The 456,506-nt window shown below is 67.1% G+C and carries 412 protein-coding genes and 10 tRNA genes (1 of these 422 running past the window's edge); 194 read left to right on the top strand and 228 right to left on the bottom strand.

What is annotated here, in order from left to right:
* The 6 genes in view from NU688_RS12600 to NU688_RS12575 are tightly spaced (at most 23 nt apart) and all read left to right on the top strand, a layout consistent with a single transcriptional unit that may run on beyond the window.
* Positions 1-347 carry the 3' portion of a baseplate J/gp47 family protein gene (locus tag NU688_RS12600; protein ID WP_257860947.1) on the top strand. The gene continues 2,794 nt to the left of window position 1, outside the view, so 347 of the gene's 3,141 nt are visible here — the last part of the coding sequence; the start codon falls outside the window, past its left edge; it ends in the stop codon at positions 345-347.
* A 3-nt stretch (positions 348-350) separates the two neighbouring features.
* Positions 351-3,080, top strand: a complete 2,730-nt coding sequence (locus NU688_RS12595) for a hypothetical protein (protein WP_257860946.1) — start codon at positions 351-353, stop codon at positions 3,078-3,080.
* Positions 3,081-3,103: 23 nt separating this feature from the next.
* Positions 3,104-5,839: a hypothetical protein gene (locus NU688_RS12590; protein ID WP_257860945.1), complete on the top strand. Its 2,736-nt coding sequence runs from the start codon at positions 3,104-3,106 to the stop codon at positions 5,837-5,839.
* A 2-nt stretch (positions 5,840-5,841) separates the two neighbouring features.
* A complete protein-coding gene (locus NU688_RS12585) occupies positions 5,842-7,344 on the top strand; it encodes a contractile injection system tape measure protein (RefSeq protein ID WP_257860944.1) in 1,503 nt (500 codons plus the stop codon).
* Complete coding sequence (locus NU688_RS12580) at positions 7,341-8,720, top strand: ATP-binding protein (protein ID WP_257860943.1); 1,380 nt, start codon at positions 7,341-7,343, stop codon at positions 8,718-8,720. The genes NU688_RS12585 and NU688_RS12580 overlap by 4 nt, the downstream gene beginning before the upstream one ends.
* An 11-nt stretch (positions 8,721-8,731) precedes the next feature.
* The gene (locus NU688_RS12575; protein WP_257860942.1) at positions 8,732-11,896 is read left to right on the top strand and encodes a DUF4157 domain-containing protein; all 3,165 of its coding nucleotides are present in this window, start codon (positions 8,732-8,734) and stop codon (positions 11,894-11,896) included.
* Between the two features lie 7 nt (positions 11,897-11,903).
* On the opposite strand, the gene NU688_RS12570 is transcribed toward NU688_RS12575, so the two are convergent.
* The 5 genes from NU688_RS12570 to NU688_RS12550 form a co-directional block, all read right to left on the bottom strand.
* Positions 11,904-12,953 carry an NAD(P)-dependent alcohol dehydrogenase gene (locus tag NU688_RS12570; RefSeq protein WP_257860941.1) on the bottom strand — a complete coding sequence of 350 codons (1,050 nt, stop codon included), beginning with the start codon at positions 12,951-12,953 and terminating at the stop codon, positions 11,904-11,906.
* A gap of 40 nt (positions 12,954-12,993) precedes the next feature.
* Positions 12,994-14,097, bottom strand: coding sequence for an ABC transporter ATP-binding protein (locus NU688_RS12565; protein WP_257860940.1), 1,104 nt, complete (start codon positions 14,095-14,097; stop codon positions 12,994-12,996).
* 109 nt (positions 14,098-14,206) lie between these two features.
* Complete coding sequence (locus NU688_RS12560; protein ID WP_374684648.1) at positions 14,207-15,019, bottom strand: carbohydrate ABC transporter permease; 813 nt, start codon at positions 15,017-15,019, stop codon at positions 14,207-14,209.
* A 20-nt stretch (positions 15,020-15,039) separates the two neighbouring features.
* Positions 15,040-15,924, bottom strand: a complete 885-nt coding sequence (locus tag NU688_RS12555; protein ID WP_257860938.1) for a carbohydrate ABC transporter permease — start codon at positions 15,922-15,924, stop codon at positions 15,040-15,042.
* Positions 15,921-17,201: a sugar ABC transporter substrate-binding protein gene (locus tag NU688_RS12550; RefSeq protein WP_257860937.1), complete on the bottom strand. Its 1,281-nt coding sequence runs from the start codon at positions 17,199-17,201 to the stop codon at positions 15,921-15,923. The genes NU688_RS12555 and NU688_RS12550 overlap by 4 nt, the downstream gene beginning before the upstream one ends.
* 333 nt (positions 17,202-17,534) lie before the next feature.
* On the opposite strand from NU688_RS12550, the gene NU688_RS12545 reads away from it, so the two are divergent.
* The 4 genes from NU688_RS12545 (at position 17,535) to NU688_RS12530 (ending at position 22,120) form a co-directional block, all read left to right on the top strand.
* The gene (locus NU688_RS12545) at positions 17,535-19,265 is read left to right on the top strand and encodes a M4 family metallopeptidase (protein ID WP_257860936.1); all 1,731 of its coding nucleotides are present in this window, start codon (positions 17,535-17,537) and stop codon (positions 19,263-19,265) included.
* A 105-nt stretch (positions 19,266-19,370) separates the two neighbouring features.
* Entirely contained in the window at positions 19,371-19,823 is a 453-nt protein-coding gene (locus NU688_RS12540; protein WP_257860935.1) for a DUF4124 domain-containing protein, read from the top strand.
* A 189-nt stretch (positions 19,824-20,012) separates the two neighbouring features.
* The gene (locus tag NU688_RS12535) at positions 20,013-20,876 is read left to right on the top strand and encodes an alpha/beta fold hydrolase (protein ID WP_257860934.1); all 864 of its coding nucleotides are present in this window, start codon (positions 20,013-20,015) and stop codon (positions 20,874-20,876) included.
* An 8-nt stretch (positions 20,877-20,884) separates the two neighbouring features.
* Positions 20,885-22,120 (top strand): MFS transporter, encoded by a 1,236-nt coding sequence (locus tag NU688_RS12530; RefSeq protein ID WP_257860933.1) that lies wholly within the window; start codon positions 20,885-20,887, stop codon positions 22,118-22,120.
* A 166-nt stretch (positions 22,121-22,286) separates the two neighbouring features.
* On the opposite strand, the gene NU688_RS12525 is transcribed toward NU688_RS12530, so the two are convergent.
* Positions 22,287-23,237: an AraC family transcriptional regulator gene (locus tag NU688_RS12525; RefSeq protein WP_257860932.1), complete on the bottom strand. Its 951-nt coding sequence runs from the start codon at positions 23,235-23,237 to the stop codon at positions 22,287-22,289.
* Positions 23,238-23,309: 72 nt separating this feature from the next.
* Complete coding sequence (gene pmbA, locus NU688_RS12520; protein WP_257860931.1) at positions 23,310-24,680, bottom strand: metalloprotease PmbA; 1,371 nt, start codon at positions 24,678-24,680, stop codon at positions 23,310-23,312.
* Between the two features lie 98 nt (positions 24,681-24,778).
* Between pmbA and yjgA the strand changes: the two genes are divergently transcribed.
* Both yjgA and mog read left to right on the top strand, forming a co-directional pair.
* Positions 24,779-25,435: a ribosome biogenesis factor YjgA gene (gene yjgA / locus NU688_RS12515; RefSeq protein WP_257860930.1), complete on the top strand. Its 657-nt coding sequence runs from the start codon at positions 24,779-24,781 to the stop codon at positions 25,433-25,435.
* A 23-nt stretch (positions 25,436-25,458) separates the two neighbouring features.
* Positions 25,459-26,025 carry a molybdopterin adenylyltransferase gene (gene mog, locus NU688_RS12510; protein WP_374684647.1) on the top strand — a complete coding sequence of 189 codons (567 nt, stop codon included), beginning with the start codon at positions 25,459-25,461 and terminating at the stop codon, positions 26,023-26,025.
* A gap of 6 nt (positions 26,026-26,031) precedes the next feature.
* Here mog and NU688_RS12505 read toward each other — a convergent pair whose 3' ends face one another.
* The 11 genes from NU688_RS12505 to NU688_RS12455 form a co-directional block, all read right to left on the bottom strand.
* Positions 26,032-26,439: a cupin domain-containing protein gene (locus tag NU688_RS12505; protein WP_257860928.1), complete on the bottom strand. Its 408-nt coding sequence runs from the start codon at positions 26,437-26,439 to the stop codon at positions 26,032-26,034.
* A 66-nt stretch (positions 26,440-26,505) separates the two neighbouring features.
* Positions 26,506-27,258, bottom strand: coding sequence for an SDR family oxidoreductase (locus NU688_RS12500; RefSeq protein WP_257860927.1), 753 nt, complete (start codon positions 27,256-27,258; stop codon positions 26,506-26,508).
* Between the two features lie 313 nt (positions 27,259-27,571).
* Complete coding sequence (locus NU688_RS12495) at positions 27,572-28,936, bottom strand: polysaccharide pyruvyl transferase family protein (protein WP_257860926.1); 1,365 nt, start codon at positions 28,934-28,936, stop codon at positions 27,572-27,574.
* Between the two features lie 140 nt (positions 28,937-29,076).
* Positions 29,077-30,120 carry a glycosyltransferase family 2 protein gene (locus NU688_RS12490; RefSeq protein ID WP_257860925.1) on the bottom strand — a complete coding sequence of 348 codons (1,044 nt, stop codon included), beginning with the start codon at positions 30,118-30,120 and terminating at the stop codon, positions 29,077-29,079.
* Positions 30,117-30,818 (bottom strand): hypothetical protein, encoded by a 702-nt coding sequence (locus NU688_RS12485; RefSeq protein WP_257860924.1) that lies wholly within the window; start codon positions 30,816-30,818, stop codon positions 30,117-30,119. The genes NU688_RS12490 and NU688_RS12485 overlap by 4 nt, the downstream gene beginning before the upstream one ends.
* Positions 30,811-32,433 (bottom strand): glycosyltransferase family 4 protein, encoded by a 1,623-nt coding sequence (locus NU688_RS12480; protein ID WP_257860923.1) that lies wholly within the window; start codon positions 32,431-32,433, stop codon positions 30,811-30,813. Before NU688_RS12480 ends, NU688_RS12485 begins: the two co-directional genes overlap by 8 nt.
* Before the next feature lie 257 nt (positions 32,434-32,690).
* Entirely contained in the window at positions 32,691-33,599 is a 909-nt protein-coding gene (locus NU688_RS12475; protein WP_257860922.1) for a cation diffusion facilitator family transporter, read from the bottom strand.
* Positions 33,589-36,810, bottom strand: a complete 3,222-nt coding sequence (locus tag NU688_RS12470; protein WP_257860921.1) for a CusA/CzcA family heavy metal efflux RND transporter — start codon at positions 36,808-36,810, stop codon at positions 33,589-33,591. The genes NU688_RS12475 and NU688_RS12470 overlap by 11 nt, the downstream gene beginning before the upstream one ends.
* Before the next feature lie 9 nt (positions 36,811-36,819).
* On the bottom strand, positions 36,820-38,211 hold the full coding sequence (locus NU688_RS12465) for an efflux RND transporter periplasmic adaptor subunit (RefSeq protein WP_257860920.1): 1,392 nt from the start codon (positions 38,209-38,211) through the stop codon (positions 36,820-36,822).
* A gap of 17 nt (positions 38,212-38,228) precedes the next feature.
* Positions 38,229-39,578, bottom strand: a complete 1,350-nt coding sequence (locus NU688_RS12460; protein WP_257860919.1) for a TolC family protein — start codon at positions 39,576-39,578, stop codon at positions 38,229-38,231.
* A gap of 95 nt (positions 39,579-39,673) precedes the next feature.
* Complete coding sequence (locus NU688_RS12455) at positions 39,674-40,048, bottom strand: hypothetical protein (RefSeq protein ID WP_257860918.1); 375 nt, start codon at positions 40,046-40,048, stop codon at positions 39,674-39,676.
* 160 nt (positions 40,049-40,208) lie between these two features.
* Here NU688_RS12455 and NU688_RS12450 point away from each other — a divergent pair, with 160 nt between their 5' ends.
* Positions 40,209-40,886 carry a heavy metal response regulator transcription factor gene (locus tag NU688_RS12450; RefSeq protein ID WP_176656377.1) on the top strand — a complete coding sequence of 226 codons (678 nt, stop codon included), beginning with the start codon at positions 40,209-40,211 and terminating at the stop codon, positions 40,884-40,886.
* Positions 40,883-42,205 (top strand): heavy metal sensor histidine kinase, encoded by a 1,323-nt coding sequence (locus NU688_RS12445; RefSeq protein WP_257860917.1) that lies wholly within the window; start codon positions 40,883-40,885, stop codon positions 42,203-42,205. Before NU688_RS12450 ends, NU688_RS12445 begins: the two co-directional genes overlap by 4 nt.
* A 12-nt stretch (positions 42,206-42,217) precedes the next feature.
* On the opposite strand, the gene NU688_RS12440 is transcribed toward NU688_RS12445, so the two are convergent.
* The 3 genes from NU688_RS12440 to NU688_RS12430 form a co-directional block, all read right to left on the bottom strand.
* Complete coding sequence (locus tag NU688_RS12440) at positions 42,218-43,492, bottom strand: cation:proton antiporter (RefSeq protein ID WP_257860916.1); 1,275 nt, start codon at positions 43,490-43,492, stop codon at positions 42,218-42,220.
* Between the two features lie 66 nt (positions 43,493-43,558).
* Positions 43,559-46,078: an ATP-binding protein gene (locus NU688_RS12435; protein ID WP_257860915.1), complete on the bottom strand. Its 2,520-nt coding sequence runs from the start codon at positions 46,076-46,078 to the stop codon at positions 43,559-43,561.
* A gap of 8 nt (positions 46,079-46,086) precedes the next feature.
* The gene (locus tag NU688_RS12430; protein ID WP_257860914.1) at positions 46,087-46,413 is read right to left on the bottom strand and encodes a hypothetical protein; all 327 of its coding nucleotides are present in this window, start codon (positions 46,411-46,413) and stop codon (positions 46,087-46,089) included.
* A gap of 189 nt (positions 46,414-46,602) precedes the next feature.
* On the opposite strand from NU688_RS12430, the gene NU688_RS12425 reads away from it, so the two are divergent.
* Positions 46,603-47,343 carry a response regulator gene (locus NU688_RS12425; protein ID WP_257860913.1) on the top strand — a complete coding sequence of 247 codons (741 nt, stop codon included), beginning with the start codon at positions 46,603-46,605 and terminating at the stop codon, positions 47,341-47,343.
* Between the two features lie 7 nt (positions 47,344-47,350).
* On the opposite strand, the gene NU688_RS12420 is transcribed toward NU688_RS12425, so the two are convergent.
* The 4 genes from NU688_RS12420 to NU688_RS12405 all read right to left on the bottom strand — a co-directional run bounded on the left by NU688_RS12420 (position 47,351) and on the right by NU688_RS12405 (position 50,324).
* Positions 47,351-48,814 (bottom strand): YncE family protein, encoded by a 1,464-nt coding sequence (locus tag NU688_RS12420; RefSeq protein ID WP_257860912.1) that lies wholly within the window; start codon positions 48,812-48,814, stop codon positions 47,351-47,353.
* Between the two features lie 7 nt (positions 48,815-48,821).
* On the bottom strand, positions 48,822-49,283 hold the full coding sequence (locus NU688_RS12415; protein WP_374684643.1) for a DUF305 domain-containing protein: 462 nt from the start codon (positions 49,281-49,283) through the stop codon (positions 48,822-48,824).
* Positions 49,280-49,762, bottom strand: a complete 483-nt coding sequence (locus NU688_RS12410) for a DUF4148 domain-containing protein (protein ID WP_257860911.1) — start codon at positions 49,760-49,762, stop codon at positions 49,280-49,282. Before NU688_RS12410 ends, NU688_RS12415 begins: the two co-directional genes overlap by 4 nt.
* A gap of 238 nt (positions 49,763-50,000) precedes the next feature.
* A complete protein-coding gene (locus tag NU688_RS12405) occupies positions 50,001-50,324 on the bottom strand; it encodes a helix-turn-helix domain-containing protein (RefSeq protein WP_257860910.1) in 324 nt (107 codons plus the stop codon).
* Positions 50,325-50,442: 118 nt separating this feature from the next.
* Here NU688_RS12405 and NU688_RS12400 point away from each other — a divergent pair, with 118 nt between their 5' ends.
* Both NU688_RS12400 and NU688_RS12395 read left to right on the top strand, forming a co-directional pair.
* Positions 50,443-51,021 (top strand): carboxymuconolactone decarboxylase family protein, encoded by a 579-nt coding sequence (locus NU688_RS12400; protein WP_257860909.1) that lies wholly within the window; start codon positions 50,443-50,445, stop codon positions 51,019-51,021.
* A 99-nt stretch (positions 51,022-51,120) separates the two neighbouring features.
* The gene (locus NU688_RS12395) at positions 51,121-51,366 is read left to right on the top strand and encodes a hypothetical protein (protein ID WP_257861215.1); all 246 of its coding nucleotides are present in this window, start codon (positions 51,121-51,123) and stop codon (positions 51,364-51,366) included.
* 5 nt (positions 51,367-51,371) lie between these two features.
* Here the strand turns inward: NU688_RS12395 and NU688_RS12390 are convergent, their stop codons facing one another.
* A complete protein-coding gene (locus NU688_RS12390) occupies positions 51,372-53,657 on the bottom strand; it encodes a cation-translocating P-type ATPase (protein WP_257860908.1) in 2,286 nt (761 codons plus the stop codon).
* Positions 53,658-53,728: 71 nt separating this feature from the next.
* Between NU688_RS12390 and cadR the strand changes: the two genes are divergently transcribed.
* Both cadR and NU688_RS12380 read left to right on the top strand, forming a co-directional pair.
* Entirely contained in the window at positions 53,729-54,202 is a 474-nt protein-coding gene (cadR, locus tag NU688_RS12385; protein WP_257860907.1) for a Cd(II)/Pb(II)-responsive transcriptional regulator, read from the top strand.
* 186 nt (positions 54,203-54,388) lie between these two features.
* Positions 54,389-54,772, top strand: a complete 384-nt coding sequence (locus tag NU688_RS12380) for a hypothetical protein (RefSeq protein ID WP_257860906.1) — start codon at positions 54,389-54,391, stop codon at positions 54,770-54,772.
* A 104-nt stretch (positions 54,773-54,876) separates the two neighbouring features.
* Here the strand turns inward: NU688_RS12380 and NU688_RS12375 are convergent, their stop codons facing one another.
* The 4 genes from NU688_RS12375 to NU688_RS12360 all read right to left on the bottom strand — a co-directional run bounded on the left by NU688_RS12375 (position 54,877) and on the right by NU688_RS12360 (position 58,148).
* Positions 54,877-56,118: an MFS transporter gene (locus NU688_RS12375; RefSeq protein WP_257860905.1), complete on the bottom strand. Its 1,242-nt coding sequence runs from the start codon at positions 56,116-56,118 to the stop codon at positions 54,877-54,879.
* Between the two features lie 214 nt (positions 56,119-56,332).
* Positions 56,333-56,515 carry a hypothetical protein gene (locus tag NU688_RS12370; protein WP_257860904.1) on the bottom strand — a complete coding sequence of 61 codons (183 nt, stop codon included), beginning with the start codon at positions 56,513-56,515 and terminating at the stop codon, positions 56,333-56,335.
* A gap of 40 nt (positions 56,516-56,555) precedes the next feature.
* A complete protein-coding gene (cysE, locus tag NU688_RS12365; RefSeq protein WP_257861203.1) occupies positions 56,556-57,347 on the bottom strand; it encodes a serine O-acetyltransferase in 792 nt (263 codons plus the stop codon).
* A gap of 57 nt (positions 57,348-57,404) precedes the next feature.
* Positions 57,405-58,148: an RNA methyltransferase gene (locus NU688_RS12360; RefSeq protein ID WP_257860903.1), complete on the bottom strand. Its 744-nt coding sequence runs from the start codon at positions 58,146-58,148 to the stop codon at positions 57,405-57,407.
* Positions 58,149-58,278: 130 nt separating this feature from the next.
* Here NU688_RS12360 and NU688_RS12355 point away from each other — a divergent pair, with 130 nt between their 5' ends.
* From NU688_RS12355 to NU688_RS12330, 6 genes are all read left to right on the top strand, one after another.
* Entirely contained in the window at positions 58,279-59,337 is a 1,059-nt protein-coding gene (locus NU688_RS12355; protein ID WP_257860902.1) for an inositol monophosphatase family protein, read from the top strand.
* The gene (locus NU688_RS12350; RefSeq protein ID WP_257860901.1) at positions 59,337-61,577 is read left to right on the top strand and encodes an FUSC family protein; all 2,241 of its coding nucleotides are present in this window, start codon (positions 59,337-59,339) and stop codon (positions 61,575-61,577) included. Before NU688_RS12355 ends, NU688_RS12350 begins: the two co-directional genes overlap by 1 nt.
* Positions 61,577-62,659: a mechanosensitive ion channel family protein gene (locus NU688_RS12345; RefSeq protein WP_257860900.1), complete on the top strand. Its 1,083-nt coding sequence runs from the start codon at positions 61,577-61,579 to the stop codon at positions 62,657-62,659. Before NU688_RS12350 ends, NU688_RS12345 begins: the two co-directional genes overlap by 1 nt.
* A gap of 64 nt (positions 62,660-62,723) precedes the next feature.
* A complete protein-coding gene (locus NU688_RS12340; RefSeq protein WP_257860899.1) occupies positions 62,724-63,194 on the top strand; it encodes a helix-turn-helix transcriptional regulator in 471 nt (156 codons plus the stop codon).
* 10 nt (positions 63,195-63,204) lie between these two features.
* On the top strand, positions 63,205-63,615 hold the full coding sequence (locus NU688_RS12335; RefSeq protein ID WP_257860898.1) for a VOC family protein: 411 nt from the start codon (positions 63,205-63,207) through the stop codon (positions 63,613-63,615).
* A 30-nt stretch (positions 63,616-63,645) separates the two neighbouring features.
* On the top strand, positions 63,646-66,048 hold the full coding sequence (locus NU688_RS12330) for an excinuclease ABC subunit UvrA (protein ID WP_257860897.1): 2,403 nt from the start codon (positions 63,646-63,648) through the stop codon (positions 66,046-66,048).
* A gap of 6 nt (positions 66,049-66,054) precedes the next feature.
* Here the strand turns inward: NU688_RS12330 and NU688_RS12325 are convergent, their stop codons facing one another.
* Entirely contained in the window at positions 66,055-66,717 is a 663-nt protein-coding gene (locus tag NU688_RS12325) for a suppressor of fused domain protein (RefSeq protein ID WP_257860896.1), read from the bottom strand.
* A 171-nt stretch (positions 66,718-66,888) separates the two neighbouring features.
* On the opposite strand from NU688_RS12325, the gene NU688_RS12320 reads away from it, so the two are divergent.
* Positions 66,889-67,143: a DUF1488 family protein gene (locus NU688_RS12320; protein WP_257860895.1), complete on the top strand. Its 255-nt coding sequence runs from the start codon at positions 66,889-66,891 to the stop codon at positions 67,141-67,143.
* A gap of 23 nt (positions 67,144-67,166) precedes the next feature.
* On the opposite strand, the gene NU688_RS12315 is transcribed toward NU688_RS12320, so the two are convergent.
* Positions 67,167-67,874 carry a Crp/Fnr family transcriptional regulator gene (locus tag NU688_RS12315; RefSeq protein WP_257860894.1) on the bottom strand — a complete coding sequence of 236 codons (708 nt, stop codon included), beginning with the start codon at positions 67,872-67,874 and terminating at the stop codon, positions 67,167-67,169.
* Positions 67,875-68,009: 135 nt separating this feature from the next.
* Entirely contained in the window at positions 68,010-68,750 is a 741-nt protein-coding gene (locus tag NU688_RS12310; protein ID WP_257860893.1) for a Crp/Fnr family transcriptional regulator, read from the bottom strand.
* A 173-nt stretch (positions 68,751-68,923) separates the two neighbouring features.
* Here NU688_RS12310 and NU688_RS12305 point away from each other — a divergent pair, with 173 nt between their 5' ends.
* Positions 68,924-69,214: a hypothetical protein gene (locus tag NU688_RS12305; protein WP_257860892.1), complete on the top strand. Its 291-nt coding sequence runs from the start codon at positions 68,924-68,926 to the stop codon at positions 69,212-69,214.
* A complete protein-coding gene (locus tag NU688_RS12300) occupies positions 69,215-69,436 on the top strand; it encodes a hypothetical protein (protein ID WP_257860891.1) in 222 nt (73 codons plus the stop codon). It abuts the gene before it with no gap.
* A gap of 26 nt (positions 69,437-69,462) precedes the next feature.
* Here the strand turns inward: NU688_RS12300 and NU688_RS12295 are convergent, their stop codons facing one another.
* The 3 genes from NU688_RS12295 to NU688_RS12285 form a co-directional block, all read right to left on the bottom strand.
* Positions 69,463-70,065 carry a Dps family protein gene (locus NU688_RS12295; RefSeq protein WP_257860890.1) on the bottom strand — a complete coding sequence of 201 codons (603 nt, stop codon included), beginning with the start codon at positions 70,063-70,065 and terminating at the stop codon, positions 69,463-69,465.
* A gap of 135 nt (positions 70,066-70,200) precedes the next feature.
* The gene (locus NU688_RS12290) at positions 70,201-70,524 is read right to left on the bottom strand and encodes a hypothetical protein (RefSeq protein ID WP_257860889.1); all 324 of its coding nucleotides are present in this window, start codon (positions 70,522-70,524) and stop codon (positions 70,201-70,203) included.
* A gap of 137 nt (positions 70,525-70,661) precedes the next feature.
* Positions 70,662-71,177 (bottom strand): MarR family winged helix-turn-helix transcriptional regulator, encoded by a 516-nt coding sequence (locus NU688_RS12285; protein WP_257860888.1) that lies wholly within the window; start codon positions 71,175-71,177, stop codon positions 70,662-70,664.
* A 93-nt stretch (positions 71,178-71,270) separates the two neighbouring features.
* On the opposite strand from NU688_RS12285, the gene NU688_RS12280 reads away from it, so the two are divergent.
* The 3 genes from NU688_RS12280 to NU688_RS12270 are packed head-to-tail and all read left to right on the top strand — an operon-like array spanning position 71,271 to position 74,616.
* Positions 71,271-72,260: a tripartite tricarboxylate transporter substrate binding protein gene (locus NU688_RS12280; RefSeq protein WP_257860887.1), complete on the top strand. Its 990-nt coding sequence runs from the start codon at positions 71,271-71,273 to the stop codon at positions 72,258-72,260.
* Between the two features lie 38 nt (positions 72,261-72,298).
* Complete coding sequence (locus NU688_RS12275; protein WP_257860886.1) at positions 72,299-73,285, top strand: Bug family tripartite tricarboxylate transporter substrate binding protein; 987 nt, start codon at positions 72,299-72,301, stop codon at positions 73,283-73,285.
* A 14-nt stretch (positions 73,286-73,299) separates the two neighbouring features.
* A complete protein-coding gene (locus NU688_RS12270; protein ID WP_257860885.1) occupies positions 73,300-74,616 on the top strand; it encodes a sulfatase in 1,317 nt (438 codons plus the stop codon).
* A gap of 20 nt (positions 74,617-74,636) precedes the next feature.
* Here NU688_RS12270 and NU688_RS12265 read toward each other — a convergent pair whose 3' ends face one another.
* The 8 genes from NU688_RS12265 to NU688_RS12230 all read right to left on the bottom strand — a co-directional run bounded on the left by NU688_RS12265 (position 74,637) and on the right by NU688_RS12230 (position 84,753).
* Entirely contained in the window at positions 74,637-75,569 is a 933-nt protein-coding gene (locus tag NU688_RS12265; protein ID WP_257860884.1) for a nucleotidyl transferase AbiEii/AbiGii toxin family protein, read from the bottom strand.
* Positions 75,566-76,303: a type IV toxin-antitoxin system AbiEi family antitoxin gene (locus NU688_RS12260; RefSeq protein WP_257860883.1), complete on the bottom strand. Its 738-nt coding sequence runs from the start codon at positions 76,301-76,303 to the stop codon at positions 75,566-75,568. Before NU688_RS12260 ends, NU688_RS12265 begins: the two co-directional genes overlap by 4 nt.
* A gap of 150 nt (positions 76,304-76,453) precedes the next feature.
* The gene (locus NU688_RS12255) at positions 76,454-77,407 is read right to left on the bottom strand and encodes a substrate-binding domain-containing protein (protein ID WP_257860882.1); all 954 of its coding nucleotides are present in this window, start codon (positions 77,405-77,407) and stop codon (positions 76,454-76,456) included.
* A 133-nt stretch (positions 77,408-77,540) separates the two neighbouring features.
* A complete protein-coding gene (locus tag NU688_RS12250) occupies positions 77,541-78,479 on the bottom strand; it encodes an ABC transporter substrate-binding protein (RefSeq protein WP_257860881.1) in 939 nt (312 codons plus the stop codon).
* Between the two features lie 89 nt (positions 78,480-78,568).
* Positions 78,569-79,597, bottom strand: coding sequence for a ribose ABC transporter permease (locus NU688_RS12245; RefSeq protein ID WP_374684646.1), 1,029 nt, complete (start codon positions 79,595-79,597; stop codon positions 78,569-78,571).
* A 64-nt stretch (positions 79,598-79,661) separates the two neighbouring features.
* Complete coding sequence (locus tag NU688_RS12240; protein ID WP_257860880.1) at positions 79,662-81,197, bottom strand: sugar ABC transporter ATP-binding protein; 1,536 nt, start codon at positions 81,195-81,197, stop codon at positions 79,662-79,664.
* 204 nt (positions 81,198-81,401) lie between these two features.
* Positions 81,402-83,960, bottom strand: a complete 2,559-nt coding sequence (locus NU688_RS12235) for a PAS-domain containing protein (protein WP_257860879.1) — start codon at positions 83,958-83,960, stop codon at positions 81,402-81,404.
* A gap of 19 nt (positions 83,961-83,979) precedes the next feature.
* Positions 83,980-84,753 (bottom strand): response regulator, encoded by a 774-nt coding sequence (locus NU688_RS12230; protein ID WP_257860878.1) that lies wholly within the window; start codon positions 84,751-84,753, stop codon positions 83,980-83,982.
* A 231-nt stretch (positions 84,754-84,984) separates the two neighbouring features.
* Between NU688_RS12230 and NU688_RS12225 the strand changes: the two genes are divergently transcribed.
* The 3 genes from NU688_RS12225 to NU688_RS12215 are packed head-to-tail and all read left to right on the top strand — an operon-like array spanning position 84,985 to position 88,217.
* The gene (locus NU688_RS12225; protein ID WP_257860877.1) at positions 84,985-86,208 is read left to right on the top strand and encodes an aldose 1-epimerase family protein; all 1,224 of its coding nucleotides are present in this window, start codon (positions 84,985-84,987) and stop codon (positions 86,206-86,208) included.
* A 12-nt stretch (positions 86,209-86,220) separates the two neighbouring features.
* Positions 86,221-87,249, top strand: a complete 1,029-nt coding sequence (locus tag NU688_RS12220; protein ID WP_257860876.1) for an AraC family transcriptional regulator — start codon at positions 86,221-86,223, stop codon at positions 87,247-87,249.
* Positions 87,246-88,217, top strand: a complete 972-nt coding sequence (locus tag NU688_RS12215) for a substrate-binding domain-containing protein (protein ID WP_257860875.1) — start codon at positions 87,246-87,248, stop codon at positions 88,215-88,217. The genes NU688_RS12220 and NU688_RS12215 overlap by 4 nt, the downstream gene beginning before the upstream one ends.
* A 70-nt stretch (positions 88,218-88,287) precedes the next feature.
* Here the strand turns inward: NU688_RS12215 and NU688_RS12210 are convergent, their stop codons facing one another.
* The 3 genes from NU688_RS12210 to NU688_RS12200 all read right to left on the bottom strand — a co-directional run bounded on the left by NU688_RS12210 (position 88,288) and on the right by NU688_RS12200 (position 90,295).
* The gene (locus NU688_RS12210) at positions 88,288-88,713 is read right to left on the bottom strand and encodes a lipocalin-like domain-containing protein (protein ID WP_257860874.1); all 426 of its coding nucleotides are present in this window, start codon (positions 88,711-88,713) and stop codon (positions 88,288-88,290) included.
* Positions 88,706-89,215: a DUF2867 domain-containing protein gene (locus NU688_RS12205; RefSeq protein WP_257860873.1), complete on the bottom strand. Its 510-nt coding sequence runs from the start codon at positions 89,213-89,215 to the stop codon at positions 88,706-88,708. The genes NU688_RS12210 and NU688_RS12205 overlap by 8 nt, the downstream gene beginning before the upstream one ends.
* Before the next feature lie 183 nt (positions 89,216-89,398).
* Positions 89,399-90,295, bottom strand: coding sequence for an NAD(P)-dependent oxidoreductase (locus NU688_RS12200; protein WP_308340303.1), 897 nt, complete (start codon positions 90,293-90,295; stop codon positions 89,399-89,401).
* 106 nt (positions 90,296-90,401) lie between these two features.
* On the opposite strand from NU688_RS12200, the gene NU688_RS12195 reads away from it, so the two are divergent.
* Entirely contained in the window at positions 90,402-91,283 is an 882-nt protein-coding gene (locus NU688_RS12195; RefSeq protein ID WP_257860871.1) for a LysR family transcriptional regulator, read from the top strand.
* 72 nt (positions 91,284-91,355) lie between these two features.
* Here NU688_RS12195 and acpA read toward each other — a convergent pair whose 3' ends face one another.
* Entirely contained in the window at positions 91,356-93,470 is a 2,115-nt protein-coding gene (gene acpA / locus NU688_RS12190) for an acid phosphatase (RefSeq protein WP_257861200.1), read from the bottom strand.
* A 284-nt stretch (positions 93,471-93,754) separates the two neighbouring features.
* Here acpA and NU688_RS12185 point away from each other — a divergent pair, with 284 nt between their 5' ends.
* Positions 93,755-95,035, top strand: a complete 1,281-nt coding sequence (locus NU688_RS12185; RefSeq protein ID WP_374684642.1) for a cytochrome-c peroxidase — start codon at positions 93,755-93,757, stop codon at positions 95,033-95,035.
* Positions 95,036-95,059: 24 nt separating this feature from the next.
* Here NU688_RS12185 and NU688_RS12180 read toward each other — a convergent pair whose 3' ends face one another.
* Positions 95,060-95,500 carry a MarR family winged helix-turn-helix transcriptional regulator gene (locus NU688_RS12180; protein ID WP_257860870.1) on the bottom strand — a complete coding sequence of 147 codons (441 nt, stop codon included), beginning with the start codon at positions 95,498-95,500 and terminating at the stop codon, positions 95,060-95,062.
* 71 nt (positions 95,501-95,571) lie between these two features.
* On the opposite strand from NU688_RS12180, the gene NU688_RS12175 reads away from it, so the two are divergent.
* The 3 genes from NU688_RS12175 to NU688_RS12165 all read left to right on the top strand — a co-directional run bounded on the left by NU688_RS12175 (position 95,572) and on the right by NU688_RS12165 (position 98,329).
* Positions 95,572-96,750, top strand: coding sequence for an NAD(P)/FAD-dependent oxidoreductase (locus tag NU688_RS12175; protein WP_257860869.1), 1,179 nt, complete (start codon positions 95,572-95,574; stop codon positions 96,748-96,750).
* Positions 96,751-96,841: 91 nt separating this feature from the next.
* Positions 96,842-97,459 carry a PadR family transcriptional regulator gene (locus NU688_RS12170; RefSeq protein WP_257860868.1) on the top strand — a complete coding sequence of 206 codons (618 nt, stop codon included), beginning with the start codon at positions 96,842-96,844 and terminating at the stop codon, positions 97,457-97,459.
* A 15-nt stretch (positions 97,460-97,474) separates the two neighbouring features.
* Positions 97,475-98,329, top strand: a complete 855-nt coding sequence (locus NU688_RS12165; RefSeq protein ID WP_257860867.1) for a siderophore-interacting protein — start codon at positions 97,475-97,477, stop codon at positions 98,327-98,329.
* 10 nt (positions 98,330-98,339) lie between these two features.
* Here the strand turns inward: NU688_RS12165 and NU688_RS12160 are convergent, their stop codons facing one another.
* The 4 genes from NU688_RS12160 to NU688_RS12145 are packed head-to-tail and all read right to left on the bottom strand — an operon-like array spanning position 98,340 to position 102,044.
* Complete coding sequence (locus NU688_RS12160; RefSeq protein ID WP_257860866.1) at positions 98,340-99,872, bottom strand: DHA2 family efflux MFS transporter permease subunit; 1,533 nt, start codon at positions 99,870-99,872, stop codon at positions 98,340-98,342.
* The gene (locus tag NU688_RS12155; protein ID WP_257860865.1) at positions 99,869-100,336 is read right to left on the bottom strand and encodes a MarR family winged helix-turn-helix transcriptional regulator; all 468 of its coding nucleotides are present in this window, start codon (positions 100,334-100,336) and stop codon (positions 99,869-99,871) included. Before NU688_RS12155 ends, NU688_RS12160 begins: the two co-directional genes overlap by 4 nt.
* Positions 100,337-100,388: 52 nt before the next feature.
* Positions 100,389-101,366 (bottom strand): magnesium and cobalt transport protein CorA, encoded by a 978-nt coding sequence (locus NU688_RS12150; protein ID WP_257860864.1) that lies wholly within the window; start codon positions 101,364-101,366, stop codon positions 100,389-100,391.
* A 36-nt stretch (positions 101,367-101,402) separates the two neighbouring features.
* A complete protein-coding gene (locus tag NU688_RS12145; protein WP_257860863.1) occupies positions 101,403-102,044 on the bottom strand; it encodes a hypothetical protein in 642 nt (213 codons plus the stop codon).
* 263 nt (positions 102,045-102,307) lie between these two features.
* On the opposite strand from NU688_RS12145, the gene NU688_RS12140 reads away from it, so the two are divergent.
* The 6 genes from NU688_RS12140 (at position 102,308) to NU688_RS12115 (ending at position 108,357) form a co-directional block, all read left to right on the top strand.
* Complete coding sequence (locus NU688_RS12140; protein WP_257860862.1) at positions 102,308-102,649, top strand: type II toxin-antitoxin system RelE/ParE family toxin; 342 nt, start codon at positions 102,308-102,310, stop codon at positions 102,647-102,649.
* Positions 102,646-102,978: a helix-turn-helix domain-containing protein gene (locus tag NU688_RS12135; RefSeq protein WP_257860861.1), complete on the top strand. Its 333-nt coding sequence runs from the start codon at positions 102,646-102,648 to the stop codon at positions 102,976-102,978. The genes NU688_RS12140 and NU688_RS12135 overlap by 4 nt, the downstream gene beginning before the upstream one ends.
* A gap of 32 nt (positions 102,979-103,010) precedes the next feature.
* Complete coding sequence (gene mutS, locus NU688_RS12130; protein ID WP_257860860.1) at positions 103,011-105,668, top strand: DNA mismatch repair protein MutS; 2,658 nt, start codon at positions 103,011-103,013, stop codon at positions 105,666-105,668.
* A 28-nt stretch (positions 105,669-105,696) separates the two neighbouring features.
* Positions 105,697-106,536 carry a proteasome-type protease gene (locus NU688_RS12125; RefSeq protein ID WP_257860859.1) on the top strand — a complete coding sequence of 280 codons (840 nt, stop codon included), beginning with the start codon at positions 105,697-105,699 and terminating at the stop codon, positions 106,534-106,536.
* A gap of 14 nt (positions 106,537-106,550) precedes the next feature.
* Positions 106,551-107,369, top strand: a complete 819-nt coding sequence (locus NU688_RS12120; protein WP_257860858.1) for an alpha/beta fold hydrolase — start codon at positions 106,551-106,553, stop codon at positions 107,367-107,369.
* A 280-nt stretch (positions 107,370-107,649) separates the two neighbouring features.
* Positions 107,650-108,357: a response regulator transcription factor gene (locus NU688_RS12115; protein WP_257860857.1), complete on the top strand. Its 708-nt coding sequence runs from the start codon at positions 107,650-107,652 to the stop codon at positions 108,355-108,357.
* Between the two features lie 34 nt (positions 108,358-108,391).
* Here the strand turns inward: NU688_RS12115 and NU688_RS12110 are convergent, their stop codons facing one another.
* Positions 108,392-110,329, bottom strand: a complete 1,938-nt coding sequence (locus NU688_RS12110) for a YadA family autotransporter adhesin (RefSeq protein WP_257860856.1) — start codon at positions 110,327-110,329, stop codon at positions 108,392-108,394.
* A gap of 153 nt (positions 110,330-110,482) precedes the next feature.
* On the opposite strand from NU688_RS12110, the gene NU688_RS12105 reads away from it, so the two are divergent.
* Positions 110,483-112,348: an ATP-binding protein gene (locus NU688_RS12105; RefSeq protein WP_257860855.1), complete on the top strand. Its 1,866-nt coding sequence runs from the start codon at positions 110,483-110,485 to the stop codon at positions 112,346-112,348.
* Between the two features lie 13 nt (positions 112,349-112,361).
* On the opposite strand, the gene NU688_RS12100 is transcribed toward NU688_RS12105, so the two are convergent.
* Positions 112,362-113,189, bottom strand: a complete 828-nt coding sequence (locus NU688_RS12100; RefSeq protein WP_257860854.1) for an undecaprenyl-diphosphate phosphatase — start codon at positions 113,187-113,189, stop codon at positions 112,362-112,364.
* A 169-nt stretch (positions 113,190-113,358) separates the two neighbouring features.
* Here NU688_RS12100 and NU688_RS12095 point away from each other — a divergent pair, with 169 nt between their 5' ends.
* Entirely contained in the window at positions 113,359-114,231 is an 873-nt protein-coding gene (locus NU688_RS12095; protein ID WP_257860853.1) for a hypothetical protein, read from the top strand.
* Here NU688_RS12095 and NU688_RS12090 read toward each other — a convergent pair.
* The 3 genes from NU688_RS12090 to NU688_RS12080 all read right to left on the bottom strand — a co-directional run bounded on the left by NU688_RS12090 (position 114,223) and on the right by NU688_RS12080 (position 117,208).
* Positions 114,223-114,879, bottom strand: coding sequence for an aspartate/glutamate racemase family protein (locus tag NU688_RS12090; protein ID WP_257860852.1), 657 nt, complete (start codon positions 114,877-114,879; stop codon positions 114,223-114,225). The genes NU688_RS12095 and NU688_RS12090 overlap by 9 nt on opposite strands.
* Before the next feature lie 12 nt (positions 114,880-114,891).
* Positions 114,892-115,803: a transporter substrate-binding domain-containing protein gene (locus NU688_RS12085; RefSeq protein ID WP_257860851.1), complete on the bottom strand. Its 912-nt coding sequence runs from the start codon at positions 115,801-115,803 to the stop codon at positions 114,892-114,894.
* 70 nt (positions 115,804-115,873) lie between these two features.
* Complete coding sequence (locus tag NU688_RS12080) at positions 115,874-117,208, bottom strand: aspartate aminotransferase family protein (protein WP_257860850.1); 1,335 nt, start codon at positions 117,206-117,208, stop codon at positions 115,874-115,876.
* Positions 117,209-117,345: 137 nt separating this feature from the next.
* Here NU688_RS12080 and NU688_RS12075 point away from each other — a divergent pair, with 137 nt between their 5' ends.
* Both NU688_RS12075 and NU688_RS12070 read left to right on the top strand, forming a co-directional pair.
* Positions 117,346-118,209 (top strand): MurR/RpiR family transcriptional regulator, encoded by an 864-nt coding sequence (locus NU688_RS12075; protein WP_257860849.1) that lies wholly within the window; start codon positions 117,346-117,348, stop codon positions 118,207-118,209.
* A gap of 80 nt (positions 118,210-118,289) precedes the next feature.
* Complete coding sequence (locus NU688_RS12070) at positions 118,290-118,655, top strand: SPW repeat protein (RefSeq protein WP_257860848.1); 366 nt, start codon at positions 118,290-118,292, stop codon at positions 118,653-118,655.
* Between the two features lie 101 nt (positions 118,656-118,756).
* On the opposite strand, the gene NU688_RS12065 is transcribed toward NU688_RS12070, so the two are convergent.
* From NU688_RS12065 to NU688_RS12050, 4 genes are all read right to left on the bottom strand, one after another.
* Entirely contained in the window at positions 118,757-120,262 is a 1,506-nt protein-coding gene (locus NU688_RS12065; RefSeq protein ID WP_257860847.1) for an efflux transporter outer membrane subunit, read from the bottom strand.
* Between the two features lie 14 nt (positions 120,263-120,276).
* Entirely contained in the window at positions 120,277-123,549 is a 3,273-nt protein-coding gene (locus NU688_RS12060; RefSeq protein ID WP_257860846.1) for an efflux RND transporter permease subunit, read from the bottom strand.
* A gap of 754 nt (positions 123,550-124,303) precedes the next feature.
* Positions 124,304-127,438 (bottom strand): efflux RND transporter permease subunit, encoded by a 3,135-nt coding sequence (locus NU688_RS12055; RefSeq protein WP_257860845.1) that lies wholly within the window; start codon positions 127,436-127,438, stop codon positions 124,304-124,306.
* A gap of 37 nt (positions 127,439-127,475) precedes the next feature.
* The gene (locus tag NU688_RS12050) at positions 127,476-129,110 is read right to left on the bottom strand and encodes an efflux RND transporter periplasmic adaptor subunit (RefSeq protein ID WP_257860844.1); all 1,635 of its coding nucleotides are present in this window, start codon (positions 129,108-129,110) and stop codon (positions 127,476-127,478) included.
* A 255-nt stretch (positions 129,111-129,365) separates the two neighbouring features.
* Between NU688_RS12050 and NU688_RS12045 the strand changes: the two genes are divergently transcribed.
* The 5 genes from NU688_RS12045 to NU688_RS12025 are packed head-to-tail and all read left to right on the top strand — an operon-like array spanning position 129,366 to position 133,136.
* The gene (locus tag NU688_RS12045) at positions 129,366-129,887 is read left to right on the top strand and encodes a DUF6622 family protein (RefSeq protein ID WP_257860842.1); all 522 of its coding nucleotides are present in this window, start codon (positions 129,366-129,368) and stop codon (positions 129,885-129,887) included.
* A 45-nt stretch (positions 129,888-129,932) separates the two neighbouring features.
* A complete protein-coding gene (locus NU688_RS12040) occupies positions 129,933-130,880 on the top strand; it encodes a sterol desaturase family protein (protein WP_257860841.1) in 948 nt (315 codons plus the stop codon).
* On the top strand, positions 130,877-131,170 hold the full coding sequence (locus NU688_RS12035; RefSeq protein ID WP_257860840.1) for a 2TM domain-containing protein: 294 nt from the start codon (positions 130,877-130,879) through the stop codon (positions 131,168-131,170). The genes NU688_RS12040 and NU688_RS12035 overlap by 4 nt, the downstream gene beginning before the upstream one ends.
* Entirely contained in the window at positions 131,170-132,267 is a 1,098-nt protein-coding gene (locus NU688_RS12030; protein WP_257860839.1) for a sensor histidine kinase, read from the top strand. The genes NU688_RS12035 and NU688_RS12030 overlap by 1 nt, the downstream gene beginning before the upstream one ends.
* Before the next feature lie 14 nt (positions 132,268-132,281).
* Positions 132,282-133,136, top strand: coding sequence for a LytTR family DNA-binding domain-containing protein (locus tag NU688_RS12025; protein WP_257861198.1), 855 nt, complete (start codon positions 132,282-132,284; stop codon positions 133,134-133,136).
* On the opposite strand, the gene NU688_RS12020 is transcribed toward NU688_RS12025, so the two are convergent.
* Positions 133,099-134,991: a hybrid sensor histidine kinase/response regulator gene (locus NU688_RS12020; protein ID WP_257860837.1), complete on the bottom strand. Its 1,893-nt coding sequence runs from the start codon at positions 134,989-134,991 to the stop codon at positions 133,099-133,101. The genes NU688_RS12025 and NU688_RS12020 overlap by 38 nt on opposite strands.
* A 155-nt stretch (positions 134,992-135,146) precedes the next feature.
* Positions 135,147-135,503, bottom strand: a complete 357-nt coding sequence (locus NU688_RS12015; protein WP_206174483.1) for a hypothetical protein — start codon at positions 135,501-135,503, stop codon at positions 135,147-135,149.
* Positions 135,504-135,650: 147 nt separating this feature from the next.
* Between NU688_RS12015 and NU688_RS12010 the strand changes: the two genes are divergently transcribed.
* The 7 genes from NU688_RS12010 to NU688_RS11980 all read left to right on the top strand — a co-directional run bounded on the left by NU688_RS12010 (position 135,651) and on the right by NU688_RS11980 (position 141,812).
* Positions 135,651-137,465 (top strand): glutamine--tRNA ligase/YqeY domain fusion protein, encoded by a 1,815-nt coding sequence (locus tag NU688_RS12010; RefSeq protein WP_257860836.1) that lies wholly within the window; start codon positions 135,651-135,653, stop codon positions 137,463-137,465.
* 39 nt (positions 137,466-137,504) lie between these two features.
* Positions 137,505-138,287, top strand: a complete 783-nt coding sequence (locus NU688_RS12005; RefSeq protein ID WP_257860835.1) for a hypothetical protein — start codon at positions 137,505-137,507, stop codon at positions 138,285-138,287.
* Positions 138,268-138,843, top strand: coding sequence for an exonuclease domain-containing protein (locus tag NU688_RS12000; protein WP_257860834.1), 576 nt, complete (start codon positions 138,268-138,270; stop codon positions 138,841-138,843). Before NU688_RS12005 ends, NU688_RS12000 begins: the two co-directional genes overlap by 20 nt.
* Before the next feature lie 68 nt (positions 138,844-138,911).
* The gene (locus NU688_RS11995) at positions 138,912-139,460 is read left to right on the top strand and encodes a pseudouridine synthase (RefSeq protein ID WP_257860833.1); all 549 of its coding nucleotides are present in this window, start codon (positions 138,912-138,914) and stop codon (positions 139,458-139,460) included.
* Between the two features lie 54 nt (positions 139,461-139,514).
* On the top strand, positions 139,515-140,444 hold the full coding sequence (locus tag NU688_RS11990) for a M23 family metallopeptidase (protein ID WP_257860832.1): 930 nt from the start codon (positions 139,515-139,517) through the stop codon (positions 140,442-140,444).
* 73 nt (positions 140,445-140,517) lie between these two features.
* Entirely contained in the window at positions 140,518-141,474 is a 957-nt protein-coding gene (locus NU688_RS11985; RefSeq protein ID WP_257860831.1) for a restriction endonuclease, read from the top strand.
* A gap of 14 nt (positions 141,475-141,488) precedes the next feature.
* Complete coding sequence (locus NU688_RS11980; protein ID WP_257860830.1) at positions 141,489-141,812, top strand: hypothetical protein; 324 nt, start codon at positions 141,489-141,491, stop codon at positions 141,810-141,812.
* On the opposite strand, the gene NU688_RS11975 is transcribed toward NU688_RS11980, so the two are convergent.
* From NU688_RS11975 to NU688_RS11950, 6 genes are all read right to left on the bottom strand, one after another.
* Entirely contained in the window at positions 141,802-142,209 is a 408-nt protein-coding gene (locus NU688_RS11975; protein ID WP_257860829.1) for a hypothetical protein, read from the bottom strand. The genes NU688_RS11980 and NU688_RS11975 overlap by 11 nt on opposite strands.
* A 5-nt stretch (positions 142,210-142,214) precedes the next feature.
* A complete protein-coding gene (locus tag NU688_RS11970; protein WP_257860828.1) occupies positions 142,215-143,150 on the bottom strand; it encodes a succinylglutamate desuccinylase/aspartoacylase family protein in 936 nt (311 codons plus the stop codon).
* A gap of 40 nt (positions 143,151-143,190) precedes the next feature.
* On the bottom strand, positions 143,191-144,321 hold the full coding sequence (locus tag NU688_RS11965; RefSeq protein ID WP_257860827.1) for a Fic family protein: 1,131 nt from the start codon (positions 144,319-144,321) through the stop codon (positions 143,191-143,193).
* A 71-nt stretch (positions 144,322-144,392) separates the two neighbouring features.
* Positions 144,393-145,361 (bottom strand): MBL fold metallo-hydrolase, encoded by a 969-nt coding sequence (locus NU688_RS11960; RefSeq protein ID WP_257860826.1) that lies wholly within the window; start codon positions 145,359-145,361, stop codon positions 144,393-144,395.
* A 95-nt stretch (positions 145,362-145,456) separates the two neighbouring features.
* Positions 145,457-146,659: an ammonium transporter gene (locus tag NU688_RS11955; RefSeq protein WP_257860825.1), complete on the bottom strand. Its 1,203-nt coding sequence runs from the start codon at positions 146,657-146,659 to the stop codon at positions 145,457-145,459.
* A 162-nt stretch (positions 146,660-146,821) separates the two neighbouring features.
* On the bottom strand, positions 146,822-147,778 hold the full coding sequence (locus NU688_RS11950; protein WP_257860824.1) for a LytTR family DNA-binding domain-containing protein: 957 nt from the start codon (positions 147,776-147,778) through the stop codon (positions 146,822-146,824).
* 155 nt (positions 147,779-147,933) lie between these two features.
* Here NU688_RS11950 and NU688_RS11945 point away from each other — a divergent pair, with 155 nt between their 5' ends.
* On the top strand, positions 147,934-149,172 hold the full coding sequence (locus tag NU688_RS11945; RefSeq protein ID WP_257860823.1) for an acyltransferase family protein: 1,239 nt from the start codon (positions 147,934-147,936) through the stop codon (positions 149,170-149,172).
* Here NU688_RS11945 and NU688_RS11940 read toward each other — a convergent pair.
* On the bottom strand, positions 149,096-149,536 hold the full coding sequence (locus NU688_RS11940; RefSeq protein ID WP_257860822.1) for a PaaI family thioesterase: 441 nt from the start codon (positions 149,534-149,536) through the stop codon (positions 149,096-149,098). The genes NU688_RS11945 and NU688_RS11940 overlap by 77 nt on opposite strands.
* A gap of 220 nt (positions 149,537-149,756) precedes the next feature.
* Here NU688_RS11940 and NU688_RS11935 point away from each other — a divergent pair, with 220 nt between their 5' ends.
* Complete coding sequence (locus NU688_RS11935; RefSeq protein WP_257860821.1) at positions 149,757-151,382, top strand: DUF4139 domain-containing protein; 1,626 nt, start codon at positions 149,757-149,759, stop codon at positions 151,380-151,382.
* Between the two features lie 19 nt (positions 151,383-151,401).
* On the opposite strand, the gene NU688_RS11930 is transcribed toward NU688_RS11935, so the two are convergent.
* From NU688_RS11930 to ylqF, 10 genes are all read right to left on the bottom strand, one after another.
* Positions 151,402-153,600 (bottom strand): TonB-dependent siderophore receptor, encoded by a 2,199-nt coding sequence (locus tag NU688_RS11930; protein ID WP_257860820.1) that lies wholly within the window; start codon positions 153,598-153,600, stop codon positions 151,402-151,404.
* Positions 153,601-153,652: 52 nt separating this feature from the next.
* Positions 153,653-155,125 (bottom strand): ABC transporter permease subunit, encoded by a 1,473-nt coding sequence (locus NU688_RS11925; protein WP_257860819.1) that lies wholly within the window; start codon positions 155,123-155,125, stop codon positions 153,653-153,655.
* Between the two features lie 15 nt (positions 155,126-155,140).
* Positions 155,141-156,541: an ABC transporter permease subunit gene (locus NU688_RS11920; protein WP_257860818.1), complete on the bottom strand. Its 1,401-nt coding sequence runs from the start codon at positions 156,539-156,541 to the stop codon at positions 155,141-155,143.
* 2 nt (positions 156,542-156,543) lie between these two features.
* A complete protein-coding gene (locus tag NU688_RS11915; protein ID WP_257860817.1) occupies positions 156,544-157,251 on the bottom strand; it encodes an ABC transporter ATP-binding protein in 708 nt (235 codons plus the stop codon).
* A 138-nt stretch (positions 157,252-157,389) separates the two neighbouring features.
* Positions 157,390-157,539 carry a type B 50S ribosomal protein L36 gene (ykgO, locus tag NU688_RS11910; protein WP_013542562.1) on the bottom strand — a complete coding sequence of 50 codons (150 nt, stop codon included), beginning with the start codon at positions 157,537-157,539 and terminating at the stop codon, positions 157,390-157,392.
* Between the two features lie 90 nt (positions 157,540-157,629).
* On the bottom strand, positions 157,630-158,079 hold the full coding sequence (locus tag NU688_RS11905; protein ID WP_257860815.1) for a Fur family transcriptional regulator: 450 nt from the start codon (positions 158,077-158,079) through the stop codon (positions 157,630-157,632).
* A 31-nt stretch (positions 158,080-158,110) separates the two neighbouring features.
* Positions 158,111-158,620 carry a DUF1772 domain-containing protein gene (locus NU688_RS11900; RefSeq protein ID WP_257860814.1) on the bottom strand — a complete coding sequence of 170 codons (510 nt, stop codon included), beginning with the start codon at positions 158,618-158,620 and terminating at the stop codon, positions 158,111-158,113.
* A 52-nt stretch (positions 158,621-158,672) separates the two neighbouring features.
* Positions 158,673-159,296, bottom strand: coding sequence for a Crp/Fnr family transcriptional regulator (locus NU688_RS11895; protein WP_257860812.1), 624 nt, complete (start codon positions 159,294-159,296; stop codon positions 158,673-158,675).
* 27 nt (positions 159,297-159,323) lie between these two features.
* Positions 159,324-159,794, bottom strand: coding sequence for a hypothetical protein (locus NU688_RS11890; RefSeq protein ID WP_257860811.1), 471 nt, complete (start codon positions 159,792-159,794; stop codon positions 159,324-159,326).
* Positions 159,794-160,756, bottom strand: coding sequence for a ribosome biogenesis GTPase YlqF (ylqF, locus tag NU688_RS11885; protein ID WP_257860810.1), 963 nt, complete (start codon positions 160,754-160,756; stop codon positions 159,794-159,796). The genes NU688_RS11890 and ylqF overlap by 1 nt, the downstream gene beginning before the upstream one ends.
* A 219-nt stretch (positions 160,757-160,975) precedes the next feature.
* Between ylqF and bamE the strand changes: the two genes are divergently transcribed.
* The 3 genes from bamE (at position 160,976) to NU688_RS11870 (ending at position 162,629) form a co-directional block, all read left to right on the top strand.
* Positions 160,976-161,575 (top strand): outer membrane protein assembly factor BamE, encoded by a 600-nt coding sequence (gene bamE, locus NU688_RS11880; protein ID WP_257860809.1) that lies wholly within the window; start codon positions 160,976-160,978, stop codon positions 161,573-161,575.
* 148 nt (positions 161,576-161,723) lie between these two features.
* Positions 161,724-162,152, top strand: coding sequence for a CBS domain-containing protein (locus NU688_RS11875; protein WP_257860808.1), 429 nt, complete (start codon positions 161,724-161,726; stop codon positions 162,150-162,152).
* A 117-nt stretch (positions 162,153-162,269) separates the two neighbouring features.
* The gene (locus tag NU688_RS11870; RefSeq protein ID WP_257860807.1) at positions 162,270-162,629 is read left to right on the top strand and encodes an HPF/RaiA family ribosome-associated protein; all 360 of its coding nucleotides are present in this window, start codon (positions 162,270-162,272) and stop codon (positions 162,627-162,629) included.
* A 14-nt stretch (positions 162,630-162,643) separates the two neighbouring features.
* On the opposite strand, the gene NU688_RS11865 is transcribed toward NU688_RS11870, so the two are convergent.
* The 5 genes from NU688_RS11865 to NU688_RS11845 form a co-directional block, all read right to left on the bottom strand.
* Positions 162,644-163,123: a MerR family transcriptional regulator gene (locus tag NU688_RS11865; protein ID WP_257860806.1), complete on the bottom strand. Its 480-nt coding sequence runs from the start codon at positions 163,121-163,123 to the stop codon at positions 162,644-162,646.
* On the bottom strand, positions 163,113-163,535 hold the full coding sequence (locus NU688_RS11860) for a nuclear transport factor 2 family protein (protein ID WP_257860805.1): 423 nt from the start codon (positions 163,533-163,535) through the stop codon (positions 163,113-163,115). The genes NU688_RS11865 and NU688_RS11860 overlap by 11 nt, the downstream gene beginning before the upstream one ends.
* Before the next feature lie 100 nt (positions 163,536-163,635).
* Complete coding sequence (locus tag NU688_RS11855; RefSeq protein ID WP_257860804.1) at positions 163,636-164,556, bottom strand: SDR family NAD(P)-dependent oxidoreductase; 921 nt, start codon at positions 164,554-164,556, stop codon at positions 163,636-163,638.
* Between the two features lie 136 nt (positions 164,557-164,692).
* Positions 164,693-165,073, bottom strand: a complete 381-nt coding sequence (locus tag NU688_RS11850) for a response regulator transcription factor (RefSeq protein WP_257860803.1) — start codon at positions 165,071-165,073, stop codon at positions 164,693-164,695.
* Positions 165,074-165,233: 160 nt separating this feature from the next.
* Positions 165,234-165,926, bottom strand: a complete 693-nt coding sequence (locus NU688_RS11845) for a glutathione S-transferase family protein (RefSeq protein ID WP_257860802.1) — start codon at positions 165,924-165,926, stop codon at positions 165,234-165,236.
* Positions 165,927-166,098: 172 nt separating this feature from the next.
* On the opposite strand from NU688_RS11845, the gene NU688_RS11840 reads away from it, so the two are divergent.
* The 6 genes from NU688_RS11840 to NU688_RS11815 all read left to right on the top strand — a co-directional run bounded on the left by NU688_RS11840 (position 166,099) and on the right by NU688_RS11815 (position 172,396).
* Positions 166,099-166,920 carry an NAD(P)-dependent oxidoreductase gene (locus tag NU688_RS11840; RefSeq protein ID WP_257860801.1) on the top strand — a complete coding sequence of 274 codons (822 nt, stop codon included), beginning with the start codon at positions 166,099-166,101 and terminating at the stop codon, positions 166,918-166,920.
* A gap of 34 nt (positions 166,921-166,954) precedes the next feature.
* Complete coding sequence (locus tag NU688_RS11835; RefSeq protein ID WP_257860800.1) at positions 166,955-168,550, top strand: class I adenylate-forming enzyme family protein; 1,596 nt, start codon at positions 166,955-166,957, stop codon at positions 168,548-168,550.
* A 103-nt stretch (positions 168,551-168,653) separates the two neighbouring features.
* On the top strand, positions 168,654-169,841 hold the full coding sequence (locus tag NU688_RS11830) for a S9 family peptidase (RefSeq protein WP_257860799.1): 1,188 nt from the start codon (positions 168,654-168,656) through the stop codon (positions 169,839-169,841).
* Positions 169,828-170,559, top strand: coding sequence for an enoyl-CoA hydratase/isomerase family protein (locus tag NU688_RS11825; RefSeq protein ID WP_257860798.1), 732 nt, complete (start codon positions 169,828-169,830; stop codon positions 170,557-170,559). Before NU688_RS11830 ends, NU688_RS11825 begins: the two co-directional genes overlap by 14 nt.
* Positions 170,560-170,622: 63 nt before the next feature.
* Positions 170,623-171,594 carry a tripartite tricarboxylate transporter substrate binding protein gene (locus NU688_RS11820; RefSeq protein WP_257860797.1) on the top strand — a complete coding sequence of 324 codons (972 nt, stop codon included), beginning with the start codon at positions 170,623-170,625 and terminating at the stop codon, positions 171,592-171,594.
* A gap of 34 nt (positions 171,595-171,628) precedes the next feature.
* Positions 171,629-172,396 carry an alpha/beta fold hydrolase gene (locus NU688_RS11815; RefSeq protein ID WP_257860796.1) on the top strand — a complete coding sequence of 256 codons (768 nt, stop codon included), beginning with the start codon at positions 171,629-171,631 and terminating at the stop codon, positions 172,394-172,396.
* A 22-nt stretch (positions 172,397-172,418) separates the two neighbouring features.
* On the opposite strand, the gene NU688_RS11810 is transcribed toward NU688_RS11815, so the two are convergent.
* On the bottom strand, positions 172,419-173,192 hold the full coding sequence (locus NU688_RS11810) for an IclR family transcriptional regulator (RefSeq protein ID WP_257860795.1): 774 nt from the start codon (positions 173,190-173,192) through the stop codon (positions 172,419-172,421).
* Positions 173,193-173,373: 181 nt separating this feature from the next.
* Between NU688_RS11810 and NU688_RS11805 the strand changes: the two genes are divergently transcribed.
* The 4 genes from NU688_RS11805 to NU688_RS11790 are packed head-to-tail and all read left to right on the top strand — an operon-like array spanning position 173,374 to position 176,788.
* On the top strand, positions 173,374-174,135 hold the full coding sequence (locus NU688_RS11805; protein ID WP_257860794.1) for an SDR family NAD(P)-dependent oxidoreductase: 762 nt from the start codon (positions 173,374-173,376) through the stop codon (positions 174,133-174,135).
* Positions 174,136-174,155: 20 nt separating this feature from the next.
* Complete coding sequence (locus NU688_RS11800; RefSeq protein ID WP_257860793.1) at positions 174,156-174,482, top strand: NIPSNAP family protein; 327 nt, start codon at positions 174,156-174,158, stop codon at positions 174,480-174,482.
* 5 nt (positions 174,483-174,487) lie between these two features.
* Positions 174,488-175,798: a homogentisate 1,2-dioxygenase gene (gene hmgA, locus NU688_RS11795; protein WP_257860792.1), complete on the top strand. Its 1,311-nt coding sequence runs from the start codon at positions 174,488-174,490 to the stop codon at positions 175,796-175,798.
* An 18-nt stretch (positions 175,799-175,816) separates the two neighbouring features.
* On the top strand, positions 175,817-176,788 hold the full coding sequence (locus tag NU688_RS11790) for a tripartite tricarboxylate transporter substrate binding protein (protein WP_257860791.1): 972 nt from the start codon (positions 175,817-175,819) through the stop codon (positions 176,786-176,788).
* 24 nt (positions 176,789-176,812) lie between these two features.
* Here the strand turns inward: NU688_RS11790 and NU688_RS11785 are convergent, their stop codons facing one another.
* Positions 176,813-177,724, bottom strand: a complete 912-nt coding sequence (locus NU688_RS11785) for a LysR substrate-binding domain-containing protein (RefSeq protein ID WP_257860790.1) — start codon at positions 177,722-177,724, stop codon at positions 176,813-176,815.
* A gap of 103 nt (positions 177,725-177,827) precedes the next feature.
* Between NU688_RS11785 and NU688_RS11780 the strand changes: the two genes are divergently transcribed.
* The gene (locus NU688_RS11780; protein ID WP_257860789.1) at positions 177,828-178,850 is read left to right on the top strand and encodes an aldo/keto reductase; all 1,023 of its coding nucleotides are present in this window, start codon (positions 177,828-177,830) and stop codon (positions 178,848-178,850) included.
* A gap of 33 nt (positions 178,851-178,883) precedes the next feature.
* Here the strand turns inward: NU688_RS11780 and gshA are convergent, their stop codons facing one another.
* The 3 genes from gshA to NU688_RS11765 all read right to left on the bottom strand — a co-directional run bounded on the left by gshA (position 178,884) and on the right by NU688_RS11765 (position 181,652).
* Positions 178,884-180,440, bottom strand: a complete 1,557-nt coding sequence (gshA, locus tag NU688_RS11775) for a glutamate--cysteine ligase (RefSeq protein WP_257860788.1) — start codon at positions 180,438-180,440, stop codon at positions 178,884-178,886.
* A 171-nt stretch (positions 180,441-180,611) separates the two neighbouring features.
* A complete protein-coding gene (locus NU688_RS11770; protein WP_093431065.1) occupies positions 180,612-180,923 on the bottom strand; it encodes a putative quinol monooxygenase in 312 nt (103 codons plus the stop codon).
* Positions 180,924-180,986: 63 nt separating this feature from the next.
* Complete coding sequence (locus tag NU688_RS11765) at positions 180,987-181,652, bottom strand: alpha/beta hydrolase (RefSeq protein WP_257860787.1); 666 nt, start codon at positions 181,650-181,652, stop codon at positions 180,987-180,989.
* A 131-nt stretch (positions 181,653-181,783) separates the two neighbouring features.
* Between NU688_RS11765 and NU688_RS11760 the strand changes: the two genes are divergently transcribed.
* Positions 181,784-182,092, top strand: a complete 309-nt coding sequence (locus NU688_RS11760; RefSeq protein WP_257860786.1) for a hypothetical protein — start codon at positions 181,784-181,786, stop codon at positions 182,090-182,092.
* Positions 182,093-182,099: 7 nt separating this feature from the next.
* Here NU688_RS11760 and NU688_RS11755 read toward each other — a convergent pair whose 3' ends face one another.
* The 3 genes from NU688_RS11755 to NU688_RS11745 all read right to left on the bottom strand — a co-directional run bounded on the left by NU688_RS11755 (position 182,100) and on the right by NU688_RS11745 (position 185,266).
* Complete coding sequence (locus tag NU688_RS11755) at positions 182,100-183,260, bottom strand: FAD-dependent oxidoreductase (protein ID WP_257860785.1); 1,161 nt, start codon at positions 183,258-183,260, stop codon at positions 182,100-182,102.
* 11 nt (positions 183,261-183,271) lie between these two features.
* On the bottom strand, positions 183,272-184,207 hold the full coding sequence (locus tag NU688_RS11750; protein ID WP_257860784.1) for a tryptophan 2,3-dioxygenase: 936 nt from the start codon (positions 184,205-184,207) through the stop codon (positions 183,272-183,274).
* 81 nt (positions 184,208-184,288) lie between these two features.
* On the bottom strand, positions 184,289-185,266 hold the full coding sequence (locus NU688_RS11745; RefSeq protein ID WP_257860783.1) for an AraC family transcriptional regulator: 978 nt from the start codon (positions 185,264-185,266) through the stop codon (positions 184,289-184,291).
* A 114-nt stretch (positions 185,267-185,380) separates the two neighbouring features.
* On the opposite strand from NU688_RS11745, the gene NU688_RS11740 reads away from it, so the two are divergent.
* Positions 185,381-185,857, top strand: a complete 477-nt coding sequence (locus NU688_RS11740) for a Fur family transcriptional regulator (protein WP_206174530.1) — start codon at positions 185,381-185,383, stop codon at positions 185,855-185,857.
* Positions 185,858-185,863: 6 nt separating this feature from the next.
* Here the strand turns inward: NU688_RS11740 and zigA are convergent, their stop codons facing one another.
* The 12 genes from zigA to phnG form a co-directional block, all read right to left on the bottom strand.
* Entirely contained in the window at positions 185,864-187,057 is a 1,194-nt protein-coding gene (gene zigA, locus NU688_RS11735) for a zinc metallochaperone GTPase ZigA (protein ID WP_257860782.1), read from the bottom strand.
* Positions 187,058-187,167: 110 nt separating this feature from the next.
* The gene (locus NU688_RS11730; protein ID WP_257860781.1) at positions 187,168-187,722 is read right to left on the bottom strand and encodes a phosphonate degradation HD-domain oxygenase; all 555 of its coding nucleotides are present in this window, start codon (positions 187,720-187,722) and stop codon (positions 187,168-187,170) included.
* Between the two features lie 276 nt (positions 187,723-187,998).
* A complete protein-coding gene (phnE, locus tag NU688_RS11725) occupies positions 187,999-188,802 on the bottom strand; it encodes a phosphonate ABC transporter, permease protein PhnE (RefSeq protein ID WP_257860780.1) in 804 nt (267 codons plus the stop codon).
* A 34-nt stretch (positions 188,803-188,836) separates the two neighbouring features.
* On the bottom strand, positions 188,837-189,781 hold the full coding sequence (gene phnD, locus NU688_RS11720; protein WP_257860779.1) for a phosphonate ABC transporter substrate-binding protein: 945 nt from the start codon (positions 189,779-189,781) through the stop codon (positions 188,837-188,839).
* Positions 189,782-189,840: 59 nt separating this feature from the next.
* Entirely contained in the window at positions 189,841-190,710 is an 870-nt protein-coding gene (phnC, locus tag NU688_RS11715) for a phosphonate ABC transporter ATP-binding protein (RefSeq protein ID WP_257860778.1), read from the bottom strand.
* Between the two features lie 91 nt (positions 190,711-190,801).
* Positions 190,802-191,956 carry an alpha-D-ribose 1-methylphosphonate 5-triphosphate diphosphatase gene (locus NU688_RS11710; protein ID WP_257860777.1) on the bottom strand — a complete coding sequence of 385 codons (1,155 nt, stop codon included), beginning with the start codon at positions 191,954-191,956 and terminating at the stop codon, positions 190,802-190,804.
* Positions 191,953-192,666 carry a phosphonate C-P lyase system protein PhnL gene (gene phnL, locus NU688_RS11705; RefSeq protein ID WP_257860776.1) on the bottom strand — a complete coding sequence of 238 codons (714 nt, stop codon included), beginning with the start codon at positions 192,664-192,666 and terminating at the stop codon, positions 191,953-191,955. The genes NU688_RS11710 and phnL overlap by 4 nt, the downstream gene beginning before the upstream one ends.
* The gene (gene phnK / locus NU688_RS11700) at positions 192,663-193,454 is read right to left on the bottom strand and encodes a phosphonate C-P lyase system protein PhnK (protein ID WP_257860775.1); all 792 of its coding nucleotides are present in this window, start codon (positions 193,452-193,454) and stop codon (positions 192,663-192,665) included. Before phnK ends, phnL begins: the two co-directional genes overlap by 4 nt.
* Entirely contained in the window at positions 193,451-194,332 is an 882-nt protein-coding gene (locus tag NU688_RS11695) for an alpha-D-ribose 1-methylphosphonate 5-phosphate C-P-lyase PhnJ (RefSeq protein ID WP_257860774.1), read from the bottom strand. The genes phnK and NU688_RS11695 overlap by 4 nt, the downstream gene beginning before the upstream one ends.
* The gene (locus NU688_RS11690; RefSeq protein ID WP_257860773.1) at positions 194,329-195,411 is read right to left on the bottom strand and encodes a carbon-phosphorus lyase complex subunit PhnI; all 1,083 of its coding nucleotides are present in this window, start codon (positions 195,409-195,411) and stop codon (positions 194,329-194,331) included. Before NU688_RS11690 ends, NU688_RS11695 begins: the two co-directional genes overlap by 4 nt.
* A 1-nt stretch (position 195,412) precedes the next feature.
* A complete protein-coding gene (gene phnH / locus NU688_RS11685) occupies positions 195,413-196,039 on the bottom strand; it encodes a phosphonate C-P lyase system protein PhnH (RefSeq protein ID WP_257860772.1) in 627 nt (208 codons plus the stop codon).
* Positions 196,036-196,536, bottom strand: coding sequence for a phosphonate C-P lyase system protein PhnG (gene phnG / locus NU688_RS11680; protein ID WP_257860771.1), 501 nt, complete (start codon positions 196,534-196,536; stop codon positions 196,036-196,038). The genes phnH and phnG overlap by 4 nt, the downstream gene beginning before the upstream one ends.
* 75 nt (positions 196,537-196,611) lie before the next feature.
* Between phnG and phnF the strand changes: the two genes are divergently transcribed.
* From phnF to phnN, 3 genes are read left to right on the top strand one after another with little or no spacing between them, the layout of a single operon-like run.
* Entirely contained in the window at positions 196,612-197,367 is a 756-nt protein-coding gene (gene phnF / locus NU688_RS11675; RefSeq protein ID WP_257860770.1) for a phosphonate metabolism transcriptional regulator PhnF, read from the top strand.
* Positions 197,360-198,097: a DUF1045 domain-containing protein gene (locus tag NU688_RS11670; protein ID WP_257860769.1), complete on the top strand. Its 738-nt coding sequence runs from the start codon at positions 197,360-197,362 to the stop codon at positions 198,095-198,097. The genes phnF and NU688_RS11670 overlap by 8 nt, the downstream gene beginning before the upstream one ends.
* Complete coding sequence (gene phnN / locus NU688_RS11665) at positions 198,094-198,654, top strand: phosphonate metabolism protein/1,5-bisphosphokinase (PRPP-forming) PhnN (protein WP_257860768.1); 561 nt, start codon at positions 198,094-198,096, stop codon at positions 198,652-198,654. Before NU688_RS11670 ends, phnN begins: the two co-directional genes overlap by 4 nt.
* 58 nt (positions 198,655-198,712) lie before the next feature.
* Here phnN and NU688_RS11660 read toward each other — a convergent pair whose 3' ends face one another.
* Entirely contained in the window at positions 198,713-199,612 is a 900-nt protein-coding gene (locus tag NU688_RS11660; protein WP_257860767.1) for an SDR family oxidoreductase, read from the bottom strand.
* Positions 199,613-199,654: 42 nt separating this feature from the next.
* Entirely contained in the window at positions 199,655-200,524 is an 870-nt protein-coding gene (locus NU688_RS11655) for a helix-turn-helix domain-containing protein (RefSeq protein ID WP_257860766.1), read from the bottom strand.
* A gap of 68 nt (positions 200,525-200,592) precedes the next feature.
* Here NU688_RS11655 and NU688_RS11650 point away from each other — a divergent pair, with 68 nt between their 5' ends.
* Positions 200,593-201,249, top strand: coding sequence for a glutathione S-transferase (locus NU688_RS11650; protein WP_257860765.1), 657 nt, complete (start codon positions 200,593-200,595; stop codon positions 201,247-201,249).
* On the opposite strand, the gene NU688_RS11645 is transcribed toward NU688_RS11650, so the two are convergent.
* Positions 201,246-202,148 carry a LysR substrate-binding domain-containing protein gene (locus tag NU688_RS11645; RefSeq protein ID WP_257860764.1) on the bottom strand — a complete coding sequence of 301 codons (903 nt, stop codon included), beginning with the start codon at positions 202,146-202,148 and terminating at the stop codon, positions 201,246-201,248. The genes NU688_RS11650 and NU688_RS11645 overlap by 4 nt on opposite strands.
* A gap of 143 nt (positions 202,149-202,291) precedes the next feature.
* Between NU688_RS11645 and NU688_RS11640 the strand changes: the two genes are divergently transcribed.
* Positions 202,292-203,617 carry an MFS transporter gene (locus tag NU688_RS11640; protein WP_257860763.1) on the top strand — a complete coding sequence of 442 codons (1,326 nt, stop codon included), beginning with the start codon at positions 202,292-202,294 and terminating at the stop codon, positions 203,615-203,617.
* A 39-nt stretch (positions 203,618-203,656) separates the two neighbouring features.
* Positions 203,657-204,760 carry a M14 family metallopeptidase gene (locus tag NU688_RS11635; protein WP_257860762.1) on the top strand — a complete coding sequence of 368 codons (1,104 nt, stop codon included), beginning with the start codon at positions 203,657-203,659 and terminating at the stop codon, positions 204,758-204,760.
* A 25-nt stretch (positions 204,761-204,785) separates the two neighbouring features.
* On the opposite strand, the gene NU688_RS11630 is transcribed toward NU688_RS11635, so the two are convergent.
* From NU688_RS11630 to NU688_RS11620, 3 genes are all read right to left on the bottom strand, one after another.
* The gene (locus NU688_RS11630) at positions 204,786-205,583 is read right to left on the bottom strand and encodes an enoyl-CoA hydratase/isomerase family protein (protein ID WP_257860761.1); all 798 of its coding nucleotides are present in this window, start codon (positions 205,581-205,583) and stop codon (positions 204,786-204,788) included.
* Between the two features lie 59 nt (positions 205,584-205,642).
* Entirely contained in the window at positions 205,643-206,071 is a 429-nt protein-coding gene (locus NU688_RS11625) for a hypothetical protein (RefSeq protein WP_257860760.1), read from the bottom strand.
* 69 nt (positions 206,072-206,140) lie between these two features.
* On the bottom strand, positions 206,141-206,413 hold the full coding sequence (locus NU688_RS11620) for a DUF2164 domain-containing protein (RefSeq protein ID WP_093431041.1): 273 nt from the start codon (positions 206,411-206,413) through the stop codon (positions 206,141-206,143).
* Between the two features lie 102 nt (positions 206,414-206,515).
* Between NU688_RS11620 and NU688_RS11615 the strand changes: the two genes are divergently transcribed.
* The 4 genes from NU688_RS11615 (at position 206,516) to NU688_RS11600 (ending at position 211,377) form a co-directional block, all read left to right on the top strand.
* Entirely contained in the window at positions 206,516-207,703 is a 1,188-nt protein-coding gene (locus NU688_RS11615; protein ID WP_257860759.1) for a YncE family protein, read from the top strand.
* A gap of 329 nt (positions 207,704-208,032) precedes the next feature.
* On the top strand, positions 208,033-209,574 hold the full coding sequence (locus NU688_RS11610) for a PPC domain-containing protein (protein ID WP_257860758.1): 1,542 nt from the start codon (positions 208,033-208,035) through the stop codon (positions 209,572-209,574).
* Positions 209,575-209,620: 46 nt separating this feature from the next.
* Entirely contained in the window at positions 209,621-211,132 is a 1,512-nt protein-coding gene (locus tag NU688_RS11605) for a PPC domain-containing protein (RefSeq protein WP_257860757.1), read from the top strand.
* Positions 211,133-211,164: 32 nt separating this feature from the next.
* Entirely contained in the window at positions 211,165-211,377 is a 213-nt protein-coding gene (locus tag NU688_RS11600) for a hypothetical protein (RefSeq protein WP_257860756.1), read from the top strand.
* A gap of 66 nt (positions 211,378-211,443) precedes the next feature.
* On the opposite strand, the gene NU688_RS11595 is transcribed toward NU688_RS11600, so the two are convergent.
* Both NU688_RS11595 and NU688_RS11590 read right to left on the bottom strand, forming a co-directional pair.
* Positions 211,444-212,352 (bottom strand): DUF808 domain-containing protein, encoded by a 909-nt coding sequence (locus tag NU688_RS11595; RefSeq protein WP_257860755.1) that lies wholly within the window; start codon positions 212,350-212,352, stop codon positions 211,444-211,446.
* Between the two features lie 76 nt (positions 212,353-212,428).
* On the bottom strand, positions 212,429-212,947 hold the full coding sequence (locus tag NU688_RS11590; RefSeq protein WP_257860754.1) for a GNAT family N-acetyltransferase: 519 nt from the start codon (positions 212,945-212,947) through the stop codon (positions 212,429-212,431).
* An 86-nt stretch (positions 212,948-213,033) separates the two neighbouring features.
* Here NU688_RS11590 and NU688_RS11585 point away from each other — a divergent pair, with 86 nt between their 5' ends.
* From NU688_RS11585 to NU688_RS11575, 3 genes are read left to right on the top strand one after another with little or no spacing between them, the layout of a single operon-like run.
* Complete coding sequence (locus tag NU688_RS11585) at positions 213,034-213,183, top strand: hypothetical protein (protein ID WP_013542593.1); 150 nt, start codon at positions 213,034-213,036, stop codon at positions 213,181-213,183.
* The gene (locus NU688_RS11580) at positions 213,180-213,491 is read left to right on the top strand and encodes a VF530 family protein (protein ID WP_257860753.1); all 312 of its coding nucleotides are present in this window, start codon (positions 213,180-213,182) and stop codon (positions 213,489-213,491) included. The genes NU688_RS11585 and NU688_RS11580 overlap by 4 nt, the downstream gene beginning before the upstream one ends.
* Entirely contained in the window at positions 213,488-213,775 is a 288-nt protein-coding gene (locus tag NU688_RS11575; RefSeq protein ID WP_257860752.1) for a 2Fe-2S iron-sulfur cluster-binding protein, read from the top strand. The genes NU688_RS11580 and NU688_RS11575 overlap by 4 nt, the downstream gene beginning before the upstream one ends.
* Here the strand turns inward: NU688_RS11575 and NU688_RS11570 are convergent.
* On the bottom strand, positions 213,772-215,067 hold the full coding sequence (locus tag NU688_RS11570; RefSeq protein ID WP_257860751.1) for an MFS transporter: 1,296 nt from the start codon (positions 215,065-215,067) through the stop codon (positions 213,772-213,774). The two genes, NU688_RS11575 and NU688_RS11570, sit on opposite strands and share 4 nt — an antisense overlap.
* A gap of 90 nt (positions 215,068-215,157) precedes the next feature.
* On the opposite strand from NU688_RS11570, the gene NU688_RS11565 reads away from it, so the two are divergent.
* On the top strand, positions 215,158-215,820 hold the full coding sequence (locus NU688_RS11565; protein ID WP_257860750.1) for an RluA family pseudouridine synthase: 663 nt from the start codon (positions 215,158-215,160) through the stop codon (positions 215,818-215,820).
* Here the strand turns inward: NU688_RS11565 and NU688_RS11560 are convergent.
* The 5 genes from NU688_RS11560 to egtB all read right to left on the bottom strand — a co-directional run bounded on the left by NU688_RS11560 (position 215,810) and on the right by egtB (position 220,468).
* The gene (locus tag NU688_RS11560; protein WP_257860749.1) at positions 215,810-216,247 is read right to left on the bottom strand and encodes a universal stress protein; all 438 of its coding nucleotides are present in this window, start codon (positions 216,245-216,247) and stop codon (positions 215,810-215,812) included. The two genes, NU688_RS11565 and NU688_RS11560, sit on opposite strands and share 11 nt — an antisense overlap.
* A 128-nt stretch (positions 216,248-216,375) precedes the next feature.
* Complete coding sequence (locus NU688_RS11555) at positions 216,376-217,140, bottom strand: 2OG-Fe dioxygenase family protein (RefSeq protein WP_257860748.1); 765 nt, start codon at positions 217,138-217,140, stop codon at positions 216,376-216,378.
* Positions 217,137-217,418, bottom strand: a complete 282-nt coding sequence (locus NU688_RS11550) for a DUF427 domain-containing protein (protein WP_198787219.1) — start codon at positions 217,416-217,418, stop codon at positions 217,137-217,139. Before NU688_RS11550 ends, NU688_RS11555 begins: the two co-directional genes overlap by 4 nt.
* Positions 217,419-218,189: 771 nt before the next feature.
* Positions 218,190-219,086, bottom strand: coding sequence for an L-histidine N(alpha)-methyltransferase (egtD, locus tag NU688_RS11545; protein WP_257861197.1), 897 nt, complete (start codon positions 219,084-219,086; stop codon positions 218,190-218,192).
* A 116-nt stretch (positions 219,087-219,202) separates the two neighbouring features.
* Positions 219,203-220,468, bottom strand: a complete 1,266-nt coding sequence (gene egtB / locus NU688_RS11540) for an ergothioneine biosynthesis protein EgtB (RefSeq protein ID WP_257860747.1) — start codon at positions 220,466-220,468, stop codon at positions 219,203-219,205.
* Positions 220,469-220,623: 155 nt separating this feature from the next.
* Between egtB and NU688_RS11535 the strand changes: the two genes are divergently transcribed.
* Together NU688_RS11535 and NU688_RS11530 are read left to right on the top strand one after the other, a co-directional pair.
* Positions 220,624-221,979, top strand: coding sequence for an NAD(P)/FAD-dependent oxidoreductase (locus NU688_RS11535; protein WP_257860746.1), 1,356 nt, complete (start codon positions 220,624-220,626; stop codon positions 221,977-221,979).
* Positions 221,980-221,995: 16 nt separating this feature from the next.
* Positions 221,996-222,247 carry a hypothetical protein gene (locus NU688_RS11530; protein ID WP_257860745.1) on the top strand — a complete coding sequence of 84 codons (252 nt, stop codon included), beginning with the start codon at positions 221,996-221,998 and terminating at the stop codon, positions 222,245-222,247.
* A gap of 21 nt (positions 222,248-222,268) precedes the next feature.
* On the opposite strand, the gene NU688_RS11525 is transcribed toward NU688_RS11530, so the two are convergent.
* Positions 222,269-224,203 carry a PhoX family phosphatase gene (locus NU688_RS11525; RefSeq protein ID WP_257860744.1) on the bottom strand — a complete coding sequence of 645 codons (1,935 nt, stop codon included), beginning with the start codon at positions 224,201-224,203 and terminating at the stop codon, positions 222,269-222,271.
* 189 nt (positions 224,204-224,392) lie between these two features.
* Between NU688_RS11525 and NU688_RS11520 the strand changes: the two genes are divergently transcribed.
* Positions 224,393-224,836 (top strand): VirK family protein, encoded by a 444-nt coding sequence (locus tag NU688_RS11520; RefSeq protein WP_257860743.1) that lies wholly within the window; start codon positions 224,393-224,395, stop codon positions 224,834-224,836.
* Positions 224,837-224,941: 105 nt separating this feature from the next.
* On the opposite strand, the gene NU688_RS11515 is transcribed toward NU688_RS11520, so the two are convergent.
* Positions 224,942-225,469: a thermonuclease family protein gene (locus NU688_RS11515; protein ID WP_257860742.1), complete on the bottom strand. Its 528-nt coding sequence runs from the start codon at positions 225,467-225,469 to the stop codon at positions 224,942-224,944.
* 79 nt (positions 225,470-225,548) lie between these two features.
* Positions 225,549-227,240: a long-chain fatty acid--CoA ligase gene (locus NU688_RS11510; RefSeq protein ID WP_257860741.1), complete on the bottom strand. Its 1,692-nt coding sequence runs from the start codon at positions 227,238-227,240 to the stop codon at positions 225,549-225,551.
* 244 nt (positions 227,241-227,484) lie between these two features.
* Between NU688_RS11510 and NU688_RS11505 the strand changes: the two genes are divergently transcribed.
* From NU688_RS11505 to NU688_RS11430, 16 genes are all read left to right on the top strand, one after another.
* Positions 227,485-227,925, top strand: a complete 441-nt coding sequence (locus tag NU688_RS11505) for an OsmC family protein (protein WP_257860740.1) — start codon at positions 227,485-227,487, stop codon at positions 227,923-227,925.
* A gap of 125 nt (positions 227,926-228,050) precedes the next feature.
* Entirely contained in the window at positions 228,051-228,809 is a 759-nt protein-coding gene (locus tag NU688_RS11500) for a GntR family transcriptional regulator (RefSeq protein WP_257860739.1), read from the top strand.
* Positions 228,806-229,606 (top strand): transporter substrate-binding domain-containing protein, encoded by an 801-nt coding sequence (locus tag NU688_RS11495; protein ID WP_257860738.1) that lies wholly within the window; start codon positions 228,806-228,808, stop codon positions 229,604-229,606. The genes NU688_RS11500 and NU688_RS11495 overlap by 4 nt, the downstream gene beginning before the upstream one ends.
* Positions 229,607-229,621: 15 nt before the next feature.
* The gene (locus tag NU688_RS11490) at positions 229,622-230,284 is read left to right on the top strand and encodes an amino acid ABC transporter permease (RefSeq protein ID WP_257860737.1); all 663 of its coding nucleotides are present in this window, start codon (positions 229,622-229,624) and stop codon (positions 230,282-230,284) included.
* Between the two features lie 27 nt (positions 230,285-230,311).
* On the top strand, positions 230,312-230,965 hold the full coding sequence (locus tag NU688_RS11485) for an amino acid ABC transporter permease (protein WP_257860736.1): 654 nt from the start codon (positions 230,312-230,314) through the stop codon (positions 230,963-230,965).
* Positions 230,949-231,731 carry an amino acid ABC transporter ATP-binding protein gene (locus tag NU688_RS11480; protein ID WP_257860735.1) on the top strand — a complete coding sequence of 261 codons (783 nt, stop codon included), beginning with the start codon at positions 230,949-230,951 and terminating at the stop codon, positions 231,729-231,731. The genes NU688_RS11485 and NU688_RS11480 overlap by 17 nt, the downstream gene beginning before the upstream one ends.
* A gap of 41 nt (positions 231,732-231,772) precedes the next feature.
* Positions 231,773-232,261 carry a GNAT family N-acetyltransferase gene (locus NU688_RS11475; protein ID WP_257860734.1) on the top strand — a complete coding sequence of 163 codons (489 nt, stop codon included), beginning with the start codon at positions 231,773-231,775 and terminating at the stop codon, positions 232,259-232,261.
* Between the two features lie 72 nt (positions 232,262-232,333).
* Complete coding sequence (locus NU688_RS11470; protein ID WP_257860733.1) at positions 232,334-232,915, top strand: DUF1439 domain-containing protein; 582 nt, start codon at positions 232,334-232,336, stop codon at positions 232,913-232,915.
* Positions 232,912-233,904, top strand: a complete 993-nt coding sequence (locus tag NU688_RS11465) for a glycerophosphodiester phosphodiesterase (protein WP_257860732.1) — start codon at positions 232,912-232,914, stop codon at positions 233,902-233,904. Before NU688_RS11470 ends, NU688_RS11465 begins: the two co-directional genes overlap by 4 nt.
* A complete protein-coding gene (locus NU688_RS11460) occupies positions 233,901-234,176 on the top strand; it encodes a hypothetical protein (protein ID WP_257860731.1) in 276 nt (91 codons plus the stop codon). Before NU688_RS11465 ends, NU688_RS11460 begins: the two co-directional genes overlap by 4 nt.
* Before the next feature lie 24 nt (positions 234,177-234,200).
* A complete protein-coding gene (locus tag NU688_RS11455; RefSeq protein ID WP_257860730.1) occupies positions 234,201-234,617 on the top strand; it encodes a hypothetical protein in 417 nt (138 codons plus the stop codon).
* A 77-nt stretch (positions 234,618-234,694) separates the two neighbouring features.
* Positions 234,695-236,170, top strand: coding sequence for a TolC family protein (locus NU688_RS11450; protein WP_257860729.1), 1,476 nt, complete (start codon positions 234,695-234,697; stop codon positions 236,168-236,170).
* 1 nt (position 236,171) lies between these two features.
* Positions 236,172-237,551: a multicopper oxidase family protein gene (locus NU688_RS11445; protein ID WP_257860728.1), complete on the top strand. Its 1,380-nt coding sequence runs from the start codon at positions 236,172-236,174 to the stop codon at positions 237,549-237,551.
* 31 nt (positions 237,552-237,582) lie between these two features.
* Positions 237,583-238,098 carry a cupredoxin family protein gene (locus tag NU688_RS11440; RefSeq protein ID WP_257860726.1) on the top strand — a complete coding sequence of 172 codons (516 nt, stop codon included), beginning with the start codon at positions 237,583-237,585 and terminating at the stop codon, positions 238,096-238,098.
* A 23-nt stretch (positions 238,099-238,121) separates the two neighbouring features.
* Positions 238,122-238,589 (top strand): DUF411 domain-containing protein, encoded by a 468-nt coding sequence (locus NU688_RS11435; protein ID WP_257860725.1) that lies wholly within the window; start codon positions 238,122-238,124, stop codon positions 238,587-238,589.
* Between the two features lie 12 nt (positions 238,590-238,601).
* Positions 238,602-238,898 carry a copper-binding protein gene (locus NU688_RS11430; RefSeq protein ID WP_257860724.1) on the top strand — a complete coding sequence of 99 codons (297 nt, stop codon included), beginning with the start codon at positions 238,602-238,604 and terminating at the stop codon, positions 238,896-238,898.
* On the opposite strand, the gene NU688_RS11425 is transcribed toward NU688_RS11430, so the two are convergent.
* A complete protein-coding gene (locus NU688_RS11425) occupies positions 238,891-240,192 on the bottom strand; it encodes an FAD-binding oxidoreductase (protein WP_257860723.1) in 1,302 nt (433 codons plus the stop codon). The two genes, NU688_RS11430 and NU688_RS11425, sit on opposite strands and share 8 nt — an antisense overlap.
* A gap of 39 nt (positions 240,193-240,231) precedes the next feature.
* On the opposite strand from NU688_RS11425, the gene NU688_RS11420 reads away from it, so the two are divergent.
* Genes NU688_RS11420 through NU688_RS11395 form a run of 6 tightly spaced genes read left to right on the top strand, consistent with a single transcriptional unit; the run spans position 240,232 to position 246,212 of the window.
* A complete protein-coding gene (locus tag NU688_RS11420) occupies positions 240,232-241,272 on the top strand; it encodes a P1 family peptidase (RefSeq protein WP_257860722.1) in 1,041 nt (346 codons plus the stop codon).
* Between the two features lie 25 nt (positions 241,273-241,297).
* Positions 241,298-242,695 (top strand): TAXI family TRAP transporter solute-binding subunit, encoded by a 1,398-nt coding sequence (locus NU688_RS11415; RefSeq protein ID WP_257860721.1) that lies wholly within the window; start codon positions 241,298-241,300, stop codon positions 242,693-242,695.
* A 4-nt stretch (positions 242,696-242,699) separates the two neighbouring features.
* On the top strand, positions 242,700-244,475 hold the full coding sequence (pabB, locus tag NU688_RS11410; protein ID WP_257860720.1) for an aminodeoxychorismate synthase component I: 1,776 nt from the start codon (positions 242,700-242,702) through the stop codon (positions 244,473-244,475).
* 51 nt (positions 244,476-244,526) lie between these two features.
* Positions 244,527-245,039, top strand: coding sequence for a MerR family transcriptional regulator (locus tag NU688_RS11405; RefSeq protein WP_257860719.1), 513 nt, complete (start codon positions 244,527-244,529; stop codon positions 245,037-245,039).
* Positions 244,948-245,376, top strand: a complete 429-nt coding sequence (locus NU688_RS11400) for a carboxymuconolactone decarboxylase family protein (protein ID WP_257860718.1) — start codon at positions 244,948-244,950, stop codon at positions 245,374-245,376. Before NU688_RS11405 ends, NU688_RS11400 begins: the two co-directional genes overlap by 92 nt.
* Positions 245,373-246,212, top strand: a complete 840-nt coding sequence (locus NU688_RS11395; RefSeq protein ID WP_257860717.1) for an NHL repeat-containing protein — start codon at positions 245,373-245,375, stop codon at positions 246,210-246,212. The genes NU688_RS11400 and NU688_RS11395 overlap by 4 nt, the downstream gene beginning before the upstream one ends.
* Before the next feature lie 87 nt (positions 246,213-246,299).
* Here the strand turns inward: NU688_RS11395 and ettA are convergent, their stop codons facing one another.
* Positions 246,300-247,961, bottom strand: coding sequence for an energy-dependent translational throttle protein EttA (gene ettA / locus NU688_RS11390; RefSeq protein WP_198787190.1), 1,662 nt, complete (start codon positions 247,959-247,961; stop codon positions 246,300-246,302).
* Between the two features lie 290 nt (positions 247,962-248,251).
* Between ettA and NU688_RS11385 the strand changes: the two genes are divergently transcribed.
* Together NU688_RS11385 and NU688_RS11380 are read left to right on the top strand one after the other, a co-directional pair.
* A complete protein-coding gene (locus tag NU688_RS11385; protein WP_257860716.1) occupies positions 248,252-250,075 on the top strand; it encodes a DEAD/DEAH box helicase in 1,824 nt (607 codons plus the stop codon).
* A 108-nt stretch (positions 250,076-250,183) separates the two neighbouring features.
* Positions 250,184-251,224 (top strand): endonuclease/exonuclease/phosphatase family protein, encoded by a 1,041-nt coding sequence (locus tag NU688_RS11380; RefSeq protein WP_257860715.1) that lies wholly within the window; start codon positions 250,184-250,186, stop codon positions 251,222-251,224.
* A gap of 33 nt (positions 251,225-251,257) precedes the next feature.
* Here the strand turns inward: NU688_RS11380 and NU688_RS11375 are convergent, their stop codons facing one another.
* A complete protein-coding gene (locus NU688_RS11375; RefSeq protein WP_257860714.1) occupies positions 251,258-252,001 on the bottom strand; it encodes a FadR/GntR family transcriptional regulator in 744 nt (247 codons plus the stop codon).
* Positions 252,002-252,151: 150 nt separating this feature from the next.
* Here NU688_RS11375 and NU688_RS11370 point away from each other — a divergent pair, with 150 nt between their 5' ends.
* From NU688_RS11370 to NU688_RS11350, 5 genes are all read left to right on the top strand, one after another.
* Positions 252,152-253,888 carry an IlvD/Edd family dehydratase gene (locus NU688_RS11370; protein ID WP_257860713.1) on the top strand — a complete coding sequence of 579 codons (1,737 nt, stop codon included), beginning with the start codon at positions 252,152-252,154 and terminating at the stop codon, positions 253,886-253,888.
* Positions 253,889-254,794: a 2-dehydro-3-deoxygalactonokinase gene (locus NU688_RS11365; RefSeq protein WP_257860712.1), complete on the top strand. Its 906-nt coding sequence runs from the start codon at positions 253,889-253,891 to the stop codon at positions 254,792-254,794.
* Between the two features lie 8 nt (positions 254,795-254,802).
* Positions 254,803-255,444, top strand: a complete 642-nt coding sequence (locus tag NU688_RS11360) for a 2-dehydro-3-deoxy-6-phosphogalactonate aldolase (RefSeq protein ID WP_257860711.1) — start codon at positions 254,803-254,805, stop codon at positions 255,442-255,444.
* Between the two features lie 37 nt (positions 255,445-255,481).
* Positions 255,482-256,219, top strand: coding sequence for an aldolase (locus NU688_RS11355; RefSeq protein WP_257860710.1), 738 nt, complete (start codon positions 255,482-255,484; stop codon positions 256,217-256,219).
* 226 nt (positions 256,220-256,445) lie between these two features.
* A complete protein-coding gene (locus NU688_RS11350; protein WP_257860709.1) occupies positions 256,446-256,775 on the top strand; it encodes a hypothetical protein in 330 nt (109 codons plus the stop codon).
* Between the two features lie 57 nt (positions 256,776-256,832).
* On the opposite strand, the gene NU688_RS11345 is transcribed toward NU688_RS11350, so the two are convergent.
* The 4 genes from NU688_RS11345 to NU688_RS11330 form a co-directional block, all read right to left on the bottom strand.
* Positions 256,833-257,549: an SDR family oxidoreductase gene (locus tag NU688_RS11345; RefSeq protein ID WP_257860708.1), complete on the bottom strand. Its 717-nt coding sequence runs from the start codon at positions 257,547-257,549 to the stop codon at positions 256,833-256,835.
* A gap of 39 nt (positions 257,550-257,588) precedes the next feature.
* Positions 257,589-259,007, bottom strand: a complete 1,419-nt coding sequence (locus tag NU688_RS11340; RefSeq protein ID WP_257860707.1) for an MATE family efflux transporter — start codon at positions 259,005-259,007, stop codon at positions 257,589-257,591.
* A 34-nt stretch (positions 259,008-259,041) separates the two neighbouring features.
* A complete protein-coding gene (locus tag NU688_RS11335) occupies positions 259,042-260,358 on the bottom strand; it encodes an MFS transporter (RefSeq protein ID WP_257860706.1) in 1,317 nt (438 codons plus the stop codon).
* Between the two features lie 103 nt (positions 260,359-260,461).
* Positions 260,462-260,917: a MarR family winged helix-turn-helix transcriptional regulator gene (locus tag NU688_RS11330; protein WP_257860705.1), complete on the bottom strand. Its 456-nt coding sequence runs from the start codon at positions 260,915-260,917 to the stop codon at positions 260,462-260,464.
* A gap of 75 nt (positions 260,918-260,992) precedes the next feature.
* Here NU688_RS11330 and NU688_RS11325 point away from each other — a divergent pair, with 75 nt between their 5' ends.
* The 7 genes from NU688_RS11325 (at position 260,993) to NU688_RS11295 (ending at position 266,974) form a co-directional block, all read left to right on the top strand.
* Entirely contained in the window at positions 260,993-261,541 is a 549-nt protein-coding gene (locus NU688_RS11325; protein ID WP_257860704.1) for a PaaI family thioesterase, read from the top strand.
* Between the two features lie 135 nt (positions 261,542-261,676).
* Positions 261,677-262,735, top strand: a complete 1,059-nt coding sequence (locus NU688_RS11320) for a Fe(3+) ABC transporter substrate-binding protein (RefSeq protein ID WP_257860703.1) — start codon at positions 261,677-261,679, stop codon at positions 262,733-262,735.
* A gap of 46 nt (positions 262,736-262,781) precedes the next feature.
* On the top strand, positions 262,782-264,455 hold the full coding sequence (locus NU688_RS11315) for an iron ABC transporter permease (protein WP_257860702.1): 1,674 nt from the start codon (positions 262,782-262,784) through the stop codon (positions 264,453-264,455).
* Entirely contained in the window at positions 264,452-265,135 is a 684-nt protein-coding gene (locus NU688_RS11310) for an ABC transporter ATP-binding protein (protein WP_257860701.1), read from the top strand. The genes NU688_RS11315 and NU688_RS11310 overlap by 4 nt, the downstream gene beginning before the upstream one ends.
* A 100-nt stretch (positions 265,136-265,235) precedes the next feature.
* On the top strand, positions 265,236-265,916 hold the full coding sequence (locus NU688_RS11305) for a glutathione S-transferase family protein (protein ID WP_257860700.1): 681 nt from the start codon (positions 265,236-265,238) through the stop codon (positions 265,914-265,916).
* 65 nt (positions 265,917-265,981) lie between these two features.
* Positions 265,982-266,395, top strand: a complete 414-nt coding sequence (gene gloA, locus NU688_RS11300) for a lactoylglutathione lyase (RefSeq protein WP_257860699.1) — start codon at positions 265,982-265,984, stop codon at positions 266,393-266,395.
* Between the two features lie 18 nt (positions 266,396-266,413).
* Positions 266,414-266,974: a DUF1697 domain-containing protein gene (locus NU688_RS11295; RefSeq protein WP_257860698.1), complete on the top strand. Its 561-nt coding sequence runs from the start codon at positions 266,414-266,416 to the stop codon at positions 266,972-266,974.
* Here the strand turns inward: NU688_RS11295 and NU688_RS11290 are convergent, their stop codons facing one another.
* The 4 genes from NU688_RS11290 to NU688_RS11275 form a co-directional block, all read right to left on the bottom strand.
* The gene (locus tag NU688_RS11290) at positions 266,975-267,703 is read right to left on the bottom strand and encodes a haloacid dehalogenase type II (RefSeq protein WP_257860697.1); all 729 of its coding nucleotides are present in this window, start codon (positions 267,701-267,703) and stop codon (positions 266,975-266,977) included.
* Position 267,704: 1 nt separating this feature from the next.
* Positions 267,705-268,340: a bifunctional 4-hydroxy-2-oxoglutarate aldolase/2-dehydro-3-deoxy-phosphogluconate aldolase gene (gene eda / locus NU688_RS11285; protein ID WP_257860696.1), complete on the bottom strand. Its 636-nt coding sequence runs from the start codon at positions 268,338-268,340 to the stop codon at positions 267,705-267,707.
* 160 nt (positions 268,341-268,500) lie between these two features.
* Positions 268,501-270,336: a phosphogluconate dehydratase gene (gene edd / locus NU688_RS11280; RefSeq protein ID WP_257860695.1), complete on the bottom strand. Its 1,836-nt coding sequence runs from the start codon at positions 270,334-270,336 to the stop codon at positions 268,501-268,503.
* A gap of 188 nt (positions 270,337-270,524) precedes the next feature.
* On the bottom strand, positions 270,525-271,088 hold the full coding sequence (locus NU688_RS11275; protein ID WP_257860694.1) for an OmpA family protein: 564 nt from the start codon (positions 271,086-271,088) through the stop codon (positions 270,525-270,527).
* A 135-nt stretch (positions 271,089-271,223) separates the two neighbouring features.
* Between NU688_RS11275 and NU688_RS11270 the strand changes: the two genes are divergently transcribed.
* Entirely contained in the window at positions 271,224-271,931 is a 708-nt protein-coding gene (locus NU688_RS11270) for a gamma-glutamylcyclotransferase (protein ID WP_257860693.1), read from the top strand.
* Positions 271,928-272,467, top strand: coding sequence for a superoxide dismutase family protein (locus NU688_RS11265; protein ID WP_013542668.1), 540 nt, complete (start codon positions 271,928-271,930; stop codon positions 272,465-272,467). Before NU688_RS11270 ends, NU688_RS11265 begins: the two co-directional genes overlap by 4 nt.
* A 9-nt stretch (positions 272,468-272,476) precedes the next feature.
* On the opposite strand, the gene NU688_RS11260 is transcribed toward NU688_RS11265, so the two are convergent.
* Positions 272,477-273,043: an NTP transferase domain-containing protein gene (locus tag NU688_RS11260; protein WP_257860692.1), complete on the bottom strand. Its 567-nt coding sequence runs from the start codon at positions 273,041-273,043 to the stop codon at positions 272,477-272,479.
* Positions 273,044-273,072: 29 nt separating this feature from the next.
* On the opposite strand from NU688_RS11260, the gene pdxH reads away from it, so the two are divergent.
* Positions 273,073-273,726, top strand: coding sequence for a pyridoxamine 5'-phosphate oxidase (pdxH, locus tag NU688_RS11255; protein ID WP_257860691.1), 654 nt, complete (start codon positions 273,073-273,075; stop codon positions 273,724-273,726).
* A gap of 6 nt (positions 273,727-273,732) precedes the next feature.
* On the opposite strand, the gene NU688_RS11250 is transcribed toward pdxH, so the two are convergent.
* Entirely contained in the window at positions 273,733-274,947 is a 1,215-nt protein-coding gene (locus NU688_RS11250) for an OmpA family protein (RefSeq protein ID WP_374684645.1), read from the bottom strand.
* A gap of 27 nt (positions 274,948-274,974) precedes the next feature.
* Between NU688_RS11250 and NU688_RS11245 the strand changes: the two genes are divergently transcribed.
* Positions 274,975-275,346: a hypothetical protein gene (locus NU688_RS11245; protein WP_257860688.1), complete on the top strand. Its 372-nt coding sequence runs from the start codon at positions 274,975-274,977 to the stop codon at positions 275,344-275,346.
* Positions 275,347-275,495: 149 nt separating this feature from the next.
* Here NU688_RS11245 and NU688_RS11240 read toward each other — a convergent pair whose 3' ends face one another.
* The 4 genes from NU688_RS11240 to msrA form a co-directional block, all read right to left on the bottom strand.
* Positions 275,496-276,446, bottom strand: a complete 951-nt coding sequence (locus NU688_RS11240) for an AEC family transporter (RefSeq protein ID WP_206174618.1) — start codon at positions 276,444-276,446, stop codon at positions 275,496-275,498.
* A 146-nt stretch (positions 276,447-276,592) separates the two neighbouring features.
* Positions 276,593-278,692, bottom strand: coding sequence for a TonB-dependent receptor (locus tag NU688_RS11235; RefSeq protein ID WP_257860687.1), 2,100 nt, complete (start codon positions 278,690-278,692; stop codon positions 276,593-276,595).
* A gap of 77 nt (positions 278,693-278,769) precedes the next feature.
* The gene (locus tag NU688_RS11230; protein ID WP_257860686.1) at positions 278,770-279,102 is read right to left on the bottom strand and encodes a hypothetical protein; all 333 of its coding nucleotides are present in this window, start codon (positions 279,100-279,102) and stop codon (positions 278,770-278,772) included.
* A 68-nt stretch (positions 279,103-279,170) separates the two neighbouring features.
* Positions 279,171-279,722, bottom strand: coding sequence for a peptide-methionine (S)-S-oxide reductase MsrA (gene msrA, locus NU688_RS11225; protein WP_257860685.1), 552 nt, complete (start codon positions 279,720-279,722; stop codon positions 279,171-279,173).
* A gap of 104 nt (positions 279,723-279,826) precedes the next feature.
* Here msrA and NU688_RS11220 point away from each other — a divergent pair, with 104 nt between their 5' ends.
* From NU688_RS11220 to NU688_RS11205, 4 genes are all read left to right on the top strand, one after another.
* Positions 279,827-280,504 (top strand): TetR/AcrR family transcriptional regulator, encoded by a 678-nt coding sequence (locus tag NU688_RS11220; protein WP_257860684.1) that lies wholly within the window; start codon positions 279,827-279,829, stop codon positions 280,502-280,504.
* A gap of 92 nt (positions 280,505-280,596) precedes the next feature.
* Positions 280,597-281,274 carry a protein-L-isoaspartate O-methyltransferase gene (locus NU688_RS11215; RefSeq protein WP_257860683.1) on the top strand — a complete coding sequence of 226 codons (678 nt, stop codon included), beginning with the start codon at positions 280,597-280,599 and terminating at the stop codon, positions 281,272-281,274.
* A 13-nt stretch (positions 281,275-281,287) separates the two neighbouring features.
* On the top strand, positions 281,288-281,623 hold the full coding sequence (locus NU688_RS11210) for a rhodanese-like domain-containing protein (protein WP_257860682.1): 336 nt from the start codon (positions 281,288-281,290) through the stop codon (positions 281,621-281,623).
* Positions 281,624-281,807: 184 nt separating this feature from the next.
* Complete coding sequence (locus NU688_RS11205) at positions 281,808-283,349, top strand: TolC family outer membrane protein (protein WP_257860681.1); 1,542 nt, start codon at positions 281,808-281,810, stop codon at positions 283,347-283,349.
* Between the two features lie 145 nt (positions 283,350-283,494).
* Here the strand turns inward: NU688_RS11205 and NU688_RS11200 are convergent, their stop codons facing one another.
* Both NU688_RS11200 and NU688_RS11195 read right to left on the bottom strand, forming a co-directional pair.
* Positions 283,495-284,877 carry a 3-deoxy-D-manno-octulosonic acid transferase gene (locus NU688_RS11200; protein ID WP_257860680.1) on the bottom strand — a complete coding sequence of 461 codons (1,383 nt, stop codon included), beginning with the start codon at positions 284,875-284,877 and terminating at the stop codon, positions 283,495-283,497.
* Between the two features lie 8 nt (positions 284,878-284,885).
* On the bottom strand, positions 284,886-286,268 hold the full coding sequence (locus NU688_RS11195; protein WP_257860678.1) for a phosphomannomutase/phosphoglucomutase: 1,383 nt from the start codon (positions 286,266-286,268) through the stop codon (positions 284,886-284,888).
* A 111-nt stretch (positions 286,269-286,379) separates the two neighbouring features.
* On the opposite strand from NU688_RS11195, the gene NU688_RS11190 reads away from it, so the two are divergent.
* The 3 genes from NU688_RS11190 to NU688_RS11180 are packed head-to-tail and all read left to right on the top strand — an operon-like array spanning position 286,380 to position 289,428.
* The gene (locus NU688_RS11190; protein ID WP_257860677.1) at positions 286,380-287,978 is read left to right on the top strand and encodes a DNA-3-methyladenine glycosylase 2 family protein; all 1,599 of its coding nucleotides are present in this window, start codon (positions 286,380-286,382) and stop codon (positions 287,976-287,978) included.
* Between the two features lie 6 nt (positions 287,979-287,984).
* Positions 287,985-288,482, top strand: coding sequence for a methylated-DNA--[protein]-cysteine S-methyltransferase (locus NU688_RS11185; protein WP_257860676.1), 498 nt, complete (start codon positions 287,985-287,987; stop codon positions 288,480-288,482).
* Between the two features lie 13 nt (positions 288,483-288,495).
* The gene (locus NU688_RS11180; RefSeq protein ID WP_257860675.1) at positions 288,496-289,428 is read left to right on the top strand and encodes a DMT family transporter; all 933 of its coding nucleotides are present in this window, start codon (positions 288,496-288,498) and stop codon (positions 289,426-289,428) included.
* A gap of 129 nt (positions 289,429-289,557) precedes the next feature.
* On the opposite strand, the gene NU688_RS11175 is transcribed toward NU688_RS11180, so the two are convergent.
* On the bottom strand, positions 289,558-290,214 hold the full coding sequence (locus NU688_RS11175; RefSeq protein ID WP_257860674.1) for a DUF1345 domain-containing protein: 657 nt from the start codon (positions 290,212-290,214) through the stop codon (positions 289,558-289,560).
* A gap of 162 nt (positions 290,215-290,376) precedes the next feature.
* Between NU688_RS11175 and NU688_RS11170 the strand changes: the two genes are divergently transcribed.
* Positions 290,377-291,216 (top strand): OprO/OprP family phosphate-selective porin, encoded by an 840-nt coding sequence (locus tag NU688_RS11170; protein ID WP_257860673.1) that lies wholly within the window; start codon positions 290,377-290,379, stop codon positions 291,214-291,216.
* A 33-nt stretch (positions 291,217-291,249) separates the two neighbouring features.
* On the opposite strand, the gene NU688_RS11165 is transcribed toward NU688_RS11170, so the two are convergent.
* Genes NU688_RS11165 through NU688_RS11155 form a run of 3 tightly spaced genes read right to left on the bottom strand, consistent with a single transcriptional unit; the run spans position 291,250 to position 294,775 of the window.
* The gene (locus tag NU688_RS11165; protein WP_257860672.1) at positions 291,250-292,791 is read right to left on the bottom strand and encodes a long-chain fatty acid--CoA ligase; all 1,542 of its coding nucleotides are present in this window, start codon (positions 292,789-292,791) and stop codon (positions 291,250-291,252) included.
* A gap of 5 nt (positions 292,792-292,796) precedes the next feature.
* Positions 292,797-293,936 (bottom strand): DUF5938 domain-containing protein, encoded by a 1,140-nt coding sequence (locus NU688_RS11160; RefSeq protein WP_257860671.1) that lies wholly within the window; start codon positions 293,934-293,936, stop codon positions 292,797-292,799.
* A gap of 35 nt (positions 293,937-293,971) precedes the next feature.
* Positions 293,972-294,775 (bottom strand): SDR family NAD(P)-dependent oxidoreductase, encoded by an 804-nt coding sequence (locus tag NU688_RS11155; protein ID WP_257860670.1) that lies wholly within the window; start codon positions 294,773-294,775, stop codon positions 293,972-293,974.
* Positions 294,776-294,980: 205 nt separating this feature from the next.
* Between NU688_RS11155 and NU688_RS11150 the strand changes: the two genes are divergently transcribed.
* The 3 genes from NU688_RS11150 to NU688_RS11140 all read left to right on the top strand — a co-directional run bounded on the left by NU688_RS11150 (position 294,981) and on the right by NU688_RS11140 (position 297,495).
* Positions 294,981-295,667: a TetR/AcrR family transcriptional regulator gene (locus NU688_RS11150; RefSeq protein ID WP_257860669.1), complete on the top strand. Its 687-nt coding sequence runs from the start codon at positions 294,981-294,983 to the stop codon at positions 295,665-295,667.
* A gap of 224 nt (positions 295,668-295,891) precedes the next feature.
* A complete protein-coding gene (locus NU688_RS11145) occupies positions 295,892-296,725 on the top strand; it encodes a phosphate/phosphite/phosphonate ABC transporter substrate-binding protein (protein WP_257860668.1) in 834 nt (277 codons plus the stop codon).
* Between the two features lie 65 nt (positions 296,726-296,790).
* The gene (locus NU688_RS11140; protein WP_257860667.1) at positions 296,791-297,495 is read left to right on the top strand and encodes a glutathione S-transferase N-terminal domain-containing protein; all 705 of its coding nucleotides are present in this window, start codon (positions 296,791-296,793) and stop codon (positions 297,493-297,495) included.
* Positions 297,496-297,516: 21 nt separating this feature from the next.
* On the opposite strand, the gene NU688_RS11135 is transcribed toward NU688_RS11140, so the two are convergent.
* The 7 genes from NU688_RS11135 to NU688_RS11105 form a co-directional block, all read right to left on the bottom strand.
* A complete protein-coding gene (locus tag NU688_RS11135) occupies positions 297,517-299,931 on the bottom strand; it encodes a penicillin acylase family protein (protein ID WP_257860666.1) in 2,415 nt (804 codons plus the stop codon).
* Positions 299,932-299,967: 36 nt separating this feature from the next.
* The gene (locus NU688_RS11130) at positions 299,968-300,207 is read right to left on the bottom strand and encodes a hypothetical protein (RefSeq protein ID WP_257860665.1); all 240 of its coding nucleotides are present in this window, start codon (positions 300,205-300,207) and stop codon (positions 299,968-299,970) included.
* A gap of 140 nt (positions 300,208-300,347) precedes the next feature.
* A complete protein-coding gene (locus tag NU688_RS11125; protein ID WP_257860664.1) occupies positions 300,348-301,784 on the bottom strand; it encodes an efflux transporter outer membrane subunit in 1,437 nt (478 codons plus the stop codon).
* A gap of 17 nt (positions 301,785-301,801) precedes the next feature.
* Entirely contained in the window at positions 301,802-303,817 is a 2,016-nt protein-coding gene (locus NU688_RS11120) for a MacB family efflux pump subunit (protein ID WP_257860663.1), read from the bottom strand.
* Positions 303,814-304,962, bottom strand: coding sequence for an efflux RND transporter periplasmic adaptor subunit (locus NU688_RS11115; protein WP_257860662.1), 1,149 nt, complete (start codon positions 304,960-304,962; stop codon positions 303,814-303,816). The genes NU688_RS11120 and NU688_RS11115 overlap by 4 nt, the downstream gene beginning before the upstream one ends.
* Positions 304,963-305,051: 89 nt before the next feature.
* Positions 305,052-306,353: a lysine N(6)-hydroxylase/L-ornithine N(5)-oxygenase family protein gene (locus NU688_RS11110; protein ID WP_257860661.1), complete on the bottom strand. Its 1,302-nt coding sequence runs from the start codon at positions 306,351-306,353 to the stop codon at positions 305,052-305,054.
* A 50-nt stretch (positions 306,354-306,403) separates the two neighbouring features.
* Positions 306,404-308,083: a cyclic peptide export ABC transporter gene (locus NU688_RS11105; RefSeq protein WP_257860660.1), complete on the bottom strand. Its 1,680-nt coding sequence runs from the start codon at positions 308,081-308,083 to the stop codon at positions 306,404-306,406.
* A 262-nt stretch (positions 308,084-308,345) separates the two neighbouring features.
* Between NU688_RS11105 and fhuF the strand changes: the two genes are divergently transcribed.
* From fhuF to NU688_RS11090, 3 genes are all read left to right on the top strand, one after another.
* Complete coding sequence (gene fhuF, locus NU688_RS11100; protein ID WP_257860659.1) at positions 308,346-309,149, top strand: siderophore-iron reductase FhuF; 804 nt, start codon at positions 308,346-308,348, stop codon at positions 309,147-309,149.
* 122 nt (positions 309,150-309,271) lie between these two features.
* Positions 309,272-310,114: a formyltransferase family protein gene (locus NU688_RS11095; protein WP_257860658.1), complete on the top strand. Its 843-nt coding sequence runs from the start codon at positions 309,272-309,274 to the stop codon at positions 310,112-310,114.
* A gap of 192 nt (positions 310,115-310,306) precedes the next feature.
* Positions 310,307-312,448 carry a TonB-dependent siderophore receptor gene (locus tag NU688_RS11090; protein WP_257860657.1) on the top strand — a complete coding sequence of 714 codons (2,142 nt, stop codon included), beginning with the start codon at positions 310,307-310,309 and terminating at the stop codon, positions 312,446-312,448.
* 95 nt (positions 312,449-312,543) lie between these two features.
* Here NU688_RS11090 and NU688_RS11085 read toward each other — a convergent pair whose 3' ends face one another.
* The 10 genes from NU688_RS11085 to NU688_RS11040 all read right to left on the bottom strand — a co-directional run bounded on the left by NU688_RS11085 (position 312,544) and on the right by NU688_RS11040 (position 347,468).
* On the bottom strand, positions 312,544-316,659 hold the full coding sequence (locus NU688_RS11085; RefSeq protein WP_257860656.1) for an amino acid adenylation domain-containing protein: 4,116 nt from the start codon (positions 316,657-316,659) through the stop codon (positions 312,544-312,546).
* Positions 316,660-316,702: 43 nt separating this feature from the next.
* The gene (locus NU688_RS11080) at positions 316,703-319,897 is read right to left on the bottom strand and encodes an amino acid adenylation domain-containing protein (protein ID WP_257860655.1); all 3,195 of its coding nucleotides are present in this window, start codon (positions 319,895-319,897) and stop codon (positions 316,703-316,705) included.
* A gap of 2 nt (positions 319,898-319,899) precedes the next feature.
* Positions 319,900-328,941 (bottom strand): non-ribosomal peptide synthetase, encoded by a 9,042-nt coding sequence (locus NU688_RS11075; protein ID WP_257860654.1) that lies wholly within the window; start codon positions 328,939-328,941, stop codon positions 319,900-319,902.
* Positions 328,941-335,429: a non-ribosomal peptide synthetase gene (locus NU688_RS11070; protein ID WP_257860653.1), complete on the bottom strand. Its 6,489-nt coding sequence runs from the start codon at positions 335,427-335,429 to the stop codon at positions 328,941-328,943. Before NU688_RS11070 ends, NU688_RS11075 begins: the two co-directional genes overlap by 1 nt.
* A 7-nt stretch (positions 335,430-335,436) precedes the next feature.
* Positions 335,437-340,053, bottom strand: a complete 4,617-nt coding sequence (locus NU688_RS11065; protein ID WP_257860652.1) for a type I polyketide synthase — start codon at positions 340,051-340,053, stop codon at positions 335,437-335,439.
* A complete protein-coding gene (locus NU688_RS11060; protein ID WP_257860651.1) occupies positions 340,053-345,353 on the bottom strand; it encodes a non-ribosomal peptide synthetase in 5,301 nt (1,766 codons plus the stop codon). Before NU688_RS11060 ends, NU688_RS11065 begins: the two co-directional genes overlap by 1 nt.
* On the bottom strand, positions 345,350-346,111 hold the full coding sequence (locus tag NU688_RS11055) for a thioesterase II family protein (protein WP_257860650.1): 762 nt from the start codon (positions 346,109-346,111) through the stop codon (positions 345,350-345,352). The genes NU688_RS11060 and NU688_RS11055 overlap by 4 nt, the downstream gene beginning before the upstream one ends.
* On the bottom strand, positions 346,111-346,362 hold the full coding sequence (locus tag NU688_RS11050) for an MbtH family NRPS accessory protein (RefSeq protein ID WP_257860649.1): 252 nt from the start codon (positions 346,360-346,362) through the stop codon (positions 346,111-346,113). Before NU688_RS11050 ends, NU688_RS11055 begins: the two co-directional genes overlap by 1 nt.
* A gap of 196 nt (positions 346,363-346,558) precedes the next feature.
* Entirely contained in the window at positions 346,559-346,807 is a 249-nt protein-coding gene (locus tag NU688_RS11045) for a DUF4880 domain-containing protein (RefSeq protein WP_257860648.1), read from the bottom strand.
* 121 nt (positions 346,808-346,928) lie between these two features.
* The gene (locus tag NU688_RS11040) at positions 346,929-347,468 is read right to left on the bottom strand and encodes a sigma-70 family RNA polymerase sigma factor (protein ID WP_257861196.1); all 540 of its coding nucleotides are present in this window, start codon (positions 347,466-347,468) and stop codon (positions 346,929-346,931) included.
* A gap of 317 nt (positions 347,469-347,785) precedes the next feature.
* Here NU688_RS11040 and NU688_RS11035 point away from each other — a divergent pair, with 317 nt between their 5' ends.
* On the top strand, positions 347,786-348,595 hold the full coding sequence (locus tag NU688_RS11035) for a 4'-phosphopantetheinyl transferase superfamily protein (RefSeq protein WP_257860647.1): 810 nt from the start codon (positions 347,786-347,788) through the stop codon (positions 348,593-348,595).
* Positions 348,592-349,437 carry a plasmid replication/partition related protein gene (locus NU688_RS11030; protein ID WP_257860646.1) on the top strand — a complete coding sequence of 282 codons (846 nt, stop codon included), beginning with the start codon at positions 348,592-348,594 and terminating at the stop codon, positions 349,435-349,437. Before NU688_RS11035 ends, NU688_RS11030 begins: the two co-directional genes overlap by 4 nt.
* 33 nt (positions 349,438-349,470) lie before the next feature.
* Here NU688_RS11030 and NU688_RS11025 read toward each other — a convergent pair whose 3' ends face one another.
* A complete protein-coding gene (locus tag NU688_RS11025; RefSeq protein ID WP_257860645.1) occupies positions 349,471-350,055 on the bottom strand; it encodes a YSC84-related protein in 585 nt (194 codons plus the stop codon).
* Positions 350,056-350,334: 279 nt separating this feature from the next.
* On the opposite strand from NU688_RS11025, the gene NU688_RS11020 reads away from it, so the two are divergent.
* A complete protein-coding gene (locus NU688_RS11020) occupies positions 350,335-351,066 on the top strand; it encodes a DUF418 domain-containing protein (protein ID WP_257860644.1) in 732 nt (243 codons plus the stop codon).
* Here the strand turns inward: NU688_RS11020 and NU688_RS11015 are convergent.
* Positions 351,050-352,873 carry a bifunctional UDP-sugar hydrolase/5'-nucleotidase gene (locus NU688_RS11015; protein ID WP_257860643.1) on the bottom strand — a complete coding sequence of 608 codons (1,824 nt, stop codon included), beginning with the start codon at positions 352,871-352,873 and terminating at the stop codon, positions 351,050-351,052. The two genes, NU688_RS11020 and NU688_RS11015, sit on opposite strands and share 17 nt — an antisense overlap.
* Before the next feature lie 85 nt (positions 352,874-352,958).
* The gene (locus NU688_RS11010; RefSeq protein ID WP_257860642.1) at positions 352,959-353,426 is read right to left on the bottom strand and encodes a hypothetical protein; all 468 of its coding nucleotides are present in this window, start codon (positions 353,424-353,426) and stop codon (positions 352,959-352,961) included.
* A 69-nt stretch (positions 353,427-353,495) separates the two neighbouring features.
* Here NU688_RS11010 and NU688_RS11005 point away from each other — a divergent pair, with 69 nt between their 5' ends.
* Both NU688_RS11005 and NU688_RS11000 read left to right on the top strand, forming a co-directional pair.
* Entirely contained in the window at positions 353,496-354,290 is a 795-nt protein-coding gene (locus NU688_RS11005) for a 2-keto-4-pentenoate hydratase (protein ID WP_257860641.1), read from the top strand.
* A gap of 8 nt (positions 354,291-354,298) precedes the next feature.
* Entirely contained in the window at positions 354,299-355,186 is an 888-nt protein-coding gene (locus NU688_RS11000) for a LysR family transcriptional regulator (protein WP_013542717.1), read from the top strand.
* Positions 355,187-355,212: 26 nt separating this feature from the next.
* Here NU688_RS11000 and NU688_RS10995 read toward each other — a convergent pair whose 3' ends face one another.
* Genes NU688_RS10995 through NU688_RS10955 form a run of 9 tightly spaced genes read right to left on the bottom strand, consistent with a single transcriptional unit; the run spans position 355,213 to position 365,289 of the window.
* Positions 355,213-356,121, bottom strand: coding sequence for an NAD(P)-dependent oxidoreductase (locus tag NU688_RS10995; RefSeq protein ID WP_257860640.1), 909 nt, complete (start codon positions 356,119-356,121; stop codon positions 355,213-355,215).
* Positions 356,122-356,125: 4 nt separating this feature from the next.
* On the bottom strand, positions 356,126-357,574 hold the full coding sequence (locus NU688_RS10990; RefSeq protein ID WP_257860639.1) for an aldehyde dehydrogenase family protein: 1,449 nt from the start codon (positions 357,572-357,574) through the stop codon (positions 356,126-356,128).
* A gap of 25 nt (positions 357,575-357,599) precedes the next feature.
* Entirely contained in the window at positions 357,600-359,000 is a 1,401-nt protein-coding gene (locus tag NU688_RS10985) for an amidase (protein ID WP_257860638.1), read from the bottom strand.
* Positions 359,001-359,004: 4 nt separating this feature from the next.
* Complete coding sequence (locus NU688_RS10980) at positions 359,005-360,498, bottom strand: ABC transporter substrate-binding protein (protein ID WP_257860637.1); 1,494 nt, start codon at positions 360,496-360,498, stop codon at positions 359,005-359,007.
* Between the two features lie 39 nt (positions 360,499-360,537).
* Entirely contained in the window at positions 360,538-361,350 is an 813-nt protein-coding gene (locus NU688_RS10975; RefSeq protein ID WP_257860636.1) for an ATP-binding cassette domain-containing protein, read from the bottom strand.
* The gene (locus NU688_RS10970; RefSeq protein WP_257860635.1) at positions 361,347-362,336 is read right to left on the bottom strand and encodes an ABC transporter ATP-binding protein; all 990 of its coding nucleotides are present in this window, start codon (positions 362,334-362,336) and stop codon (positions 361,347-361,349) included. Before NU688_RS10970 ends, NU688_RS10975 begins: the two co-directional genes overlap by 4 nt.
* A 3-nt stretch (positions 362,337-362,339) precedes the next feature.
* Complete coding sequence (locus NU688_RS10965) at positions 362,340-363,224, bottom strand: ABC transporter permease (RefSeq protein WP_257860634.1); 885 nt, start codon at positions 363,222-363,224, stop codon at positions 362,340-362,342.
* A complete protein-coding gene (locus NU688_RS10960) occupies positions 363,221-364,171 on the bottom strand; it encodes an ABC transporter permease (protein ID WP_257860633.1) in 951 nt (316 codons plus the stop codon). Before NU688_RS10960 ends, NU688_RS10965 begins: the two co-directional genes overlap by 4 nt.
* A gap of 35 nt (positions 364,172-364,206) precedes the next feature.
* The gene (locus NU688_RS10955; protein ID WP_257860632.1) at positions 364,207-365,289 is read right to left on the bottom strand and encodes a tartrate dehydrogenase; all 1,083 of its coding nucleotides are present in this window, start codon (positions 365,287-365,289) and stop codon (positions 364,207-364,209) included.
* 351 nt (positions 365,290-365,640) lie between these two features.
* Between NU688_RS10955 and NU688_RS10950 the strand changes: the two genes are divergently transcribed.
* Complete coding sequence (locus tag NU688_RS10950; RefSeq protein ID WP_257860631.1) at positions 365,641-366,660, top strand: phytanoyl-CoA dioxygenase family protein; 1,020 nt, start codon at positions 365,641-365,643, stop codon at positions 366,658-366,660.
* Between the two features lie 12 nt (positions 366,661-366,672).
* On the opposite strand, the gene NU688_RS10945 is transcribed toward NU688_RS10950, so the two are convergent.
* The 10 genes from NU688_RS10945 to folC form a co-directional block, all read right to left on the bottom strand.
* Positions 366,673-367,515, bottom strand: a complete 843-nt coding sequence (locus tag NU688_RS10945) for a bifunctional 2-polyprenyl-6-hydroxyphenol methylase/3-demethylubiquinol 3-O-methyltransferase UbiG (protein ID WP_257860630.1) — start codon at positions 367,513-367,515, stop codon at positions 366,673-366,675.
* A gap of 195 nt (positions 367,516-367,710) precedes the next feature.
* Positions 367,711-367,787: transfer RNA gene (locus NU688_RS10940), tRNA-Asp, on the bottom strand.
* A gap of 69 nt (positions 367,788-367,856) precedes the next feature.
* Positions 367,857-367,932, bottom strand: a tRNA-Glu gene (locus NU688_RS10935).
* A 54-nt stretch (positions 367,933-367,986) separates the two neighbouring features.
* Positions 367,987-368,062: transfer RNA gene (locus NU688_RS10930), tRNA-Ala, on the bottom strand.
* Between the two features lie 72 nt (positions 368,063-368,134).
* Entirely contained in the window at positions 368,135-369,523 is a 1,389-nt protein-coding gene (gene gltX / locus NU688_RS10925; RefSeq protein WP_257860629.1) for a glutamate--tRNA ligase, read from the bottom strand.
* 10 nt (positions 369,524-369,533) lie between these two features.
* Entirely contained in the window at positions 369,534-370,754 is a 1,221-nt protein-coding gene (locus tag NU688_RS10920; protein WP_257860628.1) for an O-succinylhomoserine sulfhydrylase, read from the bottom strand.
* Positions 370,755-370,762: 8 nt separating this feature from the next.
* Positions 370,763-372,265: an amidophosphoribosyltransferase gene (purF, locus tag NU688_RS10915; protein WP_257860627.1), complete on the bottom strand. Its 1,503-nt coding sequence runs from the start codon at positions 372,263-372,265 to the stop codon at positions 370,763-370,765.
* A gap of 12 nt (positions 372,266-372,277) precedes the next feature.
* Entirely contained in the window at positions 372,278-372,763 is a 486-nt protein-coding gene (locus NU688_RS10910) for a CvpA family protein (RefSeq protein WP_257860626.1), read from the bottom strand.
* Between the two features lie 18 nt (positions 372,764-372,781).
* Entirely contained in the window at positions 372,782-373,690 is a 909-nt protein-coding gene (locus NU688_RS10905; protein ID WP_257860625.1) for an SPOR domain-containing protein, read from the bottom strand.
* A gap of 60 nt (positions 373,691-373,750) precedes the next feature.
* Entirely contained in the window at positions 373,751-375,058 is a 1,308-nt protein-coding gene (folC, locus tag NU688_RS10900) for a bifunctional tetrahydrofolate synthase/dihydrofolate synthase (RefSeq protein WP_257860624.1), read from the bottom strand.
* A 36-nt stretch (positions 375,059-375,094) separates the two neighbouring features.
* On the opposite strand from folC, the gene NU688_RS10895 reads away from it, so the two are divergent.
* From NU688_RS10895 to argG, 4 genes are all read left to right on the top strand, one after another.
* Entirely contained in the window at positions 375,095-375,448 is a 354-nt protein-coding gene (locus NU688_RS10895; RefSeq protein ID WP_257860623.1) for an ArsC family reductase, read from the top strand.
* Between the two features lie 58 nt (positions 375,449-375,506).
* Positions 375,507-376,157 (top strand): hypothetical protein, encoded by a 651-nt coding sequence (locus tag NU688_RS33960; protein WP_308340298.1) that lies wholly within the window; start codon positions 375,507-375,509, stop codon positions 376,155-376,157.
* A 124-nt stretch (positions 376,158-376,281) separates the two neighbouring features.
* Complete coding sequence (locus tag NU688_RS10885; protein WP_257860622.1) at positions 376,282-376,608, top strand: pyrimidine/purine nucleoside phosphorylase; 327 nt, start codon at positions 376,282-376,284, stop codon at positions 376,606-376,608.
* 15 nt (positions 376,609-376,623) lie between these two features.
* Complete coding sequence (argG, locus tag NU688_RS10880; RefSeq protein WP_257860621.1) at positions 376,624-377,970, top strand: argininosuccinate synthase; 1,347 nt, start codon at positions 376,624-376,626, stop codon at positions 377,968-377,970.
* Between the two features lie 68 nt (positions 377,971-378,038).
* Here the strand turns inward: argG and NU688_RS10875 are convergent, their stop codons facing one another.
* Positions 378,039-378,869: a hypothetical protein gene (locus NU688_RS10875; RefSeq protein ID WP_257860620.1), complete on the bottom strand. Its 831-nt coding sequence runs from the start codon at positions 378,867-378,869 to the stop codon at positions 378,039-378,041.
* A 7-nt stretch (positions 378,870-378,876) separates the two neighbouring features.
* Positions 378,877-379,929: a UDP-N-acetylmuramate dehydrogenase gene (murB, locus tag NU688_RS10870; RefSeq protein ID WP_257860619.1), complete on the bottom strand. Its 1,053-nt coding sequence runs from the start codon at positions 379,927-379,929 to the stop codon at positions 378,877-378,879.
* 43 nt (positions 379,930-379,972) lie between these two features.
* Between murB and NU688_RS10865 the strand changes: the two genes are divergently transcribed.
* Together NU688_RS10865 and NU688_RS10860 are read left to right on the top strand one after the other, a co-directional pair.
* Positions 379,973-380,458, top strand: a complete 486-nt coding sequence (locus NU688_RS10865) for a YajQ family cyclic di-GMP-binding protein (RefSeq protein WP_013542743.1) — start codon at positions 379,973-379,975, stop codon at positions 380,456-380,458.
* A 4-nt stretch (positions 380,459-380,462) separates the two neighbouring features.
* Positions 380,463-381,107, top strand: a complete 645-nt coding sequence (locus tag NU688_RS10860) for a TIGR02281 family clan AA aspartic protease (protein WP_257860618.1) — start codon at positions 380,463-380,465, stop codon at positions 381,105-381,107.
* Between the two features lie 3 nt (positions 381,108-381,110).
* Here NU688_RS10860 and NU688_RS10855 read toward each other — a convergent pair whose 3' ends face one another.
* From NU688_RS10855 to NU688_RS10835, 5 genes are all read right to left on the bottom strand, one after another.
* Positions 381,111-381,464 carry a RidA family protein gene (locus NU688_RS10855; RefSeq protein ID WP_257860617.1) on the bottom strand — a complete coding sequence of 118 codons (354 nt, stop codon included), beginning with the start codon at positions 381,462-381,464 and terminating at the stop codon, positions 381,111-381,113.
* A 127-nt stretch (positions 381,465-381,591) separates the two neighbouring features.
* Positions 381,592-382,218 carry a glycerol-3-phosphate 1-O-acyltransferase PlsY gene (gene plsY, locus NU688_RS10850; protein ID WP_257860616.1) on the bottom strand — a complete coding sequence of 209 codons (627 nt, stop codon included), beginning with the start codon at positions 382,216-382,218 and terminating at the stop codon, positions 381,592-381,594.
* 57 nt (positions 382,219-382,275) lie between these two features.
* Positions 382,276-383,088: a DUF6348 family protein gene (locus NU688_RS10845; RefSeq protein ID WP_257860615.1), complete on the bottom strand. Its 813-nt coding sequence runs from the start codon at positions 383,086-383,088 to the stop codon at positions 382,276-382,278.
* Positions 383,089-383,096: 8 nt separating this feature from the next.
* Complete coding sequence (locus tag NU688_RS10840; RefSeq protein ID WP_257860614.1) at positions 383,097-383,591, bottom strand: aminoacyl-tRNA deacylase; 495 nt, start codon at positions 383,589-383,591, stop codon at positions 383,097-383,099.
* Positions 383,588-384,649, bottom strand: coding sequence for an aldo/keto reductase (locus tag NU688_RS10835; RefSeq protein WP_257860613.1), 1,062 nt, complete (start codon positions 384,647-384,649; stop codon positions 383,588-383,590). The genes NU688_RS10840 and NU688_RS10835 overlap by 4 nt, the downstream gene beginning before the upstream one ends.
* A gap of 134 nt (positions 384,650-384,783) precedes the next feature.
* Here NU688_RS10835 and NU688_RS10830 point away from each other — a divergent pair, with 134 nt between their 5' ends.
* Entirely contained in the window at positions 384,784-385,710 is a 927-nt protein-coding gene (locus NU688_RS10830; RefSeq protein WP_257860612.1) for an alpha/beta fold hydrolase, read from the top strand.
* On the opposite strand, the gene NU688_RS10825 is transcribed toward NU688_RS10830, so the two are convergent.
* Positions 385,707-386,405: an aspartate/glutamate racemase family protein gene (locus tag NU688_RS10825; protein ID WP_257860611.1), complete on the bottom strand. Its 699-nt coding sequence runs from the start codon at positions 386,403-386,405 to the stop codon at positions 385,707-385,709. The two genes, NU688_RS10830 and NU688_RS10825, sit on opposite strands and share 4 nt — an antisense overlap.
* A gap of 152 nt (positions 386,406-386,557) precedes the next feature.
* Between NU688_RS10825 and NU688_RS10820 the strand changes: the two genes are divergently transcribed.
* Together NU688_RS10820 and NU688_RS10815 are read left to right on the top strand one after the other, a co-directional pair.
* A complete protein-coding gene (locus NU688_RS10820; RefSeq protein ID WP_257860610.1) occupies positions 386,558-387,391 on the top strand; it encodes a MetQ/NlpA family ABC transporter substrate-binding protein in 834 nt (277 codons plus the stop codon).
* Entirely contained in the window at positions 387,388-388,746 is a 1,359-nt protein-coding gene (locus NU688_RS10815; RefSeq protein WP_257860609.1) for an LLM class flavin-dependent oxidoreductase, read from the top strand. Before NU688_RS10820 ends, NU688_RS10815 begins: the two co-directional genes overlap by 4 nt.
* A gap of 273 nt (positions 388,747-389,019) precedes the next feature.
* On the opposite strand, the gene NU688_RS10810 is transcribed toward NU688_RS10815, so the two are convergent.
* From NU688_RS10810 to NU688_RS10795, 4 genes are read right to left on the bottom strand one after another with little or no spacing between them, the layout of a single operon-like run.
* Positions 389,020-389,373 carry a hypothetical protein gene (locus NU688_RS10810; RefSeq protein ID WP_257860608.1) on the bottom strand — a complete coding sequence of 118 codons (354 nt, stop codon included), beginning with the start codon at positions 389,371-389,373 and terminating at the stop codon, positions 389,020-389,022.
* Positions 389,374-389,397: 24 nt separating this feature from the next.
* On the bottom strand, positions 389,398-390,219 hold the full coding sequence (locus tag NU688_RS10805) for a MetQ/NlpA family ABC transporter substrate-binding protein (RefSeq protein WP_013542753.1): 822 nt from the start codon (positions 390,217-390,219) through the stop codon (positions 389,398-389,400).
* Between the two features lie 41 nt (positions 390,220-390,260).
* Positions 390,261-390,923, bottom strand: coding sequence for a methionine ABC transporter permease (locus tag NU688_RS10800; protein WP_176656114.1), 663 nt, complete (start codon positions 390,921-390,923; stop codon positions 390,261-390,263).
* Positions 390,916-391,788 carry a methionine ABC transporter ATP-binding protein gene (locus tag NU688_RS10795; protein ID WP_257860607.1) on the bottom strand — a complete coding sequence of 291 codons (873 nt, stop codon included), beginning with the start codon at positions 391,786-391,788 and terminating at the stop codon, positions 390,916-390,918. The genes NU688_RS10800 and NU688_RS10795 overlap by 8 nt, the downstream gene beginning before the upstream one ends.
* Before the next feature lie 237 nt (positions 391,789-392,025).
* Here NU688_RS10795 and NU688_RS10790 point away from each other — a divergent pair, with 237 nt between their 5' ends.
* From NU688_RS10790 to NU688_RS10760, 7 genes are all read left to right on the top strand, one after another.
* On the top strand, positions 392,026-392,838 hold the full coding sequence (locus NU688_RS10790; RefSeq protein WP_257860606.1) for a MetQ/NlpA family ABC transporter substrate-binding protein: 813 nt from the start codon (positions 392,026-392,028) through the stop codon (positions 392,836-392,838).
* A 263-nt stretch (positions 392,839-393,101) separates the two neighbouring features.
* A protein-coding gene (gene prfB / locus NU688_RS10785; RefSeq protein WP_257860605.1) for a peptide chain release factor 2 occupies positions 393,102-394,206 on the top strand; the annotation gives its coding sequence in 2 pieces (ribosomal slippage) (positions 393,102-393,182 and positions 393,184-394,206; 1,104 coding nt in all).
* A 5-nt stretch (positions 394,207-394,211) separates the two neighbouring features.
* Positions 394,212-394,898 carry an HAD family phosphatase gene (locus NU688_RS10780; protein ID WP_257860604.1) on the top strand — a complete coding sequence of 229 codons (687 nt, stop codon included), beginning with the start codon at positions 394,212-394,214 and terminating at the stop codon, positions 394,896-394,898.
* Positions 394,885-397,599: an aminopeptidase N gene (gene pepN / locus NU688_RS10775; protein WP_257860603.1), complete on the top strand. Its 2,715-nt coding sequence runs from the start codon at positions 394,885-394,887 to the stop codon at positions 397,597-397,599. The genes NU688_RS10780 and pepN overlap by 14 nt, the downstream gene beginning before the upstream one ends.
* 31 nt (positions 397,600-397,630) lie before the next feature.
* Entirely contained in the window at positions 397,631-398,650 is a 1,020-nt protein-coding gene (locus tag NU688_RS10770; RefSeq protein WP_257860602.1) for a class 1 fructose-bisphosphatase, read from the top strand.
* A gap of 25 nt (positions 398,651-398,675) precedes the next feature.
* Positions 398,676-398,751: transfer RNA gene (locus NU688_RS10765), tRNA-Thr, on the top strand.
* A gap of 86 nt (positions 398,752-398,837) precedes the next feature.
* The gene (locus tag NU688_RS10760) at positions 398,838-399,311 is read left to right on the top strand and encodes a DUF4124 domain-containing protein (RefSeq protein ID WP_257860601.1); all 474 of its coding nucleotides are present in this window, start codon (positions 398,838-398,840) and stop codon (positions 399,309-399,311) included.
* 24 nt (positions 399,312-399,335) lie between these two features.
* Here the strand turns inward: NU688_RS10760 and NU688_RS10755 are convergent, their stop codons facing one another.
* Together NU688_RS10755 and NU688_RS10750 are read right to left on the bottom strand one after the other, a co-directional pair.
* Positions 399,336-400,175 (bottom strand): HNH endonuclease signature motif containing protein, encoded by an 840-nt coding sequence (locus tag NU688_RS10755; protein WP_257860600.1) that lies wholly within the window; start codon positions 400,173-400,175, stop codon positions 399,336-399,338.
* A 549-nt stretch (positions 400,176-400,724) separates the two neighbouring features.
* Positions 400,725-401,012, bottom strand: coding sequence for a hypothetical protein (locus NU688_RS10750; RefSeq protein WP_257860599.1), 288 nt, complete (start codon positions 401,010-401,012; stop codon positions 400,725-400,727).
* Positions 401,013-401,294: 282 nt separating this feature from the next.
* Between NU688_RS10750 and NU688_RS10745 the strand changes: the two genes are divergently transcribed.
* The 5 genes from NU688_RS10745 (at position 401,295) to NU688_RS10725 (ending at position 406,214) form a co-directional block, all read left to right on the top strand.
* Positions 401,295-401,873 carry a helix-turn-helix transcriptional regulator gene (locus NU688_RS10745; RefSeq protein ID WP_257860598.1) on the top strand — a complete coding sequence of 193 codons (579 nt, stop codon included), beginning with the start codon at positions 401,295-401,297 and terminating at the stop codon, positions 401,871-401,873.
* Positions 401,874-402,018: 145 nt separating this feature from the next.
* Positions 402,019-402,990, top strand: a complete 972-nt coding sequence (locus NU688_RS10740) for a phosphate acetyltransferase (protein ID WP_257860597.1) — start codon at positions 402,019-402,021, stop codon at positions 402,988-402,990.
* A gap of 78 nt (positions 402,991-403,068) precedes the next feature.
* A complete protein-coding gene (locus NU688_RS10735; RefSeq protein WP_257860596.1) occupies positions 403,069-403,431 on the top strand; it encodes a hypothetical protein in 363 nt (120 codons plus the stop codon).
* A 79-nt stretch (positions 403,432-403,510) separates the two neighbouring features.
* A complete protein-coding gene (locus NU688_RS10730; RefSeq protein ID WP_257860595.1) occupies positions 403,511-404,110 on the top strand; it encodes an HD family hydrolase in 600 nt (199 codons plus the stop codon).
* 298 nt (positions 404,111-404,408) lie between these two features.
* Positions 404,409-406,214 (top strand): Ig-like domain-containing protein, encoded by a 1,806-nt coding sequence (locus NU688_RS10725; RefSeq protein WP_257860594.1) that lies wholly within the window; start codon positions 404,409-404,411, stop codon positions 406,212-406,214.
* A gap of 5 nt (positions 406,215-406,219) precedes the next feature.
* Here NU688_RS10725 and NU688_RS10720 read toward each other — a convergent pair whose 3' ends face one another.
* From NU688_RS10720 to NU688_RS10660, 13 genes are all read right to left on the bottom strand, one after another.
* Positions 406,220-407,176: a DUF6708 domain-containing protein gene (locus NU688_RS10720; protein ID WP_257860593.1), complete on the bottom strand. Its 957-nt coding sequence runs from the start codon at positions 407,174-407,176 to the stop codon at positions 406,220-406,222.
* A gap of 5 nt (positions 407,177-407,181) precedes the next feature.
* Positions 407,182-408,141: a DUF6708 domain-containing protein gene (locus NU688_RS10715; protein ID WP_257860592.1), complete on the bottom strand. Its 960-nt coding sequence runs from the start codon at positions 408,139-408,141 to the stop codon at positions 407,182-407,184.
* A complete protein-coding gene (locus NU688_RS10710; RefSeq protein ID WP_257860591.1) occupies positions 408,138-411,275 on the bottom strand; it encodes a T6SS effector BTH_I2691 family protein in 3,138 nt (1,045 codons plus the stop codon). Before NU688_RS10710 ends, NU688_RS10715 begins: the two co-directional genes overlap by 4 nt.
* Before the next feature lie 12 nt (positions 411,276-411,287).
* The gene (locus tag NU688_RS10705) at positions 411,288-412,247 is read right to left on the bottom strand and encodes a hypothetical protein (protein ID WP_257860590.1); all 960 of its coding nucleotides are present in this window, start codon (positions 412,245-412,247) and stop codon (positions 411,288-411,290) included.
* Positions 412,247-415,075, bottom strand: coding sequence for a type VI secretion system Vgr family protein (locus tag NU688_RS10700; RefSeq protein WP_257860589.1), 2,829 nt, complete (start codon positions 415,073-415,075; stop codon positions 412,247-412,249). The genes NU688_RS10705 and NU688_RS10700 overlap by 1 nt, the downstream gene beginning before the upstream one ends.
* A gap of 313 nt (positions 415,076-415,388) precedes the next feature.
* Positions 415,389-415,462, bottom strand: a tRNA-Cys gene (locus NU688_RS10695).
* 126 nt (positions 415,463-415,588) lie between these two features.
* Positions 415,589-415,664, bottom strand: a tRNA-Asp gene (locus tag NU688_RS10690).
* A gap of 100 nt (positions 415,665-415,764) precedes the next feature.
* Positions 415,765-415,840 (bottom strand) — tRNA-Glu (locus tag NU688_RS10685).
* A 20-nt stretch (positions 415,841-415,860) separates the two neighbouring features.
* Positions 415,861-415,936, bottom strand: a tRNA-Trp gene (locus tag NU688_RS10680).
* 15 nt (positions 415,937-415,951) lie between these two features.
* Positions 415,952-416,029: transfer RNA gene (locus tag NU688_RS10675), tRNA-Pro, on the bottom strand.
* Between the two features lie 21 nt (positions 416,030-416,050).
* Positions 416,051-416,127, bottom strand: a tRNA-Leu gene (locus NU688_RS10670).
* 171 nt (positions 416,128-416,298) lie between these two features.
* Positions 416,299-416,502 carry a hypothetical protein gene (locus NU688_RS10665; RefSeq protein ID WP_257860588.1) on the bottom strand — a complete coding sequence of 68 codons (204 nt, stop codon included), beginning with the start codon at positions 416,500-416,502 and terminating at the stop codon, positions 416,299-416,301.
* A 130-nt stretch (positions 416,503-416,632) separates the two neighbouring features.
* Positions 416,633-418,078, bottom strand: coding sequence for an esterase-like activity of phytase family protein (locus NU688_RS10660; RefSeq protein WP_257860587.1), 1,446 nt, complete (start codon positions 418,076-418,078; stop codon positions 416,633-416,635).
* Between the two features lie 145 nt (positions 418,079-418,223).
* Here NU688_RS10660 and NU688_RS10655 point away from each other — a divergent pair, with 145 nt between their 5' ends.
* Entirely contained in the window at positions 418,224-419,153 is a 930-nt protein-coding gene (locus NU688_RS10655) for an SMP-30/gluconolactonase/LRE family protein (protein WP_257860586.1), read from the top strand.
* A 22-nt stretch (positions 419,154-419,175) separates the two neighbouring features.
* Here the strand turns inward: NU688_RS10655 and NU688_RS10650 are convergent, their stop codons facing one another.
* The 7 genes from NU688_RS10650 to NU688_RS10620 all read right to left on the bottom strand — a co-directional run bounded on the left by NU688_RS10650 (position 419,176) and on the right by NU688_RS10620 (position 427,681).
* Entirely contained in the window at positions 419,176-420,318 is a 1,143-nt protein-coding gene (locus NU688_RS10650; RefSeq protein ID WP_257860585.1) for a hypothetical protein, read from the bottom strand.
* Between the two features lie 25 nt (positions 420,319-420,343).
* Complete coding sequence (locus NU688_RS10645; protein WP_257860584.1) at positions 420,344-421,327, bottom strand: tripartite tricarboxylate transporter substrate binding protein; 984 nt, start codon at positions 421,325-421,327, stop codon at positions 420,344-420,346.
* Between the two features lie 52 nt (positions 421,328-421,379).
* Positions 421,380-422,027: a 4-carboxy-4-hydroxy-2-oxoadipate aldolase/oxaloacetate decarboxylase gene (locus NU688_RS10640; protein ID WP_257860583.1), complete on the bottom strand. Its 648-nt coding sequence runs from the start codon at positions 422,025-422,027 to the stop codon at positions 421,380-421,382.
* 67 nt (positions 422,028-422,094) lie between these two features.
* A complete protein-coding gene (locus NU688_RS10635; RefSeq protein WP_257860582.1) occupies positions 422,095-423,000 on the bottom strand; it encodes a LysR family transcriptional regulator in 906 nt (301 codons plus the stop codon).
* A 71-nt stretch (positions 423,001-423,071) separates the two neighbouring features.
* Positions 423,072-424,004 (bottom strand): DmsC/YnfH family molybdoenzyme membrane anchor subunit, encoded by a 933-nt coding sequence (locus NU688_RS10630; protein ID WP_257860581.1) that lies wholly within the window; start codon positions 424,002-424,004, stop codon positions 423,072-423,074.
* A gap of 4 nt (positions 424,005-424,008) precedes the next feature.
* Positions 424,009-424,740: a 4Fe-4S dicluster domain-containing protein gene (locus tag NU688_RS10625; protein WP_308340297.1), complete on the bottom strand. Its 732-nt coding sequence runs from the start codon at positions 424,738-424,740 to the stop codon at positions 424,009-424,011.
* 4 nt (positions 424,741-424,744) lie between these two features.
* Positions 424,745-427,681: a molybdopterin oxidoreductase family protein gene (locus tag NU688_RS10620; protein WP_308340296.1), complete on the bottom strand. Its 2,937-nt coding sequence runs from the start codon at positions 427,679-427,681 to the stop codon at positions 424,745-424,747.
* Between the two features lie 82 nt (positions 427,682-427,763).
* On the opposite strand from NU688_RS10620, the gene NU688_RS10615 reads away from it, so the two are divergent.
* Entirely contained in the window at positions 427,764-428,696 is a 933-nt protein-coding gene (locus NU688_RS10615; protein ID WP_257860580.1) for a LysR family transcriptional regulator, read from the top strand.
* Here the strand turns inward: NU688_RS10615 and NU688_RS10610 are convergent.
* Positions 428,693-429,889 carry an acetate/propionate family kinase gene (locus tag NU688_RS10610; protein WP_257861192.1) on the bottom strand — a complete coding sequence of 399 codons (1,197 nt, stop codon included), beginning with the start codon at positions 429,887-429,889 and terminating at the stop codon, positions 428,693-428,695. The genes NU688_RS10615 and NU688_RS10610 overlap by 4 nt on opposite strands.
* The gene (gene xsc, locus NU688_RS10605; protein ID WP_257860579.1) at positions 429,886-431,709 is read right to left on the bottom strand and encodes a sulfoacetaldehyde acetyltransferase; all 1,824 of its coding nucleotides are present in this window, start codon (positions 431,707-431,709) and stop codon (positions 429,886-429,888) included. Before xsc ends, NU688_RS10610 begins: the two co-directional genes overlap by 4 nt.
* A 159-nt stretch (positions 431,710-431,868) precedes the next feature.
* Here xsc and NU688_RS10600 point away from each other — a divergent pair, with 159 nt between their 5' ends.
* The 10 genes from NU688_RS10600 to NU688_RS10555 all read left to right on the top strand — a co-directional run bounded on the left by NU688_RS10600 (position 431,869) and on the right by NU688_RS10555 (position 443,962).
* The gene (locus NU688_RS10600) at positions 431,869-432,711 is read left to right on the top strand and encodes an IclR family transcriptional regulator (protein ID WP_374684641.1); all 843 of its coding nucleotides are present in this window, start codon (positions 431,869-431,871) and stop codon (positions 432,709-432,711) included.
* A 28-nt stretch (positions 432,712-432,739) separates the two neighbouring features.
* Positions 432,740-433,732 carry an AAA family ATPase gene (locus NU688_RS10595; RefSeq protein WP_257860577.1) on the top strand — a complete coding sequence of 331 codons (993 nt, stop codon included), beginning with the start codon at positions 432,740-432,742 and terminating at the stop codon, positions 433,730-433,732.
* On the top strand, positions 433,729-435,462 hold the full coding sequence (locus NU688_RS10590; RefSeq protein WP_257860576.1) for a cobalt chelatase: 1,734 nt from the start codon (positions 433,729-433,731) through the stop codon (positions 435,460-435,462). The genes NU688_RS10595 and NU688_RS10590 overlap by 4 nt, the downstream gene beginning before the upstream one ends.
* Before the next feature lie 125 nt (positions 435,463-435,587).
* Positions 435,588-436,382 carry an IclR family transcriptional regulator gene (locus tag NU688_RS10585; RefSeq protein ID WP_257860575.1) on the top strand — a complete coding sequence of 265 codons (795 nt, stop codon included), beginning with the start codon at positions 435,588-435,590 and terminating at the stop codon, positions 436,380-436,382.
* A complete protein-coding gene (locus tag NU688_RS10580; protein ID WP_257860574.1) occupies positions 436,379-437,368 on the top strand; it encodes a tripartite tricarboxylate transporter substrate binding protein in 990 nt (329 codons plus the stop codon). The genes NU688_RS10585 and NU688_RS10580 overlap by 4 nt, the downstream gene beginning before the upstream one ends.
* A 41-nt stretch (positions 437,369-437,409) precedes the next feature.
* Positions 437,410-438,849: an aldehyde dehydrogenase family protein gene (locus tag NU688_RS10575; protein ID WP_257860573.1), complete on the top strand. Its 1,440-nt coding sequence runs from the start codon at positions 437,410-437,412 to the stop codon at positions 438,847-438,849.
* Positions 438,846-440,363: an AMP-binding protein gene (locus NU688_RS10570; protein ID WP_257860572.1), complete on the top strand. Its 1,518-nt coding sequence runs from the start codon at positions 438,846-438,848 to the stop codon at positions 440,361-440,363. Before NU688_RS10575 ends, NU688_RS10570 begins: the two co-directional genes overlap by 4 nt.
* On the top strand, positions 440,360-441,157 hold the full coding sequence (locus tag NU688_RS10565; protein WP_257860571.1) for a sulfite exporter TauE/SafE family protein: 798 nt from the start codon (positions 440,360-440,362) through the stop codon (positions 441,155-441,157). Before NU688_RS10570 ends, NU688_RS10565 begins: the two co-directional genes overlap by 4 nt.
* Positions 441,158-441,377: 220 nt before the next feature.
* Entirely contained in the window at positions 441,378-442,982 is a 1,605-nt protein-coding gene (locus NU688_RS10560) for a carboxypeptidase-like regulatory domain-containing protein (protein ID WP_257860570.1), read from the top strand.
* A 50-nt stretch (positions 442,983-443,032) separates the two neighbouring features.
* On the top strand, positions 443,033-443,962 hold the full coding sequence (locus NU688_RS10555; RefSeq protein ID WP_257860569.1) for a DUF2272 domain-containing protein: 930 nt from the start codon (positions 443,033-443,035) through the stop codon (positions 443,960-443,962).
* A 21-nt stretch (positions 443,963-443,983) separates the two neighbouring features.
* On the opposite strand, the gene NU688_RS10550 is transcribed toward NU688_RS10555, so the two are convergent.
* The 3 genes from NU688_RS10550 to NU688_RS10540 are packed head-to-tail and all read right to left on the bottom strand — an operon-like array spanning position 443,984 to position 445,210.
* On the bottom strand, positions 443,984-444,232 hold the full coding sequence (locus tag NU688_RS10550) for a DUF3297 family protein (protein ID WP_257860568.1): 249 nt from the start codon (positions 444,230-444,232) through the stop codon (positions 443,984-443,986).
* Between the two features lie 44 nt (positions 444,233-444,276).
* Positions 444,277-444,738 carry a ribonuclease HI family protein gene (locus NU688_RS10545; protein WP_257860567.1) on the bottom strand — a complete coding sequence of 154 codons (462 nt, stop codon included), beginning with the start codon at positions 444,736-444,738 and terminating at the stop codon, positions 444,277-444,279.
* A 31-nt stretch (positions 444,739-444,769) separates the two neighbouring features.
* Entirely contained in the window at positions 444,770-445,210 is a 441-nt protein-coding gene (locus tag NU688_RS10540; protein ID WP_257860566.1) for a DUF4124 domain-containing protein, read from the bottom strand.
* 96 nt (positions 445,211-445,306) lie between these two features.
* Between NU688_RS10540 and NU688_RS10535 the strand changes: the two genes are divergently transcribed.
* Both NU688_RS10535 and NU688_RS10530 read left to right on the top strand, forming a co-directional pair.
* On the top strand, positions 445,307-446,449 hold the full coding sequence (locus NU688_RS10535; protein ID WP_257860565.1) for a hypothetical protein: 1,143 nt from the start codon (positions 445,307-445,309) through the stop codon (positions 446,447-446,449).
* Positions 446,442-447,482: a DNA methyltransferase gene (locus NU688_RS10530; protein ID WP_257860564.1), complete on the top strand. Its 1,041-nt coding sequence runs from the start codon at positions 446,442-446,444 to the stop codon at positions 447,480-447,482. Before NU688_RS10535 ends, NU688_RS10530 begins: the two co-directional genes overlap by 8 nt.
* 9 nt (positions 447,483-447,491) lie before the next feature.
* On the opposite strand, the gene NU688_RS10525 is transcribed toward NU688_RS10530, so the two are convergent.
* A complete protein-coding gene (locus NU688_RS10525) occupies positions 447,492-448,307 on the bottom strand; it encodes an IclR family transcriptional regulator (protein ID WP_257860563.1) in 816 nt (271 codons plus the stop codon).
* A 97-nt stretch (positions 448,308-448,404) separates the two neighbouring features.
* Here NU688_RS10525 and NU688_RS10520 point away from each other — a divergent pair, with 97 nt between their 5' ends.
* Together NU688_RS10520 and NU688_RS10515 are read left to right on the top strand one after the other, a co-directional pair.
* Positions 448,405-450,030, top strand: coding sequence for a GMC family oxidoreductase (locus NU688_RS10520; protein WP_257860562.1), 1,626 nt, complete (start codon positions 448,405-448,407; stop codon positions 450,028-450,030).
* Positions 450,031-450,083: 53 nt separating this feature from the next.
* Positions 450,084-451,406: an MFS transporter gene (locus tag NU688_RS10515; RefSeq protein WP_257860561.1), complete on the top strand. Its 1,323-nt coding sequence runs from the start codon at positions 450,084-450,086 to the stop codon at positions 451,404-451,406.
* 15 nt (positions 451,407-451,421) lie between these two features.
* On the opposite strand, the gene NU688_RS10510 is transcribed toward NU688_RS10515, so the two are convergent.
* Genes NU688_RS10510 through NU688_RS10500 form a run of 3 tightly spaced genes read right to left on the bottom strand, consistent with a single transcriptional unit; the run spans position 451,422 to position 453,909 of the window.
* On the bottom strand, positions 451,422-452,066 hold the full coding sequence (locus NU688_RS10510) for a DUF6134 family protein (protein ID WP_257860560.1): 645 nt from the start codon (positions 452,064-452,066) through the stop codon (positions 451,422-451,424).
* On the bottom strand, positions 452,063-452,869 hold the full coding sequence (locus tag NU688_RS10505; RefSeq protein WP_257860559.1) for a DUF1295 domain-containing protein: 807 nt from the start codon (positions 452,867-452,869) through the stop codon (positions 452,063-452,065). The genes NU688_RS10510 and NU688_RS10505 overlap by 4 nt, the downstream gene beginning before the upstream one ends.
* A complete protein-coding gene (locus tag NU688_RS10500) occupies positions 452,866-453,909 on the bottom strand; it encodes a cyclopropane-fatty-acyl-phospholipid synthase family protein (protein WP_257860558.1) in 1,044 nt (347 codons plus the stop codon). Before NU688_RS10500 ends, NU688_RS10505 begins: the two co-directional genes overlap by 4 nt.
* Before the next feature lie 472 nt (positions 453,910-454,381).
* Between NU688_RS10500 and NU688_RS33955 the strand changes: the two genes are divergently transcribed.
* Positions 454,382-456,506, top strand: a 2,125-nt coding sequence (locus NU688_RS33955) for a DUF6531 domain-containing protein (RefSeq protein ID WP_308340295.1), incomplete at its 3' end; no start/stop codon positions are given.

Genomic DNA, 456,506 nt, shown 5'->3' with positions numbered 1-456,506 from the left:
AGACGCGGGTGCATGTGCGCAACCCCGGCTACCGGCCGGTGCAGCTGGACTTCAAGGTGCGGTTGCGGCCGGGCTTCGGTTTCAATTTCTACGGGCCGCAAATCGACAAGGCCATCGTGCAGGCACTGTCGCCGTGGGCGTTCGACAGCGCGACCGAGCTGGGCTTCGGCGGCCGCGTGGTGCGCTCGGAGCTGCTGGATTTCGTCGAGGCGCTGCCATGGGTGGACTTCGTCACCGACTTCCGCCTGACGCTCGAAGGCGACACGCGCGACCGCGACGAGATCGTGCCGGACACGCCCGACGCGATCCTGGTCTCCGCGCCCACCCACCGCATCGTGGAGCTTTGAACAATGTTCGACACCCCCGACACCATCACCGCGCTGCCGCCGATCTCCACAGCGCCCGAGGCCGACGCGGCCTTCGACCCGCGCGCGCTGTTCGACGAAGGGCTTGCTACCGTGCGTCGCCTGTCGCGGGGCCTCTGGACCGACCACAACACGCACGACCCCGGCATCACGATGCTGGAGGTGGCCTGCTACGCGCTCACCGAGCTGTCGTACCGTCACTCGCTGCCCATCGAAGACTTGCTGACCGCACCGGGCGAAAGCAATGCGCAGACGATGGCGCGCCTGCACCAGCCGCGCACCGTATTGCCGAACCGCGCACTTACCGAGCTCGACTGGCGCAAGCTGCTGATCGACCTGCCCGATGTGAAGAACGCGTGGATCGAGCCTGTGACGGATTCACTGCTCTACGCGGACCTGCGCCGCCGGGAACTGCGCACCACGCCGCCCGCGCATCCGGCCTTCGAGCCCGTGCCGCTTGCGGGGCTCTATCGTGTGCGCATCGAGTTCATGGACTCGGTCAACACGCAGGTCGAGCGCGCCGCCGTGCTCGATGCGGTGCGCAGCACGCTGGAGCAATCGCGCAACCTCTGCGAAGACTTCATCGACGTGCGCCCCGTGCGCGCCGAATACTTCGCGCTCTGCGCCGAGATCGACCTCGAAGGCGATGCCGACCCCGTCGAGGCTGCGGCCCGCCTGCTGTTCGACATCGGCCAGGCCATCGCGCCACCGGTGCTCAACCACGACCTCGCCACGCTGCTCGCGCGCGGCCTGACGCTGCCCGAGATCCTCGATGGCCCGTTGCTCGAACACGGCTTCATCGACGACACCGAACTGCTGGCCACCGCCCTGCCCGCGGAGCTGCGCCTGTCGGACCTGATCGGCGTGGCGATGGACGTGCCCGGCATCCGCTCGGTGCGCAACATGCTGCTGAACCCGCTCGTGCGCACCGACGAGAACGACGAGGACGCACCCGACGCCGACCCCACCGACGTGCAGGGCGACCCCGCGCCGCTCGCCAACGCCTGGCGCATCCCGGTGCGCGCGGGCCGGCTGCCGCGGCTGTCGCTCAACCAGGGGCGGCTGGTCTTCGCCAAGCGCGGGCTGCCGGTGCAGGGCTGGAACATCGCCGACATGCCCGCGTCGGTGGCCGCGCGCCTTGCCGAACTGCGCGAGGCGGCGCGCGTGCGCGTCGAGCAGCAGGCCGGCACCGACGTGCCGCTGCCCGCATCGGGCCGCGCCCGCGTGCTCGACGCGTGGACCTCTTTCCAGCAGGACTTTCCCGCCGTCTACGGCATCGGCCCGCAGGGCCTGGGCCTTCGTGCCACCGCCGAGCGGCGCGTGCAGGCGCTGCAACTCCAGGGCTGGCTGCTGTTCTTCGACCATGCGATGGCCGGGCAGCTGTCGATGCTCGCGGGCGCGCGCCGCCAGCTCTCGGTGGCGCCGTCCGATCTGCAGGACGTGGCGCAACGCTTCAGCGGCGCAGGCAACAACCGCCACACGCTCTCGGCGCAGATCGTGACGAGCATCGCCGACGACGCACTGCTCTACCCCGCTGGTGCAACGCCGCGCATGCTGGCGGACGCCATCGAATCCGGCGCCGAAGCGGCGGCACGCCAGCAGCGGCTGCTCGACCACCTGCTGTCGCGCGTGGCCGAAGACTTCGCCGACTACGCCGGCGCCATGGCCTCGGCCTTCGGCTACGACAGCGACCGCCTGATCGGCGACCGCTGCCGCTTCCTGCAGGAGGTGGCCGCGCTCTCGCGCGACCGCGCAGGCGCCTTCGCGCAACGCCCCGCGACTGCAGCCGAGGTGTGGAACACGCCCAACGTCTCGGGCCTGGAGCGCCGCGTGGCGCGCCTGCTCGGCATTGCCGACTTCACGCGCCGCAATCTCGGCCTGCAGAGCTACGACACCTACAACGAGATCGACGCGGTGCCCGACAGCGTCAACGAGTTCCGCTTTCGCGTGCGGCACGCGGTGACGAATGCGATCCTGCTCTCGTCGAGCACGCGCTACCCGACGCCCGAGGCCGCGCGCGCCGCGATGATCCTCGCGATCGAGCGCGCCCAGCTGCCCGCCGGCTACCAGCGGCTGATGACCGCGGGTGCCGAGCCCAAGCCCTACTTCAACATCGTCGATGCGGCGAGCGAAGTGATCGCGCGCCGCATCCAGTACTTCGAGAGCGCTACGGCGATGGAGACCGCCATCGCCGACCTCATCACCTACCTCGCGGGCCGCTACGGCGGCGAGGGCATGTACCTCGTCGAGCACATCCTGCTTCGCCCGCGCGCCGCGACCGACCGGATGTTCGACATCTGCACCGACGCGGGCTGCGACGACTGCGGCGACCTCGATCCGTATTCGTACCGTGTGCATGTGCTGTTGCCCGCCTATGCCGGGCGCTTCCAGGACGAGGGCTTCCGCCGCTTCGCCGAAGAGGTGATCCGCGCCGAGATGCCGGCGCACATCCTGCCGACGGTGTGCTGGGTGGGCAGCAACGACATGGCTGAGTTCGAGGGCGCGTGGCGCAACTGGCTGATGGTGCATGCCGGCTTCGGCAGCACCACCGAGGCCACCCGTCAGGCGCGACTCGATGCGCTCATCGACGTTCTGCAACGCGCCAAGAACATCTACCCGAGCCGTGCGCTCTTCGACTGCACGAGCGACGAGACCAAGCCGCCCTTCATCCTGGGCCGAACCTCGCTCGGCACCCAGCCGTCGGGCGGCAACTGAAGAGAACACAAGGAGTCACCACCATGGCCGATCCACTGCAAGTGCTCAGCAGCCTCGAGACGCTGGCCGACCACTACACCGTCTTCGAGCCCGACCAGGTGCTCACGCACGGGCAGCTCAACAGCGTGTCCGACTTCTGGGGCGACCAGGTGCGACTCTCGCGCGTGGCGCTCTCGGGCGTCGGGCTGGTGACGGGGCTGCACGTATCGCGCGAAGGCACCGGCGTGCGCGTGACGCGCGGCTTCGGCGTCAGCACCGACGGCGACCTGATGACGCTCGCGGCCGACACGCTGTACGACCGCTTCCGCCCCTACGACACCACCGCGCCGGTGTACCGGCCGTTCTACCGCGGCACCGCGGCGGACGGCTCGCCCACCGACATGATCGTGCTGCAGGAACTGGTGCCCGTGGGCGAGAGCGACGTGCTCGCGCAACCGCTCGCGGCGCTGCCCGGCCCGCTCACCGACCGTGCGGTGCTGATGCTGATGGAGAGCGTGGTCAACGACCCCGACATGTGCAGCGGCACCGACTGCGACAACCTCGGGCGCGATGCGCTGCACCGGGTGCGCCTGCTGCTGATCCGCCGCAGCGATGCGCAGACGCTGCTCGACCGCCTGCCGCTGCGCCCCGCGAGCGAGGCCGCGCAGGCGCTGCCATCGGTCGCGATGCGCCGGCCGGTGCTCGGCAGCAACATCGTCAACACCGCGCTGCTGGCCACGCGCTTTCGCGACAGCGCACGCTCGTCGCTCGAAGACCTGCAACGCGCCCTGCCGACGCTGAACGCCAACTGCCCCGAGGTGCTGGCCGACATGTTCGGCGCCGACCCGACCGCGCGCTGGCTCGGCACACTGGCCTCGCTGTCCACGCAGTTCGCCAACGCGACGAGCGGGTTGCAGAACTGCTATGGCTTCGTCAAGGACCTCATCGAACAGTGGAACGCGCTGCGCGAAGCGCTGCTCGCCGACGATGCGGTGCCGCTGCCGAACGTGGCGGCCTTTCCGAAGCATCTGCTGCTCGGCGCCACGGCCGCACCGCGCGAGCAGCGCACGGGCCTCTACCCGTCGCCGCTGGACGCCACGGCACGCGAGCGCTCGGCGCATGCGCGCTTCCATGCATGGAAGTTCGATGCGCTGATCGCGAGCTTCCAGATGCCGACCGACACCACGGTGCGCGTCACGCCCAGCCTGTCGGACGTGCACCCGCTCGAAGCACGCGCCATCCCCTGGTACTACCGCGTGCTGGAGACCACGCCGATCCATGCCGCGTGGAACTTTCGCCTCTCCTCGCGCCACCACGAGGGCCAGAACCTCGGCTACCGCGCCACGGCCTGGGCCAGCACGGCGCGTGCGCGCGACCCACTCGCCTTCGCCATCGGCGGCCACGATTTCTTTCGCATCGAGGGCCACCTGGGCCGCCCGGCCGAGACGGTGACGGCCGAGCTGCGCCAGCAGGTCGCCGAGCGCAACCTGCCGTTCCAGGTGCAGGCGGTGCTGGTGCACACCAGCCGCGACCGCCTGCGCGTGCGCCCGCCGTTCCGCTACACGCCGCTGCACAGCCTGCACTACCTGGTGCGGCAGGACGTGGCCTTCCGGCTCGACGAGAGCGAGCAATTCGGCCAGCGCCACCTCGCCGACATGACCGAGGCGGTGAAGGCGCAGCTGATTCCCGCCACCACGAGCGGCGGCACCTCGGTGGTCGCGAGTGCCCGATTGGCCGGCGAAGCGGTCAGCAGCGCCAGCAAGGCCGCATCGCCCGTGCTCGCCAAGGCCAGCTACAGCGGCTACCGCGCCGCGGTGACGAGCGACCAGGGGCCGGCTTTCAAGACGAGCTACACCGCCTCGCTGGTGTCGGTGCGGGAGGCGCGGGCGAACCTGAGCGACCTGTCGCGCACGGATTTCGTCTCGCCCTTCGATGGCCTCCTCAACACCAACCAGCCGCACTGGATCGACTGGCTCGACGACCTGATCCTCGACCAGGGCAACAAGGCCGACGACAAGCTCTTGCTGTCGCGCTTCGTGCAGGACCACCCGGGCCTGGACCACCTGGGCGGCGTGTGGCGCGGCGGCACCTTCGTGCTGGTGTACGACGACCAGGGCCGCGTGGTGGGCGACTTCACGCTGCCCTATCCGGCCGCCGAGGCCGAGGCGCCCGAGACCGACGACCCGCCGCTCACCCGCCCTCCCTACCGGCCGCCGCTGGTGGCGGGCAACGGCATCCGCGCGGTGCGGCCCATCGACCTGGTGGTGAAGGACCGCTTCACCTTCGAGCGCGAAGGCTTCCAGAAAGACCTGGACCTGCAGCGCGCCGGCATCGAAGGGCTGGTGAAGGGTGCCTTCGTTCCGAGCAACGCGGTGGACCCGAAGACGCGCGGCGTGCTGGACCTCACCGGCGACTCGTACCTCGACTACCAGGCCGGCGAGATGGCGCACCAGCGCGAGCGCGTGAAGGGCCTGCAGGACATGCTGACGCAGCCCGGCCTCTCGAACGACGTGCGTACGCAGGTGGCGCGCGACCTCGACCGCGCGCAGCTCGACCTGGCCGAGACGCTGGGCGGCGTGGCGGCGCAGATGGTGACGGCCGGTGTCGACGTGGGCAGCGCGGCCGGCAAGCAGCTGACGCAATCGATGACGAGCAGCATGGCGACGATCCAGAGCCCCGCTGCGAAGGCGCAGGCGGACACGCGGCTCGCCACCGCGCAGGGCCGCGCCGCGGGCAACCAGGCGGCCGTGATCGGCAACCTGCGCAACATCGGGCGCTGAACATGAACACCCACCGCGTGCGGCGCCTGCGCTGGCGGGCCTCGGCCCCGAGTCCGGCCGAAGCCTTTGCGCTGCGCACGCTGCTGCGCGCGCAGGGCGAGGCGTGCGAGGCGGCGCTGGACCGGGCGTTCGACAAGGCGGTGCCGCGGGACGAGGTGTGGCATCTGCCGAGGCTGGCGCTGGAAGTTCGGCTGGCGGACCTGCGGGGTCTGTCGGCGGGTGAGCTGTCGGAGCGCATCGAGGCCGCGGTGCGCGCGGCGCTGGCTGCGGCGGAGCGGCCGGTGAAGCGCGATGCGCCTGCAGCAGAGGTCGGACATGGGAGCCGGTCGGGCACGGCGCCTGCCACGTCGCCCTTCCCCGAGGCGGACATCGCTTCGTCGCGGCGCTCGACCGCCATCGAGGCGCGCCAGGCCCTGAAGCACTACATGGCGAGAGGCCTGTTGCCCTGGACCCTCGCCGGCCTTGCACCCGAAGAGGCACAACGCGTACTGGCCGAAGCAGCGGTGCGGACTGCGGAATCGGTGGCCAGCGGCGCAGAGCCGCTGCGCTCGGTGCTGCCCGATGCGGCCGACACGCGCGCGGCTTTCGGCGCACTGCTGCGCTGGTTGCCTCTGCTGCCCGCCGCCCTGCGCCGCCGCCTGCTTGCGGTGCATTGGCCGCCGCTGCCGCTGAGCCCTGCGACGCTGGAGAGCTGGCGCGCATGGATCGATAGCGACGCCATCGACCGCATCGAGTGGCAGGCTGTCTGGCTCGCAGCGCCGCTCGGCGCTGCTGCGCTGCGCGAACTCGTTGCGCAGCAGCGCGCCGTCGCCGGCGCACCGCCGTTTCTTGCGTCGCTGCAGGAAGCGCTCGTTGAAAAGCCGCGCGCGCAGAGAACCGCTCACCCGTCCTCCAGGACCGAAGGCGGCAAGACCTCCCGCGCGCCAACGACGAAGCAACCGCATCGCCCGGAACAGAAGCATCCGCTGGAAAGCGACGCCGCGACAACCGCCGAGCCCCTGCTGGTCCCGCTCGCCGGCCTGGTCCTGCTGCATCCCTGGCTGCCCCGCATGCTCGCCGGCTGCGGCGTGCTCGACGAGGGCGGCAAGCAGATCCTCCCCGACGAACTGCCCCGCGCCTGCGTCCTGCTGCACGCCCTTGCCTGCGACAACGCGCCCATCGCCGAACACCAGTTGCCTTTCATCAAGCTGCTGCTCGGCCGCCCGCCCGACGAACCGCTGACCGCCGCGCTGCCCGCGCTCTCACTGGCCGACTGCGAAGAGGTCGACGCGCTGCTCACCGCCGTGCGCGACCACTGGAGCGCGCTGCGCGGCACCGGCATCGAGGGCCTGCGCCTGAGCTTCCTGCAGCGCCGCGGCCTGCTCTCGCGCGGCGACGGCACCTGGCACCTGCGCATGCAGTCCGAAGCCTTCGACATGCTGATGGCGATGCTGCCCTGGCGCATCGAACAGGTGCGCCTGCCCTGGATGCCGAAGCTGCTGATCGTGGAGTGGCCCACGCCATGAAGCCCACCGACATGCCGCCCGTCAACGCCCGGGTCGATGCGGACACGCTCGAAGCCGAACTCGAATGGCTCGCGCACCTGATCGAGCTGCGCCTGCACCACTACTTCCACGACAAGGCACCGGCCTCGCCGCCGCTGCCCGACACGCTCGCGCCACCACCGCCACTGCGCCCCAAGGCGGGTCCGTACGCGGCCGCGCTGCAGCGCCACGGCTTCGATGCCACCGAGCGGCTGCTGATGATCCTCGCGCTCGCGCCCCAGTTACGCCCGCAGTTGCTCGACGTGCTGGCCACGCAGAACGCCACCACGCAGCGCCCCTACACCGAGTTCGGCGCGCACGCGGGGCCGGGCGGCGCGATGCTGCCGACGGTGGAGACGGGCTGCTTCCTGCTCGCGGGCGACGACCTCGCGCGGCGCTTCGAGGCCTTGCAGCGCCTGTCGCCGCAGCAACGCCTGGCGCGTGACGATCTTCTGCACACCGAAACGCCGGCGTCGCCCGAGGCCGGCGGCCTGCTGCAGTCGCTGCTCGTGCCCTCGCCCGCCTTCCTCGCCGAGGCCCTGCCCGGACCCGCGCTGCCGGCGCCGCCCGATCGCACCGCGCTCGCCACCCGCGTGCAGACGGGCCTCCGCTGGGAAGACCTCGTGCTGCCCGCCACCACGCTCGGGCAGCTCGAAGACATCCACCTCTGGCTCACCCACGGCCAGCGCCTGCTGCACGACTGGGGCTTCGGGCGGCGCACGGGGCGCGGCCATGTGAGCCTGTTCCACGGCCCCTCGGGCACCGGCAAGACGCTGTCGGCCTGCCTCATCGGCGAGCGCTGCGGGCGCGAGGTGCACCGCGTCGATCTGTCGCTGGTGGTCTCCAAGTACATCGGCGAAACCGAAAAGAACCTCTCGCGCCTGTTCGACGCGGCCGAGCGCGATGGCTGGATTCTTTTCTTCGACGAGGCCGACGCGCTCTTCGGCAAGCGCACCAGCGTGAGCGACGCGCACGACCGCTATGCGAACCAGGAGGTGAGCTACCTGCTGCAGCGCATCGAGGGCTTCGATGGCGTGGTGATCCTGGCGAGCAACCTGCGCCACAACATCGACGACGCGTTCCTGCGCCGCTTCCAGTCGGTGGTGCAGTTCCCGCTGCCGCGCCCGCCCGAGCGCCTGCGGCTGTGGCGCGAAGGCATTCCCGATGCGGTGCGGCCCGATCCGGCCCTCGATCTGACGCGCCTCGCGCAGCAGCACGAACTCTCGGGCGGCACCATCGTCAATGTGCTGCGCTATGCGTGCCTGCGCTCGCTGGCGCGCGGCGACGGCGTGCTGCGCGCCGAGGATGTGGACGAAGGCGTGCGGCGCGAGCTGCTGAAGGAGGGCCGCGCGCTGTAGCGGGGACGCCTATGGCCGACACCGCCACCCAGGTCTCGCCCACGCGCGCCGCGCTGCGTGTGCCGGATACGCGCAGGCCGCCGCCCCGGCGCGTGCCGCCGGCCACCTCGAAGCCCGCGGCCCCCGTCGCGCCGGTGCGCGTATCGCAGCCTTCGGACCCGGCCGAGCGCGAGGCGGTGCGCGTCTCGCAGCGCGTGCTCGCCATGGCACCCGCTGCTGCAACACCACAAGCGCGCCGCTTCGCCAAGACCGTGCCCGCACGCGGATCTGCACGCAGCCTGCTGCCCTCGTCGCTGGGCGTGGGCTCGTCGGTGGGCCAGCCGCTGCCGCGCCATCTCAAGCACGACATGGAGCCGCGCTTCGGCGCCGACTTCTCCGCCGTGCGCGTGCACACCGGCGACGCGGCCGCGCGCGCGAGCCGGCGCCTGAACGCGGCGGCGTTCACGGTCGGGCACGAGGTGTTCTTCGGGCGTGATCGCTTCGCGCCGGGCAGCGCCGCAGGCCGCGGCCTCATCGCGCATGAGCTCACGCACACCATCCAGCAGGGCGGCGCGGCGCAACCCGGCACGGCGCACCGCAGCGTCGACACCACCGTGCATGTGCGCAGCGAGCCGCAGGTGCAGCGCCTGGGCGTGCAGGACGCGCTGGACTACTTCGCCGGCAAGGCCGACAGCATTCCCGGCTTCAGCATGTTCGCGCTGGTGCTGGGTATGAACCCGATCAACGGCCGTGCGGTGGACCGCTCGCCGGCCAACGTGTTCCGCGCGCTGGTGCGTTTCGTGCCCGGCGGCGACCTGATCGTGAGGGCGCTGGACACCTACAGCGTGTTCGACAAGATCGCCAACTGGTTCTCGCAGCAGGTCGACAGCCTGGGCATGGTGGGCTCCAGCTTCAAGCAGGCGGTGTTCGACTACGCGGACTCGCTCGGCCCGGGCGCCCTGCTCGACCTGGGTGGCGCATGGGACCGCGCGGTGCGCATCTTCACGACGCCGTGGGAGCAGGTGAAGAGCTTCGTCGGAGGCCTGGCGAGCGACATCCTGACCCTCATCAAGGATGCGGTGTTGAAGCCGCTGGCCGCGCTGGCCGCGACCACGCCGGCCTATCCGCTGCTGAAGGCGGTGCTCGGCAGGGACCCGGTGACGGGCGACGAATCGCCCGGCGACGCGCAGGCGATCCTCGGCGGCATCATGACGCTGGCCGGCCAGGGCGAGGTGTGGGGCCGGGTGCAGTCGACCGGCGCCATCGGCCGCGTGGTGGCCTGGTTCAACGATGCGAAAAAAGCGCTGCTGGGCTTCGTCAAGCAGGTGCCGGCGCTGGCGATGGCGGCCTTCACCTCGCTGGAGCTGATGGACATCGTGGTGCTCCCGCGCGGGCTCGCGAAAGTGGCCGCCGTGTTCGGCAACTTCGTCGGGAGTTTCATCGGCTGGGGCGTGGACTCCGCGCTGAAGCTCGCGGAAATCGTCTTCGAGGTGGTGAGCCCCGGCGCCTGGGGCACGATCCAGAAGACCGGCAGCGCGCTCAAGAACATCATCAAGGACCCGCTGCCCTTCGTGAGCAACCTGGGCAAGGCGGCCAAGCTGGGCTTTCAGAATTTCGCGGGCAACTTCCTCACGCACTTGCAGAACGGGCTGATCAAGTGGCTCACCGGCTCGCTCTCGGGCGTCTACATCCCCACCGCACTGTCGCTGCCCGAGATCGTGAAGTTCGCGTTCTCGGTGCTGGGGCTGAGCTGGGGGAACCTGCGCGGCAAGCTGGTCAAGGGCATCGGCGAGACCGCGGTGGTCGCGCTGGAGAAAGGCTTCGGCATCGTCAAGACGCTGGCCAAAGAAGGCCCGGCAGCCGCCTGGGTGCAGGTCAAGGCCGAGCTCGCCGCGCTCAAGGACCAGGTGATCGAAGGCATCAAGGGAATGATCATCGAGGCGGTGGTGACCAAGGCGATTCCGAAGCTGGTCGCGATGTTCATCCCGGGCGCGGGCTTCATCTCGGCCATCGTGTCGATCTACGACATGGTGATGGTGTTCGTGAACAAGATCTCCGAGATCGCCGCGGTGGTGAGCGCCTTCGTGGGCTCCATCACGGCCATTGCGGGCGGCAACATCGGCGCGGCGGCGGGCAAGGTGGAGTCGGTGCTCGCGGGCGGGCTGTCGCTGGCCATCAACTTCCTCGCGGGTTTTGCGGGGTTGGGCAAGATCGCTTCGAAGATCAACGGCATCCTGCAGAAGATCCGCGCGCCGGTGGACAAGGCGCTCGATTCGATGGTGGCGTGGGTCCGCAAGATGGCCAAGAAATTCCTCGATGCGCTGCTGGGGAAGAACAAGAAGGGCAAGGATGGCAAGCCCGATGCGCGCACCGACGACCAGAAGAAGCGCGACCTGAAGGCCGCCGTGAGAGAGGGCACGGCGATCGCCAAGACCCACAGCGACGACGTGGGCGCGATCCGCTCCAAGCTCGGCGCGATCAGGAACAAGTACAAGCTGGTCAAGCTCGAGATCGCCGACGACGGCGGACCCAAGCACCACCTGGTCGGCGAGATCAACCCGATCGAGAATGGCGACGGCTTCACGGCGAAGAACCTCGACGAGCTGCTCTCGGGGATTCCGGCCGGCGCGAAAACGGACGTACGCACCGCCGTCAGGTCGGCGATCGACAAGCAGAGGGCGATCCAGCAGATCTACGACGTGGCCACCGCGGGCGGCGTGGTCAGGCCGGGCAAGACCCTGGCACTGGCCGACGATGTGACGATCAGCGGCTGGGGCACGCTCGACGGCTCGCTGGCGGCGCTGGCCAAGGGCCGGGGCATGTCGGTGTCGCAGCAGACCGCCGAGGTGCACCAGTACGTGATGCAGTACCAGGCGGGTCTCGCGAGATACGGCTACTCGACCAAGGCCTTCCCCTTCGATCCCAAGTACGCGCCGGGCGCCTACTACAAGTCGCACGCGGAGAAGCAGGCCTTCATCGCGGCGCTGGGCCGGCTGGAGAAGGATATCGACGGGGCCACCAAGAAGGCCGTGGCGAGCATCGGCGTGACGCGGGAGGTGTGCCCGGTCGACTGCTTCCCGTTCTTCAAGGCGGTATCGGGGCTCAGCGGACGGACCATCGCGCTGGCCGATCCGAGCTTCGTGTGGATCTTCAGCGGCGGACAGTTCATCCGCAAGGCGATGCCCGTGAAGAAATGAAACGGGGTCAGACCGTCAAGTCTTCCGGAAACTCGATCTGGATCTTCACGTCGCTCGCCCGCCCCGCCGCTGCTTCCTCGAAAGCCTGGATGCCGTTCTCGAACGCGAAGGTGCGCGAGATGAAGGGCTTGACGTTCACCTGCCCCGATGCGATCAGCGCCAGCGCGCGCGGGAAGATGTTGGCGTAGCGGAACACCGATTCGATGCGCAGTTCCTTCGCCTGGATACCGACGATGTCGAACGCGACCTTGGCGGGCGGACAGCCCACGATCACGATGCAGCCGCCGGGGCACGGCAGATCGAAGATGCCCTCGTAGGCGCGGGTGCTGCCGCTGGCTTCGAAGACGACATTCGCGCCCCAGCCGTCGGTCAGGGTCTTCACGGTTTCCGCGAGGTTGGTGTCGCGCACGTTCACCGTCGTCACGGCCGGGTTGTCGGCAAAGAGGGCCAGCTTCTCAGGCACGAGGTCCGCGAGGATCACGCGCGCCGCACCACCGGCCAGTGCCGCCAGCGCGGTCATCGCGCCGATGGTGCCGGCGCCGATGACCACCGCCACGTCGCCCGGCTTCAGCGCGGCCTTCTTCGCGGCCTGCAGGCCGATGGCCAGCGGCTCGACGATGGCGCCTTCGCCGAAGCTCACGTTGTCGGGCATGCGGAAGGTGAAGGCCGCCGGGTGCACCACGAAGGGCGTGAGGCAACCGTGGATCGGCGGCGTGGCCCAGAAGCGCACGGCGGGGTCGAGGTTGTAGATGCCTTCGCGGGTGGCGCGCGAATCCATCTCGGGAATGCCGGGCTCCATGCAGACGCGGTCGCCGGGCTTCAGGTGCGTGACTTCGGCGCCCACCTCGGCGACCACGCCGGAGGCTTCGTGGCCGAGGATCATCGGCTCGTTGACGATGTAGGGGCCGATGCCGCCATGCTGGTAGTAGTGGACGTCGCTGCCGCAGACGCCCACGGTGTGCATGCGGATCTTCACGTCGCGCGGTCCCATGTGCAGGGGGACGTCGACGTCGCGCAGCGTGAGTTCGTGTGCCTTTTCCAGGACCAGTGCTTTCATTTCCATCTTTCGCTCGAGAGTGTGTTGGGGTTGTCTGTGTTCAATGCAAAGGGGTGCTGTCCACGCGCAGCGATGCGCCGGTGTCGATGTCGAACAGATGCACCTGCTCGGGATCGGCCACGAAGCTCACGCACCCGTGCAGGTGCGGGCTCTGTGACGAGGGCATGAGTGCGGAGATTTCGTTGCCGTCTCCGCCAAAGCTCACCAGCACTTCGTTGCCGAGGTATTCGATGAGCTGCACCTCGCCACAGAAGCCGCCATCGCGGCCGCTGTTCGTGTCCACCCGCAGGTGCGCGGGACGGATGCCCAGCGTCACGCGCTCGCGGCCTTCGAGCGCGAAGCGGCGGGCGTTCACATGCACGACACCGCTTCGGCCGCTCAGTTCGAAATGGCTGCCCTCGTCTTTCACCGACATTTCCACCAGATTCATCGGCGGCGTTCCGATGAAGCCGGCCACGAAGGCGGAGCGCGGGCGCTCGAAGATTTCCTTGGGCGAGCCGACCTGCTCGATGCGCCCGTCGCGCAGCAGCACGATGCGGTCGGCCAGCGTCATCGCCTCGTGCTGGTCGTGCGTGACGTAGACCGTTGTGGTCTTGAGCGTCTGGTGCAGCTTCGCGATCTCGATGCGCATGTGGTTGCGCAGCTTGGCGTCGAGGTTCGACAGCGGCTCGTCGAACAGGAACACCTTGGGCGTCTTGATCATCGCGCGGGCGATCGCCACGCGCTGCTGCTGGCCGCCCGAAAGCTCGGTGGGCTTGCGCTGCAGGTAGCGCTCCAGGCCCAGAGTGTCCGACACCTCCTTGATGCGGCTGTCGATCTCGGCCTTGGGCACCTTCAGCCGCTTGAGGCCGAAAGCGATGTTGTCGCGCACGGTCATGTGCGGATAGAGCGCGTAGTTCTGGAACACCATGGCAATGCCGCGCTCCTGCGGCGGCAGGTCGTTGACCCGCCGGCCACCGATGCGCAGGTCGCCGCCGCTGATGTCTTCCAGGCCCGCGAGCATGCGCAGGATGGTCGACTTGCCGCAGCCCGAAGGGCCGAGGAACACGACGAACTCGTTGTCGGCCACGTCGAGGTCGAACTCGTGGACGACCTGCGTGTCCCCGTAACTCTTGATGATTTTGTGACAGCTGATTGCGGACATTTTTTGTTCTGGAGAAAAGAAGGTGATGCGAGTCATTGGTGCTCCCTTGGCGCTACGCGCCTTCCCGGCAAGCGGGAGCGAGCTTGCTTGGGGCGGCCCGGCGCGGCGCTCATGTCGTCTCCCGTTTGCGCTTGAACGCGGCATTGAGAAAGCCGCTGAGCACGCCGACCATCAGGAGCGGCGGCACCGACAGCAGGATGACCGAGGCGTTCAAGATGCCCCACGGCACGTCGCGCCCGAGCTGGCTGAGTTCGGAGGCGACGATGGGCAGCGTCTTCGCGTCGGAGGTGGTGAGCATCAGCGCGATGAGGAACTCGTTCCACACCAGCACGAAGCCGAAGGCGATGGCGCCGACCAGGGAGCGCGCGGCAATCGGCAGCGAGACGCGAAAGAAGATCGCGTAGGGCCCGTAGCCATCGACCCTGCCGGCCTCCTCCACCTCTTTGGGAACCGCCTTGAAAGCCGGAATCGCGAGCCAGATCACCGTCGACAGCGTGAGCAGCGTGTAGGTGACGATGAGCGCGAAGCGCGTGTCGTACAGCTCCAGCTGCAGCCAGATGACCATAAGCGGAATGGCTACCGCCACCGGTGGCAGGAAGCGCATCGACAGCACGAAGAACTGGATGTCGTCGGCCCAGCGCAGCGGATAGCGCGCGAGCGCGTAGGCGGCCGGCAACCCGAGCACCGCGCCGATGATGACGGCCGCGCCGACCACCAGGATCGAGTTGATGAGCCCCTGCGCCACGGCCTCGCGGCCCAGCACGTAGGCGTAGTTCTCCAGCGTGGGCGTGAAGATGAACTTCGGCACGGCCGAGACGATGTCGACCCGGTTCTTGAACGAGTTGAGGAAGGTCCAGAGCACCGGCACCAGGGCCGAGAGACCCGCGACGACGAGCACCAGCCGCGCGAGCAGCGTACCCACGGACAGAGACGATTTCTTTTTCATGACGAGGGCCTCGTCCATTTCCAGATGTAGGTGAAGGCCACGGTCGAGGCGACCATCATCAGCACCGCCATGCTCGATGCGTACGAGATGCGCCCCGACTCGATGAAGCCCTGCGAGAAGGCGTACATGTCCAGCGTCTCGGTCGAGATGCCGGGGCCGCCGCGCGTCATCACGTAGATGAGGTCGAAGGCCCGCAGCGACTCGACCATCTTCACGAAGGTGAGGCTGATGAGCGGCGCCTTGAGCATCGGCAGCGCGACGTAGGTGTAGACCTCCCAGGTCTTGGCGTGGTCCATGCGCGCGGCCTCGAAGGGCTGGGGCGGCAGGGTCTCGAGCAGCTTGAGCACGATGACGGCGAAGAACAGGCCCCACTGCCACACGTCCACAAAGGCCACGGTGAGCAGCGCCGTGAGCGGATTGGCCAGCAGGTCCAGCGGTTCACCCGTGATCGCCTTGTACGGATACGTGAGCAGGCCGAACAGCGGATGGAACGCGAACTTCCAGACGAAGGCGGCCGACACGCGCGGCAGCAGCACCGGCACGATGAACAGCATGCACAGCGCATTGCGCCAGCGCGGCGACGTGTTCTGGAACAGCAACACGCCCAGCAGCACCGCGACGGCCATGGTCGAAGTGACCGTCAGCACTTCCCAGATGAGCGAGACGCTCACCGAGTTCAGGAAGCGCCGGTCGGAGAAGAGCTGCACATAGTTCGAGAACCAGACCCAGCCGATATCGGCCTGGCCCAGCTCCCGGTCCTGCAGCGAGATGACGATCGCGAAGATCGTCGGCACCAGCGCCAGGACCGCCAGCACCAGGAGGCCCGGTCCGATGAAGACGACCGGCAGCCTCGTCTTGTTGTTGCTTCGTGTCGTCTTCACTTCTTGCGCCGTGCGATCAACTGCTTCGCGTAGGCATCGAGTTCATCGAGCCCGCCCTGGATGTCGGTGCGCGAACCGGTGACCAGTTCCTCGAGGATGATCCCCCAGCGATCGCCGAGATCAGGCCATGCTGGGTCCTGCCAGAAGTTCACCGCGGTCACCTTGCCGGTGTCGGCCAGGGCCTTGCCGAGATCGGCGCCGTAGCGCTTGGCGAACTCGGGGCTGCCCAGCACGCTGGTGCGGTTGAGTTCGCTGAACTGGCCTTCGGCCAGACGACGCTGCTCCTGCTTCTTCGAGGTGGCCCAGGCGACAAAGAGGCCCGCGCACTTCTTCGCCTCTTCGGTCTTGTTGGCCTTGGTGCCGATGGCCAGGCCGTGGCCGTAGCCGCCACCGGTCAGCGGCGTGGGCGGCGGCAGGTAGGCCACCTTGCCGATCACGGTCGAGGTCTTGGGATCGAGCGCATTGCCGGCGAGCGGCGTCGACTCGACCAGCATCGCGACCTTGCCTGCGAGGAAGGCGCCGGTGGATTCGTCCCAGCTGCCGGTCTTGGTGCCGGGTGCCGAGTACTTGAAGAGCTCCAGGTAGGTCTGCGTGGCCTTCAGCGCGGCGGGCGAATTGAAGACCGGCTTGTCGCCGTCGAACCACTGGCCGCCATAGCCGCGGAAGAACGGCATCCAGCGCCACACGTTGGCGCCCGAGCCGCGCTGGCCGCGCAGCGCCACGCCGTAAATGCCGTTGGCCGGGTCGTTGAGCTTCTTCGCGGCAGCAACGAATTCGTCCAGCGTGGTGGGCGGCTTGACGCCGGCCTTCTCGAGCAGGTCTTTGCGGTAGACCAAGAGGTCGCCACCGCCGGTGACCGGCGCGAACCATGTTTCACCCCCGAAAGTCGCAACCTTCTGGCGGCCGGGGTCGAAGTCGGCGTAGTCGTAGTCGGCCGGGTAGTACTTGGCGAGCGGCACGATCCACTTGGACTGCGCGAACAAGGGCACGTTGGCCTCGTCGACGTAGTACACGTTGTACTTGCCGACCGTCGATGCATCGGCGCGCGTCTTGGTGCGGCGATCGTTCTCGTTGAGGTTGTCGATGGTGAACGAGGCACCGCTCAGGGCCTTGAACTCGTCCTTGTACTTTTCGAGCAGGGTGAGGCCGTCGCGGGGTTGTGACAGCACGCGCACATCGTCCTTGCAGGCCTGCTGCGCCTGGGCGTGGCCCGCGGCGGCCAATGCCGCCAGCAGCAGTGCGCCAGCGGCGATGCGGTGGGTGTTTCGGTGGATCATTTGTTCGTCTCCTTGACTTCTTTGTGAGGGTGACGAAGCGTATGCAGCGAAGGCCCCACCCCGCGTACACGCGCGCCGGGGGACTGGTATTTCAATGACCAGCGGACTTGGGGTTTTGCCGGGGGTGCAGGGTGCTAATCAGTTTTCGTTCATTGCAATCCGAAGGTTTGCAGGCCGAAAGCGCACGAGAAGAAATAGCGCGGAATCGACTACTTCCCCCGTATCGACGCTGCATGCGATCCCCGCTGTAATCCACGCGGCCATTCACCGACGTCACAAGCGTCGGCCGGCCGGTATGTGTCTATCCCTTACATCACCTTTTGTGGAATGCCTATGAAAACCAGACTCAAAGTTGTCGTTCTCGCAGTGTTGACGTTGGCGGGGCATGGCGCCTTTGCCGCGGATGCGGACCCGGGCAAGCAGGCGGCGATCGATCGCGCGCTGGGGCTGATCCAGAGCAACCCGTCGAGCTTCAGCGTCGCGACGCCCGCGCCCAGCCGCACACGCCGATCGCTCGACTTCCAGGGCGCGGCAGGCAGTGCGGCGGCGCTCCCCGAGGGCGACCAGTTCAAGCCGCGCGACGTGATCGTGGACAAGGACGGCACCGAACACGTGCGCTTCGACCGCTTTCACAACGGGTTGCGCGTGATCGGCGGCGACGTGGTCGTGCATTCGGTGCGGGGGCAACTGACCCAGTCCAGCCTGACGCAGGGCAGCCCGATCCAACTGCCCCAAACGCTGGCCAAGGTCGATGGGCGCACCGTCATCCAGAACGCGCCCGACATCGGCGCCGAGCGCGCCAAGCAGATTGCGGGCGAGCGATTCGCCAGCGCGGTGACGCGGTACGCCACACCCGAACTGGTGGTCTTCGCGCGTGATGAAAAGCCGGTGCTGGCCTACGAGGTGCGCATCTACGGCAGGGCCACCGCGGCGCACGGGAGCGCGGTTGCGTACTACGTCAACGCGGCGGACGGCAAGCTGCTGGACGCCGAAGACCTCGCGCACACCGCGGCCGCCACGGGCACGGGGAAGTCGCTGTACTACGGCGAACTCCAGATCACCACCGACCAGACCGGCAACAACGCCTACCGCATGGTCGATCCGACACGCGGCAGCGGCGAGGTGATCGATGGCCGCGACTCGGTGTACACCGACCTGTTCGATGCACCGGATCTGACCCCGTTCACCAGCCCCGACAACAAGTGGGGCAACGGCGCCGTCACGGACCGCAAGACCGTCGCAGTCGACATCAACTACGGGCTGGCCAAGACCTGGGACTATTACAAGAACACGCATGGCCGCAACGGCATCTTCAACGACGGCCAGGGCGTGCAAAGCTACGCGCACGTGCTGTTCACCAACCAGGACGGCAGCATCACAGGCGCCAATGCCGCATGGATCGGCGAGTACCGGATGATGGTCTACGGCGACGGGCAGGCAGGCACTTCCCTGCCGAGGCCGGTGGTGTCCATCGACGTTGCCGGACACGAGATGAGCCACGGCGTGAACCAGGCCACCGCGAACCTTGCGTACTCGCGTGACGCGGGGGGCCTGAACGAAGCGAATTCGGACATCTTCGGCACCCTCGTCAAGTTCTATGCGAGCAACGCGAACGATCCGGGCAACTACGTCATCGGCGCCCGAATACTGGCCGCAGGCCTGCGCAAGATGTACAAGCAGGACATCGACGGGCGCTCATACGTCTGCTACCCGCAGGGCGGCTTCAAGAGCGTGCTCGTGAATCCCCGGCACGACCCTCACCTCACCTCCGGTGTCGGCAATCGCTTCTTCTACCTGCTGGCCGAAGGCGCCGTGGTGCCGTCGACCGACACCAGCCTGACGAAGAACCAGTTGGTGTGCAACGGCGACACCGGGGTGGCGGGCATCGGGCGCGACAAGGCCGGCAAGATCTGGTATCGCACGCTCACGCTGTACCTGAACGGCAACTCGACCTATCCGAATGCCCGCGTCGCGTCGATCCGCGCGGCGTCGGATCTCTATGGCGCCAACTCGGTCGAGAAGGCGGCCGTGGCGCGCGCCTGGAGCGCGGTCCTGGTGGAATGACCAGTCGGCGGTGAAAGGCCCCGGCCGGCCGGCTGAAACGGCCGCCGGTCGGGCATCATCCGGGCCAGAATCGGTGCCCACCGATTCATCCATCTGCGCCCCAAGATGCAAAGTCCGAATCCCGCCTGGCATGTTGTGCTGGTCGCCGCTCTCGCGGCGCTGCTTCTTCCGTCCGCCGGCCATGCGGAAATCTACAAATGGGTCGATGCCAAGGGCCAGACGCATTACTCGGAGCGAAAGGCCGACGCGGGCAACGCGAAGACCGTGGAAGTGAAACCCGCACCGGCGGCGCCGCAAGCCTCCGCACCGAAGGAAGACTGGCGCGCCTGGAGCAGGGCCACGCCGCCGACGCAGACAGCGGCGGGAGCGCCGCCCTACGGGCCGCCCGCGGCAAGGCCCAGGTCGGTCTCGGGGGGAAGGGAAAACGGCACCGACGCATCGCGCTGCGCCCTTGCGCGCGATGTTCTCGCCGGTCTGCTGCAGCACAGCAACGGCAAGCCCATTGATCAGTACGACCGCGATGTGGCACAGAACGACGTCAAGTCCTTCTGCAAGTGATCAAGCGATCCCGCGGGCGCGGGAGCGAATAACCGATTCCGACTGAAGCCGGGTGCTGGAGAAACCATCGCCCTGGTGGCGGCTCGGCCTCATTGGTTGCAATATAAAACTTGATCGATAGAATTCGATCAGTCTTCTTTTGAAACCAGAAGCCGCCATCCGCCCCCTCAACCTCTTCCCGGATTCGCCATGACCCACTACCGCACCGCCACCGTCGACGGCCTGAAGATCTTCTATCGCGAGGCGGGCGACCCCGCGCTGCCGGTGCTGCTCCTGCTGCACGGCTTTCCGGCCTCGTCCTTCATGTACCGCGGGCTGATCGAGCGGCTGGCCCATCGCTTCCACGTGATCGCGCCGGACTACCCGGGCTTCGGGCACAGCGATGCGCCTTCGGTGGTCGAGTTCAGCTACACCTTCGACGGCCTCGCCGACGTCGTCGAAAAGTTCACCGAGCAACTGGGCCTCGAGCGCTACGGCCTCTACATGCAGGACTTCGGCGGCCCGGTGGGATTTCGCCTCGCCACCCGCCATCCAGAGAGGGTCAGCTTCCTCGTGGTGCAGAACGCCAACGCCTACGAGGAAGGCCTGCCCGACGATTTCTGGGGCCTCGCACGCGCGCTGTGGAAAGACCCGTCGCCCGCCAACTACGCAAAGATCCGCGAAGCCGCGATGTCCGATGCGGCGCTGGAGTGGAACTACACGCACGGCGTGAAGGACCCGTCGCGCATCGACCCGGACAACTGGCTGCTGCAGCGCGCCCTGCTCGCCCGCCCCGGCAACAAGGACGCGATGGCGGCGCTGCTGCACGACTACGGCAGCAACCTCGCGCGCTACCCGGCCTGGCAGGCGTACTTCCGCCAGCACCAGCCGCCTACGCTGGTCGTCTGGGGCGCCAACGACGTGATCTTTCCGCCGTCGGGTGCGTACCCGTACCAGCGCGATCTGCGGCAGATCGACTTCAAGCTGCTCGACACCGGCCACTTCGCGCTCGAAGAACTGGGAGAGGTGATCTCCGCCCATATCGAGCGCTTCCATGACGCCCTGAAGGCCTGAGGTCCGCCGTGGAATTGAACCTCGATGCGGCCGCGGCGCGGCACGCAGAAGCACGGCCTGCCGCGCCGTCCATATCCGGCGCGATGGCGCTGCTGTTCGCAGTCGCCTGCGGGCTGGCGGTTGCCAACGTCTACTACGCCCAGCCGCTGCTGGACACGCTCGCGGTCACCTTCGGCATCCGCCCTGCGACGGTCGGCATCGTCATCACCATCACCCAGGTCGGCTACGGCCTCGGGCTGCTGCTGGTCGTGCCGCTGGGCGACCTGATCGACCGGCGACGGTTGATCGTCGGGCAATCGCTGTTGTCGGTGATCGCGCTGCTCTGCGTTGCGCTGGCGCCCAGTGCTGCGATCCTGCTGCCGGCGATGGCTGCCGTCGGCCTGCTGGCCGTCGTGACGCAGGTGCTGGTCGCCTACGCCGCGATCATGGCGCCGCCGGGCGAGCGGGGCCGCGTGGTGGGCATCGTCACCAGCGGGATCATCGTCGGCATCCTGCTCGCGCGGGCCGTGTCGGGCACGCTGTCGGATCTTTTCGGCTGGCGCTCGGTGTACCTGGTGTCGGCCGCGGCCACGCTGGTCGTCTCGGGCCTGCTGTGGAAGGCGCTCCCGCGCAACGTGCGGCCGGCGGTGCGCATCCCGTACCTGCAGTTGATCCGCTCGGTGTTCACCCTCTTCGCCGAAGAGCCCGTGCTGCGCATCCGCGCGGTGCTCGCGATGCTGATCTTCATGGCCATCACCATGCTGCTGACGCCGATGGTGTTGCCGCTGACGGCGCCGCCGTTCTCGCTCTCGCACACGCAGGTGGGGCTGTTCGGCCTGGCGGGCGCGGCCGGCGCGCTGGGCGCGGCGCGCGCGGGCCGTCAGGCGGACCGCGGCCGGGCGCAGCGCACCACCGGCATCGGGCTCGTGGCCATGCTGCTGTCGTGGGGGCTCATCGCGCTGCTGCCGTGGTCGATCTGGGCCATGGTGGTCGGCGTCGTCCTGATCGACTTCGGCCTGCAGTCGGTGCACGTCTCGAACCAGAGCCTGATCTACCGCGTGCGCCCGGAAGCGCAGAGCCGGCTGACTGCCGGCTACATGATCTTCTATTCGATCGGCTCCGCCGCAGGATCGATCGCCTCGACGATGCTGTACGCCCATGCCGGATGGAACGGAGTCTGCATCGCGGGCGCCGTCACCAGCGGCATCGCGCTGGCGTTCTGGGCCGCGACCCGGCACCTGACGCCGCCGGATTCGAACCCCTGAAGACTCAGAAGGTGTGAATGAATCCGGCGTGCCTGAGCAGCCCGTCCAGGCGCGCCCGATCAAGGCGCAAAGCGCAGCCATAGCTCGGGCTATGGCGAGCATTTGCAACGCCGAGCGGGTGCGTCTGGGCGGGATGAGCGGGCATGGCGGGTTCGTTCACACCTTCTCAGGCCATGGTCGCAAGCGGCGTGTTGTGCGCGGTGCGCAGGCCGAAGCGGTCTTGTGCCTGCTGACGGTAGGCCGAGGGCGTCATGCCCTTGAGCTGCAGGAAGCGTCGGTTGAAATTCGCGAGGTTCGCAAAGCCCACCTCGTAGCAGATGTCGCTCACCAGCCGGTCGGAGGTCTGCAGCATCTCGCAGGCCTTCGTGATGCGCAGCCGCGTCACGAAGTCGGTGAAGGTGCTGCCCATGTGCTTGTGGAAGTAGCGCGAGAAGCTGCTCTCGGCCATGTTGGCCACCGCGCACACGGCCGGCAGCGAGAGCTCTTCGGTCAGGTGCGCATCGAGGTAGTCGAGCACGCGGCGCATGCGGGTGTTGGCGCTCGGGTCGTCGTCCAGCGGGCCGGCCGCGCTGGAGATCTGGCGCCAGTCTTCCCAGTTCGCCAGCTCGTGCAGCAGCCCGATGAATTCCGAGAGCCGGGCCATGCCCTCCTGGCCCTGCACGCGCACGAAGCGCTCGCGCATCCGCTCGTGGATGCCGAAGAACTCGATGCCGAGCCTTGCGCGGTCGAGCATCGGCAGCACCGCCTCCAATTCCTGGAACAGGCCCGAGGCCTTGCGCAGCGGCTCGTCGCGGAAATGAATGACCATGCTGCGGTCGGCAATGCCCTCGGGCGGCACGTCGTGGGAAATCCAGGTGTGCGGCAATCGCCCGCCGACGAGGGCCACGTAGCCCGGCTCGAAGCGGCCGATGTGGTTGCCGACATAGGCGTCGCCGCTGCTGCGGTTGATGATCTGCAGCTCGTACTCGTCGTGGTAGTGCCAGCAGTCGAACGGCCAGGGCACGCCGTGCTGCAGGCAGCGCACCGAACTGCCGCCCGCCGGCTCGAAACCGAGCCGGGGGTCGCGCATCAGTTCATGCTCGAGTTCCGGCTTTCTCGCGTTGTTGTATTTGCTCATGGCGTCTCCCTGGGTGTGACCACGGGTTGCTTCTGAGCATGCGGCGTTGCCAGTGGCGGGCGTGGTCGCCCGTCAGGCGCCGGCCACCTTCATGCGGTTGACCAGAATCGACCCCGTGGTCTTGGCGCCGAAAGTGTAGGCGTCCGCCCCGATGGCTTCAATGCCCATCAGCATGTCCTTCAGGTTGCCGGCGATGGTGATCTCCTCCACCGGGAAGGCGATTCGGCCCTTCTCGACCCAGAAGCCGCTGGCGCCGCGCGAATAGTCACCGGTCACGTAGTTCACGCCCTGCCCCATCAGCTCGATCACGAAAAGGCCGGTGCCCAGCTTGGCGAGCATGGCGTCCAGGTCGTCGCCGTGCTTGGTGATGCGCGAGCTCAGCGTCAGGTTGTGCGAGCCGCCGGCGTTGCCGGTGGTCTTCATGCCGAGCTTGCGGGCCGAGTAGGTGGAGAGAAAGTAGCCCTCGAGCCGGCCCGCATCGACCACCTTGCGTGCCCGGGTGGTCACGCCTTCATCGTCGAAAGGCGAGCTGCCCTTGCCGCGCATCACATGCGGGTCTTCGGCGATGTCGATGTGCTTGGGCAGCACCGGCTTGCCGAGCGAATCGAGCAGGAACGTGCTCTTGCGGTACAGCGCCCCGCCGCTCACGGCCTGCACCAGCCCGCCCAACAGGCCCACGGCCAGCGGCGACTCGAACAGCACCGGGCATTCGGTGGTCTTGATCTTGCGCGACTTCAGGCGGCTGAGCGCCCGTTCGGCGGCGTAGCGGCCCACGGCCTGCGGGCTCGCAAGCTCGTCGGCCGCGCGCATGGAGCTGTACCAGGCGTCGCGCTGCATGTTGTCGCCCTTGCCGGCGATGGGTGCCACCGAGATCGAGTGCCGCGAGCTGGCGTAACCGCCGCGGAATCCGTGCGTGTGGGCGCTGAAGAAGTGGCTCTGCTGCGCCGAGACGCCCGCCCCCTCGCTGTTGGTGATGCGCTTGTCGGTCGAGAGGGCTGCCGCTTCGCATTCCAGCGCCAGCTTTGCGGCTTGCTCGCTCGTCACGTCCCAGGGGTGGAACAGGTCGAGTTCGGGGTGTTCCTTGGCGATGTCTTCTTCGTCGGGAAGGCCGCTGACCGGGTCTTCGGCGGTGAAGCGGGCGATGTCGTAGGCGGCCTGCACGGTCTGCTTGATGGCGCCCTCGGAGAAATCGGAGGTGCTCGCGTTGCCGCGGCGGTGGCCCACGTAGACCGTGATGCCGAGCGACTTGTCGCGGTTGCGCTCGACGTTCTCGAGTTCGCCCTTGCGGACCGAGACGCTGAGGCCGCAGCCCTCGGAGGCCTCGGCGCCCGCATCGGTCGCACCGAGCTTTTTGGCGTGGGCCAGGGCCGTATCGACCAGGTTTTCGAAGAAGGAGCGGCTGTAGGCGAAGCCGGAATCGGCGCGCGAGGAGGATGTCGTCATGTGGTGGCTATGATACTTGCGCACCCCTTTTCCCGTTTCCCCACTGTCTCTGTTGCATACATTGCAACGCCGCACGGTGCGGCCCAGAATCCAACCCCATGTCCCGCAAACCCAAAAAAGGCTATTTCGTCCGTGGCCAGTTCGTTGCCGAAGGCAGCGAACTCGACCTGGAGCTCAAGCGCGAGCTCAAGGGCACCGACGAGGCCAGCCGCACCGATCTCAAGCGCGAAAGCGACGAGCTGCAAAAACTCGGCGAAGAACTGCTCGGCCTGCGCGCGGCGCTGTTCGACGCGCTCCCGCTGGGCGAAAAGCTCGTCGATGCCGTCATCGAGGCCAAGCGCATCACCAACTTCGAGGGCAAGCGCCGCCAGATGCAGTTCATCGGCAAGCTGATGCGCAAGCTCGACGAGCCCACGCTGGAAGCCGTCAAGCTCGCCCTGACCGAGCAGAACAGCACGCCCGCCGCCGAAACCGCCGCCCTGCACGAGGCCGAACGCTGGCGCGACCGGCTGATTGCCGACGACGACGCCCTCGGCGGCTGGATCGAGACCCACCCCGCCACAGACTCCCAGCAGCTGCGCGCCCTGGTGCGCCAGGCCCGCAAGGACATGAAGACCGGCCCGGCCGGCGAGGCGCCCCGCCAGGGCAAGGCCTACCGCGAGATCTTCCAGCTGGTGCGGGAGCAACTGGCCGTGCATGGCGGCGACGACCACGCCGCGGCCGCCGCAGCGCAAGACCGCGAAGAGGACGCATGAGTTCGGCGTTCGACCCGGTCCGCATCGGCATCGTCTCTGTCAGCGACCGCGCCTCCAGCGGCACCTATGAAGACAAGGGCCTGCCCGCGCTGAAGGAATGGCTCGGTCGGGCGCTGAAGAACCCCATCGAATTCGAGCCCCGGCTGATTCCCGACGAAACGGCCCTGATCAGCGCCACGCTGATCGAGCTGGTCGACGCCGGCTGCTCGCTGGTGCTGACCACCGGCGGCACCGGCCCCGCCCTGCGGGACGTGACCCCCGAAGCCACCCTGGCCGTCGCCCACAAGGAAATGCCCGGCTTCGGCGAGCAGATGCGCCAGATCAGCCTGCGCTTCGTGCCGACCGCGATCCTGTCGCGCCAAGTGGCGGTGATCCGCGACAAGAGCCTGATCGTCAACCTGCCCGGGCAGCCCAAGTCGATCGCCGAGACGCTCGAAGGCCTGAAGGATGCGGATGGCGCGCAGGTCGTGCCCGGCATCTTCGCGGCGGTGCCCTACTGCATCGACCTGATCGGCGGGCCGTACCTGGAAACCGACGACGCGGTCTGCAAGGCATTCCGGCCCAAGTCCGCGATCCGCCCCACGCGCTGAGCGCTGTTACTTGACCAGCGTCAGCAACGGCGCCCCCTTGTCCTTGACCATCGTCACCAGGAACTTCGCGGGCTTGGTGGTGCTGGCATTGCGGCCGACGGTGTGGATGTCGTTCGGGCCTTCGTAGAAGGTCTGACCCGGGGTCAGCGTGACCTCCTTGCCGCCCTTCACGCCCATCACGATCGATCCTTCGAGCACGTAGATGAAGGCGTGGGCATCGTGGCGGTGGACCGGATCGACGGAGCCCGGCGGGAAGTCGACGATGAACGAGATCGCCTCCTTGCCGGGCATGTCCGCCAGGTCCTTCGTCATGAGCGCGGTCACGGCGGCTTCGGGTGCCGCCAGGGCGGGCGCCGTGGCGAACACGCCGAGCGCGAGGCCGAGGGAGATGCAGGTCTTTTGAAAGCGGGTCATGGGTTGTCTTTCCGGCCCGTGTGGCAGGCCTTGAACGAATGAGTTGATGAGCAGGTCGCCAGCGGCTCAGGCACGCGCACGCTGTGCGAGCCAATCTGCGAAGCGGGTCGTCCCGAGACGCGGAGCGGTGCCGGGTGTCAGTGAGCGGTCGTCGAGCTGCACGCCGAAGTAGCTGGCCTCTGCGTCGGTGACGACCGGACGCTTGTCGCCGGTTGCCGCGAACAGGCGGCGCACCAGGGTGTCGAGCGGCAGCGCCTCGGGGCCCGCGATCTCGATCCGGCCCCGCGCGGGCGGCTCGGCCACCACCGCGGCCAGTGCAGCGGCAACATCGTCCGCCGCCATCGGCTGGATCAGCGCATTCGAGAGCCGCACCTCGCCGCCCCGCACGCCCCCGTCGGCGATGCCGGCCACGAACTCGAAGAACTGCGTGGCCTGCACGATGGTCCAGGGCACGGACGAGGCCTCGATCAGCTCCTCCTGGCGCTGCTTGGCGCGGAAATAGCCGCTGGCCAGCAGGCGATCGGTGCCGACCACCGACAGCGCGATATGGTGCGCGACGCCGGCCTCCGCCTCGGCCGCGAGCAGGTTGCGCCCCGCGGTGTCGAAGAAATGGAGCGCCGGCTCGTCCGCGAACGAAGGCGAATTCGCCACGTCGATGACGACCTGGGCGCCCGCCAGCGCCTCTTTCAAACCTTCGCCGGTCAACGTGTTGACGCCCGTGGAGGGCGAGGCTGGGTTGACCTCGTGGCCGGCGTGGCGCAACAGGGCCGCGAGCTTGGAGCCGATGAGGCCGGAGCCTCCGATGATGACGATCTTCATGGTCGATTCCTCGGTAGATGGAGTCAAAAGGAACGCCCCCCGTGGGCGTCCATGCGAGGAAGACGTCCAGCGGGGGGCGTTTGTGACACCGGGTCGAAGAATCCCGAAATCGGGCCGCATGCTTGGTGCGTTGACCACGAGCAGCGCTCGTCCGACGGCAGATGTCCCCGAAACCAGTACTGCAAGGGAACGCCAGGCCAGGCAAGCAGATGATCCACATCAGCCCACCATGCCGAGCAGTTGGTTCAGGTCAGCGGCCCGCCCGTAGCGCCGAGACTGGAATTGCCGGCCTCGGAGAGGCTCTGCGATCCAATTACCGCATCCGTTGGAGCCAGCGCAATGGCTTGGTGATGCGCCACGAAGTGGAGGCCAGCAGCGCCTCGACATGCATCTGCGCTGCGGCCGCCTGAGGCCGAAGAAGCTCGAGTTCCGCTCTCGCCATGTTGAGCATTTCGCCCTGTTCGGCGTGCTCTGCCGCAAGTCCGAGGTGGACTGCGCTCAATCGGGCGACCTCGTGTTGTGCAGATTCGCTGCGTGCCAGCATGGAGCGCAACGTCACGTTGGCTGCCGCCAAGGTGTCGTATCGGGCAAGAAGCTCCGAATGTTGGATCACCATGGCCGTCAGCTTCTCCTGCACATCGATGCCTTGTATCGACGCATCGTGAAGGCTTCCTTCGAGGGCTTCGATTTTCGCTTCCAGGACGCTGAGCGCGGTCCGCAGTTCGACCGCATTCTTATCGGCCTCCAGGAGCCTTGTGCGCAAGAGAGCACTGTCCTGTCCGCTGCGAGACGCCGATTCGGCAAAGTCCGAGACCACTGCCTGCACTTCCTCGAGCTCATCGCGCAGTCGTTGCATCGTCGAGAAAGACGCCGTATTCGAATCTCCTTTCGGAGAACTTGCCGCAAGCCGCACATTGGCAAACGCCTTGAGGCTGTGCTGAAAGACTGCAGAATTCTTGCCGTAGGAGTTGTCGCGCAACGTGCACGGAACATCCAATAGCGCGGAACCGATCGCGACATGAAGACGGTCGGTGTTGATGTGACGGGCCTGAGCAATAGCCTTCAGGAAGCACCATGCCGCAAGAGGCGCATCGCGCGGCCCAACCCCGAGCATGAACAGGTCCGAAATATCAACGTCGGACACCGGGACACCCACTGTGGATTCCCGGTCCAGTCGCAGCATGTCGACGCTGGGCCACGTCTTCAGCGCTTCGACCGAAATACCGACGCCTGTCATCTTGGACTTCAGCAGCTCAAGGCCCGGCCCCCTCAGCGTCTCGGTGTCGAGGAACTCATTTGCGTCCAGGTGAAATGCCATGTCGTGAGTCAACCGAACATCGAGAGAGGGATTTACCCTCCGGATGTGCGCATGGCTCGATACATCGCGAACAAACAGCGTACAGCTGTCATCCAGCCTGCCGAGGAGTTCTTCGTTGCCACGCACGGTATGCGGCAGCAGCACGATCCGACGTGCATGACCCAGAAAGGTCTCGTAGGCAGTCTGTATGTTGTCGTACAGCGGGATCAGGTTGCCGCCGCCGCCCAGAAAGACGACCTCCCCTGCCACATCGGCATCAAGGCCAATCACGCTATAGGCGATACCTGCCCGCGCGAACGCCTGAAGTGTTGCGGCGGCGATAAGTGAGTCTCCGCCGTTGCCTGGGTTCGGAAAAAACAAGATTCGAGAGCCTCGGTATGCCTCCAGATACTCTTGAAGCTCGTACCGAAGTGCCCTGAGAGCATTGGGATTTTCTTGACTTTTTTTCAAAGGAAGTTTCCGCTGTGTGCCGCAACAGAGCAGCCGGAAAAGCAAGGGCGTCAGGCAGATACCGGCACGCTGGGCAACCCGAACTCGAAAATGGATCGATAGCTTGCGACTGCCGGAAGCGGCAGACTGCTCGCCATACGCTTGCTCATGTCGACGATGCCTTTGGCGCGCGACAGAAAGAAGGCCTCGCGATATGCCTGATCGAGCGTTTCTCGCAACAAGGGCGCGATAGACATCCCGGCCGCTTTTCGAGTCACCACCAGGTGTTCGAGCTGGCGGGTCCAACGAAGGTGAGCGGCGTACCGAGTTCGTCCTTGTGCCCATCCGTCCTTTGCCGCATCGATCTCGCAATAGGCATGGACTTTCGGATCATCGTAGAAACTCGCGAACACCCGTTGCGAAAGCCCTTGGCGATAGGAGCGGTCGCAAAATTGTTCCAGACTCAGTGAGCGGATCATCGTCGTGAGTGCACGAGGCTCGTAGATCACGCGCAATCCCCGTGCGGCAAGTCGCCAGCCCAACTCGATGTCCTCGCATCCAAAGTGAAACTCCGGGCGAAACACGCCGTGCTGGACCAACAACTCCCGCTTGCAGGAGCTGCGTCCTCCCCAGAACTCGGTATGACTGAGTTGCTGCCCTGGTTTCATCCAGCCATAGGAAAACAGCTGGCAGCCAACCTCCGTCACGTGGTGCATCAGAGGGGATGCCGCCACCTCGGGGGCAAGACGCGTGCGGCCCAGTATCGCAACCGCCAGGTCGGGATTCGCGATGTGCGCGGCCAGGTGCGCTGTCAGGAGATCGGGATCCGCGACGTCGTCGTCGTCCAGGAAGACCACGAGTGGTGCCCGCGCCATGAACACCCCGAGGTTCTTCGCGGCTGCGAGCCCTGCGTGATTGGGGCGAACAATCCGCAGAGGCAGCCTGTCCTTCCACGCGTCCAGCACCTGCGGGGTCGTGTCCGTGGATCCGTCGTCGATGGCAATCACCTCGAAGCGGTTTTGATCAAGCGTCTGCCGCGCGAGCGCGGCCAGAACCATCGGCAGCAAATGAGCGCGATTGCGTGTAGTCAACAGTGCGGATATTTCCAGCGTCACGTGTGAACCTCCAACACGGTGAATGCCTCGTTCTTGTCCAGGTGGGGGTGCCTTGCAAGCAAATCCGACATGCTCAGATGCGCCGTGCGAGTGTCGTAGCCACCGGCGGGACGGCGAATTCGATGGGCGATAGGGGTAGCGTCCAGGATGCCCATGCGCAGCCCTCGGTGCTCCAGCTTGACGGGCCAGACGAAATCGAGCCCCCATCCCATCCCGACCTCAGGCCCAAATGGCAGCAACAGCTTGCAAGCATCCCTGCGGATGCAGACCACAGGCCCGATTTCAACGAACCGTGTCCGCCGGGCAGCTACCCCGGGAATCACTTGAACGATGGGGTGATCGGTAAAGCTGTCCGAAGTCCGCGCCGGCTGAGACAGTGCGAAGTCATGCTTGTCCGACAGACGGATCAGCGCATCGAGAAAGCCCGGCCCCACCTCGACGTCGTCATCGCAGAGCAGCACCCAATCAAAATCGAGCGCATCTTCGGTCAGCTGATCAAGCAGAGAGAATTTCGGCGCAGGGGCCGTCACCACCTTGTAGGTACAGGGCAGATCGAACCGACCAGCACCTCCCGGGGCCAAGGCAATCCAGCGCTGGCAAACGTTGTGCTGCGCACTGCCGGCCAGCTGATGCACAAGATGCGCAGCGGTGTTTGGCTTGTCCGCCATGTAGACCCCGGCAACCAAGACGTTAGCCATCCAGCGCCTCCATCAGCAGCTTCTTGATCACCGCCGTCGAGAACGAATTCTCCATGTGCTTGCGGGCATTGGCCGAAAGCCTCGACCACAAGGCATCGTCGCGCAGGAGCTGGATCACGCAGGCTGCGAACGCCTCTTCGTCGTCCGCAACCAATATGTGCGTGCCATCCTGCAGCGACATGCCTTCCGCCCCGACCGTTGTGGCGACAACCGGCAACCCGTGCATCAACGCCTGGCCCACCTTGCCCTTGGCCCCTGCGCCCCAGCGCAGCGGCGCAATGGAGATGCGATGCCGGTCCAGTTCGGCAGCAATGTCCGAAACGAAACCGAGAACTTCGACGCCCGGCTGCGCCCCCAGAGCAAGAACTTCATCGGTCGGGTTACTGCCTGCAATGCGGAGAACCGCATGCGGCTCCGCGCGGCGTACGAGCGGCCACACGCGTTCAACGAACCAGCAGATGGCATCTCCATTCGGCCTGTGCCAGAAACCGCCTACGAAGAGCAGGCCCTCACGGCTACTGAGGTCTGGCGGCGCGTTCTCAGGCACCTCGAAAACGAGAGGGATGACATCGACAACGGCCTCGGGCGCCAACGACAGCAGCACCTGCTTTTCGTCTTCGTTGATGGCCAATGTGACGTCCGCGGCTTTGGCGCACGCCACTTCGATATCCCTTTGGCGATCAGCCTTTTCCATCAGTCCGGCATCGCCAAACAGAGTGGCCTCGCGTGCCATGCGCACCCCATGGAAGTCCACCATGTCGTAGGCGATGCGCGCAACTGGGCAGCGCGTGCGAACCATTGGCATCACAAGATCCACGATCGAGGGAAACGACAAAAAGGCCCAGTCAAGGTCTCGCCCCATGCCCACCAGGTAGGCATCGAGTTCTGGGAGGCCATAAAGAAAGCGATTCACGCCGATGCCACCGAGCACATCCTCGTAGCGCTTCTTCCCCTCCGGCGTCGCCAGAACCCCCGGCAAATGCGCGCGCTCCGTTACTGAGGCGAAAACGATGGACCAGCCCGCCTCGCCCATCAGGCCGATCAGTGTCTTGAGGCGCAAACCACCAGCCTGCTGGTCGTAGAGAGGAAGGAAATCCGAAACGACCAACATCTGTCTACCCAGCTTGGGGCGACGCTCCAGCGCTGGTGTTTGCACAGGCGGTGCGACCTCGACGATGGGCTGCACTTCGAATGCACCCAAAGAGGGAGATTGCGAAGCAAACACAGGAGGTACGCCCACCTTTTTGCCAAGTATTCGTCGGGCCAGATTTGCAATACCCCGGCCCATCCCGGCGATGCGCCATGACCTGGACGCATAGATAACAGAGATCACGTGCTCGCGATACTTCAATTCGCGCCACAGGTGTTCGACCTCAACCGACTTTGCCGTTTGCAGATGTGCCTGCTGCAACCGGGACGATTCAACCTCTTCGCGCAGCGCGCTCAATTGCGCATGAAACGTCGCACGCTCTTGAAGCAAATAGGCGATTTCCCGATGGAGAACCGCCTCGCGAATCTGGCCCCCCTGGGGAGTTACGACCGAATTTGCCGATGGGAGGCGGACCGAAACCACCTTCCCAGCGGCGGCCAACTTCTCTTCCGCACGAAAGTTCATCTTTCCCTGTTCCGCATTAATTTTAATGATGCCGTAACAGAGTTTAATTCATTTGGATACAGAGGAAATTTAGATTTTCAACGAAGAATTAACAATGGTTTCATGAAAGTCAAAAATATCCAACAAAACAAAGATAGTTAACAATTCAAATATTTTCTAAAACTTTCATTGAACCAACACCTTCAACTTCACAACCAAGTTTTTATAAATCACATGGAATATTTCACATTTCAAGAGAAATTTACTTAAATCAAAGTTCAGCGCGATGGCCCGAACCCATGGCTCTCCGCCGCCTGCTGACACGGCACACGCTCGACCTGCACGGTCGAATGATGGATGTCGAATTTCTCCGCCAGCAGCGTGCGCAGTTGCAGCATCAGCGGCGCCATGTCGCCCACTTCAGGCGTACACACCACATGCACGCTCAGGCTCACCTTGCCGCTGGAGAGCGCCCACACATGCAGGTCGTGCAGGCTGGCGACGCCCTCGCTGCCCAGCAGCGCACTTTCGACAGAAGGCAGATCCACTTCGTCAGGCACCCCTTCGAGCAGCACATTCAGGCTCTCGCGCAGCAACCGCCAGGTGCGCGGCAAGACCCACAGCCCGATGGCCACCGCAATCACCGAATCGACCCACGCCCACCCGGTGAAGCGGATCACCAGCGCACCGACGATCACGCCGACCGAGCCCAGCATGTCGGCCCACACCTCCAGGTACGCGCCCTTCACGTTCAGGCTCTTGTCCTTGCCGCTCGCCAGCAAGCGCATGCCGATGAGGTTGACGACCAGCCCGCCCACGGCCACCAGCAGCATCATGGTCGACTGGATCTCCGCCGGCGCCGAGATGCGCCTGTAAGCCTCGTACAGCACATAGATCGCCACGAAGAACAGCAGCACCGCGTTGAGCACGGCCGCGAGGATCTCGAAGCGGTAGTAGCCGAAGGTGCGCCGCTTGTCGGCCGGCCGCTTGCCGATCCAGATGGCGGCCAGCGAGATCGCCAGCGCCACCGTGTCGGTGAACATGTGGGCTGCATCGGAAAGCAGCGCGAGACTGCCCGACACCAGCCCGCCCACCACCTCGGCCACGAGGTAGAGCGAGGTCAGCAGCAAGGCCCAGCGCAGCGCCTTCTCGTTGCCGCCCACCGCGTGGGCATGTTCATGTGCCATGGGGCATCACTCCTTGAGAACCTGGAGAAGGATCGAGCGGTGCGCCGTGGCGCCGCTCTCGGGCGTCTTGCAGTTCCTCGTCTTCGTCGCGCCGGTGGGCGATGCGATAGAGCAGCGGAAGCACCAGCAGCGTCAGCGCGGTCGAGGACAGGATACCGCCGATCACCACCGTCGCCAGCGGCCGCTGCACCTCGGCGCCGGTGCCGGTGGCAATCGCCATCGGCACGAAGCCCAGCGACGCCACCAGCGCCGTCATCAGCACCGGCCGCAGGCGGGTGAGCGCGCCTTCGCGGATCGCCGCGTCCAGCGGCAGCCCGCCTTCCCGCAGGTTGCGGATGAACGAGATCATCACCAGCCCGTTGAGCACCGCCACGCCCGAGAGCGCGATGAAGCCCACCGCCGCCGAGATCGACAGCGGAATGCCGCGCAGCCACAGCGCCACGATGCCGCCGGTGAGCGCGAACGGGATGCCGGTGAACACCAGCAAACCGTCCTTCAGGTTGCCGAACATCGCGAACAGCAGCGTGAACACCAGGAGCAGCGACACCGGCACCACCACCTGCAGCCGCTGCGTGGCCGAGGCGAGGTTCTCGTACTGGCCGCCCCACACGGTCCAGTAGCCGGTGGGAATGGTCACCTGGCGCATCGCCTCTTCGGCTTCGGCCACGAAGGAGCCGAGGTCGCGGCCGCGCACGTTGGCGCTCACCACGATGCGGCGCTTGCCGTTCTCGCGGCTCACCTGGTTCGGGCCGGGCGCGAGCTCCAGCGTGGCGACTTCGCCGAGCGGGATGAAGCTGGTGCGCAATCCCTCGGCGCCGGCGCCCTTCGGCAGCGCGACCGGCAGCCGCTTGATCGCCTCCAGGTCGGTGCGCAGGTTCTCGGGCAGGCGCACGAGGATGTCGAAACGCCGGTCGCCGTCGAACAGCGTGCCCGCCTCGCGGCCGCCGACCGCGATGGAAATCGCGTCCTGCACGTCGCCGACGTTGAGGCCGTAGCGTGCGGTCTTCTGGCGGTCGATGTTCACCGTGAGCATCGGCAGGCCCGTGGTCTGCTCGACCTTCACCTCGGCCGCGCCGGCGATGCCGGTGAGCACCTTCGACACTTCAGCCGCCGTCTTGTCGAGTACCGCCATGTCGTCGCCGAAGATCTTCACCGCCACGTCGCTGCGCACGCCGGAGATCAGCTCGTTGAAGCGCAACTGGATCGGCTGCGAGAACTCGTAGTTGTTGCCCGGCAGCTTCTCGACCTCTTCCTGCACCGCCGTCAGCAACTCGGCGCGCGTGCGCCTCGGCGTGGGCCACTCGCTCTCGGGCTTCAACATGATGTAGCCGTCGGAGATGTTCGGCGGCATCGGGTCCGATGCGATCTCGGCCGTGCCGGTGCGTGCGAACACGCGCTCGATCTCCGGGAATTTCGCCTTCAGCGTGCGTTCGAGCTGCTTTTGCATCTCGACCGATTGCGTGAGGCTCGTGCCCGGGATGCGCAGCGCCTGGATCGCGAAGTCGCCCTCGCTCAGGCTGGGCACGAACTCGGTGCCCAGCCGCGTCGCCAGCAGGCCCGAGAGCAGCACCGCCACCACGGCCGTGGTGATGACCACCGGCTTGGCCATCATCACGCGTGCGAGCAGCGGCTCGTAGCCGCGCTTGGCCCAGACCATCAAGCGGTTTTCCTTCTCGCTGACCTTGTTGCCGATGAACAGCGCCACGGCCGCGGGGATGAAGGTGATCGACAGGATCATCGCGCCCACCAGCGCAATCACCACGGTGAAGGCCATCGGGTGGAAGAGCTTCCCCTCCACGCCCGTGAGCGCAAAGATCGGCAGGTACACGATCATGATGATCAGCTGGCCGAACAGCAGCGGGCGCCGCGCCTCCTGCGAGGCGGCGAACACTTCGTGAAAGCGCTCGCTGCGCGTGAGCGGCCGGCCGTGCTTTGCTTGCGCATGCGCGAGCCTTCGCACGCAGTTCTCCACGATCACCACCGCCCCGTCGATGATGATCCCGAAGTCCAGCGCGCCCAGGCTCATGAGGTTGGCGCTGACCTTCTGGTTCACCATGCCGGTGAAGGTGAAGAGCATCGACAGCGGAATCACCAGCGCGGTGATGAGCGCCGCGCGGATGTTGCCCAAGAAGAGAAACAGGATCGCGATGACCAGCACCGCGCCCTCGAACAGGTTCTTCTTCACCGTCGCGATGGCCTTGTCGACCAGCACCGTGCGGTCGTACACCGTCACCGCCTTCACGCCCGCGGGCAGCGTGCGGTTGACCTCCTGCATCTTCTTGTCGACCGCTTGCGAGACGGTGCGGCTGTTCTCGCCGATCAGCATGAAGACGGTGCCCAGCACCACCTCGCGGCCGTTGTCGGTGGCCGCGCCCGTGCGCAGCTCCTGGCCGATGCCGACCTCGGCCACGTCCTGCACGCGCAGCGGAATGCCGCCTGCGTTGCCGAGGATCACGTTGCCGATGTCTTCCACCGACTTCACCTGCCCCGGCGCGCGAATGAGGTACTGCTCGCCGCGCTTCTCGATGTAGCCCGCGCCCACGTTGGCGTTGTTGCGCTCCAGCGCGGTGACCAGGTCGGTCATCGTGAGGCCGTGCGCCAGGAGCTTCGCGGGGTCGGGCGCGATCTGGTATTCCTTGTCGTAGCCGCCGATGGAGTTGATCTCGGTCACGCCCTTCACGTTGCGCAGTTGCGGCTTGATGATCCAGTCCTGGATCTCGCGCAGGTCCGTGGGCGTGTAGGGCTTGCCGTCGGGCTTCTTCGCGCCCTCTTCCGCCTCCACGGTCCAGAGATAGATCTCGCCGAGGCCCGTGGAGATCGGCCCGATCACCGGCGAGATGCCGCTGGGCATGCTCTCGCGCGCCGACTGGATGCGCTCGTTCACGAGCTGCCGCGCGAAGTAGATGTCGGTGCCGTCCTCGAAGATCACCGTCACCTGCGAGAGCCCGTAGCGCGAGAGCGAGCGGGTCTGCTGCAGGCCCGGCAGGCCCGCCATCACCGTCTCGATGGGGTAGGTCACGCGCTGCTCGGCTTCGAGCGGCGAGTAGCCGGGCGCGGAGGTGTTGATCTGCACCTGCACGTTGGTGATGTCGGGCACCGCGTCGATGGGCAGCTTCTGGTAGCTGAAGACGCCGAGCGCGGCCATGCCGAGCACGGCGAGCAGGACGAGCCAGCGCTGCGCGATGGAGAAGCCGATGATGCGTTCGAACATGCGGCGTCCTCAGTGGGTGTGCGTGGCAGAGCTCTTGCCCTGCTGCGACTTGATGACGAAGCTGCCGCTCGCGGCATAGGCCGCGCCGGGCTTCAGGCCGCCCACGATCTCGATGCGCTTGCCGTCGCTGCGGCCGGTCTGCACGTGCTGCGGCATGAAACCGCCGGGCACCTTGAGGAAGACGGTGGGTTTTTCTTCCACCGTCTGCACTGCCTCGGCCGCCACGGTGACGGGCGCGTCCGCCTCGGACGACACCAGCTCCACGTTCACGAACAGGCCCGGGCGCCACACGCGCTGCGGATTGGTCAGCGTGACGCGCGCCGTGGCCGTGCGCGTCTGCGCGCCAATGAGCGAGCCCACGTACGACACGGTGCCGCTGGCAGTCTGGTCGAAGGCGCTGGAGCGGATGGTCACCGGCTCGCCGATGCGCACCAGGTTCAGGTTGTTGGCCGCCACGCTGATCTCGGCCCACACGGTCGAGAGGTCGGAGATGGTGAAGACGTTGACGGCTTCTCCCACCGATTCGCCGAGCGAGATGTGCTTCTCGACCACCATGCCGTCGAAGGGCGCGCGCAGCTCGTAGCGGCCGAGTGCGGCCGAACCCGGCGTGGCGCCCAGCGCCAGCAGCTTCTGGTTGGCGTTGGCCACGGCGATCTGTGCCTCCTGCATCGCCTGCTGGGCCTGCAGGTAGTCCTGCTGGGGCGAGATCTTTTCTTCCCACAGTTTCTTCTCGCGCTCATAGGTGGTGCGGGCCAGTTCCAGCCGGCGCTGCGCCGATTGCAGCGCGCTGCGCTGCTCCGAAAGCCCCGGGCTCGACAGCACCGCGAGCACCTGGCCGCGCTTGACTTCCTGGCCGAGGTTGGCCGACACGCTGTCGACCACGCCCGCCACGCGCGGCACCACATGGGCCGTGCGGTCTTCGTTGAACTTGATCTCGCCGGGCAGTTGCAGCGATGTCTTGATGCGCGCGGGGCCGGCGCTTTCGATCGCCATGCCGGCGGCCTTGACCTGCTCGTCGGTGAAGGGGATCGTTTCCTCGTCTTCCTTGTGCGCCGCCGATTCGGTCGCTTTCGATTCGGGCGCTTTCGACCCGGCCGTTGCTTCGGCGGAAGCCACCTTCTCCTTGGCCGCCTCCTCGCCGTGGTGCTCCTTGTCGCCATGGCCCTTGGCCTCTTCATGACCGTGGTCGTGGTCCTTGCCCTCGGCTTTTCCTTCCTCGTGGTGCTCGCCGTCGGCATGCCCGCCGGCCTCGGAATGGCCCGCCGCCTGGGGCTTGGCCGGGTCGGTGCGCAGGATCAGCGCCCCCGCCGCGAAGCCCAGGACCAGGATGGCCACGACGGCCATCCACTGCTTCTTGCTGGTGCGCTCGGTGAAAGTCTTGCGTTCTTCTTGGGTGTTCATGATCTTGGGTGTCCGTGTCAGCGTGCGACGGGCGTCGCGTGCAGGGTTTCTTCGCCGTCGGTGCCGAGCAGGCGGTCGAGTTCGCCGGCCGCGCGGTGCGCATCGGCCAGCGCAACGAGGTACTGGTTGCGCACCTGGAACAGCGTGCGCTGTGCATCGAGCGCTTCGAGAAAGCTGAACTTGCCCAGCTCGAAGCCCTTGGTCGCGGCCTTGTAGGCGGTCTCGGCGCCCGGGAGCGCATCGCGCTGCAGCGTCTCGGCGGTGGCGCGTGCGGAGCGCAGGCGCTCGGTGGCCTGCGCCACGTCGGCGCCCAGTTGCAGCTCGGCAGCGGCGAGGTCGTCGCGCGCTTTTTCTTCGCGGCTCAGGGCTTCGGCAAGGTTGCCGCGGTTGGTGTCGAAGATCGGCAGCGGCACCGAGAGGCCGACGACGACCTGGTTGCGGCGGCTGCTCGCCCCTTCGGCGTCGGTGGACGCGGGCACGCGCTTGGCGCCGAGCGACACGGTGATGTCGGGAATGCGCTTGGCCCGCTCCAGGCTGGAGAGCGCCTCGCGCCGTTCGACTTCGAGCCGTGCCTGCCGCAGCACGGGCGCTGCGAAGAACCGGCCTTCGACGTCCTGTGCCGAGGCGAGCGTCGGCAACTGATCGACTGCGCCCTCCACCTGCGTGAAGCGCGGCGCCGGGTTGCCCCAGAGCGCGGCCAACTGCTGGCGGGCGGAGCGCAGCGTGCCCTCGGCCTGCAGCAGCTCGACGCGCACGCCCGCCTCGGCCACGCGCGAGCGGGTTTCCTCCAGCGGCGAAACCTTGCCGGCCGTGACGCGGTTGGCGGCCGCCTTCGTCGCGATCTGCGCGAGGCCGACGGAATCCTGCGCGAGCCGCAGGCGCTCCTGTGCGGTCAGCACCTCGAAGAACAGGGTGACGGTCGAGGCCCGCAAATCCGAGCGGCGCGCCACCAGCGCCGAGGCGGCCTGGTCACGCGCGCGTTCGGCGGCCGTCACGCGGGCCGCGCGCTTGCCGCCCAGCTCGATGGGCTGGCTCAGTTGCAGCGTGGTGGTGCGGTTGTCGCGCCGCAGGTCTTCCAGCTGTGCACCGAGCACGGGGTTGGGCCAGGCGCCGGCCTGGACGATGGCGCCCTCGGTGGCCTCCTGCTCGCGCGAGGCTGCGGACAGGCTGGGGTTGGACTGCAGCACCATCGCGACGGCGCTGCGAAGGGTCAGCGGACCCGCGGGCTCCAGCGTTCTGGCGGCCAGGCGGGACGAGGAAGACTGGGAGCCGGCAACCGCCTCTGACTGCGGTGTTTGTGACTGCTGTGAATAAGCCGGGGGTACCGCCAAGGCCAACACGGCCAGCGGCACGAAGAGCGTGCGCATCGAATTCTCCTGGGTTGCGAAACAACGGACGGACGAATTCGGCGAGAGCTCAGCTGATGAAAGGGATCAGTGGTGGGTGGTGTTCTCTCGCCGAATCAGAGGGCGAGAGTCCGTGCGGGGCGCACGGGGACTTCGGAGACATGGGAAACGAAACGCTCTTCCGTTCGAGCGTGCAGCACTTGAAGCAGTTGCAGCGCGCCGACGGCATCGCCGGTCGCCATGTCCACGTGCTGCGCAGCGCCGAAGTGGCTGACGATGCAGTGGCCGACCGCGCCGTTCGGCTGCGTGCCGGTGTCCTGCTTCGCGCCGTCGGTGTTGTGCGTGCGGTCGGTGCTGTTGGGCTCGTCCTGGTGGTGGCCCCAGTGCTCGGGCTGCGTGTCGCGCTCGTGCTGGCAATACGCCGCCGACGCCGCCCAGCTGAGCTGGAACGGAAGCAGGAACAGCAGAAAGATGAGGAGCCAGCGACGCATGAGCCAAAAAGTATATCGAGGGGGGTGTGACACCCCGCTCCGAAAAGCCCTGCGGTTCGAGGGCCCGGCGCAATGTATGACGCCGGGGTGCGGCTTTGTCTGTCAATAGGATTACTAAATGGTAACCAGTGTTTTGAGAGGTATTGGGTACGATCTCGCGATGCGCATTCTTGTCATCGAAGACGAGCCCAAACTGGGCGATTACCTCAAAAAAGGGCTGGAGGAAAACGGGTACGTCGTCGACATCGCCCGCGATGGCATCGAAGGCCGATACCTCGCCACCGAGGGAGAGTACGCACTGGTCCTGCTCGACGTGATGCTGCCCGGCATCGACGGCTTCGCGGTGCTCCAGGCGATACGCCGCACGAAGAATGTGCCCGTGCTGGTACTCACCGCGCGCGACAAGGTCGAAGACCGCGTGCAGGGTCTGCAGCAAGGCGCTGACGACTACCTCGTCAAGCCCTTCTCCTTCTCCGAGCTGCTGGCCCGCGTGCAGGCGCTCCTGCGGCGCGGCAAGGCGCAAGACTCGACCGTGTTGCGCCTTGCCGACCTGGAACTCGACATGGCGAGCCGCAAGGTGTTTCGCAACCGCGTGCGGCTCGACCTCACGGCCAAGGAGTTCACCCTGCTCGTGGTGCTGCTGCGCCGGCGCGGCCAGATCCTCTCGCGCACCACGCTTGCCGAGCAGGTGTGGGACATGAACTTCGACAGCGACACCAACGTGGTGGAAGTGGCCATCCGGCGCCTGCGCAGCAAGATCGACGATCCGTTCGAAGTGAAGCTGCTGCACACCGTTCGCGGCATGGGCTACGTGCTGGAAGACCGCTCCTGGGCATGAGCCCCCGCCCGCAATCGATACAGAGCCGCCTGTCGCTCTGGTTCGCCGCGCAGACGCTGTTCGGGCTCAGCGTGATCTGCCTGGCCATCTACCTCGTGACGGCCTGGAACTTCGGCGAGAAGCAGGAGGATGAACTCAGCCAGAAGGCGGTGCTGGTGGAGCACCTGCTGAAGGAGGCCGAGAAAGGCGGCGACCTCGTCTTTCTCAGGCACAAGCTCGACGACTTCTTCTCGATGCAGGACGACGTGAGCCTGTCGATCTCGCATGCGGGCAAAGGCCTCTTCGAGTCGCGGCCGACCGCCGGTGGCCGCTGGCTGCGCCGCGACCTGACTGTGCCCTGGCAGCAAGGTGGCCTGACCACCAACCTGCAGGTGCAACTCGGCGTGAACGTGGCGCAGGAGGCGCGGCTGCTCGAACGGCTCGCATGGACGCTGCTCGGCGCCGTGGTGCTGGGCACCGCGCTGGTGTCGCTCACCGGCATGTGGCTGGTGCGGCGTGGCCTGCGTCCGCTGAAGGCGCTGGCCGACCTCACCGCGGCCATGGCGCCCGACAAGGCCAACCAGCCGATCGATGCACTGGCTTTCGCAGAGGAGCTTCGGCCGTGGATCACGCAATTCAACGCACTGCTGCTGCGCGTGCAGCGCGCCTACGTGCAGCTCGAATCCTTCAACGCCGACGTGGCGCACGAGCTGCGCACGCCGCTCGCCAACCTCATCGGCTCCACCGAACTCGCGCTCACGCGGCAACGCTCCAACGAGGAACTGCAGGGCGTGCTGACCTCCAACCTCGAGGAGATCGGCCGGCTCTCGGGCATCGTCACCGACATGCTGTTTCTCTCGAAGGCCGACCGCGGCACCTCGACGCGCTCGCGCGCCGTCGTGAGCCTCGCGGCGCAGGCGCGCGACGTGATCGACTTCTACGACGCGATGCTCGACGAGGCGGGGCTGAAGGCCGAAGTGGCCGGCGACGCGATGGCCGATGTGGACGCCTCGCTCGTTCGTCGTGCGCTCTCCAACCTCCTGGGCAATGCGATCCGCTTCGCCGCACCGGCGTCGGCCATCCGCATCGAGCTGAAAGAGGACCGCGACGAATTCGTCCTCTCGGTCGTGAACCGCGGGGAGCCGGTCGACCCGGCCGCCCTTCCCCGCCTGTTCGAACGCTTCTATCGCGCCGCGCAGGCCCGCGACGGATCGACGCGGCACCACGGGCTGGGCCTGTCCATCGTCGAGGCCATCGCGCGCATGCATGGCGGGCGCGTGTTCGCGTCGAGCGAGGGTGGCGAAACGCGCATCGGCTTCACGGTGCGCCGCAACGGCTGAAGCAAGCCCGGCTCAGGGCTTGGCGTGCGCCTCGGCTTCGACCGGGGCCGCCGCGTCGGCGACGGACTTCGGCTTGCGGCCGACGCACAGCGTCATCAGCGGCCCGGTCATCGCGGTGGTGGCGAGCGCCATCACCAGCAGCATCGTGAACAGCTCGGGGCCGATCAGGCCCACGTCGAAACCGATCTTGATGACGATCAGCTCCATCAACCCACGCGCATTCATCAGCGAGCCGGTGGCCATGCTGTCGCGCCAGCTGTAGCCCGCCATGCGCGCGCCGGCCGCGCCACCGGCGATCTTGCCGACGGTGGCGACACCGATGATCAGCAGCATCGCGCCCAGGCTCGCGCCGGTGAAGGCGCTGGCGGTGGTGCCCAGCCCGGCGAGCGCGAAAAAGAGCGGCATCAGCACGACGATGGAAATGGGCTCGATGCGCTCGCTCAACGAGCGCAGGAGGCGGTCGTCACGCGGAAGGCAGGCGCCGAACAGGAAGGCACCGAACACCGCATGCAGGTGCAGCCATTCGGTGAGCAGCGCGGTGACCAGGAGGCCGATCATCAGCGAGGCCATCACCGTGGTCGAGGGCTCGCCGTCGGGCGCCTTCACGCGCAGCAGCCAGGCAAAGGCCGGCTTCAGGCCGAAGAACAGGAAGGCCAGCATCACCACCACGCCGACCGTGATCTTGACCAGGCCCGCATAGCCCTCGCCCGCACCCACCAGCGCCACCACGAAGGCCAGCAGGATCCAGGCGAACACGTCGACCACCGCCGCGGCGCTGAGCGACAGCTGGCCGAAGGAGGTGCGCGTCATGCCGCGGTCCTTGAGGATGCGCGCCATGACGGGGAAGGCGGTGATGGAAAGCGCCGCCGCCATGAAGAGCGCAAACGGCCAGAACGCGACGCCGGCCGGCGCGAGCGTGGGATACAGCGCCGGCGAGATCGCCAGGCCCAACGCCAGCGGCACGATCACGCTGAGCACGCCCACGGCGCCGGCCGCCTTGATCTGCGAGCGCATGTTCTGCGAGGACCGCAGCTCCAGCCCGACGACGAACATGAACAGCACCAGCCCCACCGTCGACAGCGAAGACAGACCCTGCAGCAGGTCCTTGGCGAAGAGCTGCGCATGCAGCGAAGGAAAGAGCGCGCCCATCACGGCCGGCCCGAGCATCAGGCCCGCGGCCATTTCGCCCACCACGCTGGGCTGGCCCAGGTAGCGCAGCAGCCAGCCGCAGATGCGCGCGGTGGTGAGGATGACGACGAGTTGCAGCAGCAGGGTGGTGACGGACATGGGGGATGGGTTCGGAGCGCGTAAGCCGGGCGTGGCCGCCGATGTTAGTGCCGCACGGGGCCCGGTTCAATCCGGGCGCCTCGCCGCCAGGATGCGCGCAAGGCACTCGGCCAGCTCCTGCAGCCCCAGCGGCTTGTGCAGCACGGCCGCCACGCCCGCATCGCGTGCCCGCTGTTCCAGCGCCACATTGACGTTGCCGCTCACCAGCGCCACCGGCAGCGCCGGCCGCCTGGACCGCAGCAACCGGGCCAGCTCGCTGCCGGGCATGCCGGGCAGCATCTCGTCGGTGAGCACCGCATCGAAGCGCTGCGGATCGGCCTCGAAGGCGGCCAGCGCGCGCTCGCTGGTGCCGAAGCCCACCGGCTCGTAGCCCAGGCTCGCGAGCAGTTCCTCGGCCAGTTCGAGCAGCGGCTGCTCGTCGTCCACGATCATCACGACCTCGCCGTTGCCGCGCGGGCAGCCGGGCACGGTGTCCAGCGGCGCCTGCTCCGGCCCGCCCTCCGCCGCCTGCCCTTGCAGCACCGGCAGCCACACCGAGACCACGGTCGGCTGGCCGTTCCCGGTTGCCACGTCGATCGCACCGCCGATGTCGGCCACGATGCCATGCACCACCGAAAGACCGAGCCCCGTGCCTTCGCCCACCTTCTTGGTGGTGAAGAACGGGTCGAACATGCGTTGCAGCACCTCGGGCGGGATGCCCGGGCCGGTGTCGCCCACATCGAGGCGCACGTACGAACCGGCGGCGATGTCGCCGTGCAGTAGCGCGCGCTTCTCGGTGATGTCCACGCGGTCGAGCCTGAGACTCACCACACCTTCTTCCCCCATGGCCTGCACGGCGTTCGTGCAGAGGTTCATCACCACCTGGTAGAGCTGGGTGCCATCGCCCACCACGGCCGCGCTGCCGGACTGCAGCCGCGCGTCCACGCGCAGGCCCGGCGGCAGCGTGGGCACGAGCATAGCGATCACCTCTTCCACCAGCGCCTGCATGTTGACCGGCACGCGCTCGGCGATGCCGCTGCGGCTGAAATCGAGAATGCGCCGCACCAGGAGGCGCGCACGGGCGCCGGCCTGCATCACGCGGTCGATGTGGCGGCGCATGGCGCTGCCGGCCTCGGCCTGCTGCTGCGCCATTTCGCCGAAACCGAGGATGGCGCCCAGGATGTTGTTGAAGTCGTGCGCGATGCCACCCGACAAGGTGCCCAGCGCCTCGAGCCGCTGCGTCTGCTGCAGGCGCGCCTCGAGCCGGGCCTTGTCGGCCTCGGCAAGCTTGCGGTCGCTCACGTCGGTGGCGGCGCCGAAGAGGCGCAGCGCCACGCCGGCCTCGTCGCGCACGCAGCGGCCGCGCGCGTGGATCCAGCGCCAGTCGCCGCCGGCGTGGCGCACGCGGTATTCGAGCTCGACCGCGTGCGTGCGGCCGGCGAGGTGGTCGTCGATGGCGGCCTTGGCGTGTGGCGCGTCGTCGGGATGCAGGTGCACATGGCGCAGCACATCGGCCGAGGTGCCCAGCGGCACCGACGCATCGACGCCGTGCAGCGCCCGCCATTTGTCGGAGACGAACACCGTGTCCTCTGCGACGTTCCATTCGGCATGGCCTTCGTTCGCGGCCTCCATGGCCATGGCGTAGCGCTCCTCGCTCTGGCGCAGCGCAAGTTCGCCGCGCTCCTGCCGGCGCAACTGGCGCAGCAGGCCGACGATGGTGAGCACCACCAGCAAGATCAGCAACACCGTGCGGATGCCCGAGCTCCACATCTCGTCGTACCAGGGCCGCAGCGCCTCTTCCTCGTCGCGCATGATGGCCAGGATCAGCGGCCGCTTGCCCACGCCCACCGCGGCGATCAGCTTGGGCCGGCCGTCCATCGGGTTGATGGCGCGCGCCACCTTGCCGCCTTCCTTCAGCGCCGCGAGCTCGGGAAAACTCAGCTTCTTCTCGGGATCGGTGGGCCCCGGCTGGCGCACCACCAGCGTGCCGTCGCTCAGCGTGAGCAGCAGCGAGCTGCCTTTGCCCAGCTGGATGGCCGAGTACATGCCCTCCAGGTGCTGCAGCGTGACGATGGCGGTGACCACACCCGCGAATGCGCCGTTCGGCCCGTCGATGCGGCGCGACACCACCAGCCCCGGCATGCCTTCGGTGCGGGTGTTCATCGGCTCGCTGATGAAAAGCCCCGTGTCGCGCGAATCGCGCTGCGCGGTGAAGTACGGCCGGTCGGACACATCGGACAGCGGCCCGCCCGTGTCGCGCGAGCGGTGGCGCTGCATGCCGTGGGCATCGACGATGGTCAGCACGCTCACTTGCGGCACGCCGACCGTGCGGGAGGTCAGGCCCGGCGACACCTCGCCGGGACCGAAGTCGCCACGAGCAGCCCCATACCAGCTCGCGGTATCGCGCAGCACCACGTCGACCGCCTGCATGCTGCGCAGCGACTGCTCGGCCAGCGCCTTGGCAAGATTGCCGAGCTCGCGCTCGTTGGCCAGCATGATCTGCTGGTGCAGCCGCCAGCCGTCGTACCCCGCCGAGCCGATACACGCGGCGATCAGCAGCACGCCGGCGGCAACGATGCGGCGGCGAAGGCGGTCGGCGGATTTCATGGAGGAAATCAGTGGGCCGCGCCGATGGTGTCGGCCACGGCCTGGAGCAGCTCGCCGCGCGCACAGGGCTTGGCGACGAGGCGGCGCAGGCCGAGGGCGCGGGCGGGGTTCGAGTCGCTGTGCAGGCTGCGGCCCAGGCGGGTCGAGAGGCCGATCAGCGCTGCCTGCGGGTAGCCGGCCCGCACGGCGCGCACGGTGTCGACGCCGCCGCCCCGCAGATCGGGCACATCGACGATCACCAGGTCCGCATCGCCGTCGTGGAACGTGCCTTGCGCGGGCAGCGCCTGCACGGCGTAGCCCTCGCCCAGCAGCCATTCGCAAATCAGTGTTCGCATGGCGCTATCTTCCTCGATCACTACGACGGTCGGCATGGTCTCTCTGTTCGGTGCGGGCGGCGTCGGTTGCCGCCAGGGCTCCATTGGCGCTCCTGCACATGCCGCCCTCATGTCGGCGGCTGCGCGGGGATTTCATCTGTAATCCGCCCGTACGCCGCGCGCAGCGAAGTTGCATTACCCTTCGCCTCCATGAGCGCCAGCCACCACATCCTTGTCGTCGACGACGATCCGGCCATCCGGGAACTGATGGCCGAGTACCTCACCGAGAACGAGCTGCGCGTGACCACCGCCGTCTCGGGTGCCGAGATGAAGAAGGCGCTCGCGGAATCGGTCATCGACCTGGTGGTGCTCGACCTGCGCCTGGGCGGCGAAGACGGCATGCACCTGGCGCGCCACCTGCGCGAGACCAGCGCCATTCCCGTCATCATCGTGACCGGCAAGCGCGACGAGGCCGACCGCGTGATGGGCCTGGAAATCGCGGCCGACGACTACATCACCAAGCCCTTCAGCAACCGCGAGCTGCTCGCGCGCATCCGCGCGGTGCTGCGGCGCTACCAGGTGCAGCGCGACGCCACCGCCGCGGCGCCGGCCAAGGGCGGCACCGAACGCCGGGCCTATCGCTTCGCGGGCTGGGAGCTCAACGTGCTGGTGCGCCGCCTTACCGCGCCGGACGGCCGGCGGGTGGAGCTGAGCAACGGCGAGTTCAACCTGCTGCTGGCGCTGTGCGAGGCGCCGCAGCGCGTGCTCTCGCGCGACCAGCTGCTCGAACTCTCGCGCCTGCACGGCGCGGAGGTGTACGACCGGTCGATCGACGTGCAGATCCTGCGCCTGCGGCGAAAGATCGAGGTCGATGCCTCGACGCCGCAGTTCATCCGCACCGAGCGCGGTGCGGGTTACGTGTTCGACACGCAGGTCGACGCGCTGAACTGAAGAGGCCTCAAAGGCCCTGCGTCTGCACTTGCACCGGCTTGCCGAATTGGCCTGCCACCTGCGGCGCGATCACGAGGTAGCGGCGCGAGGCCTCCGCATCCGACTGCACGATCTGCCGGATCGGCCCGATCGCGTTCACGATGGCCGAGCCCGCCGGGTTGGTCATGAAGTTGGCCAGCGGCTGCAGCGTGCCGCCGCCATCGGGCTGCTCTGCAAGCGCCAGCACATAGGGCGACTTCGGTTCGAGCCCCGTCGCGGAAGCCTGCAGCACCTGCGTGAGCCCCTGGTCGAACAGCGTCACGCTGGTCGGCGCGCCCGCCTTGTCGCCCTGCACGGCCATGAGCGTCAGGTGCGCGGCCTGCCCCGCCACGCCGAGCGGCTGCAAGCCCTGCATGCCGTCGCCTTCCGGCACCGCGTTCGGCACATAGGCAATCGCCTGCGGCGCCTGGCCGATGGGCACTTCGCCCACGACCTTGTTCGTCGCGGTGTCGATGGCGGCGAGCGCATCGGCGTTCTCCAGCCCCACGTAGATGCGCGAGCCGTCGCCCGAAGGCCAGATGCCGTGCGGCAGCTTCCCGACCGGGATGGTCGCGACCTGCGAGAAATCGTCGGTGCGGAACACCTTCACCTGGTTGAGCCCGCCGATGGTCACGTAGGCGAACGTGCCCTTCTTCGTGGCAGCGAAGTTGACGTGGTTGGTGATCGGCCCGGTGTCGAACGACTTGATGACCGCGAACGGCGGCTTCGCATCGAACACCATCGTGCGGCCCACGTCCTTGAGGGTGAACCACACCTGCTTGCCATCGGGCGTGGCCGCGATGTTGGGGCAGAACGGGCTCTCCTGCTTCACGCGCCCGACGATCTGTTTCGTCGCGGTGTCGATCACCACGGTCTCGGGGTTGAACGACGAACACACGTAGCCGTACTTGCCGTCGGGCGAGAAGATCTGCATGCCGGGCCCGCCGGGCGTGACGATGCGGGTCTTCTCCTCGAAAGTGCTCGCATCGATCACCGACACGTAGTTCTCGCCGCGTACCGTGACCCACACCTCCTTGCCGTCGGGCGTGAAGAAGGCCTCGTGCGGCGAACGGCCGACGTAGGTGGTGTGCTTGACGGCGTTGGTCGCGGTGTCGATGAAAGTCACCGAGTTCGAACCGATCGACACGATGGCCAGCGTGCGGTGGTCGGGCGAGAAGCCCATGCCGTGCACCAGCACCTGGCCCTTGTAGAGCGGGCTGAAGTTGCCGGGCGACGGATCGCCCAGGCGGATCACGCCCAGCAGCCTGTGGTCGGCCGGATCGGTCACCGAGACGGTGTTGGAGAACTGTTCGGCGGCGTAGATGCGGTCGCGGTGGCTCACCGGAATATCGGCGGACGCGGCGGCGCCGGGGGCCTGGCCCGCATGGGCCAACGATGTGGCGAGGGCGAGCGATGCGCAGAGCAGCGCGGCCGCGTGGCGAATAGGGGTCATGGGTGTCTCAGCGGTCCATGCGCATGCCGGGCATCGGGTGCTGATGCGGCATGGATGTTGTTGTGTGGGTGGCGGGAAGCCCCTGGGTCGGCGCTGCGACAGAGGGCGGCAGCGGCTGGCCGAGCGCGAGATGCATCGCCGCGATCTCCTGCTGCTGCTCGACGATGATTTCCTGCGCGATGCGGCGGAGCTGCTCGTTGCGGCCATAGCGCAACTCGGCCTGCGCCATCTCGATCGCGCCCTGGTGGTGCGGGATCATCATCGCGGCGAAATCGCGGTCGACGTCGCCGGAGGGCTTGATCTCCATCGCGGCCATCATCCGGTTCATGGCAGCGTCGTTCTCGGCCGCGAAGGCGGCGGCGAGCGAGTCGGCCGCCGCGGGCAGCACGCCCGCAGCAGCGACCAGCGCTGCGACCGCCACGGCCGCCAGCGCGATGCCGCGCTTCCGGCGCAGGGATGTGGGGCTCACTGGCCTGCGTTCTGCGGCGCGGCCATCGCGACGGCGCTGTTCGTCGCCACGGCGTTGCCGCCATGCGCGAGGAAGAACGAGCCGCTGTCTTCGCCGTAGAGCGCGTCGAGATGACCGCTCTTCTCGGCCGCGGCCAGCTCGGCCTTGACCTCTGCGCGCGGCTCGGTCGACTTGAAGTTGCGCGAGAGATAAGCCGAGCCGCTGTCGCTGGCGACCAGCACGCCGAGGGTTCCATCGGCCTTGGCCTGTGCCAGCTCGGCCTTCACTTCGGCGCGCGGTTCGCTGGACTGGAAATGGCGCGACAGGTAGGCCGAGCCGCTGTCTTCGCCCGTCAGTGCAGCCAGTTGGCCGCTGGCCTGGGCCGCCTTCAGTTGCGCGATAACTTCGGCGCGGGTCAGGCTCTGGGCCGAGGCGGCGCCGGCGGCGGTGAGCATCAGGGTGGCGGCAAGGGCAGCCATGGCGGCATTGAGTTTCTTCATGATCGTTTCCTTCTAGATGCGCATCTGAAAAAGTAGAAGGGGTGCGCCGGCAGATACGCGTCCGGCAGGCCCCGAGCCAACACTGGGTGATCTAGGCACCGGGGAGTGGTGCTTGTCTCGGGCTCTACTTTGAGAAGCGCGCGTTGCGCACGGATTGCGCGCGCGCCGCGGCCGATTCAGATGAAGCGGGAACGATTGCAGATGAAATACAGGGGCCGTCTTCCCTGGCCCGTTCGGGTTATTCGAACCAGCGGTTGGCCCATTGGTTGAGCGGCGTCAGCCGCTTGACGAGTTCGCCGCCCGACTCGGTGAGCACGTAGCCCGTGCCCGAGAGCTCGACGATGCCGGCCGCGCGCAACTCCTTGAGCCGGTCGTTCAGCACCGAGGGCGACATGTCCTCCGTGCTCGTGCGCAGCGCCCTGAAGCTCTGCGGCGAGCCATCGCGCAGCTCCCACAGGATGCGCAGCGTGCCCTTGCGGCCCAGCTGCTCCAGGAGCCGCATGATGGGCCGCCGCGCCACGGTGGGCGTGGGCTGCGAGGCGGCTGCTTCTTCGTTGTCCATGTCGTGCTTTCGGTGATCGAATAGCTTCTCTTGCGCTACGGATTTCGTAGCGATAGACTGCGCCAAATCGCTACGATTTCCGTAGCGATTTCAACGCATTCTACGAAGGATTCCGACCATGACGACTGCCGCCTGGCCAAGCGCTCGCACACCTCGCATTCCACCGCTCGAAGCACCCTTCCCCGAACCGATTGCCGACTTGCTCACGCGAATGAACCCGCCCGGAAGGCCCGAGATCCTCGCGCTCTTCCGCGTGCTGGCCATCAACCCGGAGCTCGCCGAGCGAACACTGGGGCTGGGCCGTTACCTGCTGGGTCGCAAGGCGGCCGTCAGCCTGCGCGATCGCGAGGTGGTGATCACGCGCGCGTGCGCCCGCTGCGGCGCTGAGTACGAATGGGGCGTGCACGTTGCGGCCTTCGCCGATGCAGCCGGGTTCAACGAGGTCGACCGGCGCGTGATGGCGGCCGCGGATGAGGACGTGGCGCAACTCGCGCCGCGCGACCGGCTGCTGGTGCAGTTGGTCGACCAGCTGCACGACCGCAGCGACATCGACGACGCGCTCTGGCAATCGCTCGTCGAACATTGGAACCACGCGCAACTGATCGAGCTGATGATGATCGCGGGCTGGTACCACGCGGTGAGCTACGTGTGCAATGCGGCGCGCGTGCCGCTGGAGAAGTGGGCGGCGCGTTGGTGAAGGCCAGCCGCCAGCCGCGATGCGATAACCTGCATCGCGGCTGACTGCCTGCGGCATTCGCCGAGCCCCCTTCATCACGTCTCACGCCCCGGAAAGAACATGCAAACATTTGTACAACTCGTGATCAGCTGGGGGCCCATGCTGCTCCTCATCGGCGTCTGGATCTTCTTCATACGCCGCAGCGGCGGCCTCAAGCAAGGCCAATACTTCGAGGAGGTGCGCAACTATCTGTCGGACCACATCGCCGAGACGCGGCGCATGAACGCCAATCTCGAACGCATCGCCGCCGCGCTCGAAACGCGTGGTACGCCCGCCACCAGTCCTTTGCCCAAGAGCGACGCGTAGCGCGCCTACTTCTCGGCCCGCATCAACCGCAGCCCGTTCGCCACCACCAGGAGGCTCGCGCCCATATCGGCAAACACCGCCATCCACATCGTCGCGCTGCCGAACACCGCGAGCACGAAGAAGATGCCCTTGATGCCGAGCGCGAGCGAGATGTTCTGCCACAGCACCGCATGCGCGCGGCGCGAGAGGCGGATGGTCTCGGGAATGCGGCGCAGGTCGTCGTTCATGATGACCACGTCGGCCGCTTCCATCGCGGTGTCGGTGCCCGCGCCGCCCATGGCGAAGCCGATGTCGGCCTGCGCGAGCGCCGGTGCATCGTTGATGCCGTCGCCGGTCATCGCGACCGCGCCGTAGCGCTCCTGCATGGCCTTGATGGCGCCGAGCTTTTCCTCGGGCAGCAGGTTGCCGCGCACGTCCTCGATGCCGGCGTGGGCGCCGATGGTCTTTGCCGTGGCGGCGTTGTCGCCGGTGAGCATCACCGGCACGACACCCAGGGCGCGCAGCTCGGCCACTGCGGCTTGCGACGATTCCTTGATCGTGTCGGCGACGGCGAACAGCGCGAGCACGGCCTGGCTCGATGCAAGCAGGGTCACAGTGCGGCCCGCCTCTTCATGGCGCTTGAGCTCAGCTTCGAGCGTCGGTGTGCACAGGCCCTTCTCCTCGATCAGCCGGTGGTTGCCGAGCATGTAGGTCTGGCCCGAAAGCACGGCCTGCACGCCGCGCCCCGGCAGCGCGGTGAAATCGCCGACCTCTTCGCGCTCGCCCTTCAGGCCCTCGGCGATGGCCTTCGACACCGGATGGTCCGAGCGGCCCGCGATGCTTGCCGCAATCGCGAACACCGCCGCCTCGTTGCCCGATGCATCGAGCAGCGTCGATTCCACGAGCTTCGGCTTGCCTTCGGTGATGGTGCCGGTCTTGTCGAGCGCCACCGCCTTCAGCTTGCGCGCCTCTTCAAGGTAGGTGCCGCCCTTGATCAGGATGCCGCGCCGCGCGGCCGATGCGAGCGCGCTCACGACCGTGACGGGCGTCGAGATCACCAGCGCGCACGGGCAGGCGATGACCAGCAGCACCAGCGCTTTGTAGATGGCCTGCAGCCAGGTCCAGTCCATGAAGAGCGGCGTGAACAGCGCGATCGCCAGCGCCAGCACGAAGACCGCGGGCGTGTAGATGGCGGCGAACCTGTCGACGAAACGCTGCGTGGGTGCGCGCGTTCCCTGCGCCTCTTCGACCGCGTGGATGATGCGCGCAAGCGTGGTGTTGGCCGCCACCGCCGTGACGCGGAACTCCAGCGCGGCGGTCTGGTTGATGGTGCCCGCGAAGACCGGGTCGCCCACGGTCTTGTCGACCGGAATGCTCTCGCCCGTGACCGGCGCCTGGTCGATGGCGCTCAGGCCCGCGGTCACCACGCCGTCGAGCGGCACGCGCTCGCCGGGGCGGATGCGTGCGACGGCGCCGAGCACCACGGTGTCGGCCATCACGGTCTGCCAGCTGCCGTCGGGCTGCTTGACTTCGGCCTGTTCGGGCGCGAGCGCCAACAGGCTCTGGATCGCATTGCGGGCACGGTCCACGGCGCGGGCCTCGATCAGCTCGGCAATCGCATAGAGCGCCATCACCATCGCGGCCTCAGGCCACTGGCCGATGACGAAGGCACCGGTCACGGCGACGGCCATCAGCGCGTTGATGTTCAGGCGGCCGCGCACCAGCGCGCCGAAGCCCTTCTTGTAGGTATCGAGACCGGCCAGCCCGATGGCTGCAAGCGCAAGCACCATCTCGGCGGCCATGAAGCCCATGCCGTCGAAGGCAAGGAAGGAGATCGACTCGGCCGCGATGGCCAGCACCAGAGCGGCGACGAGGCGCGCGAGGCCTGTGCTCATTCCAGCGATGCGCGCAGGGGCGGCCGGCGTTGCCGTGTCGCCGACAGGCTCGGGCTTGAAGCCTGCCTTGCGGATCGCATCGAGCGCCCGGGGCAGCGCGCCAGCGTCGGCCGTGATGGCCATCGTGCGCTCGCCGAGGCGAAAACGCAGCCCCTGGATGCCGGCCACCGGCTCGAGCGCACGGCGGATTTCGGACTCTTCGACCGCGCAGTCCATCGTGGGAATGCGAAAGAGCAAGGCGCCCTTGGGGATGTCGGTGGCGTCCACGGTGGCCGACGAACCGCAGACAGGGTTGCCGCAGCAGGCCGTTTCGGCATGGGCATGGGCATGCACAGGTCCATGCGAGTGATCGTGACCATGGTCGTGGTCGTGATGCAGGGCCGGCGTCACGGGCTTCAGGGCGTTCTGGTTCGTCATGAAGGCAATTGGAAACCCTGAAGCAGGTGTAGAGTCAAACGCTGAATTTCCACTTCTGGATTTGCCGCATCATGAAAATCGGAGAACTGGCCAAGGTCACGAACACGCCGGTCGAAACCATCCGGTACTACGAGCGCGAGCAGCTGCTGCCCGAGCCCGCGCGCACCGACGGCAACTACCGCATCTACGACGACGAACACGCCCAGCGCCTGGGCTTCATCCGGCGCTGCCGCTCGCTGGACATGACACTCGACGAGATCCGCGGTTTGCTGAAATTCCGCGATGCCCCGCAGGACGATTGCGGCGAGGTCAACCAGTTGCTGGACGACCACATCGGCCACGTGGCCGCGCGCATCTCCGAACTGAAGACCCTGGAAAAGCAATTGAAGGCGCTGCGCCTGCAGTGCTGCGGGCCGGAGTCGGCGAGCGCCTGCGGCATCCTGCAGGAACTGGACACCGCTGCCCTTGCACCGGAGAGCTTCGGGCAGCACGCGGGGCATGTGCATGGGTCGCTGCACAACGCGGCGGGGAAGCGATCGGGTTGAGGGGGGAGGTGTACCGACGTGGTCGTCGGTTGGTCTGCGCGATGGCTTTCCTGCCGATAGGGTGTGTGTTGGGGTGGAGCGCTCTGGGACTAAAGCGGACCTTGCAAGCGCCCGAAAGCGGACGTTCTCACGAGAAAGGCAGAATGACCTTCCCCCCTACGCTCCAAACGCGACACCGCTCTAGCCATGCCCGTACCTCGTTCGCCCGACATCGAGCCTCTACTCATTCGCTATGTCGAGTCTTGGGTCGAAAAGCTCGCCGCCGGGGACTGGGACGGCGCAATGTCTCTTGTCGAGGCGCCAAACCACTACGGCATTCGCTGGTCCAGCGCGGATCTTCGCCAAACCCTTGTCGAGTACGGCCACGGCCGCGAGCCGAAGGTGATCGCACCTCAATGTCTGAACCAGGGGCTACGAGTTTCGGTGATTGCGTTTGATGACGGAACTGGCTATGCCGTCGACTACGCCCTTCCGCTAGATGGCCTCTTGAGCGACCTCACCGCGCAGTTCGAGTTCTATCTCTCCGGGAGTGAGTATGTCGCCACTTTGCATGACGTGCACGTGCTCTAACTGCGCTGCGTGATTGACGGTGCGCTATTTCGATAGTACCCATCCGCGCAAGACCGAATCGAAACAGCAACGTCTCAGCCATCTCGCGCCGAGCAGCTCGCGGACTACCTCGTCACACCTGCTCCCTTGCCACCCGCATTCGCATGCCGCGGAATCCAATACGCCAACGTCCCCGCCGCAGCAAAGGCGATCAATCCGGTCACGGCGATCCCCGCAGCAAGCGACAAGCCACCCGCCAGCAAAGACAGCAGTGCCGGCCCGCACGAAGACCCGATGTCGGACATCAAACGCCATATGCCCAGAAAGTGCGCACGTCCATGGCGCGGCGAATGGTCAGCGCCGAGGGTCATGATCATCCCCGAGCCGATGCCGTTGCCGAAACCGATCGCCAGTGAAGCGATCAGCAGCGTCACAACGCCGGTCGTGAGAGGCATCAGCAGCATCGCCAGTCCCATGATCAGCATCGACGGCACCGCGACCCAGCGCCTGCCTTTCCTGTCCATCACCTTGCCGGCCGGATAGAACACCAGCATGTCGATGCCACCCGCCAGGCCGTAGATCAGCGAAGCCACCGAGGGCGCCAGCATCAGGTGGTCGGCCCAGAGCGGGATCACGGCCTGGCGCGAAGCGCGCACCGCGCTGACCAGGACCACGCCGATACCGAGCGTGAGGAACACATGGCGGTGATCCCGCAGCGTCGAGACGATGGAAGTCGAGGCGGGTGCTGCCTGCCCGGCGGGGACCGGCGGCGCCTCCAGGTCGGGGATGCGCGCGCCGATGGCCGCGGCCGCCATCACGGCCACGATGCCGACCACATAGGCGGCCCACAGGCCGAAGGCATGCACCGCCGCAGCCGCGAGAAAGGGCCCCACGAACATGCCGATGCGCATGACGCCGCCCAGCGTCGACAGCGCCCGCGCACGGTATTCGATGGGCACCGCCTCGGTCATGTAACTCTGGCGCGCCAGGTTGTAGACCGCCTGCGACATGCCAACCATGAAGCAGCCCGTGGCGAACAGGCCCAGGTGCGAGGTCAGCACGCACAGCAGCATGCCAAGGCCGCTCCACACACCCGCCGCGACGATGGCCCAGCGCTCGCCCCAGCGCATGGTGATCATCGAAGCCGGGATGTTGTTGAACAGCGAACCGATCCCGATCATCGCGATCACCAGCGCGGCGATGGGCACGGAAGCGCCCAGGTCGCGCGCCGTCAGCGGCACGATCGGCAGGATGGCGCCCTCGCCCAATCCGAACAGCAGCGAGGGCGCAAAAGCCGGTATGGCGATGCGCCACAGGGAGAACGCAGGCGTGGGGGTCGAAGTCGAAACGGCGGGCGGGGATGACATGGGGAGAGAGGTCGGTTTCTTGCCACCGCGCGCCGGGTGGGCAAAGCAAAAGCGCCGCGATTGTCTCGCCGATGTCCGACCTCTGCAGGCGCTCGGGAACTCAGCGCCATCGATATCCGACGACCACCGGCATCCTTGCGGCCGCTCCGGGTCCAGCCGCCACAACCGCCGGGAGCCCATCGATGAGATGAATGGCCGGGCGCAGCGAATGCGCCTACTTGGCGCTCTCTTTGCTCAGCAGGTCCCACGCCAGGCCAGCAACCCAACCAATGCCCACCAGCCATGCGCCAGCCTGGACGGCGTCAGCGTCTGGCGCTGCCCAGTGGATCAACATCGCGATGAGCAAGCCAGCCACGGCACCGATGCACGACCAAGGTGAAACGAGGACATCGAGCATCTTTGAAGGCGTTCCCTGCGCGCAGGAGGCCGAAGCCGCGCTACTTCCCCACCAGCTGCGTCAACTTCTCCGCCTCGAAGCTCTCGTCACGCGCCGCATCCCCGGGCACGCAATCCTTGGTGCCCGGATGGGCCGACAGCTTCTCGATCGCCTGCCACAGCAGCGCGATCTGGTGTTCCTGGCCCGATGCGTTGTCGATCAGGCCGCGCAGGGCCTGGCTCAGCGGGTCGTCGTCCTGCGTGATGCCGTAGGCGGAGAACTTCTGCGGTGCGGACACGTCGGCGCTTTCGCCGGTCTTGGACGGGATGATGCGTGCGGGAATGCCCACCGCGGTCGCTCCGGCCGGCACCGGCTTGATGACCACCGCGTTGCTGCCGATCTTTGCGCCATCGCCGACGATGAAGCCGCCCAGCACCTTGGCCCCCGCGCTCACCACCACGTCGCGCCCGAGCGTCGGATGCCGCTTGGCCCCCTTGTAGAGCGAGGTGCCGCCCAACGTCACGCCCTGGTAGATGGTGCAGCCGTCGCCGATCTCGGCCGTCTCGCCGACCACCACGCCCATGGCATGGTCGAAGAACACCCGCTCGCCGACCTTTGCGGCCGGATGGATCTCGATGCCGGTCATCCACCGCGCCCAGTGCGCGATGAAGCGGGCGGGCCACTTGAATCCATGCGTCCAACAGGCGTGCGCCCAGCGATGCAGCACCACGGCGTGAAAGCCCGGGTAGACCGTCATCACTTCCCAGGCGCTGCGGGCGGCCGGGTCGCGTTCGAGGATGCACCGGATGTCGGCGCGCAGTCGAGAAAACATCGCTGCCCTTGTTGTCGTTATATCGATAGTGGGCGGGCAGTCTAAAGCCCGGTGTCTTCGCGTACTTTCGATGGGGTTTTAGCCGCCCGAGCCACCTTTGGGGGCCTTGGCCGCATCCGTCATGGCCTTGGCGATGCCGCGCAGGATGTGGATTTCCTCGGGCGTCGGCTGGGCCCGGTTGAACAGCTGCTGCAGCCGCGGCATCAGCTTCTTGGGCGCGGCCGGGTCGAGAAAGCCGATGTCCACCAGCGAACGCTCCCAATGGTCGAGCATGCCTGCCACCGCTTGCGCATCGGCGGCCTGCACGGGGGCCGTGGCGTCGCGCACCTCATACCCGCCGAGCGCCAGGCGCCATTCGTAGGCCACCACCTGGATGGCCGCGCCCAGGTTGAGCGAGCCGAATTTCGGGTCCGTCGGAATGCTCAGGGCAACGTTGCAGCGGTAGACGTCTTCATTGCGCATGCCGAAACGCTCCGAGCCGAACAGGAAGGCCACATGCTGCGCATCCCCCTGCTTCACCAGGGGCTCCAGGTGCTCCCGGGGCGTACGCGTCGGCGGGCCGAAGTCGCGCGGGATCATGGCGGTGGCGCACAGGTGAGTCACGCCGTCGAGCGCCTCGTCCAGCGTCTCGACGATGCGGGCGTTGGTCAGCACGTCGAGCGCGCCGCTCGCGCGCTGGATGGTTTCTTCCCGCCGCAGCACGTTGGCCCAGCGCGGCGCCACCAGCACCAGGTCGTCGAAACCCATGGTTTTCATGGCGCGGGCGGCGGCGCCCACATTGCCTGCGTGGCTGGTCTGGATCAGGATGAAACGGGTGCGCATGGGGGGTTTGGAGACACTAACGGGGCGGAGCCGGTAAAATGCCCGATTCTCGCCGCCCGCATCGCCGGGTCGCAGGGTCGCCAAGATTGCATTTTGGGGACCACTCCCACCGTTCTTCTCACAATCCAGAATGTCGTCCCCCAACCTGCATCCCATGCTCAATGTGGCCGTCAAGGCCGCACGCGCCGCCGGCGCCATCATCAATCGCGCCGCCCTCGACGTCGAGTCCGTGCGCATCTCGCAAAAGCAAGTCAACGACTTCGTCACCGAAGTCGATCACGCCAGCGAGAAGGTCATCATCGAAACGCTGCTTGGCGCATACCCGGGGCACGGCATCCTGGCCGAAGAATCGGGCACCGAATACGGCGCCAAAGACTCCGACTACGTCTGGATCATCGATCCGCTCGACGGCACCACCAATTTCATCCACGGCTTCCCGGTCTACTGCGTGTCGATCGCCTTGTCGGTGCGCGGCAAGATCGAGCAGGCGGTCATCTACGACCCGAGCCGCAACGACCTCTTCACCGCCACCAAGGGCCGCGGCGCCTACATGAACGACCGGCGCATCCGCGTCTCCAAGCGCACCAAGTTGAGCGAGTGCCTGGTGTCCACCGGCTTTCCGTTCCGCAGCGGCGACAACTTCAAGCAGTACCTGGCCATCATGGCGGACATGATGCCCCGCATGGCCGGCCTGCGCCGCCCCGGCGCCGCGGCGCTCGACCTCGCCTACGTGGCGGCCGGCTTCACCGATGCCTTCTTCGAAACCGGCCTCAACCCCTGGGACGTGGCCGCGGGTTCGCTCTTGGTCACCGAGGCCGGCGGCCTCATCGGCAACTTCACGGGCGAGCCCGATTTCCTCGAACAGCGCGAGTGCCTCGCCGGCGCCCCGCGCATCTACGGCCAGATCGTGCCGCTGCTCGCCAAGTATTCGAAGTTCGCCAACGTGGACGACAAGCTGCGCGCCAGCGACCGCGTGCGCGCCGTGTCGGCCTCGACCAAGTCGAACGCCGACGACGCCTCGGTCGATCTCTACGCCCGCAGCACGGTGGTCGATTTCGCCGACGAATCGGCTGAATCGGCCAATGGCGAAGCACCCGCCGTGGCCGCCAAGCCCGTGCAGCGCAAGCTCACGCGCATCCGCCGTGAAGCACCTGCCAGCCCCTCCGAGGGCGACGCTTCCGCCAAGTGATGTTCGGCCCCCGCGCCGCCGACCGGTTCCGCGCCGCGCTGCGCATTGCGCTAAGCCACTATGTCGCGAGCGGGCTCACCGTCGCGCTCGGCCTCTTGTTCATCTCGGGTGGCGTGCATCTCTGGCTCGGCACCATTGCCGCGTCGGCCGCGGCCACGGGCGTGATCGTCACCGCGCCGCCCGACCTGCCCGGCCCGCGCCGCGGCAAGTTCTTCCAGATGCTGCCGGCGCCGCTCATCGGGCTGCCGCTCTTCTTCGCGGTGCAGATGCTGCACACCGCGCCCATCCGCCTCGGGCTGTTGCTGGTGCCCGCCACCTTCATGGCCTTCCTGGCCATGGCCTGGGGCAAGCGCGGCATTCCCATCGCCATCGCGGTGATGTTCTCGATGGTCTTCTCGATGGCCACGCCCGCGCCGGTCGACATGGCCGAGGCCATCCTGCGCACCTGGCACTTCGGGCTGGGCGCGGGCCTATACGTGATCTGGGCGACGCTCGCCAACCTCGCGCTGAACGGGCGTTTTCGCACCCAGTCGGTGGCCGACGTGCTCTATTCGCTGGCCGCGCTCATGCGCACCGAGGCCGGCCAGTTCACCCCGCAGGACGAAACCCGCGACATCCGCGACACCCCCGCCCCGGTGCTCGGCCAGTTGCTGCGTGAGCAGGCCGCGCTGGCCGACCAGCTGCAGGCCACGCGCGACATCGTGCTCGAATCGCCCCGGACGCCGCGCCGCCAGCGCCTGGCCGCCATGCTGGTGATCGTGCTGGAGATGCGCGACCAGCTGCTCGCGAGCGAGCTCGACCTCGATGCGCTCCTGGCCCACCCGGCTCACGCCGACGCGCTGATCGAAATGCGCCGCGTGCTCGAAGAGCTTTCCGACGAAACCATCGCCCTCGCGGACGCGCTCCTGCTGCGCCGCCACCCCGACCCGGTGACCGACCGTCGCCCGCGGCTCGCGGCCATCCACGTCTCGGCCGATGACGAGCACCACCACGGCCACCCCGGCCCCACGGCCGCGATGCTCGCGCGCGGCCTCGCCAGCCGCATCGGCCACATCAACGACGAGGTGCTGCGCCTCTCGGCCATGGCGCGCGGCGATGCCGAGCCCAACCTCGCGGTGGTGCGCGCCAACTGGCAGCTTTTCGTGAGCCCGACCGACTGGACGTGGCGCCCCTTCTTCACGCTGTGGCGCTGGGACCAGCCGCCGCTGCGCCATGCCATTCGCGCGGCGCTCGCCATCGCGGCCGGCTACGGCATTGCGGTGTCGATGCCCTGGGGCTCGCACGACTACTGGATATTGCTGACCATCGTGGTCGTGCTGCGCGGCAGCCTCTCGCAGACGCTGGAGCGGCGCAACGCCCGCGTGGCCGGCACGCTGCTCGGTTGCGTGCTCGCGGTGGGGCTGCTTTCGGCGCACCCCTCGGCGCTGATGCTGCTGCTGATCGTGACGGTCTCGCAGGCCATTGCCCACAGCTTCGCGGTGCGGCGCTACCTCATCACCGCGGTGGCGGCCACCGTGCTCGGCCTCGTGCAGGCGCACATGCTGAACACCGGCACCGCGCCCATCTTCGCGCTGTTCGAGCGCATCGCCGACACGCTCATCGGCGCCGCGCTCGCCTGGGGCTTCTGCTATGTGCTGCCCTCGTGGGAGCGCACGCAGATCCCGGCGCTGGTGGCGCGCGTGCTCACCGCGCAGGCGCGGCATGCGCGGCTTGCGCTCGGCCTTGGCCAACTGCAGGCCATCGACAGCAGTCCCGAACTCGAATGGCGGCTCGCGCGCCGCGAGGCTTTCGACAGCCTCTCGGCCCTGGTGCAGGCCACGCAGCGCGCCTTGTCCGAGCCGCGCGCGGTGCAGCCGCCGCTGGAGCCGCTCGAACACCTGCAGGCCCACAGCTACCAGATGCTCGCGCAGCTGAGCGCCGTGAAATCGATGCTGGTGCTGCGGCGCGACCGCCTCACGCCGGGCGAGGTCGAGGGCCCGCTCGCGCGCACAGCGCAGCGCATCGAGGCCGCGATCGGAACCACACCGACCACCGGCCCCTCTCAACCCGAGAGCCCGGGCTCCACCGCCGTGGGCGGCCCGATTCCCCTGCCCGACCCGTTCGACAACGACATCAGCCCCTGGCTGCTGCGCCGCCTCGACCTGGCGACGGCCCTGGCCACGCAGCTGCGCGACGACGCGGCGCGCATTCTCCAACCCCTGAACGAGACAACAGAAGCCACAACGAGCACCACCGCCTGATGACCCAAGAGATCCTTGCCCACCCCTGGTTCGGCACCTGGCTTGCCGTCCTCGTCGCCGTTCCGCTCGCTCTTCTGGTCCACCGCATCGGCGGCCTCGTGCTCAAGCGCATCACGCGGCCCGCGCCCGCGGTGCACGCGATGGTGATCAACTGCAACGCGCCGGCGCGGCTCGCGCTGCCGCTGGTGGCGCTGCTGCTGATCTTCCAGGCTGCGCCCGACGACCTGCGCTTCATCGCCGGCGTGCGGCATCTGAACGGCCTTCTGCTCATCGCCGCAACCACCTGGCTCATCGTGCGCGCCATCAGCGGTTTCGCCGACGGCGTGCTGGCGCAGCACCCCTCCGACGTGGCCGACAACCTGCAGGCGCGCCGCGTGCTCACGCAAACCCGCGTGCTCGCGCGCACTGCCATGTCGGTGGTCATCGTGGCCGGCGGCGCGATGATGCTCATGACCTTTCCGGGCGCGCGCCAGGTCGGCGCGAGCCTTTTGGCCTCGGCCGGCGTGATCGGCATCGTGGCTGGCTTGGCGGCCAAGCCGGTCTTCAGCAACCTCATCGCCGGCCTGCAGATCGCGCTGGCGCAGCCGATCCGCATCGACGACGTGCTGGTGGTCGAGGGCGAATGGGGCCGTGTCGAAGAGATCACCGGCACCTTCGTGGTGGTGCGCATCTGGGACGACCGGCGCCTGATCTTGCCGCTCACCTATTTCATCGAGAAGCCGTTCCAGAACTGGACGCGCCACTCCGCGCAGTTGCTCGGCTCGGTGTTCATCTATGTCGATTACGGCATGCCGCTCGCGCCGCTGCGCGAAGAGGCCGAGCGCATCGTGAAGGCCGCGCCCGAATGGGACGGCCGCTTCTTCAACCTGCGCGTGACCGACGCCACCGAGCGCACGATGCAGGTCCGCGTGCTCTGCACCGCCGCCACCTCGGGCCTGGCCTTCGACCTGCGCTGCAGCGTGCGCGAAGGCCTCATCGACTTCATGCAGCGCGAGTACCCGCAGCACCTGCCGAAGATGCGCGTCGAGGCCGATCCGGCGATGACCGCGGCGGCACACGTCCAGGGTCCGGCCGCGGCCTGACAACAACCCCGCGCAACGCGGGGCCGGCTTGAGCACTTCGGTGCGCCATGGCACGATCCCGCGGATGACCAGCAGACCCACCGAAGCGCAGCACCTGCGCGACCTTGCCAGGCTGCGCCGCGTGCGCGACCGCATCGACCGCGACTACGCGCAGCCGCTGGATGTCGAGACGCTCGCGCGCGACGCGGGCATGTCGGCCGGCCACCTGAGCCGCCAGTTCCGCATCGCCTACGGCGAGCCGCCCTACGCCTACCTCATGACGCGGCGCGTCGAGCGCGCGATGGCGCTGCTGCGCCGCGGTGACATGAGCGTGACCGACGTGTGCTTCTCGGTCGGCTGCGGATCGCTGGGCACCTTCACCACCCGCTTCACCGAGCTGGTGGGCGTGCCGCCCGGTGTCTACCGGCGGCAGGACGCGAACACGACCGAGGGCATTCCGTCGTGTGTGGCCCGGCAGGTGACGCGACCGATCAGGAATCGAGAAGCGCCGGACCCAACTCCGGAATTAGCATCGGCGCCTCAATCCACTACCTAGCACCACTGCCATGGACATCACCATCCACTCGAGCTTCCTCCCGCACACCGACCCGGAGACCTCCCTCGCCTTCTACCGCGACACCCTCGGCTTCGAAGTCCGCAACGACGTCGGCTACGAAGGCATGCGCTGGATCACGGTCGGCCCAGCAGGCCAGCCCGCCATTTCCATCGTGTTGTATCCGCCGACCGCCACGCCCGGCATCACCGCCGACGAGCGCCGCACCGTCGCCGAGATGATGGCCAAGGGCACCTACGCGACGATCCTCCTGGCCACCAAGGACCTCGCTGCCGCCTTCGCGAAACTGCAGGCCGGCAAGGCCGAGATCGTCGAGGAGCCGACCGACCAGCCCTACGGCGTGCGCGACTGCGCGGTGCGCGACCCGGCGGGCAACATGATCCGCATCCAGCAACTGCGCTGACCCGCACTACAAGAAAACGACGGAGACCTGATGAGCAGCAAAGCCCCGAAGAAGGACACGCCGAAGCAAACGCCGGAGACCAAGCCCCACGCCGCCGACCACCACGACATGATCCGTGTGCAGGGCGCGCGCGTGAACAACCTGAAGGACATCAGCGTCGAGCTGCCCAAGCGCCGGCTCACCGTGTTCACCGGCGTCTCCGGCTCGGGCAAGAGCTCATTGGTGTTCGGCACCATCGCCGCGGAGTCGCAGCGGCTCATCAACGAGACCTACAGCGCCTTCGTGCAGGGCTTCATGCCCACGCTCGCGCGGCCCGAGGTCGACGTGCTCGACGGCCTCACGACCGCGATCATCGTGGACCAGGAGCGCATGGGCGGCGACCCGCGCTCCACGGTCGGCACCGCGACCGATGCCAACGCGATGCTGCGCATTCTCTTCAGCCGCCTGGGCAAGCCGCACATCGGCTCGCCGAGTGCCTTCGCCTTCAACGTGCCTTCGGTGAAGGCGACCGGCGCCATCACCGTGGAGCGCGGCGCGAGCAAGACCGTGAAGCAGACCTTCAACCGCACAGGCGGCATGTGCCCGCGCTGCGAAGGCCGGGGCGCGGTCACCGACTTCGACCTGACGGCGTTCTACGACGACAGCAAGTCGCTCAACGAAGGCGCGCTCACCATTCCGGGCTTCAGCATGGAGGGCTGGTACGGCCGCATCTTCAACGGCTGCGGCTTCTTCGACCCCGACAAGCCGATCCGCAAGTTCACCAAGAAAGAGCTCGATGCACTGCTCCGCATGGAGCCGACCAAGATCAAGGTCGATGGCATCAACCTCACCTACCAGGGGCTGATTCCGCAGGTGCAGAAGTCCTTTCTCGCGAAGGACGTCGATGCGATGCAGCCGCACATCCGCGCTTTTGTAGAACGCGCGGTCACCTTCAGCACCTGCCCCGAGTGCAACGGCACGCGGCTGAGCGAAGGCGCGCGATCTTCCAAGATCAAGAAGATCAACATCGCCGATGCCTGCGCCATGCAGATCAGCGACCTCGCCGTGTGGGTGCGCGGCCTCGACGAACCCTCGGTCGCGCCGCTGCTCGAGAAGCTCGCGCACACGCTCGACTCGTTCGTGGAAATCGGCCTCGGGTACCTCAGCCTCGACCGCCCCTCGGGCACGCTCTCGGGCGGCGAGGCGCAGCGCACGAAGATGATCCGCCACCTCGGCTCCTCGCTCACCGATGTGACCTACGTGTTCGACGAGCCCACCATCGGCCTGCACCCGCACGACATCCAGCGCATGAACAAGCTGCTGCTGCGGCTGCGCGACAAAGGCAACACCGTGCTCGTGGTGGAACACAAGCCCGAGGCCATCGCCATCGCCGACCACGTGGTGGACCTCGGCCCCGGCGCGGGCTCGGCGGGCGGCACCATCTGCTTCGAGGGCACGGTCGATGAACTGCGTGCCAGCACCACCCTCACCGGCCGGCACCTGGACGACCGCGCCGCACTCAAGAAGAAGGTGCGCACGCCCACCGGCAAGCTGCCGATCCGTGGCGCGAAGGCGCACAACCTGCGCAATGTCAGCGTCGATGTGCCGCTCGGCGTGCTCGTCGTGGTGACCGGCGTGGCGGGCTCGGGCAAGAGCTCGCTGGTGCATGGGTCCATTCCTGCAGGCGCGGGCGTGGTGTCGGTCGACCAGGGCTCGATCCGCGGCTCGCGGCGCAGCAACCCCGCGACCTACACCGGGCTGCTCGACCCGATCCGCAACGCCTTCGCCAAGGCCAACGGCGTGAAGCCCGCGCTCTTCAGCGCCAACTCCGAAGGCGCCTGCCCCGCCTGCAACGGCGCGGGCGTCATCTACACCGACCTCGCGATGATGGCCGGCGTGGCCACGGTCTGCGAGGAATGCGAAGGCAAGCGCTTCCACGCCTCGGTGCTGGAACACAAGCTCGGCAAGCGCGACATCAGCGAAGTGCTTGCGATGTCCGTCACCGAAGCCACCGGGTTCTTCGGCACGGGCGATGCGCGCACCCCGGCCGCGCACGCCATCCTCGAGCGGCTCGCCGATGTCGGCCTGGGCTACTTGAGCCTCGGCCAGCCGCTCACCACGCTTTCAGGCGGCGAGCGGCAGCGCCTCAAGCTCGCCACGCACATGGCCGAGAAGGGCGGCGTCTACGTGCTCGACGAGCCGACCGCCGGCCTGCACCTGGCCGATGTAGAGCAACTGCTCGGCCTGCTCGACCGGCTGGTCGATGCGGGCAAGTCGGTCATCGTGGTGGAGCACCACCAGGCGGTGATGGCGCATGCGGACTGGATCATCGACCTGGGGCCCGGCGCGGGGCATGACGGCGGGAAGATCGTGTTCGAAGGCACGCCGGCCGAGCTGGTGAAGGCGTGCGCGACGCTAACGGGCAAGCACCTCGCGGCGTACGTGGGCAACTGAGCAGGTTCAGACGACGGCCTTGCGCCCCGGGTCCGTCACCGGAAAGCCGCCATGCACTTCGAGCAGGCGCACCAGCGCCTCGGAGCTGTGCGCCTTGGCCCAGTCTTTTTCGGAATCGGTGATGCCCACCACGTGCAGGAAGTCGAACTTGCCCGAGGCCAGTTGCGCCGTGGCGGGATAGTGCTTCGGCTCAGCCAGCACGATGTTGCGCAGGCCCACGGCCCCCTTCTCGCGGATCACATCGCCCATCGGGATCCGGTCGCCGTAGTCGAGCAACGGCTTGTCTTCTCCGAAGCGCCCGTGTGCGAGCAACACGTTGAAGGCCAGCACCCGGCGCAGGAGCTTGATCGCCCACTGGTCCTCGGGCTGCGAATGCACCTCGATGACCAGCTCGGAGCCGAGCCATGAATAGTCCTCGGGGTCGTATTCATCGGGCTCCGTTTCCCAGGGCGTCGATCCGCCCGAGGTGACGTAGAGCCACGAGTTGCGCGCGGGCGTCGGCTCGAACTCGAACACGCCCAGGTGCAGCCAGGCCGGGTCGATGTCCTCGGCGCCGAGCGACGAGAAAACATCGAAGTCCAGCACGTAGATGCCGCTGCGCTTCTCGCCGAACAACTGCGGGTAGAGCGTCTCCTCGCGGTACGCCCAGACTTCTTCCATGGAACTCATCGGCTTCTCCTTCTGGTCGGTGTCTCTGCGCGCCGGTGTATTTGCGCCGGCAAGAGCATAGGCGTGAGAGCTGACAGACACCACCCAACGAAAGGACTAGAGTGGTCCGACGCGGGCCTCTTCCTGCGCATCCGTTCAAAGGAACCTCCTTGACACACACGAAGCCACGCCATGGCTGACGCTCCCTTCTTTCACGACGCTTCGGGCACGGTCAGGTTTTCGGTGACGGTGGAGGGCCAGGACGTGAACGCGAGCATCGGAAGGGAAGTCCTGCGCTACCACTACCGCACCGCCGAGAACGCCGACCCGCTCGAGACCTACGGCCAGCACATCGAGGAGTTCGATGCGGCCGTGCGGCGCCGGCTGGCAGGGGGCTCCACGGCGCCCATCATGCTGCGCGAGAACGACCTGCGCGCTCCCGCGTAAACAACGCGCCCACCAACCGTCAGTTATGCGATCAGATGCGTGTAGCCGCGGCGGTTGGCCCGGTAGCAATCGCACGCCGCGTTCTCCAGCCCTTCGCGGTCCGTGATGGTGATGACCCCGCGGCGATAGTCGATCAGCCGGCGTGTGTGCAGCGCCGTTGCCGCATTGGTGATGCCGACCCGCCGCACGCCCAGCATGCGGCCCAGCACTTCATGGGTGAGTGCGAGGTGCGCCGAGTGCGCGCAGTCCTGCGTGGTCAGCAGCCAGCGCGCCAGGCGCTCCTCGATCTGGTGGAAGCGGTTGCACAGGCCCGAGCGGCCGAACTCCATCAAGAGCACGCACACGTAGCGGTTGAGGATGCGCTTGAGCATCGTGTTCTGCGCGAGCTCCTGCGCGAACGACTGCGCCGTCAGGCGCCAGGCCATGCCCGGGCCCTGCACCAGTGCTCGCAAGGGCGCGCTCTGCACGTCCAGCGAAAGCTCGTAGCCCAGCGCGCCCTCGTTGCCCACCATGCCCGTCTGCAGGCCGTCGTGGCCGTCCACGGTGGACACCAGCGAGACGAACGCGCTCGTGGGAAAGTGGATGTGATGAATGACGTCGCCCGGCTCGTACAGGATCTGCGCCGCGGCCAGCTCCACGCTGTCGCAGCGTTCGAGCAAATGCGCCTTGTCCGTGAGCGGTAGCGCCTCGAGCAGGCGATTGAGAACGGGGCGAAGCGGGTCTGGTGTCACGGAACCGCCTGTTGGGAAGAACGAGCGCGGAAATGCGCAACCGGGCGCATTGTTGCCGACCACCCTCTGCGCGTCTGTGCGCAGGCGCACCGAGTGCGGCGCGGCCGCCGCGCTCAGGCACCGCTCAGGCGCCGCTCAGGCCACAGGCTGGCGGGGCAGCAGGCGATCCGTCTCGCGCTTGACCACCTCATAGCACTCGCACACCTGCGTCTCCAGGCCTGGACGGTCCAGCACCGTGATGTGGCCGCGCGAATACTTGATGAGGTTCAGGCGCTGCAGCTTGCCGGCCGCTTCGGTCACGCCTTCGCGGCGCACGCCGAGCATGTTGGCGATCAGCTCCTGGGTCATCACCAGCTCGTTGCCGGGCAGGCGATCCAGGCTCAGCAGCAGCCAGCGGCACAGCTGCTGCTCCAGCGAATGGTGGCGGTTGCAGACCGCCGTCTGCGACATCTGCGTGATGAGCGACTGCGTGTAGCGCAGCAGCAGGTGCAGGAGCGGCCCGCCGTTGTCCGTGAGCTGCTTGATATGGCTCGCGCTCAGCCGGAATGCGTGGCCCGCGCTCTGCACCACCGCGCGGTTGGGCGTGCTGCCCCCGCCCATCAGCAGCGACACACCCACCATCCCCTCGAACCCGACGACGGCGATCTCGGCCGATTGCCCGTTCTCCAGCACGTAGAGCAGTGAAACGATGCAGTCGGTCGGGAAGTAAACGTATTGCTGGACGACGCCCGATTCGTAGAGCACCTCGCCCAGCTTGAGCGGCACCAGTTCCAGGAGCGGCATGAGGCCCGTCCGCACCTCTGGCGGCATGACCTCCAGCAGGCTGTTGCGCGCCACGGCTGCGCGCGGAGAAGACAAGGACTGGGACAGGGCCATGGCGGAATGGGATTCCAAAATTTCGATCATTCTGCGGCCGATGCCTTGGCGTCTGTGCGATGCCGCACATAGAAGCGCAGCTTTTTTTGACGGCCAACGTGCGCTGGCGAACGGTGCGCCGGACGCTTGTTGAGTAGCGTCGGTTTCAGAGCCTCCATCGACTGGAGAACACCATGCCCCCTCTGAAGACCCCCTCCGGCCTTGCAGCCGACGCCGCCGTGCGCGCCTACCTGCACGGGCGAACGATGCCTCCGGTGCTGTACGACGCCATCGTGTGGGCAGTGGGAATGCGGATTTCAGCCGGCAAGCTGCCGCTGCTCGACGAGACACTGACGAACGATATCGACAACCACGCCGTCGCCACGCGGGCGCGCCTCCTCATGGCCGTCCAGCCGACGTCACCGCCCTGCCCGCCCGCGCACCGCGATGCCGGGCGCGAGCCGCTCTCGGCCGAGGGGATATAGATGCCGATGAAACTGCTCGGCCAGCTGTGCTGCGCGCGGCTGCCCCTGCAACTGCACGACCAGTCCGACATCCAGAAGTGCGACGTGCTTCGCGCCGCGCAGTTGATCGAGGCGGACCTGCCGCCCGTTCTCCACGAACGCGGGCGCAGCGTCTACTCGGGGCAGGCGACGGTCATGCGCGTCACCGCCAAGGGGCTGAACGCAGCCAGGCAGCGCGGCTGACCGCGCACGCTTGGCAACAACCGCACTCAGGCCGTGACGGGCGAGGCAGCGACCAGGTGCTCGGTGAGGAACCACACCTGCAGTTCGTTGGTGCGCAACACGTTGCTCACGAACACGTCGTTGCTGCCCGCGTCGCCTGATTTGTCGACCTTCTCGGCCGCCTCGCGCGCGTTCACGATGATGTGTTCATGCGCCTCGGCAAGACGGCGCAACTGCACCGGTGCCGGCTCGCGACCGCGCGGCGGGCGGGCGATCTTCGTGGTCTCGGCGATGTCGGCCGCCATCGCAAGCGCGATGCCGCCCAGGAGCTGGATGCGCTCGGCCACGATGTCCACCAGGAGCACCTGCCCTTCGTAGTGCTGGTCGTACATCAGGTGCAGCTGGTTGAAGGTCGGGCCGACCACCTGCCAGTGGTGCTTCTTGTACATGTCGCGCAAGGTGATCGTGTCGGCCAGGCACTGATTGAGCAGCGCCACGCTTTCCTTGCAGACCTTCTCGGAGAGGCCGTTGGGCAGCTTGACGATTTCGCCGTAGCGCTGCGTCTCGTGGCTTTTCTGGTCGAGATCGGGTTTGACTTCCTGCTGCTGCTTCGAGCGGGCTGTCGGTTTGGTGGTCTTCGAGGCTGCCATTGAGGGTGTACTCCTGTTGGTGATGATGGAATCGATCAGCAACTTGTAGGACCCGTCAATCGGGCTGTGCGTAGGCGAGTCGGCAGTGTTCGTGCGGGGGCGGAACGACAACGCAAGGCCCGCCCCGGACAACCTTCAATACCCGCGACGCTTTGCGCGCAACAGCAAACGACCAGCCACGCCCCCTGCAATCGCACCGCCAACGGCGACGGCGTATATCTCGCGGTCACTCAACCACGGCGAGACCAGGATGAATTTCAAGAGCGTTGCGACGATGGCAAAGCCAAAGAAGGCGCCGATGCCGCCATACAGGCGAGCGTCCATGTAATCAGTGGCCTTGCGATAGCCTTCTGAGTGGCCCGTGGCCTCATGGATCAATGTGGAACCGCATTGAATGCAGCGAACGTCTGTCGCCGCGCCGAGGTGATTGCAAACGGGGCATTGCATGGTGTCTGGCATTTCTCAGGTGACTCGAAGCCTTGATCGTCGCAGCCCAAATTAAGTCACAAGGGATACACGCGGGCAGAAAATCTGCGTGGCTGTGAGGAACGGCCGCTTCCGGCTACCCGCTCTTGTGAGCGTGCTGGATTTCGGATCTATGCCTTAACGCCGCCCGCACCGCGCCGCCCCCGGTCCGCCTTCGGCAACACCGCCTCTTCCACCATCCGCTCGGCCTTCGCCTGAAGCAGATTCAACGAGGCATCGAAGCGCGCCGCATCGTCCGCATCCAGCGCCTTCATCAGGTCGCCATTGATCTTCGTCACCAGCGGAAAGAGCTCGTCGTACAGCGACTGCCCCGCTTCGGTGAGCCCCAGTTGCACCTGCCGCCGGTCCCCCGCCCTGGCCACGCGCGAGATCAGTTGCTTTGCGACCAACGAGCCCACCGCCTTCGAGGTGCGCGCCCTGTCGAGCTGCGCATGCTCGGCCAGTTGCGACGAGCCCAGTTCGCCCTTGCTCGCCAGCACCGCAATCAACCGCCATTCGCGCCGCGTGATGCCGAAGCGCCCTTCGCACAGGCGGATCACCATGCTCCCCGCCACGGAGAGCAGCCGCGACAGCCGGTACAGCAGCAGGTCGTCCAGCGGACGGCGGGGCGCGGCGGCGGCAGGCATGTGGGGGTTAGTCCGGGGGATGGTTGATTAGATCAATCGAATGTAGCGTCTCTAAAGTCGTTCGCCACCGACCGAGAACCCGGAGAACCGACCATGCCCAGCCGCCTTGCCTTCGACCGCCGCCATGCACTCGCAGCCCTGGGCAGCTTGGCCCTCGCGCCGATGGCTCGGGCGCAGCAGGGCTTCGTGCCCGGCCAGCCCATCAAGGTGCTGATCGGCGTGCCCGCCGGCGGCACGCAGGATGTGCTCACGCGCGCCATCGCGCAGCAGGTGCGCGACTCGCTCGGCCCGCTCATCATCGACAACCGCTCGGGCGCGGCGGGCCGCATCGCGGTCGAGGCGGTGAAGACCGCGCCGCCCGATGGCCACACGCTGCTGCTCGGCACGGCCAGCATGATGACGATGTTCCCGAGCGCGTACCGCAACCTCTCGTACGACCCGGTGAAGGACTTCGTTCCGCTGCTGAACGCAGCCCGCTTCGAGCTCGCGCTGACCGTGCACAAGGACGTGCCCGCCAATACGCTCCCCGAATTCATCACCTGGGCCAAGGCAGAGGGCGACAGGCTGAGCTTCGGCTCCTACGGCGCGGGCACGCCCTCGCACTTTCTCGGCGAAATGCTCAACCGCGCGGCTGGCCTCCAGATGGTGCACGTGGCCTACCGCGGCTCCACGCCGGCCCGGCAAGACCTGATGGGCGGCACCATTCCCGTGTACTTCGACACCATCGGCGGCGCGCAGCAGATGCTGCCCTCAGGCCGCGTGAAGGTGCTGGCCACCAGCGGCGAGAAGCGCTCACCGCTCATGCCCAACCTGCCGTGCTTCGTGGAGGCCGGCTACAAGGACGTGGTGGCGACCGCATGGTTCGCGTACTACGCGCCGCTGAAGACACCGCAGGCCACCGTCGACAAGCTGCGCGTTGAACTCACCCGCGCCGTCAACGCGCGCGAGGTGCGACAGCTCCTGCTGCAGAACGGCATGTACCCGATCGCCGATGGCAGCGAAGCACTTCTGAAGACCATGCGGGAAGACACAACTCGCTGGGCCGGCATCATGAAGGCCGTGAATTTCCAGGCGAACGACTGAACACGATTTGAACGATTGAACGAGGAGGAAACCCCATCATGCTGAGCCCCAACCCACCCATTACCCGCCGCCTTGCCGGCCTGCTGGCCGCAGCCGGCCTCATGGCGTCCATCGCCACCGGCGTGAGCGCTCAGACGCTCGACAGCCCCCTGCACATCGTCGTCGGCTACGCCCCCGGCGGCGCTACCGACCGCGTGGCGCGCATCGTCGGCGAGAAGCTGGGCGCCAAGCTGGGCGTGCCCGTCATCGTCGACAACAAGCCCGGCGCGGGCGGCCGCCTCGCTGCGCAGCAGGTCAAGCTCACGCCCGCCAACCAGAACGTGCTGATGCTCGCCAACCCCGCCGTGATGGTGGTCGCGCCCCTGGTCTTCAAGGACAACAACTACGACGCCGAGCGCGACTTCGTGCCCGTGTCGCACGTCAACGCCTACGACTTCGCGCTCTCGGTCTCGCCCCACCTGCCGGTGCGCGAGCTCAACCACCTGCTCGCCTGGATGCGCGCCAACCCCTTGCAGGCCAACGTGGGCGTGCCCGCCACCGGCAGCCTGCCGCACTTCTTCGGCCTCATGGTCGGCGAAAAGGCCAAGGTGCAGACGCAGGTGATCGGCTACCGCGGCTCCGCGCCCCTGCTCAACGACCTCATCGGCGGCCAGGTGCCCATTGCCATCGACACCGAAGACGTGGTGCTGCCGCAGCACAACGCGGGCAAGCTGCGCATCCTGGCGATTTCGGGCGAGAAGCGTTCGCCCTTCGCGCCGAACATCCCGACCTTCAAGGAGGCCGGGCTCGACCTCTCGGCCACCGGCTGGAACACCTTCTTCGCGCCGGCCACCATGCCCAAGGAAAAGATCGAGCGCCTGTCCAACGCCATCCGCGAAGTCATGCAGGACCCGGACACCCAACGCAAGTTCAAGGACTCGGGCATGACACCGGTGGTGAGCACGCAGGCCCAGACTGCCGCGATGCTGAAGGCCTACAAGACGCAGTGGGCGCCGGTCGTCCAGAAATCCGGCTACCAGCCCTGAACTTCACAAGAGACATGACCAGACCCAACATCATCTTCATCGTCGCCGACGACCTCGGCTATGCCGACCTCGGCTGCTACGGCGGCCGCGATGCCGCCTTCGGCCCCGTGTCGCCCGTGCTTGATGGCCTGGCCGCCAACGGGCTGAAGCTCACGCAGGGCTACGCGAACTCGCCCGTGTGCTCGCCCACGCGCTTCGCGATGATCACCGCGCGCTACCAGTACCGCCTGCGCGGCGCGGCCGAAGAGCCCATCCGCAGCAGCAGCCGCGGCAGCACCACGCTGGGCCTGCCGACCGACCACCCCACGCTGCCCTCGCTGCTCAAGGCCGGCGGCTACCAGACCGCGCTCATCGGCAAGTGGCACCTTGGCTATCCGCCGCACTTCGGGCCGCTGCGCTCGGGGTATGACGAGTTCTTCGGTCCCATGTCGGGCGGCGTCGACTACTTCACCCACTGCGACTCCGCCGGCCAGCACGATCTGTGGTTCGGCGAAGAGGACAAGAAGGAAGACGGCTACCTCACCGACATGCTCTCGAAGCGCGCCGTGGACTACGTGGAGCGCATGGCCAAGCAAGAAGCGCCCTTCTTCCTCAGCCTGCACTACACCGCCCCGCACTGGCCCTGGGAAACCCGCGACGACGCCGAGAAGGCGCCCGCCATCAAGGACAACCTCTTCGACCTGGCTGGCGGCAACATCCACGTGTACCGACGCATGATTCATCACATGGACGAAGGCATCGGCTGGATCATGGCCGCGCTCGAGAAGCACGGCATGGCCGACAACACGCTCGTGGTGTTCACCAGCGACAACGGCGGCGAACGCTTCTCGGACAACTGGCCGCTGGTGGGCGGCAAGATGGACCTGACCGAAGGCGGCATCCGCGTGCCATGGATCGCGCACTGGCCCGCGGTGATCGCCAAGGGCGGCGAGAGCACGCAGCTGTGCATGACGATGGACTGGTCCGCGACCATGCTCGATGCGGCCGGTGTGAAGCCCGATGCGGCGTATCCGCTCGATGGCGTGTCGCTGATGCCCGTGCTGAAGGACGCGAAGCAGAGCTTCCGCCGCCCGCTGCACTGGCGCATGAACCATCGCGGCCAGCAAGCGATGCGCGACGGCGACTGGAAGTACCTGAAGGTCGACGGCAACGAGTACCTGTTCAACATTCCGGCGGACGAGCGCGAGCGCGCGAACCTCGGCAAGAAAGAGCCCGGGCGGTTGGCTGCGATGCGTGAAGACTGGCTCGCGTGGAACGCGACGATGCCGGCGATTCCGGAGGATGCGACGGTGAGCCTGGGCTACTCGGTGAAGGACATGCCGCAGCGTTGACCTTGGCGCTCGACCCGAGGCTACATGGCCTGTCCGAGCGCTGAAATCTTCTCGGCCAGTTCGCGCGATTGCGCCTCGAACTTGGCCGGGTTCGTCTCTTTCAGCTTCGCCAGGTTCTGCAGCTTCCATTGAATCGCGGGCATCGCGCCAAGGTGCGCGATGCCCATGCGGTGCCATTCCGGCGCGGCGCTGGCAAGGGTCACGAGAAATGCGCGCTCCTCGGCATCAAGTTCCTTGTGGAGCGTGGCAATCATCTGGTCTCGCGCTGCGAGCAGTACGTCCAGTTCGACAGGCTCGGTGGTCATGCCCTGGAAGTTGGCCTGGAATTCGGTGCTCACATCACGCAGCCGTGGAAACAAGACCTCATGAATCGGCCTCTTGTGGCTTGCGAGGTAGACCACGAATGCGCGTCGGATGCCGCTCGTGATGCCTTCGTTTTCCAGCAACTGCATCACGTCGAACAGATCCCGTGGGTGCTGCCGGTCCATGGCCGCGACGAGCTTTCCGCCATAGACGTCATCGACCGACACCACCGGGATATCCAACTCCGCCTGGAGCACCTCCTGAGCTTTGGGCGCGAGCCCGACTACCGAGACGGGCTTCACGGTCCCGCGCATCACGTAGTTGACTTCGATCTTGACCTCAGCGTCATCGCGCTTCACGAAAAGCTTGGTTTCGTCAGCGCCGGGCACACCGGACAGATGCGTCCGGAACCCCTTGGCCTTGAGCGCGTCGGCGGCTTTGCCAAGCGAATCCTTGATCTTCCTGAGCGCCGCATCGCGGGTCAGCGTGTGATCCGGCAGCACGAGATCCAGATCGACCGACAGCCGCGGCATGTCCCGCACGAAAAGGTTGATGGCCGTGCCGCCCTTGAGGGCGAAGGTTTCGTCGGCGAAGACGAAGGGCGCCACCTGGGTCAACAGGCGCGCGGTCCTGAGATAGATGTCGTTCACGATTTCAGGATCAGCAGACCCTCGTTGGTTCGAGAGACCCACGGGCGATTGCCGCCGGTTGGCAGGCGTGCCGGATCCAGCTTCTTCGCCCATGGCAAAGACAACTCGCGCCCGAGCTGAAGACACAGGCGAACCGTTTTCACGTTGGTGCATTCGCGCAGCAATTCGCCGAGTACGGAGGATCGCAAGCTGTACGTGCCCTCCGCCAGTTCGCGCGCCTCCGCGAGCGGCTGACGTACACCTACTTCACTCAGCATCTCCAGGAATGCGCGTTCCGGGGCCGAAACATTCGGCGCATCTGCACGCCCCTCGAAGGGGCGTGCGTGCTGCATGCCGGTCGTGTCGCTGCTGAACAGTTGTTTGCGGCGGTACTCCGAGGGAAAGACTTCGGTGAACCATTCCGGCAGCTTGGCCGACTTGAGGCCATAGAGATAAAGCTTCGGTGTCTGGGAGACGTAGTGGCGTATGCCATGCCAGTCCAGCGCGGATTTGCCGCCCACATGGAGACCCGGAATCTGGCGCTGGAGCAGCAGCAGGCTGGGGTCGCGTTGCAACGGAGCTTCCGGTCGGCAATACACACCCCGCGCCAGACGCTTGAGCCATCCTGCCCGCACGTAATGAACGGCCAGATCGGCAGAGATGCCCTCCAGCGCCAGGTCTTCACTGGTGATGGGCGTTCCACCGGGCACGCGCGCCATCAGAGAATTTAGTTTTGAACGACTTATCGCAGTCATACTACGATTATTCAAACAAATTCAAGTTAGCGCAAGATTTTGATTTGATTGCCTTGTCGTAGTTGAGCTACGACAAAGCGAACAAAGCAAAACGCCGAGCGGGCTCTTGACGGTGGGTTCAGCTTGACGAGAAACGCAAGGCCCCAGCCGCTACCACCCCTGATACCCCCCCACGTTCTCCCGCGTCACCAGCACAGGCGTCAGCTGCACCAGACTGTCCGCCGGCGCATTGCCCCTCACCATCGCCAGCCCCTGCGCGACGGCGCGGCGCGCCATCTGGGCCGGCGCCTGCGCGGCGGTGGCGGCGATCAGCGATCGGGGATCGCGCAGGCGCAGCACCGCTTCGGGCGAGCCGTCAACTGCGGTGATGACGATGTTGTTCCTCCCCACCGTTTGCGCGGCCAGTTCGGCGCCCAGGGCCGTCGGGTCGTTGATCGTGAACACGCCGGCCAGGCGGGGAAAGCGCGCGAGCAGGCGCGTCATCTGCTCGAGCCCGCCCTCCTTGCTCGCGCCGCCATCGAGCGCTTCAGACACCAGGCGCAAGCCCGGGAAGCCGGCCAGCGCGTCGCGGCATCCCAGCATGCGCTCGACGACGGCCGAGTTCGATGGGCCGTCGATGATGGCGATCTCTCCCGCACCCTTGAGTTCGCGGCCGAGGTGCTCGCAAGCCATCTGTCCGGCCAGGAAGTTGTTGGTCGTGATGATCAGGTCGGCCCCGCGCGCCGCCGCGTCGAGCGCGACAACCTTGATGCCCGCGTCATGCGCCGCGGCAACCTGCGCGCCCAGCCGGGCCGGATCGATGGGGGTCACGATGATCAGGTTCACGCGCTGCCGCACCAGCGCCTCGAACTGTTCGGCCTGCCGGGTGTTGTCAAACCCGCTGGACACCACCGTGAGCCGCGGCGGCCGGGGCGATCCGGCGGCCGCGAGGCTCGACTCCACGGTGCGCGCAATCCGCATGAAGAACGGATTGCGCAGATCGCTCACGATCAGCCCGACATGCAACGCCGGTGCATTCCTGTCATCGGCGCGAACCGCGCCGGCCCCGCCGCACAGAACGACCAGGAACATCCACGCGAGCAGCTTGCGAATCGTGATGACCATGCGGTAGTGACCCAATCGCTCCGAACCTCGTCAGGCCGCGCCGTGCACGCCGCCTCGCCCCTGAACCGGGCGGGAGCGTAGCACGCGACCCGTGGGCCCCTGGCGGTGATTTCCCCCGGTCGGCGCAGCCGCCCTACTTCCGGCCGGCACCCCAGCCCTGGTAGCTCTTGACGTTCTCGCGCGTGACCAGCTTCGGGTCGAGCAGCACGGTCGGGCTGGCCGGCTTCTTTCCGTCGAGCAGGCCCGCGCCCACTTCCACAGCCTTCTGCGCCATGGCCCACGGGTCCTGGCTCGCGGAGGCCTGCACCAGCGTGTCCGACTGGAGCGCCTGCTCGATGTCGGGCGCGCCGTCCACCGAGACGATCGTGATGCCCTTGCGGCCCAGTTGCTTGGCCGCAAGGTCGGAGCCGACCGCCTGCGGGTCGTTGATGGCGAAGACGCCATCGATTTTCGGAAAGCGCGTCAGGTGCGCGAGCATCACGTTCAGCCCGCCTTCTCGCGTGCCTTTGCCGTCCTGGTCGCTCGACAGGATCTTGATGTCCTTGGACTTGCCCAGCACGTTCTTGCAACCGGCCACGCGATCGGTCACCGCGGTCACAGGCGGGCCGTTCTGGATGATCACGTTGCCCTTGCCATCCAGTGCCTTCACCAGGAACTCGCAGGCCAGCTCGCCGGCGCGCACGTTGTCCGTGCTCACCACCGCCTCTGCGCCGTCGGCGCCCGCGTCGACGGCCACGACCACGATGCCGGCCTTCTTCGCGCGCTCGATCGCGGGCGCGATGGCCTTCGGGTCGACCGCGTTGATCAGGATCAGGTCGACGCCCGCGGAGACGAAGTTCTCGATCTGCGAGACCTGCTTGTTCAGGTCGTAGTCGGCGGAGGCCGAGGTGAAGCGCACCTTCGGGTTGATCTGCCGCGCCTTGGCCTCGGCGCCCTTGGAGATGGCGACGAAGAACGGGTTGCCCAGCGTGCCGAGCGTGATGCCCACGGCGTTCAGTTCCTTGGCGGCGGCCACGCCGCTGAGCATGCAGGCCGCGGCGAACACCGCGGAGATCTTCGAGAGTCGGTTCATTGCGTCATGTCTCCTGCCTGGCTGTGAAAGTGTTCGCGGCGCGGCGCCAGGCCCACCTTGCCGCGTGGTTGGCTCGTTGTGTGTGTGCGTCAGGTGCGCGCGCTGCTCGTCTGGCGATAGCGGTCCAGCGCCACGGCGCCGATGATCACGATGCCCTTGACGATGTATTGCCAGATGTCGGAGACGCCCATGAGGATCAGCCCGTTCGTCAGCACCGCGATGATCAGGCAGCCGATCAGCGTGCCGATGATCGAGCCCGTGCCGCCCACGAAGCTGGTGCCGCCGAGGATGACCGCTGCAATCGCATCCAGCTCGTACGACTGGCCCAGCTGCAGGCCGTTGGCCGCATACAGCCGCGCCGACGACATGACGGCACCCAGCCCCGACAGCAGCCCCGAGATGCCGTAGACGACGATCAGCACCGTGCCCACGTGGATGCCCGAGAGCCGCGCGGCCTCGGCGTTGCCGCCCACCGCATAGATGTTCAGGCCCAGCACCGTGCGGCGCAGCACGTACCACGCGATGGCCACCACCAGGAGCGCGATGATCACGAGCCACGAAATGCCGAAGAGCGTGCCGTTGCCGATGAACGCATAGGGCAGCTTGATGTTCATCACCGTCTGGTCGCCGGCCAGCAGTCGGGCCAGCCCGCGCACCGCCGTCAGCGAGCCGAGCGTGACGATGAACGGCGGCAGCTTGAGCTTGGCGATGAGCACACCGTTGAGCAGCCCGAACAGCAGGCCGCACAAAAGCGCCGCGGGAATGCTGAGCATCGCGAACTCCTGCGAGAGCGACAAAATCATCGCCACCACTGCCGAGGCCGCGAGCACCGAGCCCACGCCCAGGTCGATGCCGCCCGTGAGGATCACGAAGGTCATGCCCGTGGCGAGCACGATGTTGATGGCCGCCTGCTGCACGACGATCGATGCGTTCTGCGAGGTGAAGAACGACTCCGACCCGAACCCGAACAGCACGCACAGAACCACCAGCACCGGCAGCATGCCCAGGCGGCGCAGGTGGCCGCCATGCCATCGCTTCCTGGGCGCGTCGGCGGGTGCTGTAACGGAAGCGGCGGATGCGGCAGATGCGGAAATGGCAAGCTCGGTGGGTTTCATGATGGGTACCGGATAGGCAGGCGCGAAGGGGTGCTGCGGATGTCTCTGTCTGTGAATGAAGCGGCAGTTACGCGGCCATCGCCTCGCCCTGCGCGGTGGCCAGGGCGATGACGGTCTCCTGCGTGGCCGGCGTCGCGGTGCCGCGGCCGACCTCGCCGGCGATGCGCCCGTCGCGCATCACCAGGATGCGGTCCGCGATGCCGGTGATCTCCGGGAGGTCGCTGGAGATGACGACGACCGCCGCGCCGTTCCCGGCGAGCGCATCGATCGTCCGGTAGATCTCGGCCTTGGCGCCGATGTCCACGCCGCGCGTCGGCTCGTCCAGGATCAGCACGCGGGGCGACAGCTCCAACAGGCGCGCCAGCAGCACCTTCTGCTGGTTGCCGCCCGACAGGCGCCCGACGTTGACGTGCATGCCCGCGCTGCGGATGCCCAGCGTGACCTCGGCGCGCCCGGCGCGAAAGCGCGCCTGCCCCCGGTTCAGGATGCCCGGGCCGAACGCGTCTCGCCGTGCGGCGATGACGTTGATGTTCTCCAGGATGCTGGCATCGAGAAAAAGCCCCTGCCCCTTGCGGTCCTCGGTCAGGTAGACCAGACCGGCGCGGATGGCCTTGTCGGGCGACCCTGCCGCCAGGCGCACGCCGCCGATCCGCACCTCGCCGCGCACGGGGATCTCCGCGCCGAAGACCAGGCGCGCGAGCTCGGTGCGCCCCGACCCCACGAGCCCCGCGATGCCGAGGATCTCGCCCGCATGCGCCTGCAGCGAGCAGCCGCGCACCCGTCGCCCGTCGGCCATGTCGCTGACTTCCAGCACCACCGGCCCGCGCACCGCGTGATGGGCGGCGCGCTGGTAGAGAGTCGACGCGTCGCGTCCCACCATCATGCGCACCAGCTGCTCGTGGGAGATGTCCTCGCGCTCCAGCGTGCCGATGTAGCGGCCGTCCCGCAGCACCGACACGCGATCGGCCAGCTCGTAGATCTCCGCCATGCGGTGCGAGATGTACAGAATCGCCAGCCCCTCGGCGCGCAACTTGTGGATGAGCGCGAACAGGCGCACGGTTTCGCGCTCCGAGAGCGGCGTCGTGGGCTCGTCCATGATCAGCACGCGCGCATCGAACTGCAGTGCGCGCGCAATCTCCACGAGCTGCCGCTGCGCAATCGAGAGTCCGTCGACCGTGGTGGCGGCCGTGAAGTCGGCGCCCAGCCGTTCGAGCAGGCTCCCGCAGGCCCGCTCCATGCCCTTGCGGTCGACCTGGCCGCGCCGCAGCAGCGGGCGGCCGAGGAACACGTTCTCGGCCACGCTGAGGTTCGGCGCCAGGCTCAGCTCCTGGTAGATGACCGCGATGCCGAGCGCGCGCGCCTTCTCCGGCGAGTCCACCGACACGGGCTTGCCGTCGATCTCGAAGATGCCGCCGGGGTCGGCCGTGTAGGCGCCCGTCATCGTCTTGATGAGCGTCGACTTGCCCGCGCCGTTCTCGCCCATCAGCGCCAGGACCTCGCCCGCGCGCAGTTCGATGCTGACATCGCGCAGCGCGGGAACCCCCGAAAAACTCTTCGAGATTCCTCTGAGCTTCAGCAATGGTGGGACGGCCGGCAGTGCCATGGGTCTTGTCTCTTCTCTGTTCGCGGCGCCTTCTCCCGCAGCCCTGCTCCCCCGGGGAGCCGTTGCCGCATCGTCCGCTTGTGTGGAATCGATTGAACCGCCCGGCCGTTAACCGGCGGCGAACGACAGCGAACGCGAACGAAACAATTGAAATGCGGACGCTGCGCGCGCCCGAGAGACCAAGAGCGCAGGAGCCCCGCAGGCTCAGGACGTCTTCAATGCCGCCGAAGCCGCCTCGGAAAGCTCGTCGGCGAGAAACGGTTTCCTGAGAATCGGCTGTGCCGGCGCCACGCCATAGCGGCGCGCCAGAAGGTCCGACGGCAGGCCGGACATCAGGAGCCCCCGAAGCGCCGGGCGCAGGCGCTGGGCAATGCGCATCAGCCTCAGGCCGTCGTCGTCGGTGCCGAGGCCTACATCCGACAGCAGCAGATCGAAGATGCCGTTCTTCAGCGCCCGCAACGCCGCCACGCTGGAGCCGGCCGAGACCACTTGCGCACCCTGCTGTTCGAGCAGTTCCTGCGTCGACTCCCGCACGTCGACGTCGTCCTCGACGAGCAGCACCCTCAGCCCGTGCAGCGGGCGCGGCGGCATCAGCGAGGGCGGGCTTTCCGGTCCCGGCGTCAAGGCATCGATCACCGGCAGCGTGATGACGAACGACGTGCCACGGTTCACGATGCTGCTGGCCCGGATGTCCCCGCCCGATTGCTTGACGAAGCCATACACGATGCTCAGGCCCAGTCCGCTGCCGTCGCTCTTCCGGGTCGAGAAGAAGGGCTCGAAGATGCGCTCGAGCACATGCCTGGGCATGCCGTGGCCCGTGTCCGAGACGGTGAGCTCGACGAACTCGCGCTGCGGCGAAAGCCGGGTCTGGATCCTCAGCAGCCCGCCCTTGGGCATGGCCGCGGACGCATTCAGGGTCAGGTTGAGCACGGCGTTCTCCAGTTGCCCGCCGTCGATGAACACGTGCAGTCCGCCGGCCTGCAGCGCCATCTCGATGTGGATGCCCGGACCCAACGAGTACCCGATGAGGTCCTCCATGCCCGAGAGCAACCGGTCGATCTCGACGCGCTCGTAGCGCAGCGGCTGCCTCCGCGCAAAGGCCAGCAGACGGGTGGTGAGCACTCCGCCCCGCTCCGACGCCTTCAGCGCGCGCTGGGCGATTCGCTTCGTGTTGTCGGAAATGTCCGGCAGCGACAGCAGCAACTGCAGGTTGCTGACGACGGCCGCCAGCAGGTTGTTGAAGTCATGGGCCACGCCGCCGGTGAGCTGGCCCAGCACGTCCATCTTCTGGGTCTGGCGCACCTGCAGCTCGAGCGCGCGGCGTTCGCTCAGGTCGTTGTAGAGGGTCACGAAGCCGCCCTGGGGCATCGGCCGGCTGCGAACGGAAAGCACGCGCCCGTCCAGCAGCGGCACGTCGACGCTCAGAGGCTGGCGCTGCCGGGACGTGTTCATCTCCTTGGAAAGACCAGCCTCGGCCGCGGCCTCCTCCAGCGCCGGTATTCCGCGCTGAAGGTCGCCGATCATCAGGCCGACGTACAGCGCACCGGGCGGCTGCGCCATCAGCTCGGCAAAGCGCGGATTCCAGGCGACGAGCTTGCCCTCGGCATCGAAGACGGAGAGCCCGTCGTCGATGTTGTCGAAGACGGTCTGCAGCAGCGTCTGCTTCTCGACGATGTCCTGGGCCATCGCGCGCATCGCGAGCGTGTTCTCGCGGAAGACCTCGAAGGCGTCGGCCAGCGTATCAATCTCCGCGTTGCGCCCCCGGCGCACCGGCTTGAAGTCGCTCCCGCCCTCGGCCAGCGAAGTCATGGCCGAGGTCACCTTCGCCAACCCCTTCAGCGCCTCGCGCAGCGTCCAGAAGCCGACCAGCAGCGCCAGCCCCGCGACCAGGAACGCGACCGCCACGGCCGTGAGGCCCGAGCCCACCGCGACGGTGACCTGGTTCCTGCGCGACGACACATCGGCGCTCACCGCCGCCACATGCCGGTTCACCGCGTTGGTGAGTTCGTCCGAGAGAAGGCGCGTCGAGGCCAGCAGGTAGGCCTTGCGCTCGTCGCTCTTGAGCTGTTTCTGGCGCAGCTGGAAGATGCCCTGCGAGAGTTCGGGCAGGGTGTCCAGCGCCGAGGCGCCCCCGGCATCCTCGGCGTGCCCGACCTGTGCGAATTCGTGGTAGCGCCGTGCGTAGTCGCCCCGGACCTCCTCCAGCTCTTCGGCGGAAGACGCCGAGAGCGCCACCTGCAGGGTCAGCACCAGCAGGTCCAGGTCGCGCCGCAGCGCGGCCGCGCGGCGATCGTCCGTGGTGGGAATGCCGCGCTGGAGCTGCCCCAGCGCAAAGAGCTTCGCACGCGTGTCTTCGCGAAGAAAAAGACTCTGCCGCTTGTCTTCGATCAGTTCGCCCAGCGTCGCATGCAGCGAGGTCAGGAGCCGGGGCAGCCCCGAGGCCGATTGCTGCGCCAGCGGGAGTTCTTTCGCCAGGCGCTCGACCTCCTGCTGCCGCAGCTGCAACTCCGCGCTCTCCTGCGTCAGCTTGGAAATGATGGCCACCTCCGCGATGTGGGGCGCCACCGCCGCCACGTGCGCAACCCGCTCCGCCAAGGCCAGCGAGTTGGCCACGCTGGGCAGGATTTCCTCGTCGAACCCCTGCACCGCCGAGCGCGTATTGACCAGCGCCAGCATCCCGACCGCGGCCAGCACGCAGGTGGTGACGGCCAGCACCGCGAAGGTGAGCATCCACCGCGCGCGGATGCTGGCTGGCCAGAACATGCCGCGCTTCACGCTTGACCTAGCAACGCACCACTTCGGCGGCCAGACGGTAGCCGGAGCCGCGCTCCGTGCGGATGATCTCCGGCTTGGTGGGGTTCACCTCGATCTTTCGGCGCAGCCTGAGGATCAGCACATCGATCGTGCGGTCGATCGAATCCGCCTCGCTGCGGCGGGTCTTGGACATCAGCTGCTCGCGCGAGAAGACCCGGTTCGGCGACGACAGCAGCACTTCGAGCAGCGCGAACTCCCCATAGGTCAGCTCGCACTCGGTGCCGTCGACGTGGGTGAGCTTGCGGGCGGTGAGGTTGCAGATCCAGTTGGCGAACCGGTAGCGCTCGTGGCTCACCGGGTCCATTCGCAGCGAGCGCGCGTTGCCGGTCTCGGAACTGCGGCGCAGCAAGGCCCGGATGCGGGCGACCAGCTCGCGGTTGTCGAAGGGCTTCATCACGAAGTCGTCGACCGCCGTCTCCAGGCCCAGCACGCGGTCGGTGTCGTTGCCCTTGCCGGTCAGCATGATGATGGGAATGCGCGAGCGCTGGCGCAGCGCGCGCGCCAGTTCCATGCCGTCTTCCTGCCGCAGGCGCAGGTCGATCAGCACGAGCGAGTACGCGCCATGTGCCAGCGCGGACAGCATGCCCCGCCCGTCGGGAACGGCACGCGCGGCGAACCCCGCCACCTCCAGGACTTCGACCAGCACCTCGCACAGCGCCTCGTCGTCGTCGACGACGAGGATTTCATGCCTGGCGACGGCACCCAGTGCAAGTGCCTCCTGGCGGTGTTGTTCTCGGTCCAAGGTCTCCTACCTCCTGTTTTCTTGAGTACAGCAACCCGGCGTGAATGCGCGATGAACGCACAAGGCGCCCTGTTAACAATTGAAATTATGCGACCGGAGCCTCTCCCGCGTTTCATTTGTTGCAGCGGCGGCAAAACCAGTTAATCGGTGTGCAACCCGGTGCCACCAGCATCCTCCTTCGCTTTTTCCGAAAGCGAAACCCCAAAGAAAAAACCGAAGGAGACAAGCTGCATGAAGAAGATCGTCATGGCCATTGCCACCGCCGCCGCGCTCTGCTGCGGCATGGCGAGCGCTCAATCTGCAACGACCACCCGCTACGTGCTGTCGAGCGTCGCAGAAAACAGGAACCTGCCCGCATGGTCGCTCGACAGCCGCAAGCTGCACGACCCAGCCGACTGGTCGATCCGCAAGTACGCGCTGCACGGCGGCAAGCAGGAAGGCGTCGACGTCGTCGAGCTGCGCAGCGGCGCGCTGAAGATCGTGGTCGTGCCCACGCGCGGCATGAGCGTGCGCAGTGTCGAGCGCGGCGACGTGAAGCTCGGCTGGCAATCGCCCGTGCAGGAAACGGTGAACCCGGCCTACATGAACCTCGAGAGCCGCGGCGGCCTCGGATGGCTCGACGGCTTCAACGAATGGATGGTGCGCGCCGGCATCGAATGGGCCGGGCACCCGGGCATGGACAACGGCCGCATGCTCACCCTGCACGGCCGCATCGGCAACATCCCGGCCTCCGAGGTGGAAGTGATCGTCGAACGCGGTGCACAGACCACCCTGCGCATCCGCGGCCAGGTCGACGAGAAATCCATGTTCGGCGCCGCACTGGAACTGTGGACCGAGGTCTCGACCGTGGTGGGCACGAACCGCTTCACCATCACCGACGAGATCCGCAATGCCGGCGCCCTGCCCCAGGAGTTCCAGATCATCTACCACGGCAACTACGGCGCGCCGTTGCTCGAAGAGGGCGCGCGCTTCGTCGCACCCGTGAAGGAACTGCGCCCCATCGACGGAGAGGCCGCCAAGGCGATGGACGAATACGCCACCTACCGCGCGCCGGCCCCCGGCTTCAAGGAGCAGGTGTACGGCGTGCAGATGTGGAGCGACGAACGCCACCGCACGCTGGTGATGCTGCGCAACCGGGCGGGCGACAAGGCCATGACCATGGGCTATTCGGTGGACGAGCTGCCCTACCTCAACCTCTGGAAGAACACCGGCGCCGCCGAAGATGCCTACGTGACCGGCCTGGAGCCCGCGACCGGGTACGCGGCCAACCGCAGCCTGGAGCGGGCCGGCGGCCGCGTGCCCACGCTGGCGCCCGGCGAAACGCGCCGCATCAGCCTGGACTTCTCGCTGCTGGACAACACCGCCGACGTGGCACGGGCGGGCACCGCCATCGAAGCCATCCGCTCCGGGCGCGGCACGACGATGAATCCGGAAACGATCAAGCCGGCCTCCTGAGTCACTTGAGATATGACCACCTTGCGCGGCCCCTCCCCCCGACTGCCCGACCCCGTGCCGGCGGGCACCCAACGGCTCCCGATGTTGTTGCAGACCTTCGACCCGCTGGCGGGGCCGGAGACGGCGCCGCCGCTCGGCTTCATCGACCTGGACGCCTCGGTGAGCAGCCTCGCCCACGGCGTGGCGTGGCAGGCCGGGCGCTGCCACTACCACCACGGCTACGAACTGCATCTGCTCGCCGCGCCGCATCGCTGCGCCTACGTGGGCGGAGAAATCCACCGGCTCGCGGCCGGCAGCCTCGTGCTCATCGGCCCTCGCCTGCCGCACAACCTGGCCTACGTGGGCCTGCCGGGCGACGACGACAACGGCGGCAACAAGGCCCGCAGCTTCACGCTGCGCTTTGCCGACGAGCCCTTTCGCAAAGGCATGGCGCTGTTTCCGGAACTGCGCGAGGCCGAGGCGATGCTCGACCGGGCGCACCAGGGCATCGAGTTCTTCGGCCTCGACGAGGCCGTGGTCGAACGCTTTCACCGCGTGCGGAACCTGCGGGGACTCCAGCGCTTCGCCGAGTTCGCGGCGCTGCTGCATGAGCTCTCCCGCTGGCAGGCTTGCCGCAGGCTCACCACGCAGCACCGCAGGCACGCCGATTCCGCGTCGTTGAACGAGCGCACGCAGCAGATCTATCGCGTGCTCGACTTCATCAACGCGAACTACATGCAGGAGCTCTCGCTGTCGCGCGTGAGCGAGGTGGCCGGCATACCGACCATCAGCGCCTTCTCGCGCTACTTTCGCCAGGTCACCGGCAGCACCTTCACCGAGTGCGTGATTTCGCTGCGCGTGGCCAAGGCCTGCCAACTGCTGCTGAATACGCGCAAGCACGTCGGCAGCATCTGCTATGAGGTGGGGTTCAACAACATCTCGAACTTCAACCGGCACTTTCGCGCGATCCGGGGGATGCCGCCGGGGGAATACAGGGCCAGCGGTGGCGCGGGCGCGGCAGCGAGCAATGGCCTGCACCGTTCGCAACGAGAGCCGCAATGAGATTCCCTCCTGCGCTTGCCCCGCGCATCCGGCACCGGACGGCGCTGCCGGCGCTTTGCCTCTGCTTCTGCTTCTTCTTCGGAGCAGCCGCGCATGCCGGCGGGCTTCGCGCGATCGAGGTCGTCGTCACCGACAAGGACAACCCGTTCTTCGCAAAGATCGGTCGCAGCGCCAACGAGTACGCCGGGCTTGTGACCAACCAGCAAGCCAAGGTCAACCTCGCCTTCAGCGGCTTCGACGCCCAGCGCCAGGCCACGCAGATCGCCGAGGCCGCGGCGCGCAAGCCCGACGTCATTCTTCTCACCCCCATGGCATCGCCGCTGGTGGTTGCGGCGGTGAAGTCCGCCAAGCGCGGCGGCGGCGTGCGCCTGATCGCGATGGATGCGCCCGTCGACGGCGCCGATCTCACCATCGCGACCGACAACGTGGAGGCCGGGAGACAGGTCTGCCAGTTCCTCGCCGAGCGGATCGGCGGCAAGGGCACCGTCGCGATCATCGATGGCCCGCAGGTCTCGGCCATCTCCGACCGCGTGCAGGGCTGCAAGGCCGCGCTCTCGCGCTTTCCGATGGTGCTGCTGGTGCCGGACATGCCGGACGGCAAGGCCAGCAAGGAAGGCGGGGCCGAGCGCATGACGGAGCTGCTGCTGAAGTACCCGAAGCTGGATGCGTTGTTTGCCATCAACGACCCGACCGCCATCGGCGCCGAGCAATCCATCCGCCAGGCCAGGCGCCCCGGCATCGTCATCGGATCGGTGGACGGCGCGCCGGCCATCGAGGAGCGGCTGCGCGATCCGGCATCGTTGATCGAGGCGTCCGCGGCGCAGTTTCCGGACCGCATGGCGGGGCAGGCCGTGGTGGAGGCTGTGTCCCTTCAGGCGGGCAAGGTGCCGGCTTCGCCGCGGCTGCTGATTGCGCCAAAGCTGATCACGAAATCGAACATCGGCACTTATCACGGGTGGCGGGACTGAAGAGGAACGGCCGCCGGCGCACCGAGCCCTGAAACGGCGAGGCGTCGGGGCGGCCGACAACGCAGCGAAACTACGCGCGCCTGAAACTCAGAGTCCCCCGTCCGATGGGATTTCCCGGTACCAACGGATTCGGCATCCAGGCCGTGCTGACTTCGAGCGTGTTTCCGTCGAGCTTGAAGAATCGTTCCTGCTCGGTGCCGTTCCAGGCTTCATTCCAGGATGAGTCGATCGTTGCAATGAACCTGCTCCCATCGATCCGATACCGTCCCGTATAGGCCATCATCGTGCGGAAAAGTGCCACCTGTTGCGCATCGGTATTGCCTGGTTCCCGCGCCTTTGCGGTGACCAAGACCATCATTCGCCCGTCGGCGTCGAAGATGAGGTGCCCGGTGGGGTCGGCGCCCCACGGTTGGGTGCGCTCCTTCGAATCCTGAAGCTCGGTATGGAAAGAAACCAGCCGCCAGCAACCGTGGAGCCTGGTATCGCGCTCAGACATTCATTGCTCTCACCGCCCGCTCCAGGCTCGCCCGCACGATCACGCGATGAAACGGTGCAATCGTCGCAAGATAGATGCGCCCCAGTCGGTTGTGGCAATGCACCACCGTCCCCGCGACCAGCTCTCGTCCATTTGCCGCGTCGGCGCGAAATTGGAAGGTGACGCGGAAGTCGAGATGCCGGTCGTCCTCGCCCACGACCAACTCCGTCGCGCTCTTTGACAGCACCGGGAAGAAGCCGATCACCGGCCCACGCGCCGCGGCGGCAAGACCGACGGCGCGCGACGACTTGACGCCGACGGTCGCCATCACCACATCGCGGACCCGCGTGAGCGCACGAATCCACCACGCCTGCCGCTCCAACGCGGCGCGTGCCAGCACCTCCAGGTCATCGCTGGCGTGCGCCGGCAATCGAATTGCAAAGGCGTCCAGGAGGTCCGCGCCCGCGTAAAGCGGCGCAAGCGCGCTGTTGCTGGGCATGGGCACGGCCTGCGCTTTGGTCACGGTCGCCTTCCGGGGTGGGTTCATGGTGTCCCGCAATCTAACCGATGGCGTGAAACGAACAGGCCGACTTGGACGGTCAGGTTGTTCGCATGCCTTGGCCATCGCCTTTTTGCGCCTCACATTCGCATCGATCGCACGAGGCCATCGATACCCGCCGCGATGCAAGCGACAAACGCGGCGGCGCTACGCGTCGATCGCCGACGGCATCCCGTCGCGCAGCACCTTGATAACCCCAATCACATCCTCATCCCCCTGCCCGCGCCGCATCGCTTCGCCGAACACGGTGCGATTGGTGCGCGCAGCCGGCAGCCAGAGGCCACGCGCCTCGGCCTCGTCGCACACAAAGCCGATGTCCTTGAACGCTTGGCTGATCGCGGCCTGGCGCTCGAAGTCGTCGGCCAGCAGCTTGGGTGCCTTCATGCGCAGCACGTCGTTGGCGAGCGGGCCGGCCTGGGCCATCTCCAGGAACTGCTGAACGTCGAGCCCGACCGAGCCCGCGAAGTGCACCGCCTCGGTGATGGCCTCGAAGCTCGCGATGAGCAGCAGGTTGTTCGCGAGCTTCATGCGCATCGCGCCGGGCACGGCACCGCAGCGCACGGTGCGCTTGCCGATGGCGTCGAAGGCGGGTTGCAGCGCGTCGAGCTGCGCAGGGTCGGCGGCGGCGGCCAGCACGACGAGCTGGCCGGTCTGCGCGGGCGTCTTGGAGCCCGAGACGGGCGACTCCACATAGCGCCCGCCCGCAGCGAGCACGGCGCGCTCGAGCGCGAGCGAGTACGCGGGCGCGACGGTGGCCATGAGCACGAGGGTCTTGCCTTCGACGGGCACGCCGATGCGGCCATCGGCCGCGCGCTGAAGCACCGCATCGATCTCCTTGTGGCCCGGGAGCATGAGGATGGTGGCGTCGCTGGCCGCGATGACATCGGCCACGCCCTGCCCCACGGCAATGCCGGCCTCGCGCAGCGGTGCGCAGCTTTCGGGGCGGCGGCTGTAGACCGTGACGTCGAAGCCCGCCTTCTTGAGATTGCGCGCAATGGGGTCGCCCATCACGCCGATTCCGATCACGCCCAGTTTCATCATCAACAGCTTTCTTTCAGGAAAGATCGAATCTAGGCGGATAGACCGTTCTCATAAAATGAATTATTCCGAACGAATCATTCGGTTATATCGATTTAGGTGATTTGAAAAAATGGAACTCTCCGATCTCCAGATTTTCCGTACGGTGGTGCAAACGGGCGGCATCCTTCGCGCGGCCGAGTCGCTGCACCGGGCGCAGTCGAGCGTCACGGCGCGCATCCAGGCGCTGGAAGAAAAGCTCGCGGCGCCACTCTTCATCCGCGAGGGCCGGCGGCTGCAGCTGGCACCGGCCGGTCGCGTGCTGCTGCAGTACGCCGACCGGCTGCTCGACCTGGCCAAGGAAGCGGGCGAAGCCGTCAAGCTCGACCAGCCCTCGGGCACGCTGCGCCTCGGCGCGATGGAGAGCACGGCGGCCGTGCGGCTGCCGCAGCCGCTGGGCAGGTTCCACGACGCGCATCCCGATGTGGCGCTGGAGCTCTACATCGGCGACCCGACGGAGCACACGCGGCAGGTGCTCGGCGGCGAACTGGACGCGGCGCTCGTGGCCATTGCGGTGTCGGACAAGCGGCTCGCATCGGTCGCTGTGTATGAAGAAGAGATGGTGCTGATCTCAGAGGCGAAGCACGCGCCGATCGCATCGCCGAAGGACGTGCACGATGCGAAGTCGCTGCTGGTGTTTCACCCGGGATGCCCTCACCGCAAGCGTTTCGAAGACTGGTTTGCGCGCGCGCATGTGTCGCCGCAGCAGCGCATGGTGGAGGTGGGGTCGTACCACGCGATCCTCGGGTGCGTGGCCATCGGCATGGGCGTGGCGCTGGTGCCTGCGAGCGTGCTCGATACGTACTCGGAGCGCGCGAGGCTTGCAGTGCATCGGTTGAGCCCGAAGTTCCGGTACGCGCACACGCGGCTGATCTGGCGGAAGGACGCGCCGCAGGCCAAGATCGCCGCGCTGTGCAAGGTGCTGGCGCCGCAGAAGCCCGCAGCGAAACGCTGAACAACGACAACAAGAAAAAGGGGAGGCAGGCACAAAGCCCGCCTCCCCTTTTCACTTTCGTTCAAGCGGTCTTCAGGACTGGCCCTTGAAGTCCAGCGCGCCGGTCAGGTCGCCCATCGGACGGAAGCCGTTCTTCACGAGCGCGGCATCGCGTTCGTTCAAGCCCTGCAGCGGCGTCAGCGACCAGCGGTGCGTGATGAAGCGCAGCGTCGAGCCGGTGTCGTAGGGGGTCTTGTCGACGAAGCCCTTCTTCGCGAACGGCGAGACGATGAGCGCGGGAATGCGCGTGCCCGGGCCCCAGCGGTCGGCCCTGGGCACGGTGGCGTGGTCGTAGAAGCCGCCGTTTTCGTCGTAGGTGACGACCACGAGCATGTGCTTCCACTGCGGGCTCTTCTGCAGCTTGGCGAGCAGGTCGGCAATGTGCGCGTCGCCGTCGCTCACGCTGGCATAGCCGGCGTGCTGGTTCAGGTTGCCCTGCGGCTTGTAGAAGCTCACCGCGGGCAGGGTGCCGGCGGCCATGTCCTTGAGGAAATCGGCGTCGAAGTCCTTCAGGTGGGCGGCGCGCGCGTCGGGGTGGGCCGCGGGGTCGAATGCGGCGTAGTAGTTGAAGGGCTGGTGGTGGAACTGGAAGTTCGGCGCCTGCGCGGCCGGGGGCACGGCTGCCGGGAACTTGCGGTCGCCCGTGGCGGTGGCCGTGGTGTCTTTCCATGCGCCGCCGTACCAGGCCCAGCTCAGGCCCTTGGCGGTGAGCAGGTCGCCTATGGTGGTCTGGGTCTGCGGCGGCAGGGTGGTGGCCTTGGTGGGGTCGGCGAAGAGCTTGCTGCCATCGCTCGCGGCCGGTGCGTTGTTGCTGGGCTGGTACGCCGGCTGCATGGTGTTGACCGCGTAGAAGTTGCCAGCAGCGTCCTTCGGCGTGAGGGTGTTGTCGTTCAGGTAGACCGGCGCGCCGTTGAGCACCGAAGTGGGCGAGGTGCTCGCGGGCGTGAGGCGCAGGAAGTTGCCGTTGGCATCGACGTCGATGGCGGAGATCGACCCCTTGGCGGGCGAGGTGACCGCATCGGCATTCGGGTAGAGCGGCGCGCACGCGCACACCAGGTACTGGTGGTTCAGGAACGAGCCGCCGAATGCGCCCATGAAGAAGTTGTCGGCCAGGGTGTACGCCTTGGCCACTTGCCACAGCGCCATCTTCTGGCCGTCGTAGTAACCCATGCTGAGGGCGCCGGCATCCGAGTAGGCGGCGAACTTGTCGTTCCTGCCGCCGTTGATCTGCATCTGGTTGTTGTAGAAGCGATGCACGAGGTCGCGCGTGATGACCGTTTGCGGAACCTGCACGCCGCCGGTGCCGGGGAAGCCCGCGCGGTCGTCGATGCGAAACATCCTGTTGGGCAGGCCCACGGTCTGCGCCTGCGTGACGACGCCATCGGTCTGGCCGCCCGCGGCGACACCGCCCCAGACCGGCGGCAGCACCGGCAGCGTGGCGCCGTCGAAGTCCTTCTGCGGCTCCGCGGTGCTCGCCGCGGGGTTCACGCCCGGAATGCCATTGGCACCGGGGAACAGACCGTACAGATTGTCGAAGCCGCGGTTTTCGGCGTAGATCACGACCACGGTGGTGATCTGGTCGAGCGCGAAGCGGTTACGCAGCGCGGCGACCACATCGCCGCCGGTGCCGGCCTCGGCCACGGCTTCGGCAATGCGCGCGAGCGACTGGTCGATCTCGGTCTGCAGCGCGGTCCGGGCCTTGGCGTCGCCGATCTTGTTGTGGTCGGCCAGCACCTGGCTTTCGCTCACGCCCAGGCGGGCGGCGAGCGCGCTGCGTGCCTGGGCGAAGTTGCCGCCGTTGGCATCCATCAACGCCACCAGCTCGGTGCTGACGGCGCTGACCACGCCGTTGGCTGCCGCAGGCGCACGGAAAACGAGCGGCTGGACGACGGCGACTTCGGTGTTGGTTGCGGGGTCGAAGCGCCTGCTCGAGGGGCCGATCTCGGCCACCACCGCGCCCTGGCCACCGAGCCTGAAGGCGCCGTTGGCGTCGGTGGTGGCGCTGGCCTCGCCGCTGTCGCAGCGGCCGTTGTCGTTGGCGTCGATGCAGACCTTGGCATTGCGGTAGCCGCCAGTGACGACGCCGGAGGTCGATGCCGCCCCGCTGTTGTCGGAAACCGGCGCGGGGCCCACGCAGGCAACCGCCATTGCCGCCGCGGCGATGGCAACAGGCCAGGGGGAGAAGCGCCGGACCAGGAGAAGTCCGCGCGCGGTCGCGCTGCTGCGTGTGGTGGAGGGCATCATGTGTGGAGTTATAAGGTGTGAATGAGCCGGGCCGAGACAATCGTAATCGGCCGCTGGATGCTCGAAGACCTCCATGACAGGCGCATTTCAGTGCAAGCTTTTGCATTCGGAAGCAGGAGATTTCGGGGCTCCGCGTCACGCCGCTGACATGCGCCCGACCTACTGTGCTGTCCCTCCACCCGTTCCACGTGTTGCCGACGATTCGCCCCCTCAGCCGCCTGGCCCTGCTGGCCGCGGCATCCGCGTTCTGCGGCTTGCCCGCCGCGCGTGACCATCAGGCGTCGGCCGCAACGCCCGCACAACCCGCCTACGTCGGCGCCACCTACGCGCCCGTGCCGGGCCGGCCGATGCCGGGCGCGGCCGAGCTCACCGCGCTGGGGCGCCGCATCTTCTTCGACAGCAGCCTGTCGGCCTCGGGCAAGGCCTCGTGCGCGAGTTGCCACGATCCGCAGCACGCGTGGGGGCCGCCCAATGCGCTGTCGGTGCAGCTCGGCGGGGCCGATGGCCGGCAGCAAGGGCCGCGCGCCGTGCCATCGCTGCGCTACCTGCAGACGCTGGCAGCGTTCAGCGAACACCACCACGACACCGACGGCGACGACAGCATCGACGCCGGCCCCACCGGCGGCCACATGTGGGACGGTCGCGCCGGCTCGGCCCACGAACAGGCGGGTCTGCCGCTGCTCTCGCCCGCGGAGATGGGCAATGCCTCGGTGCAGGAGGTGGCCGGAAAGCTGGAGCGCGCCGTTTATGCCGGCGCATTGCGCAAGGCTTTCGGCGACGAGGTCTTCCGCGATCCGAACGCGGCGTTCAAGGCGGCCGGGCTGGCGCTGGAGGTGTTCCAGCAATCGCCGAAGGACTTCTATCCCTTCACCAGCAAGTACGACGCGGTGCTGCGCGGCCAGGCGAAGCTCGGCGCGGCCGAGGCGCGCGGCCTCAGGCTCTTCAACGACGAGGGCAAGGGCAACTGCGCCTCGTGCCACATCAGCGAACGCACGCCGGACGGGGCCTTTCCGCTCTTCACCGACTTCGGAATGATCGCGCTGGCCGTGCCGCGCAACCGGCAGCTGAAGGCGAACGCAGACCCGGCGTATTTCGACCTCGGGCTGTGCGGCCCGATCCGCACCGACCTGAAGGACCGGCCCGAGTACTGCGGCCTCTTTCGCACGCCCACGCTGCGCAACGTGGCGGTGCGGCAGAGCCTCTTTCACAACGGCGCGTTCCACACGTTGGAGGAAGCGATCCGTTTCTATGCGCAGCGCGACACGGCCCCGCAGCGCTGGTACGGCCGCGCGGCCAATGGCATCGTGCAGAAATACGACGACCTGCCCGCGCCGTACCACGCGAACATCAACACGGACGCGCCGTTCGGGCAGAAGCGCGGCGGCAGGCCGGCGCTGACCGAGGCCGAGATCCGCGACGTGGCGGCGTTCCTCCGCACGCTGACGGACGCGGATCAGCGCAACAGGTAGCGGTGTTTTCGTCCGGGCAGCGCTTCAGCCGCCGCCCATGCGCTCCACGTTCGCGTTGATGCGCTGAAGCAGTTCCAGCAGTTGGTCGACCTCCGCCTCGGAGAAACCGGCGAGCGCCTGCTGCGTGTGCGCCTCCATCAGCGCCCTCGCCTTCGGCAGGCGTCGCGCGGCCAGCGGCGTGAGCGAGATGAGGCGGCTGCGCTTGTCGGCGGGGTCGTCCACGCGTTCGACCAGGCCGTCGCGCTCCATGCGGGTGAGCAGCTGCGCCATGCTGGGCTGCTCGACCTGCGCGATGCGCGCGAGCTCGGCCTGCGAGAGCGCCTTGCTTTTCTTGAGCGACACGAGCACCGGCAGTTGGCCCGCGGCGAGGCCGGCCTCGCGCAGGTCGATGTCCGCGATGCGGGTGAATCCACGGGCGATGCGGCCCAGGAGCTTGAGGGGGTTGCGGTCGGGGACTTCGGTCATGGGGCCTATTCTATACATAGGCTCCTATGCTAATATAAATAGGAACCTATCCTTTTATCGAAGTTACTCCCATGCATTCCTCCTCTTCCCCTTCTTCTCCCCGCATCGCCATCGTCGGCGGCGGTCCTGGCGGCCTCACGTTGGCGCGCCTGCTTCACCTTTCCGGCCTTGAGGCCACCGTGTTCGAGCGCGAAGAAAGCCCGCTCGTGCGTTCGCAGGGCGGCACGCTCGACCTGCATGAAGACTCGGGCCTCATGGCCGTGCGGCGCGCCGGTCTCGAAGCTGAGTTCCTCAGCATCGCGCGCTACGACGACCAGGGCTCGCGGCTGCTCGACAAGTCGGGGCGCGTTCTTTTCGAAGATGCGGACGCATCCGCAGGCAACCGGCCCGAGGTCGATCGCACCGCGCTGCGCGACATGCTGCTCGCGTCGCTGCCGGGCGAATGCGTGCAGTGGAGCCGTGCGTTGCGCGACGTGCTGCCGCAGGACGACGGGCGCTGGAAACTGGTCTTCGCGGATGGCGAGGCCGGGCCCTTCGATCTCGTGATCGGCGCGGACGGCGCATGGTCGCGCGTGCGTCCGCTGCTGTCGCCCTACAAGCCGCAATACAGCGGGCTGACCTTCATCGAGTTCGGCATCGACGACGTGGACCTCAGCCACCCGGCCGTCGCGCAGCTGGTCGGGCGGGGCAAGCTCGATGTGCAGGGCGATGGCAAGTTGCTCATTGCGCAGCGCAACGGCAACGCGCACATCCGGGGCTACGCGATCTTCCGCGTGCCGGCGGACTGGGCCGCAAAGCGCTTCGACTTCGCGTCGCCCGCCGCGGTGCGCAGCACGCTGCTCGCGGAGTTCGCGGGGTTCGACGACGCGATCACCGATCTCTTTCGCGCGAGCAACGACAACTTCGCGACGCGGCTCATCCATGCGCTGCCGGTCGGGCACTGCTGGGCCCACCGGCGCGGGCTCACGCTGCTGGGCGATGCGGCGCATGTGATGTCGCCCTTCGGCGGCGAAGGCGTGAATGCCGCGCTGCGCGACGCGGCCGAACTGGCGGCTCACCTGACCGGGGAACAAGACTGGGGCAAGGCCGTGGCGGCCTACGAAACGCAGATGTTCGAGCGCGTGGCCGAGATTGCGGGCGACTCGGCCGAGGCGGCGGCCACCCAGCTGTCGCATATTGGCGAGGCGCTGATGCTGGAGCAGTTTCAGCAGCACCGGGAGGAGCGGGAGCAGGTGGCGACGGCCGCGTAGCGCCCCTTCCGGGTGGCCGGATGCATGTCCGTTTGACTTTTATATAGATATATCTAAAATGATTTCGATACCAGTCAAGAAGGACATCGACATGAGACACCCCCACTTCGGCCATCACCGCCACAACCACCACTGCCACGCCCCCCGTGGCGAACACGAAGACGGCTTCTCGGGCGGCCGTGGCCGCCACGGCGCCCCCGGCGACGAGCGCATGCACGGAGGCCGCGGTGGACGCGGCGGCGGGCGCGTGTTCGGCCACGGCGGCCTGCGCTTCGTGCTGCTGCAGCTGATCGCCGACAAGCCCTCGCACGGCTACGAGCTCATCAAGGCCATCGAAGACCGCCTGGGCGGCAGCTACGCGCCGAGCCCCGGCGTGGTCTACCCCACCCTCACGCTGCTCGAGGAAATGGGCTACCTGAGCGTGGAAACGGCCGACACCGGCGGCCGCAAGCGCTACAGCATCACCCCGGGCGGCCAGGAGTTCCTGGCCGCCAACCGCGAGATGGCCGACGCCATGATGGCCCGCATGACGGGCGGCGTGGACGGCGCGGGTCCGCGCGGCGGACGCCCGCCGCAGGTCATGCGGGCCATCGAGAACCTGAAGCTCGCCATGCGCATGCGCCTGTCGGGCACACCCCTCACCGAACAACAAGCCCACGATTTCGCCGCGGTGCTCGACAGCGCCGCTCAACAGCTAGAGCGCATCTGAACTTCTTCTTTTGAAATGACCGACTTCACAACCACCACCCCTTCTTCCACTTCTTCTTCCAACACGCCCGACCGCACGCCGCGCCGCGTGCGCCACGACCTTCGCTTTCGCCAGCTCACGGTGAAGACGGTGCAGCGCGTGACGCCGCACCTGATCCGCATCGTGCTGACCGGCGACGACCTCGCGGGCTTCACGAGCCTCGGGTTCGACGACCACGCGAAGATCTTTTTCCCCGACGCGACCACGGGCAAGCTCACGCTGCCGACGGCCGGGCCTGACGGTCCGATCTGGCCCGCGAGCGGCCGCCCGACGATGCGCGACTACACGCCACGCCGCCACGACGCAAAGGCCAACACGCTGGAAATCGACTTCGCGCTGCACGACGCCGGCCCCGCCACGCAATGGGCCGAAAACGCCAAGCCCGGCGACACGCTGGGCGTGGGCGGGCCGCGCGGCTCGTTCATCGTGCCGACCGAATTCGACTGGCACCTGCTCATCGGCGACGACACCGCCTTGCCCGCCATCTCGCGGCGCCTGGTCGAGCTGCCGGCCGGTGCGCGGGTGGTGGTGCTGGCGGAAGTCGACAGCGAAGCCGACGAGATTCCGTTCGAGACCGAGGCCGAGCTCACGCTGCAGTGGGTGCATCGGCGTGGCGCCGAGGCGGGCGTGAGCACGGTGCTGGTCGATGCGCTCAAGGCGGCGAAGCTGCCGGCCGGCGACTTCCACGCGTGGGTCGGGTGCGAGTCGGGCATTGCGAAGGCGCTGCGCGCGCACCTCGTGAGCGAGCGCGGCGCGAACCCGAAGTGGACCCGGGCCTCGGGCTACTGGCGGCGCGGCGCCGCGGCCACGCACGATTCGCACGACGAGTAAACGCTCGTCGTCAGTGCGGCACTTCGGCAGGACCTGAAGCCGCCGCACTGCGCCGTGGGCTGCGAATCAACAGCAGCAGCGGAATCGCCAGCAGCGTAATCACCATCATGATCGCGAAGTCGTCGAGATAGCCGATGAGCGCGCCCTGCCGCGTGACCTCGGCATTGAGCATCGCGAGCCCGGTCATCGTGTCGGGCGACATCATCGGCGGCAGGTTGAGCAGCCCCGGGTTGCCCGGCGCCACGGTCGCCGCGATCTCCGCATGCGCCTTGCTCGAGCCTTCGGTCAGCAGCGCCTGCACGATCGAGATGCCCACGCTGCTGCCGATGTTGCGCAGCAGGCTGAAGATGGGCGTGCCCTGGTTGCGAAGGCGCGGCGCGAGCGTCGCGAAGGTCGCAGTCGACAGCGGCACGAAGGTGAAGCCGATGCCCAGCCCTTGAATGAAGCCCGAGAGAATGATCAGGCTGCTGTCCATCTGCAGCGTGAGCCGCGTCATCTGGTAGAGCGAGAAGGCCGTGAGGCCGAAGCCCACGGCCATGATCGCGCGCACGTCGATGCGCTGCACGAGACGCCCAACGATGATCATCGCGATCATGGTGCCCACGCCGCGCGGCGCGGTCACCTCGCCGGTGTAGACCACCGGATAACCCATGAGCCCCTGCAGGAAATTGGGCAACAGCGCCATCGTCGCGAACAGGATCATGCCGACGATGAAGGCGAACAAAAGGCCGGTGACGAAGTTGCGGTCTTTCAGCAAGTCGCGGTCGAAGAACGACACGCCCTGCACCGTCCACGTATGAACCACGAAGAAGCCGAAGGCCACGAGCGCGGCGGCTGCTTCGAGCTTGATCTCCCACGAGTCGAACCAGTCGAGCTGCTCGCCGCGGTCCAGAAAAAGCTGCAGCATGCCGATGGCCAGGCTCAGCGTGACGAAGCCGAAGATGTCGAGCTTCTCGCCCTGCGGCCGGCTCTCGGGCAGGTAGCGCGCAATGCCCCAGAACGCGAAGATGCCCACCGGCAGGTTGATGAAGAACACCCAGCGCCAGTCGAAGTTCTCGGTGAGCCAGCCGCCCAGCAACGGCCCGAGGATCGGCCCGACCATGATGCCCGCGCCCCAGATGGCCATGGCCTGGCCGACCTTCTCGCGCGGGTTGATGTCCAGCAGCACCGCCTGCGACAGCGGCACCAGCGCAGCGCCGAACACGCCCTGCAACAGCCGCGCGGCCACGATGCCGACGAGCGACGTCGCCACGCCGCACAGCGCCGAAGCGACCGTGAAGCCGATCACCGAGATGATGAACACGCGCCGCCGGCCCCAGTGACCGCACAGCCACCCGGTAAGCGGCAGCGCGATGGCCGAGGCCACGATGTAGGAGGTGAGCACCCAGGTGATCTGGTCCTGCGAGGCCTGCAGGCTGCCCTGCATGTGGGGCAAGGCGACGTTGGCGATGGTGGTGTCCAGCGCCTGCATGATGGTCGCCAGCATGATCGAGATGGTGATCATGCCGCGGTGCGGCACGGTGGTTCCGGGGGCGACGCTCATGGCTTTTTTCCGTCGCCCGAAGTGATGTCCACGAGGCTGTCGCGCACTTTGCCGAGCAGGCTCAGAAGCTGTGCGCGCTCGGGTTGGGAGAGCACCGACATCACGCGGGCGTTGAGCCCGTCGCTGATGCTGAGGGCGGCGTCGAGCGCTTTTTCGGCGCTGGGCTCCAGGTGGATCCTGTTGACGCGCCGGTCGGTGGCGCTGGGCTCGCGGCGGATCCAGCCGGCGGCCGCCATGCGGTCGCACAGGCCCGCCACGGCCATGGGGGTGAGATCGAGGCGCTGCGCGAGTTCGGCTTGCGAGAGCGGTTCGTCTTCGCCGTGCATGGCGAGGGCGCCGAGCAGCCGGCATTGCGCGCTGGTGAGGCCGATGCGTTCGCGCGCGAGGCGGTCGAACTCATCGCTGTAGAGCTTGCCGACGTTCTTGACGAGAAAGCCGAAGCGCTGGGTGAAGTCCCTTTTCATAAGGGACTCGATTATCTACATGCTTATTAGTTGGGAATTAGCAAGACGGCCTTCAGAGCCAGCCCGCGCGCCTGAACCGGTAGTAGAGATAGCCGCAGGTGCTGACGATGAGGCCGAGCGCCACCGCATAGCCGTACTTGAATTTCAGCTCGGGCATGTTCTCGAAGTTCATGCCCCAGATGCCGGCGAACGCGGTGCACACCGCGAAGATGCTGGCCCAGGCGGCCAGGCGCTTGGTGACTTCGCTCTCCTCGATGGTGACCATCGAGAGGTTCACCGAAATGGCCGTGCCGACGGTGTCGCGCATCGCGTCGATGGAGCCGTTGATGCGGCCCAGGTGGTCGCCGACATCGCGAAAGTATTCCTGCGAGCCCATGCAGATCTGCGGCACGCGCCCGCCGTGCAGCTTGCCCGCGGCCTCGACCAGCGGCGCCACCGCGCGCTTGAGGATCATGCTGCGACGCTTCAGGTCATAGAGCTGCTTGATCTTGTCGCGCGCCGCGCCGCCCTGCGTGAATATCTGCTGCTCGATGGATTCGAGCTCTACCTCGAGCGCATCGATGACGGGAAAGTAACGGTCGACCACTGCGTCCATCAGCGCATAGAGCACGAAGCCCGCGCCGTTGCGCAGCAGCTCGGGCTCGCGCTCGCAGCGCTCGCGCACGCCGAGGAACCCCTGCTGGCTGCGGTTACGCACCGAGAGCACGTAGTTGCTGCCGACGAACACGTCGACCTCGCCCACGTTCACGCAGTGCTCGCCTTCGGCCGAGGGCTCCACGAGGTGCATGACGACGAAGAGCGAATCGCCGTACTCCTCGACCTTGGGGCGCTGGTGGCCGTGGTGGGCGTCTTCGACGGCGAGCGGATGCAGGTTGAACTCTTTCTGCATCTCGGCCAGCTCTTCGGGCGTAGCGTCGCTCAGTGCCACCCAGACGAAGCAGCCGGGTCGGGTGATGTAGTCGCTGATGTCCTCGACAGGAATGTCGGCGAGCTTGGCGCCGTTTTCGTAGGCCACGCAGTTGATCAGCATCGGTGCTCGTCCAGGTTCAGTCTTGAGGCGCGACCGTCAAGCCGCCGCGTCGGGATTCGAAGCCGCGGCCAGGTCGCGGGTGGCGGCCAGCGATGCCTCGATGGCTTGTGTCTCCGCCCTGAGCAAGGCGAGGCCCTTTTCGGCGAACGCGGCGTGGCTTGCAATGTCGGCCCAGAGGCTTGCCGCGGCCTCGGCGCAGGTGAGCGAGGTGAAGCGGATGCGGCCCTTCGCCAGCTCGATGAAGCGCTTTTCGCGCAGCGGGTCCGCGCGGTCCCAGGCACCACCGATAAGCACGCGCTTGCCGCGCTTGATGCGGGGTTCGCGCTCGGCGAAGAAAGGCAGCTTGGCGGACACCCAGCCGAGCATGCCGCTGTTCAACGCGGTGTCGAAGTCGGATGGGCCGGCGTGCGCCTTCGCATATTCGCGCAGGGTGCCCAGCTGGTAGAGCACCGGATCCTTGGGCCCGGCCGGGCCACCTTCAACGGGCCTGATGGTCGACGGGCTATTGCTCGCGCTCTTCTCAGGCCGTTTCGATTTGCGCAGATCCGCAAGCTGGGCCGGCGACATGCAGAGATACAACGCCGCGAGGTCGGCGGGCAAGGTGGCGGTGTCGGGGAGCGCGTCCGCTTCAGGGCCTTTGAATTCTTCCGGGGGGGCCATGGGCGCCTTGTTCTTCACGCGGGGTTTGCGCGGGGGGATTTTAGGGCGGGGGATGGGGGTCGATCGATCGGGACGTCGGTGAGCTTGGTGTCGTTTCGTGGGGTCACGTAGTTGATGCTCATCGGTATCCCGCAAAGTTCACGGTAATCAGGATCGAGGTGACGCCACGCGAGGCGAAAGCATCCGCCTCGTATCGACAATGCGCCATCAGGGAGGAAAGCCATCGCGCACGGGTCGCACTTGGCTTTCGCGTATAAAATCTTATACAGACAGGCGCATCGATGGATGAGAAGGAAATCCGGTGGGTTGGCTCTTCCTATGTGGATCTGCTGACCTTTCCCGTGGAGCCGCGCCGAGCAGCAGGTTTCGAATTGGGCAAGGTCCAGGCCGGACTGGACCCGACGGACTGGAAGCCATTCAACGACATCGGTGCCGGCACGCGGGAGATCCGGCTCAGGGATTCAAGCGGTATCTATCGCGTGATGTACGTAGCCAAGTTTGAAGAGGCGATCTATGTTCTGCATTGCTTCCAGAAGAAGACACAAGCAACCAGCCAGCAGGACAAGGCCATCGCCGAAGCGCGCTACCGCGCGGTGATCGAAACAAGGAAGCATCGACCATGAAGACCGACACCGCCATCCAGCACGTCACCAAACCCGGCGCCAATATCTTTCTCGAGCTGGGCTTTCCGGCCGCAGAGGCCAAGCGCCTGAAGGCCGCATCGCAGAAGCAGATCAACGACACACGGCTGTTGAAACAGCAACTCATGGAAGAGCTGTCGAGCTGGATCGAAGCGCATCACCTGAAGCAGGCTGAAGCGGCCGAAATCCTGATGGTCTCCCGCCCTCGGGTTTCCGACGTGGTCAACAGGAAGACGGCCAAATTCACCATCGACACGCTGGTCGAAATGCTCAGCCGCATCGGCAAGCCGGTGAAGCTGATCGTCGGCTGAACATCGTCCTCCCGTCCCCGATAATCGCCCCAGTGAAAACGACGACTGCTCAACCCACCTCCCCGACCAGCGACCTCTCCGGGCACACGCCCATGATGGCGCAGTACCTGGGCCTCAAGGCGAACCATCCGGACACGCTGTTGTTCTACCGGATGGGCGACTTCTACGAACTGTTCTGGGCCGATGCCGAAAAGGCCGCCCGCCTGCTCGACATCACCCTCACCCAGCGCGGCCAGTCGGCTGGCCAGCCTGTGGTGATGTGCGGCGTGCCTTTCCATGCGGTCGACACCTACCTCGCGCGGCTCATCAAGCTCGGCGAATCGGTCGCCATCTGCGAACAGGTGGGCGAGGTCGGCGCGAGCAAGGGGCCGGTGGAGCGAAAGGTGATGCGCGTGGTCACGCCCGGCACGCTGACCGATTCGGAACTGCTCAGTGACAAGAGCGAATCGCTGCTGCTCGCGGTGCATGCGGGCACGCGCAATTTCTGCGGGCTCGCGTGGCTGAGCGTGACGGGTGCCGAGCTGCGGCTGGCCGAGTGCCCGGCCGATGCGCTCGAAGCGTGGATCGCGCGCATCGCGCCGAGCGAACTGCTGTACAGCGCGGAGGTAACGCCGGCTTTCGAGCAACGGCTCAAGGCCGCTCGCGCGGCGACGCCCTTCACGCTCTCGATCCGCCCCGCGTGGCAGTTCGACGGCGGTCTTGGCGAGCGAAAGCTCAGCGAGCAGATGGGCAGCAACAGTCTCGCCGCGTGGAACGCCGAATCGCTTACCAATGCACATGCCGCGGCCGCCGCGCTGCTGGGCTATGCCGAGCACACACAGGGCCGCGCGCTCTCGCACGTGCAACGGCTTTCTGTCGAGCGCGACGGCGACCTGATCGAGCTGCCGCCCACCACGCGGCGCAACCTCGAGCTGGTGCAGACGCTGCGCGGCGAAGACTCGCCCACGATGTTCTCACTGCTCGACACCTGCATGACGGGCATGGGCAGCCGGCTCGTGAAGCGCTGGCTGCTCTCGCCGCGCCGCGACCGCACCGAGGCGCAAGCCCGGCTCGAAGCCATCGGTGCGCTGCAGTCCACGGTGCTGGGCGGCACGGCCGCGCCCTGGCGCACGCTGCGGGAACAACTGAAGAACACGAGCGACGTGGAACGCATCGCGGCGCGCATCGCGCTCAGGCAGGTGCGTCCGCGCGAGCTGCTGGCGCTGCGCCTCGCGCTCGACAAGGCCGAGCAACTGGCGCCGCTCCTCCCCGCCTCCGCCCCGCTGTTGGCGCGCATTACCGAGCGGCTCGCGCCGCCCCCGGGTTGCGCCGACCTGCTGGTGAGCGCGATCAAGCCCGACCCGTCGGCGCTGGTGCGCGACGGCGGCGTGATCGCCACCGGCCACGATGCCGAACTCGACGAGCTGCGCGCCATCAGCGACAACTGCGACGACTTCTTGCTGAAGCTCGAAATCAGCGAACGCGAGCGCACCGGCATCAGCAACTTGCGGGTGCAGTTCAACCGCGTGCACGGCTTCTACATCGAGATCACGCAAAGCGCGCTCTCGAAGGTGCCCGACAACTACCGCCGCCGCCAGACGCTGAAGAACGCCGAGCGCTTCATCACGCCCGAGCTGAAGGCCTTCGAGGACAAGGCACTGAGCGCGCAAGACCGCGCGCTGGCCCGCGAGAAATGGCTCTACGAGCAACTGCTCGATGCGCTGCAACCCTCGGTGCACGCCCTCACGCAACTGGCCGGCGGCATCGCGACGCTCGATGCGCTGTGCGCGCTGGCCGAGCGCTCGCACACGCTGCACTGGCGCGCGCCGACCTTCGTGGCGCACCCGTGCATCGAAATCCAGCAAGGGCGCCATCCGGTGGTGGAAGCGCGGCTGGCCGAAAAGTCGTCGGGCGGCTTCATCGCCAACGACACGCATCTCGGGCCGCAGCAGCGCATGCAGGTCATCACCGGGCCGAACATGGGCGGTAAATCGACGTACATGCGGCAGGTGGCGATCATCGTGCTGCTCGCCTCCATCGGCTCGCACGTGCCGGCGGCAGCCTGCCGGCTCGGGCCGATCGACGCGATCCACACACGCATCGGCGCCGCGGACGACCTGGCCAATGCGCAGTCGACCTTCATGCTGGAGATGACCGAGGCCGCGCAGATCCTGCACAGCGCCACGGCGCAGTCGCTGGTGCTGATGGACGAAATCGGCCGCGGCACGAGCACCTTCGACGGGTTGGCGCTGGCCGCGGGCATCGCGGCGCAGCTGCACGACCGCAGCAAGGCCTTCACGCTGTTCGCGACCCACTACTTCGAGCTGACCGAGTTCCCGGCCACGCACCACGGTGCGGTGAACATGCATGTGAGCGCGACCGAGGCAGGCCGCGACATCGTGTTCCTGCACGAAATGCAGCCCGGCCCGGCCAGCAAGAGCTACGGCATCCAGGTGGCGCGGCTTGCCGGCATGCCGGCGGCCGTGGTCAACCACGCGCGCCAGGCACTGGAAGCACTCGAATCGCAGCATGCGCAAACGCGTGCGCAGGTCGACCTGTTCGCACCCCCGCCCGTGGCCGAAACGCCTCTGGCCAGCGCCGTAGAATCCGCGCTGGCCGCGCTAGACCCCGACACCATGAGCCCGCGCGAGGCCCTCGACGCGCTCTATGCCCTCCAGAAACTGAACACGCGTGAACGCAGTGCCGCCTGAGCGGGCCTGATTCATGCGAGAAGAACTCATGACTTATTGCGTAGGCATCAAACTCAACGCCGGCCTGGTGTTTCTCTCCGATTCGCGCACGAACGCGGGCGTGGATCACATCAGCACCTTCCGCAAGATGATCGTCTACGAGCAGCCGGGCGACCGGGTGATGGTGCTGCTGTCCTCGGGCAACCTCAGCATCTCGCAGTCGGTGCGCGAAATCCTCCAGATCGAGGAACTGCGCGAGACGCGCGAAGACGGCACGCAGGGCGAGCCGATCACCATCTGGAACGCCAAGAGCATGTTCGACGCCGCGCGCGTACTCGGCTCGGCGGTGCGCCATGTGTACGACCGCGATGCCGAGGCGCTCAAGCACGCGGGACTCGACTTCAACGTGTCCTTCATCTTCGGCGGGCAGGTCAAGGGCGAAGGCATGCGCCTCTTCCTGGTCTATGCCGCGGGCAACTTCATCGAGGCGACCACCGAGACGCCCTACTTCCAGGTCGGCGAGTCGAAGTACGGCAAGCCCGTGCTCGACCGCGTGCTCACGCCCGAGACACCGCTCGACGAGGCCGCCAAGTGCGCGCTGGTGTCGATGGACTCGACCATGAAGTCGAACCTCTCGGTGGGCCTGCCGCTCGACCTGGTGGTGTACGAAGCCAACAAGTACGAGACCGACCGGGTGATCTGCATCGACGCCGACAACCCCTACTACCGCATGATGCACAACAGCTGGGGCCAGAAGCTGCGCGAGGTGTTCGACAGCATCGAGGACCCGGTGTGGGACGACTCCGCCACCGACCATCCGCTGAAGATGCCGGCCACACGGCACAGCCCGCTGCGCAAGATCTCCACGCCGGACGAAAAGCTCATCTGAGCGCGGCATCGGCCATGGCCATGCCGCCCGTCGTCTTCTCGCACGGCAACAGCTTCCCCGCGAGCACTTACCGCGTCGTCCTCGACAGCCTGCGCAACCGCGGCTTCGAGGTCGATGCCATCGAGAAATTCGGGCACGACCCGAAGTACCCCGTCACCGACAACTGGCCGCACCTGGTGCAGCAGCTGGCCGATTTCGCCCAGGTGCGCGCCGACCGCGCGGGCGGGCCGGTGTTTCTCATCGGCCATTCGCTCGGCGGCTTCCTGAGCCTGATGTGCGCGGCGCTGCATCCGGCGCTCGGGCGCGGCGTGGTGCTGATCGATTCGCCGATCCTCGGCGGCTGGCGCGCGAACACGCTCAATGTGGTCAAGCGCACGCCGCTCATGAAGAGCATTTCGCCCGGCGCCATCAGCCAGAAACGCAAGAACAGCTGGGCGCACCGCGAGGCGGTGTTCGAGCATTTCCGCAGCAAGAAGGCGTTTGCGAAGTGGGACGAGCAGATGCTGCACGACTACATCGACCACGGCACCTTCGACGGCATCGCCGCTGGCGAGGACAGCCGCGAACTCAGCTTCGACCGCGACGTGGAAACCGCGATCTACAACACCCTGCCCCACAACCTGGGCGCGCTGCTGCGCAGGCACCCACTCAAGTGCAAGGCGGCGTTCATCGGCGGGCGGCAGTCGGCCGAGATGAAGCGCGTGGGCATGGCGATGACCGAGCAGGTGACCAGGGGGCGCATCACGATGCTCGACGGGACGCACCTGTTTCCGATGGAAAAACCGCTGGCTACCGCAGCTGCCGTCGAAGCCGCGCTTCGCAACCTGTTGTAAGGCAGGCTGGCACCCGATGCCGGGGGTGGGTAACCCGAGCGGCGGAATGACGCCGGATCGGCCCTCGGGGCTGCGCGACGGCCATGCCCATCACGCCAACTCCCCTGCTACACATTTCTCAAGCGAAACATTCCGATTAGAGCGATAGTTCCTGCTCGCTCGCGGTCTCCCTGTTTTCAGTTGGGTGACTCCAAGATACAACTGGCAATACTCTGCAACAATCTCCCTTTATAAGTAAAAACGTCCTACCAGATCAGGCCCCGTTCAGAATCCCGCCCACATGTCCAATTTGCAGCTGGAAGACGTCGAAATCGTTTCCTTGAGTCCCGCGCTGGTGGTCGAAGACGATCCGGCAATGCGCGAGCGGCTCGCCTACGTGCTGTCCACGCTCGGCTGCGACGAACCGCAGATCGCCTGGGCCGACAGCGTGACCGCGGCCAAGGAACTGCTCGACGAACGCGATTTCGGCGTTGCGCTGGTCGATATCGGCCTGCCCGACGGCAGCGGCGTCGAGCTGATCGGCTGGATGCGGGCGCATCACCCCAGGGTGCCCGCGGTGGTGGTCTCGGCCTGGCGGACCGAGGAAATCATCTTCGCGGCGCTGCGTGCCGGCGCCATCGGCTACTTGCTGAAGGAACGCGACGATCTGGAACTGAGCATCGCGCTGCGCAGCATCGAGCAAGGCGGCGCGCCCATCGATCCGGCGATCGCGCGCCGCATCCTCGGCTGGCTCGCGGCGCAGCAGACTTCGCTGTCGGCGGTGCTGGCCACCGATGCGCCACCCCCGCTGCCGGTGGCGCTGACACCGCGCGAACGAAAAATCCTCGAACTCGTGGCGCAGGGGCTGAGCAACCGCGACATGGCCGAATCGCTGTCGATCTCGCGCCTCACGGTGGAATGCCACACAAAAAACATCTACCGCAAGCTGGCCGTCACCTCGCGCACCGAGGCGGTGTACCAAGGCCGCAGGCACGGCCTGTTGAGCTGACCGGCCCGCGTCCGCTCATCTCACCTCACTCACCTCACCAGGCGTAGCCCGCCTGCACCCGCGCTGCGACGCGGTTGTTGCTGCCGCTGCTGGTCGCGGTGGAAACACCCAGCCCCAGGTTCAGGTTGTCGCTGACCTGATAGCCGAAGGCAAAGCCGATGGCCGATGCGCCGGCGTAGTTGCCCACGGCCGCGCCCATCCACTTCTTGCCCACCGGCAGCGTCGGCATCGACGGCATGGCCAGTGCCGCGGCAACGCCCTGCGCGGCGAAGGCGTTCGCCTGGCTGGTCGCGTTGCTCACCGCCTGCTGCAACTGGTTGACGTTGACGGCATCGGTGCCCAGCACGCCGGGCGCCACATTCGTGATGCCGCGCAACTGGCTGGTTGCCGCATTGCCCACCGACACGGTGTTGTCGCGGTCGGCCACCGAGCCCTGCCCCAGCGCGACCGAATTGCTGCCGGTGGCCAGCGTGTTGGCCCCCAGCGCGACCGCATTGTTGCCGGCGGCCACCGCGTTGTTGCCCACGGCGGTGGTCGGGTCGGCCAGCGCCCGGGCGCCTGCGCCGATGGCGACCGAGCCCGCGTGATCGGCTTTGGCCCCGTTGCCGATGGCGACGGTGTTCTCGCCGTTGGCCTGCGCGTTGGTGCCCATCGACGTGCTGCCGGCGCCGCCCGCACTGGCGCCTGGACCGCAGGCCACGGCACCGCCCGCACCCACTGCGCAGACGCCGCTGCGCAGGGCCTGGTTCATCAGGGTCTGCAGTGCGGTGACCTGCTGGACGGTGAAGTTGTTCGCCGTGGTGACGGCGGCCTGCTGCGCCTGCTGCACCTGCCCGACGTTGGCAGCATCCGTGGTGGCCTGGCCCGCGCTCACGTTGTTGATGGTGGTGCCGGCGCCGCCGTTGGCATTGAGCTGCAGCGATGTGCCGCCCGCGCCGTACTGCGCCGAGTTCTGCGCTGCGCCGAGTGCGGTGTCAGCGGTCTGCTTCACGGTGTTCAGCTGGCCGACGTTGGCAGCATCCGTGGCGGCCTGTCCCGCACTCACGTTGTTGATGACGGTGCCGGCACCGCCATTGGCGTTGAGCTGCAGCGAGGTGCCGCCCGCGCCGTACTGCGCCGAGTTCTGCGCCGCGCCCAGTGCGGTGTCGGCAGTCTGCTTCACGGTGTTCAGCTGGCTGCCGTTGACGGCATCGGTGCTGGTGGCGTTCACCGCGCCGGCGCTCACGTTGACCAGGGTGCGCGTCTGGCCTGCGGAACCGAAGGACACCGTGTTGGCCGCCGTGGCGACGGAGTTCGCGCCGAGCGCCACGCTGCCGTTCGCGCCGCTCGCCACCTGGCTGCCCGACCCGATGGCCACACCGCCCGTTGCCAGCGCCGAGGCGCCCGAAGCGCCATTGCTCGCGCCGCCGATGGCCGTGCTGCCGCTGCCGGACGCCACGGCGCCCTGGTTGGTGCCGGCGGCGCTGCCGATGGCGATGGCGGAGGCGCCCGTGGCCTGTGCGCCGCTGCCGCCGGAGGGTGCGGAATTGCCGCAACAGCCTGCCACACCCGCACCGCCCGCCCCGACGGCAATGGCGCCGGAGGCCGAGGCCTGGGCGCCGACCCCTCCGGCGCCGCCGGTGCCGCCTGCTTCGCCCAATCCGCCCGTGCCGCCACCGCCGATCGCCGTGGCGCCGCTGACGGATGCCGCAGCGCCGCCTCCGCCCCTGCCACCGGTTCCCCCCGAAGTTCCGGTGCCACCGTCGCCACCCGCACCCAACGACGTGGCTCCGTCGCCCGAGACCATGGCCGCACCGCCTCCAGCGCCGCCCGCTCCCGCGGACTGCCCCACGCCAACGCCACCCGCAACGCCATCGGCGAATCCCGCTGCATGGGCGCCTCCCGCAAGCAGCAACGCAATCACGGGCAGATGCCGAAGAGAGCGCTTGCGCAACCCTGCGCAGGCGCCGGCTGGGTGGATCTGGATGGACATGGACTGCTTCTTTCTTGAAAAACGGACAGGACAAAAACGCGACGAAGTGTGTCTTTCTGTTATCAACGGGGCCATCCCCGAGAACTGGTAAACGGAATGCCCTCCCCCGAACATCGACTGCCGGTTGGCCCTCGACTTGCGCGCCGAAGCCGATTGGCAAGAGCACGGGCATGGCTTGCCGCGTCGCTGGGGGCGTTTCTTTTCCTGCTGTTCGTGGCGACGCCGTCGACGGCAATGGCGCAGCAGCTTCCTTCTCCCGAACTCCATGTCGAAGCCGTGCGCGGCACCGGTTGGGACGAAACCACGCCACCCGCCGACGGCTGGACGCCCGTCACCCTGCCCGACAGCTGGCCCGACCGCTGGCCCGGTTTCGACGGCGTGGTCTGGTACCGGCTGACCTGGACACAGCCCGCGCAGGCGCACGAGGCCGGGCTGCTGCTGAACTACTTCAACATGGCCGGCGCGGTGTTCCTCAACGGCACGCCGATCCTTCGCGACCCGAACCTCGTCGAGCCGCTCACGCGCTCATGGAACACGCCGCACTACTGGCTGCTGGCGTCGCCGCTGCTGCGCCCCGGCGCCACCAACACGCTGCTGGTGCGCGTTTCGGGCCTCTCGCCCTACCAGCCGGGGCTGGGGCCGGTGCGTCTGGGCGCGCCGGCCGCGATGCAGGCGCTGTACGAGCGCGAGCGCCTTTTTCGCCACGACCTGCCGATGCTGGGCCTCGCGCTGAGCGCGGTGGTCTCGGCCTTCTTCGCGGCCCTGTGGGTGTTGCGCCGCAGCGAGACGGCCTACGGCTGGTTCGCGCTGATGTCGGTGCTCTGGCTGACGTACGGCTACAACCACGTCGCCACGACGCCCTGGCCCTTCACGAACAACCACAGCTGGCAGGCGTTCAACACCTCGGCGTTCCTCGCGTTCAGCGTGGCCTTTCTGGTCTTCACGCTGCGCTTTTGCGAACGGCGCATGCCGCGCCTGGAAATCGCGGCGCTGCTGCTCGTGAGCGTGGGCTGGGCCGATCTCTGGACCGCGGGCATGCCGTCGCTGCCCCTGCACCGGGCCGTGTGGGGGCTGGTGGGCGGGCTGATGACGATTGCCGTGTGCTGCGCGGCGCTGCTCCACGCCCTGCGCGTGCGCCAGGGTCCGGTACTCGCCCTGGCGCCGTTCATGGCGATGTCCGCCGTGACCGGCACGCACGACCTGCTGGTGTTCACGCAGGTGATCGACAGCAACATCTACTACACGACGCTGTCGTCCTACGCGCTGCTGCTGGGCATGGCGCTGATCCAGGCCGGCCGCTTCGTGAAGAGCCTCGAGCGCATCGAGAACTTCAACACCGAGCTGATCGAGGAAGTGAACGCCGCCAAGGCCGAGCTGGCCGCCACGCTCGCGCAGCAGCACGCGCTGGAGCTGGCACATGCGCGCATCGGCGAGCGGGTGAACCTCGCGAGCGACCTGCACGACGGGCTGGGCGGCATGCTGGTCGGCAGCATCGCGACGCTGGAGCGCACGCCCGAGAACCTCTCGGCACCCGAACTGCTCGCGATGCTCAAGAGCCTGCGCGACGACCTGCGGCTGATCATCGAAGCCACCGGCCGCCACGACGGCGCACGCGCGTTCGGCGAACTGCTCGCGCCGCTGCGGCACCGCACCTCGCAACTGCTCGATGCGAACGGCATCGACTGCCACTGGCAGGTGTCGGACCTCGAGACGCTCGAACTGCCGCCCTCGCAGAGCCTGGACCTGCTGCGCTTTCTGCAGGAGGCGCTGACCAATGTGCTCAAGCACAGCGCGAGCCGGCGCGTGGATGTGGCCGTAAGCCGCGACGGCGCGGAACTGAAGCTCAGCGTGCGCGACAACGGCCGCGGCTTCGTGGTCGATGAGGCCGACAAGGCCGCAGGTTCCGGCTTGCGCAGCCTGCGCGCCCGGACGCGTCGCCTCGGGGCCGAGCTTCAGCTGCAGTCGCGGCCCGGCGAGACCCAGCTGGCGCTGCGGATGCCGCTGGCACCCGCAGCCTGAACGACTCGCGGAATTACTCCGCCCAGACCACCGTGCCGGTCCACGCCGTCACCAGCACCACGATGCCGAAGGCGATGCGATACCAGGCGAACGGAATGAAGTTGTGGGTGCTGATGAACTTCAGCAGCCAGCGCACGCACAGCCACGCGCTGATGAACGAGAACACGAGGCCCACGGCGAACAGCGGGATGTCGGCCACCGACAGCAGCGCGCGCTCCTTGTAGACGCTGTACGCGCCAGCGCCGATCAGCGTCGGGATCGCGAGGAAGAAAGAGAAATCGGTCGCCGCCTGGCGCGAGAGGCCCAGCAGCATGCCGCCGATGATGGTCGAGCCGCTGCGGCTCGTGCCCGGGATCATCGCGAAGCACTGCACCAGGCCGACCTTGAGCGCGTCCCACGCCGTGAGGTCATCAACATGTTCGACGCGCACCGAACCCGGCGGCCGCTTCTCGGCCCACAGGATGATGAAGCCGCCGATGATGAAGGTGCTGGCCACCACGGTCGGGATGAACAGGTGCGCCTTGATCACCTTGCCGAACAAGAGGCCCAGCACCACCGCGGGCAGGAAGCCGATGAGGATGTTGAGCGCGAGGCGCTGCGCCTTGGGTTGCCGCGGCAGCGCCACGACGGTCGATTTGATCTTCTGCCAGTAGACCAGGATCACCGCGAAGATCGCGCCGGTCTGGATGGCGATCTCGAAGACCTTGCCCCGGTTGTCGCCGAAGCCGCCGAGCAGCGACCCCGCAAGAATCAGATGGCCCGTCGACGAGATCGGCAGGAACTCGGTCAGCCCCTCGACGATGCCCATGATCGCGGCCTTGACCAGCAAAACAATATCCACGCGTGCTCCTTCAACAAAGAGCGCCAATTATGGCGAGGGCATCGGTCAGCTTCGGTTCAGGTGAGAGGCGAGTACGAGTACCGAATACCTAATTTCGGGGATGTTCACCCTGCAGGCGCCGATACATATTGCAACCTGAACATTCAAAGTGCCCCCAAGGAGTCCTGCCATGCGAACGTCGACTTCCACGGACGAGCGCGAATCAACCGCCCAAGACCACGGCCGGGACCGGCTGAAGCCCCCTCTCGCGATCGAGCGGGAGCAGTGCGAATCGATGCGCCGCGTGACCGGTGCGACCGGCGCCTCGACCCACGAGCTCCAGCTGCTGATGCAGCGGCTGGTCGACATCGACCGCTCGGGCAAGAGCGCGGGCATCGTCGCGCAGGGCAACATCGCCGCCGACCGGATGGAGGCCGAGGTCCAGTTGCTCGACGTGGGCGACGGCTGTATCGCCGGGCAGCAGGCCAATGCCTGCCAGCGCATCGACTTCGGCCTGCTCGAGCCGCTGAACCCCGCGCACGACAAGAAGTGGTACGCGCGCTGGAAGTTCTGGAGCTTCATCCTCGGCGCGGCCGGCCCGGTGGCCTCGCTCACGCTGCAGGGCCTGGCGCTGCGCCCGAGCGAGCCCGAAGACGCGCACGCCGACCTCGTGGCCAAGGCGCGCAAGGTGCTGGAGAGCTGGCGCCGGACCTCCGACCCGCTCTTCTGGTCGGCCGTCGAAGACTATGTGCGGCAGCAGGCCTTCTCGCTCGAAACGCAGGCGTACCTCATGCACTGCATCGCGGCCGTGTTCAGCGGCGACACGATGAAGCTGTCGAACGAGCAGAGCGAAGAACTCACCGGCCTGCTCACCGACACCTATTGCGATGCGCTCGGCACCGCGGCCACGATGCCTTCGTCGGACATCTACCGGCGCCTTGCCGAAGGCCTGGAAGCAACCGACCGCGAGACCGGCGTGCACCGCATGCTGGGCCGCAGCGATGCGGCGCAGATCGCGATGACCACGCTGGTCAGCGCCATCGGCCACGACGGCTCACACTGAGCGCGGCTGCCCGGTTCGCTCGCGCAGGGCGCGCACGGCGCTGTCGACCGTCGTGAGCACAGGCAGGCCGCTGGCCGCTTCGCAGGCGGCACGAGCGCGCGCCATGCTGAACTGCGCGAGCGCGATGCGGGTGCAGCCGCGATCGCGCAGCACCGCGGCCTGCGCGGCAATCAATGCGTCGTGCCGCTGCGTGTCGCCGGCGTTCAGTGCATCGAGCGCGCCGTCGGCCAGTGCCAGCTCCAGCGCGGCGCCGACGGGAAACTCGGGCGGCATCGAAGCGAGCGTGGGCGCGAACGTTGCGATCAACCCCAGCCGCCCTTCCACCTGCATCGCCTCGGCGATCATGGCCTCGTTGGGCTTGAGCACCGGAATGCCCGCATGCCGCCGCGCCACCGCCTCGATGCACGGCCCGAAGGCCGAGCAGGTGAAGAGGATGCCTTCGGCGCCTGTGTCGACCGCGTACTGCGCGAGGCGCTGAAACCGTTCGTGCATCGCCGCATCCAGCCCGCGCCCGTTGCGTGCGAGGTCGGCCGAGAGGCTGTCGTCGAGCAGGTTCATGCGCACCGCCTCGGGCCAGTCGCGCGCGAAGGCTTCGTTGATGGGCGCGACCGAATGCGAGAGCGCGTGGATGAGGGCGATGCGTGTCATGAATTCAGAGGCTCAGATGCCCTTGGAAGACGGGTTCGCGAACGCCTCTTTCGTCTCGGCATTGAGCGGGTAGTTGATGTTGATGCCCTTCGGCGGAATCGGCGACATGAACCACTTGGCATAGAGCTTTTCCATCTCGCCCGACTTCATCATGCCCGACACCACGCGGTCGACCAGCGCCTTGAAGGCCGCGTCGTCCTTGCGGAACATCAGCGACTGGTTCTCGGTGCGCAGGCTCTCGCCGGTGATGATGAAGTCCTTCGGGCTGCGCGCATTCGCGATCTGGCCGGCCAGGAGGATGTCGTCGAGCACGAAGGCCTGCGCACGGCCGCTTTCCACCAGCAGAAACGAATCGCTGTGGTCCTTGCCCGCAAGGTTGGTCACTTCGAGGCTTCGACCGCGGTCAGCCTCGCGCAGCAGGCGGAACGAGGTGGTGCCGCTGGTGGTGGCGACCGTCTTGCCCTGCAGGTCGGCAATGCCCTTGATGCCCGAATCGGCCTTCACCAGCATGCGCACGTTGTAGCGAAAGATGTCGGGCGAGAACGCCACCTGCTTCTGCCGCTCGACCAGGTTGGTGGTGGAGCCGCACTCGATGTCCACCGTGCCGTTCTGCACCAGCGGAATGCGGTTGGCCGAGGTGACGGCCTGGTACTTGATCTCGATGGCCGGCAGCTTGAGTTCGGTCTTCACCGCCTCGACGATGCGGTTGCAGATCTCGATGCTGTAGCCGACCGGCTTCAGGTTGCCGTCCAGGTACGAGAAGCCGAACGACGACTCGCGGTAGCCGAAGGTGATGGCGCCGCTCGCCTTGATCTTGGCGAGCGTGTCGTTCTCCTGCGCATGCGCGGCAGCGAACGGCAACAGGGTGCAGGCCGCCGCGAGAGCGGCAACACCGAAGGAAATCGGCAGACGAAGCTTGGGCATGGGAGCGCTCCTCGGAACGGCGGGTTGAAGAAAACGGCGAAGGGAACAGCGAAGGAATACGGGGTCGCGGTCAGCGCGCGGCGGCGCTCGTCACCGCATCGATGGAGGCCGCGAGACGGGCGGCGATTTCCTGCAGGTCCTGCCGCGTCGCGATGAAGGGCGGCGCGAGCAGCACGTGGTCGCCCTGGCGGCCATCGACGGTGCCGCCGAAGGGGTAGCACAAGAGGCCACGCGACATCGCGTCCTTCTTGATGAGCGCATTGACCTTGAGCGAAGGATCGAAGGGCGCCTTGCTCGCGCGGTCGGCGACCAGCTCGATGCCCCAGAAGAAGCCGCGGCCGCGGATGTCGCCCACGTGCGCGTGACTGCCAAGCGCCTCGGCCAGCATCGCGCCGAAGGCTACGCCGTCTTCGCGCACCTTGGCGACGAGGCCGTCGCGGCGGATCACCTGCTGCACCGCGAGCGCCGCCGCACAGGCCATCGGGTGGCCGAGGTAGGTGTGGCCGTGCTGGAAGAAGCCGCTGCCCTTGGACATGGCCTCGACGATCTTCTGCTGCGCGAGCACCGCGCCGATGGGCTGGTAGCCGCCGCCCAGGCCTTTGGCGATGGTGATGAGGTCGGGTGCGATGCCCTCCTGCTCGCACGCATGCAGCGAGCCGGTGCGGCCCATGCCGCACATCACCTCGTCGAGGATCAGCAGCACGCCGTACTTGTCGCACACGGCGCGCACCGCCTTGAAGTAGCCTGGCACGGGCGTGAGCACGCCGGCCGTGGCGCCGCCCACCGTTTCGGCGACGAAGGCGATCACGCGATCCGCGCCCTGCGCGACGATGGCCGCGTCGAGCTCGGCCGCGAGGCGCAGGCCGTACTGCTCGGCGCTCTCGCCCTCGCGCTGCTCGCGGTACGGATAGCACGGCGACACATGCGTGGCCGGCACGAGGATCGGCGCGAACGGCTCGCGGCGCCATGCGTTGCCGCCCACCGCGAGCGCGCCCAGCGTGTTGCCGTGATAGCTCTGGCGGCGCGCGATGAAGTGCGTGCGCTGCGGCTGGCCGATCTCGACGAAGTACTGCCGCGCCATCTTGAGCGCCGACTCCACCGCTTCCGAGCCGCCGCTCACCAGATACACGTGGCTCATGCCCTCGGGCGCGGAAGTGATGAGCTCGTCGGCCAGCTGCTCGGCCACTTCGCTCGTGAAGAAGCTGGTGTGGGCGTAGGCCAGTTTGTCGAGCTGCGCGTGCATGGCGGCCAGCACCTCGGGGTGCGCATGGCCGAGCGACGAGACGGCCGCGCCGCCCGAGGCATCGAGGTATTCGCGCCCTTCGGCGTCGCGGATGAACATGCCCTGCGAGCCGGCGGCAACAGGCGGGGTCTGGCGAAGGTGGCGGTGGAAGACGTGCGTCATGGCGGCGAAATCTTGGAACAGTCTTTGGAACTAACGTTTCGGTCGAATTATTGTTTGGAACATTTGTTCCGTCAACTGTTTCATCGTTCCATGTCCGGTACATTCGTTCCAACAGCAGCCAGAAGAGAGACACCGCCATGGGCGCCAGAGACCAGATCCGCCAGCGTTTCAACGAGCTGAGCCCCGCCCTGCAGCAGGTCGCGCGCTACGTGCTCGACCACCCCAACGAAGTGGTCACCGCCTCGATGCGCAACGTCGGCACGCGCGCGCAGAGCACGCCCGCCACGCTGGTGCGTTTCGCGCAGAACCTCGGCTATTCGGGCTGGCCGCAGCTCAAGGAAGCCTTCGCCGGCGACATGGGCCTGGGCACCGAAACCTATGGCGGACGCGCCAAGCAACTCGTCGGCCGTTCGCACGACCGCGGTCTCACCGGCGAGATGTTCGAGGTGCAGCGCCGCAACCTCGAAGCCACGCACCAGCAGAGCGAGCAGGCGCTGCAGAAGGCCTGCACGCTGATCGAGAAGGCGCCGGCCGTGCATGCCGCGGGCTTTCGCGCGTGCTTTCCGATCGCGTTCTCGTTCGTCTATGTGTATCGGCTCTTCCGCGCCAGCGTCCACCTGGTCGATGGCCAGGGCGGATCGCTCGAGATGCAGCAGCGCGCCTTCGCCAAGGGTGATGCGCTCGTGGTGGCGAGCTTCGCGCCCTACTCGCGCGAAGCGCTGCAGGTGACCGAGGCCGCCAAGGCGGCCGGCTGCCGCATCGTCGCGATCACCGACAGCGTGACCTCGCCGCTCTCGCTGCTGGCCGACGAAACGCTGCTCTTCACGATCAACAGCCCGTCGTTCTTTCCCTCGGTCGCGGCCGGCGTGGCGGTGACCGAGGCGCTGGTCGAACTGCTCGCGAGCCGCGCGGGCAAGTCGGGCATCAAGCGCATCGACCAGGCGGAGGCGCAGCTCTTCGAATCGGGTGCGTACCTCATGGCGCCGGCGCCGCGCGGATAGGCGCCGGACGACGGAACCACGCCCGAACGCGGGTGTCCAACACCTGTCGCGGCGCCTTGTCGCGACAGGAGGTAATGACCATGAAGCAAGTGAAGCATTGGCAAGACCCCGTCAACGCCGTCGCCGGCGCCTGGCTGATCGTCTCGCCCTGGGTTCTGGGCTTTCAGGGCATCTCGCCCGCCATGTGGACCATGGTGGCAACCGGCATCGTGCTGGGCGCCGTGGCACTGGGCGCGACCTTCGTGCCGAAGCAGTGGGAAGAGTGGACCGAAGTGGCCCTCGCGGTGTGGCTTGCCGCATCGCCGTGGCTGGTCGGTTTCGCCGCGATGGAAACGGCGATGGTCAACGCGGTGCTCGTGGCCGCGGTGATCCTGGTGCTCGCCCTCTGGGTGCTGGTGACCGACAAGGACTACCTTGGCGGGATGATGGACCGTCCGGCGCACTGAACGAGCGCGCCGTGAAACGAGGCCCGCCGCAGGGGCGGTGAGGCCGACTGGATGGGCATGACGCCCATCCGCGAAACCGCCCTCTCCGCCTTCTTTTCTTCTTATTGCGCGCGAGGGACGGTAGGTTGTTGTTGCTGCGCCGTGGCCGCGGTGCCGTCCGGGTTGTTGCTCATCCAGTCGGCCTGCCAGCCACCGCCCATCGCCTGGATGAGCGCGATCGCCGAAGCCTGGCGATTGACCTGCAACTGCACCAGCGCACGCCGCGCGTTCAGTGCGGCCGCTTGCGCCGTCACCACGTCGGTGTAGCTCACCTGCGCCGCGCGATAGCGGTTGAGCAACTGCTGCTCGGTCTTGTCGGCCGCGAGCGTGGCTTCGCGGCGGAAGCCCTCCTGCTGCGCGAGCGTAGCGCCCGTCGTCAGCTGGTCTTCCACCGCCTGGAACGCGGTGAGCACCGTCTGGCGGTAGCGCGCCACAGCAGATTCATGGCCGGCCTTGGCGGCATCGACGCTCGCGCCGATCGCGCCCGCATCGAACACCACCTGCGCCACCGAGAAGCCGAGCGACCACAGCGTGTTGGCCGAGCTGAACAGGTCCTTCACGCGGCTCGCGTTGCTGCTGCCGACCGATGCGGTCAGCGGGATGTCCGGGAAGTACGCGGCGCGCGCAATGCCGATCTGCGCGTTGGCAGATGCGACCGAGCGCTCCGCCGCCGCGATGTCGGGGCGGCGCTGCAGCAGCGTCGAGGGCACGCCGGTCGGCACGCCGGGCACCGTGGGTGTCCATTTCGCGGCCGGCAGGGTGAAGTCGGCGGGCGCCACGCCCACCAGCATCGCGATGGCATGTTCGAGCGTGGCGCGCGTGCGCGTGAGGCCCACGCGGTCGGCCTTGGCGTTGACGAGCTGCGTCTGTGCCTGCAGCACGTCGGTCTGCGCGGCGATGCCTGCCGCATAGCGGTTGCTCGTGATCTCGAAGGCGCGCTGGTAGCCCGCGATGGTTTCGTCGAGCAGCACGATCTCGGCATCGGCTTCGCGCAGCGAGAAGTAGTTGGTCGCAAGGTCACCGATAGCCGAGAGCCGCGCCGCCGCGAGGTCGGCCTCGCTCGCCTGCGCATTGGCCTGCGCGCTGCTCACCGCTTCGCGCAGGCGCCCCCAGACGTCGGGCGTCCAGCTCGCGTTCAGCGAGGCGGAGAAACTGTTCGATGGGCTCGCTGTGTCGCTGTTGCTGTTCACATTGCCGCTGCGCCGCCCGCTGCCGCTGAACGACACCGAGGGGAACAGCGCCGCGCGCTCGCCGCGCACCAGGGCCTGGGCCTGCGTGTAGTTGGCCACGGCGGCGGCGATGTTCTGGTTCGACACCTGCACCCGGCCAGCCAATTCGTCGAGCGTCGGGTCGGCGAAGAGCTTCCACCATTCGCCGCGGTCCAGCGCATCGGCCGGCGCGGCGGGCAGCCAGCCTTCGGCGGTCTGCTGCTCCTTCCAGCCAGCGGACGCGGCGGAGGTCGGCACCTGGTAAGCCGGCCCGACCGCGCAACCCGTGAGCAGCGCAGCAAGCGCGAGCGACGTGAGCGCGAAGCGGTTCGATCTGAGGGGAGAAAGCAGTGCGTTCATGGTGTTGTTCTCTCTCAAGCGGGCGTGATCCGGCTGAGTTCGTGTTCGTTCTTGCCACGGCGGCGCAGCTTGTCGAGCAGGAGATAGACCACCGGCGTTGTCAGCAAGGTGAGCAACTGGCTCGCGATCAGCCCGCCGATGATGGCCACGCCCAGCGGCCGGCGCAACTCCGCGCCCTCGCCGAAACCGATGGCCAGCGGCAGCGCGCCCAGCGCGGCCGCCATCGTCGTCATCAGGATGGGCCGGAAGCGCAGCAGGCAGGCCTCGCGCACCGCCTCCAGCGGCGTGAGCCCGCGCGAGCGCTCGGCCTCCAGCGCGAAGTCGATGATCAGGATGGCGTTCTTCTTCACGATGCCGATCAAAAGGAACACGCCGATCAGCGCAATGATCGAAAACTCCATGCGGAACATCAGCAGTGCCAGCACCGCGCCCACGCCGGCCGAAGGCAGCGTCGACAGCACGGTGATCGGGTGCACCAGGCTTTCATACAGGATGCCCAGCACGATGTAGATCACGACCAGCGCGGCCAGGATCAGCATGAACTGCTGGCCTTGCGACTGCTGCGCGCTGGCCGCGGTGCCGGCGAACGCGCCGCGCACGTTGGTGGGCATCGCGATGTTGGCCTCGGCCTTGGCGATGGCCTCGCGCGCATCGCCCAGGTTCGCGCCCTCGGCGAGGTTGAACGAGATCGTGGTCGCGAGTTCGCCGTCGTCGTGGCTCACCGAGGTGGCGACCGATTGCTCTTCGAACTTCGCCACTGCCGACAGCGGCACCAGCGTGGTGGGCGTGTTGCTCAGCACATTGCCGGTCGATGCGCCGCGCAGGCCCGCGTTGGCCGAGACCGGCACGGTGGTGCTCGCGGCGGTCGCGGTCGATGCGGCCCCGCCGGTGGTCGAGGTGGTGGTGGCTGTCGCCGCGACCTGCGTGGTCACCGTCTGCCCACCGATCACCGAGGTGCGGGTGGCCGGCACGTACACGTCGCTCAGCGAATTGGGGCTGCGCGTGTAGCGCGGCGCCCATTCCATCACCACGTGGTACTGGTTGAGCTCGGTGTAGATGGTCGCCACCTGCCGCTGGCCGAAGGCGTTGTAGAGCGCGTTGTCGATGGCGGTGGACGTCAGGCCCAGCCGGCGCGCGCTGTCGGGGTCGACCTTGGCCACCGTCTCCACGCCGTTCTGGTCCTGGTCGGTATCGACGTCAGTGAGCAGCGGCTGCAGCTTCAGTTCGTCGGAGAGCTTCGTGGCCCAGGTGCGCAGATCGGTCAGGTTGTCGCTCTTGAGCGTGTACTGGTAGGTCGAGTTGCTCGAACGCCCGCCCGAGCGCACGTCCTGCACCGTGCCGAGAAATACGCGCAGGCCCGTCACCTCGTTGAGCTGGGGCCGCAGGCGCGCGATGACGGCCAGGCCGCTCTCGGTGCGCTGGTTGGCCGGCTTCAGGTTGACGAACATGAAGCCGCCGCCCGCGCGCGAGCCGCCGGTGAAACCGATCACCGTGTCGACCGCCGGGTCCTTGCGGATGATGTCGATCACCTGCCGCAGCTTGTCGGCCAGCGCCTGCGAGGAAATGCTCTGGTCCGCGCGGAGGCCCCCGTTGAGCTGGCCGCTGTCCTGCTGCGGGAAGAAGCCCTTGGGCACGGCACTGAAGAGATAGACGTTGAGCCCCACCACCGCCACCAGGATGAGCATGACCAGCGCCTTGCTGTCGAGCGCCCAGTCGAGGCTGTATTCGTAGCGCTTGAGCACCCAGTCGTAGCTGCGCGCGGCCATGCGCCCCAGGCGCCCTTGCGGCTTGTTCTTGTCATGCTCGCCGCCGCGCTTGAGCAGCCACGCGCACATCATCGGCGTGGTGGTGAGCGAGATGACCAGCGAGATCATCACCGCCGCCGACAGCGTGATCGCGAACTCGCGAAAGAGCCGCCCCACCTGCCCGCCCATGAAGAGCAGCGGAATGAACACCGCCACCAGCGACACGCTGATCGACAGCACGGTGAAGCCCACCTCCTTGGCCCCGAGCAGCGCCGCCTTCATGCGCGACATGCCCGACTCGATGTGCCGGCTCGTGTTCTCCAGCACCACGATGGCGTCGTCCACCACGAAGCCGGTCGCCACCGTGAGCGCCATCAGGCTCAGGTTGTTGAGGCTGAAGCCCAACAGGTACATCACCCCGAAGGTGCCCAAGAGCGCGGCGATCGTGGCCACGGCCGGCACGATGGTCGCGCGCACGCTGCGAAGGAACAGGCTCACCACCAGCACCACCAGCAGCACCGAGATGACCAGCGTCACCTCGACCTCGTGCAGCGAACTGCGGATGGAGTTGGTGCTGTCCGAGGCGACCTGCAGCGTCACGTCGGGCGGCAACTGCGCCTGCAACTCGGGCAGCAAGGCGCGCACGCTGTCCACGGTCTCGATGATGTTGGCCGAGGGCTGCCGCGTGATGAGGATGATGATCGCCGGCTCGCCGTTGAAGAGGCCGAGCGTGCGCGTGTCTTCCACGCCATCGATCACCTCGGCCACGTCCTGCAGCCGCACTGCCGCGCCGTTGCGCCAGGCCACGACCATCGAGGCGTAATCGCTGGCGCGCAGGGCCGGCGTCTGCGTGTAGATCTGGAGCTTGCGGCCATCGCCCTGGACCATGCCCTTGGGGCGGTTGGCGTTGGAGGCCTGGATGGCGGCGCGCACGTCCTCGGTGCTGATGCCGTAGCGGTTGAGCGCGAACGGGAGCAGTTCGATGCGGACGGCTGGGAGCGAGCCGCCGCCGATTTCTACGTCGCCTACGCCGTCTACTTGCGAGAGGCGTTGGCTCACGATGTTGGAGACGGCGTCGTATATCTGGCCTGGTGTTTTCGTCTTCGAGGTGAGGGCCAGGATGATGACTGGCGAGGCTGCGGGGTTGGCCTTGCGGTAGGTTGGGTTGCTTCTGAGGGTCGCTGGCAGATCGACGCGGCTTGCGTTGATGGCGGCCTGCACTTCTCTTGCGGCGCCGTCGATGTTGCGGCTCAGGTCGAATTGGAGGGTTACGCGGGACGAGCCTACGGAGCTTGTGGACGTCATTTCGTTGACGCCTGCGATCGTTCCGAGGTGGCGCTCTAAAGGCGTCGCCACGCTTGTTGCCATCGTTTCGGGGCTTGCTCCGGGGATCGAGGCTCTTACTGAGATGACTGGGTAGTCGACCTGCGGCAGTGGCGATACGGGCAGCACGAAGAAGGCTGCGATGCCGGCCAGAGCGATGCCGATGGTCAGCAGGACTGTTCCGATGGGTCTTCTGACGAAGGGGAGCGACAGGTTCATCGCTGCTTCCCCTGCTGGGGGCGGAGGCCGGGTCTCGCCCCGGCGGGCGACTTACTTTCTTTTGCTTCGCCAAAAGAACGTAAGCAAAGAAAAGGCGACCCCACTGTCTGCGACCCCTGCGCTTCGCTACGGGGCAACCTGCGGTGCTCACGTTTCGCGGGGTCTCGCCCAAACTCGCTTCGCTCAAACAAGGGCGAGCCCTGATCCGCGAAACGCTCCGCTCCTCGGCGCAGCCAGAGGGGGGTGGAGACAACACGAGCCATCGCTTCGCTCGGCTTGCAATCGGGCCTTTGCTTCGCTCGGCTCGGGCTTCCTCTCCCCTTGGGGAGAGGGTTGGGGTGAGGGTCGGCGTCACCGAAACACCGCCTCGCCCGCATGAACGCCGATGCCCTCACCCCCGCCCTCTCCCCAAGGGGAGAGGGAGCAAGTCCGGCTGCCGCCGAGCGAAGCAAAGGCCCGAACGAAACCAATGGCCGAGCGCAGCGATGGCCCGAAGACGTCCCATCCCTTCTGGCTGCGCCGAGGAGCGCAGCGTTTCGCGGATCAGGGCTCGCAGCTGTTTGAGCGAAGCGAGTTCTGCGAGACCCCGCGAAACGCGAGCACCGCAGGTTGCCCGTAGCGCAGCGAAGGGTCGCAGACAGTAGGGTCGCCTTTCTTTTGCCTACCTTTCTTTGGCGAAGCAAAGAAAAGTAGGTCGCCTGCCGGGGCGAGACCCGGCCTCGGGAAAAAAACGAAGAACAGGAAGCAAAACGGATCAAACCGCTTCCTCCTCAACAGCATCCTGCCGAGTACTCCCCCCACCAAGCCGATCAAACGCCAGATAGATAACAGGCGTAGTGAACAAGGTCAGCAGCTGACTAACGATCAACCCGCCAAAGATCGCAAGCCCAAGCGGCCGCCGCAACTCGGCCCCTTCACCAAAGCTCAGCATCAACGGCACGGCAGCAAAAAGAGCCGCAAGTGTCGTCATCAGAATCGGCCTGAACCGCAACAGTGCAGCCTGGTGAATCGCCTCCCGAGCCGACTTCCCTTCCGTCCTCTCCGCATCGATCGCAAAGTCGATCATCATGATCGCGTTCTTCTTGACGATGCCGATCAGCAAGATGATCCCGATGATCCCGATCACCCCCAGATCATTGCCAGTCAGCATCAGGGCAAGCAGCGCCCCAACCCCAGCCGAAGGCAGCGTCGACAGAATCGTCAGCGGATGCACATAGCTCTCGTACAACACCCCCAGCACGATGTACACGCAGACAACAGCCGCCAGAATCAGCCACAGCTGATTCGACAGCGACCGCTCGTACGCCCCCGAAGCCCCAAGGAAAGTCATCGTCACGCTCCCCGGCATCCCGATCTCCTTGGCCGCCGCCCGAATCGCATCGACCGACTGCCCGAGCGACACACCCGGCGCCGTGTCGAAGTTCAGCGTGCTCGCTGGGTACTGCGCCACGTGCGTGATCTGCAAGGGCGCCTGCTGCTCCGAGATATCGGCAATCGCAGCCAGCGGCGTGGCAGTCCCCGAGCCGGCGATCAGGTTCAGCTGCCCCAGCGTCTGCGGCGTGTTCACCATGCCCGGCCGCGCTTCGAGAATCACACGGTACTGATTCGTCTCGGTGAAGATCGTCGACACGATGCGTTGCCCGAACGCGCTGTAGAGCGCATCGTCCACCGTGCTCGCGGTGATCGACAGCCGCGCCGCGGTGTCGCGGTTCACGTTGACGAACGCGGCCAGGCCCTGCGCGCCAGCATCGCTGCTCACGTTGCGCACCTTGTCCGACTCCTGCAGCTTCGCCACCAGCTTCTTCATCCACTCGGTGATGAGCGCGCTGTTCACGCCTTCGAGCGACACGCGGTATTCGGTCGGACCGGTCTCGGCGTCGATGGTCAGGTCCTGCGTGGGCTGCAGGTAGAGCGTGACGCCGGCCACCTGCCGTACGCGCTCGCGCAACCGGTCCATCACTTCCTGCTGGCTGTCGTGGCTGCCCTTCAGGTTGATGAGCATGCTGCCCGTGTGCAGCATGGTGTTGTTGGCGGCGTCCACGCCGACGAAAGAGCTGAGGTTCTCCACGTCCGGGTCGTCGAGGATCGCGCGCGCCGCCTGCTGCTGCAGCTGCGCCATGCGGTCGAAGGACACGTCCTGCGCCGCCTGGATGCGGCCCTGCAGCTGGCCGGTGTCCTGCGTGGGAAACAGGCCCTTGGGGATCGTGAGGTACAGCACCACCGTGAGCACCATGGTGAGCAGCGCGACCAGCAACGTGAGCGGCTGGTGGTCGATCACCCAGTGCAGCGAGCGGTCGTAGCGCACCATCACGCCGTCGAAGAAACGCTGCGCGCGTGCGCCGAAGCCTGTGCCGCCTGGCTCCTTCTTGGGTTCGTGCTTGAGCCAGCGCGCCGACATCATCGGCACCAGCGTGAGCGACACGACCGCAGAGATCAGGATCGTGATCGCCAGCGTCACCGCGAACTCGCGGAACAGCCGCCCGACCACATCGCCCATGAAGAGCAGCGGAATCAGCACCGCGATGAGCGACACCGTGAGAGAGATGATGGTGAAGCCGATCTGCGTCGCGCCCTTGAACGCGGCCTGCAGCGGCTTTTCGCCTTCCTCGATATAGCGGGCGATGTTCTCGATCATCACGATCGCGTCGTCCACCACGAAGCCGGTGGCGATGGTCAGCGCCATCAGGCTCAGGTTGTTGAGGCTGTAGCCCAAGAGGTACATCAAGCCCAGCGTGCCGATGAGCGAGATGGGCACCGCGATGCTCGCGATGACCGTGGCGCGCAGGCTGCCCAGGAACGCGAAGATCACCAGCACCACCAGCACCACGGCCAGCACCAGTTCCATCTCGACGTGCTGCACCGAGGCGCGGATGCCCGCGGTGCGGTCGCTCAGCACCTCGATCTTCAGGCCCGCCGGAAAGCCCGCCTGCAGCTCGGGCAGTTGCGCCTTGATGGCGTTGACGGTGGCGATCACGTTCGCGCCGGGCTGGCGCTGCACGTTCAGGATGATGGCGGGGGTGAGCTTGGGTTCGGCGCTTTCGCCACCCTCGGCGGTCTTGGTGCCGGCCCACGCGCCGAGCTGCGTGTTCTCTGCGCTGTTGACCACCTGCGCCACATCGACCATGCGGATCGGCGCGCCGTTCTTGTAGCTGACGATGAGGTTCTTGTAGTCCTCGACCGTGAGCAGCTGGTCGTTGGAATTGATGGTGTAGGCGCGCTTGGGGCCGTCGAAGCTGCCCTTGGCGCCATTCGAATTGGCCGCGCTGATGGCGGTGCGCAGCGTGTCGAGCCCGATGCCGTTGGCCGCGAGCGCCTGCGTGTTGGCCTGGATGCGCACAGCCGGACGCTGCCCGCCGCTGAGCGACACCAGCCCCACGCCCGAGACCTGGCTGATCTTCTGCGCGAGCCGGGTGTTCACGAGGTTCTGCACCTCGGTGAGCGGCAGCGTGTCGGAGGTGATGGCCAGCGTGAGCACCGGCGCATCGGCCGGGTTGACCTTGGCATACACCGGCGGCGCGGGCAGGTCGGCCGGCAGCAGCGAGCCGCCGGCGTTGATGGCGGCCTGCACTTCCTGCTCGGCCACGTCGAGCGTCTGCCCGAGCGAGAACTGCAGCGTGACGATGGACACGCCCGCCGCGCTGGTCGAGCTCATGCGGTCCAGGCCCGACATCTGGCCGAACTGGCGCTCCAGCGGCGCGGTGACGGTGTTGCTCATCACCTCGGGGCTGGCCCCGGGGTAGAGCGTCTGCACCTGGATGGTCGGGTAGTCGACCTGCGGCAGCGCCGACAGCGGCAGGAAGCGGAAGCCAACCATGCCGGCCAGCACGATGGCGACCATCAGCAGCGAGGTCGCCACCGGTCGCAGGATGAAGGGGCGTGAGGGACTCATTTAAAAGGCCTCCGCACCTCGGGAGCGGCCCGGCGGCTCATTGGCCCTGCCGGCCGTCACCCCGGTCACCGCGCTCCGACGTCCGCTGCCAGCGCTCCAGCGCCGCCGGATCGCCCTTGTCGAGCGCTTCGAGGAAACGCTTGCGGCGTTCGAGCTGTTCGGGGTTGTCCTTCACCGAATCGAGCATGCGCTGGCGCTGCTCGGCGGTGGGGAGCTTGGCTGCGGCTGCGGCTGCGGCTGCGGGCGCTGGTGTTGCTGCTGCGGCCGGTGGCGTTGCGGCTGCACCGGCAGGCGCTGCGGCCGTGGCAGGCGCGGTCGCTGCGGCAGCAGGCGCCTGGCCTCCCGCCCTCGCGCCGCTGCCGCCGCCCTGCCGGCGCCGATGGGCGCCCGATGCCGCACCCGAAGCCGGCGTGGCCGGCCGGTCGGCCTGGGTCTGCACGCGCGCGCCGTCCTTCAGGCGGTCCCCGCCTTCGGTCACGACCTGCTCGCCGGCCTTCAGACCCGACATGACCGCCACGTTGTCCACACTCGATTCGCCGCGCGTCACGGGGCGCTGCGAGACGGTGTTGTCTTCGTTCACCACATACACGTAGTCGCCGTTGGGCCCGTGGCGCAGCGCCGTCACCGGCACCACCACCGCGCTGCTCACGGTGCGCAGCAGGAGCCGCAGGTTGACGAACTGGTTCGGGAACAGCGCGCCGTCGGCATTCGAGAAGCGCGCCTTCGACTTGACGGTGCCGGTCTGCGTGTCGACCAGGTTGTCCAGCGTGGAGAACATGCCCTTGGCGAGCTGGCGCGTGCGGGTGCGGTCGAAGGCAGTGGCCTCGAGCTGCGCGCCCTGCGCGAGACGCTCCTGCACTTCGGGCACGCGGTCTTGTGGCACGGAGAACTCGACGTCGATGGGCGCGATCTGCGTGATGACCGCCACGCCGCCCGTGGTGCCGGTCGAGATGTAGTTGCCCGCATCCACCGGCCGGAGGCCGATGCGCCCGCTCACCGGCGCGGTGATGCGGCTCCAGGTGAGGTTGAGCTTCGCGGTGCCTTCATTGGCGCGGTCGATGGCGACCGTGCCTTCGAGCTGCTTGACCAGCGCGGCCTGGGTGTCGACGTCCTGCCGGGCGATGGAGTCCTGGCCGAGCAGCGTCTGGTAGCGCTGCAGCGTGACGCGCGCCGCGGCCAGCTGGGCCTCGTCGCGCTGGCGTGCGCCCGAAGCTTGCGCCAGCGCGTTCTGGAACGGCGCCGGATCGATGGTGGCGAGCACGTCGCCCTTCTTGACCATCTGCCCTTCCTTGAAGAGCACCTCGGTGAGCACGCCCGAGACCTGCGGCTGCACCGTGACATTGGCCAGCGGGGTGACCGTGCCCAGCGCCTCGAGCTGCACCGGAATGTCGGCCTGCCGCGCGGTGGCGACGCCGACCGTGTTGGAGGCCGCGCCGCCACCACCGCCCCGTCCACCAGGGCCACCGCCCTGCCGCCCGGCGCCTGGACCACCCGGGCCGCCGGGTCCGGCAGCCGGCGCCTTCGAACGCTGGATCAGGTACCACGCCCCGCCTCCCAGGGCCACGAGCAGCGCCAGGGTCAGCAACCACCCCAGCCACCGGCGCCTGCGTGCCGGTGGATGTGTCGGCGACACGATGGGCGGCAGGGGCTCGGGGGGAGTTTTGGGGTCCATGGGATGCGTGGGGAGGTGCAGAGGTGCGGCCTAGAGTACAGCGCCAAATGGTAGTACCGCAGTTTGCTGTGCCGTAAAGCGACGGTAAAGCTCATCGATCGATGCCGGGCGCCTGCGATTCACGCCGGCCGGATGCGGTTCGCGCCGTGTTCCTGCATTTCGTCGCACGGCGGTGGCTGGGGAGAGGGAGCGTCGGCACAGTCCGCCCATCGATTCCCCGCCCACAACTCTCATACCTTTCACCGGAGAACCACCATGCTGCTGCAGATCATTCTTCACACACCCAAGTGGGTGTTCGCCGTCTTCGTGCTGCTCGTCTGGCTCGGCGCCAAGCAACTGCTGTCGAACAGCGTGAGCCTCACCCGGGTCACGCTGATGCCCATCCTCATGGGCGGGCTGTCGTTCTTCGGCGTGATCTCGGCCTTTGGCGATTCGCTGGGCGCCCTCCTTGGCTGGGCGGCGGCAGCGGCGGTGCTGATCGCACTGGTGCTGCAGCGCCCCCTGCCGGCCACCACCCGCTACGACGCGGCGAACCGCCAGTTCCACGTGGCCGGCAGCGCCGTGCCGCTCGCGCTCATGATGGGCATCTTCTTCACCAAGTATGTCGTGGGCGTGGCGCTGGCCATGCACCCCGAGCTGCGCCATCAGGCCGGCTTTGCCATCGCCCTTCCTGTGCTGTACGGCGCCTTCAGCGGCATCTTCGCGGCCCGTGCGGTGCGCCTGTGGAGGCTGGCCATCGCCACCGATGCTGTCGCCACCGGCGCTCGCCCGGCCTAAGATTCGAGCCCCAGCCTCGCGTCTCCAGCCCAGCCAGGAACCACCATGACCGTGCTCTTTCTGCTCCTCAAGATCTCCGTCACGGTGGTGCTGGTCGCCTCCATCCTCGAGGCGCTGGTGCTGTCCTGGCGCAAAGGCTGGGCGAGCTACGACTGGAAGGCGGCCGGCGTCTCGGTGTTCGACTTTCTGGTGCGCGAATACCCGCTGCGCTGGCTGCTGCCGGTGGCCTTCCTGACCGGCGCGATGGACTGGTTCTGGAACCACCGCCTCTTCACCCTGCCGATGGACCACTGGAGCGGCTGGGTCGCCTGCTTCATCGGCCAGGAGTTCTGCTACTACTGGTACCACCGCGCAGCCCACCGGGTGCGCTGGTTCTGGTGCACCCACGCCATCCACCATTCGCCGAACCAGCTGAACCTGTCGGCCGCCTACCGCTTCGGCTGGACCGGCCGCCTCACCGGCTCGCTGCTGTTCTTCATGCTGGCGCCGCTCCTGGGCATGCCGCCGAAGGTGATCCTGCTGATGCTCGCGCTGAACCTGCTCTACCAGTTCTGGATTCATGCGACCTGGATTCCGCGCCTCGGGCCGCTCGAATGGGTGCTCAACACGCCCTCGGCCCACCGCGTGCACCACGCCTCGAACCTCGAATACCTGGACGGCAACTACGGCGGCGTGCTGATCGTGTTCGACCGGCTCTTCGGCACCTACATTCCCGAGCGTGCCGACCTGCCGTGCCGCTACGGTCTGGTGAACCCGATCACCTCGCACAACATCCTGGAGATCGAGTTCACCCACTGGCGCGCGCTGTTGCGCGACCTGCGCTCGGCGCGCTCGGTGCGGGCGTTCGTGGGTTACCTCGTCAAGCCGCCGGGCTGGCGGCCGGATGGCCCCGGCGATACCACCGAGGAGCTGCGGCAGCGCGCGGCCGTCCGGCCCTCAACGCCGCCTACGGCACCCGATTTCATTCCCGTCCAGATCAAGGAGTTGTCATGAACCCCACACCTTCGAACCCCTCGCAGCCCAACCTCGAAAAGCTCGCCCGCCGCCGCGCCGGCGCCAAGATGGGTTGGTACACCCACGCCTTCTTCTACGTACTCGTCAACCTCGGGCTGGTCGCCCTGTCGGCTGCCAACGGCCGCACCTGGGCGATGTACCCGCTGATGGGCTGGGGCCTGGGCCTCCTCATCCACGGCGCGGCGGTCTGGTTCCTCGCGCCGGGCGGCAGCTTCTACGACAGGCTGGTGGAGCGCGAGCGCCGTGCACTGGGCGCCGGGGAGCGTTGATGAGCGAAGGCGAGGTCGCAGAAACGCTCCCCAGGTTCCGATCCGAAAACCTGCGCGACCTGCTGCAGCATGGCCTGATCACCGCAGCCTTCAATTGCTTCATCGCCAGCGCGCTGACCCTCATGTTCGGCGGCAGTTGGGCTGCGCACCTCGTGTACTCGCTTGCAATCGGAACTGTCAGCTGGCTGAGCATCGACGTGGGCCGGCTCATGCTGAGCGGCCATCGCGAAGTCGCCAAATGGCCGCGTGGCTTCAAAGGCGTTGCGCTGGTGATCGTGGGGGTGACCGTCGGCTTCGTCGTCGGCAACCTGATCGGTGACGCGTGGAGCGGCGCACCGGCCTTCGACTTTCTCGACTACGCGGGGCACAAGCTGGCGACCGCCGTGGTCATCACCATCACGTCCGCCATCGCCATCAGCTACTTCTTCTTCAGCCTCGGCAAGAGCAAATACATGCAGAGGCAGATCGACCTGGCGCAGCGCAACGCCACCGAGGCGCGGCTCAAGCTGCTGGAAACGCAACTCGAGCCGCACATGCTGTTCAACACGCTCGCGAACCTGCGCGTGCTGATCACCGTCGACCCGCCGCGTGCGGTAGCGATGCTCGACCGCCTCAACAGCTACCTGCGCATGACGCTGAGCGGCTCGCGCGCGCTGGCGCATCCGCTCTCGGCCGAGTTCGACCGGCTGGGCGACTACCTCGAGCTGATGTCGGTGCGCATGGGCGAGCGCCTGCGTTACACGCTCGATCTGCCCGAGGACCTCCGCGACGTTCCCGTGCCGCCGCTGCTCTTGCAGCCGCTGGTGGAAAACAGCATCCGCCATGGGCTGGAGCCCAAGGTCGAAGGCGGCGAGATCGCCGTGCGCGCACGCCGGAACGCAGACCGGCTGGTCATCGAAGTGAACGACACCGGCGTCGGGCTCGATGCGGCGTTGCCCTCGGAAGGCGGCAGCAGCGGCTTCGGGCTCGAACAGGTGCGCGAGCGCCTGGCCACCGTGTTCGGCCCGCAAAGCGAAATGCACCTCGCGGCCGCGCCGGCCGGTGGAACCTGCGCCACGCTGAGCTTTCCGCTGCCGACGACTGCTGCTGCCTCATGAACACGACGACAACCATGAACCCCACCGCACTGATCGCCGAAGACGAGCCCCTGCTCGCGCAAGCCCTCAAGGCCGAACTGGCCGCCGCGTGGCCCGGACTGCAGATCGTCGCCACCGCCGGCGACGGCCGCAGCGCGGTGCGCGAGGCGCTGCGCCTGTTGCCGCAGGTGCTGTTCTTCGACATCCGCATGCCCGGCCTGGACGGCCTCGGCGCCGCCGCCGAACTGGCCGACTGCTGGCCCACCGACGAGGCGCCGATGCCGCAACTGGTGTTCGTCACCGCTTATGACGAATACGCCGCGCGCGCCTTCGAGGCAGAGGCCATCGACTACGTGCTCAAGCCCGTGCAGCCTGCGCGGCTGCAGAAAACCGTGGCGCGGCTGCAGCAGGCGCTGGCGGCACAGCAGCAACAGCCTTCGCCATCGGCCTCCCCCGCTGTGGCGAATGACGAAGCGCTCGAACGAACCCTCGCGCAATGGCGCCAGGTGCTCACCGCAGCCGGCACCGGCGCGGCCCTGCCTGCAGCGGCACCCGCAGCACCGCTGCGGATGATTGCCGCGAGCGACGCCGGCGGCAGCACGGTGCGCATGGTGCCCATCGATGAAGTGCTGTACTTCGAGGCCGCCGACAAATACCTTCGCGTGCTCACCGCCACGCACGAGTACCTGATCCGCACACCGCTCAAGCAGTTGCTGAGCCAGCTCGACACCGACACCTTCTGGCAGGTGCACCGCGCGGTGGTTGTGCGCAGTGCGGCCATCGAGTCGGTACACCGCGACGAAGCCGGCAAGCTGCACCTCACGCTGCGCGGCCGGGCCGAGAAGATCCCGGTCAGCCGGCTCTACGCACACCTGTTTCGCGCGATGTGAGATCTGCCTGCTCACTGCGAATGATCTGGTGCAGCGTGCGCAGCAGCGCCTCCGGCTGGACCGGCTTGAACATCACGACCAACCCGCTGGCGTAGGCGGCGCGCACACGCTCGGGATCGGTGTCGCCCGTGACCAGCACCGTAGGCACGCGACGGCCGGCCAGCTGGCGCAGCTGCGCGGTCGCCTCGATGCCGTCCTGCGGATCCGCCAGCCGGAAGTCGACGATGAAGGCATCGAAGCCGTCCGGCGTCGCCCGCACTTGCGCGGAGGCATCGGCCAGCCGGCAGGTGATTTCGATGCGCTCGCAGTAAGGCGCGAGCCACATGCGCACCGCCTCGCCCACCGGCTGCTCGTCGTCGAGCAGCAGCACGCGCGGCGGCACCAGCGGCAATTCGGTGATGTCGGCATGGGCGGGATCGGGCACGGCCGCGGGTGCGACGGCCAAGGCTGCGGGGGCGTGAAGGCGACGCGGCAGATCGACCCAGAACACGCTGCCGCGGCCCAGCCGCGAACGCACGCCGATCTCTCCGCCCAGCAGGTCCACCAGGCGCTTGACGATGGCCAGCCCGATGCCCAGGCCGCGCGCGACATCGCGCTGCGGGTTGTCCACCTGATAGAACTCGTCGAACACATGCGGCAGATGCTCGGGCGCGATGCCCAGGCCCGTGTCCCACACCGCCAGACGCAGGCGCTCGCCGCGTGGCCGCGCGCTCACCAGGATGCCGCCGCGCGGCGTGTACTTGAGGGCGTTGTCGACAAAGTTGGTCAGCACGCGCAGCAGCAGGTCGCCATCGGTCTGCAGCCATTCGGGCGCGGTGTGGAAACGCAGCGTCAGGCCCGCCTGCTGGGTCCGTGACTCGAAGATCTGCGACAGCCGCAGGAACAGCGGGTCCACCGCCATCTCCACGGGCTGGGGCACCACCGTGCCCGCATCGATCTTGGAGATGTCCAGCATCGCGTTGAGCAGGCCGCTCACCGCGTCGGTCGCCTGCACCACGCGGCTTGCCACCGGGGCCAGCGGGTGGTCCGCCAGGTCGCGCTCCAGCGAGCGCGAGAACAGCGCCAGCGCATGCACAGGCTGGCGCAGGTCGTGGCTGGCCGAGGCAAAAAACCGGCTGCGCTCGCGGTTGAGCCGCTGCAGCTCGAACGACTGGCGCAGCAGCTGCTCGCTCAGCAGTTCCTTGTCGATCTGGTCGGACAGGCTGCGCCGGATGAGCTGGTGCTGCGACAGCGCGAAGCGCGCCATCGAGCCGCCGAACAGCAGGCCGACCACGCAGGTGAACCAGCCGTCGGTGCCGCCCATCCAGGCGAAGCGCGTCACCACGCCCAGCGTGAGCGGAATGGTGACCACGGGAACCATGGCGCGCCAGGTGGCGATCACCGGCACCGAGCCCATCAGCACGGCGAACATGCCCAAGAGCAGGATCAGGATGCGCGTGGGCGATTCCGTGCCCGGCGGCATGAGCGCCCAGGGCGCCAGCGTCCATATCGACATGTAGGCAGCCAGCGGCCCCATGAAACGCCACGCGCCGTCGGGCTGGCGCAGCGTGAATTCCGGCTCCGGGTAGAGGCGCGCGTTCCAGCGCATGAACACCAGCCGCAGGCACAGCAGCGTGCAGATCACGGCACCCCACATCAACGCGCCGGGGCCGCGCGTCATCCAGAAGAACACGCCCGCCATCGCAATGGCGGACGCCAGCGCCGTCAACACCGTGGGCGGGCCCATCACGAACATGCGGCGCAACAGGCGCTCGCGCACCAGCTGGGCGTGGGAATCCCCGGGGCCGTGCGGGGCGGCTGCGCTCGCGGGCACGTCGTTCGATGCGGGGGAGGAAGTGACGCCCTGTGTGCTCATGGGCGGCAATGTAGCTCGCGCGGGGCCGGCGCCCTCGGGCAAACCGTTGATCTGATTGATTTTTTACGGCCGCTGGATGCGCGTCCGGGCGTCCAAGAAAAAGCCGGCCCTTGCGGGGCCGGCTTTTTTCATTCAGTCACGAATCGTGTGGCTGTTTAGCGCCAGTGACCATGACGGTGACCGTAGCCACCACGGTAGTACCCACCGCCGTAGTAGCGGGGACCGTAGTAGGCCGGCGGGCCGTAATACACCGGGGCCGGACGGTAATACACGGGCGGCGGCGGACGGTAATAAACCGGCGGCGGTGCGTAGTAAACCGGGGCCGGCGGCGCGTAGACCGGGGCCGGGTAGTAGGCGGGACCGCCCACGCCGACCGCCACGCCCGGCACGCCGACACCGATCGACCAGCTCACGTCGCTGCGCGCGCTGGCCGAGGTGGCTGCAAACAATGCACCGGCTGCCACGACGCCCGCGGCAGCCCATTTGAAGAAGGTGGAACGTGTGAGGCTCATGATGTTGACTCCTTGTTTCGGGGGCTGCGTCCGGGTCTGGACCGCCCATGTGTGTATTGAACGCGGCAATTGCAAACGGGGTGCACCGGCCATTGTGAAGAACGTTGCCAAAGGTAACCCACAGGGGGTCGCCTCTAGAATGAAGCAATGACCTCCCCGACCGACAAAAGCGGCGCCAAAACGGCCGCCGCACCGAGCAATTTCCTGCGCCACGTGATCGAGAACGACCTCGCACAGGGTGCCTATTCCGGCCGCAAATGGGGCGGCTCCCCCGGCAACGCCGCCCACCATGCAGAGGGCATGACCGACCCCGCCAAGGTCCGCCTTCGCTTTCCGCCCGAACCCAACGGCTACCTGCACATCGGCCACGCCAAGAGCATCTGGCTCAACTTCGAACTGGCCCGCGAGTACGGTGGCGTGAGCCACCTGCGCTTTGACGACACCAACCCCGAAAAAGAAGAGCAGGAGTACGTCGATTCCATCCGTGATGCCGTGAAGTGGCTCGGCTACGAAACCTACCTGGCCGACCGCCCCAGCGCCCCCGGCACCCTGCAGCCGCACGAGTACTTCGCGAGCAACTACTTCGACTTCATGTACGAAGCCGCCGAGTACCTGATCGGTGCCGGCCTCGCCTACGTGGACGAGCAAACGCCCGAAGAAATGCGCGCCAACCGCGGCGACTTCACCACGCCCGGCACAGACAGCCCCTTCCGCAGCCGCACGCCCGAAGAGAACCTTGCGCGCTTTCGCGAGATGCGCGATGGCAAGCTCGACGACGGCGCTGCCATCCTGCGCGCCAAGATCGACATGGCGAGCCCCAACATCAACATGCGCGACCCGGCGCTCTACCGCATCCGCCGGGCTACGCACCACAACACCGGCGACAAGTGGTGCATCTACCCGATGTACACCTACGCGCACCCGATCGAAGACGCGCTGGAGCAGATCACGCATTCGATCTGCACGCTCGAATTCGAAGACCAGCGCCCCTTCTACGACTGGCTGCTCGACCGCCTCGCCGAAGGCGGCCTCATCGCGAGCCCGCACCCGCGCCAGTACGAATTCGCGCGCCTGAACGTCACCCACGTGATGACCAGCAAGCGCAAGCTGCGCCAGCTGGTCGAGGAAGGCCATGTCGACGGCTGGGACGACCCCCGCATGCCCACCATCGCCGGCCTGCGCCGCCGCGGCTACACGCCCGAGGCGCTGCGCCTGTTCTGCGAGCGCAGCGGCACCACCAAGTCGGGCGGCTGGATCGACTACGCGAGCCTGGAAGCCGCGCTGCGCGACAGCCTCGACCCCATCGCCCCGCGCGCCATGGCCGTGCTCGACCCGGTCAAGCTCGTCATCACGAACTGGGGCGAACTCATGGGCGGCGACGATGTGCTGGACGACTGCTCCGCCCCCGTGCACCCGCACCACCCCGAGATGGGCAAGCGCGAGTTCAAGCTCGGCCGTGAGGTGTGGATCGAAAGCACCGACTACGAAGACGTGCAGCCCAAGGGCTTCTTCCGCCTGTTCCCGGGCAACAAGGTGCGGCTGAAGTACGGCCACGTCATCGAATGCACCGGCGCCACGCGCGATGCCGACGGCAAGCTCGTCGAAGTGCAGGCCACGCTGGTGCCGGACACCAAGAGCGGCACGCCCGGCGCGGACGCGATCAAGGTGAAGGGAAACATCACCTGGGTGGCTGCGGCGGATGCGGTGCAGGCCGAGGTGCGGTTGTACGAGCGGCTGTTTGCTGCGGCGAATCCGGGGAGCGGGGAGCTGCTGGACGAACTGAACAAGCAGAGCCTGGAGATTTGCTCGGCGTTTGTGGAGCCTTCATTGGCGACGGCCCAGGCTGGCGTGGGGATTCAGTTCGAGCGGCATGGGTACTTCGTGGTGGATACGAAGACGGATGCGGTGGGGAAGCGGGTGTTCAATCGGGCTGCGGGGATGCGGGATAGCTGGGGCAAGTAAATCAAGATTTCGAAATTTAATTAACCAACCCTCAATTCCATGGAACAACTACTCGCCAAATTGACAAATCTTGGGTACGAATTCTTTGGAATCATATTGCCCGGGATTATCGCTCTTGTTTTTCTGGTCATGTGGTGGGTTTCTATGGGGCAACTCGCACCCGTCTTGTCCTCTAACTTTTTCCCGCATCTCACATCCAACAATGCATCCTTGATCATAGAGTCGATTAGCGTAAAGACAGGCATTGGAATTGCACTTCCAAGCTTAATAATCACCTATTTTCTCGGCCATATTTTACAATGGACGGCCAGATCGGGGGGCGCCAGCGAGAAGAATGTCAAAAGTGCGTTTCAGAGAACAATCAGATCTCTCATTTTCAGAATTCCGAAGTACGAAAACTCCCATGACCTCAATCTGACACCGCTCTTCAATGCGGTTCAAGAAAAGTTCTCTCACGACAAGACTCCACTAACTTGGGGTCAATTTTTTCCCCTTGCAAAAAGCTATCTCGCTCGAAATTTCAGCCAATCACTGGTTTCCAATTATCAAAACAAATATACGCTGCACCGATCAGTCGCCTTGGCATCCGCATGTTTATTCTGGATGTGCTTGGCTGGAATTGCGGCAGGAGTTATAGCGATTCACTACGGCTACGCTTCTCCCCGATGGTGGATACTCTTTTTTCTCGGTGGTTTTTCATTAGTTTCAGTTTGGGGTTTCTCGGGCAGCTATGCTTATAACTGGCGACTTTTCGGAAATTCCATTGTCACGGAAACCTATTCTTTGATTTTTGGGCCAGACAATGATCAATCTAAACCATAAAAATCTGGTAGCAATTGATGTTGAAACCAGTGGTGCAAATCCATTTAAGCATGATGTTTTAGCGATTGGAATATTTCCAATCAACAGAAGCATTCCGCCAAAAAATATCTACATTCGCCATGAGGCAATCGAATGGAGCAGTTACGCGCACGAGATATTTCAGGCATATGCTACCGAATGGCGCGAAAAGGCAGTTAGCCCGACGCTGGCTTACATCGAGATTGAAAAATATATTTCCGAAAACTTTCAGGATCAAACAATTACACCCGTAGGTCACAACATTGGATTTGATTTGGTTTTTTTGAAAAAACTGGCATTCCAAAGTGGGAATGATCAAATATCAGGAATTTCCCACAGAGCCGTTGACACGCATTCACTGCTCTATGTGCTGGCCCTTGAAAACAAAATACCCAGCTCAGCCGTCACATCTGATGGTGCTTTTTCTTACTTTGAGATAGAGATAAAAGAAAAAGATCGCCACACGGCGATCGGGGACGCAGAAGCAACAAGCGATTTGTTAAGAAAAATTCTTAACAAATTCGGCGAAATTACCTAACGCAAAAACCGAAAGGGCTTGCCTGTCTGCAGCAGGCTCCCGCAAGCAGCTAGCGATCCTGCAAGGCAATGAACCTTCCGAGCCCTTCCCGCCTCATCCGCTTCAACAAGCCCTACGGCGTCCTCAGCCAGTTCACCCCCGAGGGCCGCTGGCGCGGGCTGAAAGACTTCATCGACATCCCCGACGTCTACGTCGCCGGCCGCCTCGATGCCGATAGCGAGGGCCTGCTGCTCCTCACCAATGACGGCCAGCTCCAGGCGCGCATCGCCGATCCGCGCTTCAAGATGGAGAAGACCTATTGGGTGCAGGTGGAGGGCGTGCCGACCGAAGAGGCGCTCGCCGCGCTGCGCCAGGGCGTGCAACTCAACGACGGCCTCACGCGCCCTGCCCGCGCCCGCCTGCTCGATCCGCCGCCCGATGTGTGGCCGCGGCAACCGCCCATTCGCGAGCGCAAGAGCATTCCGACCGCTTGGCTGGAGCTGGCGATCAGCGAAGGTCGCAACCGCCAGGTGCGGCGCATGACCGCCGCTGTCGGGCTGCCCACGCTTCGCCTGATCCGCGCCGCCATCGGGCCGCACACGCTCGATGGATTGGCGCCCGGCACCTGGCGCGAGTAACAACGCGGCCGCGCGACGTCACAGACAGAACCTGTTTCATTCGATCTCTTCTTCATGCACGACCACATCCGAACCACCTCGCCCGACCTCCTCACGCCCGCACTGATGAATCGCCGCAGCGCATTGCTCGGCACGCTGGGCCTGCTCGCGCTGCCCGCAACGCAGGCCGTCGCTGCTGCGCCCGCGAAGTCGAAGCAGGCGCAACCGCAGAAGCACCCCGACGTCTGGCCGCACGCATCCCAGGTGCCGGGCGGCGTCGCGCGCCTGTCGCTCGGCCCGAGCGCCAAGCGCCCGGCGGCCTTTGCAGGCGACGTGCCCTTGCTCGTTGTGGGTGACGCCATCGAATGGACGGCGCTGGTCGGCATCCCGCTCGCAGCCAAGCCCGGCGACGCGAGCATCACGGTGCGCGCCGAGAACGGCAGCAGCGAAAGACAGGTCGCCTACACGGTCACCGACAAGCAATACCGCGAGCAGCGCCTGACCGTGGCGCCGCGCACGGTCGACCTCTCGCCCGAGGACGAAGCGCGCTACGTGCGCGAGCGCGATCACCTGACCGGCGTGATGGCCACGCTCACCGACCTGCGGCCCGATGCTTCGCTGCAGATGCGCGTGCCCGTGCCGGGTCGCCGCTCCAGCTCGTTCGGCCTGCGCCGCGTGTTCAACGGGCAGTCGCGCAATCCGCACAGCGGGATGGACATCGCGGCCAGCACCGGCACACCGGTGCTGGCGCCGCTGCCGGGGCGGGTGATCGATACGGGGGACTACTTCTTCAACGGCGGCACGGTGTGGCTCGACCATGGCGGCGGGCTGCTGACGATGTACTGCCATCTGAGCCGGGTGGATGTGAAGGTGGGGGATGTGGCGAAGACGGGGGAGCCGTTGGCGGCGGTGGGTGCGACTGGGCGGGTGACGGGGCCGCATCTGCATTGGTCTGTGATGTTGAATCGGGCGATGGTGGACCCGGCGTTGTTCGTTGCGGCTTGAGTAATCACCCTGAGTTCCGGATTCCCCTCGCCTCATAAACTCGCGCCATTCCAACGAGGGGTGGGTTGAGGCGATGACCAAACAGACAAAAGTCGAGCGGCGCCGCGAACGCGCACGCAGCAAACTGGCGGGCAACGGATGGACGGCGATCGTCGTCGGCGTCTTGCTCCTGGTGGTGCTTCCGGCTTTCATGCACGGCCCGATCATCGGCACGCTCGGCACGGCGCTTCGCCCTGCGGGCTGGACGGCGCTGGCGATTGGCGTGGCCTTGCTGGGGCTGCACTACATCGTCGCTCGCAAGAAGGTTGTGCCTCAGGCCATCGAGCGTACCGAGCCATCGGCTGCTGCGGTCAAGGCCGCTCGTCCAACGGTTACCCCTCCTGCTGCCGCACGACGCGAACCCGTATTGGATTCCGAGTTCTCCCAGCCAACAACGCCCTCGCCTTCAGTACCCGCACCTGCACAGCAGCAGCAATGGAGCCCCGCGGTGCTCGCAGCCATCGAATGGCGCCGCTTCGAGGCCTTGTGCGAAGCGCTCTACGCGCAAGCGGGTTTCACCACGCGCAGCCAGTCGCACGGCGCGGACGGCGGCATCGACATCTGGCTTCACTCCAAGCACACCGACGTGCCGCGCATCGTTCAATGCAAGCACTGGCGAAGCAAGGTGGGCGTCAAGGAGATGCGGGAGTTCCTTGGCGTGATGGCTTCGCATCAGTTGAAGAGCGGCACCTATGTGACGAGCTCGACGTTTTCCGCCGACGCCGCAGCGTTCGCCAAGGCCAACGGCATCCACGCGCAGGACGGCGCCGCCTTGCTCAAGCTGATCGGCCAGCGCACACCCGAGCAGCAGGCCGCATTGCTCACCGTGGCCTACGAAGGCGACTACTGGCGGCCCACCTGTGCAAGCTGCGGCACGAAGATGGTCGAGAAAAATTCGTCCAAAAATGAAGGCAGCTTCTGGGGTTGCGCCAACTATCCAAAGTGCCGGGGCAGGACGATTCCGAAGTCGAAGGCATCTGCAACAGTCTGACCACGAGGCGCGCCATGACCGATCAACCGCTGTTTACCGAAGCCTGCCTGGACGCATCCTTCGCCCGCGCCACCCGCCGCGAAACCCTCGACATCCTCAACACCCGCCTGCACCCCGCCCTGCAGAAAATCCTAGCCGCCGAAGTCGCCTCAGGCAACCGCGTCGTCGACGTCGGCATCGACTGGCCCGACGCAGGCTCGGTGCACGTCACCCTGCACAACCACTTCGACAACCGCCACGCGAACGCCGAAGCCGTCTTCAGCCTCTGCGACGATCCGCACTACTGGCACGCCGACTACAGCACCACGGCCAAGCCAACGCACCTGCTCATCTGCTGACCGCCTTCTTCGGCCACGCCGATGTGCTCCACGCAATGAGCGCCAGCAGCGCCACCTGAACCGGCAGCCGCACCACCAGCGCCCAATACGGCACGCTCGCAAACAGCTCCGGCCGCTGCAGCATGTAGAAATGCGCGGGCGTCACGGCCAGGGTCAGAAGGAAGAGGCCGATGCCCGCAGCACGCCGCGTCGGCCGCCACAGCAGCCCGGCCGCACCCAGCAGTTCGAACACGCCGCTCACCAGCACGGCCGCGCGCGGCCAGGGGATGTACGGCGGCACGATGCGCATCTCCGCTTCGGTCGCCACGAAGTGCGCGACACCGCCGATGGCGAACCACAGGAAGACGAACACCAGGCCCGCCACGCGCCAGCGGCTCATGACGGGCGAGTTCGTCATGCGCTTCAGATCGGCTTGGTCAGATACACCGCTTCGCGCCCCTCGATCACGCGCTGCGCGGGCATGAAGATCGTGCAGTCGTCGCACGGCGCGCGGATTTCATCGGGGCCGTTGGTCGCGATCAGCTCGTCCTTGGCAAAGGTCTCGAAGCCGATCAGCGGCCGCACGAACGCGAAGTCCGCCGACTTGATGACGTGCGTCTGCAGCAATTGAAAGCGTCGCTGCGGCGCGGGCGCAGGCGTGGCCGGGTCCTTGTCGACGAGCCCGAAGTACGCGAGGAAGTCATACGTGACAGCAGTGGCCAGCACCGACGCCGAGCGCAGGAAGTGCTGGCCGCACTCGACCACCATCGCCACGCCCTTGCCGTCGGGGCCGCCGTGGCTGCCGTACTGGATCAGCGGCGTGCCTGAGCCCAGGCCGTCGGGCATCACTAGGTGCACCGACGGGCGGCCGATGGCCAGCGCCACCTCGGCGTTGCGCTCGAACGCCGGGTAGACCCAGAACGGCACGACGGGTTGGCTGGTCGAATGGATGTCCAGGATGTGGTCGGCGGCATCCACCACCGGGCGAAGCACGCGCGCGCGGCGCAGCTCGGGGCTGTCTTCGCCGCCGTCCAGCCATTCGGGCGACCAGATGCGGTTGAGGTTGTGCACGATCTGGCGGCTGTCGTAGGGGGACTCTTCCTTGAACGACTCGTAGGCGTCGATGTTGGCGAAGGCCACGGTGAGCGTGCCGATCTTGGGGCGCACGTTGTTGTCGAGCAGGTGGGTGGCGGCGGTCATGCCGCAGATTTCGTTGCCGTGCGTCAGCGCGTTGATCAACACATGCGGGCCGGGCTTGCCGGACTCGAATCGATGCACGTAGTCGATGCCGACGTTGCCCTGGCGGTAGGCGGAGAGGTCGCGGGGGAGAACTTCGAGGGCGGGGGGGGATTGGGTCATGGGGCTGTTGGCGTGGGAGCGATGCGGTCCAGCAAGTTTGCTACAGGCCGGCAATCAGCGCATACCGTGTGCCTCTGCCCTGCCCCGTTCGTGTCATCACGCCCAGTTCGACCATCTCCGTGAGTTCGCGGTAGGCCGTGGCGCGCGACACGCCGGCAATGGCCACGTATTTCTCGGTGCTCATGCCACCCAGGAATCCGTCAGGACCGGCGTCGTAGAGCTTGTTCACCACCTTGCGCTGGCTTGGCGTGAGCTGCGGATGCGCCGCATCGAGCCCGGCCCAGAACCCAGCCTTCGCGCCAGCGGCCTGGATCTGCGCCAAGGTCGAGAGGCATGCCTTTTCGACACAACCGATGAACCAGCGCACCCAGGATGTGACGTCCATATGCCCTTGCGCACTCGCGGCCTGCAACTGGCCGTAGTACCCGGCACGGTCGAGCCACAGCTGCTGCGACATGCTGAACAGGCGCTGGTTGCTGCGCAGGTCCTGCGCCAACGCGAGGTCACTCAGCGCTCGACCGATGCGGCCGTTGCCGTCTTCGAAGGGATGGACCACTTCGAACCACAGGTGTGCGATGGCGCTGCGCACGATGCCATCGATTTTGGGATGTTCGCGCCCTTCCTCGAACCATTCGAGCAGCGCCTTCATCTGCGCGGGAACATCGCGCGAGGGCGGGGCCTCGTAGTGCACCGTGTCGGGCTTTCCGAGACGCGGCGTGACGATCTGCATCGGGTCTTCATGAACGCGATAGGCGCCGGTGACGATGCGCGTGATGCCGCTGCGTCCATTCGGGAAGAGCGCTGCGTGCCAGTCGAGGAGCGATGCTTCGGCCAGAGGTTCGTTCCAGCGGGCGACGGCAGCTTCAACGATGTCGAGCGTTGCCTCGGTACGGTCGTCCCTTGGAAGGCGGTTCGCCGCCGTAAGGCCAAGGCGGCGTGCCGCAGAAGCCCGCACCGAATTGACCTGCAGCGCTTCGCCCTCGATCTGCGCGGTGGCAACGGCTTCCTGCGTCCACTCGCCAAGCTGGAGCTCGGCGAGATCTACGAGTTGAAGATTGCCGGCCACGCCCAGCATTCGCCCTTGCGCAAGGCGCGCTGCCGACAGCGCGGGCTGCAGTGCCTGCGCATCGACCTCGAAGTACGGCCATTTTTCGGCTTGCCAAATCCACATGAAGCGTATTTTAGGCAAATACGCTTCAAAAATGAAGCGTATTTAGGACAAATACGCTTCAGGTACCCGAATTAACGCACCTGCTGGTAATCCACAGGCACCCACGCGTACCCCGAGCCCTCAGCCCGGATCCGTCCCAAGCCCGGGAACGGCAGATGCGCGCCGGCCACCAGATAGCGCCCCTTGGCCGCATCGGCATACGCCTTCTTGCGCTCCGCTGCGGCGGCCTTGGAATCGGTGTCGAACGAGATGGTCACCTGCGGCTGCACGAACTGCACCGAGGCCACGTGCATCAGGTCGCCCCACAGCACGAGCTTCTGGCCCTTGGACTCGACCACGTAGGTGTTGTGGCCGGGCGTATGGCCGTGGGCAGCCACGGCCTTGATGCCGGGCACGAGGTCGGCGTCGCCCTTCAGGGGCTTGAACTTGCCGGCTTCGACGTACGGGTTCAGCGACGCCTGCGCGCCCTGGAAGAAGCTCTTCATCTCGGGCGAAGCCTTCTCCAGGTTGGCCTTGCTGAGCCAGAAATCGGCGTCTTCCTGGCCGGCGTGGATGGTGGCGTTGGGAAAGGCCAGCTTGCCGTCGACGATGAGGCCGCCGACGTGGTCGCCGTGCATGTGGGTGATGAACACGTCGTCGACCTGCTCGGGCTTGTAGCCGGAGGCCAGGAGGTTGTTGCGCAGGTTGCCCAGCGTGGGGCCGAAGAGCGAGCCGGCGCCGGTGTCGATCAGCACGAGCTTGCTGCCGGTGTTGATGAGGTAGCTGTTCACCGAGGTGGGCACCAGGTCCTTCTTGAAGGAGCGGTCCAGGAGCCTGCCGACCTGCGCCTGCGTGGTGTTGGTGAGCAGCTTCTTCACCTCCAGGTCGATGGTGCCGTCGAACAATGCGGTGACCTCGAAGTCGCCGAGCATCATGCGGTAGAAGCCCGGCGCCTGGATCTTGATCTGGGGCGCGGCGGCGTGCGCCGCGAATGAAAGCATCAGCAGGCTGCCTGCCAGCGCAGCGAGGCCGCGGCGCAGCCAGTGGGTGGATTGGGTCATGGGTCTTCTTCGGGCTTGTCTTTAGAGGGGCGAAGAATAGCCCAGTCGCCCGCTCGGCCGGCTCTGCCCGCCGCGCGCCCTTGCCTGCCCCTTGCTTACCAGTTGACTTCGCGCTCCGGCGTGGCCGAGATGTGGTGAATCGACAGGTCGGCGCCGTCGTATTCCTCTTCCTGCGACAGCCGCAGGCCCATCGTGGCCTTGAGCACGCCGTACACCACTGCGCCGCCGACCAGTGCCCAGACCACGCCGATCACCGTGCCGATCAGTTGCGCCCCGAGGTTCACGCCGCCGATGCCGCCCAGCGCCTGCGTGCCGAAGATGCCGGCCGCGATGCCGCCCCAGGTGCCGCACAGGCCATGCAGCGGCCACACGCCGAGCACGTCGTCGATCTTCCATTTGTTCTGCGTGAGCGTGAACATGAAGACAAAGATCGCGCCCGCCACGCCGCCCACCACCAGCGCGCCCAGCGGATGCATCAGGTCGGAGCCGGCGCAAACGGCCACGAGACCCGCGAGCGGGCCGTTGTAGACGAAGCCGGGGTCGTTCTTGCCCAGGGCCAGCGCCACCAGCGTGCCGCCGACCATCGCCATCAGCGAGTTGACGGCCACCAGGCCCGAGATCTTGTCGATGCTCTGCGCGCTCATCACGTTGAAGCCGAACCAGCCCACGCACAGCACCCACGCACCGAGCGCGAGGAACGGAATGTTCGACGGCGGATGCGCGCTCAGCGAGCCGTCGCCGCGGTAGCGGTTGCGGCGCGCCCCCAGCAGGATGACCGCCGGCAATGCGAGCCAGCCGCCCACGGCGTGCACCACGATCGAGCCCGCGAAGTCATGGAACTCGTGGCCGGTGACCGAGGCGATCCAGGCCTGGATGCCGAAGGCCTTGTTCCATGCAATGCCCTCGTAGAGCGGATACACCACGCCGACGATCACCGCGGTGGCGATGAGCTGCGGCCAGAACTTGGCGCGCTCGGCGATGCCGCCCGAAATGATGGCCGGAATGGCCGCGGCAAAGGTCAGCAAGAAGAAGAACTTCACCAGCTCGTAGCCGCTCTTGGCCGCGAGCTCGGTGGCGCCCACGAAGAAGTGGGTGCCGTAGGCCACGCCGTAGCCGACCAGGAAGTACACGATGGTCGAGACCGAGAAGTCGACCAGTATCTTCACCAGCGCATTGACCTGGTTCTTCTTGCGCACGGTGCCCAGTTCCAGAAAGGCAAAACCGGCATGCATGGCCAACACCATGATGGCGCCGAGAAGGATGAACAGCGCATCTGCGCCCTGTTTGAGTGCGTCCATGGGAGCTTCTTGCAGTTTTTGGTTTGAATTGGTGCATCGCACCCGGATTGCCCGGAGCGATGGTGCAAGGAAGCAAAAATGGTGCCTGAAGGCTCTTTGATGGTGCGAAACGGGCCATAACGGCGCGTCCGCGCACCGGAACAGGCTGCTTTTTCAGCCGGTCTAGCCTGCGCCGGCCCGGAGCGCGTCGCGGTACCGCCGGCTGCAGGGCACGGTCGTGCCGTCGTGCATGTGCAGACGGGCATCGCCGCCGTCCAGCGGCTCGATTTCCTTGATGCGCGCCAGGTTCACCGCATGGCTTCGGTGCACGCGGACGAACCTGGCCGGGTCCAGCTGGGTCAGGAAATCGGTGAGCGTGGCGCGCAGCAGGTAGTCGTGGCCGTTGACGTGCAGGCCGACATAGTTGCCCTCGGCCTGGAGCCAGTCGATGTCGGTGGCGGCGATCAGGAATTCGCGGCGCAGCTTGCGCACGAGAAAGCGCTCCGGCCGGGTGGGTGGAGGCGGCAGGGGTGGCGGGCTTGCTTCCGGTTCGGGAGGGGCGTCGTCGGGAGCGGGCGATGACGGCAGCGGCGCTGTTTCGGGCGGATCGGACACCCCCGCCTCCGGCGCATCGAGCACCCTCGCCTCGCCCTGCAGCCGCAGCATGAACAGCCGGTAGGCCCAGATCCCGAAGACGATGGAGATGTAGACCCGCACGTCCTTCAGGTACTCGTAGCCCCACTGGCCGGTCCAGCCGCCGAAGTCGTAGCGGCTGCCCATCAGGGCATAGACCAGCGAGCGCACCGCGAACATGCCCGCCACATGCACCACGCTGATGGCCACGCTGGCCGCCACGTGTCCGGCCACGAAACGCACCCAGCGGCCCGGCATCAGCGGCGCCAGCCGGCGCTCGATGGCCACGAACACCGGGATCAACATCAGCAGCACCAGATGGCTCGATCCCTCCCAGGTGACGATTTCCCAGGTCGCGCGCGGCACGGCGCGGGCGCGGGCGTCGACCGCCGCGACCATGGTGCTGAACACGCCCTGCAGCGCCATCAGCACGATCCAGAAACCCACTTCCACGTAGCGGCGGATCGGCTCGTAGCGCTCGTACAGGTTGCGGTGGGACGCTTTCATGCCCGGGATTCTCGCCATCTGCGCGATGGCGGGGCGAATTTCGTCCCAGCGGGGCCACCGCTCGTCACAAAGGCCGGGCCATCCGTCCCGCGGGTGCGCCGCCGGGCGGTGCCGGGCCACACGATGGCCGCACTTTCTGTTTCGAGGACCCTGAAATGAACCTCCCGACTTCCCAGCCGCCACTCCCCGACGGCCACCGGCGCCACGACATCGACGCGCTGCGCGCCCTGGCCTTCCTGTTCGTGATCCTCTATCACGTGGCGATGTACTACGTGGCCGACTGGCCCTGGCACCTCAAAAGCCCGCACGCGGCCGAATGGCTGCAGTGGCCGATGCGGGTGCTGAACCTCTGGCGCATGGACCTGGTGTTTTTGATCTCCGGCGTGTCGCTCGGCTTCCTCGCCCGCCACCAGGGCACCGGGGCGCTGCTGCGCAGCCGAGGCGCCCGGCTGATGCTGCCGCTGGTGTTCGGAATGATGGTGATCGTGCCCTACCAGGCCTACGCGCAGGGCGTGGCCAACGGGCTGGTCGCGCCGGGTTTCGGCGCCTTCCTGCTGCGCTACCTGTCGATGGCCGAGCCGTGGCCCAAGCGCGCTTTCGACGGCGCGGAGTTCGGCATGACCTGGAACCACCTCTGGTATCTGCCCTACCTGTTCGCTTACACCGCGCTGATCGCTCTGACGCTGCCGCTGTGGAAATCGCCCGCCGGCCAGTGGGTGCGCCGCCGGTTCAACGCGCTGCGCGGCTGGAAGTTGCTGCTGCTGCCAGTGCTCCCGCTGCTCGCATGGACGGTGCTGCTGGCCCCGCACTTTCCGCCCACGCACAACCTGGTGCGCGATTTCTACCTGCACGCCATCTACCTCACCGTGTTCCTCTACGGCTACTGGATGGGCGTGGACACAGGCATCTGGAAGGAGCTGGAGCGGCTGCGGCGGGTGTCGCTGGTGCTGGCGGTCGTGGCGATCGGCACGTTCATCGCGCTGCGGGTCGGCGCGGGGAGATCGGCCCCCGGCCTGCTCATGGACCTGCTGCGCACGCTCTATATGTGGCTGGCCATCGCAACCATCCTGGGCCACGGCCACCGCCACCTGAACCGCCCGTTGCCCTGGCTGCGCTGGGCCAACGAGTCGGTCTACCCGTGGTACGTGCTGCACCAGACGCTGATCATCGTCGGCGTGACCGTGCTGGCGCCGCTCGCGCTCGGCCCGGTGCTGGAGCCCGCGCTGCTGGTGGCGCTGACCATCCTCGGCTGCTGGCTGCTGACCGACGGGCTGATCCGCCGCGTCAACTGGCTGCGGCCGTTGTTCGGGTTGAAGCTCAGGCGGCGGGCTTCGGCTGAAGCTCTTCCGCCGCAATCGGAACCAGGATGGCGTTCCCCGTCGCCACGAGCTTGAGCGCATCCTCGCCTTTGCCTTCTGGTTGCGCATAGAGCTCCGCCACGACGAACACTTGCTTGCGCCCCGCCTTCACCACCCGCCCGCGCGCCACGAAGGCGCGCCCGATGGCGGGCGAGATGCAGTTGACCGAGAAGTGCGAGGCCAGCACGTGGCCCGCCTGCGTGGCGGCCGCATAGCCGCTCACGGTGTCCAGCAGCGCGGCGATCATGCCGGCGTGCAGGAAGCCGGCGTACTGGCCCATGTCTTCCTCGCGCCAGTTCATGCGCAGCTCGGCTTCGCCGTCGGCGGCCCGATGGACTTCGAAGCCGGCCCAGCGGTTGAACGAAGCGGTGCGGTTGAGGGCCTGGATGGTGTCGAGCATGGCGGTTCTCCTTGGAGCGGAATGGGTTGGTGGTGTGGACGAATCCACTCTACGAACCGGCGCCTGCGCGCGTCGTCGCGCGCGTGACCGGGAGCGTCGTTGCGGTTGCATTGGCGACAGCCGCCATCGGCGCGAAATATTTCTCGCGGCGTCTTAACCCCGTTGAGCGAGCCCGGCCGTATGAGTGGAGGTCAACCCACTCACTCTCGAAGGCTCTTCCATGAAAGCACCCTCCTCCGCCCTCCTGCTCCGCGCCACCGTCGTCGCAGCCACCTGGCTGGTCCTGAGCGCGAGCGCCCAGGTGCCGCCTCCGGCTCCGTCCGACTCGCGCATCACCCAGGTCAAGGTCTACCCCGGCAGCGCCACGGTGGAACGCGTGGCGCGCGTGGCGGCCGGCAGCCGCTCGGTCACCTTCGCGTGCCTGCCGGCGGGGCTGGACGTGCAGAGCCTGCAGGTGTCGGCCGATGCGTCGGTGCGCGTGGGCGAGACGTCGGTGCTCAACGAGCAGCGCGAGCTTTCGGCGCGCTGCGCCACCAGCGCGCTCGACGGCCGCATCCGCGAACTCGAAGACCAGAAGGCCGCGTTGCAGGCCGAGAGCGATGCGCTGGGCATGGTGACGGGCTACCTCAAGGGCCTCTCGGGCGGAGATTCATCACAAGGCGCCCGCGCGCCGATGGACGCGCGCAACCTCGCCGCGGTGACCGACGCGATGCGCCGCACCGGGCAGGACTCGCTGCTGAAACAGCACCAGCTCGCGCGCAAGCAGAGCGACATCGACCGCCAGCTCAACCCGCTGATCGCCGAGCGCAAGCGCTCCCAGGGCAACGGCGCGCAGGTGGTGGCCGTGACGGTCACGCTGGCCGCCAGCGCCGATGCCGAGGTGAAGCTCAGCTACCAGGTCAACGGCCCCGGCTGGACGCCCACTTACCGCGCGCTGCTCGACACCACCATGCGCAAGGTTCGCATCGAGCGCCAGGCGCTGGTGGCGCAAGCGACGGGCGAAGATTGGCGCGGCGTGAAGCTGGTGCTCTCCACCGGCCAGCCACGCCGCGAAACCACCGGCCGCACGCCGGGCGCATGGCGCATCGGCATCGAGCCGCCGCCGCAGCGCGCGCGGGCCGACATGGCCTACATGATGGCCCCGGCGCCGGTCGCGGCGGGCACACCGCCTTCAGGGGAATTGGCCATGGAGCGGCGCGCACCGCTGTTCGACGTGAGCGTGTTCGACAACAGCTTCGCCACCGAATTCTCTGTACCGCAGAGCATCGACGTGCCCTCCAACGGCCAGCGCGTGACGATGGCGCTCGGCCAGTACGAGGACACGGCGAAGCTCGCCTCGCGCACCAGTCCGCGCGTGGATGCGAGCGCCTTCCTGGTCGCCGACCTCGCACAGCCCACGGGCGTGTGGCCGGCCGGCCCGATGCAGCTCTACCGCGACGGCAACTTCGTCGGCAATGGCCAGTGGACGGCACCGAGCGATGCGCGCCTGACGCTCTCCTTCGGCCGCGACGAGCTGGTGCGCGTGCAGGCCGAGCCCGAAAAAGACAACCAGGGCACGGGCGGCTTCGCAGGCACGCGCGCCGAGCGCAAGGTGCAGCGCGCCTACGTGGTCGAGAACCGCCACCGCACGCCGATCGCGGTGCAGGTGCTCGAAGCGGCGCCGGTCTCGGTCGACGAGCAGGTGCGCATCGCCTCGCAGTTCTCGCCGCAGCCCGGCGAGCTGGCGTGGAACAAGCAGCCGGGCCTGGCGATGTGGAGCTTCGACCTCGACGCAGGCAAGACCGCGCGCGTGGCGGCCGACTACACGATCAGCTATCCGAAGGACGCACGCTTGCAGATGCGCTGAGCACTGAACGCGGGTGCGTTCAGAAGTCGAACTTGGCCGACACCTCGAAGGTGCGGCGCGGCGCCAGCAGCACCTGGCTGGTGGCGCGCCCCACCCAGGTGGCGTAGAGCTTGTCGGTCAGGTTGCGCACGCGGAAGCTGAGCAACGCGTTCTTCAGCCGGTAGCTCACTGCCGCATCCATGGTGGTGTAGCCGTTGATGCGGATCTGGTTGGCGGTGTCGGTGAACATGTGGCCGGTGCGGTTGAGCGACACGAAGTACTCGAGCTTCGAGTTGTCGGGCCGGTAGGTCGCAAAGACGTTGGCCACGCGCTCGGGCACGTTGGGCGGCGTCTTGCCCACGCGCGAGACGTTGCCGGCCTCCACCAGCGTGTCGAAGCGCGCATCGAGCGCGGCGAGGTTGCCTGCCAGCGTCCATTCGCGCGTGGGCTTCCACACGGCGGAGAGTTCGAGGCCCCGCGACGACTGGCGCCCGTTGTTCACCGTGTTGGCGGCGTTTGCCGGATCGCGCGACAGCACGTTGTCGAGCTCGATCTTGTAGACCGCCGCGGTCCACTCCAGGTTCGCTTCGGGCAGGCTCTGCTTGAAGCCCACCTCGGCCTGCTTGCCGCGCGACATCGGAAATGCCGCGTTCGATGCCGACAGGAGGAAGAGCGAATTCACCGGCAGCGTGGCGTTGGTGTACTGCGCGTAGATGCTCGACTGCGGCGTGATGTCGTAGACCGCGCCGAGACGGCCCGAGGTCGAACGGTAGCTGCTGCCGAAGCGCGTGTTGCTCCCCAGGTTCAGGTCGGTGACGGCGCGGGCTACCTCGGTGCGGTCGTGGCGCAGCCCCCCAACCAAGGTGAGGTTGCGGACGGGCTTGAGCGCGTCTTCGACGAAGACCGAACTGACCCGCACCTTGGTGTTCATGTCGGTCCGGTTGCCGCCGCCCACGCTGAGCGCCGGGTCGTCGTTGAAGAAGCCCACGTAGGGATCGAACACCGGCACCCGCAGCAGGCTCGCCGTGCCCGCGCTGCTGTTCGAGAAGCGGCGCTGGCTGCCGAAGCGCGTCTCGCTGTATTCGCCGCCGACGACGAGGCGGTTGTCCATGCCGCCGATCGTGCCCTTGTGCGTGGCGTCGATGCGGTCGAGCCAGAAGTCCTGGTCGTGCGTGATCAGCGTCTGGTCGCGCGCGATGCTGGACGGCGCCACGAAGGTGGCGCTCTCGGAATTGCGGAAAACGCGGTTCGACTTGTTGGCCGAGAACTCGTTGCGCCACGACCAGCCGCCGTCGAGCTGGCCCGTGAGGCGCGCGCGCAGCCAGTAGGTTTCCGAGGAGTTGTCGTCGTCCAGCACGTTGTAGTTGGTGCGCGTCATTCGCCGGTCGATCACGCGGCCGTCGGGCGTGCTCACCACGTTCGTCGGCTGCGTCGCGAAGCTGCGCGGCACGAGCGGCGTGCCCCAGTAGGCGTCGTTGTTGTCGCGCAGGTAGTCGAAGGAAAGGTCCAGCTTCACCGAACCGCCGAGGTCGAGCGCCAGGCCGCTGGTGAAGTGGTCGATGCGCTCGCCGTTGCGGTCGATGGTGCCGACCTTGCTGTCGTTGCGGCTGTAGTCGATGCGGTAGGCGCTGGCATCGCCGAGCGCGCCGCCGAAGCCGAAGGCCGCGCGCGTGGAGCCGTAGCTGCCGTACGAGAGCAGCGCCTCCTTGTGCGGGTTGTCGCGGTCGGGCCGCTTGGTCACGAAGTTGACGACGCCGCCGATGGCGCCCTCGCCGTCGAGCACCGAGGCCGGGCCCTTCAGCACCTCGATGCGGTCGTAGTTCCAGGTGTCCTGCACGCGATTGACGACGCCCGCGCCGGAGCTGCGCACGCCGTCGTAGAGGTACATGAGGCTGGTGAAGCCGCGCGTGGAGAGCGTCGTCGGCGACGACGGCGGGCCACCGCCCGACAGGCCCGCCATGCCGCGCAGCGCTTCGCTGAAGGTGCGCGCGCCGCGCTGCTGGATCGCGTCCTGCGACAGGATCTCGACGGAGGCCGGCGTCTCGCGCACCGAGAGGCCGAGGCGCGAAGCGGTGCCGCTCGACTCCTCGAGGTGCAGGCTGTTGGCATCGCGGCTGCCTTCGACGGTGATGGCGCCGAGCTCTGCACTGCTGCCGCCGCTGGTGTTGCCTTGAGCGTACGCTGCCTGGAAGGCCGTGACGGCGGCGACCGCCATGGCCGTGCGGGTGAACTGGATCATTGGACTGTCTGGTTGGAACGAAACGAAAAACCGGAAGGAACGATGCGCTGCGCTAGGCCACGGAGAAGCGCCGCAGCCGCCACGCCGCAAGGCCGAACAGCAGCAGGCTCGGCACGAGCAGCTGCAGCACCGCCAACGCGGCCTGGCCGCGCATGAGGCCTGCGGGCTCCTCTTGCCAGGCGAAGGCCGGGATGCGGTCGAACTCGGCGGGCGTGAACGCATCGCGCGCATCGATGCGCGGAAAGAAGAAGGCCTTCCACGCCTCGTGGTGCGCCACCGTCTGCGCCTCGAAGCGCGCATGGCGCCGCACGCCGTTGCCGGCCAGCGCGGTCATGCCTTCGTAGGCGACGGCGGCGGGCGACACCATGCCGAAGCGGCCGAGCAGCTGCTGCTGATGCGCCTGCTGCGCGTCGAAGCGGTCGAGCGCGGGACGGATCGCGTCATCGACCTCGCGCTCGATCTTGTAGTTGGCCAGCGCGCGGCCGGCGATCTCGATCTTGCCGTTGCGCGGCACGAGGATCGCGCCATGGCCCACGTGCTGGTACTCGGTGCCCAGCAGGTCCTGGTAGCGCTTCATCGCCTCGGCCGTGACCACGCGCTGGTGCGTGGCGAGCTCGGTGCGTGACGGCGCCGGCGCGGCCCGCGTGACGGCGAGGTTGAGCAGCACCGGCGCCACCAGCACCAGCATCACCCACGCGATGACCAGCACCATCGCATTGGTCGCCGACGAAGCGCCGAAGGCATTCACCGCCACGACCAGCGCGAACCAGAACAGCGCATAGGCGCCCACGAGCAGCGCCCACCAGAGCGTCGCGCTGCCTGCGCCACCAGCGAAGCCTGCATGGCGCGCGATCCACAGCACCGCCACGGGCAGCAACACGGCCGGACCCAGCAGCACCGCAGCACGCACCGTGAGCTTGCCCGCGAGCAGCGTGCGCAAGCGCAAGGGCTGCGACAGCAGCAGGCGCAAGGTGCCGTTCTCGCGCTCCGCCGACAGGAGGTTGTAGCTGAGCGCAAAGATCAGGAGCGGCAGCAAATACACGATGACAAAGGCCAGGTCGAAATGCCCGCTCAGCAGGTGCCACGGGTTCTCGATGTCGCTCGGGTTCATGAACACGACGCGGCTCTGGTTCGTGACCTTGTACTGGCTCGGGAACAGGTCGCTCTGCCCCAGCGCGACCGGGCCCAGCGGCGCGGTCGGCAGCAACGCGTGCTGGCCGCCGTAGCCGCTCGCCATGCGCGAGGGATCGGCCGGGTTCTCGAACGGCGTGGGCTGCGCGGTGCCGGCGAGGATGGCTTCGAGCTGCACGCGCTGCGCCACGCGCGTGTCGCGATCGGCCTGTGCGACGGCCGCCTGTGCGCGGTCGCGTTTGGCGGTCTGCAGCAGGCCGTTGCCGAGCGCATAGGCCACGAGCAGCAGGAACAGCGCACCAACGACCCAGAAGCCGCGCTCGGCGAGCATCAAGCGGATTTCCTGGCGCATCACGGCCAGCAGACGGCGGCCTTGGGGAGGATGGATGGACATGGGTTGCATCCCCTCTCAGAGCGCGCGCTGGCGCACGGTGGCGAAGGCCGCGAACGCCGCGGCGATCAGCAGGCCGACGCACAGCACGGCCAGGCTGCGCGCCTGATGCCACAGCGCCCACCCCACGCCCGGCGAGTGGTAGTCGAACGGCGGCACGGTGGCCCAAAGGTCGGGCGTGGCCTGGTAGGAGAAGTGGCGGTCGCCCAGCGGATCGGCATGCACCACGAGGTCCTTGCTCATCAGGTCCTGGATGTTGCGGCGATGCAGTTCGGCCGCGGTCGTGAAGCGGCGATGGTGCGAGAAATCGGTGCCCGCCATGCCCATCGAGAAGCTGCGGATCGCGAGGATCGGCAGCACGAGGCCGCTCCATTCCTGCACGGTCTGCTGCTGTTCCCAGGTGTCCCAGAGGCGGCCGTAGTGGCGGTCGTACACGGGGTACGAGGCCTGGTCGTCCAGACGCAGCGCGATGCCCCATTTGCTGAGCGGCACGTCGCGGCCCCAGCGCTCGGTGGTGCCGAAGTTCTCTTGCCAGACCTTGTTCGACACGGCCTTGAGTTCGGCGCCGAGTTGCTGGTTGAACTCCAGCCGCGTCGGGCTCGGGAACCAGGTGCGCGACAGCTCGGAGAGCACGCGCGGCGCCATCACGGCCTGCCCGATCCACAGCGCGAGCAGCACGGTGATGGCCGTGCGCGAGGTGGCCGACATCGCCGACACGCCCAGCACGAGGAATACGAAGATGCCGAGGTACACGGCGTAGCCGAATCCCCATGCGGCAAGGCGCAGCAACGCGTCGATGCGCTCGCCCTGCTCCGCGCCCGCGGCCACCGCGATGGCCGCGACGATGGCGGCCGGCACGAGCAGCACCGCGAGCGATGCCGACAGCGCCAGCGCCTTGCCGGCCAGGAGCCGCAGTGGCGACACGCCCAGGCTCAGCGTCTGCCGCAAGATGCCCTGCTCGCGCTCGCCGGCAAACGCGTTGAAGCCGAGCACGATCACCAGCAGCGGCCCGAGCACTTGCAGGATCCAGCCGACCGAGAGGTTGCCGAAGCGCTGCAGCCCGGTCGCGTCCTGCGCGGCATTGAACTTCACCTCGCTCTGCCGGTGCGCCTGCAGCCACACGGTGCTGCCGATGAAGGGATTGATGCCCGAGTCGACCATCGACAGCGGTGGCTCGGGCTTGAAGGCATGCATGCCCTGGTGGGCCGCGTCGTGCGGATGGCGCTTGTCCTGGTGCAGCCAGTCGCGGTAGTCCATGGCCTGCGCGGCAACCTGCTCGGCGTGGGCGCCCTGCTGGTGCGCCCAGCCCACGGCGAGCGCGGTGAAGAGCAGCATCACCACGAGTCCGCCGGCCCAGTACAGGCGGCCGTCGCGCAGGCGTTCGAGAAATTCGCGTCGTGCGATCCAGTTCAGCAGCATGTTCAGGCTCTCATGTGCTGGAGGTAGAGCGACTGCAGATCGGTGTGCGCGATCTGCGCTTCCCCGTCGAGGCTCTCGACGAGGCGACCGCGCTTCATGATGCCGACGCGCGTGGCGGTCTGCTGCGCGTGGAACAGGTCGTGCGTGGTGGTGAGCACGGCCACGCCGGTGTCGGCGGCGCGGCGCAGCAGGTCGGAGAACTCGGCGGCGGCGTGCGGGTCGAGCCCCGAGGTGGGCTCGTCGAGCAGCAGCGCCTTGGCCTCCTTGGCAATCGCCACCGCGATCCACACCTTCTGCCGCATGCCTTTCGAATAGGCCGAAACGCGCTTGTCGGCGGCCGCGTGGTCGAGCCCCACCTCGGTCATCAGCTCGAGCAGGCGCGTGCGCGGCAGCTCTCGGCCGAGCGCGAGACCGGCGAAGAAGCGCAGGTTCTCCAGGCCCGAGAGCGTGCCGTACAGCGTGACCTGCTCGGGGATGTACGCCACGTCCTGCTTGGTCGCCACCGGATGGCGGGTGACGTCGACGCCGTTGATCTCCACCGTGCCGCTCGTCGGCGCGATGAAGTTCAGGAACAGGTTGATGGTCGTCGTCTTGCCCGCGCCGTTCGCGCCCAGCAGGCAGTAGATGTCGCCGCCGCGGATGTCGAGGTCGAGACGGTCGAGTGCGGTGTGCGTGCCGTACTGTTTGGTGAGGCCGATGGCTCGGAGCATGGACAGGTTTCCGGTTGGAGAAAAAGACGCGCGCAGGCTTGCGGCAGCGCGGTTGCGCCGATGCGATTCTGTCGGGTCGTGGGGCGAGGGTCGGCGGGCTGCGCGGATCGGGGCGCCCGTCTTGTCGTCAGCGCAGGTTCAGCGCTTGTTCTTGTTCTTCGCGCCGCCCTGGCGCGCCTTGAAGCGCGGGTTGGACTTGCAGATCACGTAGGTGCGGCCGCGCCGGGTCACCACCTGGCAATCGCGGTGACGCTTCTTTGCTTCCTTGAGCGAGGACAGGACTTGCATAGGGTCGTTCCGAAAAGTTGGGACCCGCGACTATACGTTATTGAGAATTCATTCTCAATAACAGCAAAAAGCTGACCGCCACCTGTCGCGTCAGTGCGCCTTGTGCCCGCTCGCCTTGCCGCCCGCATCCACGCAAGCCGCGCACAGCCCGTGCAGCGTCACCTCGTGGCTCTTCACCTGGAAGCCCTTGGGCGCGAGCTCATCCATCGGCCCCGGACACGCATGCAGCAGGAACACCTGGCCGCAGCCGGAGCAATGAAAGTAGTGATGGTGGTGGTCGGCCTCTTTGCCGTCGTGGTGCGCATGACGGTGCGCGGCGGGCTTGCAGGCCACCTCGTAGCGTGCCGGTTCGCCCGGCAGCTCGACCTTCGCGATCTCGCCGTCGGCGAGCAGCAGGGAGACCTGGCGGTACACGGTGGAGAGGCTGATCTCGGGGACGATCTCGCGAGCGTGCTCGAGGATTTCCGGTGCGGTCAATACGCGACCGGCGTCGCTGAAGGCGGAGAAAACGGCGTTGCGCTGGCGCGTGAGGCGTTGCATGTTTCGATGATAGTGGGCGAGCCCTTTCCGGTCAGCGCCGGGGGCCAATCGTCCGCGCGCAGAGGGCGAAGAGCGCCAATGCGAACGCCACTGCGCTGGCCACGGCACGCCACAGGTTCGCGGCATTCCATCGCGCGCGCGTCTGCGCCCAGTCGGACGGCAGCGCGCGCGGGTCCCACGACTCGGTGTATGCGTTGAGCGGCAGGTTGACCTGCGCGGTGAACACCACGATACCCAGCGCATAGAGCACGCCGGCCGCGCCCAGGCACCACCACCAGCGCGCGCGCCATTGCGGCCAGGCCGTCAGCATGGCCAGCGCGCAAAGCAGCGGCGGGCCGAAGAAGAAGCTGAAGAACATCGCATGCCGCACATTGCGGTTCAGGCTGGACTGCACCATCGCGTAGGTGCTGCCGTCCATCTGCAAGGTCGCGAAGTTGACGTTGGCGCTGTAGGTCCAGAAGAAGCCGGCCATCAGGCCCAGCCAGAAGATGGCGAGGCCGTGCAGGCCGAGTTGCAGCGCGGTCGACGAGAAACGGAACATGGCGCCCCCTTCGAGGAAAGCCCCACTGTCCCAGCGTCTTCGACGGCGCGCCTTAACTGTCGATAAGTTTCATGCCGGCGCGCAACCGCGACAGCGAGACGTCGGTCATGCCCAGGTACGACGCCAGGTGCCGCAGCGGAATGCGCTGCGTCCATTCGGGCCGCTCGCGCAGCAAGGCTTCGTAGCGCTCCCGCGCGGTGCACTGGAGAAAGACCTGCTCGCGCCGCATCTTGTCGTCGAGCAATCCGGCCAGCGCGTGCAACTGCAGCGCGGTCCACGACGGCAGGCGCGCAACCGCAGATTCGAGCGCGGCATACGGAAGACACCAGACCGTGGCCGGCCCCAGCGCCGCGATGAAGAAGGCCGCGGGCTCGCGCCGCAGCACCTCGGTCACGGGCCAGATGAACGCATCCTCGGCGTGGAAATTCTTGTTCGACTCGCGACCTTCGCTGTCGATGTAGAAGAGCCGCAGCAACCCCTGCTCGACCCAGAAGGCGTACTGCCAGGGCGCACCCGCGGCGAGCAGCGTGGCATTCGCGTCCAGCGACACGCGGTGCGCCTGGCCAGCCAACGCGGCGAGTGCATCGGACGGCAGCTCAGGGAAGCGGTGCGCGAGCGCGCGCATCCAGGCACGGCCCGCGCTGTCGCCTGAAGAGTGATCCGAAGCCGAAGGCAAGGCGCCCGTCCGATGCGCTGCCAGTTGCTACGCCAGGACGTTCTGGCCGATGCGCCGGGCCTCGGTGGCCAGCGCGTCGTGGTCGCCCTGCACGAACTGCCGCACGAGGCCGGCTACATCGGCGCGCTCGTGAATCTCGAAGCTGAGTTGCTGTGTTTCCTTGGAGAACCAGCCCTTCTTCATTTCGCGGCTGAAGCTGCACTGGTAATAGTGCAACTGCTCATGGAAGACACCTCTGATGCCGAACTGCACCTTCATGTCGTCGCTGCACAAGACCAGCGCGGGCAACGGACCTTCCTGATGGACCAGCCAGGCAGCCATGATCTCGTTCCACGGCACGGCATCGAGTTGGCGCAGGAACTCTTCGGCATCGGTGGGCTTGCGCTCGTGTTCCTGCGCGCTCAGTTGCTTCAGGTACGCGGCAACGCTCACCAGTCCCGGGAAGTCTTCCGAATCGGTATCGAGACCGCCCTGGCGAAAGAAAAAGAAACTCGGCATCAGGTGTTTTCCTCCGGAGCGGTTTCGGTCTTTTGCTTGCCCTTCTTCCCACGCGCCGCCTTCTTAGCCGCGCGCTCGGCATCGATGCGCTGCCCTTCGGCCAGCCACTGTGCGAACTCTTCAGGCGTCTCGAGCGTCACGCGCCCGAGGTTGCCCGCACGGAACTCGTGCATCACGATCTCGGCCGCCTTCTGCAGGTTGACCTTGCCCTTGCCCAGCAGCGCGCCGCGCTTGCGGCCGATGGTGTCGAGCACGTCCTCGTCCTTCATGCCAGCGATGGTCGCGGCATCGAGTTCGACCAGCTTGAAGCGCGCGGCAATGCCTTCGGCGTAGTGCCCCTTGAGGTAGTTGAGCAGCTCCAGCGCCACTTCTTCCTCGTCGAAGGCGTTGCGCCCCACCGCCCCGCTGGCCGCGAGGTTGTAGCCGCTCTTGGGCACCACGATGCGCGGCCACAGCATGCCGGGCGTGTCCCACAGGTAGAAGTCGTCGGCCAGCGTGATGCGCTGCTCCAGCTTGGTGATGCCGGCCTCGTCGCCGGTCTTGGCCTTGCGACCGCCGGTCAGCGTGTTGATGAGGGTGGACTTGCCCACGTTCGGAATGCCGCAGATCAGCACCCGCATCGGCTTGGCCATGCCGCCGCGGTTGGGCGAGAGCTCGTGGCAGGCCTTCACGATCTGCTGCGCGGGCGTGGTCAGGCTCGCATCGAGCCCGATGGCGCGCGTGGCGGGCAGCGCGTTGTAGTGCGCGAGCCAGAGCGCGGTGCGCGCGGGGTCGGCCAGGTCCTGCTTGTTGAGCACCTTGAGCGTCGGCCGGCCGGCCGTGAGTTCGGCCAGCATCGGGTTGGCGCTGGAGCCGGGCAGGCGCGCGTCGAGCAGCTCGATGACCACGTCGATGTCCTTCACCCGCTCGGTGATGGCCTTCTGGGTCGTGTACATGTGCCCGGGGAACCACTGGATCGCCATCGATGGATGCTCTTTCTGTCGCGCTGTCTGGAGGGGGTTTTGCGGGGGCCTGGCCTGGAGGCCGGACGCGCATTGTGAACCGGGAACCTGAACGGCTCCCGAACGCTATCTTTTTTATAGCCATTAGGGCTTGTTCTGCCTTCGTCCGCCCAGGCTTCGCCCCTAGAATCCGCGCGCTGCGCCCCCGCAGCCATTCCAACAAAACCCCGAGGGAAATCCATGCTCAAGCGCCTTGCCGCTGCCGCCCTGCTGGCAGTCACCGTCGTGCCCGTGTCCGTCGTCCATGCCCAGCGCCCTTCCCCGCCGCCCGGCCCGCTGACCAGCGGCTTCCTGTGCTGCAACATGCGCACCTACGGCGACTCGATCAGCGACATCAACTACGACGAGCAGGGCACGAGCATCGTAGCCGTGGGCACGCCAGCGCGCATCACGGCCTACGACTTCCGCTTTTTCAACCTCGATCTCGCGGGCAAGCCGCAGCGCATCAAGAACGACTACAGCCGCAACCTCACGCTGATCGACTTCGCCAAGCGTTACGTGGTCACCGAAGATCCGAAGCAGAAAATGGCGGCCTTCCCACCCGCGGTGAGTGCCGCGATCCGCGCCGGCAAGGTGATGCCCGGCATGACGCGCGAGCAGGTGCTCATGGCCATCGGCTACCCCGTGGCGAGCGAGAACCCGAGCCTCGATGCACCCGTCTGGCGCTACTGGCGCGACAGCTGGTCGGAGTACCAGGTGAACTTCGACGACAAGGGCCTCGTGAAGGCCGTGGTGGGCGACCCCGTGGCGCTCAGCCGCGTGCTGGCTGCGACACCTTAAGTTCTCTCCGGATTGCGCGTGCGTGGCACACGCGCGCAATCCCCTAGAGGGTTATGCATCGCGGGGGGCTGCTCCGCCCCTATGATTTGACCGAGTGCGGCGCCAGCGGCGTCGGTCGAATCGAAACTTTTCTGATGGAGTGACCGCGATGAAACCCGTCTCCGAACTGCTCAAGCGCCACGACTCCGCCGCCTGGCGCACGGCGCCCGACACCAGCGTGTTCGATGCGCTGGCCACGCTGGCCCATTTCGAGGTCGGCGCGCTCATGGTGATGGACGGCGAAAAGCTCGTGGGCTTTCTCTCCGAACGCGACTACACCCGCAAGGTCGCGCTGCAGGGCAAGAACTCCAAGGAGATGAAGGTCTCGGAGATCATGACGCCCGACGTGATGACCGTCACCCCGCAAACCCGCACCCGCGCCTGTATGGCGCTGATGAGCCAGCGCAAGTTCCGCCACCTGCCGGTGGTCGACGGCGACAAGGTGGTGGGCATGATCTCGATCCAGGACCTGATGGACGACATCATCAGCGAGCACGAGCAGACGATCGACCAGCTGACCAGCTACATCCAGAGCTGAGCCATTCCCTGTATTGCGGACCCTGCCCGGCGCGTGGGTAGGGAATAGACCTACGCACGGCACGGCGCCCAAGGGCGCACAGTGGGCTTTCGTTCATCCATCCAGCAGGGACATTGCATGCAGATTCAGGTCAACACGAGCAACGGTATCGAGAACAAGGACACGCTGGAACGCTGGGCCGACACCGAGATCAAGCAGCACCTCTCCCGTTTCGTCGAAGACGTGACGCGCGTCGAGGTGCATCTGAGCGACGAGAACCACGACAAGGCCGGCGGCGGCGACAAGCGCTGCGTGATGGAAGCGCGCCTTGCCCACCACCAGCCGCTGGCCGTCACGCAGCACGGCAACACGCTCGACGAGGCCTTCCGCGGCGCGGCCGACAAGCTCAAGCGGCTGCTCGACAGCACGCTGGGGCGCCTGAACAACCACCGCGACCGCGATTCGATCCGCAAGGACAGCGGCTTCGTCGCGGAATAGCAGCGAGCGAGCGTTCAGGGCGTCTTGCGCCGTTTCGGCGGCGCGGCGCGCGGCGTGTCCGCAGGAATCAGCGGCGGGCGGTGGCCGCTCGCCATCCACGCGTCGTAGAAGTCGATCTTGCGATCGACCAGCGTGAGCGCCCTCTTCCAGTCGGCTATCGTTTCGGTCACGCGCGTGCGGTGCGCGGCGAGCATGTCGCGACGCTGCTGCAGCGTGGCCTTGCCCTGCAGCGCGAGCGCGGTGTATTCGCGCATCTCGGCAATCGACATGCCGGTGCGGCGCAGGCGCTCCATCAGGTCCAGCCAGCCGACGTGCAGCTCGCCGTAGAGGCGCCGGCCGCCGTCGTCGCGCGCCACGCCGGGCACGAGGCCCTGCGTCTCGTACCAGCGGATCGCGTGCACCGTGCGGCCGGTGCGGGTGGCCAGTTCGCCGATGTGGAAGGGCGTGCCCTTCACCACCGGTGCGGCCGGTGCAGTTGGTGCGTCAGCCGGCATGCGCGGCCACCGGCGGCGCTTCGAGCGCCTGCTGGACCAGTGCAGTGTCGAAGTACTCGGTCAGCTCTTTCACCTTGCCTCCTTCGAGTCGGTAGACGTAGCAGTAGCGGTTGTTGTAGCGCTTGCCGGCCTTGGTGGGCACGTCGCCGCTGAACAGCACCACCACCCGGTCGCCCTCGGCAATGATGCGCTCGGTCTTGCTCGCGTAGGGCGCAGCGAACTGCGCGAACAACGGCTTGATCAGCTCCTCTCGGATGGCCGCCTTGCCCGCGTAGGTGCGCGACCAGGGCGTTGTGCCTTCCAGCGTCCAGCTGGCGTCGTCGGCCAGGCTGTCGATGAAGGCCTGGCCGTTGCCCTTGTCCAGCTCGGCGTGGATGTGCTGGACCAGGGCCTTGTTGTAGCTCGTGTTCATGGCTTTTTCCTTGGCAATTGAATGAACCGGAAGTCCCGGTGAATTCATTGGAAATGCTCGAGTGCGCTCTAGGTCAAGCGCCATGAACGAGTGCGTCGGTTCAGCCTCTCTTGGCGTTCGCCATCGCCTTGGCGACTTCGTTGCTGCCCTGGGCGGTGCCGGACTGCGGCACGGTCTCGCCTTCGCGAGAAGTCACTTCGGCCAACCGCGCAGCCAGCTGTTCGGGTGCATCGGGGCCGCCGCCCAGCCACACGCCCTGCGTCAGCGTGATGTGCGCCGCCTCGAAGACGCCGGCGCCCGCGCACAGCACCGTGCGGTTGGGCGCGTCCTGCGCGGCCAGCACCAGCATCGCGGGCACCACCGCGTCGGGCTGGAAGGCCTCGAGCATCTCCTTGGGGAACAGGTCCTCGGTCATGCGGGTGGCGGCGGTGGGCGCGAGGCAGTTCACGCGGATGTCGTTCTTCGCGCCCTCGATGCTCAGCGTCTGCATCAGGCCCACGAGCGCGAGCTTGGCGGCGCCGTAGTTGCTCTGGCCGAAGTTGCCGTACAGGCCCGAGGACGAAGTGGTCATCACGATGCGGCCGTACTTCTGTTCGTTCATGAGCGCCCAGACGGCCTTGGTGCAGTTCACCGCGCCCATCAGGTGCACGTCGACCACCAGCTTGAAATCGGCGATCTCCATCTTGGCGAAGCTCTTGTCGCGCAGGATGCCGGCGTTGTTGACCAGGATGTCGACGCGGCCCCAGGCGTCCACCGCCTGCTGCACCATGGCCTGCACGGCCTCGAAGTCGGTCACCGATGCGCCGTTGGCAATCGCCTCGCCGCCGGCCGCCTTGATCTCGTCGACCACCGCCTGCGCCGCGCTCACCGAGCCGCCGGAGCCGTCGCGCGCGCCGCCCAGGTCGTTGACCACCACCTTGGCGCCGCGCGCCGCCAGGGCCAGCGCATGCTGGCGGCCGAGGCCCCCGCCCGCGCCGGTCACGATGGCCACGCGGCCCTTGAAGTCGATGCTGTTGCTCATGAGTCGCTCTCTGCTGCTTTCGTTGGGGAGTTGTTTGCGCCTTGCCGCTGTGCGGCAGCGTGGCGTTTTACCCCAGAAGAGCCTCGCGGCGCCGCCCGGGGCGCGCGGCCCCAGTCACCCACGCGTCACCGGTGCATCACCGCTCCGGTGGGCGCACGGTGGCGCAGTACGCCACCAGCTGGTCGAGTTCGGCCGATTTGTCGAAGAAGGCGTCGGCACCCAGCTGCGTCGAGCGATCGCGCATGTCGGCCGTGGCGTAGTTGCTGAGCACGATCACCTTCTGGTGCGGCGAGCGGTTGCGGCAGGCGTTGATCACGCCCAGCCCGTTGCCCCGCTTGAGGAACAGGTCGACGATGGTCAAATCCCAGCCGTCGCGGTGGCGGCCCAGCCAGTCGACGGCTTCTTCCTCGGTGCTGGCACAGGCCACGACCTCGGCATCGGCCAGGTCCTCCAGGAATCCGGCGAGGTTCTCGCGGATCACGGGACTGTCCTCGACGAGGTAGGCCTTGAAAGTCATGGTGAAACCGACGAGGCCGGATGGGCTGGAGGAGCTGGATTTACGCGGTGCATGGAGTCATCCTCGCAGCGCCCGGCCTGCATGCGGTGGGCCATGCAGGCCAATGCCTGTAGGCCATCCGCCACCGCGCCTGTCGTCCATGGATGTCGGACCGCGAACCTTATTCCTGTGCCGGCGGCCGCTTCCCGAGGCCGACGCCGGCCGTCGGTAGCATCGGAAGACCCTGTCGCGCGGCCGCTGCCTCCTGCACCGCCATCGCACGCGCGAAACCCGCGCGCGAACTCAGGCGCTGCCAGTAGCGCCGCACCGCCGGGCCCAGGCGCTCCTGCTGGCCCAGCACGCTGGCCAGCAGCAAGGCGTAGCCGACCGAGATGTCGGCCGCCGTGAAGCGCCCGGCACAGGCGAAGTCCTGTGCCTCCAGCAGTTTTTCGAGCGTCCGCAGGCGCCCGGAAAAGAACTGCGCGTAGTCCTCGGCCGCCTGGGGCTGCCGACGGTCTTCCGGCTCCAGCAAGGCATAGCGAAGCACCAGGGTCAGCGGAAAGGTCAGCGAGGCCTCGCCGAAGTGAAGCCAGTTCAGGTACGCGCCGTAGCCGGCCTCCGAGGGCGCCACGTCCAGCGGGGTCGGGGCATGGAGGCTGGCCAGGTACTGGCAGATCGCGACCGATTCGGTCATGCGGGTTTCACCATCGACCAGCAGCGGTACCGTGCCCTGCGGGTTGATCTGGAGGTACTCGCGGTGCAGCACCCGCGGCGGAAACGGCAGCATCTCCAGCCGGTAGGCCACGCCGAGTTCCTCGAGCATCCAGAGAACGCGGAACGAGCGTGCATTCGCGCAGTGGTAGAGCGTGATCATCAGATGGAGGGCGGGGCGCCGGGAGTTGCCGCGCGGATCGTCGCATGCGCCCCGCCGTGGCGCCTTGCGTCGATTGGCTGCGCTGTCCGCAGCCAATCGACGCAAGTTTTTTTCCGCCCCGCCGAATAGCCTGCGCTCTCCTGCGATCGAGCGTCGCGAATCCGGAGCCTGCATGCCGTCCCTGCAATCGAAAACCCTCTTCATCACCGGCGCGAGCCGCGGCATCGGCAAGGCCATTGCCCTGCGGGCCGCGCGCGACGGCGCCAACATCGTGGTCGCTGCGAAAACGGCGGTCGCCGACCCGCGCCTGCCCGGCACGATCCACAGCGCGGCCGAAGAAATCGTCGCCGCCGGCGGGCAGGCGCTCGCGGTGGTGGTCGACGTGCGCGACGAAGCCCAGGTCCGCGCCGCCGTCGATGCGGCGGTGGCGCGCTTCGGCGGCATCGACATCCTGGTCAACAACGCCAGCGCAATCCACCTGGAGACGGTCGAGCGCACGCCGATGAAGCGCTACGACCTCATGTTCGAGATCAACGCGCGCGGCAGTTACCTGTGCGCGCAGGCCTGCCTGCCGCACCTGGAGAAGGCGGCCAACCCGCACATCCTGACGCTGTCGCCGCCGCTGGACCTGAACCCCAAGTGGTTCGCGCGCCACGCGGCCTACACCACCTCGAAATACGCGATGAGCATGCTCAGCCGCGGCCTGGCCGAAGAGCTGCGCGAACGCGGCATCGCGAGCAATTCGCTGTGGCCGCGCACCGTGATCGCGACCAGCGCCCTGCGCATCGCGGCGCCCGAGGTGGCGGGGCAGGCGCGCCATGCGGCCATCATGGCCGACGCCGCCTGGCACATCCTGACCCGGCCGAGCCGCGAGCTCACCGGCCAGTTGCTGATCGACGAGCAGGTGCTGCGCGATGCCGGCGTGACCGACTTCGCACCCTACCTGGTGACGCCGGGCGTCGAACCGCTGATCGATTTCTTCGTGGAACCGTGACCGGGGCGCCATGCCGCCCGGAGGAGACCATCGCATGCAGACAGCCGACCCCGAACGCACGGGCATCGCCCGCATCTCGCTCGCGGACATCGTCCGGCGCGGCGCCCGGCGCAACCCCGACAAGACCGCGGTCATCCAGGGCGAGCGGCGGATCACGTTTTCCGTGCTCGATGCGACCAGCGAGCGCGTCGGCGAGGCCCTGCGCGACCACGCGCTCGCCGGGCGCCGCATCGCGACGATGTGCGTCAACTCGATCGAGCACCTCACGGCCATCCAGGCCATCCACAAGTCGGGCAATGTCTGGGTGCCGGTCAATGTCCAGCTGGACGCGGCATCGATCGAGCATGTGCTCAGCCACGCCGAGGTCAGCGGGGTCTTCATCGACGCCGCGCTGTTCGCCGTGCCGGCGCTGCGCGCGCTGGTCGAGCGGCTGGACCTGCTGGCGGTCGTGATCGGCGGCGCGCATCCGGCCACCCCGACGGACACGGGCACGCTGCACTTCGACGCGCTGGCATCGCGCCCGCCTGCAGCACCGCTGGCCGCGCCCGGCGGCGACGACGAACTCGCGCTCGTCATGTACACCAGCGGCACCACGGGAAAGCAGAAAGGCGTGATGCATTCGCACCGCTCGATCCACGGTGCGCTGCTGACCTGCGCCCAGAGCTTCGAGGCCACCGAGCGCGACGTCGTCGCTTCGGTGCTGCCGCTTTTTCACTGCGCGCAGCACACCATCAGCATGGGCGCGCTGATGGCCGGGGCCACGATCTGGCTGGCCCACGGCTTCGATCCCGCGGCCCTGCTGGCGGCGATCGCGCGCGAGCGCATCAGCTGGCTGTCGTGCCTGCCGATGATGTTCGACGCGCTCATGAAGCACCCCGACCGCCCGGGAACCGATCTCTCGTCCCTGCGCATGTGCATGTACGGCCTCGCGCCGATGCCGAAGAACCTGCTCGCGGACGTGCGGCGCGAGATGTGCGCCGACGTGCGCCTGGGCACCGGCCAGACCGAGATGTACCCGCCGACCATGGTCTACCGCGCAAGCGAGCATCCGGACAAGGACGGCAACTGCTGGGGCGTGTCGGTGGCGGGCGTGGAAACCGCCGTGATGGACGACGACGGCCGCCTGCTCGGGCCGGGCGAGGTCGGCGAGATCGTGCATCGCGGCCCCAACGTCTTTCTCGGCTACCTCAAGGACCCCGAGGCCACCGCCGCGGCGCGCCGCTTCGGCTGGCACCACACCGGCGACATCGGCATGTTCGACGCCGACGGGCAGATGCTGTTCCTCGACCGCAAGAAGGACATGATCAAGTCCGGCGGCGAGAACGTCTCCAGCATCAAGCTCGAAGCCGTGCTGCTCGCCCATCCCGCGGTTGCCGGCGCGGCCGTGGTGGGGCTGCCGCATCCGCACTGGGGCGAGGCGGTGGCGGCCTTCGTGGTCCTGCGCCCCGCGGCGGCCGGTGCGTGCGGCGAGGACGAACTGCTCGCGTTCTGCAGGGAGCGCCTGGGCCGCTTCGAGGTGCCCAAGTCGATCCGCTTCGTGGACGGCCTGCCGATGACGCCGACGGGCAAGGTGCAGAAGTACCAGTTGCGCACTGGCCACCTGGCGCTCTTTGCGTCCGAAAAGGCATAGAGAACGGACGCCGGCCATCTCGTGTTCATCTATCGGACAAAGCCATGGTTTCGGGAGAAGGGTCCGCGAACAATGAGTCGATTCTTCGACCTGACGCGGGACCATGTTCTTCTACTTCCCCCAAAACTATCGCTGGTCGCTCGCGGTGCTTCGCGCCATTGCCGCGGGTGGACTGTTCGGTGAAATTGACTGGGCCTGCTCCCGCCTGAAGGACGCGGCCGAGGTGCAGCCCGCCGGCGACGTGGAGGCCTGGCATCGCGCGTGGAGCGAACTCGGGCGCCAGCTGGAGCAATCGGCGGCCGACGCCCTGGCGCGCGGGCATCGCGTGAGCGCCAGCGACTTCGCCTTGCGCGCCTCGGTCTACCACCAGTGGGCCGAAGGACTGCTGGACCCGGACGATCCCCGCGCCGCGCGCGCCTACGCCAAGCACCTGTCGTGCTTCGAGACCTTCGCGCAGCACCGCGCCCCCGCCATCGAGCTGGTGGACATTCCGTTCGAAGGCAGCGTGATCCCGGCCTACCTCGTGCCCGCCGTGGGCCGCAGCGGCCCGGGGCCGGTGGCGCTGCTGTCGGACGGCCTCGACGCGAACAAGGAAGAGATGTTCTACGTCGCGCAGAACCTTGCGCGCCGCGGCATCGCCACCCTCGCCTTCGACGGCCCGGGCCAGGGCTCGGCGCTGCGCGTGCACGGCCTGACCGCACGCCACGATTTCGAGAAGCCGGTGACGGCCTGCGTGGACTGGCTCGTGCGGCGGAAGGACGTGGACCCCACGCGCATCGGCATGGTGGCCGCCAGCTGGGGCGGCTACTACGCACCACGCGCCGTCGCGTTCGAGAAGCGCATCAAGGCCTGCGCGGTGATGGGCGCCGTCTTCGACACCCATGCCTGCATGGTGCGGCGCGTCGGCTACGTGCCGGGCCAAGGCGCCACCCAGCTCGGCAACAGCGCGCCGCTGGGCACCACCGGCAAGCAGATCCTGCGCATCCTGGGCGTGCCGGACTGGGACAGCGCGTTCCGCAAGCTGGAGGACTTCCGCCTCGAAGGCGTGGCCGCGCGCATCGACTGCGACCTCTTCATCGTGCACGGCGCCAACGACCGGCATGCCCCGCCCTCGGAAGCGCAGCGGCTGATGGACGCGGTGAGTTCGCGCCACAAACAGTTGCGCGTGTTCACCGAGGAAGAAGGCGGCGCCGCCCACGTGAACCTCGACCGGCCCGAGCCCGCGCTGAGCATGGTGTGCGACTGGATGGCCGAACGCCTGCAGGAGACACCGCCCCATGACAACGCCTGAAAAAACTTCCTGGATCGGTTGCGATGTGCAGGGCGACGTAGCCACCCTCCGGCTGCAGCGACCGGAGGCCAACAACCGCCTGACCAACGCCATGGCCCTCGCGCTGGCCGCTGCACTGGACGCGGCGCGCGACAGCCGGGTGATCGTGCTGCGCGCCCAGGGCACCGACTTCTGCCTCGGCCGCGACATGGCGCCACCGCCGCCCGGTGCCGGGGTCAACGCGGCGGACGTGCTGCGCGACGATGCGGCGCCGATCCAGGCGCTCTACGACGCGTTCGGCCGCTGCCGTTCGCCGGTCGTCGGCATCGTGACGGGCCGGGCGTGGGGCATCGGGCTGGTGCTGGCCACGCGCTGCGATCTCACGCTGTGCGAAGAGGACAGCAGCTTCGCGCTGCGCGAACTCGAGCGCGGCATTCCGCCCTGCATCGCGATGGCGCCGCTGCTGGACCGGATGCCGGCCAAGGCCTTGGCGCACCTGGTCTTCGGCGCGGAACCCATCGGTGCCCGCGAGGCGCTGGCCGCGGGCATCGTGGGCCGGGTGGTCGAGAGCCGCCGGCTTCAGACGGAGAGCGATGCGCTGGTGAAGCGCCTTCTGTCCTTTCCCGCGCCGGCCGTGCAGGCGGTCAAGCAGTTCCTGGCGACCGCGCCGCGGCATCACGAACCCAACGCGGTGCTCTACGGCGCGAGCTTGCTGGCCAACGTGCTGGGCTCGCGCTGAAGCAAGGCGCTGGCGAGGAAGAGCCGGCGCGACGTGAGGGAAAACAAAGAAGGAGACATCGACATGCGACTTCCATTTCTCGCGCCCCTGCTGGCCGCCTTCGCGCTGGCGGGCGCATGCGCGCCAGCCGCATCCGCCGCCTACCCGGACAAGCCGATCCGCATCCTGGTCGGGTTCCCCGCCGGCAGCACCGGCGACCTGATCGTTCGCATCCTCGGCCCGCGCATGACGCAGGGCCTCGGGCAGCCCGTGATCGTCGAGAACCGGCCGGGCGCGGGCAGCAGCATCGCCGCCGAGGCCGTGGCCCATGCCGCGCCCGACGGCTACACCCTGCTGCTGAGCACCACCGCGAACGTCATCAACCCGAGCCTGTATCCGAACCTGCGCTTCAGCTTCACCAAGGACCTGACGCCGGTGACGCTGCTCGCCGAGGCGCCCGCGGTGCTGATCGCACGCACCGACCTTCCCGCCGGCACGGTCAAGGAGCTGATTGCGGCGGCTTCCGAAGCGCCCGGCAAGTTCAGCTACGGCTCCTCGGGCAACGGCACGTTCACGCATCTCTATGGCGAGTCGTTCAACCAGTCGGCCCAGGTGCGCCTGACGCACGTGCCCTACAAGGGCGGCGCCCAGGCGCTGACCGATGTGATGGCCGGCCGGGTGGACCTGGCATTCACGCCCGCCGCGCCGGTGCTGGCGCAGATCAATGCCGGGCGGGTCAAGGCGCTCGCGGTCATCGGCCGGCATCGCATGGCCACCCTGCCCCAGGTGCCGACCTTTGCGGAAGCGGGCATCGCCAATTTCGACTCGGCCCTCTGGTTCGGCCTGCACGCGCCCGCGGGCACGCCGGGCCCGGTGATCGAGCGGCTGGCCTCCGAACTGCAGAAGGTGCTCGCCGACCCGGAAGTGCGCCGCCAGTTGAGTGACCAGACCGTCGACGTCGTGGCCAGCACGCCGGCCCAGTTCGCGAGCACCATCGCGGGCGAATCGGCAAAGTGGTCGAAGGTGATCGGCACCGCGGGCATCAAGATCGATTGACGCCGCGCATCCACAAGGACACAGGAGAACGCACATGACGACTCTGGGCCACGAGATCCTGGGCCACGGCCCCCGCCGGGTGATGGTCCTGCACGGCTGGTTCGGCGACCACGGCATCTGGGCGCCGACCTATCCGCTGCTGGACGGGGAGGCCTTCACCTATGCCTTTCCCGACTACCGCGGCTACGGCGCCTCGCGGGCCATCGAGGGTGCGTACACGATCGCCGAGATCGCTGGCGACGCCCTCGCGCTGGCCGACCAGCTGGGTTGGGAGCGCTTCAGCCTGCTCGGCCATTCCATGGGCGGCATGGTGGCGCAGCGCGTCGCGATCGACGCGCCCGGCCGCATCGAGGCCGCGGTGTGCGTGACGCCGGTGCCGGCCTCCGGCGTGCCGCTGCCTCCCGAGGTTGCGGCGCTGTTCGCGTCGGCGGCCTCCAACGAGCAGGCGGCCCTCGGCGTGATCGAAACCTCGCTCGGCTCGCGCCTGACGCCCGCATTGGCCCGCTCGATCCTGGCCCACCAGCGCGCGACGGCCGAGCCCGTGGCCTTCGGGGATTACTTTCACGCCTTCTCGACCACCGATTTCTCCGACCGGGCGGGCGCGCTGCGCGCACCGCTGCTGGTGCTGGTGGGCGAGCACGACGCGGGCGTGTCGTCTGACTTCGTGCAGGCCACCTTTCCCCGCATGTACCCGCACGCGCAGATCGAGACGCTGCCCAATGCCGGCCACTACCCGATGCTGGAGACGCCGGCGTACCTGGTGACGCGCGCCGAGGCATTCCTGCGGCAGCACGGCGGCTGAAGAAGCCACCGCCGCGACGGCCTCACGGCTTTCGCTTGCGCAGCAGGATCTCCACCGACTGCGTCGCCTCGCGCAGCATGTCGGCCACCTGCGCAATGCGCCGCTGGCCCAGGCGCTGCGACAACGCGGCCACGCTCAACGCGCCCACGGCCTGCCCCATCGAATCGCGAAAAGGCACGCCGACCGCCTTCACTCCCAGGCTCACGCGGTTCTGGATCACCGCGGCGCCCAACGCGCGCGCCTCCACGCAGGCTTGCGCCAGGTCCTCGGCCGACAGTTTCCCGAAGGCCGCAAGACTCGGCCCCACCCTTTCGATGATGTCGGCGCGCTCCTCGTCAGCGATGGCCGAGAGGATCGCCAGCCCGCCCGCGCCCACGCCCAGCGGGCGCCGGCTGCCGACCTCGAGCACCAGCGCGCGAATCGGAAAGGCCCCTTCCCGGCGATGCATGCAGACCGCATCGAAGCTGCTGCGCACCACCAGGTAGACGGTGTCGCCGGTCTCGCGGGCCAGCGTGTCCATCGCGGGTTCGCACAGGTCGCGGATGTCGTGCATGGTCGAACTGGCCACGCCCAGCTCGAAGGCCAGCGGACCGAGCTTGTAGCGCCGGAGTTCGTCGTTGAAGACCGCCAGCCGCTCCGCGGCGAGCTGGCCCAGGATGCGGTGCACCGAGGGATGCGGGATCTGCGATTTCTCGGACAGCTCGGTCAGCGCCAGCCCGCGCGGGCCCGCCGTGGCCAGCAGCTTGAGGATCACCACGCCTCGTTTCAGCGAGCCTGCATCGGAGGGCGTTTTCATGTTCGATTGGTGGACAAACGGCTGGTTCGAGGCGGCCCATTAGAAAACAATTCCCGCTGGCGCCCTAGCGGCGCCCCGGCTATCGGACAGCACTTGCGCCACTCCCGGCGCATGCCGATCGAACGCAACGACCGAGGACATTCATGAAGAAAAAGAAAACAACGCTTCGCGGGAGATGCCGATGAACACGGCGCAGGATGCCGCGGCCCCGCTGGCGGGCCGCATCGCCGTCGTCACCGGCGGCAGCAGTGGCATCGGCGCGGCCTGCGTGCGTGCGCTGGCAGATGCGGGCGCAACGGTCGTCATCGGCTACAACGAAGGCGCCGAACGTGCACGGGCACTCGGCGAAGCATTGCCGGGCAACGGCCACCGCACGCTGCGGATACCGCTGACCGACAGCGCGGCGCATGCCGACATGGCGGACATGCTGCATCGCAGCTTCGGCCGCGTCGACGTGCTCGTGAACTCGGCCGGCTTCACGCGGCGCATCGCCCATGGCGACCTCGATGCGCTCGCACCGGCGCTGTTCGACGAGATCCTTGCCGCCAACGTCGGCGGCCCCTACGCCATCACGCGCGCGCTGATGCCGCTGCTGAAGGCATCCGCCGATGCGGCGGTGATCAACGTGTCTTCCGTGTCGGCCTTCACAGGCCTGGGCAGCAACATCGCCTACTGCGCGGCCAAGGCGGCGCTCGACACGATGACCGTGTCGATGGCCCGGGCCTTCGGCCCCGTGCGCTTCGTGAGCGTCTCGCCCGCGGCGGTCGACACCGACTTCGTGCAGGGCCGCAGCCGCGACGACCTGTTGAAGAAGGCGGCCGCCACGCCGCTCGGGCGCATCGTCACACCCGAGGACGTGGCGCTCGCCGTGCTCGGGTGCGTGACGCACCTGCGCACGGCCACGGGCACGCGGATCGTCATCGACGGAGGGCACAGCCTGTGAAGGGCGCAGCCGCTGCAACCATGCTTGTCGAACAACGCACCTACACCACCCACCCCGGCCAATGGCGCGCCTACCTGTCGCTGTACGAGGCCAAGGGCCTGGCCATCCAGCGCCGCATCCTCGGGCGCATGGTCGGCTACTACCGCACCGAGACCGGCCCGCTCAACCAGGTGATCCACATGTGGGCCTACGTGGACATGAACGAGCGCGCCGAGCGACGGGAACTGCTGATGGCCGACCCCGGATGGAAGGCCTACGTGGTGGAGATGCTGCCGCTGCTGCAGAACCAGGAATCGAAGATCCTGCTGCCGACCGCCTTCTTCACGCCGCAATGGCAGCAGGACTGACGGCCATGGCAGCACATGCAGGCCAGGCCGATGCGGCGCCCGAGTACCAGAGCGGATTCGGCAACCAGTTCGCCAGCGAGGCGCTTCCCGGCGCCCTGCCCGTTGGCCGCAATTCGCCGCAGCAGGCGCCGCTGGGCCTGTATGCCGAGCTGCTGTCCGGCACGGCCTTCACCGCGCCGCGCGACCGCAACCTGCGCACCTGGATGTACCGGCGCCGCCCCAGCGCCATGCACGAGGCCTTTGCGCGCATCGACGACGGCGGCTGGCGCAGCGGCCCGTTCAACGAAGCGGAAGCGCCGGCCAACCGGCTGCGCTGGAACCCCTGGCCGATGCCGGCCGAAGCCACGGACTTCGTCGACGGCATGCTGACCGTTGCCGGCAACGGCGATGCGCACGGGCAGACCGGCGCGGCGGTGCACGTCTACCGCGCGAACCGCTCGATGGACGGGCGCTACCTGGTGAACTCGGATGGCGAACTGCTCCTCGTGCCGCAGTCCGGCGCGCTCCTGCTCCACACCGAACTGGGCCGGCTGCACATCGCGCCCGGCGAAATCGCGCTGGTGCCGCGTGGCATGCGCTTTCGCGTCGCGCTGCCCGAGGGCGAGGCGCGCGGCTATGTCTGCGAGAACTACGGCGCCCCCTTCCGCCTGCCGGAGCTGGGGCCGATCGGATCGAACGGCCTCGCGAACGCACGCGATTTCCTCGCGCCCGTCGCCGCCTTCGAGGAAGACGCCGGGCCCGTGCGCATCGTCAACAAGTTCATGGGCCACCTTTGGGAAGGCGGGCAGGCGAGCACGCCGCTGGACGTGGTCGCATGGCACGGCAACCTCGTGCCCTGCAAGTACGACCTGGCGCGGTTCATGGCCATCGGCACGATCAGCTTCGATCACCCCGATCCGTCGATCTACACGGTGCTGACCTCCGGCAGCGACACACCCGGCGTCGCCAACTGCGACTTCGTGATCTTCCCGCCGCGCTGGCTCGTGGCGGAAGACACCTTCCGCCCGCCCTGGTTCCACCGCAACGTGATGAGCGAGCTGATGGGCCTGGTGCGCGGCGTCTACGACGCAAAGGCCGAAGGCTTCGTGCCCGGCGGCGTGAGCCTGCACAACTGCATGCTGCCGCACGGCCCCGACGCCGCCACCTTCGAGCGGGCCAGCACCGCCGAACTCGCGCCGCACCGCCTGGCCGACACCCTGGCCTTCATGTTCGAGAGCCGCCATGTGTTCCGGCCCACGGCGCAGGCGCTTGCGGCCGCCAACCTGCAGCCCGACTACGACACGGTGTGGCACGGATTCAGGGCCGGCAACGCCTGACGACAGGAGACGACGACCATGACGACCTTCAGGCGACGCGACCTCGTCGCCACCGCCGCCGCGCTCGCGCTGGTGCCTGCGGCGCGCGCACAGGGCGGCTACCCCGACCGGTCGATCCAGCTCAACCACGGCTTCGGCGCGGGCGGCAATGCCGACATCGTCTCGCGCCTGCTCGCGCAGAAGATGCAGGAGACGCTCAAGCAGCCCGTGATCGTCGAGATCAAGAGCGGCGCGGGCGGCCTGATCGCCACCGACTTCGTGGCCAAGGCCCGGCCCGACGGCTACAACCTCGTCATGCTCACCGGCGCGCACACGGTGTCCGCGGCGCTGCGCAAGACCCTGCCCTACGAGCCGGTGAAGGACTTCGCGTTCGTCTCGACCGTGACCAGCTTTCCCTTCGTCGTTGCCGTGCGTGCGGACCATCCGGCCCGGACGCTTGCCGACCTCCTCGCGACCGCGCGACAGGCGCCCGGGCGCGTCACCTTCACCTCGGTGGGCGTGGGCTCGACGCAGCACATGGTGGGAGAGCTGCTGGGCATCAGCGCCGGCGCGGGCCTGCTGCATGTGCCCTATCGCGGCGGCGGCGCACCGGTGCAGGCGGTGATCGCGGGCGATGTCGACATCCTCGCGGACACGCTGACGGTGGCGACGCCGCACATCCAGTCGGGCCGGCTGCGCGCGCTGGCGATCACGAGCGCAGAGGCCTGGCCGTCGATGCCGCAGGTGCCTGTCGTGGCCAGCGTGCTGAAGGGCTTCGAGATCCGTTCCTGGCTGGGCCTTGCGGCGCCCAGCGGTACGCCGATACACGCGATCAATGCTCTCAATGGCAGCGTGCGCGCGGCGCTCGACAACCCCGGCGTCAAGACGACGCTGGCGTCCCTCGGCAGCGAAGCCTCGCCCTCCTCGCCCGCACAGATGAAGTCGATGGTCGAACGGGAGATCAAGCGCTGGAGCGAGGTCGTCGCCCAGGCCGGGATTGCCCGGCAATGAGCGCTGCGTGCGATCGGGCGAGCGCTATAGGCTCTCGCCCTCCTGCCGGATGCCGTCCAGCAAGGTCATGCGGAAGATCTCGACCAGCGGCCGCAGGTTGACGTTGTGCCAGGCCGCCCACAGCGGCGTCCTGTAGGTGAACCATGGCAGCTCGCGCAGCACCACGCCGGCGGGCGCATGGCGGCGCAGGCTGCTCTGCACCATCGCCACGCCAAGACCCGCGGCCACCAGCCCCAGCGCGGTCAATGGCTCGGCCGCCTCCATCGAGATGTTCGGCGTGAACCCGGCCTTGGCGCATGCGGCGACGAAGCCGTCGTGCGTGAGCGCGCTCTCCTTTTGCTGCACCGCGATCCATTCCAGCTTTCCCAGGGCGGCCGGCGTCAACTTGGTTGCCGATGCGAGCGGATGCGATTCGGGCAGGGCCAGCAGCATCGGATCGCTCGACAGCAACGCGCCCCGCAGGTCGGGGTCGTTCGCCAGCGGCGGCTCGCACACCAGCGCGATGTCCAGGCTGCGCTGCCGCAGCCCCTCGAGCTGGTCCGCCGACTGCTGGTTGTAGAGCGCGATGTGCACCGCGGGCCGCGTGGCGCGCAGGGTCCGCAGCGCATCGGACAGCACGCCGGAGTGCATGGCGTTCTCGATGTAGCCGATGCACAGGCCGCCCTCGTCGCCGCGCCCGAGCCGCCGCGCCAGCGATTCCAGGCGGTTGGCATGCGTCAGCAGCGCGCGCGCCTCCGCGAGGAAGGTGCGGCCGTCGGCCGTGAGGCGGATGCGCTGCTGGCTGCGCTCGAACAGCACGAGGCCCAGCCGCTCCTCCAGCTGCGCGATCTGCCGGCTCAGCGGCGACTGGGAGATGTGCAGCCGCTCGGCGGCACGGCCGACGTGCTCGTCTTCCGCGACGGCGACGAAGTAGTGAAGTTGGCGGATGTCCAGCATTTAAGACCTATCGAGACTCAAGTTGGACGAATTATGTCTTGGACAGACTCAACACCGAAACCTACAGTGACGTCATCCAACCACTCACCAAGGACCTTCTTTCATGCGCATCAAGGACAAACTGCCCAGCCTCCTGGGCTTCGGGACCGCCCCGCTGGGCAACATGTTCCGCAACATCCCCGAGGCGGAAGCCCTCGCCACGGTCGATGCCGCCTGGGATCACGGCATCCGTTACTTCGACACGGCGCCGTTCTACGGCGCGGGGCTGGCCGAGATCCGCCTCGGCGCGGCGCTGGCGAAGCACCGGCGCGACGACTACGTGCTGAGCACCAAGGTCGGCCGCCTCGTGCTGGACGAAACCGAAGAGACGACCGCGCGCGACCTCGGCGAGAAAGGCGGGCTCTTCGAGTTCGGCCGGCCGAACAAGCTGGTCAACGACTACTCGGCGGACGCGACCCTGCGCTCGATCGAGGACAGCCTCAAGCGCCTGAACACCGACCGGCTGGACATCGTCTGGGTGCACGACATCGCCCAGGACTTCTACGGCGACGAATGGCTCGCGCAGTTCGAAATCGCCCGCAAGGGCGCCTTCCGCGTGCTGAGCCGCCTGCGCGAGGAAGGCGTGATCAAGGCCTGGGGCCTCGGGGTCAACCGCGTGGAGCCGTGCGAGCTGACGCTGGACCTGAGCGAAGCGAAGCCGGACGGGTTCCTGCTGGCCGGCCGCTACACGCTGCTGGACCACGAGCGCGCCCTGCAGCGCCTGATGCCCGCCGCCGCGAAGCAGAACGTGGACATCGTCGTGGGCGGCCCGTACAGCTCGGGCATCCTGGCCGGCGGCACGCACTTCGAGTACCAGAAGGCATCGCCGGAAATCATCGCCAGGGTCGAGCGCATCAAGGCCGTGGCCGAGCGCCATCACGTCGGCATCAAGGCAGCCGCGTTGCAGTTCTCGCTGGCCAACCCGGCGGTGGCGGCCGTGATTCCCGGTGCCAGCCGTCCCGAGCGCATCGCCGAAGATCAGGCAGCGCTGGCGGCGGTGATTCCCGCGGCGTTCTGGGACGAGATGCGCGAGCAGAAGCTCATCGCGGCCGATGCGCCGGTTCCGGCAGACCGCAAGGAAAAATAAGACGGATCGAAAGCGCCGGGAGAACCGGCGCTCTCAGGCCGCGACCGCCATGCGCCCGCGGGCGATGCCCAGCCGCGCGGGCGAGACGTACTGCTCGCGGTAGATCTCGAAGGGCATGGTGTCTGCCGCCTCGATGCGCTTTTGCTCCTGGATCGACTCGGCGGTCATGCGCTCGAAGCCGGCCTGCTGTTCGGCCGAGAACGGCAGGGCCAGCAGCGTGGCGCGGGTCTGCTCCGACTGGGCGCGCACGAAGCCGATGAAGGAGTTGCCATGCTGCTGCTCGACGGCCGCGAGCACGCGGGCCGAGGGCAGGCTGTCGGGGTTCTGCAGTGCGGCCCTGGCCGCCTTCACTGCGTCGGTGTGCTGCGTGCCGCCCTGCGCCGCATCGAGCGCGGCGGCGATGGGCAGGCATTCGTCGACCAGTTCGATGCCCCAGTCGGTCAGCGTCACTTCGCTGCCATTGCGCGACAAGCGCAGGCCCGGCTCGCGACCGCGCGCGGCGGTCAGGTGCTGGTTGCGCGCCAGGTCGGCGATTTCTTCAGGCGTGTCGTCGGGGCTGTCGCTCAAGAGGCAATGCAGCAGGAACACGTCGATGAAGCGCATGGTCTGTGCGTTGATGCCGACGGTCTCGAAGGGGTCCAGGTCCATCAGGCGCACCTCGACATATTCGACGCCGCGCTCGCGCAGCGCATGCAGCGGACGCTCGCCGGGGTTGATCACGCGCTTGGGGCGGATGGTGCCGTAGAACTCGTTCTCGATCTGCAGCAGGCTGGTGCCCAGCTGGTTGTAGTCGCCGCCGAGATTGCGGATGCCGATGGATTCGTAAGCTGGCCATGGGCGCGTGAGCGCGTCCTGCAGCGAGGCGCCGTAGCCGTCGAGGCTGTTGTAGCTCACGGCCAGCGAGGCCTGCGCATCGCTCTGGTAGCCCAGGCGCCCCATGCGCAGCGACGTGCCGTGCGGCATGAACATGCTGCCGTCGCCCAGCGGCTGCAGCTCGTGCGGGCGGCCCGCGACAAAGCTCGAACACAAGGCCGGCGAGGCGCCGAACAGGTACAGCAAGAGGAAGGCGTGGCGGCGGAAATTGCGGATCAGCGCGAAGTACTGTTCGCTCGACACATCGGGCAGCGACCAGTTGTAGTGAATGCCCGAGATGGTCTGCATGCGGCGGCCATAGCGGTGGCTCAGGCCCATGCGGTAGACGCTCTTGGCACGGCCCACGTTCGAGGAGCCGTAGCGCCCGATGGGAATGGTCTCGTCGGTCGGCAGGCCGCAGGGCATGCTGGAGACCCAGAGGCGTTCGTCGCCCAGCTGGTCGAGCACGCGGTAGGTGAACTGGTGGACGCGGGTCAATTCCTCCAGCGCCGATTCGACGCCGGTGTGCACGCCCGTGATGAGCTCGAGCTGCGATTCGCTGAAGTCGGTCGTGATGTGCGGATGCGTGAGCGCCGAGCCCAGCGCCAGCGGATGCGGCGTCAGCGCGAGCTTGCCGTCGGGCAGCGCGCGCAGGCTTTCCTTCTCGATGCCACGTCGCATGCCATTCAGTCGTGCGGCTGAAAGGGCACCCAGCCTCTCCTGCAATCTGTTGCTCATATTGTTATGACCCATCAATCTTCTGAGGGGCTGGAAGGTAGCACGGGCGCGCGGGCAACGCTCGTGCAGGGAATCCCGTTTCCAGCTAGGCTTTCGCCCGCTACTTTTTTGATAGCTCCCTGCATAGGCACCATGGGGGCCAAAGGCCTTTTCTGTAGAGAAAAATGCGGGTCAGGCGCGGCCGGCCCGCAGGTCTATCTCGTCCGACTGGTAGACGTGGATCTCCGGCGTGCCGTCGGCCATGGCCGCGAGCGCCTTGCCGAAGGCGCGCGAGGCATCGACGCGAAAGTGGGCCTGCAGCGCGGGCATGTCGCTCCAGCGCTCCACGAAAGTCAGCCGCAGCGGGTCCTGCACGTCGGTCGTGACTTCGTGCGAGATGCAGCCAGGCTCGGCGCGCGAGCGCAGCACATGCTCCACGCTGATGGCCAGCATCGCCTGCAAGGTGTCGGGTTTGGCGAGGGCGTGTCCGATGACGAGGATCATGGGCTGTCTCCTTCTTCGTCTGTGTGTCTCGTGGGTTGCCGCAGCGGCCTGCTCGTTTTTTCTTCAGCCCACCAGCACGCGCAACAGGAAATCGTTCAGGTCGGCCACTTCCTCCATGCAGACCGAGTGCGCCATCGTGTACTCGTGCCACTCGACGGTATGGCCCAGGGCGACGAGCGCATCGCGCGATTGCGTGGCCCGTGCCAGCGGCACCATCGGGTCTTGCCGGCCATGGCCGAGGAACACCGGCGTCTCATGGTTGGCCGCATGGCGCTCGGCCGCGGTGCTCGCCGCCAGAGGCAGCCAGCCCGAGAGGCCGACGATGCCGGCCAGGCGTTCGGTGTGGCGCAGCCCGGTCAGCAGCGCCATCGCGCAGCCCTGCGAGAAGCCGGCCACCACGATGCGGTTCGCGGGGATGCCGCGGGCCTTTTCGTTGGCGATCAGTGCCTCGATGGCGGCCTGCGAGCGGCGCAGGCCCGTGGCGTCTTCCTGCACATTGAAATCGGGGCCGGCGATGTCGAACCAGGCCGGCATCTGGTAGCCGTTGTTCAGGGTGACCGGAATCACCGGCGCATTGGGAAACACGAAGCGCACTGGCCCGACGCTGGACAGGTCGAGCTCGCCGGCGATCGGCACGAAGTCATTGCCGTCGGCGCCCAGGCCGTGCATCAGGATCACGGAGGCGGTGGGGTTCGGAGCGGTTTCGATTTCGATGGGAAGGCGGGACATGGTCGGGCAAAGGTATTCAGGGATTCGGATGGCCTCACCTTAGCGCATTCGGGCGGTCGGCTGACTTGCGCGGCTCGCCTTCGCACCCAAGATGGGCTGAAACAAAAGGAAAGAAGAAAGGAAAGAAGAGCGTGAGCCATTCCCCTCCCCTGGTCGAGATCAAGCTGTCCGGCGTGGTGCTGGTCTGCGGCGATTGCGAAGAGCGCAGCGACGGCCCCACGAAACTCAAGGCCAGACAGGTCCGCAAGGAACTCAAGCGCGACCTGGTGCATGTGCCGGGGCGCCTTCGCGTCGTGCAGTCGACCTGCCTGGGCCTGTGCCCGAAGAAGGCGATGGCGCTGGTCGCCGTGGCGGGCGGGCAGGCGCCGATGGCAGCCGAGGTGTGCCGCGACGACGATGTCGCGGATTTCGCCAAGGCGCTGTCCCGCGCCGTCCGCTAGGGCCTGTTCACAATCCGTCGAGCTGGCGATAGAACGCATCGACCTGCTGCTGGGCCGTCTGTTGCATGGCCGTGTTGCGGCGCGCGCAGCTCGCGGCGTCTTCCACCGCGCCGGCCTCGCCCACCTTGCGCGAGGCGTCCTGCACGAACCGGCACATGGGAAAGCGGCGCTCGCCGAAGGCCCTCAGGGTCTGCTCGCCGATACCATCCGCCGCGAGCATTTCTGCGAGAACCACGGCGTCTTCCACCGCCATCGCGCCGCCCTGCCCCATGAACGGCGTCGAAGCATGCGCCGCATCGCCGATCAGCAGCACGCGGCCCGCGTGCCACGGCAACGGCGCCTGCACTTCCTCGACTGCGGTGTAGAGCACTTCCGAATCCGCCGAGAGCTGGTCGAGAAACTGCCGCGCCGGCCCGCCGAATTCCGCGAACCGTTCGCGCATCAGCCCGGGCCATTGTTCCCGCGGATACCAACGGTCCGCAGGTTCGCTCACCGTGCCGAAGATGTAGAGCCTGTCGTCGCTGATCGGCATGATCCCGAGCCGCTTGCCGATGCCCATCATCATGATCTTCGCGTCCAGCGCGCGCGGCCGCTCATGCACGCTGCGCCAGACGCCAAAGCCGGTGTAGCGCGGCGTGAGAGGGCCGCTCACGACTTCGCGGACCTGCGAGCGGATGCCGTCGGCGCCGATGACGAGATCGAAGCGCTGCGTCGATCCATCGGAGAGCGTGACCTCCGCGTGATCGCTGCCGCTTGGCGAACGGATCTCTTCCACCGTCGTCGCCAGCCGGATATCGACGCCGAGCGCATCGAGCCGGCTCGCGAGGATGCGGTGCATCTCCGCGCGCTTGATACCCAGGATCGGCACCGCGCCGCCGTGCGACCTCGGATAGAACACATCGACGATCGGCACGCCGTGGTGATCGAGATAGACATTCCGCCCATCCGCGATGCCGAAGCCCGCATCGAGGATCTGCGGCAGCACCCCGACGCTGCGCAGCGCCTCCAGCCCGTTGCTGTAGATGAAGATGCCCGAGCTCTGGAAGCGCCATTCGGCCTGCTTCTCGACCAGCGTGACCGGCATGCCCTTGTCGGCCAGCGCGATGGCGGCCGAGCAGCCCGCGATGCCGGCGCCGACGATCAGCACCTTGTTGTGTGTGGCAGTCATGAACGAGCGGCTCAGAGTTGGGTGCGAACGGACCACAGCTCGGGAAAGAACCGGTGATCGACCACGCTGCGCAGCCACCCCACGCCGGCCGAGCCGCCTGTGCCCGGCTTGAAGCCGAGGATGCGCTCGACCGAGACGAAATGCCGCCAGCGGTATTGCGAGAACACGTCGGCGATGTCCATCAGCGCCTCGCCGAGCCGGTAGAGATCGTTCTCCGGCGTCGGGGCGCCGTACACCCAGAGCCACGCGGCTTCGACGCCCGGGTTCACCACATAGGGCGCCGACCAGTCGCGCGCCAGCGCCTCGGGCGGCACCGCGATGTCACGGCGGTACAGCAGCGCGAGCACGTCGTCGTAGAGGCTCGGCGAATTCAGCGCGCGCTCCATGTAGGGCCACACGTCGGGGTTGTTCGCATGCGCACGCGCGAGCGGCACCGACTTGTTGCCGAGGATGAACTCCACATGCCGGTACATGTACGACTGCTGCCCCGAGGCGATGCCCAGCGTGTTGCGGAACTGGTTGAACTCGTGCGGCGTGATGGTCGAGAGCACGTCCCAGGTCTTGCCGAGGAACTCGAGCAGCGCGCGCACCCGCGGCACCAGCTGGAGCGCGCCGGCCACGTCGTCGGCGCGGATGCGCGCCTGCATGTTGACCAGCTCGTAGTGAATGGCCTTGAAGGTCAGCTCCTTACAGTGCGTGATGCACATGAAGACCATCTCGTCGTGGCCCTCGCTGCGCAGGTGCTGGATGCTCAGCAGCAGGTCGTTGCGCTGGTGCTCCAGGTACGGGTTGCTGCCGCCTTCGAACTGCAGCAGCGGCTCGCCGTCGGTGTTCTTCACCGTGGCTTCGCGCTGCTGGTTGTCGCCGACCGCGATCGACTTCACGAGGGAGTTTTCGAGCGCCGGATTGCGGACTTCGGGAATGACTCTGTGGCGTTGGATGGGCATGCGCCGATTGTTCGGCGCGCATGCCGCCGCCTCAACCTCCGGCACGCCGGATTTGGGCACCGATCGTCCGGTGCGGCGGAATCAGCTGGATTCGGGCCTGCCGTGCTGGCGGGCGTAGGCGCTGGGCGTCATGCCGGTCCAGCGCTGAAAGGCGCGCGAGAACGCTTTTTCCGATGCATAACCCACCGCCTCGGCCACCTGGTGCAGGCTCAGTTGCCGGTTCTTGAGCTTCTCGGCTGCCAGCGTCATGCGGTAGGAGCCGAGGTAGTGCATCGGCGTCACGCCCACCAGCGCGCGAAAGCGCTCGCTGAAGATGGTGCGCGAGAGATAACTGGCCTGCGCCAGCGTGGCCACCGACCACGGATGCTCGGGCCGCTCGTGCATCAGCGACATCGCGCGGGCGATGCTCTCGTCGTCGAGTCCGCGCAACTGACCCACCTGCTGCGCCTGGTCGGCCTGGGGCTGCGCATACAGGTGCTCGCAGAGGATGTGCACCAGCAACAGGTCGGCCATGCGCGCCGCCGACAGCTGCCAGCCCGGCCGCTGCGCGATGGTTTCGTTGACCAGCGATTCCATCGCCTGCGCAAGCGACGCGGTGGTGGGAATCTGCCCCTGCCGCAGCACGATCAGCGGCGGCAGGCTGGCCATGATGGAGCCCAGGCCCTCCGCGGGCATCCACAGGTGCAGCGAGAACAGCTCGGTCGCCGCGCCTCCACCGCCGTGCGAGAACACGATCGGATGGTCGCCATGCCGACCGACCGAGTGCGCGGTGATCAGGTCGCGAAAGGGCTCGGCCTCGAGCCCCGGCGCGGACGACACGGTGTGCGGACTGCCCTGCGGCAGCATCGCGATGTCGTGCGGCGCGACGGCCACCGGCTCGGCGCCGTCGACCGCGATCCAATACGGCGCGCCGGTGCACATGCGGATCAGCGGGCCGGCCACGCCGGTCGAATGCAGGGCCCAGGGTGCGGAGAGCGAGAAGCGTGCGGTGACCGCCCGCTCGGACTTGTACGTCGCAAGCACATGGCTGAGTACGTCGCCGCCCCGCTCTGTGTCCATGCTGTTCGTGCCGTCCGGTGATCTGGAATGCCGGCGATTATCTGGCATGGCAGGCGGGCGATTCGGCTTTGCTTTACACAGGAGGCCCGGGGATGCAACACAATGGCGTTTCGCATGAAGACACCCACCCCACACCCGAAGCCCCCGCTGGCCGCCGCAGCATTCGACAGCGAAACCCTGTTGCGCGAAAGCGGCCTCCGCGTGACACGCGCCGCCCAGACGGTGCTGGAACTGCTCCGGCACACCTCCCAACCCCTGACGCACGAGGAAGTGGCCGCCGCCTACACCACCGCCACCGGCGAAGCCCCCGACCGCGTGACCATCTACCGCGTACTCGACCGCCTCGTCGAAGCGGGCCTGTGCGACCGCCGCGTGGGCGCCGACCGGGTCAACCGTTTCGCGCGGCACGTCGAAGCCGCCTCGGGCAACACCTTCGAATGCGACCAGTGCCACAAGGTATTGGCACTGCCGTCGGACCCCGAGCTGCCCAAGGTGATGGGCCGGCTCGGCAAGGCGCTGCGCAAGCAGGGCATCGACACCCGCCACACCGCGCTTACGCTGCACGGCACCTGCGGCGACTGCGCACGCTGAGCGCGGTCAGACGTTCCAGGACGGGAACGGATCGGGCAGGTTCTGCCACCACGAGGGGCCAAAGCGCATCTCGTTATCGGTGAGCAGGCAGGCATCCAGCCGGGCACGCAGCGCGGCCTCGTCCATGCCGATGCCGATCAGCACCAGCTCCTGCCGCGCATCGCCCGTTGCCGGGTCCCAGTTGTTGGTGATCAGCTCCAGTGCTTCGAGATCGGTCGGCCAGTGCTCGCGCGGCACCGCCGCCCACCAGAAGCCCGCCGCGCCGTAGCGGCAGGCGCCACCGGCCTGCGACCACGAGCCCGCGCGCGTGGCGCGGCTCGCGAGCCAGAAGAATCCCTTGGAACGCACCACGCCCTCCCACTCGCTCTGCACCAGGTCCCAGAAGCGCTTGGGATGAAACGGCACGCGCGAGCGATACACGAAGCTGCGGATGCCGTATTCCTCGCTCTCGGGCACATGCTCGCCGCGCAACTCGGCGAGCCAACCCGGCGCCTGCTCGGCCTGCTCGAAATCGAAAAGACCGGTGTCGAGCACGCGGTCGAGCGCGACGCGACCGAACTCCGACACCTCGATGCGCGCACGCGGGTTCAGGCTGCGCAAGATCGCCATCAGCCGCCCGCGCTCCCCAGCCGTGACGAGGTCGGTCTTGTTGACCACCAGCACGTCGCAGAACTCGATCTGCTCGATCAGCAAGTCGACCACCGTGCGCGTGTCCTCGTCGCCCAGCGACTGGCCGCGCTGGCCCAGGCTGTCGGGCGAGCCGTAGTCGCGCAGGAAGTTGAAGGCATCGACCACCGTCACCATGGTGTCCAGCCGCGCCACGTCGGCCAGGCTCTTGCCGTCCTCTCCCGCGAAGGTGAAGGTCTCGGCCACGGGCAGGGGCTCGGAGATGCCGGTGGACTCGATCACCAGCTGGTCGAAGCGCCCTTCCTTCGCGAGGCGGTTCACCTCGATCAGCAGGTCTTCGCGCAGCGTGCAGCAGATGCAGCCGTTGCTCATCTCGACCAGCTTCTCTTCGGTGCGCGAGAGCTTGGCGCCGCCGTCGCGCACGAGCGCCGCGTCGATGTTGACCTCGCTCATGTCGTTGACGATGACCGCCACGCGGCGCCCTTCGCGGTTGTTGAGGATGTGGTTGAGCAAGGTGGTCTTGCCCGCGCCGAGGAAACCGGACAGCACGGTAACGGGGAGGCGATCGGTCATGTGGGCGTTCTTTGTATATGCAACAGCATTGCATTATAGGTAGCAATGCAATTTTGTTGCATTTACGGCCCACGCCCGCCCGGACTCGCCCAACCTCGCGTTACCTCGCGCTACAGCGCGACCTGCGCCATCTTCTGCAGGTAGCGCGCCAGCGGCGGCGTTGCCCTGCCCTCCACCTTGGCCAGATCGTCATAGCGCCGAACGCGCAGCGCTTCCTCGGCAAACGGTGCGCGCATGAAGGCCTCGGCCTCCTGCGGCGTGTAGCGCCCGCCCTGCAGCGTCAGGCTGTGCTTCGAAGCCGGCGACAGGCTGTCCCAGTAGCCCGCATCGATCGTGCACAGGCAGCGCTTCGCGTCCACGTGCAGGCGAATCGGCGCCAGCACGCCCGGTGGGAAGAGCCCGTGCAGAAAGGGCAGCGCGATGTACTGGTGCAGGTCGTCGCGTTCCCGCGGGGTGCTGCGGTCGTCCCGCGCGTTTTCGGGCGCGAGCAGGTGCCCGAGGTCGTGCAGCAACGCCGCCACCACGGTCTCGGTGCTCTCTCCCGCTTCTTCGGCCAGCGCCGCGCACTGCAGCGCGTGGTCCAGCTGGCTCACGGCTTCGCGGCCGTATTGCTGCCGGCCGCGGTCGGCCAGCAACCGGGCGATGTCGTCCAGGGTCAATGCCATCGCGAAATTTCCAAGGGCCTGTTCACACTATGCAAGGGGTCGCGTTGCTTCGCCAAGGGGCTGGCTGCAAGGCGCCCGGGCGCGGCAAGGCTGGAGCCTTGCAAGCGCAGGCAACGCCGCAGACGGCCCCTTGGCGAAGCAACCCGGAGGGAAGCTCGCCACAGCCCGCCCCTCGGCGTTGCATTCCTTGTGCGTGCGGACGCACGCACGGCGTCATGCGCCTTGATGGGCGGGCTGTGGCGAGCTTCGCGACCCCTTGCATAGTGCGAACAGGCCCTAGACCAGCACTTTGCGGATGCGCGCCGACACCAGGTCGATGACGCTCACGCTCACCACGATGATGATCATCACCGCGCAGGTCTCGGCGTACTGGAAGCCACGGATGATCTCCCACAGCACCACGCCGATGCCGCCCGCGCCCACCATGCCCACCACCGACGCCGAGCGCACGTTCGACTCGAAGCGGTAGAGCGCATACGAAATCCACAGCGGCATCACCTGCGGCAGCACGCCGTACACGATCTCGTGCAGCGCGCTCGCGCCTGTGGAGCGAATGCCCTCCACCGGCTGCGGATCGATGGCTTCCACCGCCTCGGCGAAAAGCTTGGCCAGCACGCCGCTCGTGTGCACCCAGAGCGCCAGCACCCCCGCAAAAGGCCCCAGCCCCACGGCCACCACGAACAGCATCGCGAACACCATCTCGTTGATGGCCCGGCAGCTGTCCATCAACCGGCGCACCGGCTGGTAGATCCACCACGGCACGATATTGGCCGAGGCCAGCAGCGCGAGCGGCACGGCAGTCACCACGGCCAGCACCGTGCCCCACAGTGCGATCTGCAGCGTGACCACCATCTCCTGCAGGTACATGCGCCAATGCGTGAAGTTCGGCGGGAAGAACTCGGCGGCGTAGGTCGCCATGTTGCCGCTGTCGCGGATGAGGTCGAGCGGCCGCATGTCGGCGCCCTTCCAGGAAGCCAGCAGCAGGAGCAGCAATGCGGCCCAGGAAATCTGCCACGCCAGGTTGCGCTTGGGAACCACGGTTGCGAGCGGCGGGCGGGTCATCGGAATCGAGGAAGGCATGGCGGGCGATGGGTCGTTCGGCTGCGCTCGGAACTCAGTTCAGCGCGGACAGCTTCTTGTCGATGTCGGCCAGGCGCGTCTTCCTGTCGGCGTCGCTCAGCACGGTGTCGGCTTCGATCTTGTTGCGCTGGCCAAACAGGTCCAGCTGGCGGATCGGCATCAGTTGCTTGTCGCTCGACTCCTTGAAGCCCGACAGCTTGGAGATCTTCATGATGACTTCCTTCTCGCGCGCATCGGTCTTGCCGTAGTTGAAGAAGAAGTTCCTGAGCTTCGCCTTCGTGGCTTCGGGCAGATCCTTGCGCATGACCAACGGATCGAGCGGAATCAGCGGCGAAGTCCAGACGATCTTGATGTCCTTGAACTTCTCGGGGAAGCGTTCCTTGACCTTCTCGAGGTTCTCGCTGTTGTTGGTCGCCACGTCCACCTGCTTGTTGGCAACGGCCAGTGCGTTGGTCTCGTGGTTGGCGCTGCGGGTGACGCGGAATGCGGTCTTGGCGTCGATCTTGTTTTGTGCAAAGACGTAGAAGCCGGGCACCAGGAAGCCCGAGGTCGAGTTCGGGTCGCCATTGCCGAAGCTCAGGCTCTTGGCGTTCTTCAGCACGTCGTCGAGGGTGTTGAGCGGGCTTTCCCGGTTCACGATCAAGTGCGAGTAGTAGCCCTGCGTGCCGTCGGCATTGACCATCTGGGCGAACACCTCGCCGTTTGCGCGGTCGACGGCTTCCATCGCCGACTTGTTGCCGAACCAGCCCAGATGCACCTTGTTGAAGCGCATGCCTTCGATGATGCCGGCGTAGTCGGGCGCGAAGAAGGCCGTGACCTTCAGACCGGTCTGGCGGTTCATGTCGTCGATGAGGGGCTGCCAATCGCCCTTGAGGTTCTGCGTCGCCTCTGTCGAGATGATGCCGAAGTTGATGTCCTGCGCCAACGCGCCGACCATGCCGAGGCCAAGGGCCAGGGCTGCACAGAGTTTCTTGATCATGGATGACTCCAAAGTGGAACGGTAGGAAAGGAAAGAGAGCACTCAGGCGTGCGATGGATTCAGGCGGCCTTCGCCGGGCGCGCCGCCCAGGGCACGACCGCGGGCGGCGTCAGCACGTGCACGCTGGCGCTCTCGGCGTCCGGGGTGGCGGGCCGCAGCAGTTCTTCGGCCTGCACGCCATACAGTTCGCGCAGCAACTCGGGAGTGAGCGCGGAAGACGGTCCGTCGAACACCACCTGGCCCTGGTTCAGCGCCACCACCCGCGGGCAATACTTCATCGCGATCTCGACCTGGTGCAGCGAGACGACCACGGTGCAGCCGTCTTCGCGGTTGATGCGCGCCAGGATCTCCATCACCTTGCGCGACGACTCCGGATCGAGCGAGGCAATGGGCTCGTCGGCCAGCACCACCTTGGCGCCCTGCACCAGCGTGCGCGCGATCGCGGCGCGCTGCTGCTGACCGCCCGACAGCGTGGAGGCGCGCTGCGCATGGCAATCGGCAATGCCCACGCGCGCCAGTGCTTCGAGGGCCAGTGCACGCTCCTGCGCGGTAAAGAGGCGCATCCAGCTGCGCCACCACGGCATGCGGTGCAGCGAGCCCACGAGCACGTTCACCAGCACCGGCAGCCGGGCGACGAGATTGAACTGCTGGAACACGAAGCCGACCTGCGAGCGCACCTTGCGGATGTCGCGGTGGATGCGACCGGCCTGCTGCACGCAGCAGCCATCGATCTCCACCAGCGACTGCGTGGCGCCGTCGGCCGCCACGAGCCCGGCGATGTGCCGCAGCAGCGTCGATTTGCCCGAGCCCGAGGCGCCGATGAGCGCCACCATGTCGCCACGCGCCACATCGAGATTGATATCGCGCAAGGCGTGCTTGCCGTTGGCGAAGTGCTTGTTGAGCTGGCGGATGCGCAGGAGTGTGTTCATGGCGTTCTTCAAGTCGTCTAGACAAATGCAGTCTCGCCAGCCCGTATGACGCGGCAGCGACATTTCGGCGAAGACCACGTGTCATCGAGGGTCAGATGACGCGGCGGCCTTCACGCCAGACGCCGCGCACGAGTGCATGCCGCACGCCGCCGGGCAGCGTGCACATGCGCACCTGCACCAGGTCTGCGCGCAGACCCTGCGCAAGCGTGCCGCGGTCCTGTAGTCCCGCCGCGCGAGCCGGTGCGCGCGTGACCATGGCAACCGCCTTCGGCAGCGTGGCGATCTGGTCGTCCACCAGGCGCATCGCCGCGCCCATCAGGCTGCTCGGCACGTAGTCGGAAGAGAGGATGTCGAGCAGGCCCTGGCGTGCCAGTTCGGCCGCGGCGACATTGCCCGAATGCGAACCACCGCGCATCACGTTCGGCCCGCCCATCACGTTGGCCAGGCCGTGCGCATGCGCCGCACGCGCCGCCGCCAGCGTGGTCGGAAACTCGGACATGCTGGCGCCCTCCGCATGGGCCTGCTCGACATGCGCCACCGTGGTGTCGTCGTGGCTCGCGAGCGCGATGCCGTGCGTGCGGCAGTAGTCGACGAAATGCCGCCGGTGCGGCTGCACGTACTCCGTCTGCAGCCGGCCGGCCTCGGCCACGCGCCGTTCGAACTTGCTGTCGCTCCAGCCCTTCTTGCCGGTGTAGTAGACGCGCGCCAGCTCGATGTTCTCCCACTGGCGCTGGCCTGGCGTGTGGTCCATCAGGGAGATCAGCCCCAGGCGCGCGTGTCCGCGAAAAGGCGCGAACAGTTCGACAGTGTTGGGTGCGGGCAGTTCGCAACGCACATGCAGATGGTGATCGGCGCGCAGCAGGTCCTGCGCAATGCATGCATCGAGCGTGGCGAGCGCCGCGCTCCAGGCGCTGCCGCGCACGCTCTCGGGGTCGGCTTCGCCCACGCCGAGCGCGTCGAACACGGTGGTGATGCCGGCGGCCGCAATCTCGGCGTCATGCGCCAGCAGCGCCGGCAAGGCGCCCCACTGCACCTTCGGACGCGGCATCAGGTGGCGCTCGAAGTTGTCGGTGTGGATCTCCACCAGTCCCGGCAACAGGTAGTCGCCGTCCAGGTCGATCGTGCCCTCGGCGGTCGGGCCGCTGTCGATGGCGGCGATGCAGCCTCCCGCGACCGACAGCGCACCCGAGACCACCTCTTCCGGCAGCACCATGCGTGCGTTCGAAAACACCATGCTCGCGCTCATGACTGGCTCCTGAATTCGCCGACGTTGACGCGCCGCGTGGCCACCGCGGCACCCACCTCGGCGTCGTGAAAGATCCCGACCGTGGCGGCGCCGCGCGCCGTGGCTTCGCGGATCAACGCGATGACCGTGTCGGTGTTGGCCGCGTCCAGCGATGCGGTCGGCTCGTCCAGCAGCAGCAAGGGCTTCGGCTTGATCATGTTGCGGGCGATGTTGATGCGCTGCTGCTCGCCGCCCGAGAAGGTGGCGGGCGGCAGGTGCCACAGCCGCTCGGGAATGCAGAGGCGCGTGAGCCAGCGGCGCGCCTCCTCGCGCGCGGCCTCGATGGCGGCGGGATCGTCGCCCGCGTCTTCGGCCAGCGGCTCGGCCACCACGTCGAGCGCCGGCACGCGCGGGATCACGCGCAGGAACTGGCTCACGTAGCCGATGGTGTCGCGGCGCAGGCGCACCAGCTCGCGCGGCGCGACCTGCGTCACGTCGACCGGGCCGGTGGCCGACTGCACCGTGATGCGGCCGGCGCTCGCGCGGTAGTTGGCATAGATGAGCTTGAGCAGCGTGCTCTTGCCCAGGCCCGAGGCGCCGTCGAGCACCACGCATTCGCCGGCCGAGACGCTCAGATCGACCTCGTCGAACACCGAAAGCTCAAGCTGGTTCTGGTTGTGCAGCGTGAAGCGCTTGGCCACGCCCTGGATGTGAAGCATGGGAGGCGTCATGGGGTCAGTACCGAAGAAACGAGCAATTGGGTATAGGCGTGCTGCGGGTCGTCCAGCACCTGGTCGGTCAACCCGGACTCGACCACGCGGCCGTGCTGCATCACGACCATGCGGTGCGCGAGCAGCCGCGCCACCGCGAGGTCGTGCGTGACGACGATGGCGGCCAGCTGCATCTGCCGCGTGAGTTGCCGCAGCAGATCGAGCAGCCGGGCCTGCACCGACACGTCGAGCCCCGAGGTCGGCTCGTCCATGAACATCAGGCGCGGCTGCGTCACCAGGTTGCGCGCGATCTGCAGCCGCTGCCGCATGCCGCCCGAGAAGGTGCGCGGCGCGTCGTCGATGCGCTGCGGATCGATCTCCACGCGCTGCAGCCATTCGGCCGCGGTGGCGCGCAGGCGCCCGTAGTGGCGCTCGCCCAGGCCCATGAGCCGCTCGCCGACGTTGGCGCCGGCCGAGACGTCCATGCGCAGGCCGTCGGCCGGGTTCTGGTGCACGAAGCCCCAGTCGGTGCGCGCGAGCAGGCGCTGCTGGGCCTCGGTCATCGCGAAGATGTCCTGCAGCCCGCCGCCGCGCACCTGGAACTCGACGCTGCCGGTGTCGGGCTTGTCGCGCGCCGCAATGGCGTTGAGCAGCGTCGACTTGCCCGAGCCCGATTCGCCGACCACGGCCAGCACCTCGCCGGGCCAGAGGTCGAAGGACGCGTCGTGCAGCGCCACGCGGTCGCCGTAGCGCTTGCCGACGCCGCGCACGCGCAGCAGCGGTGCGGGAGAAGAGATGGCGGCGTTCATGCGGGAACCTGTTCTTCGGATGCCGCTTGTCCTGCCTCTGCGGCCGAGGCCTGCTGGCGCGTCTGGCAGTGGTCGGAGTCGGAGCACACATGCATGCGCGTGCCCTTGTCGTCGGTGATGATTTCGTCGAGGAAGCTGTCGGTCGCACCGCACAGCGCGCAGGGTTCGTCCCAGCGCTGCACCTCGAAGGGATGGTCTTCGAAGCCCAGGCTCTCCACCGGCGTGTAGGGCGGCAGCGCATAGATGCGCTTCTCGCGCCCGGCGCCGAAGAGCTGCAGCGCGGGGTTCATGTGCAGCTTCGGGTTGTCGAACTTCGGAATCGGCGACGGCGACATCACATAGCGGCCATTGACCAGCACCGGGTAGTCGTAGGTGGTGGCGATGTGGCCGTAGCGCGCGATGTCCTCGTACAGCTTCACATGCATCAGGCCGTACTCGGCCAGCGCGTGCAGCGTGCGCGTGGTGCTCTCGCGCGGCTCCAGGCGCTGCATCGGCTCGGGCACCGGCACCTGGTAGACCAGCACCTGGCCCTCGGCGAGCGGCGCCTCGGGAATGCGGTGGCGCGTCTGGATCAGCGTCGCCTCGGTGGTGCGCGTGGTGGTCTCCACGCCCGTGGTGCGCTGGAAGAAGCGGCGGATGTTGACCGCGTTGACGGTGTCGTCCGAGCCCTGGTCGATGACCTTGAGCACGTCCTTCGGCCCGATGACCGAGGCCGTGACCTGGATGCCGCCGGTGCCCCAGCCATAGGGCAGCGGCATCTCGCGCGAGCCGAAGGGCACCTGGTAGCCGGGAATGGCCACGGCCTTCAGGATGGCGCGGCGGATCATGCGCTTGGTGCGCTCGTCGAGGTAGGCGAAGTTGTAGGTGGTGGCGGTCATGGGTGGTCTTCCTTGCGCATCTTTCGCACGAGCTCGAGCTCGGACTGGAAGTCAACGTAGTGCGGCAGCTTCAGGTGCTGCACGAAGCCCGAGGCCTCGAGGCTGTCGCTGTGCGAGAGCACGAACTCCTGCATCTGCGCCGGTGCTTCGACCGGCTCGCCCAGCTCTTCGGCCCGCAGCGCACGGTCGACCAGGCTCATGGCCATGGCCTTGCGCTCGCTGTGCCCGAAGGCCAGGCCGTAGCCGCGGGTGAACTGCGGCGGCTCGGTCTTGCTGCCGGCGAACTGGTTCACCATTTCGCATTCGGTGAGCTCCATGTCGCCGATCGAGAGGGCGAAGGGCAGCTCCTCGGGCGCCAGCTCCAGTTCGACGCTGCCCACGCGGATCTCGCCGACGAAGGGGTGGCTGTGCGAGTAGCCGCGCTGCGTCGAATAGGCCATGGCCAGCAGGAAGCCCTCGTCGCCGCGCGCCAGGTTCTGCAGGCGCGTGGCGCGGTCGGCCGGAAAGCGCAGCGGCGTTCGCGTGAGGTCCACGGGCGCCGGGTCGCCGGGCGGCACCTCGTGGGTTTCGATCAGGCCTTCGTGGTTCAGCAGGTCGACGACGCGCGGTGTGACGGCGGGTGCGGCGGCATTGCCCGGCTCGGTGCGCGCGGTGGCCTGCGAGGTCTGCGCATTGGCCAGCAGCGTGAAGTCGAGCAGGCGCTGCGTGTAGTCGTAGGTCGCCCCCAGCACCTGCCCGCCGGGCAGGTCCTTGAAGGTGGCGGAAATGCGGCGGTCCAGCTGCATGCGCGCGGTGTCGAGCGGCAGGCTCGTGCCCAGGCGCGGCAGGGTGGCGCGGTAGGCGCGCAGCAGGAAGATGGCTTCGACCACATCGCCCGACGCCTGCTTGATCGCCAGCGCGGCCAGCTCGGGGTCGTACACCGAGCCTTCGGTCATCACGCGGTCGACCGCGAGCTTGAGCTGCTCGCGGATCTGCTGCACCGACAGCTCGGGCGTGCCCGCGTCGCCGCGGCGTTGTTCGGCCAGCAGCTCGTAGCTGCTGAGGATGGCGGCTTCCCCGCCCTTGACGGCAACGTACATCTCAAGCCTCCTGTTCGATGCGCGTGGTGCGCGGCAGGCCGACGATCTGCTGCGGCGTGGCCAGGAACAGGTCGATGCCGCGCGGGAAGGCCGCATGGTTGGCGGCCCATTGCGCGGCGAAGGCCGAGGCGCCGGGATGCGGCAGGCCATCGACCGCGACGCGCGTGCTGTGCTGGATGCCGGGGCCGCGCAGCGTCCACGCGGCCTTGCCGCCCTCGGCCAGTGCGGCCACGTCGAGCACGCAGGTGGCCGACTGGTCGGGATAGGCGTCGCTGCCCCTGGCGAAGATGTCGAACGACGGGCATTCGTCACCCTGTGCCACCCATGCGAACTGCGCGGCTTCGGGCGCATCGACCAGCACGCAGCCGGTGTGAAAACGCAACCATGCGGCGGCATCGCTGCCCGCCAGCGAGGGCGAGAGCCAGAGGGTGCAGTCGGGGTCGAGCAGTGCGAGCAACAACGCGGCGGAGGCGGCATGGCCGCGCGAAGGCGTCTGTGCATCGTGCGGCAGCGCGACCACGCGGCCGGGATGCGACAGCGCATGCAGCGCCGCCCGAAACACCGACTGGCTGCCGAGCGCCGCATCGGAAAAACCGGCACCGAGGCTGGAGAGATCGTGCGCGTTCATTCGTCGCCCTCTTCGTCGTCGGCACCGCCGGCTTCGCGTGCGACCGTGAAGAACTCGACCTTGCTGCTCTGCGCGCGCGCATGGCGCCGTGCGCGCTGCAGGGCGAGGTGGCGGCGCACCGGCACGAGCAGTTGCGTGCTCAGCGCGGCCTGCTGCGCGGGGTCCTGCAGCAACGCATCGGCCACGGCGGCCAGCTGTGCGTGGCGGTGCGAACGGCCCAGCACATACGCCACGCCGACTGCGGCGCCGGCATCCAGGCGCAGCGCGCAACGCGTCACCGTGACCTCGCCCACGTTGAAGCGTTCGCCCGTGCCGCCGGCGCGGCCCTGCACCATCACGAGCCCGGTTTCCGGCGCACGCAGCCACAGCGGCACTCCTTGTGCATGTGCGCCCAGTGCCGGCTCGAGCAGGTCGAGCGGCGCCCGTGCCAGCATCGCCATCCACTGCGCCCGATCGAGCGGACGCCCCGAGGGTTCCGTGTCAAAAGCATGAAACATGAAAGTGATATTCTGAAAGTTGTATAGACAAATTGAACAACCGGCGCGAGCTTAGACAGCGCGCAAGACGACTTCATGACAAGCACAACAAGTTCTTCCGCCTCGCTTCCCGCGCGCCCGCCGCGCGACAGTTTCTGGACCCGCATCGCCGCCGACCTCGCCGACGCCATTGCGCGCGGTGTCTACCCGCCGGGGCAGCGGCTGCCCTCCGAGCACGCGCTGGCCGAGCAGTTCGGCGTCAACCGCCACACCATCCGCCGCTCGCTGGCCGACCTCATCAGCCAGGGCCTGCTGCGCGCAACGCAGGGCAGCGGCACCTATGTCGAGGAGTTCGCGGTCGACATCGCGCTGGGCAAGCGTCCGCGGCACCACCAGCGCCTGGCGCAGGCGGGCCTGCGGGGCGCGTTGCACGTGGTCGCATCGAGCACCGTCCGCGCCACCGCCGCGCAAGCCCGCGCGCTGGACGTGGCGGCGCGCAGCACGCTGCTGTGCCTGAACGTGATCGGCGAAGCCGAGGGGCAGCCGCTGCACTTCAGCGAACGCTTCTTTCCGCTGCCGCGCTTTGCTGGACTCGAGGCCGTGGTGCGCGAGACCGGCTCCATCACGGCCGGCTTCGCGGCCCATGGCGTGGACGACTACACGCGGCGCGAGAGCCGCATCACCGCGCAGATGCCCGAGCCCGTGGTGGCCTCGCATCTGCGCCAGCCGATCGGCCGGCCGGTGCTGTTCATCGAGAGCGTGAACGTGGACCCCGCCGCCGTGCCCATCGAATACGCCCGCACCTGGTTCGCGGGCGACCGCACCACGCTGACGGTAAAGCACGATGAATGAGCACCCCGCGCGCACGCCGCAGCGCAGGGCGCACCGCTACGCCGCCTACTTCGCGCCGCCCATCGGGAGCGCGTGGAGCGAGGCCGGCAACCAATGGCTGGGCCGCTGCGCCGCGAACGGCCAGACCCGGACGCAACCGGTTTTCGAAAGCCTGCCGGCCGACCTGCAGTTCAAGCTCACATCGGCGCCCCGGCGCTACGGCTGGCACGCCACGCTGGCCGCACCTTTCACGCTGCTGCCGCAGATCGAGGAGCCGACCTTGCGCGAAGGCCTGCAAACACTTTGCAGCGCGTGGGAGCCGTTCGACATGCCTGCGCTCGAAGTGGCGCTGCTCGACGACTTCCTCGCGCTCGTGCCGGCACAGCCGAGCCCGGCGCTGCACGCGGTGGCCGCGGCCTGCGTGACCGGCCTGCGCGCCTTCGCCGAGCCACTCTCCCCCGGCGAGCTTCAACGGCGCCGCGCGGCCGGCCTCACGCCCGAGGAAGACGCGCTGCTGGTGCGTTGGGGCTACCCCTTCGTTCTGGACCGCTTCCGTTTCCACCTGTCGCTGACCGGTTCGCTGCGCGACACCGCGCCCCCTGCAGTCGAAGCTTTGCGCGCGGCAGCGCGGCAGCACTTCGCGCCGCTGCTGGCATCGCCGCCCTTGCGCTTCGAGGCCATCAGCCTCTTCGCCGAGCCCGCTCCCGGCACCGATTTCGTGTGCCTGGCCCAGATGGAGTTGGGCCGGTGACCGGGCGGCTCGTGTACGTTGCCGGCCCCTCGGGCGCGGGCAAGGACAGCCTGCTCGCGTGGCTGAGGCACCGGCTCGCGCCCGACGCGCCGGTCAGCTTCGCCCGACGCACCATCACGCGCGCCGCGACGGCCGACGGCGAGCAGCACGACAGCATCGACCTGCCCGGCTTCCTGCGCCTGCGCGAGGCCGGCGCCTTCGGACTGGACTGGGAGGCGAACGGCCTGCACTACGGCGTGCGGCATGCCGAGCTGCCGCCGCAGCAGCGCAGCGAGGTCGTGATCGTCAACGGATCGCGCGCCTACCTGCCGGCGGCGATGCAACGCTATCCGGACATGACGGTGGTGCACGTGACCGCCAGCGTCCAGACCCTGCGACAGCGCCTGATGGCGCGCGGCCGCGAATCCGCCGGGATGGTCGAGGCGCGCGTGCAGCGTGCGCTCGATTTCCGGATGCCGCCAGGCGTTGCCGCCATCGAGATCCACAACGACCGGCAGGGGCTCGCCGAGGCCGGCGCGCACCTGGCCGATGCGCTGCAGTTGGTCATGGTTGCATAGCTGCCTGCGGGTCTCCAGACCATTTGACGAACGCCCGGCAGGCGCCCGTGCCGGCCGCCTATATCTCGAACGCTTCCGGCTGCCGCCCATCGATGTCGGTGAAGCCGTACTCGCGCGCCAGATCGGCCACGCGCAGCACCGCCCCGGTCTTCTTCATCACCTGCGGATCGCCCGCCAGCGCCGCCACCGCGCGGCCCAGGTAGCGCGGCGATTCGGTGCGCGCGAGCGCCGGCCGCTCCTGCCAATGCGCCTCGTCGGTCTTGTGACCGGCCAGCACGAACTCGGTGCGCATCCAGCCCGGCGACACGGCGAGCGATGCCGCGCCGTGCGGCTTCAGCTCCTCCGCCATGCCGAAGGCCAGCCGCGTCATCGAGGCCTTCGCGAGGTCGTAGAAGAGATTGCCCTTCATGTAGTGGCCTCGGTCCCAGAAGGTGGTGGTCACAATCAGGCCGCGCTTGGCGCGCACCATCAGCGGCGCAGCCGAGCGGCTGGCCACGAGGTGGTTGCGCACGCCGCGGTCGAACATCGAATCCCAGTTCGCGAGCGGGTGCTCCCAGAAGGGCGCGTCGAACACGCCGTTGAAGGTCTCGTGGCCGCCCCACGCGTTGTTCACGAGAAGGTCGATGCGGCCCGCCTCGCGCTCCACCTGCGCGAAGAGCGCCTTCACATCTTCTTCGCGGGTGTGGTCGCAGCGCACGGCGATGCCGCGTCCACCCATGCGCGTGACTTCGTCGGCGGTGTCGTCGATGCTGCCGGGCACGGCCGGCATGTCCGACAGCGCCAGCAACTGCCCGTAGGTGCCGGCGGGCTGCTCGCGCGTGCTGCGGCCGGTGACGTACACCGTGGCGCCAGCCGCGCCCAGCTCCATCGCGATGCCGCGCCCCGCGCCGCGGCTGGCCCCCGTGACCACCGCAATGCAGTCTTTCAGCGGGCGGCCCGTGTTCTCGTTCTGCGTCATCCGGTGCTCCTTGGTTTGAACGCCGACGAAGATAGTGCGCCCTCAAACGAGCGTCTTGGAAGAACCCGAAATCGCGTGCCCCATGAACTCGGTGGGCGTGACGCCGCAGAGCGCGCGGAATTCGTTGACCAGGTGCGACTGGTCGTAAAAGCCGCTCTCGACCGCCACATCGGCCCAGGCCGGCGCTGGTTGCAGCCGCAGCGCGCGCAGGCAGTCGTGCAGCCGCGCGAGCCGCGCCCAGGCACGCGGCGACAGCCCGACGTGTGCGTGGAAAAGCTGCTGCAGCCGCCGCTCGCCGACACCGACAGCCACCGCCACGTCGCGCAAGGGTTTCCGGCCGCCCGATTCCGAGATGAGGCGGGCCGCGTGCATCGCAGCTGCGTGCACGGCACCGCTGCTATCGCGCAGCCGGCGCTCCAGCACGGACTGAAGCAGCGCAGCGCGCGCGGCATCGTCGGGCGCCTCGGCCATGCGCGTCAGCAACTCGGCTGCACCGCCCCGCCAGAGTTCGTCCAGGTGCACGGCCTGGCCCGTAATCTCGCCGGCAGGCAAGCCCAGCAGCGCAGCCGCCGCCCCGGGCCGCAGCGTGACGGACATGCCCTCTACCGTGTCGCGCATGCGCACCACGACCGGTGCGGCGGAAGCTCCGATCGCCTCCACCGGCAGCCCCGCGCCCTCGCCCGCGGAAGGCGCATCGCCGAGGTTGAAGACGAGGCGCACCGCGCCATCGGGCAGCACGCGTTCATGCACCTCGTGCCCTGCGGCGAAGGTCTCGCGGTACAGCAGGATGTGGGAGACATGCGCCTGCAACGCAGCGCTCACCGGCACCGCGCGCAGCGTGCCGGCGGGCACGCCCGATTCCGGCCCATGCAGCAGGTCGTCGTCGAGCCGGAGGAAGAGGCGTTCGCCCATCGGCCCATTGTGTTGAAAAACCCGACCGGGCGCGAGCAGTCCGCGCTGACCGAAAATCGGCCGCTCGCATGCCTTCCACCGCCCTCCCCGTTCTCTATTCGTTCCGCCGTTGCCCCTACGCGATGCGCGCCCGGCTTGCGTTGATCGCGAGCGACACGCACTGCGAGCTGCGCGAAATCGTGCTGCGCGACAAGCCCGCCGAGATGCTTGCCGCATCGCCCAAGGGCACCGTGCCGGTGCTCGTGATGGCCGACGGCACGGTGATCGAGCAGAGCCTGGACATCATGCTGTGGGCCCTGCGGCGCAACGATCCGCAGCACTGGCTGCAGCCCGATGCCGGCACGCTTGACGACCTGCTCGCGCTGGTGGCCGCCTGCGATGGCGATTTCAAGCCGCAGCTCGACCGCTACAAGTACCCCAATCGATTCGACGACGCGGAACATGCAGCCCGCGAGCGCGGCGCGGCGTTCTTGCGCGATCTCGAAGCCCGGCTCTCGGTGTCACCTCATCTGGCCGGCACACACGCGACATTGGCCGACGCCGCCCTCATGCCCTTCGTGCGCCAGTTCGCGATGGTCGATGCCGCATGGTTCGATGCCCAGCCGTGGCCGCGCCTGCACGCCTGGCTGTCCGCATGGACCGCTTCGGACCTGTTCGCCCGCGCCATGCCCAAGTACGCCCCCTGGAAGCCAGGCGAACCGGGCATCGACTTTCCGCAGCCCTAGCCGCCCATCGCAGCCGCCGAAGCGCGCTGGATGCATTCGATGAAATGCTGCGCCGCCGGCGTCGACAACTGGCTTCGCCGCCGCACCACGCACACGTTCAGCGTGGGGAGCGTTTCCACCACGTCGATGCGCCGGATGCCATGCCGCTTGAACGTCAGCTTGACCAGCGGCTCGACGAACAGCCCGATCAGGTCCATGTGCCCGACCAGCCCGAGCGCCACCGTGACCGACTGCCCCTGGATGATGCGGGCGGGCGGCGGCAGGCCCAGCGGCGTGAAGAGCGGCGAGACGGCCTCGCGCCCGCGGTGGTCGTCGCCCGGCAGGATCCATTCGCCGGCATACAGGTCGTGCAGCGAACGCGCGTCCCGCAGCGGATGGCGCTCGCGCAGGCCCACCACCAGCTTCACAGGAAAGAGCTCGACCGCCTCGAACTGCGCATCGAGCGTGCCGGGCACCACGTGGGCCACCGCGAAATCGAGGAACCCGTCGCGCAGCCGCGCGAGCATCCAGGGCAGCACCGCCTCGCTGAACTGCACGTCGACCGCGGGCAGGCGCGTGTGGAAGTCCTTGAAGGCCGCGGGCAGCACGGTGAGCGCGAACGATGCGCTCACCGCCATCGACACCGTGCCGGTCGCGCCATCGCGGATCTGCGCGATCTCGTCGCGTGCGCGCGCCATGTCGGCCAGCAGCAGCCGCGCGCGCGGCGCAAAGGCCTTGCCGAACTCGGTGAGCCGCACGCCCTTGACGCTGCGCTCCACCAGCGGTGCGCCGACCTCGCGCTCCAGCTCGCGCACGATCTTGGTCACCGCCGGCTGCGAGAGCCCCAGCACGCGCGCGGCGGCGCGAATGCTCATCTGCTCGACCACCGCCACGAAGGCGTGCAACTGATTGGGCTTCATCGCTCAAGGCACCGGGGTTATGACAACCAAAAGTTATCGTTCTCGCCCAATTATTGTCTTTTCATGACAGTACCAAGTCTCTAGCATCCGCCGCGGTCGCACGACCTTCCAACCAGATCACACAAAAGCACACCTGGAGAGACATGAGCATCCCCCACACGCTGTCGCAGACGCAGCCCTCGTCCGCCCGCCGGCGCCAGACCATCGTCGCCACCACCATCGGCAACGGGCTCGAGTTCTTCGACTTCACGGTCTACGGGTTCCTGGCGCTCGTGATCGGCAAGCTCTTCTTTCCGACCTTCAATTCGTACGGCCAGTTGCTGCTGACGGTGGCGAGCTTCGGCGTCGGCTTCATCATGCGGCCGCTGGGCGGCATCGTGATCGGCGCGTACGCCGACCGCGCGGGCCGCAAGAAGGCCATGACGCTCACCATCTTCCTGATGGCGCTGGGCTGCGCGCTCATCGCCTTCACGCCGACCTATGCGGCCATCGGCGTCGCGGCGCCGATCGTCATCGTGCTGGCGCGGCTCATCCAGGGTTTCTCGGCCGGCGGCGAAGTGGGCGCATCGACCACGCTGCTGGTGGAGCACGCCACGCCCGCCAACCGCGGCTACATGGCGAGCTGGCAGTTCGCGAGCCAGGGGCTGGGTGTGATGCTCGGCGCCATCGTGGTGGGCGCGCTCACCTTCTCGCTGACTCCCGAGGCGATGCAGAGCTGGGGCTGGCGCGTGCCTTTCATCATCGGCATGCTGATCGCGCCGGTGGGCATGTACATCCGCCGACATCTCGAAGAGTCGCTGCACATCTCGCCCGAAGAAGCCGCCGCGCCGCGCGAGAGCAGCCTGAAGATCGTCTGCACGCAGCACGGCAAGACGGTGCTGGCCGCGATCCTGGCGATCGTCGGCGGCACCACGGCCGCGTATGTCGTGACCTTCTACATGCCCACGTATGCAGTGCGCGAGCTTGGCCTCACGCCCTCGGTGGCGCTGTTCGGCGCCGCGCTCACCGGGCTGATCTCGTTCGCGTTCGCGCCGTTCGTGGGCAAGCTGTCGGACATCGTGGGCCGCAAGACGCTCATCTTCTGGAGCCGCATCGCGATGGCGATCCTGATCTACCCCGGCTTCCTCTGGCTCAACGCCTCGCCGACGCCGCTGGTGCTGTTCGTCGTGCTCGGCGTGTTCAGCGTCGGCCTGGTGGTGCAGACGGTGCCCGGCATCACGATGCTGCCGGAGATGTTCCCCAAGCGCGTGCGCGCGAGCGGCATGTCGCTGGTGTACAGCGTGGGCGTGGCGCTCTTCGGCGGCTTCGCGCCCTTCATCAGCACCTGGCTGGTCAACGCCACCGGCAGCAAGCTCGCGCCGGCCTGGTACCTCGTGGCGATGACGGTGATCTCGCTGCTCGGCCTGATCTGGCTTCGCGACCACACGGGCCGCGACATCGATGCCGCGGATGCCCACGCGCCGGCCTGAAAAAAGCATTCCCACGATCCCGTACAGGAGCCCCAACCCATGCAAACACAACCCACCGCCGCCACGCGCCACTTCTCCGGCACGTATGTCGAAGCCCGCGCCAAGTTCCTCGACGCCGCCGCCCAGCGCGGCGCGGCCGTCGATTCGTTCGTGCATCCCGCGCACCGCGGCGCGCTCGGCGAAGAACTCGCCACCGACGTGGCGCTGATCGGCGCGAAGGACGCGAAGAAGGTCCTGCTCGTCACCTCGGGCACGCACGGCCCCGAGGGCTTCTGCGGCTCGGGCGCGCAGGTCGCGACGCTCCACGACGCCGACCTGCTCGCGCGGCTCGAACAGGCCGGCGTGGCGCTGCTGCTGGTGCATGCGGTCAACCCGCACGGGTTTTCGCACCTGCACCGCACGAACGAAGACAACATCGACCTGAACCGCAACCACATCGACTTCAATGCGCCGCTGCCGGTGAATGCCGGCTATGCCGAAGTCGAGCCGCTGGTGCTGCCCGCCAGCTGGCCGCCGACACCCGCCGACGACGCGGCCGTGGGCGCCTACATCGGCAAGCACGGCATGACCGCCTTCCGCGCGGCCGTTACCAAGGGCCAGTACACCTCGCCGGACGGCCTGTTCTACGGCGGCACCGCGCCGTCCTGGAGCAACAAGACCATTCGCGCGATCTTGCGCAAGTACGCGGCATCGGCCACCCACCTCGGCTGGATCGACGTCCACACGGGCCTGGGCCCCTACGGCCACGGCGAGAAGATCTACCCGGGCCGGAACACGCCCGAAGACCTCGCGTTGGCGCATGCCTGGTGGGGCGCCGACGTGTTCGCGCCCTTTGCCGGCGACTCGGCATCGGCCGACGTGTCGGGCCCCGTCATCTCGACCGCGTACGACGAATGCCCGAACGCCCGCGTCGCGCCGATGGGCCTGGAGTTCGGCACGCTGCCCGATCTGGAAGTGCTGCTTCGCCTGCGCGCCGACACCTGGCTGCGCCGCCACCCCGAGGCACCGGAAGCGCAGAAGCGCGAGATCCGCCAGGGGCTGCGCGACGCGTTCTACTGCGACAACGACGAGTGGAAAGGCATGGTGCTGGGGCAGACGCGCGTCGTGCTGCTGCAGACGCTCCAAGGCCTGAAGAAGGCCTGATCCCGCAAGCCGGACTTCGTCTTCTTCAACCGAAGTTCGGCGCGCGCCGCTCGCGCAGCGACGCCACGCCTTCGCGCACATCGGCGCCCGCGAAGCCCATGAATTCGAGCGCCAACGAAGCGTCGAAGGTCGGCCCAGCCTGGCGCAGCCAGTTGTTGAGCGCGTACTTGGTGAAGCGGATCGCGCTCTGGCTGCCGGCCGCAAGCCGGTCGGCCACTTCGTAGGCGCGCGGCAGCAGGTCGGCCTCTTCCACCGCGAGCGACACCAGCCCGATGCGCTCGGCCTCCTCGCCGCTCACCGGCTCGCACAGCAGCAGGTGGTACTTGGCCTTGGCCATGCCGCACAGCAGCGGCCAGACGATGGCCGCATGGTCGCCCGCCGCCACGCCCAGGCGCGTGTGGCCATCGACGATCTTCGCGCTCTTCGTGGCGATGGAAATGTCGGCGAGCAGGCCCGCCACCAGCCCCGCGCCAACGGCCGGGCCGTGCATGGCGCTCACGATGGGCTTGTCGCAGTTGATGATGTTGTAGACGAGGTCGCGCGCCTCTTTCCAGACACGCTGGCGGATGGCGTCGTCGGTGGCCATGTCCTGCACCAGCGTCAGGTCGCCGCCGCCCGAGAAGCCCAGCCCTTCGCCCCGCAGCACCGCGCAGCGCACCGTGTCGTCGGCCGAGAGGTCGCGCCAGATCTCGGCGAGCTCGCGGTGGCCGTCATGGCCGGCGGTCGGCAGCTTGCCGTTGGCCGCGCGCATCTGGATGTCGAGCACGGTGCCGTTGGCGCCGCGGCGCGTGATGGCGAGGGTCTGGTAGCGGGCGTAGTCCATGGTGTCTCCGTCCAGCGTCCGCAGACGAGGACTTTTTTCTTGGTTGAAGGATCGGACGGCTATTTTTGCGCCGCCAGCTCCCGGCAGCGCTGCACATTGGCATCGAAACGTGGCGCCAGCCCGGGCTCGCAGGCCTCGTCGCCGGGCGTCAGCTTGCACATGCCGACGACCACGTAATCCATCACCGCCGAGGTGCACATCGGGTAGGCCGCGAGATCCGGATTGGCCTTCACCTTGAAGCCCCAGCGCTCGGTGAACTGCACCGTGCGGGCCATTGCGCCGTGGAAGAAGCTGCGGTCTCGGGCGGCGATGGCGGCCTCCATGCGCGGCAGTTCCTCGTTCAGGTAGCCGGCGGCGTCCAGGGGAAACGCCGAGGGCGGCTCCTGCTGCGCAACTGCGAGGGATGCGGCCAGCACGAGCGGCACGGCGACCAAGGTGCGCAGCAGCGAGGAAGGCGAAAAACGGGTGGTCAGGCGGTGGAGTTGCATGGCTCGGGATTCTGCAACGTTTGGAAGCATCTTTGAATGGCGGGCGATGCGTGCGCGCGACGCCCGGCCCTACTTGCCCTTCTTCTGCCTGTCGAATTTGCGCCAGTACTGGAACTCGTCCTCGTGCACTTCAAGATCGACTTCCGAGATGCGCGACTGCAGCCGCTCCTGCACCTCGGCCACGGCCTTGTTGTAGACGATCGGGCCGACCTCCTCCAGGAAGAAGCCGAGCAGCGCGCCCGCCGCGATGTTGCCGATCTTCTCTTCCATGTTCTCGTTGAAATAGCGCTCGATCGAGGCGATCGCCTGCTGGCGCGCTTCCTTGGATATCTCGATGGTCATGCGGCTTGCTCTGGGGTGTTGGGGCGAATGATTGTGCCGCTACGATGCGCAGCGGCCACCCGGCGCGCGCGACAACGACACACAACAACGGAGACACGCACCATGAAGTTCCACCCTGCCCCATTGGTCGCCCTTGCCCTGGCCGCGCTCTCGGGCTGCACCAACCTCACTCCCACCGTGCCGCAGCGCCAGCTGATGATCGTGGCCAACGACGAGAAGCAGTCGTGGAGCGACGCCGGCGTCGTGATCCTCACGCCGATGGGGCGCGACACGGTGCAGGTGCTCGACATCGGCACCGATCCGCTCGCACCCAAAGTCGTCGGCACGCTGCAGCTGGACAACACCATCGCCGGCCCGCCGACCAACCTGGCGATCACGCCCGGCGAGACGCTCGCGCTGGTCGCCAACTCGCTCAACGTGGTCGAGGAAAACGGCGTGAGGAAGCAGGTGCCCGACAACCGCCTCTTCGTGATCGACCTGACCACCACGCCACCGAAGCTGATCGACACGCTCGCCGTGGGCAAGCAGCCCTCGGGCCTGTCGATCAACCGCGCGGGCAACCTCGCGCTGGTGGCCAACCGCGCCGACAACTCGGTGAGCGTGCTGCGCATCGCGGGCAAGAAGGTGACGCTGATCGACACCGTGGCCATGAACGATTCGGTGGCGCACGTGCGCTTCACGCCCGATGGCAAACGCGCGCTGGTCGCCAAGTTCCCGGCCCACAAGATCGCGTTGCTCGAAGTGAACGGCGAGAAGATCAGCTACAACAAGGTCGACCTCGCGGCCGGCCTCTGGCCCTACAACGTGGACGTGACGCCCGACGGCAAGCTCGCGCTCACGGCGGACAACGGCAACTCGGGCGCCTCCGACGGACAGGTCGACACGGTGAGCGTGATCGACCTCGAGGCGACACCGCCGCGCGTGGTCGACAAGGTCGTGGTCGGCGACGGCCCCGAAGGCCTGGCCGTGAGCCCGACCGGCCGGCACGCGGTGGCGGCGATCCTGCGCGGCAGCAATTCGTCGAAGAGCGCCTACTTCTACAACCGCAACGGCTCGGTGGTGCTGCTGAAGATCGACGGCAAGAAGGTCACGCGCGCCAACGAAGTGGTGGTGCGCGGCCTGCCCGAGGGCGTGGTGTGGAGCGCCGACGGCAAGTACCTCTACGTGGGCAACTTCATCGACCAGGACATCACGATCCTGCGCGTCGATGGCGACACGCTGGTGCCGACGGGGAAGTCGTTTCCGCTGCAGGGGCATCCGGCGGCGATGCGGGGCGTCACGACGCACTGACGCGGCGTGCGCATTTGCGCAACGGCTCGGCGGTGCTGCTGAAGTTCGACAGCAAGAGCGTCACGCGTGCAAACAAAGTGGTGCTGCGCGGCGGCCGACGGCAACTTACCTCTACGTTGACAACTTCATCGACCGGATCTCACGATCCCGTCGATCGAGAGGGATGCGCTGACGCCCGTGGGGAGGGTGTTCGGAGCAGCGGCATCCGGTGGCGATGCGGGGCCTCACGGCGCACTGAAGCGGCTACCCCGCGATGAAGCGAGCGGCCCTTCTTCGAGCCGTCCCTCGAAGAGCGAGCCATCGAAATCACAACCGGGAAGAAGGAATCCATGCCGCATACCTTGCTGAAACGACTTTGGGTGTCATTGGGCTGCCTGTCGGGACTGGTCTTTGCCCCTCTGGGGCAGGCCGTGCCGCTCGGGGATCCCATCATGGTGAATACCGAAACTGCCGGCAATCAATCTTCCGGTTTGTTCGCCGCAGGATCCAACGGAGAAAAACTCCTGATCTGGAGAGATGGCGCAGCCAATGCCACGTACGCTCAAAGAATAAGGTCGTCGGGAACGCCTTTTTTAACAAAACACCAGATCCAGCTTCCTCCAACGAATGCGAAGTTATCCGTTGACCGCGCCGGCAATTTCGTCTTGGCAGGTCAAACCGGAATATCTGGAATAGTCACGGCCTACGACAGAGACGGAAATCTGCTATCCAATTTCAGCCCAACCCCGGATACCTTGAATGCGGCTGCCAGCATGGATACGGATGGCAATATGACCGTAGCCTACGCGTACCCCAACGTGTTCAATGTTCCGCGAAATCTTGCAATCAGGAGATTCAATACCAGCGGAACCCCCATCGGCCCACAAATCATCGTTGCATCGGGTCCCGTGGATACGATTTCCGCCCCCACTTCAATTGCCACGGACAATGCAGGAAATATCGCATTGATATGGACGGGCCAAGCCAGTTCTTCGGCACCAGCCTACAGCATGATGCAGCGCTTCAGCCGCGCAGGTGTTGCGCTGGCTCCGGCATTTGCCGTCAGCCACACCTCGACGGGAGCGCAATTGGCCGGCAGTATTGCCATGGAGCCCGGAGGGAAATCCGTCGTCATATGGACCAATGCCTTTCCCAATGAATCGGGTTACACCTATATCGTGTATTCCCGGGCCTTCGACGCGAATGGCAATCCCACCGGAAGCGGAAGCACGCGAGTCAATCAACGCCTCATCGATTCCGGGCCCGAGCCAACTGCGGCAATTGCAGAGAATGGCGATTTTGTCGTTTCGTGGATCGCATCAACAGGTGTGATCGGGGGTGGGCCGGACTCTGCATTGGCGACAAGACAATTTCACAGCGATGGAACGCCAATCACCAACGAATTGCGCGTCGACCCGCCTCAAATTCAATCGGCATCCCGCCCGCGCCTGGCAATGGATCCGGTGGGAAATTTTGCAGTGGCATGGACCAGCGGCTCACCTACCGAGGGCTCCGGGACCGGATGGGACGCCATGGTGCGCACCTTCAGGATGGACACCCGGCCGCCCATCACGCAACTCCTGAACAGGCAGCCCGCCCAAGCCCTGGCAGGCGACGCCGACAGCTGGCGCTATTACAGGCTCACCGTCCCCTCCGGCGTTAGGCAGCTGAACATCGACATGACCGGCCCCGTCGGTGGCGGTGATGGCGACATGTACGTCCGCTTCGGCGGACTCCCGTCGCTGACGGCCTGGGACCAGCGCCCCTACGTGAACGGCAGCAACGAATCCATCGGGATCAGCAATCCCCCGCCCGGCGACGTCTACATCGCGATCCACGGGCGCAGTGCGTATTCGGCGGTCGGCCTGACCGCCGGCTATTACTACCCCTGAATCGAAGCGCAATCCATCGAAATCACAACCGGGAAAGAAGGAATCCATGCCTCATACCTTGCTGAAACGACTTTGGATGTCATTGGGCTGCCTGTCGGGGCTTGTCGTTGCTCCTCTGGGGCAGGCCGTGCCGCTCGGGGATCCCATCATGGTGAATACCGCCACTGCCGGCGATCAGCGTCCGATTTATTTTTCCGCAGGATCAAACGGGGAAAAACTTCTGATCTGGTTCGACGCTGCGGCAAATGCCACGTACGCTCAAAGAATAAGGTCGTCAGGAATACCATTTTTAACAAAACACCAGATACAAGCGCCTCCAACGTATGCAAGTTTCTCCGTTGACCGTGCCGGCAATTTCGCCTTCGCAAGTCACCCTGGAAGAGTCATGGCTTACGACAGAAATGGAAATCTGCTATCCAGTTTTCAAACAACTCCGGATTCAACGAGCACGGTTGCCAGCATGGATACGGATGGCAATATCACCACAGCCTATTCGCGCTCGACCGCGTCCGATGCGCCTCGGACGATTGCAATCAGGCGATTCAATACCAGCGGAATTCCCATCAGCCCTGAAATCATCGTTGCATCGGATGCCGCAGATAAACTCTCCGGCCCCAGTTCAATTGCCACGGACAATGCAGGAAACATCGCATTGTCATTTGCGACCAGACCCGGTCCTACGGTAAGGGAATCCAACATCATGATGCAGCGCTTCGACCGTGCAGGTGTTGCGCTGACTCCGGCACTTGTCGTCAGCCCTGTCCGATCGATATACAGTTCAGGCGGCCGTATTGCCATGGAACCCGGGGGGAAATCCGTCATCATATGGAGCGCTTCCCCGGATGATAATTACACCTGGAATATATATGCCCGGGCCTACGACGCGAATCTCAATCCCACCGGATTCACGCGAGTCAACCAACGCATCCACGAAGGCGAGCCCGGGCCAAATTCGGCAATTGCGGAAAATGGAGATTTTGTTGTTTCATGGACAGCATCCGAGGGCGTTGTCGGTGGTCCCCAAAGCTCTACATTGGCGGCAAGACAATTTCGCAGCGATGGAACGCCAATCACCAACGAATTGCGCGTCGACCCGCCTCAACCCCAATTTGGAAGCAACCCGCTTCTGGCAATGGATCCGGTGGGAAATTTTGCGGTGGCTTGGACCAGCACCTCTGCCGGGACCGGATGGGACGCCATGGTGCGCACCTTCAAGATGGACACCCGGCCGCCCATCACGCAACTCCTGAACAGGCAGCCCGCCCAAGGCCTGGCAGGCGACACCGACAGCTGGAGTTATTACAGGCTCACCGTCCCCCCTGGCGCCGGGCAACTGAACATCGACATGACCGGCCCCGTCGGCGGCGGTGATGGCGACATGTACGTCCGCTTTGGCGGACTTCCGTCGCTGACAGCCTGGGACCAGCGCCCCTATGTCAACGGCAGCAACGAATCCATCGGGATCAGCAATCCACCTCCCGGCGATGTCTACATCGGGATCCACGGGCGCAGCGCGTATTCGGCGGTCGGCCTGACCGCCGGCTACTACTACCCCTGATACGGGCGGGCCGCGGCCTACACTTTCGCCCCATGAACCCGTCCTCCCGTCCCCTCCGCACGCTCGAACGCGGCATCCTCTGCCTCGTCATCGGCGCCGCCGTTTTGCTGGCGCCGCGCTTCCTGCAGGGCACGCGCTGGTTCGAGATGGTGGCGGGCGCGTACCTCGTCGGCTGGTTCGCGCTGGTGCTGGGCATCGCGCTGGTCGGGGTCGGTCTGTTCCAGCGCAACAAGCCGCGCTCCTAGAAAAAGAAAACCCGCCTTGCGGCGGGTTTCAGCGAGAGACGCGTGTGCGTACGTGCGGCAGCGGGATCAGGCCTTCTTGCCGCGCAGCTTGCCGACGAGCTCCACGACCGCCAGCACGATCGCGCCGGCGACAAGACCCACGACGGCGTTCACGCCCATCGAGCCGAGCGTGCCGAACACACCGCCCGTGGCCTTGGCCCAGTCTTCGACGGCATGGCCGAACGCGGGCACGCCGTGCACCAGGATGCCGCCGCCCACCAGGAACATGGCGGCGGTGCCGGCCACCGACAGCGCCTTCATGAGCCAGGGCGCCGTGGCCAGGATGCCGCGGCCGAGAGCCCGCGCGGCGGCGCTCGTGCGCTGGCTCAGGTAGAGGCCCGCGTCGTCGAGCTTCACGATGCCGGCCACGAGGCCGTACACGCCGATGGTCATGATCAACGCGATGCCGACCAGCACGCTCAGCTGCGTGGTGAACGGCTGGCCCTGCACGGTGCCCAGCGTGATCGCGATGATTTCGGCCGAGAGGATGAAGTCGGTGCGCACCGCGCCCTTGATCTTGTCCTTCTCGATCGCCACCACATCGACCGCCTCGTCGGCCACGGCCTGCTCGTGGCGCTGGGTGTCGGCCTCGTGTTCCTTCTTGTGCAGGAACTTGTGCGCGAGCTTTTCGGCGCCTTCGAAGCAGAGGAAGGCGCCGCCGATCATCAGGAGCGGCGTTACCAGCCAGGGCAGCCAGGTGCCGATGGCGAGCGCAGCCGGCACCAGGATGGCCTTGTTGATGAACGAGCCCTTGCAGACCGCCCAGACCACCGGGATCTCGCGCTCGGCCCTGACGCCGGACACTTGCTGCGCATTGAGCGCGAGGTCGTCGCCGAGCACGCCGGCCGTCTTCTTGGCGGCGACTTTGGTGAGGATCGACACGTCGTCCAGGACGGTTGCGATGTCGTCGAGCAGCAGGAGCAGGCTGGTGGCCATGTGAAAAGGTCAGTCTGAAAAGGAAGCGGCGAGCTTAGCCGCGGCGGCTGCACGCACGTGCAATAACCGTACGAGGTCAGGAAACGCTGCGCTTGAGGCGGATTTCCTCGATGCGGACAGTGCCCAGCAGCGTGGTCTTGGCCGTCTTCATCTCGCGCTTGAAGCCGGCGAGTTCGTGGAAGCGCATGGCGCGGTCGTTGCGAATGGGCACCCAGATGGTGACCGTGGTGCAGCCCTCTTCCTCGAGGCCTTCGCGCGCCGCGTCCCAGAGGGCGACGCCCACGCCCTTGCCCCAGTGCTCGGGCTTGACGTAGATGGCCCAGATTTCACCTGTGGTGGACGGCGTCTTGGGGTCGCGCGAGCGGTCGAAGCCGACAAAACCGACGATTTCGTTGCCGAGCGTGGCCACCTGCACCTGCGGCTCGCTGAATTCGATGGCTTCGCGCCACTTGGCTTCGCGGGTGGCGGGAGCCAGCGTGCGCAGCTCTTCTTCGGGGAGGATGCCTTCGTAGGCGGCCTTGGCGGCCAGGGCATGGACTTCGGCGACGGCCTTGGCGTCGCGCATCGTGGCGGGGCGAACTTCGTAATCGGACATGAATGCGGGGAAATCAATGGAACCGGCTATTGTCGCCGCACCGCTAAACTGCCCGCTGCATCCGTAGCATCAACTGGAGAAAAGTCATGGCAAAGAGTCAGCAACGCAGCACCAAGGAAGCCAAGAAACCGAAGAAGGACACCTCGCCGCCCAAGCCCGTGGGCACCGGCGGCATCGAGCCGGTCCGCACGATCACCACCGCGGTGATTCCGCGCGGCAAGCTCAAGAACAAGTGACCGACGAGGCACCGGCCGGGGCTCCACCAGCCCCGGCTCCTGCAGCAAAGCCGGCCCAGCCCCGCAACCCGCTGCACGGGCTCACGCTGGAGGCCATCGTCACCTCGCTGGCCGACTGGTACGGCTGGGAACACCTCGGCGAGCTCGTTCCCATCCGCTGTTTCCAGATCGACCCGAGCGTGGGCTCCAGCCTCAAGTTCCTGCGCAAGACGCCCTGGGCGCGCGAGAAGGTCGAGAGCCTTTATCTCTTCATGCTGCGCGAACAGCGCCGCGAGCAGCAGCAGCAACAACAACCTCCCCAGGAATGAAGGTCCGAATCGAGCCCTCGGGCCTCGACTTCGAGACCGAACCGGGCACCACGATCCTGAAGGCGGCCGAGGCGGCCGGCATCGAACTGCCGAGCTCCTGCCGCAACGGCACCTGCCGCACCTGCATTTGCCGACTCACCTCTGGCCATGTGCGCCACATCATCGAATGGCCCGGCCTGAGCGTCGACGAGAAAGACGAAGGCTGGATCCTGCCCTGCGTGGCGGAGGCGCTGGACGACCTCACGCTCGACGCACCGAAAGCCTTTTCGGTTTTCCAGGACTAGGAGGCCGGCCCGACCGGCCCCACCGGCCTGACTCCGGCAGGCATCGCCACCACCAGCCGATCGCGCTGCGCCAGCGACGGGAACAGCTTGAACCACGTCAGCGCCACCAGCATCGTTCCCACGCCGCCCACCACCACCGACCCCACGGGGCCGAGCAGCGCCGCCGTGGCGCCCGATTCGAATTCGCCCAGCTGGTTGCTCGCGCCGATGAAGATCGAGTTGACCGCGCTCACCCGCCCGCGCATGGCATCGGGCGTCTCCAGCTGCACCAGCGTCTGGCGGATCACCACGTTGACCATGTCCGCCCCGCCCGACACCGCGAGCGCGATCAGCGAGACGAAGAAACTCTTGGAGATGCCGAACACCACCATGCAGAGGCCGAAGAGCCCGATGGCCAGCAGCAGCGTGCGGCCCACATGCCGTTCGACCGGACGGCGCGTGAGCGCGATCGACATCACCAGCGCCCCCACGGCGGGTGCGGCGCGCAGCAGCCCGAGCCCCCAGGGGCCGGTGTGCAGGATGTCCTTCGCATAGATCGGCAGCAGCGCCACCGCGCCGCCCAGCAGCACCGCGAACAGGTCGAGCGACACGGCACCGAGCACGGGCTTGCGCTTCCAGATGAAATCGACGCCCGCGAACACCGTGGCCAGCGTGACCGGCTCGCGCGCGGCCGGCGTGTAGGCATAGCGCAGCCGCAGCACCAGCACGCAGGCGACGGCAAAAAACAGCACGCTCACGCCGTAGACCACCGACATGCCCGCCACGAACAGCAGCCCGCCGAGGGCCGGCCCACCGATGATCGCGCCCTGCATGCCGGCCGAGCTGAAGGCCATGGCCCGCGCGAGCATCGAGGGCGGCACCAGCAGCGGCGTGAGCGCCTGCTGCGCCGGCATCTGAAAGGCGCGCACCGCGCCCAGCACCAGCGAGAGCCCCAGCAAGAGGCCGCGCGTGTCGTGCTTCTCCAGCACGGCCAGCAGCAGCACCAGCCCCACCAGTCCCTGCACCGCGAAGCACGCGGCCACGATGCGACCGCGGTGATGGCGGTCGACGATGTGGCCGGCCAGGAGCGCCAGCAAGAGCGCGGGAACGAACTGGTAGAGCCCGACGAGGCCGAGGTCCCAGGCGCTGTTGGTGAGCTCGTACATGTGCCAGCCGATGGCCACCAGCAGCATCTGCGAGGCAGCGGTCCCGAAGAGCCGCGCCGTCCACATGTGCATGAAGGCGCGCTCGCGCGTCAGGTCGGAAAAGCTGGACTGGGGGGAGGAAGCGGAGGCGGGAGCGGGGCCGGACATTGTGCGTCGAGGATAGCCGAGGCGCCGTGAGCAGTTCGTTAGCAAGGCGCAATCCCTGCCTTGCGCGCCCTCTCTACACTCGCTTCCTCCATGACCGCGCCGCTGCTGCTGCACCCCATCCACGAAGACGCTCACCTGCTGGTGCTCGAGAAGCCCGCGGGCCTGCTCTGCGTGCCCGGGCGCGGCGACGACAAGCAGGACTGCCTGAGCGCCCGCGCGATGCGCCAGTGGCCCGATGCGCTGATCGTGCACCGGCTCGACATGGCGACCAGCGGACTCGTGGTGATGGCGCGCAGCCTCGACATGCAACGCACGCTGAGCGCCGCCTTTGCCGACCGGCAGGTGCACAAGCGCTACGAAGCCATCGTCGATGGCGCGATGCCCGTGCGCGAAGACTGGTCGGTCATCGATGCGCCGTTGATGGCCGACTGGCCGCGCAGGCCCTTGCAGAAGACCGACCCCGCGGGCAAGCCCAGCCTCACACGCTGGCGTGCGCTGGCGTCATCGGTGCAGGGAGAGCTCAGCGCGACCCATGTGCTGCTGGAGCCCGAGACGGGCCGCACGCACCAACTGCGCGTGCACCTGCTGTCGATCGGTCATCCGATCCTCGGCGATGCGTTGTATGGCGATGCCGCGGTGCAGGCGCGTGCGCCGCGCCTGCTGCTGCATGCGAGCGAGCTGGCCTTCGTGCATCCGGCGACGCATCAGTCCCTTCGCTTCGAAAGCAAGTCGGACTTCGCGCTCAGCCCTTGACGACGAGCACCGGCATGGTCGCGTCCTGCAGCACGCGCTGCGTGACGCTGCCCAGCAGCAGTTTCTCGATGCCGCTGCGGCCGTGCGAACCCATCACGATCAGGTCGGCTGCGATGGCGATGGCTGTATCGACGATGCCTTCGTGCACCACGTGGCCGTCGATCACGCGCTGGTCGCTGTGCAGGCCTTCGGCCGCGAGCGCCGCAACGCCGCGTGCCAGGGCCGCATTCGCGCTCGACGTGGCAGCAGCGAGGTATTCGTTCTGGCCGAGCGCGTAGTCCGCGCCCACGCCGATGAAGGGGTAGTTGTCGATCACGTGAATCAGCGTGATGCGGCTTCCGAAAGCCAGTGCGAGGCCACTGGCCTTGCTGACGGCGAGCATGGAAGTTTCAGAACCGTCGATGGGAACCAGGATGTGATTGAACATGGCGGACCTCGCTTTCGTTCGCAGACAGACACGGCTCGAAGTCGAACCGGGTCCCGAATTTAACCGCTACACCGGTGGGTGGCTGTAGGACTCGTGCCAGCGACACCCGCAAGTGCCGCCAAAGCGCTTCAATCGCCCTGGAAACCCTGTGATCGGCAGGTGATCACGAGCGTATCGCGCCAGCCTGCGCCGCCCTCTTCGAGCGGCTGGATCGGCGTCGATTCGTGAATGACGCGTGCGTCGTCGAGCACGAGCAGCGTCCACGGCTCGGTCATGGTGAAGCGCTCGCCGCGTCGTCCGTTGGCCTCGAACACGCGCGTCTCGCCGCCCTTGATGCCTTGCCGACCGACCAACGCGACGGCCACCAGGTCGACGCCGTCGCGGTGTGCGCCTTCGGGTGTCGGACGGCCGATGCCGCCCGCGGTGTCGATGCGGAACTGATGCGCCTCGACGAACCATTTCTGCGTTGTTTCGGTACGGCCACGCATGTCGCTCGCGGCCGTGCCGAGGCGCTGCAGCAAGCGCTGCCACACGGGTTGCGCGACGGTGCCTTCGCGCATCGGCGCGAACCAGCGCTGCATGCCGCCATGCAGCGCGTTGTATTCGACCGGCTGCCAGTGCGCGCGGTGCGGCACCTGGTGCAGCGTGGCGTTGTCGCCGGCCTCGACGGTGAAGCATGCATGGCGGCGCGTGCGGTAGCGGCCGCCGTCCTTCAGGTAGTCGTCGGGTGGAAGGTCGTTCCAGTCCGCGTGCAGTGCCTCGAGTTGCGAGAGCGGTGCGCCGAGCCAATCGCTGACGCCTTGGGGGCTCAGCACCGCATAGCCCTGTTCGCGCAGGGCGGCGGGCAGTTCGGCGGGATCGATGAAGGGGGGCGTGAAGGCGGCGGTGGTCACGCGGCGACCTTCACATCCTTCCAGAACGCGACGCGGTCGCGAATTTCCTCGGCTTCGGGCTTCGGGTCGGCGTAGTACCAGGCGGCGTCGGTGTTGAGCTCGCCGTTGACCAGCAGCGAGTAGTAGCTCGCGGTGCCTTTCCAGGGGCAGGTGGTCTTGTGGTTGCTGAAGGTGACGTGATCGCGGTTGAGCGAACTCATCGGGAAATAGTGGTTGCCTTCGACGAGCACGGTGTCGTCGCTTTCGGCGATGGTGACGCCGTTCCAGGTTGCTTTCATGAACTTGATCTCCGGGGGAGTGGTGCGGGGGCGCTGGCCGTTGCGGTGGCCTGATCGCTGGGCGCACGGGGCTTGTCTATTGTGCCGTTGCTTGGCACGGGTGCTTTTTGGTTGGTTGTATGAACGTTATTGAGGTGGTTTTTTTCCGAGGCCGGGTCTCGCCCCGGCGGGCGACCTACTTTTCTTTGCTTCGCCAAAGAAAAGTAGGCAAAAGAAAGGCGACCCTGCTGTCTGCGTCCCTCCGCTTCGCTACGGGCAACCTGCGGTGCTCACGTTCCGCGGGGTCTCGCCCAAACTCGCTTCGCTCAAACAAGGGCGAGCCCTGATCCGCGAAACGCTGCGCTCCTCGGCGCATACAGAAGGGCTTTGGGGACCGACACGCCATCGCTGCGCTCGGCGTTTGAACACCTCACAGGCCTTCGCTTCGCTCGGCTTGAATTGGCTCCCTCTCCCTTTGGGAGAGGGCTGGGGTGAGGGCACCGCGGCCGAGCGAAGCAAAGGCCCGATTGCAAGCCGAGCAAAGCGACGGCCCGTTCGGTATCCACCCCCTCTGGCTGCGCCGAGGAGCGCAGCGTTTCGCGGATCAGGGCTCGCAGCTGTTTGAGCGAAGCGAGTTCTGCGAGACCCCGCGAAACGCGAGCACCGCAGGTTGCCCGCAGCGAAGCGGAGGGTCGCAGACAGTGGGGTCGCCTTTTCTTTGGCTACTTTCTTTTGGCGAAGCAAAAGAAAGTAGCTCGCCCGCCGGGGCGAGACCCGGCCTCGAAAAGAAAACTAGGCAGCCAGCCAATGAACGCTAAAGAGCTTGTCAGGATCCGTCCAAACAGCCCCAGGCCGAAACCCAGCCCGCACAGCCAACGCACGAAGTCCGTCCACAGTGAACTTGTGCGAGTACTCGGTGTGAATAGTCTCGCCCTCGTCGAACCCAAACCGCTCCCCATTCAGAGAAACGCTCTGAGTCTTACGACTCACCAGATGCATCTCGATCCGCCGCCGAGGCGCGTTATAGAACGCCGCATGCGCAAACCCGTCGAGATCGAAGTCCGCATCCAACTCCGCATTCGCCCGACGCAGCAAGTTCAGATTGAACTCCGCAGTCACCCCTTGCGCATCGTTGTAAGCCGCATGCAACCGATCCGGAGCCTTCACCAGATCGACACCGATCAGAAGCCCTCCGCCCCGCAGCATCCGCGCCGCAAGCTGCAGAAAAGCCAACGCCTCGTCAGGCTCGAAATTCCCGATCGTCGACCCGGGAAAGAACCCCACGCGCCGCCCCGCACCGGCAACGGGCGTCGGCAGCACAAGAGGCATCGTGTAGTCCGCTGCAATGGGCTGCACCACAAGCGCCGGATAGTCCGCCCTCAACCGCTCCGCAGCCGCTTCGAGGTGCTCCCCCGAAATGTCGATCGGCAGATAGCGCTTGGGCGTCTCGAGTGCATCGAGCAGCAACCGCACCTTCGTGAGCGACCCCGCGCCGAACTCCACGATCTCCGCGTTCGGACCAACCTGCTCGGCGATCTCGCCCGCGCATTCGCCAAGGATGCGCAGCTCGGTGCGCGTCGGGTAGTACTCGGGCAGCTCGCAGATGCGGTCGAACAGCTGCGAGCCGGCTGCGTCGTAGAAAAACTTGGGCGAGATGCTGCGCGGCGTGCGCGCAAGACCCGCCTGCATCTCCCGTCCGAATTCGGACAGCGGCACGACTGGCGCCGACGCGCGTTCCGCCTTCTGTGACTTCGAAGAAGCAACGAACGAAGACAGCGACGAAGAAGAAGTTGGATTGCGCATGATCAAAGGTCTTTCGCGAGCCGCAGCCCCGTGAATTGCCAGCGCGCCGCCGGCGGAAAGAAGTTGCGATAACTCGGCCGCGAATGCCCGGCCGGCGTGGCCACGCTGCCACCGCGCAACACCAGTTGCCCCACCATGAACTTGCCGTTGTATTCGGCCGCGATGCCGGGCATCGGGCGAAAGCCCGGGTACGGGTCGTACGAAGAACGCGTCCACTGCCAGACATGGCCGGCCATCTGCGTGATGCCGGGTGCGTCGAACGCAGCCTCCCATTCGAATTCGGTCGGCAGCCGCGCGCCGGCCCATTCGGCGTACGCGGCGGCTTCATAGAAACTCAGTTGCGCCACTGGCGCATCGGCTTCCATCGGCCGCACGCCATGCAGGCCGAACACATGCCAACCGCCGCCCTGCTGCTGCTGTTGTTGCGAACCGAGACCGAGCCGCGGATCGTCGGCTGCGAGCCAGTACGCCGGATGCCGCCAGCCATTCGCCTGCACCGCGGCCCATCCATCGGACAGCCAGAGCTCCGCACGTTGATAGCCCCCATCGGCAATGAACTGCGCAAAGTCGCCGCAGTTCACCAGCCGGTCGGCAATCGCATACGGCTGCAGCAGCGCCTTGTGGCGCGGCGTCTCGTTGTCGAAAGAGAAATCAGAGCCCGCATGCCCTACCTCGGCGATGCCACCGGGCTGCGAGAGCCAGCGCACCGCGGGCGGCACTGCAGCAAGCCGCAACGCAGGGCCGCTCGCTGGCTTGTACGCGGGCAACAGCGGATTGCACGAGAGCGCATGCAGGATGTCGGTGAGCAGCAGCTCCTGGTGCTGCTGCTCGTGATTCAGGCCAAGCGTGACGATGGGCTCGATCGCCGCCCAGTCCTGCTCATCGACGCCGCCTTCGAGCAGCGCGAGCACCGCTTCATCCACATGCCGCCGGTACGCATGCACCTCGTCCACCGAGGGCCGCGTGAGCAGCCCGCGCTGCGGGCGCGGATGCCGTGGCCCGAGTGCCTCGTAGTACGAATTGAAGAGGTAATGGAACCGCGTGTCGAAAGGCTGATAGCCCTCGGCATGCGGCTGCAACAGCACGGTCTCGAAGAACCACGTCGTGTGCGCGAGATGCCATTTGGTCGGGCTCGCATCGGGCATCGACTGGATGCACTGGTCTTCGGCGGAAAGCGGGGCGGCAAGTGCCAGACTCGTGGCGCGCACGTCGCGAAATCTGTCGCGCAACGTGCTCGCCGCCTGTGTGATCGGCCGGGAAAGCGTCATGGGGTCTCCAGTCGGGTCAGCCGCAAGTTTTAGCCCATGCGGGTCGGCGCAGTCCGTAGGACAAAACGCCGCGGGGCCGCCGCCGGAAAGTCGACGGGCAGCCACTGTGGCACAAGATGGCGGGGTGTGCAGGGCGGCTGCGTATCATCCGTTCGATGCAAACGAACACCTCCTCGAGCGGGCCTGCCAGGCCCAAAGTCGTCATCGTCGGCTGCGGATTCGGCGGACTCGAAGCGGCCCGCAAGTTGCAGAGCGCCAACGTCGATGTCACCGTGATCGACAAGACCAACCACCACCTGTTCCAGCCCCTGCTCTACCAGGTGGCGACCGCCGGGCTCGCAGCGCCTTCCATCGCGGCGCCGGTGCGCGCGCTGTTTCGCAAGCAACCGAACATCACGACACTGCTGGGCGAAGTGAGCGCCATCGACCCCGCCGGCCGCACGGTGCAACTGGCCAGCGGCAGCAGCGTGCCCTACGACCACCTGATCGTTGCCGCCGGCGCCACGCACAGCTACTTCGGCCATGACGAATGGGCGCCCGTCGCGCCGGGGCTGAAGACACTGGCCGATGCCTTCGAGATCCGCCGCCGCGTGCTGCTGTCGTTCGAGACCGCCGAGACCACCACCGACCCCGACCGCCGCCGCGCGCTGCTCACCTTCGTGGTGATCGGCGCCGGCCCGACCGGCGTGGAAATGGCCGGCACGCTGGCCGAAATCGCCAAGCACACGCTCTCGGGCGAGTTTCGCCACATCGACCCGAGCAGCTCGCAGGTGCTGCTGGTCGAAGGCGGCCCGCGCGTGCTGCAGGCCATGCCCGAATCGCTGAGCCAGAAGGCGCTCGAGCAGCTCGAAAAACTGGGCGTCGAAGTGCGGCTGAATGCGCGCGTCACCGCGATCGACAGCACCGGCCTCGAAGTGCAGACCGGTGGCGGCGCGGACGGCGCACCGGTCGCGAGCTACCGAATCGATAGCAGCTGCGTGGTCTGGGCCGCGGGCGTCGCGGCCTCGCCGCTGGGCCGCATGCTCGGCACGGCCACGGGTGTCGAATGCGACCGCGCGGGCCGCATCAAGGTCGAGCCCGACCTGAGCCTCGCGGGCCATCCCGAAATCAGCGTGGTGGGCGATCTCGCGGCCGCCATGAGCCACGCGCCCGGCAAACCGCCCAAGCCGGTGCCCGGCGTGTCGCCCGGCGCCAAGCAGATGGGCCGCGCGGCGGCGTCGAACATCCTGCACCGCATCGCGGGCCAGCCGACCGTGCCGTTCCGCTATGCGGACTACGGCAACCTCGCGACCATCGGCCGCAACTCGGCGGTGGTGGACCTGGGCACGCCCTTCGGCCCGCTGCGTTTCAGCGGCCGGCTCGCGTGGCTGTTCTGGCTGTTCGCGCACGCGTATTTCCTCATCGGCTTTCGCAACCGCGTCGTCGTGATGATGGACTGGGCGGGTGCGTACTGGAGCTTCCAGCGCAACGCGCGCGTGGTGGCCGACGTGCAAGGCAAGAGCGAATCCTGAAGCAGGAGCCGAGGCCATGTTGTCGCTGATCTGGTGGATCGCCATTCATGCCGTCGAAGCGCTGTTCCTCGTCTGGGTGCTGCGCTCGGGTGGCGCGGAGCGGATCGAGGGCACGTGGGCCTCGGGTTTCATCAGCGGCTTCGCGCCGCGCTGGAACGCCGAGGGGCTGCGCATGGCGGCGCTGATCCTGCTGGTGTTCTGCGCGATCACCTTCGTCGTGGGGCTGTTCATGCCCTCGCTGCGCTGCTGGAGCAGCGGCGCCTGTTGAGCGCCGCCGCTCCATTGAGCATCAGGTCCCGATCACACCGCCGTCGTTCTTCGTGATGACCACCGTGGCCGAGCGCGGACGCCCTGCCCCATCAGGCCACTTCGACACGGCGAGCGGACGGTCCGGATCGCTGCGCTCGTTCGCCGGCTCGCCCGGGTGCTGGATGTTGATGAACAGCGTGCGCAGGTCCGGCGTGGCCGTGAGGCCGGTGATCTCGCAGCCGGCCGGGCCGAGCAGGAAGCGGCGGATCTCGCCCTTCGTCGGGTCGCAGGCCAGCATCTGGTTGTTGGGCAGGTTGTTGTACTCGCCCTTGCCGAGCGTGGAGGTCGACACGTCGGTCTCGATCCACAGCACGCCGCGCGCATCGACCATCAGGCCGTCGGGGCTGCCGAAGGTGTCGCCCTTGATGTTGCCCTGCGCCTCGTAGCGCGACTGCTTCGGGTCGCCCGCGAGCACGAGGTGGTTCCACGCGAACTTGGTCGCGTCGAGGTCGCCGCTTTCCTTCCAGCGGATGATCTGGCCCATCGTGTTGTTCGAGCGCGGATTGGCCGCGTCCATGAAGGGCTGGCCCGGCGCGCCGCGGTTGCTGTTGTTGGTGAGCGTGCAGTAGACCTCCTTCGTGAGCGGATCGACGGTCGTCCACTCGGGGCGGTCCATCTTGGTCGCGCCCAAGAGGTCGCTCGCCTGGCGCGCCTTGATGAGCACGTCGCCCTGGCTCGCGAAGCCCTTGTCGGCCACGAGCCCGTTCTGGCCCTGGATGAGCGGCAGCCATTCACCGGTGCCGTCCACATCGAAGCGGCCGACGTACAGCGTGCCGTGGTCGAGCAGCTCGCGGTTGGCGGCCGCACCGCCGGGCTGCACCTTGTCGCGGCTCACGAACTTGTAGATGTATTCGAAGCGCGAGTCCTCGCCCATGTAGACGACGGCGCGGCCGTCGTTGGTGAGCGCGGTGGCGGCGCCTTCGTGCGCGGCGCGGCCCATGGCGGTGCGCTTGCGCGGAGTCGATGCCGGGTCCTGCGGATCGATCTCGACGACCCAGCCGTAGCGGTTCGATTCGTTCGGGTGCTTGGCCACGTCGAAGCGTTCTTCGTGCTCGTGCCAGCGGTACTTGGCGCCGTTGCCCTTGCGGATGCCCCAGCGCTTCTGGTGGGCGTCGGGCGTGTCGGTGCCTTCGAAGTAGTCGGCGAAGTTTTCTTCGCAGGTGAGGTACGTGCCCCAGGGCGTCTGGCCGTTCGAGCAGTTGTTGTAGGTGCCGAGCACCTGCGTGCCGGTCGGGTCGCCCGCGGTGCGCAGCATCGGGTGGCCGGCGGCGGGGCCGGTGAGCGTCATCGGCGTGAGCGCGGTGATGCGGCGCGCGAAACGCGACGGCAGCACCTGCGACCACTTGGCGCCCTCGCGCTGCAGTTCGATGACGGACACGCCGTGCGCGTTCATGGACTTGCGCACCTTCTCGGGCGTCCAGGTCTTCATGCCGTCGGTGTGCAGCAGGCCGTCGTCGACGTATTCATGGTTCAGCACCAGCAGGCCGCGGTTCGATCCGTCGAGCGGGAAGAAGGCCATGCCGTCGTGGTGCATGCCGGCCTGAAGGGCCTGTTCGTCGGCGGTGTTGGAGCCGTCGGTCTTGAAGGCGGGCATGCGGCCCACGATGCCGGTGGCGTCGCCCCAGCGGTAGATCACCTGCGCGCTGTAGCCCTCGGGCACGACGACGCGATCGACGGCCGCCATGGGCACGCTCTTGAAGCCGATGGCGCGGCCCAGCGTGCTCACCGACGAACTGCCGCCGCCGGTGGTGGCGCAACCGGCCAGCGCACCGGCCGCGAGCGGGCCGAAAAGCCCGGCCACCGCCGCCGCGAGACCGCCGCGCACGAACACCCGGCGCTTGGGGTCGGACACGTCGTGGATCGTGGGGTTGGCGGAAGGGTTGGAGTCCTCCATCTGTTCGAAATCTTTGGCCATTTCTCTGATCTCTTCGTCGTGTGGGTTGTTAGAACTTTCGATGTTCGCGCGAGCCCGTGAATCTCCCATGACAACGGGAGCCTTTTGGGTGACAGGCTTCCGGAATTTAACCCCAATGGCTGAATTGAAAAACCCCTGCTTTTTTGCAATTCTTGCGGCCTATTTCGAAATTCGATTCCGGGAATTGCAATGACTAATTTCCTACGTAAATACGTAGCCGCCGCGGCCTGCCTGGCCGCGCCGTTCCTCGCCCATGCCCAATCCATTCCCCTGGACAACGTGCCTGCACTTGGCAAAGCGCTGATGCGCGGCCAGGCAGTGCGCACGAGCTTTGATCTGTCGAAGTGCAAAAACGACAGCCCTGGTGAGCCGAGCCCGGCCGTGAGCGGTGGGTTGGTCATCGATCCATTCAACATCCTGCCCAACGGAACGATCGCGTTCTCGAACACCCATTTCACGCTCGGCCCGGGCAACCAGCCGGTGAACGAGATCATCCGTTTCCGCGTGAACACCGACCGCTCGGTTCAATTGACGATCACGACGCTCTCCATACCGACCTACCAGCCATTGCGAAATATTGCATTGACCTGCGAGGTGGGGAATAGCGTGAATTTCTTCGTCCAGCTTTTTTGAATAATTCGTCGAATATCCGAATTCAATTCGGATATTGAATGATTTGCGCGGAGTTCGGGGCGGGTGCACAGGGCACGCCGCTTTTGTGCTGCCGGGAAGGAGGGCTCAGAAGAAGCCTTCGCCCCAGTGCGATTCGCGCTGGCTCCTGCGCCAGTCCCATGGCGGCACCGGCTTCGCATCGGCCCACAGCCCCAGGTGCCGCGAGCGCGCGCTGTCCTGCAGCTTGAAGAGCCCACCGCCGCGCTTGGTCGCGATCTTGTTGTAGTCGTACACCCAGGCCCAGCCCTCGGACACCATGCGGCTGCCGGCGTCCTCGCCGTTGCACGACACGTCGGCCACGGTGCGGCCATAACGGTCGGTGTCGCGCTCGGTGATGACTGCTTTCTCGGCGTAGCAGAGACGGCTCAGCGCCTGTCGGCTGCGCTGGCCATAAGGCTGCTTCTTTTCAGGGGCGTCGATAGCCGCGATGCGCACCTTGATCTGCTCGTAGGCACCGATCCGGCCGCAGCGCGCGGTGAGCGTGTCGCCGTCGGTCACGCCGACGACGAGGCAGTTGCGGGGGGCGGCGTGGGCCAGCAGAGAAAGAGGGAAGAGAACGAAGAAAACGAAGAGAGGGGACGGGCGAAAGCGCATGCAGGAATGGAACGGACGCGTTGCGAGAAAAGAGAGGAGAAAGATTCTCGACGCGAAGCGCCCGCGCCATCCGGCCGAATCATTTGTTTTCGTCTTCCTGCAACAACCGCCACATCACCTTGCCGCTGCCGCTCTTGGGCAACGCATCCACGAACTGCACCTTGCGCGGGATCTTGTAGACCGCCATGTTCTCGCGGCACCAGTCGATGATCTCCTGCTCGGTCGTTTCCTTGTGCGTGGCGCGCAGCACGACCACGGCCTTGACCGATTCGCCGCGGTAGTCGTCCTTGGTCGAGATGACGCAGGCCTCCTGGATCGCGGGGTGGCGGAACATCAGGAGTTCGACCTCGGCGGGCCACACCTTGAAGCCGCTCGCGTTGATCATGCGTTTGAGGCGATCGGTCATGAAGAAGTAGCCGTCCTCGTCCATGCGGCCCATGTCGCCGGAGCGGAAGAAGCGCTTGCCCTCGAACTCGACGAAGGCGGCCCTCGTGGCGTCGGGGCGCTTCCAGTAGCCCTGGAACACCTCGGGGCCGTGGATGATGATTTCGCCCGATTCGCCGATGGGCATCTCCACCAGCGTGTCGGGGTCGACCACGCGCGCGTCGGTGCTCATGAAGGGGATGCCCAGGCACTGCTGCTTGGGGTTCTCCGACGGGTTGGTGTGCGAAGGCGCGGCCGTCTCGGTGAGGCCGTAGCCCTCCTGGTACTTGAGGCCGTATTGCTCGAACAGGCGCTGCGCCACCGCCTGCGGCATCGCGGCGCCGCCACCGCCGATGTGGCTGATGCTCGAGAGGTCGTAGCTCGCGAAGTTGGGGCTGGCCATGAGATCGATGACCATGGTGGGGATGTTGGTCCAGCTCGTGACCTTCCAGCGCGAGATGAGCCGCCCGGCCACGTCGCGGTCCCAGCGCGGCATGATGACCAGCGATGCGGCCGCGAGGATGGCGGTGTGCATCATGCTCACCACGCCGGTGATGTGGAACATGGGCACCACGGCCAGCACCACGGCCTCGGATGTCGCATGGCCCCAGAGCTGGCCCGAGACGGCGTTGTGCATCAGGCTCGAATGATGGTGCACGCAGCCCTTGGGCAGTCCGGTGGTGCCGCTGGTGTAGGGCAGCAGGGCCATGTCGTTGGCGCCCACCACATGCGCGGGGGCCGGGTGACCGGCTTCGAGCGCATCGGTCCACGCCATCACCTGGCCGCTGGCGAGCGCGGGCAGCGGGTGGCGGGTGGTGAGCCAGGCGGTCCATGCGGGGGCCGGTGCGTCGTCGCCGGAAACGTCGGCATCGAAGGCGTCGGTGAACTGGGTCACGACGATGTGCGCGAGCCGCTGCTCGGCCGGCAGCGCGTCGCTGGCCTTGGCCAGTTCGGCGGCAAGGTCGCCGGTGGTGAGCGCCACCTTGGCGTCGGGGTCGACGATGTAGTGCTTGAGCTCTTCGGCCCGGTTCATCGGGTTGACCGGCACCACCACCGCATTGGCCCGCAGGATCGCGAAGTGCGCGATCACGAGTTGTGGGCAGTTCTGCATGTTCAGGATCACGCGGTCGCCACGCTGCACGCCCAGCGCATGCAGCGTGCCGGCCAGCCGTTCGACCTGCCCGGCCAGCTCGCGGTAGCTCATCACGCGGCCGAAGAACACGAGCGCGGCCTTGTCGGGGTAGCGGGCGGCGGAGGTCGCGAGGTTGTGCCAGAGCGAGGTGGCGGGGACGGTGAGCGAATGCGGCAGGCGTTTGGGCCAGAACTTGTAGTGCGGGCGTTGTTGCATGGTGAGAACGAGCGGGAAAGGAAGAAAAAGAGCGGGAGAGGCGGAGAGAAACGCACCAGCCTAAGCCGCCCCGGCCGCGCCTCCCATCGGGGAAGCCCCCGGGGGCGTCACATTGGCGACGCCCTTTCTTCTCACACTGGCCATCCCCCGCGCATGCGCCGTGCGACTACAGACAGCGCGGGCTTTCCGCGCGATACCTGACGCTCCCCTCCACCTCATCCATCCACCCACCGAAGGAACCCCCATGGCAGCAGACAAGCACGCAAGCGTTCACTGGGAAGGCGCCGGCAAGACCGGCAAGGGCCAGATCAGCACCGAGACCGGTGCCTTGAAGGACTACCCCTACGGCTTCGCGAGCCGCTTCGAGGACGACAAGCGCGGCACCAACCCCGAGGAGATCGTCGGCGCGGCCCATGCGGCCTGCTTCACGATGGCCTTTGCCTTCGCGCTGGAAGCGGCGGGTCTGGCCGCGACGCGCATCGACACCAAGGCCGCCGTACGGCTGGCCAAGGACGGCGCCGGTTTCAAGATCGACCGCATCCAGCTCGAGCTGGACGCGGCCGTGCCCAACCTCGACGAAGCGAAGTTCCAGGAAATCGCGGCCGCCGCCAAGGCCGGCTGCCCGCTGTCGAAGGCGCTCGCGAGCGTGCCCGAGATCACGCTGAAGGCCACGCTGGCGGGCTGATCACGCGCCTCTGTTCGGGGGCGCGATCACGCCCCACCCCAAAGCACACGCCGCACAACATCGATCCATTTCGGTGCACATAGCTTGCATACCAGTTGGCACAAAAGCTGCTGGTATGCAGGCGAATGTCTACATCCGCATCCGAAATCAGTGCACGCATCGTCGAAGCGGTGATGGCGCAGAAGCTCGCGCCGGGTTCGCGCCTGGGCGAGCAGCAGCTGGCCATGCTCTTCGACTGCAGCCGCACCATCGTGCGCGAAGCCCTCACCCGGCTGGCGGCGCGCGGCATCGTCACCGTGAGCGCACGGCGCGGCTGGTTCGTGATCGAGCCCTCGCAGGAAGAGGCGCGCGAAGCCTTCGAGGCGCGGCGCGTCATCGAGCTGGGCCTCATCAGAAGCACGAACAAAATCGACAAGGCCGCCCTGCGCCAGCTGAAGGCGCACCTGCAGCGTGAAAAAGCGGCACTGAAAGAGAGCGACGTCGGCAACCGCAGCTTCTTGCTCGGCGACTTTCATGTGTGCCTGGCCGAGTGCCTGGGCAACACGCTGCTGGCCGACACGCTGCGCGACTTCACCGCGCGCACCACGCTGATCGCCATGCTCTACCAGAGCACGCACGACGCGGTGCAGTCCTGCGAAGACCACGTGCAGATCGTCGCGGCGCTGGAGCGCGGCGACCACGCCGCCGCCGAGGCGCTGATGGCCGAACACATCGGCACGGTGCAATCGGCGCTGCGCGTGCAGGCGCCCAGCGATCCGCTCGCGCAACTGCGCGATGCGCTGGCGCCGCTGCAGAACAAGGCCTCGACCAAACCCAGGCGCCGCAAGCCCGCGCCCTCCCCCGACGACCCCGATTCATCGACTTACCTAGGAGCCCTGCTATGACTTTCTCTGCATCGAAACGCCACCTCGCCCTCGCGTTCGCTTCCGTCGCCCTGCTGGCCACGGCCGGCGGTGCCCATGCCCAGAACGCGCTGGACAACGTGCTCAAGGCCAAGACCATCAAGATCGCCGTGCCGACCGACTACCCGCCCTACGGCTCGGTCGACAAGAACATGAAGCCGCAGGGCCTGGACGTGGAGATGGCCGAGCTCATCGCCACCAAGCTCGGCGTGAAGATCGAGCTGGTGCCCGTGACCAGCGCCAACCGCATTCCGTACCTGCAGACGCGCAAGGCCGACCTCGTGATCTCCACGCTCGGCAAGAACCCCGAGCGCGAGAAGGTGATCGAGTTCTCCTCGGCCTATGCGCCCTTCTTCCAGGCCGTGTATGCCGCCAAGAGCATGAAGCTCACCGCCTTCTCCGACATGGCCGGCAAGACCGTCGCCGTGACGCGCGGCGCGATGGAAGACCAGGAGCTGAACAAGGTGGCGCCGCCGAACGTCGACTACCGCCGCTTCGAGGACAACAACGCGACCATCGCGGCCTTCGTGGCCGGCCAGACGCAAACCCTCGCGACCAGCGCGGCGGTCGCCGGCGACATGCTCGCCAAGAATCCGAAGGTCAGCGCCGAGTTCAAGCTGCTGCTCAAAGACAGCCCGTGCTTCGTGGGCGTCGCCAAGGGTGAAACGGCCTTGAAGACCAAGGTCAACGAAATCATTGCCGCCGCCAAGAAGGACGGCACGCTGGACGCCATGTCGAAGAAGTGGCTCGGCAAGGCAGCTGGCGACCTGCCCGTCTGATCGAATCACGCGGCCATGAACATCGAGTTCGATTTTTGTGCAGTGCTCGCTGAGTGGCCGCTGCTGCTGCGCGGCGTGGCGTGGACCGTCGGCCTCACTGCCATCGGCACCGTGCTGGGCATGATCGTGGGCACGCTCTGCGCCTGGGCACGCTCGGGCGGGCCCGCGTGGCTGCGCGCCATCGTGGGCACCTATGTGGAGCTGATCCGCAACACGCCCTTCATCGTGCAGCTGTTCTTCATCTTCTTCGGGCTGCCGGCGGCGGGCGTGAAGCTCTCGCCCGAGGTGGCATCGGTGATCGCGATGGTGATGAACCTGGGCGCGTACTCCACCGAGATCATCCGTGCGGGCATCGAAGCCACGCCGAAAGGTCAGATCGAAGCGGCCGTGAGCCTCGCGCTCAGCAAGTCGCAGGTGTTCCTGCGCGTGGTGCTGCCGCCCGCGCTCAAGAAGGTGTGGCCCTCGATGGTGAGCCAGATCATCATCGTGATGCTGGGCTCGGCGGTGTGCGGCCAGATCTCGACCGAGGAGCTGAGCTACGCGGCCAACCTGATCCAGAGTCGCAACTTCCGCGCGTTCGAGGCTTTCATCATCGCGACGCTGATTTATCTCGCGCTGTCGGTGGCGCTGCGGCGTTTGCTCAACTGGGCGGGGCCGAAGTTCTTCTTCGGTCGCTGAACGCACCACAGAAGGAAACCCATCGTCATGAGTGATTTTTCTCTGTGGGACATCCTGCGCAACCTGCTGATGGCGCTGCGCTGGACCGTCGTGCTCTCGTTGATCGCCTTCGTCGGCGGCGGCATCGTGGGCGGGCTGCTGCTGTTCCTGCGCCTGCGCGGCGGCAAGTTTGCGGGCAAGGCGGTCGGCCTCTACGTGCAGCTCTTCCAGGGCACGCCGCTGCTGATGCAGCTGTTTCTCGCCTACTTCGGCATCGCGCTGTTCGGCATCGATGTGTCGGCCTGGACCGCGGCGAGCGTGGCGCTCACGCTCTACACCAGCGCCTTTCTCACCGAGATCTGGCGCGGCTGCGTGGCCTCGATTCCGAAGGGCCAGTGGGAAGCCTCGGGCAGCCTGGCCCTGAGCTTCGGCGAGCAGATGCGCCATGTGATCCTGCCGCAGGCCGTGAAGATCGCGATCGCGCCGACGGTCGGCTTCCTGGTGCAGGTGATCAAGGGCACGGCGCTCGCCTCGGTGATCGGCTTTGTCGAACTCACCAAGGCCGGCAGCATGATTTCGAACGCCACCTTCCAGCCCTTCGTGGTGTTCAGCTGCGTGGCGCTGCTTTACTTCGTGCTGTGCTTCCCCGTGAGCCTGTACGCAAAGAACCTCGAGAGGAAGACCCATGGCCGCCGTGCTTGACGATCGACAAAAAGAACCGGTTGCGTTCGCCGCGCCCATCGTGCGCATCACGGCGCTGCGCAAGTCCTACGGCACCAACGAAGTGCTCAAGGGCATCGACCTGGACGTGAAGCGCGGCGAGGTGATCGCCATCATCGGCAAGAGCGGCTCGGGCAAGAGCACGCTGCTGCGCTGCATCAACGGGCTCGAAGTGTTCCAGGAGGGCTCGCTCACCGTCGACAGCAAGCCGCTGCTGCACGAGAGCGCCATGGCCATGCGCGAACTGCGCCAGCGCGTGGGGATGATCTTCCAGAGCTTCAATTTATTTCCGCATCTCACGGTCGGCAAGAACGTGATGCTCGCGCCCACGCTGGTGAAGAAGCGCGGCAACCTGGAGGCTGCCTCGCAGGCGCGCAAGCTGCTCGAACGCGTGGGCCTGGCGGAGAAGTTCGATGCGATGCCCGATCAGCTCTCGGGTGGCCAGCAGCAGCGCGTGGCCATTGCCCGTGCGCTCGCGATGGAGCCGGCCGTGCTGCTGTGCGACGAGATCACCTCGGCGCTCGACCCCGAACTGGTGGGCGAGGTGCTGCGCGTGGTGGAGTCGCTGGCCGACGAAGGCATGACGCTGCTGATGGTGACGCACGAGATGAGCTTCGCGCGCAAGGTGAGCGACCGGGTGATCTTCATGCACCAGGGGCGCGTGCACGAGATGGGGCCGCCGGCGGAGCTGTTCGGGAATCCGCAGACGGCGGAGTTGAAGCAGTTTCTTTCTTCATTGCACGACTGAGCGATCGGGAACATCGTGGTCGGCTATCCTCGCCCCCCGCGATGTACATCGACCAAGCCATTCCCGCCGAAGCGGCCACTGTCGCCGCCGTCCTCAGCGAAGCCGCCCAATGGCTCGCCACCGGAGGCCGGCCGCTGTGGTCGGCTGCCGATTTCGGCATCGAACGCGTGCAGCGCGACACAGATGCCGGCCGCTACTTCATCGCGCGCGAGAACGGCGACGTTGCCGGCGTTGTGCGGATCGACATGGAAGACCCGTTCTTCTGGCCCGAGATCGAACCCGGAAGCTCCGCCTTCGTGCACAAACTGGCCGTTCGCAGGTCGTGGGGCGGCAAGGGCGTGTCGACCGCCTTGCTGAGCTTCGCGCGAGAACACACCCGCACCCTGGGCCGCCCCTACCTGCGCCTCGATTGCGTGGCGGACCGGCAGGCGCTGCGCACGCTCTACGAGGGATTCGGCTTCGTGCTGCACAGCGTCATCCAGAAGGGGAACGGGTCCTTTGCCCGTTACGAATTGCGCATCGACGGCTGACTGTCCGACAGGCGATGGCGCCGCCCCGGCGCTGGCGGGAACGCATTCGCCTGTGGCAAGCTCGGAACCCCTATGAACCTCCGCACTCCGTCCCTCACCTCCCGTCGCCGGATACTGCAGGCCCTGCTCGGCACGGCCGCCCTGCAGGCCCCGTTCGCGACGCTGGCCGGCTTCAACTTCTTCACCAGCGAATACACCGCGAGCCGCGATGAGCTGCAGGCGATGATCGCCAAGCGCTTTCCGGTGGCCGAGCGCTACGCCGAGATCTTCATGGTCGGACTGCGCGATCCGCAGCTGGGACTGGATGCCGGCACCAACCGCGCGGCCCTCACCGCCACGCTGACGATTGCGAGTCCCTTGCTGGCCGCGTCGCCGGTGCAGGGGGTCGTGTCGATGAGCAGCGCGCTGCGCTACGACGCGCCCACGCGTACCCTGCGGCTCGATCACCCGAAGTCCGAGCGCCTCGAACTGCAGGGCGTGGAGGGCCGCGATGCAGAACGGCTGCAGAAGGTCGGCTCGATCGTCGCGCAGGAACTGCTGCAGGGCCAGGTGCTGCGCAGCTTCACCGCCGACGAACTCACCGTGGGCCGCAAGACCTACGAGATCGGTGACATCACCGTGCAAGACAACGGCATCAAGGTGCAACTGAAATGAAATACCCCCTGCTCGTCGTCGCGCTGCTGATCGCGGGCTGTGCCGCCATCGTTCCCACCGCGAAGCAGCACTTCGACCTGCAGGCGCACCGCGGCGGCCGCGGGCTCGCACCCGAGAACACGCTGGCTGCGTTCTCGAACGCGATCGACCTCGGCGTGACCACGCTGGAACTCGACATCGGCCTCACGGCCGACAACGTGGTCGTGATCTCGCACGACACGGCGCTCAACCCCGACCATACGCGCGATGCCGGCGGCAACTGGCTCGCGGCAAAGAGCGGTGCCGCCGTGCGTTCGCTCACGCTGGCGCAATTGCAGACCTACGACGTGGGGCGCCTCAACCCCACGAGCAACTACGGCAAGCAGTTCGCACTGCAGCAGCCGCGCGACGGCGAGCGCATTCCCACGCTCGCTGCGCTGTTCGCGCTGGTGCAGGCACGCGGCGCCGCCGCGGCCACGGTGCGCTTCAACATCGAGACCAAGATCGATCCGAACAAGCCTGACGAAACCGCGGCGCCCGAGCCCATGGTGCGCGCGCTGCTCGCCGAGATCGACAAGGCGAAGATGGCCGATCGCGTGACCATCCAGAGCTTCGACTGGCGCACGCTGGCGCTCGTCGGCCAGCTCGCGCCGCAACTGCCGCGCGCCTACCTCAGCACGCCGCGCACGCTGAAGGACAGCCGCTGGACCGCTGGCCTCGATGCGGCCGGCTTTGCCTCGGTGCCGCAGCTGGTCAAGGCCGCCGCGGGCAAGGGCACGGGGCCGGTGATCTGGTCGCCGGCCTATGCGGACCTGACGCCGGCCGTCATCAAGGAAGCGCAGAAGCTCGGCATGAAGGTGCTGCCCTGGACCGTGAACCAGCGCGCCGACATGCAGCGGCTGATGGACTGGGGCGCGGACGGGATCATCACCGACTACCCCGACGTGCTGCGCGACCTGATGCGCGAGCGCGGGCTGTCGATGCCGCCTTCCGGAAAGGCTGCGGGATGAGCGCGACACAGCAGCTCGACGCCATTGCCGAACGCATCGCGGCGCTCAGCGGTGGCAGCGGATCGGTCACCGCACTCTCGAACGAAGCCCGCGCCAGCACCGACCTGCTCGGCGCCCTGCCGCCGCGCTACGGCGAGGTATTGCTGAACCTGCTCGACCGCCTCGAATCGAGCGCGCTCTTCAGCGAAGAAAGCTGCTCGTTCAGCCAGAAGGACCTGCTGGACAACCTGCAGGTGTGGGTCGACAAGGCCCGCGGCCAGCTGGTGTCTTAGGGCACCGGTTTATCATCCCGCCCCATGCGCACCCTGCTGCTCGCCCTCATGATCGCCCTGCTGCCCATCCGCGGCTGGCTCGGCGATGCAATGGCGGTGGAGATGGTGCGGCACTCGCTGCCGGCCGCATCGCTCGTCGCGCAAGAGGCCTCCGCGGCCTCGGTGGCGGTGGACGCGCATTGCCATGAAGCCATGGACGCAGCCGACAGCGGCATGGACACCATGGCGCACCACCACGACGAAGGCAACAGCAGCGACCACGGCACCGACCACCAGGGCTGCGGCACCTGCACCGTCTGCCAGGTCTGCCACACGGTGGCGCTCGGTGGCACACCGCTCATCGACATCGTGCACGGCGCCCCCCAGGTGCTACCGACGGCCCACGCGGCCCGCTTCGCGAGCGCAGAGCCCGTCCTGGGCCTGAAGCCGCCCATTTCCTGATCTCCCTGCCCGTAGTCCGTCCGCAGTGAGCCTATTCCGGCTCTCGGCGTTGGTCGTATTGCTCATGGAGATCGAGCGTGAACCCCTTTATTCGCCGGCAGCTTGCCGGCCCCCCTCGCTATCGAAGAAGTAGCGCGCTGCTCAAGCGCGCCGCAGCATTCGCCAGCGCTTTCGCGCTGGCCGGCTGCGCCAGTCTTTCCCCCGACGGCGGCGCTGCCGACGTACAGGCGCTGGTCGCGAACAACCCGTTGATGGCGGGCAGCACCGCCCGCCGCATACCCGACGAGGCCTCGCAGAAGAGCATCGATGCGCTCCTGGCCAAGCCGCTCGATGCCGAGGCCGCCGTGCGCATCGCGCTCGTCAACAGCCCACGCGTGCAGGACGCCTTTGCCACGCTGCAGATCAGCGATGCCGACCGCGTGCAGGCCGCGAGCCTGCCGAACCCGGTGCTCTCGTTCAGCCGCCTTGCGCAAGGCCGCGAGCGCGAGTTCGAGCGGATGCTGAGCTTCAACGTGATCGGGCTCGTCACGCTGCCGTGGCAGGCGCGCTGGGCCGGCCAGCGGCACGAGGCCGCCAAGCTGCAGGCCGCGCAGAGCGTGCTGCTGCTGGCCGCCGACACGCGCCGCGCCTGGGTGCGCGCGGTGTCGGCGCAGCAGAGCGTGGCGTACCTGCGCGATGCGAAGGACGCGGCCGAAGCCGGCGCCGAGCTCGCGCACCGCATGGCGCAGGTCGGCAACTGGAGCGCGCTGCAGCGCACGCGCGAACAACTGCTGCTGGCCGACGCGGCAGCGCAACTCGCGCGCGCCGAGCAGACCGCCGTTGCCACGCGCGAGCAGCTCACGCGGCTGCTCGGCCTCAGTGGCGCGCGCACCAGCTACACGCTGCCCGATCGCCTGCCCCCGCTGCCGCAGTCCGCACCCGACCTCGGTGACGTGCAGGCGCGCGCGCTGCGCGACCGGCTCGACGTGCGTTCGGCGCAGGCGCAGAACACCGTGGTGGCCGATTCGCTCGGCCTCACGCGCGCCACCCGCGTGATCAACGCCATGGACATCGGCGGCGTGCGCAACACCACCTTCGAGAACGACGCCGACCGCTCACGCTCGACGAAGCGCGGCTTCGAGCTCGACCTGCCGCTCCCGCTGTTCGACTGGGGCCAGGCCCGCACCGGACGCGCCGAGGCGCAGTACATGCAGTCGGCCGCGCGCGTGCGCGACGTGGGCGTGCTCGCTGCGAGCGAGGCGCGCGAAGCCTGGCAAGGCTGGAACACAGCCTACGCGCTGGCACGCCGCTACCGCGATGACGTGCTGCCGCTGCGCAAGAAGGTCAACGAGGAAATGGTGCTGCGCTACAACGGCATGCTCGCGAGCGTGTGGGAGCTGCTCGGCGAAACCCGCGCGAGCATGCTCGTGGTGAACGCGGGCATGGAGGCGCAGCGCGACTTCTGGCTGGCCGACACCGACCTGCAATTCGCGCTCACGGGCAGTTCGCCCGGCGGCATGACGGCGCTGCAGACGGCCACGGCCGGCGATGCGCCGGCATCGGGAGGCCACTGACATGAACCGCCGCAATTTCTTCGCAGGTGCGGCCACCGCCGTCGCCGCGACCACGGTCAGCCGCGTCTCGATGGCCGCCTTGCCCGAGCCCGTCACGCAAAGCTCCACCGCCACCGCGGCGCCGCTCGTGCCCCCGAACGGCCGCCCCTACAACCCCGTCGTAACCCTCAACGGTTGGACGCTCCCCTGGCGCATGAACGCCGGCTTCAAGGAGTTCCACCTTGTCGCCGAACCCGTCGTGCGCGAGATGGCGCCCGGCTTCAAGGTCAACATGTGGGGCTACAACGGCCAGTCGCCGGGCCCGACCATCGAAGTGGTCGAGGGCGACCGCGTGCGCATCTACGTGACCAACAAGCTGCCCGAGCACACAACAGTGCACTGGCACGGCCAGCGCCTGCCCAACGGCATGGATGGCGTGGGCGGCATCACGCAGCCGCACATTCCGCCGGGCAAGACCTTCGTCTACGAGTTCACCGCGCGCCGCCCCGGCACCTTCATGTACCACCCGCATGCCGACGAGATGGTGCAGATGGCGATGGGGATGATGGGCTTCTGGGTCACGCACCCGAAGGAGAACCATCCGCTCATCGAGCCCGTGCAGCGCGACTTCTGTTTTCTGCTCGGCAGCTTCGACGTGGAGCCCGGCAGCGCAACGCCCAAGGTCAACACCATGACCGACTTCAACATCTGGAGCTTCAACAGCCGCGTGTTCCCGGGCATCGACACGCTCAATGTGCGCCGCGGCGACCGCGTGCGCATCCGCGTGGGCAACCTCACGATGACCAACCACCCGATCCACATCCACGGCCACGAGTTCGAGGTGACCGGCACCGACGGCGGCCCCGTGCCGCGCACCGCGCGCTGGCCCGAGGTGTCGGTGGACGTGGCGGTGGGCCAGATGCGGCAGATGGAATTCATCGCAGATGAAGAAGGCGACTGGTCGTTGCACTGCCACAAGGCGCACCACACCATGGGACCGATGGGCCACGAGGTGCCGACCATGATCGGCGTGGACCACAAGGGCGTGGCCGAGAAGATCAAGAAGCTCGTGCCCGACTACATGGTGATGGGCGACAAGGGCATGGCCGACATGGGCGGGATGGAGATGCCCATTCCCGACAACACGATGCCGATGATGACCGGCGCGGGCCCCTTCGGCTCGGCCGAGATGGGCGGCATGTTCACGCTGCTGAAGGTGCGGCGCGACCAAAAGCCGGGGGACTACAAGGACCCGGGCTGGTTCAAGCACCCCGCCGGCACGGTGGCGCGCGAAGTGCCCGGCGCCGCCGTGCCGCCGGCCACGCGCAATGCGCCATCGCAGAACAACAGCAGCAATACCGACGCCACCGTGCGCAAGCCTTCGGGCGCGCGCAACCATTGACCTCATTCACTTTCATCCTGGAGTTCAACTCATGAACAAGACCTTCAAATCCGTCGCCCTCTGCATCGCGCTCGCCGCCGCTGCGACCGCATCGCAGGCCCACGAGAACCACACGCCGAAGCCCAAGGGCGCAGCCACGCTCGCCCCCGAGCAGAAGCCCTGGGGCATTGAGGGCAAGGCCGGCGACGTGCGCCGCACCATCGACATCGCGATGGCCGACGACATGACCTTCACGCCTTCGGTCATCGAAGTGCGCGAAGGCGACACCATCCGCCTGCGCCTGAAGAACAAGGGCAAGGAACTGCACGAACTCGTGCTCGGCACCGAGTTGGAGATCGCGAATCACGCGGCCATGATGAAGAAATTTCCGGACATGGAACACGACGACCCATGGATGGTGCATGTGCCCGCGGGCAAGACCGGCGAGATGGTCTGGACCTTCAACCGCGCCGGTGATTTCGACTTCGCGTGCCTCGTGAAAGACCACTTCGAACTCGGCATGGCCGGCCGCATCCGCGTGCTGGCCGCCGCACCCAAGAAATCGTGAATGAACGAATCAAGGAGACCACCATGCAACGACGAACTCTCTTGAAGCGCGCCGCACCGCTGCTTGCGCTCGCATCAACCGCCACCTTGCCGCTCGCCGCTTTCGCCGCCGCGCCGATGGTCGAGATCTGGAAAGACCCGAACTGCGGCTGCTGCCAGGACTGGGTGAAGCACCTCAACAAGAACGGCTTTGCCACGAAGGTGCATGACGAAGGCAACGCCGCCGCTCGCACCCGGCTCGGCGTGCCCGCCAAGCTGGGCTCGTGCCACACGGGGCTGATCGGCGGTTACGCCATCGAGGGCCACGTGCCCGCGCGCGAAGTGCGGCGCCTGCTGAAGGAAAAGCCCAAGGCGGTCGGCCTCGCGGTGCCCGGCATGCCGGTCGGCTCGCCGGGCATGGACGGCCCGGCCTACGGCGACCAGCGCGATCCGTACGACGTGCTGCTCGTGCTGGCTGATGGCAGCACGAGCGTCTACCAAAGCTATCGCTGAAGGAACACAGCCATGAAGAAACTCCTCACCGCCGTCTCTGCCGCCCTCCTCGCTGCGGCCGCCTTCGCGCAGGCCGCGCTGCCCGCCGTCGAAGGCGAAGTGCGCAAGATCGACACCGATGCGAAGAAGATCACCCTCAGGCACGGCGACATCCCGAACCTCGAGATGACCGGCATGACGATGGTCTTCCGCGTGAAAGACCCCGAACTGCTCGGCAAGGTGAAGCCCGGCGACAAGGTGCGCTTCACGGCGGACAAGGTCGATGGGGCGCTCACGGTGCTGTCGATCGAGCCCGAGCCCGCTAGCTGAATCGCCGCGGATCGAACGGCGCCAGCGGCGTCTCGGGTTCGATACCCGCCAGCAACTGCGCCGCCAGTCGCCCCGTGCGCGCCGAGCCGCACAGGCCCACATGACCATGACCGAACGCGAGCACGACGTCCGCGCTCGCGGCCGACGGCCCGATGCAGGGCAATCCGTCGGGCATGCTGGGGCGGCGGCCGAGCCAGTGCTTGAAGGTCTTGGCGCCGCCTGTTTCTGCAAGCGCGGGAAACATCGATTGCAGATGGCGGTGCAGGATCTCCGCGCGGCGCCAGTCGGGCTCGGCATCCAGTCCGCCGATCTCGACCTGGCCCGCTGCGCGCAGGCCACCGTCCATCCAGTGCGCGATGAGCTTGCCATCGGTCACCGCCACGGGCGTGCGAGGGCCCACGACAGCGCCTTCGATCACCACGTGGTAGCCGCGTTCGGTGTCCAGCGGCACAGGGGAGCCCGCAGCCGCGGCCAGCGCGCCGGAATACGCGCCGGCGCAGATGGCGGCGGCATCGCAGGCGATCTCGCCGTAGTTCGTGCGCACCGCGCGCAGCCGGCCACCCTCGATGCGAAAACCCGTGGCGCGGCCAAAGACCCGCTCTGCCCCGGTCGCCACCGCGTGCTGCGCCAGCGCGGCCACGTAGGCGCCCGGGTTTCGGCAATGGCCGGCCTCGGGCACGAAGATGCCGAGCGTGTAGCGCGCATCGAGGTCGGGTTCGCGGCGGCGCAGCTCGTCGGCCGGCCATTCCTCCCAGTGCACGCCCACACGTCCGCGCACCCGCCAGCCCAGCGCGTCGCCTTCGAACTCGGCGCGCGAGCGATAGGCATGCAGCAGTCCGCGCCGTTCGATGAGTTCCGGCACGCCGGCTTCGGCCGCGAGCTGCGCATGCAGTGCGGGCGCGTCCGCCAGCAGGGTGCGCAGCGCATCGGCGGTGCGCTGCACGCGCGCCTCGGTCCAGCCCGAGGCCAGGTAGCGCAGCAGCCACGGCAGCGCGCGCGGCAGATAGCGCCAGCGCACCGCGAGCGGCCCCAGCGGATCGGCCAGCCAGCCCGGCACCTTGCGCCATGCACCGGGGAGCGCGGGCGGCACCACCGAATGCGACGAGAGCCAGCCCGCGTTGCCGTAGCTGGACGCCTGCGGGCCACCGGGGTCTTCGGGCTCGAGGAGGGTCACGCGCAGGCCCGCACGCAACGCCTCGATGGCCGTGGCGCAGCCCACCGCGCCCGCACCGATGACCACCACGTGGCGCCTTGCATCGCCTTCGGAGGAGAAACTACTTCTTGCAACTGTCATGGCGCCTATCGTAGAGGCACGGTCCCATAATCGGCCGCCATGTCAGCCACGACTTCCACTTCTTCTTTCTCCTCCACACACGCCGCCGGTGCCATCACCGACGTCGCCGGCATCGAAGTCGGTCATTTTTCCGACACCCGCCGCCCCACAGGCTGCACCGTCGTCATGGCACGCGAAGGCGCCGTGGCCGGTGTCGATGTGCGCGGCGCCGCCCCCGGCACGCGCGAAACCGACCTGCTCTCGCCCGGCAACCTGGTGCAGCAGGTGCATGCGGTGATGCTCGCGGGCGGCAGCGCCTGGGGCCTCTCGGCGGCCGATGGCGCGATGCGCTGGCTCGAGGAGCGCGGCATCGGCATGGATGTGCGCTTCGGCACCCTGCCCATCGTGCCGGCCGCGGTGCTGTTCGACCTGCCGATGGGCGATGCGCGCATCCGCCCCGATGCGGCATCCGGTTATGCGGCCTGCGATGCGGCCTCGAACGCCGCGCCCGCCGAGGGCAACGTGGGTGCCGGCAGCGGCGCGCTGGTGGGCAAGCTCTTCGGCGTGCACCGCGCGATGAAGGGCGGCATCGGCACCGCGTCGGTCACCGTCGGAGGCGTCACGGTGGGGGCGCTGATCGCGGTCAACTCGCTGGGCGACGTGATCGACCACAACACCGCCCTGCCCGTGGCCGGCGCGCGCACCGAAGACGGCTCTGCATTGCTCGACACCCGACGCGCCCTGCTGCGCGGCGACCTGCCCAAGCCCCTGCTCGCGGGCACCAACACCACGCTGGGCGTGGTCGCGACCGACGCGGTGCTGACCAAGGTGCAGGCCAATCGCCTGGCCAACGTGGCGCATGACGGCCTCGCGCGCGCCATCAACCCGGTGCACACGATGAGCGACGGCGACACGCTGTTCGCGCTGGCCACCGGCCGCGTGCCGCTCGAAGGCAATGCGCCGGGCATGACGGTGCTCGGCACCATGGCCGCGGAGGCCGTGGCCATTGCCACGCTGCGCGCCGTGCGTGCGGCGCAATCGGTGACGGTGGGCGACCTGCACATTCCCTCGGCCAGCGACCTGGCCACGCCCCGCGCCTGACGCATTCCAACAAGAAAGGACCACCATGGCGTTCCCCAGAACCCTGAAGCTGATCCTGCTGTCGATCCGCGACCTGATCGCCTCGGCCGGGCCCATCATCTTTCTCGTGATCGGCCTGCTAATCGCCGCCTACTGGTACCTGCAACCGCAGCCGCCCAAGCACGTGACGCTGGCCACCGGCCCCACGGGCAGTGCGTATGCGGAGTTCGGCAAGCGCTATGCGACAGCGCTCAAGGCCAACGGCATCACGGTCGCGCTGAAGCCCACCTCGGGCTCCTCGGAAAACCTGGAGCTGCTGCGCAAGGGCGGTGCCGACGTGGGCTTCGTGCGCGGCGGCAGCGCCGACCCGGTGGCCGACGAAGAGGCCGGGCTCAGTTCGCTCGGCAGCCTGTTCTTCGAGCCGATCTGGCTCTTCTACCGCGCCGACAGCGCGCTGAAGGTCGACAGGAAGACCGGCACGCTGACCTCGCTCACGCAACTGCGTGGCCTGCGCGTGAACGTCGACATGCCCGGCAGTGGGCTGCCCGAGATCATGGAGCGGCTCTTCAAGGCCAACCGGCTCGGGCCCGACGACGTGCTGCTGTCGAACCTCGAACAGGCCGCTGCCGCCGAGGCGCTGCAGGCCGGGCTGCTCGATGCCATCGTGCTGTCGTCCGCGCCCCAATCGCCGCAGGTGCAACGGCTGCTGCGCGCGGGCGACATCAAGCTGTTGGACTTCGGCCAGGCCGATGCCTACTCGCGGCGCTTTCCGTTCCTCTCGGCCGTGACGCTGCCGCGTGGCGTGGTCGACCTGTCGAAGGACCTGCCGCCCTCGGACGTGTCGCTGCTCGCGGCCACCACCTCGCTCTTGTCGCGCGAGGAAACGCACCCGGCGCTGCGCCAGCTGTTCGCGCAATCGGCGCAGACGCTGCACAGCGACGCGGGCTGGTTCAACCGGGCGCGCGATTTTCCGAACACACGCACCAGCGAACTGCCGGTGAGCCCCGAGGGCGACCGCGCGATCAACGGCACGCCGCCGTTCTGGCAGCGCTACCTGCCCTTTTGGGCGAGCAACCTCGTCGAGCGCATGTGGCTGGTGCTCGGTGGCCTGCTGGTGCTGATGCTGCCGCTGAGCCGCGTGATCCCGCCGCTCTACCAGTTCCGCGTGCGGCGGCGCGTGTTCCGCTGGTATGCGCGGCTGCGCGATATCGAGGGCAAGGTCGATGCCAAGGCGGGCGAGCGCGACACGCTGCTGAAGGAACTCGATGACCTCGATCGCGTGGTCAACAAGGTGGCGGTGCCGCTGTCGTATGCGGACGAGCTCTATGCGCTGCGCAACAACATCTACGCGGTGCGCAAGCGCGTGCTGGCCGGATCGGCGAAGGACGAAGCCGCTTCGACGGAAGCGCCTGCTGTGACGCCGAAGCCTGCGGAATCCGCCTGACGCCTTGGTCCTGCAAACGCTGATCGATTTCGCCGAACCGCGCGGCGACGGAGCGACGCGGTTGCGCGTGGCTTTCGGTGCGCCTTCTCGCGTGCTCGTTGCGCGCACCGCTGAAGAAGTGAAGCCGGTGCTGGAGGCCGTCGAGGCGCTGTCGCGCGAAGAACGCTGGTGCGTGGGCTATCTGCGATACGAGGCGGCCGCGGCCTTCGACCCCGCCTTCGCCGTGCACGCGGGCGAAGGACCGCTGGCGTGGTTCGGGGTGCACGATGCCGCTGCACCGTGGCCCGACACCGTGGCCGGCGATGTGCCCGCCGTCGATTGGCAAGCCGGCCTGTCGCGCCCCGCCTTCGACCGGAACATGCAGGCCATCCACCGCGCGATCGCGAACGGCGAGCTGTACCAGCTCAACTACACCGCGCCGCTGCGGGCCGAGTTTCAGGGCGATGCGCACGACTGGTTCATGACCTTGCGAGAAGCGCAGCCCAACGGCTACGCCGCCTTCATCGACACCGGTGACGAGCAGGTGCTGTCGGTGTCGCCCGAATTGTTCTTCGACTGGCAGGGCGAACGGATCCTCGCCCGCCCGATGAAGGGAACCGCCCCACGCGGCGCGACCGCCGCAGAAGACGAGGCGATGGCGCTGCGGCTGCGCACCGTGCCCAAGGAGCGCGCCGAGAACGTGATGATCGTGGACCTGATCCGCAACGATCTCTCGCGCGTCGCGCAGCCGTTTTCGGTGCGCGTGCCGCGGCTCTTTCACACCGAGGCGCTGCCCACGGTGTGGCAGATGACTTCGGATGTCGAAGCGAAGGTGCGTGACGGCGTTTCGCTGGGGGATGTGTTCTCGGCCCTCTTCCCCTGCGGCTCGATCACTGGTGCGCCCAAAGTCAGCGCGATGCGCATGATCCGCGACCTGGAACCCGAGGCGCGCGGCGTGTACTGCGGTGCTGTCGGCGTGGTGCGGCCGGGCGGGCATGCGACCTTCAACGTGCCGATCCGCACCGTGACCCTGCACGGCACCCAGGCGCGCTGCGGCATCGGCAGCGGCATCACGGCCGATGCACAGTCCGATGCGGAGTGGGACGAGTGGCGGCACAAGCGGGCCTTTCTGGGGCAAGGTCGTGCGCATGTATCGTCTGCGGCTGTCATACCTTCTTTCGAACTGCTCGAAACCCTTGCGCTGGTCGATGGCGTGCTGCGCGATGCGCCTCTGCACCTGGCGCGCATGCAGAACGCGGCTGCGCACTTCGGCTATCCATGGAACGAGGCGGTAGTGGCGGCATGCCTCCATCGCCTGACCGACGCGCATCCGACGGGTTCGTGGCGTGTGCGTCTTCTGCTCGATGCCCAAGGTCAACCGCGCGCAGAAGCCTTCGCCATGGACGCCCCGCCGTCACGGGTGCAACTGCAACTGGCCTCCCGCGCCTTCGACGAGGCCGAGAGCGAGTTCTCCCGTTTCAAGACCACGCGCCGCACACACTACGAGGCCTTCGCGCCGACCGCCCCAGGCGTGTTCGATACCCTGCTGTGGAACCACCACGGCGAGATCACCGAATGCACGCGCGGCAACATCGCCCTGCTGCTCGACGACGGCCGCTGGGTCACGCCGCCGCTGCGCTGCGGACTGCTCGACGGCATCGGCCGCGCCAAGCGCCTGCATGACGGCCAGCTTGCCGAAGCCGTCGTGCGGGTGGACGATCTGCCCCGCGTGCAGGCGTTCGCCTTCATGAACAGCCTGCGCGGCTGGCTCGACGCCGATCTTCTGCCCCCGCAAAAATAGTTCGACAAAGCGCTTGACTTAGAGCGCGCTCCAACTTCGAGAATCAACGCCATGGAAACCAGTCTGACCATCGCGCAAGTCGCACAGCGCACCGGCCTCACGGCCCACACGCTGCGCTACTACGAGCGCATCGGCCTGATCGCCGCGGTGTCCCGTGCACCGGGCGGCCAGCGCCGCTATGCGAGCGCCGACATGGACTGGCTGGCTTTCCTGTTGCGCCTGCGCGAGACCGGCATGCCCATCCAGGGCATGCAGGCCTTCGCCGGGCTTCGAAGCCAGGGGGACGCCAGCGTCAGCGAACGGCGCGGGATGCTCGAAGCGCATCTCGCCGAGGTTCAGGCCCGGGTGGAAGCGCTGCAGCAATCGATGCAGGCGCTTTCGACCAAGATCGCGCACTACCGTGCGGTCGAGGCCAAGGTCAAGACCAAGCGTCCCTCGTTGTCGGGCACTGGCCCGGAAGGAAAGACGAGCGATGACGAACACACAAGCCAACCCAAACAACAGCAGCAACGACAACCTGCGCTACGAGCGCGGGCTGGCCAAACTCCAGGAAGTCGACGGTGAAGGCGGCGTCAAGGTGGTCGAAAGCCTGGCCGACATCGCACCTGATTTCGCGCGCCTGGTGATCGAGTTTCCGTTCGGCGACATCTATTCGCGCCCCGGCCTGGACCTGCGCTCCCGCGAGATCGCGGTGGTGGCCGCGCTCACAGCCATGGGCAATGCCGCGCCGCAGTTGAAGGTGCACATCCAGGGCGCATTGAATGTCGGCGTCACGCGCACCGAAGTGATCGAAGTCATCATGCAGATGGCGGTGTACGCGGGCTTTCCGGCGGCGCTCAATGGGCTGACGGCTGCGCGCGAGGTGTTTGCGGTGGACGCGCCGCGAGGGGAGCCCGCATGAGGCACCGCAGTTTTCGCGTCCGCCTGCCGCTGCTCGGCCTGGCGCTGCTGGCGACTGCGATGAATGCGCCCGCATCGGCGCAAACGCCCGCCGTGCCGACCTGGACATTGGAGCAACGCCCCGTGCATGACGGCCTCTCCTCGCCGGTCGGCATGGCCTACGACGCGGCCGGCCATCTCTATGTCGCCAACTGGTCGGCTGGAACCGTCCTGCGCTTTGCGCCCGACGGTACCCGCTCGGTGTTCGCATCGGGCTTGAGCGGCCCCAGCGGGCTGGCGATAGGCTCTTCCGGCGACATCTTCGTCGCGTCCTACAGCCAGGACCTGGTGTGGCGCTTCACGCCCGGCGGCAGGCAGAGCGTGTTCGTGCGCGGCCTGGCAACGCCGGCAGGCCTGAGCTTCGACCGCAACGGCCGACTGCTGATCGCCAACCGCCGGACTCACCAGATCCTCGCGGCGCATCCCGACGGCAGGATCGAAGTCGCTGCGGAGGGATTGCAGACACCGGTCGGTGCGGTCGAACTGCCGGGCGGCGAGCTGATGGTCAGCAACATTGCGGGCGGCATCTCGCTGGTCGGACGGGACGGACGCGCGCGAAGCATCCACGACGGGCTGCGCAGCCCGGGCCCCGGCATCGTCGCGGACCGGGAGGGCGCCGCCGCCTATGTGGTCGACTACGGCGGCACGACGGTAAGCCGCATCGACCGCGAAGGAGGCCGCGTCGTGGTGGCGGATGGCCTGTCCAGCCCGGTCGGACTCGCCCGGACACCCGACGGGAGCCTGCTGGTCGCCACGTGGGGGGCGAATGCGGTCTTTCGGCTGGTGCGGCCGCGCTGAAACGCAGGCTTGCCCGTCCCATGAAAAAAGCGCGCCGCCCTCCAAGGGTCGGCGCGCCGTTCGCGTCCCGGAAGAACCGGTGCAGGCTTACTTGAGCGCCTTGTAGCGCATGCGCTTGGGCTTGGCGCCTTCTTCGCCGAGACGCTTCTTCTTGTCGGCTTCGTACTCCTGGTAGTTGCCGTCGAAGAAGGTCCACTGGCTGTCGCCTTCGGCCGCGAGGATGTGGGTGGCGATGCGGTCGAGGAACCAGCGGTCATGGCTGATCACCATGACCGTGCCGGCGAACTCGAGGAGTGCGTCCTCCAGTGCGCGCAAGGTTTCCACGTCCAGGTCGTTCGACGGTTCATCGAGCATCAGCACGTTGCCGCCGGCGATCAGGGTCTTGGCGAGGTGCAAACGACCGCGCTCACCGCCCGACAGCGTGCCGACCTTCTTCTGCTGGTCCGCACCATTGAAGTTGAAGCGGCCTGCATATGCACGGCTGGCCATCTGGAACTTGCCGACGTTGATGATGTCCAGGCCGTTCGAGATGTCCTCCCACACGGTCTTCTGATTGGCGAGCTCGTCGCGATGCTGGTCGACGAAAGCCGCCTTGACGGTCGAGCCGATGACCACACTGCCGGCGTCCGGCTGTTCCTTGCCCGCGAGCAGCTTGAAGAGCGTCGACTTGCCGGCGCCGTTCGGGCCGATGATGCCGACGATCGCGCCCGGCGGCACGGTGAAGCTCAGGTTGTCGATCAGCATGCGGTCGCCGAAGGACTTGCTGACGCCGTGGAACTCGAACACCTGCTGACCCAGCCGCTCGGCCACAGGAATGAAGATTTCCTGCGTTTCGTTGCGCTTCTGGTATTCCATGTCGCTCAGCTCTTCGAAGCGGGCGAGGCGCGATTTGCTCTTCGCCTGGCGTGCCTTCGGGTTCTGGCGCGACCACTCCAGTTCCTTCTTCAGCGCCTTGGCGTGGGCTTCTTCGCTCTTCTGCTCCTGCGCCAGGCGTTCGCCCTTCTGCTCGAGCCAGGTGCTGTAGTTGCCCTTCCAGGGAATGCCGCGACCGCGGTCCATTTCCAGGATCCACTCGGCCGCGTTGTCCAGGAAGTAGCGATCGTGGGTGATGGCCACCACGGTGCCCGTGAAACGCTGCAGGAACACTTCGAGCCACTCCACCGATTCGGCGTCCAGGTGGTTGGTCGGTTCGTCGAGCAGCAGCATGTCGGGCTTGGACAGCAGGAGGCGGCACAGCGCCACGCGCCGCTTTTCGCCGCCTGACAAGAGGCCGATCTTCGCGTCCCACGGCGGAAGGCGCAGGGCATCGGCGGCGATTTCCAGTTGATGTTCGGAATCGGTGCCGGCCGTGGCGATGATGGCTTCGAGCTGGGCCTGCTCGGCCGCCAGCGCGTCGAAGTCGGCGTCTTCGGCACCGTAGGCGATGTACACCTCTTCGAGCCGTGCCTTGGCCGCGAACACCGCGCCCATGGACTCTTCGACCGATTCGCGCACGGTGTGCTCGTTGTTGAGCTTCGGTTCCTGCTCCAGATAGCCGATCGTCATTCCCGGCATGGGCAGCGCCTCGCCCTCGAATTCCTTGTCCACACCCGCCATGATCTTGAGCAGCGTCGACTTGCCCGAGCCGTTCAGGCCGAGCACGCCGATCTTGGCGCCGGGGAAGAAAGAGAGCGAAATGTCTTTCAAGAGCTGCCGCTTGGGCGGCACGGTCTTGCTGACACGGTTCATCGAATAGACGTATTGAGCCATCTGTGGATACTTACCTTGGGTAGCGGAAATTGGGGGAAAAGCGCGGGCGCCAGAACAACGCATTCGGGCACGGCAAACCACCGATTATCGACTCATGCGACAATAGCCACCGTTGCCGGGTCCAGTTGCCCGCAACACCGGCTCTCTGCCGGGGACGAAGAAGACCTTTCTTGCAATGGGTTTTCCGGCTCCCACCCCTGACCTTCATCTGCCTTGACTGGCTCGGCGTCAACATTAAGACGCCAAGCGGGCCGATGCCACTGCGCCGTGTATGGCGCTTATTGTTTCCAATGAATTTTGATGAACTGAAGCTGGCTCCCGCCATCTTGAAGGCTGTGCACGAGCACGGTTACGACACCCCCACCCCCATCCAGGCGCAAGCCATCCCCGCCGTTCTCGAAGGCCACGACCTGCTCGGCGGCGCCCAGACCGGCACCGGCAAGACCGCGGCCTTCACGCTGCCGATGCTGCACAAGCTCACCATGAGCCGCAGCGCCACCAACAAGTTCGGCGGCGTCGGCATCCGCGCCCTCGTGCTGACCCCCACCCGCGAACTCGCGGCCCAGGTCGAAGAATCCGTCCGTACTTACGGCAAATACCTGCAACTCGACTCGACCGTGATCTTCGGCGGCGTCGGCATGAACCCGCAGATCAGCAAGCTCAAGAAGGGCGTCGACATCCTCGTGGCCACCCCCGGCCGCCTGCTCGACCTGCAGCAGCAAGGCATGCTCGACCTGAGCCAGGTCCAGATGCTGATCCTGGACGAAGCCGACCGCATGCTGGACATGGGCTTCATCCACGACGTGAAGAAGATCCTGGCGCTCGTGCCCAAGGAAAAGCAGAGCCTGCTGTTCTCGGCCACCTTCAGCGACGAAATTCGCGATCTGGCCGCCACGCTGCTCAAGAACCCGCAGAGCATCCAGGTCACGCCGCGCAACACCACGGTGCAGCGCATCACCCAGGTGATCCACCCCGTGGGCCGCGGCAAGAAGAAGGCGTTGCTCGCGCACATCATCAACGAGAACAAGTGGAGCCAGGTGCTCGTGTTCACGCGCACCAAGTTCGGCGCCAACAGCGTGGCCGAATTCCTCACCAAGAACGGCATCGAGGCGATGGCGCTGCACGGCAACAAGAGCCAGAGCGCGCGCACGCAGGCGCTGGCCGGCTTCAAGAGCGGCGACATCCGCGCGCTGGTGGCCACCGACATCGCGGCCCGCGGCATCGACATCGACGAGCTGCCGCACGTCGTGAACTACGAAATCCCGAACGTCAGCGAAGACTACGTGCACCGCATCGGCCGCACCGGCCGTGCCGGTTCGAGCGGCGAGGCCGTGAGCTTCGTGTGCCTGGACGAAGAAGGCTTCATGCAGGAAATCGAGCGCTTCACCAAGCAGACGATTCCAGTGCAGATCGTCGAGGGCTTCGGTCCGGAAGACGGCGAGCGCGCCGAGCCGATCGCCATGGGTCGCCAGACGATCTGGGGCGGCGCCGGTCGTCCGCCGAGCCGCGACGTGATGCAGGCGGCCGCCAAGGCTGCGCGCACCGAGATGCTGTCGCGCATCCGCGAGAACAAGGCTGGCCAGGGCGGCGGTGAGCGCGCTGGCGGTGGTGGCGGCGGTGGCGGTCAACGCCGCGGTGGCGGCCAGGGCGGTGGTGGTGGCGGCGGCCAAGGCCGCAATGCCAACGGCGGTGGTGGTCAAGGCCAGGGCCCGCGCGGCCAGGGTGCACGCGCACCGCAAGGCCGTGGTCCGCAAGGTCCGGCACGCACGCCGCACCACGCACCCCAGCATCAACAACAACAGAATCACCTGCCGCACGACGAGCGCCAACCGCGCCATCACGGCAACAGCCACAGCCCGACGCAAGCCAACCAGGTCGCGCACCTGCGCGCCGAAGCGGTCGCGGGTGGTGAAGGCCAGCCGGATCCGTTGCGCACGAGCGTCGACCACATGGGTGGCGGACGCGGTCGCGGCCGCCCGGGTGGCGGTGGTGGCGGCTACGGCGGCAATCGCTCGGGCGGCGGTGGCCGTTCGGGTGGCGGCGGCGGTGGTTACGGCGGTGGCGGTGGCAACCGTTCCGGCGGTGGCGGCGGTGGCCGCTCCTTCGGGCGCTGAACACTCCGGGCAGGGACACCTGCCCCGGAAATGAGCAAGGGCACTTCGGTGCCCTTTTCTTTTGGGCGCCTTTTTCTTGTTTTGCGGGCAAGACACAATCGTCAAGCCATGCAATACATCCCACCCAACTACGCCACCCTCTTCGTAGCCACCTGCAACCTGCTCAACCTCGCGGACCCCAACCGGGTGTATTACGAGAACCAGGACGCCTACAACGAGCGCGAGTACGAGCGAAAGATCGACTGGATCGGCGAGCGCTTCCACGCGCTCAATGCCGACGTGCTCGCGGTGCAGGAGGTGTGGGACGAAGCGGCGCTCAAGGCGGCGATTGCGCGCAGCGGCCTGCGCTACGACTTCGTTTCGGTGCCGGGTGCCGAGAACACGCCGCCGCCCGGCAGCCCGCCGGGCACGCCACCCAGGCCGGGCGCACAGGGCACGCCGCGCGTGGGCATCGCGACGCGGTTGCAGGTGGACAACGTCCAGTCCTTCACCGACTTCCCGCCGGGCTTCGGCGTGGAAGTGCCGGGCCTCGGCCCACACACCCGCTTCGAGCGCCCGCCCCTCCTGGCCACGCTGCGCATGAAGCACGGCCAGCAGGTGCACGTGCTGACGGTGCACCTGAAGTCCAAGCGCCCCAAGTTCCTGCAGGACGCACAGGGCAACCACCTGGAGGACCGCGACGATCGCAAGGTCGGCGTGATGGCTTCGCTGCGCTCGCTGCTGATGCGCGGCGCCGAGGCCGCCGCCCTGCGCTGCATCGTCATCGACCTGCTGCAGGGCACTAACACCCCGCTGGTGGTGATGGGCGATTTCAACGACAACCCGCACAGCGTGACCACGCAGCTCGTGGCCGCCACCTCCGAAGTGGCCTACGACAAGGCCGCGCGCGACGTGGCGCTGTTCAACGCCTACGAGATGCAGGGCGAGTCGGCGCTGAAGAAGGACGTGGCTTATTCGCACATCCACCAGGGCTTTCCGGACGTGCTCGACCAGATCCTGGTGAGCGAGGAATTCATCGCCAGCAGCCGGCACAGCCTGGGCGATGTGCGGCGGGTCGACTATTTCAACGACCACCTGCACGAAGGGCGCGACCGTTCGCGGTCGGACCACGGCTTCGTGCGCGCCCTGCTGCGGCTGCGCACGGCCTGAAGAAGCCCGTTCGGCGACCCATGCGCCGGCCTGTCAGCCGGCCTTGAGCTTCAGAGGCGGCCGGCTGAGCTTCGGCAGGCGCCGACGCGAGGCGAGCACGTCTTCGATGTCCTGCCGCGCCCCGTCGATGAGGCGGATGACCGCGCGCTCGGCGGCGTCGGGGTTGCGCGCGATCACCGCATCGAGCACCGCGCGGTGCAGCGGCAGCGAGCGCGCGGGGCCGTCGGGCTTGGCGGCCGAAATCTCGAAGCTGGTGCGCAGCAGCGCGTTGAGCGCCTTGCTCATCTGCGCCAGCATGCGGTTGCGCGCGGCGACCAAGAGGCCGTTGTGAAAGCGCAGGTCGAAGGTGACGTAGTCGCCACCATGCTCGACCGCTTCCTTCATGCCGGCGAAGGCACTTTCAATTTCCTCGATGTCCTTCGCATCGGCCCGCTCAGCGGCAAGCCGCACCGCAGCAGGCTCCACCACGCGCCGCAAATCCTGCAGGTCGCGCAGAAACCCCGGCGTGAGGCCGGCGCGCGACTGCCAGGTGATGACATCGGGATCGAACCAGTTCCAGTGATCCTGCGGCAGCACGCGCGTGCCGACCTTGGGGCCCGTCGCGACGAGGCCCTTGGCCGCGAGTGACTTCATGGCCTCCCGCACCACGGTGCGGCTCACGCCGAGTTCTTCCCCAAGGATCGGCTCGGGCGGTATCGACGCCCCGACCGCATAGCGGCCGGCGACGATGGCTTCGCCGAGCAGTTCCAGCGTGCGGCCGTGGATGTTCTTGATCATGCGTGCGATGTGAAATTTGCTATCCCAGCGGCCGAAAACATCAAGGCTCCGGCTCGCTCATCAGGCCTATCATATGATGATTGAAACGCCATCCGGCAGGGCAAACCCTCGAGGTTCTGCACCGAAACCGGCAATCGAGAGACACACGCGATGAACACTCCCCCCAGGAAAAAAGCCAGCGAACTGCGCAGCCAGCAATGGTTCGGCCGCCACGACCGCGACGGCTTCATCTACCGCAGCTGGATGAAAGGCAAGGGCGTGCCGCACGACCAGTTCGACGGCCGCCCGGTCATCGGCATCTGCAACACCTTCAGCGAACTCACGCCCTGCAACTCGCACTTCCGCACGCTCGCGGAGCAGGTGAAGATCGGCGTGTACGAGGCCGGCGGCTTCCCGCTCGAGTTCCCGGTGATGTCGCTCGGCGAGACGCTGCTGCGCCCTACGGCCATGCTGTATCGCAACCTCGCGAGCATGGACGTGGAAGAAAGCATTCGCGGCAACCCGCTCGATGGCGTGGTGCTGCTCATGGGCTGCGACAAGACCACGCCCGCGCTGATGATGGGCGCGGCCAGCGTCGACCTGCCGACCATCGGCGTCTCGGGCGGCCCGATGCTTTCCGGCAAATGGCGTGGGCAGGAACTGGGCTCGGGCACCGGCGTGTGGCAGATGAGCGAGCAGGTGCGCGCCGGCACGCTCAAGCTGCAGGACTTCTTCGAGGCCGAGAGCTGCATGCACCGCAGCCACGGCCACTGCATGACGATGGGCACCGCGAGCACCATGGCCTGCATGGTCGAGGCGCTGGGCATCGGGCTGCCGGGCAACGCGGCCTACCCTGCCGTGGACGGCCGGCGCAATGTGCTGGCGCGCCAAGCCGGCCGGCGCATCGTGGACATGGTGCATGAAGACATGAACATGTCGAAGATCCTCACGCGCCAGGCGATCGAGAACGCGATCAAGGTGAATGCGGCCGTGGGCGGCTCGACCAATCTCGTGATCCACCTGCTGGCGATCGCGGGCCGCATCGGCGTGGACCTCACGCTCGACGACTTCGACCGCCTCGCCTCCGAGCTGCCCTGCCTTGTGAACCTGCAGCCCTCGGGCCAGTTCCTGATGGAAGACTTCTGCTACGCGGGCGGCCTGCCGGTGGTCATCAAGGAGATCGCCCAACACCTGCACAAGGACATCCTCACCGTCACCGGCCAGAGCCTCTGGGACAACGTGAAGGACGCCGAGAACTACGGGCCGCAGGTCATCCGCCCGCTGGCCGAGCCCTTCAAGGACAAGGCCGGCATCTGCGTGCTGCGCGGCAACCTCGCGCCCAACGGCGCGATCATCAAGCCCAGCGCGGCCACGCCAGAGCTGCTGGTGCACAAGGGCCGCGCGGTGGTGTTCGAAAGCGCCGACGACCTGCACAAGCGCATCGACGACGAGGACCTGGACATCGACGAGCACTGCATCATGGTGCTCAAGAACTGCGGGCCCAAGGGCTACCCCGGCATGGCCGAGGCCGGCAACATGCCGCTGCCGCCCAAGGTTCTGCGCAAGGGCATCACCGACATGGTCCGCATCAGCGATGCGCGCATGAGCGGCACGGCCTACGGCACGGTGGTGCTGCACACGGCGCCCGAAGCAGCCGCGGGCGGTCCGCTGGCGCTGGTGCAGGACGGCGACATCGTCGAGCTCGACGTGCCGAACCGAAAGTTGCATCTGCATGTGAGCGACGAAGAGCTGGCGAAGCGCCGCGAGAAATGGGTCGCTCCCAAGGCGCCACTCGACTCGGGCTACTGGAAGCTTTATGTCGACACGGTGCTGCAGGCCGACCAGGGCGCGGACCTCGCTTTCCTGCGCGGCCGGCGCGGGGCGTTCGTCCCGCGCGACAATCATTGAATGACAAGACTGGTAGCAATCGACTGGGGCACGAGTTCCCTGCGCGGCGCACTGCTGGATGCAGACGGCAAGGTGATCGAAGAGCGCAGCGACGCGCGCGGCATCCTCAAGGTCCCCGAAGGCGGATTCCCTGCCGTCTTCGAAGCGCTGTTCGGCGACTGGATGCGCCTTGAAGGCGCGCAGTGCCTCATCTCCGGCATGGCCGGCAGCAAGCAGGGCTGGGTCGAGGCGCCGTATTGCGCCTGCCCCGCGGGCCGCGTCGAGGTCGGCCGCAAGATCATCCGCATCGACGCCATCCCCGGTGCGCACATCGCCATCGTGCCGGGACTCAGCGACGAGCATGACGGCGTGCCCGACGTGATGCGCGGCGAGGAGGTGCAGATCTTCGGCGCCATGGCGCTCACCGGCGCGAGCGACGGCCTCTTCGTGCTGCCCGGCACCCACAACAAATGGGCCACCGTCCGGAAGGGCCGCGTAGCGGGCTTTCGCACCTGCATGACGGGCGAGTTCTACGCACTGCTGAGCCAGCACTCGATCCTCGCGCGCACGCTCGATGCCACCGCGCCCCTTGACGAAGCGGCGTTCCTGCAAGGCGTGACCCAATCCGAGAACGGTCACGGCCTGCTGCACAACGCCTTCGGCGCGCGCACGCTCGCGCTGTTCGAGCGCATGCCGAAGGAGGAGCTGTCCAGCTACCTCTCGGGCGTCCTGATCGGCGAAGAGTTGCGCACCCAGTCGCTGCAGGCGGTCGGCGAGGTGGTGCTGATCGGCTCGCCCGTGCTCACCGAGCGCTACACCCTCGCCCTGCGCGCCGCGGGCGTTGCCACGCGCACGCTCGGCGCCGAGGCCACCTGGGCCGGACTGCATGCGCTGTCCGGCTTTCTTGCAGCAGCAGACAACCACTGATTCCCGCCATGACCACGCCCCTCGAAAAATTCAACGCCGCGATGCGCGACCTGCCGCTCGTGGCCATCCTTCGCGGCCTCACGCCTGCCGAGGCCGCGGATGTCGGCGACGCCATCGTCGAGCCCGGTTTCCGGCTGCTCGAAGTGCCGCTCAATTCACCGCAGCCCCTGGACAGCATCGCGCTGATGCGTGCGCGCTTTCCGCAGGCGCTGGTGGGCGCGGGCACGGTGCTCGATGCGCAGCAGGTGCGCGACGTGCATGCGGCCGGCGGCGAGCTGATCGTGTCGCCCAACTTCAACGCCGCGGTCATCGCCGAGGCGGTGAAGCTCGGCATGGTGTGCCTCCCCGGCGTGATGACGCCGACCGAGGCCTTCGGCGCGCTCGCGGCCGGCGCCACGGGGCTCAAGCTCTTTCCCGCCGAACTGGCCTCGCCCGCGGTGGTGAAGGCACTGCTCGCGGTGCTCCCGGCCGGCACGCCGGTGATGCCCGTGGGCGGTATCACGCCGTTGAACATGGGCGAGTGGCGCGCAGCGGGCGCTGCCGGCTTCGGCATCGGCTCCGCGCTCTACAAGCCGGGCAAGCAGGCTTCGGCCGTGCGCGACGATGCGAAGAAATTCATCTCGGCCTGGACGGGCACCACGAACGCCTGATCCCGCACCGGTCCCCAAGAAAAAAGAAGGAGACACGATGTCCGCAGAGTCCACCTACGCCAGCCCCGCCGTCCGCAAGCAGCGCGAAGACCTCGCGCTGGCCCTGCGCGCCGCCGCCCACCACGGGTTGTCCGAAGGCGTCTGCAACCACTTCAGCGTGATGCTGCCGGGCGCGCAGGACCGCTACCTCATCAACCCGCGCGGCCTGCACTGGAGCGAGATCGGCCCCGACGACATCGTGCTGATCGACGTGCACGGCGAAGTGCTCGCCGGCCGCCACCGCGTGGAGCCCACCGCACTCTTCATCCACGGCGCGGTGCATCGGCTCACCGGCCACGCGGTCGTGCTGCACTGCCACATGCCGTACGCCACCGCGCTCACGCTCACAGTCGATCGCGCGCTCGATCCGACGGCGAGCCAGAACGCGATGCGCTACGTGAACCGCATCGCGGTCGACGCGGTCTACAACGGCCTTGCGCTCGACGATGCAGAGGGTGAGCGCATCGCCCGCGCGATGGCCGGCAAGGACGTGGCCTTTCTCGCGAACCACGGCGTGATCGTGGCGGGCGCGACCATCGCGCATGCCTACGACGATCTGTACTACCTCGAACGGGCGTGCCTGCACCAGGTGATTGCGCAGTCGACCGGTCGGCCGCTCGCGCCCGTCGATGCGAAGCTGGCCGCGCATGTGGCGGCGCAGATCCAGGGCGAGCGCGAGCAGTCGGACCTGTTCTTCGAAGCGCTGCGCCGCATGCTGCCCGCCGCGCGCGCCTGAGCGCACGCGAGCGCGCGGACATGCACACGGCCTCTCGGCCTACATCCAACGGCACACCCGCGACAGCGCCCAACGGGCGCACCACGCATTAGCATCGTGGCATGCCCAGTTGACGTCACACGTCTACCGGCTGCTTACAGCTCTTCATCCGATTTCGCCTCAGCCTTACACAAGGTTCACACAAGGCAACGACGATGAGGCTTCCAACCACTCCACGGGAGTTGCCATGAAAAAGCTCACTTTCGCATTCGCCGCAGCCGCCCTGATGTCGCTGGCTGCACTCAGCGCACCGGCGCAGGCCCAGACCGGTGGCCGCTTCATCCAGGCCCAGGTGTACGTGGTGCCCGCACCGCCGCCCCCGCGCCGCTACTACGCACCGCCGCCTCCGCCGCGCCACTACCACCCGGGCTATTACCGCGATGGTCGCGATGGCCGCGGCTACGACCATGGCCGCCGCTGGGACGACCGCCGCCATTACGGTGGCCGCCGCGACAACGACGGGGACGGCGTGCCCAACCGCTACGACCGCCGGCCGAACAACCCCTACCGCTATTGATCGACCAGAACGAAAAAACCCGGGCCGAGCGCCCGGGTTTTTCTTTTGTGGCGCCGCTCAGGTCGCAGCAGGTTTCGGCGCCGCCGCATAGGCCGGCGCGTCGCTCGACAGGCTCTGCTTGACCTGGCGCGTGACCTCGTCGGCCAGCACCTCGGGCTTGCCGGCTTCCACACCAGCAAAGGCCTGACGCGCCACGTCGTCGGGTGATGCCTTGGCGCCAGGCACATGCGCGGCCATGTCGGTGTCCATGAAGGCCACGTGCAGGCTGGTCACCTGCGTGCCCTGTCCCGCCAGTTCGTTGCGCAGGCCGTTGCTCAGCGACCATGTGGCCGACTTCGTGGCGCTATAGGTCGCCACGCCCGGAAAGGTGATCCAGCTCAGCACCGACAGCACGTTGATGACCGCACCGCCGCCGTTGGCCGCGAGCACCGGCGCGAAGGCTTGGGTCAGCGCCCAGGAGCCGAAGAAGTTGGTCTCGAACTCGGCCCGCGCCGCATCGACCGCGCCTGCACCCAGCAGGTTCGATCCGCGCGAGATGCCCGCGTTGTTGACGAGCAGCGTGACATCGCCGCAAGCCGCGACCGCCGCGGCGATCTGCGCGGGCTGCGTCACATCGAGCGGCACCGGCGTCACGCCGACCAGCGTGATGCTCTTCGGGTCGCGCGCGGCGCCATAGACCTTGCTCGCACCCGCCGCGAGCGCGGCCTTGGCAAAGGCCAGCCCGAGGCCTCGGTTGGCGCCGGTGATGAAGACGACGGAGTCCTTGATTTTCATGGGGAGCCTTTGCCTTTGGTAGCTATGTAGAAAACTGTTTCAGGCCTGCGCCACCCGGCGCAGCAATCCGGAGGGCGTGCGCGGCCAGCCCACGCGGCCGAACCACGCGCCGCCCGCGATCGCCGAGGCAATCACGATGCCGTACACCACCAGCGCCACGCCCTGCGCCGCGAACACGCCGGTGAGCCCGCCGCCCCAGCGCAGCGCGAGCCAGCCGCCCGTGCCCGCCACGGCGAGGCGCGCGATGTTGCCGAGCACCGGCCACAGCAGGCGGCCCGCGCCCTGCGAGGCGAAATACAGGACGAGGCCGACGCCGAAGAAGCCGTAGAGCGGCCCCACCACGCGCAGGTAGTGCGCGCCGGTCTCGAGCATGGCCGGGTCGTTGCCGAACAGCAGCAGCCATGGACGCGGGAACAGCGCGGCCGCGAGGCCGATGGTCTCGGTCAGCGCAAAGGCCAGCGCTGCGCCGGCCCAGGTGGCACGCAGCGCGCGTTCGCGCTGCCCCGCGCCCATGCAGGTGCCGACCATCGCGACCAGCGGCGCGCCCAGGCCGAAGACCAGCGGCACCAGCAGGTACTCGAGCCGTGACGCGGTGCCGTAGCCGGCCAGCGCGCCCGAGCCGAAGTGCCCGGTGAGCGCGGTCGCGATGCCGATCGACAGGTTGGTCGCCACCGTCGACACCGCGCCGACGAGCCCGATGCGCAGGATGTCGCGGAACATCGGCCACTGCAGCTTCAGCGCCGACAGCGTCGGCTTGAGCAGGCTGCGCGGCGAGCGCAGGTAGACGATGAGCGCGATCGAACCCAGCAGGTAGTACAGCAGCAGCGCCATCGCGCCACCAGCGATGCCCATGCCCGGAATCGGCCCCCAGCCGAAGATCAGCAGCGGCGACGCCGGAATGAGGAACACCACGCCCACCACCGTCACGTTGGCGGGCACCGCCATGTTGCCGGTGCCGCGGATGATGGCCGAGAGCGAGTTGAAGAGCCACACCAGCACCGCGCCCACGAACACCCAGTTCGAGTAGGTCAGCGCGGCATCGAGCGAAGCCCCCGTGCCGCCCATGATTCCGTAGAGCCAGCGTCCGCCGAACAGCAGCGCCAGCGAAAAGAACAGGCCGAAACCGAGCGCGATGACGACCGCATGCCACACCAGCGCATCGGCGTTGTCGCGGCGGCGTGCACCGAGCGCGCGGGCAATCGACGAGGCGATGCCGCCGCCCATCGCGCCGCTGGAGGTCATCTGCATCAGCATCACGATCGGGAACACCAGCGCCATGCCCGCGAGCGCATCGGTGCCGAGCTTGCCGACGAAGTAGGTCTCGATGAGCCCGACGGAGGCCTGCGCCACCATCACGAGCACGTTGGGGGCTGCGAGGCGCAGCAGCGTGGGCACGATGGGCGCCTCGAGCAGGCGGCGTGTGCGCGGGTCGAGTTCGCCTTGGGCGGGGGTGGTCATGGCGGGGCTTTCGGGTGATCGCTTCGGTGATCGATCAGGCGCGTGCTGCCGCTGCGGGCGGGACCGGCGCGCCGACCTTGGCTGCGGGGCGACGGATCATCATCACGATGACGGCCGCAACCAGGCAGGCGGCACCGGCTGCGTACAGCGCCGGCGTGTAGGTCAAGAGCAGCGTGCGCGAAAAGCCCGCTCCGTACGCGGCCGTGGCGGCGCCCAGCTGGTGCGCGGCAAAGATCCAGCCGAACACGAGGCCCACCTTGGCCGGGCCGAAGGTCGCGCCCGCGAGCTTGACGGTCGGCGGCACGGTGGCGATCCAGTCGAGGCCATAGAACATCGCGAAAAGGCCGAGGCCGTAGATCGTGAATTCCGAATGCGGCAGCCAGAAGAGCGACAGACCGCGAAGGCCGTAGTACCAGAACAGCAGCTTGCGGTTGTCATAGCGGTCCGAGAGCCAGCCCGAGAGGATGGTGCCCACGAAGTCGAACGCGCCCATCATCGCGAGCACCGAGGCCGCGGGCACGGCGCCCATGCCGTTGTCGCCGCATAGCGAGATGAAGTGCGTCTGCACGAGGCCATTGGTGCTGAGGCCGCAGATGAAGAAGGTGGCGGCCAGGATCAGGAAGGTGCGGTTGGTCGCGACCTCCTTCAGCACGCGGAACGGCGTGGCGAAGTTCATCATCGCCACGGGCGCGGCCGGTGCGGCCGGTTGTGTGCCGGGCAATTCACCGTAGGGAAGCAGGCCAACATCGGACGGCCGGTTGCGCACCAGGCACAGCGCGAGCACCGCGATCAGCACGCTGCCGATCACGATCGGCACGATGGCCGAGCGCCAGCCCCAGTGCTCGATCATCCAGGCCGCGAACGGCAGGAAGGCCAGTTGCCCTGTCGCCGAGCTGGCCGTGAGCATGCCGATGACCAGCCCGCGGCGCGCGACGAACCAGCGGTTGGCCACCACCGCGCCGAGCACCAGCGCCGTCATGCCGGTGCCCAGGCCCAGCATCAGGCTCCATAGCACGAAGAGCTGCCACAACTGCGAGGCCATGGTGACCAGCGCCATGCCGAGGCCGACCAGCGCGAGGCCGGTGCAGATCACCGCGCGCAGGCCATAGCGTTCCATCAGCACCGCGGCGAACGGGCCCATGAGGCCGAAGAGCGCGAAGCGCAGCGCGAGCGCCGAGGAGATCTGCTCGGTGCTCCAGCCGAACTCCTTGCCCAGCGGCTGCAGCATCGCGCCCGGCAGGCCCAGCGCGGCCGACATCGTCAGCATGGTCAGGAAGGTGATGGCAGCGACGATCCATCCGTAGTGGATGCCGCGGCGCTGCAGCCATGCGGAAACTTGGGTGGCGAACATGGGGCCTCAGCTGTTGGAATGGGATGTGGAGGGGGAAAAGAAACCCAGCCCGTGCTGCTCTGTCAGCGCGGCTGTGTCGCGTGGGTGGGGTGGGTGGTGTGCCTCAGTCCTGCGGGTCTGCGGCGTCGTCGGCGCCCAGCAGTTCGAGCGACTCGTCGATCAACAGGTGCAGCGCCAGCACGCGCTCCACGCCCAGCAGCGCGTTGAGCTTCTGCTGCGCGGTCTTCCAGTGCTGCTGGGCTTCGCGCCATTTGGCCTCGCCCTCGGGCGTGAGCGCCACGAGGAGGCTGCGCGCATCGGCGCCGGCGCTTTGCGCAATCCAGCCCGCGGCGATCAGCGGCTGCAGGTTGCGGCTCAATGTGGAAGCGGTCATCTTGAGCTCGCCCGCCAGGTCGACCGGGCGGGAAGAGCCCAGCCGCTTGAGGTGCGACAGCAGCGAGTACTGCGTGGTCTTGAGACCGCTCTTGGACACCTCGGCGTCGTAGTGCGTCGACAGGCGACGCATGAGCTGTCGTACCTTGAAACTCGTACAGCCGCGGGGTTTGGTCTGGATGTCCATGGGCGATGATTGTAGGTGCAACTGTTGCATATACAATTCGCGACCTCATTCAAAGCCCCCAGGAGCAGTACAGGCATGACGCAACCCACCAGCCAGCTCGACGCATGGATCGCCGAGGAACGCGCGATCACCGACCGCCTCGAAGGCGGCCCGGGCCCCGGGCTCGCCCGCCCCGACCAGATCGCCGGCAAGACCGGGCTCGAAGTCATGCAGGCGATGCTGAACGGCGAGATTCCCTACGCGGCCATCGCCAAGACGCTGGACTTCACGATCGTCTCGGTCAGCAAGGGCATCGCCGTGTTCCAGGGCACGCCGCTCGCGCAGCACCTGAACCCGCTGGGCACCATCCACGGTGGTTGGGTCGCCACGATGCTGGATTCGGCTTTGGGCTGCTCGGTCCACACGATGATGCCGCCCGGCCGCGGCTATACGACCGCCGAACTGAGCGTGAACTACGTGAAGGGCCTCACGCCGAAGGTGCAGCGGGTGCGCGCTGAAGGCAAGGTGATCCACTGCGGGCGGCAGCTTGCGACGGCTGAGGCACGGCTTGTCGGGGCCGATGGCACGCTGTATGCACATGCGACGACGACGTGTCTGGTGTTCGAGATTCCTCCGGCTCGGTGACGCAGTAGGCCTTCGGCTTGTAAGTCCAAAATCCGCCCCCTTCCCCCGTCTGTTGATAATTGTTCTCATCGGCGCCGCCGCAAGACGGCCGCCGGTGTCTCCCCAAGAACACGTTACCGACCTGGAGGATCTGTCATGACCCAACGCTCCGGCGCTCCGACCCGCGCTGCGCACGCCCTGATCGGCGCCACCACCGCCTGGCTCGCCCTCACCGCCCTGCCCGCGCACGCCGCCGAAGAGCTCACGCTCTACACGACGCGCGAGCCGGCGCTGATCCAGCCGCTGATTTCCGCCTTCAGCGCGCAAAGCAACATCAAGGTCAACACCGTGTTCGTGAAGGACGGGCTGCTCGAGCGCGTCAAGGCCGAGGGCGCGCGCTCGCCGGCCGACGTGCTGATGACGGTGGACATCGGCAACCTCATGGACCTCGTGGACGGCGGCGTGACGCAGCCCGTGAAATCGCCCGCGCTCGAATCGGCCATTCCCGCCAACCTGCGCGGCGCCGACGGCCAGTGGTTCGCGCTCTCGCTGCGCGCGCGCGTGCTCTACGCCGACAAGGCGCAGCCGCTCACCAGCTTCCGTTATGAAGACCTGGCCAACCCGAAGTACAAGGGCAAGGTCTGCATCCGCGCGGGCCAGCATCCCTACAACACGGCGCTGGTCGCGGCGCTGATCGCGCACGACGGCGAGGCCAAGGCCGAACAGTGGCTGCGCGGCGTGAAGGCCAACCTCGCACGCAAGGCCACGGGTGGCGACCGCGACGTGGCGCGCGACATCCTCGGCGGCATCTGCGACATCGGCATCGCCAACTCGTACTACGTCGGCCAGATGAAGAGCGCCAAGGAAGGCACCGATGCGCGCAAGTGGGGCGACGCGATCAAGGTGGTGCGCCCGACCTTCGCGAATGCAAAGAGCAACGGCACGCACGTCAACATCAGCGGCGCCTCGGTGGCGAAGAACGCACCGCAACGCGCCAACGCGGTCAAGCTGCTCGAATTCCTGGTGTCCGAGCCGGCGCAGGCGCTCTACGCGCAGACCAACTACGAGTACCCGGTGCGCAAGGGCGTGGCGCTCGATCCGATCATCGGCCAGACCATCGGCGAGCTGAAGGTCGATCCGCTGCCGCTCACCGAGATTGCCAAGTACCGCAAGCAAGCCAGCGCGCTCGTGGACAAGGTCGGCTTCGACCAGTGATCGAGACAGTCGGGCCCGCCTTGCCGGCGCCTGAAGAAAAATGCAAATGACACGGCGCCAGCCGCCGGCCCTGCAAGCTGCAGGACCGGTCTGGCGCCTTGCCTCGTTCGCGATCGCCGCCGGCGTGCTCGCGCCGGTGCTCACGCTCCTGTGGCTCGCTTTCGGTGCCGGCGTCGGGCACTGGGGGCCGCTGTTCGCGCATGTGCTTCCGCAGGCGGCACTCAACACGGCCCTGCTGCTGGCCGGCGTCGGCACGCTGGTGCTGGTGATCGGCACCGGCTGCGCGTGGCTCGTCACGGCGCATGACTTTCCGGGGCGCGGCGTGCTGCACTGGGCGCTGCTGCTGCCGCTCGCAATGCCGACCTACATCGTCGCCTTCGCCTACCTCGACCTGCTGCATCCCATCGGCCCGGTGCAGGGCGCGATCCGCTGGGTGCTGGGCTTCGACAGCCCGCGCCAGTTCCGCCTGCCCGACCTGCGCTCGATGCCGGGCGCGATCTTCGTGCTTGGCTTCGTGCTCTATCCCTACGTCTACATGACGGCGCGCGCGATGTTCATGACGCAGCCCGCGCACCTGCTGGAAGCGGCACGAACGCTGGGCGAGAGTCGGCGCGGCGCGTTCTTTCGCGTGGCGCTGCCGCTCGCTCGCCCTGCCCTCGCCGTCGGCCTGAGCCTTGCGCTGCTCGAAACGCTGAACGACATCGGCGCCTCGGAATTCCTCGGCGTCAACACGTTGACGGTGGCGGTCTACACGACGTGGATCACGCGCTCCGACCTGGCCGGTGCGGCGCAGATTGCCTGCGCGATGCTGTTTGTGGTGGTGGCGCTCGTCTGGCTCGAACGCAACGGCCGCCGGCACCAGCGCTTCGGCTCGGCGCAGCGCATGCGCGCGGTGCAGCCGCGGCGTTTGCATGGCGGTGCCGGCTGGGCTGCGACGGCGGTCACCGCGCTGCCGGTGCTGATCGGCTTCGTGGCGCCTGCGCTGTATCTGGTCTGGGAAAGCGCCAAGCGGCTGCGCCTGGGTGGCGGCGTTTCGCAGGGGTTGATCGCGAGCCTCGGCAACACGCTCGCGCTGGCCGCAGGCGTCACCGTGGTGGCCGTGGGTGCGGGATTGGTCGTTGCATGGGCGGCACGCAGCCAGGGCTCCGGCATCAACCGCGCGCGCTGGCAGGCACGCGCCGCCACGTTGGGTTACGCGGTGCCGGGCACGGTGCTGGCCATCGGCCTGCTCACGCCGGCGCTGGCCTTCGACGCCGCGCTCGCGACCGCCTTCGGATGGCAGGGCCTGCCGCTGATGAGCGCGGGCATCGTGCTGGTCGTGGCCTGCGCGATCCGCTTTCTCGCGATGCCGGTGGGCGGCATCGAGGCCGGCCTCGCGCGCATTCCGCCCGCCATCGAGCAGGCCTCGCGCCTGCTCGGCGAAACCACCGCGGGCACGCTGCGCCGCGTGCACCTGCCACTGCTGCAGCCGGCCATCGCCGCGGGCGCGCTGCTGGTCTTCGTCGATGCGATGAAGGAGCTGCCCGCTACCTTGCTGCTGCGCCCCGCCAACTTCGACACCCTCGCCACCTGGCTCTACGCCGAGGCCGCTCGCGGCACCTATGAAGAAGGCGCGATCGCGGCGCTTGCCATCGTGCTGGCCGGCTTGCTGCCGGTGGTGCTGCTGGCGCGCAACCAGTTGGGCACAACGCCAGTCGCACCCGTTCCGGAACACGCATGAGTTCGCCACTGCACATCGAATCGATCCAGCTCGCGTACGACACGCCGCGCGGGCTGCATACCGTCGTCGACGATTTCTCGCTGTCGCTCGCGGCCGGCGACATCGCCTGCCTGTTCGGCCCCTCGGGCTGCGGCAAGACCACGGTGCTGCGCGCCATCGCGGGCTTCGAGCCGCTGCGCGCGGGCACGATCCGCCTCGATGAAGTGGTGCTCTCGTCCGCCCGCTCGCACCTGCCCCCCGAGCAGCGGCGCGTGGGGATGATGTTCCAGGAATACGCGCTGTTCCCGCACCTGACGGCCGCGAAGAACGTCGCCTTCGGGCTGCGCCGCCTAGGCCGCGCGGCGCAACAGTCGCGTGTGGCCGAGATGCTGGCGCTGGTCGGCCTCGCCGATGCCGGCGAGCGCTATCCGCACGAGCTCTCGGGCGGGCAACAGCAACGCATCGCGCTGGCCCGCGCGCTCGCGCCTTCGCCGGCCCTGTTGCTGCTCGACGAACCCTTCTCCAATCTCGACGGCAGCACACGCGAACGCCTGACTGCCGAGGTGCGCGGCATCCTGAAGCAGGCCGGCCAGACCGCGATCCTGGTCACGCACAACGAGGCCGAAGCGCATGCGATGGCAGACCGCATCGGCGTGATGCACAACGGCCGCATCACGCACTGGCTCGACACCGCGACTTAGCACAAGGCGCCGAAAAGGCGAATGGGCTTTCCGGGAAAAGGTTGTTCGGGATCGCAAGAATCGCGGCGACCGAAGTACACAACCGAAGACGGAGAGCCCCATGTCCCAACCCCTCACCCTCGTCAGCCACCTGCTGTGCCCCTACGTCCAGCGCGCCGCCATCGCGCTCGGTGAAAAAGGCGTGCCCTTCGAGCGCGTCGTGATCGATCTCGCGAACAAGCCCCAGTGGTTTCTCGACATCTCGCCGCTCGGCAAGGTGCCGCTGCTGAAGGTGCAGCGCACCGACGGCACCGAGGCCGTGCTGTTCGAGAGCAACGTGATCTGCGAGTACCTCGAAGAAACCCAACCCGGCGCGCGCCTGCACCCCGAAGACCCGCTCACCCGCGCCGAGCACCGTGCGTGGATGGAATTCGGCTCGGCCATCCTCGCTGACCTCTGGGGTTACGAGACCACGCAGGACGCGGCCGTGTTCGAGCAGAAGCGCCTCGCGCTGGTCGCCAAGTTCGAGCGCGTCGAGGCCGCTCTCGGCGCCGGCCCCTACTTCGCGGGCAAGAGCTTCAGCCTGGTCGATGCGGTGTTCGCGCCGGTGTTCCGCTACTTCGAGGTGTTCGACACGCTCATCGATTCGCGCATCTTCGCCGCGCTGCCCAAGGTCGATGCCTGGCGCAAGGCGCTGGCCGCGCGCCCGAGCGTGCGCGATGCGGTGGTGCCCGAGTACCCGCAGCACCTGATGGAATTCCTGAAGCGCCACGAAGCCCACCTGCTGACGGCGGCGGCTTGATCGCCGCGGCGGGAAGCCGACAATAGCGGCTTCCCTTTCCCACAACTACTACACGGCACCACGAGATGCGATTCCTTCACACCATGCTGCGCGTTGGCAACCTCCAGCGCTCCATCGACTTCTACACAAAAGTGCTCGGCATGAACCTGCTGCGCACCTCCGAAAACCCCGAGTACAAGTACAGCCTCGCCTTCCTCGGCTTCGACAAGGGCAACCCGGACCAGGCCGAGATCGAGCTCACCTACAACTGGGGCACCGAGAGCTACGACCTGGGCTCCGCCTACGGCCACATCGCGCTCGGCGTGCCCGATGCGTATGCGGCCTGCGAGAAGATCAAGGCCGCGGGTGGCGACGTGACACGCGAGGCCGGTCCGGTCAAGGGCGGCACGACGGTGATCGCCTTCGTGACGGACCCCGATGGTTACAAGATCGAGCTGATCCAGCGGGCCGCATCCGCCGAGGGCGCCGGCCTGCGCTGAAGCGCTTCGGGTAACGCCATGGCCAGCCCGAAGAAAGAGAAGAAGACGACCACACGCCATGTTGCGTTGCTGCGCGGCGTGAACGTCAACGGCATCACGATCAAGAGCTCCGACCTGAAGGCGCTCTTCGTCGAGCTCGGCTTCGATGCGGTGCGCACGGTGCTCGCCAGCGGCAACGTGCTGTTCGATACCGACGAGAGCGATGCCGGCGCCTTGCGCACACGCATCGAGCAGGCGCTGCGCAAGCGTTTCGACTACGACGCGTGGATCGTGCTGCTCACGCAGAAATCCGTGGCCGAGATGGCCGCGGCCTATCCCTTCCAACGCATCGACGAAGAGCGGCATCCGTACCTCGTGTTCGGCTCCGATCCCGCGATGCTCGATGAAGTGATGGAAAAAGCCGGCACCGTCGACCCCAAGCTCGAACGGCTGAAGCAAGGCAAGGGCGTGCTGTATTGGCAATGCCCGCGCGGCGAGAGCACCGACACACCGGTGGCCAAGCTGCTGGCGAAGACGCGCTACAAGTCGAGCACGACGGCGCGCAATCTGCGCACGGTCGAAAAGCTCTTGACGGACTGATCAGCAGCCCAGCAGATCGGCCAATTCGTTGATGTCGCGCGCGTGCAGGCTGTTGTCCGGCTGCGGCGAAACATCCTTCGGCTTGTCGCGGCCGAACTCGTGGGGCCGCTCGATGTAGGCGGTCTTCAGACCGCACACGCGTGCGGCGGCCAGATCGTCATGGTGCGCGGCGGCCAGCATCACCTGCCCCGGCGTCGCATCGAACACGCCGGCCACGCCAAGGTAGGTGCGCGGGTCGGGCTTGTAGGCCTTGAACACCTCGGCCGAGAGCACGCAGTCCCAGGGCAGGCCCGCGCGCTTGGCCATCTCGGTCAGCAAACCGATGTTGCCGTTGGAGAGCGTGCAGATGGTGAACTTCTTCTTGAGCCGCGTGAGCCCGGGCACCGAATCGGGCCACGCCGGCAGCCGGTGCCACGCACGGCTCAGGTCGCGCCTGGCGGCGGTGTCGAGCCGGTCGGTCAGGTCGAAGTCGCGCAGCACCTGCTCGAGCATGCTCAGGTGCAGCTCGTCGAGCAGCGTGAAGCCGCCCTCGCCCGCTGCGATGCGCTCCATCACCGCCTTCATTGCCGGCTGGTAGCCGGCGCGCCACGCAAGCGCGAAGGTCGCGCCTTCCACGCCCGGCAACACACGCTCGACTTCGGCCGCGATGCCGCTGTGCCAGTCGACCACCGTGCCGAACACGTCGAACGCGATGACCTTCAGATCGCTCGCGTCGAATTCGGCGCGCATGTCAGCGGGACAGCTGGCTTGCGGCGCGTGCCAGCTGTTCGATGCGTGCCCAATCGCCGTCGCGGATCGCACCGGTCGGCACGATCCACGAGCCGCCCACGCAGGCCACGTTCGAGAGCGCGAGGAACTCGGCCGCATTGCCCGCATGAATGCCACCCGTGGGGCAGAAGGTGACGTCGCCGAACGGCCCTTGCCAGGCCTTGAGCATCGGCAAGCCACCGGCCTGCAGCGCGGGGAAGAACTTGAGCTGCGTGTAGCCGTCTTCCTGCGCCGTCATGATTTCGCTGCCGGTCGCCACGCCGGGCAACAGCGGCAGGCCGAGGTCGTGACAGGCCTTGCCGACCGAACGCGTGTAGCCCGGGCTCACGCCGAACTTCGCGCCAGCCAGCGCCGAGGCTTGCGCATCCGCCGCGCTGCGGATGGTGCCTGCGCCGGCCACGGCCTCGGGCACTTCCCTGGCAATGGCCTCGATGCATTGCAGCGCCTGCGGCGTGCGCAGCGTGACCTCGAGCATGCGGATGCCGCCGGCCACCAGCGCGCGCGCCAGCGGAATGGCGTCTTTCACGTCGTTGAGCACGATGACCGGGATGACCGGTGCGTCGCGCATCACGTCGAGCGCGGTGAGTTTTTCTGCCATTTCATTGCTCCAGTACGTTATGCGCGGCCCGCGGCGTGAAAACCCGCAGAGCCCAATTCAAGAAACACCGCGGAACCGGCTCTGCCGGGCCGCAGGTGTTGCCCCCGGTAGGGGGTTGGCGAAGCGACACGAAGTGCGCGCAGCCTGGGGGCGAGCTCATTTACAGCCATGAGCAGGCTCCTTCTTCAGCGGTGAGTGCATTGCGGCGCATGCCGGCGAACAGTTCGCGGCCGAGGCCGTGTCCGTCGGAGATGCGCTGCGCGTCGGGCAGCGTCGCGGTCTCGCGCGCGGCCCATTCGTCTTCGGGCAGCAGCACGGCGAGCGTACCCGCTACGGCATCGAGACGGATCACGTCGCCGTCGCGCACCTTGGCGAGCGGTCCGCCCGCGGCCGCTTCGGGCGACACGTGGATGGCCGCCGGGATCTTGCCCGACGCGCCGCTCATGCGCCCGTCGGTGACCAGCGCGACGCGAAAGCCCTTGCCCTGCAGCACCGACAGCGGCGGCGTGAGCTTGTGCAGCTCAGGCATGCCGTTGGCCTGCGGGCCCTGCCAGCGCACCACGCAGACCACATCGCGCTCCAGCTCGCCGGCGGTGAAGGCCTTCTGCAACGCGGCCTGCGAATCGAACACGCGCGCGGGCGCTTCGATCACATGGCGGTCGTCGGGCACGGAGGAGACCTTGATCACGCTGCGGCCGAGGTTGCCGCTGAGCAGCTTCAAGCCGCCGGTGGCGCTGAACGGCTCGGCCACCGTGCGTGCGACCGCGTCGTTCTTCGACGGGGCGGCGGGCGTCCAGTTCAGGCGCTGCTCACCGCCTTCGACCAGGGTCGGGATGTTGGCGAATTCGCGGATGCCGCCGGCACGCACGGTGAGCACGTCGCCGTGCATCAGGCCCGCATCGACCAGCTCGCCGATCACGAAACCGGGGCCGCCTGCAGCCTGGAACTCGTTCACGTCGGCACTGCCGTTGGGGTACACGCGGGTCAGCAGCGGAATGATGTCGGAGAGCTTCGAGAAGTCGTCCCAGTCGATCACGATGCCCGCGGCGCGGGCCACGGCCACCCAGTGGATCAGGTGGTTCGTCGAGCCCCCGGTGGCCAGCAGTGCGGCCATGGCGTTGACGATGCAGCGCTCGTCGACCATCTCGCCGATGGGCGGACAGCTGAACGTCGCATCGCCCGCCTTGCCCAGCACCGTGCGCACCGCCTCGCGCGTGAGCGTCTCGCGCATCGCATCGCCGGGCTGGATGAAGGCCGTGCCGGGCACGTGCAGGCCCATGGCTTCGAGCAGCATCTGGTTGCTGTTGGCGGTGCCGTAGAAGGTGCAGGTGCCCACCGTGTGGTACGCCGCCATTTCCGCATCGAGCAGGCCCTGCCGGCCCACGAGGCCCTGCGCCGCTTGCTCCCGCACCTTCGACTTGGCGTTGTTCGAGAGGCCCGAAGGCATCGGCCCCGCGGGCACGAACACGGTCGGCAGGTGGCCGAAGTGCAATGCGCCGATCAGCAGGCCCGGCACGATCTTGTCGCACACGCCGAGCATCAGCGCGCCATCGAACATGTCGTGCGTGAGCGCGATGGCGGTGCTCATGGCGATGACGTCGCGGCTGAAGAGGCTCAGCTCCATGCCGGGCGTGCCCTGCGTGACGCCGTCGCACATGGCCGGTACGCCACCGGCCACCTGCGCGGTGGCACCCAGGCGCCGCGCCTCCTGCTTGATGATGTCCGGGTAGCCTTGGTACGGCGCGTGGGCCGAGAGCATGTCGTTGTAGGCGGTGACGATGCCGATGTTGGGTGCGCGCTCGGTCACCACCCTGAACTTGTCGTTGGCCGGGATGCCGGCCACGGCGTGCGCCACGTTGGCGCAGCCCATGCGCTCGGAGCCTCGGTCGCGGTCGCGGATTTCGGCCAGCCTCGCGAGGTAGGCGCTGCGCGTGCCATGGCTGCGCTCGCGGATGCGATCGGTGACGTCGCGGACGGTGGGGTGTGTGCTGCTCATGGGGTAGTGGCTCTTGCTGCGTGTCGCCGGAGCGACTGGTGGCCTGGAGGCCCATCGTACCAAGCAAGGCGCGCGAGCCCGATGAAATCCGGGCGCCAAACGATACGAATTTACTCAGGCATGGCTCACCGTGCGGCAGACATGAAAAAGCCCGGCGTCACCGGGCTTTTTTTGCAGGCGGACAGTGCTCAGTCCACCAGCCTGGCTTCGACGCGGCGCGCCTCGGCGTTATTGCCCGAACCCGCCGTCACCTCGGGCTTGTGCAGATCGATCTTGCCGGCCGGCACGCCCAGGCCCACGAGCACGTCGCGCACCATCTCGGCCCGCTTCTTCGCCAGCGATTCGTTGAGGGCGGCATCGCCCGTGGTGTCGTGGAACCCCGAGACCACCACCTTGCGGCCGCTCTCCACGCCCTTGATGACCGCGGCCAGCGCCTCGGCGGCGCCCGGTGCGAGGTCGGCGCTGCCGGTCGCGAAGTAGAAGTTCACCACGCCGTTGACCACGCGGATGCTCGCGCCGTCGGGGATCGTGACCGTGACCGTCTCGGTCACCTCGGCCAGCTTGGGCGCTTCGCCCGGTGCGGGCGACGAGATCACCACGGCCGGTGGCTTGCCCGGCATTGCAGCGGCAGCGCCGGAGGCACTGTGGCCCTTGTGCCAGATCACGATGCCCACCACGAAGAAGATCACCAGCGCGATCAGCGCCATGAGGAAGCCGAGGATGAAATTCTGCTGGCCGTCGTCGTCGCTCATGGGTGGGCGTGCTCCGTAATTGAGGGGTCGGTAAATAATGGTGCGGTGAACCATGACTCCGAAATTGTAGGCGGCGCTCCTGACAGGCCCGTGTCGGACCCCGCGCCGAATCCGGGACCGCCCGGCCTCGACCCCATGCCCAAGCCCCTTCGCGATCCACAACCCATGCTCGAGCGCGCGATTGCCGACTGGGGCGGGCACGACGACCTCTGGCTGTTCGGCTACGGCTCGCTGATCTGGCGGCCGGAGTTCGGCTTCATCGAGCGGCGCCCGGCCTGGGTGCACGGCTGGCATCGGGCGCTCAAGATGTGGAGCCGCGTGAACCGCGGCAGCATCCAGACGCCGGGCCTCGTGTTCGGCCTGCTCTCGGGCGGCAGTTGCCGCGGCATGGTGTTCCGGGTGCCCAGGGCCGAGGGGGTCGAAACGCTGCGCCGTCTCTGGCTGCGCGAGATGCCCACCGGCGTGTACGACCCCAAGTGGCTTCGCTGCGGCACGGCCGAGGGTCCGGTCAACGCGCTGGCCTTCACGCTCTCGCGGCGCAGCCCCAACTTCACCGGCGATCTGAGCGACGAGCGCTACCGCCACATCTTCGCCCACGCGGTCGGCCGCTACGGCAGTTCGCTCGACTATGCGCAGCAGACCCTGCTCGAGCTGCGGCGGCATTCGATCCACGATGCGGCGCTGGCGCGGCTGGTGGCACTGGCCGAGGCCAAGCAGGTATCCGAGGCATCCGCGGCAGCCGCCGATTGCGATACGCCCCCGGCTCCGGTATATGTTCCGGGGTCTTCCGACAATTCGTCTTCCCAACCTTCTTCATCCCGACCGTCCAAGGAAAAACCATGAACCATCGTCGTCTCTTCGCCACCGGCACCGCCCTCCTCGCCACCGCCGTGCTGGCTGCCTGCGGCAGCATGGGCGGCAAGCCGAGCACGGCCGTCGAGCTGGTGCCGACCGCCGCGATCACGCCCAACCCGACCCGCGGCACGGTGAAGCTCACCGCCCTGGACCACGGCGTGCGCGTCTCGGGCGAAGTGCGCGGCCTCGTGCCGGGCAGCGAGCACGGCTTCCACATTCATGAAAAGGGCGACTGCGGCGACAACGGCAACGCCTCGGGCGGCCACTTCAACCCGACCGGCGGCACGCACGGCAAGTTCGCCGCGCCGGGCAGCCATGCCGGCGAACTGCCGAGCCTGGTGGCCGACGCCGGTGGCGTGGCGCGCTTCAGCGTGGACGATCACTCGATCTCATTGACCGACGGCGCCGCCAACAATGTGGTCGGTCGCGCGCTGGTGGTTCACCGCGACCGCGACGACTTCACGACGCAACCGGCTGGCAACTCCGGCCCGCGCATCGCCTGCGCGGTGATTCCGAAGGGCTGATCCGCCCGATCAGCGCCCCGCGCGTTCGAGCCACAGCGCCTCGGCGCGCGCCAGGGCCTCGGGCGTGTCGATGTCGGTCACGACGCCGGCATCGTCCACCGCGAGGTCAGCTACCGAATCGATAGCGCGCATCGCCCTGAGAACCGGCGCTGCGCCGAGGTTCCCCTCCAGCGCCGCGAGTTGTGCGCGGCATCCGGCGGCAAACGCGACCGGATGGCCGCGCTCCCCCATGAACTGCGGCTGCACGGCGTTCACCCGGCCATTGAGCGCGCCGGCCACCGCCCGCAGCGTCTCGGGCTGCACCAACGGCAGGTCGCCCGGCAGGATCAGCCAGCCGATGGCATCGGGCGTGGCACGCACTGCGGCGGCAATCGAGTCGCCCATGCCCGGATGACCCGCGTCTTCCAGGTGCCACGGCAGGCCGCTCGCACGCACGGCATCGAGCGTGCGTTCCAGCACCGGCTTGCCCGCGAGCAGGGCCTTCAGTTTCTGGCCCGTGCCGCCGGCCGCAATGAAGCGCTCGCCCCGGCCGGAGGCCAGCACGATCACCACGGGGGAATTCGCCTTCGTCGTCATGGGCCGAGTATGTGCGCAACAATCCCAGCATGACTTCCCCTCTCTCCAACGAAGCGCTCGCCGCGCTGCGCAAGAGCTACGAGCGCGCCGAACTCGGCGAGACCCAAAGCGCGAACGATCCGCAGAAGCAATTCGAACGCTGGCTCACCGAGGCCATCGACGCCCAGGTGCCCGAGCCCAATGCGATGACGCTGTGCACCGTGGGCAGCGACCTCAGGCCCTCGAGCCGCATCGTGCTGATCAAGGGCTACGACGCACGCGGCCTCGTCTGGTACACCAACTACGAAAGCCGCAAGGGCCGCGAGCTCTCGGGCAACCCGTATGCGTCGCTGCAGTTCCACTGGGTCGAGCTCGAGCGCGTGGTGCGCATCGAGGGCCGCGTCGAGAAGGCCGGAGCCGACGAGAGCGACGCCTACTTCGCCAGCCGCCCGCTCGACTCGCGCATCGGCGCATGGGCCAGTCCGCAGAGCGAAGTGATCAGCGGACGCGACGTGCTGGTGAAGAACGCAGCCGTGGCCGCAGCCAGGCACCTGCTCTCGCCGCCGCGCCCGCCGCACTGGGGCGGCTACCGGTTGGTGCCGGACCGCTGGGAGTTCTGGCAGGGCCGCAAGAGCCGGCTGCATGACCGGCTGCGCTATCGGCTCGAAGGCGCGGACTGGGTGCGCGAGCGCCTGGCTCCTTAAGTTCCGTCAGGCCTCGCAGCCAACGACCTTGAATTCGACGCGACGATCAAGCGCGTCGCTCGCATCGTCGGCCCCAGTGCCGACGATGTTCTCCCGAAAGCCCATGCCCGACTCGCGCAGCTTCTTCGCAAGCGGCGGCGCCTCGGTCACCAGCCGCGACTTGACGCTCACCGCGCGCTGCAGCGACAGCCGCTCGTTCACCGACTCCGAGCCCGTGCGGCTCGTGTGCCCCGTCACCACCACGCACGAATCGATCTGCGCCGCCTGGCGCGCGATCTGCCGCAGCCACATCGGATAGGCCGCGCTGATCTTCGGATCGCCGAGGAAATCGGTCGAGCCCGGCTTGAACAGGAACTTGACGCTCAGGTTGTTGGTTTCCAGGCCCAGGCGCGCGATCGTGCCGAAGGTCTTTTCCGCATCGGCTGTGCGGCCCAGTTGCGACTGCGTGAGGTACATCCCGCTGTAGATGCGCAGCTGCTGCCCGTCGGGCCGCTTCGCCGCCGCCTCGTAGCGGCCCAGCGCCTCGCTCATGCGGCCGGCTTCGTAGGCCGCGGTGGCTTCCTGCAGCACGGTCGAGGTCGGCAGGCGCTCGAGGTACAGCGCATCGGCGGCCTGCCCCGGCTGGGTTTCGGCGGTGCGGATGTAGCCCTCCACGCCGCGGTCCTTGCCGTTCACCGGGCTGTCGCGGAAGAACGCCGTGGGCCGCGTGTCGAGCGTCGCATCGCTGATGCGCGCGACCGACTGCGCGATCACCACGCCGCTCTTGATCTCGGTGAGCGCGAGGTTCAGGCGGTAGCGCCCGCCAGCGGTGGCGTCCTTGTCGCGTATCAGCGTGCCGTTGAGCACGTACTGCGCGTTGCCGATTTCTGTGGTGTTGAACGGGGACACGGTGAACTGCTTGAACTGCGCCTGCATGCGCTGGACGATGCGCTGCTCGGCCACGCGCGTCACCTCGGTCTGCTGGCCGCTCGCGCCTTCGAGCAACGGGTCGATCACGATGCGGCGCTGCGTGAGCGACTCCACCTTCGCGAGAAAGGCGGGCAGCTTCTGCGTCTGCACCATCAGGTCGTCCACCGCCTGGTTGACGGCCTGGTCGAAGGGCATGGCATTGCCCGGCACGGGGCGGTTCGCGCAGGCGGCGGCGAGCGCCGCGGCGCACAGGGTCAGCACGCGCAGTGTGGTGCGGATCCGTTGACGGACCGGTTGTGTGGTGTCGTTCATCATCAGCACTGACTCCTCAATGTCTTCATGTCTTCGTCCGACAACGGCTCGCCGACGGCGGCGCGCATGTTGATGTCGGTGCAGCGCCTGGAGGGCGCGGGCCTTTTTGCAACGGGCTCTCTCGGCATTTCATGCGGCTGCGTTGCAGGCGCGGCCGACGCCGTGGCCTGGGGCCTGGGTTTGGTTGCCGGGCGCACCGCGGGAGCGGGCGCCGGAGCGGACCTGGACTCGGCCTCCACTGGCTTTTCTTTTTCTGGCGCCTCGCGCGGCACGTTGACCGAGAGGCACGGCGTCCTGCACGGCTTGCCATCGGCCGCCGCCTGCGCGGGTGCGCCGAAGAGCGCGATCACCGTCGCGACCACCGCCATAGCAACAAGGGGCGAAGAGCACGCCGGGTAAATCATCAGCCGGCAAATGTAGGGCGGCAGGCGCCGCGCGCCATTCCACCAAACGGCCACCCCTGCCAAACGGCATAGGGAGTCGCGGGTGGCCGATAAAGCGAAAGGCCGCGAGCCGACTGCGAAGGGAGAACCGAAGGACTCAGCCTCTCAGGGCAGCCACTGCACCCAGACCATCACGAGCGTCAGGGTGCCCAGCGCCAGCACCGTCGACACGGCCACGCTGGCCGTGACGAGGTCTTCGGCCGTGCGGTAGCGCTGCGAGAACAGGAACACATTGGCGCCGATGGGCAACGCCGCCGCCACCACCATCACGGTGAGCGGGATGCCGCGCACGCCGAGCAGCCAGCCGATGCCGGCCACCAGCAGCGGATGCAGCAGGTTCTTCACCAGCGCCTGCACCAGCGCGCCGCGCCAGTGCCGCCCGATGGGCGTGAGCGCGAGCGTGATGCCCACCATGACGAGCGCCACCGGGCCGAAGGCCTGGCCGAGCAGTTGGATCGGCTTGTCGATCACCTCGGGCATCACGAGGCCAGTCTGCGCGAACAGCAGGCCCGCGATGATCGGCAGCGGCACGGGGTGAATGATAGCGTTGCGGAGAGCCCGCAGCACGGTGCGCGCCATCGAGCGTTTCTCTTCGCCGCTGACCACCGCATGCTCGCGCGCCACGGCCAGTTCGAGCACGAGCGTGGCGCTGGTCATGAGCACCAGCGAGTGCAGCGAGATGAGCGTCAGCAGCACCACCATGCCCGCTTCGCCATAGGCGAGGCCGACGAGCGCGATGCCGATCATCACCGTGTTGCTGTAGGTGTTGGCCAGCGCGATCACCGCGGCCGTGCGGTTGAACCCGCGCAATGCGAGCGTGCCTGCGAACAGCAGCCCGGAGGCGATGAAGTACGCGGCAACCGGCTTGAGGCTGAGTTCCTGCACATGCACCGTGCTCATGGCGCGGAACAGCAACGCGGGCGCGAGCAGCAGGAAGATGAGGTTCGACAGGTCCTTCACCGCATTGCCGCCGATCCATCGGCGCCTGCCGGCCAGGTAGCCCGCGGCGATCAGGATGACGACGGGGAGCAGCGAAGAGATGACGAAGGAGTTCACCCATCGAGGATAAGCTGCCTTGCTCCTTCCCCCTCTGGGGGAAGGCTGGGATGGGGGCAAGCGGCGCCTGCAGAAGCCATGGCCTCGTCACAGGCCGCTTGCCCCCACCCCTGCCCTCCCCCAAAGGGGGAGGGAGCCATGCAGCATCAGAACGTCACGCGCAACCCGACCTTCAGCGAACGCCCCGGCAATGGCGCGTTCGGATACACCGTCGTCGTCAGGATCGACGTCGGGCTGTAGGCCAGCTTGTTGGTGATGTTGTCGACGCGCGCATACCAGGTGAGGTTGGCGCGCTCCACCTTCATGCGGTAGGAGATCGCGGCGTTCCACAGCGTGTACGCATCGGTCTCGCGCGCCCCGACGCTGGGCACATGGCGCTGCGCCGCGTTGTAGTCGAAGCCCAGGCGCGCGCTCCACGGACCGTTGCCGTAGACCAGCGTCGCGCCCGTGCGGAACGGCGCGATGCGCGGCAGCGGCTCGCCGGTGTCCAGGTTCTTCGCGCGCACCACGTCGCCGCGCCATTCGAGGTCGAGCGTCGAGGCGTCGGGCATCGGCGCAAAGCCGTCGTTGCCCAGCAGGCGCAGATTGCCATTGGCCTCAATGCCGGTGAAGCGCGCGCGCACGCCGCTGTAGACGTATTCGGCCAGCGTGTCGGTCGCGGCCGGGTCGGTCACCACCTGGCCTTCTTCGTCGAGCGTGCGGCCCGAGGCAGTGAGGCCGATGTAGTTGCTGAAGCGCGTGACGTAGGCGTTCACGCGGGCCGTGTTGGGGCCCGACTTCCATTGCGCACCGAGGTCCAGGCCGGTCGACTTTTCCTTCTGCAGGTTGGGGTCGCCCACCTCCCACGCGGCCGTGGCCACGTGCGGGCCGTTGGCAAGCAGTTCGTAGTCCTTCGGTGCGCGCTCGGTGTAGGCGAGGTTGGAGGTCAGCTGCCATTGCGGCGTGAGGTTGACCAGCGCGCCGAACGCGGCGCTGTGCGGATTGAAGGTGCGCTCGCCGATGGCAAAGCGGGTGATCGACGGATCGTCCGGATAGCCCAGCGAGCGGATGCGGACCTTCTCGGTGCGCGCGCCGAAGCTCAGCTTGCCCCACGAGGCACCGTACTCTTCATAGAGGAAAAGAGCGTTGGAGCGCGTGCGGCTGTGCGGCGCAAAGGCCTCCTCGCCGTCGGCGGCGAAGCGGTTGGTCTCGCTGCTGAAGCCGACCAGGCCCTCGAAGTTGCCGATCTTCTGGTGACGTGCCTCGATGCGCAGGTCGTTGCTCATGTTCGAGAAGGTGGTGCCGGCCTCGGGACCTTCGAACTCGGTGTGGCGGTAGTTGGTGTGGCTCACCTTCGCGTGGATGCTGCTGATGATGCCGCCCGGGCGCCATTCGCCTTCGAGCGCGTAGCGGTCGGACTTCATGCGGATGGTCACGTCGTCCTCGGCCACGGTGCCGTAGTTGCTGCGGTAGGTGCTGGCGGAAGCGCCGATCCAGCCCTGGTCGAAGAACAGCGTGCCGCCGACCGCGCCGCCGTTCGCCTCGTTGGCGGAGTTGCAGATCTTGCGGGCGCGCGATGGCGAGCCGGGCTTCTCGCAGTTCAGGTCGATGGGCACCGAAACGTCCTTCGAGTCGCGGTTGAAGGCGTCCACGTGCAGCGCGAAGCGGTCGTTACCGCCTTCGAGAACCACGCCGCCGTTCTTTTCCTTGTTGCCGGTGGAAAAGCCCAGGTCGGCGCGGCCGCCGAAGCCGTTGATGGGCTCGGTCGGGATGCGGTTGTCGATCACGTTGACCACACCGCCCACGGCGCTGCCGCCGTACTGCAGCGCCGAGGGGCCGCGCAGCACTTCGATGCGGTCGGTGACCAGTGCGTCGACCGGCACCGCGTGGTCGTAGCTCAGCGCCGAGGCGTCGGGGGCGCCGCCGCCGTTCTGCAGGATGCGGATGCGGTCGCCGTCCTGCCCGCGGATGATCGGGCGGCTCGCGTTGGGGCCGAAGTAGCTGCTGCTCACGCCGGGCAGGTTGTTGAGCGTTTCGCCGAGCGTCGAGTCGGAACGCAGCAGGAGTTTTTCGCCCGAGAGCGTGACGGTCGGCGCGATCAGGTCGCTGGCGCCGAGCGGATTGCCGGTGACGGTGATCGCGGGCAGGCTGGCGGTATCGGCGGATTGAGCTTGGGCCTGGACGGCTTCCTGGGCGTGGGACGCAGCGGCGAAGGCGAGCGAAAGAACGGCGACGCCGATGGCGTTGCGACGAAAATTGGGGGTCATGGTGAACACTCGTTGAATCTATGGACGGCACGCCGTCACCCGCACAAGGCAGGCACAGCGACCGGAACGCGGGGGATTCAGCGAGTGGAAGGCGGGCCGCGCGCGTCGAACAGCGCAACCCAGCGGGCGATGGCCTCGCCCTGGAGATAGGCAAAAGTGGCCGACGGCAGCAGCATCGGCAGCACCACCAGCGGCACGCCGGGGACGCTCGATCCGTGCGAGAGCTGGTCGTACAGCCGGCACTCGGCGTCGGTGTGATCGCCGAAAAGGCTGACCACGCCGTGGCCCGCGTGGACGTGGGCGCCCTTGCTCGCCTGGACCGTGGCCGCCGCAGCCGGCAGGCCGGGCACGTGCAGCGAGCGATGCATCACGCCCAGCGTGCCCGCGAACCACAGCGCGATCGCCAGCACGACGAGGATCGCGCGGGTCGAAAAATGCGGGGATTGGCGGGTGGCGAGCTGCACGGAAACGGAGGGGATCAGGCTTTGACGCGGGAGGCGAAGGTCTTCTGGAACTTCTCGACCTTGGGGCCGACGACGAACGCGCAGTAGCCCTGGTTCGGGTTGTTCAGGAAGTAGTCCTGGTGGTAGGCCTCGGCCGTCGAGTAGTTGGCGAGCGGCGCCACCTCGGTCACGACCGGCGCGCTGTAGGTCTTGCTGGCCTCGATTTCGCGGATGACGTCTTGGGCCACCTGCTTTTGCGCGTCGCTCGTGTAGTAGATGCCGCTGCGGTACTGCGTGCCGACGTCGTTGCCCTGCCGGTTGAGCGTTGTCGGGTCATGCACGACGAAGAAGATCTCGAGGATCTCGCGCAGGCTGATCTGGGCGGGGTCGAATGCGAGCTTCACGACCTCGGCATGGCCGGTGCGGCCGGTGCAGACCTGCTCGTAGGTCGGATTGACCACCTGGCCGTTGCAATAACCCGACTCCACGTCCACCACGCCCTGCACACGGTCGAAGACCGCCTCGGTGCACCAGAAGCAGCCCCCGCCAATCACGATGGTTTCGGTGGGCGACGGTGAGGAAGACATGGGCACTGCTCCGGCAGGTTGGGAATCGGCGAACCCGATATTGTCGCGGCTTGACGTGACGGATGCCGGTCACTACATTACTAACCCGCGAGTCATTAACCCACATGTCCACCCCCCGTTCCCTTGTCGACAAGTTCTGCCCGGTGCGCTCCAAGCGCGAGCGCCGGAAGGAAGCGCGCCCCGGCGAACTGCTGGCCGCCGCGCTCGACCTGTTTGTCGAAAAAGGCTTTGCCGCCACCCGCTCAGAGGAAGTGGCGGCGCGCGCCGGGGTCTCCAAGGGCACCCTCTTTCTTTACTTTCCGAGCAAGGAAGAGCTCTTCAAGGCCGTGGTGATGGAAAACCTCGGCGGCCGTTTCACCGAATGGAACGCCGAATTCGAGGCCTTCGAGGGCACCACCGCCGAGATGCTGCGCTACTGCATGAACGTGTGGTGGGAGCGCGTGGGGCTGACCAAGGCCTCGGGCCTGACCAAGCTCATGATGAGCGAAGGCGCCAACTTTCCCGAACTGGCGGAGTTCTACCAGCAGCAGGTGGTGCGCCCCGGCCACGCCCTGCTGCGGCGCATCCTGCAGCGCGGCATCGACAACGGCGAGTTTTCGCCGGTCGACATCGACCACGCGATCTATTCGGTGATCGCGCCCATGGTCTTCCTGATGCTCTGGAAGCACTCGGCCATGGTCTGCGTCGATGGAGAAAGCGCCCTGAGCCCCGAGAAATTCCTCGCCACCCAGGCCGAAACCGTGCTCTACGGGCTCAGCGCGCGCCCCGGAGACAAGGCATGAAGAAGTCTTTTGTATGGCCGAGCGGGCCGATGGTGTCATCCGGGCCACCTAAAATTGAAGGTTTGTCCTGAGCCCACAAGGAAAGCCACGCCATGAACCCCACTCCTACCCTCGAGCGCTTGCGCTTCAACATGATCGAACAGCAGATCCGCCCCTGGGATGTGCTGGACCTGGACATCCTCGACCTGCTGGCCACCATCCACCGGGAAGACTACGTGCCGGAAGCCCACCGCACGCTCTCCTTCTTCGACATGGAGCTGCCCCTCCTCGACGGCGCCGTGCCCGGCGAATTCATGCTGTCGCCCAAGGTCGAGGCCCGCACGCTGCACGACCTGAAAGTGCAGAAACATGAGTCCGTGCTCGAAATCGGCACCGGTTCGGGCTTCATGGCCGCCCTGCTCGGCGCCCGCGCCGCCCAGGTGCTGTCGCTCGAAATCAACCCCGTGCTGGCCGCCCGCGCCGCCGAAACGCTGCGCCAGAACGGCGTGAGCAACGTCGAAGTGCGAAACGCCGACGGCGCCGTGCCCCTGGCCAGCGGCCCGAGCTTCGACGTGATCGTGCTGAGCGGCTCGGTCGCCCGCATTCCGCAGAACCTGCTGGGTTCGCTGAAGGTCGGCGGCCGCCTCGCGGCCATCGTGGGCGAAGAGCCGATGATGCGCGCCCACTTCGTCACCCGCTCGAGCGAAAGCAAGTGGGACACGGTCCAGCCCTGGGACACCGTGGCGCCGCGCCTGCTGAACTTCCCCGAGCCCTCGCGCTTCTCGTTCTGAACGGGCCGCACGAATGATCGACCAAGTCCGCCCCGCCGACCTTGCCGCCTGGTTCGCCCAGGACGCCGATGCCGCCCCGGTGCTGCTCGACGTGCGCGAACCGTGGGAGCTGCAGACGGCGAGCGTCGCGCCTGCGGGCTTCACGCTGGTGGCGATCCCGATGAACGAGATCCCCGGCCGCCTCGCCGAGTTGAGCGAAGGCCAACGTATTGCATGTCTCTGCCACCACGGCGCGCGCAGCCAGCGCGTGGCCGCCTTCCTGAACCAGAACGGCTTTGACCAGCTCGCCAACGTGGCGGGCGGCATCGACGCCTGGTCGTCGCACGACCCCTCGGTCCCGCGCTACTGAGAGACTGAGAGGCAATCCGACATGACCGCTCATCCCCCGCAAATGCCCCCACTCTGCGTTGCAAATGCTCGCCATAGCCCGAGCTATGGCTGTGCTTTGCGCCTTGATTGGAGGCATTTGCGGGGGCTGCTCGGTCACGCCGAATTGCCTCTCAGCCTCTGATTCTTTCCCTCAAGGACGTTCAATGCCTCCACGGCCCCGGCTTCTGCCACTTTCCGCAGCACTCGCCAGCGTTATCGCAACCTTGCTTGCACTGCCGGCCCAAGGCCAGACACTGAACGAACTCTACGACTCCGCCCGCGGCTACGACGCCACGTACCAGGGCGCCCGGGCGCAGTACGACGCGAACGTGGCGCGCGCCGCGCAGGCCAAGGCCGGCATCCTGCCGGCGGTCGGGCTCACGGCCGGCGTGAACCGCAGCAACCTGGACATCGACACCCTCACGGGCACCAGCCGCGGCGCCAGCGCCTCGCGCGACTTCAACACGCAGAACGTCGGCATCAACGCCACACAGCCGCTCTACCGCCCCGCCAACTGGGCCACCTACGAGCAGGGCAAGCGCCAGACGGAGATCGCGCTGGCGGTGCTCACCACGGCCGAGCAGGATCTGATCGTGCGCGTGAGCCAGGCGTACTTCGACGTGCTCGCGAGCCAGGACAGCCTGGCGCTCGTGCGCGCGCAGAAGGTCGCCGTGGCCGAGCAGCTCGCCTCGGCCAAGCGCAACTTCGAGGTCGGTACCTCCACCATCACCGACTCGCGCGAAGCCCAGGCCCGCTACGACCTGGTGATCGCGCAGGAAATCGCCGCCGAGAACGACCTGCAGGTCAAGAAGATCGTGCTCGACCAGCTCGTCGGCCGTCCCGGCAGCGTGCCGGTGCCGCTGGCTGTGCCCGTCGTGCTGCCGACTGCGCAACCCGCGGACATCAACGCCTGGGTCACCCAGGCCGACGAGGTGCATCCCGCGATCCAGCAAGCGCGCCTGGGCCTCGACGTCGCCGGGCTCGAAGTGCAGAAAGCGCAGGCCGGCCACAAGCCGACGCTCGACGCCAACCTGGGCTACAACGTCACGCGCAACCCCACGGGCACCAGCACCAGCACCGTGGGCACGCGCGTCAACGCAGCCACGGTCGGCGTCACTTTCAACCTGCCGCTCTTCGCTGGCTTCGCGACCGAGAACCGCATCAAGGAAACGCTGGCGCTCGAAGACCAGTCGCGCAGCGTGCTCGACGGCACCCGGCGCAGCGTGGCGCAGGCCACGCGCGCGGCCTACCTCGGGCTCGTGTCGGGCGCGGGTCAGGTCAAGGCGCTGGAAGCGGCCGAATCCTCCAGCCAGAGTGCGCTCGATGCCAACAAGCTCGGCTACCAGGTGGGCGTGCGCATCAACATCGACGTGCTCAATTCGCAGAGCCAGCTGTTCCAGACCAAGCGCGACCTCGCACAGGCGCGCTACAACGTGCTGCTGGGCAACCTGAAGCTGCGCCAGGCCAACGGCACGCTGACGACGGCGGACATGAACGCGATCAACGCGACGCTGGCGAGCAATGGCAGCACGCCGGCCGTGCCTTCGCCCACGCCTGCGGACCGTTCTTCCACGCCTTCGACGACGGTGACGCCACGCAGCATTCCGGTGGTGCCTCCAGTGCCGGTGCAGCCGTTCAACCCGACACCGCCCGCGATGCCTTCGGCACCGGTGCCGCCGGTGATCGTGAATCCGCCGGTGCGCTGAAAGGATCTCGGGACTTTCTTTCTCCCTCCCCCGCTGGGGGAGGGTCGGGGTGGGGGCATCGGCCTTCGCATACGCACAGCCTTTGCAGGCGCCGTCGTGCCCCCATCCCAACCTTCCCCCAGCGGGGGAAGGAGCGAATACAGAGTCAGTCGAGCGTCGGTTCCGCGCGCTCGGGTTCGGCGGCCAACGGCGCGGTCTCCGCCGCCACCGGCTCCGCAGCCTGCGCAATGGCCAGCACAGCAGCCGCCGTGCGCTCGGCCGCCCCACGATTCGACGACGAGAACGCCAGCGCGGCCTGCGCCATCGCGGCGCGGCGCTCGGGGTTCTCGACCAGCTTGAGCGCCGCCGTCACCGCCTGCTCCATGCCTTCGACGCGCAGCGACGCACCGGCCGCCAGCGACAGCTGCGCCGCCTCGGCGAAGTTGAAGGTCGACGGGCCCATCACCACCGGGCAGCCGCAGGCGGCCGGCTCGATGAGGTTCTGCCCGCCCAGCGGCTCGAAGCTGCCGCCTAGCAGCGCCACGTCGGCCAGGCCGTAGTACAGCGCCATCTCGCCGAGCGAATCGCCGAGCCAGATTTCCGCATCCGTCGGCTGCCCCGCGGCGCTGCGGCGGGCGACCGCGAAGCCTTGCGACTCGATCAGCGCCGCTACTTCGTCAAAACGTTGCGGGTGGCGCGGCACGATCATCCATTGCACGTCGTGCACGCGCTTGGCGATCGAGCGGATCGCGCCCTGCTCGGGCGGAACCGGCGAGGTCGCGCCGAAGCGCTTGAGCACTTCGAGCAGCAGTCGCTCCTCGCCATCGCGCGAGCTCGCGAGCACGACCATGGGCTTGGGCAGGCGCTCGCGCAGCGAGGTCGCCGCGGTGAGCTGCCGTACGTCGGGCGTCGCATCGAACTTGAGGTTGCCGTAGATGCCGGCCACCTTGGCGCCGAGCGACACCAGCCGGTGCGCATCGGCCTCGGTCTGCGCCCACACGGCCGTGAGGGCCGAGTACGCGGGGCGCGCGAGCCAGCCCAGGCGCTCGGCCGCGGCCAGCGATTTTTCGTTGAGCCGCGCGTTGGCCAGCACCAGCGGAATGCGGCGTTCGGCGCAGGCCGCGGCCATCTCGGGCCAGACCTCGGTTTCCATCAGCACGCCGATGCGCGGCTTGAAGCGGTCCAGGAAGCGCGCGACGGCGCCCGGCGTGTCCCACGGCTGCCAGACCTGCGTGTCGCCGGGCTCCAGCAGCTTGGCGCCCTCCTCGCGGCCGGTCGCAGTGCCGTGCGTGAGCAGGATCGGAATGCCCGGGTACTGCCGCCGCAACTCGGCGATGAGGATCGCGGCAGCGCGGGTTTCGCCGAGCGACACCGCGTGCACCCAGCACTGGGCCTCGCCGGTGATGGATTCGTCGTAGTGGCCGAAGCGCTCCTCGACAGCCACGGCATAGCCCGGCTCGGCCTCCGCGCGGCGCCGCAACTTGCGGCGCACCAGCGGTTGCACGACGGTGGTGAAGGCGCCGTACAGGCGCAGCAGCAGGGAACGCACAGGTGATGTCAGTGGGAAGCTTCGGCCAGCTTGGCGTCGGGTTTGACGGTCCGCAGCAGCGCGAGCATTTCGGTTTCGATGCGATGAAGCGCGGCGTCGGTCTGGCCTTCGAAGCGCAGCACGAGAACGGGGGTGGTGTTGGAAGCGCGGATCAGCCCGAAGCCATCGGGCCAGTCCACGCGCAGGCCGTCGATGGTCGAGACCTTGGCGGGGGCGGCGAAGCTGGCGCCCTTCACGAGTGTGTCGACCACCGCATGCGGCTCGCCTTCGGCACAGGCGACGTTCAGTTCGGGTGTCGAGAAGCTGGTGGGCAGCGCGTTGAGCACGTCGCTCGCGTCCGGGCTCTTGCTCAGGATCTCGAGCAGGCGGCAGCCGGCATAGGTGCCGTCGTCGAAGCCGAACCAGCGCTCCTTGAAGAAGATGTGGCCGCTCATCTCACCGCCCAGCGGCGAATCGATTTCCTTCATCTTCGCCTTGATGAGCGAGTGGCCGGTCTTGTAGATCATCGGCTTGCCGCCCGCGGCCTCGATGGCTGGCGCGAGGCGCTGCGAGCACTTCACGTCGTAGACGATGGTGCCGCCCGGCACGCGCGAAAGCACGTCCTGCGCGAAGAGCTGCATCTGGCGGTCGGGAAAGATGTTCTGGCCGTCCTTGGTGACGATGCCCAGGCGGTCGCCGTCGCCGTCGAAGGCCAGGCCCAGTTCGGCCCGGCCCTTGGCCAGTTCGACCATCAGGTCCTTGAGGTTCTCGGGCTTGCTCGGATCGGGATGGTGGTTGGGGAAATCGCCGTCGACCTCGCTGAAGAGTTCGACCACCTCGCAGCCGATGGCGCGGAAGATGGCCGGGGCCGTCGCGCCCGCGATGCCGTTGCCTGAATCGACCACGATTTTCATCGGTCGCGCCAGCTTGATGTCGCTCGCGATGCGCTGCGTGTAGGCCTCGGTCACATCGACCTTGCGCACGCTGCCGCCCGAGGCGAGCTTTGCGCTGCCGTCTTCCATGGTCTTACGCAGGCCCTGGATCTCCTCGCCGTAGATCGCGCGGCCGGCCAACACCATCTTGAAACCGTTGTAGTCCTTGGGGTTGTGGCTGCCGGTGACCTGGATGCCGCTCGTGCACAGCGTGTGGGCCGCGAAATACAGCATGGGGGTGGTCACCGCGCCCACGTCGATCACTCCGACGCCCGTGGCCACCAGGCCCCTGATCAGCGCCTCAGCCAGTGCGGGCCCAGACAGGCGCCCATCGCGACCCACGGCCACCGCCTTCTCGCCTGCAGCTCGGGCGGCACTGCCGAATGCGCGTCCGAGCGCTTCCGCCACCTCGGCATCGAGGGTGACGGGCACGACGCCGCGGATGTCGTAGGCCTTGAAGATCGACGCGCTGAGTTGCATGAAAAGGCGTTTCCCGTGGTTTTTTGGAACGGGGCATTGTAGGCAACGCCCCGCTTGCCCACATGTCCGAAAACGGCCAGTTGAAACGGGGCGAAACCGTATCATTTGCCCATGCCTTCCATCCACGCCCCCTCTGAAGCGCTCGAGAGCGACGCCTGCTACCTAGCGATGAAGACGCACGATGCGCGCTTCGACGGATCGTTCTTCACCGCCGTGACCTCCACCGGCATCTATTGCCGGCCGGTCTGCCGCGTCAAGCTGCCGCGGCGCGAGAACTGCCGGTTCTTCGTGCATGCGGCGCAGGCCGAGGCCGAGGGCTTCCGCCCGTGCCTGCGCTGCCGGCCCGAGCTGGCGCCGCGCGCAGCCAGTTGGTCGACCGAAGATTCCTCCCGCATCCTCGCGCTGCAAGCCGCACGGCTGATCGACGAGCCCGACGCATGGACCCACGGCGACGACAACGGCCCCGGCGCGGCGCAGATCGCGGCGCGCCTGGGCGTGAGCGACCGGCACCTGCGGCGCATCTTCGAGGCCCAGTTCGGCGTCTCCCCGCTGCAATACCTGCAGACGCGCCGCCTGCTGGCCGCCAAGCAGCTGATCGCCGACACGCGCCTGCCGATGACGCAGGTGGCGCTGGCCAGCGGCTTCGCGAGCGTGCGCCGTTTCAATGCCGCCTTCGTCGAACACTACGGCCTCAACCCGAGTGCGCTGCGGCGTGCCGGTGGCGCGCAGGGCGGCGAAGGCAAGGCGATCGAAGTGCGGCTGGGCTTTCGTCCGCCCTACGACGTGAACGCGATGCTCGGTTTCTTCGCACGCCGCGCCCTGCGTGGTGTCGAGGTGGCGACCACGGCCGATGGCAAGGCGCCCGCCAAGGGCAGCACGCCGACCTACGTGCGCCTTGCCCGCACATTGCGCGTGCAGCAAGGCGGGCAAGCCCATGCCGGATGGCTGCAGCTGCGCTTCGACATCGAACGCGAGCAGATGCTGCTGTCGGTCAGCGATTCGCTTGCCGCGGTGCTGCCGATCGTGATCAGCCGGGCCCGCGCCATGCTCGATCTCGATGCCGAACCGATGGCGATCAATGCGGCGCTGCATGCGGCCTTTCCGCACGGTGACGGCCTGCGTGTGCCGGGCACGGTCGACGGCTTCGAGCTCGCGGTGCGCGCGGTGCTGGGCCAGCAGATCACGGTGGTCGCGGCGCGCACGCTGGGCTCGCGGCTGGTGGAGGCGTTCGGCGAACCCATCGCCACGCCCATCGACGGACTGGACAAATTGTTTCCCACGCCCGCGGCCATTGCCGCAGCCAGCGGCGATGCGCTCGGGCAGCTGGGCATCGTGCGACAGCGCCAGGCGGCCCTGCAGGCCATCGCCCGCGAAGTCGCAGACGGCAAGCTGGCGCTGCATGCAGGCGCCGACGTGCCCGCCACCATCGCCGCACTGCAAGAGCTCCCCGGCATCGGTGCCTGGACCGCGCAGTACATCGCGATGCGCGCGCTGCGCTGGCCCGATGCGTTCCCGGCGGGCGACATCGCGCTGCAGAAGGCGCTGGGCGTGACCACCGCGCGCGCAGCCAGCGAGGCGTCGCAGGCATGGCGACCCTGGCGCAGCTATGCGGTGCTTCGTGCATGGCACGCACCTTCTTCTCCTTCCACGGCTGCTGCGGAAACGGCGGCGGATTCTTCCAACATCACAACGGCAGGCGTCGCAGCCTGAAATGTCATGAAGTTCAAGAGCAAGACCATCTACACCTCGCACATCGACACGCCGCTCGGCGGCATCACGATGGCGGCCACCGACCAGGGCCTGGCCGGCGTCTGGTTCGACCAGCAGCGCCACTGGCCCGACACCACGGGCTGGATTCCCAAGGACGACCACCCGGCGCTGGTCGAGGCCGGCACGCAGCTGCGCGATTACTTCGCCGGCAAGCGCAACGATTTCGACATGCCGCTCGACCTGTCGCACGGCACCGCGTTCCAGCAGAGCGTGTGGCACGCGCTCCTCGCGATTCCCGCGGGCAAGACGATGACCTACGGCGCGCTCAGCGCGCATGTGGGCAACCCAACCGCGGTGCGCGCGGTGGGCGCGGCCGTGGGGCGCAATCCGATCAGCGTGATCGTGCCCTGCCACCGCGTGCTCGGCTCGGACGGTTCGCTGACCGGTTACGCTGGCGGGCTTCACCGCAAGACAGCCCTTCTGGAGCTAGAAGGCGCTAGATAAATTCGAGGGACGCATGAGCACAACAACACAGAACAACATCGCCACCAGCACCGCCAAGCCCTGGCTCATCGACCTCGTGTTGCTCGGTGCGCTCTGGGGAGCTTCTTTTCTCTTCATGCGCATCGGCGCGGCCGAGTTCGGCGCGCTGCCGACGGCCGCTGTACGGGTGGTCATCGCCGCGTTGTTCCTGCTGCCGATCGCGCTGCTGCGCGGACAGGGGCCGGCCATCGCCAAGCACTGGAAGGCCACCCTCGTGGTCGGCGTCTTCAATTCGGGGATGCCGTTCGCGCTCTTCTGCTTCGCGCTGTTGACCATCAATACCGGCCTCGCCGCGGTGATCAATGCCACCACGCCGATGTTCGGCGCGCTGGTGGCCTGGGCGTGGTTTCGCGAGCGGCCCAACGGTTCGCGCATCGTCGGTCTGGTGATCGGCTTTGCCGGCGTGGCGATGCTGGCCAGCCGCAGCGCGGGCCTGCACTCCGGCGCCAGCGGCAATGCGGCGCTGTGGGCGGTGATCGCCTGCCTCGGCGCGTGCCTGTGCTACGGCATCTCGGCCAGCGCCACGCGCCGCCACCTGGGCGGCGTGCCGGCCCTCGCAACCGCGACGGGCAGCCAGCTCGGCGCCACGCTCTTCCTCGCGCTGCCTGCGATCTGGCTCTGGCCCGCCCAAATGCCCAGCCTGCGCGCATGGCTCGCGCTGCTGGCTCTCGGCATCGCCTGCACGGGCGTGGCGTACATCCTGTTCTTCCGGCTGATCGAACGCGCCGGCCCGGCACGCGCACTGACCGTGACCTTCCTGGTGCCGGTGTTCGCGCTCTTCTACGGCGCGGTGTTCCTCGGCGAAAGCATCACGCAGTGGATGTTGATCTCCGCCGTCGTGATCGTGTGCGGTGTGGCGCTCTCGACCGGCATCGTCAGGCTCGGCCCGAAATCAAAGACGGCCTGACTTTTGTCTTGCTCCTTCCCCTTCCGGGGGAAGGTTGGGATGGGGGCAGGCAGAGCGCCCGATGGTGGCGCCGTCGTGCCCCCACCCCAACCCTCCCCCGGAAGGGGAGGGAGTAAGACGGGGCGAGCCCTAAATGGCGCCGGCCACCACGTTGACTGACAAGGCCAGCACGAGCATGTTGAATGCAAAGGCCAGCACGCTGTGGATCAGCGTGATGCGCCGCATCTCGCGCGAGGTGGCCTGCACATCGGACACCTGCGAGGTCATGCCGATCACGAGCGAGTAGTAGAGAAAGTCGAAGTAGTCGGGCTCGTCGTCCTTGCCCGGAAAGTCGAGCCCGCCATCGGGCGTGCCGCTCTTCTGGTCGATGTAGTAGCGGTGCGCGTAGTGAAAGGCGTAGATCGTGTGCATCATCAGCCACGAGCCGATCAACGCGACCACGCCGAGCACGACGTGGCCGGCGCGCTCCCAGCCGGTCAGTTGCTTGACCTGCTGCAGCAGCATCGCGATCGCGACCACGCTCACGGCCACCACCACCAGCATCGACACTAGGATCATCACGTTGGGCTGGTCCAGCGACTGCGCCCGCTCGCGCGTGCGCCGCGCGTCGAAGGTCTCGATCAGCCACCAGGTCAACACCTGGTAGACCAGCACCCCCGCACACCACCCCGCCAGCCCGCGCGCCATGCCGCCGAACGGCCACGGTGCCAGCGCCACGGCGGCACCGACCACCGTGCCATAGAGAAGACGCTGCGGGCCCGTGGTCGTGGAGAGGTGTTTGCGCATGCGGCACTGTAGCGCCGCCCCGCACCATCAAGGAATTCCTACAAGAAGACCCGCATTCGACGCATTCGATGCGCTGCGCCGCATCACTAAGGTACGGCTGGTTCAAGGGAGTCGCGCCCCGAGGCAGTGCCCGAGGCTTCTTCATTTTCTGAAGGATTTTTCATGCTGTCGCTTCGCTCCCATCCGCTCGACTGGACGTTCAGATTCGGCGCCCTCGGTGCGCTCGTGGGTTCCGGTTTTCTCTTCGCCACCGCCCCCGCGCTGGCCGCCCCTTCGCCGGCGCTGGACCGGTTCAGTTTCTCGGTGGGCGGCTTCAGCGCCGACCCGAAGCTCAACGCCTCGGTGGCCACGCCCTACGGAACGCTGCAGACAGGCGACATCAAGCCCGGCCGGGTGACGATGCCCCGCATCAGCGCCGACCTGCTGCTGGGCGACAGCCAGGGCATCTCCTTCGACTACTACCAGTACAAGCGCGACTACGGCGGCCAGTTCAACAACAACACGTCGATCGGCCCCTTCGGCACGCTGAGCACCATCGGCAACGCGAACCTCAGCACCAAGCTCGACTTCGCCAAGCTCTCGTACAAGTGGTGGATCGGCTCGGGCAACACCGTGTTCGGCCTCGGCGCCGGCGCGGCCTACTACCGCGCGACGCTCGGCTTGACCGCGCTCGCCGCGGTGAACGGCCAGGTCGGCACGCTGAACGATCGCTCGAGCGACAAGGCGATCGCGCCGCTTCTGGAGCTCGGCGTGCGCCACGCCATCACGCCCGACCTGCGCCTCTTCGCCGATGCCTCGGGTGTATGGAAGAGCAGCGGCCGCTTCCACGGCAACATCTACAACGCATCGGCCGGCGTCGAGTGGTTCCCGGTGAAGAACGTGGGCGTGGTGGTCTCCTACGGCGTGACCAACATCGACCTCACCCGCGACAACGACTCCGCCGACTCGCGGCTCAAGGTGCGGCTGCAAGGGCCTTCTGCATTCCTGAAGGCGCGTTTCTGAAGTTACTGACGCGCACGGCGCACCGCGGCGCCGTCAGCGTGGTGGGACCGGCAGCAGCGAGGCGCGCACTTCCTTCTTGAGCACTTTTCCCACCTTGGAGCGCGGCAGGTCGGCCCACACCTCGACCTGCTTGGGCGCTTTCACGCTGCCGATGCGCGCCTTGACGAAGGCCTTGATGTCCTCCGCATCCACCTGCCGGCCGGCATGCAGCTGCAGCACCGCCACCACGCGCTCGCCCCATTTCTCGTCGGGCAGGCCGACGACGGCGCTGTCCTGCACGTCGGGGTGCTGCATCAGCACCTGCTCCACTTCGGCGGAGTAGACGTTGAAGCCGCCCGAGATGATCATGTCCTTGGCGCGGTCGACGATGTAGAGAAAGCCGTCGGCGTCGAGGTAGCCGATGTCGCCGGTGTGATGCCAGCCGTGGCGCGAAGCCTCCTCGGTGGCCTTCGGGTCCTTGTAGTAGCCCATCATCACGAGCGAGCCGCGCACCACGATCTCGCCGCTCTCGCCTGTCGGCAGCAAGGCGCCGTCGCCGTTCATCACGCCGACCTGCACCAGCGGGCCGGGGCGGCCTGCGGAAGCAAGGCGCTGCCTTGCCACCGAGCCATCGGCATTGAAGTGCTCGCGCGGCGACATCATCGAGATCATCATCGGCGCCTCGGTCTGGCCGAAGAGTTGCGCCATGACGGGGCCGATCTTTTCCAGCGCCTCCTCGAGCCGCGCAGCCGACATGGGTGCGGCGCCATACCAGAAGCATTGCAGCGAATCGCGCTTCGTCTCGGCGAGCTGCGGATGCTGCAGCAGCATGTAGATCAGCGTCGGCGGCAGGAAGGTGTGGGTGATGCGGTGCCGCTCGATCAGCGCGAGGAATTCGCCGAGATCGGGCTTGGGCATGATGACCACCTGCCCGCCGAGCGCCATCACCGGCAGGCACAGCACGCCAGCCGCATGCGTGAGCGGCGCGAGCGCGAGGTAGGCGGGGCGGCCTTCGAACGGGTAGCCCATCAGCGTGAGCGCCGACATGGTCTCGAGGTTGCGGCCCGAAAGCATCACGCCCTTGGGCTGGCCGGTGGTGCCGCCGGTGCCGGCGATCATCGCGACGTCGTCGATCACGGACACATCGATTGGCGCATCGTCCGCGCCGGCAAGCCATTGCTCGAGCGATGGTGCATACGGCATCGCCTGGTCGAGGCACACCAGCGTCTTCACCTTGGGCAAGTCGGCGCGCATCTGCTCGACCAGCGGCGCGTAGTTGCTGTGGAAGATGAGGCAACTGCAGTCGAAGGCATCGAGCACGAAGCGGTTCTCCGCCGCCTCGTTGCGCGGGTTGATCGGGCACCACACGGCCGCGGCGCGCGACACGCCGAACACGCTGGCGAAGGCGACGGGATCGTTGCTCGACAACACCGCCACCTTGCTACCCGGCGCAACGCCGCTGCGCTGCAGCGCACGGGCCACGCGGTGGCTCAGGCGCTGCACGTCGCCGTACGAAAGCCACGTGTCCCCCATGCAAAGGCACGGCGCGTCGGCGCCCAGCTGGGCGCCCTTGTCCAGGTAATCGACGAGGCGCATGGGCGTCAGCCCATCCGGGTGAGCATGGGTTCCTGCACGAGCCCGAAGCTGCGCAGCGCGCCCAGCAGCTCACGGTGCCCGAAGGCCTGGCAACCCGAGGCGAAGCCCGCGCGCCGCGGCGCCTGCTGCAGCAGCGAGGCTGCCGCATAGGCCTGCAGCAGGCCGGTCTGCTTGTAGTTGCAGTTGCCGAAGATCACGCAGTGCATGCGGCCGAGCGGGCCGGAGGCATGCACCGAATCGACGGACTTGTTGATGCGCGGGTTCTCGCGCGGGGGCATGGTGTTCATCACACCCGCCGCCGTCTGGGCCAGGGCGGCATAGCGATCTTCGTCGTTCATGCCCTCGGTGGCCTTGAGCGCGGCGGCCACGATCTGCGGCACGCCCAGCATCAGCGGCTTGTTGAAGACCCCGCCGAGCACTTTCACGTTGGCCACGCGCGGATCGCGCTTGAACCACACCGGATGCGAGGTGCCGCCCCAAGGCAGCGCCAATGCCGCTTCGTGCTGGCCTGGAATCGACAGGTGGTAGAGGCCCGCGTCGGGTTGCCATTCCACGTACTCGTTCTGCTCCAGGTAGTAGGCCTTGGAAGTGGCCGCATTGACCAGGATGGTCTGGGTCGATGCGATGGTCGGGCTGCCGCCCCAGAACACGGCGATGTCCAGCGTGTCGAGGCCGGGCGTCTCCAGGCACAGCTGCGCGGCGATCTCGCCGGTGGTGTACATCTGCGCGAGGCCGGGCGAGAGCAGCAGGCCCGCTCCCGCGAACCTGGCGCCCCACTCCCGCTCGAGCGTGATGAGCCAGTCCTGCTCGCCCGTGGTGTCGGTGTAGTGGCACTTGGCGGCCAGGCAGGCTTCGACGACCTCGGGGCCGAACTTGGCAAAAGGCCCCACCGTGTTGAGCACCACCGAGGCGCCGGTGAAGAGTTCGGTGAGAGCGGCCACCGAATGCGCCACTTCCACGACCTCGTAGCGCGCGGTCTCGATGCCGGGCACGTTGGACTTCATTGCCGCATCCAGCTTCTCCTTGCTGCGGCCCGCGGCGATGAAGGGGATGTTCATCTCCCTCAGGTACTCGCACACGAGACGGCCGGTGTAGCCGGAGGCGCCATAGACGACGACGGGCTTCTTCTTGCTGTTGCTGCTCATTCTTGTCTCTCCTTTTTGATTGATTGATCGATCGATCACATGCCCATGCCGCCGTCCACTGCGAGGCCCGCGCCGGTGATGAACCGGGCAGCGTCGGAGCAGAGGAAGACCACCACGTCGGCCATGTCGCCGACTTCGCCCAGGCGCCCGAGCGGCGTCTGCCCGATCACGTCGCCGACAGCAGCCTCGACGCTGGGCGCGAGGCCCGCGGCCACGATGTCGCTCGCGAGCTTCATGCCCATGTCGGTAGGCACGAGGCCCGGGTAGATGCAGTTCACGCGCACGCCGTAGCCCAGCTTGCCGGACTCCATCGCCGCCACGCGCGTGGCGCGGTCGACGGCGGACTTGGTGGCGGAGTAGCCGGCGATCGCCGGGAACGCGATGGTGGCCGCGACCGATGCGATGTTCACCACCGCACCGCCGCCGCCCGCGCTGCCGCCGGGTCGCATCGCGCGGAACGCGTGCTTCATGCCGAGCAACGTGCCGGCCACGTTCACGTCGAGCATGCGGCGCAGGTCGTCGCCGTCCACGTCGATCACCAAAGAGGTGATCTCGATGCCGGCGTTGTTGACCAGGATGTCGAAGCCGCCGAGCTCCTTCACCGTGGTCTCGGCGGCGGCGGCCCAGTCGCCGTCCTTCGTGACGTCGAGCGGAACGAAGCCCACCTTGGCGCCCGAGGCGGAAAGCCGCTTCGCCGTTTCGCGCCCCACGTCGGCGAGCACGTCGCCGATCATCACCGAGGCGCCTGCCTGCACGAGTGCTTCGGCAATGCTCGCGCCAATGCCGCGCGCGCCACCCGTCACCAGGGCCTTGCGCCCTTTCAAGTCGAACTTGGCCATCACTTGTCTCCTGTGTATCTGTTGTTGAGATGGAAGAGGCATCGTAGAAATCGACTTTACGGGTGTCAAGTTTTTATTTGACAATTGTCAAGATTTCATAAAATGGCACCCGCGACACGGATATGGGGCTTCTCCCGCATGCGTGCTATGGTTTGCAATCATCAGGAAAACAATGTGGCCGGCATGCCATGCGGCCGGGCTCGAAATGACGTCACATGAACGGGTAAAGAAACACGCGGCGCGCGTGCCCAAGGCACGGGTGGACAAGTTCGCCGAGCGCCGCGCCGAGCTCGGCGAAGCCGCCCTCACCACCCTGGCCACGCTCGGCTATGCCCGCACCAGCCTGCGAGAGATCGCGCAGAACTCCGAGTTCTCGCACGGCGTGCTGCACTACTACTTCAGCGACAAGGTCGACCTGATCATCTGCAGCGTCAAGCAGTACAAGGCGCGTTGCGTCACGCGCTACGACCACGCAGTGGACAGCGCCACCACCTACGACGAGCTGATGGACGGTTTCCTCGAGAGCCTGGGCGACACGCTGCGCGACGAAGGCGAAGTGCACCGGCTCTGGTATGACCTGCGCTCGCAGGCGCTGTTCGAGAAGGCCTTCCACGACGACGTGGTGCAGATCGACAAGAGCCTGGAAGACATGATCTGGCGCATCATGAGCCGCTTCGCCGAGCTCTCCGGCGAACAGCCCGGCCTCCCGCCTTCGGCCACCTACGCGCTCTTCGACGGGCTGTTCCAGCAGGCGCTGCTCAAGCACCTCTCGGGCGATGCGAAGGCCATCGAAGAGATGCAGTCGGCGGTGCGGCAGTCCATCTCGCGGCTGTTTGCTGCCCCCACGCCTGTACCTGCATCCAAGGCCGTTGCGCGCAAGCGCAAGGCCTGAACCCGCGGGCGCTGCAGCGAGGCCTCGCTGCAGCGGGTCAACACGCAAGATTCATATGGATTGAAGACCTGCGTATCTCCGAACGAGATACCAGCAGGCGTTGCGCGTTCGCAGCAAAACTGTTGTCCTTGGTACTAACCCCTGAGGCCTCCACCCTTTCGGCTATCTATGATCGGACCGAACATGTTGTAACAATCTGGTCGCAATCTGAAAGAAAGCTCTCGATGGAACTCCGCCCCCTCTCCCCGTCGCTTCGCATGGCCACACGCGGGCTGGCGGCGCTCCTGCTCGCGGCCGGTGTCTCGGCCCATGCGCTCGTGATCGGCGTCACCGAAGGCGTGAGCTACCAGGTCACCGAGGCGCAGATCGCGCCGCGCTTCGAGCCCATCGCCGAGGCCCTGAGCAAGGCGCTCAAGCAACCGGTGACGGTCAAGGTGCTGATCTCGTACAACAGCGCGCGCGAAGCCATGAAAAAGAAGGAAGTCGACCTGGTCTTCATTCATCCCGCACACGTGGCGCTGGAGGGCATCAAGTCGGGCAACTACAAGGCGGTGGCCTGGACCGCGGGCTTCACCGACTACAAGGTCTCGTTCCTGTGCAAACAGCCACCCATCTCCAACTGGAAGGACGTGGCGGGCAAGAGCCTGGTGCTGCCCGACGTGGACTCGATCACCTCAGTGATCACGCGCGCGATGCTGCGCGAGCACGGGGTCGCGGAGTCCGCGGTCAAGGTGACCAACACGCGCTTTCAGGATGCCGTGCCCTTCTACGTGACGAACGGCTTTGCCGCCTACGGGGCCACCGCGTCGGCGGGCGTGGTCAAGACCTGGACCGAAGGCGGCGGCAAGGTCTGCGCGGAATCGCGCGCCGTGCCCATCAAGCAGTGGCTCCTGGCCACCAGGACCGATGCCGCCACCGCGGCCACGGTGCGCGAGACGCTGCTCGGGCTCAACCAGAGCGACGCCGGCAAGCGCGCGCTCTCCTCGTCGAACTACACGGCTTTTGTCCCCGCATCGAGCGATGCGGAAGCAGACACGATGCGCTGGCTGGGCATCTGATGCCGGGCAGCACCTGAAACGCAGCGGAGGCAGAATCCCCCGCTTGCGCTTTTTCAGGAACACCCATGACCGATCTCTCGAGCTTTCCCATCACGACGAAATGGCCCGCACAGCACCCTGAACGCCTGCAGCTGTATTCGCTGCCCACGCCCAACGGCGTGAAGGTGTCGATCATGCTGGAGGAAACCGGCCTCGCCTACGAGCCGCACCTGGTGAGCTTCGAGACGCAGGACCAGATGTCGCCGGAGTTCCTGTCGCTCAACCCGAACAACAAGATCCCGGCGATCCTCGATCCCGACGGCCCCGGCGGCAAGCCGCTTGCGCTGTTCGAGTCGGGCGCGATCCTCATCTACCTGGCCGAGAAGACCGGCAGGTTCATGCCGCAGGATGCCGCCGGCCGCTACGCAACCATCCAGTGGGTGATGTTCCAGATGGGCGGCATCGGCCCGATGTTCGGCCAGCTGGGTTTCTTCAACAAGTTCGCCGGCAAGGACTATGAAGACAAGCGCCCGCGCGACCGCTACGTGGCCGAATCGAAGCGCCTGCTCGGCGTGCTCGACAAGCACCTCGCGGATCGCGCATGGATCATGGGCGACGACTACACGATTGCAGACATCGCCTCGTTCCCGTGGATCCGCAACCTGATCGGCTTCTACGAGGCAGGCGATCTGGTGGGCTTCAAGGACTTCAAGAACGTGGCGCGCGTGCTCGAAGCCTTCGTGGCGCGGCCCGCGGTCGTGAAGGGCCTCAACATCCCCAAGCGGGGCTGAGAGCCTGGCGACTGGCCTTCATCAGGGCCGAAGCGTCTCCCGCACCAGCGCCGGATCGCGTGCGATGTCTTCCTCGCGGAACGGGAAGCGCAGCCAGTCCTTCTTCGCGTAGCGCTTCACCGGTGCGGCGCCCGGCCCGTTCGCTACCGCGGTTTCCTTCTCGCCGTGCGCGAGCAGCGTGCGGGCATGCACGCCGCGCCGGTCGAAGTACACGACCTGCAGGTAGGTGTTGCCATGGGAACGGTCGCCCATGGTGTAGTCGCCCTCGTTGGCACAGGACACGCTGAAGTAGCCCTCGGCATCGCAGCCTCCGAAAAGCGGAACCCGGCGGCCTTCGCTGCGGGCAAAGCGCAACGTGCCCAGCGGCGCATCCAGCGCCCGGCCCTTCTGCCGCATGTCGTCGACCGCGCCGGCGAGTGCGCGCGCGACGCGCGGGTCTGCGGCATTGATAGCGCCCGGCGACCGTAGCGGCGACTCCGCCGAGAACGCCTTCGCATAGAGTTCCCCGGCCGGAATCTGCTGCAGCCGGGTCCAGAAGGCATCCCACAGCACTGCCCCGCGATCCTCTGCACCGGCACGGTTCGACCAGTTGCGAAGTATCTGGCAGGCCTGCTGCACATCGGGTGCCGACGCACCCTGGCCGGACGATGCACACGCCGCATTGAGCAAGGGTTGCTTGAACTGGTCCGCGGTATAGGAGCGGGCCTCCTGGGTCTTCTGCATCACGCGGTCCGCCAGTTGGCTGGACGAGGTCGAGCCCGCGCCTGCGAGCTCACTCGCGATGCGATGTCCTTCTCGCCCGCGCATGGTGAGCGCCCGCCCCTCGCCACCGAGGATCGACGCGAAGCCCGCCAACGGCTGCGCCGGGTTGGCGAGCCAGTAGCTGTCGTTCATGTTGGCAACGTAGTCCTCGCGCAGCAGGCTGGGCATGCGGTCTGCGGGCATGCGGCCGGGTTGTACCGAAGCCTGCCCCGTTTGCCATTCGCATGCCGCCCGGCTGCCGTCCAGCACCGGCGTGTCCGGATCGAAGGCGGCAAAGGCCTTGGACAGCGGCGTCGCACAGGCTGCGCGCAGGTCGTCCGGCACGCCGGGCACCGCACCAACGTCGGCATACCAGACGCGGCCGTCGCCCCGTCCGATGGCGGCGGTGTTGACCCATGGCATTGCGGCCTCCTGCTTCTGTATCTGGATGAATTCGTCGAGCGAACGCGCCTGGTCCCAGCGGAAGAAGTTCGGGAAGATGCGTGCGTTGGTCGCATTTACATCGCGCATGGCAATCGCCTTGCGGGCACTCCAGCCGAGCGCCGGATTGCGCGCCCCCAGATCGACCACCGGCCCGAAGCGCGTGCGGTAAAGCGTGCGGTGAACCGCCTCGAATGTTCCGTCGGGCCGGCGCACCTCCACGGTCACCGGCTGGGCCTGCATGCGCTCGGACACGCCGTCGACCAGATAGCGGGTGGGGTCCGCCGGGTCCAGCACCAGATCGAACAGCCCGAAGCGCCGCGCTGCCGACACCGTGTGGCTCCAGGCGACGTCGTTGTTGAAGCCGATCATGATCACCGGAATGCCGAGGAAGGACGCGCCCGCCACATCCATCTTCCCCGGCAGCGTCAGATGCGCCTGGTAGAAGCGGTCCGGCCCGCCCCAATACCAGTGCGGATTGCCGAACAGGACACTGCCGCCGCGCTCGCCTGTGGCTGCCTGGCCGAAAGCCAGCACATTGCTGCCGGTGCCGCGCGCGTCGCCCACGGGAATCTCGAGCCGGGACGACAGCGAGAGATGGTCTGCCGGCGCAGGCGGGGCGGCCGCGGCGGGCTTCGCATTCACGATCTCGGAGGCGAAATGTGTGTACCCGCCTGCCAGCGCGGCCGCGATCATGCGCCGGTAGACATCGGCCGGCTCGATGGTCCGCACCCACGGTGCATCGCTGCAGGCGTGCTGCGCACCCTTGCCACCCTTCTTCTGGAGCGATCGCACATGGCGGTTGTAGCCCTCCGCGAAGCCTGCGATAAGTTCGTTGAGATCGGCCGGCTGCTCACGCTTAAGAGCCTCGACCGCCTCGGGGCCGGCGAAGGCCTTGAAGAAGAAATCGAGATCGAGGTTGACCGGCGTACCGAAGGTCGAGCGCGTGGCGGGTTTCTTGTCGGCGCCGAAATACAGGGAGCGCTGCCCGCTGTAGGTGACGAAGGCGTCGGCCAGCGTGCAGAGCGCGTCCTCGGCCTGCACCTGGCCGTAGCCGATGCCCAGGCCCCGCCAGGTGGTGGCGCGAATGTGGGGAATGCCATCGCCGGTGCGGCGTATTTCGATCGATGCGGTCGCCGCTGGCGCTTCACGCTGGGCCCATGCCGGGGCAATGCCGATGAATGTGCCTGCAAGAGCGATGGCTGCGATGCAGCGACTCCACGCGCGGGAACCAGGTCTGGGGGTTGTTTTCATGCATCCTTGAACGGCGCGCAGCGGGTGCGCAGCCGGCTATTGCAGATCGGAGCCGCGGCGCCGCGCTTCTTCCAGCGCGGGCTTGACCAGGCCCGCGCCCGCGAGCGCCCACAGCGTAAGTGCCTCGTCGAATGCGCGCATGTGTCGCGGGTCTTCGCCCAGCCAGTGGACAAGCCGCTCTGCATGAACGTGCGAGGGCACGTCGTGAAACTGGCAAAAAAGCGCCCAGGCCGTATCGACGGCAGTCGCTGCGGAAACAGAAGTTCTGGTGGCCATCGTCGACTGCGTTGGTTCTGTGCCGGGGTTGGCTTCGTCTTTCGTATTGACGCAGCACCCGCGCATATGTTCATTTCGGAGACTTCCGAAGAAGCAGGCGCTCACGTGACGGGCGATTCGAACGCAGCCGCGCAGGGTCCTCAGCGCTCGCCCTGCGCGAGCACGCTGGCCTCGTCGCGCCATCCGCCACCCAGCGCGCGATACAACGCAACGCGTGCCTGCAGCCGGCCCTGGCGCAGTTGGACGTCCAGATCCTGTGCGCTGTACAGCACACGTTGCGCATCGAGCAGGACGAGCAGCGTCTCGGCACCGGCCCGGTATCGCAGCTCGGAGAGTTCCGCCGCGCGGCGCGCCTGCAGCAGCTCCTCGACCTGCGCCGATGCCTGCGCATCGGAGCCCGCCACCGCATCGAGTGCTGTTTGTGCATCCGCAAAGGCGCCGATGATGGCCGCGCGGTAGGCGCCGAGCAATTCCTCGCGCCTCGCTTCAGCAAAGTCGCGTTCGCCCGCCAGCCGCCCACCGTCGAAGATGGGCGCCGCCAGGCCGGCAGCGAGGCTGTAGATCGGGTTGTCGAACAACCCGCCGGGCGCCTGCCCTTGCAAGCCGACGGATGCCGTCAGCGTGACGCGCGGCAGCATCGCGGCACGTGCCGCCCGCACGTTTGCATCGGCAGCCGCCAGCCGCGCTTCGGCTTGCGCGAGGTCGGGGCGGCGCACCAGCAGTTGCGACGGCAATCCCGTCGAGATAAGAGGAATCTGGAGTGCATCGAGCCGCGCCTGCACCACAGTCGATGTCGATGTGGGTTCCGGCGCGGGCAGGCCGAGCAAAAGGACCAGCGCGGTCTCGGCATGGCGCGCCTGCTGTTGCAGTCGCGCGAGTTCGCGCTCCCGCGCTGCCGCCAGGCCGCGCTGCTGCGCAAGGTCCAGCGGCGTGGCCGCACCGGCACGGCCGCGCGATTCCACCAGCCACAGGACCCGCTGTGCATTCTCGAGACTGCTGCGCGCGATCGCCACGCGCTCGCGCAGGCCCTGCATCTGCAGCCAGGACGACGCCACTTCGGCCGTCACGCTGAGCTGCACCGCGTCGCGCTCGAACACGCTGGCACGCAGGCCTTGCTGCGCCTCGCGATGCAGCGCGCCCTGGCGCCCCCACAGGTCGAGTTCGTAGCGCGCCGCGAAGCCGACCGCGTGCGCGTTGCCGTCGACCGCCGCCTGCCCACCCATGCGGCCCTGACGGCTTGCGTCGATCTGGCCTGTCAGTTCGGGCAGCCGCTGCGCACCCGCGATGCGCGCCTGAGCCCTCGCGCCGACGACACGGGCCAGCGCCATCGCCAGGTCCTGGTTGCGCGCCTGCGCCTGTGCGATCAGCGTGTCGAGCTCGGCGCTGCCGAGCTGGCTCCACCAGCGCGCGTCGACGGGCGAGGCGCTCGCATCGGGCGGCACGCCTTGCCAGGATGCGGGCAGCGCCACCGCGTGCGGCGGCAGATCGGCGGGCACGGCGCAACCCGCGAGCCACAACGCGCCCACCCACGTCACGGGCGAGAGGCGCCGCAGCCAACGCATTTGAATTTTCTGCATGGTGCTCTGTGTTGCAACTATTGCGAGGCCAGCGCCACGACGGGGTCCAGCCGGGCCGCATTTCTCGCGGGCATGAAGCCGAAGATCAGGCCGGTCAGCACGGCGCAGCCGAAGGCACCGAGGCTCGCAAGGAGCGAGAAGACCACCGGCACGCCAGCCAGCATCAGCACCGCGACAATCGCGAGCCCCACGATCACGCCCACGGTGCCGCCGACCGAAGTCACCAGCACAGCCTCGGTCATGAACTGCCGCAGGATGTCGGTCTGCCGCGCGCCGGTCGCCATGCGGATACCGACTTCGCGGGTGCGCTCGCGCACCGTCATCAGCATCACGTTCATCACGCCGATGCCACCCACCACCAGCGAGATCGCGGCGATCAGGCCCAGCATCATCGTCATCGCGCGCGCCGTGGCCGACTGCACGCGGATCGCCTCGACCCGGTTCCAGACGCGCAGGTCACGCACGCGCCGCTGTTCGGCCAGCCGGGTCTCGATCGCCTCGGCAGTGGCCTGGGCCTTTTCCATGTCGCGCACCTTCACGCCGATCCAGGTCGGGTTGCGATGGCCGAAGAGCCGCGCCGCAGCGGCAGAAAGCGGCACGACGACACGGTCATCCTGGTCTTCGCCGTTGGTTGTTCCCTTGGCCCCGAGCACCGCAACAACCTGGAACGGCACCTTGTCGACAAGGATGTCCTGCCCGACGGGATCGCTGCCATCGGCAAACAGGACCCTGCGCACCGTTTGCCCGATGACGGCGACCTTGGCCGCGCTCGCCTCGTCGGCCTCATCGAACATGCGGCCCTCGCTGGTTGTCCACCCCAGCACTTCGGCAAATCCGACCGTCGTACCGCCACCCTCCGATGAATGATCGACGTTGCCGCGGCGCACGACGACGCGCTCCTCGATGTACGGCGCAATGGCCTCCACGTTCGGCAGACTTGCGATGGTCTCGGCATCGCCCATCGTCAACGGCGCCGTGGGCGAACGCACGCTGCCCTCCCGCGCCACAACGAACATGGTTCGCACCCCGAAGATCTCGAACTGCGCAAGCACCTCCCGCTGCGAGCCGCCGCCCACCGCCAGCATCGCGATGACCGAGGCGACGCCGATGACGATGCCCAGCAAGGTCAGGCCGGTGCGAAAGCGGTTGCTCCACATCACGCGCCAAGCTGCGCGAGCCGCTTCGTGCAGGTCGGTGGCCAGCGAAGCATGGGCGTTGCGGGCGCCACCAAGGCCGGGGCCGGACAGGGGCGCGATCACGCCCCCCGCCGGCGCAGCCGGAGCAAGGCCATCGCCCGAGTCCGCCACGATCTGCCCGTCGCGAATCTCGATCACGCGGCGCGCCTGCGCCGCCACATCGCGGTCGTGCGTGATCAGGATCACCGTGTGCCCCGCATTCGCCAGCTCGTGCAGCAGCTTCATGACTTCTGCGCCGCTCTGGCTGTCCAGCGCGCCGGTGGGCTCGTCGGCGAGGATGATGCGGCCGCCGTTCATCAGCGCCCGGGCAATGGCCACGCGCTGCTGCTGTCCGCCCGACAACTGGTTCGGCCGGTGGTTCAGCCGCGCGCCCATGGCCAGGCGCTCGAGCAGCGCGGTGGCGCGGAGGCGCCGCTCGGCTTCGGGCATGCCGGCGTAGAGCGCGGGGATCTCGACGTTCTCGCGCGCCGATTCGGTCGCCACGAGGTGGTAGCCCTGGAAGACGAAGCCAAAGGCCTCGCGGCGCAGCCAGGCCAGCGCATCGGCATCGAAGGCCGAAACATCCTGTCCTTCGAACAGGTAGCGCCCACTGCTCGGCCGGTCGAGACAGCCCAGGATGTTCATGAGCGTGGACTTGCCCGAACCGGAAGCACCGACGATGGCGACGAACTCGCCCGCGTACAGCCGCAGCGAGATGCCGCGCAGCACCAGCGCAGGGGCGAGGCCGTCGGCATCGATCTCGTCGGTCTCGTGCGACGGACCGTAGGACTTGCGGATGTCCTGCAGTTCGATCAGCGGCACGGCCGGCTCGAGGGGCGCAGCTGCCGTCGGCGTCATGGCTTCACGACGTCACCAGTGACGATGCGATCGCCGACCTGCGCGCCGTGGACGACTTCGGCCAGCACCCGGTTGCGCACACCGATGCGCAACGGCCGGATCTCGTGTGTGCCGTCGTCACGCAGGACCCGCGCGGTGAAGCGATCGCTGCCGCCACCGGCCACCGGCACGAGCGCGGCCGCGGGAACAGCGGCCACGTCTTTGGCGGAGGCTTCGACGAAGGCGACCTGAGCCGTCATCTGCGGCATCAGTGCGCCGTCTGCGTTGTCGACGTCGAACAACGCGGTATAGACCACGACCTTGTTGCCCGCCGCCGACGGGGTGGCGCCGCTTTCGCTGCCGCCGGCCTTGGGCGCCGGAGTCGGCGGCGCGGGCAGCAGCTGGCGCACCGTACCCTGCCAGCGGCGCTGGTCGGCGCCCAGCGTGGTGAAGTACACCGGCATGCCCGCCTTGACGCGTCGCACGTCGGCCTCCGACACCTCGGACCACACCGTCATCGACGACAGGTCCGCGATGCGCAGCACGCTGGGCGTCTGGTAGGTGGCGTTGAGGGTCTGGCCCTCCCGCGCTTCTACGGAAACGACCGTGCCGGTCATCGGCGCATAGATGCGCGTGTAGCCCAGACGCGCCTCGTCGGCCTTGAGCGTGGCCTGGGTCTGTGCGATCTGGGCATCAAGGTTGTCGATGCGCGCGGCGGCGGAGGCCAGGGTGGCTTCGGCGCCCTGCACGTCTTCCTCGCGCGTGGCGCCGTCGGAGGCCATCTGGCGCTGGCGCGCATGCTGCTGCCCGGCCAGGCGATGCTGGGCGCGCTGGTCGGCCAGCTGTGCGCGCAGACCCGCCAGCGAGGCCCGGCCCGCATCGACGGTCGCGCGCTGCACGCTGGGGTCGATCTCGACCAGCAGTTGCCCCTTGGTCACGACGTCGCCGGGCTGCACTTGCAGGCGCAGGATCTGCCCCGACACCTGGGCACCGACATCGACATAGCGCCGCGGCTGGAGCACGCCGAGCGCGGTGACGCTGGACTCGATGGTCGCACGCACCACCGGCACGGACTCGAACGCGGTGGCGGGGCGGCGCGCCCAGAGGAGGCCACCGCCGATCGCGGCCAGGAGAAGAACAAGTACGAGAGGAACGATTCTGCGCATGTCGGGAGACGGGGCGTTCGAACGGCCCCGCCGCCAAAGCGGAGAACGCTTCGCGACAGGGAGAAAAATCCGCGACCGGGGGCGTGGTTCTAGATCTGGACGGCCTGCGACTCGTCGCGCACCGCGCTGCGCGCGCGGGACTGGGCAGCGAGCAGCGCGTTGCCGATCTCGCCCGTGCGAACGGAGGTCACCGACAGCAGCGTGTCGCTCAGTCCATGGCTGTCTTCGCACGCGCCCTGCAGGTAGATGCCCGGATGGAAATCGGGCGTGGCCTTCAGGCGGTAGTAGCGATCGACGTCGTAGTCGCCCAGGTACGGCGCGAGGGGCATCAACAGGTCCTTGTGCTGATCGCGCGCGTAGCCGGTCGCCAGCACCACGGCGTCGTAGCGAACCGTGCTCTCGCGCCCGGCGTCCTGGTCCCACAGCGTCAGGTGGATGCCGTCGCCTGCGGCGCGCACTGCCCGCACATCGTGCTGGCGCAGCATGCGCAGGCGGTTTCCGCGCATCACCTTCTGGTCGTAGAAGACCTTGAAGATCTGCTGGATCAGGTCGAGGTCGGCCACCGCGTAGTTGGTCTGCGCGAACTCGTCGAGCAGCGCTGCGCGCTCGTCGATGTCGCGGCTGTACATGTAGTCGGTGAAATCGGCGTTGAAGACTTCGTTCACGAAAGGACTGTCGTCCGACGGGCGAATGGAACGCGCGCGCATGATGAAGTCGACCTGCGGCGCGCCCGGGCGCCCCTGCAGATCCATGAAGATCTCGGCCGCGCTCTGGCCCGCGCCGATGATGGCGACCTTGCGCGCCTGCGGATGGCGCGCCATGTCCTTCAGGTAGCTGCTGGAATGGAAGACGCGCGCATCGCCGCGCAGTTCGCGGAAGTTCTCGGGAATGTTGGGCGTGCCGCCGATGCTGACGACGAGGTTGCGCGCCAGCCGCTCCTGCACCTTGCCACCTTCGCCGCGCGAGCGCACGCGCAGCAGCGGCACCTCGCCACCCTGCTTCTCGGGCAGCACCTCGAACACTTCTTCGCCATAGCGGCAGGCATCCTCGAACTGGCCCGCGGCCCAGCCCAGGTAGTCGTTGAACTCGTGGCGGCTCGGGAAAAAGCTCTTGAGGTTGATGAAGTCCGTCAACCGTCCCTGCTCGTGCAGGTAGTTCACGAAGGTGAAGCGGCTGGTGGGATTGCGCAGTGTCGCCAGGTCCTTCAGGAACGAGATCTGCATGTGCGCCTGGTCCAGCAGCATGTGCGGATGCCAGGCGAAGCTGGGTTGCCGCTCGATGAAAAGGGCGTCCAGCGGCTTGCCGCCATGGCGCTTCTCTTCGAGTGCGATGGCCAATGCGACGTTCGACGGGCCGAATCCGATCCCGATCAGGTCATGGATGTGCTGCATGGGATGTCAACTCCTGTGTGTGTTGGATGCGATCGAAAAGGCGCGGGCCTTCACGCGGCGAGGCTCGCCGGGGCGCGGACCCGGTCTTCCGCAATGCGTCCGGCCTTCATGGTGATCACGCGGTCGGCCAGGTGGAAGTAGCGGTCGTCGTGCGAGATGACCACCAGCAGGTGGCCCTTGGCGCGCAATTCGGGAAGCAGCTCGGTGTAGAAGAGATGGCGGAAGGTCGGGTCCTGGTCGGCCGCCCATTCGTCGAACACCAGCACCGGCCGGCCTTCGAGATAGGCGTGCACCAGGGCCAGCCGCTTGCGCTGGCCAGTCGACAGGTCGACGGTGCTGAAGGAGCCGTCCTTGATGCTCACCTTGTGCGCGATTTCCAGGCGCTGCAGATACGGCAGTGCGGCCTGCGGCAGGGCATGCATGCCCTCTTCGCCCTTCTCGTTCGCGACCAGGTCCTCGAACAGGTAGAAATCGGAGAACACGGTGGTGAACAGTTGCCGGTAGTCGTCGCGCGCTTCGGGCGTGACCACGGCGCCGTCGATCAGCACCTCGCCCTGCTGCGGTGCATAGAGGCCCAGCAGCAGCTTGATCAGCGTGGTCTTGCCGGAGCCGTTGTCGCCCACCACGAACACCATCTCGCCGCGGCGAAGTTCCAGGTCGATCGGCCCGAGCACGAATGGCTCGCTACCGTCGGCCGCGTCGAAGGCGTAGCGCACGCCGCGCATGCCGATATCGCGAGTCATCGTGGCGCCGGCGCCGGGCCGCTCCAGGTGCAGGTGAGGCTCGGGGGTGGCGAAGCGCGCCGACAGATCAGCGATGCGCTGAAACGCGACTTTGGCGCGCCCGACGCTGGGCAGCGTGCCTGCGATCTGGTCTATCGGCCCCTTCATGAACAGCATCACCAGCACGAAGCCGCTGAGCACCGCGGGCTCCGTGGTGCGGAACGCGGCCCAGCCCAGGATCAGCGCAATCAAGAGGAAGAACAAGGCCGAGCCGAAGGCAGTGGCGACCACGTAGGTATTGATGGCGCGGCTGTTGACAACCCGGATCTTGTCCACGATGTGCTCGATCTGCCCGCCGAACATGCGGGTGCGACGGGCACGATGCATGCGCAGTTCCTTCGCGCCTTCGCTGATCGCGCGGTAGGTCTTGTGCAGTTGGTCCTCGTGCTCGCGCGCCTTCCAAAAACCGACCTCAGCGCGGGTCTGCGCCAGGATCTGGATGGAGGCACCGATCACCAGCGCGACCAGCAGCAGGCCGAACAGCGGCAGCGACAGCCATGCCATGTAGCCCAGGCAGCCCAGCGTGACGGCCACTGCAATCAGCGTGGCGGAGAGCACGAAGGCTGCGTCGCTGATCATGTCCACGTCCTGCGACAGCACGGGCATGAGGCGGTGGGTGCGATAACGCTCCAGCGCATCGATGGGCGCCGAAAGAATCTTCTGCGCCAGGCTTTTGCGCACCTGGGCCACCAGGCGCTGGCCGACGAAATTGGTCGAGACGTCCGAAGCCATGCGGCCGAACAACGCGATCAGGCACAGGCTGATGAACGTCAGCAGCAGACCGCCGGCCATGCCACCTTCCTGGTTCAGCACCCCGTTGATGGTGCGCAGCAAGGCGACCGTGGCAATGCCCGAGCCGATGCCTGTGACCGCAGACAGCACGATCCAAGGAATGAAAGGTTTCAGCAGATGCGAGGCTTCTGCGGCATTGCCGCTGTTGGATGTCATGCAAGGACTCTTTCCGCGCTGGAGGCGATGACGGCTGCCCGGCCACGCGGAGATCCGCGGCCGAGCCGGAACTGGCTGCAGGAACCCTGCCCTGCGGACACGGATTCCAGGCGGCACGATGCCGCCTCCTGGGTAGACGGTTGGGCCTCGCCGATGTTCACGGCCGGCGGAATTCGACTCGCGCATGAACATGCGGCGTGCCGGCGCGTCTTCTCTGAATGCACCGCGCCCTTTGCTTCATCGCCTTTCGGCAGGCTGGCCCTTGATCCCTTTGCTGAGTCCCCTCTTCCAGGGCGCATTGGCATCGGTCGGCGAAAAGCTGCAGTGCGCAGCCGTCATTCCGCCGGATGCCGTTTGCGTCGAGGATTTGCTGCGACCCGAAACGCTGTGTGCGACGCTGCAGCGCCAGGCCGGATTCAGACACGAGACCGGCAGCGACCTGCGTGCCGTGGCCTCCGCATGGGCGCTGGAATACCTCGGGGTGCTGCTCCCGCCCGTCGTGGCGGCGGCGAGCGTGCTGCAGCACGTCTTCCCGATGGCGGCAACGCAGGTCTGGGTGCAACTGGACCCTTACGGCAATGCGACCGCCTTCCACCTTCGCGGGATGGGCAGCCCCCGCGCCGGTCGCGGCACCGCGGAATGCTACGGACCACTGCTGTGGCAGCACCTGCGGCCGCTCTTCGCGGCCCTCGTCGAACTGACGCGCGTGGCCCCGAAGATCCTGTGGGGCAACGTGTCGCGCAACCTCGAACCCATCTTCGACCAGGCCTTGGCGCTCACCGGTGGTTCGGCGTCGATCCTGCAGGACCGGGAGCATCTGCTGCTGCGCCCCGAGTGGCCGGCGGAGGGCGGCGGCTCGCCCTGTGCCAACCCCCTGCACGGCCGCCAGCGCATGGTCCATCGACTGCACGGCGGCGAGCGCACGCCCCTGAAGCTGCACCGGCAATGCTGCCTCTTCCATCTGCTTCCCGAGGAGACGTACTGCGGTGCCTGTCCGCTGGCGCCGTGCTTCCGGCCAGGCGAAAGCGAGGACGAAGAGGGCGAGATCGGGATGCCGGCGCCCTGACCACGGCCGCGATGAACAGATCGCGGGCTGCATCGTCTTTCCCTGAAGGTGCCGGATTCGGCCGGGGTCTTTGCACGCCCGCTCGTTCGACCGGTCTTCATTCACTCACATCCTCTTCTCCCATGTCCAAGGCAAAGCTCGTCTACATCCTCTCTCTGAGAAACGCCGCCGCCGACAAGGCCGGTCAGTACATCGACTTCAAGGGAGAGCAGCGCTACATGAAGTCGCCGCTCGAATACCTGGCCGAGGCGCTGGACAACACGCCGCTGGGAGACGCCTACTCGCTCGAAGGCATCGTGTACGACGACGACGAGCACTCGCCACGCGATCAAGCGGTGCTGGCGGACTACGGCTTCGCATGGCATCCCGAGCGGAAATGGATCTTCCCGAAGGACCTGAAGGCCCAGGGCAAGCTGCTGCGCGACATGCTCTACGCCGTGCCCTCGACCTACCGGCGCCTGCCGCTGGATTCGGGCGACCGCATCCCGGCGAAGAGCGCCTACGAACGCACCCTGCTCGACAAGCTGCTGACGCTGCAGGCCGATGTCGTCGTGCTCGACGGCCTCCTGATCATCCTGGACGAACTGGTGCGGCCCGGCGCGCACTTCCATCGCAAGATGGTCAACATCCATCCCGGCATCACGCGCATCGAGTCGCCGTACGAACGCCGCGGCGCCTGCGCGACGCTGGACGCGCTGCACGGCGTAGAGGGCCGGAAGGTGGTGAACTGGACCACGATGGAAAAGGTGCCTGCGCCCACCATCACGAAGACCGGCGCCTCGCTGCACTACGTGGACAACGGCATCGATTCGGGCGAAGTCATCTTCGACGTACTCGGCACCGACATCGCACCCGACGACTCGATTCTCGAGCTGCGCTGGAACAACTTCAATCTCAGTCTCTTCCCCGCACTCCACAAGGGCTTGGCCCTCTTGGCACCTCACGTCCGACGCGCGGCGCAATAAGCGCGCATGCATAGCCACGGCCATTTCACATCCGCAAACGGGAAGAGCCGCGCGCTCGACGATGCGGCGCTTTATCGAGAGGCGGTGCACAGAAATGTTGTGCCATCACAACCATGTTGTGCATTTTTGGCGGGCTAATAAGAACCATTCTCATTAAAATCCGCCCGGTTCAATACTTCCTAAGTCCTCTTTATGCGCACTCTTGCCCTGCCCCGCCAACGCTTGTTGAGCGCTTCGCTCGCGGCGGCCTTTGGGACTGCTTCGACCCTCCTGGGTCTTTCCGTCTCCGCCCAGACCGCGACGCCCTCGAATGCCAAGGCCCCGGCCGCACCATCGACGCTGCCGACCGTCACCGTGAGTGCCGAGCCGGAAGACACAGGCTACGCGGCCAAACGCGCCACCACGGCCACCAAGACCGACACGCCCATCGTGGAAGTGCCGCAGTCGATTTCCGTCATCAGCCGCAAGGAAATCGAAACGCGCGGCGCGCAGGACGTCATGGAGGCCCTTCGCTATACGCCCGGCGTCACTACGAACACCTACGGCCCCGACAACCGCGGCTGGGAATACATCCTGCTGCGCGGCTTCGACGCCGGTGTCACGGGCATCTATCGGGACGGGCTCTCCCAGCCGGCATTCGTTCCCACCTACTACCTGACCGAGCCCTACGGGCTCGAGCGCGTGGAGGTGCTGCGCGGCCCGTCGTCGACGCTGTTCGGCAAGGGCGATGCGGGTGGCGTGGTCAACCGCGTGAGCAAGCAGCCCGGCGAGCGGGTCCGTGAAATCGAAGTCCAGTACGGCAGCTTCCAGCGCAAACAGCTGGCCTTCGACCTCGGCGACCAGATCGGCGGCAACACCGACCTCAGCTATCGCTTGGTAGGTGTCGGCCTCGACAGCAACGAGCAGAGCAGGTACCCCGACGGGCACCAGTTGAACCGCACCCGCACCTACCTTGCGCCGTCCGTGCGGTGGCAGCCCAATGCCCAGACCTCATTGACGGTCTTTGCAGAGTTTCTCAACAACAACACGGCCGAAGACCCCTACTACCTCAGCCAGAACGGTATTTCCACCCGCGTGAAGGTGGGCGACTACAGCTTCGGCCAACTCAAGCAGAAGCAGAGCGCCCTCGGCTATCGCTTCGAGACGGCCTTGAGCGACAACTGGACGCTGCGCCAGAACTTCAGCTACACCGACGTAGACCAGAGTCGGCGCGCGGTTTGGGCCGATTCTGTCAATGAAGACGGACACACGCTCGCGCGCGTCGCCAGGACGTGGAACGACCCGATGAAGGTGACGGCGATGGACACCAACGTACAGGGCAAGCTCAGTCACGGCTCGATCCAGCACACGGTGCTGCTGGGCGTCGACTACACCGAGCAGAAGGGCAAGCAGCGCCGCTTCCGCGGCCCCGCGCCGGACCTCGAGCTGAACCTGTTCCCCGTTTACGGCCAGTTCATACCGACGCCCACCAGGCCGCTGTCGAACCTGGCGCAGTCGACGCGCCAGATCGGCTTCTATGCCCAGGACCAGATCAAGTTCGACGAGCACTGGCTGCTCACCGTCGGTGGCCGCCAGGATCATGTGCGCCAGATCACCGACAACTACCTGGAGACGACCCGCACCCGGGCCTCGGACAGCGCGTTCACCGGCCGCGCGGGCCTCAACTATCTGTTCAGCAACGGCTGGACGCCCTACCTGAGCTACGCCACCTCCTTCCTGCCCAATAGCGGGGCCGATGCGAACAGCGAGCCCTTCAAGCCCAGCCGCGGCAAGCAGGTCGAGGTCGGCGTCAAGTATCAGCCCCCGGGCACCAAGAGCCTGTTCACCGCTGCGGCCTTCGACCTGCGCAAGACGAATGTGGTCACCACCGACCCGCTGACCTTCGAGCAGCGCCAGATCGGCAAGCAGCGTTCGCGCGGCATCGAACTGGAAGCCAAGGGCGAACTCGCGCCGGGCCTGAACATTGCGGCCTCCTACACCTGGCTCGACATGAAGGTGCTCGCCAGCGCCGATCCGGACGAAGTCGGCAAGATCCCGCCGCTCGTGCCCAAGCAGTCCGCCTCGGTCTGGCTCGACTACACGATGGGCAACGGCGTGGGATTCGGCGGCGGTGTGCGCTACATCGGCAAGCGCCAGAACGACGAAGTCAACAGCTCGGCCGAACGCGGTGTGACGCTGCTCGATGCAACCGTGAGCTACGAGAGAGGCCCGTGGCGTTTCGCGCTCAATGTCACCAACCTGGCGAACAAGAAGTACAACTCGATCTGCTACCACGGCGAGTGCTACCAGGGCATGGACCGCGCGGCCACCCTGACCGCCCGCTACAAGTTCTGATCTGCCGCTCCCTCCCCCGCGCTAATGCGGGGGCGCGGGGAGCCGCTTCGTTCTTCCTGTTCCCCACACCGCGGCACCTTGCCGCGGTAGCACTGTCAGTGCGCGCCGGCTGTCGCCATGCCCTGCGCTTCACGCATGGCCGCATGCACATGCCGCAGCAGCGCGGCGTTGTGCACGATGCCCTGGTGGTCGGCATCCAGCTCGATCGAGATGCGCGGTTCGCCGTCGAACTGCGACAGCAGCGCGACCTTGTCCTTGGCCGCTCGCTCCTTCTTCCACCAGAAATGCGGTGCCACCTTCAAGCGCGGGAATGCGGCGATCTTCTCGGTGATCGCGTTCACGCGCCGGGTTCCCACGATCCCCTCGAAGATCTCGGCCGGCTTCACGCCGATGCCGGCGGCGGCCACGATCTCCTCGACCGCGTCGCGCACAGTCTCGTCCGAGGCGGAACGGATGGATTCGAAGCGGTCGAGCATCGCCTGAATGGCCTCGGGGCCCATGCCGCCGTTGGCGGTGTCCCGAACGAAGTCGCGGAAATCCTTGTACCAGGCGTTCGAGTCGAAGGTCTCGTCCAGCAGGAAGCTGTCGACCATGCCGAGGAAGGCGACCTCCACGCCCGCCTGCTCCAGCAGGTGGGCAACGTGCACCGCGACCACCGAGCCCAACGACCAGCCGACGATGCCAACGGCACCTTCGGGCCGTGTCTTTCGAATGACGTCGACGTAAAAGCGTGCCATCTGCTCGATGGACTCCAGCTCGGCGATATCGTCCGTGTAGCACAGGCCGTAGACGGGATGCGCGTCTTCCAGGTGGCGTGCCAGCGGGCGGTAGTCGATCGGACGGCGCCGCGCGGGTGGCACGCAGAACAGCGGCATCGCCTGCGCCGGCCCGGCATAGGCGTTCAGCAGCTGGACGGGCTCGGGCGCCGTGCCGATGTCCAGCTGTGCCACCAGCCTGGCGATGGTCTGCTTCTCGAGCAGATCCTGCAGCGAGATCTGCACGCTCAATGCGCGGGACTTGTTGATGCGAGCCAGCAGCTTGAGCGCCACGAGCGAATCGCCACCGAGTTCGAAGAAGTTGTCGTGGCGGCCTACGCGCGGCACACCCAGAACCTGCGCCCATATCGCCGCCAGTCCTCGCTCCACCGCCCCTTCCTCGGCGCCCCGCGGCGCCTCGTACGCCTGGGCACTGGTGAACTCTGGCGCCGGCAGCGCCTTGCGATCGACCTTGCCGTTCGCGTTCAGCGGCAACGCCTGCAACCCCACCAGCGCCGCGGGCACCATGTAGTCGGGCAGCTTCTCGCCCAGCCGCTGGCGCAGCTGCGCCGTGTCGATGGCATCGCCCGACACATACCCCACCAGCCGCACACCCGAGGGCCCCTCGTTGGCCACCACCACCGCCTCGCGCACCCCGGGCTGCGACAGCAAGCTCGCCTCGATCTCCCCCAGCTCCACCCGGAAGCCCCGGATCTTCACCTGATGGTCGATGCGCCCCAGGTACTCCAGCTGCCCCTGCGAGTTCCACCGCACCAGGTCTCCGGTGCGATACAGCCGCCCTCCCGCCTCATCGAACGGGTCCGCCACGAAGCGCTCCGCACTCAGGCCCGCGCGCCCCAGGTAGCCGCGCGCCAGCAGCGCTCCCCCGATGCACAGCTCGCCCGCCGCGCCTTGCGGCACCAGGCCGAAGTCCGACCCCACCACGCGCAGCGCTCGCCCCGCCAGCGGCGTGCCGATCGGCATGCGCTGCGGCTGCTCATGACCCTCCTCCAGGTACGGCGCGCAGTCCAGGATCGACGCGGTCACCGTCGCCTCCGTCGGCCCGTACGTGTTCAGCAGCGTGATCCCCGCCAGCCCCGCCCGGCGCCACGCATTGAGCCCCTCCGGCGGCATCGCCTCGCCGCCCGCATGCACCTGGCGCAGCGCCCCGTAGGAGCGCTCCCCGTGCCGCGCGAAGTCCTGCGCCAGCAGCAGCCAGTAGGCCGTGGTCAGGTCGGCCACGCTGATGCGCTTGTCGATCAGCTCGCGGTAGAAGGTCTCGCTGTCCCACAGCTGCGGGCCGCGCAGCACGATCGCCGCGCCGGCCACCAGCGGCGGGAAGGTCTGCTCCACGAAGCCGTCGAAGTTCAGTGTGGAGAACTGCAGCATCCGGTCCGTGGGCACCAGCCCGAAGAAACGCACCGACTCCTGCGCGTGCTGCACCAGCGCGCGGTGCGCGATGCCCACGCCCTTGGGCCGCCCGGTGGAGCCCGAGGTGTAGATCAGGTACGCCAGGCTCTCGCCGTGCAGCGCGACCTGCGGGTCGTGCGCGGGCTGTGCGGGTTGTGCTGGCTGTGTGGACTGCTCCAGCGTGTCCAGCTCCAGCGTGGCCAGCGTCCGGCTGAACGGCAGCCGCGCGGCCACATGCGATTGCGTCAGCAGCAGCGCGATGGCGCTGTCCTCGGCCATGTAGGCCAGCCGCTCGGCCGGGTAGTCCGGGTCCAGCGGAACGTAGGCGCCTCCGGCCTTCAGGATCGCCAGGATCCCCACGATCATCTCCACCGAACGCTCCACCGCGATGCCCACCCGCGCCTCGGGCTTCACGCCCAGCGCGATCAGCCGGTGCGCCAGGCGGTTGGCTCTCGCGTTCAACTCGCCGTAGCTGAGCACCTGCTCGCCGAAGACCAGCGCCTGCGCATCCGGGGTCCGCTGCGCGTGCGCTTCGAACAGGCGGTGCACCGGCTCACCATCCTCGTAGCGCTGCGCGTTCACCCCGCGCTCTGCAAGCTGACCTCGCTCGGCAGCGCCCAGAAGATCGATGCCCGAGAAGCGCTGGTCCGGATCGGCCGTCAATGCGCCGAGCAGGCGCAGGTACCAGCCCGACAGCCGCTCCACGGTCGCCTCGCCGAAAAGATCGGTGTTGTATTCGATCAGCGCGTGCGCACGCGTCGGCTCGATGAAGAAGTCCAGCGACAGGTCGAACTTGGCGCTCGCATTGTCGGTTCCGATCTGCTGCGTGCGCGCTTCGCCGAACGCGAGCTCGGCCGCGTCGTCGCCCATCTGCACGCCGAACATCACCTGGAACAGCGGGCTGCGCGAAGCGTCGCGCTTCTCGTTGCGGCTGGCCAGCAACGTCTTGAGCGGCAGATCCGCATGTTCCAGCGCGGCCAGTGAATCGCGCCGCACCCGCCGGCAGATCTCGCGCAGGCTGGCGTGCGGCTCGAGCCTCGCGCGGAACACCTGGGTCGTGATGAAGAACCCCACCAGATCGCGCACTTCGTCGCGATGGCGGCCCGCATTCGCCACGCCGACGGCGAAGTCGTTCTGACCGCTGTACCAGCCCAGCAGCATCTGCCAGGTCGCAAGCAGGACCACGAAGGGCGTGCACTTCTCGCTGCGGCAGAACTTCTGCAGCGCCACGGCCAGCGCGGGGTCCAGGGCGAAACGATGCACGGCGCCGTTGAAGGTCTGGCGCGAAGGGCGCGTGCCGTCGAGTGGCAACTCCAGCGGCGGCACCTCGGGTCCGAGGTGAGCGTTCCAGTAGCTCAACTGCTTCGCGAGGCCTTCTCCTTGCAAGCGCTCGCGCTGCCACAGTGCATAGTCGGCGTACTGGGCCGGCAGTGCCGGCAGCCGGACGGCCGCGCCCGCGGTCAGCGCCATGCGATAGGCCGAAGCGAGGTCACCCGCGAGGATCGGGTTGGACCAGGCGTCCGACACGATGTGGTGCAGGCACACCGTCAGCACGTGTGCCTCGTCCGACAGCCGGATCAACCTCGCCACCAGCGCGGGCGCCGTGCCGAGATCGAACACATGCAGCGCCGTCTCCTGCATCAGCGCATCGACATGCGCCTGACGCAGCGCCTCGGGCTGATCGGACAGATCGAAGCGCTCCAGCGCGAACGCTGCCTCCTGCACCATCTGCTGCAGCGGAACGCCATCCTTCTCGAAGAAGCGGGTGCGCAGGATGCCGTGCCGGTCGATCACGGCCTGGAATGCGCGCTCGAGCGCATCCGCATCGAGCGGCTCCTGCAGGCGAAACATGCTCGGCAGGTTGTAGGCCGTCAGCCCCGGCGCCAGGCGCTGCAAGAACCACAGCTGCTCCTGCGCATGGGACAGCGGCACCTCCTCGCCGTTCGACACCCGATGCAGGATCTCGTCGTGCTCCTGCGCCCCATCGTCGTCCGCCGATACCCGTTGCGCCGCCCGGGTGCTGCCCATCACTGATACATCTTGCATGTCAAACCGATCCTGTACTTACTGTGTCTTTGCCCATCGGCGCTCAGCCGACAGCCGAGTCCGCGAGACGCTCCTGCGCGTGCGTCTTCGCCAGCTGTTCCATCCGCTCGAGGTCTTGGTCCTCCAGCGCGCGAAGCGCCGCCGCCAGCGTGGCGGCGGAAGGATGGTCGAACACCAGCCCCGGTGCGATCTCGAGCCGCAGCAGCTTGCGGATGCGCGCCACCAGCTTGATCACCAGCAGCGAATGCCCGCCCAATTCGAAGAAGTCCTCCTCCACGCCGACGGCATCGCGCTGGACCAGGGCCGCCATGCACTCCGCCAGCACCGCTTCGAGCGCGTCGCGCGGCGCCATGGCCGCCGGCTTCGGGTCGTCGACCCTGGCCGCGGACAGCAGCGACTGCCGGTCGATCTTTCCGTTCGGCAGCCGCGCGAACTCCGCGACGAAGGCGCAACGCGCGGGGACCATGTGCGCGGGCAGCAAGGTGCCCAGGCGCTCGCTCAGCGCGCCGCGTGCAGCCTCCGATGCCAGGGTCTCGTCTGCGACGACGAAAGCCCGCAGTTCGGCCCCCCCGCCGCCGTCGGGCAGCGCCAGCACCACTGCCTGCCGCACGCCGGGCTGCGACAGCAGCACCGCCTCCACCTCGGCGGGCTCGACCCGGAAGCCGCGAATCTTGACCTGGTCGTCGGCCCGCCCTGCCAGGCGGAGGCCGCCCTCGGGCAATACATAGGCCACGTCGCCCGTGCGATAGAGCCTTTGCCCCGGCTCGAACGGATCGGCCACGAAGGCACCCGCCACCTCCCGGTTCAGATAGCCGCGGCAGACCTGCGCACCACCGACGTAGACCGTCCCCAACGCGCCGCTCGGCACCAGGCGCAGCGCCTCATCCAGCACGTGAACGCGGTTGTTCGCCAGCACGCGCGACAACGGGAGCACCGCGGACGCGGTCTCGTCCGCCGACACGCGATGCACCATCACGCCCACCGTCGTTTCCGTGGGACCGTAGTGGTTGTAGATCGTGGATGCGGGCGCGAACCGCGCGATGCGCTCGATCAGCGAACGCGGTGCGGCCTCGCCACCCAGCACCAGCGTGGCGGGCAGCGCCGGTGCCTCGTCCTCGAGCAAGGCCTCCAGGTGCGAGGGCACCATCTTGAGCGCATCGATCCGGCCTTCGCGCATGAAGCGCGCGAAAGCGCTCGCATCCTTCACGTCGCCGGGTCCCGCCACCACCAGGCAGGCGCCGTGATGGAACGCACTGAACAGCGCCGTATTGCCCAGGTCGGCCACGACCGAGCTGGTGAGCCCCCAGCGGCGGCAGCGGCCCAGGTCCATGGCCGACGACACCGCGGCCACGTAGTTGAGCAGATGCCCCTGTTCGATCACCACCCCCTTGGGCGTTCCGGTCGAACCCGAGGTGTAGAGCACATAGGCCACATCCTGCATCGCGGGTTGATGGGCCGGCGCGCCGCCGTCGGCCACGGCCTCGAGCGCCATCTCGTCCAGCGCCGCCTGCCGCCACGGCGCGTCGCCGTCCGGCGCCGGTCCGGCGGCATGCAGCACGAGCGATGGCGCGGCATCTTCCAGGACGGCCCGGCGACGTGCAGCCGGCCATTCGGGGTCCAGGGGCAGGTAGCCCGCCCCGAGGCGCCAGCTCGCGAGCATCGCCACCAGCAGCTCGACCGAGCGCGGAAGATTGAGCGCCACCAGCGTTTCGGCCGTGGCGCCGCGAGCTTGCAGCCCACGCGCCATGCGGTTGATCTGCGCGTCGAACTCGCGGTAGCTCAGGCGCACATCGCCCGCTTCCAGTGCAGGCGCGTCCGGTGTCGTGCGCGCCCAGCCGGCGACCTGCTGGGCCAGCGTGAAGCTGCCGACGTCGAGCGTCGCGCCGCGCGCCGCCAGCAGCAGCGATTCGCGCTCGCGCGCGCCCACCAGCACGAGACTGCCTACCGGTGCGGCCGGCTGCGCCACGGCTTCCTCGAGCAGGGCGACGAGCTGCCACTGCAGCCGCTCCAGGGCCTGCGGTGAATAGCGCGATGCGTCCGCATGCACGGACAGCGTGAACGCCTGCCCGGCCTGTTCGACCTGCAGGGCCAGCTCGAAGCAAGGCTGCGGCCCGGGCGCGGCATCCACACGCCAGGCCAAGGCGCCGCGTGGCTGCACGGGCAGGTTGTCGAAGGTGAAGCCCAGCTCGAGGTGCGCGGAGATCGGTGGCGCATCGACCGCCCAGTACTCCTGCGCCTCGGTGTGCCCATCAAGCGTGGCGTTCACGCGCGCGACCCAGTCGGTGAAGCGCTCCTCGGGAGCGACATCCACGACCACGGGCAAGATCTTCTCGAAAACGCCCACTGCGCCCTGCATCACCTCGTAGTCGTGCCGGCAATCGTTCTGCCAGCCGGCAACGAACGGCTTGTGACCGGTCAGGCGAGCCACCAGCAGCCACCATGCGGCCTGCAGCAGCCGGTCGGCGCCGCAGCCGATCTGCGCGGCGAGCTCCTGCACGCGAGCAGCGAGCGAGGCGTCCAGCGGCTGGACAAGGCGAATGCGCGACGGTGTCCGAGCGGCTGGGGAGGCCCCGTCCAGCCGCATGTGCAGGCGCGGCGCCTGCAGCGCATCCGCACGCTCGATGCTGGCACGCCAGTAGGCACGGCCGGCATCCGCTTCATCGCTGCTGTCGAGATCCTGGCGCCATTCGACGAACTGCGCGTACTGGAAGACTTCGTCCGCATCGACGGTCTGTTGTGTCAGGTAGGCCGTGGCCGTCTGGTCGAGCAGGCTCCGCAGGCTGCCCTTGTCGGCGGCGAACACGCTGACGGCCAGCACGAGCTTGTGCCGCGTCTCGCCCAGCCGCGCGATGCCGACACGCAGCAGCGCGCCCTGCGCGACATCCAGCGGCTCCTGCGTGAACGCGGCGATCCAGTCGGCCATCGCGGCCGCCTGATCGGCATGGCCGCGAAGATCGATCTTCTGCCAGCGGAGCGCTGCTGCGGCATCGAGGGCCTGTTGCCGCAGGCCGCGAAAGCCGGGAACCTGCAGCACCGCCGAACGCAGGGCGACATGGGCTTGCAGCACCGACTGCAGCGCGGCCTCGAGCCGCGTCGCGTCGAGCTCGCCGTCGAGATCGGCCTGCAGCAGCAGTTGAGGCGCACCGGCCGCGGCCTGTTCGCCGTAGGGCGCCCAGGCGGCACGCTGCTCGGGGCTGAGCGGCAGGGAGGATGTCGTGGTTTCGAGAACGGCAGCCATGTTCAGACCTCGAACGCAGCGGCCTGCGGGGCGGCACCGAGCGCCTTCGCATCAGCCGCGGGGATCTGCGCCAGCGTGGCGCGGTCGCACATCGCACCCATCGCGACCACGATCTTGCGCGGCCCCTCGTACGGGTCCCGCGCATGGGCCGCGAGCATGTTGTCGAGCATCACCACGTCGCCCTGGCGCCAGTCGAATCGCACGGCGCAATCTTCGTAGGCACGGCCGACGATCGCCATGGTCTGGTCGTCGATCGGCGTGCCGTCGCCGTAGGTCACATGCCGGGGCATGCTGTCCAGGCCGCCCGCCAGGGCCAGCAGGTCCTCGCGCACATCGGCCTCCAGGCAGCTGACGTGGTGCAACTGGATCTGGTTGAAGAACACGCGATCGCCCGTGACGGGATGCGTGATCACCGCCGGGCAGCGGTTGCGGGTCTGCAGCGTGTCGTCGTCCAGCCAGCGCCAGGCAGTGCCGGCCAGCGCGAGGCGCGCCTCGACCTCCGCCTTGCTGTCGGTCTTGAAGAAGTCCTGCCAGCTCACGTCGAAGCGAGGCAGGAAGGTACGCACGTACATCAGCTCCTTGCGTTCGAACTCGGCCACCATCTCGGCCGGCAGGCGGCGCAGCATCTCGCGGCAATCGACGATGGGCGTGGCGCCGCCCACGGGCGAGGGCAGCTCGCAGAAGAACCACTGCTTGCGCGGCCAGCGGTCCAGGTGCGAACTCTCGTTGTGGTAGAGGATCATCTGGCGCTCGGGGTACGGCGTCGAACGGTAGGTCCTGCGCCCGCCTTCCTTCTTCGGCAGATCGCCATAGCTGCCGTAGAGCTCGGGTTCGATGGTTTCCGCGAACGCCTCGAACTCCTGCGGCGTGCGCAGACCGAAGTTGCGCAGCAGGATGCCGCCGTACTTGCCGAGGCTGGCCTCGATGTACTGGCTCTGCTCCCGGGCCCATGCCACCGCATCGATGTCGCTGCTCGTGGCCTCGATGACCAGGGGAAAGGTGCGCTGGTCCGACAGGAAAGAAGTGCGCACGGGCGAGCGCGGTGCCGACTGGATGTCGCGATCCTTGTTCACGACCTTCTTGAGCTTCTGCAATTTGCCCAGCGCGGGCGAAGTGGATGACATGGTTTTTCTCTCCGGGTTGGATTGAATGAAGAAACTTTCCAGCAGGCCATCGGGTGCCGCGACCACCTGCTGCAAGAGGTCGTGCCACGCGGCGGACGTCCGTTCGATGGTTTCGCGCAGGTACAGGCTGGAGGCAAAGGTCCACTCGGCCCTCAGGCCCTCTTCGGTCTCGTTCACGAAGACCGCGAGGTCGAACTTCGAGGTCGCCCCCGATTTCGGGAGCTGCTCGATGGCGATGCCGGGAATCTCGAAGCGTCCTTCGGGCATGTTCTGCATGACGAACAGCACCTGCACCAGCGGGTTGTGCTGACGACTGCGAGGCGTACCGACCAGTTCGACGATCTGGTCGAACGGCAGGTCCTGGTGCTCGAAAGCCGACAGCGTGCTCTCCTTGACCATCGAGAGCCATTGCGCGAACGGCAGCGCGGGCGCGAGCCGGGAGCGCAACGGCACGACGCTCACGAAAAATCCGATCAGGTCCTCAAGCGCCGGATGGTCGCGCCCCGCGACGTCGGTGCCCACCACCAGATCGTCCGACCCGCCCTGCCGGTGCAGCACGAGCAGGAAGGCCGACAGCAGCAGCACATACAGCGAGGTCTTCTGTTCGCGCGCCAGGCCTCGCAGCGACTGCGCGAGTTCATGCCCGATGTCGATGCCGAACGTATCGCCCGCCACCGACGCCACGCTGGGCCGCGCGTGATCGGGCCGCAGCGTCGACAGGGCCGGAGCGGCTTCGAGGTAGCTGCGCCAGAACGCCGTGTCGCGTGCGGCAGTCTGCGCGAGCTTGCGGTGATGCCAGTCGGCGTAGTCCGCGTACTGGATCGCGAGCGGCTGCAGCGGCGAATCCCGTCCCTCCCGCAGTGCCGCGTACAAGGCCATGAAGTCACGCACGAAGACGGCCTCCGACCAGCCGTCGAACACGATGTGATGCACGCACAGGAGCAGCACGTGCACCTCGGGCTGCAAGCGCAGGATCGCTGCCGCGAAGGCCGGCCGGGCAGTCAACTCGAACGGGGTGGCTGCATGCGCGGCCAGCGCATCGTCCACCGCAGTGGCCTGCGACGCGTCCGGAAGGTGCGAGAGATCCGTCAGGGCAACGACGAGGCCGGCTTGCGGCGCAATCCGCGCCACGGGGTCGCCGTCGTCGTTCTCGGGGAAGCTGGTTCGCAGCACTTCGTGCCGCTGCACGAGGGCATCGAGCGTGGCGCGGACCAGGTCGACGTCGAGCGCGCCCGACAACCGCAGCGCAGCCGACAGGTTGTAGGCCGCGTGCTTGCCGGTCGACGCGTCCGTCAGCCGGTCCACCAGCCACAGCCGCTGTTGCGCGGGCGAGAGCTTCATTTCGCCGGTGCGCGCCACCGGCTGCAGCACAGGCAGCGGGCTCACCGGCGACGCATCGCCAGCCGTGCCTCGCGCGACGTTCGCGAGATGGCGCAGCACCGGATGCTCGAAGATCTTGCGCAGCGGCAGGTCGAACCCGCCCTCGACGCGTGCCCGCGACGCGAGTTGCGCAGCCAGCAGCGAGTGCCCGCCGAGCTCGAAGAAGTCGTCGTGCCGCCCCACGCGCGCCACACCCAGCACCGCGGTCCAGATCGCGGCCAGCTTCTCTTCCACCGCGCCCTGGGGCGCCTCGTAGACCCGCTCGCTCGCGAACTCCGCCGCGGGCAGCGCCTTGCGGTCGACCTTGCCATTGCCGTTCAGCGGCAGGCGTTCGAGCACCACGATGACGGACGGAACCATGTAGTCGGGCAGCCCCTGCGCCAGCCGGTCGCGCAGCGCAGCCGTCTCCACGACGTGTCCCGCCTTCAGCGCGATGTAGCCGGCCAGCGATGCGCCACCCGCGCCTTCGCGGGCCACCACCACGGCTTCACGGACTTCGGGCTGCGCCAGCAACTGCGCCTCGATCTCGCCCAGCTCGATGCGGAAGCCCCGCACCTTCACCTGGTGGTCGATGCGGCCCAGGTACTCCAGCTGGCCTTCGTTGTTCCAGCGCACCAGGTCGCCGGTGCGGTACAGGCGCTGGCCGTCTGCGGTCGCGATGAAGCGTTCCGACGTCAGTCCGGCGCGCTGGAAGTACCCGCGCGCCAAGCCGATGCCGCCGAGGAACAGCTCGCCCGGCACGCCCACGGGCGCCGGATTCAAGGCCGCGTCCAGCACGCGCAGCTGCGTGGCCGCGATCGGCCCGCCGATGCGCGGGCCGCCTTGTACCTCGGCCGCCGTCGACCAGATCGTCGTTTCGGTCGGGCCGTACATGTTCCAGAGTTCGACGCCGACAGCCCGCAGATCCTGCGCCAGGTCCGCCTGCAATGCCTCGCCGCCGCACAGGCCCTTGAAGTTCGCGAGCCGGCTGCCGTTCCAGCCGGTGGTCCGCAGGAGCCGCCAGCCCGCGGGCGTCGACTGCAGCACCGTGGCACCGCACGCATCCATCAGTTGGCCGAGCGCGCTTCCGCTGCGCACGACGTCCCTGGACGCCAGCACGAGGCGCGCCCCGCTCAGCAGCGGCAAATACAGCTCCAGTGCGGCGATATCGAACGACAGCGAGGTGACCGCGACCAGCACGTCGTCCGCGCTCATGCCCGGTGCCTCCTGCATGCTCAGCAGGAAGTGGCTGAGCGCCAGGTGGCGCACCATCACACCCTTCGGTTTTCCCGTGGATCCGGAGGTGTAGATGACATAGGCGAGGTTCTCGCCGCGCAGCGCGATCCGCGGGTCGGCGTCGGAATGGTTGCCGGTGTCCAGCGTGTCCAGCGCCAGCACCTGCAGCGCTTCGGTGCCCGGCACCAGGGTGCGCAGATGGCTCTGCGTGAGCAGCAGGCCGATGCCGCTGTCGGCCATCATGTAGGTCAGCCGGTCGACCGGATACTCCGGGTCCAGTGGCACATAGGCAGCGCCGGCCTTCAGGATCGCCAGCACCCCGACCACCATCTCGATGGAGCGCTCCACCGCGATCCCCACTTTCGTCTCCGGCCCCACGCCCAGAGTGATCAGGCAGTGCGCCAGGCGATTGGCCCGGGCATTGAGTGCCGCATAACTCAGCGTCTCGTCGCCGAAGACCAACGCCACCGCATCGGGCTTGCGCGCCGCCTGGCGCTCGAACAGGCGATGCACCGGCGCGTCCTCGACATAGCGCAAGGGGTTGTCGCCCCACGCGGCAAGCTGGTGCCGCTCGCCCTCGGACATCACGTCGAGTTCGCAGATCGGCTGCTCGGATTGGCTCGAAAGTCCCTGCGCAATGGCCTCCAGGGCCGCGACCATCAGGCTGCACACGCGCTCGGCGTCCGCAGCCTCGTGGATCTGCGCGATCAGCTCGAAGCCCTCGCCCAGGTCGTCCACCGAGATCTCGACCGGATAGTTGGTGCGCTCCCTGCTGCCGAGGATTTCCATGCCTTCCCACAGCGGACCTTGCTCGGCGGTCTTTCCCGGCTGCGCGCCGTAGCGGTAGTTCAGCAGTGCGGTGAACAGCGGCATCCGTTCCGGCACGCCACTGCAGCGCAACGCCAGCGACAGGCTGGCGTACTCGTGATGCATCAGATCGCTCAGCACGGCATGCGTCTGGCGCACGCACGCCTGCACACCTTGCGTTCCCAGGCGGACACGCACCGGCAGGGTGTTGATGAACATGCCCAGCGCCCGGTCGGCATTCGCGCCGCCCTGCATGCGGCCGAACAGCACGGTGCCGAACACGACATCGTCCCGACCCGTGGTCTTGCCCACCACCAATGCCCAGGCCAGGTGGAACAGCGCCGCGGCGCTCACTCCATGGCGCTGCGCCTGGCGCCTGAGCTGGACGGCGAGTGCCGTGTCCAGCGTGCGCGAGGCTTCCCGCACCCGGGTGCCATCGCCCTGCACATCGAGCAGGCCGAAGGGTGCCGTCGGTTCTTCCACGTCGGCCAGCATCCGGCTGAAGAAGGCCTTGTGCTCGTCCTGGCTCGTGTGGAGCCTGGCCTGCCCGACGAAGCGCCGGAACGGCACGGGTGTCGACAGCTTGGAGCGCCGCCCTTGCTGGATCAGACCGATTTCCTCGACCACCAGCTCCAGCGTGGTGTGGTCGGCCACGAGGTGATGGCTCGGCAACTGGAGCAGCCAGCGCGCGTTGTCCGCGTCATGGGCCGCAACGGCCCGCAGCATCGGTGCCTTGCGCACGTCGATGCGGTGGCGGCCCGGGTCGACGTGCGCGGCGAGCCGCTGCGACACGCTCGCTCCGGGCGATTGCGCCTCGGGCAGCCACTCAAGTTCGAGCACGGCCTGGCGATGCACCACCTGAACCGGTTCGGGAAGGTCTTCCCACATGACAGCCGTTCGCAGGATGTCGTGGCGCGCGATCACTTCATTGAAGCTGGCGACGAAGTTCTCGAGCCTTTCGCGGCTGTCGAAACCCAGGCTGTCCAGCGTGATGAAGGCGTCGCCCTCGGTCTGCAGCATGTGGTGGAACAGCATCCCCTCCTGCATCGGCACCAGCGGGTAGATGTCCTGGATGTTGCCGGCTCCACCCGGCACCGCCGCCTCGATGCGTGCGATCTGCGCAGCGTCGAGCGCCACCAGTGTCAGCATCTCCGGCTGGATCGCAACGCAATCCGCCGGGATGCCATTGGAGGGAACGGCCACCTCGCGCTGCACCGGCTCCTGCGCCAGCGCCTGGACGAAGGCGCCGAACTGGGGCTGCTGGAACAGCGTGCGCACCTGCGTCGTCCAGCCCTGGACGCGCAGGCGCTCCAACAGCCGCAGCGCCAGCAGCGAATGACCGCCCAGTTCGAAGAAATTGTCCTGGCGGCCCACGCGCGGCACGCCCAGCACCTCGGCCCAGATCTGCGCCAGCTTCTCTTCCACCTCGCCCTCGGGCGCCTCGTACGCCTGGGCACTGGTGAACTCTGGCGCCGGCAGCGCCTTGCGATCGACCTTGCCGTTCGCGTTCAGCGGCAACGCCTGCAACCCCACCAGCGCCGCGGGCACCATGTAGTCGGGCAGCTTCTCGCCCAGCCGCTGGCGCAGCTGCGCCGTGTCGATGGCATCGCCCGACACATACCCCACCAGCCGCACACCCGAGGGCCCCTCGTTGGCCACCACCACCGCCTCGCGCACCCCGGGCTGCGACAGCAAGCTCGCCTCGATCTCCCCCAGCTCCACCCGGAAGCCCCGGATCTTCACCTGATGGTCGATGCGCCCCAGGTACTCCAGCTGCCCCTGCGAGTTCCACCGCACCAGGTCTCCGGTGCGATACAGCCGCCCTCCCGCCTCATCGAACGGGTCCGCCACGAAGCGCTCCGCACTCAGGCCCGCGCGCCCCAGGTAGCCGCGCGCCAGCAGCGCTCCCCCGATGCACAGCTCGCCCGCCGCGCCTTGCGGCACCAGGCCGAAGTCCGACCCCACCACGCGCAGCGCTCGCCCCGCCAGCGGCGTGCCGATCGGCATGCGCTGCGGCTGCTCATGACCCTCCTCCAGGTACGGCGCGCAGTCCAGGATCGACGCGGTCACCGTCGCCTCCGTCGGCCCGTACGTGTTCAGCAGCGTGATCCCCGCCAGCCCCGCCCGGCGCCACGCATTGAGCCCCTCCGGCGGCATCGCCTCGCCGCCCGCATGCACCTGGCGCAGCGCCCCGTAGGAGCGCTCCCCGTGCCGCGCGAAGTCCTGCGCCAGCAGCAGCCAGTAGGCCGTGGTCAGGTCGGCCACGCTGATGCGCTTGTCGATCAGCTCGCGGTAGAAGGTCTCGCTGTCCCACAGCTGCGGGCCGCGCAGCACGATCGCCGCGCCGGCCACCAGCGGCGGGAAGGTCTGCTCCACGAAGCCGTCGAAGTTCAGTGTGGAGAACTGCAGCATCCGGTCCGTGGGCACCAGCCCGAAGAAACGCACCGACTCCTGCGCGTGCTGCACCAGCGCGCGGTGCGCGATGCCCACGCCCTTGGGCCGCCCGGTGGAGCCCGAGGTGTAGATCAGGTACGCCAGGCTCTCGCCGTGCAGCGCGACCTGCGGGTCGTGCGCGGGCTGTGCGGGTTGTGCTGGCTGTGTGGACTGCTCCAGCGTGTCCAGCTCCAGCGTGGCCAGCGTCCGGCTGAACGGCAGCCGCGCGGCCACATGCGATTGCGTCAGCAGCAGCGCGATGGCGCTGTCCTCGGCCATGTAGGCCAGCCGCTCGGCCGGGTAGTCCGGGTCCAGCGGAACGTAGGCGCCTCCGGCCTTCAGGATCGCCAGGATCCCCACGATCATCTCCACCGAACGCTCCACCGCGATGCCCACCCGCGCCTCGGGCTTCACGCCCAGCGCGATCAGCCGGTGCGCCAGGCGGTTGGCTCTCGCGTTCAACTCGCCGTAGCTGAGCACCTGCTCGCCGAAGACCAGCGCCTGCGCATCCGGGGTCCGCTGCGCGTGCGCTTCGAACAGGCGGTGCACCGGCTCACCATCCTCGTAGCGCTGCGCGTTCACCCCGCGCTCTGCAAGCTGACCTCGCTCGGCAGCGCCCAGAAGCGCCACCTCGCCCAGCGCCTGTTCGGGATGGTCCGCCAGCGCCTGCAGCAACGCCAGGTAGTGCCCTGCCATGCGCTCGATGGTGGAGGCGTCGAAGAGCTCCTGCGCATAGCTAAACCTCGCATGCACCCGGCCATCGGGGCTCTCGTCGGTGTCCAGCATCAACTCGAACTGCGCGGCCTGCGCGGCCAGGCGATAGGGCGCCAATGCAAGGCCCGACAGGCCATTCAGACCCGAGAAGTCTGCGCGCTGGTGATTGAACAACACCTGGAACAGCGGATGGAGGCTCGGGATGCGCTCGGGCTGTAGGGCCTCGACCAATTGCTCGAACGGCAGGTCCTGATGCATCTGCGCACCCAGTGCCGCTTCGCGGGTCTGCGCCAGCAGCTGCGACAGGCTTGCGCGGGGGTCCACCACGCCGCGCAACACCTGCGTGTTGACGAAGAAGCCGATCACGCTTTCGGTCTCCACGCGCTGGCGGTTCGCGATCGGCACGCCCACGCGGATGTCTTCCTGCCCGCTGTGGCGCGCGAGGAGCGCCTGGAACGCGCTCAACAGGGCCATGAACAGCGTCGCGCCCTGGCCCTGCACGCGCCTGTTCAGCGCCTGCACCAGCGGCGCGGGCAGTTCGATGCGATGGACCGCCTCGCTGTAGCGCGCGTCGGGCTGGCGGGCATGGTCGAGCGGCAACTGCAACACCGGCTGCGTCTCGCCCAGCTGCGCCTTCCAGTAGGCGAGCTGGCGTTCCTGTTCGCCGGCCTCCAGCCAGTGCCGCTGCCACACCGCATAGTCGGCGTACTGGATCGGCAGCGGCTGCAATGCCACCGCCTCGCCGTGCACACGGGCGCGGTAGTGCGCCACGAACTCGTCCACCATGATCTGCAGCGACCATCCGTCCGACACGATGTGGTGCATCACCAGCACCAGCACATGGACATCCGGCGCCAGGCGGATCAGGCCGACCCTCAGGAGCGGCCCCTGCGTCAGGTCGAAGGGCGTGCCGCCGATGCGCCGTGCCTCTTCGTGGGCCATGGCTTCGCGCGCATCGATGTGCGCCTGGCTCAGGTCCAGCAGCGAGAAGTCGAGCTCACTGTCCTCGCGGATCACCTGCTCGGCGGATCCGTCGGCATCGGCGCGGAACACCGTGCGCAGCGATTCGTGACGCTTGACCAGGGCTTCGAAGCTCGCTCGTACCGCATCCACGTCCAGCGCGCCGGTCAGCTCGATTGCATCGCTGATGTGATAGGCCGTGCTCTGCGGGTCCAGCTGCCACAGGAACCACTGGCGCAGCTGTGCATAGGACACATGGCAGCGGTCCGAGGCCGAGTCCTCGCGCGCGAGGATGGGAAACTGGTCGAGCGTCAGTCCCTTCGAGCGAATCCCCTGGTAGACGACACGGCGCTGTTCGGTGGGCAACCGGGCAAAGCGCTCTGCAATGCGACGGGTCGCAGTTGTTTCCATCAAACAGCCTCCATGCTGTCAAGCAGTGAATCGATTTCCGCCAGCGCCAGATCGGTGGCGCCCTCTCCGGGCATGCCGGCCAGCAGAGCGGCCTGCGTCGCGAGCGTCGGATGCTGGAAGACGTCGCGGATCGTGAGGCGGCCTTGCGCGAAGCCCTGCACACGCGCCACGAGCTGGGTCGCCAGCAGCGAATGGCCGCCGAGCTCGAAGAAGTTGTCCTGGCGACCCACACGCGCCACGGCCAGTACCTCGGCCCAGACGGCCGCCAGCTTTTCTTCCACCTCGCCCGCAGGCACCTCGTACGCACGCTCGCTGATGAATTCCGCCGACGGCAGGGCCTTGCGGTCGACCTTGCCGTTGGCATTGAGCGGCAGCGTCTCGAGCACCACGATCGTCGCCGGCACCATGTACTCGGGCAGCGCCTGGCCCAGGCTGATCTTCCATCCGGCGATGTCGGCCGCATGGCCGGCATGCATCGACACATAGCCCACCAGTCGTGCCCCGGCGGGGCCTTCGTTGGCTACCACCACCGCCTCGCGCACCGCGGGCTGTCCCAGCAGTTGCGCCTCGATCTCCCCCAGCTCGATGCGGAAGCCCCGCACCTTCACCTGATGGTCGATGCGACCCAGGTACTCCAGTTGTCCTTCGCTGTTCCAACGCACGAGGTCACCCGTGCGGTACAACCGGCCGCCCTGGTCATCGAAGGGATCGGCCACGAAACGCTCGGCCGTCAGCCCCGTGCGATCGAGGTAGCCGCGCCCCAGGCCGACACCGCCCAGGTACAGCTCGCCGGCCACGCCCTCGGGCACGAGGCCCAGCGCGCCATCGAGCACGCAGACCTTGAGGCCATCGATGGGACGACCGATAGGCACCTGGTTGCGGCCGTCCGCACGGCACTGCCAGTGCGTCACGTCGATCGCCGCCTCGGTGGGGCCATAGAGGTTGTACAGCCGCGCGCGCGGCAGCCGCTGGAACACCGCGTTCTGCGCTTCGGCCGGCAAGGCCTCGCCGCTGCAGACGATGCGCTCCAGGCTCTCGCAGGCCTCGACGCCTTCGTGCGCCAGGAAGGCCAGCAGCATCGACGGCACGAAGTGCAGCGTGCTGATGCGGTGCTGGCGGATCAACGCCACCAGCCGCTCGGGGTCGCGGTGGTCGCCCGGGTTGGCCAGCACCAGGCGCGCGCCGGTCATCAGTGGCCAGAAGAATTCCCACACCGAGACGTCGAAGCTGAACGGCGTCTTCTGCAGCACGGTGTCGCTGCCGTCCAGGCCGTAGGCCGCCTGCATCCAGGCCAGCCGGTTGTGCAGCGCCCGGTGCCGGTTGGCTGCGCCCTTGGGGCGGCCGGTGGAGCCGGAGGTGTAGATGACGTAGGCGAGGTTCTCGCCATGCAGCGCGACCTGCGGGTCGTGCGCGGGCTGGGCGTCCAGCACCAGCGTGTCGAGCGACAGCACCCGCAAGCCTTCGAGGCCGGGCACGCTCAGGTGGCTTTGCGTGAGCAGCAGCGCGATGCCGCTGTCGGCCACCATGTAGGCCAGCCGCTCGGCCGGGTACTCGGGGTCCAACGGCACATAGGCGCCGCCGGCCTTCAGGATCGCCAGCAGGCCCACGACCATCTCGATGGAGCGCTCCACCGCGATGCCCACCTTGGCCTCGGGCTTCACGCCCAGTGCGATCAGGTGGTGCGCGAGGCGATTGGCCCGCGCATTGAGTTCGCCGTAGCTCAGCGTCTGCTCGCCGAAGACCAGCGCCGCGGCATCGGGGTGCAGTGACACCTGCTGCTCGATCAGGCGATGCACCGGCGTCGCATCGGGATGGCCTTGCGGATTCGTGCCCCAAGCCGCGAGCTGCGCGCGTTCGGCCGCGCCGAGCAGCGCCACCTCGCTCGCCGCCTGCTCGGGGCGTTCGGCCAGTGCCTGCAACACCGCCAGGTAGTGCCCCGCCATGCGCTCGACGGTCACGGCATCGAACAGCTCCGCCGCGTAGGCAAAGCTCGCCCGCACGCGTCCGTCCGGGCTCTCGCTGGTCTCCAGCGTAAGTTCGAACTGGGCGGCCTGGCCGCCCGTGTCGACCTCGGCCAGCCGCAGTCCCGGCAGTTGCTCCAGCGCCTTGAGGTCGCCACGCTGGTGATTGAACAGAACCTGGAACAAGGGATTCACGCCCAGCACGCGCTCCGGCTGGAGCGCCTCGACGAGCTGTTCGAACGGCAGGTCCTGGTGGGCCTGCGCGCCCAGCGTGGCCTCGCGGGCCTGCGACAGCACCTGCGACAGGCGGGTGCGATCGTCCACCACGGCGCGCAGCACCTGCGTGTTGACGAAGAAGCCGATGACGCCCTCGGTCTGCGGCCGATGGCGGTTGGCGATGGGGATGCCGACACGCAGATCCTGCTGCCCCGTATGGCGGCGCAGCAGCACCTGAAAACCTGCGAGCAGTGCCATGAACAACGTGGCCTGCTGCTGCCGGGCGCGCTGCTGCAACCCCTTGACCAGCGCATCGGGCAGATCGAAGCCGTGGCGGGCGACGCTGTAGCGGCCGTCCACGCGCCGCGCGCGATCGGTCGGCCATTGCAGCACCGGGTGTTCGGTGCCCAGGTGGGCCTTCCAGTGCGCGAGCTGGCGCTCCTTCTCGCCGGCTTCGAGCCAGTCGCGTTGCCACGCGGCGTAGTCGGCGTACTGGATCGGCAGCGGCGGCAGTTCGGGCGATCGGCCCTGCAGGTGCGCGCGGTACTGCGCCACGAATTCGTCCACGATGATCTGCATCGACCAGCCGTCGGAGACGATGTGGTGCATCGCCACGACCATCAGGTGGTCCTCGGCCGACAGGCGGATCAGATCGACGCGCAGCAACGGGCCCGCGCCGAGATCGAAAGGCACCTGGCTCAGGCGCTGCGCCTGTGCCATGGCGAGCGCTTCGCGCGCATCGGCGGGCGAAGCGCCGAGGTCGACCAGCGTGTAGCCGAACGCGTCGTCCTGCCGGATCACCTGGTGTGCGAGGCCTTGCGCGTCAGCGTGGAACACCGTGCGCAGCGATTCATGACGCCGCACCAGCGCCGCAAAACTCGCGCGCAGCGCCGGTACATCGAGCGTGCCGGTGAGTCGAAGCGCACCGCTGATGTGGTACGCCGTGCTCGTCGGATCGAGTTGCCAGAGGAACCATTGGCGCAACTGCGCGTGGGAGAGTGCGAGCTCCCCCGCGCGCCGCGATGCCGGCAGCACCGGGATCGACGAAACCTCGGCCGCTGCGTCGCGTTCTACCGCCTGTGCAAGCGCGGTCAGGCTCTGGTGTTCGAGCATCTGGCGCGGGCTCGCGTGCAGGTCGGCGCGATGGGCGCGCGCGACCACCTTCAGGCTCAGGATCGAATCGCCGCCGAGTTCGAAGAAGTTGTCGTTGCGTCCCACGCGCGCCACGCCCAACACCTCGGCCCAGATGGCCGCCAGCGCCTGCTCCACCACGCCCTCGGGCGCCTCGTACGCCCGCTCGCTCGTGAACTCCGCACGCGGCAGCGCCTTGCGGTCGACCTTGCCATTCGCGTTCAGCGGCAGGCGCTCCAGCACCATCACCACGCCGGGCACCATGTAGTCGGGCAGCGCCCGGCCCAGCCGGCCGCGCAGCGCGGTCACGTCGATCTGCTGGCCCGCGTGTGCCGAGACGTAGCCAACAAGCCGCGCGCCCGATGGACCTTCGTCGGCCACCACAACCGCTTCACGCACCTCGGGCTGTGCCAGCAACTGCGCCTCGATCTCTCCCAGTTCGATGCGGAAACCGCGCACCTTCACCTGGTGGTCGATGCGCCCCAGATACTCGATCTGGCCTTCCGCATTCCAGCGCACGAGGTCGCCCGTGCGGTACAGCCGCTGGCCGTTGTTCGTGGCCACGAAGCGCTCGGACGTCAGGCCCGCGCGATTCAGATAGCCCCGCGCGAGGTTGATCCCGCCCAGGTACAGCTCACCCGCCACGCCTGCGGGCACTTCGTTGAGCTGCGCATCGAGCACGTACGCCTGCGTGTCGCTGATGGGCCGGCCGATCGGCACCTGGCTCAGCCCGTCGTCGCGGCAGGTCCACTGCGTGACGTGGATGGTGGTCTCGGTCGGGCCGTACAGGTTCTGCAGCGAGGCGCCCTTCAGGCGCTGCAGGGCTTCGCGCTGCGTGGCCGCGGGCATGGCCTCGCCGCCGCAGATGATGTAGCGCAGCCGCGTGGTGGCCTCGATGCCTTCGTGCGCCAGGAAGGCCTGCAGCATCGAGGGCACGAAGTTCAGGGTGGTGATCTGGTGCTTCTGGATCAGTTGCACCAGCCGCTCGGGGTCACGGTGATCGCCGGGGTTGGCAATCACCAGTCGCACGCCGGTGGTCAGGGGCCAGAACATCTCCCAGCACGAGACGTCGAAGCCGAACGGCGCCTTGTGCAGCACGGTGTCGGCCTCGGTCAGGCGGTAGGTCTCCTGCATCCAGGCCATGCAGCTGTACAGGGCGTCGTGGCGGATCGCCGCGCCCTTGGGCTTGCCGGTGGAGCCGGAGGTGTAGATGACGTAGGCGAGGTGTTCGCCGTGCAGGGCGACTTGCGGATCCGTCTCCACTTCGGACGACGTATCGAGCGTATCGAGCTCCAGCACCTGCAGGGCTTCGTTGCCGGGAATCAGGCTGCCCAGATGCCGCTGGGTCAGCAGCAGCGCGATGCCGCTGTCTTCGACCATGTAGGCCAGGCGGTCGGCCGGGTACTCAGGGTCCAGTGGCACGTAGGCGCCACCGGCCTTCAGGATCGCCAGGATGCCCACCATCATTTCGACCGAGCGGTCGACCGCGATGCCCACGAGGGCCTCGGGCTTCACACCCAGCGCGATCAGGTGGTGGGCCAGACGGTTGGCCCGCGCATTGAGTTCACCGTAGCTCAGCGCTTCATCGCCGAACAGCAGCGCGGTCGCATCGGGCGTTTGCCGTGCGTGCTGCTCGATCTGCCGGTGCACCGGCTGCGCGCCTTCGTGCCTGCGCGTGTTCTCGCTCCACGACGCAAGCTGCGCGCGCTCGGTCTTGTCGAGCAGCGCGACATCGCTCACCGCCCGCTGCGGCTCATTTGCCAGCGCCTGCAGCACCGCCAGGTAGTGCCCGGCCATGCGCTCGATGGTCTGCACGTCGAACAACTCCGACGCATAGAGGATGGTCGCGTCGACCCGGCCGTCCTCGAGTTCGAGCGTCTGCAAGGTCAGCTCGAACTGCGCGCCCTCTTCCTCGAAGTCCAGCCGCTGCACGGCAACGCCGGGCCACTCGGCCAGCGAGCGATGGTCGCGGCGCAGGTGGTTGAACATCACCTGAAACAGCGGATTGGCGCTCAGGCTGCGCTCGGGCTGCAGCGCGCCGACCAGTTGCTCGAAAGGCAGGTCCTGGTGCGTCTGCGCGCCGATGGCGGCGTCGCGGGTCTGCACCAGCAGATCGGCCAACGTCATGCGCGCATCGATCCGCGAGCGCAGCACCTGGGTGTTGACGAAGAAGCCGACGACCCCCGCCGTCTCGGCGCGGTTGCGGTTGGCAATGGGCACGCCGACGCGCACATCCGTCTGCGCCGTGTGGCGGAACAGCAGCGCGTTGAAGCCGGCGAGCAGCGCCATGAACAACGTCGCGCCCTGCCCTTGCGCCTGCTGCCGCAGCCGCTCGATGGTGTCGGCGGGCAGCGCGAAGGTGTGGTGCGCCGCGCGATAGCGGCCATCGGCCTTGCGCGGGTGATCGGTGTGCAGCGAGATCACCGGCTGCTCCGTGCCCAGGTGACCGCGCCACCAGCCGAGCTGGCGCTCGCCCTCGCCCTCGGCCAGCCACTGGCTCTGCCAGAGGGCGTAGTCGGCGTACTGGATCGGCAGCTCGGCATGCACGGGCGCCTGGCCCTGCACGCGCGCCGCGTACTGCACGGCCAGCTCGTCCAGGATGAGCTGGACCGACCAGCCGTCCGACACGATGTGGTGCATCACGACCAGCAGCCGGTGGCTTTGCGCGCCGGTGCGCAGCAGCACGGCGCGCATCAGCGGGCCGCGCGTGAGATCGAAGGGCTCGGTGCAGATGCGCCGCACCTCCTGCTGGATCGCCGCATCGCGCGCCGCGCCATCCAACGCAACCAGGTCGATGCAGGACAGCGCGATGTCGGCCGTCTCCTGGACGACCTGTTCCACCTCACCGTCGCCGGCTTCACGGAAGACGGTGCGCAACGATTCGTGGCGATCGACCAGCGCCTGCACGCTGGCGCGCAGCGCCTCGGCGTCGAGGCTGCCATCGAGGACGAGGCCGCCGCTCAGGTGATAGGCGGTGCCCGCCGGGTCCAGCTTCCACAGAAACCACTGCCGTTGCTGCGCGAAGGACAAGGCGATGCGCTCGCCCGCCGAGCGCCGCGGAATCGACGACCGCTCGGGACGGTCGGCGCTGCCCGCGCCGCGCAGGCGCTGCGCCAGCTTCGCGCGTTGTTCCGCCGTCAGGTTGGCACGGCGCGTGGAGATGTCTTGGATGTCGGACATGGATTTTTCAGACGGTTGCGGGCGAGCGATCGGGCTCGGCATCGGCCGGAACATCGGCCTCGATTTCCTCGATCAACCGGGTCTCGACCAGGATCGCAAGGTCGCGAATGGTGGGTGCCTTGAAAAAGGCGGCCGGATGCAGCTCGACCTCGTAGGCCTTGCGTGCACGGGCCAGAATCTGGATCGCGAGCAGCGAATCGCCGCCCAGCTCGAACAGGTTGTCGTCGATGCCAACGCTGGCGATGCCCAGCATGTCCTGCCAGATGCCCGCGAGCACGTTCTCCAGCTCGCCTTCCGGCGCGACGAAAGGCGTAGCCAGCGCGGGGCGCGGATGTTCGCGGCGCTTCTTCTTCGCGACCGGGCCGGTCTCCAGCAGGTCGAGCATGCCGTTGTCCAGCTCGCCGAGCCGCTGGTTCAGGTCGGTGGTGGAGATCACGACCTGCGCGAACGCCGGGCCGTTGACGATGCGCTCCACCGCCCGCGCGCCCTCGGGGCCGTCCATGCCGATGCCCTCGGGCAGCACGCGGCCAGCCGCCATGCCGAGGTCGCGCCAGGCGTCCCAGTTGACCGAGATGACGGGGTACGTCGCACTGCGTTGCCACAGCGCGGCCAGCGCGTCGAGGTAGGCGTTTGCGGCGGCGTAGTCGCTCATGCCGAGGCCGCCGGCCATGCTGGAGATCGACGAACACAGCAGCACGAAATCGAGCGGCTCGTCACGCAGCGCGTCGAGCAGGAAGCGGGTGCCCTGCAGTTTGGGTGCGAAGACTTCGTCGATGGCGGCGCGGGGGCGGGTCGCGATCATTCCGCTGTTCGCGTGGCCGGCCGCGTGCACGACGCCTTGCACCATGCCGAAGCGGGCGCGGGCCTCTGCGGCGGCGGCTTGCATCGAGGCTGCATCGGCCACGTTGGCCGCGACGACGAGCACTTCGCCGCCCAGGTTTTCGAGTTCGATCAGTTGCACGAGCATGGTCCGCAGCGCCTGGGGTTGCGCTTCGTCCGCGACGAGGGCTTCCCACTGGCTGCGTTCGGGCAGCGGTGTGCGCCCCAGCAGCACCAGCCGTGCCTGCCACGACTCGGCCAGGTGCCGTGCGACCGCGAGCCCCACGCCACCGAGACCGCCGGTGATCAGGTACACGCCCTTGGAACGCAGGCGCTGCTGCGGCGCGGCGCCGGACGGCAGCGGCGCATAGGTCTTGACCCAGCGATGCGGGCCGCGATAGGCCACGAGCGTTTCGTCGTTCGGCGCCTGTGCCGGTGCGGCGAGTTGTCTTGCGAGCCACGATTCGGCGGCGCTGCCCGGCACGGGCAAGACGATGTCAGTCACGCGGCAAGCGATGTGCGGATACTCCTGCGCGATCACCTTGCAGAGGCTGAACAGCGTCGCCTTCTCGGGGCACAGCGGTTCAAGGCCGGAGACATCTTCGATCTGGTTCGCGACGACTTCGATCGAGAGCTTGCGCGCGCGTCCGCCGGAGGTGCTGTCGATGGCCTGAATCAGCGCCAGCAGGCTGAAGTAGCCGCGCTCGAGCACGTCCTCCGATTGCGGCAAAGACGACGAAGACGACGGCTGGCCGTCCACGCTCCACAGGTGATAGACCTTCGCGACCGACCCGGATTCGGCCTGCACCTTGCGCAAAAGCTCTTCGTGATCCGCACGCTCGCCCGGGCGTACCGTGAACTGGCGCGCTCCCGTTTCGGCAAAGCCGCTGCCCGGCGCCACGCGAACCACCGGGTGCGCGGGCGCTTCGGCCTGCAGTTGGCGAATCAATGCGTCGGTCAAGCCGCTCGTCTCCGCGAACACCAGCGTGCAGCCGTCGGCCGGTGCGGGGGCTGCTGGCGTACTCGCAGGCTCCGTGCGCTGCCAGACCGGCACATGGAATGCGTCGCCCGGCTTCTGCATGGACGAGGTCGCCACTTCGCTGCCCGCGTCGGGCATGTCCGTCCAATAGGAGCGGCGCTGGAACGGGTAGGTCGGCAGCGGCACCCGGCGGGTTTGCCGTCCGGGATGGCACGCGGCCCAATCGATATCGACGCCCGCGCACCAGAGCTGGCCGATCACGCTCGCCATCTGGCGTTCGTTCTGCGCCTGCTTCTGCGGATGGGCCTGGCTCGACAGGACGGCCGCCGCCGAATCGGCCAGCGGATGCTGGCGCGCGAGGCCGGCCAGCGTCTCGCCGGGACCGACTTCCAGCAGCACGCGGCCCTCGACGCGCAGCAGTTCCGCCACGCCGTCCGCGAAGCGCACCGTGCCGCGCAGGTGCTGGCCCCAGTAGGCCGGATCGATCGCCTGCTGCGCCGTGATGGGCTTGCCGGTGACGTTGGAGATGAAGGGAATGCGGGGCGCAGACCGCGGCACCGAAGCGACCACCTGCTGCAGCTCGGCCACGATGGACTCGGTCATCGCCGAATGGGAGGCGATCGAGACCAGCAGGCGGCGCGGCATCAGGCCGCGCGCGAAGAGCTGCTGCTCGGCCGCCTCGATGGCCGCCATCGGCCCGGCGAGCACGCACAGTTGCTCGCCGTTGATCGCCGCGATGTCGCAGCCGGTGGCCAGGAAAGGCGCGAGTTCGGCTTCGGACAGGGCGATGGCGGTCATCGCGCCCGGCGACATCGACTGCATCAGCCGGCCGCGCGTGGCCACGATGCGCAGCGCGTCTTCCAGGCTGAACACGCCGGCCAGGCACGCGGCAACGTACTCGCCCAGGCTGTGGCCCAGCATCACGGCGGGCTGCACGCCGCGCGACATCCACAGGCGCGCCATCGCGTACTCGACGATGAACAGCAGCGGCTGCGTGTATTCGATGCGGCCGAGCTGCTCGTCGGCCGCGGCTTCGCCACCGGCGGCCGGATAGAGCAGCTGCCGCAGGTCCATGCCCATCACCTCGCGCAGCGCGGCGCAGCAGCGATCGATCTCCTCGCGGAAGACCGGATGGTCGCGGTAGAGCGCGAGCCCCATGTTCGCGTGCTGCGTGCCGCCGCCCGGGAAGAGGAACGCGACCTCGGGTGCCGACGCGGGGATGCCGCTCGCCTGGTCGAAGTCGCTTTCGGGCGCACGCAGCGCCTCGACGGCGGTTGCCGACCCGTCGGCAACGACCGCGCCGCGAACCGCCAGCGCGCGCCGGCCGGTCTGCAGCGTCTGCGCGACATCGACGAGCGATGTGCCAGAGCCTGCTTCTTCGAGATGGCTGGCCAGCCGTTGCGCGGCTTGCTGCAAGGCGTCGGTGTTGCGGGCGGAGAGCGGCAAGACCTGCCAAGCCGGTGCATTTGCTTGTGCGGACGGACGGGCCACCGGCGCCTCTTCGAGCACCACGTGCACATTGGTCCCGCCGATGCCGAACGAACTCACGCCCGCGCGACGCGGCGTACGGCCTACGGGCCAGGGCTGGCGCTGCGCATTCACATAGAACGGGCTGCTCGCGAAATCGATCTGCGGGTTGGGCTTCGTGAAATGCAGGCTGGGTGGCAGCACGCCGTGTTTGAGCGCCATCGTGGCCTTGATGAGCCCCGCCACGCCGGCCGCCGCATCGAGGTGGCCGATGTTGGTCTTGACCGAACCGACCGCGCAGAAGCCGCGCCGCTCGGTGTCGGCGCGGAAGGCCTGCGTGAGCGCCGCGATCTCGATCGGATCGCCCAGCGTGGTGCCGGTGCCATGCGTCTCGATGTAGCCGATGGTGTCGGCCGAGACGCCTGCGATCAGTTGCGCCGCGCGGATCACTTCGGCCTGCCCGTCGATGCTGGGCGCGGTGAAGCCGACCTTGGCGGAGCCGTCGTTGTTGGCCGCGGTGCCCTTGATGACCGCGTGGATGGTGTCGCCGTCGCGCAGCGCTTCGTCCAGGCGCTTGAGCGCGACGACGCCGGCGCCGCTGCCGATCACCGTGCCGGCGGCATCGGCGTCGAAGGCGCGGCAATGGCCATCGGGCGAGAGGATCGCGCCGGCCTGGTAGCGGTAGCCGCCCTCTTGCAACAGGTTGAGCCACACGCCGCCGGCCAGGGCCATGTCGCAGTCGTGGCTCAGGAGCGCCTGGCAGGCTGTGTGAACGGCGGTGAGCGACGTGGAGCAGGCGGTCTGCACGCTCACGGCGGGGCCGCGCAAGTTGAGCTTGTAGGCAACGCGCGTGCACAGCGAACCGCCGGAGTTGCCGCTCATGAGGCCGAGCAGGTCGGCAATGCCCGTGTGTGCGCCGAGGCCGAAGGACGGCAGCAGGTTGCGGATCAGGTAGACGTTGGCGCCCTCGCCCGCATACACGCCGACCTTGCCCGGCCAGCGCTCGGGATCGCAGCCGGCATGTTCGAGCGCCGCCGAGGCGCATTCGAGAAAGATGCGCTGCTGCGGATCGAGGTTCTCCGCCTCGCGGGGCGTGTAGCCGAAGAAGCCGGGATCGAACTGGTCGAAGCCTTCGAACATCACGCCGGCCTTCACGTAGTCGGGATCGTCCAGCAGGCTCTGCGGCACGCCGCGTTCGCGCAACTGCGCATCGGTGAAGCGCGACACCGACTCCACGCCGCCCTGGATGTTGCGCCAGAAGGCGTCCACATCGTCGGCGCCCGGGAAGCGCCCGGACAGGCCGACGATGGCAATCTCGAGACCGGTGGGTTCGGCGGATTCGTTGAAGGCGGTGGTCATCAATTGACTCTCTCTGCCACTTTGCGGCGTTGAAGCATGGCGGCGCGCTGGCGCAGCGCGCGGTCGTCGGCGCCCGCGGCGGAAACGGCCGCGGCTTGCGCGCCGCCCTGCTCGATCCAGCGCGCGAGCGATTCGACGGTGGGGTACTTGAAGAGGTTGACCAGCGGGAAGCTGCCCTGCAGCCGGTCTTCCAGCAACCGATGCGCGCGGATGAGCAGCAGCGAGTGCCCGCCGAGGTCGAAGAAGTTGTCATGCAGGCCGACCTGTTCGACCTGCAACACCTCCGACCAGATGGCCGCGAGCGTGCGCGCCACATGGCCCTCCGGCGCCTCGTAGGTGGTCGCGCGGCCGAGGCCTTCAGGCTCGGGCAGCGCCTTGCGGTCGACCTTGCCGTTGGCGTTCAGCGGCAGGGTGTCGAGCACCACCACGGCGCGCGGCACCATGTAGTCGGGCAGCACCTGGCCCAGTTGCTCGCGCAACGCGGCGGTGTTGACTGCCTGTTGCGCGTGTGCGGCGATGTAGGCCACAAGCGAGGCGCCCGCAGCGCCTTCGCGCGCCACCACCACGGCCTCGCGCACCGCGGGCTGCGCGAGGATCTGCGCCTCGATCTCGCCGAGTTCGATGCGGAAGCCGCGAATCTTCACCTGGTGGTCGATGCGACCCAGGTACTCGATCTGGCCCTCGGTGTTCCAGCGCACGAGGTCGCCGGTGCGATAGAGCCGGTCGCCCGCGCCGAAGGGGTTGGCCACGAAGCGCTCGGCGCTCAGGCCGGGCTTGTTGAGATAGCCGCGCGCCAGGCTCACGCCGCCGAGATATAGCTCGCCGGCCACGCCGCGCGGCACCTGATTGAGCTCGGCATCGAGGATGTGGCACTGGGTGTCGCTGATCGGCTGGCCGATCGGCACCAGGCTCTGGCCGTCGTCACGACAGGTCCAGCGCGTGACGTGGATCGTGGTTTCCGTCGGGCCGTAGAGGTTCTGCAGCGTGGCGCCGTGAAGGCGCTGCAGCGTCTCTTTCTGCGTCTCGGCGGGCATGGCCTCGCCGCCGCAGATGATGTGCTTGAGCCGCGTGCTTGACTCGATGTCCTTGTGCGCCAGGAAAGCCTGCAGCATCGAGGGCACGAAGTTGAGCGTGGTGATCTGATGGCGGCGGATCAGCTCGACCAGTCGCGCCGGGTCGCGGTGGTCGCCGGGGTTGGCCACCACCAGCCGCGCGCCCGCGGTCATGGGCCAGAACATCTCCCACACCGACACGTCGAAGCCGAACGGCGCCTTGTGCAGCACGGTGTTCTCCCGGCTGAGGTGGTAGGTGTCCTGCATCCAGGCCATGCAGCTGTGCAGCGCCGCGTGGCGCACGGCCGCGCCCTTGGGCTTGCCGGTGGAGCCGGAGGTGTAAATGACATAGGCGAGGTTCTCGCCGTGCAGCGCAACGCCGGGGGCGGTGTCGGGCTCGTTCGAGAGATCGGTGCTGTCGACCTCCAGCCGCGCGAGGCCCGCGCGCTCGGCGATGTGCTCGCGGGTGGCGCGGTGCGTCAGCAGCAGCGCGATGCCGCTGTCCTCCACCATGTAGGCCAGGCGCTGCAGCGGGTAGTCGGGGTCCAGCGGCAGGTACGCGCCGCCGGCCTTGAGGATGGCGAGCAGCCCCACCACCATCTCGACCGAGCGCTCCATCACGATGCCCACGCGCATGTCGGGCTTCACGCCGAGCGCGACAAGGCGGTGCGCGAGGCGGTTGGCGCGGCGGTCGAGCTCGGCGAAGCTCAGCGCTTCTTCGCCGAACAGCAGCGCGATGGCGTCGGGCTGCTGCTTCGCATGCTGCGCGATGGTGTGGTGCACGGGTTGGGGTTGCGGCTCGCGGCGTGCGTTGATGCTCCACCCTGCGAGCTGCGCGTTTTCCGCGGCGTCGAGCAAGGCGATGTCGCCTACTGCGCGGCCGGCGTCGGCAGAGAGGGCACCGAGCACGGCGACGTAGTGCTGCGCCATGCGCACGATGGTCTCGCGCTCGAACAGGTCGTCGGCATAGATCACGTCGAGCATCAGCCGGCCATCGGGCCGCTCGCGAGCCTCCAGCACCCAGTCGAACTGGGTCTGCAGGTCGGGCAGCGCGTGGTCCTGCACCTGAATGCCGTCCAGGCGCTGCAGCGGGCGATGGTCCTCGAAGAGGTGGTTGAACATCACCTGGAACAGCGGGCTGTGGCTCATGCTGCGCTCGGGCTGCAGGCGCTGCACCAGTTGCTCGAAGGGCAGGTCCTGGTGCGCCTGGGCGCCCAGCACGGCTTCGCGGGCTTGCGCGAGCGCGCGCGACAACGGCGTGCGACCGTCGATCGGGTTGCGCAGCACCAGCGTGTTGACGAACAGGCCGATGACGTTCTCGAACTCCACCCGGTTGCGGTTGGCGATCGCGGCGCCGACGCGGATTTCTTCCTGCCCGGTGTAGCGGTGCAGCAGCACCTGCAAGCCGGCGAGCAGCACCATGAACAGCGTGCCGCCGTCGGCCTGCGCGACGCCGCGCAGTTGGCCAAGCAAAGGCGCGGGGAGTTCGAAGGTGTGGCGTGCGGCGCGGTAACTCGCTTGCGGCTTGCGCGGGCGGTCGGTGCGCAGCTCGAGCACCGGGTGCTCATCGCCGAGCTCCTTGCGCCACCAGGCGAGCTGCCGCTCGGCCTCGCCGGCAGCCAGCCATTCGCGCTGCCACACCGCGTAGTCGGCGTACTGCACGCGCGGCACGGGCAACGCCGCGGCACGGCCCTGCAGGCGCGCCGCGTAGCCGGCTGCCAGCTCGTCGATCAGCACCTGCATCGAGGCGCCGTCGGACACGATGTGGTGCATCACCACGGCGAGCACCTGCGTGTCGTCCGCGAGGCGCAGCAGCGCCGCGCGCAACAGGCCGCCCTGGGTGAGGTCGAAGGGCGCGCTCTTGATGCGGCGGGCCTCGCTCTCCAGGCGTCCGTCGCGCTCGCCGGCGGGCACGTCGCGCAGGTCGACCACTTCGAGCGGCAACGTGCCGGCCGGCTGGATCCACTGCGCGGCAACGCCGTCGCTGCCCGCACGGAACACGGTGCGCAGCGACTCGTGGCGCGCGACCAGGTCGTCCAGCGCCGCGCGCAGCGCATCGGCCTGCAAGGCGCCGGTGAGGCGCAGCGCGCCGCTCATGTGGTACGCCGCGCTCGTCGGGTCGAGCTGCCAGAGGAACCACTGGCGCTCCTGCGCGTGGGACAACGGCAGCGCATGCTGCCGGCGCTCGGCCGGCAGCACCGCGATGGGCGCGGGCCGCGCACGCGCGCCTTCGGCCAGGCGCTGGCGCACAGCGGCGGCGCATTCGGAGAGCCGCGGGTGCTCGAACATCAGGCGCACCGGAAAGTCGATGCCCCAGTGATCTGACATGCGGGCCGCAACCTGCGTGGCGGTGAGCGAACTGCCACCGCGGGTGAAGAAATGCGCGTCGCGCGCGAAAGGCTTCGCATCGGCGGGCCGGAGCACTTCGCGCCAGATCGCATCGACGGCGCGCTCGGTCTCGTCGAGCACGGGCGCTTCGGCCTGCGCCTCGACAGGACCACCTTTGACGAACGCACCGCGCTCGTAGATCGCATACGCATCCGCGCTGCGATCGAGCCAGCCCGCGCGGCACGCGCTGCGCTGCAGCTTGCCGCTGGTGGTCTTGGGCATGCCACCCGGGTTGAGCAGCAGCACGGCCGACAGCGCCTCGCCGAACACCTCGCTGACCGCCGCGCTCAACGCCTCGACCAGCACCTGCGGCGGCACCAGCTTCTGCATGCTGCGCGACACCTCGGCAGCCGCGCCGATGCCCTCGCCATCGGGCCCGTTGGCCGCGAAGACCGCCACGCGGCCCTTGCGCACCGCATCGACCTCGGCCTCGATGACGCGCTCGATGTCCTGCGGATAGATGTTGTGGCCGCGGACGATGATCAGGTCCTTGATGCGGCCGGTCACGTAGAGCTCGCCGTCGCAGACGAAGCCCAGGTCGCCGGTGCGCAGCCAGCGACGGCCCGCACGCTCCACGAAGGTCTCGGCGGATTCGCGCGGCTTGCCCCAGTAGCCGGCGCCGATACTCGCGCCGCTCACCCAGATTTCGCCGATGCGGCCGGGCTCGACCAACACCGACAGCGTGGCGGGATCGACGATCTCGACGACATGCTCGACCGCCACCGCACCACAACCGACGAGCAGCGTGCCGTCTTCGCTCGGCACACCCACACCGCTGGCCAGGCCGTCGGCACCGAAGCTGCGCGCGACCATGCCGACGCCGCGTTTTCCGCCAGTCACGAACAAGGTCGCCTCGGCGAGGCCGTAGCAGGCGTAGACCGCGCCGGGGTCGAAGCCCGCAGGGGCGAAGCGTTCGATGAAGTCGAATTCGGTGTCGGCGCGTACCGGTTCGGCGCCGGTGTAGGCCACGCGCCAGCTCGAGAGGTCGAGCTGCGCGATCTGTGCGTCCTTCACGCGCTCCAGGCAGAGGCGGAACGAAAAGTCCGGACCGCCGCTGAGCGTGGCGCGATGGCGCGAGATCAGCTCCAGCCAGCGCACTGGGCGCTCGAGGAAATAGCGGGGCGAGGTCAGCACCAGTGGGATGCCGCTGTAGAGCGGCTGCATCAGGCCGCCGATGAGGCCCATGTCGTGATAGAGCGGCGCCCAGGAGACGAACTTGTCGTCGGGTCCGATGCCCATGCCGATCTGGATCGCATGCTCGTTGGCCATCAGGTTGCCGTGCGTGACGATGACGCCCTTGGGCGCCGAGGTCGAACCCGAGGTGTATTGCAGGAAGGCGACGTCGTCGTCGGCCGGCTCGAAGGGCTGCCAGGCGTCGGCGAGCGCGACATCGACCGCGTCGACGGCAACGATCTGCACATCGCCGAACTGGTTGCCGGCCGCCGCCATCGCGGCGCTCAAGGCAGAAGACGTGAGCACGCAGCGCGCCGCTGAATCGCTCGCCACGCCGGTGAGCCGCGCCAGGTGCTGCGGCCGCGTCGATTCGGGCGGAAACACCGGCACCGCGATCACGCCGCAGTAGAAGCAGGCCAGCATGCTCACCGCATAGTGGTCGCCGTTGTCGAGCATGACGAGTGCGCGGTCGCCCTTGGCGAACTGCTGCTGCAGGCGGGCCGCGAGCGCGCGCACGCGCTGCTCGAAGACGGTATAGGTGAAGGGCTGCTCGCTGTAGACGCCGTCAACCTCGTCGGCCACGGTGAGCCAGACGTCGTGCGGACGCCGTTCGGCCAACGCGCGCAGGTGCGCCACGAAATTGCGTGGTTGCCGGCCGGCGGATGCCGTTGCGAGCGGTTCATTCATATCTGGCCTTGATGCGCTTGAAGGGGCGCGTGAAAGTGCGCCTGATGTAGAGGCGTCGGCAGACGCCGTGCGAGCGCCGCGAGAAATGCGGTCTCGTGCTGTCGGAGAAAGAAATGGCCGCCCTCGAACCAGTCGAGCGTGAAGGTGCCGCCGGTCTCTTTCGACCAGGCCGCCATGGCCAGCGCCTCGATGTCGTCCTGGCGTCCTGCGAAGGCATGAACGGGCAACGGCAGCGGTGCTCCACCGCCGACGTGGACGTGGCTGCGGCAGACGCGGCGATCGGCACGCAACGTGTCGAGGGTGATGCGCATGAGCTCTTCGCTCGCGAACACCTCCTCGGGCGTGCCGCCCTGCTTGCGCAGCTCGGCAATGAGCGACGCGTCGTCTTCGCCGCCGTCGAAACGTTCAGGATCGCGCCGGGAAGGCGCCGCAGAGCCGGACACCAGCAGCGCGCGCGGCAGCGGCCGATACAAGGACTGAAGCCGGCGGGTCACACCATGTGCGAGCAACGCGCCCATGCTGTGGCCGAAGAGCGCGAAGTCGCCGCGCATCGCCTCGGCCTGCTCGGTGCAGATCCGCGCGACCAGCGCATCGAAGTCTTCGACGAAGGCTTCGCCCATGCGCGCGCCGCGCCCCGGCAATTCCACCGGCACGATGCGAACCCACGACGGCACGAGACGCCGCCACCGCAGGTACATGGAGGCGCTCGCGCCCGCACACGGCAGGCACAGCAGCGCCAGGGGCGCCTGAGCGCTCATCAACCTGCCGCGGTTTCCGTGGCCGGTGCGTCCGCCTGTTGCTGCATCCACTCGCGCAGCGACTTGGGCCGCATGTCGGTCCAGTGGCTCTCTACATAGGCGAGGACGGTCTTCTTGTCGCCCCGGACGCCTTCGACGGCAGTCCATCCGCCGGGAACGGCTTTCCAGTGGGGCCAGATGGAGTACTGGTCTTCGTGATTGACCAGAACGATGAAGGCCTCGTCTTCGCGGTCAAAACAGCTCGTCGACATCGGTGCATCCTTGTGTGATTGAACAGAGAAAGGAGCGCACCGCAGCCGGTCGCGGACCGGACGGAATCTCGGCGCCCCTGCCAAGAGGACGCTTCAGAGGTCGATCTGTTCATTTTTCACGGCGGTACGGCGAGCGCCGCAGGCGCGCCGGTGCCTAAACGCGCGCAGAGGGCGCGTTCACGCTGGATGCGTTTTTTTACTTGCCGGCGCGAGGCTCGGCGTCGTCGTCCGGCAGGTCGTCGCCGAAGTCGTTGACCGGCGGAACGAAACCCGCGAGGAGCCAGAGTTGGGCGGCCTTGTCATAAGCCCGGCGGTGTGCGGGCTCTGCGAGGAGCCAGGCCATCATTTCGGCGCGCGCGGCTTCGTCGAAGCTTTCGCTGTCGTGCTCGCGCTGCACCCAGTCCCACGCGGTATTCCAGATGGGATCGCCCGTTTCCTGTGTCATTCGTGAAGCTGTTCGCGTTGTCCGCCGAGGCCGGGGCTGTCGTCACTGTTGAACGGACCCGGCCGGTCCAGCGCGCATTCTCGCGGGAAACGGGCGCGATCCCGCTGCGTAGAAGCCGCAGCTAGTGTGTATCGCTCTCGAGCAGCAGGTGGCCGCACGACTTGATCGCGTTGCCGGCCTCGGCGATCAGTCCGTTTACGAGACCCAGCGCGCAGCCCAGGCGCGTCGCGATCTCGCGCTGCGTGAGGCCTTCGAGACGGTAGAGCTCGAACACCAACCGCGTGCGGGGCGAGAGGCCGGCCAGAACCTTGTCGATGGCGGTGATCACCTGGCGTTCGCACATCATGCGGTCGGGCGTCGAAGCGGTTGTCGGCATATCGAGCAGTTCCACGTCCACATCGAAGGTGCGATAGCTGGCCTCGACGCGGTGGCGGCGGCAGTAGTCCAGCGCCATGTTGCGCACCACCTGGCAGCAGTAGCCGATGGGGCGGTCGGCCTGGCGGACGCAGGGGCCGTCGGCGATCTTCAGGTAAGCGTCCTGCACGACGTCGTCGGCCAGGTCCGCCGTGTTGACGATCTTCCGGGCGACCCGCCAGAGCTGCGCCCGATGGGCAATGAAAACCTCTGCGAGCGAAGGCTCGGACGAATGCGGCAACGGCATGTTCAACACCTCTTCCTCCAGTTCCAGTGAGCGAGCCGAGACGGGCCGCAGGTCCGATTTACTACTTTCGATGCACAAATCGAAATAAGAATCATTGCTATTTATAGACGGATTTTGAGGCATTTCCATGACCCTTCCGGATCGACACTCAAACAAACGACATGAGGAGCCCCGAGAAAATCCGCCGCGGCGGATCAGGTGACCGAGCGATCCGCGAGAGAACGCGGAACCCGGCACAGGGGGTCGCGATAATAGCCGACTTCGCTTCGTGCAACCATTTGAAAAAACAAGATTGCGACGCAGCGCTGCTGCCCACCATGCATCGCGCTGCCCCCCTTCTCCCTTTGCCTGCGGGCGACATCCATCTCTGGTTCTGCCCCCATGGCGAGTCCGGCGATCCCGCGCTCGACGCTTCATATCGCGCACTGTTGACACCGCAGGAGCTGCAACAGAAAGATCGTTTCCACTTCGCACGCGACCGGCATCGCTACCTGCTGACCCGGGTGCTGGTGCGCACGATCCTCTCGCGCTATGCACCGGTCGATCCGCACCACTGGCGCTTCGCCAGCGGCACCTTCGGCCGTCCCCGCATCGATGACGGCTCGGCCATTGAAGAAACACGCGGCCTGGACTTCAACCTGAGCCACACCGCCGGCCTCATCGTGCTGGCGATTGCCCGCGACATCGAGCTGGGTGTCGACGTCGAGAACATCCGCCGCCCCGCCGTGCTCGACGCCGTCGATCACTTCTTCGCACCGGCCGAGGCCAGGTCGCTCGGCGCATTGCCGGCCGCCTCGCAGCCGCATCGCTTCTTCGAGCTGTGGACCTTGAAGGAGAGCTACATCAAGGCGCGCGGCATGGGCTTGCAGATACCGCTCGACAGTTTCGCTTTTGCGCTGGACAACCCCGGCGACGTCGGGTTCGCGCTCGCCGATCCGCATGGCAACGCCGCATGGCACTTCCAGCAACTGCAGCCCACGCCCGACCACATGGTGGCCGTCTGCACCTCCGTCGACGCGCGAATCGTGTGCCACGAGACGGCGCCGCTGCAATGGGAGCGCGTGGTGGAAGTCCGCCCGACGCGCGCATCTAGAATTCCGCCCCTTTCCCCGATCCCTCCCTCATGAACATCGTCGTCAACGAAGAACTCAAAGCCTATATCGATCCCATGTCTCCGGAGGAATACGCGGCGCTGGAACGCAGCATCCTCACCGAGGGCTGCCGCGATGCGCTCGTGCTGTGGGGCGAGGTGCTGGTGGATGGCCACAACCGCTACGGCATCTGCCAGAAGCACGGCCTGCCGTTCCAGACGGTGCAGAACACGCGCTTCAAGGCGATCGAGGATGTGCACCTCTGGATGATCGATCAGCACCTCGGCCGGCGCAGCATCTCGGACTACCAGCGCGGCGTGCTGGCGCTTCGAAAGAAAGTCATCGTCGACGATCAGCGCTCCCGCGCGCTGTCGGAAACCCCGTCATCTGACGACCCGCCTTTCGATGTCGACACGCCCGCCGGCGAATCCTCCGCCGACAACGCCAACGCCCTGCCGCCGCCCGCGCCGCTGAACAGCCGCGAATCCATCGCCAAGGCCGCGCGCCTGAGCAGCAGCCAGGTCGTGATGATCGAAAAGATCCAGAAGCAAGCTGCGCCCGAACTGGTCGCTGCGGTGAAATCGGGGGTGATCTCGATCAACACCGCCGCAGCCGTGGCCAGCCTGCCCGCCGAAGAACAAGTCACTGCCGCAAATGCGGGCAAGGACGAACTCAAGCAGGCCGCCAAGCGCGTGCGCGAAGCCAAGCGCAAGCCGCGCGAAGAATCGCCCGAGTCCACATCGGACGATCAGGCGGCCAAGCCCGATGCGGTCGAAGCACTAGAGCAACGCGTGGCCGAACTCACGCGCGAGAACGACGCCCTGCGCAGACAGGTCGCCGATCTGCAGGCGCAACTGGCGGCGCAACTGGCCGATTGACGGCGGGGCGCAGGCCCCGCGCCAGCGCCCGTCTTACAGCTGGATCTCGGTGATCTTCGCGCCCGACAGCGAGACGCCCGCTTCCAACCCCACGTTGGTCAGCACGAAGCCCACCACGGGCTGCCGGATCGTGTTGGTATCGATGCTGCCGTTGGCGCCGATGGTGGCAAGCGCCACCGTGGCGTCGGCGCCGGCCGTCCAGCCCTTGCTGCTGCGGAATTTGTCGAGCGCCGCCTGCGTGGTGAACAGGTAGATCACGGCCTTCGACTGCGCGCCGGCCTGGAAGCCCACCGAGCCTGCGGTGGTGCTGTAGTACGACTGCGTGCGGCCATTCACGCGCAATGCGCCGCGTCCGTATTCGGCGCCGACGCCCAGGCTGGCCCCGACCACGGCCGGGAACACCAGCACGCCGCTCGACTTGGAGACCAGTTCGCGCGATCCCTTCACCGAGTCGTACAGCTTGGACAGCGAGGCATCGACCTGTGCATCGATCGACGTGCGCGAGGTTGCGCTGCTGCCCTGGTCCTGCGGGCGCGTCGTGGTGCATCCGACGAAGGCAAGGCTGCACGCTGCAACGACGGACGAGAGCGCGAGCGTGCGGAGGTTCATGGTGCTCATGATGGATTCCTTTGCAAAAAGAACATGGATCGGCAGGAAAGCTCTCTGCCTGCAGCGGCAGATCGAGCCATGCTACGGCCGCCAAAACACGAGAAATCCGACGTGGGAATCCCGCCTACGCGAAGTCAGGCCGCGTGCCTGCGCTGGCGTTGGCGACGGGCGAAAGCGGGGTTCTGGAACCCGGTTTTGCACCGCAGCATCGATGGAGGAAACGCAATGTTGGGGCAATGCTGATTCATAGCATCGCAGCGGAACCCACCACAACCCACACGTACTTCGATGACCTCCGAGACTGTCCGTACGTTGCCTTTGCCGCCGGTGCGCATTGGCCCTCTCATTGCCCGCCTTTCACTGCCTGACGCATTGCGCGGCTTCGGCCTGTTCGGCGTGCTGATGGTCCACCTGCTCGGTCTCCTCCCCGGCCATGCGGTGGCCGGCCTGCTGGTGCTGATGGTCGCGAGCTTGTGGACCGGCCACGCCGCCGTGCTGCGCGAATCGGTGGCGCATCGCCGCTTCTGGCAACGCCTCCTGTACGCGGGTTTTGCCGTGAACCTGATCGCCGTGGTCGGTGCGTCCATTGCCCCTACGCTGCGCGATGTCGCGCTGCTCGCGCAAGGCGCGTTCTTCGCGGCCGCCTTCGTTCTCCTGTTCCAGCGAGCCTCATGGCGACGCTGGCTGCTGAAGCTGGCGCCCGCTGGCCGGATGGCGCTGACGAACGGCCTCGCGCAAGCGCTGCTCACTCTGTGCATCCTGCACGGCACCGGCCTCCACCTCGATCCTGTGAGCCTCGTGGTCTTCGGCATCGCGATCTTCGCGCTGCAGGCGGCCTCCAGTTGCTGGTGGCTGGCGCGCTACAACGCGGGTCCCGCCGAATGGTTGTGCCACAGCCTGGTCTCGGGCAAGCCGCAGCCCATGCGACGCCACACCGCAGGCCCCGATCCCCGACGCGCCAAGGGGCTACCTCAACGAATCGATCGACCGAGGCCGTCTCTGCTCAGGGAACGACCGTGATGCGGTCGGTCGCCGGCGGCGCGAGCGGGCTGTTCGCCTTGATGTAGGCCTCCAGCGCGTCCACGTCCTGATCGCCGCCGAGCACGTCGGTGCCCTGGTTGAACACGGTGAAGTTGTCGCCGCCGGTGGCCAGGAAGCTGTTCATCGTGACGCGGTAGTTCGCCGCCGGATCGATGGCCGTGCCATTGAGCGCCATGTTGCTGATGCGCGAGCCGCCGGGCGCCGAAGCGCTGAACGCGTAGGTCAGGCCGCGCGAGGGCAGCAGCACCTTCGGCGCGGCTACGGTGTTGGAGCCGCTGTTGAACTGCTGCTCGAGCACCGCCTTGATCTGCGCGCCCGTCATCGTCTTCACTACCAGGCTGTTGCCGAAGGGCTGCACCGCGAAGATCTGGCCGTAGGTCACGTTGCCGCCGGGCGCGGGCGCGAGGTCGGCGCGCACGCCGCCCGGGTTCATGAAGGCGATCTGCGCGGCGCCCTTGCCAGCCGGGCTGGTCGCGGCGAGCTGCGCGTCGGCGATCAGGTTGCCGAGCACGCTTTCCTTCGATGGTTCCACCTGCGCGCGCGTCGCGGTGGTCGTGAGCGAGCCCACCACGCGCTGCACCAGCGGCCCGGCGATCGCGAGGTACTGGCTGATGAGCGCGGCCACCTCCTGGTTCTTGCCGAACACGGGGTACTGGTCGGTCAGCGCGATGGTGTTGGCGCCGCTGGTGTAGGCCTCGCCCTGCACGATCACGTTGTCGGCCGCCTTGGCCGTCACCTTGCGGGTGCGGGTGTCGATGGTGAGATTGATGTCGGTCAGCAGCGTGCCGTACTGGCCCGCGCTCGTCAGCAGGAAAGGCTTGGCCGGATTGGTCTTGCCGTAGTCGCAGACGTACGAGCGGTGCGTGTGACCCGAGATCACCACGTCGACTGCCGTATCGAGCTTGTTCAGGATCGGCAGGATGTCGCCGCTCAGGCCGGCGCAACTCTTGTCGTTGTAGCCGACGGTGGTGGTGCCGCCTTCGTGGATCACCACGACGATGGCGTCCGCGCCCTGTGCCTTCAGTTGCGGGATCAGCGCATTCGCCGTGTCGGCTTCGTCCTTGAAGCTCAGGCCCGCAACGCCGGCGGGCGTCACGATGTTGGGCGTGCCCTTCAGCGTCATGCCGATGAAGGCGACCTTCACCGTGGCGCCGTCCTTGGTGAAGCTCTTCATGCCGGTCGCGGGGAACAGCGTGTTGCCGTCGGTCTTCACCGTGTTGGCCGCGAGAAAGCCGAAGTTCGCGCCCGGGAAGGCCTTGTTCACGCGGCAGGGTTCGAGCGCGGTGTTCTTTGCGCAGCCGCCGTTCTTCATGCGCAGCAGTTCGGTCTGGCCCTTGTCGAATTCGTGGTTGCCGACGGCGTTGAAGTCGATCTTCATCGCGTTCACGGCCTCGATGGTCGACTCGTCGAGGAACAGCGCCGACACCAGCGGCGAGGCGCCGATCATGTCGCCGGCCGACACCACCGCGTTGTTCTCGTTCTTCGCCTTGAGCGATGCAACGGCCGAAGCCAAGTAGGCCGCGCCGCCGGCGGGCACCGGCACCGTGCCGCCACCGGTGGCGGGTGCGGTGATCGAGAGCTTGGGCGGCTCGAGGTTGCCGTGCAGGTCGTTGAAGGCGATGAGCTTCACGTCGATGCTGCCGGGCGCGGGGGGAGGCGCCGGTGCGGGCGGGGGCGCCGGCGGGAGAAAGGGAAAGAAATTGCCCGAACTGCCACTGCCGCCGCAAGCGGACAAGGTGGCCAGGACGACACCCGCCAGCGCGAGATGTTTCAGCGATGCATGCATGGATCTTCTCCTCCATATTGGAATGCAGCGCATGCTGGCCACGCGACATGACGGCGGCGTGACCATCCCTTGCCCGCGCGGGGGCTCAGGGCAGCGCTACCAGTTCGATCGAAACCTCTGGACCGAATGCGGTGCGCAGCAGAGCGCGAGCCCTGGCGCTGCGCTCGTCGGTGAGCGACTGCACAGCCAGCCATCCGTCTTTCGCCCGCCGCTGCAGGTGCCAGCCTTCCTGTCCGAGGCGGATGAGTTCAGCGAGCGCTGCGGCGTCCGCCACCGGCAGCGCGGAGGGCACGATGTCGAGCCAGTCCACCACCTGGTCGGCCTCGCCACCGAGCCGTGCGGCAGCGCCCTCGGCCAGCGCGCGCTGCGTGGCCACGTCCCTCACCGTGCCCTGCAGGATGATGCCGTTGCCGTGCCAGCGGATCTCGAGCGGCGGGCCTTCCGCTGACCTGGTATTTGCCGTGAGATGCCATGCAACGGCCAACGCCATCAGGCAGGCAACCGCCAATGCGATGAGGAAGGGTCGCAGGTGAAGACGGCGTTGTGGTTCCAAGGCCGCGAGCGTGCCACGCGCAACGTGACACGGCTGTGACCGCCGCCCCGTCGCATGTAGACTGATTCGATGACCCCCGAAGCCGTACTCGCCCACTACGACAAGGCCGCGTTGTGGCCTGCGGACCGCTCCACCCTCGGCCGCACCGACGTTGCCGCCGCCTACCAGGACGCGCTCGCGCTGCGTGCCCTGCGGCTGGAACGCGGCGAGCGCCCGGTCGGCTACAAGATCGGCTTCACCAACCGCACGATCTGGCAGCGCTACGGCGTGTTCGGGCCGATCTGGGGTCCGGTATGGAACACGACGCTCACGCGCTGCGACGGACATGGAACCGTGGACCTCGCCGGAACCGTCCAGCCCCGGATCGAGCCTGAGATCGTCTTCGGCATCGCCGCGACCCCACCGCGCGATGCAACGCTGGAGCAGGTCTTCGGCTGCGTCGAGTGGCTGGCACCGGGCTTCGAGATCGTGCAGTCTCACTGCGACTGGAAATTCACCGCCGCGGAAACCGTGGCCGATGGCGCGCTGCATGCACGCCTGCTGGTCGGCCGCGAAACGCCCGTTCGCAAGTTCGCGAATACGGGCGCCGAGCTCGACGACAAGCTGGCGGCCACCCGCCTCAGACTGTTCAAGGGCGATGCGGCCATCGACGAAGGCACCAGCGTCAACGTGCTCGACGGCCCGCTGCATGCGCTCCGCCATTTCGTGCAGGAGCTGCAGAACTGCCCGGGTGCGCCGACGCTGCAACCCGGCGACGTGATCACCACCGGCACATGGACCGACGCCTGGCCCATCGTGCCCGGCGAAACCTGGCGTGCCGAGTTCGAAGCGCCGTTCGATTCGCTGGCAATCACCCTGCGCTGAACGGACCGATGCGGCCCGACCTCGACTCCCTCGCGCTCTTCCTGAGCGCCCTCGAATCCGGCAGCCTGTCGAAGGCCGCCGAGGAGCACCACATGGTGCTGTCGGCCGCGAGCCGCCGCATCCGCATCCTCGAGACCGAGTTCGGCGTGCCGCTCTTCCAGCGCACCTCCAAGGGCGTGACCGTGACTGGCGCAGGCGAGTCGCTGGCCATCCATGCGCGGCTGATCCTGCGCGACGTCGACCGCATGCGCGCCGATCTCTCGGACTACGCGCAGGGCGCGACCGGCCGCGTGCGACTGCAGGCCAATGCCTCGGCCATGGGGCAGTTCCTGCCCGACGACGTGGCGAGCTTCCGCCGCAGCTACCCGGAGATCCGCGTCGATGTGGAGGAGCACCGCAGCGTGTGGATCGTGCAGGCGATCCGCGACCGGCAGGCCGACGTCGGCGTGATCACCGGCGACACCGCAGACACCACGCTCAACTTCATTCCGTACCGCATGGACAGGCTGGTGGCCATCGTCCACCGCAAGCACCCGTACCGCAATCGCGAGGTGTCGTTCGCGGAGCTGCTCGACTTCGATTTCGTGGGCCTGGAGAACGACTCGGCCATCGCCCGCACCATCGAGGATGCGGCGGTCGCCGCGCGCAAGGTGCTGCGCCTGCGCGTGAAGGTCAAGAGCTTCGAGGCGGTGTGCCGGATGATCGAGGCCGGCATGGGCGTGGGCATCCTGCCCGAGGGCGCGGCGGCCACCTACCGCAAGGAAATGGGCCTGCGCTTTTTGAACCTTTCCGACGCGTGGGCGTCGCGCCGCATGTACCTCTGCACGCGGCAGGAGACGCTGACGTTTCCGCAGCGCCGCCTGGTCGATCATTTGCTCTCGCGCTACGTGCCGTAGCGGCAGGTGAGGCGAGGCGCAGCGCCTTACTTCTTCAGCGCTTCCACCAGGTCGAGCACCATGCGGTCGGGGCCGAAGGTGTCGATGCCGTAGGTCAACAGCGTCTCGACGGCCTGCGCGATGCCGTGGCTGGCCGACGATTGCTGCGCCATGTCGTTGTAGTAGCCCAGGTCCTTCTTGGCATTGGCCATCGAGAACTTCAGCGAGTCGGTGCTGCCGGTCAGGAGCTTGGGCTTGACGCGTTCCAGCGCCACACCGTTGCCACCGCCCTTGGCCAGCACATCGACGAACACATCGGGCGCCACGCCGGCGCGCTCCGCGCAGGCGGCCGCTTCGCACAGCAGCGCGACGGTGCCGAGCGACACGAAGTTATGCAGCAGCTTCATCGCATGGCCCGCACCGATGCCGCCCACATGCGTGATGTTCTCGGCAAAGCAGCGCAGGAGCGGCAGGCACGAGGCCAGCACCTCGGCGTCGCCGCCCACCAGCAGGTTGAGCCGGCCTTCGGCGGCTTCCTTGGCGGTGCGCGTCATCGGCGCGTCGAGGAACTTGCCGCCCTTGGCCTGCACGGCTTGCGCGACCTTGGTCGTGGAGTCGGGCACGGCGGTCGAGCAATCGATCACCACGGTGCCGGGGCGCAGGCTGGCGAGCGCGCCCCCCTTTCCATCCTTGCCGAGCATCACGGCCTCGACCTGCGGCGTGCCGGTGACGCAGAGGATCAGCACATCGACCTCCGCAGCCAGTGCCGTCACGTCCGACACCGCCGTGGCGCCGGCCGCGAGCAGCGCGCCGACGGGCTGGTTGCCGGGGTGGTCGAGGATGGTCAGCCGGTGGCCGTGCTTGACGATGTTCTGCGCAATGCCGCTGCCCATCAGGCCGACGCCGACCAGGCCGACGCGGCGGGGCTCTTGTGCTTCTTGTGTGTTCGTGTTCATGGGTTCACCCGTGCTTGATGGCGATGGTCTTGAGGGTCGTGAAGCCTAGCAGGGCTTCGAAACCCTTCTCGCGGCCGAAGCCACTCGACTTGACGCCGCCGAAGGGCAATTCCACGCCGCCCGCCGCACCGTAGTTGTTGATGAAGACCTGACCGCAGTGCAGCTTGTTCGCCACGCGCAGCTGCCGTGCGCCGTCGCGGGTCCAGACGCCGGCCACCAGGCCGAAGTCGGTGCCGTTCGCGAGCCTGATCGCCTCGGCCTCGTCGGCGAAGGGCATCACGGCCAGCACGGGGCCGAAGACTTCGCGCTGCGCAAGCTCGCTGTCCGCGGGCACATCGCGGAACAACACAGCTTCCTGGTAGTAACCATTTGCAGACGCGTTCGAAGACACCGTGCCGCGCGCCGCCACCTTCACGCCATTCGCCTCGGCGGTCGCGACCATGTCGCGCACCTGGCGGAACTGCTTTTCGTTGATCAGCGGACCCATGTCCAGATCGTCGGCAGGCGGACCCGAGAGCACGGCCGAGAAGCGCTCGGCCAGTCGCTTCACGACTTCTTCGTACACCGATTGCTCGACCAGCACGCGACTGCCCGCCGAACAGGTCTGGCCGGCGTTCTGGATGATCGCGTTGAGCAGCACGGGCACGGCCGCATCGAGGTCGGCATCGGCGAACACGAGCTGCGGTGATTTGCCGCCCAACTCCAGCGTGACGGGGCAATGCCGCTCGGCCGCCGCGAGGCCGACGCTGCGTCCTGTGACAGTCGAACCGGTGAACGAGATGTGGTCGATGCCCGGATGCGCGCACAACGCCGCGCCCGCCTCCCTGCCGTAGCCCGTCACCACATTCAGCGCGCCGGCGGGAAAGCCCACCTCGGTCGCGATCTCCGCCAGGCGCAGCAGCGAGAGGCTCGCGTCCTCGGCCGGCTTGACCACACAGGCGTTGCCAGCCGCAAGCGAAGCACCCACGCTGCGGCCCGCGATCTGCATCGGGTAGTTCCAGGGAATGATGTGCCCGGTCACGCCGTGCGGCATGCGCACCGTCAGCACCGTGTAGCCGCGCTCGTAGGGCAGCGTGTCGCCGTGCAGCTTGTCGCAAGCGCCGGCGTAGTACTCGAAGTAGCGCGCGAGCGCGGTCGCGTCATTGCGCGCCACGCGCAGCGCCTTGCCGGTGTCGCGCGCTTCGAGCTGGGCGAGTTCCTCGTGGTGCTGCATCACTGCGGCGCCGAGCCTGGCCAGCAGGCGGCCGCGTTCGAGCGCGGTCATCGCACCCCAGGGGCCGTCGAAGTTCTCGCCCATGGCCTTGCGTGCGGCGCGGACTGCGGCGTCCACATCCGCCGCATTGCCGCGTGCGATCTCGCCGAAGCGCTGTCCGTCGCTCGGGTCGATCACGGCGATGGTTTCGGTGCCGAGCGAGGCCACGCGGCCGCCGTCGATGTAATGGGTTGCTGTCATTTCTTGTCTCCTCTTGGCAGGCGGATCACTGAAGTTCGGGCCAGGGCTTCTGCGCATCGCGGATCAGCTCGAAGGCGCGGCTGAACTGCAGCACGCCCAGGTCGTCGAAGCGCCGGCCCGCGACCTGCAGCCCGATGGGCAGGCCCGCATCCGAATAACCGCAGTTGACCGACGACGCCGGCTGCTCCGACATGTTGTAGGGCACCGTGAAGCCGATGTGCTCCAGCGAGCGCAGCGGATCGTTCGTCGGCGAGGCATGTTCCGCGGGCGCGGGCATGTTGGGCGACACCGGCGAGATCACGAAATCGAAGCCCACGGTCGCCGCGATGGTGGCGGCACGCGTGGCGACGAACTGGCTGTAGGCGTCGAAGATGTGCTCGCCCGAGAAGCCGGCCGCGCTCTCGGCCCAGGCATCGATGTAGGGCAGCATCTTCGCGCGGCGCTCGGGCGCCATGGCGCGCAGGTCGCCGAGCGAGCGCATGCGCCAGAAGTGGTCCATGCCCTGCAGCATCTTCGGGGTCATGAAGGGCTTCATCTCCTCGACGTGGGCGCCGGCCGCTTCGATCTTCTTCGCGGCAGCGAGCACCGCGTCGCGGATCTGCGGATCGAGCGGCAGGCCGCAGCCCGCGTCCATCAAGAGGCCCACGCGCTTGCCGGCGAGGAAGGACGCATCCACGTCGAAGGCCAGCCAGTCGATGACGGGCGGTGGCAGTTCGGAATAGTCGCGGCTGTCGGGCTGGGCGACGGACTGCATCATCAGCGCGGCGTCTTCCACCGTGCGCGTCATCGGCCCGGCGCAGCGACCCATGTAAGGCGTGCTCAGCGGGATGCGGCCGAAGCTGGGCTTGAGCGTGAAGATGCCGCACCAGCTTGCGGGCAGGCGCAGCGAGCCGCCGATGTCGGTGCCCGCATGCAGCGGACCATAGCCCGCGGCGGCGGCCGCGCCTGCCCCCGCGCTGGAGCCGCCGGGCGTGCGCGACAGGTCCCACGGGTTGCGCGAGAGTTCATGAAAGGTCGAGAGGCCGGACGACAGCATGCCGACGTCGGGCATCGTGGTCTTGGCGACGAGCACGGTGCCGTCTTGCTTCAGACGGGCCGCCGGCGGCGAATCGTCCACGACGGGCACGAGGTCGTAGGCCGCGGTGCCCAGCGGCATCGGATCGCCGGCGGTCGCGAGGTTGTCCTTGATCGTCACGGGCACGCCGTCGAGCGCACCGCGCGGTGTGCCGGCCCGCCAGCGCGCTTCAGAGGCGCGGGCCTGCTCCAGCGCAAGCTCGGGACGGAAGAGCCAGGTCGCGTGCAGCTTCGGCTCCAGCGCCGCGATGCGCTCGTTGACCGCGCGCACCACCTCGACCGGCGAGAGTTCCTTGCTGCGGTAGGCCGCGCCGAGTTCGGCTGCGCTGAGGGAATGCAGGGGCTTGGTCATGGCATCAGCTCCAGGAGATGGCGGCGAGATCGTTCACCACGATCGGCATGCTGGCCCACAGGCCCTTGACCTCCTTGCGCGCGATGGTGGGAAACACCGCCTGGTAAAGAAAGCCGTTGACCGCGTCGGTCGCCAGTTGCTTCTGCGCTTCGGCCAGCAGGTCGGCCCGGCGTTTCTTGTTCTCTTCGTTCTGGATCGCGACGAACATGTCGCGGAACTTCTTCGAGTCGTAGCCCCAGTAGTAGTCGGGCTCGGTGTACTTCACCAGGTCGAAGGGCTCCACATGCGCGACCATCGTCAGGTCGAAGTCGTGGGCGCCGCCGAAGGTGCCGCTGAGCCATTGCGCCCACTCGACGTTCTGGAACTTCACGTTGATGCCGATCTGTGCCAGCTGCGCGGCGATCATCTCGCCGCCCTGCCGTGCGTACGAAGGCGGCGGCAGCGTGAGGCGCAGTTCGAGCGGTGTCTTCACACCGGCTTCGGCGAGCAGGCGCTTGGCCTTCTCGATGTCGTAGGGGTTCATCGCGGTCGTGTCGATGAAGCCCGGCGCGCCCATCGCGTAGTGGCTGCCGATGGGCTTGCCGAAGCCATCCGCCGCGCCCTGGATGATCGTGTTGCGGTCCAGCGCCGCCAGGATCGCGCGGCGCACGCGCACGTCGTCGAGCGGCTTCTTGCGGTTGTTGATGGTGAGGATCACCTTGCCGCGCGTGCCCACCTCCAGCACCTGGAAGCGCGGGTTGCCCTTGAACTGCGCGACCGAGCGGGTACCCGCGCGCGGGAAGATGTCGATGTCGTTGGCCATCAGCGCCGCGGTCTGCGCGGCGGTGTCGGACATGAAGCGGAAAACGAATTTCTCGATCTTCGCGAGGCCCGGGTCGCGGTAGGTCGGCGACTTCACCAACGTGCACGAGGCGCCGCGCTGCCAGGCGGCGAGCTTGTAGGGACCGGTGCCGACAGGCGCGGTCGCATTGGTCTCGGCGCTCTTGGGCTCGACGATGCAGGCCGTGGACTGCCCGAGCATGAACGGCAGGTCGGGGTTCGACAGCGTACTGTTGACGCCCACCGTGTACTCGTCGAGCACCACGGTGCCGATCTCGCTGAAGAAGCGCTTGTCCTTGTTCGTGCTCTTGGCGCCGCCTGCGCGGTCGAACGAGAACTTGACCGTGCCGGCGTTGAAGGGCTGCCCGTTCTCGAAGCGCACGCCCTTGCGCAGCTTGAAGACGAAGGTCTTCATGTCGGGCGACGATGACCAGCTCTCGGCGAGCATCGGCGTGACCGAACCATCGGCGTTGACTTTGGTGAGCGTCTCGAAGATGTTGTATTGCGTGATCTCGGCAATGGCCGACGCGGCACCGGCCGTCGGGTCCAGGCCTGGCGGTTCCAGCGGCATGCCGATGTTCAACGTGTTCTTGCCCGTCTGCGCTTGCGCGAGCGGGAGAAAGGCGCCCGGGATCGCCGCGGCCATGGCGGTGCCCATGAGGGTGCGTCGCTTCAACATTCGATATCTCTCCAGAAGTAAGGGGATGACCCGAGCGGCTCAGGCCGCGGGCGTCTGCAAAACGGCGGACAGCAGCGTCCGCGTGTAGGGGTGCTGCGCGTGGCGGAACAGGTGGCCCGGCGCGCCCTGCTCCACGATCTGGCCCTTGAAGACCACGGCGACGTCGTCGCACAGGTGGTTGACCACAGCGAGGTCGTGGCTGATGAGCAGGTAGCTGATGCCGAACTGCTGCTGCAGGTCCTGCATGAGGTTGAGCACCTGCGCCTGCACCGACACGTCGAGCGCGCTGACGGGCTCGTCGGCGACGATGAGTTTGGGGCGCGTGATGAGCGCGCGTGCGATGGCGATGCGTTGTCTTTGCCCGCCCGAGAACTCGTGCGGGTACTTGTCCATGTCGGTGGTGCGCAAGCCGACTGCGGCGAGCGATTCAGCGGCGCGTTCGCGTTGTTCTTTTCGCGATGCTTCGGCCAAGGCCTCGAGCGGCTCCGCGACGATGCGTGCGACGGTCTGGCGCGGATCGAGCGAGCCGTACGGGTCTTGAAAGACCATCTGAAAATCGCGGCGTGCGGTGCGCAGTTCACTCCTGGGCAACGTGTGCAGATCACGCCCGAGCAACTTCACGCTGCCAGAGGTGGGCGTGTCGAGCGCCATCACGAGACGCGCAATGGTCGACTTTCCCGAGCCCGATTCGCCGACGATGCCGAGGCTGCGGCCGGCTTCGACCTTGAAGCTCACGCCGTTGAGTGCCTTGACAGTCGGCGGCGGTGCGAAGAGTTTTTCGCGCGGCAGGTCGTAGTGCCGCACGAGGTCGGTCACCTGCAGCAGCGGTTGGGCTTTGGCGGACTGGCTCATGCAGCAACAGCGCTTTGCGCGGCGATGTCTTCGAGACGCAGGCAGCGCACGGCATGGCCGCTCGGCTTCACGGCCAGCGGTGGCTTCGTGGTGTAGCAAACATCGGCCGTGAAGCTGCAACGCCCTGCAAAGGCGCAGCCTCGCGGCAAGTCCACCAACTCTGGCACGCTGCCGCGGATGGTGGCCAGCCGGCCGGTGCGCGGTGCACCGAGCACCGGCCGCGCCGCGAACAGTCCCCGCGTGTAGGGATGCGCACGCTCGGCGAACACGGCCTGGGTCGGGCCGCTCTCGACCATGCTGCCGCCATACATCACGAGCATGCGCTGCACGCTGTTGGCAATCACGCCGAGGTCGTGCGAGATCAGGATCAGCGCCATGCCCATCTCGGCGACCAGGCTCTGGATCAGGTCCAGCACCTGCTTCTGGATGGTCACGTCGAGCGCGGTGGTGGGCTCGTCGGCAATCAGCAGGTCGGGGCCGCAGGCGAGCGCCATCGCGATACCGATGCGCTGGCGCTGCCCGCCCGAGAACTGGTGCGGGTACGCATCGAGCCGAGAGGCGGCATCGGGAATGCCCACGCGCTCCAGCAGGCCCAGCGCCTCCTTTCGCGCCTCGGCCTTGGAGAGCCCGCGATGCAGCCGCAGCGGCTCGCCGACCTGGCGTGCGATGGTGTGCACCGGGTTCAGCGCCGTCATTGGCTCCTGGAAGATCATGCCGATGCGGTTGCCGCGGATCTGGCACATCGCCTTTTCGGGCAGTCCGACGAGCTCCTGCCCGTCCAGCCGGATGCTGCCGCTGACCTTCGCGGTCGAGGGCAGAAGCCCCATGAGCGACATCACGGTAATCGACTTGCCGCAGCCCGACTCGCCCACGATGCCCAGCGTTTCGCCGCGCTCGAGCGAGAAGGAAATTCCGCGAACCGCTTCGGCCGGGCCGCGCTGGGTCTGCAGGCCGATGTGGAGGTCGTTGACTTCGAGAAGGGGCATGGTTCAGCGGGCTCGTGCAAGGCGCGGGTCGAGCAGGTCGCGCAAACCGTCGCCGAGCAGGTTGAGGCCCAGCACCGCCAGCGCGATTGCCATGCCGGGGAACACCGCCAGCAGCGGCTGCTGGAACATGAGCGTCTGCGCTTCGCTGAGCATGCGGCCCCACGAAGGCTGCGGCGGCTGCGTGCCGAGGCCGAGGTACGAGAGCGCCGCTTCGGCAAGAATCGCGATCGCGAAGCGGATGGTGATCTGCACGATCAGCACGGCCGAGATGTTCGGCAGCACATGCTGCATCGTGATCGAGAACGAGCCCTTGCCGCAGGCCCGCGCGGCGGCGATGTACTCGCGTGACCAGATCGCATTGGCCGAGGCGCGCGTGATGCGTGCGAAGGTGGGGATGTTGTAGATGCCGATCGCGACGATCGCGTTGACGATGCCGGCGCCGAACACCGCGGTCATCATGATGGCCGAGAGGATCGCCGGGAACGCCAGCGAGAAGTCGGCGAAACGCATGATCGCCTCTTCGACCCATCCGCGTCGTGCTGCAGCCAGCAGGCCGAGCGCGGTGCCGACCACGAGGCCGATGCCCACGGCGATCACGCCCACGAGGATGGAAGCGCGTGCCCCCACCAGCAACAGCGAAGCCACGTCGCGCCCGAAGGCGTCGGTGCCGAGCCAGTGCGCGGCCGAGGGCGCCTGCATCTTGCTGGCCATGTCCATCTCGTAGGGCGACCACGGGGTCCACACGAACGACACGAGCGCGGCCAGGAGCAGCAGCAGCGCAAGGACGGCACCGATGACGAAGCTGCGATGGTGCCGTGCGCGGCGCCAGAATCCTGGCACGGTGAGTGCAGCTGCGCTGGGAACCGCAGGAGCGGCGATGGTGTTCATATGTCGCTCGCCTTGATGCGCGGGTCGATCACGGCATAGAGCACGTCGACCACGAAGTTCACGATGACGACAAGCGCCGCGAGCAGCATCACGCAGTTGCGCACGACGACCAGGTCGCGGTTGCTGATGGCCTGGAAGATCAGCCGGCCGAGGCCGGGCAGGTAGAACACGTTCTCGATCACGATCGTGCCCGCGAGCAGTTCGGAGAACTGCATGCCCATCACGGTGATGACGGGAATCATCGCGTTGCGCAGCACGTGCAGCCACAGCACAGCGCGTTGCGACACGCCCTTGGCGCGCGCGGTGCGCACGAAGTCCTCGCGCATCACTTCGAGCACGGCCGAACGCGTAATGCGCGCAAGGATCGCGGCCTGCACCACCGCGAGAGACAGCGCCGGCAGCAGCAGCGATTTCATGCCGCCCAGCACGCCCTCGCCCCATCCGTCGAAGCCGCCCGCGGAGAACCACTGCAGCTTCACCGAGAACACCAGGATCAAGAGAATCGCGAACCAGAAATTCGGAATCGCGATGCCCACCTGCGTCATGCCCATCAGGCCCACGTCGCCCATCTTGTTGTGGCGCGCCGCGGCAGTCACGCCGACGACGAGCGCGAGCACGGTGGTGAGCGTCATCGCGAGCACGGCCAGCGGCACGGTGAGCGCGAGGCGCTCGAGGATCAGGTCGAGCACCGGTGAGCCGTAGGCGTAGCTGTCGCCCAGGTTGCCGGTGAGGATGCCGCCGATCCAGTGCCAGTAGCGCGTCCATGCGGGCTGGTCGAGACCCAGCTTGGTGGCGAGCGCGGCCACCGCATCGGGCGATGCGTCGGGGCCCATGAGCATCTGCGCGGCGTTGCCGGGCAGGATCTCCAGGACCAGGAACACGATGACCGACGCGCCGATCAGCGTGCCGACCAGCGTTGCCAGGCGCTTGAGCAGGAAGAGGCCCATCTATCGGTCTCGGTGCTTCGTGCGGAGCCGGGCTGTCATCCGATGCAACTGGCGATGGCGCGACCCACGTCGACCGTGTTCGCCGTGCCGCCCATGTCGCGCGTGCGCGGACCTTCGCTCAGCACGGTCTCGATGGCAGCGAGCACGGCCGCCGAAGCCTGCGCATACACAGGGTCGCCGTTGCCCAAGTGGTCGAGCATCAGCGCGGCCGACCAGATCTGGCCGATCGGATTGGCGATGCCCTTGCCCGCGATGTCCGGTGCCGAACCGTGCACCGGCTCGAACAGCGACGGGAACGCGCGCTCGGGATTCAGGTTGGCCGATGGTGCGATGCCGATGGTGCCGGTGCACGCCGGACCCAGGTCGGACAGGATGTCGCCGAAGAGGTTGGAGGCCACGACCACGTCGAACCAGTCGGGGTGCTGCACGAAGTGCGCGCACAGGATGTCGATGTGGTACTTGCTCGTGGCGATGTCGGGATGGCGCTTGGCCATCTCGGCCAGGCGCTCGTCCCAGTACGGCATGGTGATCGAGATGCCGTTCGACTTGGTCGCCGCCACGAGGTTCTTGCGCGGGCGCTTGCTCGCGAGCTCGTAGGCGTACTTGAGGATGCGGTCGACGCCGTGGCGCGTGAACACGGCCTCCTGGATCGCCATTTCGCGCGGCGTGCCTTCGAACAGGCGTCCGCCGACGGAGGTGTATTCGCCTTCGGTGTTTTCGCGCACGACGAGAAAGTCGATGTCGCCGGGCTTGCGATGCGCGAGCGGCCCGGGCACGCCGGGCATCAGGCGCACGGGGCGCAGGTTCACGTACTGGTCGAACTCGCGGCGGATCTTGATCAGGAGGCCCCACACGGCGATGTGGTCGGGCACCTTGTCGGGCGCGCCGACAGCGCCGAAGTAGATGGCGTCGTGGCCCTTGAGCCGGTCGTCCCAGTCGGCCGGCATCATGAGGCCGTGGCGCACGTAGTGGTCGGAGCCCCAGTCGAAGTGATCGAAGCTGAATTCGATGCCGAACTTGCGACTCACGGCGTCGAGCACGCGAAGGCCCTCGGGCACCACCTCGACCCCGATACCGTCACCCGGGATGACGGCGATTCTGTGTTTTCTTTGTTGCATCGAATACCTGCTTCAAGACTGTTTCGCGGGCAAGTCTAGAAGCAGGTGGCGTGCCACCAGATGGGGGTTGGCACGTACTTTGTCTTGCAATTATCAGAAGGTCTTCCAGCAGGGTTTCAAAGGGAAACGACCCTGCGCTGCAGAAAAATAACGCCATTGACTTCTATTTTGGAGAAGGGCTTGCCATGGTGCCGCGAGGCTGATCGACTGCTTCGAACCCATTGGATCGGGGCCAATGGACGCTGAGCGACCTTGCGAATGCGATGCCGTCGATGCTGGTTTTGACTAAGTAGAAAGGGGGCATCTCGCACGGCATACTCCCTCCTACAGCAATCAGAGAGCCAACCAACTATGCACATCGAGAACGCAGTCAAGTCCCAAGCCACGCCGTGGTTCATGGATGAATCAAGAATTCCGGCAAAGCTCGCGTCTCTCGAAGCCGACATCCGACCGCATGCACAGAGCATGATCGACAACGGTTTCGCCATCATCCGAGGCGGCATCGGCCAAGAGCGCTGCGAGCAGTTGATCGCACGCTTCCGGCTTTTCGCCGACGCAAATCCCGACAAGTTCCAGAAATTCCTGGACAAGGACGGCCACTACCCCCGGATCGTCAATCTGCACATTGCAATGCCCGAGCTGTTCGAGCTGTTCTCGTCCAACCGGCTGGCCTACCGCGTGCAGCAAGCCCTCTGGGACGCAACGCCTTGCCTGTACACGTCGCTCTTCTATGAGCGCGGCTCGGCCCAGCCCCCGCATCGCGACACCCCGCTATTCGCAACCCGGCCGGAGTACTTCTATTTCGGTGTGTGGACGGCCCTGGAAGATTCGACGCCGGCGAACGGCGCGCTGCAGGTCTATCGCGGCGGCCACAAGCTCCCCGAACGCGATCGCGAAAGCATCGCGATGCGGCTCTTTGGTTCGCTGGAGAACATTCCATCGATGTCGAACGACCTCTGGATGGAATATCAAGGCCAAGTCGATCAGCAGTGCAAGGATGCCGGCCTCGAACTGGAGTCGCTCTATGTGAATGCGGGTGACACGATCATCTGGCATCCGCAGCTGCCGCATGGTGGCGGCCCCATCGCCGACATGACCAAGAGCCGCTTCAGCCTGGTCATGCACACGACGCCCGTTGGCGCTCCTGTCTACCACCAGGACAGGTTTTTCAACCCGCGCGGCGATGCGCCGATCGATGCGCCGTGGCAGTACGAAAAGGCCGCTGGCGCCTATCGCGTGATTCACGACAGGGTCGACTTCGACCACAAGGAGTCGTTCGCCGTCGCGGACTTCAACGTGCCGCCTCCAGAGATCAAGATCGGCGAGGCGGCGAACAGGCCGACCTCGTTCTGGCGCCGGCTGTTCGGCTGAACCTGGCGCAGTTCAGCGCCGGCGCGTGGCCTTGAAGATGATCGGCCACATGTTGTAGTCGTCGTAGGGATTGCCATCGCGCAGGATGCCTTGGGCTGGATTGAACGCCAGCCCGAGTTCAGCGGTGGCGAAACCTGCGCGGCGCAGGTCGTCCAGCAGTTCGAGGCCGGGCTCCGCGAAGACCAATGCCCCGTTCGGGTCCATCGGGTTTCCGTGATACGCGGGTTCCTGGATGTGCCGGAGCGCGCCGTTCTCGACCACTGCGCGCACGTTGTGCTTGCGGAAGTTGAACACAGGGCAAGTGAACAGAAGCGTTCCACCGGGCTCGAGAACCCGATAGCACTCGCGCAGCGCCACCTGCATATCCGGAACGTGCTCAAGCACGTCCCCATGGAATAGATATTGGAAGGTGCGAGCCGGGTATGAAAGCTCGAGCATGTTCTCGTGGCGAACGTCGATCCCATGGGTCTGGCGGATCTCTCCAGGCTGAACATCGTCGCCGAAGTACTCGCAGCCTTCGACGAAGGGATAGCGCTCCTGCATGCGAACAAAGAGGGGCGTGACCCGCTCGAACATGAGGAAGCGTCCCGTCGGAGGGTACTTCTCGACCACGCCCATGATCATGCGCATCCGGGAATTGAGGCCGCACTCGCAAAAGAGCGCCTCTCGAAGATTGGTCCATCCGCCATCTGGTGTTTCGACCAGGTGCATGTTTGTTTCGCGGCGACAGGCAGGGCACCAGCCCTGGATCTTCTTCTCGCGGTAGGCGATCTCCTGTGCCATCTGCGCTTGACCGCGCAACTCGTCAAACCTTTGCATGGCACCGTCTACCGAGGTGAACCAGTCGATCTGCATGTGAGGCGTCTTTGTAGTGATTTCGGAAGGCGAGAGTATCGCAGCAGCCCATCGAGCCCTTGCTCGCCCGCCCCTTGGATTTCGATCAAGAAGCTCGCGACTTCGTGCAGCCATGGCTGCGAGGACTGCACAGCATCGAAGCGGGCCAGAAAGTGAAAAGCCCCTGCAACTCGTTGAATTGCAGGGGCTTCTGACTGGCGGAGTGGACGGGACTCGAACCCGCGACCCCCGGCGTGACAGGCCGGTATTCTAACCAACTGAACTACCACTCCTGGTAGACAACGTTCACTCCTTGCGGAGCCGAGTGTTGACAACTCGTGCCTGCTTCACTTGCATGAAACTGGCGACCCTACGGGGATTCGAACCCCGGTAGCCACCGTGAAAGGGTGGTGTCCTAGGCCTCTAGACGATAGGGTCAAAACCTTAGGAACCGTGCTGCGATCAGCACTTGTCTTCTTCTCGACACTTTGATGGTGGAGGTAAACGGGATCGAACCGATGACCTCTTGCATGCCATGCAAGCGCTCTCCCAGCTGAGCTATACCCCCATTTGACTTTCAGGCTCTTCTTTTCAGAATTACCCTGTGTCGGTGTCGAGCCTCAAATTATAGACCGAAAAATCAGGCCCTTTTCAAACGCTCAACAACTTTTTCGCGAGAAAAGATGGCGAGCACCGAATCGAGGGATGGCGTCTGCGGTGTTCCCATCACGAGGACGCGAACCGGCATCGCCAGCACAGGCATTTTCACCGAATGCGCGGCCAGAACTTCCTTGATGGCCGCAGCGATCGAAACTTTTTCCCACGTCACGTCCGCGAGCTTCTCGGCCAGCGTCGCGATGACGGGCTTCACTGCATCGGTGATGTGCTGCGCGCGATCGGCTTCGCTCGGCGTCACGTCCGCGTAGAAGGCAGCGGCCCAGTCGGCAAGTGCGACCGTGGTTTCACAGCGATCCTTGAAGAGTGCGCAGATGGCGACGAGCCGATCATCAGCTTCGATGCCGCGCTTCTCCAGTTGCGTGGCCACGAGCGGTGCGAGTTCCACATCGGCCTTCGCCTTGATGTATTGCGCGTTGACCCACGCGAGCTTCGCCGCATCCCATTGCGCGGGGCTCTTGGAGAGGTGCGAACCGTCGAACCAGCTCACCATCTGCTCGCGCGTGAAGAGCTCGTCGTCACCATGGCTCCAGCCCAGGCGTGCGAGGTAGTTCAGCATCGCCTCGGGCAGGTAGCCGTTCTCCTCATAGGCGGTGACGCTCACCGCGCCGCGGCGCTTCGAGAGCTTCTGCCCGTCGTCACCCAGGATCACCGGCACATGGCTGAACTGGGGCAGCGGTGCGCCGAGCGCGCGGAAGATGTTGATCTGCCACGGCGTGTTGTTGATGTGCTCGTCGCCGCGGAACACGTGCGTGATGTTCATGTCCCAGTCGTCGACCACCACCGCGAAGTTGTAGGTGGGCACACCGTCGGGCCGCAGGATGATGAGGTCGTCGATCTCGCGGTTGTTGATGGTGATCTCGCCCTTGACGAGGTCGTTCCACGTCACGTCGCCTTCGGGCGGATTGCAGAAGCGCACCACCGGCGGCACGCCTTCGGGTACAGGCGGCAGCACCTTGCCCGGCTCGGGGCGCCAGCGGCGGTCGTACAGCGTCTTCTCGCCACGCGCGCGTTGTGCTTCGCGCATCTCGTCGAGCTCGGCGGGCGTGCAGTAGCAGTGGTAGGCGGTGCCGGCCGCGAGCATCTGCGCGATGACTTCGCGGTAGCGCTCCAGGCGCTGCATCTGGTAGATCGGGCCTTCGTCGTAATCGAGGCCGAGCCAGTGCATCGAGGCGAGGATCTGGTCGGTCGAGTCCTGCGTGGAGCGGGCCACGTCGGTGTCCTCGATGCGCAGCACGAACTCGCCGCCATGGTGGCGCGCATAGGCCCACGAATAGAGCGCGGTGCGGGCCGTGCCCAGGTGAAGGAAGCCGGTGGGAGACGGAGCGATGCGGGTGCGAACTTTGCCGGTCATGAAACTCGATTCAGGAATTCAGGGTGCTCAGGCCGCGCGAAAGGTCGGCCGTGATGTCGTCGATGTACTCGAGGCCGACCGCGAGGCGGATCAAGCCCTGGCTGATGCCTGCCGCCTGGCGCTGCACTTCAGTCAGGCGGCCGTGCGAGGTCGTGCCGGGGTGCGTGATGATGGTCTTGGTGTCGCCCAGGTTGGTGGCGATGCTCACCACGCGCGTGCTGTTGATCACATGGAAGGCGTTGGCGCGCGCCGCTTCGGGCGTGTCGCCGACCACGTCGAACGACACGACCGCCCCGCCCTGCCCCGACTGCTGGCGCATCGCGAGCTCATGCTGTCCATGCGAAGCAAGACCGGGGTAGTAGACGCGCGCGATGCCGGGCTGCTGCTCGAGCCATTGCGCCACGGCCAGCGCATTCGCGCACTGCGCCTTCATCCGGATGCCGAGCGTTTCCATGCCCTTGAGCACGACCCATGCATTGAACGGCGACAGCGCCATGCCGGCGGTGCGCACGATCGGGCCGAACACATCGACGATGAGCTTCGACGGACCGCAGATCGCACCGGCCATCACGCGGCCCTGGCCGTCGAGGTACTTGGTGCCCGAATGGATGATGAGGTCGGCGCCCAGTTCGACCGGCCGCTGCAGCGCAGGCGTGCAGAAGCAGTTGTCGACCGCGAGCAGCGCACCGGCACCATGGGCCAGGTCGGCGAGCGCCTGGATGTCGCAGACTTCCGTCAGCGGATTGGTCGGCGTCTCGGCGAACAGCAATTTGGTGTTGGGCTTCATCGCCGTGCGCCATTCGGCCACGTCGGTCTGCGAGACGAAGGTGGTCTCGACGCCGAACTTGGCGAACTCCTTGCCGAACAGGTTCAGCGTGGAGCCGAACACCGAGCGCGAGCAGATCACATGGTCACCGGCCTTGAGCAGGCCCATGCACATCATGAGGATCGCGCCCATGCCGGTCGATGCGCCGATGGCGGCCTCGGTGCCTTCGAGCGCGGCGAGCCGCTGCTCGAAGCTGGCCACCGTCGGGTTGGAGGTGCGCGAGTAGGTGAAGCCCTGCTCGGTGCCGGCAAAGCGGCGTGCCGAGGTCTCGGCGTCGGGCTGCACGAAGCCGCTGGTCAGGAACAGCGCTTCGGAATGCTCGCCGTGCTGGCTGGGCGCCAGCCCGGTGCGCAGCGCGAGTGTGTCGCGGTGCAGTCCGGGCGGCAGGGTTCGTTCGTCGGTCACTTCAGCTCTCACTCGCTGTGATTGGGAAGCGCAAGGCGCGAAGAATCTTCTTCGGTCTCTTCGATGCGGGGGCGGTTTCCGTTCATGCGCGAGATGGCATCGGTGTCGATGTCGCCGGTCACGTACACGCCGTCGAAGCACGAGGCGTCGAAGCCGTCGAGCTTGGCGTTGAGCGAGCCGATGGCGCGCTTCATGGCATCGACGTCCTGGTAGATCAGCGCGTCGCAGCCGATCAGTTCGCGGATTTCCTCGATGGTGCGGTCGTGCGCGACCAGCTCGTCCTTGGTCGGCATGTCGATGCCGTAGACGTTGGGGTAGCGCACCGGCGGCGCAGCGCTGGCCAAGTAGACCTTGCGGGCGCCGGCATCGCGCGCCATCTGCACGATTTCGCGGCTGGTGGTGCCGCGCACGATGGAGTCGTCGACCAGCAGCACGTTGCGGCCCTTGAACTCGCTCGCGATCACGTTGAGCTTCTGGCGCACCGACTTCTTGCGCACGCCTTGTCCCGGCATGATGAAGGTGCGGCCCACGTAGCGGTTCTTCACGAAGCCTTCGCGGTACGGAATGCCCAGCAGGTGCGCGAGCTGCGTCGCGCTCGGGCGGCTCGATTCGGGGATCGGGATGATCACGTCGATCTGGTTCGGCGGCACGGTGGAGACCACGCGCTTGGCCAGCGTCTCGCCCAGGTTCAGGCGCGCCTGGTAGACCGAGATGCCATCGAGCACCGAGTCCGGACGCGCGAGATACACGAATTCGAAGATGCACGGGTTCAGCGTGGCCGACTCGGCGCACTGCATCGAGTGGACCTTGCCTTCCAGATCGATGAACACCGCTTCGCCGGGGGCGATGTCGCGTTCGAACACATGGCCCGAGCCTTCGAGCGCGACCGATTCGCTGGCCACCATGACGTTGCCGTCGGCGCTGCGGCCCATGCACAGCGGACGGATGCCGTAGGGGTCGCGGAAGGCCAGCAGGCCATGGCCCGAGATCAGCGACACCACGGCATACGAGCCGCGCAGGCGCTTGTACATGTTCTTGACCGCGGCGAACACCTCGGCCGGATGCAGCGGCACGCCGCGCGACGAGCGCTCCAGTTCATGCGCGAGCACATTGAGCAGCACTTCCGAATCGCTCTCGGTGTTGGTGTGGCGGTGGTCGGTAGAGAACAGCTCCGAACGCAGCGCGTGTGCGTTGGTGAGGTTGCCGTTGTGCACGAGCACGATGCCGAAGGGCGCGTTCACGTAGAAGGGCTGCGCCTCTTCCTCGCTGTAGGCGTTGCCGGCGGTCGGGTAGCGGACCTGGCCCAGGCCCACGTTGCCCGGCAGCCCGCGCATGTTGCGGGTGCGGAACACGTCGCGCACCATGCCCTTGGCCTTGTGCATGAAGAACTTGCGTTCCAGCAGGGTCACGATGCCGGCCGCGTCCTGGCCGCGATGCTGCAGGAGCAGCAGCGCGTCATAGAGCAACTGGTTGACGGGTGCGTTGCTGACAACGCCGACGATTCCACACATGAACGATTCCTCTCAGGGCAGGTAGCTTGCCAACTTTTCAGGCAGCGCGGGTTTCAGGCCCTGCAATGCCGCATCGAGAACACCGGCACTGAGCGAGTCGCGCCACCAGGCACTGTCGCTCAACACCAGCAAATGAACAACGACTGCCAGCACGAGCAGGGCCACTGCGCCCCGCGCCGCACCGAAGGCAGCTCCCAAAATCCGGTCCACGGGCCGAAGGCCCACCACGGTGATCAGCTTGCGCGTGAGGGCCGCAATGAGCCCCACGCCAAACGCCACTCCCACGAACACCAGCACGAAGGCCAGTGGATAACGCCACGTCGCCTGCGGCTCACCGAACGGCAGCCACGCCGCCACATCGGAAGCCAGCCACTGGGCGGCGATAAAAGCAGCCACCCAACCCACCAGCGAAATCACTTCGAACACCAGGCCCCGCATGAGGCCGAACAGCATCGACACCACGATGAGCGTGACGGCGATCCAGTCGAGCAGGGCCACGGCAGCAGGCGCCTGCGCTTACAACGTGAGGATCGCGGCCGGCAAAGACAAGCCCTTGACCTTCTCCGCCGCCTTGTCCGCCTCGGCACGCGAGCCGAACGGGCCGACACGCACACGCGTGCGCTCGCTGCCATCGGCCGTCTTGGCGACGTGAACGTAGGTCTTGAGGCCGGCGCGCTCCAGCTTCTGGCGGACTTCGCGGGCCTTGTCGGCATCGGCGAAGGCGCCGACCTGCACGATGAAGCGGCCCGCAGCGTCGTCGGCGGCAGCCGGCTTGGGCGTTGCGGTAGCGGCGGTGGTCACGGGCTTGCCTTCGAGCAGCGCGCGGGCGCGGGCACCGTCGTCCACCGAGGCGGCGGGCTTGGGCTCCGGCTTCGGTTTCGCTTCGGGTTTCGCTTCTGGCTTGGGCTTGGGTTCCGGCTTGACTTCAGGCTTGGGTTCCGGCTTTGGCTTCACCTCGGGCTTCGGCTCGGGCTTCGGCTCGGGTTTTGGTTCGGGCTTGGGTTTGGGCTCGACGGCGGGCGGCGTGCTGGTCACTGGCTTGCCGGGGTCGATCACGGTGCCGTCTGCGGTCTCGGTGATCATGCCGCCGGCCGACGAGGCGGCCGCCACGCGCGAACTGTTGTCGGGGGCAGCCGGTGCGCTGCTCGTTGCAGGCGCCGTTGCGGGTGCGGTAGGCACGGGCAGCGGCTTGACCTTGTTGCGGTCCGGAATCTCGATGGGGATGTCGACCGACACGGGGCGCGGTTGGGTGTCGAACAGCAGCGGGAATCCGATCACGCCCAGCAGCACCAGCACCGCGGCGCCCAGCAACCGATGGCGCGCGCGCCGACGCATGGTTTCGACACTTTCCGCGGGGACGGCCGCCGGGGCGTTGCGTCCTTCGTTGCCTTGTGGGCCGCGCGTGCGGAACTTGAAAAACGCCATGAAGTTCGATCCCTGAAGGAGTGCAGCGAGGTGATGCCAGGTGGTGCGGCGACCTGTCGGTCAGCCGCCCGGCGACAGGTGTTTGGCTTGCAGCCGGGGGGTGCCGTTTTCGAGCACGCCACCTACGGTGAAGAACGATCCGAAGACCACGATTCTATCAGCGGGGTCTGCGCGCTCGATGGCTGCGCGCAACGCATCCATCGGGCCTGCATGCACGCTGCCGGAGGCATCGGCGCGGGTGTTCTGCGCCTGCCAGGCGGCCAGCAGATCGGCCGCCTTGGCGGCGCGCGGCGTGGGCAGGTCGGTGAAGTACCAGCGGTCGATCAGCGGGCCGATGCGCGCGAGGATCGGCGCAAGGTCCTTGTCGGCCATGACGCCGAAGACGCCGTGCGTCGTGGGAAAGAAACCCATCGCATCGAGGTTCTCGGCCAGCGCGGCGACCGCGTGCGCGTTGTGCGCCACGTCGAGCACCAGCGCGGGCTCGCCCGGCACGATCTGGAAGCGGCCCGGCAGCTCGACCATCGCGAGCCCGTTGCGCACCGCCTGCGCCGTGATCGGCAATTGCGGACGCAGCGCCTCGAGCGCCGCGAGCACGCCCGCGGCATTGATGAGCTGGTTGGCGCCACGCAGTGCCGGATAGGCCAGCCCGCTGTAGCGCCTGCCGCGCCCCGACCAGCCCCACTGCTGCTTGTCGCCCGACACGTTGAAGTCGGTCCCGAAGCGCCAGAGGTCGGCGCCGATGGCGTTCGCATGGTCGATCACGCTCTGCGGCGGCATCGGGTCGCTCACGATGGCGGGCTTGCCCGGGCGCAGGATGCCGGCCTTCTCGAAGCCGATGCTTTCGCGGTCGGGCCCGAGGTATTCCATGTGGTCCAGGTCGATGCTGGTGATGACCGCGCAATCGGCGTCGATGATGTTGACCGCGTCGAGCCGGCCGCCGAGGCCGACTTCGAGGATCGCCACGTCGGGCTTTTCCTCGATCATGCAGTGCAGGATGCCGAGCGTGGTGAACTCGAAGTAGGTCAGCGGCATGTCGCCGCGCACCTTCTCTACCACTTCGAAGCTTGCTATCAGTTTGGAAGCATCGACCGATTCGCCCTTCAGGCGAAGCCGCTCTTCGAAGCGCACGAGATGAGGTGACGTGAACACGGCGGTGCGGTAGCCCGCATGCGTCAGGATCGACTCGAGCATGGCGCAGGTCGAGCCCTTGCCGTTGGTGCCCGCGACCGTGATGACGGGGCAGCCGAATTTCAGGCCGAGGCGCCCGGCCATCTCCTTGGCGCGTTCGAGGCCCAGTTCGATGTTCTTGGGATGGAGTTGCTCGGCGCGCGCGAGCCAGTCGTTAAGGGTTTCCATGGAGGCCGGCATTGTCGCCGACCCGCCGGGCGCGGCATCATGGCGGCCATGACAACCCTATACGGCATCCCGAACTGCGACACCGTCAAGCGCGCCCGCGCCTGGCTCGACGAACACGACGTGGCCTACACCTTCCACGATTTCAAGAAACAGGGCGTGCCCGAAGCCGAACTCGACCAATGGCTGAAAAAGCCCGGCTGGGAAGCGCTGGTCAATCGCCGCGGCACCACCTGGCGCAAGCTCGACGAAGCCACCCAGAACAGCGTGGTCGACGCAGCCTCGGCCCGTGCCGTACTGCTGGCCAATCCGAGCCTCATCAAGCGGCCGGTGGTCAACTGGGGCGCCAAAACCGGCGTTACGACAGGATTCGACGCCCAAACCTGGGCTGTGAACGCCGTGTAAACCCCGGAACCCCGTCTCGCCGGCCGGCCTCCAACCGCGATCTGCAGGAGAGAACACCATGAACAGACACGTTTTTCGCACCCTCGCGGGGCTTTCGGTGGTCGGGCTGCTGGCAACCGGCGCCAGCGCCGTGCAGGCCCAGCAAGTGGTCCAGGCCCGGGTGATTTCTGCCACGCCGATCCGCGAAACGACCGGCAGCGACGTCAGCTACAACGTCACCTACGAATACCAGGGCCGCCAGTACACGACCCGCACCACCAGCCGGCCGGGCGCGACCATCGCGATCCAGGCCGGTACCTACGGCGTGACCACCGCGCCCGTGCAGCCCCAGTCGCAGCTGCAGCCCTACCCGGTCGAGGCCAACAGCGGGCAGCAGTACCAGCAAGACCCGCAGTACCAGGAACAGTACCAACAGGGCGGCGGCTCCCCGTGGGAGAACGTCGTGCCGGAACCCGGTGTGGTGGTGTCCGGGCAGGGCGCGCCGGTCTATGCACAGCCGGCGCCGGTCTATGCGCCGCCTGTCTACGTGCAGCCCGCCTACACCTACCCGTATGCGCAGCCCTACGTCTACCCGCCGGTCGGCATCTCGCTGAACCTGGGCTACTCGCGCGGCTGGGGCGGCGGCTACTACGGCCGCGGCTATGGCGGCTACCGGGGTGGCTACGGCTATCGCGGCTATGGCGGTTACCGCGGCGGCTGGCACCGCTGAGAAGGTGTGAGCGGGTAGGGGCCGGCCAAGCCCCTAAAATCGAGGACTTTCCCAACCCTGACGGGTGCGCCGCCGGTGCGGTGCGTCCTCGATTAGCCGAGCCCCCAGGCGCCGGCGCCACCCAATGACGACGACTACCGACACTCTGAACAGCGCCGCAGTGGCCACCAAGGCCAATGTGTATTTCGACGGCAAGTGCGTGAGCCACAGCCTCACGCTCGCGGACGGCACGAAGAAATCGGTCGGCGTGATCCTGCCGTCCACCCTCACCTTCAACACCGGCGCGCCTGAAATCATGGAAGGCACCGCCGGCAGCTGCGAATACCTGCTGTCAGGCACCAGCGAATGGGTCGCCTCCGGCCCAGGCCAGAAGTTCAATGTGCCGGGCAACTCCAGCTTCCAGATCCGGGTGACCGGCGAGCCCTACAGCTACATCTGCCATTTCGGCTGAACCCGGGACCCTGACATGTCGACCATCCTCCAAAACGTTCCCGCCGGCCAGAAGGTCGGCATTGCCTTCTCCGGCGGCCTGGACACCAGCGCGGCGCTCCACTGGATGCGCAACAAGGGCGCGATTCCCTACGCCTACACCGCCAACCTCGGCCAGCCCGACGAGCCCGACTACGACGAGATCCCGCGCAAGGCGATGCTCTACGGCGCCGAAAACGCCCGCCTGATCGACTGCCGTTCGCAGCTGGCCAACGAAGGCATCGCCGCGCTGCAGGCCGGCGCCTTCCACGTCACCACTGCGGGCGTCACCTACTTCAACACCACGCCGCTCGGCCGCGCGGTGACCGGCACCATGCTGGTGTCGGCCATGAAGGAAGACGACGTCAACATCTGGGGCGACGGCAGCACCTACAAGGGCAACGACATCGAGCGCTTCTATCGCTACGGCCTGCTCACCAATCCCGCGCTCAAGATCTACAAGCCCTGGCTGGACCAGGTCTTCATCGATGAACTCGGCGGCCGCAAGGAGATGTCGGAGTTCATGCAGAAGGCCGGCTTCGCCTACAAGATGTCGTCCGAGAAGGCCTATTCGACCGACTCGAACATGCTGGGCGCCACGCACGAGGCCAAAGACCTCGAGCACCTGAACAGCGGCATGCAGATCGTGCAGCCCATCATGGGCGTCGCGTTCTGGAAGGACGAAGTCGAGGTCAAGCGCGAGACCGTCTCGGTGCGCTTCGAAGAAGGCGTGCCGGTCGCGCTGAACGGCGTGGCGTACCCGAACATGGTCGAGCTGATCCTGGAAGCCAACCGCATCGGCGGACGCCACGGTCTGGGCATGAGCGACCAGATCGAGAACCGCATCATCGAGGCCAAGAGCCGCGGCATCTACGAGGCCCCGGGCCTGGCGCTGCTGTTCATCGCCTACGAGCGCCTGGTCACCGGCATCCACAACGAAGACACGATCGAGCAGTACCGCGACCACGGCCGCAAGCTCGGCCGCCTGCTCTACCAGGGCCGCTGGTTCGACCCGCAGGCGATCATGCTGCGCGAGACGGCCCAGCGCTGGGTGGCGCGCGCCATCACCGGCGAGGTGACGGTCGAGCTGCGCCGCGGCAACGACTACTCGATCCTGAACACCGAGTCGCCCAACCTCACCTACAAGCCCGAGCGCCTGAGCATGGAAAAGGTCGAAGGCGCCTTCACGCCGCTGGACCGCATCGGCCAGCTGACGATGCGCAACCTCGACATCATCGACACGCGCGAGAAGCTGGCGATCTACAGCCGCACCGGGCTGCTGTCGTCGAGCCAGGGCGCTTCGCTGCCGAAACTGGCGAACGACGACGAGAGCGGCAGCAAGTAAGCTGCACGCGCTTCAATGACGAACGGGCCCGATGGGCCCGTTTTTCTTTGGTGTGCGTATCGCGTCGATCAGTCGCCGCCTCCGCCGCAGCCCCCTCCGCAACCTCCACCGCTGTCGCCGCCGCCGGAGTCCCCGCCTCCACCATCGCCACCGCTGCTCGATTCGCTGCCGCCGAAACCATCGCCGTCGCCTGAACTGCCGCCATCCGACGAGGACTCGCCGAATTCGCTGCCGCATTGCGCGGTCGAGCCATCGTGCCTATCGACCGCCTTGCAATCGGGCACGTACTCGAAGCCGCCGGGAATGGCGAACTTGATGTCCAGTGCGAACAGCAGCGGCAGGCGAGCCGGCTTGCGCGGATCGATGCTTTCTTCCTTGCACGCCCAGTACCAGGTGCGCCGCAGGCCGTCGTTGCGCTTGGGGTCCTTGCCCAGCACCTCAGCCGGGCTGTGGTGCAGCATGCCGCCGAAGGCTGCCTTGCACCAGTTCTGGTAGCCCTGCGTGTGCAGGATGAACTCGTGCCAGGCGGTGTCGACCACCTTCGAAGGCATGGCGACGAACTTGCGGTCGCTGCGCAGGTGCGCCATGAAGAACTGGCGCAGGCCCCGCAGCACCAGTTCGGCATCGCGGCGGCTCAGTTGCGGATGGGCTTCACGCAGCTTGCCGACAAGGAAGGGCGGCATCCGCGCCTCACGGATGAACTGGCGGCGCAGGCTTACTTCGATGCGGCTCAGCAGTGCCGCGAAGCAGAAGGCCGCGATGAACAGCAGCGCCGATCCCCACCAGCGCGCTGGCACCAAAAAGACCGAGGCGATGCCCGCCACGATGACGATTCGCTGCGCCCACACCAGCGCGGCAATGCGCCGGCGATAGTTCAGGTGCAGGAAGTCGAGATCCATCGCTTTGTCAGACCACCACCGGCTCGGGCTCCAGCCGGATGCCGAAGCGCTCGTACACACTGGTCTGGATGGCCTTGGCCAGCGTCATCACCTCGCCGCCGGTCACCGGGTTCTCGCTGCCGCCGCGGTTGACCAGCACCAGCGCCTGCCGCTCGTACACGCCGGCATTGCCGACCGATTTGCCCTTCCAGCCGCAGGCGTCGATGAGCCAGCCGGCCGCGAGCTTGATGCTGCCGTCGGCCATCGGGTAATGAACGATCTTGGGGTCGCGCGCGATGATGTCGGCGCACTGCTCGGGCGTGACCGTCGGGTTCTTGAAAAAGCTGCCGGCGTTGCCCAGCACGCGCCAGTCGGGCAGCTTGGCGCGGCGGATGGCGCAGACCCAATCGAAGATGTCGACGGCGCTCGGCGTGAAGTTGCCGGTTTCTTCCATCTTGCGTTCGAGATCGAGGTAGCCGACCACCGCCTTCCAGGGCTTGGGCAGCCGGAAGCGAACCCGGGTGATGAGCGCCCGGCCCGCGAGGCCGAAGTCGTTCGGGCCACTGCGCACATGCTTGAAAACCGAATCGCGGTAGCCGAAGGCGCATTGGGCGGCATCGAGCGTGAAGCTGCGGCCGGTGTCCAGGTCGATGGCGTCGAGCGAGTCGAAGCGGTCCTGCAACTCGACGCCGTAGGCGCCGATGTTCTGCACCGGCGAGCCGCCCACAGTGCCCGGAATCAGCGCCAGGTTCTCGAGGCCGGGATAGCCATTGCGCACCATCCATTCGACGGCGTTGTGCCAGATTTCGCCCGCACCCGCTTCGACGATCCAGGCCCGCGGCGTCTCTTCGACCAGCCGCAGACCCTTGATTTCCACCTTGAGCACCAGCGGCTTGACGTCGCCGGTCAGCACGATGTTGCTGCCGCCGCCGAGCACGAAACGGGGGGCGCCCTGCCAGTCCGGGCCGGCCAGGAGCTCGGCGATATCGGCCTCGTCCGTGATGCGCGCCAGGCGCTGCGCGCGCGCGACGATGCCGAAACTGTTGTACGGCTGCAGGGGGACGTTGTGCTCCACGATCATGGGAGAATTGTCGCATCCAGCCCAAGTGAATTCAGGAGAGCCCATGCCGTCTTTCGATACCGTCTGCGAGCCGAATCTGCCCGAAGTGAAGAATGCGGTCGAAAACACCGCCAAGGAAATCGCGACGCGCTTCGATTTCAAGGGCACCGCCGCCGCCGTCGACCTCAAGGACAAGGAAATCACCATGATCGGTGACGCCGAGTTCCAGCTCGTCCAGGTGGAAGACATCCTTCGCAGCAAGCTCACCAAGCGCAGCGTCGACGTGCGCTTCCTCGACAAGGGCGACGTCCAGAAGATGGGCGGCGACAAGGTCAAGCAGGTCATCAAGGTCAAGAGCGGCATCGAGAGCGAGCAGGCCAAGAAGATCACCCGCATCGTCAAGGACAGCAAGCTCAAGGTGCAGGCCGCGATCCAGGGCGACGCGGTGCGCATCACCGGTGCCAAGCGCGACGACCTGCAGGCGGCGATGGCGCTGATCAAGAAGGACGTGCCGGACATGCCCCTGTCGTTCAACAACTTCCGCGACTGATCCCATGAAATCCCTCGTCGTCGCCGCGCATCTTCTGGCTGCCGTGGCGGCGGCGCACGCTGCCAGTTCGGTGACGCTCACCGGCACCATCGGCAGCCGCGCGATCCTGATCGTGAACGGCGCGCCGCCCAAGACGGTGGCGGTCGGCGAGAGTTTCCAGGGGGTGAAGCTGGTGTCGCTTCAGTCCGAGCAGGCGGTGGTCGAACTCGAGGGCAAGCGCGTCAACCTGCGCATGGACACGCCTGTCAGCATCGGTGGCGGCGGAAGTTCAGGCGGTGGCGGCAACCGCATCGTGCTGCCGGCCGACAGCCGCGGCCATTTCATGACGCAGGGCGCCATCAACGGCAAGACCATCACTTTCATGCTCGACACGGGCGCCACGACGATCGCGCTGTCGGCCGACGACGCCCAGCGCATCGGGCTCGACTACAGCAAGGGACGGCTCGTTCAGATGAGCACGGCCAATGGCGTGTCCCAGGGCTACAGGTTGCGGCTGCAGTCGGTGCGCGTGGGCGATGTCGAGGTCTACGACATCGACGCCATCGTCACGCAGCAGCCGATGCCCTACGCGCTGCTCGGCAACAGCTTCATCAACCGCTTCTCCATGCGCCGAGACGCGGACCAGATGGTCCTCGAGAAACGGTACTGACCGTCAGGCCGCAGCGGCGGTAACGACGATCTCGATCTTGTAGGCCGCATTGGCCATCTTGGCCTGCACCGTCGCGCGCGGCGGCGTGTTGCCGGCCGGAATCCACGCATCCCATACCTCGTTCATCGCCGTGATGTCGGTGATGTCGGCCAGGAAGATCTGCGTCATGAGGATGCGCGACTTGTCGCTGCCGGCCTCTGCGAGCAGGCGGTCGACCATGGCGAGCACCTGCGCGGTCTGGCCGCGGATGTCCTGCGTGGTGTCGTCGGGCACCTGGCCAGCGAGGTAGATGGTGCCGTTGTGCACGGCCGTCTCCGAGAGGCGCGGACCGACGTGAAAGCGAGTCACTGAAGCCATAAATTTCCTTCCATCCAAAACTCTGTTCGTGAAACACCGAGGAACCGGCTTTGCCGGGCCTCTGGTGTTGCCCCCGGCAGGGGGTTGGCGAAGGCGACACGCAGTGCGCCGCAGCCTGGGGGCGAGCCTATTTCCTGCCGAGTTTCGACTCCGTGCCGGCCGCGAGCCGGCGGATGTTTTCGCGGTGCCGCCAGATCAGCAGCAGACTCATGATGATGATCGCAATCAGCACCGTGCGGTCGAGCGGCCACGCAATGTTGCCGCCCAAGAGGTAATAGGCCGGCGCAAAGAAGGCCGCCACCAGGGACGACAGCGACGAGTATCGGAAGAAGACCGCGATGATCAGCCAGGTGGCGCCGGTCGCCAGCCCCAGCCAGGGCGCGATGCCCACCAGCACGCCTGCAGCGGTGGCCACGCCCTTGCCGCCCTGGAAGCCGAAGAACACTGGGTACAGGTGGCCCAGGAAGGCCGCGAGGCCCGCCACGGCGGCCACGCCATCGCCCAGGCCCCACTGCGCGCCGTAGTGGCGGATCAAAAACACCGGCAGCCAGCCCTTGACCGCGTCGAGCACCAGCGTGGCCAGCGCCGCGCCCTTGTTGCCCGAGCGCAGCACATTGGTCGCGCCGGGGTTGCCGCTGCCGTAGCTGCGCGGATCGGCCATGCCGAGCGACTTGCTCACGATGACCGCGAACGACAGCGAGCCGATCAGGTACGACGCCACGATGGCGATGAGGGACGGCAGGTGAAAACTCAAGGCAGCGCTCCGCGGGGATTGGTTGTTTTTCTTGGGTGACGACGGCGCGTGCCGTTGTCAGGTCTCGGGCGGCGATTGGATCACAACGTACTGCTTGCGGAACTCGAAGCCCCGGTCGGGCCACTGCGCCACATAGGCGCGCAGGGCCTCGGCACCAGCGGGCCAGTCCTCGCCGTTCACGCGGCAGTCGGCCTGCACCTGGCCTTGCGCATCGCGCGCGGCATAGAGGCGAAGGCCATAGACGCCGTCCGATTCGATCTGCGGCTTGTAGGCGTCCCAGGTGTTGGTGAAGAGGCAGCAGGGGCAGAACGGGTGCTCTTCTTCCTCGGCCGCTTCTCGCGCGGCCTGGTGTGCGACCGGACCGAACAGCACGCGCCGCTCGCGGCCCTCCCCGACGCCCTCGTTGGGCTCCCATTGCATCTGCAGCGAGGTGCAATGGGCCAGCTCGTCGCTCAGCGCATCCTTGAACACCACCAGGTCGACTTGCGCCCAGAGGTCGAAGCCCCGGGTCAGCGAAGAAGCGATGTCATCGCCATACGAATGCTGGTACTCGAAGGTGCCGCCCGGCAGCAGGCTGGCATGCGCCACTTCGATGGTGGTGGAGGTGCGCACGCTGCCATCGTCGGTGGGGTGATAGCTCGTGATCTGCGGCCACAGCCAGAGCCCTTCTTCAGGCAGCAGCAGCCAGCCCTCACGTTCCAGCACCGCCTTGAAGCCCCGCGCGGCCAGCGCCTCGAGGAGGAGCGCGGAGAGATCGAAGACCTCGGTCCACTGCGCCGTGTCGTTCTCGAAACCGACCTTGAAAATCGGCCCGCCGCCTTTGTTGGCCGCGCAATGGGGCGGAAGGGAATCAGGGGGCGATGACGTCATGGCGCCGGCTATTCTGCCAGCGCACATTCCACCGGCACAGCCCCCAGCAGCGCCACGCACACCTGCGGATCGATGCCGATCAGGTAGCCGCGCCGACCGCCGTTGAGGGTGATCTTCGGCAGCGCGAGGATGGTCGATTCGACGTAGACCGGCATCTCGCGCCGTGTGCCGAAGGGTGAGGTGCCGCCCACCATGTAGCCGCTGTGGCGCTGCGCCACCTCGGGCTTGCAGGGCTCGACCGACTTGGCGCCGATCTGCCGCGCGAGGTTCTTGGTCGACACCGTGCGGTTGCCGTGCATCAGCACGATCAGCGGCTTCGCGTCCTGGTCCTGCATCACCAGCGTCTTGATGACGGTGAACGGATCGAGCCCGAGCATCTCGGCGCCGCGCTGCGCGCCGCCGTGCTCCATGTATTCGTACGGATGCTCGGTGAAGGCGATCTTGTTCGCCCGCAGCAGTTGCGTTGCGGGCGTTTCGGAAACATGGACCTTCTTGTGGCTCACGCCGCCGGGTCCCGGATGTCCCAACGGATCCTGTCGATCTCGGCCAGGATTTCTGGCGACAGCTTGGTGCCGTACGCATCGATGTCCTCGTCGAGCTGCGCCAGCGTGCGCACGCCGATGATGGTGCTCGCCACCTGCCATTTGGTGTAGCAGAAGCCCAGCGCGAGCTGCGTGGGCGTGAGCCCGTTGTCGCGTGCGAGCTGGTTGTACAAACGCGCGGCCTTCAGCGCGTCGGGGCGGCCCCAACGCAGCTTGCGCACCGACTCGTAGCGGGTGATGCGCGCTTCCTCGGGCGCATCGGGTCCGGTGATGCCGCTCTTGTCGTACTTGCCGGTGAGCAGGCCGTAGGCCAGCGGTGAATAGGCCAGCAGCGAGACACCCAGCCGGTGCATCGTCTCGTCCAAACCGTTCTCCACGCCGCGGCTCGCGAGGTTGTAGACGTTCTGCACCGTCGCCACGCGCGGCAGGTCGTGCTGCTCGGCCAGCCGCACGAACTCGTGCACGCCATAGGGCGTTTCGTTCGACAGGCCGATCGCGCGGATCTTGCCGGCCTTCACCAGCTTGGCGAAGGTCTCCAGCTGCTCGTGGATCGGGGTCTGCGTGACCTCCTTGGCGGGGTCGTAGTAGATGTTGCCGAAGGCCGGCACGTGGCGCTCGGGCCAGTGGATCTGGTAGAGGTCGATGGTGTCGGTCTTCAGGCGCTTCAGGCTCGCCTCGCACGAGGCCACGATGTCGGCGGCCGTCATGCCCACGCCTTCGCGCACCCAGGGCGTGTTGCGCAGCGGGCCGGCCACCTTGGTGGCCAGCACGAGCTTCTGGCGCGCGCCGGGGTTGGCGGCGAACCAGTTGCCGATGATGGTTTCGGTGACGCTGTAGGTTTCCTTGCGGGTGGGCACCGAGTACATCTCGGCGGTGTCGATGAAGTCGACGCCGCGTTCGAGCGAACGGCTCAGGATGGCATGGGCGGTGGGTTCATCGACCTGCTCGCCGAAAGTCATGGTGCCGAGGCAGATAGGGGTGACGTGCAGGTCGCTCTGACCGAGTTGGATCTTTTTCATGCGCGGGATGCTACCGCCCTCCCCCGCAACGCGCTGGCCGCGCGGCCAAAGCCCGAGCGGCACTGTCCGCAGCTGCCCGCAACTGTCGTCTGCCGGACTGCGCGAACGCAGCCCGCTCCTTATCATCGACGCCCATGTACCAAGCCCTCCGTCCCTCGCGCAGCGAATTCGTGCCCGTGCGCAACCTCAGCTACCACGTGCGCCTCTGGGGCCAGCCCTCGGCCGAACGCCCGCCGCTGGTGCTGGTGCACGGATGGATGGACGTCGCGGCCTCGTGGCAGTTCGTGGTCGATGCGCTGGCCGAAGACCGCTTCATCATCGCCCCCGACTGGCGCGGCTTCGGCCTCACCGACGGCGGCGGTGTCGACAACTACTGGCTGGCCGACTACCTCGCCGACCTCGAATGGCTGCTCGACCACTACGCGGGCGAAGGCGACGATGCGCGCCCGGTCGACCTCGTCGGCCACAGCATGGGCGGCAACGTCGCGATGCACTACGCGGGTGTGCGGCCCGCACGCATTCGCCGCCTCGTCAACCTCGAAGGCTTCGGCATGCCCGCGCGCAAGCCTGACGAAGCGCCCGCGCGCTACGGCCAGTGGATCGACGAGCTCAAGGGCCTGCACCGCGGCGAGAAGGCGCTCTCGGGCTACTCGGCCGTGGACGGCGTGGCCCGCCGCCTCATGAAGACCAACCCGCGCCTCACGCAGGACAAGGCCGACTGGCTCGCAAGCCACTGGTCGGCCGGGCAGATTCAGCCCGACGGCAGCACGCGCTGGCAGATCCTCGGCGAGGCGGCGCACAAGATCGTCAATGCGCACATCTTCCGCGTCGATGAAACCCTCGCGCTCTACGCGCGCATCACCGCGCCGACGCTGATGATCGAAGCCGCCGACGACAGCCTGCAGGGCTGGTGGAAGAGCCGCTACACGCTCGAGGAATTCCATGAGCGCCTGAAGTCCGTGCCCTCGGTGCGCATCGAGCGGCTGGACGATGCGGGCCACATGCTGCACCACGACCAGCCGCAGCGCGTGGCGCGGCTGATCGAGGAATTCCTGGCCTAGTTTTTCCGCGTGGCGCGGCGCAATGCCGCGCGCGCCAGCAGCCGCGTCGAGTCCAGCGTCGGCAACGGCGAATTCGCGTCGCTCATGATCAGCGGAATCTCGGTGCAGCCGAGCACCACCGCGTCGCAGCCTTCCTCGTCCTTCATGCGTTGCATCACGCGCTGGAAGGTCGCCACGGCCTCGGGCTTGAAGACGCCGTAGACCAGCTCCTCCATGATGATTCGCGCGATCTCGTCGCGCTCCTCGATGGTGGGTCGAACGTATGCCAGGCCGCGCGCCGAGAGCTTTTCGGGATACACCTCGCTGTCGGTCAGCCAGCGCGTGCCCGTGATGCCGATGCGGTGGAATCCGCGCTGCACCGCCTCCTCCGCGACGCATTCCGCGATATGCAGCCAGGGCAGCGGCGAACGCCCTTCAATGAACGGAAGCGCCTGGTGGATGGTGTTGTCGGGGCAGACCAGGAAGTCCGCGCCGATCTTCGCGAGCTTGTGCGCGGAGGCGAGCATCACTTCGCCCACGCCGCGCCAGTCGTCGCGGTGGATGTGTTCCATGTAGTCCGAGAGCGAGGGCGTGTGCATCGAGACCTCGGGATGCGCGTGCGGCCCGAGGAGTTTCGCGCCCTCCACGCAAATGGTCTGGTAGCAAAGCGATGCGCCTTCGGCTGAGCAGCCGACGATTCCGATGTGCTGGGTCATGGGGGCATCCTACAAAAGGAGCGGAACGATGTCACCGCGCCACCCCTCGATATCCGGCCAACGGATATCCAAGCGCGCAAATCTTCGTTCGCGCGGCATGCACCGTCGCCTAGAGTGCCCGACTCCTGTTGCCGTCTCCCGGAGTTGTCGTCATGCCTTCCCTTTCGCGCGCGCCCTCGTGGCTGCGCCGCCTCGCCCCGCTGTCCGGCGGCCTCGCACTGAGCCTGCTCCTGCACGTTTCCGCCCACGCCGACGACCTGCGCGTGGGCTTCATGCCCGGCCCGTACCGCGATGCCTTCACGAACGGCATCGAGCCGCAGCTCAAGAAGCTGGGCTACACCATCAAGTACGTCGAGTTCAGCCAGGGCGTGCAACCCAACGACGCGGTGGAGCGCGGGCAGATCGACGCCAACATCTTCCAGCACACGCTGTACCTCAACGCCACCAACAAGCAGCAGGGCTTCGACCTCGTGCCGGTGGTGCATGTGCCGACGCCACCGATGGGGCTGTACTCGCAGCGCCACAAGTCGCTCGACAAGGTGCCCGACGGCGCGACCGTCACGCTGCCCGCCGATCCGGTGAATGCGGCGCGTGCGCTCAACATCCTCGCGGCCGTCGGCTGGGTGACGCTGAAGCCGGGCGTGAGCCCGCTGAGCGTGTCGGAGCGCGACATCGTCAACAACCCCAAGCGGCTGAAGATCGTGCCGCTCGATGCAGCGCAGGCTCCGCGCTCGCTGGCCGATGCCGACCTCGCGGCCGTGCAGGGCAACTTCGCCGTGGCCTCGGGCCTGAAGCTCACCGAGGCGCTGAAGCTCGAAGACATGACGCTGCCCTACGTGAACGTGGTGGCCGTCAAGCGCAGCAATGAGAACGCGAAGTTCGCGAAAGACATCGTGGCCGCCTACCAGTCGCCGGAGTTCCAGAAGTTCTTCAGGGCCAACCCCGTGTGGGCGGGCTACCGGCTGCCGGACTATTTCAGCCAATGAGCGATAGCAGCAACAGCACAGCGCCACGCAGGCAACTGCACCTCAACGTCAACATCCTGCATTCGGGCTTCGTGCCTTCGGCCTGGCGGCTGCCGGAGAGCGACCCGTGGGCGTTCGCAGACATCCAGCACTACATCCGCACCGCGCAGATCGCCGAAGCGGCCAAGCTCGATGCGATCTTCCTCGCGGACAACGCGGCCATCGTGGACCAGATCCACTTCCGCCCGATCACCGCGCTGGAACCAACCATCCTGCTGGCCTGCGTGGCCGCGGCGACGACGCACATCGGCCTCATCGCTACCGCCTCCACCAGCTACAACGAGCCCTACAACATCGCGCGCCGTTTCTCGACGCTTGACCACGTGAGCAACGGCCGCGCGGGCTGGAACATGGTGACCACGGCCGACCTGCCCTCGGCCCGCAACTTCGGCCTGGACACCACGCCCGACCACACGAAGCGCTACGCCCGCGCCTCGGAGTTCGCCGACATCGTGAAGGCGCTGTGGGACAGCTGGGAAGACGATGCCTTCATCGGCAACAAGGCCACCGGCAGCTTCATCGACCCAACCAAGGTGCATGCGATTGCGCACCGTGGCGAGCACTTCGCGGTGCAGGGGCCGCTGAACCTGCCGCGTGCGCCGCAGGGGCATCCCGTGCTGGTGCAGGCGGGTGCATCAGCCGATGGGCGCGAGCTTGCGTCACGCCATGCAGAAGCCGTGTTCTCGGCCTCCCAGTCTTTCGAAGAATCGCTGGCCTACGCGCGCGCCCTCAAGACCCGCGCCGCCGAACTGGGCCGCGGCCCCGATGCGGTGAAGGTGCTCGCCGGCCTCACCACCATCGTGGGCGGCACAGAGGCCGAAGCGCGCCGACGCCGCGACGAACTGGTCGATCTGATCCCGTGGGACTACAGCCTCACGCGAATCGCCGGCACGCTGGGCATCACGCCCGACCGTCTGAAGCTCGACGAGCGCCTGCCCGACAACCTGCCGCTCCCGGGCAATGGCAACGGCAACCACACCTTCTTCAACGCGGTGGTCGCGGCCGGCCGCACGCACGGCTACACGGTCCGCCAGTTGATCCGCGAACTCGCGGGCGGCGGCGGGCATCGGGTGATCGTGGGGACGCCGGAGCAGATCGCCGACGATATCGAGCACTGGTTCAAGGGTGGTGCCGCAGATGGCTTCAACCTGATGCCGGATGCGCTGCCACATGGGCTGCAGGACTTCGTCGATGGTGTGGTGCCGATCCTGCAGAAGCGGGGGCTCTTCCGCACCGAGTACGAAGGGCGCACGCTGCGCGATCACCTCGGGCTGGCGCGACCCGGCGGGCGAGTGGCGCAGCGGCTGGCAGCTTGAGCGTTGTTCAGGGTGACGAGCGTGCCGATGGGGTACCTTGCTCCGCGAATGTCCCCCGGGGCTTCGCCCCTCCTCCTTGATTTCGCTGCGCAAAGCACCCCATCGGCACGCTCGTTTTCAGAGCAGTCGTTGATCGGCCGCACACCCACAGCACGTCCACGTGCGTAGGGCGTCGGGTGCTCCCCGCAGCGAAATCAAGGAGGAGGCGAAGCCGGGGGACATTCGCGGAGGGGAGTACCCGATGGCCTGTGCACACGCCCTGAACAAAGGCGCTCACTCGTCGTCGGCGTCGTTCCCCGTCAGCGATAGCACTTCTTCAACGAAGGCCTCGAACAGCGGCAGCGCAGCAGGCAGCCCATCGAAAGACTCCGCCTCGCCCGCATCGAAGAAATGCAGCTTGCCAGATGGAATGGAAACCCACTCGCCCCCTTCGAACAGCAGGCCCAGATATCCGTCAGCCGTAGGCAGATAGAACAGCCCCGCCCCATCGAGCGCACGCTGCCCCTTCTTCGCCTTCCCCCGCCCCCAACTCACCCCCTGCTTCGCCAGATGCTCGGTGATCCATCCGTCGCACACATGCGTGTCGCGCCAGTTGGCTTGGGCATCGAATACGGCGAGCACGGGCATGGGGCGTCCTTTGTCGAGGTTGGATTACTGCAGGAAGCTGGGCTTGGCGTAGCCCTGGAACTTGGTGTCGACCACCGTCTTGAATTCCTTCGAGTGGTAGGCCTCGACGATGTCCTTGGCCCAGGCCGAGTTCTTGTCGCCGGTCTTCACTGCGACCACATTGAGATAGTAGTCGGGCGTTTTCTCCAGCACCACCGCCTCGCTGAGCTTCAGGCCCGACGAGATCGCGAAGTTGCCGTTGACGATGGCGTACTCGGTGTCGCCCAGCGAACGCGGCAGCTGCGCGGCTTCGAGCGGAATGAACTTGAGCTTCTTCGGGTTCTCGGCCACGTCTTTTTCGGACGCACGGATCGGGTCCACGCCGGCCTTGATGGTGATGAGCTTGTTCTGCTCCAGCAGCACCAGCGCGCGCGCCAGGTTGCTCGGGTCGTTCGGCAACGTGACGCGGTCGCCCTCTTTCACGTCGGCCAGCGTCTTGCGCTTGGTCGAGTACACGCCCAGCGGCGCGATCGGGCCCTGCACCAGTTCGGCGAGGTCCAGCTTCTGGTCGGCCGAGAACTTCTTCAGGTAGACCTGATGCTGGAAGAAATTGGCGTCGAGCGAACCCTGGGCGAGCGCCAGGTTGGGCTGCACGTAGTCGTTGAACTCGACCAGCTTCACCTTGTAGCCCTTCTTCTCGAGGATCGGGACGATGCCGACCTTCAGCTGGTCGATGTTCGAGCCGGCGGTACCGCCGATCACGAGGTTCTTCTTGGCGTCTTGCGCCTGCGCCAGCGAAAGGCCGCCGAACGACAGCGCGACGAGGGAAACGGCGAGGACGGAGCGGCGCAGCAATGCGGTTTTCATGGAATGAGCAACAGGAAAGAGAAAGGGAGAAAAGAAGGAAATCAACGCTTGTCCAGCCTGCGTGCCGTGGTGTTCCCCACGAATTGCAGGATCTGTACCAGCACCACGAGCAGCGCCACGGTGAGCACCATCACGTCGGTCTGGAAGCGGTAGTAGCCGTAGCGGATCGCCAGGTCGCCGATGCCGCCGCCGCCCACCACGCCGGCAATCGCCGAGTACGAGAGAAAGCTCACCGCCAGCACCGTGAGCGCGAGCACCAGGCCCGAGCGCGCCTCCACCACCAGCACGCGCCAGACGATCTGCAGCTCCGAGGCGCCCATGGCATGCGCCGCCTCGATCACGCCGCGCGGCACTTCGCGCAGGCACTGGTCCACCAGCCGCGCGAAATACGGAATGGCCGCGAACGACAGCGGCACCGCCGCCGCCAGAGGCCCGATGGAGGTGCCCGCGATGATTCGCGTGAACGGCACCAGCGCCACCAGCAGGATGATGAAAGGGAAGGAGCGGACCGTGTTGACGATCCAGTTGAGGATGAGGAACGCCGGCTTGTTCTCCAGCGACTGACCCGGCCCCAACAGGAACAGCAGGATGCCCAGCGGCCCGCCGATCAGCACCGCGGCCGAGAGGCCGATGGCCAGCATCATGAAAGTCTGGCCCGTGGCGGTCCAGAGCTCGGGAAGGATGGGGGCGATGTTCTCAAACATAGGCCACCTCCTGTGCGTTGCGCGCGGCGGATGCGGGGCGCGGCTCGACCGGCAGGCGCGCCTCGCGCTCGCGGCGGCGCACCAGCTCGTCGATCTCGCGGCCGAGGGCCGTCTTGCGCTCTTCGCTCGGCGCATCGACAGCGAACTGCTCGACCAGCCGGCCCTTCTCGAGGATGGCCACGTTGCGGCACAGCACCTCGACCACCGAAAGCTCGTGCGTCACGATCACGATGGTCACGCCGATCTTTTGGTTGATGTCGCGCAGCGTCTCGAGCAGCGAGCGGGTAGTTTCGGTGTCGAGCGCCGAGGTGGGCTCGTCGCACAGCAGCACCTGCGGACGCGGCGCCAGCGCGCGGGCGATGGCCACGCGCTGCTTCTGGCCGCCCGAGAGCTGAGCCGGGTAGGTGTCGATCTTCTCGGCAAGGCCCACGAGGTCGAGGCATTCGCGCACCCGCGTGTTGATCTCGGCCTTCGAGTGGCGGCCGTGGATCTTCAACGGGAAGGCCACGTTGTCGAACACCGTGGCGTTCTGCAGCAGGTTGAACTGCTGGAAGATCATGCCGATGTTCTGGCGCGTGTCGCGCAGCTCGCGGCGCGAGAGCGTGGTGAGGTCGCGCCCACCGACGAAGACCTTGCCCGCATCGGGCCGCTCCAGCAGGTTGATGAGGCGCAGCAGCGTCGACTTGCCGGCGCCGCTCTTGCCGATCAGGCCGAACACGTCGCCCTGGTGGATGTCGAGCGAGAGCGACTGCACGGCGTCGAACACCTCGCCGCTGGGCAGGGCAAAGGACTTCTGCACCGATTGAAGACGGATGACCGGCTGCTCCGCGTCGCCGCGGGCCGTATCAGGCGAATGGTTGGTCATGGAGAGGAGGCGCAGCCAGCGTGAAAGCCGGTCGCGGAGTTCGCAAAAAGGTGCCGAGTATGTAAACAACCGCCCCAAAAGGGAACGAACAAATCGGCGCTTGCTTATGCATGAAAACGCATAAGCATTTCAAAACGCCTGCCGCCGACGCCATATCGATATGCGCATTGGTTCGTTCCCAAATGCGCCGGGCGATGCCACATTCGCGCCTTCATTTTTTTGATTTCGCGCAACAACATGCACAGCACTTTCCGCCGCCGCACCCTGGCCCTTGCCGCACTGGCCACCGCTCTTTTCGCCGGCGGCACCGCCTTCGCGCAAGACAAGAACACGCTCAAGGTCGGCGTCTCCGTCGGCAACGGCGAGCAGATCTTCGAGGTGGTCAAGAAGGTCGCCGCCAAGGACGGCCTGAACATCCAGGTGGTCGTGTTCAACGACTACCAGCTGCCCAATGCGGCGCTGGCCTCGGGCGACCTGGACGCCAACGCCTTCCAGCATCAGCCCTTTCTCGACAACCAGAACAAGGCGCGCGGCTTCGACATCGTGCCCGTGGGCCTGACCATCACGGCGCCGCTGGGCTTCTACTCGCGCAAGATCAAGGCTATCGACCAGTTGCCGGACGGCGCCTCGGTCGGCATCCAGAACGATCCGTCGAACGGCAATCGCGCGTTGCTGCTGCTGCAACAGGCCGGGCTCATCACGCTGAAGCCCGAGGCGGTGAAGAACAACAACGCCACGCCGCTGGACGTGGTGACGAACCCGAAGAAGCTCAAGCTCGTGGCGCTCGACGCGGCCCAGCTGCCGCGCTCGCTCGATGACCTGACCATCGCCTCCATCAACAACGACTACGCCGAGAAGGCGGGCCTGTCGCTCAACAAGGATGCCGTGATCAAGGAATCGCCGAAGAGCCCCTACGCCAACCTGATCGCCGTGCGCCGTGTCGACAAGGACAAGCCGTGGGCCAAACGTCTCGTGGCGGCGTACCAGTCGCCGGAGGTGAAGAGCTTCATCGAGACGCAGTTCAAGGGGTCGCTGGTGCCGGCGTTCTGATCGGCGCGTAGATTGCCCTGCCCCCTGTGCGCGCGACGCGCCCAGGGGGCTTTTTCTTGCCTTCCTCCCTCCCCTCCCGGGGGAGAGCTGGGGTGGGGGCACGCGGCCTTGAATACTGTCGCGACGTCGAAGCCGCCTGCCCCCATCCCAGCCTTCCCCCAGAGGGGGAAGGAGCAATACAGGGGCTCTCCAGGGCGGGGTTCCCGAGCGTGAGAAAATCCCGGGTTACCCCGAACACCAATCTCACACAGTCAGGACACCCCATGGACGCAGAACAGATCAACCAAATCGGCGCAATGCTCGCGGACCTGAGCGTCCGTACGGTCGATTTACGGAGGTATCTTTGACTACGATGCCAAAGCTGAACGACTGAGGACAGTCAACGCATCGCTCGAAGACCCGAACGTCTGGAACGACCCCAAGAAGGCCCAGGAACTGGGCAAGGAAAAGAAGTCGCTCGACGACGTGGTCATCACGCTCGACCGGCTCACCAACGGCCTTTCGGACAACTCCGAGCTCTTCGAGATGTCGAAGGAAGAAGGCGACATGGACGGCTTGCAGTCCATCTCCGATGACGCCACCGCGCTCGAAGCCGACATCAAGCAGCTCGAATTCCGCCGGATGTTCAACAACCCGGCTGACCCGCTCAACGCCTTTGTCGACATCCAGGCCGGCGCCGGCGGCACCGAGGCTTGCGACTGGGCCAGCATGCTGCTGCGCCAGTACCTGAAGTACGCCGAGCGCAAGGGCTTCAAGACGCAGATCGAAGACGAAACGCCCGGCGACACCGCCGGCATCAAGGGCGCGACCATCAAGGTGGAAGGCGACTACGCCTTCGGCCTCTTGCGCACCGAGACCGGCGTGCACCGCCTGGTGCGGAAGTCTCCATTCGACTCCTCGGGCGGCCGCCACACCAGCTTCGCATCGATCTTCGTGTACCCGGAAATCGACGATTCGATCGAGATCGACATCAACCCTTCCGACGTGCGCACCGACACCTTCCGTGCCTCGGGCGCGGGCGGCCAGCACATCAACAAGACCGACTCGGCCGTGCGCCTGACGCACATTCCGACCGGCATCGTCGTGCAGTGCCAGGACGGCCGAAGCCAGCACAGCAACCGCGACGTGGCGTGGAAGCGCCTGCGCTCGCGCCTGTACGACCACGAGATGCGCAAGCGCCAGGAAGAGCAGCAAAAGCTGGAAGACAGCAAGACCGACGTGGGCTGGGGCCACCAGATCCGCAGCTACGTGCTGGACAACAGCCGCATCAAGGACCTGCGCACCAACGTCGAAGTCTCGGCCACGCAGAAGGTGCTCGATGGCGACCTCGACGTGTTCATCGAAGCCTCACTGAAGCAAGGCGTGTAAACCCAATGACTCTGACGCACGGCAAGGTCGAAGCCTTCATCTTCGACATGGACGGCACCATGATCGAGTCCATGCCCTGGCATGCGCGCTCGTGGGTGGAGTTCGTGGCGCGCCACGGCCTGAAACTGGACGTGAGCGACATCCTCGCGCGCACCACGGGCCGCACCGGCGTCGAGTGCATGCACGAGCTGTTCGAGCGCAAGCTCTCCGACGACGAAGCTCAGGCCATGATGCACGAGAAAGAAGAGATCTACCGCGCCATGTTCACCGACAACTTCGCCGAGGTGGCGGGCTTCACCGCCTTCGCCAAGGCTGCCGTTGCGCGCGGCCTCAAGGTGGCGGTGGGCACGGCGGGCGACAAGCACAACATCGAGTTCGCGATGTCGCGCCTGAAGATGGACCCGCTGCCGCTGGCCATCGTCGGTGGCGACGAAGGCTTCAGCGGCAAGCCCACGCCCGCGATCTTCCTGGAAGCCGCGCGCCGCATCGGCGTGGCGCCCGAGCGCTGCATCGTCTTTGAAGACGCGCCCTTCGGCATCGAGGCCGCCCGGCGCGGCGGCATGCGTGCAGTGGCCGTGTGCAGCACCCATCCCGCCGCCGAGCTGGCCGGCCCCCATGTGATTGCCGCGGTTCGCGACTACGACGAACTCGCCCATTCGAATTTTCTGGAGACCCTCGATGATGCTGCGTGATGGCCAAGGCCAACCAATTGCCATTCGGCGCGAAGACTACGCTGCCCCGGGCTACTGGATCGACACCGTCGACCTCACCTTCGACCTCGACCCCGCCAAGACCCGCGTGCTCAACCGCATGCGTCTGCGCCGCAACCCCGATGCGCCCATCCAGCCACTGCGCCTGGACGGCGACGAGCTCAACCTGGCGCGCGTGCTGGTCAACGGCCAGGGCGCCTCGTTCCGCATGGAGGGCGACCAGCTCGTCATCGACGGCCTGCCCTACGCGGAAGAAGGCGACTTCGAGCTCGAGATCTTCACCACCTGCTGCCCCATCAAGAACACCAAGCTGATGGGTCTTTTCGTGAGCGAAGACACCTTCTTCACGCAGTGCGAGGCCGAGGGCTTTCGCCGCATCACCTACTTCCTGGACCGCCCGGACGTGATGTCGACCTACACCGTCACGCTGCGCGCCGCCAAGGCCGCCTACCCGGTGCTGCTGTCGAACGGCAACCTCGTCGAACAGGGCGAGCTGCCCGAGGGCCGCCACTTCGCGAAATGGGTCGACCCGTTCCGCAAGCCCAGCTACCTCTTCGCGCTCGTGGCCGGCAAGCTGGTGGCGCGCGAGCAGCGCATCACCGCGCGCAACGGCAAGGAACATTTGCTGCAGGTGTACGTGCGCGCCGGCGACCTGGACAAGACCGAGCACGCGATGAACTCGCTCATCCACTCCGTGCTGTGGGACGAGGCCCGCTTCGGCCTGCCGCTGGACCTCGACCGCTTCATGATCGTTGCGACCAGCGACTTCAACATGGGCGCGATGGAGAACAAGGGCCTGAACATCTTCAACACGAAGTACGTTCTGGCCAACCAGGCCACCGCCACCGATGCGGACTACAGCAACATCGAAAGCGTGGTCGGCCACGAGTACTTTCACAACTGGAGCGGCGACCGCGTCACCTGCCGCGACTGGTTCCAGCTCTCGCTGAAGGAAGGCCTCACCGTCTTCCGCGACCAGGAGTTCAGCCAGGACCTGTGCGCCGACGCATCGGCCCGCGCCGTGAAGCGCATCGAAGACGTGCGCGTTCTTCGTACCAGCCAGTTCCCCGAAGACGCCGGCCCCATGGCCCACCCGGTGCGGCCCGACAGCTACATTGAGATCAGCAACTTCTACACCGTCACCATCTATGAAAAGGGTGCCGAGGTCGTTCGCATGATGCAGACGCTGGTCGGCCGCAAGGGCTTCGAAGCGGGTATCACCCTTTACTTCGAACGCCATGACGGCCACGCCGTGACCTGCGACGACTTCGCGCAGGCCATTGCCGATGCCAACCCCGAATCGGAACTGGCCCGCCTCTTGCCCCAGTTCAAGCGCTGGTACAGCCAGGCCGGCACGCCCCGCCTCGCGGCGCACGGCGTGTACGACGCGCAGAACCGCAGCTACACGCTGAGCGTGGTGCAGAGTTGCCCGCCCACGCCGGGCCAGCCGACGAAGGAGCCCTTCGTCATTCCGTTGAACATCGGCCTGCTCGATGCCAACGGGCGCGAACTGCCGATCCAGCTCGAAGGCGAAAGCGACGTGACGCGCGGTACACCTGGTACACGCACCGTCGTGCTCTCGCGCGCCGGCGAACAGCTCACCTTCGTGGGCCTCGATGCCGAGCCCGTGCCGTCGATCTTGCGTGGCTTCAGCGCACCGGTGATCCTCGATTTCGACTACACCGACGCCCAACTGCTCACCCTGCTGGCCAACGACCCCGACCCGTTCAACCGCTGGGAAGCCGGCCAGCGCCTGGGCCTGCGCGCCGCGCTGCAGGGCATTGCGGCCCTGGCGACCGACACCACCCCGGTGCTGAACGACGCCTACATCGACGCCATGCGCAGCGTGCTGCGGAACCCCCAGCTCGACGCCGCCTTCAAGGAGCTGGTGCTCACGCTGCCGTCGGAAACCTACATCGCCGAGCAGCTCGACGTGGTCGATCCGCAGCGCGTGCACCTCGTGCGCGAAGCCATGCGCGCCCAGCTCGCCACCGCCCTCTTTGCCGACTGGGAACAGGTGTACGAAGAGAACCACGACACCGGCGCCTACACGCCCGACCCGACCTCCTCGGGCCGCCGCGCGCTGGCCGGCATGGCGCTCAACTTCCTGTGCCTGGCGGCGCGCGCCTCGGGCGACACCGTGTGGCCCGGCAAGACGCTGCAGCGCTTCAAGGACGCGGGCAACATGACCGACCGCTTCAACGCGCTCAACGCGCTCGTGTCGTCCGGCCACACGCTCGCGGCGCAGGCGCTCGCGCGGTTCCACGCCATCTTCAAGGACGAGGCGCTCGTCATCGACAAGTGGTTCTCGCTGCAGGCCGGCGCGAGCGACCGCGGCGGCGACATCCTGCCGCTGGTCAAGCAGTTGATGAAGCACCCGGACTTCTCGCTCAAGAATCCGAACCGCGCGCGCAGCGTGATCTTCAGTTATTGCAGCGCGAACCCCGGCGCCTTCCACCGCCCCGACGCGGCCGGCTATGTGTTCTGGAGCGACCGCGTGATCGAGCTGGACGCCATCAACCCGCAGGTAGCCGCACGCCTGGCGCGCGCGCTCGACCGCTGGAGCAAGCTGGCCGAGCCGTACCGCAGCGCTGCGCGCGAAGCGATTGCGCGTGTGGCAGCGAAGCCCGACCTCAGCAAAGACACCCACGAAGTCGTTACCCGCGCTTTGGCCGGTAACTGATCAAGCAGCAAGCAAGGAATACGAAAAGCACATGGCTCAACAACAACAGAAGATTTCCCTCACCCGCTACCTCGTCGAAAAGCAACGCGCCGACGGCCTCATTCCCGGCCAGCTGCGCCTGCTGCTCGAAGTGGTGGCCCGTGCGTGCAAGAGCATCAGCCAGGCAGTCAACAAGGGCGCGCTGGGCGGTGTGCTCGGCACGGCCGAGAGCGAGAACGTGCAGGGCGAGATCCAGAAGAAGCTGGACATCATCGCCAACGAAGTGCTCATCGAGGCCAACGAATGGGGCGGCCACCTCGCGGCCATGGCCAGCGAGGAAATGGACAGCATCTACGTGGTGCCCAACCGCTACCCGCAGGGCGAATACCTCCTGATGTTCGACCCGCTGGACGGCAGCAGCAACATCGACGTGAACGTGAGCATCGGCACCATCTTCAGCGTGCTGAAGAAGCCCGACGACACCCCCGGCGTGCAGGAAGCCGACTTTCTGCAGGCCGGTACGCAACAGGTGGCCGCGGGCTACTGCATCTACGGCCCGCAGACCACGCTGGTGCTCACCGTGGGCAACGGCGTGGACATGTTCACGCTCGACCGCGAGCAAGGCAGCTTCGTGCTGACGCAGCAAGACATCCAGATTCCGGCGGACACCAAGGAATTCGCGATCAACATGAGCAACCAGCGCCACTGGGACGAGCCCATGAAGCGCTACATCGACGAGTGCCTGGCCGGCAAGGAAGGCCCGCGCGGCAAGGACTTCAACATGCGCTGGATTGCCAGCATGGTGGCCGACGTGCACCGCATCCTGATGCGCGGCGGCGTGTTCATGTACCCGTGGGACAAGCGCGAGCCCGAGAAGGCCGGCAAGCTGCGGCTGATGTACGAGGCCAACCCGATGAGCTGGCTGGTCGAGCAGGCCGGCGGCGCGGCCACCAACGGCAAGCAGCGCATCCTGGACCTGAAGCCCACCAAGCTGCACGAGCGGGTGAGCGTGATGTTGGGTTCGCGTAACGAAGTTGAACGTTTGACCCAGTACCACGCCGAAAAGGCCTGATGAGGTGGCTATAATCTGAGGCTTCGCCGGTGTAGCTCAGTCGGTAGAGCAGCTCATTCGTAATGAGAAGGTCGGGTGTTCGATTCATCTCTCCGGCACCAATCTAAAAAGCCCCGCTATTAAAAAGATAGCAGGGCTTTTTTCTTTTGGCAGCCTCATGTCTCGCAGCTCGATTCCTATGACGCGAATGTTTCACCCCGCCCTGTCCAAGAGCCGGCTCTTCGTCGGTGTCGTCGCCGTGCACCTGCTCGGCGCTTCGCCGGCTTACGCCCAGCCCAAGGTCTACCGATGCGAGGCGAACGGCAAAGTCTCCTACTCAGACGCCCCCTGTGTGGGCGCGAAAGTTATCGACGCAACGCCGACCCAAGGCATGGACAAGATGGGCGGAAGTTCCCGCAAGGGCCGGGAAGTTCAACAAGACGAGTTCCATCGTCAATTCGACAGCGCGATGCGTCCCCTGCACGGGCGCTCACACGAGGATATGAACATTGCACGTCGCCGCGTGAACCTGCCGGCAGGTGATCAAGCTCAATGCAGCCATCTTGATCGACAGATACCCTCACTAGAGGCCGACACAAGCCACGCGACCGCGGAAGTAAAGGCTAGAACGGAAGTAGATCTCTACAAAGCGCGCAAGCGCTTCTTCGATTTGAAGTGCTGACACCCACAAGGCAATCGAAGACTTTCACTGAGGCTCGATGGTGCGCAGCCTCTCAACCAGGCCATCGTTCTTCAATTTGGCGTGCTCACCGTAGTGCACTTCGCGGTGGCATGTCGGGCAAAGCGCCGCAACGAATCGAGGGTGATCAGGACCACCGTCTGAAACACGGGTGGTGTGATGAGGCTCCAGATAGTGAGCCCCACTCTTGCGTTTGAATGGCGCCGGCTGCTCACAGAGCTCGCAGTGCCCTGCGGCGCGCAAAAGAACGTAGTCGCGAACAGTGCGACTTCGCTCGTAGACCGTTCGACTGCCTGACCTGCTTGCTTGAGAGCCATCGGCCTTCGCCGCGGCGATGGCTCGCTTTCTGGCGTCCTCAAGCGATGTGACTGCGATGGGTTCATTCCCATCCATAAGATCGCCATGCTCCAACCTTGAAACTGGCACGAGCTTGAAAACGATCGCCTTGCGAGTCGCGCCTGTCGTGTCGTCAGCATCTGTCCATGTGTGGCTGTCATAGACAAACTCTCCCAGGTACTGCTGCCCTTTTCCTTTGCCCAGCGACTGAAACAGATGCAGCGCTCGGGCCTCCAACGAATGGTTGAGGATTGCGAGATTGCCTCGCTTCAACACCATGTCTTCACGTTGGCCCTCACCTGTGTAGAGGTAGCTTCCGTCTGCTTGCGGATGGTCCACATACCCATGTCGACTGCCACCTTCGCCGGTAAACAGAAAGACGACTGGGAAATTCTTCGAAGGAGAAATCCCACTTCGCCGACTGCCGCCAAACAGGTCATGGAGCTCTGTTCGACGGTCATAGATCCTTCCGACCTCAAAGGAGGGCAAAACAGCACTTGGCTCAGGCACGGACAGGTCTTTCTGCCAAGGGCGTTCGTGGATCAGATCGTTAATGTTTGGAAATATACTTTAACAATCATCTCCTCGAAGCCCATTGGGCCACAGCTTGCGAAGAAACCTGGTGTTGCCTCTTGCTCCATGAGACGTGGGTGACCTTCACGGCGACCAACACCAACCCGCATTGGTTGACCCTCAACGCTTCGCAAAAGAACCCGAGGTATTCGCCGTAGCGCGTGATTGGACGCAGTTCCATTCGCCCAAGAACCTCGTCATGGCTTTGACCGGCAAGGTCGGTGAATTCAACGAATGACGACCATGAGGTACACGCACAGGGGTGCTTTTTTTTGGCGGCCCCCAGTGAGCACGCTGTCGCTCAGCGATGCAGACGGCGCGAGCGTTCAATCGGCAGGTCAACGGCTGCCGCTACTACCAACCGGCCTGCAACACCGGGCCGCACGCATCGAAACGACAACATCGGGCCGATCCGCTATCGCGGCGCATCGAAAGAGGATTTGGGGCCGGAATTTCTTTCGGCCCACTCGCTGCGCTTGCGCGAGATCAAGCAGCGCCTGGGCTGCTGAACGTGCCGGCCCCGCGCAGGACCTGTGGTGCCACCTCCTGCAGCAGGTCTTCGGCGTCGCGCGTGAGGTCCGAGGCGATCCACATCATCATGTCGCGCCGCCTCGGGCCTATTTCCTCGAACCAGTCGCTCTCCATGCCATAGCAACTGCTCAGCAGCGCATGCAACTGGGACAACTTGTTCTCGAGAAGATCAAATGCATCCGGCGCGGTGGGCGGGATGAACGCGGAGGGCGCGGAGGCGCCGGCCATAATCTCTTCAGCCATTTGGTGTGCTGCCTTTCCAAAGATTTGCACGTCACTTGGTCAGACGGCCATGGTGTTAGCGCACCTTGGCCGTCGCCTTTTCTGCCTCACATCGACATCGCTGCGGTGTGCATTTCGATGTCCCGCCGTGAGGCGCGGCGGTCGACAAATATAAGAACAGAAGCGCTTCAACGGAGCGCTTGTGCGGCGAGCAAATCGGGCATCGCGCCAACTTTGCCCACATCGGCAAACCAAAACAAAATGCCTTCTGTCGCGGCAATAAACCGGCAATGAATCGACGACATGCAAGACCCCGTCATCACCATCACCACCCCCGCCACGCATCCTCAATTGGGCACGGCCCTGAAGCGTTGGCGCCTGCTGCATCGCGTGAAGCAATCGCACGCGGCCGAGCTCTTCAACGTCAATCAATCGACCATCTCGCGCTGGGAATCCGGCACGCAGGCGATGGAGCCCGCCGAGCGCGCACGCGCCGAGGCGCTGTTGTCGGCCCGGCTCGATGCAGCCGCCGACCATGCGCTCGCCAGGCTCGTCAACGAGAGCCCGCGGCCGGTGCATCTGGTGTGCGACATCACGCATCGCCTGCTGGCCTCGTCCGCGCGCAGGGCCGCCGAGTTCGGCGCGCCGCTCTCGCTGCTCTTGGGCCGCTCGCTCTGGCGCTATGCCACGCCGGAGATCGCGGGCAAGGAGGCGATGCTTGATGGCATCGGCTGGCGCGATGCGCTCGCGCCGCCCTCGCTGGAGTTCGCGACGGGCACCAACAGTTCGCAGCTGGTGCCCATTGCGCAGAGCCGTTGCCGGTGGACGCGGCTGACGCTGTCTGATGGGACGTCGGCGCGGTTGGTCGAAACGCTTTGCTGATGATGACGAGGAGGAGGAGGAGGATGACGGGCCACGAACGCCCGGCCCTTCGCTCGGCGCTTCACGGGGATGCTGCAAACTCCTCTGCAGCCGCATCGGCCCGCGTCTCTCTGCCCCTGCCCCTCACCCCTCTTCCGGAGCCCGCATGGCGTCTTCTTCATCATCAGCATCTCCTCTCGCCGCACCGCACCCGCACTACGACCGCCTGATCGCCGCCGCCCGCGCCCTCCCCCCGCTGCGGGTCGCGGTGGTCCACCCGGTCAACGCGGTGTCGCTCGAAGCGGCGCTCGCTTCCGCCGCGCTCGGCCTCATCGCGCCGACGCTGGTCGGCCCGCGCGCGAAGATCGAGGCCGCGGCGCGCGAGGCCGGCGCCGACATCTCGCACCTCACCATCGTCGATGCGCCGCACAGCCACGCCGCGGCCGACGCCGCCGTGGCAATGGCCTTGCGCGGCGAGGTCGATGCGTTGATGAAGGGGAGCCTGCACACCGACGAGCTGATGGGCGCGGTGGTGCGGCGCGAGGGGGGCCTGCGCACCTCGCGGCGCATCAGCCACTGCTTCGTGATGGACGTTCCGGGCCACGCGCAGCCGCTGATCATTTCCGACGCGGCGATCAACATCGCGCCCACGCTCGAAGAGAAGGTCGACATCGTGCAGAACGCCATCGACCTCGCGCACGCGCTGCACATGCCGGCCGTGCGGGTGGCGATTCTCTCGGCCACCGAAACGGTGAACGCCAAAGTGCCCTCCACGCTCGACGCCGCCGTGCTCTGCAAGATGGCCGACCGCGGCCAGATCACCGGCGCGCAGCTCGATGGTCCGCTGGCCATGGACAACGCCATCGACGCCGAGGCCGCGCGCATCAAGGGCATCGTCTCGCCGGTGGCCGGCCGCGCCAACGTGCTGATCGTGCCCGACCTGGACGCGGGCAACATGCTCGCCAAGAGCCTCACCTTCCTGGGCGGCGCCTACGCGGCGGGCATCGTGCTGGGCACGAAGGTGCCGGTGATTTTGACGAGCCGGGCGGATTCGGAATCGGCGCGGTTGGCGTCTTGTGCGGTGGCGTCGATGCTGGCGAAGGCGGGGCGGGATCGGACGATCAAGGCGGTGGGGTGATGGGCTGATGGCGCTGGGTGCCATTCATCGCAGGACGGTCAGCGGGCTTGATCCCGCAACAAAAAAAGAGGAAATGAATTGATCAAGAACATCGTGTTCGGCGCACTCACCATCGCTGCGCTGTGCTTTTTCCACTGGTCGTGGCGCAGGACGCTGGAGAGGGACGGCGAGCGCTTCATAGGCACCGGGTGGCGGTTGTTCACCACGTTGGCGCCGATGGTGGTCGGGGGCTTCCTGTTCACGATCTGGGCGTTGCGCGGCCTGATCAGGGGCGAGATGCCTTGCATCTCCAAGGGCGGCGGCTGCAAGGTGGAGGTGCATCTGCGAGCGGTCGAGCCCAATGCCTATTGGGTGAACCTGATCTACGTGTCTGTGCTCGCGTTCATTCTTTTGTGGGGCGCGTATCTGGTTTTGAGGCGCTGGCGCGAAGACCGGGGTTGAAGCGCGCGTGTCGCGTGTCGCGCGCCGCGCATATTTCATGCGTGGACATGCCCTGCCCCGCCTGCCTACGATCCCGCCGATGAACATCGAGCAACTCAAGGGCAAGCTCGCCTTCCTGCGCGAGGCGGAAAAACTCAAGGACGTGCTGCGCAGCGGCCACACCTCCTCCGGCCGCGCAGAGAGCACGGCCGAGCACAGCTGGCGCCTGTGCCTCATGGCGATGGCGTTCGAAGAAGAGCTGGCCGGGCTCGATCTGCTGAGGGTGCTGAAGCTGTGCGTGGTGCACGACCTGGGCGAGGCGATTCACGGCGACATTCCGGCCATCAGCCAACACGCTCATCCCGACAAGAGCGAGCGCGAACGCAATGACCTGCTGACGCTGATGGCCCCGCTCGATGCCAAGCTGCGCGGCGAACTGCTCGCACTGTGGGACGAGTACGAAGCCGCCGCCTCGCCGGAGGCCAAGGCGGTGAAGGCGCTCGACAAGCTCGAGACGATCCTGCAGCACAGCCAGGGCGCGAACCCTGATGACTTCGACTACGCGTTCAACCTTGGATATGGGCGCAAGCACACGGGCACGGCGCCGCTTTTCAGCGCGCTGCGTGAACTGCTGGATGACGAGACGCGACGCAGGATGGCCTCGCCGCCGTCGTCGACCGACGAGCGGCGCATGCGATGACGGACAGGCCGGCCGTCGGCTCCTGGCTCCCGGCTTGCCGCTGCATGGATTGACGTACCCGCCGTCTCCCATTTCATGGGAGATGGCGGCTCGAGCCCGCGCAGCCGCGGCCTGCATTTCGCGTCATTGATGCAAAAAACATACGAAATGTGTTTCTGTAATGTAAGTAACAGATGTTTTAGAGGCATTTATCACACTAAACTTACACTTTTGAAACAACTTCAAATGGTCGATGCGCGCCCTTCTATCGCTGCATGCAAGTGCGCGTCACCTCGGTCTGGCGCTTTGCTGTTGCGCCATGTTCCTCGGCTCTAACGCCTCGGCTGGCCTGAACGAAGTCGGCAAGGCGCCGCCCAGCGTTCATCGGCTGAAGCTTTTTGTTGATCCGCAACTGGCCGACGACATCGGCGCCGCGGAAGCGGGCCGGCGTCTTGCGCAGTACGTGGCCGACGTCAACACGGTGTTCACCCGCGAGACGGTGCGCAGCTTCGTGTTCGACCCGGTCAACGACCTGCAGTTGATTGCCCCCGCCGCGGCGCCGCAGTGCAGCCACAGCGGGCTGGTCAACGGCGAGATCGTGGTGTGCATCTCGAAATCGACCAAGGGCTACAGCCACGGCGGCCTCGCCGCGAGCTGGACCTTTCCGCAGAAGGGCGTGGCCTGGAACCTGAACTGGATCGCGATTCACGACCCGCTGCGCCTGTCGCGCGCCATCACCAAGGCCGCGCCCGAATCCACCGAGAAGGACTACCTCGGCCGCCAACTCAAGACGCTGCTGCACGAGCTGGAGCACGTGTTCGGCGCCGGCGCGGGCGAGTACTACAACGCCTCGGCGGTGAAAGACACGACCGGCACCGCACCGCAGGCCGACCTGGCCCTGATGAGCGACACCGACCGCTACTGGTGGACGCGCCAGAGCTGGCGCCTCGATCCGCTGCTGGGCACGGTGTTCGAGCAGCGGCGCGACCCGGCGACGAACCGCGTCATCACGCTGAACATGATCCGCTTCACCGCGGGAACCAAGGCCAACATCAACACCGACTGGAGCGATTGGCCGAAATACGGCACGTCGAAGTTCATGGCGGGCACGACGGCGACACAGGTGCGCATCACCGATCGGGGAACGGGCGCTGCGTTGCCCGGCGCGCAGGTGTCGGTGTGGCGCAATGCGGGCACGTCGACGGAGCAGCCGATGGTGTTGCTCGCGCAGGGCGTGGTGGATGAGGCGGGGCGCTTTTCTTTCGACTGGGCTTGCGGCTTCACCTGCTTCAACAGTGCGAAGTCGACGCTGCTGGTGAAGGCCTCGGCGCCGGGGCGTTCACCGACGGCGAGCTGGTTCACGATCTTCGATGCGTTCGAGCAGAAGGCGGTGAAGGGGCAATCGACCTTCACCATCGACATGTCGCTGGGCGGCGTGGACAACGTGCCGCCGACGGTGTCGGTCTCGGCGCCCGCAATGGCCACGCTGGGGCAGCCGGTGACCATTGCGCCGGCCGTGGTGGACAACGTGGGCGTGTGGGGCGTGAAGGTGGCGGGGGCCGATGGCATTCCGATCTGCACCTTTGAAGCACCGCCCTTCACCTGCACCTGGACGCCGATGACGCCGGGCATGCAGACGATCCGTGTGATCGGCGTGGATGCGGCCGGCAACTCGGCGATGGCGACTGCGAATGTGATGGTGAATGCGCCTGCGGATGTGGCGCCGCCTGTGGTGTCGGTGGCGGTGCCCGCGGCGACGGGGGTCAGCCGGACGACGACGCTTTCCGCTGCAGCGCAGGCGAATTCAGGGATTGCGGAGCTTCAGTTCATCGTGGATGGGAAGACGCTGTGCACCGTGAAAGCCGCGCCATACACGTGCAACTGGACGCCGGGTGCGGCAGGCTACGCGAGCATCGAGGCGCGGGCCGTGGATGCGATGGGGAACGTTGCGAGCGTGTCGGCGAACATGCAGGTGAATGCGCAGATCACGCCGTATCGGGCGCTGGCGTTGAAGGAGGGGGAAAAGGATGTGGCGGAGGGGCTGCTGACGCAGACTGCTGCGCCGGCGGTGGTGGTGCCGAAGGTGCGGACGGCTGTGGCTTTGCGGGATCGGAGTGGGTCTTGAGGCGGTCAGTCTGACCCGACGTCTTTCTTCGCAGCAGCATCGCCCTCGGGTCGCAACCTGTGTGTCGGGTCGGCCTTCAGGTCTTCTTCGGTGACGGGTGCGCCCAGCGCGTCTTTGACCTCTTGCGGCCAATGCACCGTGCGAGCTGTCCACACGACCAGCCGGTTGACGAAGAAGAACGGAATGAACAGCGGAATGCACAGGTGCTGCCACAACTGGGTGAATGGAGCCTCGCGCCAGTCTTTCCAGTAGTTCTTCTTGCGCTGCTTCAGCGCCTCGATCATGTCGAACTTGCCACCCTTCAGCGGTGGGGCTTCACCGGCGAGCAGGGGTGGGGCGTCGTCATCCATGTAGCGACGGATGTACTCCCACAAGGCGCCGGGAAATTCGACATTCGAGATCACGTAGCTCGCCATGATGGTCGGGTCGTCCGCGCTGTTGCGGACCAGGAAGACCAGGTGATGAATGCGCCGCAGGCTGGTGGGGCTACCGCCCATGGTTGCGTGGTGTTCGATATCGATCAGGGACCAGTCGGCCCAGCAGGGAGAGCGCTTCTTGCCTTGCTCGACGAAGTACACGCGCTGGTTCAAGCGGTCGAAATAAATTGGGGCTTCGCTGGGGGAAAAGAGCTCGAAGTAGGCGCCTATGAGGAACACCGATCCGAAAGAAAAAAACGAAAACAGCATCAACCCGAAGCCCAGTTCAGCCCAGGTTGTCTTGTTCAGAATAGGGAATACATATGCGGCAACCAATCCAGCGATAAGGCCAAACGTCGTCACATACCCACCCGCACTCACCAGCGACCCACCATCCAATTCGATGGCGTTCTGGTAAACACCAGTTAGTCGCCCTTGATGCCCCGCCTGATGACTACCCGGTGCATCCTTGCTGTAGCGGCTTACCAGGTTGCCAATCAGGCCTTCCTGCCGCGCCTCATCGGTGCTCTGCCCGCTGACGTTCAATCCGATCAGACGACGTCTTTCTTCGCAGCAGCATCACCCTCGGGCCGCAGCCTGTGTGTCGGGTCGGTCTTCAGGTCTTCTTCGGTGACGGGCGCGCCCAGCGCATCTTTGATCTCTTGCGGCCAGTGCACCGTGCGGGCGGTCCACACGACCAGCCGATTGACGAAGAAGAACGGAATGAACAGCGGAATGCACAGGTGCTGCCACAACTGAGTGAGTGGGGCCTCGCGCCAGTCTTTCCAGTAGTTCTTCTTGCGCTGCTTCAGCGCCTCGACCATGTCGAACTTGCCACCCTTCAACGGTGGGGCTTCGCCGGCGAGCAGGGGTGGGGCATCGTCATCCATGTAGCGACGGATGTACTCCCACAAGGCGCCGGGAAATTCGACATTCGAGATCACGTAGCTCGCCATGATGGTCGGGTCGTCCGCGCTGTTGCGGACCAGGAAGACCAGGTGATGAATGCGCCGCAGGCTGGTGGGGCTACCGCCCATGGTTGCGTGGTGTTCGATATCGATCAGGGACCAGTCGGCCCAGCAGGGAGAGCGCTTCTTGCCTTGCTCGACGAAGTACACGCGGTGGTTCAGGCGGTCGAAATAGATCGGAGCTTCGCTGGGGGAGAAAAGCTCGAAGTAGGCGCCCACGAGAAAGACGCTCCAGATGGCCACTATGTCAAATAGAAAACTGAACGAACGCCCCATTGCCAGTAGTTCAGCCATCCAAGAACCAAAGAAGTAGGTAAGCAAGGCACCGCCCACCAGTCCAATAGTCGTAAAGACTCCTCCCGCGCTCACCAGCGACCCACCACCCAATTCAATGGCATTTCGGTAGACCCCTGTCAGTCGTCCTTGGTGCCCTGCTTGATGACTGCCTGGCGCACCCTTTCTGTAGCGACTCACAAGGTTGCCGATCAGGCTCTCCTGTCGCGCCTCGTCGGTGCTCTGCCCACTCACATTCAGTCCGATCATCCGTAAATCCCAAAGTTGCCGCTGGGGCGATAGGTCTTATCTTTTCCGTCGGAGCGTTTGGGCGCTTCCGCGCCGCGCTGCTCGCGCTTGTTGCTACCCGCGATATCCCCAGCGTTCTCCGTCTCGTTGTACAGCGCAGCCAACCAGTTCTGCTCTTCCTTCAGGTTCCTGAATTTAGCTTGCCTGTTCACTTCATCGTCCTTGAGCTTGGAGTCGAAATTGTCATTGCCGAAATAGCTGCGCCCGGCCCAACGCTGATACTCATCACGCTTGCTGACTTCAGCGTATACGTAGTAAGCCAGACCGACGAGTAGCAAAACCAAGCCAATGCCGGTAATGGCGCTGGCTACTACGGCTCCCGCGCCGGCAGCCACAGCCGCTTCAGCGGCAATCGCCCCAATGGCTCGCGTCAGCACAAAACGAGCAATACCGCGACTGGCTGCGCCTTTGGACAATGCATCAAAAGTCGCGACAGTTCCCGTGAGGCCCGTAACACCAAAGACCGTTCTTGCCTGTTGGTATCCGTATGTCGCCTCCGCATCCCCCGCCTTCCCCGCATCCCCCGCCTTCTTCCCCATCGAAATCACAGCAAACACACTCCCCGCCACCCCCGTGGCCGCCGCAAACGTCCGGAGCACCGCCAGCTTGGTACTGACCACCGCCAGATGCTCCCCACCTTCCTTCATCAGGAGCGCCGCCTTGTGCTGGCTGGCCCACACCTCGGCGGCCGCGCCCAGCAGCCCGCCCGTGCTGTCGGCCACGCCCATGACGGCCTCGTTCAATTTGCCCTGATCGCGATCCACCCTGTCCAATTCAGCCAGCAGCTTCGGAATGCCTTGGTACAACCCTAGTGCCTGCACGCCCATCGCGGAAATCGCCAGGCGGCCGTCGATGCTGTTGAAGCCCAGCTCTTTCTTGATGGCCTGGCGTTCCAGCACGGCAACGACCTCTGCGGCCGTTTGCGTGCCCTTGATGTCCAGGCGCTGGGCCCGGGCAATCACTTGGTCCAGGCTCTGTTGCGCCGGGCCACCAGTGGTCGCCACGACGACGCGACCGCCTTTGACATCGACCGCCTTGAGTTTGCCTTCATGCACTTTTTGCGCGGTATCCACATCGGTCACGGCAATGAGGGTCGCCAGATGGCCCCGTTGCACGACCACGGGGTACATCTTGCCGGTGTTCACCTCGGGCATGTAGCTCTTCATCACGCGGGCAACGTCGGCGCTGTCCAGATCGACCTTGAGCAACACGGCCACCGACAGTGCCGCCTTGTCGCCGCCGGGGCGCGAGGCTTCCACGGCCAGTTCGAGCTGGCGTTGCGCCACGGTGAGCAAGGGTGCCGTCGCAAGGTAGCGCCGCATCGACACAGAAGGCGGCCCCGCAGGCTTGCCCATGGCCATGGCCGCGGTTTGCAGCGCACCGGCAATGAAGGCTGCCGTTTGCCCGGCCGCCAATGCCATCAGCCGCGGATGCAGCCAGCCGAAGCGCCGACCCAGGTCATGGGTGAGCAAGCCGCGCAGCAGGTCGATGGTCTTGTCGCGCGTGTCGCCCTGCTCGGTCTGCGGGTCGTCGCGCCGGTCCCATGTGCCCAGCAGCAATGCCTTGGCACTCGCGATGACGCTTTTCTGGTTGCCATACATCGCGCGCAACGCAGGCGCGCGCGGGTCGGCAAGGTCCTTCAGGCCCGGCTCGATCACGTTCTGCATGTAGCGCTCGCCGTGTTTCTCGAACACCAGCGGCTGGGGCTGGTGGATGAGGCCGCTCTCCTCTGCGTAGATCAGGCCCGGGCAAACAGGCGCGGTCGGCTTGTTGGGCTCGTTCTCGTCGAAGTGCTTCTCGAAGTAGTCGAGTGTGCGCGCCTTGCAGGTGGTCTCGAGCCAGTCTTCTTCCGCATCGCGAACGTGGGCCTCGCGCGTTTTCTGGTTGCTGCGGTGTTGGCTCCACCACTGGGCGCGTTTGGATTCATCGATCTGGTCGGCAATCGATTGCCAGTTCTTGGCGCCCAGCTGCCTGCCGCTGTCTTCTGTCTCCTTGTTGCGGTGACGACCCAAAGGGGTGTCGCCGCCACGCATGCGGCCTGCAGCGCTGCCATCGGGCGCCAGGGAGCCGTCGGGCAGCGGCTGCCATACGAAGTCGCCACGCTTGGCGTAGGGCATGCTGTTCTTCATTCGATCCCACTGGGCTTGCGACGTGGTGCTCCAGGCTTTGTCTTGCGCCTCGATCGCCCCGGCCGCCAGCACTTGCTGGTGCAGCGCCTCGAGCGCCACATGGCTGGCCAGCGGCCATGCCACTCGGGGCACCAGGAGCTGTTGCTTGGCCCAACGATCGGTCGCCAGCCGAATGCCGTTGAGGTCCGCCGCCAGGCCCACGGGATCGGGAATGGCGAGCACCTGTTCCCTGCCAGCGGTGTCCGAACTGGCCTCGGCCTGCTTTTTCATGACGGCGGCAAGATTCCGGGCCGCGCTGGAATCGTCCTCACCGGGCTTGCCGGTCAGCGAGGGATAGAAGGGCGTGGCGCTCTCGACGCCTGCATGCGTGAGTTCCGGCAAGGCGTAGTCGGCAACGTAGCGTTGGATGTCGCCCGCCTCGGCCTTGAAACCGCTGGGCTGCTTTGCAAGGGCCAGGTTCACCTCCACCATGCCGGCCTGCGTGCGCGCTTCGGCGCTCTGCGCCATCCTGGCCTTGATGGCATCGCTCCAGAAATTCATGCTGAAGCCGATCCAGACCTTGCCGACGTTGCCGGGCTCCTCGATGCAGATGGTGCGCACATCGTGCGGGTGGGTCGACTTTCGGCTGCAGGCAAAGTCCGAACTGCTGTGCGAGAACTCGCCCTCGGCCAGCAGTGCGCCTTGCGCATGCACCTTGTAGACCTCCCATGGCTTGAGCAGCTTCCTGGGCCTGGCATCCGGGTAGTACACGTACACGTACCCGCCTTCCCGCAGCAGGCGAAACACATAGCGGGCGCGCTTGAGGGATGGCAGCTCGAGCGCATTGCGATGCACTTCGTTCCGATAGGTGGCCAGACGGTGCGCGTTGGGTGGTGCGATCTCTTGCACGTCGGAGATGGCCGATGGCCGCACCAGCAGGATCGACAGGCCGCTTTTCTCGCACCTCTTGCAGTTTTCATTTGCCATGGGCGTGCTCTTTCAGGAATTCGTGGATGCCGACGGCATCCAGTTGGCACGGTGCTGCGCCAACACATCGGCCAGCGGCCATTCGCGCAGGATGGTCTCGGCAAGGCAGTGGCTCAATCCGGGCCATTGTTCGAACGCCGGGTGTTGCAATGCCTCGGCCGCACAGGCCGACTGGTTCTTCGGGCCGATGAGGCCGAGCTGGCTTGCGAGGCGCACCTTCTGCAACGCCCGAAACACCGCGTCGCCGGGCAACGGATGGCACGTTCGTTGCCAAGCCATCAACGTGCGATTGATGGCCTCGGCTTGCAGCAGCAAAGTCCAATGCGATGCTTCGAGCTTCAATGGCCGGGGTCGTGACTCGCCTGCCGCCCCCTGCAGGCTTTGCAAGTCGAAGTTCGTGCCCATGTAGGTCCAAACCGCAATACCTTGGAGCCCGGAAGACCAATCTATCGGCGGCAACGGCAACACGCTTTGCAATCGAGATGCCTGATGCAGCAAGGCCAGCACGCGCCGGTCTGCCAGGCGCAGGTAGCGACCGCCGTTTGGCGCACCCCGTGCACGGAACAAGGCGCTCAATTGAATTGCCAGTGCCGCACCATCGCTGCCGTGCGTTTGCAACCAGCCCCCGATGCGGCAGGGGCCGCCACCGCCGGCACACGCATTCAAATGCTCCTGCACGGCGGAGATCAGGCTCTGGCCGAGCAGGGGATCGTGACGATCTTCGAGTTCGAGCAGACAGGGCGCCCTTTCGGGCGGCACCTTCAGGTACTTTGTGTTGATGGCGTGCCGAGGGCGATCGATCGTGTCAAAACCGTTCGGAGAACCGCTGAACGCATCGATCAGCAGGTAGACGGGCCGGCCGTGTTCCAGGCGCGACAGCAATGCCGCAGCACATGTTTCGATCAATGTTCCGGGAGGCGTGTCCCAAGGCCATGGGGGCACATTCGAAACCGGACTGGTCGAATTGCTCACTAGATGACTCCTGCGCCGCCATCGGTGGCGCTCTGGTCTGCAGGCGAGCACCCTGTGTACGCTCCGCTCGGCAAGCTGTTGCTCGCGCTGTCGCCTTGTGGCCCGACGAAGTTGTGCATGCCCCTGAACGTCACCTTCCCCGGTGCGTGGATCTTGATGCTCGAGCCTTCGAGCTTGATGTACGCCCCGGCGCTGGTCAGCAGCACGTGAGTGGGCGCCTCGACATCGACGTTCTTCGTCGTGCTGGCGATCGTCACCTTCTTTTCGGCGGCGATCTTGGTGGCACCCTTCTGGCTCTGCAGTGTCACGCTGCCGCTGGCCGCATGCAGTGCGATGCCACGCTCCTGGTTGGGCTCTGCGCCTTCGCCCACCTTGGCGCCGACGGTGTACAGGCTCACCCCCTTGGCCACGCTCACCGCGATCTGCCCCTGCGCGGGCAGATCGATGTCCTGGTTGGCGACGATGGCGGTGTTCTTGCCGCTCACGGCAATCGCCTCCTTCGGCGTGACGAAGCCGATGCCCATCGGCGCGCTGAACTGCAGGTGCGGCTCGCTGTACGCGGTGACGCTGCCCTGACCGCCTTCAGTGGCCTTGATGTCGCCACCGCCGTTTGCTCCGCTTGCTGACGTGCCTTCCTGCGTCGCCCCCAGCACCTCTGCCACATGCTTGAGTGCCTCGATGGCGGGCAGCTTGTCTGGCGCCTCTTCACCCTTGATCTGCGCCTTCTGCGTCTGCGCGCTCTTCGCGAGTGAAGTGGCCAGCTCCTCGGCCTGCTTGGTCTGCTGCTGTGCCTCGCGGCTCGCCATGAACGCTCCCTTGGCGTTCTGCTGCGCATGCGCGCTCACGAGCAGCCCTGATCCAGCGCGGATGGCACCCTGCGCGGTGGTCGCCAGTTCAGCCCCATGCCCGCGCGCCTTGCCGCGCGCGTTGTCGTCCTGCTGCTTGTGGTGTCCCAGGTGCAGCCGGCTCTGTGCCTGCGTGGTCTCCAGGCCTGTGCTGCCCTGCCCCGGGGTGTCGTCGAAGACGAGCTGGTTGTAGCCGCCATCGCCGCTCTGGCTCGCGCTCAACTCCTGGGTCTTGATGCCGGAGAAGACAGCGTTGTGCGCGTGCTCCTTGGCGCCCTTGCCTTCGCCGGCGAACCAGGCGGGGGCATTGCCGGTGGATTGCGCCGCACCTGCAGACTTCTCGTTGTGCTGGGCGTCGGTCTGGCCCGCGCCGTTGTAGAGCGCCGCAACGACGACGGGGCGGTCGATATCGCCGTGATGGAACTCCACGAGCACTTCCTGTCCGACGCGGGGCAGGGTGACCTGACCCCAGTTGTCGCCCGCTGCGCCGGCGGCCACGCGCACCCAGGCGCCCAGGCGGTCAGACGCGGGGGCGTTGTCCTGCCCGTCGGAGCGAGGCTGTCTCGCGCTGGAGCCGCTGCCGCGCTGCCAGTGGAACTGCACCTTGACGCGGTGGTCGCGGTCGGTGTGCACAGGTGCGTCTCCCCCCACGCCGATGACGATGGCGCTCTGGCTGCCGTGCACGCTGGGTTTGGGGTGAATGCGCTGGCCGTGGCCGTCCACGCTCAGCGGGCGGTAAGGGATGGCCGCGCGCACTGTCGTGAAGTCGTTGCGGTAGTGGGTGACGGTGTCGGGCCGACCATCGGCATTGCCGCCGTCGTCGGACACATCGAACACGGTCGCGATGTCCGGCAGGCCCAGGCGTTCGCCAACACCGGCCTTGATGTCTTCATCGAAGTTGTTGCGCGCGATGTGGCGCACGGCGAGCACTGCGAAGCGGCGCTCCTCTTCGCTGTCCTTGTCGTGCTGCTCGTGGCCGGTCAGAGTGAAGGTGGTGGCGGGTGCCAGGGTACGCACGGCACTCTGGCCTGCGAAGCGCTTGTTGCGCAATTCGAGGGCCTGCAGGGCATTGGACAGGAGCCGTTCACCCTGGGCGGAGGTCTCCCAGCCGTAGGCGCCGGGGTCGTCGCTCCATTGCAGGGTGCGGTGGCCTGCGCCACGGCTTTGCTGCTGCACCGGCCTGGCACTCACGCTCTTGTAGTCCCAGCTCTGCTGCGCAAGGCTGTTGGTCTGCAGCTGGCGGCTGCCTCGCCATTGCTGGATGGTGTCTTCGCTCTCGCTCGCATCGGCGCGGTGAAAGCGGATGGTGGCCTGTGTGTTGGCTCGGAAGGCGCCGTTGTGGTCGGCGATGACGAAGGTGTGGCTGCCGAGGTTGCCATCCTTGCCCGTTGCATGCTCGAACCAGTAGCACAGGCCTTCTTCGGCCAGGAGGCGCACGACGAAGTCGAAGTCGCTCTCGTGGTACTGGGTGGTGATGCCGCGCACCGGATAGATGTCGCGCTGGGCGATCTCCCAGCGCCATTGCACGGCGAGCTTGCCTTGGCTCTGGTAGCGCGCGAACACGGCATCGACGATGTCGAACACGCTCTGGTGCTGAAACAGGCAACTGTCCTGGCGATACCGAAGAAAGGCGAGCCAGGGTTCGATAACGAACCGGTAGCGGGCCATGCCGCCGTTGCTCGAGATGCACTCGGCCTCGGTCACGTAACCGTGGAAGGGACGAAGCTCGGTGCGGCTTTGGGCCGTCTGCAGGTCCAGGCGCACGCCTTGGCCCATGAGGGTCTTGAGTTCGATGTGGGCGTCGTCGCTCAACGCGGTTAGCTCGAAGCGGAAGCCGCCCTCGTCAATGGACTCCACACCGTCCAGCCGTTCGGCCAAGAGCTTGTTGTCACCCAACGGCGTGCGCAGCACCAGCAGGCGATCGCGCTGCGTCGTGCCCGCGCGCAGCAGTGCTCCCAACGACGCAGAGTTGAAGTTCGACATGTTTTTTCTCTCCCTGTGACTCTCGATGCGCCACCGCGTCCCGCGGCGCCTCCGCAGATCCTGCAACGCAGCTCATCGCTCTTGCTGCAGTCGGCCCTGACGGAAGAAGCTCAGGCCGATCGGCTGTATCTGTCGCACAAATGCGCAGCGCGCAACCATCAGCCGTACATCCTTCACAAATAATATCCCGCACGCTCTTCCCAACAAAGACGAAGTCACGTGTTAATGCTACTTTCAGGCTAATCAAAACAGCAGCACAGTGAAAACTAACAGGGAAATCAAGGCGTATAAAAGTACGGGCCCTAAACCCAATTGGAGGCGCGGCCCGGATTCGAACCGGGGTCTGCGGATTTGCAATCCGCTGCATAGCCGCTTTGCTACCGCGCCGAAGAAGCAATAAATGAATGCGTGAATGGTGGATCGTCTTCGAGTCGAACGAAGTATTCCGAAGAGGCGGGGTTACAGCCCGCTGCAGTCGCCAGTGCTGCTCACGAGCCAAATGAAAGACGTATGTGGCGTTCCGCAGGGGAGTCGAACCCCTGGCTTCCTCCTGGACAGGGAGGCACTCTGGCCACTGAGTTAGCGGAACAAAAAAAAGAGAAAAAGATGGCAGGCCCTCAAGGGTTCGAGTCTTGGATGCCGGGATCAAAACCCGGTGCCTTGGGCCGCTAGGCGAAGGGCCATCGAACTGGAGCCTCGTGTGGGATTCGAACCCACGATCTTCGGGATGAAAACCCGATGTCCTGACCGCTAGACGAACGAGACGTTGAAGAAAGAAAAAAAGCTGGCGCGCACGGAAGGAGTCGAACCTTCAACCGCTGGGTTTGGAGTCCAGTGCTCTGCCAATTGAGCTACACACGCGTGATGAAAAAAGAATGGTCTGAGTGGCAGGATTTGAACCTGCAGCCTCCTGCTTCCAAGGCAGGCCGTCTACCAGATTGACACTACACCCAGAGAAAAATCGAACGAGAAAATTGGTGCCCCAGGGGAGATTCGAACTCCCAGAATTCCGCTTCTAAGGCGGACACGTATGCCGGTTCCGTCACCGGGGCGATAAACAAATAGATGGATGTGCTGCGAACTTTTAATGAGCGTTCACCGGGCGCGAAGCGCGGTGTCATGCAGTGCGATCACTGCGTGTTTGTTGAATGTTGAAAAAACAAAAAGGCCCGGAACCTTTCGGTGTCCGGGCCTCTGTGCAAGAGAGCTTGGGAGTTACGCGTCTAAGCGCTTCCTCCACCCGGTGTCACCCGATCCTCATAAGCGCAATCCCACAGGTTGGCCTGCAGCGCTTGAACGGGATTCGGGCATTGATCGAGCAGCCACTGCTGCGACAGCATGGCGAGGCCATCGCACAGCGCGACGCACACGAGCGAACGGCCCGATGCGGGTCGAATGCTGTGGATGCGGATGGCTGCTGCTTTCACGATGGTTCCTGGTCGATGCTGCTGTGTGTGCTGCTGAGAAAACTTCGCGGCCTGAACCGCGAGTGGGTTGGACTGTAAATAGTCTTTACGCTACCGTCAACAACTTCCGTCGATTATTTTCAACACCGACTTACGGTGCCGCGCGATTGAACAACGCCTGATCGAAGCGCAGCGTGATCACCTCGGTATCGTCCGGGTTGCCCGGCACGCGGCCGTCTTCGGTCGGAAAGTTCGAGTCGATGGCCACCGCCAGCGTGTGCTCGTCCACCACCTCGACGCTCTCGATCGAATCGAAGGGCATGCTGAACTTGCCGTCGGCCACGCCAGCCAGCGGGCCGCCAATGTCCTTCGGGTCGGAGATGTTCAGCAAGTCCACCAGCAGCGTCTTCTTGAGCGCGCCATCAGCGTCCTTCACATTCAGGTCGATCATGTACAGGCGCTTGACCACCGCCTTGGCGCCGAACAGGCTGTCGCGCTCGATCAGCACGAAGCGGCTGCCGCCCACATGCGTCATGTCGCCGATCACGATCTGGTTGTCCTTGGCCGGGCCGTCCTTCTTGTAGACCAGGTTCTTGCCCGTGTAGAGCATCGCGGCCGGATCGAACTCGAAGATGTTCAGGTAGCGCTCGTCGTCGGCCACCGGCCGCAGCGAAGCCAGCGAGGGTGCGGCCTCGGGCACCGCATAGAGCCGGCTGCGGTCGCCGTTGAACGCAAGGCTCTCGAAGCCGCGGCTCGCGAGCGAGGTGACGCTCGCGCCGTTGTTCATCACTTCGGGGTTCGACGGGCTGCGCAGGAACGGATGCGGCACGGGGTCGCTCATCAGCGTGCCGTCCTTGTCGAAGTGCAGGATGTAGGGGCCGAACTCCTCGCCCACGAAGTAGGTGCCGTCGCTGGCGCGCGCTATCGATTCGACGTCGAGGTCGAAGCCCGTCAGCAGCCGGCCGCTGCGGATGCGCGCATCCACCGGCTTGCCGCTGTCGACCAGGTTGTTGCCCGAGACGGTCTGGTAGTTGGCGAAATCGGCGGTGATCTTCAGGTCGACACCCTTGCCGTCCTTCAGGAAGCCCTTTGCATCGTTGAAGTCGACGCGGCTGTTCAGCTTGATCGCGCCCGGCACGCTGGTGCCATTCGCCGCGGTGCGGAAGTCGATGCTGACGTTGTAGATGCCGATCACGAAGTCGGCCGAGTTGCCCTTGCTGCCGTAGCCGTTGTCGGCCATGGCGGTCCAGGTGCCGTCGCCGTTCTTCAGCAGCGCGGAGAAGCCGGGAATCGGCTGGCCGTCGACGAAGGGCGGCGTGACGCCGAGCGCGGCGGTGATGAACTGCCCCGTGGTCGGGCCGGGCCAGCGCGCGGTGTCGGACAGCGAAGCCCAGCCGGTCAGTTGATGCGGCAGTCCGGAGCCTTCCTGCGCGGGAGGTGGCACCGGTGGTGCAGGCGCGGGTGCCGGTGCGGGCGGCAGCCCCACGAATGGGAAGCCGCCGCCATCGCTGCCGCCGCCGCATGCGCTGATCACGCCGCAAACCGCAACCGCTACCAGCCGGCGCTGCCAGATCGAATCGATGAATCCTCGGGTCATGAATGCCCTCCTCGTTGTGTTGAAGCGAAGGCGGCAATCTATAAAGGCGCGGTGACGCATTCATGACGTGTCGATGAAACGTGCAAAGCGCGGCGGGAAGCCGCAAACTCGCAAGCCGCGCACACGCCAGCGCATGGAGACCCCGATGCACATCCGCGAACTCGCCGCCGGCCTGCAATTCCCCGAAGGCCCGATTGCCATGGACGATGGCTCCGTGCTGCTGGTCGAGATCGCGCGCGGCACGCTCACGCGCGTGCGGCACGACGGGCTGGTGCAGGTGGTGGCCGACCTGGGTGGCGGCCCGAACGGCGCGGCCATCGGGCCGGACGGCGCGGTCTACGTGTGCAACAACGGCGGCTTCAAATGGCACACCGAGGCCGATGGCTGCCACCGTCCCGTGGGCCAGGCCGAAGACTATTCAGGTGGCCGCATCGAGCGCGTGAACCTCGCGATCGGCCGCTTCGAACGGCTGTACGACACGGTCGAACACGGCGCACTCTGCGGCCCCAACGACATCGTGTTCGATGCGCGCGGCGGCTTCTACTTCACCGACCTGGGCAAGACGCGCGAGCGTGACATGGACCGCGGCGGCCTTTTCTACGGCCACAGCGACGGCAGCGCCGCATGCGTGATCGCTCGGCCGGTGATGACGCCCAACGGCATCGCGCTCTCGCCCGATGGCAACACGCTCTACTACGCCGAGACCGAAGGCGCACGCGTGTGGGCCTTCGACATCACCGCGCCGGGCCGCGTGCGCAAGGACGGCTGGCCATCACCGCATGGCGGACGCATGCTGTGCGCCTCGCCCGGCGGGCACTACCAGCGCTTCGATTCGATGGCCGTCGATGCGCTCGGCAACCTCTGCGTAGCCACGCTGCTGCACGGCGGCATCAGCATCGTCGCGCCCGATGGCAGCACCGTCGAGCACGTGCCGCTGCCCGACCGCTACACCACCAACATCTGCTTCGGTGGGCGCGACAGGCGCACGGCTTTCGTCACGCTCTCGGGCAGCGGGCGGTTGATTGCGATCGACGATTGGCCGACGCCCGGCCTTGCACTGAACTTCGAGGCCTGAACAGGCCGCCCGGCCCGCCTCGTCAATCGCGCGTGAACCGCTGCACACGCTTGCCGTTGTCGACCTCGCCTGCGTAGAGGTTGCCGCGCGAGTCGATCGCGAGGTCGTGCACCCAGTGGAACTCGCCCGCATACCGGCCCGGCCGGCCCAGCGTGCCGGTCACTGCGCCGGTGCTGCGGTCGAGCGTCAGCACCTGGTTGTTGCGGCCGTCGGCCATGAAGAGCCACTTCTGTTGCGCATCTCGCGAGATCACCATGTCCCACACCGAGCCGTTGCCGGCCGTGGCGGGCTCGACCATGAATTCCTTGACGAAGCTGCCGTCCTTTTTGAAGATCTGCACGCGGTTGTTGAGCCGGTCGCACACATACACGAGCCCATCGCGCGCGACGCGCACGCAGTGCACCGGCGTGCCGAACTGCTGGAGTTGGGCCTGCGTGGGAGGCAACGCGCGGCGCGCCTGCAGCTTCTCGGCATCGCTCGGCGGGCGACCATAGGCACCCCAGTGGCGCTTGTACGCGCCGGTGTCGGCATCGAACACGATGACGCGGCGGTTCTGGTAGCCGTCGGCCACATACACCTCGCTGGCCGCACCGTCGACCTCCACGCCCGCGGCCTTGCCAAGGCGGGTGGTGTCGGTGCTGCCGGTCTGCGGCCCGACCTTGCCGATCTGCAGGACGAACTTGCCGTCGCGTGTGAACTTGAGCACCTGGCCGTCGTTGTCGCCGTTGCCGGTGATCCAGATGAAGCCCTTGGCGTCGACGTGAATGCCGTGCTCGTTGCCCGGCCAGTCATAGCCGGCGCCGGGGCCGCCCCATGAACGAAGCAGCCGGCCCGCGGCATCGAACTCGAGCACCGGTGGCGCGGGCAAGCAGCATTTGGACTGCGGCGGTTTTGCCGCTGCACCGGCCTCGTCTTCGGAAAGGCTGCGCGGACGCTGCAAGACCCAGATGTGGTCTTCGGCATCGACGGCCACGCCGCTGACCTGGCCGAGGATCCAGTTGTTGGGCAATGGCCTGGGCCACGACACATCGACGCGGAACGACGGTGCGCCGGCGCCCGCATTGCTGTTGCCGGGTGCCGCGCAGCCGGCGGCGAGGATCGCGGCAGCCGTGCAAGCCAGCACGACACCCAGGCGCCTTGCGGCAATGAATGCGGTGGTGCTCATCTGTTTTGTCTCCTGCCTGTGCGCATCAATCCAATGATGCGCCGGTGAGCCTCACAAGGCCAGCGTAACGCTCGAGCTCGGACTTCCAGAACGCGGCGAAGCTCGCGGCATCGCCGGTGCGCACCTCGGCACCGATATCGGCCAGCCGTTTGCCCAGGTCGCCCGTCCTGAAAGCCGCCTGCACCGCGGCGTTCAGTCGATCGACCACCGCGCTCGGCGTACCCGCGGGTGCGGCCAGGCCGTACCAGGCGTTCATGTGCATGCCCTTGATCCCGAGCTCGTCGAAAGTCGGCACATCCGGCAGCATGGGATGGCGCCTGTCGGAAGCGACGGCGATGGCGCGGATCTTTCCGCCCTTGATCTGCCCATACGCCCCGGTGTCGAGCATGTAGTCGAGTTGCCCCGCCATCACGTCGGTCAGTGCCGGCGAACTGCCCTTGTAGGGCACGTGGATCGTGTCGATGCGCACCACCGACTTGAAGAGCTCGCCCGCCAGGTGCGCCGAATTGCCCACGCCGCCCGAGCCGTACGAGAGCGAGCCCGGCCTGGCCTTGGCGGCTCTCACGATGTCGGCGGGCGTCTTGTAGGGCGAAGCGGCCGCCACCACCATCACGCTCGGAATGACGGCCAGCGACGCGACCGGCGTGAAGTCCTTGATCGGATCGAAGCCGGTGCGCTTGTAGAGATAGGGATTGGCGGAGTTGGTCGAACTCGTGGCCAGCAGCAGCGTGTAGCCGTCGTGCGGCTGGCGAATGAACTGCTGCGTGCCGATGTTGCCGCCCGCGCCCGCGATGTTGTCGACGATGACCGATTGCCCCAGTTGCACGCGCAGGGCCTCGGCCACCGCGCGCCCCACCGAGTCGGTCGCACCGCCCGCGGGCCACGGCACGATGAGGCGAATCGGCTTCTGTGGATAGGCCTGCGCCAAGGCAGCGGGCGCCGACAAGGTGGTGGCCAGCGCGACGGCGGATGCGCAGAGCCCGAAAAAGATCCGCTTTTGCTTGTTCATGGTTTTTGTCTCTTCTTGGTTGTTTGTTGTTCGAGCGGCCTCGTGGCCGCGTTCAATGCAGGCCGAGCCGGTGCAGCGTCTCGCCGAGGTCGAGCAGTTCCACCGTGGAGCTTCCGTTCGCAATCGCACGGCGAAAGCCGGCTTCCTTTTCCTCGCGGGCCTGCGCGCTCGCCAGCACGCGATCGACGGCATCGCCTGCGACCATCACGAGGCCGTCGCGGTCGCCGACGACGATGTCGCCGGGCCGGACCACCGCGTCGCCGATGCACACGGGCACGTTGATGCGCCCTGGCTGGTGCTTGCCGGTGCCCTTGATCGACAGCCCGCGGCAGAACACAGGAAAGCCCATCCGCACGATGGCTTCGGCATCGCGCACCGCGCCGTGGAGCACCAGCCCCGCCACGCCGCGCGCCATGGCGGCTTCGGTCAGCACGTCGCCCCAGGGGCCGGCTTCCATGAAGCCCTTGGCATCGACCACCAGCACGTCGCCCGGCTTTGCCTTGAGCAGCGCGTAGTGCAGCATGAGGTTGTCCGCGGGTCGAATGTCCACGGTGAGCGCCGGCCCCACGAGGCGGCTGGCCGCATCGAGCGGTTTCAGGCCGCTATCGAGCGCGCCGCAAGCGCCCTGCGCTTCGTACACGGTGGCGGCACCCAGTTGGCGCAAGCTTGCAAGCGCCTCTTTTTGCAGTTGTTGTCTCATGGGTGCGGATGATCACCCGATGAACTCCTGAACGACAGTGCCGATTTCTGGAGATACCTTCAGATATTCAGAGCTTCTTCGCAGCTTGCCGCACGGACGCCAACGTCCTGAGCATGGAGGCGACCAGCGGCCCTTCTTCGTCGACACGTGTCACTGCCACGACCGTGGTGCGCGCCTTGAGCGCGGGCAGCCTGACGAAGGCCACATCGCTCTGCGCGCGCTGCGCCACCGAAGCGCCGACAACCGCATAGCCCAGCCCCGCCGCGACGAGCCCGAGCGCGGTGTGGATCTCGATGGCCTCGTGCCCCACGCGCGGTTGCACGCCCAACGCGCGAAGCTGCCCGATGACGTGCTGCGCGAAGGAACTCTGCGGATCTTTCGGATAGCTGATGAGCGGCAGCCCCGCAAGTTCTGCCAGCGAAACCTTGCCTCGCTTCGCCGAGCGATGGTCGGCAGGAAGCGCGACGACGAACGGGTCTTCGAAGAGAAGTTCGTGCCGCAGATCCGGGGGCGGCTCCTGCGGTCCGGCAAAGCGCGACAGGCCGATGTGGATGCGACCGCTGCGCAACTGCGCCGGCTGGTGTTCGGACAGCAGTTCAACCAGATCGAGCTTGACGTCGGGATGCCTCTGCCGGAAGGCGCGCACCGCGTCCGTCAGCACGGAGTTGAGCAGCGACCGGACGAAACCGATGCCGAGCCAGCCGCTCTTTCCGCTGGCCACGTCGCGGGTCTCTTCTTCCAGCCGCTGGCCGTTTGCCAGCAGTTCGCGCGCCCGCGGCAGGAAAAACAGCCCCAGCGGGGTGAGCTTCATGGGCCTGGCGGTTCGATCGAACAGCATGCCCCTCAAACCTTCCTCGAGCTGCGCGATCTGCATGCTGATGGCGGTGGGCGCGACGAACAGGCGCTCGGCGGCGCGCGCGAGGGTGCCGCTGTCGGCCACCTCGCAGAAGTAGCGCAATTGACGGAAGTTCATGGCCGGGGATCGTGCCACGGGCACGCGGCCAAGGGGTGGATGCAAACCCGCGCCGGCAGTCTTCAGCGCGACTAAGACACGACCTGGTAGTACAGGTTCTGCGGGTGCTTGGCCTGCGCGAAGAAGAACCAGCGCTCGGCCAGCAGGCCCGGCGCTTGCACCAACACCGCGAGCAGCCATGGCAGCACGGCCGCGCTCGCAACGCCCCACACCAGCAGCAGTGCAGGCAGCGCGAAGGCCAGCAGCAGGAAGCCGAGCTTGATGTTCTTCAGCGCGGCCAGCGATGCCCCATGGAAGAACTCGCGCGTGTTGAACGAGCCGGCCGACATGCCCATCGACTTCTGCACCAGCTTCTCGTTGCGGATGCCGGTGGCCGACTGCAGCGTCGACCTGTGGCGGATGCCGGCGTTGCGCCGCAATGCCTGCCCTCGCGCCGCCCACGCCGCCAGCGTGGCGACGAGCGCGCACGGCCCGAAGACCTGCACGAAGCGCGCCTCGCCGGCGACGGCCGCCATCGCGCACGCTAACACCAGCCCCGACGACAACCCGATCAGCGTGAAGTTGACGATGGTGAGTGGATGCGCCCATTCCTCGATGAAGCGCAGGCACGCGTAGATCATCGCGGTGCAGTACCAGAGCGCCACTGCACCGAACAGCACCAGCACGGGCAGCAGCCACGACCACGGCGCGCCAATGCCGAACTGCAGCGACAACCACCACAACGCAACCAGCGCGATGAAGCCCGGCAGCACGATCACCTCGCGCGACATCCACGAGGTTCTCCACATCAGCACAGCACGCCATGCGCGTGTCTTGCGGCCCAGGTGCATGAATGAAGCAGCAAGACCAGCCACAAGCAGCACTTCGGCCACGCCCAGCGCCAACGTCAGAAAGCCCGGCGCCATCTCCAGGCCGAACAGCGCACCGAGCGCCAGCGTGAACACAAGGCCCTGCGCCGCACCGGCCAGCGTGGTGAAGAAAAGAATCGAGAACGCGGGGTGCATGCCGTTATCCCTGTGCGTCGGTCGACTGCGTGATGAGGCGCGGCAGGTACTGGTTCGCCGGGCTGGTCTCCCACTCCGGCATCAGCTGGTAGCCACCGCGTTCGCGGATCGCCTTCGACACCTCGGAGTCCGGGTCCTTCACATCGCCGAAGAGCCGTGCGCCCGTGGGGCAGGCCTTCACGCAGGCGGGCTTGCGGTCTTCCTTGGGCAGCAGCTCGTCGTAGATGCGATCGACGCAGAGCGTGCACTTGGTCATGACCTGGCGTTCTTCATCGAGCTCGCGCGCGCCGTAGGGACAGGCCCACGCGCAGTACTTGCAGCCGATGCACTTGTCGTAGTCGACGAGCACGATGCCGTCTTCCTTGCGCTTGTAGCTCGCGCCGGTCGGGCACACGGGCACGCAGGGCGGGTCTTCACAGTGCAGGCAGCTCTTGGGGAGATGGACTGTCTCGGTCGCGGGAAAGGTGCCGGCCTCGTAGGTTTGCACGCGGTTGAAGAAGGTGCCGGTCGGGTTCGCCGCATAGGGCCGCTCGTCGGCCAGCGGGCCGGCGCTGCCGGAGGTGTTCCATTGCTTGCACGAGGTCACGCAGGCGTGGCAGCCGACGCAGACGTTGAGGTCGATGACGAGGGCGAGTTGCTTGGCGAGCGTCTCGCCGGGCTCCGCGCGCTTCGTTGCATTGCTCCCTCCCCCTCTGGGGGAGGGAGAGAAACCGGAGCCATCAGGTCCTTGAGCCACTGCATCATTTCCGACGCCCCGCAAAGTACGTCAACACGCTCGCCGCCTTCCCCAACACCCCGGGCGGACTCGGCATGCTCGCCATCTGCGGATAGCTCTCTTCGGGCTCTCCCGGTTCGGCCGGTCGAATACGCACGCGCACGTCGTACCAGCCCGCCTGCCCCGTGATCGGATCGGAGTTGCTGATGCGCCCGCTCGCCGTGCCTTCGCACGGCAGTTCCTCGCTGATCAGGTGGTTGAGCAAAAAGCCCTTGCGCGCTTCGTCCGAACCGGGGGCGAGTTGCCATGCGCCATCCGCCTTGCCGATCGCATTCCATGTCCACACCGTGCCCGGCTCCACAGCCTCGCTGTAGCGCAGCATGCAGCGCACCTTGCCCCACTGGCTCTCGACCCAGCACCAGCCGCCGTCCGCAATGCCGGCAGCCTCGGCGGTGAGCGGGTTCACTTGCAGATAGTTGTGGCTGTGGATCTGCCGCAGCCACGCGTTCTGCGAATCCCACGAGTGGTACATCGCCATCGGCCGTTGCGTCAGCGCGTTGAGCGGATAGGCCTCCAGGTCGGTCGCGGCCTCTTCGAGCGGCGGGTACCAGAACGGCAGCGGATCGAAGTATTTCTCGATGCGCTCGCGCAGCGCATCGGGCGGTTGCCGTCCCGCGCTCTTGCCTTGCGCCGCGAGGCGAAAGCTCTGCAGCGTGTCGGAGTACAGGGCCAGTTGCACCGGGTCGTTGCGTTGGCGCCAGCCCTTGTCCTTCGCGAAATCGAGGTACTCCCGGTTCCAGTTGCGCATGTAGTGCATGGTCTCGGGCATGTGGTACTGGAACACGCAGTTGTTCTCTGCGTAGGCTTCCCACTGCTTCGGGTTCGGCGCGCCGCGCAGATGCTCGGTGCCGTCCTTGCCGCGCCAGCCCATGAGAAAGCCGATGCCCGGCTGCGGCTCGAAGTTGACGACGAAGTCCGGGTAGCCCGTGTACTTGCGCCCGCCCTCGGGCGTGGTGAACGCCGGGAACTTCAGCCGCGAAGCCAGCTCGATCAGCACCTCCTGGAAGGGCTTGCACTCCCCGGTCGGCGGCACCACGGGCACGCGCACCGAATCGACCGGCCCGTCGAATTCCGAGATCGGCCGGTCGAGCATGCCCATCACGTCGTGGCGCTCGAGGTATGTGGTGTCGGGCAGCACGAGGTCGGCGAAGGCCACGGTCTCGCTCTGGAAGGCGTCGCACACCACAAGGAAGGGAATCATGTGCTCGCCCTTCTCGTCCTTGCGGTTGAGCATCTCGCGCACGCCCATCGTGTTCATGCTGGAGTTCCACGCCATGTTGGCCATGAAGATCAGCAGCGTGTCGATGCGATAGGGGTCGCCCTTCACCGCGTTGGTGATCACGTTGTGCATGAGCCCGTGTGCCGACAACGGGTGCTCCCACGAGAACGCATGGTCGATGCGGATCGGCGAGCCGTCGGGGTTGATCGCCAGCTCTTCCGGGTTCGCCGGAAAGCCCAGCGGCGCAGCGTTGAGCGGTGTGTTCGGCTGGATCATTCCGGGGTCGTTGAAGGCCCGGTAGTTGGGCACGATGTGGCGCGGGTAAGGTGCCTTGTGGCGGAAGCCACCGGGTGCGTCGATGGTGCCGAGCACGCTCATCAGCACCGCAAGTGCACGCACGGTCTGGAAGCCATTGGAGTGCGCCGCGAGGCCTCGCATCGCATGGAAGGCCACCGGCCGCGCCTGCGTCGTCGGGTGCTTCTTGCCCCACGCATCGGTCCACGGAATCGGCAGCCCGAAAGCCTGCTGCAGCGCGGTCTCTCCCATCTCGCGCGCCAGCTTGCGGATGCGCGCCGCATCGATGCCGGTGATGCCCTGCGCCCACTCGGGCGTGCAGAGCGCCACACGCTCGCGCAGCAGCTGGAACGACGGTGCGACACGCGTGCCGTCGGCCAACGTGTAGTGACCTTCGAGCGCCGGGTCGCATCCATCGGCGATGCCTTCGGGATACGCGGGCTTCACGCTTCCACTGCTCAAGTCCCACACCAGCTTGTTGTGCGGATTGCGCCCATCGCCTGGCGGCCCGCGCTCGGGATCGAAGGCGAACAGCCCTTCACGCTCGCAGTCGTCGAGCACCACGAGCTGCGGCGCATTGGTGAAGCGCTTGAGGAACGCATGGTCCACCAGCTCATTGCCGATGAGCTCGTGCAGCAGCGCCATAAACAGCGCCCCATCGGTGCCGGGCTTGATCGGAATCCACTCGTCCGCAATCGCCGAATAACCGGTGCGCACCGGGTTGATCGAGATGAAGCGGCCACCCGCACGCTTGAACTTGCTGATCGCGATCTTCATCGGATTGCTGTGATGGTCTTCGGCCGTGCCGATCATCACGAACAGCTTGGCGCGCTCCAGGTCGGGCCCGCCGAACTCCCAGAAGCTGCCGCCGATGGTGTAGATCATTCCCGCGGCCATGTTGACCGAGCAGAAGCCGCCGTGCGCCGCGTAGTTGGGCGTGCCGAACTGCCGCGCGAAGAGGCCGGTGAGCGCCTGCATCTGGTCGCGTCCGGTGAAGAGCGCGAACTTCTTCGGATCGGTCGCGCGGATCTTGCCGAGCCGCTCGGTCAGCATGTCGTAGGCGCGCTCCCAGCTGATGGGCTCGAACTCCCCCGCGCCACGCTCGCTGCCGGCCTTGCGCAGCAGCGGCTGCGTGATGCGCGCGGGCGACACCTGCTTCATGATTCCCGAGGAACCCTTGGCGCAGATCACGCCCTGGTTCAGCGGGTGGTTGGGGTTGCCGTCGATGTAGCGCACCTCGGGGCCCTTCTCGCCCTCGCGCAGGTGCACACGGATGCCGCAGCGGCAGGCGCACATGTAGCAGGTGGTGGTCTTGACCTCGGTGTCCGCCGTGGGCGTCGGCGCTTTGAGCGGATCGTGCACGGGTTCTTTGGACAGGAAACTGAACACTGGCGGTCCTTTGTTTTCAAGCGTGGCAGCGCCGATGTTAGGGAGCCCTGATCAATCGGAAAAGCGGAGAATATCGCTCACCATGACCGGAAAAACAGATCAACAGCTCACTCAGCGCCTGCGCCTGAACCTGCGCCAGCTCGAAGTTTTCGTGGCCACGGCGCGCGGCGGCAGCACCCGGGCGGCGGCTGATCGCGTGGCGCGTTCGCAGTCGGCCGCGAGCAGCGCGCTGGCCGACCTGGAATCGTCCGTCGGTGTGTTGCTGTTCGACCGCATCGGCCGCCGGTTGGTGCTCAACGAAAACGGCCGTGCGCTGCTACCCAAGGCGCAGGCGCTGCTCGACCAAGCGAGCGAGGTGCAGGCGCTCTTCAGCGGCGAGCATGCGGCGCCGCTGCGCGTGGCGGCCAGCTTCACCATCGGCGAGTACCTGCTGCCCGAGCGCGTGTCGCAATGGACCGCGCTGCATCCGCAGAGCCAGGTGCACCTGCACATCGCGAACACACGCGACGTGATCGAAGCCGTCGCTGGCTTCGACGTGGACGTGGGCTTCATCGAAGGCCCGCAGACGCACCCCGATCTCGTGGTGCGCGCATGGCGCGAAGACGAGCTGGTCATCGTCGCCGCGCCGGGCCATGCACTCGCGAACCGCATCGCCACGCACCGCCAGCTCTCGCAGGCCACCTGGGTTCTGAGAGAGCTTGGCTCGGGCACGCGGCAGGTCACCGATGCGTGGCTGATCCAGAACCTGGAGCAGGTGCACGTGGGCTTCGAGCTCGGCAGCACCGAAGCGATCAAGCGCGTGGTGGCCTCGGGCACGGCCCTGGCCTGCCTCTCGCGCTACACGGTGGCGCAGGCGCTGGAGGACGGGCATCTGATCGAACTGCGCACGCGGCTGCCCGCAGGCATGCGGCGGCTGGCGACAGTGATGCACCGCGACAAGTTGCTGGGGCGTGCGACTGCCGACTTCCTTCGGCACTGCGGCGCGACGGTGCCGCGCACGCAGGCTGCGCGCTAGGAGGCGCCGAGCACCTGCGCGGTGTGCCGCGCGATGACCGCCTCTTCATCGGTGCGCAGCATCCAGGCGCTCACGGGGCTCTCGGGCGTCGTGAGCCGCGCATGGCCCGCGCCGTTGGCAGCCGCGTCGACGTGCACACCGAGCCAGTCGCACTCTTCGAGGATGCGCTCGCGCAGCGCGCTCGCGTTCTCGCCGATGCCGCCAGTGAAGATCACCGCATCGACACCGCGCAGCGCGGCGGCAAGGCTGCCCATGTGCTGCACGACCTGCTCGGTGAAATGCGCGATGGCCTCTGCGGCTTCGGGTGCCGTGGACGCTTCGAGCTCGCGCATGTCGCTCGACACGCCCGACAAGCCGAGCAGCCCCGATTCGCGGAACAGCAGCGTCTCGACCTGCTCCGCCGACATGCCGTGCGAGCGCATGAGGTACAGCACGACGGCTGCATCGAGGTGCCCGCAGCGCGTGCCCATCGTCAGGCCGTCGAGTGGCGAAAAGCTCATCGTCGTCGCGACCGAGCGCCCCTGCGCCATCGCGCACATCGAGGCGCCGTTGCCGAGGTGCGCGACGATCACGCGCTTCTCCGCCAGCTCGGGCGCAATGCGCATGAACTGCGCAACGATCGATTCATAGGAAAGCCCATGGAAGCCGTAACGCCGCACGCCCGCATCGTGCAACGCACGCGGCAACGCGAAGCGGCGGTTCACCTCGGTCTGCGTCGAATGAAAAGCCGTGTCGAAGCACGCCACCTGCGGCACGCCATCGAAGGCCTTCATGGCGGCGCGAACGCCCGCCAGGTTGTGCGGCTGGTGCAGCGGCGCGAGCGGCTCGAGCGCGGCCAGCTCGGCGAGCACCGCATCGTCGATGCGCACCGGCGCCACGAAGTTCACGCCGCCATGCACGATGCGATGGCCGACCGCGGCGATGCGATCGCCACCGCCCTGCTGTGCATGCCATTCGAGCAGCGCGGCGAGCGCGCCCTCGTGCGAGCGCCTGTCGCCGTCGAGCGCCGCGTCGTGCAGCGTGCGCCCTTCTGCATCACGCACGCGCAGCCGCGCCTTCAGCCCTGCACCGAGCCCATCGGCCTGCCCCGACCAGCGCGCGGCCGGCAGCGCATCGCCCTCGCCTGCGGCCGCGAACAGCGCGACCTTGATCGACGACGACCCGGCGTTCAGCGTGAGCAGCGATTCGGTCAGACGTAGTCCTTGTACTTGTCCAGGAAGCGCACCGGCTTGGAGAGTGCGTCGCGGCGGAACGGGTCGCCAAGCTCGCGGGTGCACATGATCTCGATCACGCAGGTCTTGCCTTCGTTCATCTGCATGTCGATGGCCTTCTTGAGCGCGGGGCCCACGTCTTCGAGCTTGTCGACCACGATGCCCTCGGCGCCCATCGCCTTGGCGATGCCCGCGAAGCTCTCGCTTTCGAGCTCGCCCGCGACGAAGCGGCGATTGTAGAAGTCGACCTGGTTCTTCTTCTCCGCGCCCCACTGGCGGTTGTGGAAGACCACGGCCGTCACCGGAATGTCGTGGCGCACGGCCGTCATGATTTCCGACATGCTCATGCCCCAGGCGCCGTCGCCCGCATAGGCCACCGCCGGGCGGTCGGGCGCGGCGCACTTGGCGCCGATCATCGTGGGCAGCGAGTAGCCGCAGTTGCCGAAGCTCATCGGCGCGAAGAAGCTGCGCGGCTCCTCGAAGCGCAGGTAGCTGTTGGCAATGGCGTTGATGTTGCCGATGTCAGTGGAGACCATCACGCGCGGCGGCATGGCCTTCTCCAGTTCACGCAGCACCTGACGCGGGTGCAGGTAGCTGCCGCCGGTCGGTGTCTTCTCGCCCTTGGCCTCTTCGATGGCGTCGAGGCTGTACGGGTCACGCTCGTGGGTCCACTCGTCGAGCTCTTTTTCCCACGCAGCCTTCTCCGACTTGATCTTCTCGGCGCGCTCGGCCTTGGTGGCGTCGCAGGCCAGCGTCTTGCCCTGCAGGCGCTTGAGCAATTCCTTGGCAGTGGCCTTGGCATCGCCGTGGATGCCAACGGTGATCTTCTTCACCAGCCCGAGGTTGGTGTGGTCCGCCTCGACCTGGATGATCTTCGCGTCCTTGGGCCAGTAGTCCATGCCGTGCTGCGGCAGCGTGCCGAAGGGGCCCATGCGCGAACCGAGCGCGAGCACCACGTCGGCTTGTGCGATGAGCTTCATCGCGGCCTTCGAGCCCTGGTAGCCCAGCGGGCCGGCCGACAGCGGATGGCTTGCGGGGAAGGAGTCGTTACGCAGGTAGCCGTTGGCCACCGGCGCGCCGAGGCGTTCGGCCAGGGCCTTGCATTCCTCGACCGCATCGCCCATCACGACACCACCGCCCGACAGGATCACCGGGAACTTGGCCGAGGCCAGCAGTTCGACGGCAGCGTTCAGGCTGTTCTCGCCACCCGCGCCACGCTCCACGCGCATCGGCTTCGGGATCTCGACCGTGATCTCGCCGTAGAAGTAGTCGCGCGGAATATTGAGCTGCGTCGGCCCCATCTCGGAGATGGCGCGGTCGAAGCAGCGCGCCGTGTACTCGGCCATGCGCTTGGGGTTGTTCACATGGCCCTGGTACTTGGTGAACTCCTGGAACATCGGCAGCTGGTTGGCTTCCTGGAAGCCGCCGAGGCCCATGCCCATGGTGCCGGTCTCGGGCGTGATCATCACGACCGGGCTGTGCGCCCAGTAAGCGGCAGCAATCGCCGTCACACAGTTGCTGATGCCGGGGCCGTTCTGGCCGATCACGAGGCCGTGGCGGCCCGAGACGCGCGCATAGCCGTCGGCCATGTGGGCGCCGCCCTGCTCGTGCACCACCGGAATCAGGCGGATGCCGGCGGGCGCGAAGATGTCCATCGCGTCCATGAAGGCCGAGCCCATGATGCCGAAGATGTCGGTCACGCCGTTGGCGACCATGGTCTCGACGAAGGCCTCGGAGGGCGTCATCTTCTGCACGCCGGTGACGGCTTCGCGGGCGGGTGCGTTGGGTTTCTTCTGGCTCATGGAAGCGTCTCCTGATGGGATGGGGCGGTCGTTGGCAATTCAAAAAGTCGGAACCACTTGTTCCGAATTTCTTTCCGGCGGAATATAGGACGGCATCGCCGTGGCGTCAAACAATTTACAAAAATCGGTACGCCTTGTCTTGTTTTTTGCAAAACAACTATGATCCGCCGCATGAAGATCGTCAAAGGCCTCTCCTCCGAAGCTCGCCCTGAAGCGTCCGAACCGGCGGGCGACACGCCCACCATGCGTCTCTTCGGCCTGCTCGAAGTCATGGCCGCGAAAGACCAGCGCTACTCGCTGCAGGGCCTCGTCGAAGAGACCGGCATGCCCAAGCCCACGCTGCACCGCATGCTGCAGCAGCTCGAAGGCGCGGGGCTGTTGCAGCGCGAAGGCGACGGGCGCCACTACGGCATCGGCACGCGGCTTCGGCGCCTGTCGGAGAACCTGCTCTTCAACGACAGCCTGCACGGCGCGCGCCACACGGTGCTGCGCCAGCTGGTCGAGGAGATCGGCGAGAGCTGCAACCTCACCTCACTCTCGGGCAGCGAGGTCGTGTACCTCGACCGCGTGGAGACCGCCGCGCCGCTGCGCTTCTACCTGCACCCGGGCTCGCGCGTGCCGGTGCACTGCTCGGCGAGCGGCAAGATCTTTCTCTCGCAGATGAGCGCGGCGCAGCGCCGAAGACTGCTCTCCAACGCGCCGCTCGAAACGTGCACGCCCAAGACGCTGACCGATGCCGAAGCGCTCGAAAAAGAAGTGCAGCGCGTGCGCAAGGACGGCTTTGCGATCGACAACGAAGAGTTCCTGCCCGGCCTCTTGTGCATCGCCGCGCTGGTGCCTTCGGGCGACGAGGCGCCATCGAACCTCTGCATCGCGGTGCAGGCGCCGATCATGCGGCTCGATGCGGCGAAGGCGAAGGCGCTGCTGCCCGCGCTGCAACGCGCCGCGCTCGCGTTGAGCCGCATCGACACCGACGCAGGTAGCGACCGCGCCACGGCCTGATCCCCCAGTTCTTTTCGAAAGCCCCACCGTGACCGATACCGCAGACCTGCGACCCGACCGGATGCTGAGCGTGCGCGAGGTGTTCGGCATCGACACCGACCTGCAGGTGCCCGCCTTCAGCCATTGCGAAGGACTCGATGACCACGTGCCCGAGGTCGATGCGGTCTACCGCTTCAACCCCGACGTGACGCTCGCGATCCTCGCGGGCTTCACGCGCGATCGGCGGGTGATGGTGCAGGGCCTGCACGGCACCGGCAAGTCGACCCACATCGAGCAGGTCGCCGCGCGCCTGAACTGGCCCTGCGTGCGCCTGAACCTCGACGGCCACATCAGCCGGCTCGACCTCGTGGGCAAGGATGCGGTGGTGCTTCGCGAAGGCCAGCAGGTCACCGAATTCCAGGAAGGCATCGTGCCGTGGTCGCTGCAGCGGCCCGTGGCATTGATCTTCGACGAGTACGACGCGGGCCGGCCCGATGTGATGTTCGTCATTCAGCGCATCCTGGAGCGCGACGGCAAGTTCACGCTGATGGACCAGAACAAGGTGCTGCGGCCGCACCCTTTCTTTCGCCTGTTCGCCACGGCCAACACGGTGGGCCTGGGCAACCTCAATGGGCTTTATCACGGCGCGCAGCGACTCAACCATGCGCAGATCGACCGCTGGAACATCGTCGCCTCGCTCAACTACCTGCCTGCCGATGAAGAGATCGCGATCGTTCAGGCGCGCGTGCCGTCGCTCGCGGACGATGCGGGCCGCAAGCTCGTCGCGGCGATGGTGGCCGTGGCTGATCTCACGCGCAAGGGTTTCGCGGCGGGCGACCTCTCGACGCTGATGTCGCCCCGCACCGTCATCACCTGGGCCGAGAACGTCGAGATCTTCAAGGACCCGGCGCTCGCGTTCCGGCTCTCCTTCGTCAACAAGTGCGACGACGCCGAACGGCCCTTGGTGGCCGAGTACTTCCAGCGCTGCTTCGACCAGGAACTGAAGGAGTCGCATCAGCTGTCGTCGGGTTCAGGCGAATGACCGACTCGCCCGCGAGCGCGATGCAGCGCCGCGTGCGGCAGGAGGAGCAGGTCGCCGAGCTCTGCGCGGGCGTGGTGCGGGCTTTCAGCGGCGAGCGCGACCTGCACTTTCGCGGCAAGCGCCTGCACCGCGGGCGCGTGGTGCTGCCGTGGTTCGCGCCGCACCTGCATCCCTCGGCCGACACCGACGACTTCGCGTCGTTCCGTGGCGTGGCCGATGGGCTCGCGTTGCGGCTCACCGTGTCCGATGCGGCGCTGCATGAAAGCCTTCGCCCCGAAGAGCCGGTCGAACGCATGCTGTTCGAAATGCTCGAGCAGTTCCGCGTCGAAGCGCTCGCGCCCGAGGTCATGGCCGGCATGCGCCACAACCTGCGGCATCGCCACGAGCAGTGGTCGCTCGCCTTTCATCACTCGGGGCTGACCGACACCGCGCGCGGGCTGCTGCTCTATGCCGTTGCGCAGATCTGCAGAGCGCGTGTGAGCGGCCAGCAGGTGGTGGAAGAAACCGAGGACATGCTCGAAGCCACGCGCTTTCACCTGGCGCCGCTGATCGGCCATGCACTCGCGGGCCTCCGCCGCGACCGCGCAGACCAGGCTGCCTACGCCGCGCACGCGCTCGCCATCGCGCGCACCGTCGCTGCGATGCTGCACGAGGCCGGCGAGGAAAGCGCCGACGCGCGCGATCCGCATGTGGACGACAAGCGCAGCGTGTTCATGCTCGTCGCCGACATGGACCGCGAGATCATCGAGCGCTTCACCACCGCCGAGTCGGGCCGCAGCGCGGTGATCGACGAGGCGGGCGGCGTCTACCGCGTCTTCACCACCGCCTACGACCGCGAGCATGACGCGGCCACGCTGGCGCGCAAGGAGGTGCTCGCCGACCACCGCGAAAAACTCGACCGCCGCATCGCGAGTCAGGGCGTGAACATCGCGCGACTCGCCCGCGAACTGCGCGCCCTGCTCGCCGACCCCACGCGCGACGGCTGGGACGGCGGGCAGGAAGAAGGCCTGATCGACGGCCGCCGCCTCGCGCAGCTCGTCGCCTCACCGACCGAGCGGCGCCTCTTTCGCACCGAGCGCATGGAGCCGGTGGCCGACTGCATGGTGAGCTTTCTTATCGACTGCTCGGGCTCGATGAAGGAGCACGCCGAATCGGTCGCGATGATGGTCGATGTGTTCGCGCGTGCGCTGGAGCAGGCCGGCGTGACCAGCGAAGTGCTGGGCTTCACCACCGGCGCCTGGACCGGCGGCCGCCCGCAGCGCGAGTGGGTTCGCGCCGGCAGGCCTTCCCATCCCGGCCGCCTCAACGAGCGCAGCCACCTCGTCTTCAAGGCCGCGGCCACGCCATGGCGCCGCGCGCGCCCCGCGATGGCCGCGCTGCTGAAGGCCGACCTGTTCCGCGAAGGCATCGACGGCGAGGCGGTCGACTGGGCCTGCGCACGCCTGCGCCAGCGCCCCGAGGCGCGCAAGCTGCTGCTGGTGATTTCCGACGGCTCGCCCATGGACAGCGCCACCCACCTCGCGAACGACGCGCACTACCTCGATCACCACCTGCGCGACGTGGTCGCACGCCAGGAGCAGCGCGGCGACATCGAGATCGCGGGTATCGGCGTCGGCCTCGACCTGAGCCCGTACTACAGCCGCAGCCACGTGCTCGACCTCGCCAGCTCCACCGGCAACACCATCTTTCGGGAGGTGATCGACCTGATGGCGGGCCGCCACCGGCGTTGAGGCAAAAGCTGAGGCTTTTTGGATTACATCCAAGTCCCCGATTGACAAAGGGCACCCATGGTTCTTACATTGGGTTTCATATCCGGGAACAGCGTTCCGATATTTGGAACACTTCTGAAAGCCTCATGGATTCCACGCTCGCCAAAGGTCTGGCCGCCATCGAATGGATGACGCGCCAGCAGCGCCCCTGCCGCGTCACCGACCTGGCAGCGGCTTTCGGCATGGCCCGCAGCAACGCGCACCGCACGCTGCAGACGCTGGTCGATTGCGGCTGGGCCGTGCAGGACCCCGACACCAGCGCCTACCGGCCGAGCCTGCGCCTGTTCGAGCTGGGCGCGCTGGTCGGCGATGCGGCCGACGTCGGCGCGCTGCTGCGGCCGCACCTGGCAGCGCTCGCGCAGCAGACGGGCGAAACCATTCACCTCGCGGTTCTCGATGGCGCCGAGATCGTCTACCTCGACAAGTTCGACAGCCCCTTGCCGGTGGCCGCCTACTCGCGCATCGGCGGCCGGGCCGCGGCCTACTGCGTGGCATCGGGCAAGGCGCTGCTGGCCGCGGCAGCACCCAACCTGCCCGCGCTGCACGAGCGTCTGGGCACGCTGGTCGCCCACACGAAGAACAGCATCACCGACTTCGATGCCCTCCTTCTCGAACTCGAACGCACACGCACGCGCGGCTACGCGGAAAACCGCGAGGAATGGCGCCTGGGCGTCTGCGGCCTCGGCGTACCCGTCTTCAACGCACGCGGCGAAGCGGTCGCGGCCGTCGGCATGAGCGTGCCCTCGATCCGCTTTGCGCGGACCCAGGCGCGGGGCCTGGCCGACCACCTCATGGCCTGCGCGCGCGATGCGAGCGTGACGCTGGGCTACCGCGCGACGGCGCTGCCGACATCCACCATAAAGAGAAGGAGATCCGAATGAACCTGTTCCTCGCCCCCTGGCTGCGCGCGGGCCTGTTGGCCGTCACGGCCTTGGCAGCACCTTTCGCCGCGCAGGCGCAAAACGGCAGCGACTACCCGACCAAGCCGATCCGCCTGATCGTGCCCTACCCGCCCGGCGGCGGCACCGACGTGATCGCGCGCATCGTGCAGGAGCGCTTCTCGTCCCTGCTCGGCCAGCAGGTGCTGATCGACAACCGCGGCGGCGCGGCCGGTTCCATCGGCACCGAGGTGGTCGCCAAGTCGCCGCACGATGGCTACACGGTGCTCTTCACGCTCTCTTCGCACACCATCAATCCGGCCATCTACACCAAGCTGAGCTTCGACACCGCGAAAGACTTCGCGCCGGTCGGCCTGGTCGCCTCGCTGCCGCAGATCCTAGTGGCCAACAACCAGTTCGCGCCGAACACGGTGGCCGAACTCGTCGCGCTCGCCAAGGCCAAGCCCGACAGCGTCTCCTTCGCCTCGGTGGGCAACGGCTCGCCCGGGCACCTGGCGGGCGAGCTGCTCAAGCTGCGCACCGGCACGCACATGACCCACATTCCCTACCGTGGCGGCGGCCCGGCCGTGACCGATGTGATGGGCGGGCAGGTGCCGCTGCTGTGGGTGTCGATTCCCGCGGCCGCGCAGTTCGTGAAGGCCGGCAAGCTCAAGGCGCTCGCGGTCTCGACCACCAAGCGCAGCGCAGCCTTCCCCGACGTGCCGACGATGCAGGAAGCCGGCATTCCCGACTTCGACGTCGACTCGTGGTACGCCGTCTTCGTGCCCGCGAAGACACCGCAGCCCGTCATCGACAAGCTCAACCGCGTGATCAACACCGTGGTGAAGGAACCCGAGATCCGCGAGAAGCTGCTGGCGCAAGGCAGCGAAGGCGTCGGCGGCACGCCCGAGCAACTGGGCAAGGTCGTGACGACCGAACTCGTGCGCTGGCAGAAGCTGGCAAAAGAAGCCAGCATCAAAGTCGATTGATCGTCACAGACAGACAGACAGACAGACAGACAGACAGATCCATGGAAAACGCAGCGCCCTCCTCTTCCCCCATCGCCGAGCTCGTGGCGCGCGCCCGCGCCGCGCAGCGCATCTACGAAACCTGGTCGCAGGAGCAGGTCGACACCGCCGTGGTCGCGGCCGGCTGGGCCATCATCGAGCCGGCGCGCAATCGCGAGCTGGCCGAGCTGGCCGTGGCCGACACCGGCGTGGGCAACGTCGAGGACAAGGTCCGCAAGAACTACAGAAAGACCTTCGGCCTGCTGCGCGACCTGCACGGCGCGCGCTCGGTCGGCGTGATCGGCGAAGACCCGGCACGCGGCATCGTGGAAATCGCGCGACCCGTGGGCGTGGTCTGCGCGGTCACGCCCTCGACCAACCCGGGCGCGACGCCGGCCAACAAGATCATCAATGCGCTCAAGGGCCGCAACGCGGTCGTCGTCGCGCCCTCGCCCAAGGGCTGGTCGACGGCGGCGCGGCTCATCGCGTTCATCCATGCGCAGTTCGACCGCATCGGCGCGCCGCGCGATCTGGTGCAACTGCTGCCGTGGCCGATCAACAAGCAGGCGACGGCCGAGCTGATGCGCCTGTGCGACCTGGTGGTGGCGACCGGTTCGCAGGCCAATGTGCGTGCCGCCTATGCGAGCGGCACGCCGGCCTTCGGTGTGGGCGCGGGCAATGTGGCGGGCATCGTCGATGAAACGGCCGACGTGAATGCGGCCGCCGAGCGCATCGTGCGCTCCAAGACCTTCGACAACGCGACCAGCTGCTCGTCGGAGAACAGCCTGGTGATCGTCGATGCGGTGCGCGCCTCGATGCTCGCCGCGCTCAAGGACCGCGGCGCCGTCATGCTCGCCGCCGCGCAGAAGGCCACCCTGCAGTCGCTGATGTGGCCCGAGGGCAAGCTCTCGGCCGCCGTCATCGGCCAATCGGCACGCACGATCGCGGAGCGCGCGGCGGAAGTAGCTGGTGCCAACCGCGAAGGCTGGCTCGCCATTGCCGCCACCGCCCCGCGCATCCTCATGGTGGCCGAAGACGGCGTGGGCCACGACCATCCGTTCTCGGGCGAGAAGCTGAGCCCCGTGCTCGCGGTCTACGCCGCGCGCGATTTCGAAGAAGCAGCGGCCACGGTCGAGCGCATCTACGCCTACGAAGGCGCGGGCCACTCAGTCGGCCTGCACAGCGCGGTGCCTGAGCGCGCGATGACGCTGGGCCTCACGTTGCCTGTGTCGCGGGTGATCGTCGACCAGGCGCACTGCATCGCCACCGGCGGCAGCTTCGACAACGGCCTGCCCTTCTCGCTCTCGATGGGCTGCGGCACCTGGGGCAAGAACAACTTTTCCGACAACATGAACTACCGGCACTATCTGAACATCACCCGCGTGTCGCGGCCGATTCCAGAGAAGGTGCCGAGCGAGGACGAGATCTTCGGCGCGTACTTCGCCAGGCACGGAGCGAAATGAGCGGCGCGGCAGGCGGCACCGTCCATGCACTGATCGAGCGCCAGGCGGCGCGCCAGCCGCACGCGGTGTATGCGCGCGCCACCGAGAGCGAGCGCCACATCACCTACGGCGAACTCGCACACGGCTGCCGTCGCGTGGCGGGTGTGCTGACCCGGCATGCAAAGCCCGGCGAGACGATCTCCGTCGTCATGCCCAACGGCCTGCAGACGCTGCGCCTGCTGCTCGGCGCGATGCACGCGGGCTACTGCGTGAACCCGGTCAACCTGCTGTCGCAGCCTGAGCAGATGCGTTACGTGCTCTCGCATTCCGACTGCCGCGTGGTCTGCGTGGCGCCCGAATGGGAAGCGCGTGTGCGCGACATCGTGCAGGCCTTCGACCGGCCGGTGACGGTGATCGTGGTCGACCCGGAAGCCGATGCGCTGCCAGACGAAGCCGATGCAGCGGCCGATGCGCTACCGCCCGCCCCCGACGCCGTCGCACTGCTGATGTACACCTCCGGCACCACCGGCATGCCCAAGGGCGTGATGCTCTCGCAGCGCAACCTCGCGGCCAATGCGCACGCCATCAGCGCCGAGCATGCGCTGCAGCCCGCGGACCGCGTGCTCGCAGTGCTGCCGCTCTATCACATCAACGCCTTCGCCGTGACCATGCTCGCCCCGCTCGCGCACGGCGGCAGCCTCGCGATGCCACCGAAGTTCTCGGCCGGCCGTTTCTGGGAACAAGCCACGCAAACGCAGTGCAGCTGGATCAACGTGGTGCCGACCATGATCTCGTACCTGCTCGAAGGCCCGAAGCCGCCGCTCGCGCAGACGCTCGCCATCCGCTTCTGCCGCTCGGCCTCGGCGGCGCTGCCGCCCGAGCACCACCGCGCGTTCGAACAGATGTTCGGCATCGGCATCGTCGAGACCATGGGCCTCACCGAGACCGCGGCGCCCTCGTTCTCCAACCCGATGGACCCGGCCGCGCGCAAGCTCGGCTCGGTGGGCCGTGCCTCGGGCTGCATGGCCGGCGTGGTCGATGCAGAGCTTGCGGCCGTGCCCGACGGCACGACCGGCGAGCTCGTGATCCGCGGGCCGAACGTGATGCTCGGCTACTACAAGAACGAAGAGGCCACGCGCGCGAGCTTCACGCCCGACGGATGGCTGCGCACCGGCGACCTCGGCCACCGCGACGAGGACGGCTTCTTCTTCGTCACCGGCCGCATCAAGGAACTCATCATCAAAGGCGGCGAGAACATCGCGCCTCGCGAGATCGACGAGGCGCTGCTGCAGCACCCCGCCGTGCTCGAGGCCGCGGCCGTGGGCGTGCCCGACCGCCACTACGGCCAGGAGATCGGCGTGTGCATCGTGCTGCGCGAGGGCTACGCCTGTACCGAGGACGAACTGCGCGCCTTCAGCGCCACCGCGCTCGGCCGCTACAAGACGCCGGGCCACTACCGCTTCGTCGCCGACCTGCCGCGCGGGCCTTCGGGCAAGGTGCAGCGCCTGAAGCTGCTGCCGCTCTTCGAGGCATGACGGCGGCCGAACTGCTGACGCCACCGCTCGCGCCAGCACTGCTCGCCTACAGCCTCTGCGTGGTGTTCGCGGCCGGCATCGTGCGCGGCTTCGCGGGCTTCGGCTTCTCGGCGATCACGGTGGCGGGCATGTCGCTGGTGGTATCGCCCGCGCTCGTAGTGCCGGCCATCTTCATGCTCGAAATCCTCGCGAGCCTGAGCCAGTTGCGCGGCATCGCGCGCGATATCGACATGCCCTGGCTCAGTTGGCTGATGGTGGGCAACCTGGTCTGCATTCCCCTCGGCGTGGCGCTGCTCGCGTGGTTGCCCGAGACGCCATTGCGCCTTCTGATCGGCGCACTGTTGATGGCCGCTGCGTTGCTGCTGCGCGGCGGTACGCACGTCACGCTCGTGCCCACGCGCAGCGTGCGGCTCGCGGCGGGGCTGGCCTCGGGCTTCATCAACGGCGTGGCGGCCATCGGCGGCATTGCCATCGCGGTGCTGCTGAGCACGGCGAAGATGGCGCCGGCCGCGCTGCGCGCCACACTGATCGCGCTGCTGCTGTTCAGCGATGTGGTGTCGCTGATTGCCGCCGCGCTCATGCCGTCTTCCGCACATGCGTCGGGCAACCTGCTCGGGCCCGCCACGCTCAAGTGGGCGGTGTGGCTCGCGCCCGCGATGCTGGCGGGCATCTGGTGGGGGCAGCGCTCGTTCAAGGGCGTTTCGCCCGAGCAGTTCAGGAAGCACGTGCTGAACCTGCTGATCGCGTTGGCCACGGTGAGCGTGCTGCGTTCGCTCTTCAGCCTGCTGGCCTGAAACGCAGCGCCGCGGGCCCGTCGGCACGGGCCTCGCGAGCCGCTGCTCGCATCCGGGGTGACTTTCGACACGTGCCTTTCTTCACGTGCCTTTTGACATGTGTCCTTCGGCACTGGCGGTACGAGCCCGTGCCCAGCACCATCGGGCAGCCCTGCCGGCTGGCGATTCCAGCCTACGACACGGCTTCAAGAATCGTTCATCCAAAGAGAGGGGAATCACCATGAAATTCAAACTGCTGCTGGCCGCGATATTCGTCGCCGTGGCCGCCATTGCATGCGGAGGAGGCGACGGCGGATCGAATCCGTTCTACGGGTATCAGGTTCCGCCCCCTCCCCCGCCGCCACCACCGCCGCCGCCGCCCGCAGAGGAAAAAGCCAAGGTCACCGGCCGCGTCACCAACGCGCTCAGCGGCCAGGGCGTGGCTCAGGTCACGGTCAGCACCGGTTCGTCGTCCGCCGTCACCGCCGACGACGGCAGCTACACCCTCACCGAGATCGCGCCCGCCGCATCGGTGCTGCTGAGCTTCGCGAAGGCCGGCATGGTGCCGCAGAGCCGCGCCACCGCCGCGTTGTCGGCCGCGGGTTCCTCGACGGTCATCAACATCCCGATGCTGCCGGTGGCGGTCACGGTGAACTTCGATCCGCAGGCCGCGTACGACGTCGTCGTGCCCGGCTCCACCGCCATGGTGCGGCTGCGCGCGAACTCGCTGCGCCGCGCCGATGGCAGCGCGCCCACGGGTCCTGCGACCGCGCGGGTCACGCCCATCGCGCCTGCCAGCGATCTCAACGTGATGCCCGGCAACTACCTCGCCGGCACGGACGGCGGCAGCGCACCGATCGAGAGCTTCGGCGCGCTGGATGCCAGCTTCGTCGATGCGGACGGCGCGCCGCTGAACCTCGCGGCCGGCACGGACGCCACGGTGCGCATCGCGCCCTCGTCGCGCGCCGATGCGCTGCCTGCGAGCGTGCCGCTCTTCCACTACAACACCACCACCGGTCTTTGGGTGCAGGAAGGTTCGGCCACGCTGCAGGGCACGGCGCCCTCGCAGTACTACGAAGGCACGGTCACCCACTTCACGACCTGGAACGCGGACCAGATCTACAACACCGTGCGCATCAACGGCTGCGTGCAGAACGCGGCCGGCGAGCGGGTGGGCGGCGCGCTGGTCGCGAGCGAAGGCAAGACCTACACCGGCCTGGCCACCGCACTGACCAACGCGAACGGCGAGTTCTCGGTGGCGGTGAAACGCGCGAGCGGGGCCTACGTCATCGCCAGCACCGCGACCGAGGTCTCCAACGCGCCCACGGTGACCATCGGCGACGAAGACGTCGCGCTGGGTGCCTGCCTGACGCTCACGCGCTCGGCCGTGTCGGTCAAGCTGACCTGGGGAGCGCGCCCGCTGGACCTGGATTCGTACACCTTCGGTGCGAACGCCGACGAGCTGGTGTATTTCGAAAACAAGGGCTCGCTCACCGAGGCGCCGTTCATCGGCCTTGACGTGGACGACCAGTTCAGCTTCGGCCCCGAGGTCACCACGTTCGCGAAGCTCGCGAAGAACCGCACCTACCGGTTCGTCGTTCACAACTATTCCGACACCTTCGACCCGGGACAGACGGGATCACCGGCACGGATAGAGGTGGCCAACCGCGGCGCGCAATCGATCTTCGCTCCGCCGGCCGGCGAGACCTCGTCGACGCGCATCTGGCATGTGTTCGACATGACCACCGATGCGAACTGCCAGGCGACCATCGTCCCCGTGCAGCAGTTCCTGGCCGACCCGCCCGCGCCGATCAACACCGACAACAACGCGCAGTATTGCAACTAGCAGGCGCATGACGACTGGCGCATGGCCCGACGGGGCTATGCTCCTTCGCCATGAATACGCCCACCGCCATTTCTTCATCTCCGAAGAGCCTGGCAGTGGGCGTTTTTCTTTTGTGGCTGGCGATATCGCGCACCGCGTCGGCAGCAGGCTGCCTGAACACCGCCACGCAGATCCCGTCGCCATCCCGCGCACTTGCGATGGCGACCTTCGCGCAACAAGAGCATCAGGCCTTCGGTGCGCAGACCATGGATGCCGAAGGCCGCCTCACCTTGGCCGGCGATGCCGAAGCCGAAGACATCCGCCGCGCCCCGCAGAACCTCGCGCCATGGCAGCGCGTGCTCGGCTACTGGCAGGCAACCGGTGTGCGCCTGCGTGGCACCGACCCGGATGCCGCGCCCGATTCGTCCGAGCCGCAGTCCATCGACGCCGCATTGAGCCGCGTCGCGGTGATCGATGCGCCGTGGTCCGCCGCCTTCATCAGCTGGATTGCGCAGCGCGCCGGGCTCGGCGCGGACGAATTCGTTTTCTCGGAAGCGCATGCCGACTACGCAGGCGCCGCATGGAAGGCGGGCCTCGACGAAGCCGCGAACCGGCCGACGCGCTACGCGATGCGTGCCTGCGACCTGATGCGCACGCCGCCACGCGTGGGTGACCTCGTCTGCCAGGCGCGCGGCATCGGCGCGGGCTACAACACCTTCGAACGGATCGGCGAAGTGCTGGCCCAGCGCCCCACGGGCGGCGAGGCCTTGCCGATGCATTGCGATGTGGTGGTGGGTGTCGATGCCACGGGCTTCGACACCGTGGGCGGCAACGTGATCCAGTCGGTCACCTTGCGGCGCCTGGCATTCGCGCCCGGTACTAGGTTGCTGGATCCGAGTTATCTACCCGAAGGATGCACGGCCGGTGCAACGGGTGTGCCCGGCTGCATCGACCGCCACATGAGCCGCCAACCGTGGTCGCTGCTACTGCAGTGGCGCTGAAGGGGCAAGACCCCTTCTGTCTTACCGGTAGTAAGCCTCGACCGTGCCTTTGAGCTTCAGCAGCAGCGGATAGCCCTTGCGGTCTACCGCCTTGCCTGCGGGCACCTTGATCCAGCCTTCGCTGATGCAGTACTCCTCCACGTCGAGCCGCTCCTTGCCGTTGAAGCGGATGCCGATGGGGAATTCGAAGACGGCAGCCACATGATGCGGGCTGCGCGCATCGGTGGAGAGGTGATCGGGAAGCGGCGGGCGGGAAATTTCTTCGGTCATGGGAGTCTGTGGTTCGGGAACGACCCGAATGATAAGGACCTCGCTCACCGCCGCTTTTTCCAGGGCTTGGGCGGCGGCTTCGGGCCCGAGCCGAGGGCGGCGCGGGCCAGCGCATCGGCCTCGCTATTGCGGTGACGCGGAATCCACTGCACGCGGGCCTCTTCGAACTCGCCAAGCAGTGCGCGGGCATCGTCGAACAGCGGCGCCAGCCGTGCGATTGGCCGGGCATCAGCCGCGCCGATCTGCTCGACCAGGATGCTGTTGTCGCTGTAGGCCACCACGGCGCTGGCGCCGCGGGCGCGCAGTTCCTTCAAGGCCAGGGTCAGCGCGCGCAGCTCGGCCTCGTTGTTGCAGCCGATCGTGTGCGTGGCCTGCGAGAGCAGGTGGCGCGTACCGTCGGGCTGCGTGATGACGGCGCCGACGCCCATGCGGCCCGGGTTGGGCATGGCGCTGCCGTCGCAGTGGACGGTCCAGTGGCGCGGGTGCTCGGGCACGGGAAGAGACATGGATGGAATGCGGGCCGGTGCCCCGCGACCTTCAGCAGTTGTTGCGCTTGATGCCCGCGAGGTTCTGGCACGGCCGCTGCCCGGGCGGTGGCCCCGGATCGCGCACGCGGGGCGGACGATGCGCGTGGCGCTGCGGTCCGTTGTCGTAAGGCTCGGGGCCCAGGATGTAGACCGGCGGGTCGGTCGGTGGCGCATCGGCGACGGGGTTGCGCGGAATGATGGCCGGGCCTGACGGCGTGGCGACCGGCGGCGGCGGCGTGTAGGCCGGCTGGCGCCATTCTTCGGCCTGCGGGCGCGGCACCGGCGGTGGTGGTGTGTCGTCGATGGGCACCTGCCGCGACTGCTTGGTTTCCGACGGGCACTTGCCGTCGGTGTACGAGATCTTGCCGTTGGCATCGGTGCAGCGCACCACGTCCGCATTCGCAGCCAGGGCGGCGAAGAGCATGGGGATGAGGACGATGGAGGTGCGCATGGGGCGGTTCTAACAGATTGCGCGCAAATTCCCAATCGGCGGCGGCGCTGTCGTATCGTTGCGGCTGCGGCGATTTTCGCCCCTCCCCCGCCCGCCATGCGCCCTGCCATTCCATTCGAGATCGCCCTTGCCGATCTGCCCCGCAGCGCAGTCTCTCCGCTGTTCGAGCGCCTGCGCCAGTCGGTGGGCCCGGTGACCCGACGCACCCCGCTGGCGCATGAAGCCGCGCGCTGGCACATGCACACCATCGGCGGCGTCGAGCGGCGATTTGCGCAGCCGATTACCTTCACCCCGTATGCCTCGGTCCAGCCCTGTTCGGCGCGTTGCAGCTTCTGCTCGGAAAACCTGCGCAAGACCGATGGCGGAACGCCGGCCTCGCGGCTGCGGCCTGCGCCCGATTACTTCGATGGCCTCGCTCGCGCGCTGCGGGCCCTGCGCGGCGTGCCGCTCTCGTGGTCGCTCTCGGGTCTTGAAACGAGCGATGACGCCGGCTGGATGCTTCAGCTGCTCCACACGCTGACCGCGAGCGAAAGCGATGGCCCGGTCGTCGAAGACCGCGTGCTTTACACCAACGGCGCCGGCTTCGCCGCGCCGCAGGGCGAGGTGCTGCGGCGCGCGCTGCAAAGCTTCGGGTTAAGCTGGCTGGAGCTGTCCCGTCACCACCACGACGGCGCAATCAACCAGTCCATCATGCGGTTCCGCCCCGAGGTGGCGATTGGCGATCAGGCCGTGTTCGAACGCACCGCGCGACAACTGGCCGATGCGGTTCCACTGCGCCTCGTGTGCATCCTCCAGCGCGGCGGCGTTGCGCAGCCTCACGATGTGGCCGCCTACCTTTCATGGGCACGGCGATGCGGCGCCGGCACTGTCGTCTTCCGCGAGTTCTCGCGCCTGGACGACGGCTACCGCGACAACGCCACCGCACGCTACCTGCGCACGGAACGCGCGTCGATGGACACCCTGCTCGCCGCCTGCCTCGACGACCCCGAGGTCTCGCGCGGATGGACGCTCGAAGCCCTCACCGAGGGCTACTACTTCTGGAACCTGCGCCTTCGCACCGCGAGCGGGCTGAACGTCGTCTTCGAAAGCGCCGACTACGGCGCGATGCACGAACGCCATGCGACCGGCGACATCTACAAGCTCGTCTACTTTGCGGACGGCCAGCTCTGCGCCGGCTGGGAGCCGGGGCACGACGTGCTGCTCGACATCCGGACCGAACAGGCCCTTGCCCATGGCTAGCCACAGCTGGTTGATGCTCGACCACGAATCGCCGCGCTACCGGCTGCCGGACGACCTGCGCGCGCGTGACCCGATGGGCGGGCGCGATTGCGGGTGGGTCGAGCAGATGCTGCCCTTCGTGCGGCAGTTCTCGCAGCCGGGTGACACGGTGTTCGATCCGTTCGCGGGCTTCGGCACGACCTTGTTGGCGGCGCGTCTCGAAGGCCGATTGGCTTCGGGCTGCGAAGTCGATGCCGGCCGCATCGACCTCATCCGCGAGCGGCTGGCGCGTCACGAACTCGCACAGGGCACAACGCTCCTGCACGGCTCGGGCGATGCGCTCGAAGACGCCGTACTTCCACCCTTCGACCTCTGCCTCACCAACGTGCCCTACTTCGGTTGCGGCTGGACCGGTGCACCGTCAGCCTCCCAGCTCTACGACAGCCAGAGCTACGCCCAACACCTCGATGGCCTGCGCAACGTATTCCACCGCGTCCGCGCGAGGCTGCGCGAGGGCGGCGCCTGCATCGCGATGGTGGAGAACATCCGCCTCGGCGATCGCGTGCTGCCGCTCGCCTTCGACCTTGCGCGCATCCTCGGTTCGCTCTTCACAATGGAGGAAGAGCGCGTGCTCATCTATCCGCACGAGAGCATCGAAACCGATGCAGATGCGCGCACCGACCGGCGCCACGAATACGCGTTGGTCTTCCGCAGACAGCGCGAACGCATCGACCTCCAAGCTACCGCCGCATTGCTCGAAGCCCTGCGCGCGCAGGGCCATGCATTCACTCTGCTCGGCAGCTTCGCGCGGTGGCAGCAAGACCCGCAAGGCACGCCACCCGCAGACGCCGACATCCGCGTAGACGCAGACCCGCAGCGCCTGAACGCCCTGCTGCAACATCTGCGCGAACAAGGCTTCTCACTCACAAGCTGGGGCGACCCCGTCGACCTGCCCCTTCACCTCGACAGCTACCGCGGCCGCTACTACTTCCGCGCCGACCGCATCGACCGCAGCGGCTCTCTGGTCAGGCTGGACATCTGCTACGAGCAGTGAGCGAATCGCTCAGAGCAACCCGCTCATCTTCCCCGCAGCCGCCTTCAACGCATCGATGCGCTTCACCGCATCCTCCATCGACATCCGCGCCGTCGGCGCATGCACCGCCAGCGCCGCACGCACTTCACCGGCCGCATCGCGCACCGGCACAGCCACCGCCACCAGCCCCGCGATGAACTCCTCGCGATCACGCGAATAGCCGCGCTTGGCGATCTCGTCGCACTCGGCGCGCAGTGCGTCGGCCTTGGTGATGGTGTTCGCCGTCATGCGTTCGAGCGGCAGGTTGTCGATGAGCGCATCGCGTTCCTTCTTCGGCATCTGCGCGAGAAACAGCTTGCCGCTCGCGGTGCAATGCAGCGGCACATGCGAGCCTACATCGAGCGTGAGGCGCAGCGGCCATTGCGCCTCGACGCGGTCGAGGTACAGCACCTGCGCGCCGTCGAGCGTGGTGAGGTTGCAGGTCTCGCCCACCTTGCGCACAAGCTCGGACAGCACCTCGTGCCGCAGCCCGCGCACCACGCCATGGTTCAGCGTGTCGAAGGCGAGCTTGCGCAACGCCGGACCGACGCTGAACGAGCGCTCGTCCACATCGCGCGCCAGGAACCCCGTGGCCAGCAACTGCGTGCAGATGCGGTGCGCGGTGCCCTTGGGCAGCCCAAGTTGCGCGGCCAGTTCGGCCAGCGTCAGCGCCCGGCCTTCGTTGGCCAGCAGCGCCAGCAAGCGCAGGCTGCGCTCGGCAGACGAACCGGAGGCCGACTCCTCGACAACGGGTGCGACAGGAGCGGCAGGAATCACTTCAACAGGCGTGCGCGCGGCTCGTGGCATGCGGGTAAACCTTAAAAATGGAACATTGCGTTCCGAAAAACAATAACCTAGGATGCGGCGGATCGGAAGCGATTGTTCCACTCCCCGGATGCCAGGCATGCGTGATGAAGAGTTCGACTACATCGTCGTCGGCGCCGGATCGGCCGGCTGCGTGCTGGCGGGCCGGTTAAGCGAAGACCCCGCCACGCGCGTGCTGCTGCTCGAGGCCGGGCCGCCCGACAGGTCGCTCTGGATCCATCTGCCCATTGGCTACGGCAAGACCATGTGGAGCCCCACCTACAACTGGCGCTTCGAGACCGACCCCGACCCGAACATGAACGGCCGCCGCATCTACTGGCCGCGCGGCAAGACGCTGGGCGGATCGAGCGCGATCAACGGCCTCATCTACATCCGCGGCCAGCGCGAGGACTACGACCACTGGGCCGCACTCGGCAACGCGGGCTGGGGCTACGACGACGTGCTGCCCTACTTCATCAAGTCCGAAGGCAACCAGCGCGGCAGCGATGCCTTCCACGGCGGCGACGGGCCGCTCAAGGTATCGGACATCGCGGCGAAGCACGAGCTCATCGAAGCCTTCATCGATGGTGCGCAGCAGACCGGCGTGCCGCGCACCGAAGACTTCAACGGCGCTGGTCAGGAAGGCGCGGGCTACTACCAGCTGACCACGCACAAGGGCTGGCGCTGCAGCACCGCCAAGGCGTACCTCACGCCCGCGAAGCACCGCCCCAACCTGCGCATCGAGACGGATGCGCTCGCGGGCAAGCTCGTGTTCGAAGGGCGTCGCGCCGTCGGCATCACCTACCGGCAAGGCGGCGAACTCAAGACCGCGCGCTGCCGCGCCGAGGTGCTGCTCTCGGCCGGCTCGATCCAGTCGCCGCAGCTGCTGCAGCTCTCGGGCATCGGGCCACGCGCGCTGCTCGATCGCTTCGGCATTCCGGTGGTGCACGAGTTGCCCGGTGTCGGCGAGAACCTGCAGGACCACCTGCAGATCCGCCTCGGCTACGAGTGCACGAAGCCCATCACCACCAACGACCAGCTCAACTCCTGGGCCGGACAGATCGGCATGGGCATGGAGTGGCTGCTGCACCGCACCGGCCCGCTGGCCGTCGGCATCAACCAGGGCGGCTGCTTCATGCGTGCGCTGAAGGATGAACACGGCAAGCCCGTGGCCGCGACGCCCGACATCCAGTTTCACGTTGCCACGCTCTCGGCCGACATGGCCGGCGGCAAGGTGCACCCGTACTCGGGCTTCACGATGTCGGTGTGCCAGCTGCGGCCCGAGTCGCGCGGGCACATCCGCATCCGCTCGCTCGATGCGGCCGAGCCGCCCGAGATGCAGCCCAACTACCTGGCCACCGCGCTCGACCGCGCAACCACCGTGGCCGGCGTGAAGGCCGCGCGCGCCATTGCCGATGCGCCCGCGATGCGCCCCTACGTGAAGCGCGAAGTGAAACCCGGCCCCGCGGCTGCGAGTGACGAAGACCTGCTCGAGTTCTGCCGCAACAACGGCGCCACCATCTTCCACCCCACCGGCACCTGCCGCATGGGCAGCGATGCGCTCGCCGTCGTCGATGCGCGCCTTCGCGTACACGGCATCGCGGGCCTGCGCGTCATCGATTGCTCGGCGATGCCGACGCTGGTGTCCGGCAACACCAACGCACCCGCCGTGATGATGGCCGAGAAGGCCGTCGACCTGATCAGAGAGGACGCCAGAGCTTCGTGAATCCAAGGCCCGCAGAGGCCGCCGCAACACAACAACCGATTGGAGACAAACACATGAGCGCAACCGACGAGAAAGCGATTCGCAGGGTGGTCATCTCCGCCCTGGTGGGCGCCACCATCGAGTGGTACGACTTCTTCTTGTACGGCGTGGTGGCCGGCATCGTGTTCAGCAAGCTGTACTTTCCGGGCAGCGACCCGGTGGTGTCGGTGCTGCTGGCCTACACCACCTTCGCGGTGGGCTTCGTCACGCGGCCGCTGGGCGGCGTGATCTTCGGCCACTTCGGCGACAAGATCGGCCGCAAGAGCATGCTCATCATCACGCTGATGATCATGGGCGTGGCCACCTTCCTCATCGGCCTGGTGCCCACGTATGCGCAGATCGGCATCGCGGCGCCCGTGCTGTTGCTGCTGCTTCGCATCGCGCAGGGCATCGGCCTCGGCGGCGAATGGGGCGGCGCGGTGCTCATGGCGTACGAATACGCGCCGAAGGACAAGCGCGGCTTCTATGCGTCGCTGCCGCAGATCGGGCTGGCCATTGGCCTGTGCCTGGCCTCGGGCGTGGTGGCGCTGCTGTCGTCGCTGCTCACCGACGAGCAGTTCATGGCGTGGGGCTGGCGCATCGCATTTCTCATTTCCGGCGTGATGGTGCTGGTGGGCATGTACATCCGCCTGCACGTGCAGGAAACGCCCGAGTTCGCGGCCGTGAAGGCGCGCAACGCGGAGCTGCGCATTCCGTTCATGGACATGATCCGCCGCTACCCCGGCAATGTGTTGAAGGGCATGGGCGCGCGCTACATCGACGGTGTGTTCTTCAACATCTTCGGCGTGTTCTCGATCAACTACCTCACCAGCACCATCAAGATCAGCCGCACCGATGCGCTGCTGGGCGTGATGGCCGCGGCGATCGTGATGATCTTCTTCATCCCCTTCTTCGGCCGCATGTCCGACAAGGTGGGACGCGGCAAGGTCTACATGTGGGGTTCGCTCATCACCGCGGTGTCGGCGTTTCCGGGCTTCTGGCTCATGACGCACAGCGGGGGCAATGTGCTCCTGGTGTGGCTCGCGATCATCGTGCCGTTCGGCATTTTGTATGCCTCGGTGTACGGGCCCGAAGCCGCGCTGTTCTGCGATCTGTTCGATGCGAAGGTGCGCTACACGGGCATCAGCTTCGTCTACCAGTTCTCGGGCATCTTTGCCTCGGGCATCACGCCGATCATCGCGACCGCGCTGCTCAAATCGGGGGGCGGCGAGCCGTGGCAGATCTGCATGTACGTGCTGTTCGCGGGCGTGGTGTCGGCGCTGTGTGCGTGGATGATCGGGCGCAGTCCGTCGCCGGCGGATGCAGTCGATGCGCCCGTTGTTGCTGCCTCGCGTTGAGGCAGCTGAAGCGATCTACTTCAGCCGGTAGCTGAGCTTGCGGCCGCCGCTGACGGTGGAGTCCAGCGCGATCCACTCGCCCTCTGCCGAGTACCAGATGTCGATGGGCTGCGCCGGCGTCACGATGCGCCAGCGCGTGGCCGCCACCTGCTGGCCGCGCACGTCCACCGTGCCGCTGCCCGCGCGACTCACCTGCACCGCTTCGAGCTTGCCGGTCTGCGCGTTGAGCAGCCGCTCCTGCTTGCGGATGGCGAGGTTCCAGTAGGCGAAGCTCATCACGCAGCCATCGAGCGACTGCGTGCCCTTGGCCGTGGTGACCGTCAGCGCGTTGTCGCCGGTCGCGCTCGCATCAACTTTCTCGGGCGTTCCGTCGTCGTCGGTCTTCGATGCAAGCTGGCGCAGGCAATCGCCGCGCCACTGCTCGGTCGCCGAGTGGCGGTAGCGATAGACCGTGACGCCCAGCAGCTTGACCGCGAACGCGGCCTCGCTCGCCAGCCTGCGCTCTTCGCCACTGGCGGTGAGCACGAAGCGGTGCTCACCGATGGGTGAGTCGTCGAGCAACACGCGGAAATTCCACTCGCCGCTCGCCGGTCCGTTCGCCAAAACAGCGCCGCTCGCCAGCAGCGTCAGCGCGAGGAGCCAATGTTCTTTTCTTCTCATGGCGCGTTGGCGTTGCGCACCGGCCCCGGCACGAAGGCGTTGGTGCGCGCGATGTACGCGCGGTACGCAGGGCGGCGCTCGCCGATGTCGGCTTCGAGCATGCGCACGCCCGAGACCTTCAGCAGCAGGAAGGTCATGAGCAGCGGCGAGACGACGGTCCATGCGCCGCTCCAACCCGCGCCGCCGATGGCGATGAGCCACAGGCCCCACCAGACGCAGGCTTCGCCGAAGTAGTTGGGGTGGCGCGTGTAGCGCCAGAGGCCGCGGTCCATCACCTTGCCTTCGTTCGCGGGGTCGGCCCTGAAGCGCGCCATTTGCGCATCGCCGATGGCCTCGAAGAAGAGGCCGAACAGCGCGAGCACGATGCCGACGATGTCGACCCACCCCATCGGTTGCGCCGCCGCCATGCCGGGCAGGAACGGTGCGGAGACGATCCACGCGAGCACCGCCTGCAGCGCGAACACGAGGTACAGGCTCTTGAACGCGAAGCCCGGCTGGTTGCGCGCGCGCATCGCCTGGTAGCGGCGATCTTCGCCATGCCCCCAGTTGCGCCAGGTGATGTAGAGGCAAAGCCGCACCGCCCACGCCGTGCCCAGCACCGCCATGCACAGGCCGCGCGGCGTGTGCCCCGGCAGCAGCGCGAAGTAGACGAGGCCCGCGCCCACGATGCAGACGGACCACACGCGGTCGACGAGGCTCACGTCATGGCGTGCGAGGCTGGCAAGCCAGGTGAGCAGAACGACCAGCGCGGTCCATGCCAGTCCCGCGAATGCGATGACTACCGTTTCTCCCCCTGTCGTCATGCACGCCGCTCGAAGAGGTAGTGGCTCACCCACCAGCGCTGCCCGCCATCGAAGCCGAACAGCTCCGCCACCGACATGAAGAACAGCCGCCAGCGTGTCCACCACACGTTGGCCTCCGCGCCGTAGGTGGCCTGGAACAGCGGGCGCAACTGCTCGCGGCGCGCGTCCATGTTGCGCAGCCACGCCTCGGCCGTGCGTTGGTAGTGGCTGCCCTCCCAGCGCCAGCGGCGCAAGAGGCGCAAGTCGTCCTGGCAGTGCAGCGCGAGATCGTCGCTGGGCATCATGCCGCCGGAGAAGAAGTACTTGCTCATCCAGTCGCTCGCGTCGCGCACCTCGAATGGGTACGGCGCCTCGCGGTGCGCGAAGACGTGCATGAAGAAACGCCCCTCCGGCTTGAGCCAGCGCGCGACGTTCGCGAAGGCCTGCGGCCAGTTGCGCAGGTGCTCGAACATTTCGACGGAGACGATGCGGTCGAAGCGCTCGTCGGTGTCGAAGGCGTTGATGTCGCGGGTCAGCACGCGGACGTTGGCGAGGCCGCGTTGTGTGGCCTGGGCTTCGATGTATTCGCGTTGGGAGGTGGAATTGGAGAGGGCCGTGATGCGGCTGTTGGGGTAGTTCGCGGCCATCCAGAGGGTGAGGGAGCCCCAGCCGCAGCCTAGCTCCAGGATGTCTTGGCCGTCGACGAGGCCCGCGCGCTCGCAGGTGGCGGTGAGGGCGGCGGATTCGGCTTGTTCCAGCGTACGGGTGCCTTCAGGCCAGTAGCAGCTGCTGTATTTGCGGTGGTTTCCCAGGACCTGGGCGAAGAAGGCGGCGGGGACTTCGTAGTGTTGTTCGTTGGCTTTTTCTGGGAGGGGGGCCAGATGGGCGGAGCGCATCTGGGTCAGAAAGTCTTGCGTCAGGTCGGCCGTCGCGAGGGGGTTGCCGGCGTGGAGTTCGGTCAGGCGCTCCTTTAGGAGGCGGCGGATGCCTCGGCGGAGGATGGGGTCGGGGATCAGGCCTTTTTCTGCCCAGTGGAGGGCGGAGGTGAGGTTCTGCGGCATGGGGGTTCTCCTCGGCGGGCACGTTGGAAAGGTGTGCGGTTGGGAGATGTACGCAGCGGGATGGGGTTTGGATGAGGTCGGAGCGGTTGGTCGGTAGTTCTTGCGGCGATCAGTTGCTGGGATAGAGCGTTATCTGCCTCGCTCTGGCGCGACATGCGAAAGGCGTGCATCGCTCGAGTTGGGGACGGATCTCGCAGTGGCGCGAGCTTGGCCTGCATCTCTTCGCAAGGTGCGACAGTCGCCCAGCCACAACAGCACGTCCAGGTGCCGCGTACTTTCATATTCAGATTGGTGCCGCGGTCTCGCGAGCCACGGATCTGTCGTTGTCCGTGCGTAGCCTTTGGGCTAACCTGAAACAGCATGTACGGAGCGCGCTGTGGAAGCGCGGGTCACCTGAGGGGGTGATCGGCCGTCCAAAAAATACTGATCGTTGTAGCTTGCGAAAAACAGGCTGCCGGTGTTCAGACACGCAATGAGAAAGCATGGGGAGAGTACCGTGGAAGTTCTGCGAATGGTGTGCTTCTGGAAGACGCACCGGCATCATCGATACGCTTTTGTGCGGCGCGAATCGAACGACGAACCGGGGGGCATCTGTACTCATCGCCGCGCGGGGCCTTGGATGGCTCAACTTCTCCGCGTAGTCTCGCTCTTGGCGTTGATGCTGGCGTCCGCAGCGTCGTGGGCCCTTCTACCAACGGAGTCGGGGTGGAGAGTTCTTTTGCCGGGGGGGAGCGGTAAAGTGGTTGGCTACGGGGCGACACCACAGGCTGCGTGCGAAGACACCGGCGCGTACTGGGCATCGGTGCATCCAACCGGCTCGGTGGTATTTGTTCCTCCCACTGGCTGCCTTTGGTGGTTTGGGGCTGTTGGAGATAGCGCCGGTTTTGGCTCGGGTGCGATGTCAATTGCGGGCACTTGTCCTGCGAACAGTTCTGCGGTAGCTGGAGGATGTCAGTGCAGAGACCACTTCCAGGAAGACGGCACCCACACGGCCTGCCTTCCAGCTGCTCCGCAACCCGCCATGTGCACAGCTGGCATATTGGAAGGTAGTCCTATCTCGCCACCCACGGCCGAGAAGTACCGCTCCGAGACCGACTGGTCCGATTCTGGTCCTGGCGCCTTGTCCTTCACGCGCACATACCGCAGCAGTTGGGTCAGCGATTCAACACGGACCGGCGACTTGCTCGGCCTGGTCTGGTCGCATAACTTCAGTACCAAGCTGGTCGCAACAACCAGCTTGGTCCGCCCAGGCGTAGCAATCACCACACGCGAAGGCTATGTGCGGACCTTTGGCAAGGCTGCGGGTGCCACGACTTGGAGCGCCACCAATAGCGCCGACACCCTGACCAAACAGTCCTCTGGCGCTTGGGTCTACTACCGGGCCGATGATGACACCACGCTCAGCTTCGACAGCTCCGGCAAGCTGCGGACCGAAATGGACCGCAACGGCTGGATCATCACGTATGCCTACAACAGCACCGGGCGACTTGCCTCCGTCACGAACAGCTTCGGGCGAACCCTTGTGCTGGGGTACGACGGCTCAGGCCGGCTGACCACCGTCACGACCCCGGATGCGCGTGTCATTGCCTACGCTTACGACAGCCGTGGTCGCCTAGCCTCGGTCCTATATCCCGACGGAAAGGGCCGCAATTTCGTCTATGAGAATGCTTCGTTCCCCCACGCGCTGACCGGCATCTTCGATGAAGCCGGTATTCGCTGGGGCACATTCGCATACGACAGCACGGGTCGTGCGATCAGCACCCAGCTCGCGGGCTCTGCGAACAGCTATCAAGTTAGTTATCCCTCGACAAATTCCGCCACAGTGGTCGATCCTTTGGGCACTAGCCGCAACTACAGCTACGGCACCACGCAGGGCAAGCTCGCTGTCACTGGTGGTTCGCTGCCATCGGGCGAAGGCGAGAGTGATGCCGCCAGTCGTGTGCAGGACGCCAACGGCCTGATCACTTCGGAAACTGATTTCGATGGAGTGGTGACCACGACGGCGTGGGATGTCGCTCGCCGCCTGCCGACCACGGTCGTCCACGCCTCCGGCACTCCCGATGCCCGCACGGTAACGACGCAATGGCACCCCACCTTCAGCCTCCCCGCCCTGGTCACCGAGCCCGGCCGCACCACCGCCTACACCTACGACGCCTTCGGCAACACCCTGTCGAAGACCGTCACAGACACAGCCACCAGCAAGGCCCAACTCTGGCAGTGGACCTACAACGCCCAGCAACTCGTTGCCACGGCCACCGAACCAAACGGCGCGGCAACGAGCTACACCTACGACACCCGAGGCAACGTCCTCACATCAACCAACGCGCTCGGCCACGTCACCAGCTACGCCTACGACACCGCCAACCGCGTCGTCAGCTCGACAGCCCCCAATGGCCTCGGCACCACCTACACCTACGACGCCCGCGACCGCCTGCTGACCCAAACCATCGGCGGCCAAACCACCACCCTTACCTACAAGCCCTACGGCACCGTCGAGACCATCACGCTGCCCACCGGCCTCGTCCTTACCTACACCTACGACGCCGCCCACCGCCTCACAGGCTGGAGCAACAACCGCGGCGAGTCCGGCACCTACA

Origin of the sequence: Variovorax sp. ZS18.2.2 (assembly GCF_024701975.1) — a bacterium.
In the GTDB taxonomy this organism is placed as follows: Bacteria; Pseudomonadota; Gammaproteobacteria; order Burkholderiales; family Burkholderiaceae_C; genus Variovorax.
This window is presented reverse-complemented; position numbering and strand designations above follow the sequence as displayed.

Bases quoted from the DNA above. Each gene is read 5' to 3' on its own strand.
- NU688_RS12595 (WP_257860946.1), top strand. From the start codon at position 351: ATGTTCGACACCCCCGACACCATCACCGCGCTGCCGCCGATCTCCACA.
- NU688_RS12590 (WP_257860945.1), top strand. From the start codon at position 3,104: ATGGCCGATCCACTGCAAGTGCTCAGCAGCCTCGAGACGCTGGCCGAC.
- NU688_RS12585 (WP_257860944.1), top strand. From the start codon at position 5,842: ATGAACACCCACCGCGTGCGGCGCCTGCGCTGGCGGGCCTCGGCCCCG.
- NU688_RS12580 (WP_257860943.1), top strand. From the start codon at position 7,341: ATGAAGCCCACCGACATGCCGCCCGTCAACGCCCGGGTCGATGCGGAC.
- NU688_RS12575 (WP_257860942.1), top strand. From the start codon at position 8,732: ATGGCCGACACCGCCACCCAGGTCTCGCCCACGCGCGCCGCGCTGCGT.
- NU688_RS12570 (WP_257860941.1), bottom strand. From the start codon at position 12,953: ATGAAAGCACTGGTCCTGGAAAAGGCACACGAACTCACGCTGCGCGAC.
- NU688_RS12565 (WP_257860940.1), bottom strand. From the start codon at position 14,097: ATGTCCGCAATCAGCTGTCACAAAATCATCAAGAGTTACGGGGACACG.
- NU688_RS12550 (WP_257860937.1), bottom strand. From the start codon at position 17,201: ATGATCCACCGAAACACCCACCGCATCGCCGCTGGCGCACTGCTGCTG.
- NU688_RS12545 (WP_257860936.1), top strand. From the start codon at position 17,535: ATGAAAACCAGACTCAAAGTTGTCGTTCTCGCAGTGTTGACGTTGGCG.
- NU688_RS12540 (WP_257860935.1), top strand. From the start codon at position 19,371: ATGCAAAGTCCGAATCCCGCCTGGCATGTTGTGCTGGTCGCCGCTCTC.
- NU688_RS12535 (WP_257860934.1), top strand. From the start codon at position 20,013: ATGACCCACTACCGCACCGCCACCGTCGACGGCCTGAAGATCTTCTAT.
- NU688_RS12525 (WP_257860932.1), bottom strand. From the start codon at position 23,237: ATGAGCAAATACAACAACGCGAGAAAGCCGGAACTCGAGCATGAACTG.
- pmbA (WP_257860931.1), bottom strand. From the start codon at position 24,680: ATGACGACATCCTCCTCGCGCGCCGATTCCGGCTTCGCCTACAGCCGC.
- yjgA (WP_257860930.1), top strand. From the start codon at position 24,779: ATGTCCCGCAAACCCAAAAAAGGCTATTTCGTCCGTGGCCAGTTCGTT.
- NU688_RS12505 (WP_257860928.1), bottom strand. From the start codon at position 26,439: ATGACCCGCTTTCAAAAGACCTGCATCTCCCTCGGCCTCGCGCTCGGC.
- NU688_RS12500 (WP_257860927.1), bottom strand. From the start codon at position 27,258: ATGAAGATCGTCATCATCGGAGGCTCCGGCCTCATCGGCTCCAAGCTC.
- NU688_RS12485 (WP_257860924.1), bottom strand. From the start codon at position 30,818: ATGGCTAACGTCTTGGTTGCCGGGGTCTACATGGCGGACAAGCCAAAC.
- NU688_RS12480 (WP_257860923.1), bottom strand. From the start codon at position 32,433: ATGAACTTTCGTGCGGAAGAGAAGTTGGCCGCCGCTGGGAAGGTGGTT.
- NU688_RS12475 (WP_257860922.1), bottom strand. From the start codon at position 33,599: ATGGCACATGAACATGCCCACGCGGTGGGCGGCAACGAGAAGGCGCTG.
- NU688_RS12470 (WP_257860921.1), bottom strand. From the start codon at position 36,810: ATGTTCGAACGCATCATCGGCTTCTCCATCGCGCAGCGCTGGCTCGTC.
- NU688_RS12465 (WP_257860920.1), bottom strand. From the start codon at position 38,211: ATGAACACCCAAGAAGAACGCAAGACTTTCACCGAGCGCACCAGCAAG.
- NU688_RS12460 (WP_257860919.1), bottom strand. From the start codon at position 39,578: ATGCGCACGCTCTTCGTGCCGCTGGCCGTGTTGGCCTTGGCGGTACCC.
- NU688_RS12455 (WP_257860918.1), bottom strand. From the start codon at position 40,048: ATGCGTCGCTGGCTCCTCATCTTTCTGCTGTTCCTGCTTCCGTTCCAG.
- NU688_RS12450 (WP_176656377.1), top strand. From the start codon at position 40,209: ATGCGCATTCTTGTCATCGAAGACGAGCCCAAACTGGGCGATTACCTC.
- NU688_RS12445 (WP_257860917.1), top strand. From the start codon at position 40,883: ATGAGCCCCCGCCCGCAATCGATACAGAGCCGCCTGTCGCTCTGGTTC.
- NU688_RS12440 (WP_257860916.1), bottom strand. From the start codon at position 43,492: ATGTCCGTCACCACCCTGCTGCTGCAACTCGTCGTCATCCTCACCACC.
- NU688_RS12435 (WP_257860915.1), bottom strand. From the start codon at position 46,078: ATGAAATCCGCCGACCGCCTTCGCCGCCGCATCGTTGCCGCCGGCGTG.
- NU688_RS12430 (WP_257860914.1), bottom strand. From the start codon at position 46,413: ATGCGAACACTGATTTGCGAATGGCTGCTGGGCGAGGGCTACGCCGTG.
- NU688_RS12425 (WP_257860913.1), top strand. From the start codon at position 46,603: ATGAGCGCCAGCCACCACATCCTTGTCGTCGACGACGATCCGGCCATC.
- NU688_RS12420 (WP_257860912.1), bottom strand. From the start codon at position 48,814: ATGACCCCTATTCGCCACGCGGCCGCGCTGCTCTGCGCATCGCTCGCC.
- NU688_RS12410 (WP_257860911.1), bottom strand. From the start codon at position 49,762: ATGAAGAAACTCAATGCCGCCATGGCTGCCCTTGCCGCCACCCTGATG.
- NU688_RS12405 (WP_257860910.1), bottom strand. From the start codon at position 50,324: ATGGACAACGAAGAAGCAGCCGCCTCGCAGCCCACGCCCACCGTGGCG.
- NU688_RS12400 (WP_257860909.1), top strand. From the start codon at position 50,443: ATGACGACTGCCGCCTGGCCAAGCGCTCGCACACCTCGCATTCCACCG.
- NU688_RS12395 (WP_257861215.1), top strand. From the start codon at position 51,121: ATGCAAACATTTGTACAACTCGTGATCAGCTGGGGGCCCATGCTGCTC.
- NU688_RS12390 (WP_257860908.1), bottom strand. From the start codon at position 53,657: ATGACGAACCAGAACGCCCTGAAGCCCGTGACGCCGGCCCTGCATCAC.
- cadR (WP_257860907.1), top strand. From the start codon at position 53,729: ATGAAAATCGGAGAACTGGCCAAGGTCACGAACACGCCGGTCGAAACC.
- NU688_RS12380 (WP_257860906.1), top strand. From the start codon at position 54,389: ATGCCCGTACCTCGTTCGCCCGACATCGAGCCTCTACTCATTCGCTAT.
- NU688_RS12375 (WP_257860905.1), bottom strand. From the start codon at position 56,118: ATGTCATCCCCGCCCGCCGTTTCGACTTCGACCCCCACGCCTGCGTTC.
- NU688_RS12370 (WP_257860904.1), bottom strand. From the start codon at position 56,515: ATGCTCGATGTCCTCGTTTCACCTTGGTCGTGCATCGGTGCCGTGGCT.
- NU688_RS12360 (WP_257860903.1), bottom strand. From the start codon at position 58,148: ATGCGCACCCGTTTCATCCTGATCCAGACCAGCCACGCAGGCAATGTG.
- NU688_RS12355 (WP_257860902.1), top strand. From the start codon at position 58,279: ATGTCGTCCCCCAACCTGCATCCCATGCTCAATGTGGCCGTCAAGGCC.
- NU688_RS12350 (WP_257860901.1), top strand. From the start codon at position 59,337: ATGTTCGGCCCCCGCGCCGCCGACCGGTTCCGCGCCGCGCTGCGCATT.
- NU688_RS12345 (WP_257860900.1), top strand. From the start codon at position 61,577: ATGACCCAAGAGATCCTTGCCCACCCCTGGTTCGGCACCTGGCTTGCC.
- NU688_RS12340 (WP_257860899.1), top strand. From the start codon at position 62,724: ATGACCAGCAGACCCACCGAAGCGCAGCACCTGCGCGACCTTGCCAGG.
- NU688_RS12335 (WP_257860898.1), top strand. From the start codon at position 63,205: ATGGACATCACCATCCACTCGAGCTTCCTCCCGCACACCGACCCGGAG.
- NU688_RS12330 (WP_257860897.1), top strand. From the start codon at position 63,646: ATGAGCAGCAAAGCCCCGAAGAAGGACACGCCGAAGCAAACGCCGGAG.
- NU688_RS12325 (WP_257860896.1), bottom strand. From the start codon at position 66,717: ATGAGTTCCATGGAAGAAGTCTGGGCGTACCGCGAGGAGACGCTCTAC.
- NU688_RS12320 (WP_257860895.1), top strand. From the start codon at position 66,889: ATGGCTGACGCTCCCTTCTTTCACGACGCTTCGGGCACGGTCAGGTTT.
- NU688_RS12310 (WP_257860893.1), bottom strand. From the start codon at position 68,750: ATGGCCCTGTCCCAGTCCTTGTCTTCTCCGCGCGCAGCCGTGGCGCGC.
- NU688_RS12305 (WP_257860892.1), top strand. From the start codon at position 68,924: ATGCCCCCTCTGAAGACCCCCTCCGGCCTTGCAGCCGACGCCGCCGTG.
- NU688_RS12300 (WP_257860891.1), top strand. From the start codon at position 69,215: ATGCCGATGAAACTGCTCGGCCAGCTGTGCTGCGCGCGGCTGCCCCTG.
- NU688_RS12295 (WP_257860890.1), bottom strand. From the start codon at position 70,065: ATGGCAGCCTCGAAGACCACCAAACCGACAGCCCGCTCGAAGCAGCAG.
- NU688_RS12290 (WP_257860889.1), bottom strand. From the start codon at position 70,524: ATGCCAGACACCATGCAATGCCCCGTTTGCAATCACCTCGGCGCGGCG.
- NU688_RS12285 (WP_257860888.1), bottom strand. From the start codon at position 71,177: ATGCCTGCCGCCGCCGCGCCCCGCCGTCCGCTGGACGACCTGCTGCTG.
- NU688_RS12280 (WP_257860887.1), top strand. From the start codon at position 71,271: ATGCCCAGCCGCCTTGCCTTCGACCGCCGCCATGCACTCGCAGCCCTG.
- NU688_RS12275 (WP_257860886.1), top strand. From the start codon at position 72,299: ATGCTGAGCCCCAACCCACCCATTACCCGCCGCCTTGCCGGCCTGCTG.
- NU688_RS12270 (WP_257860885.1), top strand. From the start codon at position 73,300: ATGACCAGACCCAACATCATCTTCATCGTCGCCGACGACCTCGGCTAT.
- NU688_RS12260 (WP_257860883.1), bottom strand. From the start codon at position 76,303: ATGACTGCGATAAGTCGTTCAAAACTAAATTCTCTGATGGCGCGCGTG.
- NU688_RS12255 (WP_257860882.1), bottom strand. From the start codon at position 77,407: ATGGTCATCACGATTCGCAAGCTGCTCGCGTGGATGTTCCTGGTCGTT.
- NU688_RS12250 (WP_257860881.1), bottom strand. From the start codon at position 78,479: ATGAACCGACTCTCGAAGATCTCCGCGGTGTTCGCCGCGGCCTGCATG.
- NU688_RS12240 (WP_257860880.1), bottom strand. From the start codon at position 81,197: ATGGCACTGCCGGCCGTCCCACCATTGCTGAAGCTCAGAGGAATCTCG.
- NU688_RS12235 (WP_257860879.1), bottom strand. From the start codon at position 83,960: ATGTTCTGGCCAGCCAGCATCCGCGCGCGGTGGATGCTCACCTTCGCG.
- NU688_RS12225 (WP_257860877.1), top strand. From the start codon at position 84,985: ATGAAGAAGATCGTCATGGCCATTGCCACCGCCGCCGCGCTCTGCTGC.
- NU688_RS12220 (WP_257860876.1), top strand. From the start codon at position 86,221: ATGACCACCTTGCGCGGCCCCTCCCCCCGACTGCCCGACCCCGTGCCG.
- NU688_RS12215 (WP_257860875.1), top strand. From the start codon at position 87,246: ATGAGATTCCCTCCTGCGCTTGCCCCGCGCATCCGGCACCGGACGGCG.
- NU688_RS12210 (WP_257860874.1), bottom strand. From the start codon at position 88,713: ATGTCTGAGCGCGATACCAGGCTCCACGGTTGCTGGCGGCTGGTTTCT.
- NU688_RS12195 (WP_257860871.1), top strand. From the start codon at position 90,402: ATGGAACTCTCCGATCTCCAGATTTTCCGTACGGTGGTGCAAACGGGC.
- acpA (WP_257861200.1), bottom strand. From the start codon at position 93,470: ATGGCGGTTGCCTGCGTGGGCCCCGCGCCGGTTTCCGACAACAGCGGG.
- NU688_RS12180 (WP_257860870.1), bottom strand. From the start codon at position 95,500: ATGACCGAAGTCCCCGACCGCAACCCCCTCAAGCTCCTGGGCCGCATC.
- NU688_RS12175 (WP_257860869.1), top strand. From the start codon at position 95,572: ATGCATTCCTCCTCTTCCCCTTCTTCTCCCCGCATCGCCATCGTCGGC.
- NU688_RS12170 (WP_257860868.1), top strand. From the start codon at position 96,842: ATGAGACACCCCCACTTCGGCCATCACCGCCACAACCACCACTGCCAC.
- NU688_RS12165 (WP_257860867.1), top strand. From the start codon at position 97,475: ATGACCGACTTCACAACCACCACCCCTTCTTCCACTTCTTCTTCCAAC.
- NU688_RS12160 (WP_257860866.1), bottom strand. From the start codon at position 99,872: ATGAGCGTCGCCCCCGGAACCACCGTGCCGCACCGCGGCATGATCACC.
- NU688_RS12155 (WP_257860865.1), bottom strand. From the start codon at position 100,336: ATGAAAAGGGACTTCACCCAGCGCTTCGGCTTTCTCGTCAAGAACGTC.
- NU688_RS12150 (WP_257860864.1), bottom strand. From the start codon at position 101,366: ATGCTGATCAACTGCGTGGCCTACGAAAACGGCGCCAAGCTCGCCGAC.
- NU688_RS12140 (WP_257860862.1), top strand. From the start codon at position 102,308: ATGGATGAGAAGGAAATCCGGTGGGTTGGCTCTTCCTATGTGGATCTG.
- NU688_RS12135 (WP_257860861.1), top strand. From the start codon at position 102,646: ATGAAGACCGACACCGCCATCCAGCACGTCACCAAACCCGGCGCCAAT.
- NU688_RS12125 (WP_257860859.1), top strand. From the start codon at position 105,697: ATGACTTATTGCGTAGGCATCAAACTCAACGCCGGCCTGGTGTTTCTC.
- NU688_RS12120 (WP_257860858.1), top strand. From the start codon at position 106,551: ATGGCCATGCCGCCCGTCGTCTTCTCGCACGGCAACAGCTTCCCCGCG.
- NU688_RS12115 (WP_257860857.1), top strand. From the start codon at position 107,650: ATGTCCAATTTGCAGCTGGAAGACGTCGAAATCGTTTCCTTGAGTCCC.
- NU688_RS12110 (WP_257860856.1), bottom strand. From the start codon at position 110,329: ATGTCCATCCAGATCCACCCAGCCGGCGCCTGCGCAGGGTTGCGCAAG.
- NU688_RS12095 (WP_257860853.1), top strand. From the start codon at position 113,359: ATGCGAACGTCGACTTCCACGGACGAGCGCGAATCAACCGCCCAAGAC.
- NU688_RS12090 (WP_257860852.1), bottom strand. From the start codon at position 114,879: ATGACACGCATCGCCCTCATCCACGCGCTCTCGCATTCGGTCGCGCCC.
- NU688_RS12085 (WP_257860851.1), bottom strand. From the start codon at position 115,803: ATGCCCAAGCTTCGTCTGCCGATTTCCTTCGGTGTTGCCGCTCTCGCG.
- NU688_RS12080 (WP_257860850.1), bottom strand. From the start codon at position 117,208: ATGACGCACGTCTTCCACCGCCACCTTCGCCAGACCCCGCCTGTTGCC.
- NU688_RS12075 (WP_257860849.1), top strand. From the start codon at position 117,346: ATGGGCGCCAGAGACCAGATCCGCCAGCGTTTCAACGAGCTGAGCCCC.
- NU688_RS12070 (WP_257860848.1), top strand. From the start codon at position 118,290: ATGAAGCAAGTGAAGCATTGGCAAGACCCCGTCAACGCCGTCGCCGGC.
- NU688_RS12065 (WP_257860847.1), bottom strand. From the start codon at position 120,262: ATGAACGCACTGCTTTCTCCCCTCAGATCGAACCGCTTCGCGCTCACG.
- NU688_RS12060 (WP_257860846.1), bottom strand. From the start codon at position 123,549: ATGAACCTGTCGCTCCCCTTCGTCAGAAGACCCATCGGAACAGTCCTG.
- NU688_RS12055 (WP_257860845.1), bottom strand. From the start codon at position 127,438: ATGAGTCCCTCACGCCCCTTCATCCTGCGACCGGTGGCGACCTCGCTG.
- NU688_RS12050 (WP_257860844.1), bottom strand. From the start codon at position 129,110: ATGGACCCCAAAACTCCCCCCGAGCCCCTGCCGCCCATCGTGTCGCCG.
- NU688_RS12045 (WP_257860842.1), top strand. From the start codon at position 129,366: ATGCTGCTGCAGATCATTCTTCACACACCCAAGTGGGTGTTCGCCGTC.
- NU688_RS12040 (WP_257860841.1), top strand. From the start codon at position 129,933: ATGACCGTGCTCTTTCTGCTCCTCAAGATCTCCGTCACGGTGGTGCTG.
- NU688_RS12035 (WP_257860840.1), top strand. From the start codon at position 130,877: ATGAACCCCACACCTTCGAACCCCTCGCAGCCCAACCTCGAAAAGCTC.
- NU688_RS12030 (WP_257860839.1), top strand. From the start codon at position 131,170: ATGAGCGAAGGCGAGGTCGCAGAAACGCTCCCCAGGTTCCGATCCGAA.
- NU688_RS12025 (WP_257861198.1), top strand. From the start codon at position 132,282: ATGAACCCCACCGCACTGATCGCCGAAGACGAGCCCCTGCTCGCGCAA.
- NU688_RS12020 (WP_257860837.1), bottom strand. From the start codon at position 134,991: ATGAGCACACAGGGCGTCACTTCCTCCCCCGCATCGAACGACGTGCCC.
- NU688_RS12015 (WP_206174483.1), bottom strand. From the start codon at position 135,503: ATGAGCCTCACACGTTCCACCTTCTTCAAATGGGCTGCCGCGGGCGTC.
- NU688_RS12010 (WP_257860836.1), top strand. From the start codon at position 135,651: ATGACCTCCCCGACCGACAAAAGCGGCGCCAAAACGGCCGCCGCACCG.
- NU688_RS12005 (WP_257860835.1), top strand. From the start codon at position 137,505: ATGGAACAACTACTCGCCAAATTGACAAATCTTGGGTACGAATTCTTT.
- NU688_RS12000 (WP_257860834.1), top strand. From the start codon at position 138,268: ATGATCAATCTAAACCATAAAAATCTGGTAGCAATTGATGTTGAAACC.
- NU688_RS11995 (WP_257860833.1), top strand. From the start codon at position 138,912: ATGAACCTTCCGAGCCCTTCCCGCCTCATCCGCTTCAACAAGCCCTAC.
- NU688_RS11990 (WP_257860832.1), top strand. From the start codon at position 139,515: ATGCACGACCACATCCGAACCACCTCGCCCGACCTCCTCACGCCCGCA.
- NU688_RS11985 (WP_257860831.1), top strand. From the start codon at position 140,518: ATGACCAAACAGACAAAAGTCGAGCGGCGCCGCGAACGCGCACGCAGC.
- NU688_RS11980 (WP_257860830.1), top strand. From the start codon at position 141,489: ATGACCGATCAACCGCTGTTTACCGAAGCCTGCCTGGACGCATCCTTC.
- NU688_RS11975 (WP_257860829.1), bottom strand. From the start codon at position 142,209: ATGACGAACTCGCCCGTCATGAGCCGCTGGCGCGTGGCGGGCCTGGTG.
- NU688_RS11970 (WP_257860828.1), bottom strand. From the start codon at position 143,150: ATGACCCAATCCCCCCCCGCCCTCGAAGTTCTCCCCCGCGACCTCTCC.
- NU688_RS11965 (WP_257860827.1), bottom strand. From the start codon at position 144,321: ATGTGGATTTGGCAAGCCGAAAAATGGCCGTACTTCGAGGTCGATGCG.
- NU688_RS11960 (WP_257860826.1), bottom strand. From the start codon at position 145,361: ATGACCCAATCCACCCACTGGCTGCGCCGCGGCCTCGCTGCGCTGGCA.
- NU688_RS11955 (WP_257860825.1), bottom strand. From the start codon at position 146,659: ATGGACGCACTCAAACAGGGCGCAGATGCGCTGTTCATCCTTCTCGGC.
- NU688_RS11950 (WP_257860824.1), bottom strand. From the start codon at position 147,778: ATGAAAGCGTCCCACCGCAACCTGTACGAGCGCTACGAGCCGATCCGC.
- NU688_RS11945 (WP_257860823.1), top strand. From the start codon at position 147,934: ATGAACCTCCCGACTTCCCAGCCGCCACTCCCCGACGGCCACCGGCGC.
- NU688_RS11940 (WP_257860822.1), bottom strand. From the start codon at position 149,536: ATGCTCGACACCATCCAGGCCCTCAACCGCACCGCTTCGTTCAACCGC.
- NU688_RS11935 (WP_257860821.1), top strand. From the start codon at position 149,757: ATGAAAGCACCCTCCTCCGCCCTCCTGCTCCGCGCCACCGTCGTCGCA.
- NU688_RS11930 (WP_257860820.1), bottom strand. From the start codon at position 153,600: ATGATCCAGTTCACCCGCACGGCCATGGCGGTCGCCGCCGTCACGGCC.
- NU688_RS11925 (WP_257860819.1), bottom strand. From the start codon at position 155,125: ATGTCCATCCATCCTCCCCAAGGCCGCCGTCTGCTGGCCGTGATGCGC.
- NU688_RS11920 (WP_257860818.1), bottom strand. From the start codon at position 156,541: ATGCTGCTGAACTGGATCGCACGACGCGAATTTCTCGAACGCCTGCGC.
- NU688_RS11915 (WP_257860817.1), bottom strand. From the start codon at position 157,251: ATGCTCCGAGCCATCGGCCTCACCAAACAGTACGGCACGCACACCGCA.
- ykgO (WP_013542562.1), bottom strand. From the start codon at position 157,539: ATGCAAGTCCTGTCCTCGCTCAAGGAAGCAAAGAAGCGTCACCGCGAT.
- NU688_RS11905 (WP_257860815.1), bottom strand. From the start codon at position 158,079: ATGCAACGCCTCACGCGCCAGCGCAACGCCGTTTTCTCCGCCTTCAGC.
- NU688_RS11900 (WP_257860814.1), bottom strand. From the start codon at position 158,620: ATGTTCCGTTTCTCGTCGACCGCGCTGCAACTCGGCCTGCACGGCCTC.
- NU688_RS11890 (WP_257860811.1), bottom strand. From the start codon at position 159,794: ATGCCGAGTTTCTTTTTCTTTCGCCAGGGCGGTCTCGATACCGATTCG.
- ylqF (WP_257860810.1), bottom strand. From the start codon at position 160,756: ATGGCGATCCAGTGGTTCCCCGGGCACATGTACACGACCCAGAAGGCC.
- bamE (WP_257860809.1), top strand. From the start codon at position 160,976: ATGCTCAAGCGCCTTGCCGCTGCCGCCCTGCTGGCAGTCACCGTCGTG.
- NU688_RS11875 (WP_257860808.1), top strand. From the start codon at position 161,724: ATGAAACCCGTCTCCGAACTGCTCAAGCGCCACGACTCCGCCGCCTGG.
- NU688_RS11870 (WP_257860807.1), top strand. From the start codon at position 162,270: ATGCAGATTCAGGTCAACACGAGCAACGGTATCGAGAACAAGGACACG.
- NU688_RS11865 (WP_257860806.1), bottom strand. From the start codon at position 163,123: ATGCCGGCTGACGCACCAACTGCACCGGCCGCACCGGTGGTGAAGGGC.
- NU688_RS11860 (WP_257860805.1), bottom strand. From the start codon at position 163,535: ATGAACACGAGCTACAACAAGGCCCTGGTCCAGCACATCCACGCCGAG.
- NU688_RS11855 (WP_257860804.1), bottom strand. From the start codon at position 164,556: ATGAGCAACAGCATCGACTTCAAGGGCCGCGTGGCCATCGTGACCGGC.
- NU688_RS11850 (WP_257860803.1), bottom strand. From the start codon at position 165,073: ATGACTTTCAAGGCCTACCTCGTCGAGGACAGTCCCGTGATCCGCGAG.
- NU688_RS11845 (WP_257860802.1), bottom strand. From the start codon at position 165,926: ATGATCACGCTCTACCACTGCGCGAATGCACGCTCGTTCCGCGTTCTC.
- NU688_RS11840 (WP_257860801.1), top strand. From the start codon at position 166,099: ATGCCGTCCCTGCAATCGAAAACCCTCTTCATCACCGGCGCGAGCCGC.
- NU688_RS11835 (WP_257860800.1), top strand. From the start codon at position 166,955: ATGCAGACAGCCGACCCCGAACGCACGGGCATCGCCCGCATCTCGCTC.
- NU688_RS11830 (WP_257860799.1), top strand. From the start codon at position 168,654: ATGTTCTTCTACTTCCCCCAAAACTATCGCTGGTCGCTCGCGGTGCTT.
- NU688_RS11825 (WP_257860798.1), top strand. From the start codon at position 169,828: ATGACAACGCCTGAAAAAACTTCCTGGATCGGTTGCGATGTGCAGGGC.
- NU688_RS11820 (WP_257860797.1), top strand. From the start codon at position 170,623: ATGCGACTTCCATTTCTCGCGCCCCTGCTGGCCGCCTTCGCGCTGGCG.
- NU688_RS11815 (WP_257860796.1), top strand. From the start codon at position 171,629: ATGACGACTCTGGGCCACGAGATCCTGGGCCACGGCCCCCGCCGGGTG.
- NU688_RS11810 (WP_257860795.1), bottom strand. From the start codon at position 173,192: ATGAAAACGCCCTCCGATGCAGGCTCGCTGAAACGAGGCGTGGTGATC.
- NU688_RS11805 (WP_257860794.1), top strand. From the start codon at position 173,374: ATGAACACGGCGCAGGATGCCGCGGCCCCGCTGGCGGGCCGCATCGCC.
- NU688_RS11800 (WP_257860793.1), top strand. From the start codon at position 174,156: ATGCTTGTCGAACAACGCACCTACACCACCCACCCCGGCCAATGGCGC.
- hmgA (WP_257860792.1), top strand. From the start codon at position 174,488: ATGGCAGCACATGCAGGCCAGGCCGATGCGGCGCCCGAGTACCAGAGC.
- NU688_RS11790 (WP_257860791.1), top strand. From the start codon at position 175,817: ATGACGACCTTCAGGCGACGCGACCTCGTCGCCACCGCCGCCGCGCTC.
- NU688_RS11785 (WP_257860790.1), bottom strand. From the start codon at position 177,724: ATGCTGGACATCCGCCAACTTCACTACTTCGTCGCCGTCGCGGAAGAC.
- NU688_RS11780 (WP_257860789.1), top strand. From the start codon at position 177,828: ATGCGCATCAAGGACAAACTGCCCAGCCTCCTGGGCTTCGGGACCGCC.
- gshA (WP_257860788.1), bottom strand. From the start codon at position 180,440: ATGAGCAACAGATTGCAGGAGAGGCTGGGTGCCCTTTCAGCCGCACGA.
- NU688_RS11770 (WP_093431065.1), bottom strand. From the start codon at position 180,923: ATGATCCTCGTCATCGGACACGCCCTCGCCAAACCCGACACCTTGCAG.
- NU688_RS11765 (WP_257860787.1), bottom strand. From the start codon at position 181,652: ATGTCCCGCCTTCCCATCGAAATCGAAACCGCTCCGAACCCCACCGCC.
- NU688_RS11755 (WP_257860785.1), bottom strand. From the start codon at position 183,260: ATGACTGCCACACACAACAAGGTGCTGATCGTCGGCGCCGGCATCGCG.
- NU688_RS11750 (WP_257860784.1), bottom strand. From the start codon at position 184,207: ATGCCCATCCAACGCCACAGAGTCATTCCCGAAGTCCGCAATCCGGCG.
- NU688_RS11745 (WP_257860783.1), bottom strand. From the start codon at position 185,266: ATGGACACAGAGCGGGGCGGCGACGTACTCAGCCATGTGCTTGCGACG.
- NU688_RS11740 (WP_206174530.1), top strand. From the start codon at position 185,381: ATGAAGACACCCACCCCACACCCGAAGCCCCCGCTGGCCGCCGCAGCA.
- zigA (WP_257860782.1), bottom strand. From the start codon at position 187,057: ATGACCGATCGCCTCCCCGTTACCGTGCTGTCCGGTTTCCTCGGCGCG.
- NU688_RS11730 (WP_257860781.1), bottom strand. From the start codon at position 187,722: ATGGCATTGACCCTGGACGACATCGCCCGGTTGCTGGCCGACCGCGGC.
- phnE (WP_257860780.1), bottom strand. From the start codon at position 188,802: ATGCCTTCCTCGATTCCGATGACCCGCCCGCCGCTCGCAACCGTGGTT.
- phnD (WP_257860779.1), bottom strand. From the start codon at position 189,781: ATGATCAAGAAACTCTGTGCAGCCCTGGCCCTTGGCCTCGGCATGGTC.
- phnC (WP_257860778.1), bottom strand. From the start codon at position 190,710: ATGAACACACTCCTGCGCATCCGCCAGCTCAACAAGCACTTCGCCAAC.
- NU688_RS11710 (WP_257860777.1), bottom strand. From the start codon at position 191,956: ATGAGCGCGAGCATGGTGTTTTCGAACGCACGCATGGTGCTGCCGGAA.
- phnL (WP_257860776.1), bottom strand. From the start codon at position 192,666: ATGACGCCTCCCATGCTTCACATCCAGGGCGTGGCCAAGCGCTTCACG.
- phnK (WP_257860775.1), bottom strand. From the start codon at position 193,454: ATGAACGCCGCCATCTCTTCTCCCGCACCGCTGCTGCGCGTGCGCGGC.
- NU688_RS11695 (WP_257860774.1), bottom strand. From the start codon at position 194,332: ATGACCGCCACCACCTACAACTTCGCCTACCTCGACGAGCGCACCAAG.
- NU688_RS11690 (WP_257860773.1), bottom strand. From the start codon at position 195,411: ATGTACGTTGCCGTCAAGGGCGGGGAAGCCGCCATCCTCAGCAGCTAC.
- phnH (WP_257860772.1), bottom strand. From the start codon at position 196,039: ATGAACGCGCACGATCTCTCCAGCCTCGGTGCCGGTTTTTCCGATGCG.
- phnG (WP_257860771.1), bottom strand. From the start codon at position 196,536: ATGTTTCATGCTTTTGACACGGAACCCTCGGGGCGTCCGCTCGATCGG.
- phnF (WP_257860770.1), top strand. From the start codon at position 196,612: ATGACAAGCACAACAAGTTCTTCCGCCTCGCTTCCCGCGCGCCCGCCG.
- NU688_RS11670 (WP_257860769.1), top strand. From the start codon at position 197,360: ATGAATGAGCACCCCGCGCGCACGCCGCAGCGCAGGGCGCACCGCTAC.
- NU688_RS11660 (WP_257860767.1), bottom strand. From the start codon at position 199,612: ATGACGCAGAACGAGAACACGGGCCGCCCGCTGAAAGACTGCATTGCG.
- NU688_RS11655 (WP_257860766.1), bottom strand. From the start codon at position 200,524: ATGGGCGAACGCCTCTTCCTCCGGCTCGACGACGACCTGCTGCATGGG.
- NU688_RS11650 (WP_257860765.1), top strand. From the start codon at position 200,593: ATGCCTTCCACCGCCCTCCCCGTTCTCTATTCGTTCCGCCGTTGCCCC.
- NU688_RS11645 (WP_257860764.1), bottom strand. From the start codon at position 202,148: ATGAAGCCCAATCAGTTGCACGCCTTCGTGGCGGTGGTCGAGCAGATG.
- NU688_RS11640 (WP_257860763.1), top strand. From the start codon at position 202,292: ATGAGCATCCCCCACACGCTGTCGCAGACGCAGCCCTCGTCCGCCCGC.
- NU688_RS11635 (WP_257860762.1), top strand. From the start codon at position 203,657: ATGCAAACACAACCCACCGCCGCCACGCGCCACTTCTCCGGCACGTAT.
- NU688_RS11630 (WP_257860761.1), bottom strand. From the start codon at position 205,583: ATGGACTACGCCCGCTACCAGACCCTCGCCATCACGCGCCGCGGCGCC.
- NU688_RS11625 (WP_257860760.1), bottom strand. From the start codon at position 206,071: ATGCAACTCCACCGCCTGACCACCCGTTTTTCGCCTTCCTCGCTGCTG.
- NU688_RS11620 (WP_093431041.1), bottom strand. From the start codon at position 206,413: ATGACCATCGAGATATCCAAGGAAGCGCGCCAGCAGGCGATCGCCTCG.
- NU688_RS11615 (WP_257860759.1), top strand. From the start codon at position 206,516: ATGAAGTTCCACCCTGCCCCATTGGTCGCCCTTGCCCTGGCCGCGCTC.
- NU688_RS11610 (WP_257860758.1), top strand. From the start codon at position 208,033: ATGCCGCATACCTTGCTGAAACGACTTTGGGTGTCATTGGGCTGCCTG.
- NU688_RS11605 (WP_257860757.1), top strand. From the start codon at position 209,621: ATGCCTCATACCTTGCTGAAACGACTTTGGATGTCATTGGGCTGCCTG.
- NU688_RS11600 (WP_257860756.1), top strand. From the start codon at position 211,165: ATGAACCCGTCCTCCCGTCCCCTCCGCACGCTCGAACGCGGCATCCTC.
- NU688_RS11595 (WP_257860755.1), bottom strand. From the start codon at position 212,352: ATGGCCACCAGCCTGCTCCTGCTGCTCGACGACATCGCAACCGTCCTG.
- NU688_RS11590 (WP_257860754.1), bottom strand. From the start codon at position 212,947: ATGTCCGATTACGAAGTTCGCCCCGCCACGATGCGCGACGCCAAGGCC.
- NU688_RS11585 (WP_013542593.1), top strand. From the start codon at position 213,034: ATGGCAAAGAGTCAGCAACGCAGCACCAAGGAAGCCAAGAAACCGAAG.
- NU688_RS11575 (WP_257860752.1), top strand. From the start codon at position 213,488: ATGAAGGTCCGAATCGAGCCCTCGGGCCTCGACTTCGAGACCGAACCG.
- NU688_RS11570 (WP_257860751.1), bottom strand. From the start codon at position 215,067: ATGTCCGGCCCCGCTCCCGCCTCCGCTTCCTCCCCCCAGTCCAGCTTT.
- NU688_RS11565 (WP_257860750.1), top strand. From the start codon at position 215,158: ATGACCGCGCCGCTGCTGCTGCACCCCATCCACGAAGACGCTCACCTG.
- NU688_RS11560 (WP_257860749.1), bottom strand. From the start codon at position 216,247: ATGTTCAATCACATCCTGGTTCCCATCGACGGTTCTGAAACTTCCATG.
- NU688_RS11550 (WP_198787219.1), bottom strand. From the start codon at position 217,418: ATGAAAGCAACCTGGAACGGCGTCACCATCGCCGAAAGCGACGACACC.
- egtD (WP_257861197.1), bottom strand. From the start codon at position 219,086: ATGCAGGCGGGTCTTGCGCGCACGCCGCGCAGCATCTCGCCCAAGTTT.
- egtB (WP_257860747.1), bottom strand. From the start codon at position 220,468: ATGACGCTTTCCCGGCCGATCACACAGGCGGCGAGCACGTTGCGCGAC.
- NU688_RS11535 (WP_257860746.1), top strand. From the start codon at position 220,624: ATGCAAACGAACACCTCCTCGAGCGGGCCTGCCAGGCCCAAAGTCGTC.
- NU688_RS11530 (WP_257860745.1), top strand. From the start codon at position 221,996: ATGTTGTCGCTGATCTGGTGGATCGCCATTCATGCCGTCGAAGCGCTG.
- NU688_RS11525 (WP_257860744.1), bottom strand. From the start codon at position 224,203: ATGGCCAAAGATTTCGAACAGATGGAGGACTCCAACCCTTCCGCCAAC.
- NU688_RS11520 (WP_257860743.1), top strand. From the start codon at position 224,393: ATGACTAATTTCCTACGTAAATACGTAGCCGCCGCGGCCTGCCTGGCC.
- NU688_RS11515 (WP_257860742.1), bottom strand. From the start codon at position 225,469: ATGCGCTTTCGCCCGTCCCCTCTCTTCGTTTTCTTCGTTCTCTTCCCT.
- NU688_RS11510 (WP_257860741.1), bottom strand. From the start codon at position 227,240: ATGCAACAACGCCCGCACTACAAGTTCTGGCCCAAACGCCTGCCGCAT.
- NU688_RS11505 (WP_257860740.1), top strand. From the start codon at position 227,485: ATGGCAGCAGACAAGCACGCAAGCGTTCACTGGGAAGGCGCCGGCAAG.
- NU688_RS11500 (WP_257860739.1), top strand. From the start codon at position 228,051: ATGTCTACATCCGCATCCGAAATCAGTGCACGCATCGTCGAAGCGGTG.
- NU688_RS11495 (WP_257860738.1), top strand. From the start codon at position 228,806: ATGACTTTCTCTGCATCGAAACGCCACCTCGCCCTCGCGTTCGCTTCC.
- NU688_RS11490 (WP_257860737.1), top strand. From the start codon at position 229,622: ATGAACATCGAGTTCGATTTTTGTGCAGTGCTCGCTGAGTGGCCGCTG.
- NU688_RS11485 (WP_257860736.1), top strand. From the start codon at position 230,312: ATGAGTGATTTTTCTCTGTGGGACATCCTGCGCAACCTGCTGATGGCG.
- NU688_RS11480 (WP_257860735.1), top strand. From the start codon at position 230,949: ATGGCCGCCGTGCTTGACGATCGACAAAAAGAACCGGTTGCGTTCGCC.
- NU688_RS11475 (WP_257860734.1), top strand. From the start codon at position 231,773: ATGTACATCGACCAAGCCATTCCCGCCGAAGCGGCCACTGTCGCCGCC.
- NU688_RS11470 (WP_257860733.1), top strand. From the start codon at position 232,334: ATGAACCTCCGCACTCCGTCCCTCACCTCCCGTCGCCGGATACTGCAG.
- NU688_RS11465 (WP_257860732.1), top strand. From the start codon at position 232,912: ATGAAATACCCCCTGCTCGTCGTCGCGCTGCTGATCGCGGGCTGTGCC.
- NU688_RS11460 (WP_257860731.1), top strand. From the start codon at position 233,901: ATGAGCGCGACACAGCAGCTCGACGCCATTGCCGAACGCATCGCGGCG.
- NU688_RS11455 (WP_257860730.1), top strand. From the start codon at position 234,201: ATGCGCACCCTGCTGCTCGCCCTCATGATCGCCCTGCTGCCCATCCGC.
- NU688_RS11445 (WP_257860728.1), top strand. From the start codon at position 236,172: ATGAACCGCCGCAATTTCTTCGCAGGTGCGGCCACCGCCGTCGCCGCG.
- NU688_RS11440 (WP_257860726.1), top strand. From the start codon at position 237,583: ATGAACAAGACCTTCAAATCCGTCGCCCTCTGCATCGCGCTCGCCGCC.
- NU688_RS11435 (WP_257860725.1), top strand. From the start codon at position 238,122: ATGCAACGACGAACTCTCTTGAAGCGCGCCGCACCGCTGCTTGCGCTC.
- NU688_RS11430 (WP_257860724.1), top strand. From the start codon at position 238,602: ATGAAGAAACTCCTCACCGCCGTCTCTGCCGCCCTCCTCGCTGCGGCC.
- NU688_RS11425 (WP_257860723.1), bottom strand. From the start codon at position 240,192: ATGACAGTTGCAAGAAGTAGTTTCTCCTCCGAAGGCGATGCAAGGCGC.
- NU688_RS11420 (WP_257860722.1), top strand. From the start codon at position 240,232: ATGTCAGCCACGACTTCCACTTCTTCTTTCTCCTCCACACACGCCGCC.
- NU688_RS11415 (WP_257860721.1), top strand. From the start codon at position 241,298: ATGGCGTTCCCCAGAACCCTGAAGCTGATCCTGCTGTCGATCCGCGAC.
- NU688_RS11405 (WP_257860719.1), top strand. From the start codon at position 244,527: ATGGAAACCAGTCTGACCATCGCGCAAGTCGCACAGCGCACCGGCCTC.
- NU688_RS11400 (WP_257860718.1), top strand. From the start codon at position 244,948: ATGACGAACACACAAGCCAACCCAAACAACAGCAGCAACGACAACCTG.
- NU688_RS11395 (WP_257860717.1), top strand. From the start codon at position 245,373: ATGAGGCACCGCAGTTTTCGCGTCCGCCTGCCGCTGCTCGGCCTGGCG.
- ettA (WP_198787190.1), bottom strand. From the start codon at position 247,961: ATGGCTCAATACGTCTATTCGATGAACCGTGTCAGCAAGACCGTGCCG.
- NU688_RS11385 (WP_257860716.1), top strand. From the start codon at position 248,252: ATGAATTTTGATGAACTGAAGCTGGCTCCCGCCATCTTGAAGGCTGTG.
- NU688_RS11380 (WP_257860715.1), top strand. From the start codon at position 250,184: ATGCAATACATCCCACCCAACTACGCCACCCTCTTCGTAGCCACCTGC.
- NU688_RS11375 (WP_257860714.1), bottom strand. From the start codon at position 252,001: ATGATCAAGAACATCCACGGCCGCACGCTGGAACTGCTCGGCGAAGCC.
- NU688_RS11370 (WP_257860713.1), top strand. From the start codon at position 252,152: ATGAACACTCCCCCCAGGAAAAAAGCCAGCGAACTGCGCAGCCAGCAA.
- NU688_RS11365 (WP_257860712.1), top strand. From the start codon at position 253,889: ATGACAAGACTGGTAGCAATCGACTGGGGCACGAGTTCCCTGCGCGGC.
- NU688_RS11360 (WP_257860711.1), top strand. From the start codon at position 254,803: ATGACCACGCCCCTCGAAAAATTCAACGCCGCGATGCGCGACCTGCCG.
- NU688_RS11355 (WP_257860710.1), top strand. From the start codon at position 255,482: ATGTCCGCAGAGTCCACCTACGCCAGCCCCGCCGTCCGCAAGCAGCGC.
- NU688_RS11350 (WP_257860709.1), top strand. From the start codon at position 256,446: ATGAAAAAGCTCACTTTCGCATTCGCCGCAGCCGCCCTGATGTCGCTG.
- NU688_RS11345 (WP_257860708.1), bottom strand. From the start codon at position 257,549: ATGAAAATCAAGGACTCCGTCGTCTTCATCACCGGCGCCAACCGAGGC.
- NU688_RS11340 (WP_257860707.1), bottom strand. From the start codon at position 259,007: ATGACCACCCCCGCCCAAGGCGAACTCGACCCGCGCACACGCCGCCTG.
- NU688_RS11335 (WP_257860706.1), bottom strand. From the start codon at position 260,358: ATGTTCGCCACCCAAGTTTCCGCATGGCTGCAGCGCCGCGGCATCCAC.
- NU688_RS11330 (WP_257860705.1), bottom strand. From the start codon at position 260,917: ATGGACATCCAGACCAAACCCCGCGGCTGTACGAGTTTCAAGGTACGA.
- NU688_RS11325 (WP_257860704.1), top strand. From the start codon at position 260,993: ATGACGCAACCCACCAGCCAGCTCGACGCATGGATCGCCGAGGAACGC.
- NU688_RS11320 (WP_257860703.1), top strand. From the start codon at position 261,677: ATGACCCAACGCTCCGGCGCTCCGACCCGCGCTGCGCACGCCCTGATC.
- NU688_RS11315 (WP_257860702.1), top strand. From the start codon at position 262,782: ATGACACGGCGCCAGCCGCCGGCCCTGCAAGCTGCAGGACCGGTCTGG.
- NU688_RS11310 (WP_257860701.1), top strand. From the start codon at position 264,452: ATGAGTTCGCCACTGCACATCGAATCGATCCAGCTCGCGTACGACACG.
- NU688_RS11305 (WP_257860700.1), top strand. From the start codon at position 265,236: ATGTCCCAACCCCTCACCCTCGTCAGCCACCTGCTGTGCCCCTACGTC.
- gloA (WP_257860699.1), top strand. From the start codon at position 265,982: ATGCGATTCCTTCACACCATGCTGCGCGTTGGCAACCTCCAGCGCTCC.
- NU688_RS11295 (WP_257860698.1), top strand. From the start codon at position 266,414: ATGGCCAGCCCGAAGAAAGAGAAGAAGACGACCACACGCCATGTTGCG.
- NU688_RS11290 (WP_257860697.1), bottom strand. From the start codon at position 267,703: ATGCGCGCCGAATTCGACGCGAGCGATCTGAAGGTCATCGCGTTCGAC.
- eda (WP_257860696.1), bottom strand. From the start codon at position 268,340: ATGGCAGAAAAACTCACCGCGCTCGACGTGATGCGCGACGCACCGGTC.
- edd (WP_257860695.1), bottom strand. From the start codon at position 270,336: ATGAGCAGCACACACCCCACCGTCCGCGACGTCACCGATCGCATCCGC.
- NU688_RS11275 (WP_257860694.1), bottom strand. From the start codon at position 271,088: ATGAGCGACGACGACGGCCAGCAGAATTTCATCCTCGGCTTCCTCATG.
- NU688_RS11270 (WP_257860693.1), top strand. From the start codon at position 271,224: ATGCCCAAGCCCCTTCGCGATCCACAACCCATGCTCGAGCGCGCGATT.
- NU688_RS11265 (WP_013542668.1), top strand. From the start codon at position 271,928: ATGAACCATCGTCGTCTCTTCGCCACCGGCACCGCCCTCCTCGCCACC.
- NU688_RS11260 (WP_257860692.1), bottom strand. From the start codon at position 273,043: ATGACGACGAAGGCGAATTCCCCCGTGGTGATCGTGCTGGCCTCCGGC.
- pdxH (WP_257860691.1), top strand. From the start codon at position 273,073: ATGACTTCCCCTCTCTCCAACGAAGCGCTCGCCGCGCTGCGCAAGAGC.
- NU688_RS11250 (WP_374684645.1), bottom strand. From the start codon at position 274,947: ATGAACGACACCACACAACCGGTCCGTCAACGGATCCGCACCACACTG.
- NU688_RS11245 (WP_257860688.1), top strand. From the start codon at position 274,975: ATGTCTTCGTCCGACAACGGCTCGCCGACGGCGGCGCGCATGTTGATG.
- NU688_RS11235 (WP_257860687.1), bottom strand. From the start codon at position 278,692: ATGACCCCCAATTTTCGTCGCAACGCCATCGGCGTCGCCGTTCTTTCG.
- msrA (WP_257860685.1), bottom strand. From the start codon at position 279,722: ATGTCTTCCTCACCGTCGCCCACCGAAACCATCGTGATTGGCGGGGGC.
- NU688_RS11220 (WP_257860684.1), top strand. From the start codon at position 279,827: ATGTCCACCCCCCGTTCCCTTGTCGACAAGTTCTGCCCGGTGCGCTCC.
- NU688_RS11215 (WP_257860683.1), top strand. From the start codon at position 280,597: ATGAACCCCACTCCTACCCTCGAGCGCTTGCGCTTCAACATGATCGAA.
- NU688_RS11210 (WP_257860682.1), top strand. From the start codon at position 281,288: ATGATCGACCAAGTCCGCCCCGCCGACCTTGCCGCCTGGTTCGCCCAG.
- NU688_RS11205 (WP_257860681.1), top strand. From the start codon at position 281,808: ATGCCTCCACGGCCCCGGCTTCTGCCACTTTCCGCAGCACTCGCCAGC.
- NU688_RS11195 (WP_257860678.1), bottom strand. From the start codon at position 286,268: ATGCAACTCAGCGCGTCGATCTTCAAGGCCTACGACATCCGCGGCGTC.
- NU688_RS11190 (WP_257860677.1), top strand. From the start codon at position 286,380: ATGCCTTCCATCCACGCCCCCTCTGAAGCGCTCGAGAGCGACGCCTGC.
- NU688_RS11185 (WP_257860676.1), top strand. From the start codon at position 287,985: ATGAAGTTCAAGAGCAAGACCATCTACACCTCGCACATCGACACGCCG.
- NU688_RS11180 (WP_257860675.1), top strand. From the start codon at position 288,496: ATGAGCACAACAACACAGAACAACATCGCCACCAGCACCGCCAAGCCC.
- NU688_RS11175 (WP_257860674.1), bottom strand. From the start codon at position 290,214: ATGCGCAAACACCTCTCCACGACCACGGGCCCGCAGCGTCTTCTCTAT.
- NU688_RS11170 (WP_257860673.1), top strand. From the start codon at position 290,377: ATGCTGTCGCTTCGCTCCCATCCGCTCGACTGGACGTTCAGATTCGGC.
- NU688_RS11165 (WP_257860672.1), bottom strand. From the start codon at position 292,791: ATGCGCCTCGTCGATTACCTGGACAAGGGCGCCCAGCTGGGCGCCGAC.
- NU688_RS11160 (WP_257860671.1), bottom strand. From the start codon at position 293,936: ATGAGCAGCAACAGCAAGAAGAAGCCCGTCGTCGTCTATGGCGCCTCC.
- NU688_RS11155 (WP_257860670.1), bottom strand. From the start codon at position 294,775: ATGGCCAAGTTCGACTTGAAAGGGCGCAAGGCCCTGGTGACGGGTGGC.
- NU688_RS11150 (WP_257860669.1), top strand. From the start codon at position 294,981: ATGACGTCACATGAACGGGTAAAGAAACACGCGGCGCGCGTGCCCAAG.
- NU688_RS11145 (WP_257860668.1), top strand. From the start codon at position 295,892: ATGGAACTCCGCCCCCTCTCCCCGTCGCTTCGCATGGCCACACGCGGG.
- NU688_RS11140 (WP_257860667.1), top strand. From the start codon at position 296,791: ATGACCGATCTCTCGAGCTTTCCCATCACGACGAAATGGCCCGCACAG.
- NU688_RS11135 (WP_257860666.1), bottom strand. From the start codon at position 299,931: ATGAAAACAACCCCCAGACCTGGTTCCCGCGCGTGGAGTCGCTGCATC.
- NU688_RS11130 (WP_257860665.1), bottom strand. From the start codon at position 300,207: ATGGCCACCAGAACTTCTGTTTCCGCAGCGACTGCCGTCGATACGGCC.
- NU688_RS11125 (WP_257860664.1), bottom strand. From the start codon at position 301,784: ATGCAGAAAATTCAAATGCGTTGGCTGCGGCGCCTCTCGCCCGTGACG.
- NU688_RS11120 (WP_257860663.1), bottom strand. From the start codon at position 303,817: ATGACGCCGACGGCAGCTGCGCCCCTCGAGCCGGCCGTGCCGCTGATC.
- NU688_RS11115 (WP_257860662.1), bottom strand. From the start codon at position 304,962: ATGCGCAGAATCGTTCCTCTCGTACTTGTTCTTCTCCTGGCCGCGATC.
- NU688_RS11110 (WP_257860661.1), bottom strand. From the start codon at position 306,353: ATGCAGCACATCCATGACCTGATCGGGATCGGATTCGGCCCGTCGAAC.
- NU688_RS11105 (WP_257860660.1), bottom strand. From the start codon at position 308,083: ATGACATCCAACAGCGGCAATGCCGCAGAAGCCTCGCATCTGCTGAAA.
- NU688_RS11095 (WP_257860658.1), top strand. From the start codon at position 309,272: ATGTCCAAGGCAAAGCTCGTCTACATCCTCTCTCTGAGAAACGCCGCC.
- NU688_RS11090 (WP_257860657.1), top strand. From the start codon at position 310,307: ATGCGCACTCTTGCCCTGCCCCGCCAACGCTTGTTGAGCGCTTCGCTC.
- NU688_RS11085 (WP_257860656.1), bottom strand. From the start codon at position 316,659: ATGCAAGATGTATCAGTGATGGGCAGCACCCGGGCGGCGCAACGGGTA.
- NU688_RS11080 (WP_257860655.1), bottom strand. From the start codon at position 319,897: ATGGCTGCCGTTCTCGAAACCACGACATCCTCCCTGCCGCTCAGCCCC.
- NU688_RS11075 (WP_257860654.1), bottom strand. From the start codon at position 328,941: ATGGAAACAACTGCGACCCGTCGCATTGCAGAGCGCTTTGCCCGGTTG.
- NU688_RS11070 (WP_257860653.1), bottom strand. From the start codon at position 335,429: ATGTCCGACATCCAAGACATCTCCACGCGCCGTGCCAACCTGACGGCG.
- NU688_RS11065 (WP_257860652.1), bottom strand. From the start codon at position 340,053: ATGACCACCGCCTTCAACGAATCCGCCGAACCCACCGGTCTCGAGATT.
- NU688_RS11060 (WP_257860651.1), bottom strand. From the start codon at position 345,353: ATGAATGAACCGCTCGCAACGGCATCCGCCGGCCGGCAACCACGCAAT.
- NU688_RS11055 (WP_257860650.1), bottom strand. From the start codon at position 346,111: ATGAGCGCTCAGGCGCCCCTGGCGCTGCTGTGCCTGCCGTGTGCGGGC.
- NU688_RS11050 (WP_257860649.1), bottom strand. From the start codon at position 346,362: ATGTCGACGAGCTGTTTTGACCGCGAAGACGAGGCCTTCATCGTTCTG.
- NU688_RS11045 (WP_257860648.1), bottom strand. From the start codon at position 346,807: ATGACACAGGAAACGGGCGATCCCATCTGGAATACCGCGTGGGACTGG.
- NU688_RS11040 (WP_257861196.1), bottom strand. From the start codon at position 347,468: ATGCCGTTGCCGCATTCGTCCGAGCCTTCGCTCGCAGAGGTTTTCATT.
- NU688_RS11035 (WP_257860647.1), top strand. From the start codon at position 347,786: ATGCATCGCGCTGCCCCCCTTCTCCCTTTGCCTGCGGGCGACATCCAT.
- NU688_RS11030 (WP_257860646.1), top strand. From the start codon at position 348,592: ATGAACATCGTCGTCAACGAAGAACTCAAAGCCTATATCGATCCCATG.
- NU688_RS11025 (WP_257860645.1), bottom strand. From the start codon at position 350,055: ATGAGCACCATGAACCTCCGCACGCTCGCGCTCTCGTCCGTCGTTGCA.
- NU688_RS11020 (WP_257860644.1), top strand. From the start codon at position 350,335: ATGACCTCCGAGACTGTCCGTACGTTGCCTTTGCCGCCGGTGCGCATT.
- NU688_RS11015 (WP_257860643.1), bottom strand. From the start codon at position 352,873: ATGCATGCATCGCTGAAACATCTCGCGCTGGCGGGTGTCGTCCTGGCC.
- NU688_RS11005 (WP_257860641.1), top strand. From the start codon at position 353,496: ATGACCCCCGAAGCCGTACTCGCCCACTACGACAAGGCCGCGTTGTGG.
- NU688_RS11000 (WP_013542717.1), top strand. From the start codon at position 354,299: ATGCGGCCCGACCTCGACTCCCTCGCGCTCTTCCTGAGCGCCCTCGAA.
- NU688_RS10995 (WP_257860640.1), bottom strand. From the start codon at position 356,121: ATGAACACGAACACACAAGAAGCACAAGAGCCCCGCCGCGTCGGCCTG.
- NU688_RS10990 (WP_257860639.1), bottom strand. From the start codon at position 357,574: ATGACAGCAACCCATTACATCGACGGCGGCCGCGTGGCCTCGCTCGGC.
- NU688_RS10985 (WP_257860638.1), bottom strand. From the start codon at position 359,000: ATGACCAAGCCCCTGCATTCCCTCAGCGCAGCCGAACTCGGCGCGGCC.
- NU688_RS10980 (WP_257860637.1), bottom strand. From the start codon at position 360,498: ATGTTGAAGCGACGCACCCTCATGGGCACCGCCATGGCCGCGGCGATC.
- NU688_RS10975 (WP_257860636.1), bottom strand. From the start codon at position 361,350: ATGAGCCAGTCCGCCAAAGCCCAACCGCTGCTGCAGGTGACCGACCTC.
- NU688_RS10970 (WP_257860635.1), bottom strand. From the start codon at position 362,336: ATGCCCCTTCTCGAAGTCAACGACCTCCACATCGGCCTGCAGACCCAG.
- NU688_RS10965 (WP_257860634.1), bottom strand. From the start codon at position 363,224: ATGAACACCATCGCCGCTCCTGCGGTTCCCAGCGCAGCTGCACTCACC.
- NU688_RS10960 (WP_257860633.1), bottom strand. From the start codon at position 364,171: ATGGGCCTCTTCCTGCTCAAGCGCCTGGCAACGCTGGTCGGCACGCTG.
- NU688_RS10955 (WP_257860632.1), bottom strand. From the start codon at position 365,289: ATGCAACAAAGAAAACACAGAATCGCCGTCATCCCGGGTGACGGTATC.
- NU688_RS10950 (WP_257860631.1), top strand. From the start codon at position 365,641: ATGCACATCGAGAACGCAGTCAAGTCCCAAGCCACGCCGTGGTTCATG.
- NU688_RS10945 (WP_257860630.1), bottom strand. From the start codon at position 367,515: ATGCAGATCGACTGGTTCACCTCGGTAGACGGTGCCATGCAAAGGTTT.
- gltX (WP_257860629.1), bottom strand. From the start codon at position 369,523: ATGACCGGCAAAGTTCGCACCCGCATCGCTCCGTCTCCCACCGGCTTC.
- purF (WP_257860627.1), bottom strand. From the start codon at position 372,265: ATGTGTGGAATCGTCGGCGTTGTCAGCAACGCACCCGTCAACCAGTTG.
- NU688_RS10905 (WP_257860625.1), bottom strand. From the start codon at position 373,690: ATGGCGTTTTTCAAGTTCCGCACGCGCGGCCCACAAGGCAACGAAGGA.
- folC (WP_257860624.1), bottom strand. From the start codon at position 375,058: ATGCCGGCCTCCATGGAAACCCTTAACGACTGGCTCGCGCGCGCCGAG.
- NU688_RS10895 (WP_257860623.1), top strand. From the start codon at position 375,095: ATGACAACCCTATACGGCATCCCGAACTGCGACACCGTCAAGCGCGCC.
- NU688_RS33960 (WP_308340298.1), top strand. From the start codon at position 375,507: ATGAACAGACACGTTTTTCGCACCCTCGCGGGGCTTTCGGTGGTCGGG.
- NU688_RS10885 (WP_257860622.1), top strand. From the start codon at position 376,282: ATGACGACGACTACCGACACTCTGAACAGCGCCGCAGTGGCCACCAAG.
- argG (WP_257860621.1), top strand. From the start codon at position 376,624: ATGTCGACCATCCTCCAAAACGTTCCCGCCGGCCAGAAGGTCGGCATT.
- NU688_RS10875 (WP_257860620.1), bottom strand. From the start codon at position 378,869: ATGGATCTCGACTTCCTGCACCTGAACTATCGCCGGCGCATTGCCGCG.
- murB (WP_257860619.1), bottom strand. From the start codon at position 379,929: ATGATCGTGGAGCACAACGTCCCCCTGCAGCCGTACAACAGTTTCGGC.
- NU688_RS10865 (WP_013542743.1), top strand. From the start codon at position 379,973: ATGCCGTCTTTCGATACCGTCTGCGAGCCGAATCTGCCCGAAGTGAAG.
- NU688_RS10860 (WP_257860618.1), top strand. From the start codon at position 380,463: ATGAAATCCCTCGTCGTCGCCGCGCATCTTCTGGCTGCCGTGGCGGCG.
- NU688_RS10855 (WP_257860617.1), bottom strand. From the start codon at position 381,464: ATGGCTTCAGTGACTCGCTTTCACGTCGGTCCGCGCCTCTCGGAGACG.
- NU688_RS10845 (WP_257860615.1), bottom strand. From the start codon at position 383,088: ATGACGTCATCGCCCCCTGATTCCCTTCCGCCCCATTGCGCGGCCAAC.
- NU688_RS10835 (WP_257860613.1), bottom strand. From the start codon at position 384,649: ATGAAAAAGATCCAACTCGGTCAGAGCGACCTGCACGTCACCCCTATC.
- NU688_RS10830 (WP_257860612.1), top strand. From the start codon at position 384,784: ATGTACCAAGCCCTCCGTCCCTCGCGCAGCGAATTCGTGCCCGTGCGC.
- NU688_RS10825 (WP_257860611.1), bottom strand. From the start codon at position 386,405: ATGACCCAGCACATCGGAATCGTCGGCTGCTCAGCCGAAGGCGCATCG.
- NU688_RS10820 (WP_257860610.1), top strand. From the start codon at position 386,558: ATGCCTTCCCTTTCGCGCGCGCCCTCGTGGCTGCGCCGCCTCGCCCCG.
- NU688_RS10815 (WP_257860609.1), top strand. From the start codon at position 387,388: ATGAGCGATAGCAGCAACAGCACAGCGCCACGCAGGCAACTGCACCTC.
- NU688_RS10810 (WP_257860608.1), bottom strand. From the start codon at position 389,373: ATGCCCGTGCTCGCCGTATTCGATGCCCAAGCCAACTGGCGCGACACG.
- NU688_RS10805 (WP_013542753.1), bottom strand. From the start codon at position 390,219: ATGAAAACCGCATTGCTGCGCCGCTCCGTCCTCGCCGTTTCCCTCGTC.
- NU688_RS10800 (WP_176656114.1), bottom strand. From the start codon at position 390,923: ATGTTTGAGAACATCGCCCCCATCCTTCCCGAGCTCTGGACCGCCACG.
- NU688_RS10795 (WP_257860607.1), bottom strand. From the start codon at position 391,788: ATGACCAACCATTCGCCTGATACGGCCCGCGGCGACGCGGAGCAGCCG.
- NU688_RS10790 (WP_257860606.1), top strand. From the start codon at position 392,026: ATGCACAGCACTTTCCGCCGCCGCACCCTGGCCCTTGCCGCACTGGCC.
- NU688_RS10780 (WP_257860604.1), top strand. From the start codon at position 394,212: ATGACTCTGACGCACGGCAAGGTCGAAGCCTTCATCTTCGACATGGAC.
- pepN (WP_257860603.1), top strand. From the start codon at position 394,885: ATGATGCTGCGTGATGGCCAAGGCCAACCAATTGCCATTCGGCGCGAA.
- NU688_RS10770 (WP_257860602.1), top strand. From the start codon at position 397,631: ATGGCTCAACAACAACAGAAGATTTCCCTCACCCGCTACCTCGTCGAA.
- NU688_RS10760 (WP_257860601.1), top strand. From the start codon at position 398,838: ATGTTTCACCCCGCCCTGTCCAAGAGCCGGCTCTTCGTCGGTGTCGTC.
- NU688_RS10750 (WP_257860599.1), bottom strand. From the start codon at position 401,012: ATGGCTGAAGAGATTATGGCCGGCGCCTCCGCGCCCTCCGCGTTCATC.
- NU688_RS10745 (WP_257860598.1), top strand. From the start codon at position 401,295: ATGCAAGACCCCGTCATCACCATCACCACCCCCGCCACGCATCCTCAA.
- NU688_RS10740 (WP_257860597.1), top strand. From the start codon at position 402,019: ATGGCGTCTTCTTCATCATCAGCATCTCCTCTCGCCGCACCGCACCCG.
- NU688_RS10730 (WP_257860595.1), top strand. From the start codon at position 403,511: ATGAACATCGAGCAACTCAAGGGCAAGCTCGCCTTCCTGCGCGAGGCG.
- NU688_RS10725 (WP_257860594.1), top strand. From the start codon at position 404,409: ATGTTCCTCGGCTCTAACGCCTCGGCTGGCCTGAACGAAGTCGGCAAG.
- NU688_RS10715 (WP_257860592.1), bottom strand. From the start codon at position 408,141: ATGATCGGACTGAATGTGAGTGGGCAGAGCACCGACGAGGCGCGACAG.
- NU688_RS10710 (WP_257860591.1), bottom strand. From the start codon at position 411,275: ATGGCAAATGAAAACTGCAAGAGGTGCGAGAAAAGCGGCCTGTCGATC.
- NU688_RS10700 (WP_257860589.1), bottom strand. From the start codon at position 415,075: ATGTCGAACTTCAACTCTGCGTCGTTGGGAGCACTGCTGCGCGCGGGC.
- NU688_RS10660 (WP_257860587.1), bottom strand. From the start codon at position 418,078: ATGACCCGAGGATTCATCGATTCGATCTGGCAGCGCCGGCTGGTAGCG.
- NU688_RS10655 (WP_257860586.1), top strand. From the start codon at position 418,224: ATGCACATCCGCGAACTCGCCGCCGGCCTGCAATTCCCCGAAGGCCCG.
- NU688_RS10650 (WP_257860585.1), bottom strand. From the start codon at position 420,318: ATGAGCACCACCGCATTCATTGCCGCAAGGCGCCTGGGTGTCGTGCTG.
- NU688_RS10645 (WP_257860584.1), bottom strand. From the start codon at position 421,327: ATGAACAAGCAAAAGCGGATCTTTTTCGGGCTCTGCGCATCCGCCGTC.
- NU688_RS10640 (WP_257860583.1), bottom strand. From the start codon at position 422,027: ATGAGACAACAACTGCAAAAAGAGGCGCTTGCAAGCTTGCGCCAACTG.
- NU688_RS10635 (WP_257860582.1), bottom strand. From the start codon at position 423,000: ATGAACTTCCGTCAATTGCGCTACTTCTGCGAGGTGGCCGACAGCGGC.
- NU688_RS10630 (WP_257860581.1), bottom strand. From the start codon at position 424,004: ATGCACCCCGCGTTCTCGATTCTTTTCTTCACCACGCTGGCCGGTGCG.
- NU688_RS10615 (WP_257860580.1), top strand. From the start codon at position 427,764: ATGACCGGAAAAACAGATCAACAGCTCACTCAGCGCCTGCGCCTGAAC.
- xsc (WP_257860579.1), bottom strand. From the start codon at position 431,709: ATGAGCCAGAAGAAACCCAACGCACCCGCCCGCGAAGCCGTCACCGGC.
- NU688_RS10600 (WP_374684641.1), top strand. From the start codon at position 431,869: ATGATCCGCCGCATGAAGATCGTCAAAGGCCTCTCCTCCGAAGCTCGC.
- NU688_RS10590 (WP_257860576.1), top strand. From the start codon at position 433,729: ATGACCGACTCGCCCGCGAGCGCGATGCAGCGCCGCGTGCGGCAGGAG.
- NU688_RS10585 (WP_257860575.1), top strand. From the start codon at position 435,588: ATGGATTCCACGCTCGCCAAAGGTCTGGCCGCCATCGAATGGATGACG.
- NU688_RS10580 (WP_257860574.1), top strand. From the start codon at position 436,379: ATGAACCTGTTCCTCGCCCCCTGGCTGCGCGCGGGCCTGTTGGCCGTC.
- NU688_RS10575 (WP_257860573.1), top strand. From the start codon at position 437,410: ATGGAAAACGCAGCGCCCTCCTCTTCCCCCATCGCCGAGCTCGTGGCG.
- NU688_RS10570 (WP_257860572.1), top strand. From the start codon at position 438,846: ATGAGCGGCGCGGCAGGCGGCACCGTCCATGCACTGATCGAGCGCCAG.
- NU688_RS10565 (WP_257860571.1), top strand. From the start codon at position 440,360: ATGACGGCGGCCGAACTGCTGACGCCACCGCTCGCGCCAGCACTGCTC.
- NU688_RS10560 (WP_257860570.1), top strand. From the start codon at position 441,378: ATGAAATTCAAACTGCTGCTGGCCGCGATATTCGTCGCCGTGGCCGCC.
- NU688_RS10555 (WP_257860569.1), top strand. From the start codon at position 443,033: ATGAATACGCCCACCGCCATTTCTTCATCTCCGAAGAGCCTGGCAGTG.
- NU688_RS10550 (WP_257860568.1), bottom strand. From the start codon at position 444,232: ATGACCGAAGAAATTTCCCGCCCGCCGCTTCCCGATCACCTCTCCACC.
- NU688_RS10545 (WP_257860567.1), bottom strand. From the start codon at position 444,738: ATGTCTCTTCCCGTGCCCGAGCACCCGCGCCACTGGACCGTCCACTGC.
- NU688_RS10540 (WP_257860566.1), bottom strand. From the start codon at position 445,210: ATGCGCACCTCCATCGTCCTCATCCCCATGCTCTTCGCCGCCCTGGCT.
- NU688_RS10535 (WP_257860565.1), top strand. From the start codon at position 445,307: ATGCGCCCTGCCATTCCATTCGAGATCGCCCTTGCCGATCTGCCCCGC.
- NU688_RS10530 (WP_257860564.1), top strand. From the start codon at position 446,442: ATGGCTAGCCACAGCTGGTTGATGCTCGACCACGAATCGCCGCGCTAC.
- NU688_RS10525 (WP_257860563.1), bottom strand. From the start codon at position 448,307: ATGCCACGAGCCGCGCGCACGCCTGTTGAAGTGATTCCTGCCGCTCCT.
- NU688_RS10520 (WP_257860562.1), top strand. From the start codon at position 448,405: ATGCGTGATGAAGAGTTCGACTACATCGTCGTCGGCGCCGGATCGGCC.
- NU688_RS10515 (WP_257860561.1), top strand. From the start codon at position 450,084: ATGAGCGCAACCGACGAGAAAGCGATTCGCAGGGTGGTCATCTCCGCC.
- NU688_RS10510 (WP_257860560.1), bottom strand. From the start codon at position 452,066: ATGAGAAGAAAAGAACATTGGCTCCTCGCGCTGACGCTGCTGGCGAGC.
- NU688_RS10505 (WP_257860559.1), bottom strand. From the start codon at position 452,869: ATGACGACAGGGGGAGAAACGGTAGTCATCGCATTCGCGGGACTGGCA.
- NU688_RS10500 (WP_257860558.1), bottom strand. From the start codon at position 453,909: ATGCCGCAGAACCTCACCTCCGCCCTCCACTGGGCAGAAAAAGGCCTG.